At 45.0% G+C, this 461,373-nt stretch carries 382 protein-coding genes, 11 tRNA genes and 1 other RNA gene (2 of these 394 running past the window's edge); 269 read left to right on the forward strand and 125 right to left on the reverse strand.

The window, feature by feature from the left end; genetic code table 11:
- Positions 1–333: the 5' portion of a TetR/AcrR family transcriptional regulator gene (locus F3J22_RS25735; RefSeq protein ID WP_167020877.1), read on the reverse strand. Its footprint begins 240 nt before the window's first position; the window shows 333 of its 573 coding nt (coding positions 1–333); its start codon is at positions 331–333; the stop codon falls past the left edge of the window.
- Between the two features lie 824 nt (positions 334–1,157).
- Here F3J22_RS25735 and F3J22_RS25740 point away from each other — a divergent pair.
- The 10 genes from F3J22_RS25740 to F3J22_RS25785 all read left to right on the forward strand — a co-directional run bounded on the left by F3J22_RS25740 (position 1,158) and on the right by F3J22_RS25785 (position 18,348).
- The gene (locus F3J22_RS25740; RefSeq protein ID WP_167020878.1) at positions 1,158–2,939 is read left to right on the forward strand and encodes an alpha-L-fucosidase; all 1,782 of its coding nucleotides are present in this window, start codon (positions 1,158–1,160) and stop codon (positions 2,937–2,939) included.
- 18 nt (positions 2,940–2,957) lie between these two features.
- A complete protein-coding gene (locus F3J22_RS25745; protein ID WP_205195685.1) occupies positions 2,958–5,114 on the forward strand; it encodes an alpha-galactosidase in 2,157 nt (718 codons plus the stop codon).
- Between the two features lie 29 nt (positions 5,115–5,143).
- Positions 5,144–6,490: an alpha-L-fucosidase gene (locus F3J22_RS25750; protein ID WP_167020879.1), complete on the forward strand. Its 1,347-nt coding sequence runs from the start codon at positions 5,144–5,146 to the stop codon at positions 6,488–6,490.
- A gap of 915 nt (positions 6,491–7,405) precedes the next feature.
- A complete protein-coding gene (locus tag F3J22_RS25755) occupies positions 7,406–7,888 on the forward strand; it encodes a response regulator transcription factor (RefSeq protein WP_167020880.1) in 483 nt (160 codons plus the stop codon).
- A gap of 204 nt (positions 7,889–8,092) precedes the next feature.
- Entirely contained in the window at positions 8,093–10,546 is a 2,454-nt protein-coding gene (locus F3J22_RS25760) for a glycoside hydrolase family 2 TIM barrel-domain containing protein (protein ID WP_240155212.1), read from the forward strand.
- A gap of 19 nt (positions 10,547–10,565) precedes the next feature.
- The gene (locus F3J22_RS25765) at positions 10,566–13,100 is read left to right on the forward strand and encodes a glycoside hydrolase N-terminal domain-containing protein (RefSeq protein ID WP_167020881.1); all 2,535 of its coding nucleotides are present in this window, start codon (positions 10,566–10,568) and stop codon (positions 13,098–13,100) included.
- 9 nt (positions 13,101–13,109) lie between these two features.
- Complete coding sequence (locus tag F3J22_RS25770) at positions 13,110–14,978, forward strand: alpha-L-fucosidase (RefSeq protein ID WP_167020882.1); 1,869 nt, start codon at positions 13,110–13,112, stop codon at positions 14,976–14,978.
- 26 nt (positions 14,979–15,004) lie between these two features.
- A complete protein-coding gene (locus tag F3J22_RS25775) occupies positions 15,005–16,795 on the forward strand; it encodes a glycoside hydrolase family 36 protein (RefSeq protein ID WP_167020883.1) in 1,791 nt (596 codons plus the stop codon).
- 6 nt (positions 16,796–16,801) lie between these two features.
- On the forward strand, positions 16,802–17,965 hold the full coding sequence (locus F3J22_RS25780; protein WP_167020884.1) for an alginate lyase family protein: 1,164 nt from the start codon (positions 16,802–16,804) through the stop codon (positions 17,963–17,965).
- A 149-nt stretch (positions 17,966–18,114) separates the two neighbouring features.
- The gene (locus F3J22_RS25785) at positions 18,115–18,348 is read left to right on the forward strand and encodes a hypothetical protein (RefSeq protein WP_167020885.1); all 234 of its coding nucleotides are present in this window, start codon (positions 18,115–18,117) and stop codon (positions 18,346–18,348) included.
- Here the strand turns inward: F3J22_RS25785 and F3J22_RS25790 are convergent.
- Entirely contained in the window at positions 18,341–19,645 is a 1,305-nt protein-coding gene (locus F3J22_RS25790; protein ID WP_167020886.1) for a hypothetical protein, read from the reverse strand. The genes F3J22_RS25785 and F3J22_RS25790 overlap by 8 nt on opposite strands.
- Before the next feature lie 192 nt (positions 19,646–19,837).
- Here F3J22_RS25790 and F3J22_RS25795 point away from each other — a divergent pair, with 192 nt between their 5' ends.
- Positions 19,838–20,758, forward strand: a complete 921-nt coding sequence (locus F3J22_RS25795) for a FecR family protein (protein ID WP_167020887.1) — start codon at positions 19,838–19,840, stop codon at positions 20,756–20,758.
- On the opposite strand, the gene F3J22_RS25800 is transcribed toward F3J22_RS25795, so the two are convergent.
- Positions 20,759–20,908: a hypothetical protein gene (locus F3J22_RS25800; protein ID WP_167020888.1), complete on the reverse strand. Its 150-nt coding sequence runs from the start codon at positions 20,906–20,908 to the stop codon at positions 20,759–20,761.
- A gap of 47 nt (positions 20,909–20,955) precedes the next feature.
- On the opposite strand from F3J22_RS25800, the gene F3J22_RS25805 reads away from it, so the two are divergent.
- Positions 20,956–23,004 carry a glycoside hydrolase family 2 protein gene (locus F3J22_RS25805; RefSeq protein WP_167020889.1) on the forward strand — a complete coding sequence of 683 codons (2,049 nt, stop codon included), beginning with the start codon at positions 20,956–20,958 and terminating at the stop codon, positions 23,002–23,004.
- A gap of 380 nt (positions 23,005–23,384) precedes the next feature.
- Here F3J22_RS25805 and uxuA read toward each other — a convergent pair whose 3' ends face one another.
- From uxuA to F3J22_RS25820, 3 genes are all read right to left on the reverse strand, one after another.
- The gene (uxuA, locus tag F3J22_RS25810) at positions 23,385–24,560 is read right to left on the reverse strand and encodes a mannonate dehydratase (RefSeq protein WP_167020890.1); all 1,176 of its coding nucleotides are present in this window, start codon (positions 24,558–24,560) and stop codon (positions 23,385–23,387) included.
- 150 nt (positions 24,561–24,710) lie between these two features.
- Complete coding sequence (locus F3J22_RS25815; protein ID WP_167020891.1) at positions 24,711–26,057, reverse strand: glycerate kinase; 1,347 nt, start codon at positions 26,055–26,057, stop codon at positions 24,711–24,713.
- A gap of 76 nt (positions 26,058–26,133) precedes the next feature.
- The gene (locus tag F3J22_RS25820; RefSeq protein ID WP_167020892.1) at positions 26,134–26,568 is read right to left on the reverse strand and encodes a hypothetical protein; all 435 of its coding nucleotides are present in this window, start codon (positions 26,566–26,568) and stop codon (positions 26,134–26,136) included.
- A 204-nt stretch (positions 26,569–26,772) separates the two neighbouring features.
- Here F3J22_RS25820 and F3J22_RS25825 point away from each other — a divergent pair, with 204 nt between their 5' ends.
- Together F3J22_RS25825 and F3J22_RS25830 are read left to right on the forward strand one after the other, a co-directional pair.
- A complete protein-coding gene (locus F3J22_RS25825; RefSeq protein ID WP_240155213.1) occupies positions 26,773–29,829 on the forward strand; it encodes an amidohydrolase family protein in 3,057 nt (1,018 codons plus the stop codon).
- Positions 29,830–29,839: 10 nt separating this feature from the next.
- Positions 29,840–31,132 (forward strand): amidohydrolase family protein, encoded by a 1,293-nt coding sequence (locus F3J22_RS25830; protein WP_167020893.1) that lies wholly within the window; start codon positions 29,840–29,842, stop codon positions 31,130–31,132.
- A gap of 128 nt (positions 31,133–31,260) precedes the next feature.
- On the opposite strand, the gene tyrS is transcribed toward F3J22_RS25830, so the two are convergent.
- On the reverse strand, positions 31,261–32,544 hold the full coding sequence (tyrS, locus tag F3J22_RS25835) for a tyrosine--tRNA ligase (protein ID WP_167020894.1): 1,284 nt from the start codon (positions 32,542–32,544) through the stop codon (positions 31,261–31,263).
- 218 nt (positions 32,545–32,762) lie between these two features.
- On the opposite strand from tyrS, the gene F3J22_RS25840 reads away from it, so the two are divergent.
- Positions 32,763–33,854: a hypothetical protein gene (locus F3J22_RS25840; RefSeq protein ID WP_167020895.1), complete on the forward strand. Its 1,092-nt coding sequence runs from the start codon at positions 32,763–32,765 to the stop codon at positions 33,852–33,854.
- A 226-nt stretch (positions 33,855–34,080) separates the two neighbouring features.
- Entirely contained in the window at positions 34,081–35,163 is a 1,083-nt protein-coding gene (locus tag F3J22_RS25845) for a hypothetical protein (protein WP_167020896.1), read from the forward strand.
- 67 nt (positions 35,164–35,230) lie between these two features.
- Here the strand turns inward: F3J22_RS25845 and rfbD are convergent, their stop codons facing one another.
- Genes rfbD through F3J22_RS25875 form a run of 6 tightly spaced genes read right to left on the reverse strand, consistent with a single transcriptional unit; the run spans position 35,231 to position 41,162 of the window.
- The gene (gene rfbD / locus F3J22_RS25850) at positions 35,231–36,097 is read right to left on the reverse strand and encodes a dTDP-4-dehydrorhamnose reductase (protein ID WP_167020897.1); all 867 of its coding nucleotides are present in this window, start codon (positions 36,095–36,097) and stop codon (positions 35,231–35,233) included.
- A gap of 8 nt (positions 36,098–36,105) precedes the next feature.
- Positions 36,106–36,666, reverse strand: coding sequence for a dTDP-4-dehydrorhamnose 3,5-epimerase (gene rfbC / locus F3J22_RS25855; protein WP_167020898.1), 561 nt, complete (start codon positions 36,664–36,666; stop codon positions 36,106–36,108).
- Between the two features lie 8 nt (positions 36,667–36,674).
- Complete coding sequence (gene rfbB / locus F3J22_RS25860) at positions 36,675–37,730, reverse strand: dTDP-glucose 4,6-dehydratase (protein ID WP_167020899.1); 1,056 nt, start codon at positions 37,728–37,730, stop codon at positions 36,675–36,677.
- Between the two features lie 22 nt (positions 37,731–37,752).
- Positions 37,753–38,697, reverse strand: a complete 945-nt coding sequence (locus F3J22_RS25865) for a UDP-glucuronic acid decarboxylase family protein (protein ID WP_167020900.1) — start codon at positions 38,695–38,697, stop codon at positions 37,753–37,755.
- A gap of 15 nt (positions 38,698–38,712) precedes the next feature.
- Entirely contained in the window at positions 38,713–40,026 is a 1,314-nt protein-coding gene (locus tag F3J22_RS25870; protein ID WP_167020901.1) for a UDP-glucose/GDP-mannose dehydrogenase family protein, read from the reverse strand.
- Positions 40,023–41,162 (reverse strand): DegT/DnrJ/EryC1/StrS aminotransferase family protein, encoded by a 1,140-nt coding sequence (locus tag F3J22_RS25875; protein WP_167020902.1) that lies wholly within the window; start codon positions 41,160–41,162, stop codon positions 40,023–40,025. The genes F3J22_RS25870 and F3J22_RS25875 overlap by 4 nt, the downstream gene beginning before the upstream one ends.
- A gap of 181 nt (positions 41,163–41,343) precedes the next feature.
- On the opposite strand from F3J22_RS25875, the gene F3J22_RS25880 reads away from it, so the two are divergent.
- A complete protein-coding gene (locus tag F3J22_RS25880) occupies positions 41,344–42,531 on the forward strand; it encodes a 3-deoxy-D-manno-octulosonic acid transferase (RefSeq protein ID WP_205195687.1) in 1,188 nt (395 codons plus the stop codon).
- Here F3J22_RS25880 and F3J22_RS25885 read toward each other — a convergent pair.
- On the reverse strand, positions 42,501–43,529 hold the full coding sequence (locus F3J22_RS25885; protein WP_167020904.1) for a hypothetical protein: 1,029 nt from the start codon (positions 43,527–43,529) through the stop codon (positions 42,501–42,503). The two genes, F3J22_RS25880 and F3J22_RS25885, sit on opposite strands and share 31 nt — an antisense overlap.
- 85 nt (positions 43,530–43,614) lie before the next feature.
- On the opposite strand from F3J22_RS25885, the gene F3J22_RS25890 reads away from it, so the two are divergent.
- Positions 43,615–44,184 (forward strand): thymidine kinase, encoded by a 570-nt coding sequence (locus F3J22_RS25890; RefSeq protein WP_167020905.1) that lies wholly within the window; start codon positions 43,615–43,617, stop codon positions 44,182–44,184.
- A gap of 37 nt (positions 44,185–44,221) precedes the next feature.
- On the opposite strand, the gene F3J22_RS25895 is transcribed toward F3J22_RS25890, so the two are convergent.
- Entirely contained in the window at positions 44,222–44,749 is a 528-nt protein-coding gene (locus tag F3J22_RS25895) for a GtrA family protein (RefSeq protein WP_205195690.1), read from the reverse strand.
- 390 nt (positions 44,750–45,139) lie between these two features.
- Here F3J22_RS25895 and F3J22_RS25900 point away from each other — a divergent pair, with 390 nt between their 5' ends.
- From F3J22_RS25900 to F3J22_RS25915, 4 genes are all read left to right on the forward strand, one after another.
- A complete protein-coding gene (locus tag F3J22_RS25900; protein ID WP_167020906.1) occupies positions 45,140–45,808 on the forward strand; it encodes a heme exporter protein CcmB in 669 nt (222 codons plus the stop codon).
- 118 nt (positions 45,809–45,926) lie between these two features.
- Positions 45,927–46,616, forward strand: a complete 690-nt coding sequence (gene ccsA, locus F3J22_RS25905) for a cytochrome c biogenesis protein CcsA (protein ID WP_240155214.1) — start codon at positions 45,927–45,929, stop codon at positions 46,614–46,616.
- Positions 46,613–46,849 (forward strand): CcmD family protein, encoded by a 237-nt coding sequence (locus F3J22_RS25910; protein ID WP_167020907.1) that lies wholly within the window; start codon positions 46,613–46,615, stop codon positions 46,847–46,849. Before ccsA ends, F3J22_RS25910 begins: the two co-directional genes overlap by 4 nt.
- Before the next feature lie 140 nt (positions 46,850–46,989).
- Positions 46,990–48,408 (forward strand): Glu/Leu/Phe/Val dehydrogenase, encoded by a 1,419-nt coding sequence (locus tag F3J22_RS25915; protein WP_167020908.1) that lies wholly within the window; start codon positions 46,990–46,992, stop codon positions 48,406–48,408.
- 159 nt (positions 48,409–48,567) lie between these two features.
- Here the strand turns inward: F3J22_RS25915 and F3J22_RS25920 are convergent, their stop codons facing one another.
- Complete coding sequence (locus F3J22_RS25920; protein WP_167020909.1) at positions 48,568–49,014, reverse strand: type I restriction enzyme HsdR N-terminal domain-containing protein; 447 nt, start codon at positions 49,012–49,014, stop codon at positions 48,568–48,570.
- 190 nt (positions 49,015–49,204) lie between these two features.
- Between F3J22_RS25920 and F3J22_RS25925 the strand changes: the two genes are divergently transcribed.
- The 4 genes from F3J22_RS25925 (at position 49,205) to F3J22_RS25940 (ending at position 53,638) form a co-directional block, all read left to right on the forward strand.
- Positions 49,205–49,975 carry an AMP nucleosidase gene (locus F3J22_RS25925; RefSeq protein ID WP_167020910.1) on the forward strand — a complete coding sequence of 257 codons (771 nt, stop codon included), beginning with the start codon at positions 49,205–49,207 and terminating at the stop codon, positions 49,973–49,975.
- 21 nt (positions 49,976–49,996) lie between these two features.
- Positions 49,997–51,727 carry an ABC transporter ATP-binding protein gene (locus tag F3J22_RS25930; protein ID WP_167020911.1) on the forward strand — a complete coding sequence of 577 codons (1,731 nt, stop codon included), beginning with the start codon at positions 49,997–49,999 and terminating at the stop codon, positions 51,725–51,727.
- 100 nt (positions 51,728–51,827) lie between these two features.
- The gene (gene queA / locus F3J22_RS25935; protein ID WP_167020912.1) at positions 51,828–52,877 is read left to right on the forward strand and encodes a tRNA preQ1(34) S-adenosylmethionine ribosyltransferase-isomerase QueA; all 1,050 of its coding nucleotides are present in this window, start codon (positions 51,828–51,830) and stop codon (positions 52,875–52,877) included.
- Positions 52,878–52,963: 86 nt separating this feature from the next.
- Positions 52,964–53,638, forward strand: coding sequence for a 2-C-methyl-D-erythritol 4-phosphate cytidylyltransferase (locus F3J22_RS25940; protein ID WP_167020913.1), 675 nt, complete (start codon positions 52,964–52,966; stop codon positions 53,636–53,638).
- 154 nt (positions 53,639–53,792) lie between these two features.
- Here the strand turns inward: F3J22_RS25940 and F3J22_RS25945 are convergent, their stop codons facing one another.
- Positions 53,793–54,779 carry a Gfo/Idh/MocA family protein gene (locus F3J22_RS25945; protein ID WP_167020914.1) on the reverse strand — a complete coding sequence of 329 codons (987 nt, stop codon included), beginning with the start codon at positions 54,777–54,779 and terminating at the stop codon, positions 53,793–53,795.
- Positions 54,780–54,834: 55 nt separating this feature from the next.
- Positions 54,835–55,542, reverse strand: a complete 708-nt coding sequence (gene radC, locus F3J22_RS25950) for a DNA repair protein RadC (protein WP_167020915.1) — start codon at positions 55,540–55,542, stop codon at positions 54,835–54,837.
- Between the two features lie 259 nt (positions 55,543–55,801).
- Between radC and F3J22_RS25955 the strand changes: the two genes are divergently transcribed.
- The 4 genes from F3J22_RS25955 (at position 55,802) to F3J22_RS25970 (ending at position 58,739) form a co-directional block, all read left to right on the forward strand.
- The gene (locus F3J22_RS25955; RefSeq protein WP_167020916.1) at positions 55,802–56,761 is read left to right on the forward strand and encodes a ribose-phosphate pyrophosphokinase; all 960 of its coding nucleotides are present in this window, start codon (positions 55,802–55,804) and stop codon (positions 56,759–56,761) included.
- A 40-nt stretch (positions 56,762–56,801) separates the two neighbouring features.
- Positions 56,802–57,392, forward strand: coding sequence for a 50S ribosomal protein L25 (locus F3J22_RS25960; RefSeq protein WP_167020917.1), 591 nt, complete (start codon positions 56,802–56,804; stop codon positions 57,390–57,392).
- A gap of 86 nt (positions 57,393–57,478) precedes the next feature.
- Positions 57,479–58,060 carry an aminoacyl-tRNA hydrolase gene (pth, locus tag F3J22_RS25965; RefSeq protein ID WP_167020918.1) on the forward strand — a complete coding sequence of 194 codons (582 nt, stop codon included), beginning with the start codon at positions 57,479–57,481 and terminating at the stop codon, positions 58,058–58,060.
- Between the two features lie 67 nt (positions 58,061–58,127).
- Positions 58,128–58,739, forward strand: coding sequence for a fumarylacetoacetate hydrolase family protein (locus F3J22_RS25970; RefSeq protein WP_167020919.1), 612 nt, complete (start codon positions 58,128–58,130; stop codon positions 58,737–58,739).
- Between the two features lie 156 nt (positions 58,740–58,895).
- On the opposite strand, the gene F3J22_RS25975 is transcribed toward F3J22_RS25970, so the two are convergent.
- The gene (locus F3J22_RS25975; RefSeq protein ID WP_167020920.1) at positions 58,896–59,330 is read right to left on the reverse strand and encodes a MarR family winged helix-turn-helix transcriptional regulator; all 435 of its coding nucleotides are present in this window, start codon (positions 59,328–59,330) and stop codon (positions 58,896–58,898) included.
- Positions 59,331–59,411: 81 nt separating this feature from the next.
- On the opposite strand from F3J22_RS25975, the gene F3J22_RS25980 reads away from it, so the two are divergent.
- The 4 genes from F3J22_RS25980 (at position 59,412) to F3J22_RS25995 (ending at position 68,375) form a co-directional block, all read left to right on the forward strand.
- Positions 59,412–61,538 carry a thiamine pyrophosphate-dependent enzyme gene (locus F3J22_RS25980; RefSeq protein WP_370459468.1) on the forward strand — a complete coding sequence of 709 codons (2,127 nt, stop codon included), beginning with the start codon at positions 59,412–59,414 and terminating at the stop codon, positions 61,536–61,538.
- Between the two features lie 103 nt (positions 61,539–61,641).
- Complete coding sequence (locus F3J22_RS25985) at positions 61,642–62,928, forward strand: hypothetical protein (RefSeq protein WP_167020921.1); 1,287 nt, start codon at positions 61,642–61,644, stop codon at positions 62,926–62,928.
- Positions 62,929–63,613: 685 nt separating this feature from the next.
- Complete coding sequence (locus F3J22_RS25990) at positions 63,614–66,769, forward strand: TonB-dependent receptor (RefSeq protein WP_167020922.1); 3,156 nt, start codon at positions 63,614–63,616, stop codon at positions 66,767–66,769.
- 28 nt (positions 66,770–66,797) lie between these two features.
- Positions 66,798–68,375 carry a RagB/SusD family nutrient uptake outer membrane protein gene (locus F3J22_RS25995; protein WP_167020923.1) on the forward strand — a complete coding sequence of 526 codons (1,578 nt, stop codon included), beginning with the start codon at positions 66,798–66,800 and terminating at the stop codon, positions 68,373–68,375.
- Between the two features lie 61 nt (positions 68,376–68,436).
- Here F3J22_RS25995 and F3J22_RS26000 read toward each other — a convergent pair whose 3' ends face one another.
- Positions 68,437–68,973: an RNA polymerase sigma factor gene (locus F3J22_RS26000; protein ID WP_167020924.1), complete on the reverse strand. Its 537-nt coding sequence runs from the start codon at positions 68,971–68,973 to the stop codon at positions 68,437–68,439.
- A 251-nt stretch (positions 68,974–69,224) separates the two neighbouring features.
- Here F3J22_RS26000 and F3J22_RS26005 point away from each other — a divergent pair, with 251 nt between their 5' ends.
- From F3J22_RS26005 to F3J22_RS26020, 4 genes are all read left to right on the forward strand, one after another.
- Positions 69,225–70,292 (forward strand): FecR family protein, encoded by a 1,068-nt coding sequence (locus F3J22_RS26005; protein WP_167020925.1) that lies wholly within the window; start codon positions 69,225–69,227, stop codon positions 70,290–70,292.
- A gap of 286 nt (positions 70,293–70,578) precedes the next feature.
- Positions 70,579–73,947, forward strand: a complete 3,369-nt coding sequence (locus tag F3J22_RS26010) for a SusC/RagA family TonB-linked outer membrane protein (protein WP_205195699.1) — start codon at positions 70,579–70,581, stop codon at positions 73,945–73,947.
- A 10-nt stretch (positions 73,948–73,957) separates the two neighbouring features.
- Positions 73,958–75,763, forward strand: a complete 1,806-nt coding sequence (locus F3J22_RS26015) for a RagB/SusD family nutrient uptake outer membrane protein (protein ID WP_167020926.1) — start codon at positions 73,958–73,960, stop codon at positions 75,761–75,763.
- A 111-nt stretch (positions 75,764–75,874) separates the two neighbouring features.
- Positions 75,875–78,307, forward strand: coding sequence for a PQQ-binding-like beta-propeller repeat protein (locus F3J22_RS26020; RefSeq protein ID WP_167020927.1), 2,433 nt, complete (start codon positions 75,875–75,877; stop codon positions 78,305–78,307).
- 84 nt (positions 78,308–78,391) lie between these two features.
- Here the strand turns inward: F3J22_RS26020 and yiaA are convergent, their stop codons facing one another.
- The 4 genes from yiaA to F3J22_RS26040 form a co-directional block, all read right to left on the reverse strand.
- On the reverse strand, positions 78,392–78,808 hold the full coding sequence (yiaA, locus tag F3J22_RS26025) for an inner membrane protein YiaA (protein ID WP_167020928.1): 417 nt from the start codon (positions 78,806–78,808) through the stop codon (positions 78,392–78,394).
- Positions 78,809–78,960: 152 nt separating this feature from the next.
- A tRNA-Met gene (locus F3J22_RS26030) sits at positions 78,961–79,032 on the reverse strand.
- Positions 79,033–79,196: 164 nt separating this feature from the next.
- Positions 79,197–79,268, reverse strand: a tRNA-Met gene (locus tag F3J22_RS26035).
- A 150-nt stretch (positions 79,269–79,418) separates the two neighbouring features.
- Positions 79,419–80,186, reverse strand: coding sequence for an NIPSNAP family protein (locus F3J22_RS26040; RefSeq protein WP_167020929.1), 768 nt, complete (start codon positions 80,184–80,186; stop codon positions 79,419–79,421).
- Between the two features lie 103 nt (positions 80,187–80,289).
- Here F3J22_RS26040 and F3J22_RS26045 point away from each other — a divergent pair, with 103 nt between their 5' ends.
- Positions 80,290–81,399 carry a suppressor of fused domain protein gene (locus F3J22_RS26045; RefSeq protein ID WP_167020930.1) on the forward strand — a complete coding sequence of 370 codons (1,110 nt, stop codon included), beginning with the start codon at positions 80,290–80,292 and terminating at the stop codon, positions 81,397–81,399.
- Positions 81,400–81,498: 99 nt separating this feature from the next.
- Positions 81,499–83,670: an outer membrane beta-barrel family protein gene (locus tag F3J22_RS26050; RefSeq protein ID WP_167020931.1), complete on the forward strand. Its 2,172-nt coding sequence runs from the start codon at positions 81,499–81,501 to the stop codon at positions 83,668–83,670.
- 86 nt (positions 83,671–83,756) lie between these two features.
- Here the strand turns inward: F3J22_RS26050 and F3J22_RS26055 are convergent, their stop codons facing one another.
- The 7 genes from F3J22_RS26055 to F3J22_RS26085 form a co-directional block, all read right to left on the reverse strand.
- The gene (locus F3J22_RS26055) at positions 83,757–86,939 is read right to left on the reverse strand and encodes a lantibiotic dehydratase (RefSeq protein ID WP_167020932.1); all 3,183 of its coding nucleotides are present in this window, start codon (positions 86,937–86,939) and stop codon (positions 83,757–83,759) included.
- A gap of 107 nt (positions 86,940–87,046) precedes the next feature.
- Complete coding sequence (locus F3J22_RS26060; RefSeq protein ID WP_167020933.1) at positions 87,047–87,418, reverse strand: response regulator; 372 nt, start codon at positions 87,416–87,418, stop codon at positions 87,047–87,049.
- A gap of 8 nt (positions 87,419–87,426) precedes the next feature.
- Positions 87,427–87,618 carry a hypothetical protein gene (locus F3J22_RS26065; protein WP_167020934.1) on the reverse strand — a complete coding sequence of 64 codons (192 nt, stop codon included), beginning with the start codon at positions 87,616–87,618 and terminating at the stop codon, positions 87,427–87,429.
- Between the two features lie 132 nt (positions 87,619–87,750).
- Positions 87,751–88,491: a LytTR family DNA-binding domain-containing protein gene (locus F3J22_RS26070; protein WP_167020935.1), complete on the reverse strand. Its 741-nt coding sequence runs from the start codon at positions 88,489–88,491 to the stop codon at positions 87,751–87,753.
- An 8-nt stretch (positions 88,492–88,499) separates the two neighbouring features.
- Positions 88,500–89,633, reverse strand: coding sequence for a sensor histidine kinase (locus F3J22_RS26075; RefSeq protein WP_167020936.1), 1,134 nt, complete (start codon positions 89,631–89,633; stop codon positions 88,500–88,502).
- A 345-nt stretch (positions 89,634–89,978) separates the two neighbouring features.
- Positions 89,979–91,178 (reverse strand): hypothetical protein, encoded by a 1,200-nt coding sequence (locus F3J22_RS26080; RefSeq protein ID WP_167020937.1) that lies wholly within the window; start codon positions 91,176–91,178, stop codon positions 89,979–89,981.
- Between the two features lie 89 nt (positions 91,179–91,267).
- Positions 91,268–91,621 carry a helix-turn-helix domain-containing protein gene (locus tag F3J22_RS26085; protein WP_167020938.1) on the reverse strand — a complete coding sequence of 118 codons (354 nt, stop codon included), beginning with the start codon at positions 91,619–91,621 and terminating at the stop codon, positions 91,268–91,270.
- A 90-nt stretch (positions 91,622–91,711) separates the two neighbouring features.
- Between F3J22_RS26085 and F3J22_RS26090 the strand changes: the two genes are divergently transcribed.
- The gene (locus F3J22_RS26090) at positions 91,712–92,569 is read left to right on the forward strand and encodes an MBL fold metallo-hydrolase (protein WP_167020939.1); all 858 of its coding nucleotides are present in this window, start codon (positions 91,712–91,714) and stop codon (positions 92,567–92,569) included.
- Positions 92,570–92,614: 45 nt separating this feature from the next.
- Positions 92,615–93,088: a PaaI family thioesterase gene (locus F3J22_RS26095; protein ID WP_167020940.1), complete on the forward strand. Its 474-nt coding sequence runs from the start codon at positions 92,615–92,617 to the stop codon at positions 93,086–93,088.
- A gap of 37 nt (positions 93,089–93,125) precedes the next feature.
- Here the strand turns inward: F3J22_RS26095 and F3J22_RS26100 are convergent, their stop codons facing one another.
- The 5 genes from F3J22_RS26100 to F3J22_RS26120 form a co-directional block, all read right to left on the reverse strand.
- Positions 93,126–94,367, reverse strand: coding sequence for a thioredoxin family protein (locus F3J22_RS26100; protein WP_167020941.1), 1,242 nt, complete (start codon positions 94,365–94,367; stop codon positions 93,126–93,128).
- 52 nt (positions 94,368–94,419) lie between these two features.
- Positions 94,420–95,784: a RagB/SusD family nutrient uptake outer membrane protein gene (locus tag F3J22_RS26105; RefSeq protein ID WP_167020942.1), complete on the reverse strand. Its 1,365-nt coding sequence runs from the start codon at positions 95,782–95,784 to the stop codon at positions 94,420–94,422.
- A gap of 18 nt (positions 95,785–95,802) precedes the next feature.
- Positions 95,803–99,294 carry a SusC/RagA family TonB-linked outer membrane protein gene (locus tag F3J22_RS26110; RefSeq protein WP_167020943.1) on the reverse strand — a complete coding sequence of 1,164 codons (3,492 nt, stop codon included), beginning with the start codon at positions 99,292–99,294 and terminating at the stop codon, positions 95,803–95,805.
- 35 nt (positions 99,295–99,329) lie between these two features.
- A complete protein-coding gene (locus F3J22_RS26115) occupies positions 99,330–100,322 on the reverse strand; it encodes a FecR family protein (protein WP_167020944.1) in 993 nt (330 codons plus the stop codon).
- Positions 100,323–100,405: 83 nt separating this feature from the next.
- Positions 100,406–100,987, reverse strand: coding sequence for an RNA polymerase sigma factor (locus tag F3J22_RS26120; RefSeq protein WP_167020945.1), 582 nt, complete (start codon positions 100,985–100,987; stop codon positions 100,406–100,408).
- A 159-nt stretch (positions 100,988–101,146) separates the two neighbouring features.
- Here F3J22_RS26120 and F3J22_RS26125 point away from each other — a divergent pair, with 159 nt between their 5' ends.
- On the forward strand, positions 101,147–101,914 hold the full coding sequence (locus F3J22_RS26125; protein ID WP_167020946.1) for a hypothetical protein: 768 nt from the start codon (positions 101,147–101,149) through the stop codon (positions 101,912–101,914).
- A gap of 4 nt (positions 101,915–101,918) precedes the next feature.
- On the opposite strand, the gene F3J22_RS26130 is transcribed toward F3J22_RS26125, so the two are convergent.
- The 6 genes from F3J22_RS26130 to F3J22_RS26155 all read right to left on the reverse strand — a co-directional run bounded on the left by F3J22_RS26130 (position 101,919) and on the right by F3J22_RS26155 (position 108,783).
- Positions 101,919–102,542: a hypothetical protein gene (locus F3J22_RS26130; RefSeq protein WP_167020947.1), complete on the reverse strand. Its 624-nt coding sequence runs from the start codon at positions 102,540–102,542 to the stop codon at positions 101,919–101,921.
- 88 nt (positions 102,543–102,630) lie between these two features.
- Positions 102,631–103,269: a DUF1444 family protein gene (locus F3J22_RS26135; protein ID WP_167020948.1), complete on the reverse strand. Its 639-nt coding sequence runs from the start codon at positions 103,267–103,269 to the stop codon at positions 102,631–102,633.
- 180 nt (positions 103,270–103,449) lie between these two features.
- Positions 103,450–105,066: a hypothetical protein gene (locus tag F3J22_RS26140; protein WP_167020949.1), complete on the reverse strand. Its 1,617-nt coding sequence runs from the start codon at positions 105,064–105,066 to the stop codon at positions 103,450–103,452.
- 3 nt (positions 105,067–105,069) lie between these two features.
- Positions 105,070–105,771 (reverse strand): hypothetical protein, encoded by a 702-nt coding sequence (locus tag F3J22_RS26145; protein ID WP_167020950.1) that lies wholly within the window; start codon positions 105,769–105,771, stop codon positions 105,070–105,072.
- Between the two features lie 327 nt (positions 105,772–106,098).
- Positions 106,099–106,172: transfer RNA gene (locus tag F3J22_RS26150), tRNA-Met, on the reverse strand.
- Positions 106,173–106,293: 121 nt separating this feature from the next.
- Positions 106,294–108,783, reverse strand: a complete 2,490-nt coding sequence (locus F3J22_RS26155) for a mechanosensitive ion channel family protein (RefSeq protein ID WP_167020951.1) — start codon at positions 108,781–108,783, stop codon at positions 106,294–106,296.
- Positions 108,784–108,987: 204 nt separating this feature from the next.
- On the opposite strand from F3J22_RS26155, the gene F3J22_RS26160 reads away from it, so the two are divergent.
- The gene (locus tag F3J22_RS26160) at positions 108,988–110,565 is read left to right on the forward strand and encodes a glycerol-3-phosphate dehydrogenase/oxidase (RefSeq protein WP_167020952.1); all 1,578 of its coding nucleotides are present in this window, start codon (positions 108,988–108,990) and stop codon (positions 110,563–110,565) included.
- Positions 110,566–110,594: 29 nt separating this feature from the next.
- Here F3J22_RS26160 and F3J22_RS26165 read toward each other — a convergent pair whose 3' ends face one another.
- Genes F3J22_RS26165 through F3J22_RS26180 form a run of 4 tightly spaced genes read right to left on the reverse strand, consistent with a single transcriptional unit; the run spans position 110,595 to position 112,763 of the window.
- Positions 110,595–111,188, reverse strand: a complete 594-nt coding sequence (locus F3J22_RS26165; RefSeq protein ID WP_205195706.1) for a nitroreductase — start codon at positions 111,186–111,188, stop codon at positions 110,595–110,597.
- 11 nt (positions 111,189–111,199) lie between these two features.
- Entirely contained in the window at positions 111,200–111,634 is a 435-nt protein-coding gene (locus F3J22_RS26170) for a thioesterase family protein (protein ID WP_167020953.1), read from the reverse strand.
- Positions 111,635–111,655: 21 nt separating this feature from the next.
- Complete coding sequence (rdgB, locus tag F3J22_RS26175; RefSeq protein ID WP_167020954.1) at positions 111,656–112,237, reverse strand: RdgB/HAM1 family non-canonical purine NTP pyrophosphatase; 582 nt, start codon at positions 112,235–112,237, stop codon at positions 111,656–111,658.
- 25 nt (positions 112,238–112,262) lie between these two features.
- Positions 112,263–112,763 (reverse strand): hypothetical protein, encoded by a 501-nt coding sequence (locus F3J22_RS26180; protein ID WP_167020955.1) that lies wholly within the window; start codon positions 112,761–112,763, stop codon positions 112,263–112,265.
- A 130-nt stretch (positions 112,764–112,893) separates the two neighbouring features.
- On the opposite strand from F3J22_RS26180, the gene F3J22_RS26185 reads away from it, so the two are divergent.
- The 3 genes from F3J22_RS26185 (at position 112,894) to rpsG (ending at position 115,182) form a co-directional block, all read left to right on the forward strand.
- Positions 112,894–113,991, forward strand: a complete 1,098-nt coding sequence (locus F3J22_RS26185; RefSeq protein ID WP_240155216.1) for a branched-chain amino acid aminotransferase — start codon at positions 112,894–112,896, stop codon at positions 113,989–113,991.
- 311 nt (positions 113,992–114,302) lie between these two features.
- Positions 114,303–114,683: a 30S ribosomal protein S12 gene (gene rpsL / locus F3J22_RS26190; protein ID WP_111599772.1), complete on the forward strand. Its 381-nt coding sequence runs from the start codon at positions 114,303–114,305 to the stop codon at positions 114,681–114,683.
- A 31-nt stretch (positions 114,684–114,714) separates the two neighbouring features.
- Positions 114,715–115,182: a 30S ribosomal protein S7 gene (rpsG, locus tag F3J22_RS26195; RefSeq protein WP_167020956.1), complete on the forward strand. Its 468-nt coding sequence runs from the start codon at positions 114,715–114,717 to the stop codon at positions 115,180–115,182.
- 335 nt (positions 115,183–115,517) lie between these two features.
- Here the strand turns inward: rpsG and F3J22_RS30760 are convergent, their stop codons facing one another.
- Genes F3J22_RS30760 through F3J22_RS26220 form a run of 5 tightly spaced genes read right to left on the reverse strand, consistent with a single transcriptional unit; the run spans position 115,518 to position 121,030 of the window.
- On the reverse strand, positions 115,518–118,664 hold the full coding sequence (locus tag F3J22_RS30760; RefSeq protein ID WP_167020957.1) for a collagen-like protein: 3,147 nt from the start codon (positions 118,662–118,664) through the stop codon (positions 115,518–115,520).
- A gap of 11 nt (positions 118,665–118,675) precedes the next feature.
- Entirely contained in the window at positions 118,676–119,041 is a 366-nt protein-coding gene (locus F3J22_RS26205; protein ID WP_167020958.1) for a hypothetical protein, read from the reverse strand.
- A 59-nt stretch (positions 119,042–119,100) separates the two neighbouring features.
- A complete protein-coding gene (gene porV / locus F3J22_RS26210) occupies positions 119,101–120,267 on the reverse strand; it encodes a type IX secretion system outer membrane channel protein PorV (protein ID WP_167020959.1) in 1,167 nt (388 codons plus the stop codon).
- 18 nt (positions 120,268–120,285) lie between these two features.
- The gene (locus tag F3J22_RS26215) at positions 120,286–120,792 is read right to left on the reverse strand and encodes a T9SS type A sorting domain-containing protein (protein WP_167020960.1); all 507 of its coding nucleotides are present in this window, start codon (positions 120,790–120,792) and stop codon (positions 120,286–120,288) included.
- 13 nt (positions 120,793–120,805) lie between these two features.
- Positions 120,806–121,030 carry a hypothetical protein gene (locus F3J22_RS26220; protein WP_167020961.1) on the reverse strand — a complete coding sequence of 75 codons (225 nt, stop codon included), beginning with the start codon at positions 121,028–121,030 and terminating at the stop codon, positions 120,806–120,808.
- Between the two features lie 685 nt (positions 121,031–121,715).
- Between F3J22_RS26220 and fusA the strand changes: the two genes are divergently transcribed.
- From fusA to carA, 36 genes are all read left to right on the forward strand, one after another.
- Positions 121,716–123,860: an elongation factor G gene (gene fusA, locus F3J22_RS26225; RefSeq protein ID WP_205195708.1), complete on the forward strand. Its 2,145-nt coding sequence runs from the start codon at positions 121,716–121,718 to the stop codon at positions 123,858–123,860.
- 306 nt (positions 123,861–124,166) lie between these two features.
- Positions 124,167–124,952, forward strand: a complete 786-nt coding sequence (locus tag F3J22_RS26230) for a glycosyltransferase (protein ID WP_167020962.1) — start codon at positions 124,167–124,169, stop codon at positions 124,950–124,952.
- A 16-nt stretch (positions 124,953–124,968) separates the two neighbouring features.
- Positions 124,969–125,754, forward strand: coding sequence for a polysaccharide deacetylase family protein (locus F3J22_RS26235; RefSeq protein WP_167020963.1), 786 nt, complete (start codon positions 124,969–124,971; stop codon positions 125,752–125,754).
- A 210-nt stretch (positions 125,755–125,964) separates the two neighbouring features.
- Positions 125,965–126,564, forward strand: coding sequence for a porin family protein (locus F3J22_RS26240; RefSeq protein WP_167020964.1), 600 nt, complete (start codon positions 125,965–125,967; stop codon positions 126,562–126,564).
- A 1,485-nt stretch (positions 126,565–128,049) separates the two neighbouring features.
- The gene (rpsJ, locus tag F3J22_RS26245) at positions 128,050–128,355 is read left to right on the forward strand and encodes a 30S ribosomal protein S10 (RefSeq protein WP_012789286.1); all 306 of its coding nucleotides are present in this window, start codon (positions 128,050–128,052) and stop codon (positions 128,353–128,355) included.
- Between the two features lie 192 nt (positions 128,356–128,547).
- Entirely contained in the window at positions 128,548–129,165 is a 618-nt protein-coding gene (gene rplC, locus F3J22_RS26250; protein WP_167020965.1) for a 50S ribosomal protein L3, read from the forward strand.
- Position 129,166: 1 nt separating this feature from the next.
- Positions 129,167–129,808: a 50S ribosomal protein L4 gene (rplD, locus tag F3J22_RS26255; RefSeq protein WP_167020966.1), complete on the forward strand. Its 642-nt coding sequence runs from the start codon at positions 129,167–129,169 to the stop codon at positions 129,806–129,808.
- A 52-nt stretch (positions 129,809–129,860) separates the two neighbouring features.
- Positions 129,861–130,160: a 50S ribosomal protein L23 gene (gene rplW, locus F3J22_RS26260; RefSeq protein WP_167020967.1), complete on the forward strand. Its 300-nt coding sequence runs from the start codon at positions 129,861–129,863 to the stop codon at positions 130,158–130,160.
- 87 nt (positions 130,161–130,247) lie between these two features.
- Complete coding sequence (gene rplB, locus F3J22_RS26265) at positions 130,248–131,081, forward strand: 50S ribosomal protein L2 (protein ID WP_167020968.1); 834 nt, start codon at positions 130,248–130,250, stop codon at positions 131,079–131,081.
- 67 nt (positions 131,082–131,148) lie between these two features.
- The gene (gene rpsS, locus F3J22_RS26270) at positions 131,149–131,415 is read left to right on the forward strand and encodes a 30S ribosomal protein S19 (protein WP_111590145.1); all 267 of its coding nucleotides are present in this window, start codon (positions 131,149–131,151) and stop codon (positions 131,413–131,415) included.
- A 45-nt stretch (positions 131,416–131,460) separates the two neighbouring features.
- Positions 131,461–131,808: a 50S ribosomal protein L22 gene (gene rplV / locus F3J22_RS26275; protein WP_111590146.1), complete on the forward strand. Its 348-nt coding sequence runs from the start codon at positions 131,461–131,463 to the stop codon at positions 131,806–131,808.
- Positions 131,809–131,868: 60 nt separating this feature from the next.
- Complete coding sequence (gene rpsC, locus F3J22_RS26280; RefSeq protein WP_167020969.1) at positions 131,869–132,648, forward strand: 30S ribosomal protein S3; 780 nt, start codon at positions 131,869–131,871, stop codon at positions 132,646–132,648.
- A gap of 54 nt (positions 132,649–132,702) precedes the next feature.
- Positions 132,703–133,122: a 50S ribosomal protein L16 gene (gene rplP / locus F3J22_RS26285; protein WP_167020970.1), complete on the forward strand. Its 420-nt coding sequence runs from the start codon at positions 132,703–132,705 to the stop codon at positions 133,120–133,122.
- Positions 133,123–133,190: 68 nt separating this feature from the next.
- A complete protein-coding gene (gene rpmC / locus F3J22_RS26290) occupies positions 133,191–133,391 on the forward strand; it encodes a 50S ribosomal protein L29 (RefSeq protein WP_167020971.1) in 201 nt (66 codons plus the stop codon).
- 58 nt (positions 133,392–133,449) lie between these two features.
- Entirely contained in the window at positions 133,450–133,710 is a 261-nt protein-coding gene (gene rpsQ, locus F3J22_RS26295) for a 30S ribosomal protein S17 (RefSeq protein ID WP_167020972.1), read from the forward strand.
- Between the two features lie 72 nt (positions 133,711–133,782).
- Positions 133,783–134,151, forward strand: coding sequence for a 50S ribosomal protein L14 (gene rplN, locus F3J22_RS26300; protein ID WP_073083202.1), 369 nt, complete (start codon positions 133,783–133,785; stop codon positions 134,149–134,151).
- A 168-nt stretch (positions 134,152–134,319) separates the two neighbouring features.
- Complete coding sequence (gene rplX / locus F3J22_RS26305; protein WP_167020973.1) at positions 134,320–134,658, forward strand: 50S ribosomal protein L24; 339 nt, start codon at positions 134,320–134,322, stop codon at positions 134,656–134,658.
- Complete coding sequence (gene rplE / locus F3J22_RS26310; protein ID WP_167020974.1) at positions 134,658–135,233, forward strand: 50S ribosomal protein L5; 576 nt, start codon at positions 134,658–134,660, stop codon at positions 135,231–135,233. The genes rplX and rplE overlap by 1 nt, the downstream gene beginning before the upstream one ends.
- Before the next feature lie 20 nt (positions 135,234–135,253).
- Positions 135,254–135,523, forward strand: coding sequence for a 30S ribosomal protein S14 (gene rpsN, locus F3J22_RS26315; protein WP_167020975.1), 270 nt, complete (start codon positions 135,254–135,256; stop codon positions 135,521–135,523).
- 120 nt (positions 135,524–135,643) lie between these two features.
- Positions 135,644–136,042, forward strand: a complete 399-nt coding sequence (gene rpsH, locus F3J22_RS26320; protein ID WP_167020976.1) for a 30S ribosomal protein S8 — start codon at positions 135,644–135,646, stop codon at positions 136,040–136,042.
- Between the two features lie 130 nt (positions 136,043–136,172).
- Positions 136,173–136,727 carry a 50S ribosomal protein L6 gene (gene rplF / locus F3J22_RS26325; protein WP_167020977.1) on the forward strand — a complete coding sequence of 185 codons (555 nt, stop codon included), beginning with the start codon at positions 136,173–136,175 and terminating at the stop codon, positions 136,725–136,727.
- Between the two features lie 89 nt (positions 136,728–136,816).
- Positions 136,817–137,170, forward strand: coding sequence for a 50S ribosomal protein L18 (rplR, locus tag F3J22_RS26330; RefSeq protein ID WP_167020978.1), 354 nt, complete (start codon positions 136,817–136,819; stop codon positions 137,168–137,170).
- 52 nt (positions 137,171–137,222) lie between these two features.
- Positions 137,223–137,741 (forward strand): 30S ribosomal protein S5, encoded by a 519-nt coding sequence (gene rpsE, locus F3J22_RS26335; RefSeq protein WP_167020979.1) that lies wholly within the window; start codon positions 137,223–137,225, stop codon positions 137,739–137,741.
- A gap of 90 nt (positions 137,742–137,831) precedes the next feature.
- Entirely contained in the window at positions 137,832–138,017 is a 186-nt protein-coding gene (gene rpmD / locus F3J22_RS26340; RefSeq protein ID WP_167020980.1) for a 50S ribosomal protein L30, read from the forward strand.
- A 119-nt stretch (positions 138,018–138,136) separates the two neighbouring features.
- Positions 138,137–138,583, forward strand: a complete 447-nt coding sequence (gene rplO, locus F3J22_RS26345) for a 50S ribosomal protein L15 (RefSeq protein WP_167020981.1) — start codon at positions 138,137–138,139, stop codon at positions 138,581–138,583.
- Positions 138,584–138,661: 78 nt separating this feature from the next.
- The gene (gene secY / locus F3J22_RS26350) at positions 138,662–140,005 is read left to right on the forward strand and encodes a preprotein translocase subunit SecY (RefSeq protein WP_167020982.1); all 1,344 of its coding nucleotides are present in this window, start codon (positions 138,662–138,664) and stop codon (positions 140,003–140,005) included.
- 112 nt (positions 140,006–140,117) lie between these two features.
- Complete coding sequence (gene map, locus F3J22_RS26355; protein WP_205195717.1) at positions 140,118–140,918, forward strand: type I methionyl aminopeptidase; 801 nt, start codon at positions 140,118–140,120, stop codon at positions 140,916–140,918.
- Positions 140,919–141,066: 148 nt separating this feature from the next.
- Complete coding sequence (gene infA, locus F3J22_RS26360) at positions 141,067–141,285, forward strand: translation initiation factor IF-1 (RefSeq protein WP_012789309.1); 219 nt, start codon at positions 141,067–141,069, stop codon at positions 141,283–141,285.
- Positions 141,286–141,319: 34 nt separating this feature from the next.
- The gene (rpmJ, locus tag F3J22_RS26365) at positions 141,320–141,436 is read left to right on the forward strand and encodes a 50S ribosomal protein L36 (protein ID WP_073083232.1); all 117 of its coding nucleotides are present in this window, start codon (positions 141,320–141,322) and stop codon (positions 141,434–141,436) included.
- Positions 141,437–141,496: 60 nt separating this feature from the next.
- Complete coding sequence (gene rpsM, locus F3J22_RS26370; protein WP_078666996.1) at positions 141,497–141,877, forward strand: 30S ribosomal protein S13; 381 nt, start codon at positions 141,497–141,499, stop codon at positions 141,875–141,877.
- A 108-nt stretch (positions 141,878–141,985) separates the two neighbouring features.
- Positions 141,986–142,387: a 30S ribosomal protein S11 gene (gene rpsK, locus F3J22_RS26375; RefSeq protein WP_073083840.1), complete on the forward strand. Its 402-nt coding sequence runs from the start codon at positions 141,986–141,988 to the stop codon at positions 142,385–142,387.
- Positions 142,388–142,547: 160 nt separating this feature from the next.
- Entirely contained in the window at positions 142,548–143,153 is a 606-nt protein-coding gene (rpsD, locus tag F3J22_RS26380) for a 30S ribosomal protein S4 (protein ID WP_111590162.1), read from the forward strand.
- Between the two features lie 67 nt (positions 143,154–143,220).
- Complete coding sequence (locus F3J22_RS26385) at positions 143,221–144,216, forward strand: DNA-directed RNA polymerase subunit alpha (RefSeq protein ID WP_167020983.1); 996 nt, start codon at positions 143,221–143,223, stop codon at positions 144,214–144,216.
- A 102-nt stretch (positions 144,217–144,318) separates the two neighbouring features.
- Positions 144,319–144,801, forward strand: a complete 483-nt coding sequence (rplQ, locus tag F3J22_RS26390; RefSeq protein WP_167020984.1) for a 50S ribosomal protein L17 — start codon at positions 144,319–144,321, stop codon at positions 144,799–144,801.
- Between the two features lie 153 nt (positions 144,802–144,954).
- Positions 144,955–145,782 (forward strand): zinc ribbon domain-containing protein, encoded by an 828-nt coding sequence (locus tag F3J22_RS26395; RefSeq protein ID WP_167020985.1) that lies wholly within the window; start codon positions 144,955–144,957, stop codon positions 145,780–145,782.
- Positions 145,783–145,919: 137 nt separating this feature from the next.
- The gene (gene carA / locus F3J22_RS26400; protein ID WP_167020986.1) at positions 145,920–147,032 is read left to right on the forward strand and encodes a glutamine-hydrolyzing carbamoyl-phosphate synthase small subunit; all 1,113 of its coding nucleotides are present in this window, start codon (positions 145,920–145,922) and stop codon (positions 147,030–147,032) included.
- Positions 147,033–147,794: 762 nt separating this feature from the next.
- Here carA and F3J22_RS26405 read toward each other — a convergent pair.
- Together F3J22_RS26405 and F3J22_RS26410 are read right to left on the reverse strand one after the other, a co-directional pair.
- A complete protein-coding gene (locus F3J22_RS26405; RefSeq protein ID WP_167020987.1) occupies positions 147,795–148,997 on the reverse strand; it encodes a pyridoxal phosphate-dependent aminotransferase in 1,203 nt (400 codons plus the stop codon).
- 128 nt (positions 148,998–149,125) lie between these two features.
- Positions 149,126–149,530, reverse strand: a complete 405-nt coding sequence (locus F3J22_RS26410) for a DUF1573 domain-containing protein (protein ID WP_167020988.1) — start codon at positions 149,528–149,530, stop codon at positions 149,126–149,128.
- Between the two features lie 201 nt (positions 149,531–149,731).
- Here F3J22_RS26410 and F3J22_RS26415 point away from each other — a divergent pair, with 201 nt between their 5' ends.
- The 4 genes from F3J22_RS26415 (at position 149,732) to F3J22_RS26430 (ending at position 156,119) form a co-directional block, all read left to right on the forward strand.
- The gene (locus tag F3J22_RS26415) at positions 149,732–152,134 is read left to right on the forward strand and encodes a thiamine pyrophosphate-dependent enzyme (RefSeq protein ID WP_167020989.1); all 2,403 of its coding nucleotides are present in this window, start codon (positions 149,732–149,734) and stop codon (positions 152,132–152,134) included.
- 349 nt (positions 152,135–152,483) lie between these two features.
- On the forward strand, positions 152,484–153,812 hold the full coding sequence (locus tag F3J22_RS26420; RefSeq protein ID WP_167020990.1) for a DUF3472 domain-containing protein: 1,329 nt from the start codon (positions 152,484–152,486) through the stop codon (positions 153,810–153,812).
- 308 nt (positions 153,813–154,120) lie between these two features.
- Positions 154,121–155,077 (forward strand): D-2-hydroxyacid dehydrogenase, encoded by a 957-nt coding sequence (locus tag F3J22_RS26425; protein ID WP_167020991.1) that lies wholly within the window; start codon positions 154,121–154,123, stop codon positions 155,075–155,077.
- Between the two features lie 280 nt (positions 155,078–155,357).
- Positions 155,358–156,119 carry a response regulator transcription factor gene (locus F3J22_RS26430; protein ID WP_167020992.1) on the forward strand — a complete coding sequence of 254 codons (762 nt, stop codon included), beginning with the start codon at positions 155,358–155,360 and terminating at the stop codon, positions 156,117–156,119.
- A gap of 89 nt (positions 156,120–156,208) precedes the next feature.
- Here F3J22_RS26430 and F3J22_RS26435 read toward each other — a convergent pair whose 3' ends face one another.
- Both F3J22_RS26435 and F3J22_RS26440 read right to left on the reverse strand, forming a co-directional pair.
- A complete protein-coding gene (locus F3J22_RS26435) occupies positions 156,209–156,919 on the reverse strand; it encodes a YebC/PmpR family DNA-binding transcriptional regulator (RefSeq protein WP_167020993.1) in 711 nt (236 codons plus the stop codon).
- Between the two features lie 82 nt (positions 156,920–157,001).
- Complete coding sequence (locus F3J22_RS26440; protein WP_167020994.1) at positions 157,002–158,501, reverse strand: amino acid permease; 1,500 nt, start codon at positions 158,499–158,501, stop codon at positions 157,002–157,004.
- Positions 158,502–158,694: 193 nt separating this feature from the next.
- On the opposite strand from F3J22_RS26440, the gene F3J22_RS26445 reads away from it, so the two are divergent.
- From F3J22_RS26445 to F3J22_RS26455, 3 genes are all read left to right on the forward strand, one after another.
- Positions 158,695–159,969, forward strand: coding sequence for a dicarboxylate/amino acid:cation symporter (locus tag F3J22_RS26445; protein WP_167020995.1), 1,275 nt, complete (start codon positions 158,695–158,697; stop codon positions 159,967–159,969).
- Positions 159,970–160,038: 69 nt separating this feature from the next.
- The gene (locus tag F3J22_RS26450; RefSeq protein WP_167020996.1) at positions 160,039–160,722 is read left to right on the forward strand and encodes a DedA family protein; all 684 of its coding nucleotides are present in this window, start codon (positions 160,039–160,041) and stop codon (positions 160,720–160,722) included.
- Positions 160,723–160,828: 106 nt separating this feature from the next.
- Positions 160,829–162,064, forward strand: a complete 1,236-nt coding sequence (locus tag F3J22_RS26455; RefSeq protein ID WP_167020997.1) for an MFS transporter — start codon at positions 160,829–160,831, stop codon at positions 162,062–162,064.
- Positions 162,065–162,116: 52 nt separating this feature from the next.
- Here the strand turns inward: F3J22_RS26455 and F3J22_RS26460 are convergent, their stop codons facing one another.
- From F3J22_RS26460 to F3J22_RS26470, 3 genes are all read right to left on the reverse strand, one after another.
- Positions 162,117–162,578, reverse strand: a complete 462-nt coding sequence (locus F3J22_RS26460; protein ID WP_167020998.1) for a MarR family winged helix-turn-helix transcriptional regulator — start codon at positions 162,576–162,578, stop codon at positions 162,117–162,119.
- Positions 162,579–162,911: 333 nt separating this feature from the next.
- Positions 162,912–163,850, reverse strand: a complete 939-nt coding sequence (mdh, locus tag F3J22_RS26465) for a malate dehydrogenase (RefSeq protein WP_167020999.1) — start codon at positions 163,848–163,850, stop codon at positions 162,912–162,914.
- A 175-nt stretch (positions 163,851–164,025) separates the two neighbouring features.
- Complete coding sequence (locus F3J22_RS26470; RefSeq protein ID WP_167021000.1) at positions 164,026–164,526, reverse strand: peroxiredoxin; 501 nt, start codon at positions 164,524–164,526, stop codon at positions 164,026–164,028.
- Positions 164,527–164,715: 189 nt separating this feature from the next.
- On the opposite strand from F3J22_RS26470, the gene efp reads away from it, so the two are divergent.
- The 3 genes from efp (at position 164,716) to accC (ending at position 167,265) form a co-directional block, all read left to right on the forward strand.
- On the forward strand, positions 164,716–165,279 hold the full coding sequence (efp, locus tag F3J22_RS26475; protein WP_167021001.1) for an elongation factor P: 564 nt from the start codon (positions 164,716–164,718) through the stop codon (positions 165,277–165,279).
- A 61-nt stretch (positions 165,280–165,340) separates the two neighbouring features.
- A complete protein-coding gene (gene accB / locus F3J22_RS26480; protein ID WP_167021002.1) occupies positions 165,341–165,823 on the forward strand; it encodes an acetyl-CoA carboxylase biotin carboxyl carrier protein in 483 nt (160 codons plus the stop codon).
- A 104-nt stretch (positions 165,824–165,927) separates the two neighbouring features.
- Complete coding sequence (accC, locus tag F3J22_RS26485; protein ID WP_167021003.1) at positions 165,928–167,265, forward strand: acetyl-CoA carboxylase biotin carboxylase subunit; 1,338 nt, start codon at positions 165,928–165,930, stop codon at positions 167,263–167,265.
- A gap of 85 nt (positions 167,266–167,350) precedes the next feature.
- On the opposite strand, the gene F3J22_RS26490 is transcribed toward accC, so the two are convergent.
- Together F3J22_RS26490 and F3J22_RS26495 are read right to left on the reverse strand one after the other, a co-directional pair.
- A complete protein-coding gene (locus F3J22_RS26490; protein ID WP_167021004.1) occupies positions 167,351–167,986 on the reverse strand; it encodes a hypothetical protein in 636 nt (211 codons plus the stop codon).
- 134 nt (positions 167,987–168,120) lie between these two features.
- The gene (locus tag F3J22_RS26495; RefSeq protein WP_167021005.1) at positions 168,121–170,310 is read right to left on the reverse strand and encodes a glutamine synthetase III; all 2,190 of its coding nucleotides are present in this window, start codon (positions 170,308–170,310) and stop codon (positions 168,121–168,123) included.
- A 452-nt stretch (positions 170,311–170,762) separates the two neighbouring features.
- On the opposite strand from F3J22_RS26495, the gene purL reads away from it, so the two are divergent.
- Together purL and F3J22_RS26505 are read left to right on the forward strand one after the other, a co-directional pair.
- Positions 170,763–172,985, forward strand: coding sequence for a phosphoribosylformylglycinamidine synthase subunit PurL (gene purL, locus F3J22_RS26500; RefSeq protein ID WP_167021006.1), 2,223 nt, complete (start codon positions 170,763–170,765; stop codon positions 172,983–172,985).
- Positions 172,986–173,172: 187 nt separating this feature from the next.
- Positions 173,173–173,625 carry a carboxymuconolactone decarboxylase family protein gene (locus tag F3J22_RS26505; RefSeq protein ID WP_167021007.1) on the forward strand — a complete coding sequence of 151 codons (453 nt, stop codon included), beginning with the start codon at positions 173,173–173,175 and terminating at the stop codon, positions 173,623–173,625.
- Positions 173,626–173,694: 69 nt separating this feature from the next.
- On the opposite strand, the gene F3J22_RS26510 is transcribed toward F3J22_RS26505, so the two are convergent.
- The 3 genes from F3J22_RS26510 to F3J22_RS26520 all read right to left on the reverse strand — a co-directional run bounded on the left by F3J22_RS26510 (position 173,695) and on the right by F3J22_RS26520 (position 178,991).
- The gene (locus F3J22_RS26510; RefSeq protein WP_167021008.1) at positions 173,695–176,022 is read right to left on the reverse strand and encodes a TonB-dependent receptor; all 2,328 of its coding nucleotides are present in this window, start codon (positions 176,020–176,022) and stop codon (positions 173,695–173,697) included.
- An 18-nt stretch (positions 176,023–176,040) separates the two neighbouring features.
- Positions 176,041–177,111 carry a PepSY domain-containing protein gene (locus tag F3J22_RS26515; protein ID WP_167021009.1) on the reverse strand — a complete coding sequence of 357 codons (1,071 nt, stop codon included), beginning with the start codon at positions 177,109–177,111 and terminating at the stop codon, positions 176,041–176,043.
- Positions 177,112–177,749: 638 nt separating this feature from the next.
- The gene (locus tag F3J22_RS26520) at positions 177,750–178,991 is read right to left on the reverse strand and encodes a pyridoxal phosphate-dependent aminotransferase family protein (protein WP_167021010.1); all 1,242 of its coding nucleotides are present in this window, start codon (positions 178,989–178,991) and stop codon (positions 177,750–177,752) included.
- A gap of 173 nt (positions 178,992–179,164) precedes the next feature.
- Here F3J22_RS26520 and pafA point away from each other — a divergent pair, with 173 nt between their 5' ends.
- The 3 genes from pafA to F3J22_RS26535 all read left to right on the forward strand — a co-directional run bounded on the left by pafA (position 179,165) and on the right by F3J22_RS26535 (position 182,448).
- Positions 179,165–180,829 carry an alkaline phosphatase PafA gene (pafA, locus tag F3J22_RS26525; RefSeq protein WP_167021011.1) on the forward strand — a complete coding sequence of 555 codons (1,665 nt, stop codon included), beginning with the start codon at positions 179,165–179,167 and terminating at the stop codon, positions 180,827–180,829.
- Positions 180,830–180,985: 156 nt separating this feature from the next.
- Complete coding sequence (locus F3J22_RS26530) at positions 180,986–181,765, forward strand: enoyl-CoA hydratase/isomerase family protein (protein WP_167021012.1); 780 nt, start codon at positions 180,986–180,988, stop codon at positions 181,763–181,765.
- A gap of 35 nt (positions 181,766–181,800) precedes the next feature.
- Positions 181,801–182,448, forward strand: a complete 648-nt coding sequence (locus tag F3J22_RS26535; RefSeq protein WP_167021013.1) for a hypothetical protein — start codon at positions 181,801–181,803, stop codon at positions 182,446–182,448.
- 133 nt (positions 182,449–182,581) lie between these two features.
- Here the strand turns inward: F3J22_RS26535 and F3J22_RS26540 are convergent, their stop codons facing one another.
- The gene (locus F3J22_RS26540; protein ID WP_167021014.1) at positions 182,582–182,986 is read right to left on the reverse strand and encodes a hypothetical protein; all 405 of its coding nucleotides are present in this window, start codon (positions 182,984–182,986) and stop codon (positions 182,582–182,584) included.
- Positions 182,987–183,135: 149 nt separating this feature from the next.
- Here F3J22_RS26540 and F3J22_RS26545 point away from each other — a divergent pair, with 149 nt between their 5' ends.
- The 3 genes from F3J22_RS26545 (at position 183,136) to F3J22_RS26555 (ending at position 186,333) form a co-directional block, all read left to right on the forward strand.
- Positions 183,136–184,557 carry a tetratricopeptide repeat protein gene (locus tag F3J22_RS26545; protein ID WP_167021015.1) on the forward strand — a complete coding sequence of 474 codons (1,422 nt, stop codon included), beginning with the start codon at positions 183,136–183,138 and terminating at the stop codon, positions 184,555–184,557.
- Between the two features lie 179 nt (positions 184,558–184,736).
- Positions 184,737–185,501 carry a phosphosulfolactate synthase gene (locus F3J22_RS26550; RefSeq protein WP_167021016.1) on the forward strand — a complete coding sequence of 255 codons (765 nt, stop codon included), beginning with the start codon at positions 184,737–184,739 and terminating at the stop codon, positions 185,499–185,501.
- A gap of 100 nt (positions 185,502–185,601) precedes the next feature.
- Positions 185,602–186,333, forward strand: a complete 732-nt coding sequence (locus tag F3J22_RS26555) for a shikimate dehydrogenase (RefSeq protein WP_167021017.1) — start codon at positions 185,602–185,604, stop codon at positions 186,331–186,333.
- A gap of 37 nt (positions 186,334–186,370) precedes the next feature.
- On the opposite strand, the gene F3J22_RS26560 is transcribed toward F3J22_RS26555, so the two are convergent.
- Positions 186,371–187,168 (reverse strand): bifunctional 2-polyprenyl-6-hydroxyphenol methylase/3-demethylubiquinol 3-O-methyltransferase UbiG, encoded by a 798-nt coding sequence (locus tag F3J22_RS26560; protein ID WP_167021018.1) that lies wholly within the window; start codon positions 187,166–187,168, stop codon positions 186,371–186,373.
- Between the two features lie 74 nt (positions 187,169–187,242).
- Here F3J22_RS26560 and truB point away from each other — a divergent pair, with 74 nt between their 5' ends.
- A complete protein-coding gene (gene truB, locus F3J22_RS26565; RefSeq protein ID WP_167021019.1) occupies positions 187,243–187,932 on the forward strand; it encodes a tRNA pseudouridine(55) synthase TruB in 690 nt (229 codons plus the stop codon).
- Positions 187,933–188,021: 89 nt separating this feature from the next.
- Here truB and F3J22_RS26570 read toward each other — a convergent pair whose 3' ends face one another.
- On the reverse strand, positions 188,022–190,460 hold the full coding sequence (locus tag F3J22_RS26570; RefSeq protein ID WP_167021020.1) for a BamA/TamA family outer membrane protein: 2,439 nt from the start codon (positions 190,458–190,460) through the stop codon (positions 188,022–188,024).
- A 198-nt stretch (positions 190,461–190,658) separates the two neighbouring features.
- Here F3J22_RS26570 and F3J22_RS26575 point away from each other — a divergent pair, with 198 nt between their 5' ends.
- The 3 genes from F3J22_RS26575 to F3J22_RS26585 are packed head-to-tail and all read left to right on the forward strand — an operon-like array spanning position 190,659 to position 194,690.
- Positions 190,659–191,300 (forward strand): RNA methyltransferase, encoded by a 642-nt coding sequence (locus F3J22_RS26575; protein ID WP_167021021.1) that lies wholly within the window; start codon positions 190,659–190,661, stop codon positions 191,298–191,300.
- Between the two features lie 35 nt (positions 191,301–191,335).
- Positions 191,336–192,376: a hypothetical protein gene (locus F3J22_RS26580; protein ID WP_167021022.1), complete on the forward strand. Its 1,041-nt coding sequence runs from the start codon at positions 191,336–191,338 to the stop codon at positions 192,374–192,376.
- Positions 192,342–194,690 carry a hypothetical protein gene (locus tag F3J22_RS26585; protein WP_167021023.1) on the forward strand — a complete coding sequence of 783 codons (2,349 nt, stop codon included), beginning with the start codon at positions 192,342–192,344 and terminating at the stop codon, positions 194,688–194,690. Before F3J22_RS26580 ends, F3J22_RS26585 begins: the two co-directional genes overlap by 35 nt.
- Before the next feature lie 4 nt (positions 194,691–194,694).
- Here F3J22_RS26585 and F3J22_RS26590 read toward each other — a convergent pair whose 3' ends face one another.
- Positions 194,695–195,930: an ABC transporter permease gene (locus F3J22_RS26590; protein ID WP_167021024.1), complete on the reverse strand. Its 1,236-nt coding sequence runs from the start codon at positions 195,928–195,930 to the stop codon at positions 194,695–194,697.
- Between the two features lie 170 nt (positions 195,931–196,100).
- Between F3J22_RS26590 and F3J22_RS26595 the strand changes: the two genes are divergently transcribed.
- Positions 196,101–197,390, forward strand: a complete 1,290-nt coding sequence (locus F3J22_RS26595) for a DUF5103 domain-containing protein (protein ID WP_167021025.1) — start codon at positions 196,101–196,103, stop codon at positions 197,388–197,390.
- Between the two features lie 107 nt (positions 197,391–197,497).
- Here F3J22_RS26595 and F3J22_RS26600 read toward each other — a convergent pair whose 3' ends face one another.
- The 6 genes from F3J22_RS26600 to F3J22_RS26625 form a co-directional block, all read right to left on the reverse strand.
- Complete coding sequence (locus F3J22_RS26600) at positions 197,498–198,808, reverse strand: NAD(P)/FAD-dependent oxidoreductase (protein ID WP_167021026.1); 1,311 nt, start codon at positions 198,806–198,808, stop codon at positions 197,498–197,500.
- A gap of 153 nt (positions 198,809–198,961) precedes the next feature.
- On the reverse strand, positions 198,962–199,669 hold the full coding sequence (locus F3J22_RS26605) for an MIP/aquaporin family protein (RefSeq protein WP_167021027.1): 708 nt from the start codon (positions 199,667–199,669) through the stop codon (positions 198,962–198,964).
- Positions 199,670–199,703: 34 nt separating this feature from the next.
- Positions 199,704–201,194, reverse strand: a complete 1,491-nt coding sequence (gene glpK, locus F3J22_RS26610) for a glycerol kinase GlpK (protein WP_167021028.1) — start codon at positions 201,192–201,194, stop codon at positions 199,704–199,706.
- 262 nt (positions 201,195–201,456) lie between these two features.
- Positions 201,457–202,110 carry a fructose-6-phosphate aldolase gene (gene fsa, locus F3J22_RS26615; RefSeq protein WP_167021029.1) on the reverse strand — a complete coding sequence of 218 codons (654 nt, stop codon included), beginning with the start codon at positions 202,108–202,110 and terminating at the stop codon, positions 201,457–201,459.
- Between the two features lie 122 nt (positions 202,111–202,232).
- Positions 202,233–202,332, reverse strand: an RNA gene (gene ffs / locus F3J22_RS26620) — signal recognition particle sRNA small type.
- Between the two features lie 147 nt (positions 202,333–202,479).
- The gene (locus tag F3J22_RS26625; protein WP_167021030.1) at positions 202,480–203,205 is read right to left on the reverse strand and encodes an RDD family protein; all 726 of its coding nucleotides are present in this window, start codon (positions 203,203–203,205) and stop codon (positions 202,480–202,482) included.
- Between the two features lie 124 nt (positions 203,206–203,329).
- Between F3J22_RS26625 and F3J22_RS26630 the strand changes: the two genes are divergently transcribed.
- Genes F3J22_RS26630 through F3J22_RS26650 form a run of 5 tightly spaced genes read left to right on the forward strand, consistent with a single transcriptional unit; the run spans position 203,330 to position 208,824 of the window.
- Complete coding sequence (locus F3J22_RS26630) at positions 203,330–204,334, forward strand: stage II sporulation protein M (RefSeq protein ID WP_167021031.1); 1,005 nt, start codon at positions 203,330–203,332, stop codon at positions 204,332–204,334.
- Positions 204,331–205,257: a DUF4129 domain-containing protein gene (locus F3J22_RS26635; protein ID WP_167021032.1), complete on the forward strand. Its 927-nt coding sequence runs from the start codon at positions 204,331–204,333 to the stop codon at positions 205,255–205,257. The genes F3J22_RS26630 and F3J22_RS26635 overlap by 4 nt, the downstream gene beginning before the upstream one ends.
- A complete protein-coding gene (locus F3J22_RS26640) occupies positions 205,250–206,473 on the forward strand; it encodes a DUF4350 domain-containing protein (RefSeq protein ID WP_167021033.1) in 1,224 nt (407 codons plus the stop codon). The genes F3J22_RS26635 and F3J22_RS26640 overlap by 8 nt, the downstream gene beginning before the upstream one ends.
- 1 nt (position 206,474) lies before the next feature.
- Entirely contained in the window at positions 206,475–207,455 is a 981-nt protein-coding gene (locus F3J22_RS26645; protein WP_167021034.1) for a MoxR family ATPase, read from the forward strand.
- Between the two features lie 16 nt (positions 207,456–207,471).
- Positions 207,472–208,824, forward strand: a complete 1,353-nt coding sequence (locus F3J22_RS26650; RefSeq protein ID WP_167021035.1) for a DUF58 domain-containing protein — start codon at positions 207,472–207,474, stop codon at positions 208,822–208,824.
- Here F3J22_RS26650 and F3J22_RS26655 read toward each other — a convergent pair whose 3' ends face one another.
- The 5 genes from F3J22_RS26655 to gatC all read right to left on the reverse strand — a co-directional run bounded on the left by F3J22_RS26655 (position 208,825) and on the right by gatC (position 211,716).
- The gene (locus F3J22_RS26655; RefSeq protein ID WP_167021036.1) at positions 208,825–209,451 is read right to left on the reverse strand and encodes a hypothetical protein; all 627 of its coding nucleotides are present in this window, start codon (positions 209,449–209,451) and stop codon (positions 208,825–208,827) included.
- An 11-nt stretch (positions 209,452–209,462) separates the two neighbouring features.
- On the reverse strand, positions 209,463–210,053 hold the full coding sequence (locus tag F3J22_RS26660; protein WP_167021037.1) for a riboflavin synthase: 591 nt from the start codon (positions 210,051–210,053) through the stop codon (positions 209,463–209,465).
- Between the two features lie 20 nt (positions 210,054–210,073).
- Positions 210,074–210,631, reverse strand: a complete 558-nt coding sequence (locus tag F3J22_RS26665) for a cob(I)yrinic acid a,c-diamide adenosyltransferase (RefSeq protein ID WP_167021038.1) — start codon at positions 210,629–210,631, stop codon at positions 210,074–210,076.
- 83 nt (positions 210,632–210,714) lie between these two features.
- Positions 210,715–211,419, reverse strand: a complete 705-nt coding sequence (locus tag F3J22_RS26670) for an ABC transporter ATP-binding protein (RefSeq protein WP_167021039.1) — start codon at positions 211,417–211,419, stop codon at positions 210,715–210,717.
- Between the two features lie 6 nt (positions 211,420–211,425).
- Positions 211,426–211,716, reverse strand: a complete 291-nt coding sequence (gene gatC, locus F3J22_RS26675) for an Asp-tRNA(Asn)/Glu-tRNA(Gln) amidotransferase subunit GatC (protein ID WP_167021040.1) — start codon at positions 211,714–211,716, stop codon at positions 211,426–211,428.
- 99 nt (positions 211,717–211,815) lie between these two features.
- Between gatC and trpS the strand changes: the two genes are divergently transcribed.
- The 7 genes from trpS (at position 211,816) to F3J22_RS26710 (ending at position 219,984) form a co-directional block, all read left to right on the forward strand.
- Positions 211,816–212,820, forward strand: coding sequence for a tryptophan--tRNA ligase (gene trpS / locus F3J22_RS26680; protein WP_167021041.1), 1,005 nt, complete (start codon positions 211,816–211,818; stop codon positions 212,818–212,820).
- Positions 212,821–212,875: 55 nt separating this feature from the next.
- On the forward strand, positions 212,876–213,511 hold the full coding sequence (locus tag F3J22_RS26685; RefSeq protein WP_167021042.1) for a deoxynucleoside kinase: 636 nt from the start codon (positions 212,876–212,878) through the stop codon (positions 213,509–213,511).
- Between the two features lie 245 nt (positions 213,512–213,756).
- The gene (locus F3J22_RS26690) at positions 213,757–214,551 is read left to right on the forward strand and encodes a hypothetical protein (protein WP_167021043.1); all 795 of its coding nucleotides are present in this window, start codon (positions 213,757–213,759) and stop codon (positions 214,549–214,551) included.
- Positions 214,539–216,590, forward strand: a complete 2,052-nt coding sequence (locus F3J22_RS26695) for a helix-hairpin-helix domain-containing protein (protein ID WP_167021044.1) — start codon at positions 214,539–214,541, stop codon at positions 216,588–216,590. Before F3J22_RS26690 ends, F3J22_RS26695 begins: the two co-directional genes overlap by 13 nt.
- 566 nt (positions 216,591–217,156) lie before the next feature.
- The gene (locus F3J22_RS26700) at positions 217,157–217,471 is read left to right on the forward strand and encodes a DUF3467 domain-containing protein (protein WP_167021045.1); all 315 of its coding nucleotides are present in this window, start codon (positions 217,157–217,159) and stop codon (positions 217,469–217,471) included.
- A gap of 36 nt (positions 217,472–217,507) precedes the next feature.
- Complete coding sequence (locus F3J22_RS26705; protein ID WP_167021046.1) at positions 217,508–218,581, forward strand: Ldh family oxidoreductase; 1,074 nt, start codon at positions 217,508–217,510, stop codon at positions 218,579–218,581.
- Positions 218,582–218,661: 80 nt separating this feature from the next.
- On the forward strand, positions 218,662–219,984 hold the full coding sequence (locus F3J22_RS26710) for an aspartate kinase (protein WP_167021047.1): 1,323 nt from the start codon (positions 218,662–218,664) through the stop codon (positions 219,982–219,984).
- 127 nt (positions 219,985–220,111) lie between these two features.
- Here F3J22_RS26710 and F3J22_RS26715 read toward each other — a convergent pair whose 3' ends face one another.
- The 4 genes from F3J22_RS26715 to dinB all read right to left on the reverse strand — a co-directional run bounded on the left by F3J22_RS26715 (position 220,112) and on the right by dinB (position 225,337).
- Positions 220,112–220,573: an RES family NAD+ phosphorylase gene (locus F3J22_RS26715; protein WP_167021048.1), complete on the reverse strand. Its 462-nt coding sequence runs from the start codon at positions 220,571–220,573 to the stop codon at positions 220,112–220,114.
- Between the two features lie 23 nt (positions 220,574–220,596).
- Positions 220,597–221,055: an antitoxin Xre/MbcA/ParS toxin-binding domain-containing protein gene (locus tag F3J22_RS26720; RefSeq protein WP_167021049.1), complete on the reverse strand. Its 459-nt coding sequence runs from the start codon at positions 221,053–221,055 to the stop codon at positions 220,597–220,599.
- Positions 221,056–221,085: 30 nt separating this feature from the next.
- Positions 221,086–224,043: a DNA polymerase III subunit alpha gene (locus F3J22_RS26725; protein WP_167021050.1), complete on the reverse strand. Its 2,958-nt coding sequence runs from the start codon at positions 224,041–224,043 to the stop codon at positions 221,086–221,088.
- A gap of 82 nt (positions 224,044–224,125) precedes the next feature.
- Entirely contained in the window at positions 224,126–225,337 is a 1,212-nt protein-coding gene (gene dinB, locus F3J22_RS26730; protein WP_167021051.1) for a DNA polymerase IV, read from the reverse strand.
- Between the two features lie 256 nt (positions 225,338–225,593).
- On the opposite strand from dinB, the gene F3J22_RS26735 reads away from it, so the two are divergent.
- Positions 225,594–226,253: an SdpI family protein gene (locus F3J22_RS26735; protein WP_167021052.1), complete on the forward strand. Its 660-nt coding sequence runs from the start codon at positions 225,594–225,596 to the stop codon at positions 226,251–226,253.
- Positions 226,254–226,334: 81 nt separating this feature from the next.
- Here the strand turns inward: F3J22_RS26735 and F3J22_RS26740 are convergent, their stop codons facing one another.
- Positions 226,335–226,781: a cytochrome B gene (locus F3J22_RS26740; RefSeq protein WP_167021053.1), complete on the reverse strand. Its 447-nt coding sequence runs from the start codon at positions 226,779–226,781 to the stop codon at positions 226,335–226,337.
- A gap of 114 nt (positions 226,782–226,895) precedes the next feature.
- On the opposite strand from F3J22_RS26740, the gene F3J22_RS26745 reads away from it, so the two are divergent.
- The 4 genes from F3J22_RS26745 (at position 226,896) to F3J22_RS26760 (ending at position 229,819) form a co-directional block, all read left to right on the forward strand.
- Positions 226,896–227,648, forward strand: a complete 753-nt coding sequence (locus F3J22_RS26745; protein ID WP_167021054.1) for a LexA family transcriptional regulator — start codon at positions 226,896–226,898, stop codon at positions 227,646–227,648.
- A gap of 487 nt (positions 227,649–228,135) precedes the next feature.
- Entirely contained in the window at positions 228,136–228,462 is a 327-nt protein-coding gene (locus tag F3J22_RS26750; protein ID WP_167021055.1) for a cupin domain-containing protein, read from the forward strand.
- A 135-nt stretch (positions 228,463–228,597) separates the two neighbouring features.
- Positions 228,598–228,795 (forward strand): 30S ribosomal protein S21, encoded by a 198-nt coding sequence (rpsU, locus tag F3J22_RS26755; protein ID WP_167021056.1) that lies wholly within the window; start codon positions 228,598–228,600, stop codon positions 228,793–228,795.
- Between the two features lie 85 nt (positions 228,796–228,880).
- Positions 228,881–229,819 carry a tyrosine-type recombinase/integrase gene (locus tag F3J22_RS26760; RefSeq protein ID WP_167021057.1) on the forward strand — a complete coding sequence of 313 codons (939 nt, stop codon included), beginning with the start codon at positions 228,881–228,883 and terminating at the stop codon, positions 229,817–229,819.
- A gap of 48 nt (positions 229,820–229,867) precedes the next feature.
- Here the strand turns inward: F3J22_RS26760 and F3J22_RS26765 are convergent, their stop codons facing one another.
- A complete protein-coding gene (locus tag F3J22_RS26765; RefSeq protein ID WP_167021058.1) occupies positions 229,868–230,374 on the reverse strand; it encodes a hypothetical protein in 507 nt (168 codons plus the stop codon).
- A gap of 377 nt (positions 230,375–230,751) precedes the next feature.
- Here F3J22_RS26765 and hpf point away from each other — a divergent pair, with 377 nt between their 5' ends.
- The 22 genes from hpf to F3J22_RS26875 all read left to right on the forward strand — a co-directional run bounded on the left by hpf (position 230,752) and on the right by F3J22_RS26875 (position 252,212).
- A complete protein-coding gene (hpf, locus tag F3J22_RS26770) occupies positions 230,752–231,051 on the forward strand; it encodes a ribosome hibernation-promoting factor, HPF/YfiA family (RefSeq protein ID WP_167021059.1) in 300 nt (99 codons plus the stop codon).
- A gap of 264 nt (positions 231,052–231,315) precedes the next feature.
- Positions 231,316–231,389: transfer RNA gene (locus F3J22_RS26775), tRNA-Thr, on the forward strand.
- Positions 231,390–231,464: 75 nt separating this feature from the next.
- Positions 231,465–231,549: transfer RNA gene (locus F3J22_RS26780), tRNA-Tyr, on the forward strand.
- A 165-nt stretch (positions 231,550–231,714) separates the two neighbouring features.
- Positions 231,715–231,787 (forward strand) — tRNA-Gly (locus tag F3J22_RS26785).
- A gap of 26 nt (positions 231,788–231,813) precedes the next feature.
- Positions 231,814–231,888: transfer RNA gene (locus F3J22_RS26790), tRNA-Thr, on the forward strand.
- A gap of 110 nt (positions 231,889–231,998) precedes the next feature.
- Positions 231,999–232,074, forward strand: a tRNA-Val gene (locus F3J22_RS26795).
- 69 nt (positions 232,075–232,143) lie between these two features.
- Positions 232,144–233,331, forward strand: a complete 1,188-nt coding sequence (tuf, locus tag F3J22_RS26800; RefSeq protein WP_167021060.1) for an elongation factor Tu — start codon at positions 232,144–232,146, stop codon at positions 233,329–233,331.
- 79 nt (positions 233,332–233,410) lie between these two features.
- A tRNA-Trp gene (locus tag F3J22_RS26805) sits at positions 233,411–233,481 on the forward strand.
- A 105-nt stretch (positions 233,482–233,586) separates the two neighbouring features.
- Positions 233,587–233,784: a preprotein translocase subunit SecE gene (gene secE / locus F3J22_RS26810; RefSeq protein ID WP_167021061.1), complete on the forward strand. Its 198-nt coding sequence runs from the start codon at positions 233,587–233,589 to the stop codon at positions 233,782–233,784.
- A gap of 5 nt (positions 233,785–233,789) precedes the next feature.
- Positions 233,790–234,356: a transcription termination/antitermination protein NusG gene (gene nusG / locus F3J22_RS26815; RefSeq protein ID WP_167021062.1), complete on the forward strand. Its 567-nt coding sequence runs from the start codon at positions 233,790–233,792 to the stop codon at positions 234,354–234,356.
- Between the two features lie 95 nt (positions 234,357–234,451).
- On the forward strand, positions 234,452–235,348 hold the full coding sequence (locus F3J22_RS26820) for a transglutaminase domain-containing protein (protein WP_167021063.1): 897 nt from the start codon (positions 234,452–234,454) through the stop codon (positions 235,346–235,348).
- A 98-nt stretch (positions 235,349–235,446) separates the two neighbouring features.
- The gene (locus F3J22_RS26825; protein WP_167021064.1) at positions 235,447–236,616 is read left to right on the forward strand and encodes a transglutaminase domain-containing protein; all 1,170 of its coding nucleotides are present in this window, start codon (positions 235,447–235,449) and stop codon (positions 236,614–236,616) included.
- A 179-nt stretch (positions 236,617–236,795) separates the two neighbouring features.
- Complete coding sequence (locus F3J22_RS26830) at positions 236,796–237,938, forward strand: transglutaminase domain-containing protein (RefSeq protein WP_167021065.1); 1,143 nt, start codon at positions 236,796–236,798, stop codon at positions 237,936–237,938.
- Positions 237,939–238,019: 81 nt separating this feature from the next.
- The gene (locus F3J22_RS26835) at positions 238,020–239,219 is read left to right on the forward strand and encodes a transglutaminase domain-containing protein (protein ID WP_167021066.1); all 1,200 of its coding nucleotides are present in this window, start codon (positions 238,020–238,022) and stop codon (positions 239,217–239,219) included.
- A 68-nt stretch (positions 239,220–239,287) separates the two neighbouring features.
- Complete coding sequence (locus F3J22_RS26840; protein WP_167021067.1) at positions 239,288–240,469, forward strand: transglutaminase domain-containing protein; 1,182 nt, start codon at positions 239,288–239,290, stop codon at positions 240,467–240,469.
- Between the two features lie 222 nt (positions 240,470–240,691).
- Positions 240,692–241,135, forward strand: a complete 444-nt coding sequence (gene rplK, locus F3J22_RS26845; protein WP_167021068.1) for a 50S ribosomal protein L11 — start codon at positions 240,692–240,694, stop codon at positions 241,133–241,135.
- Between the two features lie 41 nt (positions 241,136–241,176).
- Positions 241,177–241,866 carry a 50S ribosomal protein L1 gene (gene rplA / locus F3J22_RS26850; RefSeq protein ID WP_205195726.1) on the forward strand — a complete coding sequence of 230 codons (690 nt, stop codon included), beginning with the start codon at positions 241,177–241,179 and terminating at the stop codon, positions 241,864–241,866.
- Positions 241,867–241,926: 60 nt separating this feature from the next.
- Complete coding sequence (rplJ, locus tag F3J22_RS26855; protein ID WP_167021070.1) at positions 241,927–242,463, forward strand: 50S ribosomal protein L10; 537 nt, start codon at positions 241,927–241,929, stop codon at positions 242,461–242,463.
- A gap of 93 nt (positions 242,464–242,556) precedes the next feature.
- The gene (gene rplL / locus F3J22_RS26860; protein ID WP_167021071.1) at positions 242,557–242,925 is read left to right on the forward strand and encodes a 50S ribosomal protein L7/L12; all 369 of its coding nucleotides are present in this window, start codon (positions 242,557–242,559) and stop codon (positions 242,923–242,925) included.
- 221 nt (positions 242,926–243,146) lie between these two features.
- On the forward strand, positions 243,147–246,956 hold the full coding sequence (gene rpoB, locus F3J22_RS26865) for a DNA-directed RNA polymerase subunit beta (RefSeq protein ID WP_167021072.1): 3,810 nt from the start codon (positions 243,147–243,149) through the stop codon (positions 246,954–246,956).
- Between the two features lie 124 nt (positions 246,957–247,080).
- Positions 247,081–251,376, forward strand: coding sequence for a DNA-directed RNA polymerase subunit beta' (gene rpoC, locus F3J22_RS26870; RefSeq protein ID WP_167021073.1), 4,296 nt, complete (start codon positions 247,081–247,083; stop codon positions 251,374–251,376).
- Positions 251,377–251,570: 194 nt separating this feature from the next.
- Positions 251,571–252,212, forward strand: coding sequence for a hemolysin III family protein (locus F3J22_RS26875; RefSeq protein ID WP_167021074.1), 642 nt, complete (start codon positions 251,571–251,573; stop codon positions 252,210–252,212).
- An 87-nt stretch (positions 252,213–252,299) separates the two neighbouring features.
- On the opposite strand, the gene F3J22_RS26880 is transcribed toward F3J22_RS26875, so the two are convergent.
- Entirely contained in the window at positions 252,300–252,728 is a 429-nt protein-coding gene (locus tag F3J22_RS26880) for a hypothetical protein (protein ID WP_167021075.1), read from the reverse strand.
- A gap of 118 nt (positions 252,729–252,846) precedes the next feature.
- Between F3J22_RS26880 and F3J22_RS26885 the strand changes: the two genes are divergently transcribed.
- From F3J22_RS26885 to F3J22_RS26915, 7 genes are all read left to right on the forward strand, one after another.
- A complete protein-coding gene (locus tag F3J22_RS26885; RefSeq protein WP_167021076.1) occupies positions 252,847–253,524 on the forward strand; it encodes a DUF4397 domain-containing protein in 678 nt (225 codons plus the stop codon).
- Positions 253,525–253,693: 169 nt separating this feature from the next.
- Positions 253,694–254,311: an OmpH family outer membrane protein gene (locus tag F3J22_RS26890; RefSeq protein WP_167021077.1), complete on the forward strand. Its 618-nt coding sequence runs from the start codon at positions 253,694–253,696 to the stop codon at positions 254,309–254,311.
- Between the two features lie 90 nt (positions 254,312–254,401).
- Positions 254,402–255,859: an APC family permease gene (locus tag F3J22_RS26895; protein ID WP_167021078.1), complete on the forward strand. Its 1,458-nt coding sequence runs from the start codon at positions 254,402–254,404 to the stop codon at positions 255,857–255,859.
- Between the two features lie 1,139 nt (positions 255,860–256,998).
- A complete protein-coding gene (locus F3J22_RS26900; RefSeq protein WP_167021079.1) occupies positions 256,999–257,604 on the forward strand; it encodes a DUF4254 domain-containing protein in 606 nt (201 codons plus the stop codon).
- Between the two features lie 28 nt (positions 257,605–257,632).
- Positions 257,633–258,667: a glycosyltransferase family 9 protein gene (locus tag F3J22_RS26905; protein WP_205195728.1), complete on the forward strand. Its 1,035-nt coding sequence runs from the start codon at positions 257,633–257,635 to the stop codon at positions 258,665–258,667.
- 87 nt (positions 258,668–258,754) lie between these two features.
- Positions 258,755–258,825: transfer RNA gene (locus F3J22_RS26910), tRNA-Gln, on the forward strand.
- A 203-nt stretch (positions 258,826–259,028) separates the two neighbouring features.
- Positions 259,029–259,304 carry a hypothetical protein gene (locus F3J22_RS26915; protein WP_167021080.1) on the forward strand — a complete coding sequence of 92 codons (276 nt, stop codon included), beginning with the start codon at positions 259,029–259,031 and terminating at the stop codon, positions 259,302–259,304.
- Between the two features lie 78 nt (positions 259,305–259,382).
- On the opposite strand, the gene F3J22_RS26920 is transcribed toward F3J22_RS26915, so the two are convergent.
- Together F3J22_RS26920 and F3J22_RS26925 are read right to left on the reverse strand one after the other, a co-directional pair.
- Positions 259,383–260,480: a hypothetical protein gene (locus tag F3J22_RS26920; RefSeq protein WP_167021696.1), complete on the reverse strand. Its 1,098-nt coding sequence runs from the start codon at positions 260,478–260,480 to the stop codon at positions 259,383–259,385.
- 35 nt (positions 260,481–260,515) lie between these two features.
- Entirely contained in the window at positions 260,516–261,196 is a 681-nt protein-coding gene (locus F3J22_RS26925; protein ID WP_167021081.1) for a hypothetical protein, read from the reverse strand.
- A 224-nt stretch (positions 261,197–261,420) separates the two neighbouring features.
- Between F3J22_RS26925 and F3J22_RS26930 the strand changes: the two genes are divergently transcribed.
- Positions 261,421–263,796 carry an ABC transporter permease gene (locus F3J22_RS26930; protein ID WP_167021082.1) on the forward strand — a complete coding sequence of 792 codons (2,376 nt, stop codon included), beginning with the start codon at positions 261,421–261,423 and terminating at the stop codon, positions 263,794–263,796.
- Between the two features lie 156 nt (positions 263,797–263,952).
- Here the strand turns inward: F3J22_RS26930 and F3J22_RS26935 are convergent, their stop codons facing one another.
- A complete protein-coding gene (locus tag F3J22_RS26935; RefSeq protein WP_167021083.1) occupies positions 263,953–265,410 on the reverse strand; it encodes an aminoacyl-histidine dipeptidase in 1,458 nt (485 codons plus the stop codon).
- A gap of 455 nt (positions 265,411–265,865) precedes the next feature.
- Here F3J22_RS26935 and F3J22_RS26940 point away from each other — a divergent pair, with 455 nt between their 5' ends.
- From F3J22_RS26940 to F3J22_RS26980, 10 genes are all read left to right on the forward strand, one after another.
- Positions 265,866–269,087, forward strand: a complete 3,222-nt coding sequence (locus F3J22_RS26940) for a SusC/RagA family TonB-linked outer membrane protein (protein ID WP_167021084.1) — start codon at positions 265,866–265,868, stop codon at positions 269,085–269,087.
- A gap of 19 nt (positions 269,088–269,106) precedes the next feature.
- On the forward strand, positions 269,107–270,609 hold the full coding sequence (locus tag F3J22_RS26945) for a SusD/RagB family nutrient-binding outer membrane lipoprotein (protein WP_167021085.1): 1,503 nt from the start codon (positions 269,107–269,109) through the stop codon (positions 270,607–270,609).
- A gap of 27 nt (positions 270,610–270,636) precedes the next feature.
- Entirely contained in the window at positions 270,637–270,759 is a 123-nt protein-coding gene (locus F3J22_RS30720; protein ID WP_255492093.1) for a hypothetical protein, read from the forward strand.
- A 9-nt stretch (positions 270,760–270,768) separates the two neighbouring features.
- Complete coding sequence (locus tag F3J22_RS26950) at positions 270,769–271,866, forward strand: sterol desaturase family protein (protein ID WP_167021086.1); 1,098 nt, start codon at positions 270,769–270,771, stop codon at positions 271,864–271,866.
- Between the two features lie 162 nt (positions 271,867–272,028).
- Positions 272,029–272,598, forward strand: coding sequence for an RNA polymerase sigma-70 factor (locus F3J22_RS26955; protein ID WP_167021087.1), 570 nt, complete (start codon positions 272,029–272,031; stop codon positions 272,596–272,598).
- An 84-nt stretch (positions 272,599–272,682) separates the two neighbouring features.
- The gene (locus tag F3J22_RS26960) at positions 272,683–273,954 is read left to right on the forward strand and encodes a FecR domain-containing protein (protein WP_167021088.1); all 1,272 of its coding nucleotides are present in this window, start codon (positions 272,683–272,685) and stop codon (positions 273,952–273,954) included.
- Between the two features lie 71 nt (positions 273,955–274,025).
- Positions 274,026–277,394, forward strand: a complete 3,369-nt coding sequence (locus tag F3J22_RS26965; RefSeq protein WP_167021089.1) for a SusC/RagA family TonB-linked outer membrane protein — start codon at positions 274,026–274,028, stop codon at positions 277,392–277,394.
- Between the two features lie 17 nt (positions 277,395–277,411).
- Positions 277,412–278,836, forward strand: a complete 1,425-nt coding sequence (locus tag F3J22_RS26970) for a RagB/SusD family nutrient uptake outer membrane protein (protein ID WP_167021090.1) — start codon at positions 277,412–277,414, stop codon at positions 278,834–278,836.
- Between the two features lie 8 nt (positions 278,837–278,844).
- Positions 278,845–279,960, forward strand: a complete 1,116-nt coding sequence (locus tag F3J22_RS26975; RefSeq protein ID WP_167021091.1) for a TlpA disulfide reductase family protein — start codon at positions 278,845–278,847, stop codon at positions 279,958–279,960.
- Between the two features lie 198 nt (positions 279,961–280,158).
- Positions 280,159–280,229, forward strand: a tRNA-Gln gene (locus tag F3J22_RS26980).
- A gap of 61 nt (positions 280,230–280,290) precedes the next feature.
- Here F3J22_RS26980 and F3J22_RS26985 read toward each other — a convergent pair.
- A complete protein-coding gene (locus tag F3J22_RS26985) occupies positions 280,291–280,884 on the reverse strand; it encodes a hypothetical protein (protein ID WP_167021092.1) in 594 nt (197 codons plus the stop codon).
- Positions 280,885–281,046: 162 nt separating this feature from the next.
- Here F3J22_RS26985 and F3J22_RS26990 point away from each other — a divergent pair, with 162 nt between their 5' ends.
- From F3J22_RS26990 to F3J22_RS27035, 10 genes are all read left to right on the forward strand, one after another.
- Entirely contained in the window at positions 281,047–281,631 is a 585-nt protein-coding gene (locus tag F3J22_RS26990; RefSeq protein ID WP_167021093.1) for an RNA polymerase sigma factor, read from the forward strand.
- Between the two features lie 87 nt (positions 281,632–281,718).
- On the forward strand, positions 281,719–282,684 hold the full coding sequence (locus F3J22_RS26995) for a FecR family protein (protein WP_167021094.1): 966 nt from the start codon (positions 281,719–281,721) through the stop codon (positions 282,682–282,684).
- Between the two features lie 222 nt (positions 282,685–282,906).
- Entirely contained in the window at positions 282,907–286,347 is a 3,441-nt protein-coding gene (locus F3J22_RS27000) for a TonB-dependent receptor domain-containing protein (protein ID WP_205195737.1), read from the forward strand.
- 19 nt (positions 286,348–286,366) lie between these two features.
- Positions 286,367–288,097 (forward strand): DUF4397 domain-containing protein, encoded by a 1,731-nt coding sequence (locus F3J22_RS27005; protein ID WP_167021095.1) that lies wholly within the window; start codon positions 286,367–286,369, stop codon positions 288,095–288,097.
- 9 nt (positions 288,098–288,106) lie between these two features.
- Positions 288,107–289,267 (forward strand): hypothetical protein, encoded by a 1,161-nt coding sequence (locus tag F3J22_RS27010; RefSeq protein WP_167021096.1) that lies wholly within the window; start codon positions 288,107–288,109, stop codon positions 289,265–289,267.
- A gap of 8 nt (positions 289,268–289,275) precedes the next feature.
- The gene (locus F3J22_RS27015; protein ID WP_167021097.1) at positions 289,276–290,301 is read left to right on the forward strand and encodes a fasciclin domain-containing protein; all 1,026 of its coding nucleotides are present in this window, start codon (positions 289,276–289,278) and stop codon (positions 290,299–290,301) included.
- A 9-nt stretch (positions 290,302–290,310) separates the two neighbouring features.
- The gene (locus F3J22_RS27020) at positions 290,311–291,477 is read left to right on the forward strand and encodes a fasciclin domain-containing protein (protein WP_167021098.1); all 1,167 of its coding nucleotides are present in this window, start codon (positions 290,311–290,313) and stop codon (positions 291,475–291,477) included.
- Between the two features lie 24 nt (positions 291,478–291,501).
- Positions 291,502–292,479, forward strand: a complete 978-nt coding sequence (locus F3J22_RS27025; RefSeq protein ID WP_167021099.1) for a fasciclin domain-containing protein — start codon at positions 291,502–291,504, stop codon at positions 292,477–292,479.
- A 12-nt stretch (positions 292,480–292,491) separates the two neighbouring features.
- Positions 292,492–295,752 (forward strand): carboxypeptidase regulatory-like domain-containing protein, encoded by a 3,261-nt coding sequence (locus F3J22_RS27030; protein ID WP_240155217.1) that lies wholly within the window; start codon positions 292,492–292,494, stop codon positions 295,750–295,752.
- Positions 295,753–295,767: 15 nt separating this feature from the next.
- Positions 295,768–297,936 carry an IPT/TIG domain-containing protein gene (locus F3J22_RS27035; RefSeq protein WP_167021101.1) on the forward strand — a complete coding sequence of 723 codons (2,169 nt, stop codon included), beginning with the start codon at positions 295,768–295,770 and terminating at the stop codon, positions 297,934–297,936.
- A 148-nt stretch (positions 297,937–298,084) separates the two neighbouring features.
- On the opposite strand, the gene F3J22_RS27040 is transcribed toward F3J22_RS27035, so the two are convergent.
- A complete protein-coding gene (locus tag F3J22_RS27040) occupies positions 298,085–299,539 on the reverse strand; it encodes an RICIN domain-containing protein (RefSeq protein ID WP_167021102.1) in 1,455 nt (484 codons plus the stop codon).
- Positions 299,540–299,822: 283 nt separating this feature from the next.
- Between F3J22_RS27040 and F3J22_RS27045 the strand changes: the two genes are divergently transcribed.
- Both F3J22_RS27045 and F3J22_RS27050 read left to right on the forward strand, forming a co-directional pair.
- Positions 299,823–300,710 (forward strand): carbohydrate kinase family protein, encoded by an 888-nt coding sequence (locus F3J22_RS27045; protein ID WP_167021103.1) that lies wholly within the window; start codon positions 299,823–299,825, stop codon positions 300,708–300,710.
- 48 nt (positions 300,711–300,758) lie between these two features.
- On the forward strand, positions 300,759–301,154 hold the full coding sequence (locus F3J22_RS27050; protein ID WP_167021104.1) for an acyl-CoA thioesterase: 396 nt from the start codon (positions 300,759–300,761) through the stop codon (positions 301,152–301,154).
- Between the two features lie 90 nt (positions 301,155–301,244).
- Here F3J22_RS27050 and F3J22_RS27055 read toward each other — a convergent pair whose 3' ends face one another.
- From F3J22_RS27055 to F3J22_RS27065, 3 genes are all read right to left on the reverse strand, one after another.
- The gene (locus tag F3J22_RS27055) at positions 301,245–302,771 is read right to left on the reverse strand and encodes a hypothetical protein (RefSeq protein ID WP_167021105.1); all 1,527 of its coding nucleotides are present in this window, start codon (positions 302,769–302,771) and stop codon (positions 301,245–301,247) included.
- Between the two features lie 56 nt (positions 302,772–302,827).
- Entirely contained in the window at positions 302,828–304,426 is a 1,599-nt protein-coding gene (locus F3J22_RS27060) for an NAD(P)/FAD-dependent oxidoreductase (protein ID WP_167021106.1), read from the reverse strand.
- 173 nt (positions 304,427–304,599) lie between these two features.
- Entirely contained in the window at positions 304,600–305,454 is an 855-nt protein-coding gene (locus tag F3J22_RS27065; protein WP_167021107.1) for a hypothetical protein, read from the reverse strand.
- 474 nt (positions 305,455–305,928) lie between these two features.
- On the opposite strand from F3J22_RS27065, the gene F3J22_RS27070 reads away from it, so the two are divergent.
- Positions 305,929–306,423: a DUF3859 domain-containing protein gene (locus F3J22_RS27070; RefSeq protein WP_167021108.1), complete on the forward strand. Its 495-nt coding sequence runs from the start codon at positions 305,929–305,931 to the stop codon at positions 306,421–306,423.
- A 70-nt stretch (positions 306,424–306,493) separates the two neighbouring features.
- On the opposite strand, the gene F3J22_RS27075 is transcribed toward F3J22_RS27070, so the two are convergent.
- The 6 genes from F3J22_RS27075 to F3J22_RS27100 all read right to left on the reverse strand — a co-directional run bounded on the left by F3J22_RS27075 (position 306,494) and on the right by F3J22_RS27100 (position 312,371).
- Positions 306,494–308,257 carry an amidohydrolase gene (locus tag F3J22_RS27075; RefSeq protein ID WP_167021109.1) on the reverse strand — a complete coding sequence of 588 codons (1,764 nt, stop codon included), beginning with the start codon at positions 308,255–308,257 and terminating at the stop codon, positions 306,494–306,496.
- 595 nt (positions 308,258–308,852) lie between these two features.
- A complete protein-coding gene (locus tag F3J22_RS27080; protein WP_167021110.1) occupies positions 308,853–310,055 on the reverse strand; it encodes a hypothetical protein in 1,203 nt (400 codons plus the stop codon).
- Between the two features lie 14 nt (positions 310,056–310,069).
- On the reverse strand, positions 310,070–310,489 hold the full coding sequence (locus F3J22_RS27085) for a hypothetical protein (RefSeq protein ID WP_167021111.1): 420 nt from the start codon (positions 310,487–310,489) through the stop codon (positions 310,070–310,072).
- Between the two features lie 213 nt (positions 310,490–310,702).
- On the reverse strand, positions 310,703–311,455 hold the full coding sequence (locus F3J22_RS27090; protein WP_167021112.1) for an SOS response-associated peptidase: 753 nt from the start codon (positions 311,453–311,455) through the stop codon (positions 310,703–310,705).
- 4 nt (positions 311,456–311,459) lie between these two features.
- Complete coding sequence (locus F3J22_RS27095) at positions 311,460–311,948, reverse strand: hypothetical protein (protein WP_167021113.1); 489 nt, start codon at positions 311,946–311,948, stop codon at positions 311,460–311,462.
- 6 nt (positions 311,949–311,954) lie between these two features.
- On the reverse strand, positions 311,955–312,371 hold the full coding sequence (locus tag F3J22_RS27100; protein ID WP_240155218.1) for a translesion error-prone DNA polymerase V autoproteolytic subunit: 417 nt from the start codon (positions 312,369–312,371) through the stop codon (positions 311,955–311,957).
- Positions 312,372–312,760: 389 nt separating this feature from the next.
- On the opposite strand from F3J22_RS27100, the gene F3J22_RS27105 reads away from it, so the two are divergent.
- The gene (locus F3J22_RS27105) at positions 312,761–313,414 is read left to right on the forward strand and encodes a DUF3800 domain-containing protein (RefSeq protein ID WP_167021114.1); all 654 of its coding nucleotides are present in this window, start codon (positions 312,761–312,763) and stop codon (positions 313,412–313,414) included.
- Positions 313,415–313,488: 74 nt separating this feature from the next.
- Here the strand turns inward: F3J22_RS27105 and F3J22_RS27110 are convergent, their stop codons facing one another.
- The 4 genes from F3J22_RS27110 to F3J22_RS27125 all read right to left on the reverse strand — a co-directional run bounded on the left by F3J22_RS27110 (position 313,489) and on the right by F3J22_RS27125 (position 316,573).
- On the reverse strand, positions 313,489–314,112 hold the full coding sequence (locus tag F3J22_RS27110) for a hypothetical protein (protein WP_167021115.1): 624 nt from the start codon (positions 314,110–314,112) through the stop codon (positions 313,489–313,491).
- A complete protein-coding gene (locus F3J22_RS27115) occupies positions 314,102–314,599 on the reverse strand; it encodes an RNA polymerase sigma factor (protein WP_167021116.1) in 498 nt (165 codons plus the stop codon). The genes F3J22_RS27110 and F3J22_RS27115 overlap by 11 nt, the downstream gene beginning before the upstream one ends.
- Before the next feature lie 29 nt (positions 314,600–314,628).
- A complete protein-coding gene (locus F3J22_RS27120; RefSeq protein ID WP_167021117.1) occupies positions 314,629–315,513 on the reverse strand; it encodes a TraB/GumN family protein in 885 nt (294 codons plus the stop codon).
- Positions 315,514–315,691: 178 nt separating this feature from the next.
- Positions 315,692–316,573, reverse strand: coding sequence for a TraB/GumN family protein (locus F3J22_RS27125; RefSeq protein ID WP_167021118.1), 882 nt, complete (start codon positions 316,571–316,573; stop codon positions 315,692–315,694).
- A gap of 135 nt (positions 316,574–316,708) precedes the next feature.
- Between F3J22_RS27125 and F3J22_RS27130 the strand changes: the two genes are divergently transcribed.
- The 20 genes from F3J22_RS27130 (at position 316,709) to F3J22_RS27225 (ending at position 337,343) form a co-directional block, all read left to right on the forward strand.
- Positions 316,709–317,422 (forward strand): DNA alkylation repair protein, encoded by a 714-nt coding sequence (locus tag F3J22_RS27130; protein ID WP_167021119.1) that lies wholly within the window; start codon positions 316,709–316,711, stop codon positions 317,420–317,422.
- Between the two features lie 324 nt (positions 317,423–317,746).
- On the forward strand, positions 317,747–318,601 hold the full coding sequence (gene hisG, locus F3J22_RS27135; protein WP_167021120.1) for an ATP phosphoribosyltransferase: 855 nt from the start codon (positions 317,747–317,749) through the stop codon (positions 318,599–318,601).
- A gap of 13 nt (positions 318,602–318,614) precedes the next feature.
- A complete protein-coding gene (hisD, locus tag F3J22_RS27140; RefSeq protein ID WP_167021121.1) occupies positions 318,615–319,904 on the forward strand; it encodes a histidinol dehydrogenase in 1,290 nt (429 codons plus the stop codon).
- Between the two features lie 12 nt (positions 319,905–319,916).
- Positions 319,917–320,993 carry a histidinol-phosphate transaminase gene (gene hisC / locus F3J22_RS27145; RefSeq protein WP_205195739.1) on the forward strand — a complete coding sequence of 359 codons (1,077 nt, stop codon included), beginning with the start codon at positions 319,917–319,919 and terminating at the stop codon, positions 320,991–320,993.
- Entirely contained in the window at positions 320,990–322,126 is a 1,137-nt protein-coding gene (gene hisB, locus F3J22_RS27150; RefSeq protein WP_167021122.1) for a bifunctional histidinol-phosphatase/imidazoleglycerol-phosphate dehydratase HisB, read from the forward strand. Before hisC ends, hisB begins: the two co-directional genes overlap by 4 nt.
- Positions 322,127–322,382: 256 nt before the next feature.
- Positions 322,383–323,792, forward strand: a complete 1,410-nt coding sequence (locus tag F3J22_RS27155; RefSeq protein WP_167021123.1) for an anthranilate synthase component I family protein — start codon at positions 322,383–322,385, stop codon at positions 323,790–323,792.
- Position 323,793: 1 nt separating this feature from the next.
- Positions 323,794–324,363: an aminodeoxychorismate/anthranilate synthase component II gene (locus F3J22_RS27160; protein ID WP_167021124.1), complete on the forward strand. Its 570-nt coding sequence runs from the start codon at positions 323,794–323,796 to the stop codon at positions 324,361–324,363.
- Between the two features lie 53 nt (positions 324,364–324,416).
- The gene (gene trpD / locus F3J22_RS27165) at positions 324,417–325,409 is read left to right on the forward strand and encodes an anthranilate phosphoribosyltransferase (RefSeq protein WP_167021125.1); all 993 of its coding nucleotides are present in this window, start codon (positions 324,417–324,419) and stop codon (positions 325,407–325,409) included.
- Positions 325,409–326,212: an indole-3-glycerol phosphate synthase TrpC gene (gene trpC, locus F3J22_RS27170; RefSeq protein WP_167021126.1), complete on the forward strand. Its 804-nt coding sequence runs from the start codon at positions 325,409–325,411 to the stop codon at positions 326,210–326,212. The genes trpD and trpC overlap by 1 nt, the downstream gene beginning before the upstream one ends.
- A gap of 15 nt (positions 326,213–326,227) precedes the next feature.
- Complete coding sequence (locus tag F3J22_RS27175; RefSeq protein ID WP_167021127.1) at positions 326,228–326,878, forward strand: phosphoribosylanthranilate isomerase; 651 nt, start codon at positions 326,228–326,230, stop codon at positions 326,876–326,878.
- Positions 326,879–326,902: 24 nt separating this feature from the next.
- The gene (trpB, locus tag F3J22_RS27180) at positions 326,903–328,111 is read left to right on the forward strand and encodes a tryptophan synthase subunit beta (protein ID WP_167021128.1); all 1,209 of its coding nucleotides are present in this window, start codon (positions 326,903–326,905) and stop codon (positions 328,109–328,111) included.
- A gap of 7 nt (positions 328,112–328,118) precedes the next feature.
- Complete coding sequence (gene trpA, locus F3J22_RS27185) at positions 328,119–328,913, forward strand: tryptophan synthase subunit alpha (protein WP_167021129.1); 795 nt, start codon at positions 328,119–328,121, stop codon at positions 328,911–328,913.
- 2 nt (positions 328,914–328,915) lie between these two features.
- Positions 328,916–329,509 (forward strand): imidazole glycerol phosphate synthase subunit HisH, encoded by a 594-nt coding sequence (hisH, locus tag F3J22_RS27190; RefSeq protein ID WP_167021130.1) that lies wholly within the window; start codon positions 328,916–328,918, stop codon positions 329,507–329,509.
- Positions 329,510–329,511: 2 nt separating this feature from the next.
- Complete coding sequence (gene hisA / locus F3J22_RS27195; RefSeq protein ID WP_167021131.1) at positions 329,512–330,651, forward strand: 1-(5-phosphoribosyl)-5-[(5-phosphoribosylamino)methylideneamino]imidazole-4-carboxamide isomerase; 1,140 nt, start codon at positions 329,512–329,514, stop codon at positions 330,649–330,651.
- Positions 330,652–330,661: 10 nt separating this feature from the next.
- Positions 330,662–331,417: an imidazole glycerol phosphate synthase subunit HisF gene (gene hisF, locus F3J22_RS27200; protein WP_167021132.1), complete on the forward strand. Its 756-nt coding sequence runs from the start codon at positions 330,662–330,664 to the stop codon at positions 331,415–331,417.
- Positions 331,418–331,438: 21 nt separating this feature from the next.
- Positions 331,439–332,032, forward strand: a complete 594-nt coding sequence (hisIE, locus tag F3J22_RS27205) for a bifunctional phosphoribosyl-AMP cyclohydrolase/phosphoribosyl-ATP diphosphatase HisIE (RefSeq protein ID WP_167021133.1) — start codon at positions 331,439–331,441, stop codon at positions 332,030–332,032.
- Positions 332,033–332,056: 24 nt separating this feature from the next.
- A complete protein-coding gene (locus tag F3J22_RS27210; protein ID WP_167021134.1) occupies positions 332,057–333,142 on the forward strand; it encodes an AhpC/TSA family protein in 1,086 nt (361 codons plus the stop codon).
- Positions 333,143–333,213: 71 nt separating this feature from the next.
- Positions 333,214–334,353: a TlpA disulfide reductase family protein gene (locus F3J22_RS27215; protein WP_167021135.1), complete on the forward strand. Its 1,140-nt coding sequence runs from the start codon at positions 333,214–333,216 to the stop codon at positions 334,351–334,353.
- 958 nt (positions 334,354–335,311) lie between these two features.
- Positions 335,312–335,674: a BlaI/MecI/CopY family transcriptional regulator gene (locus F3J22_RS27220; RefSeq protein ID WP_167021136.1), complete on the forward strand. Its 363-nt coding sequence runs from the start codon at positions 335,312–335,314 to the stop codon at positions 335,672–335,674.
- A gap of 13 nt (positions 335,675–335,687) precedes the next feature.
- Positions 335,688–337,343: a M56 family metallopeptidase gene (locus F3J22_RS27225; protein ID WP_167021137.1), complete on the forward strand. Its 1,656-nt coding sequence runs from the start codon at positions 335,688–335,690 to the stop codon at positions 337,341–337,343.
- A 394-nt stretch (positions 337,344–337,737) separates the two neighbouring features.
- Here the strand turns inward: F3J22_RS27225 and F3J22_RS27230 are convergent, their stop codons facing one another.
- Positions 337,738–338,775 (reverse strand): formylglycine-generating enzyme family protein, encoded by a 1,038-nt coding sequence (locus F3J22_RS27230; RefSeq protein ID WP_240155219.1) that lies wholly within the window; start codon positions 338,773–338,775, stop codon positions 337,738–337,740.
- A gap of 191 nt (positions 338,776–338,966) precedes the next feature.
- Between F3J22_RS27230 and F3J22_RS27235 the strand changes: the two genes are divergently transcribed.
- Positions 338,967–340,328, forward strand: coding sequence for a GH1 family beta-glucosidase (locus tag F3J22_RS27235; RefSeq protein ID WP_167021139.1), 1,362 nt, complete (start codon positions 338,967–338,969; stop codon positions 340,326–340,328).
- 91 nt (positions 340,329–340,419) lie between these two features.
- Here the strand turns inward: F3J22_RS27235 and F3J22_RS27240 are convergent, their stop codons facing one another.
- Positions 340,420–341,598: a hypothetical protein gene (locus F3J22_RS27240; protein ID WP_167021140.1), complete on the reverse strand. Its 1,179-nt coding sequence runs from the start codon at positions 341,596–341,598 to the stop codon at positions 340,420–340,422.
- A 94-nt stretch (positions 341,599–341,692) separates the two neighbouring features.
- Entirely contained in the window at positions 341,693–343,027 is a 1,335-nt protein-coding gene (locus F3J22_RS27245) for a DUF4270 family protein (RefSeq protein WP_167021141.1), read from the reverse strand.
- A 248-nt stretch (positions 343,028–343,275) separates the two neighbouring features.
- Between F3J22_RS27245 and F3J22_RS27250 the strand changes: the two genes are divergently transcribed.
- The 6 genes from F3J22_RS27250 to F3J22_RS30430 all read left to right on the forward strand — a co-directional run bounded on the left by F3J22_RS27250 (position 343,276) and on the right by F3J22_RS30430 (position 348,576).
- The gene (locus tag F3J22_RS27250; RefSeq protein WP_167021142.1) at positions 343,276–344,274 is read left to right on the forward strand and encodes a kelch repeat-containing protein; all 999 of its coding nucleotides are present in this window, start codon (positions 343,276–343,278) and stop codon (positions 344,272–344,274) included.
- Positions 344,267–344,611: a DUF4907 domain-containing protein gene (locus F3J22_RS27255; RefSeq protein WP_167021143.1), complete on the forward strand. Its 345-nt coding sequence runs from the start codon at positions 344,267–344,269 to the stop codon at positions 344,609–344,611. Before F3J22_RS27250 ends, F3J22_RS27255 begins: the two co-directional genes overlap by 8 nt.
- Before the next feature lie 227 nt (positions 344,612–344,838).
- Positions 344,839–346,110, forward strand: a complete 1,272-nt coding sequence (locus F3J22_RS27260) for a sensor histidine kinase (RefSeq protein WP_167021144.1) — start codon at positions 344,839–344,841, stop codon at positions 346,108–346,110.
- Positions 346,107–346,820 carry a LytTR family DNA-binding domain-containing protein gene (locus F3J22_RS27265; protein WP_167021145.1) on the forward strand — a complete coding sequence of 238 codons (714 nt, stop codon included), beginning with the start codon at positions 346,107–346,109 and terminating at the stop codon, positions 346,818–346,820. The genes F3J22_RS27260 and F3J22_RS27265 overlap by 4 nt, the downstream gene beginning before the upstream one ends.
- 73 nt (positions 346,821–346,893) lie before the next feature.
- Positions 346,894–348,018: a cysteine desulfurase family protein gene (locus F3J22_RS27270; protein ID WP_167021146.1), complete on the forward strand. Its 1,125-nt coding sequence runs from the start codon at positions 346,894–346,896 to the stop codon at positions 348,016–348,018.
- 279 nt (positions 348,019–348,297) lie between these two features.
- A complete protein-coding gene (locus F3J22_RS30430; RefSeq protein ID WP_205195741.1) occupies positions 348,298–348,576 on the forward strand; it encodes an ORF6N domain-containing protein in 279 nt (92 codons plus the stop codon).
- A 423-nt stretch (positions 348,577–348,999) separates the two neighbouring features.
- Here F3J22_RS30430 and glmM read toward each other — a convergent pair whose 3' ends face one another.
- Positions 349,000–350,382 (reverse strand): phosphoglucosamine mutase, encoded by a 1,383-nt coding sequence (gene glmM, locus F3J22_RS27280; RefSeq protein ID WP_167021147.1) that lies wholly within the window; start codon positions 350,380–350,382, stop codon positions 349,000–349,002.
- 245 nt (positions 350,383–350,627) lie between these two features.
- Between glmM and F3J22_RS27285 the strand changes: the two genes are divergently transcribed.
- The 31 genes from F3J22_RS27285 to F3J22_RS27435 all read left to right on the forward strand — a co-directional run bounded on the left by F3J22_RS27285 (position 350,628) and on the right by F3J22_RS27435 (position 382,786).
- Positions 350,628–352,574, forward strand: coding sequence for an LTA synthase family protein (locus F3J22_RS27285; protein WP_167021148.1), 1,947 nt, complete (start codon positions 350,628–350,630; stop codon positions 352,572–352,574).
- Positions 352,575–352,576: 2 nt separating this feature from the next.
- Positions 352,577–353,329, forward strand: coding sequence for a bifunctional 2-polyprenyl-6-hydroxyphenol methylase/3-demethylubiquinol 3-O-methyltransferase UbiG (locus F3J22_RS27290; RefSeq protein ID WP_205195743.1), 753 nt, complete (start codon positions 352,577–352,579; stop codon positions 353,327–353,329).
- Positions 353,323–353,907, forward strand: coding sequence for a phosphatase PAP2 family protein (locus tag F3J22_RS27295; RefSeq protein ID WP_167021149.1), 585 nt, complete (start codon positions 353,323–353,325; stop codon positions 353,905–353,907). Before F3J22_RS27290 ends, F3J22_RS27295 begins: the two co-directional genes overlap by 7 nt.
- Positions 353,904–354,638, forward strand: a complete 735-nt coding sequence (locus tag F3J22_RS27300; protein ID WP_167021150.1) for a ZIP family metal transporter — start codon at positions 353,904–353,906, stop codon at positions 354,636–354,638. The genes F3J22_RS27295 and F3J22_RS27300 overlap by 4 nt, the downstream gene beginning before the upstream one ends.
- 24 nt (positions 354,639–354,662) lie before the next feature.
- Positions 354,663–355,955, forward strand: a complete 1,293-nt coding sequence (locus F3J22_RS27305) for a hemolysin family protein (protein ID WP_167021151.1) — start codon at positions 354,663–354,665, stop codon at positions 355,953–355,955.
- A 146-nt stretch (positions 355,956–356,101) separates the two neighbouring features.
- The gene (gene hutH / locus F3J22_RS27310; RefSeq protein ID WP_167021152.1) at positions 356,102–357,637 is read left to right on the forward strand and encodes a histidine ammonia-lyase; all 1,536 of its coding nucleotides are present in this window, start codon (positions 356,102–356,104) and stop codon (positions 357,635–357,637) included.
- Between the two features lie 90 nt (positions 357,638–357,727).
- Entirely contained in the window at positions 357,728–358,456 is a 729-nt protein-coding gene (fabG, locus tag F3J22_RS27315) for a 3-oxoacyl-ACP reductase FabG (RefSeq protein ID WP_167021153.1), read from the forward strand.
- Positions 358,457–358,490: 34 nt separating this feature from the next.
- The gene (locus tag F3J22_RS27320; protein WP_205195745.1) at positions 358,491–359,714 is read left to right on the forward strand and encodes a beta-ketoacyl synthase; all 1,224 of its coding nucleotides are present in this window, start codon (positions 358,491–358,493) and stop codon (positions 359,712–359,714) included.
- A 218-nt stretch (positions 359,715–359,932) separates the two neighbouring features.
- Positions 359,933–360,190, forward strand: a complete 258-nt coding sequence (locus F3J22_RS27325; RefSeq protein ID WP_167021154.1) for a phosphopantetheine-binding protein — start codon at positions 359,933–359,935, stop codon at positions 360,188–360,190.
- On the forward strand, positions 360,190–361,062 hold the full coding sequence (locus F3J22_RS27330; protein ID WP_167021155.1) for a lipid A biosynthesis acyltransferase: 873 nt from the start codon (positions 360,190–360,192) through the stop codon (positions 361,060–361,062). The genes F3J22_RS27325 and F3J22_RS27330 overlap by 1 nt, the downstream gene beginning before the upstream one ends.
- A gap of 171 nt (positions 361,063–361,233) precedes the next feature.
- On the forward strand, positions 361,234–361,653 hold the full coding sequence (locus F3J22_RS27335) for a 3-hydroxyacyl-ACP dehydratase (protein ID WP_167021156.1): 420 nt from the start codon (positions 361,234–361,236) through the stop codon (positions 361,651–361,653).
- Between the two features lie 12 nt (positions 361,654–361,665).
- Positions 361,666–362,421, forward strand: coding sequence for a hypothetical protein (locus F3J22_RS27340; protein ID WP_167021157.1), 756 nt, complete (start codon positions 361,666–361,668; stop codon positions 362,419–362,421).
- A gap of 3 nt (positions 362,422–362,424) precedes the next feature.
- On the forward strand, positions 362,425–362,844 hold the full coding sequence (locus F3J22_RS27345) for a thioesterase family protein (protein WP_167021158.1): 420 nt from the start codon (positions 362,425–362,427) through the stop codon (positions 362,842–362,844).
- A gap of 9 nt (positions 362,845–362,853) precedes the next feature.
- A complete protein-coding gene (locus tag F3J22_RS27350; protein ID WP_167021159.1) occupies positions 362,854–364,041 on the forward strand; it encodes a beta-ketoacyl synthase N-terminal-like domain-containing protein in 1,188 nt (395 codons plus the stop codon).
- A 48-nt stretch (positions 364,042–364,089) separates the two neighbouring features.
- Entirely contained in the window at positions 364,090–365,151 is a 1,062-nt protein-coding gene (locus F3J22_RS27355) for a methyltransferase (RefSeq protein WP_370459474.1), read from the forward strand.
- 57 nt (positions 365,152–365,208) lie between these two features.
- A complete protein-coding gene (locus F3J22_RS27360) occupies positions 365,209–366,468 on the forward strand; it encodes an NAD(P)/FAD-dependent oxidoreductase (protein ID WP_167021160.1) in 1,260 nt (419 codons plus the stop codon).
- Positions 366,458–367,060, forward strand: coding sequence for a beta-ketoacyl synthase N-terminal-like domain-containing protein (locus tag F3J22_RS27365; protein WP_167021161.1), 603 nt, complete (start codon positions 366,458–366,460; stop codon positions 367,058–367,060). The genes F3J22_RS27360 and F3J22_RS27365 overlap by 11 nt, the downstream gene beginning before the upstream one ends.
- A gap of 128 nt (positions 367,061–367,188) precedes the next feature.
- A complete protein-coding gene (locus tag F3J22_RS27370) occupies positions 367,189–367,452 on the forward strand; it encodes a phosphopantetheine-binding protein (RefSeq protein WP_167021162.1) in 264 nt (87 codons plus the stop codon).
- On the forward strand, positions 367,449–368,642 hold the full coding sequence (locus F3J22_RS27375; protein WP_167021163.1) for a beta-ketoacyl synthase: 1,194 nt from the start codon (positions 367,449–367,451) through the stop codon (positions 368,640–368,642). The genes F3J22_RS27370 and F3J22_RS27375 overlap by 4 nt, the downstream gene beginning before the upstream one ends.
- A gap of 9 nt (positions 368,643–368,651) precedes the next feature.
- Complete coding sequence (locus tag F3J22_RS27380) at positions 368,652–369,716, forward strand: beta-ketoacyl synthase chain length factor (RefSeq protein ID WP_167021164.1); 1,065 nt, start codon at positions 368,652–368,654, stop codon at positions 369,714–369,716.
- Complete coding sequence (locus F3J22_RS27385) at positions 369,710–370,489, forward strand: polysaccharide deacetylase family protein (RefSeq protein WP_167021165.1); 780 nt, start codon at positions 369,710–369,712, stop codon at positions 370,487–370,489. The genes F3J22_RS27380 and F3J22_RS27385 overlap by 7 nt, the downstream gene beginning before the upstream one ends.
- Positions 370,482–371,114: an outer membrane lipoprotein carrier protein LolA gene (locus F3J22_RS27390; RefSeq protein ID WP_167021166.1), complete on the forward strand. Its 633-nt coding sequence runs from the start codon at positions 370,482–370,484 to the stop codon at positions 371,112–371,114. The genes F3J22_RS27385 and F3J22_RS27390 overlap by 8 nt, the downstream gene beginning before the upstream one ends.
- Complete coding sequence (locus F3J22_RS27395) at positions 371,077–371,721, forward strand: hypothetical protein (protein ID WP_167021167.1); 645 nt, start codon at positions 371,077–371,079, stop codon at positions 371,719–371,721. Before F3J22_RS27390 ends, F3J22_RS27395 begins: the two co-directional genes overlap by 38 nt.
- Before the next feature lie 6 nt (positions 371,722–371,727).
- Complete coding sequence (locus F3J22_RS27400) at positions 371,728–372,087, forward strand: 3-hydroxyacyl-ACP dehydratase (RefSeq protein WP_167021168.1); 360 nt, start codon at positions 371,728–371,730, stop codon at positions 372,085–372,087.
- Positions 372,088–372,091: 4 nt separating this feature from the next.
- A complete protein-coding gene (locus F3J22_RS27405; RefSeq protein WP_167021169.1) occupies positions 372,092–373,309 on the forward strand; it encodes a DUF2062 domain-containing protein in 1,218 nt (405 codons plus the stop codon).
- Positions 373,310–373,312: 3 nt separating this feature from the next.
- On the forward strand, positions 373,313–377,188 hold the full coding sequence (locus F3J22_RS27410) for a trifunctional MMPL family transporter/lysophospholipid acyltransferase/class I SAM-dependent methyltransferase (protein ID WP_167021170.1): 3,876 nt from the start codon (positions 373,313–373,315) through the stop codon (positions 377,186–377,188).
- Entirely contained in the window at positions 377,175–378,698 is a 1,524-nt protein-coding gene (locus tag F3J22_RS27415; protein ID WP_167021171.1) for an NAD(P)/FAD-dependent oxidoreductase, read from the forward strand. Before F3J22_RS27410 ends, F3J22_RS27415 begins: the two co-directional genes overlap by 14 nt.
- Entirely contained in the window at positions 378,676–380,394 is a 1,719-nt protein-coding gene (locus F3J22_RS27420; protein WP_167021172.1) for a C45 family peptidase, read from the forward strand. Before F3J22_RS27415 ends, F3J22_RS27420 begins: the two co-directional genes overlap by 23 nt.
- 5 nt (positions 380,395–380,399) lie before the next feature.
- Positions 380,400–380,777 carry a holo-ACP synthase gene (gene acpS, locus F3J22_RS27425; RefSeq protein ID WP_167021173.1) on the forward strand — a complete coding sequence of 126 codons (378 nt, stop codon included), beginning with the start codon at positions 380,400–380,402 and terminating at the stop codon, positions 380,775–380,777.
- A gap of 28 nt (positions 380,778–380,805) precedes the next feature.
- A complete protein-coding gene (locus F3J22_RS27430; RefSeq protein WP_167021174.1) occupies positions 380,806–382,098 on the forward strand; it encodes a phenylacetate--CoA ligase family protein in 1,293 nt (430 codons plus the stop codon).
- Positions 382,099–382,258: 160 nt separating this feature from the next.
- On the forward strand, positions 382,259–382,786 hold the full coding sequence (locus F3J22_RS27435; RefSeq protein ID WP_167021175.1) for a hypothetical protein: 528 nt from the start codon (positions 382,259–382,261) through the stop codon (positions 382,784–382,786).
- A gap of 548 nt (positions 382,787–383,334) precedes the next feature.
- On the opposite strand, the gene F3J22_RS27440 is transcribed toward F3J22_RS27435, so the two are convergent.
- Entirely contained in the window at positions 383,335–383,823 is a 489-nt protein-coding gene (locus F3J22_RS27440; RefSeq protein WP_370459475.1) for a DUF6702 family protein, read from the reverse strand.
- Between the two features lie 69 nt (positions 383,824–383,892).
- Here F3J22_RS27440 and F3J22_RS27445 point away from each other — a divergent pair, with 69 nt between their 5' ends.
- The 6 genes from F3J22_RS27445 (at position 383,893) to F3J22_RS27470 (ending at position 391,440) form a co-directional block, all read left to right on the forward strand.
- Complete coding sequence (locus F3J22_RS27445; RefSeq protein WP_167021176.1) at positions 383,893–384,471, forward strand: HupE/UreJ family protein; 579 nt, start codon at positions 383,893–383,895, stop codon at positions 384,469–384,471.
- Positions 384,472–384,490: 19 nt separating this feature from the next.
- A complete protein-coding gene (locus F3J22_RS27450) occupies positions 384,491–386,812 on the forward strand; it encodes a M1 family metallopeptidase (RefSeq protein WP_167021177.1) in 2,322 nt (773 codons plus the stop codon).
- A 638-nt stretch (positions 386,813–387,450) separates the two neighbouring features.
- On the forward strand, positions 387,451–387,894 hold the full coding sequence (locus F3J22_RS27455) for a hypothetical protein (RefSeq protein ID WP_167021178.1): 444 nt from the start codon (positions 387,451–387,453) through the stop codon (positions 387,892–387,894).
- Between the two features lie 34 nt (positions 387,895–387,928).
- On the forward strand, positions 387,929–388,741 hold the full coding sequence (locus F3J22_RS27460; protein WP_205195747.1) for an alpha/beta hydrolase family protein: 813 nt from the start codon (positions 387,929–387,931) through the stop codon (positions 388,739–388,741).
- 275 nt (positions 388,742–389,016) lie between these two features.
- Positions 389,017–390,180: an alginate lyase family protein gene (locus F3J22_RS27465; RefSeq protein WP_167021180.1), complete on the forward strand. Its 1,164-nt coding sequence runs from the start codon at positions 389,017–389,019 to the stop codon at positions 390,178–390,180.
- 147 nt (positions 390,181–390,327) lie between these two features.
- Complete coding sequence (locus F3J22_RS27470) at positions 390,328–391,440, forward strand: alginate lyase family protein (RefSeq protein WP_167021181.1); 1,113 nt, start codon at positions 390,328–390,330, stop codon at positions 391,438–391,440.
- 3 nt (positions 391,441–391,443) lie between these two features.
- Here the strand turns inward: F3J22_RS27470 and F3J22_RS27475 are convergent, their stop codons facing one another.
- The 10 genes from F3J22_RS27475 to F3J22_RS27520 all read right to left on the reverse strand — a co-directional run bounded on the left by F3J22_RS27475 (position 391,444) and on the right by F3J22_RS27520 (position 410,404).
- Positions 391,444–392,076, reverse strand: coding sequence for a hypothetical protein (locus tag F3J22_RS27475; RefSeq protein ID WP_167021182.1), 633 nt, complete (start codon positions 392,074–392,076; stop codon positions 391,444–391,446).
- A gap of 295 nt (positions 392,077–392,371) precedes the next feature.
- Positions 392,372–393,934 carry a SusD/RagB family nutrient-binding outer membrane lipoprotein gene (locus F3J22_RS27480; protein WP_167021183.1) on the reverse strand — a complete coding sequence of 521 codons (1,563 nt, stop codon included), beginning with the start codon at positions 393,932–393,934 and terminating at the stop codon, positions 392,372–392,374.
- Between the two features lie 34 nt (positions 393,935–393,968).
- Positions 393,969–397,094 carry a SusC/RagA family TonB-linked outer membrane protein gene (locus F3J22_RS27485; protein WP_167021184.1) on the reverse strand — a complete coding sequence of 1,042 codons (3,126 nt, stop codon included), beginning with the start codon at positions 397,092–397,094 and terminating at the stop codon, positions 393,969–393,971.
- 404 nt (positions 397,095–397,498) lie between these two features.
- Positions 397,499–399,103, reverse strand: a complete 1,605-nt coding sequence (locus tag F3J22_RS27490) for a SusD/RagB family nutrient-binding outer membrane lipoprotein (RefSeq protein WP_167021185.1) — start codon at positions 399,101–399,103, stop codon at positions 397,499–397,501.
- Between the two features lie 30 nt (positions 399,104–399,133).
- A complete protein-coding gene (locus F3J22_RS27495) occupies positions 399,134–402,277 on the reverse strand; it encodes a SusC/RagA family TonB-linked outer membrane protein (RefSeq protein WP_167021186.1) in 3,144 nt (1,047 codons plus the stop codon).
- 332 nt (positions 402,278–402,609) lie between these two features.
- Positions 402,610–404,187 (reverse strand): SusD/RagB family nutrient-binding outer membrane lipoprotein, encoded by a 1,578-nt coding sequence (locus F3J22_RS27500; protein WP_167021187.1) that lies wholly within the window; start codon positions 404,185–404,187, stop codon positions 402,610–402,612.
- 11 nt (positions 404,188–404,198) lie between these two features.
- A complete protein-coding gene (locus tag F3J22_RS27505; RefSeq protein WP_167021188.1) occupies positions 404,199–407,666 on the reverse strand; it encodes a SusC/RagA family TonB-linked outer membrane protein in 3,468 nt (1,155 codons plus the stop codon).
- 27 nt (positions 407,667–407,693) lie between these two features.
- Positions 407,694–408,722, reverse strand: a complete 1,029-nt coding sequence (locus F3J22_RS30640) for a FecR family protein (protein ID WP_167021189.1) — start codon at positions 408,720–408,722, stop codon at positions 407,694–407,696.
- Between the two features lie 70 nt (positions 408,723–408,792).
- Positions 408,793–409,383, reverse strand: coding sequence for an RNA polymerase sigma factor (locus tag F3J22_RS27515; RefSeq protein ID WP_167021190.1), 591 nt, complete (start codon positions 409,381–409,383; stop codon positions 408,793–408,795).
- A gap of 145 nt (positions 409,384–409,528) precedes the next feature.
- Complete coding sequence (locus F3J22_RS27520; protein WP_167021191.1) at positions 409,529–410,404, reverse strand: AraC family transcriptional regulator; 876 nt, start codon at positions 410,402–410,404, stop codon at positions 409,529–409,531.
- Between the two features lie 263 nt (positions 410,405–410,667).
- On the opposite strand from F3J22_RS27520, the gene F3J22_RS27525 reads away from it, so the two are divergent.
- The 12 genes from F3J22_RS27525 to F3J22_RS27580 all read left to right on the forward strand — a co-directional run bounded on the left by F3J22_RS27525 (position 410,668) and on the right by F3J22_RS27580 (position 436,497).
- Positions 410,668–411,684 (forward strand): LacI family DNA-binding transcriptional regulator, encoded by a 1,017-nt coding sequence (locus F3J22_RS27525; protein ID WP_167021192.1) that lies wholly within the window; start codon positions 410,668–410,670, stop codon positions 411,682–411,684.
- A gap of 273 nt (positions 411,685–411,957) precedes the next feature.
- Positions 411,958–415,059 (forward strand): SusC/RagA family TonB-linked outer membrane protein, encoded by a 3,102-nt coding sequence (locus F3J22_RS27530; RefSeq protein ID WP_167021193.1) that lies wholly within the window; start codon positions 411,958–411,960, stop codon positions 415,057–415,059.
- A 26-nt stretch (positions 415,060–415,085) separates the two neighbouring features.
- Complete coding sequence (locus F3J22_RS27535) at positions 415,086–416,660, forward strand: SusD/RagB family nutrient-binding outer membrane lipoprotein (protein WP_167021194.1); 1,575 nt, start codon at positions 415,086–415,088, stop codon at positions 416,658–416,660.
- A 712-nt stretch (positions 416,661–417,372) separates the two neighbouring features.
- Positions 417,373–420,666 carry a SusC/RagA family TonB-linked outer membrane protein gene (locus tag F3J22_RS27540; protein ID WP_167021195.1) on the forward strand — a complete coding sequence of 1,098 codons (3,294 nt, stop codon included), beginning with the start codon at positions 417,373–417,375 and terminating at the stop codon, positions 420,664–420,666.
- Positions 420,667–420,685: 19 nt separating this feature from the next.
- Entirely contained in the window at positions 420,686–422,401 is a 1,716-nt protein-coding gene (locus F3J22_RS27545; protein WP_167021196.1) for a SusD/RagB family nutrient-binding outer membrane lipoprotein, read from the forward strand.
- 797 nt (positions 422,402–423,198) lie between these two features.
- Complete coding sequence (locus F3J22_RS27550; RefSeq protein ID WP_167021197.1) at positions 423,199–426,456, forward strand: SusC/RagA family TonB-linked outer membrane protein; 3,258 nt, start codon at positions 423,199–423,201, stop codon at positions 426,454–426,456.
- A 31-nt stretch (positions 426,457–426,487) separates the two neighbouring features.
- A complete protein-coding gene (locus tag F3J22_RS27555; protein ID WP_167021198.1) occupies positions 426,488–428,200 on the forward strand; it encodes a SusD/RagB family nutrient-binding outer membrane lipoprotein in 1,713 nt (570 codons plus the stop codon).
- Positions 428,201–428,349: 149 nt separating this feature from the next.
- On the forward strand, positions 428,350–428,907 hold the full coding sequence (locus tag F3J22_RS27560; RefSeq protein ID WP_167021199.1) for an RNA polymerase sigma factor: 558 nt from the start codon (positions 428,350–428,352) through the stop codon (positions 428,905–428,907).
- A 70-nt stretch (positions 428,908–428,977) separates the two neighbouring features.
- Entirely contained in the window at positions 428,978–430,033 is a 1,056-nt protein-coding gene (locus F3J22_RS27565) for a FecR family protein (protein WP_167021200.1), read from the forward strand.
- Positions 430,034–430,140: 107 nt separating this feature from the next.
- Entirely contained in the window at positions 430,141–433,503 is a 3,363-nt protein-coding gene (locus F3J22_RS27570; RefSeq protein ID WP_167021201.1) for a TonB-dependent receptor, read from the forward strand.
- A 10-nt stretch (positions 433,504–433,513) separates the two neighbouring features.
- Positions 433,514–435,190, forward strand: a complete 1,677-nt coding sequence (locus F3J22_RS27575; protein WP_167021202.1) for a RagB/SusD family nutrient uptake outer membrane protein — start codon at positions 433,514–433,516, stop codon at positions 435,188–435,190.
- 92 nt (positions 435,191–435,282) lie between these two features.
- On the forward strand, positions 435,283–436,497 hold the full coding sequence (locus F3J22_RS27580; protein WP_167021203.1) for a thioredoxin family protein: 1,215 nt from the start codon (positions 435,283–435,285) through the stop codon (positions 436,495–436,497).
- A 73-nt stretch (positions 436,498–436,570) separates the two neighbouring features.
- Here F3J22_RS27580 and mutS read toward each other — a convergent pair whose 3' ends face one another.
- On the reverse strand, positions 436,571–439,147 hold the full coding sequence (gene mutS, locus F3J22_RS27585; protein WP_240155220.1) for a DNA mismatch repair protein MutS: 2,577 nt from the start codon (positions 439,145–439,147) through the stop codon (positions 436,571–436,573).
- Between the two features lie 79 nt (positions 439,148–439,226).
- On the opposite strand from mutS, the gene F3J22_RS27590 reads away from it, so the two are divergent.
- From F3J22_RS27590 to F3J22_RS27625, 8 genes are all read left to right on the forward strand, one after another.
- Positions 439,227–439,766: an RNA methyltransferase gene (locus F3J22_RS27590; protein ID WP_167021205.1), complete on the forward strand. Its 540-nt coding sequence runs from the start codon at positions 439,227–439,229 to the stop codon at positions 439,764–439,766.
- A 41-nt stretch (positions 439,767–439,807) separates the two neighbouring features.
- Entirely contained in the window at positions 439,808–440,674 is an 867-nt protein-coding gene (locus F3J22_RS27595; protein WP_167021206.1) for a UbiA-like polyprenyltransferase, read from the forward strand.
- Between the two features lie 33 nt (positions 440,675–440,707).
- Entirely contained in the window at positions 440,708–441,121 is a 414-nt protein-coding gene (gene ruvX / locus F3J22_RS27600) for a Holliday junction resolvase RuvX (protein ID WP_167021207.1), read from the forward strand.
- A gap of 80 nt (positions 441,122–441,201) precedes the next feature.
- Positions 441,202–441,780: a peptide deformylase gene (gene def, locus F3J22_RS27605; RefSeq protein ID WP_167021208.1), complete on the forward strand. Its 579-nt coding sequence runs from the start codon at positions 441,202–441,204 to the stop codon at positions 441,778–441,780.
- An 83-nt stretch (positions 441,781–441,863) separates the two neighbouring features.
- Positions 441,864–442,415: an RNA polymerase sigma factor gene (locus tag F3J22_RS27610; protein ID WP_167021209.1), complete on the forward strand. Its 552-nt coding sequence runs from the start codon at positions 441,864–441,866 to the stop codon at positions 442,413–442,415.
- Between the two features lie 5 nt (positions 442,416–442,420).
- The gene (locus tag F3J22_RS27615; RefSeq protein WP_167021210.1) at positions 442,421–443,323 is read left to right on the forward strand and encodes an anti-sigma factor; all 903 of its coding nucleotides are present in this window, start codon (positions 442,421–442,423) and stop codon (positions 443,321–443,323) included.
- Between the two features lie 249 nt (positions 443,324–443,572).
- Positions 443,573–444,187 (forward strand): anti-sigma factor domain-containing protein, encoded by a 615-nt coding sequence (locus F3J22_RS27620; RefSeq protein ID WP_167021211.1) that lies wholly within the window; start codon positions 443,573–443,575, stop codon positions 444,185–444,187.
- Positions 444,188–444,374: 187 nt separating this feature from the next.
- Positions 444,375–445,316 (forward strand): outer membrane lipoprotein-sorting protein, encoded by a 942-nt coding sequence (locus tag F3J22_RS27625; RefSeq protein WP_167021212.1) that lies wholly within the window; start codon positions 444,375–444,377, stop codon positions 445,314–445,316.
- A gap of 167 nt (positions 445,317–445,483) precedes the next feature.
- Here F3J22_RS27625 and F3J22_RS27630 read toward each other — a convergent pair whose 3' ends face one another.
- Both F3J22_RS27630 and F3J22_RS27635 read right to left on the reverse strand, forming a co-directional pair.
- Positions 445,484–447,124, reverse strand: a complete 1,641-nt coding sequence (locus F3J22_RS27630; RefSeq protein ID WP_167021213.1) for a gliding motility-associated C-terminal domain-containing protein — start codon at positions 447,122–447,124, stop codon at positions 445,484–445,486.
- Between the two features lie 275 nt (positions 447,125–447,399).
- Positions 447,400–448,494, reverse strand: a complete 1,095-nt coding sequence (locus tag F3J22_RS27635) for an RluA family pseudouridine synthase (RefSeq protein WP_167021214.1) — start codon at positions 448,492–448,494, stop codon at positions 447,400–447,402.
- A gap of 66 nt (positions 448,495–448,560) precedes the next feature.
- On the opposite strand from F3J22_RS27635, the gene lipB reads away from it, so the two are divergent.
- The 4 genes from lipB (at position 448,561) to F3J22_RS27655 (ending at position 451,206) form a co-directional block, all read left to right on the forward strand.
- A complete protein-coding gene (gene lipB, locus F3J22_RS27640) occupies positions 448,561–449,259 on the forward strand; it encodes a lipoyl(octanoyl) transferase LipB (RefSeq protein ID WP_167021215.1) in 699 nt (232 codons plus the stop codon).
- Positions 449,260–449,492: 233 nt separating this feature from the next.
- Entirely contained in the window at positions 449,493–449,870 is a 378-nt protein-coding gene (locus F3J22_RS27645; protein WP_167021216.1) for a hypothetical protein, read from the forward strand.
- 10 nt (positions 449,871–449,880) lie between these two features.
- Positions 449,881–450,180, forward strand: coding sequence for a hypothetical protein (locus F3J22_RS27650; protein WP_167021217.1), 300 nt, complete (start codon positions 449,881–449,883; stop codon positions 450,178–450,180).
- Between the two features lie 450 nt (positions 450,181–450,630).
- Positions 450,631–451,206, forward strand: coding sequence for a DUF6169 family protein (locus tag F3J22_RS27655; protein WP_167021218.1), 576 nt, complete (start codon positions 450,631–450,633; stop codon positions 451,204–451,206).
- 70 nt (positions 451,207–451,276) lie between these two features.
- On the opposite strand, the gene F3J22_RS27660 is transcribed toward F3J22_RS27655, so the two are convergent.
- From F3J22_RS27660 to F3J22_RS27670, 3 genes are all read right to left on the reverse strand, one after another.
- The gene (locus tag F3J22_RS27660) at positions 451,277–452,011 is read right to left on the reverse strand and encodes a hypothetical protein (protein ID WP_167021219.1); all 735 of its coding nucleotides are present in this window, start codon (positions 452,009–452,011) and stop codon (positions 451,277–451,279) included.
- A gap of 67 nt (positions 452,012–452,078) precedes the next feature.
- Entirely contained in the window at positions 452,079–452,978 is a 900-nt protein-coding gene (locus tag F3J22_RS27665; RefSeq protein ID WP_167021220.1) for a 1-aminocyclopropane-1-carboxylate deaminase/D-cysteine desulfhydrase, read from the reverse strand.
- Between the two features lie 96 nt (positions 452,979–453,074).
- Complete coding sequence (locus F3J22_RS27670; protein WP_167021221.1) at positions 453,075–454,415, reverse strand: alpha-L-fucosidase; 1,341 nt, start codon at positions 454,413–454,415, stop codon at positions 453,075–453,077.
- A gap of 131 nt (positions 454,416–454,546) precedes the next feature.
- On the opposite strand from F3J22_RS27670, the gene F3J22_RS27675 reads away from it, so the two are divergent.
- Positions 454,547–455,449, forward strand: a complete 903-nt coding sequence (locus F3J22_RS27675) for a sugar phosphate nucleotidyltransferase (protein ID WP_167021222.1) — start codon at positions 454,547–454,549, stop codon at positions 455,447–455,449.
- Positions 455,449–456,531, forward strand: a complete 1,083-nt coding sequence (locus F3J22_RS27680) for a phosphotransferase enzyme family protein (protein WP_240155222.1) — start codon at positions 455,449–455,451, stop codon at positions 456,529–456,531. The genes F3J22_RS27675 and F3J22_RS27680 overlap by 1 nt, the downstream gene beginning before the upstream one ends.
- Positions 456,532–456,600: 69 nt before the next feature.
- Here F3J22_RS27680 and F3J22_RS27685 read toward each other — a convergent pair whose 3' ends face one another.
- On the reverse strand, positions 456,601–458,091 hold the full coding sequence (locus tag F3J22_RS27685) for a Fic family protein (RefSeq protein ID WP_167021223.1): 1,491 nt from the start codon (positions 458,089–458,091) through the stop codon (positions 456,601–456,603).
- Positions 458,092–458,749: 658 nt separating this feature from the next.
- Here F3J22_RS27685 and F3J22_RS27690 point away from each other — a divergent pair.
- Both F3J22_RS27690 and ilvD read left to right on the forward strand, forming a co-directional pair.
- Complete coding sequence (locus F3J22_RS27690) at positions 458,750–459,652, forward strand: branched-chain amino acid transaminase (protein WP_167021224.1); 903 nt, start codon at positions 458,750–458,752, stop codon at positions 459,650–459,652.
- A gap of 311 nt (positions 459,653–459,963) precedes the next feature.
- Positions 459,964–461,373, forward strand: the 5' portion of a protein-coding gene (gene ilvD, locus F3J22_RS27695; RefSeq protein WP_167021225.1) for a dihydroxy-acid dehydratase. The gene runs 270 nt beyond the window's last position; 1,410 of the gene's 1,680 nt are visible here — the first part of the coding sequence; its start codon is at positions 459,964–459,966; its stop codon lies off the right edge, out of view.

Below are 461,373 nucleotides of genomic sequence, written 5' to 3' on the forward strand. Positions count from 1 at the left end.
GGAATGATAGCATTGTTCGAGAAATACGACTTCTTCGAAATGTTGCAGCTTGTAGCGGAGTAGGTTCATCCATATGCCCCTGAATTCGGGCTTATAGGGAGCGGCCGGGTCGTATCCCCTGAAGGCCACTTGTACAGAGTTTGCTCTGTTGGCGGCGAAGAGCGCGTTTATCAGCTCGTCTTTGCCGGTAAAATACACATAAAGTGTGCCTGTAGCGATGCCGGCTTCCCGGGAGATATCTCCCATGGTAATACCTGCAAGACCTTTACTGGCTACCAGTTTGAGGGTAGCCTGAAATATCAGCTCCACTTTCCGGTCATCCTTCACTTTCATACTGCAAAGATAAGCGAATAAGTATTCATTTTAATGTCAAAAAAAAGGTTAAATTATTCTTAAAACATGGGATTTAAAGGGGCTGATGGGCCGCCGGAGGCGGCCCATCAGCCCCTTTTTTCTGGGGATGCCGAAGGCATCCCCAGAAAAAAGGGAATTATAAGCTAAAGGGGTAAAACAAAAAACGCCCCCCAGGAATGGGAGGCGCAATATCCTTGTGTTTTCTTTGTTTTGTTTATCAAAATGCCAACAAGGGGATATGCTTTGCAATTCGACATTCAAAAGGTTTGCTTTGTTTGTAGTGTTGTTTATGTTGCGTAAAAGATTTTAAAGGATAATTTTTCAACAAGCTGTACGATCTCGCTCATTCATTTTTTACTATCTACCCGACAAAAATAACCTACCTCAAAAGACCAATTGTTAATTAGAAATATGTTAACGCGGATTAACAAAAAAAATCGGGGCAAAAAAAATCCCCTCGGGATTGACGGGCCGAGGGGACGAACTAAACATCTTTTAATCTCGAAGATGTTGAAAATGCAAGTGCTCCTTTCTTTGATAGTAAATCAGCAGGCATACCCTCACCCCGAGGATCATGCCCAATAGCCTACTTTCCAAATACAGTAGCTTTTCTTTAATTATAACCACAACTAATTTAACCCGAACAACCGGATTATTTAGTTAAGCAGTAGTTAAGCTGCCAATTGCTTTATTCCATAGGATTTTCCCTTTCCCTGATACCATTTTTGTAGGTACTTGCTCTTACCAGTTTATATAGCTATTTTTTCATCTACTCAATTCAATATCTACCTATGTTCCACAAGATGAAAAAATGGTTGTTGTTGCTAACGTTTATGTATGTACGTGTATCCGCACAGGATATGCCGGACATGTGGACGAAAGATGCTGCGAAAAATAATGAAAACCCCAACCTGGCCTGGTTTAAAGACGCCAAATTCGGCCTCTTTATTCACTGGGGCCTCTATTCTAAACTTGGTGGAAAATGGAAGGACTCCAGCTATTATGGCAGCGGCGAATGGATACAGAACCGTGCAAAAGCACCGGCAGCCGAATACGCCAAAGTAGCCCAGACATTCAACCCTACCGGATTCAATGCCGACCAGTGGGCCTCCATCGCCCGGGAGTCAGGTATCAGGTACCTCGTCATCACGGCCAAACACCATGAAGGCTTTAGCATGTTCGATTCTAAAGTCACCGACTTCGATATCGTAGACGCCACCCCCTATAAAAAAGACCCGATGCGCGCCCTATATGCTGCCTGTAAAAAGCAACAGATACGGTTCGGATTCTACTACTCCCAGTTCCTCGACTGGCACGAACCTAACGGCGGCGGCAACAAATGGGACTTTAAAGAAAGTGATAAAGACTACCAGCAATATTATCGCGCTAAATCAATACCACAGCTGAAAGAACTGCTCACCAATTACGGCCCCCTCGATATCGTTTGGTTTGATATGCCCGGCGGACTCACCCCCGAGCAAACCAAACAACTGGTTGATAGTTTGCACAGACTCCAGCCCAACTGCCTCTTCAGCAGCAGGGTAGGACATAACCTCGGCGATTACCGCGACTTCGGGGATTCTGAAGTGCCGCCTACACCGATCTCCGGTGCATGGGAATCTATCTATACCCATAACGACTCCTGGGGATATATTCAGCACGACCTTAACTTTAAATCACCCAAAGAAATTATTCACCTGCTCTCCAACGTCGCCTCCAAAGGCGGAAATCTCATGCTCAATGTAGGCCCCGACGGTAACGGCAACTGGCCTGAATACAGCATCCGCTACCTCCAGGAAACAGGAAAATGGCTGAAGCAATACGGGGAAAGTATCTACGGATCTACCTATGGTCTCATCCCGGCACAGCCATGGGGCGTTACCACCAGCAAACCCGGTAAACTCTTCCTGCACATCTGGGAAACGCCTGCCAATCATCTGCTTACCATTCCAGGTATAAATGCACAGATAAAAAGTATTAAGGTCTTAGGCACCAATACCACGCTGGCATGGACACAGCGAAACAATGAGACCATCGTAACACTGCCGGCAACATTGCCAGATAGCAGGAATACCGTACTGGTACTGGAATATAGCGGAAAACAACAGGACCTGTCACAACTGCATACCCAAACCGTGAGCCGCCAATACCCTGCCATTACCATTTCTCCCGTATGGGCAGTGTTTAACGGCGACGCCGCTACGAAACTCTTTACCTATTCCCATTATTACGGCGACTGGAAACATGATAACTGCGCCATCAATATGAAACAACCACAGGATGCACTGGTATTCCCGCTACATGTTCAGGAGCCCGGCGACTACAAGGTTTTACTCGATTACCAATGTGAAACCGGCGCTGCCACCCAGCCCGGACTGGTTACCATCGGTGGCCAGCAGCTGCCATTCCTGACACTGCCCACCGGTACCTACGATAGTCACCAGCCGATGATGTTTATACAACATGCCGTTGGTGTAATCCATATTGATGCTGCCGGTGAGTATAACCTCACCGTGAAACCAGCTACAGCGAACAAAAAAGAACTTTTCCGACTGCGTAATGTAATACTGCAGCCGCTCAATTAATAAGCAGAACAGTTAACAATGAAAAAGATTATTACACTTACCACCGCCACGCTGCTACTCCTGCAAGGAATGAATGTTTCCGCGCAAAAGCCAGCAGCAACGGTTTCCAAAGACTGGTTGATAGACAACAGCGCTTATAAGGCGGATATCCGTGTCAATGGCAATGAAATTACCCTGAGCAATGGCCTGTTAAGTCGTAGCTTCCGTACTACGCCAAACCTCATCTGCACCGATTACAGGAACCTTGTCAGCGGTGAACAGCTGCTGCGCGCAATCAAACCGGAAGCGGCGCTGATCATCGACGGTAAAACCTATAACATAGGCGGCGCTTATGGTCAGCCGCAACAGGCATACCTGCTGCCGGAATGGCTGGGAGAGCTGAAAGCAGGTAACAACGACTTTACTTATCAACGTTATGAAATTACACCGTTGCAACCTACGTTACCTGCAAACGGGCATACGAAATATAAAAGTGGTAAATCGGTTATCTTCTCCTATGCTGCCCCGAAATCGGCTGGCATAGAAGGTTTGATCGTAAAAGTGCATTACGATTTATTCGATGGTATTCCTGTTATCTGCAAATGGCTGGAGGTAACTAACGGTACCGGACATACGATAAAGCTAGACCAGGTAATCAATGAAATGCTTGCTACACCGGAAGAAGAATCCGCCGTAGTAGGGAAAACCAGGGATATGGCCGTTCCGCACGGGATTTATATAGAAAGTAATTTTGCCTTCAACAACGCCATGAAAGCGAATCTCAGCGACCAGACCACCCACTGGAAAGCTGATTCCACCTATACTTCACAGGTGAATTATGATTACCTCACCCCCTGCGTACTCGAAGTGTATCCGAATGTACCGGTAGGTATCAAAATGGCTACAGGTGAACATTTCGAATCCGTAAAAACATATGAGCTGCTGAGGGACAGCTATGACCGCGAACGCAACGGTCTCGCGCAAAGAGCCATGTACAGGGCTATTGCACCGTGGACAACCAGGAACCCGATTTTCATGCACCTGGTAAGTTCAGATCCGGAGAAAGTAAAAGCGATTATCGACCAATGTGCTGCTACAGGTTATGAGGGCGTGATCCTGAGCTTTGGCAGTGGCCTGAACATGGAAGATACCAGTGCCGCCAATATCTCCAAATATAAATCCCTGGCGGATTACGCGAAAAGCAAAAAAGTGATGCTGGGTGGTTATTCTTTATTCAGCAGCAGAAAAATCAGTGATGAAGATGATGTGATCGATTCTGCTACAGGTAAGCCCGGACATGCATTCTTCGTGAATGCACCTTGTCTGGGTAGCAACTGGGGCCTGGCTTATCTCGCAAAAATCAAGAGGTTCTTTGACGCCACAGGATTTGAAATCTTCGAAAATGACGGCCCTTATCCCGGCGATCGCTGCGCCAGCACAAAGCACCCGGGACATACAGGACTGGAAGATTCGCAGTGGAAGCAGATGCTATTGCAGAAAGATTTGTACCACTGGATGTTTGCCAGAAATATTTATGTAAATGCGCCGGACTGGTACTTTCTCGATGGTACCAACAAGATAGCATTAGGCTACCGCGAAGTGAATTTTTCGCTGCCAAGGGCGGAACAGAAAATCCTCAACAGACAGAATATTTTTGATGGCACCTGGGAGAAAACCGGTCCGATGAGCTGGGGCTTTGTACCGTTGACACAATACCAGGGCGGCGGTGCCGCTGCCACGCTGGAGCCGCTGAACGACCACCGCGACAGCTATGAGCAGCTTATGATGCAGTACTATGGCGCCGGGGTACAGGCCTGTTACCGTGGCCCGCGTTTATACGACACCGATAGTACGAAACAACTGGTGCAAAAGGTAATCAGCTGGTATAAAAAATACAGGGAGATCTTAAATGCGGATATGATTCACCTGCGCCGTGCCGATGGCCGCGACTGGGATGGTATCATGCATGTGGCCCCTGCATTGAAGCAGAAGGCACTGGTGATGCTGTACAATCCTACCAACGTTGCCATGACCCGGGAAATAGCGCTGCCATTGTATTATACAGGACTGACCAGCACCGCTGCCATCAGGGAAAAAGAAGGGCCGGCAAAAACGTATAGCCTTGACCGTTCTTACAATGCACACATAAAAGTTACCATTCCTCCGGCAGGTTATACCTGGCTGGTGGTAGAATAATCTGACAATCAAACCAATTAAAATTCCGCATGAAAAAGATTACGTTTACTATGCTGACCTTGCTGGTATTGTTGCTACAGCTACAGGTGCATGCACAAAAAAAACTCTCCAATGAAACGGATGAACAGAAAGAACAGCGCATGGCCTGGTGGCTGAATGACCGCTTCGGTATGTTTATCCACTGGGGCCTGTATTCTATGCCTGCCCGTCACGAATGGGTGAAAAGCAGGGAAAGGCTGACTGATAGCGCCTACCAGCAATATTTTGATAACTTCAATCCGGACCTTTACAACCCGCGTGAGTGGGCGCGAATGGCCAAGGCCGCCGGTATGAAATATGCCGTGCTGACCACCAAGCACCACGAAGGATTCTGTCTGTTCGATTCTAAGTTTACCGATTATAAAGCCACCAATACCCCTATCAGAAAGGATTTGGTAAAAGAATGGGTTGATGCTTTCAGGGCCGAAGGACTGAAAGTAGGGTTTTATTATTCTTTGATCGACTGGCATCATCCTGACTATACCATCGATAATAATCATCCGCAGCGCCCGAACAATCCGGCAGATTATGATAAGCTGAACAAAGGCAGAGATATGGCCAAATACAGGACCTATCTCCATAACCAGGTGAAAGAACTGCTGACCAATTATGGAAAGATCGATATCCTGTGGCTGGACTTCAGTTTCCCTGGTCAGCATGGAAAAGATCACAATGACTGGGGTTCAGAAGAATTACTGAAGATGATTCGTACCCTGCAACCAGGTATAATTGTAGATGACCGGCTGGATTTAAATAACTATGATGATGGCTTTGATTTCGTTTCACCGGAGCAGTACAAGGTAGCCGAGTGGCCGATGAGAAATGGTAAACGGGTGCATTGGGAAACCTGTCAGACCTTCAGTGGTTCATGGGGATATTACAGGGATGAGACTTCCTGGAAAGATAACAAACAGTTGCTGGTGTTGCTGATCGAGTCAGTGAGTAAGGGAGGTAACCTGTTATTGAATGTAGGACCTACTTCCAGGGGGCTATTCGATGCCAGGGCACAGAAAGCCTTAGGTGGAATGGGTACGTGGATGAATGTTAACAGCCGTTCCATTTATGGTTGTACCGCTGCTCCGGCAGAATTTAAAAAGCCGGATAATGCACTGCTGACCTATAATCCTACTACAAAAAGGCTGTATGTGCATTTGCTGGATTATCCGTTGCAGCGTTTCGACCTGCCGGGTATGAAGGGTAAGATCAAATATGCACAGTTCCTGCATGATGGGTCAGAGATTAAAATGAGAAATACAGATAATGGAGATGTGGCACTTGACCTGCCGGTATTGAAGCCTGATGTGGAAATTCCGGTAATTGAACTGATTTTGCAATAAGCGGTTAACAGAAAGATAATTCACTCCCCAGATCCGGGGTTGGAAATAAGAAGAGCGCGGGTAGCGGCTTTTACTTTTTTCCGGCCCCGGATCTTTTTTTGGCTTTTATATTTCGTAAAAAGATTTATATTTTTACAATAGTCATCTTTTTAAAAAATTGCAGATCCTTGTTTTTAAAAATTACGTATATTATATAAGTTTTATTTGACTAGGATGTTAATTTGGGAGATGATGCAGAAATGTGAAGACTAGTATGTTGGAAAGACCGGACCGGATTAGATTATTTTTATCTAGTGAGGGTGGAAAGCAAATTATTTTGGGTTATCTCCGTTAGTTAAAAGTTGGTTGTTTGGGGACTAAACCGCAAGAAAAACATATATAGATAAAAATTTAATTTGAAAGATAGCTGTTGAATTGCCGACTTGTAAGGTGTTGATTATTAGTGTTTTGCATTTTTGTTGATCCGTTATGATTTAAATGTCAGCCAATTTATGATTATATCTTTATTGTAATATAAAACATATTGTATATTAATTTTTATTGAAAAACCATATACCTATCCGATTGACTGCTGCGAGTATTTGTATCAAATTTGTTTCAGTATGGTTATGATATGCATCAATATTTTGATATGCTTTCAATATTGAGGTTTTAGACATTCAATATTGTGAGTTGCCAGATATTGATTAGATCTATCCAGTTTATTTATTGACCATGCAGCTTCCAAAACTAGCAGTTTACCTGGAGGATACTTTCATATGAAAATCAAAACCCAAAAGGAATTTTATGAAAAAAGTGGGGCCTAACAGTGCTGGACATTTGGGCGATACCGAGATTTTTGAAATAAACGGAAGGCATAATGAATCAACGGAAACGTTACAACAATTAGCAAAAGATATCTGTAACCTGGTTTTTATGGATATAGAGATACCCGGATTATCATCAATAGAAGCGGCAAGTATAGTTAAAGCTGCATACCCTGACATCAATGTAATTCTGCTTACTTTAAGAGAGGATTCGACTTCGGCTACGCAGTTGCCAACCATGGAGGCTGCCTTGTCTACAGACAGAATTTCACCTGTTACGTTATCTGAATTCATTTCGCAGGTTTATGAAACGGCTATGCAAAACAATATGATGGCCGTTAATAAAGTACTGGCATTCTTTAATAAAAGAAATGAACAGCTGCAGCAACAGCATGATACCTATGGCTTGTCGCCGCGTGAAAAGGAAATACTACGCTGCCTCGTCAGCGGTGATACCTACAAACAAATATCAGAACACTGCCACATCAGTGTGGGTACTGTACGCTCTCATATTATGAATATTTATCGTAAGCTAGATGTTAATTCCCGCTCTAATGCTATCGTTAAAGCCATGAAAGAACACCTCATTTAGCCCCTTCTTCCACCTAGGATTACAGGCGTTTAGCAATTGAAAATGCTATGCATAAAAGAGAAAATATTACCGTATTTTGTGCAATCGATTGCGTAACTTGGAGGCCGTAAACAGTATATTTGATAGGCTATTCCATTTTATCTTAAATTGAAGTGATGCATACGTTTGCACCACCCTTTGCCTGAACTCAACCTGTTTCCCGTTATGATGAGAAAAACGTTTTACTTGTGCCTTAGTGCATTCCTGTGCTGTCAGTCATTATCAGCCCAACAATCATTGCGTATTAACAACCAGTGGGACTTCCTGAAAAGTGACCTCGGCGGCGTATGGGAAGCCGTCAGGCCGGCAGCAGAAGGCAGCCCGGAATCCGTACCATTATGGTCTAAAGTGACAATACCGCATTGCTTCAACGAACGCGATGCCGTAGACCCTGACCAAAACTATTACCAGGGCCCCGGTTGGTACCGAACCAATATCGATGTTAAGAATCCTTATGATAATGGCCGTACCTTCCTGCACTTCCTCGGCGCCGGACAGAAAACAACCGTTTATATATATACTAAACAGGTAGGCGCCCATACCGGCGGCTACGACGAATGGTCCGTAGATATCACCGAGGCTGTACAGCAATTCCTCCAGTCGCCCGAAGCAAAAAAATTCAAAGGCAAAATTCCTTTGTCTATACGCTGCGATAATACCCGCGACCTGGAAATGATTCCTTCTTCCATGTCCGACTTTAACGTATATGGTGGCATTTACCGCCCGCTGGAAATCGTATATACACCGGCGTTAGCATTTGATGCCTTCCATGTACAGGCAACTACTGATGCAAACGGTAACGAAGGAAACCTGATTATCTCCTCTTCTTTCATCAACCAACAAAAAATACAGAACGCCTCGCTGGAAATCAATATCCGCGATCCTCGCGGGCAATTGGTGAAAAATATCTCCTCCCAGGTAAACATCTCCGGGGGAAATCAGCAACTGGCCAGCATCTCCATAAAAAAACCTATACGCTGGTCTACCGACCAGCCATTGTTATACACGGTAGAAGCGAAAGTTACTTCCACCGCAGGAACTGCTACCTATACCAGCACTACCGGCTTCAGAAACTTCCGCTTCGAAGAACATGGTCCGTTCTTCCTGAATGGTAAAAGATTATTGCTGCGCGGTACCCACCGCCACGAAGACCATGCCGGCGTTGCCGCTGCCATGTCTGACAATGATATCAGGAAAGAAATGATACTCATGAAAGATATGGGTACCAACTTTATCCGCCTGGGTCACTACCAGCAAAACCGCCTGGTACTGCAGCTTTGCGATAGCCTGGGTATCCTGGTGTGGGAAGAAATTCCATGGTGCCGTGGTGGCCTCGGTGGCCCGATCTATAAAGAACAGGCCAAACGAATGCTCACCAATATGATCAGCCAGCATGGCAATCACCCGGCTGTAATCCTCTGGGGACTTGGTAATGAAAACGACTGGCCTGGCGACTTCCCAGAATTTGATAAGGCGAAGATTCATGCTTTTATGTCTGAACTCAATACCATGGCGCATCAGCTGGATAGTACCCGACTAACAACTATCCGTCGTTGTGATTTCTGTAAAGATATTGTAGACGTTTATTCACCGTCTATCTGGGCCGGCTGGTACCGTGGACGTTATACCGAATACAAACAGGAAAGCCTGAACGAAATTGCAAAAGTGCCACACTTCTTCCATGCGGAATGGGGGGCAGACAGCCACCAGGGCAGATATGCAGAAAATCCTGAGAAGTTTATACAACAAATAGCCACCGGTGGTGGTGCCGATGAACGTACCGGCGACTTCGCCCTTACCGGCGGCAATGCACGCGCTTCAAAAGATGGCGACTGGTCTGAATCATATGCCGTAAACCTGGTAGACTGGCACCTGAAAGAACAGGAGACTATGCCTACGCTTACTGGTAGCGCTTATTGGGTGTTTAAGGATTTTTCCACACCGCTGCGCCCTGAAAACCCGGTGCCTTATGTAAACCAGAAAGGTATTGTAGCAAGAGACCTCACGCCGAAAGAAATATATTATGTATTCCAGTCTTACTGGACAACCGCGCCTATGGCCCGTATCTACGGTCATAACTGGCCTGTTCGCTGGGGTAAGGAAGGAGAGGAGAAAGAAATTCGCGTATACTCCAACTGTCAGGAAGCCGAATTATTTGTAAATGGAAAAAGTGCCGGTGTTAAAAAACGTGACAGCCAGAACTTCCCTGCTGCCGGCCTTCGCTGGAAAGTAGCCCTGCAAAGTGGTAAGAACGATGTACGTGTTGTTGCGCGCACCGGAAAAACAACCATCACCGATGAACTGACCTGGACATACCAGACGGCCACCTGGGGAAAACCTGTGAAACTTATACTGGAGAAGGAATCTCAGGGAGATTATACTTTGATAAAAGTTAAAGCGGTAGATGCCAACGGTGTACTTTGCCTGGATGCTGCGAACCAGGTTTCCTGGTCTGTTGCCGGCAATGCGGTATTACAGGACGATCTGGGAACTGCTGGCGGATCACGCAAAGTGCAGCTGGCAAACGGACAGAATTCCATCAGGGTTGCTAATAACAGCGGCAAAAGTATAGTAGCCGTTGCTGCTGACGGAATGAGCACAGGTTTTATTGAATTATAAATATTTAATCTGTATACAGATGACCAAATATATTATTAGTCTGGGCCTTTGCATTGCCGCGCTGGGTGCGCAGGCGAGTCCTCCCGATTCTTTATTGAAACTTTGGTATAAACAGCCTGCCAGTCAATGGGTGGAGGCACTTCCTTTGGGTAATGGCCGCCTTGGTGCTATGGTTTTCGGTGGGGTGCAACAGGAAGAACTGCAACTGAATGAAGGTACTTTGTGGTCTGGTACGCCGCGTGATGGCAACAATCCGAACGCAAAAACCTTGCTGCCACAACTTCGCCAGCTGTTGAATGAGGAGAAATATATGGAGGCAGATAAGCTGTCCAGGGAGATGATGGGCAAGTACAGTGCCCGCTATCTCACGCTGGGAAGCCTTTTCCTGAGTAGCGATATTCCGGATGCCAAAGTGTATAAGCGTGAGCTGGACTTAAATACCGGTATCAGCACCGTTAAATTTGAATCTAACGGTGTAATATATACGAGAACTACCTTCATCAGCTATCCTGCGCAGCTGCTGGTAATGCGTATTACCGCCAGCAAGCCGGGAGCCATTACTTTTGATACCCGTTTCGGTAACCCTATGCCGCATACAAATAGTGTGGTGGATGCCGCTAAACATTACATTGCCATGTCTGGCACCTGCCCGTCCTATGTGGCGGCCAGGCCTATGGAAAAGCAGCAGATCGTTTATGGCAAGGGCGAAAACGGAGCTGATCCGATCAGCTATTCCGTACACCTGCAGGCACGATCCAAAGATGGTAAGATATCTGAAGACACCGCAGGTATACACGTAAAAGGCGCCACTGATGTGACGTTGTTATTGTCTATCGGCACCAGCTACAATAAAGAAGGCCAGCCTTTTAACCCGGAACAGCGTGCAAAAGCTGCACTGGATAACGCCGGTAAGCTCAGCTATGCGCAGTTGCTGGATGGTCACGAAAAGGACTATACGAAATTGTTTGATCGGGTAGCATTGAATTTAGGTGATGATGGCTATGCGAAAAATCCTACCGATCAGCGTTTAAAAGAATATACCGCTGCCGGCGGCAACCGTGATCCGCAGCTGACTACCTTGTTATATCAGTATGGACGTTACCTGATGATCTCCGGATCCCGTAAGGGCGGTACCGCCATGAACCTGCAGGGCTTGTGGAATAAAGACATGCAGCCACCATGGGGCTCTAACTATACTATTAACATCAACACCGAGATGAACTACTGGCCTTCGGAGCCGGCAAACCTTTCTGAGTGCGGCGAGCCTTTATTTGATTTTATCAGTATGCTCGCTAAAAATGGTCGTGTAACCGCAGACGTTAACTACGGCGCTAAAGGCTGGGTGGCGCATCATAACTCCGATTTATGGGGTATGACCTATCCGGCGGGTGGTATCGACTTCAAGGACCCTAACGGAAATCCCAAATGGGCAATTTGGCCAATGGGAGGCGCGTGGCTGAGTCGTCACCTCTGGGAGCATTACCAGTTCACCGGTGATAAAAAGTTCCTGGAATCGGTCTATCCTGAGCTTACAGGGGCATGTGAGTTTATGCTCGACTGGCTGGTAAAAGATAAAAACGGCTACTGGGTGACCAACCCGGCCACTACACCGGAAAATAATTTCCGTGTAGACGGCAAAGCCCAGGGATCCGTGAGCATCGCCACCACCATGGACCTTAGCATTATCCGCGACCTCTTTAATAATACCATTCTGGCATCCAAAGCCCTGGGCAAAAATCAGGAGCTGGTAGCAAAGCTGACAAAGACGCTGAACGAAATATATCCTTTCCATGCCGGCCAGTATGGCCAGTTACAGGAATGGTACAAAGACTGGGACGATCCTAAAGATGAGCACCGCCACGCATCACATGTATATGGCCTGTTTCCGGGAGCGTTCATTTCTCCGCGTCGCGACAGTATACTATCCTCTGCGGCTAAACGTAGTTTGCTGCTACGTGGCGATGGCGGTACCGGATGGTCTAAATCCTGGAAAATTAACTTCTGGGCACGCCTCGAAGAAGGCGATCATGCCTATACCATGCTGAATAAACAACTTTTCCTGGCCAGCGAGCAAAGTGTGAGTATGGCCGGTAACATTGGTGGTTCCTATCCAAACCTCTTTGACGCACATCCGCCGTTTCAGATAGATGGCAATTTTGGTGTGACATCAGGTGTTACAGAAATGTTGTTGCAAAGCCACGATGGTGTGATCTACCTGCTTCCTGCCTTACCGAAAGCCTGGCCTACAGGAGCAGTGAAGGGTTTGAAAGCCAGAGGAGGTTTTGAAGTGGATATGCAATGGAAAGATGGTAAACTCGTTAGCGCGGCTATCCGCTCCGCACAGGGTGGCAACTGTCGTATCAGGGTACACCAGCCAATGAAGATTGCTGGCGCGAAACCTGCTGCAGGTGCTAATGCCAATCCATATTACCAGGTGGCGCTGATAGCAAAAACTGAAGTAAAGGATGCCTCCAAACTGGCAGCACTGGACCTGAAGCAGGTGTATGAATACGACCTGCCAACCGTTGCCGGCAAAGCTTACCTTATCAAATAATATTCCCGTATGAAATACCTGCATAGCATAATTTTAAGTATAGGCGTTGGCGTTATATCATCATCTGCCATGGCACAAGTAAAAGGCGATGATGATGGCGTATTGAGTCAGAAAGCCGTGGCAAGAGACCAGGTAGCTGTAGACGAAGCTGTAAATGGCTGGTGGACAGCCTCCATGAAATCGCACGACAGCCGCATCGCCTGGTGGAGGGACGCCCGGTTTGGCTGCTTTATCCACTGGGGTGTGTATTCCGTTCCCGGCGGTGAATGGAAAGGGAAAAAAGTAAGCGGCTATGCAGAACACCTCATGCGTAAGGAAAAAATTTCCCGCGGTGAATACGATTCCCTGCTGATACGCACCTTCAACCCGGTAAACTTCAACGCAGATGCCTGGGTACGCATGGTGAAAGCTGCTGGTATGAAATACCTCGTGATCACCGCCAAACACCATGACGGCGTTGCGATGTACCCTACAGCACTCAGCGAATACAGCATAAAGAATTCACCTTTCAAACGTGACCCGATGGCGGAGCTTTCCGCCGCCTGTAAGAAATACGGTATCAAGTTCGGATTTTATTATTCACATGCTTTCGACTGGGAGCACCCGGATGCACCAGGCAACGACTGGGATTATGATAATCCAGGAGGAGATAAAGACCTCTACGGTGGCCGTAACTGGTACGACGTTCACCCGGAGCTGCTGCCTAAAGCAGTGAAATATGTAGATGAGAAATCTATCCCGCAGATCAAAGAATTATTAACAAAATATCATCCGGATATTATCTGGTTTGATACACCACATAAATTACCACTCAGTGAAAACATCCGTATCCTGAAAGCTATCAGGGAAACAGATCAGCACGTAGTGGTAAACGGACGCCTCGCCAACAGCGGCAGTATTGCCTTTGGGGATTACCGTAATACCTCTGACAGGCCGGCTGAATTTTATCCGACCGTAGGTGACTGGGAAGCCATTCCTACTACCAATGAATCGTATGGCTATTCTAAGTACGACGACAGCCATAAGCCGGTATCTTTCTTTATCCGCCTGCTGGCCAAGGCTTCAGACAGAGGAGGTAACCTCCTGATGAACATCGGGCCGGAAGGCAATGGTATTATTGATCCGAGGGATACCGTGATATTGCATGGTATTGGCACCTGGATGCAACGTTACGGCAGCAGTATCTATGGAACTACCGCTTCCCCGCTGCCAGTGCAGGCCTGGGGTGAGGTGACGCAGAAAGACAATAAACTTTACCTGCATGTATTCCATTGGCCAGCCGGAAAGCCGCTGGTAGTGGGTGGTCTGGAAGGTACCGTTAAAAAGGCTTACCTGATGAACACCAGTACAGCACTTAAATTTAAACGAACAAATGGCCAGGATATCTCCATACAATTACCTGCTAAAGCACCAGACAGCATCAATAGTGTGGTGGTGTTGGAGATGAGTAACTTAAAAAATACGGCAGCTACCGGATCAAGATTATTGGATGTAAACGGCGTGCAAAACAGGCTGCTGGCCTATGATGCGGGTCAGTCCGGCAAAGCACTGGTACGTGGTGATGGCAAAATCAACAGCTACTATGTATCTGGCTGGAAATCTGCCGATCAGGTGCTGTCATGGAAAGTTCGTGTAACCGATCCTGTTACCTTTAATGTAGCGGTGAAATATACCGGCGATGGTGCTGGCAGTACTTTTACCGTTGCGGTGGATAAACAGGAATTATCCGCTACCGTGCAGCAGCAGAAAGGTAATATTACACAGCAGATAGGCGTGATCAGTCTTACACCCGGAGAATATGTACTGACGATGAAACCTACGTCGGTAGAGGGTGCAGAGCTGATGAAGCTTTTTGAAGTACAATTACAATCGAAATAAACAGAATCGCCCAAATAAATTTCACGATGAAGAAAAACATTTTCTGCCTGTTAGCGGCTGTAGGCGCCAGTATGGGTGTTGCCCGTGCAGGTAGTGCCGATCAGTTTATTAAATCATTGAAAAACAGTGCCGGTATTGCCTATCAGGCCAACGGCAGTGTTGCGCCGGCTACCGTAAAGGTAATGCGCACCTGGAACGGTAACGTATGTACGATTCGTGTAGTCAATACTGGTAGTAGTTCCATTCGCCTGAAAGAAGTGGTGATTGGTAGTGTAGGCAAGGTGTTGGCGCCATCTACTTCTTTCTATGCAGAAGGTTTTCAGATGCTGACCCAGACTGCCGGTACACTCGAAAAGCCGGAAACAGTAGGTAATTACAGCGATGCCGGTCATTACAAAATCCCTCAGCCGGATGGTTATCTTGCGGTATATAATTTAGTAAGATTATATCCGAAGAATGATGCGGAACTTTTGCTGGGCTATACTTCCAGTAATAAGTTTGTAGGTAAGTTTTATGTTTCTGCAGATACGATCAAAGTTGTTGAAGACCTGGAGAACCAGGAGTTGCAGCCTGGTAAAGCGTTCCTGCTGGAGGAGTTTATGGCGGAAAGTGGAAAAGACGGCAACCAGTTGCTCGACAAATTTGCCGGACGTATTCAGCAGCATCATCCGCGCCTGGAGTTCAAAGCGCCGCCAGATGGCTGGTGTAGCTGGTATTGCTTCGGTCCTAAGGTTACCGCGCAGAATGTTTACGATAACCTCGACTATATCAAAAACAACGCACCGATATTAAAATACATTCAGCTGGATGATGGCTATCAGCCGCATATGGGCGATTGGTTATCTGTTGGTAATTCTTTCGGTGGTAATGTGCAGCAGGTGCTCAAATCTATCCGTGATAAAGGCTTTGAGCCGGCAATCTGGGTGGCGCCGTTTATCTGCGACAGCAATTCTGCAGTATTTAAAGAACATCCGGACTGGTTGGTAAAAGATTCCAGCGGCAAACCTTTGAGCAGCGATAAAGTTACTTTCGGTGGCTGGCGTTTAAAACCATGGTTTGTGCTCGATGGAACGAATCCGGCAGTACAGGCGCATTTAACAGAAGTATTCAGTGTAATGCGTCAGCTGTGGGGCGTTACCTACTTCAAGCTGGATGCTAACTTCTGGGGCGCTATTCATGGTGGTGTGTATTATGATAAAACCGCTACCAGGGTAGAAGCCTATCGCCGTGGTATGGCTGCGGTGATCAAAGGAGCCGGGGATGCGTTCCTGCTGGGCTGTAACCATCCGCTGTGGCCTTCGCTGGGCCTGGTGCATGGCTCCCGCAGCTCTATGGATATCAAACGTACCTGGACGGTATTTGAAAAGTCGGGCCGCGAAAATCTTTACAGGTCATGGCAGAACGGCCGCCTGTGGTGGAACGATCCGGATTGCCTCGTGCTCACAGGAGACATGCCTGACAATGAATATAACTTCCATGCAGCGCTGTTATATGCCACAGGAGGTATGTTGCTCAGTGGTGATGATCTTACCAAGATATCTCCCGAACGCCTGAATATGTTGAAGAAAGCAGCGCCGCCAACCGGTAAGGCAGCAGCGTTTGAAAATACAAACTTCGAAATAGGAAGGGTGCAGGCAGGAAAAGATCAGCGTTTGATTCTACTCAACTGGCAGACATCTCCCAAAAAATATACAGTGAAACTTAATAAACCAACCGAAGTATTTGATTACTGGACAGGGAAATCTCTGGGTAAATTTACCGGTAATTATACCGTGGAGCTGACTGGCCACAATGGTATGGTGCTTACTTTAAAATAACAGTTCATGATGCGAAGAATAATTATTGCAGGAGCGTTGGTTTTGTGTGGTGTAGTGGCACAGGCGCAGCAGCAATGGCGTCAGCGGGTTATTACAGATATGAGTCCTGCCATATTGGAAAGGGCTGCCTGGGCAAAACAGGAAGCGCCTGAAACCATTACTGCTGCACAATGTAGCAGGAGTGCGGGCGGCAAACATGATTTTTATTCTGAGGGCGACTACTGGTGGCCTGACCCTAATAATCCCGACGGGCCTTATATTCAGCGCGACGGGCAAAGTAATCCGGAAAATTTTGTGGCGCATCGCCTGGCGATGATACGGTTTAGCCGTATAATGGGTGCCCTGGCTGCAGGCTATATGGCTAGTCAGGATAAAACCTATCTGCAGCAGGCACTCATTCACGCAAAAGCCTGGTTTACTGATGAGGCAACCCGTATGAATCCTAACCTGTTATATGCGCAGGCGATCAAAGGAAAAGCTACTGGCAGGGGAATCGGTATCATCGATACCATTCAGCTGCTGGAAGTGGTACAGGCATTGAAGATCATGGAAAAAGCCGGTGCAATACCGCCAGCAGACCTGGCTGCCATTAAACACTGGTTTGAAGAATACCTGCAGTGGCTGACCACACATCCGTACGGAAAGGATGAAATGAATGCTGCCAACAACCACGGTACCTGCTGGGTAATGCAGGTAGCGGAGTTCAGCAGTTTTGTAAAAAATGATACACTGACAGCGTTTTGTATCAAACGTTATAAAGAAGTGTTGTTGCCTGCCCAGATGGCTGCTGATGGCAGTTTCCCGCTGGAGCTGAAACGCACAAAACCTTATGGTTATTCCCTTTTCAACCTGGATGCCATGAGTACTTTATGCCAGATATTAAGCACACCAAAGGATAATCTCTGGAAATTTACAGCAGATAAAGTGAAGACTATTTCCAAAGGTATTGCGTGGATGTATCCGTATGTAAAGGACAAGAACAGCTGGCCTTTTGCGCATGATGTGATGTATTGGGAAAACTGGCCGGTGGCGCAACCGTTTCTGATCTTCGGTGCGGCGGCTTATAACAACACTGATTATTATCGCACCTGGCTAAGATTAGACCATGACCCGCAGGTAGAAGAGGTGCTGAGAAATCTACCGGTAAGGAATCCGCTGATATGGTTATAAATTGATGAAAATATCGCCGGTTTTTTCAGATTTCTGCAAAAACCGGCCATCTCTGCCAGTCTGGATTGCCAAATCGTTAAATCTTAATGTATTTGTTTTTTTAATCATGTTTATGGGTAACTTTAAAGTCTATGCAAAAACTTTAGAGTATGAGTTGGATGGACGACCTCTATGTAATCTATCAGAAGCTGGATGCTACCGGCTGTACAGAGGTAAAAAAAGAAATTTTGAAAGCCCAGTTGAATGGGTGTAGTGGTGGTACGATTTATTATCTGGTGCTGCAACAGTTAGTACATATTAAACAGGAGAAGGCTTCTGTTTATGAATTGATAAAGGGTGAAGCAGAGAGCATTATACATTGCAGTAATCGCTTCGTTAGTTAGTTTTCAGTTCCTCAATCAGCTTCTGCACTTTCAGATAATTAGGTGCACTTTCAGGTATTTTCAGCAGCCACTCCAGGCATTCCTGTTTATTACCTTCTTTCAGGTAGCTTAACGCTATATAAAATGCAGCTTCATATCTGATGGGATTCTGACCGTTATAGACGGTTAGCAGGTCTGTGCGTGCCGGATCTACCTGGTTCAGGTTGATGAGGCATACACCGCGGTAATACCGTGCGTAGATGTTATTGGGGTTTTTTACCAGTACATCGTTGAGCATGTTGAGTGCATCACTGAAGTGGCCTTTGTTGAAATCTTCCATTACCTGCGGTGGCAGCCTTAAGGTGTCATTTTCTATTGCCTGCATTTCTGTGGAAGAAAACTGGCTGTAGATATTTTTCCGCCATGGGCTGATATATAGCATGGTAGCGAGTCCTATCGCTATTATTGCGGTGCCGATTACATATTTTCGTATAGGCATGCCTTCGCTTTCTTTGGTAGAAAACCAGGCGTTGCGGTGACCAAAAAGCAGGTGTTGGAATTCGTCTCTTTCTGTATCGGAGCATACACGTTGTGCCAGTAGTTTCCGGATAGCATCAAAGCGTTTAACGCGGCCGGCGAGTCCGGGATTGCTTTTTAATTTTTCGATGTAGGCGGTTTTGCCGGCTTCGTTCATCAGGCCGCTAAGATAGGCATCTGCATCCTGGACATCTTTTTCGGCCAATGGATCAGGGGGGCGGGCTATGCCATCGATGCGGCTGAGCAGGTCTCTGAAGCAGATGGCGCGGCGTGCAGGCAGCTCTTCCGAAGGAATGCGTGTCTGCGCGGCAATATCTTCCTGAAGATTATCTGTCAGGCATAAACGAATAATTTCTTTACAATCATCTCCCAGCTGAAGGTACTGGTGATAGGCGAGTCGTCTTTTTTCACCTTCTTTCAGGATGTCTTCCACATCCTGTATGTCGTCGCGGCTGAGTGCCGCAGTTTCGTCGGGTTCCAGACCGGGGATACGTTGTCCTCTTCTTTCCACTTCCTTCTCCCACACACGTTTGCAGAGTAGCATCAGGAATGCTTCAAAGGTGCTTATACGCAGTGGATGAGATTTGGCGAAGAAGTAAATATCCAGCAATACTTCTTCAAAAATATGGGCTGCATCTCTGACAGTGCCTCCTTTCTGTTGAATAAACCGCGTTGCTCTGGTCGCAAAACGCTGGTAAATATCGTCAATAACGGCAGGGTCGTGGTTTATTAATCCGTTTATATATTCCTGGTCATTGCTCGTTAAGGATTCAGGTGACATACGCTTGGATTTAGCCAGTTCGTTTCTCTTATTAAAAATATTAAACCTTGAGCAGCTGGCCTAATTATTTTCAGCGAACACATGCAGATTTTTCCTATATTAGCCCCCGCATTGCAATATATGCTAGCGCAATGCTGTTATAGGACAGGACACCGGAATATTCTCCCGGGGGCTTATAGGAAGGAACCGATTATGTACCAGCCGACTACAGACACCACTGATCTGATTGTTCGATTTATAAATGCACCACATGATCCCAAGTTGCAGGATCAGATTGCAATGCTGAAATCCACCGGCCCTGAACAGGCGGCGTATGTGGAAAGAATGTTGCATGACTGGTTAAAACAGGATGCTGCGCCCAACGCAGCTACTATGTCTATGCGCCGATATATCCCCATCTGCAAATGGGTGCTGCCTGCGCTGGTCATCCTTGTTACCGGGTTCGTGCTGTACCATCTCTTCTGCAGAGAAAAATTAATCATCAACAACAACCATACAGGTTATATAGATTCCTTCCTGCTGGCCGATGGCAGCAAGGCTATTCTCAATAACAACGCTGAAATTGCCTATCCGTCTATCTTCAATGGAGAAAACAGACGCGTATATATGCATAAGGGAGAAGCATTTTTCAATGTAAAAGAATCGGCATTGCCGTTTCAGCTGCAAATCGGGAAAATTATACTCACAACAAATGGTGGCTCTTTCAACGTGCGCATCGATGAAAATAAAACCGCAGTTTTTGTTACGGATGGCAAAGTGAAGATGAAAGGCGGGGAAAGTGAAGAACTACTGCTGACGCCAGGTTTGCAGGGCTCACGTGAAGGCAGCAACGAACTGCAACAGGATATACGCCTCAGCGATGGCGCGCTGGCCTGGAAAACAGGAAGACTACGTTTTGTAAATGTTCCCCTTAGTGAAGTGCTGGATGCAGTCAGAAATTATTATGATATCCAGATAGATGTACCTCCATCTGCCCAGAGTGCACTCAAAAAATCACTTACCGCCAACTTCGATGCAGAAGGCCCCGAGAAGGTGCTGGATGTGATTTCAAAAAAAATAGGTGTATTTATTACTAAAGATAAAGAAGGAAGATATTATCTTACACTGAAGTAATTACTGCAAATCGGCAGTATTATCATTTTTGTGAACAATGAAAATAGGTTTTATCCACTGGCCAGTCGCTCCGCCGACTGCCTGTGCTGCTGTATTATACCATGGTGCAGCCGCCATTTCCGGTTTATCACGGATACCTGCTTTCATCATCTTTACTGCTTTTTTTATTTTCCGTACCAAGCGCGAACTATAGCTACATGAAAAAAACAATTCTGGCAAGTTGCCTGCTACTTGCAACAGGTATTCAACAATCGATTGCACAAAGCAGAACCACCGTGCCTTTCAACCAGAACTGGCAGTTTACCAAAGGGGACTACAACCCGAAAGACAGTGCTGCACCGCATACCTGGGAAACCATCAACATCCCGCATACCTGGAATAACAAGGATATGCAGGCCGGTAAAGACTTTTACGCCGGAAACGCCATCTATAAGAAGAATCTCTTCATCGATGCCGCCATCAAAGGGAAACAGGTTTTCCTCCGGTTTGAAGGCGTAGGCCAGGTGGCTGACGTATATGTGAACAATAAGTTCATAGGCCAGCATAAAGGCGGCTACAGCGCCTTTGCCATGGAAATCACCTATGCACTCAACTACGGCAGCGATAACAATATCATCGTTAAAGTGAATAACGAACCCCGTAAAGACGTTATTCCTATCAATAATAACCTCTTTGGCATCTATGGTGGTATCTATCGCCCGGTAAGCCTCGTCATCACAGATAAACTGCATATCACCACCACCGATTATGCTTCACCTGGTGTGTACATCCGCCAGCAGAACGTGAGCGCTGCCAGCGCAGATATAACGGTAACGACTAAACTGGATAACCGCTACGAACAAACGCAGCAGGCCGCCCTGCGTACCCGCATCTACACGCAGGCAGGTGAACTGGTCAAAGAAGTGACGGACGAAATTAAAGTACAGCCACAAGGCAGGCAGCAGTATGCCCAACAGCTGCAGATCACCAAACCACACCGCTGGAACGGCCTGCAGGACCCACACCTGTATAAGGTAGTCGTGTCCCTGATAGATCAGCATGGACAGGTAATCGACGAGAGCATTCAGCCACTGGGTATCCGTAAGTTTGAAATAAAATCCGGCAAAGGCTTCTACCTGAATGATGAACCTTACCGCTTGTATGGTGTTTGTCGCCACCAGGACTGGTGGGGCTATGGCAGCGCCCTGGAAAACTGGCAACATGCGCAGGACCTGGATATGATCCGTGAAATGGGCGCCAATTCCATCCGTTTTGCTCACTATCAGCAGGCAGATTATATCTATGCAAAATGCGATAGTATCGGTTTTGTGATCTGGGCAGAAGTACCTTTTGTAAACGCTGTATCCGGCCAGGAAGGCGACAATGCAAAGCAACAGATCACCGAACTGGTGAAACAGCAATTCAATCACCCTTCTATCTATACCTGGGGTATGCATAATGAGGTGTACGAAAAAACACCTGCCGATCATGTCAGCACCCTCACCGCCGACATGGTGGATATTGCCAAAACCCTCGATCCAGACAGGTATACTGTCAGTACAAATGGTTATGGCACCATGGAGCGCCCTGAGAACAGGAATGCAGATATCCAGGGTATGAACCGTTACTATGGCTGGTATGAAGGCCAGGTGCCAGACCTGGAAAAGTGGGTGAGTGGGTTAGAAGAAAAGTATCCGGAGCATAAAGTGGTTTTGTCAGAATATGGGGGAGATGGTAATGTGAACCAACATGCAGAAATATTACCACCTGTAGATTATAATGGCCCTGTGATGCCGGAAGAAAGAGAGACACGCATACACGAAGTACAGTGGGGTATTATAGAAAAGCATCCGTATCTGGTGTCCTCCTATCTCTGGAATATGTTCGATTTCTGTGCGCCGCTATGGAGCCGGGGAGGCGTTCCGGCACGTAATATGAAAGGGCTGGTTACTTTCGACCGACAGATAAAGAAAGATGTGTTTTACTGGTATAAAGCCAACTGGAGCAAAGAACCGGTAGTATACATTTCTGACCGCAGGCTGGTAAACAGAAAGCAGCCGGTAACAACGATCACCGTGTATGATAATATTGATCAGCCGGTGGTTACGCTCAACGGTAAAAAATTACCTGCACCCAAACAGGGAACTACTCATGTGCATTATCTATTCGAAAATGTAAAGCTCAGGAAAGGTAAGAATGTGGTGGTATGTACCGGTTTGAAAGATGGTAAGAAATATGAGGATAAAGTAGAGTGGGTATTGGAGTAGATAGTTTTTTAGTCTCTGTTGGAAGTCCCTGGCTTCCCTTCCGGAGATTATCGCCTCCGGCTTTTGATCCGGGGATAATAGCCCCTCGCCGCAGGCGAGGGGCTATTATCCCCGCTTCTTTTTGATGCCGGAGGCATCGAAAAGAAGCGGGGGCAGGAAAAAAAATGTGGGCACAAAAAAAGAGAAGATCATTACAATCTTCTCTCTATAAAAAAATCTTTTCTTTCGTTTTAGTAAAACAGTGGTGCTGGTATTGTAGTTAGCAGCTACAATTATTCTCCAGTTACCGGTTCTGCTTTGGCGTAGTATCTCAGTCCGGCGGTAGTATTGCTTATCCCTACCTTATAACCTTGCACGGTCCTGATACTGCTGGATTTAAGTCAATCAGCGCTTAAAGCCCCTGCGATACCCATTTCGAGGCCACGAAGCTCTGCGAGCCCGCGTAAGCGGCCGATTGCGCTATAGCCAGGATTGGTTTTTTTATGCAGATCATCCAACATCTGGTGACCATGATCAGGGCGCATAGGAATAGATACGTTGCGACGTTTCATGGTAAGCAGAATATTTTTGATTACGTTGAACATATCAACATCACCTTCGAGGTGATTGGCTTCGTGGAAGTTGCCTAATACATCACGCTGGGTGCTGCGCAGGTGAATGAAGTGGATATGATCGCCGAGACGTTCTACCATTCCTGGCAGGTCGTTGTCGGCACGTACACCATAGGAACCGGTGCAGAAGCATAATCCGTTTGATTTGTACGGTGCTGCTACCAGCAGTTCTTTGGCATCCTGTTCTGTACTCACGATACGTGGCAGGCCAAAGATCGGGAATGGAGGATCATCAGGATGGATGGCCAGTTTAACGCCTGCTTCTTCTGCAACTGGTGCAATCTGTTGCAGGAAATAAAACAGGTGAAGTTTCAGCTGTGTTGCATCGATGCCTTTGTATTTGTCCAGTGCAGCCTGGAATAATTCCAGTGTAAAACTTTCTTCAGAGCCAGGTAAGCCGGCAATAATATTTTTCTGAAGGAGGGTTTTTGCTTCCGGCGTCATGCTGTCGAAATGTTCTTTCGCACGCGCGATTTCTTCGGCAGTATAATCTTTTTCTGCGTTTGGTCTTGCCAGAATAAAGAGATCGAAAGCCATGAAGGCTGCTTTCTCGAAGCGAAGCGCTTTGGAGCCGTCTTCTACTTCGTATGCGAGATCGGTACGTGTCCAGTCGAGCACCGGCATAAAGTTATAGGTAACTATTTTGATGCCACATGCTGAAAGGTTACGTATCGACTGCTGATAGTTGGTGATATAATCCCGGAATCGGCCGCTCTGCGTTTTGATATCTTCATGGACAGGAATGCTCTCCACTACTGACCAGGTAAGGCCGGCAGCTTCGATCAGCGCCTTGCGCTGCATAATTTCTTCCTTAGTCCATACCGCTCCGTTGGGGACATGGTGTAAAGCCGTAACGATTCCAGTTGCACCTGCCTGTTTGATATCAGACAAGCTTACCGGATCATTCGGACCATACCAACGCCATGTTTGTTCCATTCTCAGCATAATGCTAGTGTGTTTATAATTCCAAAAGTAAGTAATCCAAACCCCAAAAATAAAATCTCTTCACACATATACAAACTTTATGTTTAAGAAAAAGGAAAGAATTATTAACATCTCTCTGAAACATAATGTACATCAGTGTTTCAGCGCTTGTTAATAAGATGGTAATGACGATGATACTGGCATGATCAATACGATCTGAATATCCATGACATTGGTCTGTGTGGGGCCTGTGATCAGCAGGTCGTCTGTCTGCCGGAAAAAATTCCAGGCGTCGTTGTTCTCAAGATAGGCCACCGGAGATAGTTTCAGGGTTCTGGCGGCAGCTATCGTATACGCGTCAACGATGGCGCCGGCAGCATTGGTCGGGCCATCGGTACCATCTGTTCCGGCACTCAGCAACGTAATACCTGCTGCCTCCCGTGGGTGAGCAGATAGCGCTATAAGCCCTGCCAGCGCCAGTTCCTGGTTGCGGCCACCTTTACCGTTGCCGGTAACACTGACGGTTGTTTCACCACCTTGCAGTATACAAACCGGCGATGTTGCGGTGACAGCCAATGCCTGATCTACGAGTGCCCGGGCGGCTGTTCTGGCATCTCCACCAACAAAATCTTCCTGTAACAGCACCTGGTAACCAAGCTGCTCTGCCTTTGCTGCAGCGGCTTTCAACGCTGCATGATTAGTGCCGGCAAGATAGTTATGCACATTTTTAAATGCAGGATCTCCGGGTTTAGGGGTTTCCGGAATAGCGCCTGTATTTCCTTTTTCCAGATGTAGTAGTATGGATGCGGGTATTTTTTTAGTTAGATGATATCGGGAGATGATCGCCAGACTTTCCTGGAATGTGCCAGGGTCGGGCACTCCGGGCCCGGAGCCTATTACCTCGGGTTTGTCGCCGGGTACATCACTGATCATAATGGTGCATAACGTGGCCGGGTATATTTTTTTCGCCAGCTGCCCGCCTTTTACACCGGAAAGATGTTTGCGGATGGTATTCATTTCCTGGATATCCGCGCCGGAATGGAGTAACAGGGTGAACAACTGCTGCACTTCTGCAAGGGTACATCCCTCCGGAACATCTGCCAGCAGCGCAGAAGCGCCACCTGATAACAGTAATATCACCAGGTCGTTGTCCTGCAAGCCACTGGTGGCGGTGAGTACCTTAGCAGTGGCCAGCACGCTGTTGTCGTCAGGCACCGGATGCCCTGCTTCCATAATTTCGAGCTGCTGTAACGGTAATGCATGCTCGTATTTGGTGACGACCACACCTGTCAGCGGCAGGAACGGCAACAATATTTTCTCCAGTTCTGTAGCCATGGCCGCCGCTGCTTTGCCGGCGCCCACCACCACTACACGGCCATTATCACGGATAGGATAATGGTCATTGTCGATGATGATTTCATTCGGGCCGGCACTCACCCTGCTGCTGATAAGCTGCTGCGGATGTACGGCAGCAACCCCTTCCAGGAAAATGGCGGCTATGTCCTGACGTGGATTCATATTGGTTCGGGGTTTAAAAAAAGGAGGCTGTCAGATCTCTGAACAGCCTCACTAAATGTATTTATTTTACAACGAACTATTGTTGCTGTGCTTCTTTTTTCTGTCGCTTCTTTTCCATCTTCGCTTCCAGGTGCTCTTTTTTCTTCAGGTCCCAGTCGGTCCATTTTTTATATTGCGTTGCGGTCAGCACTGTTTTAAAACGTTGGTTACGTTCGTTATTCAGGCTGTTATATTGCAGCATGCGCTCTTTTTGTGTGATGGTTTTGCTGGACTTAACGGTATCGATCCTGCGAACGATGTCGAGGTTGATAGCATAAATTTCCTTGCTCTGGGATTTGCTGAGTCCCAGCTCCCTGCTGATTTTATCGGTCATTTTATCCGCCCGTCCTTCGGCGTCCCAGCGTCCCTGGTAGGTGGAAACGCTGTCTCTGGATTGTGCTGAGAGATAGGGATGTAGTGCCAGTACAAGGCTACAGCAGAGGATAATCCTATAAATAGTAAGTAGTTTCATAGTCAGCGGTATTGTATTTAAACAAACATAACGGCGATTGTCCTTTCAAATTATCCCTTTTTCGTGTTAATCCAAAAAGTTTATCAATCGATTAGATAGCACAAGTATACCATTCATAAAAAAAATCGGTTTTTCACTACCTGTCGCCTCAATCATTTGCTAAATTAGCTCAATCGAATCTAAATCGACTTAAACGAACATTACATGAAAAAAGCTTTTGAGAAACCGGGAATGGTCTTCCTTTCCCGGAGATTAACCTATGCCCTGAGCAGGCATCGCGGTAAAATGCTGCTGATGGCCTTACTACTGGCTGCAAGCCAGGCAAATGCCCAGGCCACCTTCCCTGTAAACGGGGTTTCTGAACCAAAATCCGGCTGCTTCGCTTTCACTCACGCCACCATTATCAAAGATCCGCAAACAACCCTGTCCGATGCTACCCTCGTAATCAGAGACGGTAAGATCGTAGATGCAGGCGCAGGTGCTGTAATCCCAAAAGACGCTGTAGTAGTGGATTGTAAAGGGAAATACATTTACCCTTCCTTTGTAGATATCTACAGCAGCTACGGCCTCGGCGAGCCTAAACGTGGCGGCGGGTCATGGAATGCCGCACCACAGTTCCTGTCCAACACCAAAGGTGCCTATGGCTGGAACCAGGCTATCCGCAGCGAAATAAACGCAGTGTCGCTCTTTAACACGGATAACACGAAAGCTGCATCACTGCGGGGCGCCGGCTTCGGTACGGTGCTTACCCAGCAACAGGATGGTATCGCCAGAGGTACTGCCGCACTGGTGACCCTCGCCGACGAACGCGAAAATACGGTGATTGTCCGCGAAAAGGCTGCTGCCGCATACTCTTTCGATAAAGGGACATCTACCCAAAACTACCCTAACTCATTAATGGGTACCATCGCATTACTGCGTCAGACTTTCCTCGATGCACAATGGTATAAAAACAGACCGGCGAAAGAAGGGGTGAACCTTAGTCTGCAAGCCTGGAACGACAACCAGCTACTGCCGCAGATCTTCGCTGTCAACGATAAATGGGACGCCATCCGCGCCGATAAAGTAGGCGACGAATTCGGCGTACAATATATCATCAAAGGCGGTGGCAACGAATACCAGCGTATCGCTGATATCGCCGCCACCAAAGCCGCGTTTATCATTCCGGTGAACTTCCCGGGCGCTATCGATGTAGAAGACCCTGCTGATGCCCGCTTTGTGTCACTCGCGGATATGAAACACTGGGAACTCGCTCCTACAGAACCCGGCGCATTCGAAAAAGCGAATATTCCTTTCGCACTGACGGCCGCCGACCTGAAAGATGTGAAACAATTCCTGGCCAATGTTCGTAAAGCCATCGAATACGGCCTCTCTGAACAGAAAGCCCTGGAAGCTTTAACCAAAACGCCTGCAAGCCTTATTAAATCCTACGATAAAGTGGGTAGCCTGGAAGCCGGTAAACTGGCCAACTTCCTCATCACTTCCGGACCTATCTTCAAAGAAAATACTGTCCTCTACCAGAACTGGGTACAGGGAAATAAGTATGTAGTAAAAGCAGATGGATGGAGTGATATCCGTGGCTCCTACGCAATTACACTCTCTCCGGGCACTACGGTGAATGTGGAAATTAAAGGAACACCTGATAAGCCACAGATCAGCGTTTTACAGAAAGATACCCTCAGCGGGAAAATTGATGTCACCGATAACCTGGTAAACATTTCCTTACCTGTTGCAAAAGGAAGCAGTGCCTCCTACCGCCTGAACGGACTCATTGCGGAAACATGGGCAGGTACCGGTGTGGATACTGCCAATAACAGCATCCGCTGGACAGCAGCGCTCACGAAGCCATTCCAGGAAAAATCGGATTCTGCTAAAAAGAAAACACCACCACAACTCAGTAGCGTTACTTTTCCGTTTAATGGTTATGGTTGGGAAAAACTGCCACAGCAACAGGATATCCTGATCAAAAATGCAACTGTCTGGACAAATGAAAAAGATGGTAAACTCGAAAATACGGATGTACTTGTCCGCAATGGTAAAATTGCCCAGATAGGTAAAAACCTGGCAGCAGGAAACGCCCGTGTAATCGATGGTACAGGCAAACACTTATCTGCCGGTATTATTGACGAACACTCACATATCGCTATTTCTAAAGGTGTAAACGAATCTTCTCAGTCTGTAACTGCTGAAGTTCGTATAGCCGATGTCGTGAATCCGGAAGATGTGAATATCTACCGTCAGCTGAGTGGCGGGGTTACTGCTTCACATCTCCTGCATGGTAGCGCCAATGCAATTGGTGGCCAGTCTCAGCTGGTGAAACTTCGCTGGGGCCAGAATGCCGAAGACATGAAAGTTACCGGCAACGACCCATTCATCAAATTCGCTTTGGGCGAAAACGTGAAACAGTCCAACTGGGGCGATCGTAACACGGTTCGCTTCCCGCAAACCCGTATGGGCGTTGAACAAATTTACATGGATGCGTTTACCCGTGCCCGTGATTATGAAAAGCAGGGACCTGGCAAACGCCGCGACCTCGAGCTGGATGCACTCGTGGAAATCCTCAACAGCAAAAGGTTTATCACCTGTCACTCTTACGTACAAAGTGAAATCAATATGCTGATGCATGTTGCTGATACTTTCCATTTCCATGTAAATACCTTTACACATATCCTGGAAGGGTATAAAGTGGCCGACAAAATGAAGGCCCATGGCGCCGGTGCCGGTACCTTTGCCGACTGGTGGGCATATAAAATGGAAGTGCAGGACGCCATCCCTTATAATGCTGGTATCATGCAACAGGTAGGAGTGGTTACTGCCATCAACTCCGATGATGCGGAAATGGCGCGCCGCCTGAACCAGGAAGCCGCCAAGAGCATCAAATATACCGGTATGACGGAAGAAGAAGCCCTGAAGCTGGTGACCCTAAATCCTGCCAGACTCCTGCATGTGGATAGCCGCATGGGAAGTATTAAAGTAGGTAAAGATGCAGACCTGGTATTATGGAGCGATGATCCGCTGAGCATCTACGCTAAAGCAGATAAAACAATTGTAGATGGTATCGTTGAGTTCGACCGTCAATACGACCTGCAACTGCGTCAGCGCATTGCCGCAGAGCGTAACCGTCTGATCCAGAAAATGCTGGGCGAAAAGAAAAAAGGCGGTGCCACCGAAAAAGCAGCATACCATCCTGATGAAATGTACCACTGTGAAGACTTACAAGGTGGTCATCAACATGATGTAATTCAATCATCAGCTCTCTAAAAAAACAAAAATGAAGAAACATTATATATTATTTGCTGCGGCACTGTTAGGCAGTTTAGGCCAGCTCAGGGCGCAGGAAACCGTTTCTCCGGCGCCGGCACAGGAGAAAGCAGTATACCTCACCAATGCCGTTATCCACGTAGGGAACGGACAGGTGATCAGTAACGGTACCATTGCATTTGTTAAAGGAAAGATCACCGCAGTAGGCGCCAATATTACCCCTTCGGGAGATGCTACTGTACTCGATTTGAAAGGACAGCATGTATATCCGGGTGTGATCGCGCCGGCAACCAACCTGGGCCTGGTGGAATTCGAGAGTGTACGCGCTACCCGTGATGAACGCGAAGTAGGGGAGATCAACCCAAGTGTACGCTCCCTGATTGCATACAACACTGACTCAAAAGTAATCAACACCCTCCGTTCCAACGGTATACTGCTGGCTTGTGTAACACCTGAAGGTGGTATCATCAGCGGTACTTCTTCTGTTGTGCAGCTGGACGCCTGGAACTGGGAAGATGCTGCTTACAAAGCAGATAATGCATTGCATTTCTATGTGCCACGCTTGCTGTCTATCGGTGATGCCTCCAATGATCCACTGAAAAATGCATTCGCTAAAATTGAAAGCGTGCGTAGCTTTTTCCGTGAAGCCAAAGCCTACCTGGCAGAAAGCAAACATGAAGCAACAAACCTGAAATATGAAGCGATGCGCAGATTGTTCAACAAAGAGCAGAAACTCTTTGTACATGCAGATCTGGAAAAGGAAATGCTGGTAGCAGTTAATTTCGCGAAAGAATTCAATATCGATGTGGTAATTGTTGGCGGATCAGATGCATGGCGTATGACCGACATCCTGAAAAGCAACAACATCGCTGTTATCCTGAATCAGCCACACAGTCTGCCTATCATGCAGGATGATGATGTGGACCAGCCTTACAAAACAGCAGCGGTGCTGCAAAAGGCAGGCGTGCTGTATTGCCTGAGCAACGAAGGATTCTGGCAGCAACGTAACCTGGGCTTCGAAGCCGGTACAGCCGCTACTTACGGCCTTTCTAAAGAAGAAGCACTGGCAGCGGTAACGATTAATGCGGCTAAAATTCTGGGTATCGATCAGCAGACAGGTACACTGGAAAATGGTAAGGATGCAAACATCGCAGTAAGCAACGGCGATATGCTCGACATGCGTTCCAGTGTGATCACGCATGCATTTATCCAGGGCAGGGAAATCAACCTGGATAATAAGCAGAAGCAGTTGTACAGGAAGTATGAAAAGAAATATGGTTTAAAAGAGTATACTGGTAAATAATATTTCCTTACTGCGCGCAGCGCGGAACCATCATACTGATCAGTTGCAAAAAATTAAACGCTGATAAACAAAAAACAGGCTGTCTCTACCCGGTAGAAACAGCCTGTTTTCATTCAAGCATAAAGCAATTAAATCGCTTTCAGCAGATAATAATTTCTTTTTCCTTTCTGGAAGAGAATATATTTATCACGCAGCAGTGCAGTAGTGTTTATCACTGTTTCAATGCCGTCGATTTTATTTTTGTTCATGCTAACGCCGCCACCCTGCACCATTTTGCGGGCTTCGCCTTTACTAGGGAAGATCCCTGTTTCTGCCAGCAGTGAAACAATATCTTTACCGGCTTCCAGATCAGATTTTGGAACTTCAACCTGTGGAACACCAGCAAGTACATCGAGGAGCTGCTCTTCATTCATTTCCACCAGTAATTCGGCAGTATCATTTCTAAAAAGCAGCTCAGATGCCTTTACCGCAAATTCATACTCTTTTTCACCGTGAATGAAGGTCGTTACTTCCTGTGCCAGGCGCTTCTGAAGGCTGCGTTGTCCTGGGTTTTCGCGGTGCTGTGCAATCAGTTCTTCTACTTCAGCCTGTGGCAGGAAGGTGAATATTCTGATATAGCTTTCTGCATCCACATCGGTCGTATTCAGCCAGAACTGGTAGAACTGGTAAGGGGAGGTGCGTTTAGCATCCAGCCATACAGTTCCTGATTCTGTTTTACCGAATTTGGTACCATCTGCTTTTTTGATCAGCGGACAGGTAAATGCAAAGGCTTCTCCGCCGGCTTTACGGCGCACCAGTTCAGTGCCGGTAACGATGTTACCCCACTGGTCTGAGCCACCCATCTGCAGTTTGCAGTTTTTGGCAGTATATAGATGATAGAAATCGTATCCCTGAATCAGCTGATAGGTAAATTCTGTGAAGGACATACCATTGTCTCCTTCAATTCTCTTTTTTACAGAGTCTTTCGCCATCATATAATTGACGGTGATGTGTTTACCAGTGTCGCGGATGAAGTCGAGGAAGGTGATATTTTGAAACCAGTCAAAGTTATTCACCATTTCCGCCGCATTAGGTTTGGCAGGATCGAAGTCGAGGAAGCGTTCGAGCTGGGCTTTGATACCGGCAACATTTTTTGCCAGTGTTTCGAGGTCCAGCATCTTCCTTTCTTCTGCTTTAAAAGATGGATCTCCTACCATGCCTGTAGCTCCGCCTACTAAAGCCAGTGGCTTGTGTCCTGCCTTTTGCAGGTGTACGAGCAAAAGAATAGGTACCAGGCTGCCGATGTGCAACGATTCCGCAGTAGGATCAAAACCAATATAGGCAGTGGTCATTTCCTTTTGCAGTTGCTCTTCAGTGCCAGGCATCATATCCTGAAGCATACCCCGCCAGCGTAGTTCTTCTATCAGATTCATGATTTTCTTGATATATTTTTCAATGTTGCAAACCTACAGAATTATAGCGAGCCTTGTGATACTATTTCGTTTTACGTAGTTACACTTAGTTTTTTATGTTTTAAAATCATATGTAAACTTTTCTAGAATATTAAATTATTTATTATGTTAATATTTACTATGTAAATTTGCCTCGCGAAATCATTGTTAACTACATTTTTGAATTATTAATTCAACCTATGAAAAAGTACATGTTAATCGGAGCCGCTTTGTCTGTGGTATTTTTTGCGTGCTCGAAAAAAGATAGTGACAAACCCACAGGTCCTATTGATCCTACAGTTCCTACTGACACGCTCCCCGCCACTAAAACCTACGATGCATCAGCTTTAACTGCCGCTTCTGTAGCCAGCCGTGGTACAATTGTAAAAGGAGCCCTGCCAGCGGCTTCTGCTGCTACCGGCACCCCGGTATTGTCTTCAACAATTGCTGAGGATACCTACAGTGCTATTGCAGGACGTTACCTGATAATTCCGCTGACACTCACCAGCGGCCAGATAACAGGTGCTTATGTACAATTCCAGGGTGCAGACGCTTACTTCAAAGTTGATTTCAGCAGCAAAACAAACGGCCGTGTGGCTAACCCAAGACCAGTATTTGGCCGCGATATCTATGGCGACGGCAGGGATTCTGCAGTTGTGATCAAAATGCCAGCTGATCTACCTACCAGTACATTGAAAGTGCTGATTTCCGTTTATGATAAAGCAGGTAATGCCAGCAAAAGCATCACGGTAAATGCAAACGTCTTCAATACAGCCAGCAGCGCAGATAGCAAAGCACTCAGTGGTAAGTGGTCTCTGGTAAGAACTCAATATATAGATAAATATACCAATTTACCTTTCGATTGGGAATATCCGTATGTTAATCATTATCGCTACGGCTTCTACACCTGCATTAATGGCAAACTTTCTGAGACCGATGATTCAACAGTTACCGGTGCTGTCAAAATAATGAGAAGCAACTGGAAAACGAATGAGGAATATACCCAACTCAACGCCGACGGTAGTGGAAAACATGTTTACAGCGATTCATTATACGTGCTGAAAGCTGATAATACCTGCAGTTCCCGCAATTATGAAGCTAGTAACGACACTGGTAATGAGGCACTGGGCTGGTATTATAATGCGACCACTAAAAAATTATATATTATCAGTGATGTGATCATATATGACACTAAAGACTTCTCCGTAGAAGTATACGATGCGAAAGTGGAAAATGGTAAACTGATTATTACCGGTGAAGGAGGTGATATTACCGAACTCGAAAAGAAATAATATAAAAACATACGCATAAAAAATCCCGTGTCTATTGAGTAGACACGGGATTTTTCTTATATATTATATCTTGAAACATACACCTATCTGCGTAGTGCTACATTTTTTCGTTTTACGTATGTAAACTTTTCTAGAATATTTAATTATCTATTATGATAAAATTTACTATGTAAATTTGCCCCGCAAATTTATTATTAACTATATTCTCGAATTATTAATTCATCCTATGAAAAAGTTCATGTTAATCGGAGCCGCTTTGTCTGTAATGTTCGTGGCCTGCTCTAAAAAAGATGATGATAAAACAACTGTTCCTGTAGCCCCTACTGACTCTACAGCCCCCGGTACTAAAATCTACAATGCATCAGCATTAACAACTGCTTCTGTAGCCAGCCATGGTACAATTGTAAAAGGAGCACTGCCTGCTGCTTCTGCTGCTACCGGCACCCCGGTATTGTCTTCAACAATTGCTGAGGATACATACAGTGCTATTGCAGGACGTTACCTGATCATTCCACTGACACTCACCAGCGGCGAAATAACTGGTGCTTATGTACAGTTCCAGGGTGCAGACTCCTACTTCAAAGTTGATTTCAGCAGAACTACGAACGGCCGTACCGCTAACCAAAAAACATTATTGGGCCGTAGTATTTATGGTAACGGTAACGATTCTATAGTCGCAATCAAAGTGCCTGCTGATGTAGCTACTGGTGTCGTGAAAGTCCTGATATCCGTTTATGATAAAGCTGGTAATGCCAGTAAAAGCATTACGGTAAGTGCAAACCTTTTCAATACTGCTGCCAGCGCTGAAAACAAAGCCCTCAGTGGAAAGTGGTCTGTATCAAGACATAGAGATGTAAACCATTACACCAATACAATGGGCGATTGGGTGAATCCATTTGTTTATGTTTATAGCAATAGCTTCTACATCTGCAAGAATAATAAACTTACCTATACTTCTGATTCAACAGTTGCCGGTGCTACCAAAATAGCAACCACCCGCTGGATAATGAATGAGCAATATATACAACTCAACGCTGATGGTAGCGGAAAGTCTGTTGCCAGCGCTTCATTAGATATTCTGAGTGATAATAATACCTGCAGTTCCCGTAATTACGAGAGTCATGTCAGTGCAGGTAGTGATGTACTAGGCTGGTATTATAACCCAACCACTAAAAAATTCTATATGATTGGAGACTTGATGGCCGTAGATGCTAACGCCTTTTATGTAGGAGAATACGACGCGAAACTCGAAAATGGTATACTGACTATCAGCGATGAGGATGGTACTACCGAATATGTAAAGAAATAATCTAACGGCATAAAAGAAAAATCCCGTGTCTATTCAGTAGACACGGGATTTTTCTTTTATAATCATCTTACAGGAAGCTTAAACATTCCTTCAGGCTGTCGCGCCAGTAAGGAATAGTAATGCCAAAGGTTGCCCTGATTTTTTCTTTGTTAAATACACTGTAGGCTGGCCTTTGAGCCGGCGTAGGGTATTTGTCGGAAGTGATCGGGTTTACTACTGTAGTAGCACCGGTCAGCTCTTTAATAGCCACTGCGAAATCGTACCAGCTGGTTACGCCTTCGTTGCTGTAGTGGTATACACCGCCAAACTGTTGTTCAGGAGCTTCAGCCACGCGTTGAACCATCTGCAGTAATACTTTCGCCAGGTCGCACGCATAGGTAGGAGTGCCAGCCTGATCGAATACCACATTGAGTTCCGGTCTTTCTGCCATCAGCTCTTTCATGCGTTTGGCAAAGTTCACCGCAAATTCGGAATACAGCCACGCAGTACGAACGATGATGTGTTTCGGATCTGTACCTGTTACAGCTGCTTCTCCGCGCATTTTGGAACTGCCATATACGCTCTGTGGATCTACTTCATCACTTTCGCGATAAGGTACATTTTGTTTTCCGCTGAAAACATAGTCAGTGGAAATCTGCACCAGTACCGCATTGTGTGCAGTACAAACTTCTGCCAGTGCCAGCGGGCCCTGGAAGTTGAGCATATAAGCTTTGTCCTCGTCGCTTTCTGCTTTATCTACTGCCGTATAGGCGGCACAGTTAATACAGTAGTCAACCTGGTTATCGGTAAAATATTGTTGTAAGGCAGTACCACTGGTGATATCCAACTCTTCGTAATCTGTATAGAGCAGGTTGAGTTCAGGAAACTCACCGGCAATTTTCTTCAGCGACTGACCTAATTGTCCATGTGCACCGGTAACAAGAATATTTTTCATATCAATTATTAGCGATTATAAACAAAGTTGTGGGAGATGTCTGCCAGTTTAGGCAATACCAGGTCTTTTTCAGAAACCACGGCATCTTTAAGATCGATGCCCCAGTCAATTTTCAACGCCGGATCATTAAAGATAATTCCTCCTTCGCTGGCTTTATGATAGAAGTTATCGCACTTATACATTACTTCGGCTGTCTCGCTGATAACGGCGTAACCATGTGCAAATCCTTTAGGAACGAGCAATTGCAGTTTGTTTTCTGCACTGAGTTCAATAGCAAATGATTGTCCGTAGGTAGGAGAGCCGGTGCGGATATCTACTGCCACATCAATGATACGGCCTTCGAGTACTCTCACCAGTTTGGTTTGCGCATATGGCTCCAGCTGGTAATGCAATCCGCGTAATACACCATAGGTGCTTCTGGCCTGGTTATCCTGTACAAATGAATAGTTTACACCTGCTGCACTAAATGTATTGGCATTATAACTTTCGAAAAAGTATCCGCGATGATCGCCATGTACAACGGGTTCAAATACTAACAGGTCTGGAATATGAGTTTCTTTAAAGGGCATATAGTTGATTATCTTTTCTGGTATTGCTCGTTATAGTATTGTTGATAGTTGCCGCTGGTTACATTATCCAGCCATTCTTCATTGGAAAGGTACCACTCTACTGTTTTTTCCAGTCCCTCTTCAAATTGCAGGGATGGTTCCCATCCAAGCTCTTTGTTCAGTTTGGTGGCATCGATGGCATAACGTAAATCATGGCCGGCACGGTCTTTTACGAAGGTGATCAGCTGCGCTGATGTTCCCTGAGGACGGCCTAATTTTTTATCCATGATATCGCAGAGTAAGTGGATCAGATCAATATTCTTCCACTCGTTGAAGCCGCCAATATTGTAGGTTTCACCGGTTTTACCGTTATGGAAAATAGTGTCGATGGCACGGGCATGGTCATTTACGTATAACCAGTCACGTACATTTTCACCTTTTCCGTACACAGGAACCGGTTTGTTGTTTTTGATATTGTGAATGGCCAGTGGTATCAGCTTTTCAGGGAAATGATGAGAACCATAGTTATTAGAGCAATTGGATATAATCGCAGGAAGATGGTAAGTATGGTAGTAGGCCATCACAAAATGGTCTGAGCTGGCTTTTGATGCAGAATACGGGGATCTTGGATCGTAAGGTGTTGTCTCATGGAACAGGCCTTCTTCTCCCAGTGAACCATATACTTCATCGGTAGATACATGGTAAAACAGTTTACCGGCTTCATTTCCCTTCCAGTATTTACGGGCAATGTTCAGTAATACTGCGGTACCCAGTACATTGGTTTTAATAAATGCAAGCGGGTCCATAATAGATCTGTCTACATGACTTTCTGCTGCCAGATGAATTACACCATCAAACTGGTATTGCTGGAATAATTGATCAATAAAAGCTTCGTCTGTAATATCTCCTTTTTCAAAGATATAATTAGGTTGATCTTTAATGTCGGACAGGTTTTCCAGATTGCCGGCATAGGTTAGTGCATCCAGGTTAACAATCTGATAATCTGGATATTTGTTCACAAATAACCGAACAACATGAGATCCAATGAATCCTGCACCGCCGGTAATTAAGAGTTTCCGCTTCATGTTTATTAAAATCTATGTTTTTTTATTGTGATAATGCTTGTTTAAAATAGTCAAAAGTGATCTTTAACCCTTTCTCCCTGCCTACTTTTGGAGCCCATCCAAGGAGTGTTCTGGCCTTGGTAATATCCGGCTGACGCTGTTTAGGGTCATCTTTCGGCAGTGGAAGGTAAACGATTTTTTGTTTTGCACCTGTTAAAGTAAGCACTTCTGTTGCAAACTGGTTGAGGGTAATTTCTTCCGGGTTACCAATATTTACCGGTAAATGATAATCAGAAAGCAATAAACGGTAAATACCATCTATCAGGTCATCTACATAACAGAAAGACCTTGTCTGACTGCCATCACCGAATACGGTCAGGTCTTCCCCGTTCAGGGCCTGACTCATAAATGCGGGCAGGGCACGACCATCGTTAAGGCGCATCCTGGGCCCGTAAGTGTTGAAAATGCGTACGATACGGGTGTCTACTCCATGGAAATTGTGATAGGCCATGGTAATAGATTCCAGGAACCGCTTTGCTTCATCGTATACTCCCCGCGGACCTACCGGATTCACGTTGCCCCAATACTCTTCGGGCTGGGGATGTACCGTTGGATCACCATATACCTCAGAAGTAGAGGCTACCAGTATCCGCGCATTTTTTTCTTTTGCCAGTCCAAGTAAATTGTGTGTACCCAGCGACCCTACTTTCAAGGTCTGAATAGGCATCTTCAGATAGTCAATGGGGCTGGCTGGGGATGCAAAGTGCAGAATGTAATCCAGTTTTCCCGGAACGTGTACAAACTTCGTAACATCATGATGATAGTACTCGAAGTTTGGTAAGGGGAACAAATGCTCAATGTTTCTGATATTTCCTGTCAGCAGGTTATCCATGGCAATAACATGATAACCTTCCTGTATAAAGCGATCACATAAATGTGAGCCCAGGAAGCCGGCGCCGCCGGCTATCAGGATTCTTTTTTTCTCCATATTATGTATAAAGCGTTAAGATAAGACAGGAGTACGGCCCACACTCTCATAATGATATCCCAATTCACTCATACGGCTTACTTCAAAAAGGTTTCTGCCATCAAAAATGGCTTTGTTTTTCAGTGCGGCTGATATCTTGTTGAAATCAGGTGTCCTGAAAACACTCCACTCTGTCGCAATAAGCAATGCATCTGCATTCTCCAGACAGGTATACTGATGCTCTGCATAGGAAATTTTATCTCCCAGCAGCTGCTTCACATTATTCATCGCCTCCGGATCAAAAACGGTTACTGTAGCTCCCGCCTCCAGTAAGGCTTCTATCATGTATAATGCCGGCGCTTCCCTGATATCATCTGTATTTGGCTTAAATGCCAGTCCCCACAAAGCAAAATGCTTTCCTTTCAGATCACCATTGAAGTAGGCTTTGATCTTAGGGATCAGGAATAATTTCTGATCTGTATTCACCTCCATAACGGCATTCAGTATCCTGAAGTTGTAATCCGCATCTTCGGAAGATTTTACCAATGCCTGTACATCTTTAGGGAAACAACTGCCTCCATAACCGATGCCCGGGAAAAGGAAACGCTTACCGATACGGTCATCGCTGCCGATACCACGACGCACCATATCCACGTCTGCACCTAATTTCTCACAAAGAATGGCAATTTCATTCATGAAAGAAATCTTAGTAGCCAGGAAGGAATTGGCGGCATACTTAGTCAGCTCTGCGGAGTTCTCATCCATATACAAAACAGGATTTCCCTGTCTTACAAATGGTGCATACAACTCGCCCATGATCTTACGGGCCCTGTCTGAATTAGTACCAATTACCACACGGTCAGGCTTCATGAAGTCATCTACCGCTACACCTTCTCTCAAAAACTCTGGATTGGAAACAACATCAAACGGAACGCTTGCATTGCGTGCAATCGCAGCCGTTACCCTGGCAGCTGTACCAACAGGAACAGTACTCTTGTCTACAATTACCTTGTAGTCCTGCAGCAGCTTACCCAGCTGATCTGCAACACCCAGTACAAACGACAGGTCGGCAGCACCATCAGCACCTGGAGGCGTAGGCAGCGCCAGGAAAATTACCTGTGCATCTTTAATGCCTTCTTCCAGACTGGTAGTAAAATGCAGACGATCTTCCTTTAAATTCCTTTCAAAAAGCTTCTCCAGTCCCGGCTCATAAATGGTAATCTGGCCGGAGGATAATTTCTTTACTTTGTTGGCATCGATGTCTACGCAGGTTACCTCGTTTCCTGTTTCTGCAAAACAGGTACCGGTTACGAGTCCAACGTAACCGGTACCTACTACTGTAATCTTCATGCGGGGTTTTGATTTAGAAATGATTTTACTGATTGAATGATGTAATCCAGTTGATCAGGATCCATTTCAGTGTGTATCGGTAAGGAAATCACCTTGTGGGTGAGACTATCGGTTACTGGTAAATCAAATGCAGTGCCGCCAAAAGATTCAAACATTTTCTGACGATGCGCCGGTACAGGGTAGTAAATCATAGCAGGTACCTGCTTCTCTGCCAGGAATTTCTGCAGCTCATTTCTGTCGGCACCCTCCAGTTGTAAAGTATACTGGTGGAACACATGGTAGCTGTTAGCTGCGCGGAATGGCGTAACAATCTGTGGACAATCAGCAAAAGCAGCATCATAGGCATCTGCTACTGCACGTCTTGCCTGAACATACTCATCCAGTAAAGGCAGTTTAATGCGCAATACTGCCGCCTGAACAGTGTCTAAACGGGAGTTTACACCCACTACATCATGGTAGTAACGGGCAGACTGGCCGTGGTTTGCCACCATTTTAATCTTATCCGCAATAGCATCATCATTGGTGAAGATAGCACCGCCATCACCATAGCAACCCAGGTTTTTAGAAGGGAAGAAAGAAGTACAGCCAATATGACCAATAGTACCCGCTTTCTTTTTAGTGCCATCGCTGTAGGTATAATCAGCACCAATGGCTTGCGCATTATCTTCAATTACATACAGGTTATGCTTTTCCGCGATTTTCATCATCGGCTCCATATCAGCTACATGGCCATACAGGTGAACCGGAACGATCGCTTTTGTTTTTGGCGTAATCGCCTTCTCAATCTGGTTAACGTCCAGGCAATAAGTCTTAGGATCAATGTCCACAAAAACCGGCTTCAGACGAAGCAATGCAATTACTTCCGCTGTCGCAATAAAGGTGAAAGAAGGAGTGATCACTTCATCTCCTGGTTCCAGCCCAAGGGCCATCATAGCAATCTGTAACGCATCGGTACCATTTGCACATGGAATCACATGCTTTATCTGTAAGTACTCCTGCAGTTCGGCGCTAAATTTCTGTACCGCGCCGCCATTGATAAAAGCAGAACTTTCCAACACTTCCTGGATGGCTGCATCAACCTGTGGTTTAATCTTGTTGTACTGGCGTTTCAAATCTACCATCTGAATAGGAACCATATGCTATGTATATTTTTATTTTATTTAAAGTGTGCAAATTTACAAAAATTGAGCATGGGGAGGACGTACATTTGTACCTCCGGATGAAGGAGTAAAATTACACAGACAAATTATGATTGCCAGTTTTATATATAACTTTTCTATCAGACTTTACCAGGCAGGTGTCAATCTGGCCGCCCTTATGGGAAAAATAAAAGCGAAACGCTGGCTGAATGGCCGTAAACACTGGGCAGAGCAGCTGGCGGCACAACAGCTCCAACAATCCCCCCTGGTTTGGGTACACGCAGCTTCCCTGGGCGAATTTGAACAAGGAAGGCCCGTCCTGGAGGCAATCCGTCACCAATACCCCGACCATAAAATTTTGTTAACTTTTTTCTCCCCATCCGGATATGAGGTCAGGAAAAATTACCCGGGAGCCGATTATATCTGTTACCTACCCCTGGATACCCGCCAGAATGCGGCTAAATTCCTCGACCTTACCAACCCACAACTGGTCATCTTTATTAAATACGAATTCTGGCTCCATTTCCTCTCGGAAATCCACCAGAGAAATATCCCGAATTTGCTGATTTCGGGGATTTTTAGAGAAAAACAGGTATTTTTTAAAGGTTATGGTGGCCAATTCAGAAAAGCATTGCAACAGTTTACCCACCTCTTTGTGCAGAATAAAAGCTCCCTGGACCTGCTCCACCAAATCGGCATTCAACAGGCTTCCGTTAGTGGCGATACCCGCTTCGACAGGGTTTCCGCACTCCTGCAGGAGAATAATCAGCTGCCGTTAGTAGAAAAGTTTATCGCCGGAAAGCAGGTAATGATGGCCGGAAGTACCTGGCCGGAAGATGAAAAAATGCTGGCTGCCTGGTGGAAACAACAGGGACAGCCCCTTAAACTGATCATCGCCCCGCACGAAATTCATGAGCAGCATATTCAATCTGTAATGACGCTGTTTCCGGATGCTGTCAGGTATTCCTCCCTCAAAGGGCAATGGCAGGAAGCGGATGTACTGATTGTGGATAATATAGGTATGCTGACAACCCTCTACAGATATGCTACGCTCGCCTATGTGGGTGGGGGACTGGCAAAAGGTGGCATCCATAATATACTGGAGCCGGCGGTTTACAGTAAGCCGGTAGCCATTGGGCCGGTATATGAGAAATACTTTGAAGCAGTGGAGATGGTGGAAGCCGGAGGCGCCACAGTGATCAGCAATGAGCAGGAACTGCTGCAATTCACGGAGCACCTGCTTACCAATCAGGAGGCATACGAAAAACAAGCCACCATCGCGGGTGGGTATGTTGCTGCCAATACAGGTGCTACCGGGAAAATACTAGCTTATATTCAGGAGAAACGTTTTTTAAGAACAGTGTAAAACTGCTGTACCAGCGGATGCTCGTCCTGCCATCCATGAATAATTTTAATTTCTCGTTGTATCCATAAATCGGCTTCCTGTAAGGAGTGGAAGTCGTTCAGCGTTTTCAGGGAACGCTCATACATTATATTATCGCCGTGAAACAGTTCCTGTATGAACTGGTACTTATCGTTGATACCTATTGCGTTGCGAATATCCGAGATCCTTTGCTGTCCCAGTTTCTGTCCTAGTTCCATTTGCTGGGCGGCGAGCCGTTCGTTCAGGGAAGTGCCAGCCTGGCTGGTAACCTGGCTTTTCACCTCCGGTTGTATTGGAGCTGTATTGGGCTCCACTGCGTCGAAGAGGGTGGCCGGTTGCGGTTTTTCCTGTACAGGCTTAGGTGCGGCAGCTGCCGGCTGATGGAATAAGGGCTCCTGAATAGGTGCAGGTGCAGGCATCGGTGCTGCCGGCGCCGGAACAGGGGCTGGCTCCTGGAATTTTGGAGCTGCCGGTGCTGCCACCGGTGTAAACGGTTGTACAGGCGGCTCCTGGTAGAGCGGCTGACTGACCGGTTCTTCTTTCGGCGCTTCCGGTATCAGCGGTTGCGGTACATATTGCTGCGGAGCACTGATCACAGGCTCGGGCTGATGTATGTTATTAACTGTAGATTGAGGCACAGCAAGTGGTTCCGTCACTTTTGGCTCCTCCAAAGAAACTACCGGCATCTCCTTAAACGGCATATTCGTTTCCGTTAGTTCCGGTTTATTTGGTAAAGATGTCGTAGTTTGCACCGCTGGTTCCGGGACAGTCACCAACGGTTCATGTCTCGCCGGCATGATCACTGCAATCTGCCCCAATGCAGACTGGACCTGTTGCTGGGCCTGTTGCTGATGCTGCCTGTTACGTGCATGCAATACCTCTGCCTGCAACATTTGTACGTAGTACGAAATCGTTTGCAGGTCAGCGCCGGAATATCTTAGTTCCTGTAGTTTCTCAATTAATGCATATATTTTTTCCATGCCTTAATTGTTAACGGTGAGTAATAGATAATTATTTCACTAAAATTATAGTATTTTAATTAATTAATAATCAAAATAGTACATTATGTTTATTGAACCTTCTCTTGCAGGAGGACGGAGGGGCTGGATCGAAGTAATTTGCGGCTCTATGTTTTCTGGTAAAACGGAAGAGCTGATCCGCCGACTGAAACGTGCACGGATAGCCAACCTGAAAGTGGAGATATTCAAACCAGCCGTGGATACGCGTTACGATGAAAATAACATCATCTCCCACGACGAAAATATGATCGTTTCTACACCCATTGAAAATTCCCAACAGATATTATTACTGGCGCAGGAAGTGGATGTCGTAGGCATCGATGAAGCACAGTTTTTTGATGAAGAATTGCCGAATGTCTGCGACCAGCTGGCATTAAGAGGAATCAGGGTTATTGTGGCCGGACTGGATATGGATTTCAGCGCCCGTCCATTCGGGCCAATACCAGCACTGCTGGCCAAAGCAGAATATTCTACCAAGTTGCACGCCATCTGCGTGAAATGTGGCCATATCGCCAATTTCTCTTACCGTAAAGCCGCCAGCACCGAAACATTACTGCTCGGTGAAAAAGACTCCTACGAGCCAAGATGCCGCCATTGTTATTACGAAAGAAAATAATCAGACAGGCTGACTGGAAAATCCTCAACAGTATTTTTTAGTCAGCCTCTACTGGTATAGTAGTGGTAATGGAAGAAGCTTCCACCGCCGTTTGTTTAACCTTGAATGTAAACTTCTTCTGGGTAAGATAGCTGAAAGTAACTACTAATGCCGTTGTGCAGATCTTGCCCACTGTCGGAAACAGGTGCAGGACATCTACAAAAAACTTCATAAACACATAATTCAATACCAGGCAAACCCCTACCAGCATAAAATACCTGATCAGCTGCGTACGTCCCTGAAGGTTAGATTCTGAGAAAACAACATATTTACTCAGCAGAAAACCAGTAGGGAAAGTAATAGCCATGGCCATGAATATCGCCGCTATATGGGCCGCCATCGGAATGAATAATACGTGAACGGGTTCCTTATGCAGGATATAATTGTAGGATATGAAATACAGGACAATATCCATCAAGGTATTTCCACCGCCACACGCCAGATAACGGAACGTTTGCTTGGGGATAATACCGCTGAATGGCTTATGAAAGAAATCAATAATGTTGAGTATGAGTCTGCGTATCATATAAAAAAGTGTCGCAAAGGTAAAAGATTCCCGGTTTTACGGAAGAACTTTAACTTACCTTAACATATTTATTAATATTATCTTAATGTCTTCGGTTTTTCCGGGCTTTTCTGGTGGAAAACAGGAAACTGCTTGTTGTTGTAAAGCTAATTGTTCCTGCTGCCGTGCGTGCGCAGCCAGGGCCGTACTCATCTATCTTACGCTTTTCGTTCTCATGGATCAGTGATGCTGGCCATATATAGACGGCCTCATCCGAAAAATATTTTAAGTTTTGGTTTTCGCTGGCAGATAAACGTTGCAGCAAGATAATAAATCAGGAGCAACCAGCCATTGTATTTCCCTTTTCTGCCCTTTAAAACCAGCCCCGATTAGCTATCTTTGCGCCTGATCATGAAGAAAAATAATCCGATTCAACAGACGCTGACGCTTGTCAGAAAAGACCTGTTGCTGGAACTCCGCCAGCAATATGCCTTTTATGGGGTCCTGCTTTATATCGTATCCACTGTTTTTGTTATTAACCTGATGATGGGCAAGCCGGACGAAAAGCTCTGGAATGCTCTTTTCTGGGTGATACAGCTATTCGTGGCGGTAAATGCGGTGGCCAAAAGCTTCATGCAGGAGAGTAAAGGGCGCTTGCTGTATTTCTATAGCCTGGTACATCCCAGATATTTTATTGTAGCCAAGCTTATATATAATATTATCCTCATGACTGTGATGAGCCTGATAGCGCTGGGCTGCAGCATTATGCTGCTGGGCAACCCTATCACCAACGCATGGTACTTTGTAGGAGTGGTATTACTGGGAGGCATCAGCCTGTCGCTGTTGTTTACTATGCTGGCGGCCATTGCGGCCCAGGCAAACCACAGCGCCGCCCTGATGGCAGTGATGGGATTTCCCCTCATTCTGCCGGTACTCATGCTCCTGGCAAATATTTCCCTGTCGGCCTTCCTGACCGTATACCAGCCGGACCTCCCCAAGACGTTCCTGCTGCTCGGTGGTATGGACCTGCTGGTAATTGCCCTGTCCATGATACTCTTCCCGTATTTGTGGAAAGACTAACAACGATTTATCAAAAAAGAAGGGGACTTATATAAACAAAAATTAATGAGATTTCAGGGATGTTTGATAAACTTAAAATCCCGCAAAATCTTTGTGATTAGGTTTAAAACGTGTAGGTTTGCCCCGGAATATAGCTGCGAAAAAAATGGCCAGACATTGGTGGAAAGCATTGGCGATACTGCTTCTTTTATATGTAATTATCGCCGGGTTCACTATCGAAATACCAATCATAGGAACTAACGGACAATCATCCAGGGGACTGTTTTTTCATGTACCGATGTGGATGTGCATGTATACCATGTTTACAATCTCCGTTGTCAATTCTCTGAGATATCTCTCCGGATTTGATCTGAAAAAAGATGTACTGGCCTCTACTGCTGCCAATGTAGGTATCCTCTTTGGCATCCTCGGTTTCGCGACCGGTACACTCTGGGCTACCTATACCTGGGGCGGCACCCTTACCAACGACCCGAAACAAATGTGCACCGCCATCGCCCTGCTCATTTACATGGCCTACCTGGTATTACGCCTGTCCATACACGACCTGGACAAACGTGCCCGTATTTCAGCCGTTTTTAACATCTTCGCTTTTGCATTACTCATCCCGCTGACATACATCATCCCTAAAATGGTGGATTCACTGCACCCGGGAAGCGCCAGCACGCCAGGTTTTTCAAGCAAAGACACGGATAACCACATGCGTATGGTATTCTATCCTGCCATCATCGGCTGGATACTTTTAAGTGTATGGATTTATACACTCGTAGTTAGATATAAGAAATTAGAGCTCAAAAATATTTTTAAATGATCCACAGAATTTTTTCCCGCTGCCTGACCGTAATGTTGTTGCTTTTTTCCTTACTGGCAAATGCACAGCAACAGAATACAGAATCAGGACCGGTAAATGAATTATTCCGCAGCAATGGTAAAATTTATGTGATCGTTGGTGTTTTAGTAATCATCTTCATCGGTATTGTGTTATTTCTGATTAACCTCGACAGGAAAATCAGCAGGCTGGAAGACAGAGATCAGCATCATTAGGCTATTTCATGTCATAATGATCATCTCATAGGTATTGTGTTATTACCGGTTTTACCCTTACAGGAAAACCGGTAGCTGGGAAGAGGGATAGAAATCTTTACGTGGTAAGAAATCTAATCGTTATACCAAAACAATATAATATGCCGCAAGATCAGCATTATAGCTTTTTCCACAGCGTGGAAAGAAGCTTTGACAAAGCAGCTGCATTCACCAAATGGGACAAGGGTATCCTGGAGCAGATTAAAGCCTGCAATGCCGTTTACCAGATCAAGTTCCCGGTAAGGATCGGCGATTCCGTTCAGGTAATTGAAGCCTATCGTGTACAGCACTCTCACCACAAACTGCCATGTAAAGGTGGTATCCGTTTCAGTGAAGAGGTAAACCAGGATGAAGTAATGGCACTCGCTTCCCTGATGACATACAAATGTGCCATTGTTAACGTTCCTTTTGGTGGCGCCAAAGGCGGTATCAAAATCAACCCCCGCAATTATACCCCATTCCAGCTGGAATCCATCACCCGCCGCTATACTGCGGAACTCGTAAAGAAAAATTTTATTGGCCCGGGCACAGATGTTCCCGCTCCTGACTATGGTACCGGCGAACGCGAAATGAGCTGGATCCTCGATACCTACATGAGTTTACGCCCAGGTGAAATTGATGGCTACGGTTGTGTAACCGGTAAACCCGTTTCCCAGGGTGGTGTACGCGGTCGAACAGAAGCTACCGGCTTAGGGGTATTCTACGGCCTCCGCGAACTCTGTAATATCAAGGAAGACATGGACCGACTCGGCCTCCCAACCGGCATAGAAGGTAAAAGAGTCATTGTGCAGGGTATGGGTAACGTAGGTTACCACGCTGCCAAATACTTCCATGAAGCAGGTGCTAAAGTAATCTGCCTCATCGAATGGGATGGCGCCATCTTCAACGAAAATGGCCTCAACCCGGATGATGTACTGGCACACAAAAAAGCAACCGGTTCTATCAATAACTTCCCTGGTTCTACCAATCTCAACAAAAATACCGACGGCCTCGAACTGGACTGCGAAATCCTGATCCCTGCTGCATTGGAACACGTTATCGACAAACATAACGCTCCCAACGTAAAGGCAAAGATCATCGGTGAAGCTGCCAACGGCCCGCTGACACCGGAAGCAGACGAAATCCTCAATAAAAAAGGGGTGATCGTGGTGCCGGATATGTTCCTCAACGCCGGCGGGGTAACCGTTTCCTATTTCGAATGGCTGAAAAATCTTAGCCATGTTCGTTATGGACGTCTGGGCAAACGCTTCGATGAAAATATGAACATCCACATTCTCCAGACCATCGAAGACCTGACCGGCAAAAAAGTTTCCGATAAAGAAAGGAAATTCATTGCCCATGGCGCTGATGAGGTGGACCTGGTATACTCTGGCCTGGAAGAAACCATGCACACCGCTTTACACGAAGTACGTGACGTTATGGTCAACAACCCGCAGATCCATGATATGCGTACCGCTGCTTATGTGTGCGCGATCAATAAAGTGGGCGCCGCCTACGAGCAACTGGGTATCTTCCCTTGATATTATTACAGTAGATTATATTATGCAGAAGCGCTCCGTTTTTCCGGGGCGCTTTTTTTTCACGCAGAGCAGCATAAGGGGCAAAGCAGCATAAGACCTGCGTTTTGTTGTTTATACAAGTTGCGTTTTGTTGTTTGTTTTAGGTAGATGCCGCCTTATTTAGATATGATAGGAGGGAAGTTCAGGGAGAAACTGCCATTGCGCCTGATCCTTGTTATACGTGCAGCAATAAGTATTGTTGCCATTAGTGATAGTAAGGTATTGTACCGGCAGTACCATATTATACCTGACAGCCTGCTCCAGTGTGGCCTGGGTTAGGGGAACTTCCATTTCCTTACATTCGATCAGCATCCAGGGGGTCATTTCCCGGTTATAGACCACGATATCAAAGCGCTTTTTTAATTCTCCCAGGTAGATTTCTTTTTCGATAGCAATAAGGGCAGTAGGGTATTTCATTACCTTATCCAGGTATTGCAGGAAATTCTGTCTGACCCATTCTTCCGGTGTCAGCACTACATACCGCTTCCTGAAACGGTCAAATATCAACGTTTTACCATCTTCTTTAATTACCTTAAAATCCGGCTCAGGAAATACTATGTTTATCACTATCTACAGGAATTATTATCTCAAAGTTAAATAATCTGCAAAACTCATCTGCCTAAAACCCTCAAAAACAACAAAACGCAGGTCTTATGCTGCTTTGCTCCTTATGCTGCTTTGCGTGAAAAGAAAAAGTGCCGGAGGCACCTCCGCTGAAATCTCCCGGAAATGCCTTATATTTGCTTGTCAAAAAGCTATGAAGACAAAAGAAGAAATTGTAGCTAATTGGCTGCCCCGCTACACAGGAGAAAAGTTAGAGAACTTCGGAACCCACATCCTCCTTACGAATTTCAGCAATTACCTTACTATGTTCGCCGAATGGAATGGCGTCGAAATCGTTGGTATTGGAAAACCAATGCAATGCGCTACCGCAGGCGATATCACCATCATCAACTTCGGGATGGGTAGTCCGGGTGCTGCAACCGTAATGGACCTGCTTACGGCCATAGAACCTAAAGCTGTGTTATTCCTCGGAAAATGTGGCGGACTGAAAAAGAAGAACCAGATCGGTGACCTGATCCTGCCTATCGCAGCTATCCGCGGCGAAGGTACCTCTAACGACTACTTCCCGGCAGAAGTGCCTGCACTCCCTGCATTCGCCCTCCAGAAGGCTATTTCCACTACCATTCGTGATAGCGGACATGACTACTGGACCGGTACCTGCTACACTACTAACCGTCGTGTATGGGAACATGATGCAGAATTCAAGGCCTACCTCGAAAAAATCCGTGCGATGGCCGTTGATATGGAAACTGCCACTATCTTCTCCGTTGGTTTCTACAACAAAATTCCTACCGGTGCACTGCTGCTCGTTTCTGACCAGCCAATGATCCCGGAAGGTGTGAAAACAGAAGAAAGCGATAAGAAAGTAACCGGCAAATTCGTAGAACGTCACCTGAAAATCGGTATCGAATCCCTGCAGAAGCTGATCGAAAGTCACCAGACAGTGAAACACCTTCGCTTCTAGGATTTGTTGTATCTTCCCGCTATGCAATCAACGCGGGCAGAGATTAAGGACCTGGAAGTCGTATTCAGGTCAGCAACCAATATTACTACAGCTGTCAACAAGATCTCCTTTACCATTGGAAAAGGAGAGATTGTAGGCGTTGTCGGAGAATCAGGATCTGGTAAATCAGTGACTGCACTCTCCTTAATGCAACTGGTACAGGAGCCCGGCAGGATTGAAAACGGTCAAATCAATTATTATGCGGCAGATGCCGCGCCCGTCAATCTTCTCCGGCTCTCTCCTGATGCCGTGCGTTCCTATCGTGGCAATGAAATTGCCATGATCTTCCAGGAACCTATGACCTCCCTCAATCCGCTGCTCACCTGCGGATACCAGGTAACGGAAGCCATCCGTCTACATAAAAATATCTCTCCTGAAAAAGCAGCTGAAAAGGCCAGGGAATTATTTGCCCGGGTAAAACTCCCTGACCCCGCCAGGATCATGGATAGTTATCCACATGAGCTTTCCGGCGGCCAGAAGCAACGTGTCATGATTGCCATGGCTATTTCCTGCGAACCTAAGCTGCTCATCGCCGACGAGCCTACTACCGCGTTGGATGTTACCGTGCAGAAAGCCATCCTGCATCTCCTCAAAGAGCTGCAGGTACAGATGGACATGAGCGTGCTTTTTATCACCCATGATCTGGGGGTGGTGGCCGAAATAGCCTCGCGGGTAATGGTGATGTATAAAGGCAATATTGTGGAACACGGGCCTGTGGCCGATGTTTTCCATCATCCCTCACATCCCTATACCAAAGGGCTGCTGGCCTGCAGGCCGCCACTGAACAGGCGCCTGAGCAGGCTGCCGGTGGTGAAGGACTTTATGGGCAGCGACGTTACACACGATAATATCAATGGATTACTGAATAAGCTGACCTTAACGCCAGAGGCAATAGTTGCCAGAAAAGCGGAGCTGGAACAGCGTTCGCCTATTCTGGAAGTTCATCACCTGCAAACCTGGTTTCCGGCGAAAAAGAGTATTACCGGCAAGGTACTGGAATGGAAGAAAGCGGTGGACGATGTCAGCTTTTCCATGAAAACAGGCGAAACCCTGGGACTGGTAGGCGAATCCGGCTGTGGTAAAACCACGCTTGGCCGGAGCATATTACGATTGATAGAACCAACCGGGGGATCTGTTGTTTATAAAGGACAGGATCTCAGAAGTTTATCGGCAGCCGCCATGCGGAATATGCGCAAGGATATCCAGCTGATCTTTCAGGACCCTTACTCATCGCTCAACCCCAGAATGACCATAGGCGGGGCTTTGATGGAGCCCATGCAGGTACATGGCCTTTATGGTAATGAAAAGCAACAGCGTCAGAAGGCAATGGAGTTATTGGAGAAGGTTAATTTATCAGCGGAACATTTTAATCGTTACCCCCATGAATTTTCCGGCGGACAACGCCAGCGGGTGGTGATAGCGCGGGCATTGGCCGTAGATCCGGCCTTTATTATCTGCGATGAGTCGGTGGCAGCGCTGGACGTCAGTATTCAGGCACAGGTATTGAACCTGCTGATCAACCTGAGAGCCGAATTCGGGTTCAGTTGTATTTTTATTTCCCATGATTTGTCGGTGGTAAGGTTTATCAGCGATAATATGCTGGTAATGCGGCAAGGTAAGATGGTAGAGATGGGGGATGCAGACAGTATTTACCGGCAACCGCAGCACCCGTATACGCAGGAGCTGATTAATGCCATTCCCAAGGGGATATAATATGTAAATTATTGACTATAAATAATTATATTCAATTTTTGATAGAGTAGAGAAAAATCCGTACTTTTGCGCACTTAAAAAAATTTATTCATACCGTAATATGAAACTATCACAGTTCAAATTCGACCTTCCTTTAAACCTCATTGCACAGCATCCTTCTAAAACAAGAGATGAATCACGTTTGATGGTTGTACACCGTGCTACCGGTAAAATTGAGCACAAAGTATTCAAAGACATCCTGGGTTACTTCAACGACAAGGATGTAATGATTGTGAACAATACAAAGGTATTTCCTGCCCGCCTTTATGGTCGTAAAGAGAAAACAGGCGCAAAGATTGAAGTTTTCCTGCTGCGTGAGCTGAACAAGCAAAATCGTTTATGGGATGTAATCGTTGACCCGGCACGTAAAATCCGTGTGGGTAACAAACTGTATTTCGGTGACGACGAATCACTGGTTGCAGAAGTAATTGATAACACTACCTCCAGAGGTCGTACCATCCGTTTCTTATTTGAAGGTAATGATGATGAGTTCAAAGCAGTACTGGACACCCTCGGTGAAACGCCGCTGCCTAAATACATCAAACGTAAGCCTGAAGAAGAAGATAAGGAGCGTTATCAGACTGTTTATGCTAAATACGAAGGCGCTGTTGCTGCACCAACTGCTGGTTTGCACTTCAGTCGCGAGCTGATCAAACGCCTGGAAATCAAAGGTGTTAAATTTGCTGAAGTAACGCTGCATACCGGTTTAGGTACTTTCCGCCCGATTGAAGTAGAAGACCTGAGCAAACACAAAATGGATGCTGAGTACTTCCACATCGACGAGCATGCGGTTAAAATCGTCAACAAAGCGAAAGAAGAAAACCGCAAAATCTGCGCTATCGGTACTACTTCCGTACGTGCCGTAGAATCTTCCGTAACTGCGCAAAATCATCTGAAAGCTGCTGAAGGCTGGACAAACACCTTCATCCATCCTCCTTATGATTTCGCTATTCCTAATGCCCTGGTAACCAACTTCCACCTGCCTAAGACAAGTCTGCTGATTATGACCTGTGCCTTTGCCGGTTATGATCTGGTGATGGAAGCTTACCAACAGGCGATCAAAGAGAAATATCGTTTCTTCAGCTATGGTGATGCCATGCTGATACTCTGATAAAAACTCAGTTTTAAAAATTCCCATCTGCTTTATGCCGGTGGGATTTTTTTTTGTTTTTATATTGCAATAGCATCAATATTCCCATGGAACAGCGTAATAAAGTAGCCATCATAGTTGCCGGAGGCTCCGGTTCACGTATGCAGAGCGCTATCCCCAAACAATTCCTGGACCTGGCCGGAAAGCCTGTTCTGTACCATACTATTGCCGCTTTTGCCGCCTCCTTTAAAGATATGCGCATAGTGCTGGTATTACCGGAAGCCCATTTCCATATGGCAGAAGAAGTGCTGGCCCATTTTGAAGAGAAACCGGACGTTACATTGGTAAAGGGCGGAGAAACAAGGTTTCATTCCGTAAAGAACGGGTTAAGACAAGTGGGCGATCATGCCGTGGTGTTTGTACATGACGGGGTGAGGCCGCTGGTATCCACTACGCTGATCCGTACCTGTTATGAGGCTGCGCTTAGCCATGGATCGGCGATTCCGGTAATAGATATGAAAGATAGTTTAAGAGAGATAGATGGGGAGAAGAACAAAGCGGTAGACAGGGAGCGGTATAAGATCATTCAGACACCGCAGACTTTCCTGTCAGAAATTTTGCTGCCAGCCTTTGATTTGCCCTATGATGCCTTGTTTACGGATGAGGCTACGGTGGCAGAGCGTTTGGGACATGCCGTGCATCTGGTGCCGGGCGAGGAGGCAAATATTAAGATTACGAAGCCGCTGGACTTAGTGATAGCAAAAGCTTTGCTGGAAGAATAAATAACTTCGGGGGAGCCCACCGCGCGCAGCGCGGAACCATCCCAATGATACCGAAGGTATCATTGGCAAATAAAAGCAATGAGAGTTCATATACCAAAAGAGGGAATGTCTACCAGATAGACATTCCCTCTTTTGATTTTATAGTAAGATGAAATTATTTCGCTGTTTGCGCTTCCGCCAGTGTTTTATTGATCTTATGGAGGATCTGGTGGGCTACATCAACTGCCTGCAGGCCGTCTACCACGTTGACAGGTACTGGTTTATTTTGCAGGATGCTGTCGCGGAAGAGTTCCAGTTCCATGCGGATGGCATTGGTTTGTTTTACTTCCGGGTTATCGATGGCGATGGTTTTTTTGCCGCTGTTGGTTTCGATATCGAGGGTAAATTTACCTTCATCAGCAGGCGTTTTCAGCTTGATGATCTCTGATTTTTTGTCGAGGAAGTCGATACCGATGTAGGCATCTTTCTGGAAGAGGCGCATTTTGCGCATTTTCTTCAGGGAGATGCGGCTGGAGGTGAGGTTGGCAACGCATCCGTTATGGAATTCGATGCGTACGTTGGCGATGTCCGGGGTGTCGCTCATAACGGCAACACCGCTGGCGGAGATGCGGCTAACGGTAGATTTAACGATACTGAGCACGATGTCGATATCATGGATCATGAGGTCCAGGATAACGGAAACGTCGGTACCGCGTGGGTTGAATTCGGCCAGGCGATGAACCTCAATGAACATTGGGTTGAGGTCATAACCTTTGAGGGCGAGGTATGCAGGGTTGAAGCGTTCAACGTGGCCTACCTGGAATTTGATATTGGCTTCTTCCACGAGTTTCACCAGTGTTTTGGCTTCGTCGATGGTGTTGGTCATTGGTTTTTCCACGAAGATGTGCTTACCGTTACGGATAGCCATTTCGCAAAGGTTGAAGTGCAGGGTGGTAGGGGCTACGATATCGATAGCGTCTACGGCCTGGATCAGTTCTTCAGCAGAAGTATATCGTGGAATATTATATTGTTCAGCCACGCTGGCAGCGTTGGCGTCACTAGGATCATAGAAGCCTGTAACTTCTACATCTTTCATGGTGGTTAGCTGGGAAAGATGGATTTTCCCCAGGTGTCCTACCCCGAACAGTGCTATTTTGAGCATATTGGATCTGAATAAATTGACGCGAAATTAATCACATTTAGGCATTTGTAGCGAATTAAATCACCCCTTCTTCCACGAGGCTGATGAAGCCTGTTTCGGAAACGATGATATGGTCTATCACTTCAATGTCGAACAGGTTGGCGGCATTTTTTATTTTCCTGGTCATGGAAACATCGGACTGGCTTGGGCGCAGGCTTCCTGAGGGGTGATTATGGCAGAGGATCATTTTGGTAGCATGGACTTCGAGTGCTTCGCGGAAGATTATTTTCGGGTCTACGGTGGTGCCGCACATGCCGCCGGTGCTGATACAGCGGGTGTGCAGTACTTTATAGGCGTTGCTGAGGAACATGACATAGAAGGATTCTGTGTACTGGTCTGCCAGCAGGGGTTTAAAGAACAGGGCGGCTTGTTCGCCGTTGGAGACGATACTTTTTTTGTGGATATATCCTGCCTGCCGGCGCCTGGAGAGTTCAAGGGCGGCTACGATGGTGACGGCCTTGGCGTTGCCGACGCCTTTAAGTTTACGTAGATCCCTGACGTTCATGCGTCCCAGCTCGGAGAGGTTATTTTTTGCGAGACGCAGTATTTCTCTTGCCAGATCTATGGCTGATTTTTGATGATGGCCTGTATGGAGGAGAATTGCCAGCAGTTCAGCATCGCTGAGTATGGCGGCGCCTTTGTCCATGAGTTTTTCTCTGGGTTTATCGGCTTCTGGCCAATGTTTAATGGCCACGTGGGGAGCGGGGTTAATGGTTACAAACATCTGGATGACCTGTTTAGCTGAAGTTACAATTTTTCGCCCGAACTAAGTTCCGCTTTCCAGTTTTTACTGCCATATTTTTTCTATTCAGGGGGTAGGGGAGAAATATAGGCAGCTATTAAATGCGTTGGCCTATCATATATTTATATTATTAATTGTGAGATGATTATGTGTGTGTTTATTTGTCTATATTAATTTTATATGAAAAATTGCTGCTGTTACCCTCAAAAAATCATAGTTTTGCATCCTCTTTCCCACTAGTATGCAACCTTCAGTAAAAATCTTCACTGGCAACAGTAATTCAGCATTGGCCGAGAAAATTGCCAAACGATATGGCAATGGTGTTAACAGCCTTGGCAAAGTAAAAATCCAGAAATTCAGCGACGGCGAGATCCAGCCGGTATTCCTGGAAAGTATTCGTGGTGATTATGTTTTCCTGGTACAGGGAACCAGCGCTCCGTCCGACAATCTGATGGAATTGCTGTTGATGATAGACGCGGCTAAGCGTGCATCTGCAGGATACATCACAGCGGTAATACCTTATTTCGGGTATGCCCGCCAGGACAGGAAAGATAAGCCCCGTGTGGCTATCGGTTCCAAGCTGGTAGCGAATCTGCTGGTAGCAGCAGGTGCTAACAGGGTGATTACCATGGATTTACATGCTCCGCAGATACAAGGCTTCTTCGATATCCCGGTAGACCACCTGGATAGTTCTGCGATTTTTATTCCTTATATAGAGCAATTAAAGCTGGAAAATCTTACCTTTGCGTCCCCTGATGTAGGTAGTACCAATCGTGTGCGTGAGGTCGCTTCCTATTTCAACGCGGAAATGGTGATTTGCGATAAGCACCGTAAGAGAGCGAATGAAATCGCTTCCATGGTGGTAATCGGAGACGTGAAAGACAGGGATATTGTGCTCATTGACGACATTTGCGATACTGCGGGTACGCTTTCCAAAGCAGCTAACCTCCTGAAGGAAAAAGGCGCCAGAAGTGTACGTGCATTTTGTACCCACCCTGTATTCAGCGGTAAGGCGTATGAAAATATCGAGAATTCAGTATTGGAAGAGATGGTAGTATGTGATACGATTCCATTGAAGCAATCCAGTCCGAAGATCAAAGTAATTTCAGTTGCTGACCTCTTCGCGGTTGCCATCCGCAATATGCATGAGAATAAATCTATCACCAGCCTGTTTATTCATAGCCAGCGCAGGGGAGACTGATAACAACGTATTTTTATAATCAATATAAATTGTTTAAACAATGAACACAATAACCATCGAAGGAGAACTCAGGAGCGAATTCGGCAAAAAAGCCACCCGTCAGATTCGTTCTGAGGAAAAAGTGCCTTGCGTTATTTACGGGGGTGCAGAAGTTGTAAATTTTTCAGCGCCTGCAAAAGCATTCAAAAACCTGGTTTACACTGCCGCTTTCCAAGTTGCAGCAATTAAACTGGGCGCAAAAACTTACCGTGCAGTAGTTAAAGATCTGCAGTTCGACGTTGTTACAGACGAACTGGCTCACATCGATTTCATGGAACTGGTAGAAGATAAACCAGTTAGCGTGACCGTTCCTATCAAACTGGTAGGTCAGTCAGTAGGTGTTAAAGCCGGTGGTAAACTGGTTTCTAAACTGAAAGCGCTGAAAGTTAAAGCACTGCCTAAATTCCTGGTTGAAAATATCGAAGTAAACATCGATAACCTGGAGCTGAACGGTAACATCCGCGTAGAAGACGTGAAACTGGAAGGTGTTGAGATCGTTAACTCTCCACGTATTCCTATCGCTTCTGTAGTGATGACCCGTCAGCTGCGTCAGGAAGAATCAGCTGCTGAAAAAGAAGGTAAAAAGAAATAATCTTTTTAGAAATATTTTTCAAAAAAGGCCTGTCTCTACTCAGAGATGGGCCCTTTTTAATTATATACCTGTTGATAATAAATACAATGAAATATTTAATAGCAGGATTAGGAAATATAGGTACGGAGTACCAGCATACCCGTCATAACATAGGATTTGACGTGGTAGATGCCTTCGTCGCCCATCATAAAGGTACTTTCCATAACGACCGCCTGGCAGATGTGGCAGAGGTGAAATGGAAAGGCAAAACCTTTATCGTTATTAAGCCTACCACCTACATGAACCTCAGTGGAAAGGCGGTTAAATACTGGATGGATAAAGAAAAGGTGCCGCTGGAAAACATCCTGGTTATCCTGGATGAACTGGCGTTGCCGCTGGATGTGATGCGTTTGCGCCCGGGAGGCAGCGATGCCGGCCATAACGGTCTTAAAAGCATCCAGGATTCACTTACTACCAATCAATACCCGCGCCTTCGTTTCGGGATAGGAAATAATTACCCTAAGGGACGTCAGGCAGAGTTCGTATTAAGTAAGTGGAAACACGATGAAATAGCCATCGTGCAGGAGAAAATCGATAAATGTACCGAGATCATCGAAAGTTTCGCGTTTGCCGGACTGCCCCGTACCATGAATGCATTTAATAACTTAACTTACCCGTCAGTTAAATAAATCTGTAAAGAAAATTTGTAAATATGGCAGTTAACTGCTTTATTTAACCTTTAAAAACAAGCGCATTATGAAAATTATTTGCGTAGGTAGAAACTATGCCGACCATGCCAAAGAATTGAATAATGAAGTACCCACTGAACCGGTTATCTTCATGAAACCGAAAAATGCCTTGCTTCAGAATACTCACCCATTTTACTATCCGGAGTTTACCAGCAATCTGCATTACGAATGTGAACTGGTACTGAGGGTCTGCAAGAACGGTAAGCATGTTCAGGAAAAATTCGCCGACAAGTACTACGATGCCATTACAGTAGGGATAGACCTTACCGCACGTGACCTCCAGGACAAACAAAAGGCCAAGGGCCTGCCCTGGGAAATTGCCAAAGCTTTCGATAATTCAGCGATCGTAGGCAAGTTCATCCCGATTACACCGGAAATGGACAAAAAAGATATCAATTTCTGCCTCTATAAAAATAAAGAGCTGGCACAACAGGGAAATACGAAGGACTTACTGTTTTCTTTCGACTCCCTGGTGGCATATATCTCCCGGTTTTTCACACTGAATATCGGTGACCTTATCTTCACCGGCACCCCTGCCGGCGTTGGGCCTACCGTTATCGGTGATAGCTTCGAAGCTTTTATCGAAGATGATAGCCTGCTGGAGTTTGCTGTTAAATAACTTTTTTGCTGATTATCCCGGGGAAATAACCAGCACCGCAGGTGCGGGTTATTTCCCCGGAAACAATAAAGGATGCCTTTGGCATCCTTTATTGTTTCCGGGGGATTCGCACTAATCATCTACCTGAAAAAAGAAAAGCGCCAGCGGCGCTTTCCATTAAGGTACGTTGGCATAAATAGTATCCAGTATCCGCGTCAATTCCTGGTAATCCCGCTCCGTCAGCGTATGCCACCCCACTTTACGCATTTCATGTACCATAGGTTTTACATCCTTGTACTTTTCCACACCGGCAGGGGTGAGCTGCAGGTAAACCTTTCGCCTGTCGGTACTATCCGCTTCCCTTTGTACTAATCCCTTCTTTACCAGCAACTCTATAATACGTGAAATGGTCGTAATGTCCTTGGAGGTATTACGGGCCAGCTCGTTGTGCGTAGTTTTCTTGTGTTTATAAAGATTTTCTACCAGCAACCATTGATCTACTGTAATATCTTTTTGCCTGGCATCGAACTCCTTCTGCCAATAATTGCGCAGTTTTTTGAGCGTAGCATCCAGCTTAAAAAAAGATGGATTACTGACGAAAGTATCAATCATATTTCTTTATATTTGCTTTAGCAATAGTTGTTATAGCAACTAATTTGCTTCTTCCATATTCTACACCAAAACAGTCTTATTGTGTTTAAAGATAGTACAAGCACATCAACTTTAAAAGAACCAGCCACCGGGAAGAAGAATATGAGTGGTCAGGATGAGCTGTTACGGGCCTACAGGCTGATGTCGGAAGCCGCTGCAATGGCAGCCATTTACGAGGCTAACCGACCCATTACCAAATACGTGCACTCTACCTCCAGAGGGCATGAAGCCATCCAGATTGCGACGGGACTGCAGTTACATCCATGGGACTATGTAAGCCCTTACTATCGCGACGACAGCATGATGCTGGCCATGGGGTTCACCCCCTATGAACTGATGTTGCAGCTGCTCGCCAAAGCCGATGACCCCTTCTCCGCCGGGCGTTCGTATTATTGTCACCCCAGCAGCAACCGCCCCGACAGGCCACAGATCCCACATCAGAGCAGTGCAACAGGTATGCAGGTAATTCCGGCTACCGGGATGGCACAAGGACTTCAATACCTGGCTCAGGTACAGTCGGACCTCCTGAAAACAGGCCCTGATGGCGAAATGCCGGTAGTGGTATGTTCACTGGGCGATGGCAGTGTTACAGAAGGAGAGGTGAGTGAGGCATTGCAGTTTGCCGTGCTGAAACAATTGCCGATCATCTACCTGGTACAGGATAATGAATGGGGAATTTCTGCTACTGCCGCCGAAACCCGCGCCATGGACGCCTATGAATACGCCGCCGGTTTTAAGGGCCTGGAACGTATGCGCGTTGACGGTAGTGACTACGAGGCAGCCCATGCAGGCATGGCCGCAGCCATCAACTATGTACGTCATGAGCGCAGACCTATACTGGTACTGGCTACTGTACCATTGTTAGGACACCATACAAGTGGTGTACGTAAAGAATGGTACCGTGGTGAAGATGACCTGGAAATGCATACTAAAAATGATCCTGTTCCCAAGCTGAAACAGCTGCTGCTGAAACGTGGCATTCGGGAAGAGGAACTGAAACAAATAGAAGAAGAGGCGGTGGCCTTTATCAGCGCATCTTTTGATAATGCTGTTGCTGCTGCTGCACCTGATGTTAACACGGTTACAGACCATGTGTTTGCACCTGCTGCCGTGACATCAGAAAGTGGTGATCGTACGCCGGCAAATGGCGCCAAAGTAGTAATGGTAGACGCGGCACTCCATGCCGTTGAAGAAATTATGCAGCGCTATCCGGAAGCGATCCTGTTTGGTCAGGACGTAGGACGCAGACTGGGAGGCGTTTTCCGCGAAGCAGCCACCCTGGGCGATAAATTCGGAGAACATCGTGTATACAACACCGCAATACAGGAGGCTTATATTATCGGTTCTACTGCTGGTTTGTCGGCCGTAGGCGTGAAGCCAATTGTAGAAGTGCAGTTCGCGGATTACATCTTCCCCGGATTTAACCAGCTGGTAACGGAGATAGCAAAATCCTGTTATCTCTCCAATGGAAAATACCCTGTACAAACACTGATACGTGTGCCTATCGGGGCTTACGGTGGTGGTGGGCCTTATCACTCCGGCAGTGTGGAATCTACGTTGTTAACTGTCAAAGGTATTAAGATCGTATATCCTTCCAATGCCGCGGATATGAAGGGGCTGATGAAAGCTGCCTTTCTGGACCCTAATCCGGTTGTAATGCTGGAGCACAAAGGGTTGTACTGGAGTAAGGTACCTGGCACCTTAGAAGCGATGACGATCGAGCCTGCTGCTGATTATGTGCTGCCATTGGGCAAAGGGGCTGTGGTACAGGCGGCGCACCCTAAAGATGTGGCCAGTGGAAGATCGATGTGTATTATTACTTACGGTATGGGCGTTTACTGGGCGAAAGCCGCTGCCAAAGCCTTTGCTGGTAATGTGGAAATTATTGATCTGCGTACCTTATTTCCGCTGGATGAAGCACTGGTATTTGATACCGTTCGTAAACATGGTAAATGCCTGGTCTTAACGGAAGAGCAGCTTAACAACTCTTTTGCACAGGCGCTGGCCGGCCGTATACAACATGCATGCTTTAAAGAGCTGGATGCGCCGGTATATACGCTGGGGGCACTTGACCTGCCTTGCGTACCGCTGAATACAGACCTGGAAGCCACCATGCTGCCTAATCCTGATAAGGTGGCTGCCTTGATCGCAGAACTGCTGGCATATTAAAATCTATCCTCTATTTATCCAGATATAAAAAGGCAAAGTTGGTAACGACTTTGCCTTTTTTCGGCATAGTTACTGCTGTCCATGTTGCGCTAAACGATCCCTGATGCACAACATTAAAGACCTCGAATTACGAAAATACCTGTTGCCACTGTACGATAAAACCCGCAATCCGGATGCGCGGGAGATGTTACTGGATATCGTGACCAGCTTGCCCGGCTCTACAGGGGAAATACTGGAGAAACAGGCCATCCCGAAGGCTTTTATTCAACATAAATACCATCGTTTACAATTTGATTATAACCCTTACGATTATACGGAGGTAGTGACTTTTCTCCGGCAGCTGCAGGAGCTGGATTTATCTGTTTCCAACGGGTGGCTATGGCAACTGATGAACAGAAAAGAATCCAGGAATGAATTTTTGCGTTTAGCCGGTGGCGTTAGTCAGGTTGTCATCTTTCTGGATCATCTCCGTAAATATTTTACGGTGATCAAACCGGAGCGTTTGCCAGCTCCCTTAAGTGGAAAGCTGGTACATATGCGGGGCCTGCTGGAAAAGATAGCACCGGAAAAATATGTGATGATTTGCAGGGCGGGTGAAATAAAACCCCGGATGGTGCAGCAATTGGTATTGTTGTTTACGAAAGAGATCACCGGGGGCGACTGGTTGATCTTCTGGCAGGCATTTAATGAACTGGAAGCCTGGATATCTATCTCAGCGGCGATTATGGCCAATAATATGGCTTTCCCGGTATTTGATGCCACGCAGTTTACATTGCTGGATTTTTATCATCCGGGGATTAAGCAGCCGGTAAAGAATTCGGTGCAGGGGAGCGGGAGGGTTTTATTGCTGACAGGGCCTAATATGTCCGGGAAGTCGACGCAGCTGAAATCAATTGGTATTTGTGTGTTCCTGGCGCATGCAGGGCTTGCGGTGCCGGCAGCCAGTTGTGTGATTCCCTACTTCGATGATATAGACGTGCTCATTCAGCTGAGTGATGACTTAATGAATGGTTACAGTCATTTTATGATGGAGGTAAAGCAGTTGAAATCTGTGGTAGAGCGGGCTACTGCCGGCGCCTGCTGTTTTGCGGTCTTTGATGAGTTGTTCAGGGGCACTAATGTGGACGATGCGACAGATATTTCATTGCAGACGATCAGTGGGTTGCTGTCGGCGCCTGGTGGCTTTTTTATTATCTCTACACATCTGCACCAGCTGGAATCTTTGCTGGAAATTAATTCGCGTCTGCTGACCTATTATATGGATTGTAACCTGGAGGGAGAGTGGCCACGATTTACCTATCAATTAAAGGAGGGATGGTCGTCTTTGAAGATAGGCAGGATTATTTTTAACCAGGAAGGATTGCCTGCGTTACTACGCCAGTGGAAATAATTATGTTAGTAATATATTGAGCAGGAAAGAAAAATATTTTCTTTATAAAAAAAGTTGCAAAAACGTTTTAGTTATTGGGAAATAGTTATATTTTTATCTAGAATATAGCCGAATGTGAAACCCGGATTCTGTATTAGTTTTGCTTGGACCATCATCGGATTTTATTAAAAACCTACTGCATCAGGGAACTGAAAGAGTTTGAGTAGCAACGAATACGTCGTAATTCCACGAAAATGCTGTAAGACTGATAATCATTTAAATTTTATCTTTTTATGTAAAAAATTCCGTCAATCTGTTTTAGCGTCACTGTAGTGCTAAATCGATTTTTCAGAGATATCTGGAAGTATGGTCACTAGTTGATCATAAGGGGATTTTTTTGCCAATTTTTAAGTTAATGCCAATATTATTGCGGAAGGCCAGGTTATTAATTTCCACGTATGGCACTTGGTCTTTCTGCAATAGTGATTCAATTCCATTATTTATCAACTAAAAAATGAACACTAAAAAACACTATTCAATCCTGATCTAACTTAAACGACTAAACGAAAATGTAGTCCGTGCTTTATACCGTTAAGGTATGAATCAACATCCTCATTCCCTATCTCATCACCGCTATGCCGGGATGACCGGACCCTTTTTGCTAAATCGATTTTGCAGGTGTGTCAAAACCTAAAAACCAAAATGTATGAAGAAGAAATCGACATTCGCGCTGCGATCAATACTTATGAGCAGCTGTCTGCTACTCATAACATTGCTGGCGGCCGCCCAATCCAAAAAAATCACCGGGCGCGTCCTCGACGCAAGGGATAACTCCCCGCTACCCGGCGTAACCGTTCAGATTAAAGGAAGCAGCACAGGTACCCAGACAGGGCCTGATGGCAGCTACTCCATTGATGCCGCTCCCGGAAGTACACTCGTATTCTCATTCATTGGTTATACCCAGCAACAGAAACTGGTAGGAAATACCCCTACCGTAAACATGACCCTCAGCACAGATACCAAATCCCTCCAGGACGTGGTGGTAATCGGTTACGGTACCCAGAAACGCTCTGACCTCACCGGTTCTGTTGCCTCTGTACGTGCGGCGCAGCTCCAGGAACGCCCTGCACCTTCCCTGAACCAGGCCCTCAGCGGCCGTATTCCGGGCGTACAGGTTAATACCAACTCCGGCCGCCCCGGTGGCCAGACCAAAGTACGTATCCGCGGCTTTTCATCCATCAATACTTCCAATAACCCACTCTATGTAGTAGACGGAGTGGCCCTGCCCGTTGGTAGCCAGACCCAGCAAAGTAATGCGATCGATTTTATCAACCCTAGTGATATCGAATCAGTGGAAGTGCTGAAAGATGCCTCGGCTACTGCCATCTATGGTGCACGTGGCGCCAACGGTGTTATCCTGATCACCACCAAGAAAGGCTCCGGTATCGGTGGCCGTGTTACCTACGATGCCTATGTAGGCAAAAACACACCAGGCCCTAACCGCGTGGAAATGCTCAATGCAAAGGAATACATGGCGGTAGAAGACCTCGCCTGGAAAAATGCGCAGACCTATGATCCCGCTGGTTGGGCTCGTGGCGACTATATCGCTAAAAACCCGGCACTGAAAAGAACAGACCCAAGACTCTTCGATAAGAGTGGTAACCCATTATATGATACAGACTGGTTCAAGGAATCTTTACAGCATAACCTGTCGCAGAACCACCAGCTGGGCTTTGCCGGCGGCAATGCCGACTCTCAGTACGGGCTCTATCTCGGCTACCTCGACGATGAAGGCCTGCTGCTCAATTCCTACCTCAAACGTTACTCTGCCCGCTTCACGGTAGATACCAAAGTAAAAGAATGGTTACGTGTGGGTGGATCACTCAGTTATAATAATCAGGAGGAAAACCTGGTAGACATCGGTACCGGTGGTCTGAACTCTGTTCGTATGATTACCGAAGCTTTGCCGTTTTTACCGGTTAAATTCGCCGATGGCACCTGGGCGAACAACAAAGTATACCCAGGCGCAGAAGGAGGCTCTAACCCCGTTCAAATCCTCACAGACAGGCAATATATCCTCAACACCCAGAACCTGCTCGGAAACGTATATGCCGACCTTCAGCTGGCGAAAGGGCTGACCTTCCGTTCTGTAATAGGTACCAACATCGTTACCCGTGGCCGTAATGAGTGGAACGGACGTTCCCTGATAGATATCTCTGCCACCCAGAAAGGTATCGCTGTAGTAGCCAACGACCGTGAAACATACTGGTCTTTTGAAAACTACCTGACGTATAACAAACGCTTTAACGAAAAGCACAACTTCACCGGTATGGCGGGGTTATCATGGCAGGAAACCAATATGTTCGGATTTAATGCCCGTGGCGAGAACTTCTCCACCGACTTCTTCGGAGATAACAACCTCGGTGCAGGTTCCAACATCCCGGCCAGTGGCGTAGGTTCTTCCCGCGGCCGCTTTGCCTTCAACTCTTATTTCGCCAGGTTGAACTATTCGTATAAAGAAAGATATCTCATCACCTTTACTGGTCGTGCGGATGGATCTTCCAAATTCGGAAAAAATAATAAATGGGGACTCTTCCCATCCACAGCACTTGCCTGGAGAGCTTCTGAAGAACCATGGCTGAAAAATAACAAGGTACTTTCCAACCTGAAATTCCGTACCAGCTACGGCCTCACCGGTAACTCGGAAATTCCGTCCTATAACTCGCTGGCTTCTTTGTCTGCCAGTGGTACATATGCTGCTGTGATCGGAGGTGCAAAAGTGCAGGGTATGGGTACAGGCCGCCTCGCAAATGCTGACCTGCGCTGGGAAAAAACAGCACAGTACGATGCAGGCGTGGAAATGGGTTTCCTCCACGACAGGATCAACCTGGAAGCTGATGTCTACTACCGTAAAACAACAGACATGCTCCTGGATGCGCCGGTGCCAAGTACCAGCGGTTATACCACCATCCGTAAGAACGTCGGTTCTATGGAAAACAAAGGGCTGGAGCTGAACCTGAACGCATTGGTAGTGAATGGTCACGACTTTACCTGGAACTCCGCTTTCAACATTTCCTTTAACAGAAATAAAGTGCTGTCGCTTGCTACACCTGCTGATATCTTCGGCGTGGGCGGACCTAACTTCACCAACCAGACCAACATCATTCGTGTAGGCGAGCCCGTTGGTTCTTTCTGGGGTCTGAAACGCCTGGGTACCTGGAGTACTGCAGAAGCAGCAGAAGCAGCCAAATTCTCCGACTATCGCGGTGGTAAACCTATCCTGCCGGGTGATATCAAATACCTCGATGTTAACGGCGACCATGCCATCAACGATGCAGATCGTATGATTATCGGTAATGGTAACCCTAAAGGCTGGGGTGGTTTTATCAACAACTTCAAGTATAAAAACTGGGAGCTGACACTGGAAATCCAGTATATGTATGGTAATGATGTATTGAATATGTCGCACCACTCCGGCGAAGACCGCACCGGTCTTGCCAACAGCTTCAAATCTGTACTCAACTACTGGACACCGGAACACCAGAATACCATGATTGCTGCACCGCGTGATCCTTCTGCGGGTTATGTTACAAATGTGGATACCCGCTGGGTAGAAGATGGTTCCTTTATCCGTGGTAAAAACCTGTTACTGGGTTATAACTTCCCGGCAGAAACCATTCAGCGCATGCATCTGTCAAGACTCCGTATATACGGCTCTGTTCAGAACTTCTTCCTTAAAACAAAGTATAGTGGCAACGATCCGGAAGTAACTACCTACGGTGATTCTTTCGCGCAGGGACAAACATTCTTTGATTATCCCAAGCCAACTACCTACACAGTAGGTCTCAACGTAGCATTCTAAACAGTTCTGTTAAAAAAAAGAAATTATCATGAAGCGTTCAATTTTCAATAAATACCTCCTGCTGGGCCTGATGGGTGCGATGCTTGCCGGCGCTGGTACCGGCTGTAAAAAGTTCCTGGATGAAACCGATCCGTCTAACCTGTCGCCGGACAGTTATTTTACCCTTCCTGAACACGCAGATGCTGCCGTATTTGCAGCGTATTCGCGTACCCGTATGATAGGAGAGGGCGCCGGTATCTTCTCCAATAACTTCCAGATGCTGGATGCCGTTACCGGTACTGCTATTACGGGAACAGCCCAGAACTCTGACCTGAACAACCTGCTGGGCCTCGTTTACAACGGGGATAACCTGCACGTAGGCCAGTGGTGGAAAGGTTTATATAAAGAAATCGCACAGTGTAACCTGACGCTGGACAAAGTACCTGGCATCAATCCAATGGATTCTGCACAGAAGAAAGCCGTGCTGGGCGAAGCTTCCTTCCTGCGTGCCTGGGGGTATTTCTATGCAGTAAGAATCTGGGGTGATATCCCGCTGATTTTAAAATCGCAGACAGCTTCTTCTCCTGACTTCTCTCCATCCCGTGCTAAAACAGAAGATGTTTATGCACAGATTGTAAAAGACCTGCAGAATGCAGAAGCAGCCGGACTTCCATGGACCAATACCAATGGCCGTGTAGGACTGGCAGCCGTGAAAACACAGCTGGCAAAAGTATATCTCACCATGGCAGGCTATCCGCTCAATAAAGGAGGAGAGTATTATAAACTGGCGGCAAACAAAGCAAAGGAAGTCATCGATTATGCCACAGCAAACCCTGCACAGGTAGGACTGTTCTCCAGCTACAACGACTTACACAGCGTAGCGATGAACAACAAGCTGGAGCAGCTTTTCGAAGTACAATACCTCAGCGGTGTGGAAGAAAATCCATTACAGTCGCTGATGCTGCCTAATAACTCCCTGCCTAAAAATATATCAGCAAAAGGTAGTGGGGTAGGTAGTTCCATGCCTTCTGTTTCTTTCTATAATTCTTTCAAAAAATTTGAACCTACGGATAAACGTACAGACGAACAGCAGTTCTTCTTTACATCTTATTATGTAGATGGTAATGGTGCCGACTTTGCTTTAGGTTCACCGTATATTTTCAAACACTTCGATGTGGTGTGTAATGGTACCAAAGGCCAACCGGGAACGGGGATCAGTAACCTGAACGTTCCGCAGATCAGGTATGCAGAAACATTGCTGATTTATGCAGAAGCACAGAACAAAGCGGACGGTGCACCTAACGCTGCTGCCTATACGGCATTGAATGCAGTGCGTACACGTGCGAATATTCCTGCTTTATCCGGACTGGATGCTACTTCCTTTGAAAAAGCCGTGTGGCGCGAGCGCTGGCATGAGTTCTGTTACGAAGGAATTATCTGGTTTGATATGGTGAGATTGAGAAAAGTGTATAATGAAGATACTAACGACTTCGACAACTTTGAAGGACATGTGAACAAAAATTCAGGTCAGGCCCTGCAGAAAAAGCACCTGCTTTTTCCATTGCCTACGTTTGAGATGAAGAACAATCCGAATCTCAAACCTCAGAACGACGGTTACGGTAACTAGTGATGAAGTTACTGGTTTAAGGCAGTGTCTTTCCGTGGCATAGCGCGGAAAGCACTGCTTTTTATTTATGGATATCCTCTTTTTCGAGTGTGAAGTTGATAGCGGTAGTGAGTCGCTTTAATGCAATAGACAGCTGGTTTTCCACTGTTTTTACGGAGAGGTTAAGAATGGCAGCTACTTCTTTATATTTCATACCATGTTGTTTTATCAACAGGTAGATCGTTTTACATTTTGGGGGAAGTTGCTGGATGGTGTTTTCCATTTTGCGGATCATTTCCGCTGAGATCAGCTGCTGTTCAGGGTTACTGTCGATAGCTATCTGGATAGTGTCTTCTTCCGGCAGTACAATTTCCCTGATAACGGATTGTTTCCTTCTATAATCGATGGCCTTGTTACGGGCAACTACAAAAAGATATACTTCCGGATTTTTTATCTGACGCAATGATGTACGCTTTTGCCAGCAGTGCATAAAAACATCATTGGTGATTTCTTCTGCAACTTCTCTTGACCTGGTGAGGGAATACGAATAGCGAAGCAGGCGGACAAAATAATGATTGTAGAAGCTTTTGAAAGCATCTTCATCATTGTCCACAGTCATAGCTATGAAAAGCTCATTAGTTGTACACTGTTCCATCCCTTAGCCCTAGATATTGGTTGCAATTTATATAACGCAGATTAAGCTAAAGTTAACAAAATATTACATCTGCAAAAGGTTTTTGTATTTAATACTAAATTAATATTCCACTGATATTGGATTGACATTTTGGGGGCATCAAAAAAAAGTTAAAATCTTTTTGGGGGTTTTTGAGATAATTTTCGTCCTTCCTGTAATAACGATTTGCAGCATTGATGACAGACAGTAACCGCATACAGGTGTTGATGGCCCGAAAGGTAGCAGGGGAAGCCACTTCCGAAGAACTGGAAGAGCTGGAGCTGTTACTGTTAAAGCATCCATCGTTGCAGTATGCGTTCAATATAATAGCTGATATACAATTATCTGATTCCGATGGATTTACAGAGGAAGAAGAAGAGACATTGAAGCAAAGCGGGATGGGACGCCTGACGCAATGGCTGGATGAACAGCCGGTAATCGTTCCTTACCGTTTCCCATGGAAAACATTTTCAGCACTGGCCGCAGGAGTTGCCTTGCTGATAGGTACCTATATATTATGGCCTAAACAAACAGAACGGACATACGCCAACGAGGTCATCACGCGCAATGGCTCCAAAACCACACTGGTTTTACCGGATGGCAGCAGCGTAGTACTGAATGCATGCAGCCGCCTGCAATATGATGCCAACAGCTTCCTGAAAGGAGACAGAACAGTATCCTTAATAGGGGAGGCCTTCTTTGATATCAAGCATGACCCGGCGCATCCTTTCATAGTGCATTCCGGCGATGTAAATATTAAAGTACTTGGGACCTCCTTTAACGTGAAAGCCTATACAGAAGACGCTTCCGTGGAAACAAGCCTGATCTCGGGAAAAGTAGCAGTAGAATTCAGTACAGAAAAGAGTCAACACCATAAAGAAGTGATTCTGCTGCCGTCACAGAAACTTACCATTAATAAACTTGATATCATTAAAAACAGCGATAAACAAAAGTTATCTGCTAATTTCTCCGTTGCACCCATAAAAACGCCAGCCCCTGTTGAATCAGAGACTACACCGGGGCCGCCAACAGCCTGGATGGACGACCGCTTCGAGTTTGATAATCTGAATCTTGAAGATTTGTCGCACGACCTGGAACGCTGGTATAATGTGAAGATTTCTTTTAAAGACGATAAATACAAGAAAGAAGTATTTACCGGCGCATTCAAAAAACAAACTATAGAAGATGTGCTGAATGCCCTGCAATTAACGCTGGGCTTCCATTACCAACTGGATAAAGATCAGCATACTGTCACCATCTGGTAAGCAGATGTCCTGTAATTAATATTTAAATCCTGATTATCTGATTATATCACGATAAAACATCCATGGTCTATGGACAAATAAGCAAGAAATTATCATAACAGACTTAGAATCATGAAAAAAGGAGAATGCGGCAACATTCCCCTTTGGACAAAGGCTAAACAACTGAACCGATCGGCAAGATCCGGTAATGGCCTATTATTTAACCTAATGAAACAAATTTATGAAAAAAAGCTATTGGTGGCCTGCCAATATTCCCGAGGGGAATATGAGGAAACTCCTTATGCGTATGAAACTAACATCCGTATTGCTATGCGCCGGATTTCTGCAATTGAGTGCACATGGTTACTCTCAGGAGAAAATCAGTGTCGATTACAGTAATATACATATCAGCAAATTGCTGAATGTTATCGGTAAGAAAAGCGATTTTACGATTCTTTATAAAAATGATGCGATCCCTGACACAAAGATCAGCATCAAAATGAATGACGCTCCTGTTACAGAGATTCTTGACAAGGCGCTGAAAGGTACTTCCCTGGGCTATAGAGTAATGCCTAACCACCTCCTGGTTATCGTTAAAGACGGTGACCAGATCACTACCGTAAAGGTAAAAGGTACGGTGAAAGATGCCGACGGTACGCCACTGATCGGTGTTACGGTGAAAGTGATGGGTATGACCAAAGGTGCCACCACTAACGTGAACGGTGTATACGAAATGGAAGTGCCGGAGAATGCAGTGCTGGAATTCTCTTACCTGGGCTATGAAACGCATACCCTTAACGTGAAGGGCGCCCAGAACTACAACATGACGCTGGCAGCAAATTCCAGCGGTCTCAATGAAGTGGTGGTAGTAGGTTATGGTACGCAGAAGAAAGCTAACCTCAGCGGCGCCGTGGATAATATCTCCGGTAAAGCTTTGGAAAGTCGCCCGATTACCAACGTGGGTACGGGTTTACAAGGACTGATTCCTAACCTGAACATAGGTATTTCCAGTGGTCGTTCTGCAGATGCTCCTTCCTTTAACCTCCGTGGATATACTTCCCTTTCCGGCGGTGATCCGTTTATCCTGGTAGATAATATCCCTTTTACTGCCAGCGAAGTTTCCCGTTTGAACCCTGCCGATATTGAGAATGTAACCGTGCTGAAAGATGCGGCTTCTGCTGCCATCTATGGTGCCCGTGCTGCATTCGGTGTGGTGCTGATCACCACCAAAACCGCCAAAGCAGGTAAACTCAAAGTTACAGCCAATGCCAACTACGCGGTTCGTTCGCTGGGTAAAGTACCGGATGTTATCACTGATCCGCTGATCACCATGCAGATGAAGCATGACGCGGCTACTCCGCTGTACGACCTGTATACAGATGCACAACGCGCCTATGCGGCACAGCGTTCGAAAGATCCTTCGTTGCCAGCTGTAATTGTGGACCCAAGCAATCCTAATGCCTGGGCATATTACGGTATGACCGACTGGTTACATACCGTTTATAACAAAAGTGCTCCTGCCTATACCGGTAATTTTAGTTTGTCTAAGGGAGATGATAAACTCACCTACTATCTGTCCGGTGAATACTACCGTCAGGATGGTATGCTGCGTTCTAACCCGGATATCTATACCCGTTATAACCTCCGCGCCAAAGCTACCTATCAGCTGAACAGCAGACTGAAACTGGGTACCAATACTACGTATACAGATATGGGTTATAATACGCCTACAGTAGCTAATACCTATCTGTATTTCCATAATGCCAACAGAACGCCATCATTATCAGTGCCTAAAAACCCTGATGGAACCTGGACTTCCGACGGTGCTGCCCTCTTAGGCAAACTCCAGGATGGTGGCCGTACCAATACCGGTTACCGCGAATTCCTCGCCAGCCTGAATGGTGACCTGGCCCTAATCAAGAATGTGTGGAACCTGAAATCTGATTACTCTATTCGCAGAACAGATGGTGGTGGCAGTGAACTGAACCTGCCGGTTTCTTACCGCACAGGTCCTGGTCAGCCTTTGGGTTATACCGATGGGAATACTTCCAGCGTAAAAAATAACTCGACAAATACCCAATACGATGTATTCAACGTGTATTCCGACTTTCATAAGAAAATCAAGAAGCATGATTTGACTGCATTGGTGGGCTTCAACCAGGAAAAATATTCCTGGGAATATTATTGGGTAAAGGCAAATGGTCTTATCAGTCCTCAATATCCAAACCTCCAGTTAACTACAGGTGATGTATCTAAGTCAGATACTATCAGAGAGTGGTCCGTACGTGGGGTGTTCTACAGACTGGCATATTCCTACAATGATAAATACCTGGTAGAATTCAACGGCCGCCGCGATGGTAGCTCCCGTTTCCCTGCATCTAACCGCTGGGGTACTTTCCCATCTGCTTCTGCAGCATGGGTAGTTACCAATGAGGAATTCTTCAAACCTATTGCACAGTCTATTAAACTGGACTTCCTGAAAGTACGTGGTTCCTATGGTGTACTGGGTGATCAGTCTGCCAATCCATATGGTTATCAGCCAGCTATGCCTTCCGGCCAGATCAATGTTATCCTGGATGGCTCTAAACCTACAGGAGTATATATTGCGCCACCTGTAAGCGCCGACTATACCTGGCAGAAAGTGCGTAGCATTGATGGAGGTATTGACCTTTCCCTGCTCAAACAACGTTTATCTGTTAGCTACGACCGCTATACCCGCTATACAGAAGGTATGTTTATCAAAGGGAAAACTCTTCCTGGCGCCTTTGGCGACGATCCTCCAAATGTAAACGGTGGTAACCTGAAAACACGTGGCTCCGAACTCAGCATCTCCTGGCGCGATGAGTTTAATATCGGAAAGAATCCATTCAGCTATAGTGTAAAAGTGGCAGTAGCTGACAGCCGCTCCTTCATTACTAAATTCGACAACCCTAGCGGTACCCTCGATGATCACTATGTTGGACAAGAAATCGGCGAAATCTGGGGCCTCACCACAGAAGGTTTCTTCCAGAACGAAGCAGAGCTGAAAAACCATGCAGACCAGACTAAAGTAGGTTCTGATGACCAGGGTTATAAATGGTATGTAGGTGACCTGAAATTCAAAGATATCAATGGCGACGGTGAAATCAGTTACGGTAAAAATACACTGGCGGATCACGGTGATAAGAGAATCATTGGTAACGACGCCATCAGATTCCCTTACAGCATTGATATGAGCGGTATGTACAAAGGCTTCGACCTCCGCCTGTTCTTCCAGGGGGTTGGTAAACGTGACTGGTATCCAGGTAACAGCAACCACTATTTCTGGGGTATCTATGCACAGCCATGGGCAAACGTTCAGGTACAGAATATGGACCACTGGACACCGGAAAATCCTAATGCTTACTTCCCTCGCGTAAAATCTTATATCGCAGAAGATAAAACAGAATTAGGTGCACCGCAAACCCGCTACCTGCAAAATGCGGCCTATCTGCGCCTGAAGAACATTACCGTTGGTTATACATTGCCTAAATCACTCACAGATAAGATGAGAATCGCTCACCTGCGCTTCTATTTCAGCGCAGAGAACGTCTTCACCGTATCTCACCTGAAAGCTGATATAGATCCTGAAGGACTCGATGGTACCATCTATCCTTTCCAGAAAACATATTCGTGCGGTCTGAACCTGAACTTTTAAAATGTGAATCATGAAAAAAACATCGCTCTATATAGCTTTAAGTGCTGCTGCAGTTTTTGCAGCTTCATGTAAAAAAGATTTTCTGCAGAAATATCCTAAAACAGAGATTTCTCCGGATGCTTATTTCAACACAGCCAAAGACCTGGAAACATTCGCCAATACCTTTTACGATAAGGACTATTCTTACGATGATACGAATAGTGACAATGTTTCGTACTACAGCAGCAGTGGCGAATTAGATGCCTTACTGGAAGGCAATATAGACCCTACCACCGTAGGTAAAACCGGCTGGGACGACTGGAAGAAATTACGTACCTATAATTTCCTGCTGGATTACGCGCACCGTGCTTCCGGCGATACCGTAGGTATTAACCATAATATCGGTGTGGCCAGGTTTTTCCGTGCTAAATTCTATATCGCCAAACTGGCCCGTTATTCCGATGTGACCTGGTATTCACATGTGATGACAAACGTAGATTCTGCGTTGTACCTGCCACGTGATCCTCGTGCGAAAGTGGCGGATTCCATTATGGCAGATCTGAACTACGCAATCAGTAACCTGAAACCGGAGGATAACGGGAACAGAACCCGCGTGAACAAATGGACGGCGCTGGCACTGATGGCCCGTTTCGGCCTCTTTGAAGGTACCTTCCGTAAATACCACAGCGAGCTTGGTCTGACAGACAAAGCGGCACCATTCCTGAACGCCGCTGTGGATGCAGCGCAGCAGCTCATCGCTGGTGGTAAATTCAAAATCTATAGTACTGGTAAAGGTGCCGCTGATTACCGCGCACTGTTTAGCAGTCCTACGCTGAATGGAAACCCTGAAATTATTCAGTGGTTCGATTGCCAGCAGAGCCTGAGCGTAGGTAACAACTCACATACCGTATTGGGTTGGAGCTGGTCTGTCAGCAATAGCCTCGTAGAAAGTTACCTGATGACAGACGGTACGCCGTTTACTTCTCAGCCAGGTTACAAAACAAAAGGTTTTGTGGATGTATTCGCCAACCGCGATCCGCGTTTAGCCGAAACCGTTGCCTATCCGGGTTATTCTATTACCAACGATAACAGATTATATTATGCGAAGCCTAACCTGGGTGGTTATGATCAGCTGAAGTTTTATCCACGTGATCCTGCATTGCGCCAGGGCTGGGATGCGAACTATACTGGTATGCCTATGTTCCGCTATGCGGAAGTATTGCTGAACCTTGCTGAGGCTAAAGCAGAACTGGGTAGTCTCACACAACAGGATGTTGACAATACGATCAATCAGTTGAGAGACCGTGTGGGTATGCCTAAACTGATAATGGGTACAGCCAACGGAGCTCCTGATCAGGTAATGGCAAACGCTTATCCTGAAGTTTCCGGCGCCAATAAAGGTGTGATCCTGGAAATCAGAAGAGAGCGCCGTGTGGAGCTGGCTTGTGAAGGCCTTCGCCTCAACGACCTGAATCGCTGGGCAGCAGCCGGTCGCATCCAGGATGCGCAACAAGGTATGTATGTTCCTGCACTGGGTGGTATTGATATGTCGGGAGATGGTATCCCTGATATCGCTATCCTGGCGAGTCCTACTGACACAGCTGAAATGAACACGGTACCACTGTCTGTAAGATATACCATCAGCCGCTTCTATCTGAAAGATGCCAGCGGTAAGGAAACAAACTACTATCTGGACAATGGCCGCAGCGGCAGAATTTCGTTTACACGTTATCGTGATAATCCACGTAAATTCGTTGCACCGAAATATTTCTATCGCCCGATCTCATTACAGGAAACTGTACTGAATCCTAATCTGAAACAGATTTTCGGCTGGTAGTTAGCAAATAATTAACGGAGAGCAATACCATACTGGCTGTAAGCAATAACCGTTGCCCGGGGCTAGTATGGATTTGCTCTCTTTTCTTTTATTTTTTTTATACAGATGAACATGAAGAAAACCATGCTGTCAGCCGCTCTGGTGCTGACATCCATCAGCCTCTTTGCCCAACTCAACGGTAGCGTATATACGGAAAACCACAAAGGCTTGAAAGATGTTTGTGTTTCCGATGGATTGAATGTAGTCAAAACTGATGCTGATGGCCGGTTTACACTGCCAGGGCACAAAAACCAGAAATTCGTTTTTATCACTACTCCTGCCGGATATAGATTTGTTAACAACTACTTTATTAAAACTGACAGTACGGTAAAAAGCTATGACTTTCCTATGAAAGCCATACCAGTACTGCATAGGAAAGATATTTCCCGTTTTGTCAGACTGACTGATACAGAAACTTACCATTTCGGTGAGTGGATAACAGAATCATCTACCTACGCCAAAAATGAACATGCGGATTTTATCGTACATACCGGCGATATCTGCTATGAGAGAGGAATGCAGTTCCATGCACAACATGTAAATACCCAAACCATGGGGCTGCCGGTTTATTACTGCGTAGGTAACCACGATCTCGTGAAAGGCCCGTACGGTGAGGCTTTGTTTGAATCGTTGTTTGGCCCTGTATTTTATTCTTTTGAGGCAGGCAATACACATTTCATCGTAACGCCTATGCGCTACGGGGATTATAAACCATCTTACACCTATGACGACCTGTACTACTGGCTGAAGAACGACCTGGCACATACAGACCCAACTAAATCTGTTGTGATTTTTAATCACGATCTCCTGACATACGATAGTAATTTCATCATAAAGAATTCAAAAGGAGATAGCCTTGTTCTGAACGATCATAACCTGAAAGCATGGATCTACGGGCATTGGCATATCAATTTTGCACGTAAACACGGTAATACCGGCATCAGATCGCTGTGTTCTGCACCTGCTGCTGATGGTGGTATTGATAATTCCATGTCTAATTTCGATGTGATAGAAGTGGCGCGTGAAGGTATTGTATCTGTTAACAGAAGATATACTTATGTAGATAACCAGGTGGTACTGGTATCACCATCGAAGCAAGGAGCTGCTGTAAGTGGCCAGCAGCTTACTGTCAGCGCTAACGTATATCATACGGAAGACCCGGTAAAAGCAGTTGTTTTCAGGATGTATGACAACAATGGTAAACTGTTGCAGCAGACACAACTGAATGCTGCCAGCGACTGGACATGGAAAGGAACGGTGAATATTAAAAATCTCCCGCCGCAAAGCCGCTACAACAGTACGTTAGAGGCGACCTTAAATACCGGCAGAATATTATTCAGACGTGATACTTTTAGTCTGGCTGCTGCTACTGCTCCTAAAGCTACAGCTGATTGGAACCAGGTACTACAAAACGCGCAACGCCTGCCACAAATAAAAGATAATGGAAAGGTGCATCCACGCCTCGTCTGGACGGCCAACGCAGGAGGAAATATCTGGAAATCATCTCCCATTATAATAAATGGAAAATTATACCTGGCTACACTGGATGATGAAAATATTACCAATTGTGCCATCCTGGCCCTGGATGCCGTTACAGGCAAACAGTTGTGGAAGTTCTCTACCGGAAATTCTATCAAACAAAGTTTATCCTTTGCAGACGGAAAAATCTTTGGTACGGATGCTGAAGGCATGACTTATGCCCTGGATGCTAATACCGGTAAGCTTTTATGGAAACATGATGGCGGTATGAAAGATCTTGCCACCTATAATAGTGCAGGTGTTATTTACAATAAAACTTATATCACCGGTGCAGGTCATTACATGCAGGCACTGGATATTAACACCGGAAACCCGCTGTGGACAAACAGTTCATGGTCTGGCGGTGAAGGTACACCTGTTGCCATGACCATCTTCGGCAACGAGTTAATTACTTCTTCCAACTGGAATGCCTTGTTTGCACACGACCTGAATACCGGAAAACTGCTGTGGAAAAGGAGCGACGGAGGTATCCGGTTCAGAAGTGGTACTGCTGCTGTGGCAGACAATAAATTATATGTGCATGGCATCAACATGCTGCATGTACTGAATGCTACAGGAGAAACTACAGATAGTATTCCACTGCAATACAACCTCAAAACCATGACTGCGCCTGTAATTACGGATGATAGAATCCTGGTGGCAACAGCAGAACATGGCCTGATTGTATATGATAGAAAAAGCAAGGAAGAACTAGGTGTGTTCAAGCCAAAACAATCCCTGACTTTCTCTGCACCTTATACATTACCGCCGGCTGCTGCTGTAGAGAGCACACCGCTGGTACTTGGTAAATATGCATTCGTGGCCGCTGCAGACGGACATCTGTACCTGCTGAATATTGCAGGTAAGCCGGAATTGGTGACTGATATTGATTTGGGAGCGCCGGTGCTGGCAGATATGGCGTTGGTTAACGGAATGCTTTATGTAGCTGATTTTTCGGGGAACATTAATGCTTTTGTGTTAGAATAGTTGTTTGTATTTGTGTTAAAAGTAAGGCTGGCCAAAAAGCTTTCAGTTATCATGATTGAGTTGCTTTTTGGTCAGCCTCTTTTATTAGTAGTCTGCTTTGCCTGTCTCTGGGGCTTTCGCAGCCTGACTATCGCGTGTGTTCTTCTGTACGGTGATAGCTCCGAAAATACTCAGTAAAAATGCGAATGCATAAAAACCTTTTTCGCTTGGGAGCAATGTTGCATTGAATAATCCTACAGTGAGCAGTACAATGGTCAGCAACATAGATACCCAGCTAATGCCGTAATAGATCTCGGTTACAGGTATGCCTTCGATTTTATCGCGCACACATTTTTGTACTGATACCGCTGCAAACAGGCCATACATAAGGATGGTGAAGTAATAACCTTTTTCATTCAGCTGCATATTGGAGTTCCACAGACCGATAATGAAGCCGGTCATACCTGCTGTCAGCGCGATCCAGGAAGCGATGATAAATGCATTTGATGGTTTTTGTTTCATACAGTATATGGGTTTTGCTTAAGTAATAATACTACTTTATTTCAATTTTGTATGTCCTGCGTGTATGCTTTAGTGTTAGAGAAATGCTAAAGCTGGATGATATGGTCTATAAAAAAAGCCGTTTCTACTGAGTAGAAACGGCTTTTTGTTTGTAGCGAGGAGCGGATTCGAACCACTGACCTTCGGGTTATGAGCCCGACGAGCTACCTCTGCTCTACCTCGCAATGAGGGTGCAAATGTAGGCAATAATTTGGAACTACAAAATTTAGTGTTGGATTTTTTTAAAATAAGCAGAAAAACGTAGGTGCGTTACCGTTAGGTACGGCATGAATTTGCAGAAATTAAAAAAGCCTTGTGTCTATTCAATAGACACAAGGCTTTTTGTTTGTAGCGAGGAGCGGATTCGAACCACTGACCTTCGGGTTATGAGCCCGACGAGCTACCTCTGCTCTACCTCGCAATGTGGTTGCAAATGTAGGCAATAATTTATAACTGCAAAATTTAGTGTTAAGTTTTTTTTATCAATACGTTATGAAGATTAATTAAATCTCTCCTTAAACCCTTTACTGTAGCTGTTTATAGAGAGAAGAATTTTTTTTATTTATTTTTATCAGATGTCTGAATATTCAGTAGGACGTACAAATATTATATCCTGATGCGATACATTGTGCTGATATTCCGGCAATGCAACCAGCTTTTTCCATTCAGGATCTGCCCCGAAAGATTTCCAGTGTGCGTCTCTGTCGGCCTTATTGTTGAAAGTGGTCAGGTACATCAGATTGGGCATATGCGCGCCTGCAATGACGGAACCATAGAACACCGCATTAAAATTCAGCCGCTTGAAAATTCCTACTTCTCCACCGGCATTAAACATTTTTACTTTGCTGGCATGCGAGCGTTCTGTAGCACTTTCGTAGCTACGTAATTCATATACGCGCTCGTTTTTAGGTGAGCTGAGTGCCGGTAACGCATAGGCAGGCATCTCCCCGAAAGCCTGTAGCAGTATGGTTTCTATGCGCACATAAGGGGCTGTTTCATTATATCCGTCCAGGAATGGACCCGCAGCAGCCTGGTAGTTATTGTCCTGTTGCAGCTGGTTATTCACACTGGCAAACTGGTCCAGCGATTTACAGGCCGTAAACACATATACCTTGTTGTCGCTGCTATCCTGGCTGATAGGCTTGAATACGCCAACATCCCGGATGCCTGCCCGGTGTAATGCCGGCAGATAGGCCTGTTGAAGGAAATTGTCCAAACCGGCTTCCTGGGCTGGTTTGATATGATATACGCGAATCTGGTAATATAAGCGGCCTTTATCTTTGGCAAAAGCGCCGGCAAAGCCGAATACAAGTAAAAGCGATAATAGACGAGACTTCATTTGTGGAATTTTAATGCAACAAAATAGGGCTTTCATTCCTATTTTTATAGTTCCGGTTATCTTGCGATACCGGCCTATCTTTGTTAAACTGAAACCAGGTATTATGTATAGCGATCCAGAATTATTAATAGAAGAAACGAACGACAGAGGTACGATGTACGCTATTGTAGAGCAGGACAATCGCACTGCCTACTTTTATTTATATCCTTCGGAGATCATGGGCAACCGCTTTAAGCCGCGTCCGTGCTGGCTCCGTAATCTGCTTCCGGCACCAGAAAAGAAAGATATCGCTGCCATGAAAGATGGGGTGGCACCAATGTTGGAAGTGCGCTACTGTAACCATCCGGAAGGAAAGGAAAAGCTCGAAAAAGAAAGAATTTCCTTTATCTGGAATGCAGAAGGCGACGGCGCAGCCATGCTTTATGACGGTGAAATACTGGGCATCATTCCTGGCTGGGGGCTTTATTCAGATGAGCCTGCTGCTTATGCTGCTGATTGTACTGATGGGGGAGAAGATAGCATTACCTTCCCGCTGGGCACACCTGAAACCAACGGCCAATACCGTAAGTTCCTGGATGCTGCCGGATTCTGGGATAGCTGGGATGACGCTGAAAACCCACAGTGGCCTGCCATCCAGGAGAAATTCCTGCAAACATATGAGGCGCATTTTGGCACTGAAACAGCCTACTATGCCATCGATGGTGATAAATGGCCTCCAATGGCCATCGGCAAATATGAAAAAGATAATATCGTCTACCTCGCAACAATGGGTATGAGCATCAGGCCTATGCCATGGGTGGAATTCCTGTATAACGACAATGCCGCCGCTTACCGTCGCGCAGAACTGGCCATCGCATTGGATAAGCAATATTTCAATGAAGAACAGATCATGCAGATTGGCCAGCAGCTTGCCGGACTCGCAGATCGCCCATGGAAAATAGTCACCTGGCTCGGAGAAGGCCATACCGTCTCCTCCAGCGTACTGCCGGCACCGTATGAGAGCCTGATCTTATCATCTGCCCTCTACAACGGCCCGCAGCTGGATATGCCGGAAATGTACGGTGATAAAGTAAATCTCTATTGGGCGGTGCCTGTGACCTTTGAAGAAAGAGAATATGCCCAGAGTATACCCAATGGCGGTTATCAACTCCTGGAAGAAATGATCAATGCAGGACTGAACCATATTGTCACGCTTCGTGACGCACTGAAATAACGATTTAGCAGGGCTGCGGTTTCCGCTGGTGTAAAAAATAACAGTACACATAACTGCTTTTGTATATTGGTTACCCTCGGTTCAACCTATATACAAAAGATGAAGAAAGTTATACTACCTGTACTGCTAGTAATTACCACAGGAGTCGCAGCCCAAACTGATACGACTATACGAAAATTAAAAGAGTTTTCTGTTACCTCCCGCAAGAAAACGATTGAAGTAAAAGATGATAAGATCATCTATAATGTAAGCACCAGCGTAAACGCCATAGGCAGCAACGGCCTCGATCTCCTCAGACGCTCCCCGGGCGTAATAGTAGATCCCGCTAATAATATTTCTCTCAATGGTAAGGCAGGTGTCACGGTCTATATCGACGGAAAGCCCACCTATATGCAGGGCGACGCACTGGTGGCCTTGTTGAAATCGCTGCAGTCGGCCAATATCCAAAGCATTGAAATCATGCCCAACCCTTCCGGGAAATATGATGCTGCCGGTAGTGGCGGCATTATCAATATCCGCCTGAAAAAGCTTACTGCTGCCGGTTATAACGGTGATGTGGCCGCTGGCCTGCACTTTGGTGAAACACCTAAAACAGAAGCCGCACTGAACATGAATTACCGTACCGGTAAATTCAATCTATATGGAAATTATAACCACCACATTGGATATAATAATATGCAGTACGACTTCTACCGCATACAGGAAGGACAAATCTATGATAACCGTACAAAGGACACGGATAAACGAAATCCGGTCAACTTTAAGGCCGGTGTGGATTACACCATTAACAAACACAGCACCATTGGCCTGATGATGAATGCGAACCTGTACATCGGACCAGGTGTTACCTATACTACTACCTATATCTCCGATAGTGCTACCGGCAAGCTGCAATCCATGCTGAATGCCTATAACGACTACTATTCCCAGCAACAGAACTGGAAAAACTATAACCTGAACTATCAATATAAAGATAGTATTGGCCGCACTTTCACCACTGATATTGACTATGGCGCCTACCGTGCCCGGATCAAAAATATCCTCTATAACCAGTTTCTGGCGGCGGATAGTACAACAGAAACAGACAGCTATACCCTTCGTACGCTCAATAACAGCGATATCAACATGTATGGGCTAAAGGCCGACTATGAACAACCATGGGCCAGCGGAAAGCTCTATGGTGGGGTAAAAGCCAATGCGGTCCATTCTGATAACCAGGTGAGCATATATAACGTAGACGGGCATACGGAAACACTCAATATCCAGCGCAGTAATAGCTTCCTGTACGAGGAAGCTGTATATGCTGCCTATCTCATGGCTGATCAGGAACTGGGCAAGTGGAAACTCAGCGCCAGCCTGAGAGGGGAACAAACCAGTACAGATGGTCGCCTGGTGGCTAAAAGTAAAGTCAGCGGACAAGATAGTACCACCAATATCAGCAACCACTACTTCGACCTGTTTCCCGCTGTGCAGTTGAGTTACAGGTATACAGATGCCCACCGTTTTTCCCTCTTTTATAATAGAAAGATAGACAGGCCCAATTATGCAGACCTTAACCCGTTTGAATACCAGATGGACGAACTATCTTACTGGAAAGGAAATAGCTTCCTCCGGCCGCAATATGTCAATAGTGTAAGCCTGGGCTACAATGCAGCTGGCATTATCTCGGCTACGCTCGCATATACGCATACCAAAGACGTCTCCGTGCAGATTTCTGACAGCATCGGTAATAAATTGGTGATAACACCTGAGAATATTGGTTCTCAGAATCTCATATCATTAAATATCTCTTCTTCCTTTGCACCGTGGAAATGGTGGAATATCACTGCCAATGCCAATATTTTTTATAAAGAAAACAGTATCAACTTCGATCCGGAAAGAATAACGAAGCTCAGCCTCAATACGGTGAACTTTAATCTGCAGCAGGTTTTCGACCTGGATGCGAAATCGCAGCTGGAGCTAAGTGGGTTTTATAACTCTCCGGGACTTAGTGGCGGCTTCCGTCGTACAGGCAATGTATGGCAGATGAATATCGGGCTCCAGAGAAAAGTACTGCACGACAAGGGAACGGTCAGAATTGGTATCAGTGATGTGTTTCAGACTTTCCGGTGGTATAGTATCCGCGTATTTGACGGTATGTATTACCGTAGTAACGGGTACCAGGATTCCAGGCAGCTTAAACTGGGTTTCAGTTACAGATTTGGTAACCTGAAGATTGGGGCCAGAGAACGTAACTCAGGGTTGGAGAATGAATCCAGAAGAGTGAAATAGGGCAGGGATCTGCCTGAAAAAAAATTTAAAAAAGGAGGGGTGTATCAGGAATGATGCGCCCCTTTTTAATTACCAACTATTCTATTTTATCCTAAATCAGTATGTTCAATAATTAGTTTGGATTGCTCCCGGGCTATAACGGATGAATAATGTTTTGCCAGCGAATGATATACCACGAGTTCATGCAGGCGCTGATTGGCCACAAAAAACCTGTTTAGCTGCATATGTACCAGGTCACCGATAATCCGCTGTAGTTTCTGTTCTTTTAATGACTGTGGATCGCTGCAGATAATCCTGATCTCTGTACAGAGCGGGTCCAAAGCCTGTCGTTGTTCCTTGAAATTGTTATAGATCACATCTGCCAGTGGGAAGTCGCTGGCGCTTTCGTCCAGTATTCCTGCTATGGCTGCTCTGTGTTTACGGTATTTTTCGTTTAGCTGTACCTGGAAAGTATGGTCTCCATTGAATTCCCGGAAGAATGATTCCTGGAGAGTTGTTAGCAGGTGCTGTTTTTGCAGGTTCGTTAACCCGAAGGCCTCCAGCAGTACTGCCACTGATTTCACTGCAAAAATCCATCTGTAGAATTCCTGGTTGCCACTTTGCACGTGTGGTAATAATTCCAGTACCAGTTCACTGTTTACATGAAAAATGCTTTCGCATAGTTCCATTGTCTGGCTGCCATAGCGCTCAATTTCCCTGATGTAGGTATCAAACTGGACCCTGGAAACGATATCGTTGTTGATATCATCGTTAAAGAGCTGGCTGATTTCCTGCATAACGGCCATGGCGTATTCTTTGTCGGTCATGTGCACCCTGATACGGAGGTGGTGTTCGGGGTCCTGGTACCGGAGAAAGAACCAGCTATCAATGATACCTTCATCTTTAAGATGTGCTACCAGTGGATAAATTTCCCTGGTAAGGAGCTTATCCAAAGATTTGGTACCGCAATAAATTTTAGCATACAGCCATTCGCTGCCGGGGGCAAAACTACGCTTCAGTGCAGCTTTCCCGGCCTGGCCAGGAATGGCTGGTTTGCTGTCTGTATATGTACTATTATAGAGAGGGACGACGATTTCATTGCAGTATGGCCCGCTATCGGAGGTGATGATCAGATGCTCATCTTCCACGAAAGTTTCATAGAGTACAATGTTCTCTTTCCTGAGTGCCTGCAGGAGCAGTTCCTGGGCAAGTGTGCAGGAAAGGTCGAGGAGGAGCTCATTGTCCCCTTCAGCGAGCAATACTTTTCCCGGGATGTTATGCTGTGTTATTAGCTGTTGTAAACGATCCTGATCGGTGCCGGTGCATGCGTGGAAGGCTGCTGTTGTCAGCCGCCACTGTGCCCTGCTCAGCACGATCTGTTGATAGCTTACCCTGGGAAGAAAAGCTGATTCCTGTAATATGTTCCAGTCCCAGCTGATGGCCAGTGCGTTTTGCTGGTGCTGGAGGTCGCAAAGGAATTTATATACAGGTAGTCCTATGCTGAAATTATGAGCACTGGTGAGTCGTGGTATTACTTCCTTGTTTTTGGACAGGGAAAACAGTACAATTCTTTCACCTTCCAGTTTTACGTAAAGGTCGCTGACAGGTATCTGGTGGTCGGTATCTACGGCGGAAGTACCCAGGAAGGGTATTTCATAGTCGTAGAGTTGGGGCCTGCGTAATACGTTACCGGTGCGTCCTTCGGGGAGGTGAATAATTTCTGCCAGAATTTTTTCGGGGTGTTGTGCTTTATCGAAGCTGGCTACCTTTTGCATGTTGGTGGCCAGTGTTTCGTTTACGGCGCCGAATCTGCCGAGTAGAGGCAGGCCGGAGACGCCGGAGCATGATTTCATGATGAACCTGAAATTGCCTTTATCCAGTTCTTCACCGGATGCAGCTACCAGGGTACCCATGAGGGCGGTGGTGGCAGGCATATTGGGGCGATGGTCAGGAAATGCCTGTTGAATCTCTTCATCAGTAAGCACTATTTCCTGGCAATGTTGCCTGGTGGCTTCAAGGAACTTTTTAAGTACAAACTGCCGATGCTGGTTCCAGACCATTTGGCGATGCGCTGCAGCGGCCGGAAGGATAAGATCATCGATCAGCGGGGTGTAGGAAGATTTATCACCGGCTACAATACCATAGCCGATACCGCTTTCACTGTCGAGCACCTGCATTAACGGCATGGCTCTGTTTTCATAACGTGCTGCAAATAGCTTCCGGAACGTTTTCAGGTCCTCAGGTTCTGCAGCAATATTGATAGGGGTTAACCGCTGAATGGCAGCAGTAATGGTTTCAATCGTTTGTTGATTTATACGATGATTTGGGGTTTGATGAAAGAGATCAACCTGGATCAGGTCTTTCCCTTTCATGCCGGGGCTAACTTTCTGAAGTAGTTCTCCGATAACATGGTACTGAGTTACATCTTTCTCATAAGCGAATAAATACTGCTGTGCTTCATTCAACAGATGCTGTAAATCGGCGTTGATACCCTTGCTTTTCAGTCTTTGTGATAGCGTGCTCAAATAATCGGGACCTGTTAACGTAGGATGAAAGGCCGATACGAGTATTTGGTTGTCCATCAACATGCTGATGAAGGTTTTGGCTTCATCAGCAGTGATGGATAGATCCGCGAGCGCAGCTATTAGCTGTTCAAGGGTAGCGCCATTACTGGCAGTTGTTAGGATTTTCTCGAGATAGATGTTATGGGAGAAACTACTCAGAAAATAATTTCTTTTATTGTCTTTTAACTGGTATTCGTAATATCTGTAGGAGTTACCGCTTCTATAAATGCTGCTGTTTGGAAGAAATACCATGATCGCGGCGATTTCTTCGTCCAGTAGTAATCCGTCTGCAATGGCTAAAATACAATGCATATCAGGATTGACCACTTTATAGAAAGCGTTCTCTGCTATTTTAAAACTAGTAGGGGCATTTTCAATACTTCCTACCGAGCAGCCTGCAAAAAGTCCATATGGCGTGCAACGGGCACACATTCTAAGAAGATACTTATATAGGGTGAGTATCAGTTTATATTCTTTTTGTGGTCGCAGGACTAAATTTCCTGCTAACCAGGGCATCAGCGATGAGTATAATTCCTGACTTGCCAGGTAAATAGCTTCCTGCAACAATGGCTGAGTGTAGATTTCTCTTATGTCTGCTGCCAGTTTTTCTACTTCATTTTTGTTTGTGGAATGAAGCGATTTTAAAGTGTTGTAGGATAAAAGCGGTAACCTGAGTAAATAAAAATCGAAAGACTTAACCTGCTGCATCAATACGCTTTCGTGCATGTCTTTTATTTGTACTACAAGGTGCTAACAACTTTAGCCATGTGAATATTTTTTCGACAAAAGTCATCGTTTACACGACGAAATACATCAGATTTTCAATATCCATTTCAGGCAATTTTGAGCATTTTGGTAACCTGATCCTTAAATCTGGAAAAACTGACTGGCTTAGGTAAATAGCCATGACGGCCTCCTAACGGGATATCCCCTAAACTGGCCAAAGGATAAGCGGTAACTACAATAAACCGGCAATCGGTATTTTTTAATAGCTGATTTAGTCCTGAGGTTTGTCGTCCGTAGATGTTAACGTCCAGCAAAATCAAATCAATTGCTCTTTCGTTTACCAATTCCATGACCGTATGTAACTGATCCGTAGCAATGACAAGCTCCATGTGTTCCATCTTGCTGAGGTAATTACTCAGCAATTCGCGCGCAAGGGGCTCGTCATCAACTATAGCACAACGATATGGCATTGTATACATCTGCGCTATCAGATAGTAGTTTTAGAAGGAATATCTGTCCAGGTATACCCTGTAGTTCCGGTAATATTAGTAGTTCGTCCGCTTTCAGATGATCTCTTTCCACTAAGATTGCTGATGGCACTTGCATCAGCTTTCGCTATAATTTCTTTCTGAAGTTGGAGGCCAGATACATTGCCATTGAGGGAAATTTGCTGTTTCATGGGAATTTAGGATGTTTAGTTCTAAACAAAAATGTCGATGTTACATCACAGCGCAATTTTTTTTAGACAAAATGTATCCTCTGCACGACAAATGTATCGTAACATCAAATATTCGGAAGGAGCTAGATAGGGTTATTCTTCTTCGCTGGCATCAGTGGCAATGCCCAGGCGTTTGTTCAGCTCGGATTTGTACTGTTTGGAGATAATGATAGAGTGGCTATTTACTAACTCGGCCGTATTGCCGATAATATTCTTAATGGCATTCAGCCGTACAATATAGGATTTATGGACCCGGATGAATTGTTTTGATGGCAACATATCTTCCATATGCTTCATCCGCTGGTATATAATGTGGGTTTCCTGGTTGGTGACTATCTTTATATAATCTTTCATCCCCTCTACATAATAAATATCGTCAAATACCACCTTACTCAGTTTCTGGCCATCTTTGACAAACATAAATGTAGTGGCAGGTTTGTCTTTCACCTGTACCTGGTTCTGCCTGCGCTGTTGCAGCGTAGCTTTAGCTTTATTGATCGCCCTGAGTAACCGCTCAAATCCAAATGGCTTCATCAGGTAATCCACCACATCCAGCTCATATCCCTGAACCGCATAATCAGGACTGGCGGTAGTAAATATTACCAGGGGCATTTGCGACAATGACCGGATCATCTCTATCCCGTTGATATTAGGCATGCGTATATCGGAAAACAACAGATCAACTGGTTGTTGTTGCATTATGTCTATGGCCTCCCAGGCATTCTCACATATACCCACCAGCTCAAGCTGCGGAACTTTAGCAATATAGGTACTCATTAATTCCCTGGCAAATGGTTCATCGTCTACTACCAGACATTTAATCTGTTGCTCCATTCAATATTTTAGTTAAGGTTCAGAGAAAGGGTCACCGCATATTTATCAGGACCATCCTCAATATCCAGTGTATATTTTCCCGGGTATAATAGTTCCAGGCGTTTCCTGGAGTTGGCCTGACCTATACCACCTATTTCCCTGGGTTCACTGGGCATACTGCTCTTACTGTTCCACACACTCATCTCCAGTTCAGGCCCGCTGGCAAGTATTTTTATAACAACGTGACATTTGCCGTCTACCCCTATATGACTATATTTAAATGCATTTTCCAGGAAAGGAAACATGAGCAGTGGACTTACCCGCTGGTCCTTAATGTCTTCATCATTGCATTCAAAAACAATGTTCGCCTTGCTGCCATGTCGTACCCGCTCCAATTCTGTATAGTTACGCATAAAATCAACTTCATATTGCAAATCCACAAAGGGTGCATCTGAATCATACAAGGTGTAACGCATCATTTCGGATAAATGTAAAATCAAATCAGAAGCCTGTTCCGCTCCTTTCAATGACAACATGTATATATTGTTTAATGTATTGAAAAGAAAATGCGGATTTAACTGCGCTTTGAGAAAACTAAGCTCAAGGTCCAGCCTGTCTTTCTCCAGCCTCAACCTTCGGGTAATATTCCGGATGGTGTCGAGCACCAGCTTCACTACTATACATGGGCCCACAGCCGTCGTAACTCCCCAAATCCCCCTTACCAGCCTGTGAAATGCTTCCTTTGTGAAAAGGCCATCATTGATAGTTTGTTTACATGCAGCCAGCAGCCCAGGTGTTTTAACGGCCATCTCATTGATAACGAATGCGCTGGCCAGATAATTAAACACATTAAAGACAAAAAGTGGGACCAGTAATGCAATAATGCCCATCACGATGTGCTTTCTCAAAATAAGCCCCGGGATCACCAGGTACATGATGAAATAAAAGGCAAATGCGATCGTAGCTACATTCCTGATAGCAAAAGCAACACATAACAGAAACGATTCATCGTAGGTTATGCTGACGAGGGTGGTGTGAACGATCAGTAAGAAGACCCAAACACTGATATGCGCTACTAGTCGGACTTTAGGTGTATAAAATTTATCAAAGGCACCGGAAACGATCCAATTTAGCAACCTGTTGTTCTGTACAGCTCCGGGCATAGTTACGTTATGTCTAACAGATACGGACATTGGTCGAATAAAATTTCACGGGTTCTAAAAACTTTCGTGCTTTGTATCCAAAATAAGAAAAAGTCAGAATTCACAAATTTTTTTATTTGTCGAGAGCATCGGATACTTTTTCAGTAAATGTTGAACCCAGCATCCATTGGCAACCATAATTCCTGGGAAGGTATTATTTAATTCAATCAGAATTACATCCACTGTTGTATAATCCCTCAGAATACCCTGCCGGAGTCCCTTCCACTGCCGCAAATTTCAACAGGAATTTGCGGCAAAAGCAGGTATTGTTCATAATATAATAAATCATAAACTTATCTAGTATTGTCATCCCAAAAGACCCGCATCCTCCCATTTATTGACAACCGTTTCGCTGACACCACATTCCAATAGGATTTCCTTTAAATTCTCATTATCATGGCCTTCAATGGACCAGTCAACCGCATAGGCACAGAAATCTTCCGTAACCGGTATCATTTCTTCCAGTTTGTTCGCCGTTAAATGTCGGGCAGCAAGCCGTATCATGGTTCTACCCAACTCATAATCGTCCATTTCCTCCATCAGCGTTTCCAGTTTTGAATATAACTGCTCAAAAGGCAGCTCATCCACCTGCAGAAACGCGTCATATTCAGGAGGGAATGTGCTTTCGCCATTTTTCAGACTGCGTTCAAAATCAGCAGCAGGTATACATGTCAATAATGGAATATAACTGTCCACATAGCGGTAACCTAGTTCCAGTAAGGCCAGCGGCTCCGTTATTGTGGCGCTTTTCAATGCCCGCAGAATGGCGCCGGCCAGTACTTCAGCCATCCGCGCTACGATGGTTTCAGGTGTTTCCTCTGCTGAAAGCTTTGAATAGGTGAGCCTGCTGCCATTCTCAAAGAACTGACGGATGTTGTCTAACTGATGGTGCTGATCATAATTATAAACTGAATGGGCAGTAAACTGGCCACCACCGGGGGAAATATAGAAGTGGCTGGCCTGGGATATTTTACCTTCCTGGTCATAATCGTATCGGGTGATATTTACGATCAGGGTGTGCGCATCATTCCTGAGTTCTTCTACCATCTCATCCGGCGTATAGCCGGTAAGGTTTTCCATGGATCCACGGCCATTCAGAGAAAGCCATTCAGCTGATATTTTTTTATCACCTTCAAAGGTTAACCGCTGTACTTTTGAAGGCAGCCCGGTATTTATACAATATTCAATATATGCTACCTGGTTTTCACTGTATTGATAATATCCTTCCCACACAAGCTGATTATAAGCATGTACTGCCCTGGTATAGCAGGGCAGCCCGTCTGCATTTAAGCCCCAGGCATCCAGCGGATGGCCTTCCATCGTCTCACTTTCTGCTAACATAGGCCCGCCGGCAGGGAATCCGGTTTTCGTATAGTCGTCTAATTTATATCGGCTGCCATCGGAATAAAGTGTGGTTTGTACCTGGCTGCTGGCAAGGGAAATACTGTCTGCTGGAGACAATAGCGATTTCCAGTACTGGAGTAAATTTTCAAACTGCGCTTCCATAGTAGTATAAGGGGTATAGGTAACAAATAATTTTCTGGACAGGAAATTACATATTTTTTCGGGTAGATGTTTGTCGGGGAGATAACAATTTATATCCCCTGACTTCCATCCATTTGTTCCCGTCCCCAGGCTCTCATGGCGTCTATGATGGGGAGTAGTGAATTGCCGAAAGCTGTGATCCTGTATTCTACCCTGGGAGGAACTTCTGCAAAAACAATTCTTTCAATAACCCCGTCTGCTTCCAGTTCGCGTAACTGGTTAGTGAGGGTTTGTTTGCTGGCTTCCGGAATCCCTTTTTGCATCAGACTATACCGGTTTTTACCATTGCGGATCAGGTGTATAATGATAGGTTTCCACTTGCCACCAATGATATTTAGACAATAAGTTACAGCACAATTGGTTGGGTTAAAATCTTTTGTTTTTCTAATACCTGTATTTGCCATTAGTCTGAAATTTTAGCCTATACCCATAAATATAGTCTGAGCTATAGTTTGATGGGAATGAGATTACTTGCCGTAAAATTACGAAACACTATGCTAACAGCTAATGGCATTCATCATTTCAGGTTAAACGGAGAAAATCTGTTAATAATTACTGATGGGGAAGTACCGTATGATAATAATTGTTTTGCGCCGGATATTCCGCGGGAAGAGGTGAATGCTATCAGGGGAGACAATGCAGAGGATATTATCTTAACACATAATATATTGATAATAAAGAAATATGAGCGGGTGATATTAATAGATGCTGGTAATGGCCCTGCCACGGCGCCAGCCGGCGCGCATCTGCTCACAAACTTGCTGTCTGCCGGCATCACCGCCAGAGAAATTACTGATATTCTGCTTACACATGCACATCCTGATCATATTGGTGGTCTGGTGAATGAGGAAAATCAGCCCGTGTTTCCGGCGGCGGCCATTCATCTTTCTAAAGCAGAATACGATTTCTGGCAAAATCCGGCGGCTGATTTTTCCCATAGTAAGCATTCGCCGGAAGCACTAAAAGCGGTTCAGCAGCAAATTCAGCAAATATTGTCTGTAGTGAAACCTCAACTTCATTTGTTTCAGGGGAATTGGTCGCTGATGAACATTATAAGGCCCATACCCGCACCCGGGCACACTCCTGGCCACATGCTGTTTTCCATTACTTTGGGTAGTGAGCAGTTCATTCATATGGGGGATATCTGTCATGAAGAGCTGCTGCTATTCAGCCAGCCTGGCTGGGGAACTATTTTCGATGTAGATTTTGAACTGGCGGCTGAAACCCGTTTCAGGGTATTAAACGCGCTGGCCACGTTGGGAAAACTAACATTCGGTTACCATATGCCATGGCCCGGCTTCGGGAAGGTAGTACGAAAAGGAACCGCATTTGCCTGGCAGCCTGTTGTTTAAAAAGAAAGGATAATTACCTTTAGAAACGAATCAAAAGCATGGAAAATGACTAAACTGACGACACTTGAATACCTCCGGCGCCTCATCGATGGAACGCTCACACCAGCAGAAACTACACATTTCATTTACCCTACAGCCACATCACAACTGGTAGGCTATAAGGTAAGTGAAGTATCTGAAGGCTACGCCTGCCTTACATTACAGGCCGATCCAGGACTCCACGGCAATCAGCAGGGAACTATTCACGGCGGAATGTTGTGTGAACTCGCTGACGCCGCCATGGGCACAGCTTTATCTACCTTATTACAGGAAGGTGAAAGCTTTGCGAGCATAGACCTTTCCATAAAATTTCTACGGCCGGCATGGGCTACCACCCTTAAATCCTATGCACGCCCGGTACAAATAGGTAAATCAGTAGTGCATTATACCTGTGAAATAAAAAATGCGGAAGATAAAGTGGTTGCCATTGCCAGTGGTACATTCATGATCCTGCGTGGCAACGCCGCTAAAGGAAGATAAATTATCCAAATAAAAAAGAGGGCTTTACGCCCTCTTCTTACCTGATTTTTTCTCCTTTCTTCATTTGGTCAAGTATCTTTTCATGGTACTCCCTGAAGTATTTGTTATCAGGTTGATCAAACTTATTAATGGCGGTTTGTTGCAATGTTATGGCATCATCCGTCTTACCTAACTTATAAAGCAGATTGGCTTTCGTGGTCATGTAATTCGGAGAGGTATCTTTTTGTAATGCGATATCTATCCATTTAAGCCCCAGCTGTAAGGTGGCAGTATCGTTTCCATGTATTGCCAGCACAAAGGCGTAACCACTCAGTTCAGCAGCATTGATCTTTGATTGGTTGTTTTTAACGAAAGTTTTTACAGCCGGAATATATTTATCGTATTCTTTGTTGCGCTGATAATTTTGTAACTCAAATTTTCCGTAAACGATGCTGGCATAGTCCGGGTACTTTTGTTTGAGTGTACGCTTGATAGCTGCAAGATCCGGCGTCTTTCCATCTTTCATGCCGGAATAGATTTCTTCTGACATAATGATCTGTTCCACTTTGGTTTCTGCGTACAGTTCGCCCATCAGGCTATTGATTTTTGCCTTATTATTTTTGAAGATGACAAACCCGGTATCACCGCTTTTACGGGTAAATTCATCCATCAGCTGAATCGTTTCTTTATTAAAAACTGTTGGTAATACCTGTAAATAGCGGGTGAAGAAGATATCTGCATATTGTCCGTCATAATTGCGATGGGCTTCTGTAGCGAGGCCGCGCAGCAGCGCCGTGTCCTTGCCTGCATTTTTTAATGCAGCTGCCATGCGGGTGTAGTACTGGGTTTCCGGCTGTAAAGCTTTCGCAGAGGCGGCAATGAAGGCTGCTGCAGAATCAGTACCCACTTTAATATGTACCAGTTCCCCTGCCGGAGTGAAATATAAAAAGGTAGGGTAGGCCATTATTTTATAATCCGTGGCAATAGCGTCTGCATCTGCATACCATTGTTTTACCGACTCATCATCTTTATCGGTTTTATCCATCTGGGCTTTTACGCTGATGAATTTCTCATTGAAATAATTTCCTACAACTTCTTGTGGGAAAATCTCTCTGCTCATCCATTTACAAGGGCCACACCAGGTAGTATAGCAATCTACAAAAATGAATTTGTTCTCCTGTTTTGCTTTTGCTTTGATCTCTTTCCAGCTCAGTCCATGCTGGAAATGAATACCTTTTTCCTGTGCATTTACTTTAAATACAACTAATAGCAACAGCAGACTTAAAATACGTGTATACATAAGCGTTATATTATCGGGGTCTGCCTGGCAGACCCCGGTTTATAGTGGTTGGTTAAAGATGTTCATTGGGTTCTATCTCCGGATTGAGCTGGCGTAGTTTAGGTGCGATCGGAAACAGGTACATAGGTGAATTTGGTGCTATTTCATATTGTTGCCCATTGTAGCTATGGTGCAGTGTTTTGGCGAATTTTGGATCTTTATTCAATCTTTTCAGATCAAATAATCGCATCCCATGGAAACATAATTCTCTTCTTCTTTCTTCCAGTACTTTTACCAGGGCATCATCTGCAGAAGTAGCCGTGGTGGGCTGATAGCTATTGCTGAGAATGCGGGCTTTCCTTACTGCGTTCATATCATTCAACGCCGCAGTAGCATCTCCGGCCCTGGCTTCGCATTCTGCTTTTACGAGGTACATCTCTGCTACCGTAGGGCCCAGGTTCCTGGTGTCGTATTGCAGGAATTCACCATTGTAATAGAGATAACCACGCATTGGGTCCTGTGTGGAAGTAAACAGGATCTGGTAACGCAGGTCGTTTAATGAATCTTTGAATGCTACCTGCAGGTCTTTGCTGACAGAAAACCAGCTGTAGGCATTATTTGCGAGTTTCATCAGCAAAGTTTCCTGGTTTTCGCTGTTGATCGGGAAGGAATATGGATCGTTCTTAAACTGGTTGTAGTCGGTCAGTTTATTTTTGATAGCCAGGGAGTTAGTGGCGGCAGTTAGTGCTTCCTGATATTTGCCGGTGGCAAGCGCTGCTCGTGCCAGTACAGCGTAACCTGTGGCTAGCGAAGGTTCAAAGAAAGTGGTGCTGGTTTTTCCCAACAATGTAACTGCCAGGTTCAGATCTGCAAATACCTGATCGTACACGGCCTGTACGGATGCCCTGTTTAATTGCTGATCTGTGGTGGGTGCTAATACCAGTGGCACAGCGAGGTCTTTGGATGCGGTAGCTGCATCGTATTGCATGCCGTAAAGGTTTACCAGGGAGAAATAAGCGAAAGCTCTGTGTACGAGTGCTTCGCCTGTTACCTGGTTACGTTCTGTCAATATGCCGTCTGTCACGGTTTTCATGCCGTCAATTACCACATTGGCTATGTAGATCTGCTTGTACAGGCTATTCCACATATTATCTCCGTCACCGCTTACATACACATTATTCTGCCAGGTATGCAATTTAAAGGTGCTGTTACCGAGGTAACTCAACCCTTTGGATTCGTAGAATTCCACATCGTCTGTCAGCCATTCATCGGAGCCGTAGGAGGTTGGTAAGGTATAGGCATTGTTGAGCAAAAGGCGATAATCTTTGTAAACAGAAGGTATCACCTTACCCTTGGGTTTTATATCGAGATAATCACGCCCGCAGCTGCTCAACACTAAGGCAGCTAAAGCGATCCAACATATGTTTAAATATTTCATGAAACGTTCTTTAGTAGTTTAAAATGTTGTACGTAAACCGATGGCAAATGATCTTGCAGGTGGCAGCATGGTATAATAGGCGGAAGGAATATAATCCGGGTCGATGCCTGCCTTGTTCTGCGTCCATAATGCCAGGTTTCTGCCGTAGGCGAGCAGGGATAATTTCTGTAGATGTATACTACGCAGGAGTTGCGCCGGAAGATCATACGACAGGGAAACCTCTCTCAACCTGATATGTGATCCGCTTTCTATCAGCTGGTCCGATAGCAGATACCATGATTCTGAGTAATTCACTCCTGTTGATGGCATCACTGGCACGATTGTTTTATTTTCATCACCCGGTTGTTTCCAACGGAGCGCCACATCTTTGTTGATAGATTTTTGTGTGGAATAGCTGAAATAGGATACGCTTGGTCTGCGGAAAACATAATCGAATTTGAAAGTCACCAGGGCAGAGAGTTCCAGCTGTTTGTAACGGAAGGTATTTGTCCAGCCGCCGAAATACTTAGGCACGGTACTTCCGCTATAGGTAAGCGTAGTAAGATCTGAGGCGATATCAGCTTCTGTCAGCATTCTTTTACCTGCACCATTCAGTAAAGTTGGTCTGCCTGCGCTGTCGAGGCCGCCAAAGCGATAGCTATACACTGCTTCAATAGGCTTGCCTTTAACAGGATTACTTCCTGAGCCACTGTTTACATAGTAGGTTACCAGTTCACGTTGCAGGTTGGAAGATGCTACTTTATTCATGTTGTAGCTAAAGTTCATGATAGATTTCCAGGAGAAGGCCTTCTCACGGAAAAAGTCTGCGGTAATATTGAGGTCTGCGCCATGGTTGTCTACTTTGGCTGTATTTACGGTCAGACTGGTAAATCCATAGGTTGGATTAAATTCGGCAGGACCCAGCAGGTCGTAACATCTTTTGTAATATACATCCAGACTCATTTCCAGTTTGCTTTTCCAGAAAGATGCATCTACACCGACGTTGAAAGTTTTTGTTTTTTCCCAGCGCAGGAGCGGGTTTGCAGGGTTACTGATATCAGCATATGGCAGGCCGTTATAATAGCCGATAGAAGAAGGAACCGTCGCAATCAGGTAAGGGCTTGTAGTTTTGTCCACATTGCCATTCACGCCATAGGTAGCGCGAAGATTAAGCCTGTTCATAACAGCGGTATTCATGAAGTTTTCTTCGCCCAGCTTCCACATGGCTCCCATCGACCATAGCGGCGTTGCGCGATATTTCTTACTCGCACCGAAAAGGTTGGAATCATCTAATCTCACACTTCCTGATAGCACATATTTCTCATGGTAGGTATAGTTGGCATTGGTATACCATGACAGGTACCTGTCACGTGCGTCTGACAAGGTATTAGGGTTAGATGGTTTATTCTGATAGTTGGTAACAGCTGTTTTGTAATAGAGGTCGTAATTAACCAGGCTGGAAGAAAGGGTCTGATCATCATAGCCATACAAACGGCTGGTAGCGCCATTGGTCCATACTTGTCTGATCTCTCCGCCACCTACTGCATCAATTCTGTGGTTGGCACCGAGGGATTTGCTATAATTCAACTGACCACGCACATCATAATGCTCCATTTCTACATTGGAAAGGTCAAGTATGCCTCCTCTTGGCAGTCCGTATACTAACTTGCCCGCCTGTACGGAGGTGGCGTTATTTACAGTATTTCTGCTGGTATAGGTGCTAGGGCTGTAGTAATTACGGGTACGGGCAAACGAACGCTCGTATAGTCCGCTGAGGCTTGCGCTCAGACCGGGAATAATCTTATAATGGAAGCCGCCGTTCAAGCGGTAAAGGTTGCTGCGGCTGGTATTGTCAGCGTTGGCCAGTTCATCGATATAATTGTATTTCCATGGGAGATATCCCATTTTTTCCAGAGAATCCAGTGTACGTTTATTGAAAGCCCTGGAATATTGCATAGGAGCGCCATTTTCATCAACGATGCGGTCGTAAGGCAGGAGGGTGCCGGTTCCTGGCTCCAGAGGTTTGAGACCCACACCGTTATTTTTAGTGTTGGCCATCACAATCATAAAGCCCACATTGGCTTCCAGATTTTTGGTCAACTGAAAGATATTGGTAGAATTCAGCGTAACGCGCTGATTGCGGTTGCCTTTTGCTACCGGCAGCTCATCGCTGTAGGAGCCGGAGATAAAGTATTTGGCAGCATCATTTCCACCGGCAACAGAAAGATTGTATTGTTTAATTTGTTGTTGCTGGAGGAGATATTTACTGTAGGAAGATTTATAGTCGTAGGAAGCCAGTTGAGCCACCAGTGCATCTCTTTGGGCGGCAGTGATTTCTCCGCGTTTATATCGGAAGAAGATATCAGCACCGGCAGAGGTGGAGGGTAGCGTTTTGCCGGAAGGATCTGGCAGCAGGGATTTATTAACAGCTTCCTGTTCAAAGTCAAGATAGTCGGCACTATTGGCAACCGGGCGATAGCTGAGATCAGGTTTGCCGCCAATGGTATAGTTGGTAGAGAAATTGATCAGGCGTTTTTGATTTTTTCCTTTTTTCATTTCGATGACTACCACGCCATTTGCTGCTCTGACACCCCAGATAGAGGCTGCAGCAGCGTCTTTGAGGAAAGTCACCCGGGAAATATCTTCCGGATTGAGCATGGAGAGGTCGCCTTCATAGGGGAAGCCGTCGATAACGATCAGCGGGTCTTGCTGGGCACGCAGGGTATTTCGGCCACGGATGGTGAGGGTGGTTTTGGTCGTAGGACGTCCGCTGGCATCTGCAGGGTTGGTGGTTACCAGCAATCCGCTGACAAGGCCTTCCATCTTATCGGCCACGTTCATGGTCACTTTCTTCTCCAGGTCCAGGTCTTTGATCTGGGAGAAGGAACCCGTGGCCCTCTCTTTGGCAATGGTTTGGTAACCGGTAGAAACCTCCACGGTAGACAGCTGAATATTATCAGTAGACATGCTGATGTTGAGCTGTGCCGCTTTGGTAACTATCTGCTGCTGTGTTTTGTAACCGACAAAGGTGAATACCAGCATATCGCCGGCATTGGCGGTTTTCAGTGTGTAGTAACCGTTGGCATCTGTCAGAGTACCTTCTTTGTTACGCAGGTTTTTTACGGTTACACCTGGCAGCGGACGATTATTTTCATCGGTAACAATTCCTGAAAGCGCTTTCTGGTCAATAGTTCCAGTGGTGTTTCCGGGAACCGGATTCTTCTTTCTTACATCACGGATAATGGTGTAGGTGTTGTCATTGACAAAAAGGAATATCAGCCCTTTGGGATAGAGCATTTCCTTTAGCACTGCTTCAACAGATTTCCCTGAAATACTTGCAGGATCAAAGCTGACATTGATGTCTTCCAGTAAGCTGTTTTCATAAACGAAGCTGGTACCGAAAGATTTTGTAACCTGCTTTAAGGCGGTAGTAACGGGCATGTTCCTGACCTGGGCAGAGGAATGCTGTGAGGCCGCCACTAATAGGCATGCCATGGCCACAGTCTGAATGAACTTCAGCACACTGTTCATAAACCTGATTGATTTTTGTGGTTGGTAAATGAGGCCTACTCTTTGTTGGTAATGAAAAGAGTATCCTGGTGTTGGTTGATATTTACGTCAAGTATTCTGGATAAAACGAATAGCAAATCTTTTTCTCCCTGCATAGGAATTCTTCCTTCAATTTTCCTTTCCAGGATGGAAGAATCTTTTGTGATTATAGTATAACCATAGCGCTCTTCTAATATGTGAATAATCTCTTTTATTTTGGTACTGTTTAATAATAGCTCATGTCTTGTCCAGGCGGTAGCAGCAAGGGTATCCACCTTTACGACTACATTTTTGCTGATGGTGTTGGTCCAACCTTCTCCGGGTTGGAGGAACACCGGTTGTGCAGGTGCAAGGAAGTTATCGATGCGTACACTGCCTCTTTGAAGCATTACAGATAGCTCATTGTTGCGGGCATGCACGTTGAAAGCCGTTCCCAGTACGGTAACGATACCGTTGCAGGTGGTTACCCGGAAGGTATCGCCCAGGTGTTTTACATCAAAGAATGCCTCTCCCTGCATCTGAACATCTCTTTTGCCTGTGAAATACCAGGAGCGCGGATAAGTCACGGTAGTATTGGCATTCAGCATTACAATGGAATGGTCTGGCAGTGTGATTTTTCTGGTTTCTCCATATCCGGTGTGGATATTAACGGAGGAAATCATAAACCAGCCGCTGGTAGCAACTACCAGGAGTAATAAAGTTGCGGCCACTGCCCACCATTTCCGGGGTTGATATAAGACACGTGCTGTTGGCGGTTTGGCTATCTCCGCGAGTAATTTCTCCCAGCTGGCTTGCATATTGGCCTCGTTCGTTGATACGGTTGGCATAGATAAAGCATACACAACCTCCCTGGCTTCCTCCATTTTAGGCAGGGTACCAGGGATGTCAGCCATCACTTTTTTCCAGTAGGCATTGGTATCGGCCGCAGGGTATTTCACCCATTGGATGAAATATTCATCCAGCAGGAAGTCTTCCGGCAGATAATGCTCATAGTCTTTAGCTCTATTCATATGCGGTTATCCGCAGGTTTACAAGTACAGACGCAGGGATAATCCACGATTACCCCATTTTTCAAAAATATTTTTTAAATTTTTTATCGGCGCGGAAGCAGGAGCAGCAATACAAGTAGAGAAAACCCGCCTAATTGTTCACGGAGGCGCTCTAATGCCCTGTAAACCAGCTTATAGGTGGCGGTGGTGTTAATGTCAAGGATATCCCCGATTTCTTCGTACGAGAGGTCTTCATAGAATTTCAGAAAGATGGCTTCTCGTTGTCTGTTCGTAAGGGTATCTAATAACTTGTCCACTTTTTGTTTAAGCTCGCTGGCTCTTTCGGCCCGAATGAGCGGGTGTTCGTAGGTTAGCTCCAAATTGAAAGGAACATATTCTGCTGATATGGCATCTTCCTGCCGGCCAGGATCGGACGACAGTTTCCGTATTAGCATACGGCGGAAAGACAATAGCAGGTAATGTTTGGCAACGCGTGGTGTATCGATGGTTTCCCTGTTTCGCCATAATTTCAGAAATAGGTCATTGATGCTTTCTTCAATGAAAGACTTGTCCAGCGTGAATTTTAACCCATAATTTGATAAAATGGGAAAATATTCCTTGTATAGTCCTTCAAGTCCGGTGATTTCCCCGGATTTCAGCAATGTCCATAATTCAGCATCAGGCATATCAGGTAGGAATGCGTTTCGGCACAATAATACAAGAAATTTTTTTTAAATGGGAGAGGGGCCTTATCACCATTGAACAGGAGGTTAGACCAGATAAGATAGATCGAGTGGGTATTTATATGGAAATTTATCTTCCATTGCATCATTTTATAAATATCTATGAAAATAATATTTACTCTGTTCATAATACCTGTATTGTTATTTGCTTGTAGTACTAATTCTTCCGAGCGTGATGGAGACCTGCATACGTTTTCTTCAAAGGATACAACCTGTCCTAAAGCCAGGCTCCAGGCAGAGCAGGATTTCCGGAATGGAAAAATGATGTATTCCTTTTACGAGACCTTCACAATTGATATTATGAGGAATGAAGAGGAGATGAAAGAGCAGTTGAAATTCTTTGATATTAGTGATACTACAGAAATTATATCGGATGTTATGACCTTTCAAAAGCAAGGCTGCTATGGCAAACGGATGAAAGAACTAATTGGAGAGCGCTATGGGAAAAATTTTATAGACTCATTGCTGAATGTTTCGGATAGCATTTTTCTTACCAGGCATATCAACGATACAATGTATTCCTGGGGATGTGATACCCCTGCTATTTATCCTGGAGATACGATTAAGAACACATTTCTAAGTATACTCCAACAACAATTCGCTGGTAAAGTCAAATATCCGGCTGGTTATAAACGGGGGAATAGCACTTATTCTTCAGGAGAAGTAGAAATTCAATTTATCGTAAACAAAACAGGACAGGCTATTATCACAGGGTATTCTTTTAAGTTTGATGTGAAGGAGAACCACCAATATGAGACTTATTTTAAAAAAAAGATAACAGCAATAATAAAAACCAAAGGCTGGACACCAGCCAGAATCAGGGGAAAGAACGTTATTAGCCGATGTGATAAAAGTATTGTTTTCAAATAATAATTCATGGATGTTTTTCAGCTTGCTCCTGCCAGAGTTTTCTCATTAATGGAGTGATATAAAAACAATCTTCAATATGCTCGTTATCAAAGATACACCAGTAAAAGACAGTGTACTCGTGCAAGGAAAAATTTTCAATTAGAAGCTGTTTGGCCCTAAGCCAGTCTTTGTTGGTCTCATCATTAGTGCCAAGGACTTCTATGATCATCATCATCAGCGTAAACCTGATATCATCATCATTTACACGCGAATAGACGGCGAAATATTTATCTAAGTCCTCGGCACTGGCGACTTCATACTCCCAATCCTGCATGTGGGGTTCATTACGATAATTGAATTCAGCTGCAAGGAAATCAATAGCAGCCCTGGTGGGGTATCTGTAGTTGGGTATTTTCGAGATGATTGTTATTGTATTACAAGTGGAACACCACCAGTAAATTTTTTTATCATCTGCCAGCCTGGATTCAGATTTGATATTACAGGTGGCACATAGTCTTTCAAAAGATTCATCTTCACAAGCGGTATAACCACAGTTACTACAATGCCAGCTTGTAGGTGGGATATTTTCTTCATCAAAGCTCCATGTGAAATCCTGTTGTTGGCAATTGGGGCATATCTGTAATGCCATAGAAGAAGTTTTTATATAACTCAAAACGGCTTTCAGGTGATATTTGAAAGCCGATTAAATAATAATCTTTACTTGATCCGGTAAATTATCAGATTGTTTCTATCACGCTCCATTGATTATTCTCGCGTGTATAGATGTGTCGAACGAGCAATTGATTTTTATCGATTGTATCATAAGCTCTGTTAATCAGATCACGTAGGTGTTCCCGGCCAGCGGCATTATTTTTACCGGTAATAAATAGGAGATCCCTGGCAGGTAAAGCTATACATGGCTGGTCGTTCAGCGTGCGTTCGAGATCATCCCACAGGCTGTTAATTAAAATCATAGCTGCTTCATAATTTCCGCCATTGGCGAGCATCATCACTTCTGAGGCATTTCCATGAATTTCGGTTTTTTCCGAAGTTTCTTCGACCAGGTTATTGATTGCTGCTTCCCTCAATTTTTCAAGTGTAATTGTTTCAGATAAATGTCTGTTCTGTAGAAGCATAAAAGAATCGCCCATGTCTAATGCATAAAAAAGACCAAGATCTTTTGCAATAGGTTCATAGATGGGAAGATCAGCATTGCCTAATTCGATTTTCGGTTCGTCATTACTGTGGTTGGGAGATGCTTCGTTATACAACCTTTTAATTCTTGGGTATACTTTCGTCAGGTCAGTATCGGAGTCATTTGTTGCTGTGGTAGAAGGTTGCGTCTTTTTACCAAAAAGTTTGTTGAACAGGCCCATAGGTTAGAATAGTTTTGGAGGTTAATATACAAAAAAGGCTTTCAAGTATCACTTGAAAGCCTTTTTCTTGTAACGAGATTGGGGAAAATTATCTAACCTATCGTTGGGCTAGCTTGGGTCAAATAATTTGACAAACGATCTTCTCCGTGCACTATTATTAAACAAATCTAGCCCCAAATTTTAACCCGATATAAACTCTAAAACTTCCGCATAAGCTGCATTTTTCATTTGCCGTGAACGGACAGTTCCCACCTGATAAAGCTTATTCATCAATTCTTCTTCACTAATATCAATTACCTCCTTAATTGTTGATATTCCTGCTTCCTTAATGAGCTTATTTTTTTGCCAGTTAGTTAAGTCAAGAACATCAGGCGACTGTTGTAAGATCGAATTTATCGATTCCACAAGGGATGCCTCGTTTTCTATTACTATGCTCTCATTGCTTAGTTCATTGTAAGCCGAATGATTATGACCGTATTCAGAAAAATTATTCAACTGAAGTCTTGAAATTATATCGCGCGAGTTTTTCACGGGGTTTGTAACTTGTGAAAGGAATACCCCGTAGTTCACTTCATAACGTGTCCCGATCAAAGATCTGCTACCTTTAACACCATCATCAACTTTTCTGATTATCCCGGTATATGTTAATAAGCGAAGTGCTTCACGTACCTGAATAGGAGAATCTTTATGAACCCAAAAAAACAAACTTGTTTCAGGCTTAACAGAGCCATTTTCTTCTAAATTTTTCTTAACAAGATTTGGTATAACGGTATCCTCTACAAATTTTCTGCCCCAGTCAACAAGCAATTTGTGGCCTTTAAATTTGTCTCCTAATAGCGTATGTTCAATCCAGATCTCATTTCTAAAAAAGGTACGAATCAGTGTTTCTATTTCACTTGGACCTATTTTGGGTAATCGTTCTGTAGTTTTCAGAAGTATTCTGGGATTTCCGTTTGCGCAAAAAACTAGTGCATTATAAACGTCCTTATGTTGGTTAATACTATTTAATTGGGTGGGGTCTACTTGCTTTTGTACCATGGAGTTCATAAATCCCAGATATCCGAGGTCCTGAATATTTCTATCAATCTTTTTGAACGTTGCATCATGTACGGATTCAAAAGTTTCTCCGAAATGAGTAACGCCTGGATACACAGCTGCCTTCGAAGAAACATAGGGAGATCGCAAGTCTCTAAAAAAAGTAAAAAATTGCCGTTGCTGTTCAGGCCTAAAAATATGAGCTGCCTCGTCAAAGTAAAAGTAAATCCCTTTTAGCTGATTTTTTTCACAAAGTTCATTTAATGCGTCAATTATGTCATTCAGTTCAGGTAGTGATGATGAATTGATAATAGAACCTGGATTCTTGTATGAGGCTTCGTAAGCCCTGATTATTTCATCAAGCTTGCTGGTACTATCTTGAACATTGCCGTCAACGTTCAATAGTGTTGAAGCATACTTTGAAAAAAGCAGGCCTTTTTTAAGGCAACTTTTCATCAATTCTCTTAGGCTCCTGGCAATCATCCAATTTCGGAACTGAAACGGATCGCTTGAATGAATTAATGTACTGGCCATGAACGTTATATAAACCGGCAAAATTTTCTCTTCTTGAAAATTTGTTTCTAATTCATATGCAGCAAACTTCATAAGAAACGATTTGCCAGTTCCTCGGCTCCCTTCAAGAATCAAATTGGAATTAGATTTTAAAGATTCAATAATATCTTTTTCCAATTGAGAGATAACAATAAGATTCGGCAGTTCCTCAGGCCGAATATTCTCTGTCCTAAAATATAAATCTGCCATTGATTATATGGTTAAATAAGAATGAATTGAAACAATATGATTGAGATTTTCCATGATTATGGGCTCTATTTTCTCCAAATTTTCCTTATTAAGTCCTTTTATATATCGTAAGCACAACGAAAAAATAGCAATTTCTTTATATGATGACAGACATCTTTTGAATAGATCAACTTCCCGCTTTTCTACCTTCAATGCTTTTGAGTCCGTAATCCAGGTATGGTGGTTACCATGAACATATTCAGAAAGGTCTCTATACAAATCCTTAGCCCGGGTATAGTAGGATTCACAATCAGATTTAATTTCAGGAAAAAATGCTTTATAAAATCGATGAGACAATATCCCATTATTATAATCATTAATTGTTGACCAGTTCAGATCTTTTGAAGACTTCGTCCATTCAATGAAATCAATGAGGTTCGTGCTAAAATATATACCACCAAACAACATCTCCATTGATAGTCTTAAAGCACTAAAGGAATTGCGATATAGGCAATAACCTTGAGAAAGTAATGAAAGCTCCAACGCTTGAATACTATTACTCAGTAATATTTTATATGGCTCATCTGGGATTACTCCAAGCCAGGTTTGGAGAGACATTGACGTGTTAATTCCTAAATTTATTGTCTCTTCATTTTCTTTTAATGATAAATCAAATAAGTCTTGAACTTGCTTATTTACTTTTCTTAAATATTCTTCAGCTGTCATTGGGGGGAGTTAATAATCAGTTTTTCATACCAACTATGTACGTATATAAATGATTTTGGGACTTTTTAATTTATGAAATTTTGAAAAATTCATTTGCTTTTCTTCAAATAGTCATTTTTATAAATAGCTGTCGCATTACAGTATGACTGAGAACAAATTATTCAGCATATTAATAGGGGACTTCAGTGCAATGTTGTAAAAATTAGTAGACAAGGGAGGATAAAATTCTTCTACTAAATTGAAAACTTTAGGAGGTATTCTTTAAGTACCAAATACCCTTTCAAAAGAAAAAGCCTTTTAAGCTATGCTTAAAAGGCTTTTTATCTGTAGCGAGATCGGGAGTTGAACCCGAGACCTTTGGGTTATGAATCCAACGCTCTAACCACCTGAGCTACCTCGCCATTTTCGTTTTTGAGTGCCTTGCTTTTCAGCGTCAGCCCCTAAACGGGAGTGCAAAGATAATAGCGAAAAAATGAAATATCAAAATGTTGAGGCATTTTTTTTCAAACTTTTTTTAAAAAATTATTTCGCAGGCTCCTCCGGCGTTCTTTTATCCCAGCGATTCAGAATGTTTTCATCTACACTCCGGATGTGTAAATCCCGCTGTGGATAAGGGATTTCGGTGCCTGCGGCATTCAGTGCATCGTAAATATATGTCATCACCTCGCTTTGAACGCTACCTGCATTTCCTACATCGGCAACCCAGAAATAAATTTTAAAATTGATGCTGTTGTCCCCAAATTGATCGAATAATATGACAGGGGCAGGTATGGATAGCACACCATCACGGTTAGGAAACGCCGCGGAAATAATAGCTTTCACCTTGCCGACATCACTGCCGTAACCCACGCCAATAACAAAATCCACCCGCTTGGTACGATTACTCAATGTCCAGTTGACCAGCTGATGTGATATCAGATCGCCATTAGGTACGATCACTTCCGACCCGTCAAATGCTGAAATCTTACTCGACCTGATACCAATCTCCTTTACAACGCCCGACTTCGTTCCGAGGTCTATCGTATCCCCAACTTCAATAGGCTTCTCAAAAGCCAGGATAATCCCCGATACCAGGTTGTTGACAATATTCTGCAACCCGAAACCAATACCAACGCCTAAGGCCCCAATAACAATGGTAACCTTATCCATCGGTATCCCTGACGCCGAAAATGCAAGGAGTATGCCCCCGCCTAAGATCGCCAGCCGTACCAGCAACATCGCGGAGCCCAACTTATTCTTCTTGGCATTCTGCTGGGTTGTAGACCCAAACAGATAGCTGATCAGCTGCGATAAAATAAAGGAAACCCATATCACCAGCACAAATACAATGATACTGCTGTAGGAAAATTCAAGGTTACCCAGCGTTCGCGAAGAGGAAAGGAAATCTATGATGAAATCATAAATCATATCATAGACATACAGGTTTCTGAACAGCATCAGCAGCCATCCGGCAAATGCAAGTACCATAAAAAGTGAACGTAGCTTATGCTGTACGTCCTGGTAATCCACGAAGGAAATGAAGGAACTGCTGGTTTTGTTGGCCTCTACCTGCAGGTATACTGCTTCTATCATGATGCTGGTCAGCACATACAGATTCACTGCCATTACTGTATTCACCACTGCGCTGGAACCCAGGATCTTGGCTAAACTCACCCGTGCCATCAATACCAGGATAAACGAAAATGCCGCCGTACAGATGAAAAGCATCAGTAACGGCGCTGAATATTTTGGCTGTACAAACGTGGAGGTAGTTGTTTCCCTAAGGAAGCGTATGCCCAGAATAAAGCTCAGGGCAGCGCCTATCAATAAACCCCATTGCTCCACATAGGTGACTTCTATTAACAGGTTATTCAAGGCATAAACAACCAGTAAACCCATTAGCAGCAGCCAGTTCCTGAAAAGCACTTTCGGAAAAATATCTTTAAACATGTAGGTCAGCGCTCCCATCGTCAGCAACAGAATGATCTCCGTAAACAATATCGGGTACCGGATAGATAAAATATTTGCAAGGGTCGTCACCACAATTACTGTACTCGCAAGCGGATATTTATACAGGTACCTGGCATGCTGTAATATAGACTCCGACTCCACCTCGCCATGCCGCAACCGTATCCGCCGGATGTTGTACAGCGTCACCCAGCCAAATAAAACGGCTATTAGTATCCACACAAAAAATACCGGCCACTGTATCGAAAAAAATATCCCCAGCACCTTGGTACTCTTATGCAACGATTGATGGACGACGGGTATAAATTCCAGCGGATTAATGCTATCCCGGTGCGGATTCCATATATACCTGTAATCCCGCTGGAACATATGTGTAGTAAATAATTGCAGCTGAAAGTTCATATCGTCCAGCAGATTGCTGACTTCTATATACCTGTTGGCTACTTTATTTTGCAGCAACCCAATCTTAACCAGGTTCACCTTATTGGCGCTATCTACTGTCCGGAATTTTAATATCAGGTTACTCAGCATACCAACATACAATCCATACAGCTCATCTTCTGAAGGTATATTGCGCATGGCTGTATCCCGCCGCAACGTATGGATCGTATCGTTAATGATCACCAGCCGGTCGTAATAGGAAAATAATATTGTCTGCCACGAGTTCAGCTTACGCTCCAGCTGCTCCAGCATGATTTTGTTGGTATGGATGTCGTTGATATTCGGAGTGCGCTGAAGGCCCGCCATATTGCCTTTAATCAACGCCAGTGATGTATCTACCAATGGCAGACTGGCACTGATCTTGGCCGTATCAAATCCCCGTTTCAGGGCGGTCATCTCAGAGTTGAGCAACAGGGTGTAATTCTCTATTCTGTTGATTAACAGCGATACGGTCGTATCAGATTTGCGGATACCACTGCCATTACTGGTGTCCGATGCCAGCCGCTGAAGATTCCTGCTGATGGTAGCACTATCTGCCGGCCGCATGGTGTCGTGCGGTAATTCGCTCAGTGATACGGGTTTACTCCTGCGCTTCTGTGCCTGTGCACCTAAACTGGTTATCAATACATAACAAACCAAAATGACACAAAAAACCAGATATCTGTTTATAACCTTGATGGACATATGAATTTTGCAATGCTGATACTATTCTGGAACGCTTTTAAACGCTAAAAGTTTGCTTATTCACAACATTTGCTACCCCGGATCGGTTTAAGTCAGTATGCCCCGATTCGCGAAATATCGGGCCCGGAAAAACGAACTAGCCTTATGAAAAGAGAAGAAATAGTAGATAGTCTCAGAACTGATCTTGAACCATGGGATATTATCGTGGTAGGCGGCGGCGCCACCGGACTGGGAGCTGCACTGGAAGCCGTCACCAGAGGTTACCGAACCCTGGTGCTGGAACAGGTGGACTTTGCTAAATCAACCTCCAGTAAAAGTACAAAACTGGTGCATGGTGGTGTCAGGTACCTCGCCCAGGGCGATGTCAGCCTGGTCAGGGAAGCCAGCCACGAACGTGGTCTGCTCACCCACAACGCGCCGCATCTTGTCCGTAATCTCTCTTTTGTGATCCCGACGTTCAGCTTCTGGGAAAATATTAAATACACCATCGGCCTGAAATTATATGACTGGCTCGCCGGCAGACTCAGTCTCGGCAAGTCTAAACATATCTCCAAATCTGAAGCACTGCAACGATTGCCCACACTCAAGCCGGATAAACTGGCGGGCGGTGTCCTCTACCATGATGGCCAGTTCGATGATTCCCGTCTGGCGGTCAACCTGGCACAAACGATTGTGGATAAAGGTGGTACTGCGCTGAATTATATGCGGGTAACCGGCCTGCACAAAGATCAGTTCGGCACTATCAGTGGTGTAACGGTAAGGGATACACTGAACGGCGGACACGATATCTACCTGAATACCAAGGCTGTTATCAACGCCACCGGCGTCTTTGCGGATGATATCCTGGAAATGGATAATCCCAGCGCGCCTAAGTCTATCGCTGCCAGCCAGGGGGTACACGTGGTGCTGGACAGGGAATTCCTTCCCGGCCATGATGCCCTGATGATCCCGGCCACCAGCGACGGCCGCGTGCTGTTCGCCGTTCCATGGCACAATAAAGTGGTGGTAGGTACCACTGATACGCCGGTAAATACGATCAGCCTGGAACCACACGCACTGGAATCTGAAATTAATTTTATCCTCACCACGGCCGATCAATACCTGGCTCATCCGCCAAAACGCTCGGATGTTCGCAGTGTATGGGCCGGACTCCGCCCACTGGCCGCCCCCAAGGCAGAGGGACATAAAACCAAGGAAATCTCACGCAGCCATAAAATCATTGCTGCCAGCTCCGGACTCATGACTATCATCGGTGGTAAATGGACGACCTACCGCCGCATGGGACAAGACGTAATCCATCAGCTGGAACACACCATGCGCTGGAAAGAAACGGAAACAGCTACAGAGGAACTGCCAATCCACGGCGCCATGGCTAACGTGAACTGGGAGGATCCCTGGTATTTTTATGGTAGCGATGAAGCAGCCATCCGCCAGCTGGCAAACGATAATCCGGTGCTCAACGAAACAATCAGCGAAGCATTTAGTATTAAAAAAGCCCAGGTGGCCTGGGCGGTAAGAGAAGAAATGGCCCGGAATATTGAAGATTTCCTGGCCCGAAGGGTAAGATTGCTGTTCCTGGATGCAAGAGAAGCACTTCGTATAGCCCCTGCCGTAGCAGAAGTAATGGCGGCAGAACTGAAAAAAGATGATCGCTGGATAGCAGGTCAGCTGGAGGCGTTCAAAAAAGAAGCGAATATTTACTTAATAGACCCGGTAAGCTGAAAGCTATACCGGGTCTGAATGTTATCGGATTACATCCATTTTACTTTCTCACTGACTGGCTTAACACGTTTGCCGGCAACTGCAGGCTCATCTGTGTAACCCAGGTAGAATAAGCCCAACACCTGGTCTTCCTCTCCCAGGCCCAGGTAATCTTTCATGGCAGGGTGAAGCGTCATACCGCCGGTTCCCCAGTAAGCTGCAATATGGCGGGCATGTGCACTCAGCCACATATTCTGCACGCCGCAGGCTACAGCTGCCACTTCTTCCACTACCGGAATATTCGGCTTATTACCGCGCTTCATACAGATCGCGATAACGTGAGAAGCCAGGTCGCCCTGCGATTTCAGCTTATCATAGTTGCCGGAAATGAATTTTTCCGCAGGCGTATATTGTTTGTAGAGATCAGCATGCGCTGTACAGAATTCCTGTACTTTGTCGCCGCCATACACTACAAAATACCATGGCTCGGTATAGCCGTGAGTAGGCGCCCAGTCAGCGCTCTGTAACAGTTCATTGATTGTCTCATCCGCGATTTTCTTACCGTTCATACTGGTCGGCTTGATGTTGCGGCGACTGCTGATTAGATTGTCCACCAGGGTGGCTGCTGTTGTTGTATCGATCATTTCTTTAATTTTTATTTTTCCAGGCTGGCTTTCATTTCTGCTGAAAGCTTCGCTACTTTACGTGTGTTGTAATCAAAACATACCATACCTGTTTTTCCTTCAGCTACAGTGATCTGCTTTTCATCCCTGGTAGTGGTAATGCGGTAAAAAAGTTCAAATCCGAAAGTACTAAACTCTCCGGCTGCAACCTCCACTTTAAAGATATCCCCATGGAATGCTTCGCCTTTATAGGCGATAGCCACATCTGCCATGATCAAACCGGTGTTGGTACTGTGGTCCAGCTCTTTATAGCCCAGCTGTTGCAGGTATTGTATTCTGGCTTCATGCATGATAGACAGAATAGCATCATTGCCCACATGGCCGCCATAATTTACATCCTGGATCCTAACGGGAATGGTTATACTAAAACTGAATTGCGCAGGTAGATCTATTTTAATTCTTGCCATTATATTGGTTTAGGGAGATGATTATGCGTTTACAGATTTCAGGAATTCGGCAAACAGATGATGCGCCTTCGCACGGTGACTATATTGGTTTTTCTCTGCCAGGTCCATTTCTGCAAAAGATTTGCTGGCACCTTCCGGAACAAAGATAGGATCATAGCCAAACCCTTTTTCACCCTGCACAGCAGTAGTAATATGGCCTTTGCAGATCCCTTCAAACTGATATTCCTTACCATCCAGTATCAATGACAATACGGTACGGAACTGTGCTTCCCTGTTGGTAACTCCTTCCATTTCCTGCAATACCTTAGTGATATTGTCTGCCGCCAGCTTCTGCTCACCGGCATATCTTGCAGATAATACACCTGGTGCACCGTTCAGGGCGGTAATTTCCAGGCCGGTATCTTCTCCGAAGCAATTGGTGCCGGTCATTCTGTAAATGGTTTCGGATTTCTCAAGGGCATTGGCTTCCAGGGTATCATGTGGTTCCGGTATGTCGATGTCAATACCGGCATCCTGTAATGTAATGATATCGAAGTTGTTGCCAACCAATGACTTAAACTCTTTTACCTTGTTCTCGTTGTTCGTCGCAAAAATTAATTTCATAAAACTTTCCTTATAGCTGCCGGCATTAGCCGATGGTGAGTAATTGTTTGAGTCCTGCCCATAACCTTGCCTTCATCGTTTTATCACTGCCTATTACCGACAAATGATCTGAAAACAGCACAGTACTGCCGCCTATAGTAAATAACTGATAGGAGGGAAGGTCGTCTATTTTTAATTGAGCCGGTGCGATGCCGAATACAACGGCCTGTTTTATATTGAGTGCCTGTTGCCACTCCCTGAAACTCAAATCCGGGTAAGATTGGATGTTTACAAGGGCCACATCCTGCATCCCCAGTTTGCAGGCATTTAATATATTAGTAAGGAGATTGAATAAATCGTCGTTCAAATATGGTTCATTTTCGTTTTGTATGAAGAGGACCACGTTTTTTTGATTTTCTCCTAAATATTTGACATTCGGCAAAGGTTTTTGCGGTTCGGCCACGGACTTGCTTTCGCCGGGAATGATCGGCTGGGCAAAGATTTTGGCCAGAAAGTAAGGGTCTAATTGCAAATCCTCAAGTGCCATAATTATTATAATTAAAATTAATATGAAGGCCCCGCGTGGGGAAAAATCAGTTTATTTGCAAAGCCGTGCCTGTTGAGGCGGGGCAAGTCGCAACGAAAGTGTAAAAATATTGAGATAAAATTGATTAACCATGATGGTAACTAAATCAGCAGTAAGGGAAGAAGCTGAAAAGAAGATCAAAGTCACCAAAACCGAGCACAGCAGAATAGGTGAGATAGATTTTAATAATCTGGTATTTGGTAAGAAATATGCCGACCATATGTTGGTGGCAGATTTCGATGGTAAAGAGTGGATTAACGCAGAAATTGTCCCTTTCCAGAATCTTTCAGTAAGTCCTTCCAATGCTGCATGGCATTACGGCCAGGCTATATTTGAGGGTATTAAGGCCTACAAGGACCCACAGGAAAATCCAATGATTTTCCGCCCTTATGATAACTATAAGCGCTTCAACCTGTCCGCCGAAAGAATGGGTATGCCTTCCGTTCCGGAATGGCTGTTCATCGGTGGTATGGATATGTTGATCGATATGGACCGCAACTGGGTACCAACCGGCGAAGGTTGCTCCCTCTACCTGCGTCCGTTCATGATCGCCGCAGACGAGTTCATCGGGGTACGTCCTTCCGAAACTTACAAATTTGCTATTATCAATTCTCCATCCGGCCCATACTTTAATAAGCCTATTAAATTACTGGTGCAGGATAAATATGTACGTGCCTTCCCTGGTGGCGTAGGTTTTGCAAAAGCTGCCGGTAACTACGGCGGTGCCATGTATCCTACCATGCAGGCTAAACAGAAAGGTTTCGACCAGATCCTCTGGGTAGATGGTTTTGAACACAAATACCTGCAGGAATGCGGTACCATGAACGTTTTCGCTATCATCGGCAACACTGCCGTTACGCCAGACCTGACCCAGGGAACCATCCTGGAAGGTGTTACCCGTAACAGCGTAATGGACGTATTGAAAGATATGGGCCTCATCGTTGAAGAACGCCCGGTTTCCATCGATGAACTGGTAACCGCATATAATAATGGTACACTCCGCGAAGTATTTGGTACCGGTACCGCTGCCAGCGTAGCCTATGTAGAACAACTGGACTACCTGGACAACCAGCTGAAACTGGACACCACTAAATATGAAGTAGGTGCCGAAGTTATCCGCCGCCTCGATGGTATCCGTACCGGAAAAGCAGCCGATACCCGTAACTGGAATTACATAGTAGGCGAATAATCAATTGCTTATATAATAATATAGATAAAGACTTATGTCGCCTGGTTGGCCATAAGTCTTTATTTTTTCCCGGACGTTATTTTTTTTCGGTAGATATTGAGAGAAACCTTACCTTTGCGTTCCGGTTACAGGTAAGCGTATCAATTACCGAGGAACCAAACCGCTTCCGGGGTAGTTGCACCACTGGTGTGACAAAAAAAATTCGAAACAATTTTGTTATTCACACATATAGTTTTACCTTTGCCGTCCCAAAATCCCATATGGGAATTTGGATGTCATCTGTTAAACCGACATAAAAAACTAGGTAAAGAATGCCTACTATACAACAATTAGTAAGAAAAGGAAGAGAAATTATCCGGGCTAAGTCCAAGTCCAGGGCATTAGATAGCTGCCCTCAGCGCCGTGGCGTTTGTACGCGTGTTTACACTACTACGCCTAAAAAACCGAACTCCGCATTGCGTAAAGTTGCGAAGGTGCGTTTAACCAATAAAGTTGAGGTGATTGCCTATATCCCAGGTGAAGGTCATAACCTCCAGGAGCACTCTATCGTACTGATCCGTGGTGGAAGGGTTAAAGACTTACCAGGTGTTCGTTACCACATCGTTCGCGGTTCTCTGGATACTGCAGGTGTGAAAGACAGAAAGAAGAGCCGTTCCAAATATGGTACTAAGAAGGAAAAGGCTAAAAAATAATAATAATAACTAGTAGTAATTTTCAATATAAATGAGAAAGCAAGCTGCAAAGAAATTGCCTCTGGCTCCGGATCCTAGGTTCAATGACAAACTGGTTACCCGCTTTGTTAATAACGTTATGGAGCAAGGAAAAAAGAGCATTGCCTATAAAATTTTCTACGATGCTGTGGATAAAGTAAGCCAAATGACCGGTGAAAACGGTTACGAGGTTTGGAGAAAAGCATTGACCAACGTTACTCCTGCTGTAGAAGTTAGAAGCCGTCGTATCGGTGGTGCTACCTTCCAGATCCCTGCTGAAGTACGCCCTGATAGAAAAATTTCCCTGAGCATCAAATGGTTAGTTCGCTACGCTGGCGACAGAAACGGTAAGAGCATGGCTGATAAGCTGGCGAATGAAATCGTAGCTGCAAGCAAAGGTGAAGGTGCCGCTTTCAAAAAGAAAGAAGATACTCACCGTATGGCTGAAGCTAACAAAGCTTTCTCTCACTTCAGAGTATAGTTATAGCCCTAACCGGCAAACTCAATATATTTGGCGGACAGTTCTGTTATCGGAACTGTTCGCCTTTTTATGCTTACTGCACAACCCCCTCCCCAGATCATTCCCACAAACAACCGCCTATTTCTGCTATTCGAACCCTTGCCTTTTTATTTCCTGCATAATCATCTTTCCATAGCAAGACCATTCCCACAAAACAACCGCCTATTTCCGCCACCCGAACCTTGCCTTTATACTTCCTGCATATTCATCTCCTCCAACATCCCCAAAACACAAATAAAAAAGCCGGACACCAAAGTGCCCGGCCCTACTTTATCTGAACTAAATCGCATCGCTGCCTACTTTACATTCACCAGCACCCTGATCTTTCCCTCACTACCGCCCATCTCCTCCAATGCCTTCCCGATAGCCTGACCCGGCTTCAGCTTATCCAAATCCGCCTTCATCGCATATCCCACCCTGCTGCTGGTTACCAATATATCCCCCCGATGAATCGCTCCCCCCTCATTACATACCTTCGTAGGAATAACTCCCACAACACCCATCGGTACCTTATCTGAAATATCTGTATCTATCTTCTCCTCCGTCATCAGCATACCTGGCTTAGTAGCATATACACCCGCTACCAATGAAGAATACGCCTCATTTGACTTCTCCACAGATCTATCTTTATTAACATCTATTATCAACACATCCCCAGGCTCGTAATTTTTAATGCTGCCACTAACATCAAAGGCCTCGGCCATATCTGCACCGCCTGTCTGTGTACCACCATCAAAGAAACCTTTACCAGTTTTGTCAATACGTGTCACATTAAAACCGCCTGACTGGAAGATCGCAATATCGCCGCTTGTCCCTTCATGATCCACCACCATGGCAGTTCCCAGGTCATTGGTGATTACCTGTAACGTGATGCCAAAACCAGTAGTTTCTGTATGCTCGAAATAACCAGCATAACCGCCTGTACCGGAAGCGACCCCATAAATACCGGCTGTGCCCGCATTACCAAAAATACTGTTCACCTCTCCTCTGACAGCCGCAGCAACCGCCGTATTATTGCTGTTTACAAAATTGGCAACATTGCCCAAAGCATGATTCGCAATCACACCAGGCCCTGCGCTTAGCACCTGTAAAACATTATCAGTATTAGTATTATTAAAACCCTGAATTAATACCGCATTCCCACTAGGGCCATTGTGGTCCAGCTCCGTAGCAGTACCCTGGCCAACGCTGGTTACATACAGTGCCCGACCGAAACCTGTAGTATTGCTATGCTCAAAATAACCGCCATAACCACCCGTTCCGGAAGCAATACCATACACGCCAGCGGTTCCATTGTTGCCAAAAATACTGTTCACTTCACCACGAACCCCGGCACCAACTCCACTGGTATTATTCATAAAGAAATTACCGGCATTACCCTGACTATGATCTGCAATCACACCAGGGCCAACATTCACCACCTCCACGGTATTATTGGTATTGGCATTGTTGGTATTTTCAAAAAATCCGCCCCGGCCAGTAGAGCCTGATATACCTACACGGCCTGCAACGGCGGCACCTGTACCAGCTGTATTGGTAGCAATAAATCCATATACACCATATCCGGCGCCATCGTTCCGGCCTACCACCGTACCAATGCCCGCAGTGCTGTTGCCACGTCCCGTTACGGCTTCACCGCCAGCTGTGTTATCTCCAACTACACCTCCTCCGGAAATATTAGTAGCAGTACCATGTAAGGCAAACCCACTGACGCCTGTAGCATCCACACCATTACCATTACTGCCAGTAGTAACCACTACCGTACTGATATTATTACTGGTGTTCAGGTTCTCAAACTTACCAGCCATACCACTACTACCGTTTACCCCCACACGCCCCAGTACGCCCACACCATTACCGGAGGCATCTGTGGCTATAAAACCTTGCACACCATAGCCCGGGCCATCATTACGTCCTACAACTGCACCCGTTGGTGTACCACTGTTACTCGTTGTAAGCCCTGTAATAGCTTCCCCGCCAACCGTATGATGGCCAAGTACGCCGGCTCCCGACAGAATATTGGAGGTGGCATTTACACCACTGCCTTGCACACTCACTGCATTGATACCATTTCCACCGGCACTCGCACTAACCTGAATGCCAGCCCCGCTGCCTGATGTAGTAACAGTAAGTGCATTGCTGGTATTGGCATTATTGGAGATAGCGATGTTAGCAGGCATGCCTGTGGTACTGGTCGCATATAAACCGGTTCCTGAGCTGGAATTGGCATAAACGCCAAAGCCGGACCCGGTCGCATTCCCGTAAACTCCGATTCCGGTAGGGGCAGTCCCATAAACTCCCCATCCTGCACCATTCTGCGAGCCCCATACACCTATACCTAAGCCGCCGGTGCCATTATTGGTTCCTTTTACGGCCGTAGCAAAACCACCGGGAGAAGTAGAAGACACAGTTCCAAGGATAGGCGTAATATTAGGGGAGGTAGAATTGGAAACGCCTGCCAACGATGTACCATCGCCATTGTTAGTCAGTGAGAACAAAGTACCGGGAAGATTAAAGGTGCCGGCATAAGGAATAACTAATCCTCCGCTATTGGCAGCTGGCCCCCAGTTGGTGCCATCAAATGTTAATAACTGACCTGCTGTTGGTGCAGTAGTAACTACAGGGAATCCCTGGATTTTAGCCACGGTAGGATTAGGGTACGTACCGCTAAGATCTCCACCCGCTGCAGCTCCGGCAATACTTCCTGCCGGACCTGCTGGTCCCTGTGGCCCCACAGGCCCCACTGGTCCTGTGGCACCTGCAACACCTGCCGGTCCTGCCGGTCCTGTCGCTCCTGCTGCTCCTGTTGCTCCCGCTGGTCCGATAGGTCCTGCCGGACCTTGTGCGCCCATAGCGCCGGTAGCTCCTGTTGCACCAGTTGCCCCGGGAAGTCCCATCGGTCCGATTGCCCCAATAGGGCCGGCTATTCCCTGCGGTCCTGTCGCTCCTGCCGGTCCCGTCACGCCAGGATCTCCTTTAGCTCCCTGAGGACCTGCGGGCCCCGCTGGTCCCGGATCTCCCTTAGGCCCCGGTGTACTATTGGCTGCAAATAAGGCAAATGGCACGCTCATCAACTGAGAAGTACCCAATTCTGAAAAATTACTTCCGCCAACAGATACTTCCACCCGCAAATACTGATTCGCCTGTGCCCAGGGAATCGATGCAAAGGAACCACTCACCGGCGAGCCTTTACCAATCTGTAAAGTGAAAAGCCCCAGCTGATTGGTGGTAACGTCCTGCGTTTCCTGGTACTGCACATTGCCGCCCGGCGAACCACTCAGCACTGTAAATCTTACCTGCAGGGCCTGATTGGGAAGTGTGGTACCGTTCGCATTTCGTGCTACAGCCTGATAGTTAATACCAGTCAGGGCATTCTGTGCCTTTGCCTGCTGGAGGAATAGGGCTGACAGGAACAAAATATATAGTAAAAGTTTCCTTTTCATAAGAGGCATTTTTATGGTTTTGCAGGTTTTTGTTGATTGGAATTTTCCTGTTCTAATACAGGTGGCTGAATAGCGGTAAAAGGTTTGAATAACTGATCTATCGGAAGGGTAGAAGTAGTTGCCGGTGTTTTGGCTGGAGCATCTGTATTGGGCTTGATCTGGGGAATGGTTTGTATGGATACCGGTGTGCCGGCAGGTTGTCCCGGATTGGCAGGAGGTGTCACCGCCGTACCATCTGCCGGTTTAACTGGTACCGGTACCGGTCTGGTAATTATTGCGCCATCAGATGTTTTGAGTGGCACTCTTGTCTGTGCGCCCGCCAGGCCAGGCAAGTGTACAGCAGCAATAAACAGTAAGAAAATAATCAGTGGTTTCATATGGGGGAAGTTGTTTTATTGTTTAAAGAGATGGTTATTAACCCGGTAAAAGACAGCAGTTAATGTGCTCCGCTGATATTGTAAAGCAGCGAAAATGTCAGCGTTTTCTTCTGATATAAACTGCCATCTGTAGGTATCAGGTAGGCCATGTTCAATTGAATATTCTGGAAACTTAATCCAATACCACTGCTGAAATGCTGACGGTAGCCTTTGTTAGGGTGCTCATAGAAATATCCGGCTCTCAGAAATAGTATCTGCTTGTAGGAATACTCTATTCCCGAACCTATGGTAAATTCTCTCAGCTCTTCCGTAAATCCGCCAGGGGCATCTCCAAAGGAGGAAAAAATGGAACCTACCACGCTCCGGTCAGGGTCTTGACCCTTCACAATGGTATTGGTAACCATACCGTTGGAGTCAAGCGCGTAAATCGGTGGGGTAGGTACCAGCAGCTTGTTGATTTCTGCAGTAATGGTAAAGGTGCTGGTGGTAGTATTAACAAAGGCATATCCGCCACCAATCCGCAGGTTCATCGGCAGGAAACTTTTCCGGTCCTTATCATCGGTATAGGAAAGCTTAGAGCCGATATTGGTAATGCTTACTCCAAAGCAGTACCTGTTGCCGAAATCCAGTTTGTCTGCACTATTCTGGTAATAAAATCCAATATCTCCTGCTACCGCAGATGCCGGCTTTTGCTGAAGACCATTGAAATTACCCTGTCCCAGCTGACTGCGTATATACCGCAGTGATATGGCCAGCGAAAAACGCTGCCCCAGCTTTCTGGCATAACTTCCGTCTACTGAAAATTCTTTGGGCGTATAGTCCTGTATGATCGTGCCATTATCATCCCGGAAGGTGATGTCGCCATAATTGAAATATTTCATGGACAAGCCTACTGCCTGGTCCTCTTCTTTGCCAATGCTTTTAAAGGCGGCGACATAGGCCATGTTGGACTGGCTGTTATTTATTCCCCACATCCAGGGCGAATAATTGGCGCTAACGCCCCAGTCGCCGGCAAATACAATCTTGGCGGCATTTGACCACAGGGCATTGACATCCGGACTCAGACCAGTGGGGGCATCACCGGTACCGGCACTGCGTGCATCCGGATTGACCAGCAGGAAACTTGCGCCAATATCAGGTGGCCGTTGCTGACTTTTCTGTGCCAGTAGTACCGATGGCACACAGCATATGCCTGCCAGCAAAATCAAGAGTTTATGTTTTTGCATATTCAAGCGCAATGAAGATTACTGAATAATTACTTTTTCGTAGAAAATCTGCTGCCCTACATGGATCCGCAGACTGTAAATCGCCGCAGCAAACCGGCTGACATTTATCTCAAACGTGTTCTGTCCAGGCCCTAAGGTCTGTTGGGTCGTATACATGGTCTGACCTGCAGTATTGATAAGTTCCAGCTGTACGTTTGCTGTTGCCAGCAGGTCCATTCGTACCTTCAGCACAGAGGCTGCCGGATTGGGAAATACGATGTAACCTTTGACAAGTGGTGCCGCCGGACTGATCGTCGGTAACTCGTCCGGCTGCTGAAAACCCTGCGTAAGCAGAAGGTGACCATCAGTAATCAGGGTAATGACAGGTTCTCCAACTGTATACTGAATACGGACCGTACCCGCTGTGCCACTTCCTCCGGTGGTAGCTGTTACCTGCCGGTTCAATACCAGCTGTGCCCTGACACAGGGCATACCTATGCTAAGGGTTACCAATAAGCAAAAGACTGTACGTGTTAAAATATTCATATAGTACTTGCTGTTAATGTGTGTGATCACTTTCTGGAAAAATTTCCTCTTCGGGCATCGGGGTAGCCAAAAGGGTAAACAATCGCTCTGTGCCTGCCAGCACAGATTTCAGCTTTTCGTTCTCTGCTTTTAATGCGTCAATGGGGAGGGCTTGCCATTGTCGGTGCTGACTCGACGCCTGTAGTAAATTGTGCAGCATGCTCAGGTCTTCCAGCATGCAACGGTTGATCATCTCCATAAGGAAGAAATTTGTGGTGGAAACAATGCTGTATGGTGTGCTCCCAGTAAAATGCAGGCATGAAAATTACAGCTCATGCTTATGATGCATAAGTAAGCCGGGTATCCGGTAAAATGTTGTAGGTCAGGTATAAAACACCCGATATCTCTTGTGGGGAGATTTTTTTGGGAGATTTATTTTGTAACGCTGAACCTGCCCCGCCACCAATGGATCGGGCGAAAAACTGTAATGATGCTTATCCTACAGAAATATAAGGCCGGTTGAAATGCAAAGCCAGGTCTGTAACTAATTAGGGAACAATAAATAAGAAGGATAAGTATTATTTTATCATGGTTTTTTCAGGTTTTGGATAAAGAAATAGTTTCGACGTGCTGTACCAGTTAACTAGTTAAAGGTGAGTAGGTTGCCCTTCTATTGTAACGCTTCTGACTGCAATTGAACACCAAATGCTATTAAAATGTTCTCTAAATTTATCGAATCATTTAAAAACTCTTGATAAGTTTATGAAATCTGGCAGATAATTTTTCGAATCCGGTCACTTTTGTCGGGCATATGGCAAGGCCCGCAAAGCCTCATTATTCGTTAAAGAATAAATAACAATTTCACAATCCGGGGAGGTTTTATTTATTGACGAAAATAGATTACCTTTGCCCCCCAAATTGCATTATTTAGTCATTTTAATATTATGGCAGACTTAAGATTTCAAAGGAACTTTGGTATTGCGGCGCACATTGATGCGGGTAAAACCACTACCACAGAGCGTATCCTGTATTATACAGGTAAATCCCACAAGATTGGTGAGGTACACGAAGGTGCCGCTACCATGGACTGGATGGCACAGGAGCAGGAGAGAGGTATTACCATTACATCTGCTGCTACCACTTGTTTTTGGAATTTTCCAACTTTACAAGGTAAAGCACAGCCAGATACCAAACAATATAAATTCAACATCATCGATACTCCAGGCCACGTGGACTTCACCGTTGAGGTAGAACGTTCCCTGCGCGTACTGGATGGTCTGGTGGCACTGTTCTGCGCTGTATCCGGCGTTGAGCCTCAGTCTGAAACCGTTTGGCGCCAGGCTAACCGCTACCGTGTACCACGTATCGGTTTTGTTAACAAAATGGACCGCTCCGGTGCTGACTTCTTAAACGTTGTTAAGCAGGTGAAAGAAATGCTGGGTGCTAACCCTGTTCCTTTGACCCTGCCTATCGGTGCAGAAGATACTTTCAAAGGTGTGGTTGATCTGATCACCATGAAAGGTATCATCTGGGACGAAGAAGGTAAAGGTGCTACCTACCAGGAAATTGATATTCCTGCTGACATGGTAGACGAAGCTAACGAATGGAGAGCTAAACTGGTAGAAGCAGTTGCTGACTACGATGATAAACTCATGGAGAAATTCTTCGATGATCCTAATACCATCACTGAAGCTGAAATCCACGAAGCTATCCGTAAAGCTACCATCGATATCGCTATCATCCCTATGATGTGCGGTTCTTCCTTCAAAAACAAAGGTGTTCAGAAAATGCTGGATGCGGTTTGCCGTTACCTGCCTTCTCCAATGGACATCGAAGCAGTAAAAGGTACTAACCCTGATACTGGTGAAGATATCGAACGTAAACCAGATGCTAAAGAACCATTCGCTGCACTGGCGTTCAAAATCATGACCGATCCTTTCGTAGGTCGTCTGGCATTCTTCCGGGCTTACTCTGGTCACCTGGATGCAGGTTCTTACGTTCTCAATACCCGTACAGGTAAAAACGAGCGTATCTCCCGTATCATGCAGATGCACGCTAACAAACAGAACCCTATCGATTTCATCGAAGCTGGTGATATCGGTGCGGCTGTTGGTTTTAAAGATATCAAAACCGGTGATACCCTCTGCGATGAGAACAATCCTATCGTACTGGAATCAATGACCTTCCCTGAGCCGGTAATCTCCATCGCTATCGAGCCTAAAACTCAGGCAGATGTGGACAAAATGGGTATGGCCCTCGCTAAACTGGTAGAAGAAGATCCTACCCTGAAAGCTAAAACCGACGAAGAAACCGGTCAAACCGTTCTTTCCGGTATGGGTGAGCTTCACCTCGAAATCATCGTTGACCGTATGCGTCGCGAATTCAAGGTAGAAGTTAACCAGGGTGCACCTCAGGTTGCTTACAAAGAAGCACTGACTGTGAAAGTAGCTCACCGCGAAACATTCAAGAAACAATCCGGTGGTAAAGGTAAGTTCGCCGATATCCAGATCGAGATCGGACCTGCTGACGCAGAATGGCTGAAAGAAAACGACGGTAAATCATTCCAGTTCATCAACGATATCTTCGGTGGTGCTATTCCAAAAGAATTCATCCCTGCTGTTCAGAAAGGCTTCGAAGCTTCTATGAACCAAGGTGTTCTGGCTAACTTCCCGCTCGTAAGCATGAAAGTTCGTCTGTTCGACGGTGGTTTCCACGCAGTGGATTCCGACGCGATGTCCTTCGAACTTTGCGCTAAACAAGCCTTCCGTGAAGCTGGCCGCAAAGCTAAACCAGTTCTGCTCGAGCCAATCATGAAAGTAGAAGTTCAAACCCCAGACCAATACATGGGTGACGTAACAGGTGACCTGAACCGTCGTCGTGGTATGCTGGAAGGTATGGACTCCAAAAACGGTGTTCAGGTAATTAAAGCTAAAGTTCCACTGAGCGAAATGTTCGGTTACGTAACCCAGCTGCGTTCCCTGTCTTCCGGTCGCGCTACTTCCATCATGGAATTCTCTCACTACGCTCCAGCTCCAAACAACGTTGCTGAAGAAGTGATCGCGAAAGTTAAAGGAAAAGTAAACGCTTAATTTTTAAGTGTTTCCAAATACTGAAAAAGGGTCTCTACATCGTAGAGGCCCTTTTTTGTTTTATCCCCCTAAAATGCTATTGCAATTGACCTTTCTTTACCTACTTTAGATATTAATAACCTGCAACTGTCACAAAATACTTTTTGCCTGCCAGGGTTCCCGGTTCACCGGGGGCCCTTTTTTATTCCTCCGCCACTTCCCACAGAATTATTTTAGCACCCGCAATAGAGGGTGTCGCAAAATCAGGGCGTTATCAGTTTACGAGTACCTGTATTTTTTTAGTTTACTGATAGCCGCTTTGTAGTTATGTCATTGCCAATCACCACCGCTGCATTTCCTGCAACTGTTATAATAAGACCGGCAGAACCGGTAGTTCTTACTCCTGGCCTGGATCTGATTCTGCCATGTTGGAATCCCTCCGGCCAGTGGGTGGAAACTTTAATCCAACATTACCATGATGTCGTAACCATCATGGGAAAAGTACCGGTACAGTTAATCCTTGTCAACGACGGCTCCCTGAAAAACTTTTCCCAGAAACATATTTCCTGGCTGGAAGCCGCTATACCAGGCATTATTGTAGTAGACAACAAAATTAACAGAGGAAAGGGATACGCCATACGAGAAGGCGTAAAACGCTCCCAGCACGCTTACCAGGTATATACAGATCTTGATTTCCCATTTGGCGTTGCCGCCGTTAAACAGGTATACGATGCCCTGCAGAATGGCATGGACGTCGTAGCCGGTGAAAGGGGAGAAGCTTATCTTCGCGAACTGCCACGAAAAAGACGTATCATTACCAGGATCAATCGCACGATGAATAAATTTATCCTGCGTTTGAAAGTAAATGATGCCCAGGCCGGCCTCAAAGGCTTTAACATGATCGGCAGGGATATTCTTCTGGATACCACTATCGATGGGTTCCTGTATGATAGCGAATTCATGTACAGAGCCGGTAAACGCCCACGCATCAGAATGGCTGGCGTACCCGTTTACTGCCGCCCCGGTATTACTTTTTCAGCATTTAAGATGAAATTGCTGTTCAAAGAATTAAGAAACTATTTAAAAATTGTAGCCGGACCTAAAACAGTTTAGTATTTCAAATAGTAGCATGAGTAAGCAGCAAAAAAGGATATTGATCAGTGTGGATGTAGAAGAATTCGATATCCCGGAAGAATTTGGCCAGCAGGTATCGCTCCAGGATAAACTGGAAATATCCCGGAAAGGTCTGCAGCTTACCCTCGACCTCTTCGAAAAATACAACGTCAGAGCTACCTTTTTCATTACCGCCTACTGGGCACAGCATTATCCCGAATTAATCCGCCGCATCGCCGCCAGCCACGAAGTGGCTTCCCATGCCTACTACCATAGCACCTTTTCCGAGGCAGACCTGGAAGGCTCCCGGCTCGCCCTGCAGGAAATCAGCGGGCAACAGGTAAAAGGCTTCCGCATGCCCCGCCTGCGTAAGGTAAACATGGCCGCCCTGCAAAGTGCAGGCTATCTGTACGATTCCTCTGTCAACCCCACCTGGCTGCCTGGCAGATATAACAACTGGCACCTGCCACGTACCCTTTTTAAAGACCAGGATGTCTGGATTATCCCCTCTTCCGTTTCTCCGCTTTTAAGATACCCTATTTTCTGGCTTAGCGTCAAAAATGCACCGTTATGGGTTACAAAGCATTTCAGCCGCCAGATCCTCCGAAAAGACCCCTACCTGTCATTCTATTTTCACCCATGGGAATTGGTGGATTTAAAAAGCTGGCAACTGCCTGGTTATATCAAAAATGTTTCCGGTCAGAAAATGTATGCCCGACTCGACGGTTTCCTCTCTTTCCTCCAGCAGCGCGGGGAATTCTGCGCACATATTGATCTCTTAGCATCTGAAAAAAATAATTAATTTTTTTATACTGAGATACAACAACATCAGTTTTTATCTGTTATCCTTATTTATTAGTTAGTTATACATGAACTGATGATTCAGTTCAACGTATGTATGTAGCGCGAACGAACCCGTGTAGTATCGACCAATTGTGCATGCCCCCTCCTTTTTACCCCCTACCTCACGTGAATATTCCACACTGTTATTTATTAAACTAAAAACTAAATCATGAAAAAAATTCGTCTCTTAACCCTTGTGTTATTGACAATGATGTATGGTAGTGTAAAAGCTCAAATCCAGAAAGGAAATATAATGGTGGGAGCAGACGTTACCAATCTTGGTTTCATTTTTCAGAAGTCCAGTACCACCTTTGATTTTAACCTGACGCCCAAAGTAGGTTGGTTTATTAAAGACGGGCTTGCTTTAGGTGGTTATGTTAACTTTGGCTTACATAGCGTAAAAGATAACGGAAGTGATGTGACATATGGTGTTGGTGCCTTTGCCCGCTATTATGTCGAAGATAAAAATGTCCGGAAACTGGAATTCTCCAAAAGAGTTCGCTTCTTCATGGAAGCCAATGCAGGTTTAGCTGGTGCCAATCCGGCAAATGGTACGTCTACCAATGGTTTGAATGTTGGTATCGGCCCTGGTATTTCCTACTTCATCACACCAAATATCGGCCTGGAAGGATTGCTGAAATATGACCTGACCGTAGGTGGTGGTAATTCAACCACAGCCAATCATCTGAGCCTGAATGTGGGCTTCCAGATTTTCCTGCCTTCTGCGAAAGCTAAACAGATTTATAAATCTGAAAAGAGCGGTCAGTAAGCTTTTGAAGCATACAGATCCGTTTAAATACACCTTATTTTCAATGGTCCCGGATGAACTCCGGGGCCATTTTTTATATAGGAATCCTTACTCCTGGCGAAATGAACAGAATGAATAAACAGGCTGATAAATGAATATACTGAACAGGAGTTATTTGATGTGAAGCCTTTATTTTTGGTAGCATGAGCAGTGCTTTTGCTCGTTTGGGATTGCCGAAAACCAAGAAAAGAGTAGGTGCAACAATGATAATTTCTATACTATGCTGGACACAATTATCGCAGCGCTGGTAAAGTTCTTGAACACTGTTACTGGAGCCCTGTAATGTAACATTACGGTTCATTGACAGCTGGGTATGCCGAAAACCAGAAGAGAGAGTAGGCAAAACACTAAATCTGTATGTATGATTTTAGATGCATTGAATACCTTTTTGAGAGGTTTATTGGCAGTTCTGATGTCAGCATTGGGTGGCCTGTAATCCGGGTTTTAGCCTAAATGATTGTCCGTATTTTCCGTTGTTGTACGGAGCCAGGATTCTGGGAAATGCCGAAAACCAGTAACAGAGTAGGCTCTCATTTATTGTACTAATTATATGAGCACACTGAATCAATTGTTGCAATCACTGATTGCGCTCCTCAAAGCATTACTGGGTGGCCTGTAAGATAGGTTGTCTACGCTGATCAGGGATATTACCAAGGTGCATATCGCTGACAGACAAATTTTCACCGCTGCGGTTATCGCAGCGGTTTTTTTTATGCAGATGATTGGTTAGGATAACGAATTATTGTAATAGTATTTAATTATGTCAGATGATTAAATTTTTATGTGTAATAGTTGTGTTCGTTATGTTATAGAATGCTTGCTGGTGGCTGAATGAATAAAATGAATATACAGTTGGGAATGAATGAAAATGAACGATTGCAAAATGAATGATTGCTTTTATTTTCGATGTACCCTAAGGGTATGGTTAACCTGCTGGCATTGCCGAAAACCAGCTTAAACATAGAGTAGGCATTTACCTATTAAAACCTAAAAAAATGGATTTACTGAATCAACTGCTGGCTCTGGTATTGCAATTAGTAAAATCATTACTGGGCGGTATCGGTGGCGGTTTACCTCTGTAAGAGGAACCAAGGCCGAGTTTTTGCTCTGGTTATTCCTAAGGGCTGCTCCGGGAGAGCAGCCCTTACTTTTTTGGGAAAATGCGAGGAAAAGCAGATTTTTTTTGGTTTTCTGAAATAGGTTTAACTATATTTGTCAAAATCAGCATGTTAACTAACTATAAGGCCTAAGCTTCACAAAATGAATACTTTCCATCGCCTTTGCTGATAATATCCTGCACCGTTTACCCCCCGCCAACTGCCAAAGCATGTCTTTTGACAGTAATCTTATATTTTTTTCCGGAGAATTATTTGCCAAATAAAAAGAAAGGGTTACCTTTGCCCTCCCAAATTGTAAGGGGAAAAAACAAAGAGAAGTTCATTGCATATGTCTCAGAGAATAAGAATCAAGCTGAAGTCCTACGATCATAACCTGGTAGATAAGTCTGCTGAGAAGATCGTCAAAACCGTGCGTAACACGGGCGCCGTGGTAACAGGTCCAATTCCTTTACCTACAGAGAAGAAAATTTTTACAGTGCTGCGTAGCCCGCACGTAAACAAGAAAGCGCGCGAGCAATTCCAGTTGTGCACTCACAAACGCTTACTGGATATCTACACCTCTTCTTCCAGAACTGTAGATGCGCTCAGCAAACTGGATTTACCTTCCGGTGTAGAAGTTGAAATTAAAGCATAGGACAACAGCAAGGCTGGGCAAAAGGCCCGCCTTTAATTGATTTATGGTTATTCTACTGATTTTCAGAGGAATAACAATTTTAACAAATTAACATAGGTCGCGCCTTCTGGGCGGCCGCCCAATAAAGTATTTAAACCGCCCATCCTGGGGATAGCTAGAAATCCCCCAGGCGCTGGGTAAAATCATATATAAATGAAAGGTATTATTGGTAAAAAGATTGGTATGACCAGCATCTTCGAAGCTAATGGTAAGCAAACTGCTTGCACCATTATCGAAGCTGGTCCCAACGTTGTAACCCAGGTAAAAAACCTGCAGGATGATGGTTACAATGCAATTCAGGTTTCTTTCGGTGATAAGAAAGAAAAGCACACCACTAAAGCAGAATTGAATCACTTCGCGAAAGCAAGCACCTCTCCCAAACGTTTTGTAAAAGAATTCCGCAACCCGGACGTACAGAAAGCCCTCGGCGAATCTATCACCTGTGATATCTTCACAGAAGGTGAATTAGTTGACGTTGTTGGTACTTCTAAAGGTAAAGGTTTCCAGGGTGTTGTTAAACGCCACGGATTCAGCGGTGTGGGTGAAGCTACCCACGGTCAGCACGACAGATCCAGAGCTCCTGGTTCCGTTGGTGGATCTTCTTATCCTTCCCGCGTTTTCAAGGGTATGAGAATGGCAGGTCAGACAGGTAACGAAAGAGTGAAAGTGAAAGGCCTGAAAGTTCTGAAAATTTTCCCTGAGAAAAATTATATCCTGGTAAGTGGTTCCGTTCCCGGCCACAATGGTTCAATCGTTTTAATCCAGAAGTAACATGAAGATCGATATCTTAAATATACAAGGTAAGCAGACTGGAAGATCTATTGACCTGCCCGAAGAGATTTTTGGTGTTGAACCAAACAACCACGTAATCTATCTGGCGGTTAAACAATACCTGGCTGCACAGCGTCAGGGTACTCACAAAGTGAAAACCCGTGCTGAAGTAAAAGGTGCTTCCCGTAAACTGCACAAACAAAAAGGTACTGGTGGTGCCCGTAAAGGTAACATCCGTAACCCTCTCTATAAAGGTGGTGGTACCATTTTCGGACCAAAACCTCACTCCTGGAGCATTAAACTGAACAGAAAAGTGAAAGATCTCGCTAAGATCTCTGCACTGTCTGTTAAAGCTAAGGCTAACAGCATCATCGTTGTTGAAGACCTGGCTATCCAGACTCCAAAAACAAAAGAATTCGTTGGTATCTTAAAGAACCTGAACATCAACGTTGACGGTAAGAAAACTATGTTTATCACACCGGAATACAATGAAAGTGTTTACCTGTCTTTAAGAAACATCCCTACTGTGGACGGTGCTATGCTGAGCGATATCAATACTTATGATATCATGAACAGCAACTACCTGGTATTCACAGAAAGCGCTGCAAAAATCTTCACTGAAGAGCCTGTTGTAGAAGCTTAATAGGTTGTAAACCAATTAAATAACACAGCTATAAAGCTATAAGCTATATAAGATGAGACCATCAGATGTTTTAATCAAACCGGTAGTAACCGAAAAGGTGAACAAACAGACCGAAAAATTCAACCGCTACTACTTCATCGTTGACAAAAAAGCCAACAAACTGGAGATCAAAAAAGCAGTGGAAGAATTCTACGGTGTGGCAGTTTCAGAAGTGAATACTGCAGTTATGCCAGGTAAAGCTAAATTCCGCTTTACTAAAGCCGGTTTCATTGCGGGTAAAAAACCGTCTTACAAAAAGGCGATCATTACCCTCGCTCAAGGCGAAACTATCGATCTGTATGCTAACATGTAGTGCCGTTCCGGCCTTATAAGCCGGGATGTGGATGTATATGCAGATCACTAATCATAAATTAATAACATTTAACTTTTTCAGAAAGTAATGGCACTGAAGAAATTTAAACCAATGACAGCTGGTACCCGTTGGAAAATCGGTAACGCTTACGCGGAACTGACCTCGGATACTCCAGAAAAATCCCTCCTCGAGCCTGCTAAGAGAAGCGGCGGTAGAAACGCTCAGGGTAGGATGTCTATGCGCTATATCGGTGGCGGTCATAAAAAACAATACCGTGTTATAGACTTCAAACGCGACAAACAGAATATTCCTGCTACAGTTAAAACCATCGAGTACGATCCAAACCGTAGTGCTTTCATCGCACTGGTTGCTTACGCAGATGGTGAAAAACGTTACATCATCGCTCCTCAGGGTCTGCAGGTTGGTGGCACTGTTATCAGTGGCGCTGAAGTTGCTCCTGAAGTAGGTAACGCACTGTTGCTGAAAAATATGCCGCTGGGTACTGTAGTTCACAACATCGAACTGCAACCTGGTAAAGGTGGTGCAATCGCCAGAAGTGCTGGTGCTTACGCACAACTGAGCAACAAGGAAGAAAAATACGCCGTACTGAAAATGCCTTCTGGTGAGCTCCGTAAAGTGCTCAACACTTGTATGGCTACTGTAGGTACCGTTTCTAACTCCGACCACGCCCTGCAATCTATCGGTAAAGCAGGTGCTAACCGTTGGAGAGGTATCCGTCCTCGTAACCGAGGCGTTGCGATGAACCCAGTGGATCACCCAATGGGTGGTGGTGAAGGTAAATCTTCAGGTGGTCACCCTAGATCCAGAACAGGTAAATATGCGAAAGGTCTGAAAACCAGAAAATCGCATAAGAGCTCTGATAAACTGATCATCAGCAGAAAGAACGGTAAAAAATTATAATATTTCGGAATTCGGGTTCCGGCCTTAAAACCGGAATCCGAAATTGGAAAATCATAAAAGAAACAACATGGCTCGTTCCATAAGAAAAGGTCCTTACGTTGACCAGAAATTAGAGAATAAAGTAGAAAAAATGAACGCAGGCACTAAGCGCACAGTTATCAAAACCTGGAGCCGCCGTTCTACTATTACTCCTGATTTCGTAGGCCACACCTTCGCAGTTCACAATGGCAACAAATTCATTCCTGTTTACGTAACAGAATTTATGGTTGGCCATAAACTGGGCGAATTTGCACCTACCCGTAACTTCAGAGGACACGCAAACAAGAAAATGTAATTATAGTCTGAGCAATCAGACACTAAATAATAAAAGAAATTTAAAATGGAAGCAGTAGCTAAGCTGAACAATAATCCGACATCTACCCGCAAAATGCGTTTGCTGGCAGACCTGATCCGTGGTCTGGATGTCGAAAAGGCTTTGAATATTTTGAAATTCCATCCTAAGCACCCAAGCGTACCTTTAGAAAAACTGCTGGTATCTGCTATCGCTAACTGGAAAGTGAAGAACGAAGGTGCAAGGGTAGAAGATGCTAACCTGATTGTTAAAACTATCATGGTTGACGGTGGCCGCACCCTGAAAAGAATGCGCCCTGCTCCACAAGGTAGAGGTTACAGAATCCGCAAGAGAAGTAACCACGTTACAATCGTAGTGGACGGTAAAAACGCTTAAGTGTTTAATACCACAGAGAGAAATTAAAACTATTTAAACTAATAGACAAATAACCAGAACATGGGTCAGAAAACAAATCCTATTGGTAACAGGTTAGGTATCATCAGAGGATGGGACTCTAATTGGTATGGCAGCAAGAAAGATTTTGCTACCAAACTGATTGAAGATAACAAGATCAGAACTTATCTGAATGCCCGTATCAACAAAGGTGGCATTTCTAGAGTTGTGATCGAAAGAACTTTAGGTAAGTTGATTATCACTGTTCATACTTCTAAACCTGGTATCATCATAGGTAAAGGTGGTAACGAAGTTGACCGCATCAAAGAAGAACTGAAGAAACTGACAGGTAAAGAAGATGTTCAGATTAACATTCTGGAAATCCGTCGCCCTGAAATGGATGCCAACATCGTTGCTGAAACAATTGCTAAACAAATCGAAAGCCGTATCAACTACAAACGCGCTATCAAAATGGCAATTGCTACTGCACTGAGAATGGGTGCTGAAGGTATCAAAATCAAAGTAAGCGGACGTCTGGGTGGTGCTGAAATCGCTCGCTCCGAAGAAATGAAACAAGGCCGTACTCCTTTACATACTTTCCGTATGGACATCGACTACGCTTCCCTGTTTGCATTAACCGTTTACGGTAAAATCGGTATCAAAGTATGGATCTGTAAAGGTGAAGTACTGGGTAAACGCGATCTGAACCCTAACGTTCTGACCGGTAAAGAAGGTGACAACCGTGGTGGCCGTGAACATGGTCACGACAATCACCGTGGTGGCGAAAGAAGAGATCGTGGTGACAGAAGAGGCGGTGATAACCGTGGCGGTGGCCGTAGATAATATCTGACGGTACCAGATTTAAACAATTTACTATTAACATTAACAATATAGACGATGTTACAGCCAAAAAGAGTGAAACATAGGAAGATGCACAAAGGTCGCATCAAAGGGAACGCTAAAAGAGGCGCAACCCTGTCCTTTGGTACTTTCGGCCTCAAAGCATTAGAACCTAAATGGATCACCGACCGCCAGATTGAAGCTGCTCGTGTTGCTTTAACCAGGCACATGAAACGTGAAGGTAACGTTTGGATCCGCATTTTCCCTGATAAACCTATCACCGCTAAACCTCTCGAGGTAAGGATGGGTAAAGGTAAAGGTGCTCTTGACCATTGGGCAGCAGTAGTTAAACCAGGTAGAATTTTATTTGAAGCAGATGGCGTTCCTTTACAGGTTGCCAAAGAAGCGATGGAACTCGCTGCACAAAAACTGCCTATCAAAGTAAAATTTGTTACCAGCCGCGACTACGTAGCTTAATCCCTGCAGGTTACATTTAAACTATAAATCCAGAACCCGTGAAAACGGGTCTGTTTAAATCAAATACAATGGCAAAAGAAAAGCTGGATCTGAAAGGCCTGAGCGAACAAGATCTGAAAGAGAAAATCTCTGCAGAACAACTCCGCTTGAAGAAAATGACATTCGGTCATGCAATTACGCCTATCGAAAATCCAATGAGCATCCGCTCAGTAAGACGCGATATCGCACGCATGAATACCGAACTGCGCAGAAGACAACTGGGCTTCTAATCCTAAGCATTAGTATAACATTTAAGGCCTCCCCCAGGGAGAGTTAAATATTTCAACAATGACGACCGAAAGAAAATTAAGAAAATCCAGGATTGGTGTAGTTTCCTCCAACAAAATGGATAAAACCATTACTGTAAAAGTGGAGCGTAAAGTAAAGCACCCTATCTATGGTAAGTTCGTTAAAAAAACTACCAAGTTCATGGCTCATGACGAAAATAATGAGTGCAGCATTGGCGATACCGTGAAAATCATGGAAATCCGCCCAATGTCCAAGAACAAATGCTGGAGACTGGTAGAAGTAATCGAAAAAGTAAAATAATTATTTCTTTGTTTCAAGCTGTTGCCGGCAATCCCGGTTTCAGCCGCTGACTAAACAATAAATCTCATTACGATGATACAACAAGAATCAAGGCTGAACGTAGCTGATAACTCTGGTGCTAAAGAAGTTCTTTGCATCCGCGTATTAGGTAACTCAGGTCAGGACTACGCTAAAGTAGGTGATAAAATTGTGGTGACTGTTAAGGATGCAATTCCTGGCGGTGGCGCGAAAAAAGGTATGGTTACTAAAGCCGTAATCGTAAGAACTAAAAACAAATTACGTCGTAAAGACGGTTCTTATATCCGTTTCGATGATAACGCGGTTGTACTGCTGAACAACTCAGACGAACCTCGCGGTACCCGTATTTTCGGTCCGGTTGCCCGTGAGCTCAGAGATAAGGGTTATATGAAAATTATCTCCCTGGCTCCTGAGGTGTTGTAATATTATCGAAGTTGGAATTTTGGCGCTTTTCAGTATCATTTACCGGAAAAACCCAAAATTCCAATATTTGTAAATATTTCTTATCTTTGCAGCCCGTTTGCAAGAACGAAAAAACATTTATCAAGCGAAACCATGGTTTCGCTTGGCGTTTATTAATAAATCAAAGTAATGAAAACTAGATTTAAGCCTAAATTCAACATTAAGAAGGGCGACCTGGTTGCGGTTATTGCCGGTGATGACAAGGACAGAACCAAAGCTCGTAAAGTGCTGGAAGTTCAACCAGAAAAAGCCCGCATTATTGTAGAGGGCGTTAATATTATTACCAAACACACCAAACCTACTGCTCAGAACACCAAAGGTGGTATCGTTAAGCAGGAGGCCCCTATCGCTATCTCTAATGTGATGCTGTGGGATGCCAAAACCGGCGCTCCTACCCGTATCAACAAATCAAGAGAAAACGGTAAATTAGTTCGTATCGCTAAAAAATCAGGGGAGGTAATTAAATAATGTCAAATACTAAATATACTCCGAGACTGCAGAATAAATACAAAGACGAAGTTGTATCTGCACTGATGAAGAAATTCAACTACAAATCAGTAATGCAGGTTCCTCGTCTGGTTAAAATCTGCCTGAACCAAGGTATCAATGGTGCAGTAGGTGATAAAAAACTGGTGGATATCGCAGTTGACGAAATGACGCGTGTATCTGGTCAGAAAGCTATCGCTACTCTGTCTAAGAAAGATATCTCCAACTTCAAACTCCGTAAAAACATGCCTATCGGTGCCCGCGTTACGCTGCGTTCAACTAATATGTATGAGTTCCTGGATCGTTTGATCTCTGTTTCCCTGCCACGTGTACGTGACTTCAAAGGTGTAAACGAGAAAGCTTTTGATGGCCGTGGTAACTATACCATGGGTATCACTGAACAAATCATCTTCCCGGAAATCGATATCGATAAAGTGACTAAAATGTCAGGTATGGATATCACTTTCGTGACAACTGCTACCACTAACGAAGAAGCTTACGAGCTCCTGAAAGAAATGGGTATGCCGTTTAAGAATATGAAAAAAGATAATCAGTAAATCGAAACGATAATTAAACTATGGCAAAAGAATCCGTAAAAGCCAGACAAAGGAAAAGAGAAGCTATGGTAGCCAAATTTGCAGAAAAACGCGCTGCGCTGAAAGCTGCTGGTGACTATACTGCTCTGGACCAACTGCCTAAGAACGCTTCGCCTGTTCGTCTGAAAAACAGATGCCAGCTGACCGGTCGTCCTAAAGGATACATGCGTCACTTCGGCCTCTGCAGGAACATGTTCCGTGACCTGGCGCTCGCTGGTAAAATCCCTGGTGTTAGAAAAGCCAGCTGGTAATTTTTTCTGGAATCAGTGTAAATGCACGCATTTATCCTGCTTCCTTTCTATTAGTTATTTGATTCCCATCTTATACTGATTGGATATCGCATTGTAAAACATCATCAAACTATTTCAACAATGGTTACTGATCCAATAGCAGACTTCCTGACTAGAATTAGGAACGCTCAAATGGCCACCCACAGGATCGTGGAAATTCCGGCTTCCAAGCTGAAAAAACGTATTACAGAAATTCTGTACGATAAAGGTTATATCCTGAAGTACAAATTCGAAGAAGATAACAAACAAGGCGTTATCAAAATCGCTTTGAAATACGATCTTCAAACTAAAGAACCTGCCATCAAAGAACTGACCCGCATTAGCCGTCCAGGTCTGCGTCAGTACGCTAAACCTGAAGAGTTTAAACGCGTTAAAAACGGTTTAGGTATCGCTATCATCTCTACTTCTAAAGGTGTAATGACCGATAAAGAAGCGAAAGCACAGAACGTAGGTGGTGAAGTAGTTTGCTCCGTATACTAATAAAATTATTTGTTTAGCGGTTGGAAGCCAACCGCTAAACTTCGTAGGTTATCTGCCATCTAAGCTCACTATACGGCGCTGAAAACAGGTAATCGGTACTATATCTCATAACAATATTCAATTTTAAGTTATGTCTCGTATAGGTAGAGCTCCTATCAAACTGGCTGCAGGTGTTACAGTATCTGTTTCCCCAGCCAACGAAATAACAGTAAAAGGTCCTAAAGGTGAACTGAAAGGTTCCATCGATAGAGACATTAAAGTAGAAGTAGCTGACGGCGTGCTGAACGTGATCCGTCCTACTGATCAGATCCGCCACAAAGCACTGCACGGTCTGTACCGCGCCCTGCTCCAGAACATGGTAACCGGTGTAACTGAAGGCTACAAAAAACAACTTGAACTGGTGGGTGTGGGTTATAAAGCTGCTCATGCTGGTCAATTACTCGACCTGTCCCTGGGTTACTCTCACAACATCGTGTTCGAAATCCCGGCTGAACTGAAAGTTTCTACCCTGACTGAAAAAGGACAGAACCCTAAGATCATGCTGGAAGGTATCGATAAACAATTACTTGGCCAGGTTGCCGCTAAAATCCGTAGCCTCCGTAAACCAGAACCATACAAAGGTAAAGGTGTACGCTACAGCGATGAAGTGGTTCGTAAGAAAGCTGGTAAATCAGCAGGTAAATAACATATTTAAATTAGCTAATCAGCTCCTGAGCTGGTTAGCTGGTTTTAACAACATCCCGGCAGCATCGGGATTATAAAAAAACACTCAAAATGAGCACAAAAGTTAACAGGAGACAGAAGATCCGTTACCGCATCCGTAAGAAAATCTCTGGTACTGCCAAAGCACCAAGATTATCTGTATTCCGCAGTAACAGCGACATCTATGTGCAACTGATCGATGATACCAACGGTACAACACTGGCGTCTGCTTCTTCCCGTGATAAGGATATCCAGGCACAGAAAGGTACCAAATCTGAAAAATCCAAACTGGTTGGTGCTGCACTGGCTACTAAAGCTGTTGCATTAGGTGTTACCACCTGCATCTTCGACAGAAGTGGTTACTTATATCATGGTCGTGTTAAAGCAGTAGCTGAAGGCGCAAGAGAAGGCGGTCTCCAGTTTTAATAAACAGGGTCCGAATTTTTAAATTCTGAACAAGTAATTCTTATAAAATAAAATGGCAAAGAATTCATTCAATAAAGTTAAAGCCGGTGACCTGGAACTGAAAGAGAAAGTTGTGGCGATCAACCGTGTTACTAAAACCACCAAAGGCGGTCGTACTTTCAGTTTCTCCGCTCTGGTTGTTGTAGGTAACGAAAACGGCGTGGTAGGTCATGGTCTGGGTAAAGCTAAAGAAGTACAGCAGGCTATCACTAAAGGTATAGACGATGCTAAAAAGAACCTGATTAAAGTTCCTGTTATGCATGGTACTATTCCTCACGATCAGTTCGCTAAAGAAGGCGCCGCTAAAGTGCTCATCAAACCAGCTGCTCATGGTACTGGTGTGATCGCTGGTGGTTCTATGCGTGCTGTGCTGGAAAGCGCTGGCGTTACCGACGTACTGGCTAAATCTTTAGGTTCTGCTAACCCACACAACGTGGTAAAAGCTACCTTTAAAGCTCTGGGTCTGCTCCGCGAACCTATCAGCATAGCTAAAACCAGAACTGTATCTCTGAAGAAAGTATTCAACGGTTAATCTGTTCTCCGCAAGGAGAACCGGTTTACCCGGAATCTTGAACATATTTATTAACAATTAAATTACTCCGCCTCCAGCGGATAGGGATTTATGGCAAAGATTAAAATCACTCAGGTGAAAAGTGGTATCGACCGTCCTGAAAGGCAGAAACTGACCCTGAAGGCACTGGGACTGACTAAAATGAACGCTTCTGTTGAAGTGGAAGCTACTCCTCAGATCCTGGGTATGGTGACTAAAGTAAACCATCTGGTTAAAGTTGAGCAGGTAAACGCATAAGCGTAACACTGCTGTGGGATTGTCTGTTGATAATCTTAGCTTTACATTTGTAACTTTAGAATTGATACTTTACATTTAAGCGAGCGGTTAATTTCCGCGTAAGTAAAAAAAATTGAATTATGAATCTGCATTCATTACAGCCTGCTGCAGGCTCCGTACATAAAGAAAAACGTCTTGGCCGTGGTGAGGCTTCCGGTAAAGGTGGTACCTCCACAAAAGGTAACAAAGGTATTCAATCCCGCGCTGGTTACTCCAGCAAAAGAGGCTTCGAAGGAGGCCAGATGCCTATCCAACGCCGTATGCCTAAACGTGGCTTTAAAAATAACAACCGCGAAGAATTCCAAATCTTCAACCTGGGCCAACTCGATCATTTAGTTGAGAAATACGGTCTGCAGGAGTTCAACCTGGAAAATCTGTTCATGAATGGCCTGATCAACAGAACTGCAAAAGTTAAGATCCTGGCTAACGGTGAACTGAAAAGCAAAGTGACTGTTAAAGTAAACGCTATCAGCGAAAAAGCTAAAACAGCCATCGAAGCAGCAGGTGGATCAGTAGAACTGGTATAAGACTTTACGACTGAGGAGACGCCTACGGAGTAGTGCGTCTTTTCATATTTAATAGCGCTATTAAACCTTTATCTTCCTGTGAAGAAATTTATCGAAACGATTAAGAATATCTGGAGTATTGAGGATCTGCGTAACCGCATCTTAACCACCCTGCTCCTGGTCCTCATTTACCGTGTAGGATCTTATATCACATTACCTGGTATTGATGCCAACGCCCTCTCCAACTTTTCCAAGAGTTCTAACCAGGGGATTCTAGGTCTGTTCAACATGTTTGCAGGTGGATCGTTTTCAAGAGCTTCCATCTTCGCGTTAGGTATTATGCCTTTCATTTCCGCGTCTATTGCTATTCAATTGTTAACTATAGCAGTACCTTATTTCCAGAAATTGCAGAAAGAAGGGGAGAGCGGTCGCAAAAAGATCAACCAGTACACCCGTTTGCTCACAGTTGTGGTAACCGGTTTGCAGGCCAGCGCTTATGTGGCTTACCTGCGTAACCAGTCCAGTGGCGCTATTATTCCTGAGTATGGCTTCTTCTTCTTCACCGTTTCTACTACCGTAGTCCTCACCGCAGGTACTATGTTCGTAATGTGGCTCGGTGAAAAAATCACTGATAAAGGAATCGGTAACGGTACCTCCATCATCATCATGATGGGTATCCTGGCCCGTCTCCCACAGGCTATTCTGACAGAATTCTCTACCAGAGTAGAAGGTGAAGGCGGTGGCCCTATCCTGTTCCTCATCGAAATCGCCATCTTCATCCTGATCACTATCGGTTTGATTCTGCTGGTACAAGGTACCCGCAAAATCCCGGTTAACTACGCTAAACGTATTGTAGGTAATAAACAATATGGTGGTGTTCGCCAGTTCATTCCACTGAAAGTGAACGCTGCCGGTGTTATGCCTATCATTTTTGCTCAGGCTATTATGTTCATCCCGGCTACCCTGATCGGTTTCGCAACCAGTTCAGAAGGTGCTGGCAGCTTCATGCGTATTTTCTCTGATCATACAAATGGCTGGTACAACGTAATCTATGCGGTACTCGTTATCGTATTCACATATTTCTATACTGCGCTCATCTTCAACCCGACCCAAATGGCGGATGAAATGAAACGTAATAACGGTTTCATCCCAGGTGTTAAACCTGGTACTGCTACTGCCGATTATATCGGTGCAGTAATGGACCGTATCACCTTGCCAGGTGCATTCTTCCTGGCGCTGGTGGGTGTTATGCCAGGTGTAGCTGCTGCTTTCCATGTAAACAGCAACTTTGCCACCTTCTTCGGTGGTACTTCCCTGCTGATCATGGTGGGTGTTATCCTCGATACACTCCAGCAGATCGAAAGCCAGCTGCTCATGCGTCATTACGATGGCTTAATGAGCACCGGCCGTATCAAAGGCAGAACAGCTCCGGCAAACGCATAAGTGATGTTGTAGCCCCCATAAGGGCATAGAAATAGACATAGCCACAGAAGCATATTTTAAACTATGCTTTGGTGGCTATGTTATTTAACTGTCAGGTAAGAAAAAGATTGTTATGATTCATTATAAGACTAAGGAAGAAATTGAACTCATCCGTAAAAGTGCTTTGCTCCTCAGCGCTGCACTGGCTGAAGTAGCTAAAAGTATCAAGCCAGGAATGAGTACAATTGAAGTGGATGCAGTAGCTGATAAATTTATCGTTGAAAACGGTGGCGTGCCTTCTTTCAAAAACTATAAAGGCTTTCCTGCTGCCTGCTGCATCTCTGTGAATGAGGAAGTAGTACACGGAATCCCTAACAAATATGTACTGAAAGACGGTGATATCGTAACGGTGGATTGCGGCGTATTTATGAACGGTTTCCACGCCGACAGTGCTTATACCTTTGCCATCGGTAATGTGGCTGAAAATGTACTCCGCCTCATGGGTGCTACCAAAGCTTCTTTATACAAGGGTATTGAGAAAGCTATCGTTGGTAACCGTATCGGCGACATCAGCTACGCTATCCAGGAATACACAGAGAAGGAGAGAGGGTATGGTGTGGTAAGAGACCTCGTAGGCCACGGCCTGGGTCGTAACCTGCACGAAGACCCACAGGTGCCTAACTACGGTAAACGTGGCAGCGGTCCTGTGATGAAAGAAGGCCTGGTTATCGCCATCGAACCGATGATCAACCTGCGCAAAAAAGATGTGGAATACCTGGAAGACGGATGGACAATCGTCACCGCCGACAACAGCCCTTCTGTTCATTTTGAGCATACAGTAGCTGTAGGAAAGGGGAAAGCGGATATTTTATCTTCCTTTACGGATATCGAGCGTGAAGAGAAAAATAACCCAGAGTTAAATACAAACTATTAATTATAAAGAGTATATCTATTTATAATTTTATTTATTTAAAAGAATAGTAGATAGGATTTAATAAACAGACTGGCAATAATAATAATAATCCGGGGAAATTTTTCTATTTCAAAAGATAAATGCTATCTTTGCAGTCCTAAAAATTTTTATGGCAAAACAGGCACTCATTAAGCAGGATGGAATAATATTAGAAGCCTTGTCGAACGCTATGTTCCGTGTAAAGCTGGAGAATGGGCATGAGATTTTGGCCACCATTTCTGGAAAGATGAGAATGCACTACATCCGCATTCTGCCAGGAGATAAGGTGGGGGTTGAAATGAGCCCGTATGATTTATCTAGGGGCCGTATAATTTTCAGATACAAGTAAGTTAAAAAACATAACCTTTTATAAATAAATAATCATGAAGGTAAGAGCTGCAATCAAAAAAAGAAGTGCGGATTGTAAAATAGTTCGTAGAAAAGGTGTTCTGTTGGTAATCAACAAAAAGAACCCTCGCTTCAAACAACGTCAGGGATAATTCAGTACTTGACGGAATTTGATTTTTTAATCAGAATCATATAAAATTTAAAATAGAAATATGGCACGTATAGCCGGTATAGATCTTCCTAAAAATAAAAGAGGAGAAATTGGCCTCACCTATATTTTCGGTATAGGCCGTTCTACCGCCCAATATATCCTTAACAAGGCGGAAATTGATGTAAACAAAAAAGTGAAGGATTGGAATGACGATGATCAAGCTGCCATCCGTAACATTATCAACGGCGAGTTTAAGGTAGAGGGTCAGCTGCGTTCAGAAGTACAGATGAATATCAAGCGTCTGCTGGATATCGCTTGCTACCGCGGTCTGCGTCACAGGAAAGGCTTACCGGTTAGAGGTCAGCGTACACGTACTAACAGCCGTACTCGTAAGGGTAAGCGTAAGACAGTGGCTGGTAAGAAAAAAGCAACTAAGAAATAATAAATAAAATCCCAGGTTGAAACCCGGATTCCCAGACGGAGGGGTTTCAATGACGAGCAGTCGTGTTAATTTGGGATCTGGATTTCATATTTGGAATTTAATAAAATTATGGCAAAAGCAACTAATACAAAAACTGCTGCTAATAAGAAAAGAGTAGTAAAAGTAGATAACTACGGAGACGTTCATATCTCTGCTAGTTTTAACAATATCATTGTAAGCATCACCAACAAGCACGGTCAGGTTATCTCCTGGTCTTCTGCCGGTAAAATGGGCTTCAGAGGTTCTAAAAAGAACACTCCATATGCAGCTCAGCTGGCTGCACAAGATGCTGCTAAAGTTGCTATGGACGCTGGTCTGAAAAGAGCAGACGTATTTGTAAAAGGTCCAGGTGCTGGTCGTGAAAGCGCTATCCGTGCTATCGCTAACTCCGGTATCGAAGTGAGCATGATTAAAGACGTGACTCCTTTACCTCACAACGGTTGCCGTCCTCCTAAGAAAAGAAGAGTATAGGAATATATAATTACAGATTCCAGATACTGGTCAGATGATATAAACTGGCTGGTGTCTGGGCTTTGTAGTTTAATATTTATATTATTGGGTGTATGATCGGGTTTTTAGATTTTTTGAAGAGCATACATCATTAACTAAAAAATCTTTATTATTTTCAATTATGGCAAGGTATACAGGACCAAAGACCAAGATTTCCAGAATTTTTGGTGAGCCCATTCTCGGTAATGGCAAATATTTAGGTAAAAACAGTAACCCTCCGGGTCAGCACGGTGCAAACCGCAAACGTAAACAGTTAGGTGAATACGCGCTGCAGCTGAGAGAAAAACAGAAAGCTAAATACACTTACGGTGTTCTGGAGCGTCAGTTCCGTAACCTGTTTGATGAGGCTAACCGTCGTAAAGGTGTAACTGGTGAGGTTTTGATCAAATTACTGGAAGCACGTCTGGACAACACCGTATTCCGTCTGGGTATCGCACCTTCCCGCCCTGCTGCTCGTCAGCTGGTATCTCACAAACATATCACTGTTAATGGTATCATTGTAAATACTCCTTCTTTCCAACTGAAACCAGGTGATATCGTATCTGTGAAAAACAAAACCGCAAACAATACCGCTCTGACCAGCGTTATTCGTGGTAAAAATCCAAAATTCAGCTGGCTGGATTGGAACGAGAAAGAAATGAAAGGTACATTCATTGCTTATCCTGAGAGAGAGAGCGTTCCTGAGAATATCAAGGAACAACTGATTGTGGAATTGTATTCTAAGTAATAAATTTTAGTCCATGGCCATCGCCATGGACTAACTTCATATTTAAACTCATAAATCTATCATATCAATGGCAATTTTAAATTTCCAGAAACCTGATAAGATCGTATTGCAGAAGTCTACCGACTTTGAAGCTCAATTCGAATTCCGACCATTAGAACCAGGTTATGCTGTGACTATCGGTAATGCGTTGCGTCGCGTGCTGTTGTCTTCTTTGGAGGGCTATGCCATTGTGGGTATCAAGATTGAAGGGGCAGATCACGAGTTCGCTACACTGAAAGGTGTAACTGAAGACGTTACTGAGATCATCCTGAACCTCAAACAGGTTCGTTTTAAACGTATCTCTGAAAACGATATCACGAACGAAAAGATCACACTGTCTATCAAAGGCAAAACAGAATTCCGTGCCGATATGATCGAAAAAGCTACCAGCTCTTTCCAGATCATGAACCCGGAACTGCTCATCTGCACACTCGATCCATCTTCAAAAATGGATATCGAACTGACGATCGGTAAAGGCCGTGGTTACGTTCCTGCAGAAGAAAACAAACCGAAAGATGCAGTGTTTGGTTACATCGCCATTGACTCTATCTTTACGCCAATCAAAAACGTAAAGTACAGTATAGAAAATACCCGTGTGGAACAAAAAACCGACTATGAGAAATTAATCATGGAGGTTGTTACCGACGGTACTATTCACCCTGAAGAAGCAGTGAAGCAAGCTTCCCGCATCCTCATCCAGCACCTGATGATCATCACAGATGAAAACATCAGCTTTGATACCAAAGACGCTGAAAAAGAAGATGTTGTGGACGAACAAACACTGCAGCTGCGTAAGATCCTGAAAACACCACTGGAAGATCTCGATCTGTCAGTTCGTGCATTCAACTGTCTGAAAGCCGCTAAAATCAACTCCCTGTCTGAACTGGTACAGTACGAACAGGAAGAACTGATGAAATTCAGAAACTTCGGTCAGAAATCTCTGAGCGAAATCGAACAGGTACTGGGCGAAAGAGGTCTGCACTTCGGTATGGACCTGTCCAAACTGAAACTCGAAGAAGAATAATCTTTTTATCCCCTTTTCACTCACAAGTGTGAAGGGGATTCTTATTTTTTATAAAAGTACCTTGCAATTCCTGACACGGTGCAAGGGTAAAACAAAAATGTCATGCGTCACGGAGTTAAATTAAACAAGTTAAGCAGAACAGCTGCACACCGCAAAAGCCTGATGTCCAATCAAGCTTGCGAACTGATCAGTCACAAACGTATCACCACCACTTTAGCTAAAGCTAAAGCACTGCGTGTTTATGTTGAACCAATCCTGACCAGAGGTAAAGTTGATTCTACCCACAACCGTAGAATCGTGTTCTCTTATCTGCAAGACAAAGAGGCTATCAAAGAACTGTTCGGTGTTATCAGCGAAAAAATCGCTAACCGTCCAGGTGGTTACACCCGTATCATTAAACTGGGTAAACGTGTTGGTGATAACGCGGAAATCGCGATGATCGAACTCGTTGACTTCAACGAAATCTACGGTAAAACCGCTGCAGCAGACAAAGCTCCTGCTAAGAAAACTCGCCGCGCTGGTGGTGCTAAGAAAAAAGCTGAAGGTGAAGCTAACGCTGAAACCCCAGCTGAATCAGCTGAGTAATTTATTCTTTAGATTACAATATTTAAAAGCCTCTCTACCTCGTAGAGAGGCTTTTATTTTATATGTCTTTAACCATATTGAGAAAAATATATTTGTAAATATTTGTATATTTAGGTGAGCAATCTCGACCAGGCCTATAACCATATTCATCCTATGAAATACTTATTATGCTCGCACTGTGAGCACCCTAATGCACTTAAATCGGAGTACCAGACCTTTTGTGAATCCTGTGGCAAAAAACTTCCGCATAACTTCGCCGAATGGCGCCAGGCTCATCCCATGGCCTCTTTCGAAGAATTCAGGCAAACAATAGGCATCTACATAAAACCTAAAAAAACAAATGTGGTGGCAGCATGGGCACAACGACAGCTGCAACCGCAAAACCGCGGAAAGGTCATCATCTTCTTTACCCTTTTATTTGTGTGTATAGCCACCGCAGGGACGCTGTTCGGTAAAAAAGCAGTATATACATTGCTCTATCCTAAAGTGGCCAAATCAAGCTTATATGGCAACTGGACGACGGCCACCATCGGCAGGCAGGCACTGGAAATATCCACCCCCTTGAAATTATGGGTACACGATCAGCCACTCGGACCCGCTGAGGCCGGTCTGACCGAGTACGCCAAAAGCTACCGTAATGAAGATGGAGGTGGTGTGCAGATCGAAGTAAATCTCCGGACCTACAAAAATGCGGAGCAGAACACCCTGGACATAGCAGTTAAACAAACCAATGCCTGTCTGCTGGAAAACGGGCAGGTAACTGATATGAATTATAATCCGGTAGCAGTACTGATTTCAGGTATGCCTGGCACATTGGAGGAGGGGACTTATACCTACAAGAAAGCGATCAAACTGGCATTTTCCAACCTGGTTGTAGTGAAGGGAAACAGCCGCTGGCAGATCCATATCAACTACCGGGACGATGATCCAAATGGCCAGGAAGTGGCGCGGAGAGTGCTTAAATCTGTTAAAATTAAATAGTTCTGTAAAAGAGGTATAAAAAAAGCTGTATTTAACTGTGCATTTCATACCTTTGCACGGTTTTTTATCCGAACCTTCCTGGGCACCCTATGTCCTCGAAGGTTTTTTTTAAAAATAAAAAAAGACAGATACCAGAAATGCCTCAGACGAGAACCATCCAACCTGCCATACTGCTGTTAGACGACGGTACGGTTTTTCAGGGAAAAGCTTTTGGAAAAATTGGCACAGCTGCCGGTGAATTAGCTTTCAATACCGGTATGACGGGTTACCAGGAAGTGTTTACAGATCCTTCCTACAAAGGACAGGTCCTTATTATGAACAACTGCTACATTGGCAACTACGGCACCAAAGCCGATGATGTTGAAAGTAGCACTGTTAAGATCAGCGGTCTGATCGCTAAAAACATCGCTTACAACTATTCCAGAAAAATGGCGGATGAGTCGGTGGAAAAATTCCTGACAGACAATAACCTGGTAGCGATCTATGACGTAGATACCCGTGCACTGGTATCTCATGTTCGTAGTAAAGGAGCGATGAACTGCATCATCTCTTCTGAAATCCTGGATATTGACAAACTGAAGGAAGAACTGGCGAAAGTGCCTTCTATGGAAGGTCTGGCATTATGTAAGGAAGTGACCACCAGGGAAGCTTACACTGTTGGTGATCCTGAAGCACCCATCCGTATTGCGGTGATGGACAATGGTGTTAAGCGTAATATGCTGAAATGCCTGTCAGAAAAAGGTGCTTACCTGAAAGTATTCCCAACGGATACACAATTTGAAGTAACGGAAGAATTCAAACCAAACGCCTACTTTATTTCCAATGGTCCTGGCGATCCGGCTCCGTTGAAATATGCAGTAGATACCGTTAAGGCCATCCTGGCAGCAGAACGTCCGCTGTTTGGTATCTGCCTTGGCCATCAGCTGCTGGCGCTGGCACATGACATCCCAACTTACAAGATGCACCATGGTCACCGCGGTCTGAACCATCCGGTAAAAAACCTGAAAACTGGTTTGTGCGAAATCACCACCCAGAACCACGGTTTTGCGGTAGATGCCAAAGCAGTAGAAGCACACCCGAACGTAGAAGTTACGCATATCAACCTGAACGATAATACTGTTGAAGGTATCCGTATCAAAAACAAACCGGCATTTTCTGTGCAGTATCACCCGGAATCAACTCCTGGTCCTCACGATAGCCGTTATCTGTTTGATGACTTCTTCACACTGATTAAAGCTAATATGAAATAAGATTTCTATTGGTAGATATATTTGAAGATCCCGTCTTTACATCCGTAGAGACGGGATTTTTTATTTTATGCCGAATTCCGGGAGGGAAGCACCCGAGGAATTTAAATAAGAAATGGTCCTGAGGAGTCAGGACCATTGCATTTTAAAATTCCACGTTATGAAAACAAACGAAAATATCACCACAACGAGTGTGGGAATGTTCCGCCGTTTTATTACATAACAATATTATAAAAAAAAGAGGTGCAAAGTTAAGATGTGTATCTCTTTTTTGAGATTTGGGAGGAAAAAGCGACAAAAAACAATTTTTCAGGGACGAAACGGGAGATAAGGGCAAAAAAATACGGCTCTGTGATCAGAGCCGTTTGCCTTTATAAATTCCACGTTATGAAAAACTGATACAAAAATACGATATTTTGCTAAAACGTTTTAGTTAAACTTTGTTTTTTACAGATTACTGATAAATGTTTCTGTAATTAGTGATTCAAAGGTCGCACCAAAATCACGTATCGAAAAATTCTGCAGGTTAAAAAATTCTTAAACAAGTTTAGATTTTGCAAAACCAATCGTATATGTAAATATTTTTATGTTTAGATTTTTTTCGTTGTTTTCTTGTTTCTGTATCAAATATACAAAACAAAAAACGAAAAATGCAAGTAGGTGACCTAAAAAAAGCGGTGTTTTATACAAAAAACAATATATAAAATTATTTATAATACGTTTTCTCCTCTTTTCTTAATGTCACCACACTTCCAGCGAAATAAATTATTTTATAGATGTACGGCCCGGATATACTTCCAATGCCTTACCTAAGCATATCATCGCAGAACGGATATCCTCCAGATTCAACACATAAGCCAGGCGAACTTCGTTCTTACCTAAACCGGCAGTAGCATAAAATCCGGTAGCCGGCGCCATCATAACTGTCTGGCCTTCATGACTAAATGATTCCAGCATCCACTGACAGAACTTATCTGAATCATCAATCGGAAGCTGTGCCATCGCATAGAATGCACCACCCGGGTTAGGGCAGAAAACACCAGGGATTTCATTCAGCATCTTCACCAGCAAATCACGACGATGCTGATACTCAGCCTTGATACCGTCGAAATAATCTGCCGGCAGATCAACAGCAGCTTCACCAGCAATCTGTGCGAAAGACGGGGGACTCAGTCTGGCCTGTGCAAATTTCATCGCCACATCCAGTAATTCCTGGTTTTTGGTAACAAATGCACCGATACGGCCACCACAAGCGCTATAGCGTTTGGAAATGGTATCCATAATGATCACATTATTATCCAATCCTTCCAGGTTCATGGCGGAGAAATGCTTGCCGGTATAACAGAATTCACGGTAAGCCTCGTCAGAGAAGAGGTAAAGGTTATATTTCAGGCAGAGCTGTTTCAGCACTTCCATTTCTTCTTTACTGTACAGGTAACCGGTTGGGTTATTGGGATTACAGATAAGAATAGCCTTCGTTTTAGGCGTAATAGCCTTTTCGAAGTCGGACATGGCTGGTAAAGCAAAACCAGTGCTGATATCAGCGGTAATGGTTTTGATATTTACTTCAGCTTCCACCGCAAAGCCATTGTAGTTAGCGTAGAAAGGTTCAGGAACAATGATTTCATCTCCCGGGTCCAGGCAGGCCATGAAAGCAAACAGGATAGCTTCAGAACCGCCGGTGGTAACGATAATCTGGTTATGCGTTACATCGATATCGAAGCGTTTGTAATATTCCGTCAGTTTACGACGGTAGCTTTCGTTTCCTGCGCTGTGGCTGTATTCAAGGATTTTGAAATCTGAATGACGAACCGCATCAAGAATTGGTTTTGGTGTTTCTATGTCCGGCTGACCGATATTAAGGTGATACACCTTAGTACCTCTTTTTTTTGCTGCTTCAGCAAAAGGGACAAGCTTTCTGATGGGAGAGGCTGGCATACGCTCACCTCTCTGGCTAATGGTAGGCATAATTGATTTAGATTCTTTTGCGTCTGCAAAGATAGGTGAATTAGGGTTGTTACCATTCAACTGTACTGCAAACAAAAAAGCCTTACAGACTATCTGTAAGGCTTTTTCTATAAGGAAAGATGTTAATCTTATTTGCTGGAAGGATTTCCTACTGTACCGGTCAGGTGCAATTCTTTATCCTGATCAACTCCTCTGAATTTAACCCAGATAGTTTTGCTTTGCTGGCCAAGGCTGCTCGCGTTATAGTTTGCAGTTACTTTACCTTTTTTGCCAGGCAGGATTGGCTCAGTCGTCCATTTTGGAGTCGTGCAGCCGCAACTGGCTCTTGCCGCTTCAATTAAAACCGGTTCTTTAGAAATATTGGTGAATTCGAAATCAACAGATACTGGCTTGTTCAGCTCGGTTTTGCCGAAATCAATAGATTCTTTAGCGAATTTTACTTTAGTGTCAACTTGTGCCGGCTGTTGATTTTGTGCCCACAGCGCAGTAGATACCAGTAATGTTGCAAATAGGGATAGAATAAACTTTTTCATTTTTTATATTGGTTTTAAAAGCGACTGGTTAAAAAAAATTAATTTGTTGCTTGTTCCGTGACAAATTTACTGCCAAAAAGCATTTAATAGATTCGAATTTATTAAATTCTTATTAAAAAAATCAGATTATTTTAAATGTAGATTTTAAGGGCATTTTGCAACTGTATAATTAACCTTACTTTTGTACTTTAACCAAGAGGCATGATAGAAAATAACGAACTCGCTATGAATATAGAAAGCCGGTTGTCATTCGAAGAATTCCGTAAGGAGGTGTTACATGACTACAGGTTGGCCTGCGAAAGCAGAGAGGTTAGTCTGCTGGCCCGTAAGGAAGTACTTACAGGGAAAGCTAAGTTTGGCATTTTTGGAGATGGAAAGGAAATTGCGCAGATAGCGATGTCCAAATATTTTCAACCGGGGGACTTCCGCTCAGGTTACTACCGCGACCAAACCGTTGCATTTGCCACTGGTATAGCTACTCCTGAACAATTCTTTTCACAGCTTTATGCTGACCCTGATATTAACCATGATCCCTTTTCCGGTGGTCGTCAGATGAACTCGCATTTTGCTACCCCAAACCTGGATAAAGACGGTAACTGGCTCAATCTCGCAGCAATGAAAAATTCTGCTGCTGATATGGCACCTACCGCCGGACAAATGCCCCGTTCCCTGGGATTGGCACTGGCTTCCAAGCTGTTCCGTAAAGTAGAGGAATTACATGATTTTAAAAACCTCTCCGACAATGGTAACGAAATCTGTTTCGCCACCATCGGGGATGCTTCTACTTCTGAAGGACATTTCTGGGAAACCATGAACGCCGCAGGGGTACTGCAGGTGCCGCTGGCCGTATTCGTCTGGGATGATGGCTATGGTATCTCTGTACCACGTAAATATCAGACTACTAAAAATTCTATATCCGCAGCCCTGGAAGGTTTCCGCAAAACGGAAGGTACCAATGGCTTCGATATATACAATATCAAAGGCTGGGATTATGCCGGCATGTGTGAAGTACTGGAACCTGCTATCCGCAAGATCCGCGAAACACATACCCCTGCACTCTTCCACGTCGAAGAAATTACCCAACCCCAGGGGCACTCTACCAGCGGTTCCCACGAACGCTACAAAAGCAAGGAACGCCTGGCATGGGAAAAAGAGTTTGACTGTAACGCGAAAATGCGTTCCTGGATACTGGAAAATGCACTTGCCGACGAGGCTACCCTGGTAGAAATCGAAGCGGCTGCCAAAACCACCGCTCAGGACGCCCGCAAGGCAGCCTGGGAAAAATACATTGCCCCTATTAAAAATGAAGTACAGCAATTTGTTAGCTATGCCGCTCCTGTAGCCGATGTAGCTGGTGCAAATGCTGATTTCGTTCAGCAGGCGGTGCGTGATGTACAAATCAACCGTGAGCCTCAGCGCAAGGATATCCTGAAAGCTGCTGCCAGCATCCTGGTAAGACATAAAAAATTACAGCAGGAGCCAGCAGTACAACAGCTGAAAGCATATTACGAGAGCTATCTCGCCAAAGAAAAAGAAAATTACAACACTGATCTGCATGCTTCCGGTGTGAATTCTGCCCTGAATGTACCGGTAGTACCTGCAACATACGAAGAAGAGGCTGTCACGCTGAATGGTTACGAAGTTCTGAATAAATACTTTGACCAGCTGTTTACCAATAACCCTAAAGTATTTGCTTTCGGGGAAGATGTTGGTAAAATCGGTGACGTAAACCAGGGCTTTGCCGGTTTACAGCAGAAACATGGCGGTTTCCGTATTGCCGACACCGGCATCCGTGAGCTCACCATCATGGGACAGGGGATTGGTATGGCATTGCGTGGCTTACGCCCGATCGCTGAAATCCAGTACCTGGATTACCTGCTGTATGGCCTGCAACCACTCAGTGATGATGTGGCTTCCCTGCAATACAGAACCAAAGGAAACATGCATTGCCCGATCATTGTGCGTACCCGTGGCCACCGCCTGGAAGGTATCTGGCACAGTGGTTCTCCAATGGGTATGATTATCAATTCCCTGCGTGGACTGCACGTATGTGTTCCGCGTAATATGGTACAGGCTGCAGGTATGTACAATACGCTCCTGCAAGCTAATGAGCCTGCCCTGGTAATTGAATCACTGAATGGTTACCGCCTTAAAGAAAAATTACCTGCCAACCTGGAAACCTTTACTGTTCCTTTGGGAGAGCCGGAGATACTGAAATCCGGAGACGATGTAACCATTGTTACCTACGGTTCCATGACCCGTATCGTGGAAGAAGCGGTGAATACCCTGGAAGAAATCGGTATTTCCTGCGAGGTGATTGATGTACAGACTTTACTGCCTTTCGATGTGAACCATTCTATTGTGAAGTCACTGCAGAAAACCAACCGCATTCTCTTTACAGATGAGGATGTGCCTGGTGGTGGAACGGCTTATATGTTCCAGCAGGTGATGGAAAATCAGGGTGGTTACCGCTGGCTGGATGTGGCACCGCGCACCCTCAGTGCACAGGCGCATCGCCCGGCCTATGGTTCTGACGGAGATTACTTCTCCAAGCCTAATCCGGAAGATATCGTTCGCGTGGTAACTGAAATGATGGAAGAATAGCAGTCCTGCTGCTTTATGATACCAAGGCTGTCCCTACTCAGGGGCAGCCTTTTTTGTTGTCATGTAATTGCCATGCAGGTATAGCTGCCCGTAACGTATATTCCATACGGTTAGGGCTATACGCTCCGGTATATTTGACGTCTCTCTAAAACAACCTATGTCATTTCATCTTCATAAAATCCGTATAGTTTAAATTTTATAAATGTAAAAAGTACTTTTATTACTGTTGAAACCCGTGAGTAATGGCATTGCCAGTTAAAACCAGTGAGCAAGTAACCCGAGACATTGATTTTCCTCAAAATCTGCATGGAGCACTTTTTCAATATGCTAACCAAAATCCTCCACTCACATGAAGCATTACCCTATTATTTTGCTCTGTATGGCCGCATTTATGAGCGCCTGCGCAAAATACAACAGCAGTGAACTACTTAAAAATCAACAGATTAGTGCTGCATCAGACGCAAGCACCTTTGTAGCCACCACGGATACAGTAACCCTGTACAGCAATGGCTATGTATTTCCAAAGGACCAGAGCAACGGCTATGGGTCCATTTCTTCGACAGGATTAGGCGCCTGGACCGATTCTTCCGGGTTTTCAAGGGTTTATTTCTATCCGCAGGCGACAGGTTCCATTTCTGTCTCAATCGTCGTAAAAGCCCCGTCCAATACGAATACATTGCGTATCAGACTGGATAGTTCAGGTACCACTTATAATGTAGTGGTCAACCAGACATCCAGCTATGTAACGCTCAATGTGGGCACCTTTAACATCAGCACAGCACAGTATCATTGCCTGGAAATCAAGGCTGTTACCAAAAACGGCACTTATTTACCGGATGTGCAGGCCGTGATCATCAACAGTTCGCTGGGGTTGAAATACAATAAGAGCGTGTACAGGGGCGCACCTGCCACGCATCTGAATTACCAGTACCCGGGAGATAGCGCTATCAGCTGGTTTTATACCGAAATAAATGTGCCTTCAGGCGCAGACCCGCTATACGCCTATTATATGACAAACGGATTCTGGGATGGGTACTTCGGGATACAGGTAAACAGTGCTACTGAAAGGCGTATCCTGTTTAGCATCTGGAGTAACTACAACACCAATGACCCGAATGAAATTCCGGCAGATTACGCCGTAACACTGGTCAGGAAAGGAACCGGCGTAACAGATAATGCCTTCGGTAATGAAGGATCCGGTGGACAAACCTACCTGGTGTTTCCGTGGGTGACAGGTAATACCTACAAAATGCTGGTACATGCGGAAGCATCAGGTACACATACCCTCTTTACCGCGTGGTATTTTGCACCGGAAAATAATGCCTGGAAGTTGCTCGCAGAATGGGACAAATCCAAAACCAATGGCCAGTTGCTGGGCGGACTTTATTCCTTTGTGGAAAACTTTGGCAGCAATGGAAGTGATTATTTCAAGGCGAGATATGGCAACCAGTGGGTGTGTACAAAGAATGGCAATTGGATAGAAGTCACCAAAGCCAGTTTCAGTACAACAGCCAGCGACGCCGTTCATCAACGATATGACGAAGGTGGCGGTATTGAAAATAATATGATGTACATGTATAGCGGTGGGTTCAGACAGGTAGGAAACAGTGTGGGTGTCACCTATACACGACCATCTTCCGGCACTGCGCCTGCTGTTAATTTCAGCACATTACCATAAAGTATTTAATGTTTTAGCGTGCTCCATGTGGCAGATAATAGCTGCCAGAATAGACGAAGCCACTACATAGCATATTAAAGTGCATATGTGGTGGCTTCTTTATGATTAAACAGTTCCGGGCTAAGGCCCAATTAGTTTATGGCGTAGCAAATGTCAGGGAATAAACCATTACAGAAAACTATAGGAACGTTAATTAACGTTTTGTTCATCTGGAGCAGGTTTCAGGGGAATAACTCCCATAGAGATAAAAGCTTTTGTAAAGAATCCGCGATATTTGAAGAAATAGTAGCAGATAAAAATTTACAGAGATGAAGAATATAGTTGTTTTGGACGGTTACACGCTGAATCCCGGAGATTTAAGCTGGGCAGGACTTCAGGCATTGGGAAACGTAACTATTTACGATCGTACGCCGGAAGAACTGGTAGTGGAGCGTGCAAAGGATGCAGCGATAGTATTAACGAATAAATCATTGCTGAGCGCTGCCAGTATTGCACAATTACCCCATCTGGAGTACATCGGTGTTATTGCGACAGGTTATAATGTAGTGGATGTAGCAGCAGCTAAGGCCAGGAATATAGTGGTGACCAATGTGCCGGCATATAGCACCACCGCCGTGGCGCAACTAACTTTTGCTTTGATATTGGAGCTTTGTCACCATGTGGGAGCACACGCTGCTGCGGTAAGCGAAGGGCGTTGGGCGAATAGCGTGGATTTTTCTTTCTGGGATTATCCTTTGGTAGAACTGGAAGGAAAGACATTGGGCATTGTTGGGCTTGGGCAGATCGGGCAGGCGGTAGCGCGACTGGGGCTGGCTTTTGGCATGAAGGTAATTGCACATCATAAGCATCCGGAGCGGGATAAGATGGATGGTGTTACGTTTACTGATATGGCCACCTGTTTCAGGGAAGCCGATGTGGTGTCGTTGCATACGCCTATGAGTGCGGCGAATAAGGAATTTGTGAATGCTGCTTTATTGTCAACGATGAAGCGGACCGCATTTCTGATTAATACAAGCAGGGGAGGACTGATTCAGGAGCAGGACCTTGCGGATGCTTTGCGCAATGGGGTGCTTGCAGGTGCGGGGCTGGATGTCTTGTCGGTGGAGCCGCCGCGTGAGGGTAATCCTTTAATTGGGAGTCCGAACGTTTTTATTACGCCTCATATTGCCTGGGCGACTTCAGACGCAAGGAAGAGGTTGTTAAACAAAGTAATAGAAAACCTTGACGCATTTTTGTCTGGAAGGGCGCAAAATGTCGTATCCTAAACATATTTCTTGTATTTAATAAAATGCATAGATGATGAAGTCTGTTTATTATACTTCATATCTATGCGTTTTTTATTGTTTTATAAGTAGATATAGATATACTGCTATATAATTTCATAATTGAACAAAATGAACAGCAGCGGTGTAAAATGAATGAAAAGATTGATTGCAGAACCATTTCTAAATCGGTACTTTGAATAAACGTAAAAAATACCCCTTGCTAATTGGGTAGCCCAAAGTCAATCGCGGAATAACATTGTTACTTTAAAATCTATCTAAAATGAAACCGACCGTTTTATTGGTAGAAGATGACCAGTTCTTTGCCAAAGTAGTGAAACGACATATCGAGAAAGCCGGCTACGAGGTTCTTTATTGTTCAGATGGCCAGGCAGGTTGGGAAACCTTTCTTGCCAGAGATATCGACCTTTGCGTATTAGATGTTGTAATGCCCAAAAAAGACGGATTTGAACTTACTTGTGACATCCGTAAAGTAAATCAGAATGTACCTATTCTGATCACTTCTTCCAGGTATATGGAGCAGGATCGTATGCAGGGATTTGAATCCGGTGCGGATGATTATATTGTGAAGCCTTTCAACATCCAGGAATTCCTGATGCGGATGGAGGTTTTTATCAAAAGGGCCAGGCTGTTACGCAGTGAGAAGAAAGTAACCTACCAGGTAGGTAATTTAAGGTTTGATTATCCGCAATGTAATGTGGCGGTGGTCGTAGATGATCCTGATTCTACCCCGGATAATCCTAAGAAGATTGAGGCGATGAACATGCAGCTTCCGCCGAAAGAATCTGATCTGTTGAAATATCTCTGTGAGAATCCTAATAAAAAGCTTAAAAGAGACCAGATAATGTCCTGTGTATGGGATGGTGATGAAACCTATACAAAGCGTACGATGGATGTCTATCTGACCCGTTTACGCCGGTATATAGCCCCGGATCCAACCCTCAGTGTGGAAACCTATCATGGCAAAGGAATTATGTTCATTGCCAATGAAACCACCAGGACAGAAGAAATTGTCAAGGCCTGATACACCTACACTATTGGCTGCTTACTATCCGTTGAAACTAAAAAGGTCCTGCCATTACAGCAGGACCTTTTCTTTATGGTATTTTGTACTTACTTCAGATTGTGGAAAACCTGCTGAACGTCATCGTCCTGCTCCAGGCGATCAACGAGCTCAAGCACTTCTTTTGCCTGTTCTTCAGACAGTTCAACAGTGTTTGCAGGGATACGTTTCAGTTCTGAGCTGATAACTTCCAGGCCTTTATCTTCCAGCGCTTTAGACATATTACCGAATTCAGTAAATGCAGCACGAACGATAATATTGCCTTCAGCATCTTCTCCAATTTCTTCCAGACCGAAGTCGATCAGTTCCAGTTCCAGTTCTTCCAGGTCCTGACCAGCATTTTTCACTTTGAATTCACCTACACGGTTGAACATGAATGCTACGGATCCACTGTTACCAAGCGTACCGCCGCATTTGTTGAAGTGCATACGCACGTTGGCAACAGTACGGGTGGTGTTATCAGTAGCAGTATCTACCATGATGGCGATACCGTGTGGAGCATATCCTTCATATACAACTTCCTCATAATCTGTCTTGTCTTTACCCATTGCACGCTTGATAGCAGCATCAACACGGTCTTTCGGCATGTTAACTGCCTTTGCGTTCACGATGCAGCGACGAAGTGCAGGGTTATTGTCAGGGTCAGGTCCAGCGGCCTTTACGGCGATTGCTATGTCCTTACCAACTCTGGTAAACTGTTTTGCCATCCTGTCCCAGCGGGCAAACATGGTGGATTTACGAACTTCAAATATTCTTCCCATTGGAGCGGTATCTTATGTTGGATCTTTAAAATAATCCACAAATTTAAGCTAATCCTGCAAAGTAATGAAATCATCAAAAGGATTATTCCATCAGCTTACGGGCCTTACTATGTTTCACACTATAGTTGAAGTAGATGATAAATCCGATACCCAGCCATACGAACAGGCGGGTCCAGTTTTCCAGGCCAAGACTAACGATCATGGTCAGGCAGAACAGTGCGCCGAGGATAGGAACAATCGGTACCCAAGGTGTTTTGAAGGCACGTGGTACTTCCGGATTGGTTTTTCTCATCACAATAACCCCAATGCACACCAATACGAAGGCGAACAGTGTACCGATACTGGTCATATCACCTACTACGCTGTCTGGCACGAAGGCAGCAAACAGGGTAGTGAATACGAAGAACATCCACTGTGAGCGGTAAGGAGTACGGTATTTAGGGTGCAGTTTTGCGAATACAGGAGGAACCAGTCCGTCGTTACTCATAGAGTAGAATACGCGGGTCTGGCCCAGCAGCATTACCAGGATCACAGAGCTGAAACCAGCAAGGATCGCAACGGTGATGAAGGTAGATAACCAGCCATAGCTTGCAGGCATGTAAGTATCGATCGCATAGGCAACTGACGCTTCGCCACCGGCCCTGGTGAAATCTTTATATGGTGCAATACCAGTTAAAACGTAAGAGAAGAGGATGTACAGTGCTGTACAGATAACCAGGGAAACGAGGATACCAATAGGCATGTTTCTCTTTGGATTCTTGGTTTCCTGCGCGGCAGTAGATACCGCATCGAAGCCGATAAACGCAAAGAATACAACACCTGCACCTCTGAGCACCCCGGCCCAGCCGTGGTTCCAGAAGTTGGAATAATCCACTACCTGGCCATTGTGCATGGTAACAGTACCAGCATCAGCTGCGATAGTGAAAGGTGTGTGGTTAGCCGGATTGATAAACTGCCATCCGCAGAAGATAAATAACATTACGATCGCAACTTTCGTAATTACGATAATGTTATTAACAATGGCTGAACCGGAGATCCCGCGTACCAGCAGCATTGTCATCAGTAACAGAATGAAGACAGACGGTAAGTTCATAATACCATGAACACCGGCATCGCTTACTTCAAATGGGCTGTGCGACCATTCATAAGGAATGGATATCCCAACGCTCTTCACAAGTAATTTGTTGAGGTACTGCGACCATCCGATGGCTACCGTGGCGGCTCCCAGTGCATATTCCAGCACGAGGTCCCATCCGATGATCCAGGCAATAAATTCTCCGAGAGTGGCATAAGAATAGGTATAGGCACTACCTGCGATCGGAATCATAGAGGCAAATTCGGCATAGCATAATCCGGCAAGGGCGCAGCCAATGGCAGCGATGATGAAGGATATTGTTACAGCCGGGCCAGCATGCTGACCAGCAGCGGCCGCAGTTCTAACGAATAAACCAGCACCAATGATAGCACCGATTCCCAGCGCGATTAATGATCCTGCTCCAAGCGTTCTTTTGAGACCCTTCTCTGAATCAGAAGCTTCCGAAAGTAATACAGACAGTTGTTTCTTGGCAAATAGTTTGCTCATAAGCCAATTAGTGGTTGATTGTTTTAAGGTAGATTTGTTTGTTGTTGATTGTTAGTCGCCAAATATAATAACTGGAAATCAAAAACCAGCCTTTTATTTTACCTCTGGTAGCTCATATTAACGGTAGTAACCTTATTTTTGGGAAATTTTAGGTTACAACTCAAACGATTATCGCAATTAATTCTACCGTCGCATGAAGAAATCCAACAAGCTTACTATTTACATCTTTGCTGCCATGATAATTGGCATTGCGACAGGTTATATAGTAAACTACTCACTTGGAAACGGCCAGCCAACACCCGAACAACAAGCTAGTATCAAGAAATTTTCAGACAACATATCTATTCTTACAGATATTTTCCTCCGTCTTATAAAAATGATCATTGCCCCACTCGTATTCTCCACACTGGTGGTAGGTGTGGCTAAAATGGGTGACATTAAAGCAGTTGGACGCGTAGGTGGTAAAACAATGCTGTGGTTTATCAGTGCAACCTTTGTATCATTGTTCCTTGGGCTGGTGCTCGTGAATATCATGAAACCAGGCCTTTCGCTGTCATTACCCCTGCCGGATGTTCATGCGGCTTCCGGTGTTGCCAAGGCTGATATGACGCTGAAAAACTTCTTTCACCATGTGGTACCGGATAGCGTAATCAAGGCCATGGCCGATAATGAGATCCTCCAGATCGTGGTGTTTTCCATATTCTTTGGTGTAGCTGCCGCTGCTATCGGAGAAGCCGCACTGCCAGTAGTGAAACTGATGGACAGCGTTGCTCATATCATGTTGAAAGTGACCGGCTTCGTTATGAATTTTGCACCATTTGCCGTATTCGCGGCTATGGCTGCTATTATTGCAGACAAGGGACTAAGTGTTTTATGGATATACGGTAAATTCATCACGCAATTTTACGCCGGCCTGTTCAGTTTATGGATAGTACTGGCACTGGTGGGATGGATGATCCTCGGCAAGCCGGTATTCCGCCTGCTTGGCCTGATCAAGGACCCGGTGATCCTGGCGTTCAGCACCGCCAGCAGTGAAGCTGCCTATCCTCGTACCATGGCGGAACTGGAGCGTTTCGGCTGTGATAAACGAATTGTAAGTTTTGTATTGCCACTAGGTTATTCCTTCAACCTGGATGGTTCTATGATGTATATGACCTTTGCCAGCCTGTTCATTGCCCAGGCATACGGTATGCACCTGCCGCTGCAACAGCAGATTACCATGTTGCTGGTATTGATGATCACCAGTAAAGGTATTGCCGGTGTGCCACGTGCATCACTGGTAGTAATTGCAGGGACATTGTCTATGTTTGATATTCCGGAAGCAGGGTTATTACTGCTGCTGGGCGTAGACCACCTGCTGGATATGGGTCGCTCTGCCACCAACGTAATTGGTAATGCCATGGCAACTGCAGTAGTATCTAAATGGGAAGATAAACTGGACCTGGAAAGTGCCAACGCCAGCTCCTGATGCCAAAGATTAACATTCTCATAAAAGAATAATTTATAATTTACCGATCCCGAAAGTATTTTTTATCGCATGGACCAGATAATAGAGTTATTTAGACACCTCATTAATCCTGCCTGGATTATTGATAATGGCGGGCTATACCTGTTAATAGCTATCATTTTTGCCGAAACCGGACTTTTTGTAGGCTTCTTTTTGCCAGGAGATTCACTGCTCTTTCTTGCAGGATTTTATGGTAATGAACTGAGTGCCAGCTTTCATGATGCTCCTTTCGTAGTGCTGATGCTGTTAATTGCCGTTGCCGGCGTACTGGGTAATATGGTAGGTTTCTGGTTTGGACGAAAATCCGGACCGATGTTATATAATAGAAAAGATACCTTCTTCTTTAAGAAGAAGCACCTGCATCAGGCGCATGATTTCTATGAGAAATATGGTGGTGGTGCCATCTTTTTTGCCCGTTTTCTGCCTATTATCCGCACTTTTGCACCAATTGTAGCAGGAATTGTGGGAATGGACCGTAAGAAATTCATGTTCTTCAACCTCATAGGTTCATTTGCATGGGTATTTTCCATGATGCTGGCTGGTTACTTCCTGGGTAAGAAATTCCCTGGATTGAAAGACCACCTGGAATTGATTGTTATTGGCCTCGTAGTAGTAACTACTTTCCCGGTACTTTTCAAATTGCTTTTTGGCAAAGCCAAAGGCCCTATCAAAACAGAAGCTGCCAAGGCTACAGAGGAATCTGAATCCAAATAAAAATAATTTATAAAAAAATTTAAAAAGAATGCCGTGAAATATTATCTTTCACGGCATTTTGTTTTTCTATCTTAAATTATTTACTAAGTTTTATCAACCACGCTACATGAAAACCGATAATCGTTCTGCGTCTATATTTAATATCGCAGTAATTGTTGCCTCCTTAGGGTATTTTGTAGATATCTATGATCTGTTACTTTTTACGATTGTAAGAGTACCCAGTTTAAAATCCTTAGGCCTTCCCCAGAGTGAAATAGATGCCGGCGCCGGTCTTTTATTGATCAACATCCAGATGGTAGGCCTGCTCATTGGCGGTATTTTCTGGGGTATTCTGGGAGATAAGAAAGGAAGATTAAGTGTTTTGTTTGGGTCCATTCTTATTTATTCTATTGCCAATATTGCCAATGGCTTTGTACACGGTATCAATGGTTATGTGCTCTGGCGATTTGTAGCGGGCTTCGGGCTGGCAGGAGAGCTGGGAGCAGGTATCACGCTGGTATCAGAAATATTGCCGAAAGAAAAACGCGGCTATGGTACAATGATAGTGGCCACAGTGGGTGTTTCGGGAGCCGTTGCTGCCAACCTGATTGCTAAGGCGGTGGGCGACTGGCGCATTTGCTACTTTATCGGAGGTGGCCTGGGCCTGGGTTTACTGTTGCTGCGCGTAAGTGTAATGGAATCTCATCTCTTTAACCAGGTAAAGGCAAGCGCCAATACCAGAGGAAGTTTCATCGCATTATTTACCGATAAAAAACGTTTCCTGCAATACCTGAAATGTATTCTGCTGGGTACTCCCACCTGGTTTGTAGTGGGTATTCTGATAGCTTTCTCGAACAAGTTTGCTGCGGAAATGGGTGTTAAAGGCGCTATCAATCCGGGGGATGCCGTTGCTTTCACCTATGCCGGACTGGTAATTGGAGATTTTAGCAGTGGCTTAATCAGTCAGGTATTGAAAAGCAGGAAGAAAGTGATGTTATTGTTCCTGGCACTGACAGCGATAATGGTGGGCATCTACCTGAATCTCCATGGTGCAACGACAGTTGTTTTCTATACTGTATGTACGTTTATGGGCTTCAGTGTTGGTTTCTGGGCAATATTTGTAACCATTGCCGCGGAAAGCTTTGGTACCAACCTTAGAGCTACTGTAGCCACTACGGTGCCTAACTTTGCAAGAGGTATGCTGCCATTGATTTCAATCCTGTTTGTGACTTTACAGGGGCATTTTAATCTGTTACATAGTGCTGCTTTGGTGGCAGTAGTATGTATAGGACTGGCGGTAATAGCTGCCTGGACAACGGAAGAGACTTTCGGTAAAGATTTGAATTACCTGGAGACTATCTAAAAAAAAAAAATAAAAAAAGAAGGCCGGTTCGCAGCGATGTGAACCGGTTTTTTTATGCGTAGTGATCAAGCACCTTGTCCAGTAAATGGTTTAGTTGGGCAGCTTCTGTTTCGCTTAAGCCATTCAGGATATTTTCCAGCTGGTCCAGGTCTTCATCTATTTTGGCAAGTAGTTCCAGGCCTTTATCCGTAATGCGGACATCTACCGCACGCCTGTCTATTTCACTGCTTTTGCGTTCTACCAGTTCTGTTTTGCGGAGGCGCTCAACGAGTCGTGACACATCGCTCATTTTATCCAGCATACGGTCTTTCAGCACATTGATACTGGCAGCCTGCGGATGCTGGCCACGCAATATGCGCAGTATATTGAACTGCTGCATGGTGATATCATATTTTTTGAAAAACTGCTGATGACGGGCTGTTAGCCAGTTGCCCACAAATATTAGACTGACAAGTCCTTTGTGATACTCGTTAAGGAAGGATTTTTGAGTAATTAACTTTTCCAGATTAGACATACGCACAAAAGATAGATCAAAGTAATTACGAAATTACGATTCTTTTTAACACTATTTAACACTTTGAGCTAATTATAGCTTTTAAGATGTTGAAAATAAAGGAACAATCTAAGCTTGTATTGGTTGAGCAAATCAGCGGGGTTTTTATTTTAATTTTTCAATGGAAAAATTGGCTGATGAGTGTACGTATTAATCCGTGAATGAGGAAAGTATGTTATGCTGATGTTTCGTTAATTATTTATGTAAATGCCCCCGTAGTATAGCACTGACGGGGGCATTTATTGTATAGGATTTAACGCGGAGCGTATTTTTTAATGTCCTGTGAGAAGGGTTTTAAACCTTTTCCTTCATATTGTCCAGGACATCCATTACTTCTTTCACATGTTTGGCAGAGGTGTTGAGTAAAGTTTTTTCTTCTGCGTTAAGCTGGAGTTCTATAATTTTTTCGATACCTTTTTTACCGAGGATAACGGGTACGCCGAGGTAGATATCTTTGAGTCCATATTCGCCTGTAAGCCATGCGCATACAGGGAATACGCGTTTTTCGTCTTTGAGAATGGCTTCCACCATTTGTGCAGCTGCAGCACCTGGGGCATACCATGCAGAAGTACCCAGGAGGTTAACGATTTCGCCGCCACCTACTTTGGTACGTTGGATGATGGCTTCGAGTTTATCTGCGGCAACGAGTTCCGTAACGGGGATACCACCAACGGTGGTGTACCGTGGGAGAGGTACCATGGTGTCGCCATGGCCGCCCATGAGAATTGCCTGGATGTCTTTAGGGGAACATCCGATTTCATCTGCGAGGAAAGCGCGATAGCGGGCGGTATCGAGGATACCGGCCATGCCGAATACTTTGCTGCTGTCTTTTTTGGCAGCCAGGTAGGCGCAATAGGTCATGACGTCGAGCGGGTTGCTGACAACGATGATAATGGCGTCCGGGGACTGTTTGGTAATATTTTCAGTTACTGACCTTACGATGTTTGCGTTGGTAGAGATCAGGTCATCGCGGCTCATGCCGGGTTTGCGGGGCAGGCCGGAGGTGATCACCACGACGTCGCTGTTGGCAGTTTTGGTGTAGTCGTTGGTTACACCGGTTACTTTGGTACTGTAATAGTCTATCGGGGCTTGCTGCCATGTATCCAGGGCTTTCCCTTCTGCTGTTCCTTCCTTGATATCAAGCAAAACCACCTCTGTTAAAAAATCTCTGTGGGCCAGTACATTGGCGCAGGTAGCGCCTACATTGCCGGCTCCTACTACTGTGACTTTCATCTTATCTATGGCTTTAAAGTGAACAAAAAAAACTAATGTCTAATCAATTTACGCAATAGATATCAACAAATGGCTTTTGTTGGAAGAAATCTCTGAAATAAAAAAGGAAGGGGATGAAATACAATACTGGCTTGTATTTCATCCCCTAAATATTTTAAAAAGCGCTGTGGGCTGACTATTTCAGGTAATAAAGCAGAGAATCTACTTTTGCTGATCCTTCGAATCCTTTTACAAACTTATCTTTGGCGGTATAAATGTAGAGGCCCGGGAAGAAATGCAGGTCGTAGAAATACATGATCTGGCGGGTAGGTTCGCTTACCATGGTGATGTTAGGATATTTGGCGATGTTGTAGTGTTCGTAATATTCTTTCATCTGAGCGACCTGGAACGGTGTTACCATCAGGATCTGGTATTTCTTAAATTTGTCCATATTCTGGATCACTTCTTCTGTGAGGTGCTTACAATGGTCACAATCTACGCTGAACACAAAAACCAGTGTATTTTCCCTTTTGAGGTCTCTTTTGGTAATGGTATTACCATCAGGGAGGGTAAATTTAAAGGTTGGAATAACCGGGTACTGCAGGTATGGCGGTTTTGCATTGGCAGCGGCCTGGTTAAATTGGGCCTTTAACAGCATTGGCATGCAGATGGAGAGCAGTAAAAAGAGATAGCGCATACGTCGTAATGTTTCTTGAATTTGCCGTCAATTTACCCCTTTAATGTCATTTTCTGCATTAAAATACAGAAAATTGCGTCAAAAAGGGACTATTCTGCCTATTTTTGGGAATTAGTTGCTCGTTCATATGCCAAATTTTTTACTTTTGCATTCCTTATAAATTTTTAACTTAAAAAATAGTAAGCTTTTATGGCTACCACCGCAGATATCAGAACAGGATTAATCATCAAGCTGGATAACAGCTTGTATTCTGTTGTAGAGTTTGGTCAGAACAAAACCGCCCGTGCAGCAGCAAAGGTTTGGGCTAAATTGAAGGGCGTTGACAATACACGTTCTATCGAGCATACCTGGAACTCCGGCGATACCATTTTCCCGGTTCGTATCGAAAAGAAGCCTTTCCAATTCTTATATAAAGATGACACTGGTTATAACTTCATGGATAATGAGACTTTCGAGCAGATCATCATGGAAGAGCAGACAATCGATGCACCACAATTCCTGAAAGATGGTCAGGAAGTAATGGTTCAGATCAACACTGAAACTGACCAGTTTATGGCGGTTGAATTACCTGATAAAATTGTTGCACTGGTAACTTATTCAGAGCCAGGCGTTAAAGGTGATACCGCTACCCGTACACTGAAACCAGCAACCGTTGAAACCGGTGCTACTGTAATGGTTCCTTTGTTCGTTGAAGAAGGTGAGATGATCCGCATCAACACCAAAACCGGTGAATATATCGAGAGAGTAAAATAATTGAGATAGTATTTTTTTCGAGAACTAACTATATCACATTTCTAAACCAAAAGCTGTCTACATGGACTTTAAACAGATTCAGGAACTGGTAAAAATGATTAACAAATCAAATATCAGTGAACTGAGCATTGAGCAGGACACGTTTAAGATTACAATAAAACAAAAAGACAACGAAGTACAGCAGGTAATTGCTGTACCTGCAGCTGTAGCGCCTGTACAGGCTGTTGCTCCTGCGGCTCCTGCAGCAGCTCCGGTTGCGGCACCAGCAGCACCAGCTGCGGCTCCGGCAGCACCTAAAGCTGACAACCTGATCACTATCAAATCGCCAATGATCGGTACTTTCTACCGTTCTGCGGGTCCTGATAAACCTGCATTTGTTAATGTAGGAGACGAAGTTGCTCCTGGCAAAGTTGTTTGCATCATCGAAGCAATGAAACTGTTCAATGAAATTGAAAGTGAAGTATCTGGTAAAATCGTGAAAGTGCTCGTTGACGACGCTTCTCCGGTAGAGTATGACCAACCTTTATTTTTAGTAGAACCATAATAGCATTTAGCCTTTGGTAGTTAGCCTTTAGTTTTCGCATTATTTGCAATACTAAAGGCTAATTTCTGGAGGCTATTCTCTTTTCTTAACTTATCAGGAAAACAATGTTCAAAAAAATATTGATTGCTAACCGTGGAGAAATTGCCCTGCGTATTATCCGTACCTGTAAGGAAATGGGTATCAAAACGGTGGCAGTTTATTCTACAGCAGATAAAGACAGCCTGCATGTGAAGTTTGCAGACGAGGCGGTATGTATTGGTAAACCGCAGAGCAGTGAGTCTTATCTGAATATCCCTCACCTGATGGCTGCAGCGGAGATTACCAACGCTGACGCTATCCACCCTGGTTATGGCTTCCTGGCTGAAAATGCCCGTTTTGCTGAAATCTGTGGTGAGCATGGTATTAAGTTTATCGGCCCTACAGCGGAGATGATCCGTAAAATGGGTGATAAAATGACTGCCAAAGAAACCATGATTGCTGCAGGCGTTCCTGTTATTCCAGGATCAGAAGGTTTGCTGAAAGATGTAGCTGAAGCCAGAATGCTGGCAAACAAAATGGGCTACCCTGTTATCATGAAAGCTACTGCCGGTGGTGGTGGTAAAGGTATGCGTGTGGTTTGGGAAGAAGCTGAACTGGAGAATGCTTATACCATGGCTAAAAGTGAGTCACGTGCAGCATTCAACAACGATGGTATCTACATGGAGAAATTCGTGGAAGAGCCTCGCCATATTGAAATCCAGGTTGCCGGCGACCAATACGGTAAAGTATGTCACCTTTCTGAGAGAGACTGCTCTATCCAGCGTCGTCATCAGAAACTGGTAGAAGAATCACCTTCTCCTTTCATGACGCCTGAACTCCGTGAGAAAATGGGTGCTGCTGCTATCGCTGCTGCATCTGCTATCAACTACGAAAGTGTTGGTACCGTTGAGTTCCTGGTAGATAAACACCGTAACTTCTACTTCATGGAGATGAACACCCGTATCCAGGTAGAACACTGTGTTACAGAAGAAGTTATCAACTTTGATCTGATTAAGGAACAAATCAAGATCGCTGCTGGTATTCCTATCTCCGGTAAAAACTATACACCGCAGATGCACGCTATTGAGTGCCGTATCAATGCGGAAGATCCATACAACGATTTCCGTCCATCTCCGGGCAGGATTACTACCCTGCACATCCCTGGTGGTCATGGTGTTCGTGTGGATTCACATATCTATGCCGGTTATGTTATTCCTCCTTTCTACGATTCTATGGTGGCAAAAATCATCGCTGTGGCTCAAACCCGCGAAGAGGCCATCAATACCATGGAACGTGCACTGAGCGAGTTCGTAATTGAAGGTGTGAAGACTACCATTCCTTTCCATCAGCAGCTGATGCGTGATGAGAACTTCAGAAAAGGTAATTTCACTACCAAGTTCATCGAAACTTTCAAACTGCAATAAAAAAAACGCTCCGGTCCGGAGCGTTTTTTATTTAAATTATTTCAGAAAGGCTGTCTCTACCAAGTAGAGACCGCTTTTTTTGTTATTAACTTTTACCTGGTGCATTTTTTCCAGGCAGGTCGCGGTTCTGGGTTCTTTTCAGCTCCCTCATGCGCTCCTGCATTTCGATTTTCAGTTCCTGGTATTTGCTGTACTGGTCATCTGAAAGCAGGCCTTTTATCTGGGTGTCTTCTGCTGTTTTCAGGGAATCCTGTTTTTGTGTCTTTTCTTGTCTGGACAAGGTATTATCCTGTCTGACAGCTTTCAACTGTGTTTTATATTCTTTATTGATGACTTTGAAGCGTTTGGCCTGGTCATCCGTGAGGTTGAGCTGGTCTTTGATATGTGCCGTTACTTTCTGGGTGTCTTTTTTATGCATATCTGCCATCTGGTGCATGGCCAGGTGTTGTTGCTGCCATTTACTGACCTGGTCCGGGGTGAGAACAGTTTTGATTTTATCCTCACGGGCATAGCTCAGGGATTGCAGTTTGGTTTTTTTATCTGCATCAGAAAGGGTTTTATCCTGACGGATGAGTTGGGCATCCTTGATAAATGTTTTATTAATCTCTTTTAGCCGGGAAGTTTGGGCGGGAGATAGGTTGAGATTTTTTACGTCGCTGGAATCCTGTGCCGTTGCGGCAATTGAAACAGTCAAACAAATAAGTAGTAACAGGTGACGCATGTTACATGAATTTATCTTTTTGACTGTTTATTAATGGCTTCGTTTAAAGTTGGGGCAGATAAAGTCGGGACAGAAAAAACAAAGCCCCGGATGAAAATCCGGGGCTAATCATACACCAAAACAATCTTACGGTTTTATCGCAAGAAAAGCAGCTCTCTGTATTTAGGCAATGCCCATTTTTTGTCATCTACCAGGAACTCCAGTTTATCGGAGTGGTAACGGATCACATCAAAGTAAGGCTTGATTTTCTCACAGTAGTCAATAGCTTTTTCACGGCTGTCGGTCAGTTTGTTGGCAACTTTACGTGCCTCAATCATAGCCTGTACGTTTTCGCTGATGACATTAATATGTTCAGAAATTTTTGCGGCAATTTGTTTTTGCGCTTTAACAGCTTCTTCGCCAAGACCAATTTCTTTCAGGCCTTTGATGTTGGCAATCAGGTCGTTGAGGTAGCTGATTGCGCAAGGCAGGATGTTGTTGGTAGCGAGGTCACCGATTACGCGGGCTTCGATCTGCACTTTTTTCACGTAGTCTTCCAGGAGGATTTCGTGACGTGCATGCAGTTCTTTCTCGTTGTATACGCCAACTTCGGTAAACAGTTTGGCAGCTTTAGGCGTAACGAAAGCGTCGAGAGCTTTAGGAGTGGTTTTGATATTTTCGAGACCTCTTTTTTCAGCTTCTTTTTCCCATTCTTCGCTGTAGCCGTCGCCTTCGAACAGAACTTTTTCCGAATCTACAATATATTTTCTGAGAGTTTGCATAATTGCAATCTCTTTTTTCTCACCTTTTTCGATCAGGCTATCCACTTCAACTTTAAAGTCGGTCAGGGTTTTAGCTACGATAGAGTTGAGAACAGTCATTGCAGAAGCACAGTTTGCGGAAGAACCTACGGCGCGGAACTCGAACTTGTTGCCGGTGAAGGCGAACGGAGAAGTACGGTTACGGTCGGTGTTGTCCAGCATCAGTTCCGGAATATGACGGTGCAGGTCCAGTTTCAGGATAGCTTCGTCTTGTTCGTCGAATTTGTTGCTTACGCGGGATTTAACTTCCTGCAGTACTTCGTAGAGGTATTTACCGGAGAATACGGAGATGATAGCAGGAGGTGCTTCGTTTGCGCCCAGACGGAAATCGTTGCTAGGGGAGGCGATAGAAGCTCTCATGAGGTCAGCGTAATCGTGAACAGCTTTGATAGTGTTAACGAAGAAGGTGAGGAACATGAGGTTGGTCTTAGGGGTTTTACCCGGAGCCAGCAGGTTAACGCCGGTATCGGTAGCCATAGACCAGTTATTATGTTTACCTGAACCGTTGATACCAGCGAATGGTTTCTCGTGCAGGAGAACTTTCAGTTTGTGACGTTTAGCTACTTTGTTCATTACGTCCATCAGCAGGGAGTTGTGGTCAACTGCGATGTTTACTTCTTCGAAGATAGGAGCGCATTCGAACTGAGAAGGAGCTACTTCATTGTGGCGTGTTCTTAAAGGAATACCCAGTTTATAGGATTCTTCTTCGAAATCGCGCATGTAAGCATAAGCTCTTTCAGGGATAGCACCGAAGTAGTGGTCTTCCAGCTGCTGACCTTTGGAAGGAGCGTGACCAACAACGGTACGGCCGGTCATGATCAGGTCAGGGCGAGCGTTAGCGAGGTTTTCGTCTACCAGGAAGTATTCCTGTTCCCAACCGAGGGTAGGGGTTACTTTGGTAACGTTTTTATCGAAATAGTTACATACGTCTACAGCAGCTTTATCGATTGCAGCGAGTGCTTTCAGGAGAGGAGCTTTGTAGTCCAGTGATTCACCGGTGTATGCTACGAAGATAGTAGGAATGCAGAGGGTTTTACCATATCCTTGTTCCAGGATGAAGGCTGGGGAAGAAGGGTCCCATGCGGTATAACCACGAGCTTCGAAAGTTGCTCTCAGACCACCGTTAGGGAAGCTGGAAGCATCTGGCTCCTGTTGTACCAGCGCATCACCGTCAAAAGTTTCGAGGGCAGAGCCATCAGCTTTCAGGGTGAAGAAAGAGTCATGCTTTTCAGCAGTAGTACCAGTCAGTGGTTGGAACCAGTGGGAATAGTGAGTAACACCTTTTTTCATTGCCCAGGCTTTCATACCGGAAGCAATTTGCTCAGCCATTTTACGCTCGAGCTTGGTGCCATTCTTGATGGAGTTCATGAGGCTTTTATAAGCTTCGTCGCTCAGGTATTCACGCACGATTCTGCCGGCAAATACATTGGAACCGAATACTTCGGTGATTTTGCCATTATGCTCAGTGAGTTTGGAGTCTACGCCAGCTAATCCTTCCAGCGCGGTAAAACGTAACGATTGCATGCTGTAATAATTTTACACAAAAGAACACATTATGCTTGGTAAATGCAATAAAATTGTTCTGTTTAACCAAAAAATTACATTTTGGGTCTCAAAAAGTCTTTTATTTTTTCATTTAGTCAAAAAAATGAGGTCGATCTCCTCTGAAAATGATAAATTAAAAATAATGTAATATGATAAGCGCTTGCACATCTATTTTGTATCTCATATTAATATGTATATATCTGCCTAAATCCCTCTTCCTTTTCTATTATCTGTCATAATGAATGATTTATGAAAATAATCTATTTAAATAGTGTGAATCTTTATCCATGAAAAAGCTCCCGGCAGGGTTATATTTCTACTTTAACAGAAACGGAAGGCACCTCCTAAATGGGTTTGCACTTGGGATTTGCAGGAAAATCATGTAGGTTTGCATCTTCTTTTTAATTACTCGGTTTTTTATACTTAAATACATGCAAACCACCGTAGAAATTGCTGAACAGCTAGGACTTACCGCTGACGAGTTTGAACGAATTAAATCCCACTTAGGCCGCACTCCAAATTTTACCGAATTGAGTATGTACTCTGTAATGTGGAGTGAGCATTGCAGCTACAAAAACTCAATCGTGTGGCTGAAATCACTGCCACGTGAAGGAGATCGCCTGCTGGTAAAAGCTGGTGAAGAAAACGCCGGTCTTGTTGACATTGGCGATGGCTATGCGGTGGTATTTAAAATCGAATCTCACAACCACCCGTCAGCTATTGAACCATTCCAGGGTGCTGCTACCGGTGTGGGTGGTATCCACCGTGATATCTTCACCATGGGTGCACGTCCTATCGCAGCCTTAAACTCACTGCGTTTCGGTAATATCAACGATAAGAAAACACAACACCTCGTAAAAGGTATTGTACATGGTATCGGCCACTACGGTAACTGCTTCGGCGTTCCTACTGTAGGTGGTGAAGTTTATTTTGAAGACTGCTACGGTACTAACCCACTGGTAAACGCGATGAGCGTAGGTATCGTAAAAGTTGGACAGACTGTTTCCGCTACCTCATATGGTGAAGGAAATCCTGTATTCATCGTTGGTTCTGCTACCGGTAAAGATGGTATCGGTGGTGCTTCTTTCGCTTCTGCCAACATTACAGAAGACAGTGCGGAAGATTTACCGGCAGTTCAGGTAGGCGATCCATTCCAGGAAAAGAAATTGCTGGAAGCATGCCTCGAAATCATCAAAACCAAAGCTATCATTGGTATGCAGGATATGGGCGCAGCCGGTATTACCTGCTCTACTGCCGAAATGAGTGCAAAAGGTGAACATGGTATGAACATCTGGCTGGATAAAGTACCTACCCGTCAGGAAAACATGAAAGCATGGGAAATGCTGCTGAGCGAAAGCCAGGAGCGTATGCTGATCGTGGTGAAAAAAGGCCAGGAACAACCAGTACTCGACATCTTCGAGAAATGGGACCTCCACTGTGTACAGATCGGTGAAGTGACCAAAGATAAAAACCTGCGTTTCTACATGAACGGCGAACTCGAAGCCGAAGTTCCTGCAGAATCACTGGTACTGGGTGGTGGCGCTCCTCAATATCACAGAGCCTACACCGAACCTGCTTACTTCTCTAAAATCAAAGCTTTCGACATCCAGAACATCCCGGATGTTGCCAACGCTAAACAAATAGCTGAAAGAATCGTCGCTTTGCCTAACATCGCTTCCAAACGCTGGGTTTACAACCAGTACGACAGCATGGTAGGTACTGCAAACGCCAGCACCAATGCACCTAGCGATGCTGCTATCGTGTTGGTAAAAGGAACTGAAAAAGCACTGGCAGTTACTACTGACTGTAACAGCCGCTATGTATTTGCTGATCCTCATGTTGGTGGCCAGATTGCTGTTGCTGAAGCAGCGCGTAATATCGTTTGCTCCGGCGGTGAACCAGTAGCCATCACCAACTGTCTCAACTTCGGTAACCCTTACGATCCGGAAGTTTACTACCAGTTCGTATACGCTATCAAAGGTATGGGCGAGGCCTGCCGCAAATTCAATACCCCGGTTACCGGCGGTAACGTGAGCTTCTACAACCAGTCTCCGGACGGTCCTGTATATCCTACTCCAACCATTGGTATGCTGGGTGTACTCGATAATAAAAACACCCGTCTCACCCTTGATTTCAAAAATGAAGGTGACCTGGTTTATATTATCGGCCGCAGCCGTAATGATATCAACAGCTCTGAATACCTGAGCAAAATCGTTGGTGTTGAATTCAGCCCTGCTCCTCACTTTAACCTGGACGAAGAACTTCATGTTCAACAGGCGATCACTAAACTGAACAAAGCCGGTTTATTGCAGTCTGCACATGATGTCAGCGAAGGTGGTCTGTTCGTGACCCTGTTCGAAAAAGCGATGCCTAACAACCTCGGCTTCGAACTGAAACTGAACGATCATTTCCGTAAAGATGCCTTCCTGTTCGGTGAAAGCCAGAGCCGTGTTGTGGTAACCATCAAACCTGAAAACAAAGAGAAATTTGATGCTATCATTCATGGTCTGATCGATGCAACAGAAACTTCTATCCGTGCTGAAAAAGTAGGTGTGGTTAAAGGTGAAAGCATCGTTGTAAACGGTGAAACATGGGCTAAAGTAAGCGACTGGAAAAAAGCTTACGACGTGTCTATCGAAGAACATCTGAAATAATAGCCTTACGGCTAAAAAATATAAGGGCTAACCGATATCGGTTAGCCCTTTTTTATTTTTAAAACCAGCCACTATGGCCAATTTGTAAAATTTCCTTGTGTTTTTTCCGGAAAGCTGTCACGTTTTGATTTTGATATTGGTCTTATATACGAATCCAATTATTAAAACACTTACAAAATCAAATATTATGAAAGCAAGAATCACCTTCCAGGACACTAACAAAGGTTTTTTAGACGGTCTTTTCAAAACCGGCGGCTACATTAAAAATTCCGGTATCAGCCCGGTAATTCAGGAGCTGATCAACTTCCGTGTTTCCCTGATGAATGGCTGTGCATATTGCCTGGATATGCACTTTAAAGATGCGGTTCATAATGGTGAAAACCCACAACGACTCTATTCAATAGGCGCATGGAGAGAATGCCCTTACTACACTGCAGAAGAACAGGCTGTACTGGCTTATACGGAAGAAGTAACACTCATGCATGTTAAAGAGGAAACCTTCGAGAAACTGCTGCAGTTCTACGATAAACAACAAATTGCCGATATCACGCTGGCCATCGGCATGATCAATGTCTGGAACAGAATGAATATTGCTTTTCAGACAGTTCCTGGTGGCTATCAGGTTGGACAGTATGCATAACCTGCTAATAAGCAAAAAGGCCGTCTCTACTCAGTAGAGGCGGCCTTTTTAATATCTGCAAAATAGCTATTAGAACCTATAATTTAATCCCAGATTAAAGCGGGCACCAGAACCTTTGATATAGGAATCGGTAGTTACGCGTGACTGCGCCATTACCGGGTAGTAGTCTGCGTTGAACAGGTTATCCACACCGAGGCGAATAGTAGTTGCCTTATTGAAATGGTAGGCAGTATAAAGGTTTACCAGGCTGAAGCTGCTAACAGGTCCTGCACCCAGGTCCCAGTCATTGGTTTTAGGGTTCAGCGCAAAACGTTTGCGGGAGCCGCTGTAAACATAATACACACCTACATCGAGTTTTTCTTTCAGCGGAGAGTAGTTTACATTCAATGTTCCTTTATCGGGAGAAATGCGGCTGCCAGGGAGATAAACCTTGCCGGAAGTACCATCTTTCTTCCCCTCTACGTGTGCATAGGACGCACTTACAGAGAGGTTTGGCAGGAATTGATAACCAGCGGTGAACTCATAGCCCTGTATGCGCTCAGGTGCACGTTCAGGTGTAGCTACACCGTTGAGGTCTACCAGACTGGTACCCAGATTGGAAGTGCTCACATAGTAAGCACCGGTAGCATTGAACTTGCCGATATTGCTGCTGAAGCCAACTTCATAGTTATTAGTGATGATGGCGTCTGTCTGGATAGAACCTTTCACGCTGGCGCCTCCGGCAACATCCTTCGCCAGGCGGAGGGTACGGCCGAGGTCATACAGAGAGAAGCTCTGGCTGAAGCTTACGAAAGGATTGAAATACTGGAATTTGGTATAACGCAAGCCAGCATTGAACGTCAGTGCATCATAAGGCAGGTTGCCGCCCTGTACATGTACACCACCGGCATAGTTACCAAATTTGATGGTCGTAAAGTCAGGGATATCCAGGGAAACATTTTCGTATCGTGCGCCTGCTTTCAGGAGGAAATCCTTGAAGATATAGGCTTTCAGCTGTGCATACGGTGCATAGTTTTTCATGTCCATTTTAGGTACAAACTTGCGGCCATCTACCAGCGGCTGCTCGGTTACATCATTCAGTACATCTACTCCGTAGGTAAGGTCACCATTGAGGTTTGGACTGATATTGAAAGTTGTATTCAGGTTTACACGCAACCCTTTTTTGTGGGAAGTGATGGCTGAGTTACCACCGCCTTCATAATAGTCGGAATATTCAAAAATAGTGTAGAAGTCCTGGTAGTAAAGGTTTACATCCAGGGAAGTATTTCTGAAGATACGTTTGTTGCTGTAGTTCAGGTAAGCATTGTGGTTGTACGGCGTACCCTGTTTTGCACCAGGACTGGTTCCCAGCACACCGATGATCGGGCTTTCGCCAAATTTACCACCGGAGTTAACATAGGTTGCGTTTTGCATGGTGCGGTAGTAGTTGTACATCAGTTCAATACGTTGATTTTCATTGATGTTGTAGCCTACTTTACCAAAAGCATTTATATTTTCGTTTTGAGCCAGCGACTGGAAAGGCGCAATTACCTGGCCTTTAGCATCTTTATAAACACCTGTTTGTTCGTAGGTGCCGCTTACCACATAATCGAATTTATTGATGGTACCGCTGAAGTTCTGCGATACACGGCCACCCATGCTGTTGGCTGCATTGGTCAGGGAGCCTGAAGTGCTAACGTCTGTAGCGCCGCTGAATTGCTTGTCTTTGTTAGCTTTTTTAGTGATGAAGTTGATGATACCACCATCAGCGCCGTTACCATAGATTGCGGTAGCGCCTTTGATCACCTCCACTCTTTCAATGACTGATATATCGATGCTGCGCATGTCTTTATCGCCATTACGGAGTGGTGTAGACTGCGGGATACCATCGATCATGATCAGCATACTGCGACCTCTGAGTGTTTCCCCTTTTTTAGTGGCAGTATTGGTACCGAGTGTAAGGCCAGGTACGTTCAGTCCGAGGAGCTGATTGATATCAGTAGTGATGGCGCTTTGTTCCTGTAATTGTTTACCGGAGATGATCGTAATGGAAGAAGGCACGGTGCCGATTGTTTCGCGGTTACGGCCAGCAGTTACCACTACTTCACCCAGTCCTACGTTAGAGGTAGACATATTCAGGTCTAAGCGGATATCGTTGTTTTCGATACTTACCTCTTTTTCAACAGTATTGTAACCGACGCCGGTAGCTATCAGTTTGTAGCTGCCAGGTTTCACGTTGCGGAGGGTAAAGTTACCGTTAGCGTCTGTGATGGCGTGTTTCTGGGTGCCGGAAAGATATATGCGTAATCCTGGGATTGCAGCATTGGTACTGTCCTGGATTTTACCGTTAATGTTTTGTGCTGCCAGTTGTAAGGCAGCAAACATGATCAATACGCTTAATAATAAAACTCGCTTCATTTCTAATCGTCTATTGTATTATATGCCAGCTGGCACAGGTTGTTTTGATTTCACTAAAAATCTGCGGCGGTACCATATCAGGAAACCAGACATGGACAGGAGGCCGGGGGTAAGGCCAAACAAGGACCAGATTATTTTTACGAAGATGCCACCGAAGTTTCCGAAGTGGAGTGGTGCAATAGCGGCATTGAATTTATCTGCGAAGGATGCTTTGCTGAAGTCGGTAACTTTTTGAAGTTTACCATCTATGCTAAAAGAGACATTGGATGCGTATTCGCCCCAGAAGGAGGACTCATGCGCATGGCCCAGTACTTTGATAGGTGCGCCTGCTTTTTTAGGCGGGCGTACGCCAACGATTTCAAGACCCGGAATAGCTTGTTCTGCCTGAACCAGCAGTTGATCATAGTCAACATTGGCGGGGATTTCAGCCACTTTAGTATTGCCTTTCCTGGAAGCAATAACTTTTTGTTCCATGATGATACCTGTGGTAGTAATAATGGTCAGAAATACTACGGACCATACGCCAGTGATGCGGTGGAGGTTTCTCCAGCGGCGTTTCGGGTTGCTCCATTCCATGGAGAGGCGGAAGCTGAGCACTTTCGCGAAGGATTTGCGGTAGATCCAGATGCCGGAGAGCAGGGAGCAGGCTAAGAGAATACCTGTTACCAGGATGATCTGGGCGCCTGTTTTGCCCGATAACAGCTCAAAATGGAAGTAGAGTACCTTGCCCATGAAATAGTCGGTATTTCCTCTCATATCGACTATTTGTGCGGTATATGGATTTACGAAGCAATAAATTTTCCTTTGTGCATCATATTCGGCCCTGAATACAGTGGTTTCGTTACTGGCCTGTGGCATTTTTACTACCATGATGTAGGGATTGCCGGAATTGGCATTGCGTACAGCCTGAAACTGCCTGGAAAGCGGAAGTGGTTGATTACCAGGTTGGATATAATGAGATTGGGAATAGAGCTGTTCATCAATTTCGTCGCTGAATACCAATAATGCCCCGGTGCAACTTATAAGAAGTAGCATGATGCCGGCAATCAGGCCCGTTAATCGGTGAATGATGAATAATTTCCTGTCCAAGATTTGAGTTCTTTACGCTTCCTTATTGGGAGAGAAGTACAAACGTGCTATTAATTTTTCTTATCATATTAAGAAGAAAAAATATCTGACTTCGCTTCCCGGCAATTTGAATTGCCGCCGCAAAGTTATGATAGGTTGATAGTTAAGGTTTACGCAAAAGGGAAAAACAATGCTCGAAAGCGGAAATTTTGGTGGGCCACTGAATTATTATTGCGTTAAGCCTTATTAACAAGACATTAACAAAATACCACGTTAGTGTTATAGAAACTTGGGAATAGAAGTCTATTTTTGAAAAGAATCAAATGACAATGATTCTCTAATTAAAAAAACCGATCCTATTTAAAATACTATGAATCAATAGATTCAACCTTTCTATGAAGACCATTTGTTCTCTACCATGTCCTAATGAAAACAAGAGTGAACTTTACACCTAGTGAAAGAACGATTTGTTGTAAGGGCTGTCTCTACAAAATAGAGACGGCCCTTTTTGTTTTCAGGCGCTAAAAGGCGCCTTTTTCTTTTCCCGCAAAGCGGCCAGGGTATTAAAAAAACAGCCCACGCCGAAGGCGCGGGCTGAAAATATTTATTAACAAACGACAGGTCTTTATCTCTCAGACAAGAACCCGCCGCAGGCGAAATTATACCATAGGAATCTCTGCAACAGCATAAGCTTTTGCGTCGAGTTTTGCTTTGGTTTCGCTGAATGCTTTGAGTGTCAGTTCGATATCCTCGTCAGAGTGGGAAGCAGTCGGGATAATACGGTAGATGATCTGACCTTTAGGGATAACCGGATAAACTATGATAGAGCAGAAGATATTATAGTTTTCGCGGAGGTCCAGGCACATCGCAGTAGCTTCAGGAATATCACCTTGCAGGTAGATAGGCGTAACAGGGGAGTTGGTATGACCAATATCGAAACCGCTGTCTCTCAGGCCTTGCTGCAGTTTGCGTACATTGGACCAGAGTTTTTCTTTGAACTCAGGGTGTTTGCGCATCAGCTGTACACGTTTCAGATGACCGATAACGATCGGCATTGGCAGTGATTTAGCAAAGATCTGGGAGCGCATGTTATAGCGCAGGTAGTTGATGATTTGTCTTTCGCCGCTGATGAAGCCACCGATAGAAGCACCGGATTTAGCGAAAGTATTGAAGAGCAGGTCGATTTTATCCTGAACACCTTGTTCTTCACCGGTACCGGCACCGGTTTTACCCATAGTACCGAAGCCGTGTGCATCGTCTACTACGAGGCGGAATTCATATTTATCTTTCAGGGCAGCGATTTCTTTCAGTTTACCCTGATCACCGGCCATACCGAATACGCCTTCAGTGATAACGAGGATACCACCACCAGAAGTTTGAGCTAATTTGGTAGCGCGGGTCAGTTGTTTTTCCAGGTCCTGGATATCATTGTGTTTGAACACATAACTATGACCCTGGTGCAAACGCAGACCATCGATCAGGCAGGCGTGTGCTTCTGCATCGTAAACGATTACATCGCGGCGGTTACAAATAGCATCGACAGCACTCATAAAACCTTGGTAACCATAGTTTACCAAAGTGGTATCTTCTTTACCCATGTAGTCGGAAAGCTCACGTTCCAGCTGCTCGTGGTAATTAGTGTTACCCGTCATCATACGTGCTCCCATCGGAGACGCCATACCGTACTCTGCAGCAGCCTGTGCATCCGTAGCACGAACTTCCGGGTGGTTAGCCAGGCCCAGATAGTTGTTCAGGCTCCATACAATCTTCTCTTTTCCCCTGAAATTCATACGGGGACCTATTTCTCCTTCCAGTTTAGGAAATGAAAAATAGCCATGGGCTCTGTCTGAATGTTCCCCAATAGGGCCCATATGTTTCAGCAGTTTCTCGAAAATATCCATATGCTATATTATGAAATGGTTAATTACGTTTAATAAAAACGGACACAAAGGTATTAAAATATTACTTTTTGTAAACTTGAGCCCGATTTGATTGTTGCAGCCAGCTTATGAAAATTTCAGGCCAAACCTTCATACGTCAGGATTTTAGTTATATAAAACAATATTTAAATTTGATGAAACGATTTTACAAACTGTCGTGCCTGCTATTGCTGGCATCTTCCACAGTGTGGGCCCAGAAGGCTACTTCTCCAAAACCATTTAATCATCTCCCTGTAAAAAATATTAAAACAGCCGGAAAACCCAAATTGGTGGTGGGCGTGGTGGTAGATCAGATGCGCTGGGATTATCTGTACAGATATGGTAGCAGATACAGCGCCGGCGGTTTTAAAAGACTGCTTAATGAGGGTTTCTCCTGCGAAAATACGCTAATTAATTATACCCCGACCATCACCGCCTGCGGACATACCTGTATTTACACCGGTTCAGTGCCTGCTATCCATGGTATTATCGGCAACAGCTGGTTTAGTCCTGAATTAGGCCGCAGTGTTTACTGCGCAGAAGATACTACCGTTACTACCGTGGGCAGCAGCTCCAGCGCCGGAAAAATGAGTCCGCGCAACATGCTGGTGACTACCATCGGTGATGAACTGCGTTTGTCCAACAATTTCCAGAGCAAGGTAATAGGTATTGCGATCAAAGACCGTGGCGCCATTTTACCGGCAGGACACAGTGCCAATGCCGCTTACTGGTACGACGGCAGCAGTGGTAACTGGATTACCAGCACCTATTATATGAACCAGCTGCCTGGCTGGGTGCAGGAATTCAACAATGAAAAATTGCCGCAGCAATACCTGGCGAAGCCATGGAACACGCTGTACCCGATATCTTCCTATGTGCTGAGTACTGCTGATGAAAAGTCTTATGAAGGAAAATATAAAAATGCTTCCAATACGTCTTTCCCGCACGACCTGAGCGCTATCGCCAATGGTTCTGTTGCTGCTACTCCTTACGGCAACACCATGACCCTGGAATTCGCCAAAAAAGCCATTGAAGCGAACGAAATGGGTAAAGGTGCCGTGACAGATTTTCTGGCTATCAGCCTGTCTTCCACAGATTATGTAGGGCACCAGTTCGGACCTAATTCCGTTGAAATTGAAGATACCTACCTGCGCCTTGACCAGGACTTATCTACCTTCTTCACTTACCTGGATGCGAAAGTGGGTAAAGGCAATTATCTGTTCTTTATAACAGCAGACCATGGTGTGGCGCATGTTCCGGGCTTTATGGAAGAAAACAAGCTCCCTGGAGGTACCTGGAATGATAAAGCAGCCATGGATGCCCTCAACGAGCAGGTGAATGCGAAATTTGCCGTAAAAGGTGCTATCCGTGCGGTGGATAACTATCAGTTCTGGCTCGACCATGATGGTATTGCCAATACCGGTAAAAACAAAAAGGAGATCTCCGAATTTATCATCTCCCAGTTATTAAAATCTCCGGCGATAGCCAATGCCTTCCCGCTGAAAAAGCTGAATGATGTGGTATTGCCTGTAGTGATGAAAAATATGTTCACCAACGGCCTGAATGCCAAGCGTAGCGGCGATATTCAGGTCATCCTGACACCAGGTTATATCGATGGCGGTAAAACCGGCACTACTCACGGTTTATGGTATCCTTACGACGCGCATATCCCGCTGGTATGGATGGGCTGGGGTATTCATGCCGGTAAGTCGAACCGCACTGTAGGTATGACCGATATTACGCCAACACTGGCGGCGCTGTTGCATATCCAGATGCCTAGTGGTAACGTGGGCCAGGTGATCGAGGAGATTACCAGATAATGATCGTATAGTAGTTGCAGTGGGTGTAGGGATATTCATATTTTTCTTACATTGCTATATCTCTCACTGAAAATTATATAAAAGAAAGGTGTAATGAGAGTGAAAGCTCCTTACACCTTTTTTTATTTCAGGAGGTTAATCTTTAAATACTGACGCATGGCTTATTCGTTTCTTATTTATGAAGTGGCTGAGCGGGTTGCCACCATTACCCTGAACCGTCCGGAGAAGCGTAATGCGCTCAATGGCTGGCTGGTGGCGGAATTGCATGCGGCCTTCCGGGAGGCCGCTGCTGACGCGCAGGTAAAGGTGATTGTACTGAAAGGGAAGGGGGAGGCTTTTTGTGCCGGTGCGGACCTGGATTATCTGCAGCAGCTGCAGAAAAATACCTATGACGAAAATCTGGAAGATTCCAGGCAACTGATGTCATTATTTAGGGAAATTTACGAACTTGATAAGATTGTGATTGCGCAGGTAGAGGGGCATGCTATAGCAGGAGGTTGCGGACTGGTAACTGTTTGTGATCTGAGTTATGTGGTGCCGGAAGCGCAGCTGGGTTATACGGAAGTAAAGATTGGTTTTATACCTGCGCTGGTAGCCGTTTTCCTGGTAAGGAAGATAGGAGAAGGCCGGGCAAGGGAAATTTTATTAACCGGCAGATTGATATCTGCGGCAAAAGCTGAATCTTTGGGATTGATTACAGCGGTTGTTCCTGCCGGGGAAATCAGTGAGCATGTAGCAAAAGTAGCATCAGGATTGTGCCGGGAAGCATCGGCGAATTCGCTTAAAGTAACCAAGAAATTGATTGGCACAGTGTTGGACTTACCACTACATGAAAGTCTGGAAAACGCGGCTATACAAAATGCTGTTACGCGTGGCCATGAAGACTGTAAAAGAGGGATTTCAGCCTTCCTTAATAAAGAGAAGCTAACCTGGTAGCCGATAGGGTTGCCGTAGCATAAACTGACTAAACTATGTCACACCGGTTTATTTTAACATTTTTATGCCTGTGGATCAATACTGTGGCGATTGCCCAGCGTTCTATATCCGATGCCAAAATCACCTATAAGATGGAGTTGCCGCCGGAGATGGCGCAAACAGACGCCATGTTGCAGGATAGTAAATTAACGCAGTATATGCGGGGGCATATGAGCAGAATTGACATTAACTTCAATATTGTCAACTACACCTATATTCTGAATGCCCGTGATGAAACGCTTACTACGCTTATCAATCAGCATGGCAATAAGTACCTGATCCGTAATAACAAGGAGCAGTTTGAAAAGGATATCAAGCAGTATGCCGGCACTACGTTCGTGGACCAGGGGGAAACGAAGGAGATTGCGGGTTATGCATGTAAGAAGGCGATTGCCACACAGCCTGACGGTACTTCCTATGTCGTTTATTATACACCGGACCTGGTGCCTGAAAACAAGTACTATAACCAGCGTTTCAGTAATCTGAAGGGGTTGGCCCTGGAATTTGAGATCGGGCAGAAATCAGGGGGTAAAATCAACGTTATAGCGACTAAGCTGGAGCTGGTTCCTATCCCGGCTTCGTACTTTGATATTCCTAAGTCGGGGTATAAGGAGGTTAGTCAGCAGGAGTTGAAGAATATGTGATTTTGTTAGAAGAGAAATATCCGGAATAGATTGTTAAGGGAGATATTTTCCCGGAGAAGACAGGTTCGGATCAAGACATAAAAAAAGGCCATCTCCGCAGAGGTGGCCTTTATATTGTACTGAAGAAACGTTATTAACCTTTTTTAAGTGGCAGAATAATCTGCAGGCGCTGGAAGTTAAGGTTACCAGGCTGTTGTTGCTGCACCTGAATATTATTAGGTACTACGTAGGTAACATTACCTTTTGTGAAGGTCATTACTGACTGAATATTAACAGTTTGAATGTTATTATTAGTATTGGTAAACTTAAAATCAGAGCTGAATGCACCGGTATAACGATAGCTCGCATCCAGGCCTAAATTTGTTTTAGGCATGGTTGTGTTCAGGACAAAGCGGTTGTCTGTCTTTTTCACCTTGTCTTTGTTATCGTTGGCAAATAAACTGTTATTAGCCTGTGCTTCTGAAGCGAACAGCGCAATAGCGCTTGCCAACAAGCAAGACAATGAAAAGACGCGTAATATGTTAGTTTTCGTTTTCATTGTACTACAAAGATACGATTTTCTCCTTTATTATATAACAAATCTTTAACGCAAGATAAGACAAAATCTTAATAAAATGTTAAAAAAATTTAAAAACGTTTAACATCGCTGCATATTGGTGGATACGTAAAATGACTATATTTACAGTAATGAGTAAAGACTTTTCATTTTTAAACGAGGATTTTGATGATCTGAGAGATTTATTGCAGCAGTTTGAAAACCTCAGAGCTGGTAAGTCTCATTCCTTCCTAGATGAGGATTCATTTGAACAGATCATAGACTATTATGACGAGCATGATGAGATGCCAACTGCACTTCAGGCCGCCGAAATAGCAATAGAACGTTTCCCTTATTCTGCCACTTTATTGTTGAAAAAGGCCAACTTACTGATAGAAACCAAAAAGTACAACGAAGCGCTTGATTTCCTGGAAAAAGCCGCTGTTCTCGACTCCAACGATATCAATCTCTACATACTTCAGACAGACGTTTACCTGGCATTGAGTCAGCATAAAAAGGCTGCGGATTTACTGGAAGAGAAGATCAAACAATTTGACGGAGAGGACCGTACTGAGTTGCTGTTGGAGCTGGCGGATGTATACGATGACTGGGAAGAGTTTGAGAAAGTGTTTGATTGTCTGAAAATGGCGCTGGAATATGATCTTACCAATGAGGAAGCTCTTCATAAGATCTGTTTCTGGACAGAGTTTACCGGCCGCAACGAAGAAAGTATCCGTTTGCATACGCACATAATAGAGGAGCACCCTTTCACGCATCTGGCGTGGTTTAACCTTGGAACTGCCTATCAGGGGCTGAAGCTGTATGAAAAGGCGATAGATGCCTATCAGTATGCGCTGGCCATTGATGAGAAGTTCGATTATGCGTACAGAAATCTGGGGGATGCCTATATCCGGTTAAGAAAATATGCAGATGCCATTGATATTTTACAGCGTCACCTGGAGATTGCGAAGCCGGAAGATGTGATTTATGAGGCGATCGGACATTGTTACGAGCGCCAGCGTAAATATACCCAGGCCCGCTACTATTACCGGAAAGCGTCTCATCTGAGTCCGAATGATGATAAATTGTATTATAAGATAGCCGTAGCCTACATGATGGAGGCTAACTGGAATAATGCCGTTAAATCATTGCAGAACGCATTGAAAATCAATAAAACCAATGCGGAATACAATATGAGCATGGGAGATTGCTTGTTGGAACTGGGTAAGAACAAGGAAGCATTGATCTTTTTTATGAATGCTGTCCGTACCCGTCCGAAGAGTGTTTCTACCTGGTCGGAGCTTATCAGGGGCCTTTATATAGGAGGATTCCTGGAGGAAGCGCTGGCTCAGCTCGTTACTGCAGAAGAAAAAGCCGGTCGAAAACCGGTGTTTCAATACTACCGTGCCGCTATCCTGATAGCCAGTGGTAAAACCAAAGAAGGCCTGTTACACCTTGAAACAGCCTTACAGCAGGCCCCCAAGGCCCTGAAAAAACTTGTTGAACTGGATCCGGCTATTTTACAGCATGTGAGTGTTGTTGACCTCATCGCCCAATACCGCCGGAAAGGTTAACTAATGTTATTTGCTTTTAAAATAAAGTATACTTCTTATTTTTGCGCCGGCTTTTAATTGTCATGGTTAAAAGCCGGGAAAAATTTCCGGTTACTAAAATTGCCCGCTAACCTACCAATAGTGCCTGGCTGAATTAGTTGAGTGTTTTAATGACCATATAGAAGATAAAAATATTGCAAATGAATTTTAATCTGACACAAATCCCGGAAAGGACTCAGCAACCTCGTACACACGGACTCACCATGGTCATGGATAAGGGGTTAAGTTTGGAAGAAGCTCGTAATTTTTTGTCTGCCTCGTCGCCGTACGTGGATATAGTAAAGCTGGGATTTGGGACCTCTTTCGTTACGCCTAACCTCCGTCAGAAAATCGAATTGTATCAGGCAGCCAATATCCCTGTATATTTTGGTGGTACCTTATTTGAGGCTTTCCTGATCCGCAACCAGTTTGATGATTATATCAAGGTTTGTGAGGACTATGGCATCAAGCACGTAGAAGTTTCCGATGGCTCTATTATCATTCCTCATGCCGAGAAATGCGGTTACATTGAAAAAATGGCTAAAATAGCCACTGTATTCAGCGAAGTAGGTTCTAAAGATGCAGAGCACATTATTCCTCCCTACAAATGGATCGAATTAATGAGTGCAGAACTTTCTGCCGGTGCTACCTATGTTATTGCGGAAGCACGCGAAAGCGGAAACGTGGGTATCTACCGTGGTTCGGGAGAAGTTCGTGAAGGTCTGGTACAGGAAATCCTGACACAGATCCCTGCGGAAAAAATCATTTGGGAAGCTCCTCAGAAAGCACAGCAGCTGTACTTCCTGGAGCTGGTAGGCTGTAACGCCAACCTGGGTAACCTCGCACCTTATGAAGTAATTTCTCTGGAAGCTATGCGCGTAGGACTGCGCGGTGATACTTTCCAGCTGTTCCTGGACAAGGAATAATCATTGAATGTAATTAATTTTCATAGTAGGGATTTTGTTGCACAACAAAATCCCTATCTGTTTATGCACGTTTTTCCGTCATCCGTTAAGTCTTTACAGTATGAAAATCTACGGCCTTATTGGCTATCCACTTAGTCACTCCTTCTCCAAAGGATATTTCGCGGAAAAATTCTCTAAAGAAAATATCAGTAATTGCTTCTACGATAATTTTTCTATTCCGGATATCAACATCTTCCCAACTTTACTGACACAACACCCGGATTTTGCCGGCCTGAATGTTACCATTCCCTACAAGGAAGTAGTAATGCCTTACCTGGACGAGCTTAGCGACGCTGTGAAGGAAATAGGGGCAGTAAACTGTATCCGTTTTGAAAATGGTAAAAAGATAGGCTACAATACCGATGTCATAGGGTTTACCAATTCGTTGAAACCTTTACTGCAGCCACATCATACACATGCGCTGGTACTTGGCACCGGTGGTGCTGCCAAGGCGGTAATGTATGCGCTGAAGCAACTGAATATCACTTATACACTGGTAAGCCGCCAGGCGGGTGAAAACGCGGTGCCATATTCCGCTATCGGGGAGGCAGCAATGGCGCTCAATACGGTTATTATCAACACCACCCCGCTGGGTATGTACCCGAATGTGGATGCTTGTCCGCCGATACCTTACGAATATATTACCGATAGGCATTTACTGTATGACCTGGTGTATAACCCGCCAGTGACGCTGTTTTTGCAGAAGGGAGCAGATAAAGGTGCTGTTATCAAGAATGGGCATGAGATGCTGATTATGCAGGCAGAAGCGGCCTGGGAAATCTGGAACAGCTAAAAAAATTAAAGGCCTCTACCAAGTAGAGGCCTTTTTATTAATTAGGTTTTATCATGTAGTAAACGCAGGTGGTAAGGAAATCCCTGAAGTATGGAATGACCGCGATTGGCTTCCATTGTTGTTTTGCGCTTACGCCGAATTTATATTTATATATCGGGTTGATGAGATAGAATCGGCGTTGTGTGATCTTATAGCCGGTATTTTTAACAATTCTTTCGAATCTTTCTATAGAGATACCGGTGTCTTTAACTTCCATAAGGTCAATGATCGTGCTTTCATCTTCTTTGAAAGCTTTGAGAATACCTTTGTAGATCGGCCTTGGGAGCAGATGTACATAAGGGACCATGCTCAGGAATTTATTTTCACAGATCTGCTGATGACCGCCATGAGGCATGTACCAGGGTGGGAAACCGAAGTATATCTGGCCACGGGGACTGAGCAGCTGCTTCATATGACCAATAATCTTCTCCTGATCCGGTATGTGTTCAATGGCATCTTTGAGGATGATTACATCGAATGAGTTCTGAAACTCTCCAAGAAAATCAACATCATAAATGTTTTTAGCGATCAGCTTTAACTGACCGGTAGCGGTGTAGTCGCCCAGATAGCTTTCTGCCAGTGCAATTCTGCCTGGCATCAGATCTACGCCTACACACTGGCAGCCCTTTTCCAGAAAAGGAGTTAATACCCCGCCTTCGCCGCAACCTACTTCCATTACGCGGAGGCCTTCCATAGTTGGAAACTCCTGCTGGATGAAGGGCAGCACATAGTCGCGGGAATTATCTACCTGTTGCTGGTAACGTAATTTTGCGTCTTTATGATGTTGTAACGACATAGTTTGAAAATTCCGTGAAAATAGGTAAAAAAAGACAAAGCTGAAAGCTGAATGCTTAAAGCTATCTTTGCAAAATGCAAACAGAAGAAAAGAACAAATTCCAGGAAGGGGCGGTGGTACTGATAAATAAGCCACTGACCTGGACTTCCTTCGATGTTGTACGCAAGATCAGAAATACCACCAAAGCTAAAACCGGGCATGCGGGCACGCTTGACCCTCTGGCAACCGGGCTGCTGATTTGCTGTACAGGTAAAATGACTAAAAAAATTAACGAATACCAGGCTCAGGAAAAGGAATATACGGGCACTTTTACCCTCGGTTCTACTACGCCTACCTATGATCTGGAGTCTGAACCTGAAAATTTCAAAGATACCAGCCATCTGACAGAAGAAGCCATCAAAGCTGCTACTGCTCAGTTTACAGGTGAGATTATGCAATTACCGCCGATACATTCTGCTATCAAACAAAATGGTGTACCTATTTACACGCTCGCACGTCAGGGGGTAGAAGTGGTGGTAGAGCCAAGAAAGGTGACGATCAAAGAATTTGAAATCACTAAAATTGAAATGCCGGTAGTGCATTTCAGGGTTGTGTGCAGTACCGGAACCTATATCCGCTCACTGTCGAACGATTTTGGCGCTGCATTGGGTGTTGGTGGCTATATGAGCAGCTTATGCCGTACCCGTATCGGGGAGTTTAAGCTGGAAGATGCAGTGGATATCAATGAATTTATTGCACAGCATAGTGTGAAGAAAGAAGGATAGTTTTATAAAGTCTATATATTTTTTGAACCCAATAGCTTCGCTATTGGGTTTTTTGTTCCGCCCTTTGTGCGGTTGTCGAAAAATATAGATTAGAAAGGATAGCCTATAGCTATGTTCCAGATGATGTTACTTCTTCGCCAGCTGCCGCTGCCGAGGTCCCACTGGCTGAGGTACCAGCCGTTTTTATTACCGGTGAAGTAAGGTACTTTCAGGGGAATTCCCCAGTCGAGGCGTATCAGGAAGAAAGAGAAATCCAGTCGCAGACCGGCACCGGTGCCCATGGCGATATCGTGATAGAGTTGATCGAAGCGGAATTCAGAGCCGGGGCGGGTTGGGTCGGGCTTGATCATCCAGATGTTACCCATATCCAGGAAGGTGGCACCTTTCAGGTTGATGGTACCACCGAACATACGCAGCAGATCGAAACGATATTCCACATTACCTTCCAGTTTCATATCACCGGTTTGGTCCGGGAAGATCTGTGCGGTGGCGGAGCTGTCTTTATAGGAGCCAGGGCCCAGGGTACGGAGTCGCCATGCGCGGATGCTGTTGGGGCCGCCGGCGGTAAACTGGCGGATGTAGGGCAATACCTGCGAATAGCTGTAAGGGATACCGATACCGGCATAGGCTCTTGTAGCGAGGCTGCTGTGCTGGCCCAGTTTCCAGTAATGCCTGTAATCTGCCTCTACTTTGACAAAGTTGGAAATGCTCACTTTGGTGATGGATTCCAGGTCGGATTTATGATTGGTAGCGGCGCTGATCAGGCTATTGATACCATTCAGCCACAAACCGGATTCTTCGAAGTTGATACGGAAATAGGTATAGTGGCGCTGGTGCAACAGATCGTTATTGCTGTAGATATAAGAGAAGTTTTCTCCTCCGATGAGCGCGGGTTCGAAGCTGCGCTTCAGGTAAGGGTTAGGGTCTACGATGGAGTCTTTAAACCCCGGATTGAGATTTACCCCCACATAGTTTAACGTAAACGGACGTACGATCCAGCGTCTGTAGGCGCTGGAGTTCCAGTCGTAACCATAGGAGAGGTTAATACTGGTGATGTCGAATTTATTGATACGGGAGAGGTAGTTGGCGCCCAGTGTCAGCCTGGTTTTAACATTGGAACGTGGGTTCTGATGAATGTTAAAAGGCAGCGCAAAGCGTGGCCAGGTGAAGCCTATTTCGCCACCGAATTCCTTAGACTGCAGGGCCCATTTATTGTTTTGATCTTTGATCAGCTCAATACCTGTATTCAGACTGAATCCGAACTGGGTAGCAGACCTGCCCAGGTTGATATGCCTGTAGTTCAGGCTCACGCCACTACCCAGGAGGTAGTCGGAGCTGTTACTTACCTCGAAGTTGAGGCCGAATTCCTGTTTTTTGCGTGGGCTGAGGAACAGGTAGGCATCGAGGCTGTTGGTGGTGTCTTTGGATTCCTTGTATTGCAGTGTTACGAACAGCCACAGGCCGAGGTCGTATAGTTTATTGATCGTATTGTTATACTGCTGGAGGGAGTATACTTCTCCCGGCCTTAGCAGGATAGATTTAGAAAGGATTTTAGGCTTCAGCATTTCCTGGTGCTGACGGATGGTGATATACTTCCGGTTATCTTCTTTGAAGGAGGTGTCGTTCGGGTTGCCGTTTATCGGGTAGTCGGGGTAGGCATAGATATGGCGGATAAAATATTTCTGCCATTCGGTGCCATCCAGGCTGTCTTCCGGGTTTTTGACAATGACTTCCACGTTCATGGTAGGCTTTTCGCGGCCTTTATTTTCATTGAAGATGTTGACGATACCATCAAATGGGTTTAACGGGTTTTTGAAGAGTGCTTTATTCAGGGTATCTACACTGAATTCTATGGCGTCCCTGTTAAACTTGTAGTAGCCGGCATCTTTGATGATACGGGTGAGTCTTTCCCTTTCACTGCTGAAGGTAGATGCCTTAAAAGTGCTTCCTTTCTGGATGAGGGAAAGGTTTTCATGTGCCTTTACCACTTTCATAATGTTGGAATCCGGTACGTTGTAGGTGATATGGTCTATCACGAAGTTGCGGCCGGTATTGACATTATATATGGTGCTGGTTTTATGGCTTTTGGTAATCGTATCAACAGTGACAGAAGCGTAGAAATAGCCCTGGTTGCGGAGGTAGCTGGTCATTCGGCTCAGTGCCTCTTTTGTTTTGGTGGTATCGTAGATGGAAGGTTCTTCCAGGTTACGTTTGGACAGTACTATATTCCAAAGCCAGTTAGACTTTTTTTCGTTGTATTTCTGATTATAGAGCCAGACTTTGATGCGGGTACCCAGTAATTTGGAGTTGGGTTGTTCTACCATCAGGGATTTGGAGGATATTGCGCTTTTGATATCCTGTTTCTCTGAGGTGAGCATATCTCCCTTGACATTAACTTTATTGCTTACGTACAGCGACTGGTTACTTTGCAGGTATTTAGTATTGGAACAGGCGCCCAACGTCAATATTACAGCCAGTAGCAACAAGCATTTCAGCAGGGATGTCCTTAAATTTTGCGGCGGCTGCATCACGGGCGAAAACAGTATTAATAATTTTTTAAAGAAATGCTGACATGAGTACTACACGGCCTGTTCTTGGCTAGTTAAAAGAAATCGTGTAGGTTTGGGCCCATGTTGTCAAAAGCGCAAATTAAATATATTCAATCATTACAGCACAAAAAAAACCGTCAAAAATCCAGCCAGTATATCGCAGAGGGTGACAAGATTGTGCAAGAACTGTTACAGGCGGGGATGTCGGTGAAGGCCGTTTATGCAACTGCCGATTGGCTGGCACAGCATGCGTCGTTGCTTGATAAGGTGGCGGTGCAGGTTGTTGAAGTGGATGATCATATGCTGAAACAGTTATCTGCGCTGACAACACCACATAAAGCCATGGCTTTGCTGGACATGCCTCCTGCCAATGAGTCCTTACCAGGCAAGGGACAGGTAGCGCTGGCACTGGAAAACCTCCAGGACCCGGGCAATATGGGGACCATTATTCGTATAGCCGACTGGTTCGGGATCAGGGATATCGTTTGTTCCCCTGACTGTGTGGATGTCTACAATCCGAAGACTATACAAGCTACTATGGGCAGTATTGCCCGTGTTCGTATATCCGAAACGGATATACCTGCTTACCTGGCACAGACCGAATTACCATCTTACGCGGCAACCCTCCATGGTAAAGATATTACCAGCTTCTCCAAACTCACAGAAGGCATTATTCTGATAGGCAATGAAGGCAGGGGACTGACGGAAGCCACTATTGCAGCGGCTACCCATCAGATCACGATTCCACGCCTGGGCGGCGCCGAATCGCTGAATGCAGCCATCGCCACCGGAATCATCTGTGGCCGGTTGCTGATTTAATTTCCGGTGGATCATCTCCCCATTACCATTGTTATATGCGACATATCCTGCTTTTTGTTAGTCTGTTACTGTGTGCAGCCGCCTGCAAACAACCGGGGCCACGTGTGGTTACGCCAGCATTTTATTTCTGGAAGCAGGCCTGGACCAATGACAGCAGTGAACTGCATTATTTGCGGGAGCTGCCCGCACAGCGGTTATATATAAAAATGTTTGATGTATCGCCGGATGAGGTAAGCGGCGCCCCGGTACCTGTGGCCATCTTTCAGCAGCAGGCACCACTACCGGAAAAGACGGAAGTAGTACCGGTCATCTTCCTGATGAACACCATATGGGACAAAACGCAGGACTCCTCCGCTATAAATCTTCTTGCTACAAAAACAGCTTCATTGCTGGAAAATCTCTGTAAGCATCTACCTGAAAAAATACCCGAAATACAAATCGATTGCGACTGGACCAAAACCAGCAAGGACAAATATTTTCAGTATTTACGTTATCTGCAGCTTCAGCCGTTTTTCCATGGTAAAAAAGTTTCCGCTACCATCCGTATGCACCAGGTGAAATTTGTAACAGGCAGCGGTATACCTCCTGTAGATAAAGGTTTGCTGATGTGCTACAATATGGGCGACCTCCGGAAACCCGGTGACCATAATTCTATTTTAGACCTGGCCACCTTACAATCTTATATCGGAAAAGACCGTATTTCAGAATATCCTTTAACTTTGGACATCGCATTGCCACTGTTTGAATGGACTGTATATTTTCAGCAGAATGCCTACAAGGGGATCCTGCGGAATATCGGAACGGCTGAACTCCAGGACAAAAGTTTGTTTTTACCTCAGGGCAAGCAATTATTTATTGTTAAAAAAGATACGCTGTACAACGGATACCTGCTCCGCAAAGGGGATGAATTAAGAAGAGAAACCACTTCCCCTGAACTGCTGGAATCCGCTGCAGCATTGATATCCAGACAACGACAAGATTATGATCCGGTAGTTGTTTTTTATCATCTTGATGCGGTTACCCTGCAAAAATTTCCTTTGAATGAACTACAAAAAATTTATCGTCTTTTCAATTAGCTTTTTAGCTGTACTGTTCGGAAATATTATCTACACCCTTTCCTGCGGCCCCGAACCAGACCCTTACGACTATTACCTTTCTTATTATAATCCTTATCTGAAAGGGCAGGGGTACGAACCGTTTTATTTTACATCGCTGGCTAATTTCTATGATGATGCCACTCCCCAGGAGGACGTAACCAATACGGCAGAATGGCTGAAATATGCGAATGACAAGTCGGTAACGGAGAAAGACGTTTACAGGTATATCTATAATTTCAGTGCTGATCAGATAGCGCAAATTGCCGACTGCAGCGAGAAAGGTGGCAATTGTACGTTGGCTGACAGCGCCCGCAGCAATACTTTTGCGATGTACCTGACAAAGAATAAAGAGGCTGCCCGCTACCTTGATTTTGCAAAAAACTGTGAGCCATTTGTTTTCAACAGCGACCCATGGGCTGATCCGGTGGATAACAGCAAACCAATGTCTGAGCTGTATTCTAAAGGAACTAAACTCATTGCCGGCGTAAAAGATAAAAGTATCCGGGAGCGTTATCAGTTTCAGCTGCTTCGCCTGACACATTACCGCAAAATGTACCATGAAACCATTGAAGGATTTGATAAGAATTTTGCGAAGAACGATGACGGTTCATTGATATACAATAAATCACTGGCGCTGAAAGCCGGTGCCCTGCTGCGTTTGAAAGATACGACTACCAGTGCCTATCTCTTTTCAAAAGTATTTGATCATGCACCTGGATTAAGACAGATGTGTTATACCAATATCATGTGGACGAATACCGGCGCCAAAGATGTATATCCATTATGTAAAGATGATCACGAAAAAGCCAATGTAGCGGCCATTTTCGGAATGTCTGACCCCTTCTCTGATATTAGTGGACTCAGAACAGTTTATAAGCTGGACCCTGCCTCTCCATCCATGAATATTTTGCTGAGCAGAGAAATTAATAAGCTGGAAGCGAGTTACATGACACCGCGTATCAACAAGGAAGTAGACAGTGTTGGTATTGCCATGGGCTGGGGCGGATTTGGCGGAGACTGGTGGTTTTCAGATGTAAACGATAAATTCAATTATAACAGGTACATCGGCACTTTACAACGTTTTGCTGATAGCGTGGCTGCTGAAGGTAAAGTTAAAGACCCTGACCTGTGGCGGGTAAGCGCCGCCTATGTTGCCTATATGCAGCGTGATTTTAATGGAGCAAGAGCCAGGCTTGATAAATATAAAATCAAGGATGCCGCTATAAAAGACCAATGGGAGCTGGTAAATCTCCTCGTAAATATCAGCCAGCAGCAAAGGATTGACCCTGTATACGAAGCTAAGCTACTGGGATCATTTAAATGGCTGGATGCTAAACTGAAAAATCAGAAAGACTACGGTTTCGGCTATACGGCAAAAGATGCATTCTATGCCAGGGCCTATCGTAACCTGCTGGCATCTGTAGTGGCGCCAATGTACCACAAACAGGGTGAGTTAATGAAAGAAGCGTTGATCCGTGGCCGTTGTGACTCTTTGCACAGTGGTAATACTCCGTATGATGCCAGCGAAATGATTGGTAATCATATGAATGCGGCACAGCTGATACAGCTGAACGACTTCCTGAAACAACCGGCAAAAACAGATTATGATAAGTACCTGGCGGGCTTCTTCCCGGATAACCTGAATATGGACTTGCTGATAGGTACTGCATACATGCGGGTGCATAACTTCACAGATGCTTTACCATGGCTGAAGAAAGTGCCGGCGAAAAAACAACCGGTGAGTTACCAGGTATTTTATGCACAGCTGCAGGATTTTGGAGAAGATACAGCGGTTGCCGGCCGTAAGACGCCTATTACGATTTCGCAGTTTTGTGAAAGGGTAGTGAAGCTGCTGGGGCAGACAAAAACGCAGCCTGTAGATGCTAAAGTATACTATGAGCTGGGTAATGCGATGTTCAGCACCTCTTACTATGGCCAGACCTGGTATTTCATGAAGGATTTCCGTCCTTCAACAGAGTGGTACAGTGCAGCTTGCGAGAAGGATCCTTTTGACCGCCAGTATTTTGGTTGTTATGATGCAGAAATATTTTATGCGAAGGCAGCGCAGGCCGCTACAGATAAAGAATTTAGAGCCAAATGCCTGTATCTGGCAGCACGTAGCTCACAGAAACATATTGCACCGATGACTGATAGCAAACTGTTTTATGCTGCGTTGATACGTAACCGTTATTTCCAGCCGTTGGCGGCCAATTATAAAGAAACACGGTTCTACCAGGATGTTTACAATGAGTGCAGTTACCTGAAAGACTATGTACGTAGTACTAAAAAATAAATAATTATTTGAACTGGATTGCTTTAACCGGCGTGATTTTGCGGATGATCAATGAAGGTAGCAAAAGTATGCAGATGCATATGAGTAAGGTACCTGCATTGATCGCCACCACTTCATACCAGTAGAGCGATACGGCAGCAACAGGCATGTAGTAGGTGTCTTCGGGGAGTTTGAAGAGGCCATATGTCTGTTGCAGCCAGGCCAGTGAAAGCCCGACGAAATCCCCGATGGCGATGCCAATGGTGATGATATAGGCTGCGTGCCAGGTAAAGATTTTCTGTATAGACCAGTTGCGCATGCCCAGTGCCTTGAGGATGCCTACCATGTTGGTCCTTTCCAGGATGAGTATCAGCAGTGCGGTGACGAGGTTGATCGCCGCCACGATGGTCATGATAATGAGGATGATATATTTATTCTTGTTCTGGAGTTTCAGCCAGTCGAAGATATTAGGGTAGATGTCTGCGATGGTGCGGGTGAAGAGGTCGCCGCTGAGCATATTTTCATCGATGTACTTAGCGGTGGAGTCCATTTGGTGGTAGTCTTTAACCGCGATTTCGTAGCCGCCGATCTGTTGCGGGTCCCAGTCGTTGAGGCGGCGGATAAGGTTGATATCACCCAGGATATAGGTTTTATCATAATCCTCGATCGCTGTTTTGTATATACCCGTTACCGTTAGTTTTCTGGCTCTTGGCGATTGTCCGCCGCCCTGAATAAAGTAGATGATCACTTTATCATTGACTTTCAGGTTAAGGTCGTTGGCGATGCTGCTGCTGAGGATTACGCCGGGGGCGAAGGTGCTGTCGTTGTATTGCAGAATATTACCGGCCACAATGAACCTTTTCAGGGATTCCCAGTTATAGTCTTTACCAACGCCTTTGAATATTACTCCGTCAATTTCTTTATCGGCTTTAACGATAGCAGATTTTGTAGCATAGCTGTTGATGGACTTCACTTCGGGAAGCTGGCGGATATTTCTGACGAGTGTACTGTCGTAGTCGAAGGGTTTTTCCTGGGTTAGCGGGCCTGCATTGGGCTGATACTGGTTGATCAGTATATTTCCCCAGAAATCGAAGATTTTCCCCTGAATAACTTCCTGGAAGCCGTTTACCAATCCGATTGCCAGGATCATGACAGCCACACTAACAGCAGTAGCTGCTATGGCTATTTTGATAATGAATCCAGAGAAGGAAGAACTCTTGTTAAAAGCTATCCTGCGGGCAATAAAACTTGGTAAGCGCATTAATATTTCAGGTGTTTATTTAGAAATAAAGGTACTGTTTAAAGTAATTATATTAATTGAAATGTCATTAAAATAATTGCTGGTGGCGGGCGTTTAATCCATTACGTTAGAAATAAGCGGGGATTAAAATCTTAAAATAGTCGTAACTTCCATCCGATCAAATTCCGAGTATGCGTAAAGCACTATTGATGTTGGCGCTCCTGTATGCTGCACTGTTGCCCTCAGTTTTAAAGGCCCAGGAATTAGCCATTACACCTGACCACGTTTATCAAAGTAATATTAAGTCTGTAAAGCTGAACCAGGCGGGCGACCCGCTAAGTCTGCCCATGATTACCCTGGGCTCTTCGGAGCAGCTGGAGCTGGCTTTTGATGATATGGACAATGATGTAAAGAGTTACTATTATACTTTTGTACTCTGTAATGCAGACTGGTCGCCGGCTCAGGTGAACCAGCTGGAATATCTCCGTGGATTCTCTGAGATCAGGATACAGAACTATAAGATGTCCAGCATTGCTTTTCAGCGTTATACACACTATAGTGCGCAATTGCCGGGCGGTAATAGCTTCCCGATCAAATCCGGGAATTATCTCCTGAAGGTTTACCTGGACAGCGATACCACGCAGCTGGCGTTTACCCGCAGGATGATGGTGGTAGACAATAAAGCCGGTATTGCCGGTTATATTCAGCAGCCGGTGAGCCCTAAATTATTCCGCACGCACCAGAAAGTGAACTTTGAGGTAAATATGGGCGCACTCAATATCCCTAATCCTTTTGACCAGATTAAAGTGGTGATCCTCCAGAATGGCCGCTGGGATAATGCAGTGGTGAATCCGCGTCCGCAGTTTATCAACAATAATGTTATTAAATATAATACAGAAGTAGATTGTGTAATTCCCGGCGGTAAAGAGTTTCGCTGGATAGATCTGCGAAGTTTCCGCCTCCAGACAGAGCGCGTGAAACATACGGAATACCATACCAACAGTACCGACGTATATGCGCAACCGGATGTAGAGAGGGCCGATAAAATATACCAGTTTATTAAAGATATAAACGGTAAATACTACCTGGCTACGCTGGACGATTACGACCCTAATTTTGAAGGAGATTATGCGTCTGTGCATTTTAATTTTTCATCGCCGGAACCTTATGCCGGCTATGATATGTACATTTTCGGAGAGTTTACCAACTATGAAACGAATGACCTGAACAGGATGAAATACAATCCACAGACACGGGCATACGAATGTACTTTATTGCTGAAACAGGGGTATTACAATTATATCTATGGATTGATTGATCAGCGTGATCCTGCCGGTAAATTCAGTACTGCGCTGACAGAAGGTGATTACTGGGAAACAGAGAATAATTATACGATATTACTGTATTACAGATCACTTGGTACGAGGATAGATCAGCTGGTATCGACGATTACTTTGAATACAATTCTGAATAGAAAATAATCATCTGCATAAAAATAGCAGGTGATGAAAGCCTCCACTGCCCGAAGGGCGGAACAAAAAAAGCTGTAGCGAAGCTACAGCTTTCAAATAATTCAAGTTGCTGGTATTTAAGAAGCTACTGTTTGCCGTAGTTTCACGATGTTGGCAGCACCACGTTTGATGATAATACGGGTACCACGTTCGAAGGTAAAGTAACGATAGAACCAGTTGATAAATACCACCAGTTTGTTACGGAACCCGAGCAGACTCATTAAGTGAACGATCATCCAAACCACCCAGGCAGGGAAGCCGCTCATTTTGATGCCTGCAAACTCAGCAACAGCGCGGTTTCTACCAATGGTGGCCATACTGCCGAGGTCTTTATAATGGAAAGGCTTTTCTACTTTTCCATTCATTTCCAGTAAAATATTTTTAGCCAGATTTACACCCTGCTGGATCGCAACCTGCGCTACCATCGGATACCCTTTAGGGAAGCGTGGATCATTGGTCATCTGGGCGATATCACCGATAGCATAAACATTTTTGAAGCCTTTCAGCTTGTTGAAGTCATCGACGAGGATACGGCCGTTTGGCAGAATAATATCCTGTGGCAAACCGTGCACCGGTACGCCTTTCACACCAGCTGACCATAACAGGGAGTGTGACTGGATCTGTTCTCCGGTACTTAAAGTGACGGTTTTACCATCATACTCTTTTACACCGGTAGAAAGCATTACACGCACACCCAGTTCTTCCAGACTTTTCAAAGTTTTTTGAGATGTCTGTTCGCTGAAAGAGGCCAGGAGTCGAGGCCCTGCTTCGATCAGGTAAACATTCATCAGATTTTGAGGAATGGAAGCATAATCTTTAGGGAGGATATATTTGCGTAATTCAGCGAAAGCACCGGCTAATTCTACGCCGGTAGGGCCTCCGCCTACCATTACGAAGTTGAGTTTAGCTTTGATTTGTTCAGGATCAGTGAGGAGCAGACTTTCTTCAAATTGTTTCACCACATAATTCCTGATCTGCACCGCTTCGATAAGAGATTTCATGCCGATAGCATTGGCTTCTATCGTTTTATTACCGAAGAAGTTGGTGTTGCTGCCGGTTGCGAAAATGAGATAATCGTAGTGCAATTCTCCGATACCTGTTTCCAGGATATTTTCTTCTGCACGGATACCGGTTACTTCCGCCATGCGGAATACCAGGTTTTTCTGTTTGCGGAATATGCCACGTAAAGGGAAAGCGATACTGTCCGGTTCCAGGCCTGCAGTAGATACCTGGTACAACAAAGGCTGAAACAGGTGATAATTGTTCCTGTCCAGCAATACAACCTGAACGGGAGCGTGTTTCAGGTGTTTAGCAAGATTAATACCTCCAAAGCCACCACCTACTATTACTACCCTTGGGTTCTTCGTTTCCGGAATGTTGAGACTCATAAGTTAGATTTTAAAGAGAGATATCTGATTCATTGTATCCTACATTATAACATCCAGCAAATCCAATGCTATCGTTATTGTTTTCAAAGTTACTAAAGTTTCAGAAAAAAATGAAACTTTAAATGTGTATTTGGTACACAAAGTTCAGGGATTTTATTTTAGTAAAGAAAAAATTATTGTGGCGAAGGCGGCTCCGGCGAGTGGACCAAGGAGAGGAACCCAGGCGTAGGCCCAGTCGCTGCTGCCTTTGGAGGGGATAGGCAGTATTGCATGCATAATACGTGGCCCCAGGTCGCGGGCGGGGTTGATGGCATAACCGGTAGGTCCACCGAGGGAGAGGCCAATGGCAAGCACCAGAAATGCGACAGGGAGGGCATCCAGGGAGCCGATGCCAACGGCTGGCTTACTGATATAGAGGATAGCCAGGATAAAGGCGGTAGTAGCCAGGAATTCGGTCAGGAAGTTATACCAGACACTACGTATGGCCGGCGCGGTGCAGAAAGTGCCTAAAATTGCGCCTTTATCGGTCGTAATGTCAAATTGTTTTTTGTAGCAGAGCCATACTCCGGTTGCGCCGGTCATGGCGCCGAGCATTTGTGCGAGCAGGTATCCGGGGACAGATGTCCACGGAAAGTCACCTTTTATCGCCAGTGCAAAAGTGACAGCGGGATTGAGGTGGGCGCCGCTGTAACGGCCGGTGCAATACACGCCAACAAATACGGCCATAGCCCAGCCCATGGTGATAACGATCCATCCGCCCTGGTTGCCTTTGGAGTTTTTGAGGACCACATTGGCAACCACGCCATCTCCGAGAAGAATAACGAAGGCTGTTCCAACAATTTCTGCCAGGAATGGTGACATAGTGCGAATTTAATGAGTCAGTAATTGGTTCGTGTTATTCTGTCCAGGCTTGCGCTGCATGTATGGCTCGCTGCCAGTTTTTGTAGAGTTCTTTTCTGGTATGGTCTTCCATGGCTGGTTCGAACGTGGCATTTATCTGCCATTGTTTGGCGATGGTTTCAATGCTGTCCCAGAAGCCAACAGCCAGTCCGGCGAGGTAGGCTGCGCCAAGGGCTGTTGTTTCGGTGATATTGGGCCTTACTACCCTGATATTGAGGATATCTGCCTGGAACTGCATCAGCAGGTTATTGCTGGTAGCGCCGCCATCCACCCTTAATTCTTCGATTTTCATACCGGTATCGGCTTCCATGGCTTTTAGCACGTCCATGGTCTGGTAGGCGATGGCATCCAGTGCCGCCCTGGCAATATGTGCGGCCGTGGAGCCACGGGTGAGTCCAACCATAGTGCCACGTGCATATTGGTTCCAGTAAGGGGCGCCTAATCCGGCAAAAGCGGGAACAAGGTAAACACCGTCGCTGTGCGGCACCGTGGCAGCGAGTTTTTCCACATCGGCGGAGTGCCTGATAATGCCCAGGCCATCGCGGAGCCACTGTACTACGGCTCCACCGATGAAGATACTGCCTTCAAGGGCGTAACTGACTTTCCCATCAATTTTCCAGGCGATGGTAGTGAGCAGATTATTTTTAGATTTTTTAGGTGTTTCACCGGTATTGAGTACCATAAAGCATCCGGTGCCGTAGGTATTTTTGATCATACCTGGTTCGGTGCAGAGCTGTCCGAAGAGGGCAGCCTGCTGATCGCCGGCAATGCCAGCCAGCTTTATTTTAAAGGGAGTGAGTGTGGCTTCTGTTTCACCGTATACCTCGCTGGATTGCCGTACATCCGGCATCATGCTGGCAGGGATATTAAAGAGCTGCAGTAGTTCTTCATCCCATTTGAGATCGTGAATATTGAAGAGTAGTGTACGTGAGGCATTACTGACATCCGTGATGTGTAGTTTGCCACGGGTATAATTCCAAACGATCCAGGAATCGACGGTACCAAAGGCGAGTTCACCGTTTTCGGCTTTTTCTCTGGCGCCGGGAACGTTGTCGAGGATCCATTTTATTTTAGTACCAGAGAAGTAGGCGTCTATGAGTAATCCCGTTTTATCACGGATCATTTCTTCCTTGCCTTCTTTTTTAAGTTGATTGCAGTAATCGGCGGTACGTCTGTCTTGCCACACGATGGCGTTATGGACGGGTTTACCTGTTTTTCTTTCCCATACGATGGTCGTTTCTCTTTGGTTGGTGATGCCGATGGCGGCGATATCTTCACCGGTACAATTGGCGCGGAGTATGGCTTCACCGGCAACGCCGGCCTGGGTGGTCCATATTTCCATGGGGTCATGTTCAACCCATCCTGCCTGTGGGAAAATCTGTTTAAATTCTTTTTGTGCAACAGCGGTAATGGCTCCGTTTTTATCAAAAATTATTGCGCGGGAGGAGGTAGTGCCCTGGTCCAGCGCCAGAATGTATTTTCCCATGGTGTATGTTTTTCTCGCAAAGAACGCAAAGGAACAAAGTGCGCAAAGTTGCGCCTCCGGCGCCTTTTTCTTGTTTGCGTTCTTTTTTAGTACAACATGGAAAAAAGATATTTGTTTGTTTTTGCTATAATAACAAAACATTCTGCTTACAAACAACAAGACGTAATCCTTTGCGTACTTTGCCTCTTATGCTGCTTTGCGCGCAAAAAAAATCCCCGGTACATCTCTGCACCGGGGATACACCATCTAAAAAATATTGCGATTACATTTTCCTGGCATCTTCCAGGAATTTAGCCAGGCCGATATCCGTTAAAGGATGTTTCAGCAGGCCGAGAATAGAGTCTAACGGACAGGTACATACGTCGGCACCTACTTCAGCACATTTCACGATGTGGAGTGCGCTACGGATGGATGCTGCGAGGATTTCAGTTTTGAAACCCTGTACGCTATATATCTGAGCGATCTGAGCGATCAGTTCAACGCCATCCCAGTTGGTATCATCGATACGACCGATGAATGGGGAAACGTAAGCTGCACCTGCTTTAGCAGCCAGGATAGCCTGACCTGCAGAGAATACCAGGGTACAGTTGGTTCTGATACCGTTGTCGGTGAACCATTTGATTGCTTTCACGCCGTCTTTAATCATAGGAACTTTCACCACGATGTTCGGGTGAATAGCCGCCAGTTTCTGTCCTTCTTCGATAATGGATTTAAAATCCGTAGAAAGTACTTCTGCACTCACGTCACCATTTTCGGTGATTTCGCAGATGTCTTTGTAATGCTTCAGAATAGCAGCTTCACCTTTAATACCTTCTTTTGCCATCAGAGATGGATTGGTTGTTACACCATCCAGGATACCGAGATCGTGAGCCTCCTGTATTTGCGCCAGATTAGCTGTATCAATAAAGAATTTCATACTATGTTAAATTAAAGTTCTGAGAGCTTGTGTGCGTGCGGAGCAACTGTCATTAGGAAAGGAGGTGAGAATAAACCAGCTGACTATTGACAGCGACTAATGACCTTTTAAAAAGAGAAAAAAAAAGGCAAGTTACTTATATCGCACCGCTTCAACCACCTACCCTTGCTACATTCCTGTCCTGGGGGAGTTCAGCAGGAGCTGGTCGTATAAGACTTGCCGATGCAAAGGTAATACAATGTGTTGTAAATCCAAATTTTATAGAACTTTTCTTGAAATTTTTTTTCCGACACATCCTCCAAGGCCCGCCAGACGTGCGGTTTTGGTTAGAATATTTATTTTTATAATGTATTGAAAGGCTTGCTGGAACTACTTTTCAAAGGTCGTATAATAGTTGTAATCATTCAGCACCGTTTCCAAAAACATAGTGTCCGGTAAATTACTGCTGATCTTCAACACATCTTTTACCCTGTTGGCCACACGACTTGCAAGCATGTCATCACCGCTTAAAGCGCGGTCTAGCAACTCCTTGATTTTATTCATGTCCCTGTCAGACAACCGCATGATCTCTGGAAAACTTGGTGTATATCCTTCGTAATTGATATTACGGAAGATGGTATCTTCAATTTTACCTTTCTGTTTGGTACTGATAACGATCGTGCCTGCTGCAATATCTCCCACACGCTGCTTCAACGGTGACCTGACGATACTAATCACAGGAATAACAGCAAAGAAGAAAAATGGCTGTTCTATGATGCGGAAAAACCAACGGGTCAGGAGCTGACTCGTTGAAGGCGTGTTCCCTATCAGCCCTACCACTTTGATCTGCATTACCTTTTTTCCCGGTGTCTGCCCATTCATAAATAACTCAAATAACAGCGGATAAAGCAATGCCGGCAGTGTTACAAACAGCAGCGTAACAGCAGAAAAGGCGCCGTCTGTCATATCAAAGGTTCCGAACATGGTATAAAAGATCCATACAAATATTGCTCTCACGACTAAATCTATCAGCCATGCAATAAAACGCAGGCCAATATCCGCTGCCTCAAACTCGAGATCAATATTAAAGGAAGTAGGAATTTTTATTGTGTTCATTCTCAAATCTACACAATTGTTTATATATTGTTCCATATTCCAGCCTACGTGCCTGTACCTGTATCGCGGAAATCCGCTACTGTACACCGCTTATGGAGGAGAGCATAAAACAGCAGGATCCGGTATGAGAGAATCTCTTTTTATCAAGAAAAATTTAGCCCGTTGGAAGAAGTACCAGGAAGAACCAACTGATAACCCGGATGAAATGTCCGAGCGCTTCGTTTCCATCCTGGACGACCTCGCATACGCTAAAACTTTTTATAGCTTCAGTAAAGTAACACGCTATATCAACGGCATTGCTGCCGGCATCTTTCAACGTATCTATCAGCATAAAAAAGAAGATACGGGAAGATTTCTTCTATTCTTCAAATTTGAGCTGCCGCTACTTTTCAGGAAATACCATAAAACTTTACTTTATGCATTCTGCTTCTTTGCTGTTTTTTGTCTGATAGGCACCTTTTCGGCAGCACATGATGAAACCTTTGTTCGTGGCGTACTCGGAGACGAATACCTCAACATGACGGAGAAGAATATCGCCAATGGCGACCCTTTCGGTGTTTATAACAGCAGGGGAGAATTATATATGTTCCTGTCTATCGCTTACAATAATATCTATGTTTCCATCGCCTGCTTCGTATTGGGTATATTTTTAGGCCTGGGAACATTATGGATGTTATTCAGAAATGGTATAATGATTGGCGCCTTTCATTACCTGTTTGTGTCGCATGGCCTCGGATGGAAAGCAGTGCTGGTAGTGATGATACACGGTACCATCGAGCTTTCAAGTCTGGTTATATCCGGTTGTGCCGGACTAATACTCGGCAACAGTATTTTGTTTCCGGGTACCTATAAACGTTCTGATTCCCTGAAAAGGGCCGCCAAAGACGGTGTGAAAATCATGGTGGCACTAGTCCCTTTCTTCCTGGTAGCGGCGTTCCTGGAATCCTTTGTAACACGACACAATCACATGCCGTTGCTGGTGAGTCTGTTGATATTAGCAGGTTCGCTGGCCGCTATTGTATATTATTTCATTTTATATCCTATCATCTTACATAAAAAAGGATATTCTTTGGGAGATAAAGGAGAAGTTTTGATCACCCATAAAATAGCAGCTGCACCGCACGAATGAAATTGAAAAACATCTTTATCCTGCTGAGCTGCTGCATCTGTATGCTGACCGTACCGGCCAAAGTCCGTGCGCAGGATAGCCTCAAGGCACATTACAAAGACCTGAGAAAGGAGTTTAATAAAGCTGCCACTAATGACGGATCTGGCTTAAGTCCACTCAGCGAAATACCGGAAGACAGTACCGCCGCAGATAGTTTGGCAGAGGACGAGGAGATAGTAGCCCGCCCGATTGCAACTGACACCGACAGTGCAGGGATGGTCATCGATAGCCAGTATTCTTCCATGGATGAACCGGTAGGGCTCCCGAATTACAACGAGCGTCCCGTTTCCGCAGAGAAATTAGCTTCCCTGAAAAAAGATAAAGACCTTAAATATGCTGATAGCAGTGAAAAAGATACAGACACCAGCTGGAGCTCATTGATCCTAAGTGCAATATACCTGTATGTACTGGCGCATATCTATATTTTCAGATGGGTGCTGCTAGGGCTGTTGCTGGCTGTTATTGGTTATCTGCTTTTCAGATATATGAGCAAAAATGGTTTGTCTTTCTTCCGGAAACCACTGGTAGTAGGTGCTTTAAAGGAAGAGGCGCCTGAAGAGGAATTACACAGTACCAATGAGTACGAACGGAAAATTCAGGAAGCCGTTTCGAAAAATGATATACGCCAGGCGATTCGCTGGTCATACCTGCACCTGCTGTTCCTGCTCGCCGATGCCCATATGATTAAACTGGCAAAAGACAGGACCAACAAGGAATATGTACGTTCCCTGAAAAATACACCGTATTATGCCGACTTCTCTATCCTGACGATGGATTATGAATATGTCTGGTACGGTGGGTTTGATATCAGTCAACACGAATTTGAAAAAATGCTGGAACAATTCAAGGTCTTTAACCATCAAATAAGCAAAGCTGGTGAGTAAAAAGTTTTATTACATAGCGGGAGCTGTTGTTGGTTTATTGGTCATCCTGCTGGTACTTACTTCTTCCAATAACAGAGACGAAGCGAAGCACAGCACGGATATGAGCCATCCCAGCTTTTCCAGCAAGGACAAGGAAGCCGGTGGCGCTTACAGTGCCTTTCAGTTATTACCATCTCTTTTCAGTAATAACCCGGTACAGATTGTAACCAAGCCTTTTTCGGTTTCCTATAAAAAAGATGAACAGCTGAAAAGAACAGGAAACGCGTATATCATCGTTGCCAATCAATTGTTTCTCTCTAAGCAGGATGTGACCGATCTGCTGGAATATGTACAGGCTGGAAATGAATTGTTTATTGCTGCCAACAGGATAGATCAGCAGCTGAATGACAAACTGGGAATAGTGACCAGTCTGATGGAGGATGGTGGTGTAGTGATGCCGGGCTCTCAGCAATATATCGATACATTGAATGATATCAACAAAACGTATCGCTATAAAGGACCAGTCCTGGAGCGTTATTTTACGAAGGCAGATACCAGTCTGACAAGGGTATTAGGCTACTCCCCACATGATCATCCTAATTTTGTGAGAATGAGATATGGTAATGGGAGGATATTTATTTTACTGAACCCTTATACCTTCACAAATTATTTTCTACTTCATAATAACAATGCTGAAGCGCTTTCCATCCAGATGAGTTATATGGACGAAGTAGCGGAAAACCTATACTGGGACGACTTCTACAACACACAGCTCGGGCCGCGTAACGATGACTTTTCAGAATGGCAGGTGTTGCTACGTTATCCTGCAATAAGATGGGCATTATGGCTGACGCTTGCGTTGATGTTGCTGTATGTAGGTTTTGAAAGCAAGCGCCGTCAGCGAATTATCCCGATCAAACCGGCAGTTACCAATGCCTCATTGGAGTTCGTTGACACGATCGGGCAGCTGTATTACCAGCAGCATGATCACGTAAATATCTCCCATAAGATGGTGGTGCATGTATTGGAGTATATTCGTTCCCGTTATTACCTCAATACGAATACACTGGATGGAGATTTTGCCATACTGCTCAGCAAGAAAACGGCTGTTTCAGAAGAGGAGGCGAAGCGGCTGGTAAGGCTGATCAACAACGTACAACAGCATGGTTATATCGATGCAGAATTTGTAAGAGAATTATACCGAAGCATTCAACTTTTTTATCTAAATACAAAATAAAATGGATATCAATACCTTCCAGCCACGAACAGACCTGTCCACTTTACAATCAGGGGTGGAAGCCATCAGGGACCAGATTGGTAAAGTGATTGTGGGCCAGCCACAGATGGTAGACCTACTGATCACGGCGCTGCTGTCGCAGGGACATGTCCTGATCGAAGGCGTGCCTGGCGTGGCAAAAACCCTTACTGCCAAACTGCTGGCACAATGCATTGATGTTGATTTCTCACGTATACAGTTCACACCTGATCTCATGCCTGCCGATGTATTGGGGACATCCGTTTTTAATCCGCAGTCAAGAGAATTCGAATATAAAAAAGGGCCGATATTCAGCAACCTGGTACTGATAGATGAAATCAACCGTGCCCCGGCTAAAACACAGTCGGCATTGTTTGAAGTGATGGAAGAGCGCCAGATTACCAATGATGGTCACACCTATGTGCTGGATAAACCTTTCATGGTAGTGGCTACGCAAAACCCTATCGAACAGGAAGGAACCTACCGTTTGCCGGAGGCTCAGCTGGACCGATTTCTCTTTAAAATAGAAGTGAAATATCCTGACCTGCAGGACGAAATAGCGATACTTACCGGCATGAACAACCTGGAAGATGCGACAAATATTACCGCTGCCGTAGATAAAGTGCTGACAGCCGCACAGCTGCTGCATTTCCAGCAACAGGTACGTCAGGTACGCGTAGATGAAAAGCTGCTGCGTTTTATCGCTTCTATCGTTCACGCAACCCGTGAGCATCACTCTTTATACCTGGGTGCATCGCCACGCGCTTCCATTTCAATTATGAATTGTGCCAAAGCACAGGCAGCGATGAGCAACAGGGATTTTGTCATTCCGGAAGATGTGGTGTCTATGGTGAAACCCGTGCTGCGCCACCGTATTATCCTTACTCCTGAAAGAGAAATGGAAGGTATTACCACCGATGATGTGATTGATCAGATCGTAAAAACGATTGAAGTTCCGAGATAATTAAACACTGTACCAGATGCCAGGCGCTGTAAAACAAAACTTATATCAGGCTTTATTTTTTAACAACAGGTTATACCTGCTTGGGGGAATAAATGTGCTCCTTTTCCTGGTAGCATTTTTTATCCATGGTGTGTTCACGGTTGCTGTATTGTACCTGGCATTGGCAGCGGTAATGTTGCTGATAGATTTCAGCCTGTTGTTTTTCAGATCTGCCACTACGGTTAGTGCTACAAGAGAGCTCGCAAACAGGCTGAGTAACGGAGATGAAAACCCGGTAAAACTACATGTGAGTAATGGCTACAGCTTCCCGGTATCGCTGGTGTTGCTGGAAGAATTACCTGTGCAGTTCCAGGAAAGGAATTTCCAGTTGTCAGCAAAAGTAGCCGCCGGGGGAACGCATGATTTTTCATATGCACTGCGGCCGGTAGAACGTGGCGTCTATGCATTCGGACATACGAATATTTTTGTCAGTACTGCACTGGGTTTGATTACCAGGAGATTTATTACAGATAATAAAGCAGATGTAGGCGTTTATCCCAGCTTTCTGCAGCTCCGCAACTATACATTGCATGCCTTTCTGAATCAACGTGATCATACGGGCGTGCATAAACGTAGAGTGATTGGCCATAGTATGGAGTTTGATCATATTAAAACCTATACTAAGGGAGATGATGTGCGTATGCTCAACTGGAAAGCTACGGCCCGTACGAACACATTGATGGTAAATAATTTTGTAGAAGAAAAAAGCCAGCAGGTGTATTGTGTAATCGATAAAGGCAGAAATATGCGCATGCCTTTCAATGGCTTGTCGCTGCTGGATTACGCTATTAATGCCTCGTTGGTGTTCAGCAATATTACCTTGAGCAAAGGTGATAAATGTGGACTGATCACTTTTACGGAAAAGAAAATGGAAATGGTGCCGGCTTCCGGCAAAATGGTGCAGCTGAATAATATCCTGGAGGCCTTGTATGCACAGGAAACGCAATGGCAGGAGAGTGATTATGAAACACTGAATATACAGCTGCGTAGCCGTTTGTCGCAACGTTCACTGCTGGTACTGTTCACCAATTTTGAGTCTATGTCTGGCCTGCAAAGACAATTACCTTATCTGAGAAAACTGGCCAGGTACCACCTGTTACTGGTTGTGTTTTTCGAAAATACAGAGCTGAAGAAAGTGACGGAAGAACTGGCACACGATATGGAACAGATTTATAAACAAACCATTGCCCAGCAGTTTGCCTATGATAAAAAATTAATTGCTAAGGAATTATCTAAGTATGGTATCCTAACTATATTAACTCCTCCTGAAAATCTCACCGTAAATGTGGTGAATAAATACCTGGAGCTTAAATCCAGGATGCTGATTTAATTAATCGTTGATTTGCTTTACCGGGATATTTGTGATAAGATAAAGACTGGGATTGAGTTTGTACCAGGCTTCTACCTGTATTATTTTTGTTGTGTCTTGTATGTCCAACAGGAGATCTTGTCCGATTATTTTTCCTGCGGATGTTTTAAATCTTACTGCCGAAGTATCTAATGGCAGAATTTTTCCTGTACTGAATTTTCCTTCTACATTCAGATAGAAATGGATATTTCTTTTGAGACTATCTGCATAGTGATTGAAACGCATGCCTGTGAGGCGTGGGAGCTGTAGGGTAGTAGTGACGGGCTTTTCGCCGGAAGGACTCACTTCCAGCGTTATCGTATAATTATCCTTTACCAGTTGTGCACGGTCAAAAGTTAACAGGCCGTTGTTTATCTGTCCGTTGCTGGTATGGACATTCAGTTTATTCCACCTTCCTGATTTTCTGTTGCTGTTGACGTTTTCTGAAGTGCTGTCGCTGTATATCAGCTTTAGTTCCAGTGGTACGCTGTTATATAGTTCCGGGACGGCATTGGGGTCGCAGGAAGCCTGTACGGTTACCAGGGCCCGCTGCTGACCCAACGCCAGCAGCGGTACGAGGAAAAATATACCTGAGATTAATTTTTTCAACACAAGAAAATTTATATGCGTACGGACATCTGACGTGCCACGTATTTGCCGAGGATATCAAATTCAAGATTGATAATACTTCCTGGCTGTATGTATTGAATATTAGTGAATTCGTAAGTATAAGGGATGATGGCTACGGAGAACTCATCATGGGTTACATCAAAAACGGTGAGACTGATTCCGTTCATGCAGATGGAGCCTTTTTCCACGATCAGTCCTGCAAATTCAGCGGGGAATTTAAAGCGGTATAACCAGCTGCCATCCTGCGATGTGCGGGAAATACACTGACCGGTAGCATCAACGTGGCCTTGTACCAGGTGTCCGTCGATACGGCCATTGAATACCATGGCGCGTTCCAGGTTTACCTTCTGGCCGGGAGTGAGGGTACCCAGGTTGGTTACTTCCAGCGTTTCCGCCACGGCAACTACGGTATAATTATCTGCATCTATATGAGTTACGGTGAGGCAAACACCGTTATGAGATACGCTTTGATCTATTTTCAGTTCAGCTGCGAGGGCTGATTGTATAGTAATGACCAGGTTTCCGCCTTCCTGTCTGGTAGTCATTACTTCTCCTAGTGTTTCTATGATTCCTGTAAACATGCAACGAAATTATGAAAATGTTAGCTAACTCGTGGTTTCCATGGTATTTCCTCGGCGCCCAGTTTGTGCCCTGTCCAGCGTGCCAGCACGAAGAGGTAGTCGCTGAGGCGGTTGAGGTATTTGAGCACCAGTGGCGATACTTCCATTTCGAGCTCCTGCATACCTACGCAGATACGCTCTGTGCGGCGGCAAACGCAGCGGGCGATATGACAGGTAGATACGGCCACGTGGCCACCAGGCAGCACAAAGAACTTCATCGGTGGCAGTTCCTCATTCATACTGTCAATGGCTTTTTCAAGCAGGGTGATATCTTCTTCGTGAAGGTCCGGGATTTTCAGTTTGGTTTCTTTCTCCGGATCGCAGGCCAGGGCGGCGCCAACGGTAAAGAGGCGGTCCTGTATTTCGCGCAGCAGGTTTTTGGTGTCCGGATCGGCTGTATAATCATTTACCAGGCCGATATAGGAGTTCAGCTCGTCCACGGTACCGTAGGCATCGATGCGGATATTGCTTTTGGGCACTTTGGTACCTCCGATAAGGGAAGTTCTGCCCTTATCTCCGGTTTTGGTATATATCTTCATAAACTAAAATTAAGTAAAAAATAAAAGGAAGGACTGCCTGAGCCGGCGGTCCTTCCTTTTAAATATTGTAGAAAGATGATAGCTTATACTACCACCTGTTTTACATTGACTTTATCTGATTCGATGACACCGTCGCGCAGGCGGATAATCCGGCGTGCATGGTCTGCGATGTCTTCTTCGTGGGTAACCAGCACGACGGTATTACCGGAGGAGTGGATACTACCGAAGATCTCCATAATTTCTATGGATGTTTTGGTATCCAGGTTACCGGTAGGCTCATCGGCCAGTATCAGGGAAGGGTCGTTTACGAGGGCACGTGCAATGGCAACGCGCTGGCACTGACCGCCGGACAGCTCATTGGGCTTGTGGTGAGAACGATCTGAAAGTTTTACCTTCTCCAGCATGGCATAGGCCTTTTCCAGGCGTTCTTTTTTATTTACACCCTGGTAGATCAGCGGAATCGCTACGTTTTCCAGCGCTGTCAGCCTCGGCATGAGGTTGAACTGCTGGAATACAAACCCGATTTCCTGACCACGTACCCTTGCCAGGGAATTATCGTCCATTTTGCTGACATCCTGGCCGCTAAGGATATAGGTGCCCGCACTAGGGCTATCCAGACAGCCAAGAATATTCATGAGCGTAGATTTGCCGGAGCCGGAAGGCCCCATCAGCGCTACGTATTCATTCTGGTAAATGTCTAATGACACTCCTTTCAGAATGGGGAGTTCATTTTTACCAAGAAAGTAGCTCTTTCTTATATCTTCCAGATGAATGACGGACTTTTGCATGTAGGGTTATTTCTTTATGATTTTAGGCACTTTGAAATATTCTTCAGTGGCGTCTGGCGCATTTTTCAGCCCCTCTTCTCTTGATATTGAACCTGTTACAACATCTTCTCTGAAAACATTATAATCTTCTGTCAGGTGGAGCAGCGGTTGTACGTTCGTTGTATCCAGCTCATTGAGTTTATCCACAAAAGAGATCATCCGCTGAAGGTCACCGGTAAATTCTTTTTTTTCTTCCGCACTAAATTCCAGTCTTGAAAGATCCGCCAATTGCTGTACCAGTGTGTCGTTGACTTCCATAATCAAATTAAACGAAAAGATAATGAATTATAAATGGTAAATATGATAGCATTTCAAAATTAGGGATAAACGGCCAGATATTATAAATTGCGCTCTGTTATGGCAACAGAAAAAGAAATTGTGGTAAGCGGCATTCGCCCCACCGGTTATTTACACCTAGGAAATTATTTTGGCGCCATCCGTAATTATATTCGGATGCAGGAAGAGTTTAACTGCTACTTTTTTGTGGCAGACTGGCATTCCCTGACTACGCACCCGGATCCTAAAGACTTACCAGGCAACGTAATGCGCGTACTGGCTGAGAATATTGCCTCCGGCCTCGACCCGGAAAAAGTAGCACTCTATGTACAGAGTGATGTTCCCGAAATCGCGGAACTTTACCTGTTAATGAATACGCTGGCTTATATCGGTGAGCTGGAGAAAGTACCTACATTCAAGGATAAAGTAAGATTGCAGCCACAGAACGTGAATGCAGGATTACTGACTTATCCTGTATTAATGGCGGTGGATATTCTTATCCAGCGTGCGTCTAAAGTACCTGTTGGTAAAGATCAGGGACAGCACCTGGAAATGGCCCGCAACTTTGCACAGCGCTTTAATAACCGTTATGGTAACCTGTTCCCTGAACCGGAAGCCTTCAACTACGGTGATAGCCTGGTTCGTATCGCCAGTCTGGACGGAGAAGGAAAGATGAGTAAGTCCGAAAATGAAATGGCTACTATCTATCTATCGGATGAAGATGATAAAATCATCAAAAAGATTAAAAAAGCTAAAACTGACAGTGCTACAGGTATTGTCGGCAGCCCTATGCCGGAATCTGTACAGAACCTGATCGAGCTGATGAAACTTGTTTCAACAGCTGATGTAGTGGACTTCTATACGAAAGCCTGGGATGACCAAACCATCCGCTTTGGTGATATGAAAGGCCAGCTGGCAGAAGATATGGTGAAATTTGTTGCGCCTATCCGTGAAAAAGCGAAAGACCTGCAGGAAAATAAAGACTACCTGCAGAAAATTATGAAAGCCGGTGCAGAAAAGGCGAGAGCCAGGGCATCCGAGACTTTAAGTGAGGCAAAGAAATTAATCGGTATAAAATACTATTGAAAAATTGAGCTCAACTAGCTATTTTCAATATTAATTATACCATATCACCACAAGCATGGCAAAACAGAAAAAAGTAAAACATATAGCAATTGCAGGGAATATAGGCGCTGGTAAAACCACCCTTACTGAAATGCTCTGCAAGCATTATAAATGGCATCCACAGTTCGAAGATGTAGAGCATAATCCTTACCTGAACGACTTCTACGAGGATATGCCGCGTTGGGCATTTAACCTGCAGGTTTATTTCCTCAACGGCCGACTGAAACAACTGCTGGAAATCCAGAATGGCAGCGAAACTGTTATCCAGGACCGCACCATCTATGAAGATGCACACATCTTTGCGCCCAACCTGTACGAAATGGGCCTGATGACCAAACGCGATTTCGATAACTATTTTAATTTCTTTGAGACGCTGAAGTCGATGGTAAAACCACCAGACTTATTGATCTATCTGCAAGCTTCCGTGCCTACGCTGGTAGCACAGATCCAGAAACGTGGCCGCGAATATGAAGAGAATATCCGCCTCGATTATCTGAAACGTCTCAACGAATATTATAACAACTGGATCGAGAAATATACCGAAGGTCCGTTGCTCGTTATCGATATCGATAAAAATAAATTTCCTGAAAGCGAAGAAGATCTGGGAGAAATCATTTCTAAAATTGATTCCCAGTTATACGGATTGTTCTAAGCCATCGGTAAACATACTGAAATCCGGCAGCCACACAGGTTGCCGGATTTTTTTATGAATAAAATCACAAAAAAAATAATTGAGTGGTAGCCACCGCGTAACCAGCTACCCGATGCTGAAGGTATCGGGGCTAAAATCGAATACTTTAAAATAAATATCCCGCATTAACATCCGCTAAAGGTTTACCATTTCCCATTATTTTATTTTTATGCAGATGATCAAATTGTTTGTTTAACCCGAGAGATATGTATTTGTTGTTAATCCGTTACCAGCGTGTGTTGTACACGCTTTACCTGCTTTTTTATTCCTTTTGTTGCGCGATGCCGGTGATGGCACAGTTGAAGCCATTGGCAACTGACTGGCAGGCAACTTCTTATGGTACGTTGATGAATTCCGCACTGGTAAGTACCAGCAATCCTTCCAGGCTGGCAGATAACAAGGCTTTCAGTGCTGCCGCCTATACGGAACGGCGTTACGGACTCGCTTCATTGCCCTGGTATGCAGCAGCGGTAACATTCCCTGCAGGGCTTACGGTGGCTGGTTTTCAGCTGTTACATTTTGGAAATAATTATTGGAATGAGCGGCTGTATACTGGTGCCTTAGGGTTAAGTATGGGGCGTAAGGTCGCCATAGGTGCCAGCTTCGGGATGCATTCCCAAAACGTATGGCAGTATGGTTCCCGCAGTAATGTTACGGCCAGCCTGGCATTTCAGTACAGGCTGAAAAGTAACTGGATGGCCGGTATACAGTTTTTCCAGGACGGGCAACGCAGCTGTAGTGCAGGTAGCGGCTGGCAGGTATCAGAAGGGTTCCTGCTGGCAGCAGTGGCTACCTATGCTGAGAATAGTATAACCGGTATTGTAACTACTATCTGGCAGCTGGTGCCGGCAGTGGCATTGCAGCTGAGTGTTCACACAACACCTGCCTTTCCACAGATAGGCGTAATGCTGCGTAAAGCCTGGCTGCGCATAGATGCCGGCGCCGCTTACCATCCGCAGCTGGGTATTACCCCTTCAATCGGTTTCGTATGGGGAAAATAATGTTGCTGTTCCTGGCGCTACTGCTGCTGAAAATAGCGGCTTTCGCACAGGAAGAAGAGCTGCCGGCAGTATTGCAGCAGTCGGTGGAAAATGAAGCTGCTGCCACCAATAGTACCACAGAAGATGATGAACAATGGCAGCAGCTCAATGATATACGACGGCACCCCATATCGGTAAACCATGCGGACCAGGCTACCTGGGCGGCTTTAGGGCTGCTCACACCTGTTCAGATCGATGCCCTGCTGAAATACCGGCAATTGTTAGGCGACCTGCTTAGTATCTATGAATTGCAGGCCGTTCCCGGCTTTGACCAGGCCACCATCAGAAAAATACTGCCCTTTATTCAGCTGGACGACGGACTGAAAACACAATACCGGTTTACTGAGCTGTTTACCAGGGGGCAGCATACCCTGCTGACACGCTATAGCCGTGTACTGGAGCTTTCCAAAGGATACCGCCATACCGACAGCACCTTACCTGCCTACAGCGGGAGTCCGTATAAACTGTTTATCCGCTATCGTTACAATTTCTCCAGGCATGCCAGCTATGGAGTGCTCATGAAGAAAGATGCCGGAGAATCACTGTTTAAAGGCTATCAGCGCCAGGGGTTCGACTTTTACAGTGCGCATCTTTTTCTTACAGACATACATCCGGCAGTGCAGTTTTTAGCACTGGGAGATTTTGTGGTAAACATGGGGCAGGGGCTGATACAGTGGCATAGCCATGCCGCCGGAAAAGGAGCAGGTGCCATGATGGTAAAAAAAGAAGGCGATATCCTGCGTCCATACAGCAGCTCAGGAGAATACTATTTTTTTCGCGGCGCCGGTATTACCCTTAAAAGAAAGCAATACCAGCTGACCGTTTTCGGCTCCCTGCGAAAGCTGGATGGTTCCGTATCAGCGGCAGATACGGCAGCAGATGAATTGCAGGCCACGGCTATCATCAGCAGTGGCTACCACCGCACCGCTACAGAGGCGGCCAAACGTGGGAGTTTACAGCAACTGAGCACAGGGGCGGCACTGCGGTATATGGGCCGCTGGCAGTTCGGTATCAATGGCATCATGCATCAGCTGCAACCGGGCCTATATAAGCCGGTAGCATTGTATAATCAGTTTGATTTCCGGGGTGATAAATTACTAAACGTAAGCCTGGACTATGCAGGCACACTCCGTAATACACATCTGTTCGGAGAAGTAGCCAGAGATCTTAATGGCAGAATGGCCCTGCTGCAAGGTTTGATAATAAGTGTTGCGCCTTCGGCAGATATGACCGTTGTTTACCGAAACTATGACCGGGCATATCAAAGCCTTTACAGTAAAGGATTTGGAGAGAGTTATAAAACCATGAACGAACAGGGTTGCTATATCGGTATCAGTACAAGAATTGCCAACCGCTGGACAGCAGAGAGTTACATCGATTTCTTTCGGTTCCCATGGCTGAAATATGGCATTAATAACCCCTCTGATGGGAAAGACTGGCTACTGCAAATTAATTATGCTCCTTCAAAAAAATCAGTCTATTCTTTAAGGGCGGGTTTTAAAACAAACGGCGTGAATATACTGGTTCCTGAAAACCCTATCAAAGTGCCTGCTACGGCGGAGTTGCTGCATGTTCGCTTGCAGGCGCTGATACAGTATAGTAAGCAGTTGCAGTTTACCGGACGAATGGAATATAGCAGATTTAGCCAGGAAAACAGCCATCAGAACGGACTGCTGTTTTATACAGATGCGCAGTTAAAACCACGGAAGTTTCCGTTAAAAGGTAATCTGAGGCTGGTTTATTTTACTACCGGCGGTTACCAGGCAAGGATTTACGCCTATGAGAAAAGTGTGCTGTATGAAAACAGTATCGGACAATATTATGGCCAGGGCTGGCAGTATTACCTGAATGTCAACTGGAGGATACGCCGTCATCTGAATTGCTGGTGGCGTTGGAGTCAGGTTATTTATCCAGGCTCAACAAGCATAGGAAGCGGTTGGGACCAGATCAACGGAAATAAAAAAAGCCAGGTACAAATGCAATTTATTTACGACTTCTAAAATTTAATCTCGACTATCTTATTGATTTATAATTAATTACAATCATCTTTCTTATAAGTTAAAATAATGTTAAGGGGATGCTAGTAATAATTTGAATTTTTTTCTACCTTGTGGATGTCAGCCAAAATCTAAATTTTGAAATAACATCCGGACAAACAGCCGGAAGGTTATTTGCCAGTTTTTTTGGAGTATAGCACGTGTATGTAGCACCTTGTTGAAAAGGATTTGTAACCTGACCATTCGATAATAGAAATCAAAATTTTAAGTTGAAAAATAGTTCTTGTTAATGTGAATGTTTAAAGACGCCTTGTTTGCTATATCGATTTTTCTAAGGGAAATAGATATAACCCACTGTTGCAGCAGGCATCAGAAAACTAATTATTCAGGCTCTTACAGGAGTCATGGTTTTTGCTTATAAGAAAGGAATATATACCAATAAACCCCGTCCTTTTCAACCAACAATTTGAACCAACCGCAGTATAACATAATGTAATATTCCACGCTAATAAAAAAAGAGGGCCATTTGAGCCCTCTTTTTATATTTTTGTACTGCTAAATCGATAATCATGGAAAATCAGCAGGAAGAACAACAGCAGCTTAACATCGAGTTAAGTGAGGAAATGGCAGAAGGACAATACGCTAACCTCGCTATCATCACACATTCCAACGCAGAGTTTGTTGTGGATTTTGTGAATGTAATGCCTGGTCTGCCTAAAGCAAAAGTAAAATCCCGCATCATACTTACTCCGCAACATGCCAAACGTTTTATGAAGGCAATGTTGGAAAATATCAAGAAATACGAATCTGTTCATGGCCCTATCCAGGACCAGGAACCTGTTTCTGTTCCAATGAATTTTGGAGGCCCGACTGCTCAGGCCTAAGCTGGTAAACATATTTCAGTATTTCAGATCATTCTCATGGAAAAAATATTTTCGTATCACCATTTACTGGAATTCACGCATGAAGTGTTTGTCCATATGGGTTGCTCCCTGGAGCATGCCAGGCTTGCCAGTGAAGTACTGGTAGCTGCCGATCTTCGTGGTATCGACTCTCACGGTGTGGCTCGCCTTTCCGGCTATGTACGCCTCTGGGAAGCAGGTCGTATCAATGCAAAACCTAATATCCGCATTGTACACGAAACGCCCAGCACCGCAGTGGTAGACGGTGATGCCGGTCTCGGACTGGTAGTAGCACCATTTGCCATGCAGGTAGCTATCGAAAAGGCTAAAGCAGTAGGTACCGGTTGGGTGAGTGTTAAAAACTCCAACCACTTCGGAATTGCCGGCTACCATGCTATGCAGGCACTGGAACATGATATGATCGGTATGGCCATGACTAACGCTAGTCCGCTGGTTGCGCCTACCTTCTCCAAAGAACGTATGCTCGGTACCAATCCTATCGCAGTGGCTATCCCGGCAAAAGAACAGCCGGCCTTTGTGGCTGATTTTGCCACTACAACTGCCGCTAACGGTAAGCTGGAAATACTGCAGCGTAAGAACCTGGAAGCTCCTATTGGATGGATCCAGGATAAAGACGGTAACCCAAGTACCAACGCCCATGAACTGAAAAATGGTGGCGCTTTACTGCCGCTGGGCGGGGATCGCGACCATGGAAGTCATAAAGGGTATTGTTTGGGAGCAATTGTTGATATATTTTCGGCCGTGCTTTCAGGCGCCAACTATGGTCCGTGGGCTCCTCCTTTTGTGAGTTTCCTTCCATTGGCACCGGATCCTGTAGGTGAAGGACTGGGACATTTCTTCGGTGCGATGCGTGTAGACGCCTTCCGCCCCGCAGATGAATTTAAATCACATATGGATACCTGGATCAACAGGTTCCGCAATGCTGTTCCGGTAGAAGGTAAAAAAGTACTCATCCCCGGCGACCCGGAAAGAGAAATGAATCAGCATCGACTGGAAAATGGTATTCCTGTGCTGGAACCTGTGGTAAAAGATTTACAGGAGGTGGCTGATAAATTTAAACTGAATTTCTAATTCAATCAATCATTATATAAACCACCGGAAATAAGGCTGGTGCCGGATTTCAGGTACAATGCAAAACAATTATATTCAAGATGAAAGTGTTAAAATTTGGTGGAACCTCCGTGGGAAAACCAGAGCGCATGCATTCGGTAGCACAGCTGATCACCGCTGACAACGATCAGAAAATTGTCGTGCTATCTGCACTGTCAGGTACGACTAACTCCCTCGTGGAAATTAGCCAGTCACTGTCAGAAGGTAATAAGGAACAGGCTAAACAGCAAATCGATAAGCTGGAGAAGCATTACCGTACTTTCTGCAATGAACTGGTCAAGACCGACGCCGGCCGTGCTGATGCAAAGGCTATCGTTGATGAACACTTCGAATTCCTGAATATCATCCTGAAGATTTCCTTCAATGAAGCATTGAACAAAGATATCCTGGCACAGGGTGAACTCCTGTCCACCAAACTTTTCTGCGCTTATCTGCAGGAAACCGGTGTCTCTGCTGTTCTGCTACCGGCGCTGGATTTCATGAGTATCGATGAATTCGAAGAACCTGAAATTCCGAAAATTAAATCCAAACTCTCTGCCCTTATTGCAAAAAATAAAAATGTAACCCTGTTCATTACACAAGGTTATATCAGCCGCAATGCAAGAGGAGAAGTGGACAACCTGAAGCGTGGTGGTTCTGATTACTCTGCATCCCTCATCGGTGCTGCTATCCAGGCAGAAGAAGTGCAGATCTGGACAGATATCGACGGTATGCATAACAACGATCCACGCATCGTGAAAAAGACGTTCCCTATCGAACAGCTCTCTTTCGACGAAGCGGCGGAACTGGCGTACTTCGGTGCCAAGATCCTTCACCCGGCTTCTATCTGGCCAGCACAGCATTTCAACATCCCGGTGAAATTGCTCAATACCATGCAGCCGGAAGCTAAAGGAACGATCATCACCGAACTGCCGAACGGTAACGGCGTAAAAGCTGTGGCTGCAAAAGATGGTATCATCGCTATCAAGATCAAATCCAGCCGCATGCTGCTGGCTTACGGCTTCCTCCGTAAAATCTTCGAAGTATTCGAAAAATACCGCACACCAATCGATATGATCACTACTTCTGAAGTAGCTGTTTCCATCACAATCGATAACCCGGCTCACCTGGAACAAATCCTGAAAGAACTGCAGCCATTCGGTACAGTGGAACTGGATTACCACCAATCTATCGTTTCCATCGTTGGTAACGAAGTGGCGGCAACTCCTTCTATTATCACCAAACTGTTCGATGCACTGGAAGAAGTTCCACTGCGTATGATCTCTTATGGTGGCAGCCGTCATAATATCTCCATCCTGGTAAACGGCCAGCTGAAAGATAGAACACTGCAACTCCTCAATAAAGGACTGTTCGGACTCGAATAGTGCTTACCATATTTTAAAAAGAAATGGCTGTGTCTACCAGTAGACACAGCCATTTCTTTTTAAAATAAGTTCAAACAAAACATAGGTCTTTGCTGCTTTGCGAGCAAAAGAAGAGCGCCGAAGGCGCCTAACCCTTGCCCAGCCGCTGATCAAATGCAAAAGGCTGCGTCCTGTTTACTACAATTCCCTGCGCCTCCGGATGCTCCGGATTGATCAGGTAATTATATTCATCTGCAATAATTACTGATGGTATTTTTAATACGGCATATTTAGCTGTATCTATCCACTCGTCACCTATGCATTGCAGCTCCGGTAAGGGTGTCAGTGATTGCCAGTTGCCCGGTAAATCTTCTTGGGTGAGGGTTTTAACAGCGATATTATCAGGGATATGTATCGTGGCAATGCAGAAATCCTGCACTATATTTTTTAGAGGGATGTGCACCAACACTTCCAATGCTGCTAAAGCCCTGGAACCGGCAGTATATACGATCGAATGTCCTTTGCTGTTCCAGCGGCCCCCATAAAGGCGCGCACCGGTTCCTGTCAGATCATTGATGTAAGCACATTTACTGATCCTGTAAACGTCCATTGTGTAAAATAGGGTGGTTGATGCTATGCAAACAGGCCATGTTCAATGCGGCCCAATTCATCCTGGATAAGCTGAAAGCCAAAGCTGGTGTCTAACAGCGTAATAGGTGCCTGATAGTCGAAGGCTGGTAACGGAGTTCTCATCCATTCCTTGAAGTTCTCCAGGTCACCGAAAACTTCGGTGCCTCTCTGGTAAAGCGCTGACAGCATAATCGCCCGCTCACTCGTATCCGGTGAAAGCTTCGCGTCATCTGCATAACGCTGTAAGGTGCGCTCTGATATATGAAGTACCTGCGCCAGCTCAGCTATCGAAAAGGATATCTGACGACTCAGGTTTAATAATGCTTGTTTGATAATGCCACTTCTCGTCAGCTGGATGAAATCAAAATATCCGGCCCCAAGGGTATGCGCGACGGGATGCTCTACAATCAGCAAGGCATTTTCCTGTACTTGAAAACGGCTGTAATTCATAAAATCCGACATTTGTCGCAAATTTAATACAATTTGTCGTAATTAGGAAATAGGTTGGTCTTCAAAATATCCGATTTTTCTCATCTTACTGATTTCCAGTGTTATAACTTGATAATCATCTACTACTTTTCCCTGTAAAATGTAAAATCCCCCTTTCTGGAATGGATATCTTCTCAGGCTATCAGGAAAATGAACGGTATCCACAAACGCATCGTCCGCATCCAGGAAAGTGCCAAAACACATTGGCTCTCCCTTGGATGTTCTCAACATCTTCATCGTCACATAATAACCTAACACCAGCACCTCCTTACCCACAAATTTATGGAAGTCACGGGCATGGATATAGGAGTCCTGGTTATGCTGCAGTACCTTAAACGGCGATTGCAGCGGAAAGCCCAGCAGGTCTATCTCATCAAAGGCATCTTCATGTGCATGGTACGCCAGCGAAGGCAGGGTACAATCTACCGGCGCGGGTTTGAATAAAGGCATGTGATGGATATTTTTGACCTCCTTCGATTTTACAAGCAAACTTCCTTTCCAGAATAATTCCTTTTTGGTAGATCCTGTAAAATTAAAACAGCCTATCCTGATCAGTAATTCCAGTTGCTCAGGGCCAGGCCCGATGCGGCTTACAAAATCGTCCAGGTCTGCAAACAGGCCATACTGCGCTCTTTCATTCAAGATACGCTCTGCAAGTCCCTGTTCAAGCCCTTCTATATGTATCAACCCTACGTGTACATCCATGTTTTTTATGTTAGTGAGATAATCACTGTGGTTGATACAGGGAGCGTGCAAAGTGATGCCTGTCAGCTTCAGCTGAGTGAAATACAATTCCCTGCTGTAAAAGCCGCCGAAATTGTTAATAACGGCTACCATAAATTCGGCAGGGTAGTAGGTTTTAAGATATAAGCTCTGATAGCTTTCCACGGCAAAACTGGCAGAATGGGCTTTGGAAAAGGAGTAATTGGCAAAACTGGCTATCTGTCTCCATATCTCTTCGCTCACATCTCTTGGCCGGCCTAAGCGTTCGCAATTATTAAAAAATCGCTCCTGTATCTTTTCCAGGTCTCTCAGTCCCCTGTATTTCCCTGCCATGGCCCTCCGCAGCATGTCTGCATCTGCCAGCTCCATATCGGCAAACTTATGTGCTACCTTAATCACATCTTCCTGGTATACCATGATACCAAAGGTTTCGTGCAACAGCTCTTCAATAATAGGGTGCAGGTATACCACATTTTTAGGGTTATTATACCGATCAATATATTGTTTCATCATGCCGGATTGCGCTACACCAGGGCGTATGATAGAACTGGCCGCTACGAGCGACAAATAATTATCACAACGCAGTTTTGTCAGCAGCTGCCGCATGGCCGGCGATTCTATATAAAAACATCCAATGGTATTCACTGCACGCAGGTTGGCTTTCACCTTCTCATCTACCATAAAAGCCTTTACATTATGGATGTCCACATCTTCACCATGATTGGCTTTGATCAGGTCAATGGCATCACGGATATGCCCAAGGCCCCGCTGACTAAGGATATCAAATTTATACAAACCGATATCTTCTGCCTGGAACATATCCAGCTGTGCGGTGCTGAAGCCCTTAGGCGGAAAATAGGTTGTGCAGAAATGATGGATCGGTTCATCACTGATCAGCACGCCGCCGGCATGTATACTGAGGTGATTGGGAAATGCTTTTCCCTGGTTTTCCATGAGCTGGCAGAAGTGAAGGATCTTGCGCTGTATGCGGTCTTCGTCCAGCTGAATGCTGAAGCCACCACGCAGTATTCTGTCAATTTCTTTCTTCGGCAAGCCATAGGCTTTGCCCAGCTCGCGTATCATGGCATGGGTCTGAAATGTAGTAACGGTGCCTAATAGCGCGGTATGCTCCTTACCATATTTATCAAAAATATATTGGGTGATCTGGTCTCTGTCTTTCCAGGAAAAATCGATATCGAAATCGGGAGGGGAGCTGCGGTGCTGATTGAGAAAACGTTCGAAATAGAGGTCCAGCTCAATGGGATCTACATCCGTGATTTTAAGACAATAAGCGACAATGGAATTGGCACCACTGCCGCGTCCTACATAGAAAAATCCCTGTCGCTGTGCATAGCTGACAATATCCCAGGTGATCAGAAAATAAGATTCAAAGTTCAGCTGCGCAATTACTTTCAACTCTTTTTCTATACGGGCAGCGGCTTCATCGTTGGTGCTGCCGTAGCGATAGCACATGCCTTTATACGCCAGGTCCCGCAGTAGTTGCTGGTCTTGTTGTACATCTCCCGTAAAAGTTTTTTTATTTCTGGGTATACCCATGGCCATTTCTACGTTGCAGGACTCCATTATTTTCAGCGTGTTTTCCACGATATGCGGATATTGCTCAAAATGGGAGATCAGTTGTGCAGGATGTATGAATTTTTCATCCGGGGATGCGGTAGTATGAGATTGTAACTGGGAGATAAGTATGTTTTGATCTACTGCTCTCAGTATCTGGTGCAGCTCATAATGCAGGTCGTCCTGGAAGGTAACGGGCTGCATGATCACCAGTTTATTTTTGATGGCGAGTGTATCTACACGAAATAATCTGTTGATATTTTTTACGCTCACACCCATCAGCTCATTTGCTGCTAATATAAGCGGGTCGCGGGTTCCCCATGGATATATCACATATACGTCTGGCAGGGCAGGAGCCGTTTCCGGGAATGGATCATCGGTATGTAGTTTTTCAGAGAGAAAGGCATTGATATGGTACCAGCCGTTTTGATTTTTTGCGAGCAGCAGGTAGGATAGTACGTGCTCGTTTCTGCATTCCAGTCCCAGTATGGGTTTGATGTCATGTTCCCTGCATGCGTTTACGAAAGTCCATGCGTCGGAGGTGATATTGATATTGGTAAGGGCAAGTGTGGTGATACCCATGGCAGAAGCTTGCCGGATAAGGGTATCCACGTGCATGGTGCCGTAGCGCAGACTAAAAAACGATTTGCAGTTAAGGTACATGATTGGTTATATAAAGGATTAGTCCCGCCCCTGACATTTTCTGTGTTGTACGGCACAGGATATGGCAGGGGCGGAACGCGAATTATCTTTTTTGGTAGGGCATAATATCTTTCTGTTGTGCCAGATGTTTTTTATCTGGTGGCAGTACGTTGGTGCCCTTCATCAGAAACTCCCATCCGAAGCGGTTTTTGATTTGATCTATAGCCTGATATAAGGCAATCATTTCCTGGCTGTCGTCGAACAGGCTGATCTGGTAATTGCCCTGCACCAGGTGGCTGAAACGCACGCCTATCAGGCGTACCAGTAGCCGGCGGTCATAGAGTTTTATAAAGAGGTCTTTTACTTTTTCCAGCAGCATATTATCAGTGCAGCAATAGGGGATGGTTTGCTGTTTGCTGACGGTTTCGAAGTCGGAATACCTGATTTTAACGGTGATGCAGCCGGTAAGTTTATTTTGCTGTCTTAGTTCGAAAGCAATTTTTTCCGTCATGCGTACGAGTTCTGCATGCAGGAATTGCATATCGATGGTATCGGCAGAGAATGTATTTTCTGTGGAGATAGATTTTTGTTCGTAATACGGAACCACAGGAGATTCGTCGATACCGTTGGCTTTTCTCCAGAGGGAGATACCATTTTTTCCCATCCATGCTTCGAGTAGCGGGATGGGTACTTCGCTGAGTGTTTTAACGGTTTCTACGCCACGGCGTTTGAGTTGGGCGGCGGTTTCCTTGCCTACCATCGGAATTTTTTCCACTTTCAGCGGGGCGAGAAAATTCTTCTCTTCACCGAATAGGATTTCGAGTTGACCGTTGGGTTTGGCTTCGTCTGTGGCTACTTTAGAAACGAGTTTATTGGAGGCGAGTCCGAAGGAGATGGGCAGCCCTGATTCCTTCATGATTTTTCTTCTCAGTTCAGTGGTCCATTTGAGGGAGCCGAAGTATTTGTCCATCCCGCTGATATCGATATAAAATTCGTCGATAGATGATTTTTCATACAGAGGGGCTTTGTCAGCGATGATGTCTGTTACTTCTCTGGATTTATTGCTGTAGGATTCCATGTCGCCACTACGGACTATGGCGTGTGGACATAGGCGTAGTGCCGTTTTCATGGGCATGGCGGAATGGATTCCGTATCGTCTGGCTTCGTAGCTGCATGCGGAAACGACGGCGCGGTCGCTGCTGCCGCCGATCAGCAGTGGTTTGCCTGTGAGGCTGCTGTCGCGCTGGCATTCAACGGAAACGAAGAAGCAGTCGAGGTCCAGATGGGCAATGGCACGTTGTTGCAACGATATCATAACAAATGATTTTAGATTAAATCGTTGTTTCAGTTAGCAGAGGGGGGTAGTAAGTGAAAGAGTTAACAGACAGATGGTGTGATATTGCAAAGGTACTAAAAATATTAGTAATGCTAAAATTATTAGTAAATTATAATTTATCCTGATGGATTTTCGTAATTTTACAACAAGAAAGGCATACGATCTGTAATAGTATAAGCATGTGAGAATGAGGTAAAAGGGAATTGTGAATATTCATCTTCTAAAGCATGTTTCTATGACAAAAACGGATTATCGAAAAGAGCTCCTTCTCCTGGCACTTTTCTTTGTGCCACTGGCTTATCTGGGTATTATCTGGCATACTTTACCGGCAACATTTAATACTGGTCCGAATAACGAACAACAGATACAGACACCGGCAGACTTTTTACTGCTGATGATATTCATATTTTTTACCAATGCATTGATATACGCGTTGTTCCGTTACGTTCCACGAACTGATGGGGTAGCTGTATCCAATGTAAATACAATGGAACATGAATATTACAGGGTGCGGTTTATTATCCAGATATTTCTGAGTGCATTTACCTGCCTGATTATATTTATGGTACAACATGGTTATACGCAGGCGATGGAGCGCTGGGCATTTATAGGAATAGGGCTGGTAATAGGAGGTATAGGATTATACCTGAAAAATCTGAAACCTAACAACTGGGTAGGTATTCGTACACCGTATACACTGGAAAGTCCGGCGATCTGGAAAGAAACCCACCGTATGGCAAGTATTTTATGGACCTGTACAGGAATCGTTTTTATAGCAGGTGCTTTCTTTATGTCTTTAATAACGGGCATATTCGTTATATTTGTTGCAACGTTCATACTGGCAGCGTTACCATATATATACTCGTTCCGGTTATACAACGAAGACAAAGGATAATTTAGTGGTCAATACAATAAAAGAAAATGGCGGCTCCTGACAAGAGCCGCCATTATTATTTTCAATTAGTTGGTAAGCAGATTATGCCCAGCCACCCTGACCTTTGGTCATCACCATCGCCACCAGGACGAGGATCACCAACATTGCCAAAGTGTAGAAAGTAAGCGCCAGTTTGTGCTTTTTAGCAGCATCTGTAGCTTTCTTTACTTTCGATTTACCGATATGCACCAGTGCAATGGCAATAACCGCCATAGTTTCATGCTCTACAGCAAACAGACGAAGTACAGGATCTTTCATGGCAGCACCCATATTAGACATAGCCACCTGGGTTTTTGCACTCACGAAATATAAAATAATACCAATCAGTAACTGGATATCACAGGATATCATGAAAAACAGCCCTGCTTTATTATCAGCGGCAGTGAAAGGAGTTTTTCCGGATACGCCTTTATAAGCACGAATAACGGCCCAGATTCCCGTGAAAATCACTGCCCATCTCACGATGGAATGTAAGTGAACAAGTAACATAATTTTGTCGAGTTGATTAATCCGGGCAAAAATAAGCCTTGACTCGCAGATATATTTGGTAAATGATAAAAATATTTGCTAATTTTGTTAGCAAGGTACTAAATTATTTAGGTTATGTCCGTAGTATGCCAGAATTTAAAATATCTGCGTAAGCAAAAAGGCTGGACGCAGCAAGAATTTGCCGATAAACTTGGTATCAAACGTTCCCTCCTGGGTGCTTATGAAGAAGAACGTGCAGAACCAAGGACCGAAGTCCTCGAACAGGTCAGCGATATGTTTCGGGTATCCATTGATGATCTGCTCCGCAGAGATCTGGCTACACAGAAAGAGAGCTACCTGGAAAAGCGCAGACAGCAAAAGCTGGGCAGTGCCAGACAATCTATCCAGTTTGTTCCGGTAAAAGCCGCCGCTGGTTACCTGGCAGGTTATAACGATGAAGAGTTTATCGAAGAACTCAACACCTTTACCCTCCCCATGATCGGTGCCGGTGATTACAGAGCCTTCGAAATCGCCGGGGATTCCATGCTGCCGGTAGCCTCAGGTTCCGTCATCGTTTGCCATAAAGTAGATGGATGGGAAGATATTAAAAGCAATGAAACCTATGTAGTCGTTACTGCAAGAGGAGGCATCGTTTTTAAAAGAGTGGAAAAAAACAGCCGCGCCAAATCAAAAATTACACTGATATCTGATAACCCCCAGTTCGAACCTTATTCCGTTGAAATGGAAGATATCCTCGAACTCTGGCAGTCCGACGCCGTTATCAGCAAATCCAGCCAACAAAGCCGCATGAGCGTTAACCACCTGGCAGATATGGTCACCCGCCTGCAAGATCAGGTAAGTCTGCTCAAAAAGAAAATAAAAGACTAATTACAATCATACGGCAGCCAATCCTGCCGTATCATATTCTTGGAACAGCCCGATCTCAGTCGGGCATGTTCCGGCTTTCCCTATATCCTCGTTTTCCGGATTTCCTACGTTTCCGAAAACAGCCCCGCACAGCTGGTTGCCAGATGCTCCCGGTAAGTCAGCAGTTATTGCCGCGACCGTTTAGGCAACCCAGGCTGACGGGCACAGGAAAACAGGCCACCACGACAAAAGGTCGTAACACCCAACTTACTAATTCAAAAAAATTAGTATTAAGCCTGTTCAGGACCACTCCGGTTATCCCCATTTCCGGAGCCTTGCCGATCAGGTCCTGACAATGGTACACAAAGGCACGAAGCCTTGTCCCCAACGGCAGTTTTGAGCCTTTGTGTACCCCGGCATATTAAAGGCCCCGTTTCTTTGGACATTCCCCCGAAAAAGCCTAATTTGTTTCACTCATGCATCGTAGAAACTTATAAACTGCTGCCAGATGGGGTTTCATATTTCAATTGCCGAAGCACTGCAACAACTGCATAAAAGCGAAAATGATTTCGCAACCATCTTCGAACATGGCTCCATGAGAGGAATCCTCTTCGGACCAGCTGAAATCGATGACCAGCAACCTCACCTCCAGGACGAAATTTATATCGTACTCAAAGGCAGCGGCGAATTTACCCTGGAAGAGAAAAAAATTAAATTTGGCCCCGGCGACTTTATCTTTGTACCCGCCGGTACCGAACACAGATTCTCGGCATTTACCCCGGATCTGCTACTGTGGGTCGTTTTCTACGGCCAGCAAGGCGGAGAAGGACAATAAATCCACCTCAACCAGCCCGCAAGTCCCTGCCAGGACACCCTGCGGATATAAAAATTGGTTTTGGACCAGATTTATTCTTTTGGATTTTTGAAATAATATCTTATCTTTGCGTTCCTAAAAATAAGAGGCAAAATTATGTTGATAATTGATTCTAAAGATTGCGAAAACATAGACAAGGCGCTTAAAAAGTATAAAAAGAAATTTGAGAAAGCACGTATTCTGTTGCAACTCAGATCACGCCAGTCTTTTACCAAACCATCTGTTAAACGTCGTAACGAAGTGCTGAAAGCGGTTTATAAACAACAGTTGGCTTCTGGTAAATTAGAAGATTAATTTCTAATATCTAGCTGAAAAGCAACTCAAAATATTTGATGATTGTAAGGTTTTTAATAACTTTACAATCATCAATCTTTTTGCGTTGAACGAAGAACTACATGCACTATCCGAGCGTTTCCTTTCCTATCTGGAGCTCGAAAAGCGATACTCAGGACATACCTGCACAGCCTATCGCAACGACCTGACCCAATTTTTCGACTACATCACTGCTAATTATGGCCGCACAAGCATTGCGGATATATCGCACGTCATGATACGCGCCTGGCTGGCCACACTCATGGAAAACGCCATGACAGCCAAAAGCGTAAACCGGAAAATATCTTCCCTTAAATCCTTCTACAAATATAACTTACGCCTGGGCCTGGTAAAACAGTCGCCCATGATCAAAGTAACCGCACCTAAAATCAATAAACGCCTCCCGGGCTTTATCGACGAAAAAGGTATGCGCGCCCTCGAAGAAAATGTCAGCCCCGTATCTACTACCAGCATGAACATCTTCTCCGATGACCTCGAAGGAAAAACACACCGGCTCATTTTTGAAGTATTCTATCAGACAGGTATCCGTCTGTCTGAATTAATAGGCCTCCAGGAATTTAAGGTAGACAGAGGCAATATGACCATTAAAGTGTTGGGGAAAGGCAATAAAGAGCGGCTGATACCAATCAGTGCTGCACTGATGGCACAGATAGAGGAGTATAAAGCCTTGAAACGCAGCTCCCTGGAAGATTTTGAGCCCGGGGTGCTCTTCGTGCATCCATATAACGGCCGCCGTTTATATCCTAAATATGTATATCTCACGGTAAGAAAATATCTGACAGAACACCAGATCACTACACTCAAGAAAAAAAGTCCACATATACTGCGGCATACCTTTGCCACACATCTTACCAATAACGGTGCAGACCTTAATGCGGTGAAAGAGTTGCTGGGACACTCGTCCCTGGCTGCAACACAGGTGTATACGCACAATACAATAGAAAAACTGAAGAAAGTATTTCAACAGGCCCACCCCAAGGCCTGATGGCAAAAGAATAAAGGCAGGTCCAGGCCTGCCTTTTATATTTGCTGGTCAATACTTTACGCTATCCATCATCTCCTTCGCCAAAGCCATGGCTTCCGCCTGTGCGCTCTCCTGATATTGCAACCTGACAAAAAGCGACCGGTTTCCCGTATTAAAATCGCTGAAGAACTGAATATATACAGCATCGTGCTGCTGGTAGGTTATAACTGAAAAGCCAATCCCGCCGACATTAGTAATGATTTTCGCATCGAGGATATGATAGCTGGAGTTTTTGTTGAATGATTTACTCATATATCCCTGCTGCTGTTGGTGCCGATCTTCCAGTTTGTGCTCAAAACTGCCAGGGAATGTGGTTGTCAGATGGTAAGACAGGCTTATCTGGTTGCAGCGGAGGGTTTTTATAATCTCCCCGGTCCTGGTAACTGCTTCATTTTCGGTTAGAGACTTGCATGCCGCAGGTATTTTAAAGTGAATGCCGGCTGTATCAACAGTGGTCTGCGCTTTAAGAGCAGTGAAAGCGGCCATTAGTAACAGGAAAAGTAATACTTGTTTCATGAGATGTTGATGATGAATAGATGCCGGAACATAATCTATTAGTTGGTCGTTGTTGCATTAAGCGATAGTTAAATGATTGTAAATACCCGTCAGTAGGGATTTTTGGATGGTATTGGGGCGTATGATGTGTTGCTTTTGCTTATCATGAATTGATATGAGTAATTGCATAAACCGCAAAAAACGAGGCCAGTAACGGCATTTAGAAGATGTAAGGAGATTGATTTTTTCATTTTAACAAAATCTTACGCGGTATATGTGCAGTGAATGTATAAAGTAAGTATATTAGAGTAGAAAGAATTATTAACCTAAAGAGAGTGCCTATAGCCAAGCATTACCCCTTAGTATATAGATTGTTAAATATTTAAAAAATTAGTGCTATGAACGTTCAAATTCAAACTGTGCATTTCGATGCTGACTCTAAACTGATTGACCATGTGAACAAAAAAATTCAGAAGTTGAACACGTTTCATGATCGAATAGTAAGTGTTGATGTATTTCTTAAGTTGGACAATTTAGCGCACCAGATTAGGGATAAAATTGCAGAGATAAGGGTGCGAGTCCCGCGCCAGGACTTGTTTGTAAAGCACGAGTCCAAATCCTTCGAGGAATCATTTGACCTGGCTTTTGACTCACTTATTAACCAGGTTAAAAAGCAGAAGGAGAAAAAAATTCAATAATTTTTTGAAATAATTTTGGAAATATGAATTCCTTTGCTACCTTTGCCATCCCGATTACGAAAGGGGTCGGTAAAAGGTAGCAAAGTTCTTTATAGCAGGGCGTTTTAGGGCAAACAAATAAATTTTTCATTATTTGTAAAATTCTAAAAAAAAGATTTGGAGAATTGATAAAAACTCTTAATTTTGCGCTCTCTTTCAATGAGTTACTCACTCACAGATAAGTGAACAAGTTACTTTGACTGAAGGAATGTTTTTTGAAAAGATGCCAGCATAGCTCAGTTGGCCAGAGCTACTGATTTGTAATCAGTGGGTCGGGGGTTCGAATCCCTCTGCTGGCTCATCGATTTGGTTTCGTTGTCCGGAACGTACTAACGTTAACCGGACAACGAAAATCAAGAATCAAAATTTAGTTAGGGCAGGTTCCAGAGCGGCCAAATGGGGCGGACTGTAAATCCGCTGTCTACGACTTCATAGGTTCGAATCCTATCCTGCCCACCAAACAGCGTGTTCCGCTTTTGCCCTTCGCAGAGGCGGAACATGGTTGTGAATAGAAGGTGTGGAAGTCAGGTCATTATAAAGCCCTCAGGTACAACAGCCTTTAATGTTCTTTAATTTATTTTTTAATTCTGCGGTCAGGAAAATTTTCAGACTAAAGAGTTATATGCGGGAGTAGCTCAGTTGGTAGAGCGACAGCCTTCCAAGCTGTAGGTCGCGGGTTCGAGCCTCGTCTCCCGCTCGCATATTTTTTACATGCAATTTCAAGCTGTTGTAGCTCAGGGGTAGAGCACTTCCTTGGTAAGGAAGAGGTCGAGAGTTCAATTCTCTTCAACAGCTCCATGAATTTTTGAAGAATAGTTGTAGTGAGTCGTTAATATCGCCATCAACAAGCTCCATAAAATTCGAATTTCGGAATTCGAATTTCCCATTCCCACTCCGAAATTAAACTTAGCGTTGTAGCTCGATGGAAGAGCAACCATGGATTACAATCATGGAAGGCAATGAGTTCAATTCTCATCAGCGGTACAAGTTTGTAAATCGTGTTTTAAACAACTATCAATACAATCTTTACAAACCATCTAAAAAGAAAATACAATGGCAAAAGAAACCTTTAAGCGGGATAAACCCCACGTAAACATTGGTACCATCGGCCACGTGGACCACGGTAAAACTACCTTGACTGCTGCCATTACCACAATTTTGGCAAACAAGGGTCTGGCAGAGAAGAGAGGTTATGATGAGATCGATGCGGCTCCTGAAGAAAAAGAAAGAGGTATCACTATCAATACAGCACACGTTGAGTATCAGACTGCAAATCGTCACTATGCTCACGTAGATTGCCCAGGCCACGCTGACTATGTGAAAAACATGATCACTGGTGCTGCGCAGATGGACGGTGCTATCCTGGTGGTTGCTGCGACCGACGGTCCTATGCCACAAACAAGAGAGCACATCCTCCTGGCTCGTCAGGTAGGTGTTCCTCGCGTAGTTGTATTCATGAACAAAGTTGACCTGGTTGACGATGCTGAACTGCTGGAACTGGTTGAAATCGAGATCCGCGACCTGCTGAGCTCTAACGGTTTCGACGGTGATAACGCTCCTGTTATCAAAGGTTCTGCTACCGGCGCGCTGGCTGGCGATGATAAATGGGTTGGTGCTATCGACGAACTGATGGAAGCAGTAGATTCTTACATTCCTCTGCCTCCACGTCCAGTTGATCAACCATTCCTGATGTCTGTAGAGGACGTATTCTCTATCACAGGTCGTGGTACAGTAGCAACTGGTCGTATCGAACGCGGTCGCATCAAAGTTGGTGAGAACGTTGAGATCGTAGGTCTCCTGGAAGAGTCTCTGAAATCTACTTGTACTGGTGTTGAGATGTTCAAAAAATTACTGGACGAAGGTGAAGCTGGTGACAACGCTGGTCTGCTCCTCCGCGGTATTGAGAAAACTCAGATCCGTCGTGGTATGGTTATCTGCGCTCCAGGTTCCATCACTCCACACACCGAATTCAAATGCGAAGTTTACGTACTGAGCAAAGAAGAAGGTGGCCGTCACACTCCATTCTTCAACAAATACCGTCCTCAGTTCTACTTCCGTACCACTGACGTAACCGGTGAAGTTGAACTGCCTGCAGGTGTTGAAATGGTTATGCCTGGTGATAACGTTACTCTGACTGTTAAACTGATCGCTCCTATCGCGATGGATAAAGGTCTGAAGTTCGCTATCCGTGAAGGTGGCCGTACCGTAGGTGCTGGTCAGGTGACTGAAATCATCAAATAAGCTTAACGCTTAATAATACTTAAAACCATTAGCTTTGGCCTAAAGCCACGGCTCCAAACTAAAGCTAATGGTTTCATACACGGGCATGGTGCAACGGTAGCATACGGGTCTCCAAAACCTTTGATCTGGGTTCGAATCCTAGTGCCCGTGCAAAGAAAATATATAAAATGGTTGAATTGTTGTTATTTTTAATAAAATAATCGAACAATTCAACCTTTTTAGGCTTTATCCAATTGACTATAAAAAGTATTATAAATGAATAAGATCAGAAATTACTTCCGCGAGTCTTATCATGAACTGGTATACAAAGTGACCTGGCCTACCTGGCAGGAACTCCAATCCTCTACCATGATAGTTCTGATTGCTACCATCTTTGTAACAGCACTGGTATGGGGTATGGATGCAGCTTCAAACTTTGTGTTAACTCACTATTATCAAATATTCAAACACTAATATAGATGGACGCAACCAATACTCCTGCGCAGGAAACAAAGTGGTACGTGCTCCGCGTTGTTAGTGGGAAGGAAAAAAAAGTGAAGGAATACCTGGATATCGAAGTGCGTCGCTCTGATTGGGGTAACGTTATTTCTCAAGTGTTCCTGCCAGTAGAAAAAGTTTATAAAGTGCAAGCTGGTAAAAAAGTAATGCGCGAAAAAAACTTCTATCCTGGTTATGTGATGATCGAAGCGATAGACGGTAAAATGACCGACGAAGTAATCCAGGCCATCAGAAACGTGTCTGGTGTTATCCACTTCCTCGGAAAAGAAAAACCTATCGCCCTCCGTAAAGCAGAAGTAAACAAAATGTTAGGTAAAGTGGATGAACTCTCTGACCAGGGCCTCACCATGAGCGAACCTTTCATCGTTGGCGAAACCATCAAAATTATCGATGGTCCTTTCAATGACTTTAATGGTGTCATCGAAGAAGTGATCGAAGACAAGAAAAAACTGAAAGTAACCGTGAAAATCTTTGGTCGCGCTACTCCAGTAGAACTCAACTTCATGCAGGTAGAAAAACTCTCCTAGTTTTTCCCTACTTATCATATTAAAAAACGTTCCGTAGACTTACGGAACGTTTTTTATTTTTGTGCCATACCGAGCACACCTATATCTCCAACCGCATGAAAGTTGCCAACATCCTTATACTGCTGCTCCTATGCAGCCTCCTCCCATCAAATGCCAATTGCCAGAACCGCGATATCAGCGACCCCAACTACTGGAGCCATTATAAAGACACCGCCAAACCATTGCCATTCCTCCAGATCCCCGCAAAAGTCATCACCACACCAAAGGAAATAGGCAAATGGCTGCAAACAAATTGCAGCAATGAAATAGACCGACTGAAAGCCATATACGCCTGGATGGGCTCGCATATCTTCTATGATTATCCTGGTATGAAAAATCTTGCCCCCTACAGGAGTATCTATGAACTAAGCAACAAAACGCTCAGAACCAGAAAAGGTGTCTGCGATAATTATGCCTCACTGTTCTGGGATATTGCCAACGCGGCCGGCATCAGTACCTATAAAGTATCCGGCTATACCCGTGTAGGGGAGGTGGTAGATACTGCCGCAGGACATGGACATGCCTGGAATGCCGTGAATGTCAATAACAAATGGTATATCATTGATGCCACCTGGGGAGCGGCAACCGACAAAACAACCGGCAAAAATAATTTCAACTGGTTCTTTTTTATGTTGCCACCAGAGAAAGCCATCAGGATTTTTATCCCTACTGACCCACTGTTTCAATTTCTTACACATCCGTTTACACACACGGAAATCGCACTGAATGACTGGCAACACGCTGCCTCCCGCCCGATTTTCGCCTTCGAAGATACATTGAGGCGCTGGCCACAACTGGACTCAACTACCTGGGTGAGAAACCAGATTACCAGAATTGAAAAGTATAAGGCCTCCAATAACATCGTTGTGGGAGAATTGCAGTACCTGAAAAACCTGCTGGACATTTATATCAGGAATGAAGAAGTCGACCGCTATAACAAATCAATTAAATAGTCCTTCCGCTGATATTAAAGAATTTTAATGCTGCAACATTTCCGATTGCAGCCGCTATTTGGTAATTTGTTATATCATGTTTGCCCAATCTCTTACCAATGAAAACAACAACTTCAATAGTATTGGCGCTGATTATCTCCATTGCCTCTTTAGGACAGTCTGCCCAGAAGAATACCGCCCTGACCGATAGCTCCGTTATCAAAATCCCGGATATCGCACTGGAAACACCTGAAGTATTAGGGCATTGGCTCAAAAAAAATACCCCCAACCACTACGAAGCAGTGAAAGCACTGTACTATTGGATGGGAGATCATATTTTCTATGATGTACGCCTGTTGAGGATGGTGATGTCAACAGAACCTGGTAAACATCATCCCTATAAAGATACCGTTGATGCGGCTATTAAGACGCTCAGCTCCCGTGGCGCCAATTGCCAGGGATATACTTCCCTGTTTTTCGAAGTATGCCGGTATGCCGATATTCCGGTAGATTTTATCTCCGGCTATACCTATAAACACGGACAGGTAGACCTCGATGCGAGTCACGCCTGGATAGGTATTAAGTTAAATGGCCATTGGGGAATTATTGATCCTACCTGGGGGGCAGGAACTGTGGATGATAAAAGCCGGTTTGCATTCAATTTTAACTGGAGAAATTTCATGATCCCGCCGGAAACGGCCATTTTTACACATGTGCCGTTTGACCCGATCTACCAGTACCTCGATCATCCCATCAAACCCGCTGAAATCAGGGACCAGACAACCACAGAAGCATTAAAAAGACCTGCCGTTAACTTTGAAGACACGCTGGCCGCCGTTAAAAAGGAAGCCATGCTCACGCAAATCCAGGGCAGACTCCGCCGTATGCAGGAACTTGGTGTTATCAACCCACTCCAGGAAGCAGAAGTGAAAGTCCTCACCAGCAACATTCCTGCGGCTAATTATGCCACAGACAAAGCCTCTGGCGCAGAAAGCAGATATCGCGCACTGATAGACCGCTATAACAAACTGGTACACGACTCCAACGACTTTTCCTCCTTCATGAGCAAAGGCATGAAACCTGCTAAAACCAATAAAGAAATTATAGATTGGATGGACAGACTTTGTAAAGAAGGGCCGGATATCATTACCGCACTGAATGGATTGACTTTTCAGTCGCCGGAAATAACCCAGAATTGCCAGCACCTTATCAGTTCTGTTCAGTCTCTTTCTGCACGCCTGCAAGATACCCGTAAACAGGTTACAGACTATTTAAATAAGAAGGCTTAGCTACTTGGAATTGAGTAAAACTGGGTGTTTTTGACTAGTTTTATTAATTTTTCAGGTAGATGCCCACCAAACTTATCTACTTTGAAATAGTTGCCATTTTCCTGCTCAGGCTGATAAAAATCAGTTCAGTCTTTTATTTCCCGGCGTACTTTTATGGTAGTACTAGCCTGATCCCAACTATGAAAGCAATACTGCTGTTCTGTTTACTGTTAGTCTTTAATGCTGCTGCCCAGGAAAAAAGGTACAGGGTGCCTGATACCGTTCCAGCCAATGCAGATTCCCTTGCCACCTGGATTAATAAAAACTGCACAGACGAACGGGAGAAGCTGGCGACGCTATATAGCTGGATGTCTTCTCATATCCGGTATGACCTGAAAGGGATGTATTCGATGAAGAACCAGGTAAGAGGGCTTGATACCATGGGATTGGTAAACCATGTATTGACTTCCGGAAAGGCTGTTTGTTCAGGGTTTGCCTGCACATTTATTGCGGTGGCAAAAAGAATGGATATCCCTGCGCTTTATGTTATTGGCTACTGCTTTGATCCCAGGAAGAAAATGATAGATTCCTCACATGCCTGGGTTGCGGTAAAAACCAGCACGGGCTGGTCGTTGGTAGATCCTACCTGGGGTGCCGGCGGAACAATAGTGAACCACCGAAAATTCCTATGGTGGTGGTATAAAAAGGTGTATTATTTGGAGGGACTCGATTGGCGGTACTTTATGCAGCCCAATGAAGTTTTTATCAACGACCATGTGCCCTATGATCCCCTGTACCAGTTTACCGCGTATCCTGTCAGCAATGACTCCATCAGAAAAAAGAACAGGCGGGCCGATTCTACACTACCGGCATTTGCTTTCAACGATACACTGCGTTATTATAACAACCTCAGAAATGCAGATGCCAGTCAGAACAGCATTGCGAGAATACGACGGTATGGAACAGCCAACCACCTGGTATCCCGCCATATCAATTATCTGCGGAGCAATTTACCTTTCTGGCAAATGGAGGATGATAAAAACTCCGGACATTATACAAAATACATCGATACCCGATTGCAGCTAAACAAGTTACAGGCCGACTATGCCAATATTCAACAGGCAACCAACGCCGGGGAAGTGATATGGCCAGATGTTGCCGGCAGGCTGCTGGCGTTGCAGACAGCAACAGATTCGCTGGAGCAAGCCATGGCTGGCATCGTGATTACCTACACTGAAGTGAAATACAAGCTGATGGCCAATTTGAGAGAGGTCAGATTTTTACAGAAGCAGATATTACGGCAACAGCTATACGCCAGAAAGAAAATCGAAACGATTAGATGAGCGGCTTTGCATATCTCTTTTAAACTCAGATATTTGCAGTTGTAAATTGCCAACAGACAGTAACAGACTTTTCAAATACTTATGAGACTATTCGCCGCCATCATGGCAGCAGGGATGTTCGTTGGAACATTGCCTGTCTTTGCACAAACGGCCAAACCTAAAGCTGTAGCTAAACCGGTGATAACCTATGTCACCATTCCTGATACTGAAGTGCTTACCACGACCGCTATGGCCGGCTGGTTAAAGACCAACAGTAAGAGCACCACCGAATCTTTAAAATCCATTTATGCGTGGGTAGGTAAAAATATTGCCTACGACACCCATGATACCTATAATCCTCAATATTATAAGGATACAGCCGACGCCGTGGCTAAAACCCTGCGTTCCAGGCAGGCCATCTGCTATGGTTATGCCTCGCTTTTTGTTGATATCGCTCAAAAGGCCGGTATTCCTTCCATAGTGGTGACTGGGTACACGATCCAGGACGGAGAATTGAGTGCCGGCGGAAGTCATGCCTGGGTAGCTGCTATGGATAACGGACAATGGGTATTGATAGATCCAACCTGGGCGGCTGGTGGTGTGAATAGCTCCAATATGTTTGTGCCGTCTTTCAATTGGAAATATTTCATGGTACAGCCAGCTGTTTTTTTAAAGACACATGTGCCATACGATCCGATGTACCAGTTTCTTGACCATCCATTCAGACATGATGAAATCAGGGACCGTAACTGGTCGGCGGCCGCTTCCAGACCAGTTTTTGCCTATGCAGACAGTATAAAGGCATGGCAGCAGCTGGATTATAAGGGCCGTACCGTCAGTTCCCTGGACCGTATTCGCCGTTATGGAGTGAGCAATGCCTATGTATCCAATGAGCTGAGTTACCTGATGCAGGTGCTGGATGTGACCAAACACAATGAAGAAGTAGATATTACGAATAAAGAAGTTGGTAAATATAATTGGGCTAACAGTAAGTATAACAGGCTGGTGGTAGATTTTAATGATTATATCAATTTCAAGAACAACCAGTTTACACCTGCAAAAACGGATGAGGAAATCCGTAACTGGATGGATAGTATGGTAAAAGACCTGGCAGCAATACAAAAGCTGGTAGGAGAGATTCAGTTTACCGACGACCATAACAAGCAGCAGGTAGAGGATACAAAACGAATGGTGACGCAGATGAAAACCAGGATAGATGAGGAGCAGGCATTTGTGACGAAGTACCTCAAAACAGGTAAGCTTTTCAGGAAATCTTTATTTTATAAGATGAGGTGGATATAGAGATCCCCGTATTATAAAATCAGCGAATATTTTTTTATTTTAATAGAGATTATTTATCCCCCCTGTATATGAAATTATATTTAGCCTTGGCAGCGGCGTTGGTGACAGCCGGTTCTGCATTTGGGCAAGCACCTAAGCCAACTGCAGCAGCGGCTGCAACGATTGTTTCTATTCCTGAGGAGGCTACTGGCTCCCCGGCAGCCATGGCTAAGTGGTTGAAGGCGCATACCAGTAGCAGTATGCAGTTACAGCGCTCTTTGTACAACTGGATAGCTAAGAATATCCGTTATGATGTGCCGGGAATGTACCAGCAGCGTGATTATCGGGATACCACAGCAGCCTTGCAGCGGGTGTTAAGGTCGCGTGAGGGTGTTTGTACCGATTATGCCAGTTTGTACGCAAAAGTTTGTCAGGAAGCTGGTATTCCCGCATTTACAGTAAATGGGTATTGTCTGGAGAATGGTACTTTATCACCGACGGGCGCACATGACTGGGTAGCGGTGAAAAATGGTGGTCAGTGGACGATTACCGATCCTACCTGGGGTGCCGGGACAGTAAATGGGGCTACTTTCACGCCGCAGCTGAACTGGGATTGGTTCCAGTTATCGCCACAGGCGGCCATAAAACGACATATTCCGTTTGATCCGATGTGGCAGTTGCTGGCTAATCCGGTAAGGCATGATGAGGTGGGGGTGAGCAGGCAGTCTGGCCCTACCTTTAATTACAATGATACCATTGCTTTGTATTTCAGATCTGCCAGGTATGAGCGTATGGCGGGCATGTTGGGTAGGATAGAGCGTTATGGCGGGGCTTCCAATCCATTTGTGCAGGCGGAGCTGGATTGGTTAAGGCAGACGGTGAAGGTGCTCGCGGGCAACCGGGAGATAGAGGAGCGTAACAGGCTGATCGATAAGTTTACAGCAGTAAATAAGGAGTATAGTGAGGTAGTTCGATTATATAACGATTATGTAACATACAAAAACAAGCAGTTTCAGCCGGAGCAGTCAGATGTGGCGATCAGGAAGATGATGGAGGGGATGACGGGCCGGTTGAAGGCGGTGGAGCAGGAGTTGTCGGGTATGAAGAGTACGGATGCTGCTATGGCAGGGCATTTGAATGAGTTGAATGCAGCGGTGAGTGATTTACGGGGTAAGGTGAATGTGGAGGAGGGGTTTGTGAATAAGTATATAAAGACGGAGAAGGATAAGCGTCGCTCATTATTTTATGCAGATGTGGTGCAGAAGTCTTAATTTTGCGGGCCTTGTATTATAAGGAAAAAAAATCTGGAATGCAATAGATTTGTAAAAAAAAGGTTTCTGGTATCAAAAAGGATGCCCAAAATCAAATACTTTTTGACAAGTTCGTAATTATATATACCTTTGCATCCCGTTTAAAAGGTTTTTCAAGTTCCTTTTAGTTTTGGGAGTTCTCTGTTTAGCAGGGGGCGTTAAACCAAATTAAATCATAAAGTAATGGCAAAAGAGATCGCAACGTACGTGAAATTGCAGGTAAAAGGCGGCCAGGCCAATCCTGCACCTCCAATTGGACCTGCACTGGGTTCCAAAGGTGTGAACATCATGGAGTTCTGCAAACAGTTCAATGCTCGTACCCAGGATAAAATTGGGAAAGTATTACCTGTTTTGCTGACAGTTTACACAGACAAATCCTTTGACTTCGTAATTAAGACTCCTCCGGCTCCAGTTCAGCTGTTGGAAGCTGCCAAAATTCAAAGTGGTTCTAAAGAGCCTAACCGTAACAAAGTTGGTAAAGTAACCTGGGCTCAGGTTGAAGCTATTGCTCAGGACAAAATGCCTGATCTGAACTGCTTCACTCTGAACAGTGCTATGAGCATGGTTGCGGGTACTGCACGCAGCATGGGTATTACTGTAGAGGGTAAAGCTCCTTGGGAAAACTAATTGTTTAACCTGTTTAGGCAGGATTTAAAAGCATTTTGAAAATGGCAACTAAAAAGAGAAAAGTAGCTGAAGCGAAAGTAGACAAAAACAAAGTTTACTCTCTGAAAGAGGCTTCTACCTTAGTTAAGGATATTAACTGCACTAAATTCGACTCTTCTGTCGATTTGCATATCCGCTTAGGCGTTGATCCTAAGAAAGCAGACCAGGCTATCCGTGGTTCCGTAACGCTTCCTCACGGTACTGGTAAAACTAAAAAAGTGTTAGTACTTTGCACCCCTGACAAAGAGGCGGCTGCTAAAGAAGCTGGCGCAGATTTCGTAGGTCTGGACGAGTTCATCACTAAGATTGAAAGCGGTTGGACTGACGTTGATGTAATCGTAGCTACACCTGCTGTGATGCCTAAAATCGGTAAACTGGGTAAAATCTTAGGTCCTCGTAACCTGATGCCTAACCCTAAAACCGGTACTGTTACTAACGATGTTGCAGCGGCAGTTAACGATGTAAAAGGTGGTAAAATCACTTTCAAGGTTGATAAAGCTGGTATCATCCACGCTTCTATCGGTCGTGTATCTTTCGGTGTTGAGAAACTTGAGCAGAACTCCCTGGAGCTGATCAATGCTATCATCAAGCTGAAACCAGCTACCGCTAAAGGTACTTACCTGAAAGGCCTGGCTATGGCTTCTACCATGAGCCCTGGTATCGCTATCGACACTAAATCTGTTCAAAACTAATTGATCACGAGTGTGTAGCCCGTGTTCGAGAGGATGAGGGCTAGCTGCAAACGTAATAATATGAATAAAGATCAAAAAAACGAAGTGATCGAACTGCTGAAAGGCAAGTTCTCTCAATACAACAACTTCTACATCACTAACACCGAATCACTGTCTGTAGCGCAGGTTAATACCCTGAGGAAAGAGTGTTTCAACAAGAATGTAGAAATGAAAGTTGCTAAAAACACCCTGATTAAGAAGGCGTTAGAGTCTCTGGATGCTGAAAAGTATGCAGGTGTATTCGATGCACTGAATGGTGTTACTGCACTGATGTTCTCTGATTCTCCAAAAGAACCGGCACTGATCATCTCTTCTTTCCGTAAAGCGAACAACAAACTGGAAAAACCAGTTCTGAAAGCTGCTTTCGTTGCTGACGAAATTTTCGTAGGCGACAACCAGCTGAAAGCGCTGACCGAAATCAAGACCAAAAACGAGCTCATCGGCGAAGTTATCGGTCTGTTGCAATCTCCTGCAAAACGCGTTATCGCTGCATTGCTGGAAAAAGGCAAGAACGAAGGTGGCGAAGTTGTTGCAGCAGAAGCTCCAGCAGCAGAGTAATCTTTGGGAGAGCATTCTCCCCACAAACATTTGGCTTCCAAGTCATAATATATAACAAACATCAATTACAAAAAATAATTAAATTTTTATAAAATGGCAGACGTAAAAGCATTAGCCGAACAATTAGTTGGTTTAACTGTTAAGGAAGTTCAGGAACTCGCAGATGTACTGAAAAATGAGTATGGTATCGAACCAGCTGCTGCTGCGGTAGTAGTTTCTGGCGGTGGCGATGCTCCAGCTGTAGAAGAAAAAACTGCATTCAACGTAGTTCTGAAATCTGCAGGTGCTAGCAAACTGAACGTAGTTAAGGTTGTTAAAGACCTGACTGGCCTCGGTCTGAAAGAAGCAAAAGAACTGGTTGACGGCGCTCCAAAATCAGTGAAAGAAGGCGTTAGCAAAGCAGAAGCAGAAGATCTGAAAGCTAAGCTGACTGAAGCTGGTGCTGATGTTGAAATTCAGTAATTCTTTGCTTAGTATATACATCTTTTAAAGGTCAAAAGTGCGAACAGCACTTTTGGCCTTATTCCCTTTGGGAAAGTGTCTTTTTCAGAGAGTCAAAATGGGGAATCACTTAAGTGAATTTGACAATGTGCAGAAAGGCAATATTTTATGAGGATGGGATATTGGCAAAGAAATCTTAATTTCCCTAATTCTTACAAGTCATATAACTGCTAACTTCGAATATGTCTCTAAAAAAAGCCCAAACAAACGAAAGAGTAAATTTTGGAAAGATCAAACAAGTTACTGAGACACCGGATCTGTTGGCTATCCAAATCCAATCTTTCAAGGATTTCTTCCAATTAGAAACCACACCAGACAAGCGAAATAACGAAGGCCTTTTTAAAGTATTTAAAGAGAACTTCCCGATTACAGATACCAGAAATATCTTTAATCTGGAATTCCTGGACTACTTCGTTGATCCTCCGCGTTATACCATTGAGGAATGTATTGAGCGTGGGCTTACCTATTCCGTACCGTTGAAAGCGAAACTTCGCCTCAGCTGTAATGATGAGGAGCATGTGGATTTCCAGACTATTGTGCAGGATGTGTTCCTGGGTAACATCCCATACATGACCCCAAGAGGTACTTTCGTTATTAATGGTGCTGAGCGTGTAGTTGTATCCCAACTGCATCGTTCTCCTGGTGTTTTCTTTGGTCAATCCATACATCCGAACGGAACCAAGATCTACTCTGCAAGGGTAATCCCGTTCAAGGGCGCGTGGATGGAGTTTGCAACGGACATCAACAACGTGATGTACGCTTACATTGACCGTAAGAAGAAATTCCCGGTTACCACCCTCTTACGTGCAATCGGCTATGAAACAGATAAGGATATCCTCCAACTGTTTGGAATGGCTGATGAAGTGAAGGCAGACAAGAAAAGCCTCGAGAAATATGCCGGTAAAAAACTGGCCGCTCGTGTGCTGAGAAGCTGGGTGGAAGACTTTGTGGATGAAGATACCGGTGAAGTTGTGAGTATCGAGCGTAACGAGATTATGCTCGAACGTGATAGCATCCTGGACGAAGCGAATATCGAGACCATCGTAGACATGGGCCTGAAGAGCGTATTCGTTCAGAAAGAAGAGGTAAGCGGCGACTTCTCCATCATCTACAATACATTAAATAAGGATACATCTAACTCCGAGCTGGAAGCAGTTCAGCACATCTACCGCCAGTTACGCGGTGCAGATGCGCCGGATGATGAAACAGCAAGGGGCATCATTGATAAATTATTCTTCTCCGACAAACGTTATGACCTCGGAGATGTAGGCCGTTATAAAATCAACAGAAAGCTGGGTCTTCCTACGCCACTGGACATGAAAGTCCTGACGAAAGAAGATATCATCGCCATCATCAAATACCTGGTACAGCTGACCAACGGTAAAGCAGAGATCGACGATATCGATCACCTGTCTAACCGTCGTGTACGTACCGTAGGTGAGCAGTTATATGCTCAGTTTGGTGTGGGTCTGGCACGTATGGCTCGTACCATCCGTGAAAGAATGAACGTTCGTGATAACGAGGTGTTCACTCCGGTTGATCTGATTAACGCCAGAACATTATCTTCTGTAATCAACTCTTTCTTTGGTACTTCCCAGCTGTCACAGTTCCTGGATCAAACCAACCCACTGTCTGAGATCACGCACAAACGTCGTATCTCCGCGCTGGGACCTGGTGGTCTGAGTCGTGAAAGAGCAGGCTTCGAGGTGCGTGACGTTCACTATAGCCACTATGGCCGTCTGTGTACGATCGAAACACCGGAAGGACCAAACATCGGTCTGATCTCTACCCTTTGCGTACACGCTAAGGTGAATGAGATGGGCTTCATCGAAACGCCTTACCGTAAAGTAAACAACGGTAAAGTGGACATGGTGAAAGTTGAGTTCCTGAGTGCTGAAGAAGAAGATTCCGTTAAAATTGCGCAGGCGAATGCTCCGCTCGATGATAAAGGAAACTTCGTTAACGATAAAATTAAATCCCGCGAAACCGGTGACTTCCCTATCCTGGATAAGGACGAAGTGGAATTCATGGACGTTGCGCCTAACCAGATCGTAGGTTTGTCTGCATCACTGATTCCGTTCCTGGAGCATGATGATGCCAACCGTGCGTTGATGGGATCAAACATGCAACGTCAGGCGGTACCATTGATCAACCCTGAAGTACCTATCGTGGGTACTGGTCTGGAAGCTAAAGCTGCGCGCGATTCCCGCCTGCAGGTTACTGCTGAAGGTAAAGGTGTGATCGAGTTCGTGGATGCAAAAGAAATTCATGTTCGTTACGAGCGTGATGAGATGCAGAAACTGGTGAGCTTCGAAGATGATCTGATTGTTTATAATCTGACCAAATTCGTTAAAACCAACCAGTCTACCTGTATCAACCTGAAACCTTGTGTGAAGAAAGGACAGCGTGTGGAAGTGGGTGACTTCTTAACAGAAGGTTACGCTACCCGCGGTGGTGAGCTGGCACTGGGACGCAACATGAAAGTGGCGTTCATGCCTTGGAAAGGTTACAACTTTGAGGATGCGATCGTAATCTCTGAGCGTGTTGCACGTGAGGACCTGTTTACATCTATCCACATCGACGAATATGAACTGGAAGTTCGTGATACTAAACTGGGTGAAGAAGAACTGACGCCGGATATTCCTAACGTAAGTGAAGAGGCTACCAAAGACCTCGACCAGAACGGTATTATCCGTGTTGGTGCACACATTAAAGAAGGTGATATCCTGATCGGTAAAATCACTCCTCGTGGTGAATCAGATCCTTCTCCTGAAGAAAAACTGCTCCGTGCGATCTTCGGTGATAAGGCTTCTGATGCGAAAGATGCTTCTCTGAAAGCACCTCCATCCACTGAGGGTGTGGTAATCGACAAGAAACTGTTTAGTCGCGCCAAGAAAGATAAGAACTCCAAAACCCGTGAAAAAGCGGCGCTGGAGAAACTGGAAAAAATCCACCAGAAGAACGAAGAGGATCTGTCGGAAGTATTGATGAGCAAACTGCAGGTACTGTTGAAAGACAAGACCTCTCAGGGTATTACCAATACTTACGGTGAAGTACTGATCTCCAAAGGATCTAAATTCTCTCCTAAGAACCTGGTAAATATTGATTTCCAGAATGTAAACCCGCTGGGCTGGACTACAGACGAGGTTACAAACGATCAGATCAATACCTTACTGCACAACTATAACATTAAGTACAACGAAGAACTGGGTCGTTACAAACGTGAGAAATTCAACATTTCTATCGGTGACGAGTTACCAGCAGGTGTACTGAAACTGGCTAAGGTTTACCTGGCTAGCAAACGTAAGTTGAAAGTGGGTGATAAGATGGCGGGTCGTCACGGTAACAAGGGTATCGTTGCTAAGATTGTGCGTGATGAAGACATGCCGTTCCTGCACGATGGTACACCACTGGATATCGTACTGAACCCACTCGGGGTACCTTCCCGTATGAACCTTGGACAGATCTACGAGACCGTATTAGGTTGGGCAGGTCTGAAACTGGGTGTACGCTTTGCGACTCCGATCTTTGATGGTGCTACCACTGAAGAAATTGCCGGTTACATTAACGAGGCTGGTTTACCTAGCTTCGGTCATACATACCTGTTTGATGGTGAAACGGGCGATCGTTTCCACCAGAAAGCAACCGTGGGTGTTATCTACATGCTCAAACTGAGCCACATGGTGGATGACAAGATGCACGCGCGTTCTATCGGACCGTACTCCCTGATTACTCAGCAACCGCTGGGTGGTAAGGCACAGTTTGGTGGTCAGCGTTTTGGTGAGATGGAGGTATGGGCACTGGAAGCATACGGTGCATCCAATATCCTGCAGGAACTGCTTACTATCAAATCCGATGATATCGTAGGTCGTGCGAAGGCTTATGAATCAATCGTTAAAGGAGACAACATCCCTAAAGCGGGTGTTCCTGAATCCTTCAATGTATTGATCCATGAACTGCGCGGTCTGGGTCTGGATCTGAAATTTGACTAAGAGCTTTTAGCTACCAGCCGTCTGCAGCAAGTGCAGATGGCTGATAGCTTTGATATTTCGCAGGAATAAAATTTTTGTCGTGGTTCTCAACAAACTACGGCTAACAGCTAAAAGCTAATTACAGATGGCTATCAAGAAAGAAAATCGTCCTAAATCAAATTTTAACAGCATCACCATTAGTCTGGCTTCTCCTGATGTAATTCTGGAGCGTTCATACGGTGAGGTGCTGAAACCTGAAACCATTAACTACCGTACTTACAAGCCGGAACGTGATGGTTTATTCTGCGAAAGAATATTCGGGCCTGTAAAGGATTACGAGTGCTATTGCGGAAAATATAAACGTATCCGTTATAAGGGTATCGTTTGCGACCGTTGTGGTGTTGAAGTTACCGAGAAGAAAGTACGTCGCGAAAGAATGGGACATATTCGTTTAGTGGTTCCCGTTGTACACATCTGGTACTTCAAATCTCTCCCAAATAAAATCGGTTACCTGCTGGGTATGTCTTCCAAGAAACTGGAGACGATCATTTACTACGAGCGTTATGTAGTAATTCAGGCAGGTGCTAAACAGGAAAAAGGTCTGAACTACGGTGATCTGCTCACTGAAGAAGAATACCTGGATATCCTGGATACACTCCCTAAAGACAATCAGCTGTTACCGGATGAAGATCCTAACAAGTTTATTGCTAAGATGGGTGCTGAAGCGGTGGAAATGATGCTGTCACGTATAGACCTCGATGGTTTATCTTACCAGCTGCGTAACCAGGCTGCTACTGAAACTTCTCAGCAACGTAAAGCGGAAGCGCTGAAACGTCTGAGCGTAGTGGAAGCTTTCCGTGAAGCTAATGGCCGTGTAGAAAACCGTCCTGAATGGATGGTAATGCAATATATCCCTGTTGTTCCACCAGAACTGCGTCCGCTGGTTCCATTGGATGGTGGTCGTTTCGCGTCTTCTGACCTGAACGATCTGTACCGCAGGGTGATCATTCGTAACAACCGTCTGAAGCGTCTGATCGAAATTAAAGCACCAGAGGTGATCCTGCGTAACGAAAAACGTATGCTGCAGGAAGCGGTGGATTCACTGTTCGATAACAGCCGTAAATCAAATGCGGTGAAAGCGGAAGGTGGTCGTGCGCTGAAATCTCTCTCTGATGTACTGAAAGGTAAACAAGGTCGTTTCCGTCAGAACTTGCTCGGTAAACGTGTGGATTACTCCGGTCGTTCTGTAATCGTGGTAGGTCCTGAACTGAAACTGCATGAGTGCGGTCTGCCAAAAGATATGGCGGCAGAGCTGTTCAAACCGTTTATCATTCGTAAACTGATTGAAAGAGGTATTGTTAAAACCGTGAAATCAGCTAAGAAGCTGGTAGATCGTAAAGAAGCAGTTGTTTGGGATATCCTGGAAAACGTACTGAAAGGTCACCCGGTTATGTTAAACCGTGCTCCAACCCTTCACCGTTTGTCTATCCAGGCGTTCCAGCCTAAACTGGTAGAAGGTAAGGCAATCCAGCTTCACCCACTCGTATGTTCTGCGTTCAACGCGGATTTCGATGGTGACCAGATGGCGGTACACGTTCCATTGAGCAACGCCGCAATCCTGGAAGCCCAGCTGTTGATGCTGTCTTCACACAACATTCTTAACCCGCAGAACGGTACGCCAATTACCCTGCCTTCACAGGACATGGTACTCGGTCTGTACTACATCACTAAGGGTAAGAAAACGATGGGTGATGTCATCGTAAAAGGTGAGGGTAAAGCTTTCTATTCTGCAGAAGAAGTTATTATCGCACATAACGAAGGTCAGGTAGACCTGCATGCTCACATCCGTGTTAAAGCTGATGTAAGAAATGCAAACGGTGAGCTGGAAAGAAAGCTGATCGAAACTACCGTGGGTCGCGTATTGTTTAACCAGCACGTTCCTAAAGCTGCCGGTTATGTAAACGCCCTGCTGACCAAAAAATCCCTGCGTGAAATCATTGGTGATATCATCAAATACACGAACATCCCTACTACAGCGAAGTTCCTGGATGATATCAAGCAATTAGGTTTCCGTACTGCGTTCCGTGGTGGTTTGTCCTTCAACATCAATGACCTGATCATTCCTGATGTTAAACAGGATATGATTGATGGTGCTGGTGGTGAGGTAGATGAAGTTTGGGATAACTACAACATGGGTCTGATTACCAATAACGAACGTTATAACCAGATCATTGATATTTGGTCCCGTGTGGATACCAAGATCACTGAAACGCTGATCCGCGAGCTGGCAACAGATAAACAGGGCTTCAACTCTGTGTACATGATGCTTGATTCCGGTGCGCGTGGTTCCAAACAGCAGATTAAACAGCTGGCTGGTATCAGGGGTCTGATGGCTAAACCTCGTAAGTCTGGTTCTACTGGTTCTGAGATTATCGAGAACCCGGTATTGTCCAACTTTAAGGATGGTCTGAACGTATTGGAGTACTTCATTTCTACGCACGGTGCGCGTAAAGGTCTTGCGGATACGGCGTTGAAAACAGCGGATGCGGGTTACCTGACCCGTCGTCTGGTAGACGTTGCACAGGATGTGGTTATCAACGAAGAAGATTGCGGAACCCTGCGTGGTATCGCTACTTCAGCGCTGAAGGATAACGAAGAGGTGGTAGAACCACTGTACGATCGTATCCTGGGCCGTACTTCCCTGCACGACGTTTACGATCCACATACAGATGAGCTGATTGTTGCCGGTGGTGAACAAATCACTGAAGAAATCGCTCATCGCATCGAAGACAGCGCTATCGAAACAGTAGAGATCCGTTCTGTACTGACTTGCGAAAGCCGTCGTGGTGTGTGTGTGAGATGTTATGGTAAAAACCTGGCAACCGGTTACACTGCACAGAGAGGTGATGCTGTAGGTATCATCGCTGCACAGTCCATCGGTGAGCCTGGTACACAGTTGACACTCCGTACCTTCCACGTAGGTGGTGTGGCTGGTTCTACTTCAGTTGAATCCGGCCTCGTTGCTAAGTTTGACGGTACTGTACAATTCGATGGTCTGCGTACTACTACCTACGAAAATAACGAAGGTGATAAAGTACAGGTGGTTATCGGTCGTACCGGTGAGCTGCGTATCATGGATGTTAAGAACGATCGTTTGCTGATCACTAACAACATTCCTTACGGTTCTACCTTATTGGTGAAAGATGGTCAGAAAATCGCTAAAGGCGAGCAGATTTGTACCTGGGATCCATTCAACGCGGTTATCGTGTCTGAGATCAACGGTAGCATTCGTTTCGACAGCATCATTGAAGGTATCACCTTCCGTGAAGAGGCGGACGAACAAACTGGTCACCGTGAGAAAGTGGTTATCGAAACCAAGGATAAAAATAAGATTCCTTCCATCGTTGTTGAAGGCAACAAGGAGGTTAAATCATACAACTTACCAGTAGGATCTCACATCGTAATCACTGAAGGTGAAGGCGTGAAATCCGGTCAGGTAATCGTTAAGATTCCTCGTGTACTCGGTAAGCTCCGGGATATCACGGGTGGTCTGCCACGTGTAACTGAACTGTTTGAAGCACGTAACCCAAGCAACCCTGCTATCGTTTCTGAAATTGATGGTGTGGTAGCATTCGGTAACATCAAACGTGGTAACCGTGAGATCATCATCGAAAGCCGTGAAGGTCAGATCAAGAAATACCTGGTTCCATTGACCCGTCACATCCTGGTACAGGACGGTGACTTCGTGAAAGCTGGTACTTCTCTGTCCGATGGTTCTACCACTCCTGCAGACATCCTGGCTATTAAAGGTCCGTTTGCAGTACAGGAATACCTGGTGAATGAGATTCAGGAGGTATACCGCTTACAGGGTGTGAAGATCAACGATAAACACATTGAGGTTATCGTTCGTCAGATGATGCGTAAAGTAAACATTGAAGATCCGGGTGATACCCGCTTCCTGGAAGGCGATACCGAAGACAGGTTCGACTTCTTCGAAGAGAATGACAATATCTTCGATAAGAAGGTAGTAACCGAAGCAGGTGAATCTACCGTACTGAAAGCTGGTCAGATCGTGACCCTGCGTCAGGTACGTGAAGAGAACTCGCTGTTACGTCGTTCTGATAAACGTCTGGTTGAGTTCCGCGATGCACAGCCGGCAACTTCCAGTCCGTTACTGCAAGGTATTACCAAGGCGTCTCTGGGTACTCGCAGCTGGATTTCAGCAGCGTCCTTCCAGGAAACGACCAAGGTACTGTCTCAGGCAGCTATCAATGGTAAGATCGATGATATGATGGGCTTGAAAGAGAACGTTATCACCGGTCACCTGATCCCTGCAGGTACAGGTTTACGTGAATTCGAAAACATGATCGTAGGTTCTAAGGAAGAATACGATATCCTGGCATCTTCTAAAGAAGTATTCCAGTTTGATGAAGAAGAATAGTGCGTAAGCATTGTAATATTATAGAAGCCCTCTCTACACAGGTAGAGAGGGCTTTTTGTTTGAATTGATATTCCTGTTTCGCTCCCGGCCGGAGGCCGGGGACAGAATCGCGTTTATAACATGAATAAGCGTATCTATTTAATCGATAAGAGTGGAAGGAAATATGCGCTAGCTTTGATAATAAATCAAGGCATATGGGAATCATTGTTCAACAAACCTATTCCAGGCAACAGGAGATTGTGAATGGGTTAATTCACGCGGCAGGAGTTATTTTTGGGGTAAGCGCATTGCCGGTACTGACGGCCATTGCAGCCACGCATGGCAATACGCCGGGCATCGTGGGCGCCGGTATTTACAGCTTCTGTTTTATTCTGCTGTTTACAAATTCAACGGTATATCATCTTAGCCTGGAGCCATACGTAAAAAAGATTTTCCTGGTGTTTGATCACATCAGTATCTATTTCCTGATAGCGGGTACCTATACCCCTTTTATCCTGGTATATCTGCTGAATTCATTCGGGATAACATTGTTGTGCATCCTGTGGGGACTGACGCTGGTAGGCGTATTTTTTAAGGTATGGTTTACGGGAAAATTTGAAATATTATCTACCATCATTTACCTGGTCATGGGATGGATAATGGTAGTGGGAGGCAAGCGCTTCTTTGAGCATATGTCTGTACCGGTTATTTCGATGTTATTTGCGGGTGGGATATTGTATTCTGCCGGGGTATTTTTCTATGTATGGGATAAGTACAAGTATACACATGCCGTATGGCATTTCCTGGTGCTGGCAGCGGCGGTCTGTCATTATGTGGCGGTGTTGCTGGCGGTATAATCAAGGTGATCATCTACCTAAAAAAACATAACAAAACGGCTGTTGCTACCTGGTAGCAACAGCCGTTTTGTTATTATAGAGGCAGTATTATCCTTTTTTCTCGTCTTTCTTTTCTTCTTTGTGTTCGTGGTGCTCTTTAGGATCATGTTTACCATCTTTAGGCTCTTTATGATCTTTAGGATCGCGAGGGCCTTTAGCGTCGTGGCGTTCTTTGTTTTCCGCTACTTTTTTATCGTGTTCCGCTTTTTTCTCTTCACGATTTTTGTCTTGTTTTTCTTTGTTTTCCGCTACTTTTTTATCGTGTTCTGCTTTTTTCTCTTCGCGGATTTTGTCTTGTTTTTCCTTGTCTAATTTGTGGTCTTCTTTTTTGTCATCTTTTTTCCCGTCTTTCTTCTCCTGGTGCCATTCTTTTTTGTCTTTCCTGTCTTTGTTGTCCTGTTGGGTTTTGTCTTGTGCAAAGGCAGTAACAGAAACGCCTAAAATGAAGGCAGGGATAAGGATAGTTTTTTTGTTCATTTTTACGTGTTTAAAAAAATTATAAAGTGTTTTACGGTGACTTAGACTATCTATTTGAATAATTGTTTAAACGCAATTAAAAGTTATTTTTGAGTTTATAATTTATGAACCGGGATTAATGAAACAGCTTCTATTAATAGTTACTTTAGGTGTGGTCCTATTTGCGGCATGTAAGAAGGACAGCGATAGTGCGATACCTTCCACACAGTCGAACTTTAAATTTTTCAATGGTGTACCAGGAGCGGTATTCGGGGTAAAGCTGGATACGGTGACGGTATCATCAGGTGTGAATTATGGAGAGGCAACAGCATATAAGTCAATGCGGGCGCAGTCTTACAATCTGACAATCATCAATGGTAATCAGCAATTGGCGCTTGGGCAGTTCTTTTTAAGGAATGGGAAGAATTTCACGTTGTTCCTTGGAGCGGATACCAGTGGCAAGCTGCTGACATACGTATGGGCGGAGGATGATTTATCGGCGGTGCCGGGAGATAGTGCCAGGTGGAGAGTGGTAGACCTGAGTGATTCGTATAAGACGAATAACAGATCTGCGTTGCCACTGGATTTCAGGATGGATACCACGCGTGTATTCAGGGCCGTTGTATTTGGGGGCATTACGAAGTACGCCAATATTTTCGCGCCATCTAACTATACATTGAATGTGAATTACGTTGATTCCAGCAAGGTGATGGGGTCTTTTCCGACTGGATTCCTGAAGGGGAAATCGTATACTTATGTAGCTACGGGGAATGCGAATACTACAAATTTTCAGGTATTTCAGGTACAAAATAACTAAAATGCCTATATTGGGTGCCAATAGGATGTAATCGGCTGTAGCAAGGCGTGAGCACCTTATAAGTTAAAACATAGATAAATATTTTAAATCAAATTTGAAAATCCGGCAAAATCTTTATTTTAGCCGTTCTATTTTCAAAAATTAAATTGTAGAAAATCTACCCATAAACATGCGCACTCGTAATCAATTCGTGTCTAAAGGATTAATGGCGACGCTGGCTGCCGGCTTATTCGTAGCTTGCCAGAACAACAAACAAGCTGGTACGGCACCTGCTGCCAACACCAACACTGCAGCGCCTACTGCTGCCAGTTTCAAAATTGCATATGTAGACCTGGATACACTCGAAGCGCACTTTGAATATTTCAAATTGAAAAGGGCTGAGCTGGAGAAAAAGCAACAGTCTATGGACAATACCCTGCAAGCTAAAATGCGTAGCCTGCAGAATGAATTTGAAGATTTACAGCGTAAAGCAGCTACACTGACGCAGGAGCAGGGAGAGAACATTCAGCGTGGTATCCTGGCTAAAAAGCAGCAGCTGGAGCAGGAAGCACAGCAGATGCGTGGTCAGTATGCGGAGCAGGAAGCAAAATTCAACGAAGAGTTACAGGGCCGCCTGGATACCTTCCTTGAAAATTTCAATAAAGACAAACGTTTTGCATATATTTTCTCTTATCGTAAGGGAGCAAGCAATATCCTGTACAAAGATTCTTCTTTTGATATCACCACAGATGTGATCAAAGGTATGAATGAGCTGGGTGCAGCAGCAGGAGCAACTCCGGCAAAATAATTTGCTAAAAAGAGAATCTTGAAGAAAATTTTCTACCTTATAGTCCCGGTTCATTGAGCCGGGACTTTTTTATTACTACTACCTGAACATATGGAAATCAACCAAACTAAATCTGCAACGCCAACTGCGGCAAATTCATTCAAGCCAACATTAGGCTTACTCGATGCCACCATGGTCGTCGCCGGCTCCATGATAGGCTCCGGAATCTTTCTTGTAACAGCTGAAATAGCCCGTAATGTGGGTGGGGCTGGCTGGATCACCGCCATGTGGGTATTGGCCGGCGTGGTAACGCTGATAGCCGCCCTGAGCTATGGTGAGCTGTCGGGCATGTACCCCAAAGCCGGTGGTCAGTATGTATACCTGCGTGAAGCATACAATCCCTTTATTGCCTTTTTGTTTGGATGGACACAGTTCGGTGTTATCCAGACGGGGACCATTGCAGCTGTGGCAGTAGCTTTCGCGAAATTTACCGCTTATCTTATCCCATCTTTCAGCGAAAAAAATATCCTGTTACACACGCCATTGGTAGATATTTCTGCCGCACAGATTGTGGCAATTATTTCTATCATCTTACTAACATTTATCAACACACGTGGGGTAAAACATGGGAAAGTCATCCAGACAGTATTTACGCTGGCGAAGTTATTATCCCTGTTTGGGCTGATCATTTTCGGGTTTCTGCTGGGAGCAAAGGCGGAGATCTGGCATGCCAACTGGGAACATGCCTGGGAGGCGAATTCACTGAGTTTGCTGGATGGTAATATTGTTACCTCCGGACTTACCGGCATTGCGTTTCTGGGTGCGATAGCCATTTCTATGAAGGGGTCGCTGTTTTCCAGCGATGCCTGGAATAATGTGACATTTATTGCCGGAGAGATCAAGAATCCAAAGAAGAATATAGGCAGGTCATTGTTTTTAGGTACGCTGATCGTGACAATCATTTATGTGAGCACTAATCTGATGTATCTGGCAGTAATACCTATCAAGGAAATTGCCTTTGCAGCCAACGACAGGGTAGGTGTGGTTGCTGCGGAGCATATTTTTGGCGGCGTTGGTTCTATGGTGATTGCCGTGATGATCATGATATCCACTTTTGGCTGCAATAACGGGCTTATTTTGAGTGGGGCGAGGATTTATTATACTATGGCAGAAGATAAGCTGTTTTTCAAAGGAGCAGGCGAGCTGAATAAGTATAGTGTTCCTGCCAAGGGGCTGTGGATACAGTGTTTGTGGACGAGTCTATTATGCCTGACAGGGAGATATAATGATTTGCTGGCGTTGGTAATATTCGGAGTATTATTGTTTTATGTGCTGACGATCTTTGGCATTTTCATATTACGGCGTAAGCGTCCGGAAATAGAGCGTCCGTACAAGGCATTCGGGTATCCTGTTTTACCGGTTATTTACATGATCGTGGCATTATCATTGGCTGTATTGCTTTTGATGTTTGAAACCAAGTTTGCTTTGATGGGATTAGGCATTATATTACTAGGAGTTCCGTTGTATTATATCGCTATGAGCCGTCAGAAGAAGGCGATTCAGCGCTAAAATGGATAAAAAAAATTGAATTTTCACACGAAAGTTGTAGAAAAAAATCGGGCCACTGCACATAATATTGCAGTGGCCCCTTTTAATTTGCATCAAGAGGCAGAGAGATGAAGAGGTGACGCCCCGATAAAGCAGATAGTATTTGAAAACCCTGAATAATTAAAATTGGCCAACAAGGACTTTAACCGAGGAATGAAGTTTGGAAGTCCGGTATCACAGCTCTCAAAAATACTTTAATGATTGTTGCCCGCTGCAGAGCGGTATTGAAAAATGTGACTGGTTAATGTGATGTGCAGTATTTGACGACCCTCAAAATTATTTGCCAAGAGTAATATATACTTCTATTTGAAAAAAAATTACACAAAAAGAAATTTATACCAGCGTTGATAGTAGCGAGATCCCTTGTGGGAGTATTGATTTGCTATTGACCCGAGGTTCAAGTTATGAGGTAATGACCTTGCGGAATCACTATCCACAAGATAACCATTAATGCCTATACGATTTGCATTCTCGAACATTCACATGACAATCTTTTACAATAAGCGTATGGTTTCAACCATGCGCTTTTTTATTTAGTTTGATTTCCATTGAGTGTATATTTTATGTTTATATAGATGTCTTTATGATTCCCGTTTAGCGGGCGCCTTCGGCACCCGCTAAACGGGAATATCTGCGGCCGCCTGCGGCGGCCGCAGATATTCCCGTGGAAATTGAAAAGGGCAGGGCCGCAGGCACCTCCCGAAAAAGAAAAGCCCGGCTGCCGCCGGGCTTTTCTCCAAGGAATTGAAAAGGGGAGAGCAGGCGGCATCTTCTAAACAGGAATGCCCATGACCGGCTGCAGCTATTCCCGTGGAAATTGAAAAGGGAAGGGCTGCAGGGACCTCCCAAAAAGAAAAGCCCGGCTGCCTCCAGCGGCCGGGTTTTTCTGCAAGGAATAGAAAGGGAAGAGCAAGCGGCATCTTCTAAACAGGAATGCCCATGACCGGCTGCAGCTATTCCCGTGGAAATTGAAAAGGAAAGGATCGCAGGCATCTCCCGAAAAAAATACGGGGATCGCCGGCCAACTGCCGGCTTCCCCTTTTACCCGAGCGTATCCAGAAAAAAAATACTCCTATGTAAGAAAAGTATAATTTTGCCGCATGTTTACTCAACTGTGCAATAAAATATTTAACCAGAGCATACTGGACTATCACCAGTATAATGATGTGCACCGCGCCATCAGCAATCCTTATGAAAAGAGCAGCATTGAGCATTTGCTGTATTTAAAAAACTGGATCGATACGGTGCAGTGGCACCTGGAAGATATCATCCGTAATCCGAATATTGACCCGGTAGAAGCATTGGGTATCAAAAGATGGATTGATAAATCGAACCAGGAGCGCACTGATGTCGTAGAATATATTGACAGTTATTTCCTCGATAAATTTAAGGCTGTAGCAACTGCTGCTGATGCGGCTATTAATACGGAGAGTCCGGCCTGGGCTATAGACCGTTTGTCTATCCTGGCGCTGAAGATTTTCCATATGCAGGAAGAGGCTACCCGTGAGGATGCTACTCCTGAGCACAGGGCAGCGTGTCAGCGTAAGCTGGATATTCTCCTGGAGCAGCGGAGCGACCTGAGTACAGCGATTGAAGAGCTGGTGGCAGATATTGCAGCCGGTAAGAAATACATGAAGGTCTACAAGCAGATGAAGATGTACAATGATCCTTCTCTGAATCCTGTTCTGTATAAAAACGGTCAGTAATCCGGGTTTTCATCCAAAAAATCAAATTTTGACAACTGCTACTAAAAGGCAAACCATCCTGGTTTTCCGCTTTTCGGCATTGGGAGATATGGCGATGACCATTCCTGTGATGAAACAGGTACTGGATAGCAATCCTGATGTGGATATTGTTTTTGTGTCCAACAAAAACTGGGGAGCGCTGTGCGAGGGAATTCCACGTCTGACCTTCTATCCGGCAGATTTCAAGGGAGTACATAAAGGATTTCCGGGACTGTACAAGCTGTTTAAAGAGTTGCGTAAACAATTCAATATCAGTGCGGTAGCAGACCTGCATAATGTACTTCGGTCGCAGGTGGTACGGACGCTTTTTAAGCTGACAGGTAAGCGGGTGAGGGCCATTGATAAGGGTCGTGCAGAGAAAAAGGCACTTACCAGCAAGGAAGGGAAGGTATTACAGCAACTGACCAGCACTATCGAGCGTTACGCGATCGTATTCAGGCAGTTGGGACTAACCTGTGAAATGGGCAAAAAACCTGTTTTTCAGCCCCGTGAGCTGCCTGATAACGTACAGGCGGTATTGGGTGCTAAAAAAGAGCAGAAATGGATTGGAATCGCCCCATTTGCCACATATCAGGAAAAAATGTATCCGTTGGCTAAAATGGAGGAAGTTATTGCTGACCTGAGTAAACATCCGGCTAACAGGCTGCTGCTTTTTGGTGGTGGCAAGGAAGAAGGGCGTCAACTGGCGGCACTGGCGGAGAAATATCCTTCCGCCATTTCCGTAGCGGGAAAGTTTTCGCTGAAAGAGGAACTGAGTATTATCAGCCAGCTGGATGCGATGATCAGCATGGATTCTGCCAATATGCACCTGGCTTCGCTATTCGGTGTACGTGTTATATCTGTTTGGGGCGCTACGCATCCCTATGCCGGTTTTATGGGCTACGGGCAGTCGGAGCAGGACGCCGTGCAGATTACCGATCTTGATTGCAGGCCATGTTCTGTTTTTGGCAATAAGCCATGCTTCAGAGGGGACCATGCCTGTATGGAGTGGATCAAACCCGCTGCAATCGCGGAAAAAATATGATTTGAAATTTTTTTTTGCAGATTCAAAAAAAATACTACTTTTGCCATCCCAAACAACGAGGGTAGTACCCAAAATTGTAACGGAGATTGCCCAATAGTATAAAGGTAGTACGACAGATTTTGGTTCTGTTTGTCTTGGTTCGAATCCAGGTTGGGCAACAAAAAGGAGACAGTTACTGTCTCCTTTTTCGTTTATATACGGTTGAGTTTTCTGCTCAACAATTATACCCTTCCTTTCTACACTTTTTTACATCTGACAATAAAATGTACTATGCTTAAATCCGCTACAGTAGCGGGAAATGCCTCGATTTTACCGCTGGCACAATGATTGGTATTTGTTGATAAGTCAAAACCTTTGAATTATGAAAAAGATACTTTTCGCAGCTACCCTCGTAGGCGCCGCAGGTGCAGGCATCTACATGTATATGAGAAAACGTAATCCGGGTGTAGATCCAGGTGATAAATTGATGCATGATGCACAGGACCTGATGGATAAAACTTCCAGGATGTTTAAGAAAAACTGGCGGAAGCTGAATCATAAAATGCATAACATCAACGATCATGTACAGGATCGTATGGAAGAACGTATGAAAGAAGGCCGTGATGGAAATAATATTTATAGTCATTCTATGGGTTAACCTTTTTGCAGATTGATTATGTCAAAAAAATCGCCGCTACCAGGTAGCGGCGATTTTTTTATGTGGGGATGATATTGATTAATTAAGAGAGAATACATCGATTGTATTGGAGGCACCATTTGCTGAAGTGCCGCCAATGACATAGAGTTTGTTATTTGCCACTACAGCGCAGCTAAAACCTCTGGCTACTGAAAGCTTAGTGCTGCCCCAGGAATTGGTGACTACGTTGTAATAATCTACTTCATCTGTGTATTGTGCTCCGGTAGCCGTGCCACCTGCAAATACCACCAGGTTACCTATAGTGGCGGCACATACTCCCGTACGAGCGACAGGTAGATGTATTACCGACCAGTAGGCCGTTTGGGTGTCATACACATCTATCACATCACTCATTTTATTTAAGGCAGGATCTACACCTCCTGCCAGATAAATTTTGTTAGCGGCAGCGGCAATGGTGAAACCGGCGCGTTTCACGCTTAAAGCAGCTGTACTCCAGGAATTGGATGGTGCATCCAGGATGTCTATTGCATACGTTTGAGCACCGTTGAAATCCGTTCCTCCAGCTATCATGACTTTTTTATTAATGCCGATGACTTGTGGAAAAATCCTGGCTGTGGAAAGGAAATGCGGCGAAGCCCAGGTTTGGCTGGTTTGATCGTAGGCGTCCACTTCGCCTGATGCATGAGCATAATCAGGTGCGGAGGAGCCGCCGGCAAAATAGCTGATATTGTCGAGGGTGGCAGCACCCATGGCCGTACGACGTACCGCAGCCGCAGCAACGGTACTTGTATTGTTATTATTGTCGATCAATAAAATATGGCCATCTGCGGTGTTTGTATTAGTGATGAAACTGCCGGCGATTATTCCCAGAGAGGCGTTGCCAGTGGCACTTGCAAACGCGTAACTATTGGTGATGCTGGGGATCTTACTCCACGTGGCGCTAGGTATATCGAAAATATCTATGTTGGGAGCAGCATTGGTTTGGAAACCGTCCCCGACAATGTAAATTTTTTTGCCGATGAAAACAGCAGCAGGTTTGTATCTGGGCAGGGGCAGTTGCAATGTACCCACTGCCTGCAGACTTTGTACCGAAGAAGGAGGTGCTGTATTACTGCTCTTGCTACAGGAGCAGATAACACAGCACAGCAGGATGATCCCGATAAAATTTTTTTTCATAAAGCGTTGGTATGTGAGGTTATGGATGATTTTTTTTATTTACCTAGTGTTTTAATGGTATATCCTGCAGAATTGAAAGTCAGGCTTGATTTTCCAATAGCGGTTGTTTCAACAATTTTACCTTTTATTGTACTTATTTCTGCGAGGAAATTATTATGATCTTTCTGAAGAAAGTTTGCCATAGATGATTCATTGGAAGGATTGGGAATTTTCTTTGCAAGAGGGTAAATATTGCTGGCGTCAAATGGTAACTTAATGCACCAGAAATTTATGCTGGCACCAGATTGTGGTTCTATTCCCGTATATGCTTCGGCGTTATATCCGCATATATTTTTGGTTTGATTGCTGTGTGTGATTTTAATATTGGACCTTGTAGCCATCATTATACCCGGATTTCCACCCATATGCATTAAACCAGGGATGTTATAGATGGTAATCTGCTTTTTTTTACCTTCTACTGCCATGGTGTTTCCATTTTTATCATAGATGACGAGATCGAGGTCATCGTCGGTATTTATTTTGGCAGCAGCATAATCCCCGCTTTTGGTGAAATAATAGATGATCTCCGTGTTACCATTAGACGGTGTATGGGTTACCTGGGTGATCTGGTAATCGAAAGTAATATGGTCTGGTACGGTAATAGCCGCCGGAGCGGATGAATTGCTGTGAAAGGCTGTACCCGAGAGCATGGCAGCCATTATTATTAACTGTTTCATGACGAAAAGAATTATTAAATTATGATGGGGTTCTTACTCACAACCACGCCACACAAAGGTCAGTATCGTTACTACGGTTAAATAGTAAAAAATCGCATATCCGGTTGTTCGTTTTTATCGTGTAAGTGTCCGGATTTGAACGGGAAAAGAAATGTTTTGTATTGATAATCAATGTATTTTGCTGCTGGCATCTAATTGGTCATCTTACCAGAAAAAAATTAAATATGCTACTGAGTTATATAAAGCCTGCCTGGCGTAATTGTCGCGCAAATCCCGGATATACGGCCCTGAATATCATCGGGCTGGCGATCGGGATGGCTGTATCGCTGGTAATTGGGCTGTGGGTGTGGTATCAATATTCTTATGATAGATTTTTGCCGGGATATGAAAATGTGTACCAGCTGAAAACTAATTTCAGTACGCGTGAAGGCGGAGGTATCGAGGGAACTATGCCATGGGTATCAGTTCCGCTGACAGAAACCATGAAAAAGGATGTTCCTGGTGTGGAAAAGGTAGCATTGACCCTGCCATTTATGGATATGGGCGTTGCCGCCGGCGATAAAAAAATGGTGATGACTGGCGGCGCCGTGGATCCGGCTTTCCTGGACATCTTCCAATATAAAGTGCTTAGTGGAACTAAAGGTATGCTGGAAGATCCCAACAGCATTGTATTAACCGCTTCTGCTGCGAAGGCGCTATTCGGCGCTGCGGACCCTATGGATAAGGTCGTGCGTCTGGAAAACCAGATGGATCTCCGTGTTACCGGTGTGATTGCAGACATGCCCGCAAATGCTACCTATCAGTTTAAATACCTGCTTCCATGGAGAGTGGTGGAACAGCAGTACGAATGGATTAAAAGGGTAAAAACTTCCTGGGGAAATAATTCTTTTTACTGCTTCCTGCAACTGACGCCAGGTGCGGATCAGCAGCGTATCATTGCGGTGGCAGATGCGGCCATAAAAAAGGCAATGGGCGATGGTCATCTGTCGGCGGTGTTACATCCTTTAAAGCAATGGCATCTCTATGATAAATTCACTAATGGTAAAGTAGAAGGTGGGTTTATTACCTATGTGCATATGTTCCTGGTAATAGGCCTGCTGATATTGCTGATTGCCTGTATCAACTTTGTAAATCTTTCTACTGCGCAGGCGGATAAAAGAGCGAAGGAAGTGGGTGTGCGTAAAGCCATTGGCTCTACGAGAGGGGAACTGATTATGCAGTTTCTGATGCAGTCGCTTTTACTTACAGCGATGGCTACTGCCTTTAGTTTAGTGCTGGTGGTGGCTGTGATGCCGTTTTTCAATGCGCTGGCAGGTACTACAATTGCTATTCCGTATGCCAGTATTGCTGCATGGAGTGTGTTGCTGTTGTTTATGATTACCGTATCCTTGCTGGCGGGTATCAGGCCGGCATTTCTGATTTCCGGATTCAGGCCGGTGGTAGTATTGAAGGGATTGAAGCAGCCGGGAAAATCCGGTGGTATCATGAAAACGATGGTGGTTATTCAGTTTGCGGCCTCTGTGGCATTGATCATAGCCACGGTGGTCATCTACCAGCAAATACAATATGGTAAATCAAGACCTACCGGTTATAAAATTTCAGGATTGGTGAGCACGGTGATGTCGCCGGACCTCAGAAGAAATTATCATGCCCTGAAAAACGATCTGCTGGCTTCTGGCACCGTGACCGATGTAACTGAGTCCAGCAGCCCTATTACGGAGATCTGGTCGCATAGTGTGATTAATAACTGGCCGGGCAAAACTGGTCCTTCAAATTCCTTTATCAGTATAGCGAGGGTAGGTGCCGATGAGGATTACTATAAGACTATTGGGATGGAGCTTTCTAGTGGCAGATTATTCAATAATACGGTAGCTGCTGATTCCGGAACTGTTGTGCTGAATGAAGCGGCAGTGAAGGAAATGGGTCTGAAAGACCCTGTAGGGCAGACAATTACCTGGGATGGAGACAAAAGGGTAACCATTGTTGGTGTAGTGAAGAATACGCTGATGGTATCTCCCTTTATTCCGGCAGAAGCGACCCTTTTCCATCATACCGATGATGTATCCGCGATTACCTACCGTTTAAGTCCGAAATACCCGACTCAGGAGGGTTTGGAGAAGATAGGCGTGATATTCAGCCGTTATAATCCTGCTTATCCTTTTACCTATGCTTTTGCAGATGTTGATTATGAGCAGAAGTTTAAGATGGAAGTGCTGACAGGCAGACTGGCAGGGATTTTCGCAGGACTTGCGATTTTTGTTAGTTGTCTTGGTTTGCTTGGGCTGGCTGCATATACGGCGGCCAGGCGTACCAAAGAAATTGCGGTGCGTAAGGTAATGGGCGCATCTACGGCGCATCTGTGGATGTTGCTGAGCAGGCAGTTTATTTTGCTGGTGCTGGTGGGTAGTGCTGTAGCAATGCCGGTGGCCTGGTTTGTATTAGAGCAGTGGCTGGCGAAATATAGTTACAGGATTGTTATTAGCCCTTTTGTTTTCGTGGGGGCGTTAGTGTTAGCGGTGCTGGTGACGATGTTTACGGTCAGTTACCAGGCGATAAAGGCGGCGTTGATGAATCCGATATTGAGCTTGAAATCTGAATAGTTTTTTTCTCGCAAAGCAGCATAAGAAGCAGAACAGCAAAGGATTGTGTTATGTTGTTTTGTATAAAATATTTTGTATAAAAAAGGATGTCTCTACTCAGTAGAGACATCCTTTTTTATTTGAGTTTTGTTCCGTCTCTACTGAGTAGAGACGTGGTTATGCTTTTGCAGGAATTTCTTTCAGTGTATTTGTCAGCAGCTGATAGAAGCGGCCTACAGCTGATATCTGTACTCTTTCGTTAGGAGAGTGCGCATCGAGGATGGTAGGGCCAAAGGAGATCATATCCATACCAGGATGATGAGCGCCGATGATGCCGCATTCCAGTCCGGCGTGTACGGCACCGATTTCAGGTTCTTTGCCGTATTGTTCTTTGAACAGTTTGGTCATCACCTGGAGGATGGCTGAATTGATATTAGGTTTCCAGCCAGGGTAGCCGGAGGTTTGGTTGATGGTACAACCGATAATTTCGAAGCCTGCTTTCACTGCATAGCCAACATCTTCCTTGGTGCTGTCTACGCTGCTGCGTTGCAGTGACTGCGTGGTGAAGGAGCCGTTTTTAGCAATAACGCGAGCCAGGTTGGTAGAGGCTTCTACGAGGTCTGCTATTTCAGGGCTCATGCGGTATACGCCGTTAGGAATAGCATAGATTGCCCTTGTCAGCTGCCGGAAGTAGGCAGGGTCCATCATGATGCCGGGGTTATCGGCTTTTGTGATGGAGACAGCCAGGCCGGCTTCGATGTGCTGGTATTCATCTTTGATGGTGGCTTCGTAGTCGCTGATGAAGGCGAGGAATTCGGCTTCTTCAGATTTGGATACGAGCACCTGTGCGGTAGATTCGCGTGGGATGGCGTTTCTGAGGCTGCCCCCGTCGATACTAACGAGCTGTATATCAAACTGAGACTGTGCTTTATAGAGCAGGCGGTTCATCAGTTTGTTGGCATTGCCACGTCCTTTGTGGATATCCATGCCGGAGTGGCCGCCGAGTAAACCTGTGATTTTGATGAGGTAGGAGAGGAAACCATCGCCGGCAGGAATTTCCTGGTAAGTGGCGCTGGTATTGGTGTCGCGGCCACCTGCGCAACCGATGGTGAAGGAATGTTCTTCCTCTGTATCCAGGTTGAGCATGATGGTGCCGGAGAGCATGCTGCCGTCTAGCTGGGTGGCGCCTGTCATGCCGGTTTCTTCGTCGATGGTGAACAGGGCTTCCAGGGCAGGGTGTGCCAGGGTTTTGTCAGCAAGAATAGCCATGATAGCCGCTACGCCGATGCCATTGTCTGCGCCGAGGGTAGTTCCTTTGGCTCTTACCCAGTCGCCATCTATATACATATTGATTCCCTGTGTATCGAAATCAAAATCAGTATCATTATTTTTCTGGTGAACCATATCCAGATGTGACTGCAGTATAACGGTCTGTCTGTTTTCCAGACCTGCGGTAGCAGGCTTTTTGATAACTACGTTGCCTACGGTATCGCGGGTTGTTTCGAGGCCCAGTTCCTGACCGAATTTAACTACGAAGTCTATAGCGGCTGCTTCTTTCTTGGAAGCGCGGGGGATAGCGTTCAGTTGTGCAAAGTACGACCACAATGATTGCGGCTGGAGGTCTTTCCATTCCATTGTTGTAACGTTTTGTGTTGAAATATATTTCAATTTACACTGTTCGTACGGTTAAGCCTATATTTTTTTTATGAAAGATTTGGGTTTTCGAAAACGCTTCGTATATTTGTCTACCATTTAAGTAGACTAATAAAAATTTACCACCACCAATAGCCGGGATCTCCGGTAAAAAGTCTTTGTCCCACCACACAAAGCGCCCAAAAATATCTTTATTGACGGTTGCTGAAAAGCGACCCGGCGGACTATTATTAAATTTTCAACCATGAACCAGGTAATTAACAACAACCTTTATGTAAGTATGAATAACGGCAAAGCGCTATCCGTTTGCTGTTGCTGTTGTTGTTAGGCATTACGCCATCATCCGGAAACTTTCATTTTTCTGAGTGGTGATGCAGGTCCCAAACCTGCTACAGGGCTTCTTTTGCCCAATTCTAACCAAATCTAATTTATCCTTTATGTACAAATATTTACATTATACCATCGTGTATGCTATCCTGTTATTATTTAGCGGGCAGGTATTGGCACAGGCTCCCGTGATATTGAAGGGGAAAATCGTTGATAATAAAACCAGAGAAGCTTTGCCAGGTGCGTCTGTCAGGCTGAAAGATACCAATTTCGGAACGCTGGCGGATGCCACAGGGAACTACCAGCTGAACCTGAAGCAATTGCCACAAACCATCGTAGTGACCTTTATCGGATATCAATCCAGGGAGTTATTAGTGACGAAAGATGAGTTGAACAAGACCATTGGATTAGACCAGCAGCAGGCATTATCAGAAGTAGTGGTAACGGCAGTGGGGATTAAAGCGGCTACACGTTCGCTGGGATATAGTGTGGGAGAGTTGAAAGGCGCCGCGTTGAAAGACAGTCGCGAACCTAACATAGTAGCGGCACTCAGCGGAAAGGTAGCCGGTGTGCAGATCAATAATTCCGGCGGGTCTCCCGGTGGATCATCTACCATAAAAATACGTGGTAATACCTCTTTACTAGGAAATAATGCGCCCCTGTTTATCTTAGATGGTGTGCCGGTAGATAATTCCATACAGGATATTCTGCCAGTATCCAACAGTGTTTCGCTGGCAACACCTTCTAACAGGGCCATTGACATCAATAGCGCCGACATTGCGAGTGTTACAGTGCTGAAAGGGCCGGCAGCAGCAGCTTTGTATGGTATACGTGCTTCCAACGGCGCAGTGGTCATCACCACAAAACGCGGCAGTACCGTCACTGATAAGTCTTTCGGGGTAACCTACAGCGGATCATTTACTGTAGATAAAATCAACAGGAGAATGCAACCGCGTCAGACCATCTTCTCCAATGGCATTGGCGGACAATACATCAAACCTGGTACCACCGGATCCGATGAAAACTGGGGCGCAAGGCTGGATACACTGACCTATAGCAGTACACCCAGTCTGTTCGATAAAAACGGCACCATCGTCGGAAAGAGCGATCCTACCTCCAATGGCAAGCCTGTGAACCGTTACGACAATATCGATGCTTTTTTCGTCAACGGCTATACGAATGACCATAACATCAGCTTTTACGGCAACACGGGCAATGCCGGCTATTACTTCTCCTATGGGAACCTGAAGCAGACGGGTATTATACCTACTACAGATTTCTATCGCCAGACATTTCGTTTTAACGGCGACTATAATGTTAACAATCGTTTGAAACTATCCGGAGGCCTTAACTATATCAAAGATGGTGCAGACAACCGCGCACTGATGGGAGGCTTTAATACCAATGTGATACGTGCATTGGTTAATACGCCTCCCAACTTTGATATCACCAATGGCTATTCGCAGCCATGGGCACATCCTGAATCATATAAACTGCCCGCTACCAGCGCCAAACCCTGGGGCGACAGCCGTTCCTATGCCAATGGTATTGGCTGGGACAACCCATACTGGTCGCTGAATATGAACCCGCAGACAGATGAAGTAAATAGATTTATTTCATTTGCAGAAGCCAATCTGGAAATTACCAGCTGGCTGAAAGCCACTGCCAGGTATGGGCTGGACTTCTACACCGATGTGCGTAAAGGCGCCTTCAGCAGGGGTACTTCCGGCGTACCCACCGGTACTGTTAACGACGTGAATTATTCCAGAAGAGATAACAACCTGGACGTATTACTGATAGGAGAGCAGCAATTGAGTAAGCACCTGCATCTGACAGCATTGGTGGGCTACAACTACTATAATTCCTGGAAAAATCAGGTCAATACAAGAGGCGACGGATTAACCATTCCAGGAAACTTTAATATTTCCAATGCCGCGGCCACACAGACTTTCAACCAGACCATCCTGAAGAAATTAGTAGCAGGTTATGCAGATGTCAGACTGGATTACCGTAAATGGCTGTACCTGGAACTTACCGGCAGAAATGAGTGGACATCAACATTAGCAAAGGGAAAGAATGCGTTCTTTTATCCCAGTGCCAGCACCAGCTTCATTTTCACCGATGCGTTGCATTTAAATAGCAGCATTCTGAATTATGGAAAGGTACGCGCCACGTATGCGCAGGTAGGTAATGATGCTGATCCTTATTCGTTAGAAACCTACTATGTCCCTACCACCAGCAACGGCTGGATACAGAGTAGTATCAGCTTTCCTTTCAATGGCAAGCAGGGATTGAGTTACAGCGCTACCATCGGTAATCCCAACCTGAAACCGGAGCGTATCAGCACCTGGGAGGTTGGAACGGATTTGCATTTCTTTAATGATAAAACCCAGCTGGAAGCGGTGTATTACTACAACAGCAGCAAGGACCAGATTATCCCGGTTACGCTGCCGTATTCTACCGGTGCCGCCTATACGCTTACAAATGCGGGAAATATTATCAATCGTGGGATAGAGGCCAGTTTGCAGCAAAAGGTTATCAGTAAAGGGAAATTCAATTGGAGTGCCACTGTATTGTTTAATAAGAATATCAGTCTGGTTAAATACATCACCGATAATATTTCCAGTGTGAGTCTGGGTGGTATATGGATGGAAGCGCGTGGCCAGGCGGGGCAGCCCTATGGCGTATTCTATGGAACAGATGTAAAGCGTAATGCAGCGGGGAAACCGATTATCGATGATAACCCGGCCAGTGCCAGTTATGGCTATCCTATTGTCAATACCAGTTTTACGAAGATCGGTGATCCTAATCCGGACTTTAATCTGGGTTTGCGAAATGAGTTTCGTTATGGCGCTTTTACCTTTTCCTTTTTGCTTGATGGAAGGTTTGGCTTCGACATCTTCAATGCGCCGCGTTTACAGATGGTATTTAACGGCGTAGATGCCTCAACTGCCAACAGAGGCACCACAACAGTGTTTGACGGCGTTACGGCCTCTAAAGGGGAGCAGAACACCATTCCGGCGGTATTGTCGCAGGCCTGGTACAGAAATACCTTCAGTATACAGGGATTATATGTAGAGCATGATTTGTATTGGGTGAAGCTCAAAGATGTTAACCTTACTTACAGTCTGCCGCAGCAGTGGCTGAAACCTGCACACATAGCGGCGGCCAGCGTTACGCTTACCGCCAGGAACTTTTTATTATCGACGAATTATAGTGGCAGCGATCCTGATCTGGGGAGTAGGAACGGCTTATCGAATGCCGCCGGTATTGACTTCTGGACAACGCCTAACACCAGGAGCTATGGCGTTGCATTAAATGTTTCTTTCTAACCCAAAAAATCAGCAGGAAATGAAATCGACCATTCATCTTTATATACTTCGCATAGTAGTTGCTTTTATAGTGTTTGTATTACCGGTTTCCTGCAATCTGCAGGGAACGAATGTTAACCCCAACGCCTCTACGCAGGTATCCGTGAGCGCAGTGCTGACAGGCGCGGAAGTGGCGTTGGGGTTTAATCTTGGTGTAAACGCAGGGTTAATTGCCAACATCTACATACAACAGGCCTCCGGTGCAAACGGTGATGCCGCTTCCTTTGATAACTATACTTCTTCTACCCAGTATTTTAACCAGACATGGAGAGGATTTTATGGAGATGTGCTGGATGAGCTGAAGATTGTGAAGACAGCCGCTACAAAGCAGCAACTGCCTTACTACAGCGGTATTGCAAGAGTGCTCAGCGTTTATGGCTACGGAACCTTGACAGACCTGTTTGGCGATATACCCTATAAGGAATCGTTGTATGGGAATAATGTCACCAATCCGGCATATGACAAGCAACAGGATATATACAGCGACTTGCAGTTGCAGCTGGATTCGGCCATACTGGAGCTTTCGCTGCCTTCAGATAAAAATTTTGGTGCTTTACCGGCAGCTGATGATGTGATCTATGGCGGGAATGTTTCCAGGTGGGTTGCCCTGGCGTATACGCTGAAAGCCAGGTATGCCCTGCATCTGAGCCGGCTGGGAAGCAGTGCGGCAGCACAGCAGGCCCTGAATGCATTGTACGATGGCAGTAGGTATAGAGGTATCGCGGATAACACTGGTGATGCACAGGTAGTATTCGGGTCGGCCACTACCAATGCGAACCCGTTTTATCAGCAGAATGCCAACAGGCCGGGATGGATAGGACTGGGCGCTTCTTTCGTGAATTTGCTGAATGGTAATGCCGTTACAGATGACCCGACGAAGCCGGAAGGCGCTTTTCCAGACCCGCGCCGGGCTTACTTTGCGACGCCTTACCCGGTGGGTAGCAATACCTACAGAGGCAGTGCACCGGGTGTGCCAGGTGCTTTCTCAGTAATCGGCAGCTATTACGGAACGGCTACTTCACCAGTAATTATCAGCAGTTTTTCAGAAGCGAAGTTTATAGAAGCAGAAGCGAGATATAGGGTGAATGCGGCAGATCCACAGGCACAGACAGCACTGGAACTGGCCGTGAAGGCGTCTTTTGCAAGAGTGATCAGTAATAGTACAGATCCATATGCGACTGCTGATAAACAGGTTGCATATATAACGGCAAAGGCTATACTGAAACAGGATGCAACCGCAGATATAAACACGATCATCACCCAAAAATACATTGCCTTGTTTTTACAGCCGGAAGTATGGACAGATTACAGAAGAACAGGATTTCCAGCGATACCACTGGCTAAGAATGCCACCAGTGCTGATAATCCGAACGGACAGATACCAAGAAGAATTCCTTATCCGCAGAATGAGCAATCGCTTAACAGGAATACGCCAACAGGTTCTGGCTATCAAACACCGGCTTTGTGGTGGGACAAACAATAATCATCTCTCAACATTAAATCTTCCTATATGACGATCTCTGATATCATCTTAATAACAAAAAAAATTGCTATTGGCATTATCATATTTCTGGTGCCACTGGTGGCAGTTGCCGGGAGTCTCTGGCTGATCTATTCACTCACCACTAAATGATGCATAAGTATGAAAGCAACAACACAAACAAATGCTAATGTGATCCTGCGGGATTCATTACTTAGCCTGGTGCTGTTTATAGCACCGGTGGCACTGATGTTCGGGTATTTTTATATTAGTGGCAGCAAACCTTGGCTGGAGGCGGTTTTGCCGCACCTTTCCTTTAAGGCGCCGGCATTTATAGAAGCCGTTTTTAACAACCTGAAAACATGGGGATTGCCTGCGATTATGCTGGCAGTAGGATTGGTTGAATTTGGTGCAGGACTATACGAAAATAAATGGACGAAGAATGAGCGTATACTTGATATAGTATGTTTTATTCTGCCTAAGATTGTGCTACGACCGCTGATCGCGTATTTCGGGCTGAAGCTGTTGCCTTACGTGTTGCCTGCTGCTAAGGATAGCTTTGCCTGGGTGCCTTTCTGGTGGGGCTTTGCGATCATGGCCGTTGCTGATGACCTGACACAGTACTGGTACCACCGGCTGCACCATCAGCTGCCGTTGCTGTGGCGTTTTCACAGAACCCATCACAGTGCGCCTTATATGGGCATGGCGATGACAAGCCGGCAAAACATTATCTATACTGCTTTCTTCTCGCAGATCTATCTTACTACCACACTTACCTATCTGGGACTTGGCTACCCTGCGTTGTTTGTGGGCGGAATCAAATCGTTGATTACTACAGCAGCGCATAGTAGTATTAAGTGGGATAAACCATTTTATACTATCAAATGGCTGAAGCCTGTTGGCTGGGTGATGGAGCGGCTGATCAGTACGCCGGCCACGCACCATGCGCATCATGCCGATACTACAGATGATGGCGTTGGTCACTATAAAGGAAATTTTGGTAATATGTTTTTCATCTGGGACCTGATTTTCGGCACTGGTATAATTACGCGTCAATACCCGAAAAGTTATGGACTGAAGCATTATAAAGAAGAAGAATGGTATGCGCAGTTGTTGTGGCCTATATTTAAATCAAAGAAGGAGGGCAGTGAATTATCCGCTGAAGGGCCTGTGGTAGGAGGGGAAGAAGGTTTTGTGCAACAGGAAGTGGCGCCGCAGGTGGTAGTGGCGATTGTGCCTGCGGAAGCGGTGTCGGTTTAGGATCATTTATGCGTGATTGTTTTATAAGGTGCGGCGATACAGGAGTACTGTGTCGTCGCAATTTTTTTAGGTAGATGAAGACCTTTGTCGGCTATGGTTTTTATTATAGAATTTCCGCAGTAAATTATATATTTGAATCAATCCATTCTTACATACTACAATTTGAGTCAGTATAACCAACCATCGGAATGCTCGTGGGTGCAGCTGCAACACGATGCCGGGGCTTTTGAGGCGTTTTTCAGAAGTCGGGCGCCGGGGTTATGTGCCTATGTTTACAAGATTGTTAAGGACAAGCCTGCGGCGGAGGATATAGTACAGGATTTTTTTTCCCGGTTATGGCAGAAGCGTGCGGAGATAATAATAACGGGTACTCCGGATAGTTATGCCTATAGGGCGGTGCATAATGCCGCATTAAATTTTCTGAGAGATAATAAAGTAGTTACAGGGGAGATTCCTGAGGTGGTGGAGATGGAAGATTCAGTACTGGAGCAGGAGTTGATACATCAGCGGCGGGTGGCGCAGTTACAGGCGGTGATTGCGCGTTTGCCGGAGCAGTGCAGGATAATAGTGGAGAAGGTTTGTCTGGAGCGGCGGAAGTACAAGGATGTGGCGGAGGAGTTGGGGATTTCGGTATTTACGGTACGAAACCAGGTTGGCAAGGCTTACGAGATCTTGCGGAATAATATTTTTTTGGAGCTGATATGCTTACTACTGGCGGGTTTGTTGAAATAGTTGCCCGATTTTTTTATATTTTTTTTTCATATGGCATAGTACATTTTTAGCATCACTGTGTCATCATACTAGCCACCCTTACACATGGAACAAAAGGATATTGAAATACTGTCAGCATTGCTGAGCGGGGAGTTGCAGCCGGATGATATTACGGTGCAGCAATGGGTGAATAATGCTCCGGAGCGGCAGGTATTATTATCAGAACCTGGTTGTATCAGGGAGTTGCTGGAGGCGCTACGGTTGCAGCAGTCGTTCGATACGGATGGGATGTGGGGGCGGATAGTTGGTGGCGAGCAGGTGGAGGCTAAGGGGGCCGATGGCTTGCGTGATAGCGGCGTTGCGGCAGGGGGAAGGAGTGTGGCTGATAGTGGGCATAAATATACGGATAGCAAGGAATCGGTTAGCCGGAGGGAGCTTAGGCCAGTGGCTTATGAGCCGCCAAGCAGGTATAATATAACTGCTATGTTGTATGGTGTTGCGGCAGGATTATTCCTGGGGCTGACGATATGGTGGTTGCAGCGTTCGGATTTGAAGGTGCGGCAGGAGCCGCCTGTGAAAGAGATAGTGAAAGCTGCACAGCTGCCGAATACTAACAGGGCTATGTTACAGGCAGGTGGAGAAACGGTAGTGTTAAGTGGTGGAGATAGTAGTTTTAATCTGGGTGGAAATGATGTGCGGCTGGATCATGGTAATATTTCTGTGGTAGCGGCGAAAGTGGTGAATTATACCTTAACAACACCGCGGGGTGCGAACTACCAGGTAAGGTTGCCGGATGGTTCCGTTGTATGGCTGAATGCGTCATCCAGTATAACCTATCCTTCTGTATTTGAAGGAAATACAAGAGAAGTGGCGGTGAGCGGGGAAGCATATTTTGATATTGCGGCCGATGCCTCCAGTGCATTTATAGTAAAGACAGGAACACAGGAAATAAAAGTGCTGGGAACAGCCTTCAATATAAATAACTATCCGGAAAATGCCGGTATCTATACAACTTTGATAAGTGGAAAGGTACAGGTAAGTGCAGCAGGGAAATCTGCCTTGCTGCTGCCAGGAGAACAGGCTGTATACGCCTCCGGAAATATACAGACAAGCGATGTGGACGCTGCAGCGTTCAGTTCCTGGAAAGATGGATGGATCAGGTTCAAAAACCAACCATTAGCTGATATTCTCGCTACCGTCAGCCGCTGGTATGATGTAGATATTCATGCTGACAAGCAGCAGATAAGCACGCAGTATTTTACTTGCTATATAGACAAGCAACAAAGTTTGGCAGAAGTGATCAATTCGCTAAACAGCAGCACCAACCAATTTTCATTTTTATTAAAGGAAGGAATCATTACAGTAACGAAAAAATAGTTTGAGCGATAGTATAGTTCGGGAATAGAGAATACATATCCAACTTATTTTATTAACCAAAATTGATAGTGATGAAACTAATGGGGATACCTATGCCTTATCGTGCAGGAAGGTCGGATTTACTACGCGTGGCAGTATTAAGCGCTGCCTTAATGTTGTATAAGGGAAATATGGCTGTACAGGCCCAGTCTCCTACCGTACCCATAACCATTGTGGCAAAGGATAAGAATGTAAAGTCGGTATTGCAGGAAATTCAGCAAAAAACCTCCTACGAATTTTTTTATAGTGATTCAGAAGTAGATGTTAGCCGGCATATTACCGTAAACCTGCAGCAGCGCTCATTGCGCGACGTGCTGAATGCCGTATTGGGAAAAGGATACAGCTGGCATATACAGGGGAAAAATATTTATATCACCGTAGCAGTGCCAGGGAATGAGAAGTCAGTCACCAATGACCAGCAAGAGAATATTTCAACAGGTATTGTAACCACCCCGGCAGGTGAGCCGCTCGCAGGTGTAACCATTCGCGAGAAAGGTTCATCCGCAGGGACGGTAACAGGCCCGGACGGTAGTTTTCATATCAGTAGTGCCAATCATCTGCCACTGGAGTTTTCTTTCATTGGCTATGATAAAAAAGAGATAAAGCCTGATGCTGCCGGAAAAAACATGCATATCGTATTGCAGGAAACACCACGGTCGTTGAACCAGGTGGTAGTAACAGGATATAGCAACAAACGCATGGGAGAGCTGACCGGCGCCGTATCCATGGTGACAGCAGAAGACCTGCAAACCAGTACCACACAGTCGGTATTTGATAACCTGCAAGGCAAAATTGCAGGTATGAACGTCACTGTTGGCGGTGGTAACACCGGGTCAAATACGGAATCTTCTATTGTTATCAGGGGTAAAGGTTCAATGGGCTCGGGCGCTACGCAGCCGCTGGTGGTGATAGATGGTATTATCCAGGATTATGCCAGTACGAGTGATCCGTTGAACAGCATAGCACCTACTGACGTGGCTTCTGTAACAGTGCTCAAAGATGCCGCTTCCGCTGCGATATATGGCTCCAGGGCAGCCAATGGTGTGTTGGTGATTACCACAAAGCGTGGTAGTGCCGGTAAAACAAAAATGGGGGTAAATGCTACCTATGGCGCCAACAAATCTTCACTGGGAAAGTTCCGGATGATGAACGGTCAGGAACGATATGATTTACAGCAGCAGATATACCGCAATCAATACAATGATGCCAATCCCAGTGCCACCGATGCTGAAGTAAATGCCTATGTTAAGCAAATGGTGCCGGACAGTGTACTGAAATACAATACCAACTGGAATGACCTGTTATTACGTACCGGTCAGACACAGGATTACAACGTATGGATTTCCGGCGGTGAACAACGCATTAAATATTATGCATCCGGTGATTATTTTAATGAGCAGGCACCGATGGTAACGGAAAATTATAAGAAGTATAATTTCCGCTTCAATGTGGACTTTCAGGCCACCAACAGGTTGTCGCTTTCTACCAATGCCAGCATGACCTATGTAGATCAGGCATCAGGAGGTTTTTATACTCCTTTCAGCAATGCATTCCTGGTGATGCCATGGGATACCCCTTACAACTCTGACGGGTCTGTGAAACTAGGTGGAATGGACGAACCGGGCTGGTATTCCGGTGTCAATTATAATCCGTTATACGGTAAAAAATATGACAATGGTGGCGTTAAATCAACGATAGGATCAATCGATGTAAACATCCGGTATAAACTGACAGACTGGTTAACGGCGAGTACCCGTAACCGTTACAGCTTCAGTAACGGAGAACGTAACTATTATGTGGATCCCCGTGATGAGAGCAGCTTCTATTATTATAAAGGCGGCCTGATGATGCAAACACCTTTGAGCGGTACCAATATTATTACCACAGAGATGTTGCAGTTGGATAAAGCATTTGGTAAACACCATATCAGTGGACTGGTAGCCTATGAATATAGTAAGCTGGCGAATAAAATGACCAATGTGAGTGTATCCGGATTGAAACCCGGACTGAGAAGTATTACTGCGGGTAATCAATCGACGCTCTCTTATCAGAATTCAATTACTGAAGTTTCATATCTGTCTGCCTTTTCTGAATTAAACTATAGTTACGATAGCAAATATTACGCTACAGCGAGTTTCAGAAGAGACGGGTCGTCTAAGTTTGGGGTAAATAATAAGTATGGTAATTTCTATGCGTTTAGTGGTGCATGGCAGCTGAGCAAAGAGAATTTCCTGCGTAATGCCAGGAACCTGGACCTGCTGAAGCTCCGTTTCAGTTACGGTGTATCTGGTAACGATTTGCCATTAGGTGCTTATCAGTACCTGTCGTTGTACAGTTATCAGCCGACGCAGAATCTCTATGATAAACAAACCAGCACCATACAGTCTACACAAGGAAATCCCAACCTGCACTGGGAAATGCAGTATACCACCAATATTGGTATAGATGCGGGTTTCTGGGATCGTGTAAATGTTTCCCTGGAACTGTACAATAAGCTGAATAACGGTTTGCTGCTGAGGATTACACCACCGGCTACCAGTGGCGGTAATACCTATTACGACAATATTGGCCGTATCAGGAATAAGGGTGTGGAGGTTACCGTTAACACCCGTCAGTTGAAAAATACAGCCGTGAAATGGTCTACAGACCTCACGTTTGCCTTCAACAGCAACCAGGTATTATCGTTGCAACCAGGCGCTGATCTGATCTATAGCGGTCAGTATTCGGGAACGGCGAAAATAATTGGTAAGCCTATGGATAGTTATTACATGCCGGTATATGCAGGCGTGGACCCGGCTACCGGAGCGTCTAAATTTGAAGTAAAAGAAAAAGATGCCAATGGCAACTACACAGGCAAAGTAACCTATACCGACAATCCAGGCAATGCTACCCTTCAATTGCTGGGTAACAGTAACCCCAAATATATCGCCGGCCTTTCCAATAACCTGAGTTACAAACAGTTTAGTCTGAATGTACTGCTGAACTATTTCGGAGGCTTCAAGATGCTGGACCGTACCCGTTCTGACCTTGATTTAGATGGCTCCGATGTTACCTCCAACAACGCTGCCCCGGCAGACGGGCAGGTAAGATGGCAGCATCCCGGACAGCAGGCAGACCTGCCAAAGGCAGGAGAAAAAGTAGATGCCTATTTCCCTACTTCGAGGTATGTAGAAAATGCAGCTTTCCTGCGCCTGAAAAATGTACGCCTGGGTTATACGCTGAATGACAAGGTAACGAAGCGATTAAACCTTGCCAGGCTGTCGGTATTTGTATCCGGAGATAACCTCCTTACCGTGACGAAATACACCGGCATAGACCCGGAAAATAGCTTTGGCGAAGAAAATGAAGGCAAGGTGCCTTTTACTAAAAGATTCCTGGCAGGCTTGCAGGTGACATTCTAACAACTAAAACGAATCAAATGGCAGTTAAAATATTCAAATGGGGTATCATCGGGTTGGCAGTCACTATAGGAATGGCTTCCTGCAAAAGTGCGCTGGACCTGAAACCTAAAACAGACCTTGATGCCAATACCGCACTTAATGGGTATGACAACCTGCAAAGTGCTGTGAATGGCGTGTATTCGCTGGCGAATGATTTTAAATTAATGACACCTTACCTCAACCTGGTAGAACTCAGCACCGACAACGTAGAAGTGTTGAAGTCCGGCAATAACGCCACCACCGCCAGTATTGAGTCATATTCCTTTCAGCATACCTCTTCCATGATGGACATCGGCTGTTGGGGAAGTATATACAAAACCATCTACCATGCGAACATGGTGATCAACGCGGTTCCTGATAATGCAGCAGCCAACCTGTTGCAGCTGAAAGGGGAGAGCCTGTTCTTGCGTGCATGGCTGCATATGTTGCTGGTACAGGCATTCGGAAAGCCTTATGCAGATGGAAATGGCGCTAATCCGGGTGTGCCGTATGTTGTTTCCACAGATGCTTCACTGAAGCCTGCAAGAAATACCGTGAAAGAGGTATACACGTTGGCTGCTGTCGATTTTGAAAAGGCGGCTACGCTGATGACACAAACTAAATCCAATGCCTATGCCAGCAAAGAAGCCTGCTGGGCAGCACTGGCAGACCTCTACCTGAATGCCGGCGATAAAGTAAAAGCAGCCAGCTATGCCACACAGGTGATTGGCAGTGGAAAATTTTCACTTGCTACCGGTACCGGATATACGACCTATTTCAGTACCGATCATGCGGCAGATAAGGAAACTATTTTCACTATTAAAAATAACGATGGTCAGGGGAAAAGCTACTATGGACTTGGTTATAGCTATACGCAAACGAAGTATGCAGCCGTATCTGCACCATTACTGGGCCTGCTGACAGAGACAGCGGGAGATACACGTATTGGCTTCTATACAAAATTAGCTACCGCCACATCCGGCGACAGGTATTTTACCAATAAGTTTATACAGAATGGTGATCCAACCGTGAGTTCACCGGCCATATACAGACTGGCAGATATGTACCTTATTCGTGCAGAAGCCAATGCAGTCGCTAATCCACAGGCGGCACTGGACGATGTGAACCTGATCAGAAAACGTGCAGGAATAGCAGATGCGGGCTTATACCAGCTGGGTAACCTTCGTGGCCGTTCTACCGTATTGCAGGCGGTGCTGGATGAAGAAAGAATAGAGTTCGCGTTTGAAAATGGACGTAGAAAGGCGGCGTTGCTGCGTAATGGCTTGCCCATCCTTCGTGATTATACCGGCAGTGTTGTGCCAGGAAGTCATATTAATATACCGGCAACAGACAAGGCTGTCATCTATCCGCTGCCAGCCACTGAAATTACAGTCAATCCAAATTTAACCCAGAATCCATTTTAATCATCGATATGAAAAAGATTATTTTAACCTTCATAACACTAGCTACCATGGCTGGTTACGGGTATGCACAGCAGAAATTTGTGTTAACAGGGAAATTAAAAAATTACCAATCCGGCAAACTTACAGTGGTAGTGGACGATGGTAATGATAGCCGGAAAATAGATTCCTTTTCCTTAAAGAATGGTGCATTTACCTATACCGGCGAATTGAAGAACGTTGGTATACTGTATCTGCGTAACGGTGCTAAAGACGAAAACAATGCTATGCTGGCGGTGATACCCGGCACACAGACATTGACCGGTGACTGGAATAATCTGAGCATGGCCACTGTTGCAGGGAATAATGCCAATGATGGCTATTTACAGTTGCGTGAAGAAAAAGCAGCCATTGGCAGAAAGTATAAGCTCCAACTGGACTCATTGCGTACTGAAAAGGATCATGATAAGGCCGGCGAGATCAGGTTAAGACTGGCGCCTTACTTTGAAGAAAATGAAAAAGCAGATTACAAATTCTTCAAAACTCATCCACAGTCCATACTGACAGCGTATATGCTCCGTTTCCATACTGCGAGTCTCTCACTGGATGAATTACAACAATATTATGATCAGCTGGGAAAAGCAATGCAGCAAACAGGTTTTGGAAAGGAATTGGCGGATGAAATTTTTCAGCTGCGTCATGGCTCTCCGGGCGCAGTAGCGGCAGATTTTACCACTGCTGATATCGATGGGAAACAGCTTTCATTACACGATTACAAAGGGAAGTATGTGCTGCTCGATTTCTGGGCAAGCTGGTGTGTGCCTTGCCGCAAAGGGAACCCACACCTGAAAGAACTGTATTCCAAATATCAATCAAAGGGCTGGGAAATAATTGGTGTAGCAGACGATGATAGAAATAATGCGGCCTGGAAAGCAGCAGTGGCAAAGGATGATCTGCCTTGGAAACATGTTTTGCGCGGCGCCTCCATGAACTATCAAAAGAAAGATCCTAAAGATATCTCTACAAAATATGGTATTCATTCACTACCTACAAAAATTCTAATTAGCCCGGAAGGTGTTATAATAGGGCGTTACAGCAGTGAAGGTGATGAACTGGATCAAAAATTGAAAGAGATCTACGGTGGATAACCGATCGTTTACTATCTGTTTTTAATAATTTTCCGGCGGCGGCATAAGTGGATTTATGTCGCCGCTATTCTTTTGTGGTAAAGAGTTTAAAGAGAATGGATGCGTGTATGGTTCACCGTAGTTTTAATTTTTATTTTTAAAAAAATGAGAAAAATTTGTTGGATTCAGAAAAATTCCTACTTTTGCGACCCTATTAATTGCCCAATAGTATAAAGGTAGTACGACAGATTTTGGTTCTGTTTGTCTTGGTTCGAATCCAGGTTGGGCAACATACTACTCCTGGTAAACTTTAAACCGCTGCAATCGACTTGTGGCGGTTTTTTTATGTGGTTACCTGATCGGATAAAATACACCTGTCAGCGATAACATGATCAGTAAGGTGATGATACTACCACCAATGCTAATGAACAGCAACTCCCGCTTAATGATACTACCCCCTGTTAATTGTTCCTTTCTTTTGATGTAATGTATACACGCAATATGTGCAAAGGCGCAGACAAGCGAAAGTGTATAATAAGGTATGAAGAAAAGTTTTTCGGGGTAGCGATTGGCAACGCCTGCGGCAAAAAAGAAATTGGTGTCGGTATGCCACAGATAGCGCCCCATCAGTACTGCCCGTACATGGTAAATCATGAAGAAAGAGAGGTAAAGCCCGGTTGCCACCTGAATGAATACATAGTATGGTTTCCTGTAAAATTTATTGGTAATTACAAGAGAAAGTCCGCTCAAAACCTGCATCAGCACACATAGCATCAATAAAATCTCAACAGGAGGGAAGCGGTAAACAGGCCGGAGGAGCTTCATTACCCGGATATGCAGGTCGGGGCCACCAAGAGCAAAAAGGTGGTTGGATAAATGTAATACGAGAAAGGTAGCAATAACAATACCCGATATACGATGAAATCTTTTTAACAGCGGATGCATAACAGTGGAATTGAGATATAGGCGGATAACACTTCTAAAATAATATTTCCAAACGGGTAATGCAATTAATAGCAGGCTTTTTCCTGCCGCTTATCACGCCATAACAATTATTTCATATTCAATCCTATTCCTGCTGTTTACTTTTGAATGGAAATTGACCGTATGGGAATCGATATAGGATGCCTTCCTGACGAAAAGATGCTGATAACACAGCTGAAAACAGGAGAGGAAGCAGCATTTCGGGAAATTTATGAAAGATACTGGGAGAAGCAGTATGATATGGCCTATTACAAGTTAGGAACACGATCTGCCGCGGAAGAGATTACCCAGGAAGTATTTGTTACACTATGGTTACAGCGTGCTGATTTAGACCCGGAAAGACCGGTAGCTGCGTGGCTGTATGGTGTGGCCAGGAACCTTATTCTCAAAACTTACCGCAAACAGCATATCCATCAACGTTATCTGCAGCAAACCACCTTTACGGATATTACCAATAATACCACAGAACAGCTGGCCCTCAATGAATTGAATGCTATGGTAAACCAGCAGATCGGGCAGTTGCCTGATAAGTGCAGGGAAGTGTTTACCCTCAGCCGCGTTAATGGCCTCAATACGCAACAAATAGCAGACACCCTGAACATCTCCCCTAAAACGGTTAACAATCACCTGGTAAAAGCCATGAAGATCATGAGAGGTAACCTGAAAGATTATATCATGATTATGGTCATTATTTCCATCCGGCCGTAACATTAATTTAATATAGCATCGCGTAGGTGTTTCTTTCCTGCAAAGGTAAATAGTAAGTGAGCTGCGGCATTAGCGCGGTTTTACCTTATGCAGGAAGATAATATCATTAATCGCATAGAAAACTATTTAGCCGGAAAATCATCACCGGAAGAAAAAGACCAGCTCGAAAAATGGTTTGAAGAATTGCATACCCCTCCTGCAACTGAAATGCAGGAAGACAAACCAGTTACAGGACAACGTATATACGCTGCTGTGACAGAACGTGCCGGTATCACAACTGTTGTGAGAAAGCTCTATCCATCAGGGAATACCTGGTGGAAGCTGGCGGCGGCTGTTATGTCGGCTGCCATTGTAACCGCAGGCGGGTTGCTGTATAAGAGCAGGCTTCCCGTTAAACCACAGATTGTTAAGTTATTAGATGTTCGTACCCGAAAAGGACAGCTCACCAAAATTATATTGACAGATAGTTCTGTTGTATGGCTGAACGCGAATAGTCATTTCCGTTATCCGGAGCAGTTCGGTGCCACGCGTACCGTGTACCTGGAAGGGGAGGCTTATTTCGATATTCATCAGGACCCCGGCCATCCGTTTACGATTGAAAGCAATGGGTATCGTACCCAGGTATTGGGTACCACCTTTAATATCAGGGCTTTTCCTGCACCACATATTTACAGCGTTACAGTAGCCAGTGGAAAAGTGATGGTTTGCAGGGCCAGAGACAGTGCCAGTCTTGCTGTGCTTACTGCCAACCAGGAGTTCAGGTTTAACGGCAACGATAGTACGGAGCAGGTGCGTAATGTGCATGCTGCAGCGGTGATGTCCTGGAAAAATGGTGGACTCACCTTCGAAAAAAACCAACTGAGTGAGGTATTGGTATCCCTGGAAAACCGCTATGAAAAGAAGCTGGTATTAGCATCCCCGAAAAAAGCCACTATAGAGATCTCCGGCACCTTTGACCGCACGCAGTCGCTGGAGGATGTACTTCGTATTCTTTCCAAAGTTTATGGCCTTCGTATCAAGCCGCAGGGGGATGGCTCCATTCGCATTATCTGACCAAAAAATAAATCAAATCAATGACAGCAAGATTTACTTAACACAACAAAAAAACCGGATGACGCATGCGTATCCGGTCCTCCTGCGATACTGATGACACCAGGCCTGAGAAACCGCATCATCAGATCGCTGCCAATTATTCACCCATAAGGATTAACTAATTAACAAGGTAAAAGTATGAATTTTTTCCTGGGGAAACCCTGTGCTTATTTAAAATGGGTTATGCGTATTTCCTTTTACGTAATGGTGCTGTCGCTGACAGTTACCAACCTAATGGCCAGCGTAGCTTCCAAAGGGCAATCGGCCGAACGGATACGGTTGTCGCTTGATATTCATGGACAGCCCCTTAGAACTGCGCTGGAGCAACTTTCCACCAAATCAGGTGTAAGGATCTACTTTAATGACGAAAAAGTGGATCGGATCAGACATGTCAGTGTACATGCCGAAGATGAGCTGCTGATGGACATCCTTCAGGAGCTGTTATCTGCTACCGGCATGGCCGCACAGCTATATGGCGATAACAGGATCACTATCATTCCTGCTGCCGACCTGCCACCACCTGTAAAGGGTACAGTGACTGACAAAGCCAATGGTACACCGCTGCCAGGCGTAGGTATCCGCATCAAAGGCAAGGCCGGCGGTGTTATCACGGATGCCAACGGACGCTATAGTATCAATATCCCCGAGGGTGGCGCTACGATCGTTATTTCCTATATCGGTTACGAACAGCAGGAAATCCGTGTAGGTGCAGGTACTGCCACATTGAATATTTCGCTGAAGGCTTCCCGTACACAGCTCAACGAAGTACAGGTACAGGCACGTCGTAAAGCGAATACGGAAATGGCTGTACTGGCCGAACGCCGCGCCGCCGCTATTGTGCAGGATGGGATCTCTGCTGCGAACATTGAAAAAACAGCGAGTATTACCACTACACAGGCACTGCAACGTGTTTCGGGTGTAACGATCACCGATGATAAATATGTAGCTATCCGCGGCCTCGGCGACCGCTCTGTTATCGGACAGCTCAACGGTGTACGCCTCGCTTCTTCAGACCCCGACAGAAGCGCCATTCCGCTGGACCTCGTACCGGCCGGATTACTGGATAATATCACGGTGTATAAAACGTATACGCCTGATAAACCAGCTGACGCTGCGGCTGGTATCATCGAGCTCAAAACCCGCTCTGTTCCGGATTCTGCTGCGTTTAATATCACTATACAGTCTGGCTACAATTCCAATATCGGCCTGGGTGGGAAAGTAAACAGCTTCTATAACAGCGATCCCGGATTTTTCGGACAGAAAGTAAAAAATGCCGGCTTGTCAAATGATTTCGTTCAACTGGGAAAGCAATACCCTGGCGGATTTAAGGATGTTCAAAGCATGATTGCCAACAGTGGCTATGATCCTGCCATTAAGCAGGAAGTCAACCGGATAAACGGTATCATGCATAGCTTCGATCCTATTCTCACCACACATTATAATACCGCGAAATTAAACCAGATCTATTCTGCCACCTATGGCAATAGTTTCACCATCTTCAAAAAACATAAATTGGGGGTAATTGCCGGTGTAAACTATTATCAGCGTGCTACAGATATCCATGGCGGCGACCTCACACAGTGGAGCATCTACCAGGGTGTACTTACCGGTAATAACCAGGTAAGCAGTACCCGTATCATTCCTAACTATATCACGCCCAATAATATCAATCTTGGGAAATATATCTCTTATAAAGAAAATACGGGAACATCTACCTTGAACTACGGTTTCCTGGGCGGGCTTACCTATCGGGTGAATGCGCGCAATGAAGTGAGTATGCAGTATATGGGTAGCCGTGGTGCGGAAGTACAGGCCAGTAACCTGTATGGTGCCTATGAATACACCGGGCTGCCGGGAACAGTGAGTAATGTCGTGTATTCCCTGCGTCGTAGCTATCGTACGTTAAATACTTTCAACCTGCAGGGCGAACACCGCCTCACTGCAGCTGAATATTCACCTAAGCTGAGTTATAACCTGGCCACTTCTACATCCGGGCAGGATGACCCTGATTACCGCTTCGTCAATCTGGCTGCCTACAGGCCTAAGAATGGCGGCTTTTATGTTGGGAATGGTAGTCTGCCCAATACCGGCGGCTCTCCAGAAGGTACGCCGGTATATTATTCACTTGTGTCAGGTTATGTAAATGGCTATGGCCCGTATGGTATCATACAGGCAGACCCTAATGGCCGACGTTACCGTAATCTGCACGAAACCAACTACAACTACAAGGCTGATCTGTCGGTGCCTTTCCGCCTGCTGGGTGAGAAACAGGAGTTTAAAACCGGTGTAAACTATCTGCACCGCGACAGAACTTTCAATGAGAATGTGCTGTCACTTCCTGGAAGTAATTTCTCTTCTACCGGCAACCTGGCACTGTATGCTGTACATGGCAACCTGGACCGCCTGGTAGGTTCCGATCAGATTGGCGTGAGAGTGCCTTCCGGTGCCACTGGCGAGGGACAGCCTGCTGTTGGTGGTTTCCTCTATAATGCACAGAAATCGCCGAATAACTACAAAGGATTTTATGAAACACGCGCTTTCTATGGTATGCTGGACCTGCATCTGCTAAAGAACCTCCGTGTAACCGGCGGTACGCGTTTAGAGATGACGGATATACAGGCGGCTGTAGATACGGCGGGCGTATTCCTCGATCCTAGTCTGACCGCTCCCAATAAAGACGGACAGACAGTGAAGCTGGTATTGACACAACCTAACTCCGTTTATAAAACAGATTACAAGCCCTACTATTCACTCAACATCACCTACAATCCTCAGCGGGATATGAACCTGCGCCTGGGTTACAGCACTACGCTTGCCAGACCTGAGCTCAGAGAACTTACCAACGTTTTCGAATTCGACCCCTTCCAGTTTGCCCTGGTGGTCGGAAATCCTAAACTGGTAAATCAGACGACGACCAACTACGATTTCCGTTGGGAGTGGTTTCCTGCTGCAGGAGAGGTGATCGCAGCTTCTGCTTTTTATAAAGAGATAGATAACCAGCTGACCAAAGTATACAGCGCCAATTCAACCGGACTGGATGCGCGTTTCCCTGAATTCCCTTCCATCCGTTTTGAGAACGATCCCAACAAAGGACGTGTATATGGTATCGAGCTGGAAGTAGTGAAAGACCTGGGTAAACTATGGCAGCCACTGAACCACTTCTTCCTGGGAAGCAACCTGTTGCTGGCACAGAGTGAAATTAAAAAGTCACCTGAACGCCTGAGCGATTCCAGGATTGTGGACAGACGCTCACCTTCCAATAGTCCGCTGTTTGAACAGGCACCTTATTCTGTGAATGCATGGCTGAACTATAGCAATCCTAAAAGCAGGACTGATCTGACAGTTACGTTCAATGAAGTAGGAGAAAGATTAATACAGATCAATCTCACCGGAGAACCTGATTTATACAGCAGACCTGCGCCGGTACTGGATTTTGTGTTCAGTCAATATCTCACTAAAAGATTACAGCTGAAAGGATATGCCAAAAATATACTGAACCCTGCTTACCGCGAGGTATACGCCAATCCTGGTACCGGAGGTAAGTATTATGGTAATACGTATATCCGTCGCAGTTATAACCGCGGTACGGAATTCATGATAGGCCTTAACTACAATATTTTCTAAAGTGACAGACCGAAATAATATGATGAAGAAAACTGCAAAATATCTTTCGGCCATACTGCTGTTTGCCGGCTTGTGGGCCTGTAAGAAGGATAAAAGTGATTTTGTCTATGTAGAGCAGCCACTGACGCCGATGACAGCATCTACCGTGCGGCTGATGAACTATGGCAGGGCTGCCACAGAATTGACCATCAACGATACCGTGCTTACCAGTCAGACCCCACCCAGCATCGAAGGTTTGTACCTGGATGCCAGGCCTACTATCTATTTCAGCACCGGCAGATTAGGGAAAACCTATACCATCCCGCAACGTTTTATCCGCGCGGATAATACAGCTGATGTAGTTATAGGTTTGATGGCTTATGGAGATAAAAAACCACAGTTTACCAAAGAATTTGTGGTGAAAGAAAATGTAAGCTCGCCCACCGATTATTATAATGTCTGGTATGGAGATCATAAAGCCAATGATATCCTCGGTACGGACAGTCTCTTTGCGATACCACGTTCTATCTCTCCGCCGGCAGATCCGAAGCACTTTAGTATACGTCTGCTGAATTTGAGTTCAGCGCCTGATAAAGCTGGTCTGGAAGGCAATATGACACTGGTTTTCGCGGATGGTACACCCGTAAGTGATATTACCAGTAACGTAGGTAGTGGCAATTATTCTGCTTACACAGAATTGCCTTATGGCACCTATCAGTTTAAAGTAATTACTGCTGATGGAAAAGTACTGCCAGGGGTGCCAGTGAATCCGGATGAGCAACTGAAAACGGTGAATGGTCTTACCGGTACGATGGCCTATGGTCTGAACCCGCCAACAGATAACTGGCTTACCTATGCGCCTTCACAGGCTTATCAGCCGGGTGGTGTTTATACAATCATGGTAAGTGCCAATACTTCCTTTGAATATTATGCACCGGGAAGTAATACCAGCAGTCCGGCTACGCTGAATTCCTTCAGGGTAATCCCTGACGTGAAGGAGCAGCAGAACATTACCTGGGGCCGTATTCAGGGCGTGAATGCCTTTCCTGGCAGCAGTATTAAGGTGAGTGTGGATAACGTGCCTTTGCAGGAAGGTACAGTGGATTTCGGTAATTCATCTGCCTACAAAATATTTATTGCAGGTACCCACAACATACAGGTAAGCGATGCTTCCGGTAAATCACTGGGCACTGCTACTGTCAATATCAGTGGCAGCGATAACTACAGCATATGGTATTATGCGGATGCCAATGGGCAGCCTGTCGTAAAAGCGATTGCCAATAACCTCAGCGGCAGTTTCTATCTCAACGCCAATAAAACCGGTGATGATGGTTCCGCTGATCAGTTTAAGGTTACCATGCCTTTCTGGGTGCGCTTCCTGAATCTTTCTACAGATATACCGGAAGCTACCTTTACTGATGGTGACGGCCAGCTGCTGAACAGTTACCTGACGTTTACCGGCGAGCCTTCCCAGCACCTCAAACAAGGCCAGGTGCTCACTAACCAGCCATATATTCTCTTCCCGCCAACCATGGGTATCAACAAGCTGAAGGTCTATGCCTCCGGTGCCGACATGCTTCCGGGCGACTGGATCAGCAATATCGCGGCATTGAAAGGACAGGACTTCATCGCACGTAAGGCCTTCTATAATGGCTTTAACCTGCCATCCTTTGAAGCAGGCGTGTATACGGTAGCGTTAGTAGGTACTTTGAATCCGAAGAAGCCGGGAGAGATACCAGCAAAAATGATCATCATTAAGCATAATCAATAATTCATTGCAATGAAATTAACATATCAGTTCCTGTGGAGATGTATGGCTGGTGCAGTTTTGGTGCTGGCAGGATGCAGGAAAACAGATTTCCCGGAAGTCAGTTCACCGGCTTATCTGCGGGTATTCAATTGCCTGACTTACAACATCACGATAGATAATAAAGATGCACCGCAGCCTTTCCTGACGATGCTGGTAGATCCAGAGCTGGATGCATCAGGAATACCTGTAGGTGCAGGTATTGTATTTGATTACCTGGATACACGCGGCCCATTGGCGCGTCCATATCCGGATGCGGGTAACTCAGCGCTCTTCCAGAAAGATTATCCGGGTACTGCAAAGATTCCTGTAGGTCCTATCGTAAACGGTTACGACCTGTCGGGCTACGGCATGATTACCAGCGGCAGCCACCGTTTCATGTTTGTGACAAGGCCGCGCAGTACAGATCCGTTCTTTAGTCTTACCGCAGCTGCCAGAAAGAATATCCTGGTGGATTCAACTATTCAGCTGGACCAGGGAGAAGTATATACGATGAATGTGCTGGAGAGATCTATTTATACCAGGAAAACAGGTATTTATCTGCGTAAGGAAATTTTTACAAAGATTCCTTTATCGGATTCGCTGGTATATACGAACTTCTACAACCTCAGTTCAGAAGGCTATGCGGCTACTTATTCTTTCGGTGAGCTCAACGCGCAAACGAACGTATGTATCCGTGACACCATGAACGTGTTTTACACATTGTATACCGCTAATCATACGCCGGTGAATGGTTTCAGTAACCTCTTCACGGCCAGTATGATTCGTTCACAGGATCCTGTCGTGCATCCCTATACGAATTTTCCGCTGTTTCCTGTAGCTGGTGGTGATGGCATTTTTGCAGGCACCAGCGGCCAGAAGTTTAACTTCCTGCTGCCGGGTATTCCGCCTGATTATGCCTATGGCAACCTCCAGGAGAGCATGGGTATGTTTACTTCGCTGGCTGTTGGGCCGGAGGCGCCTATCGGTATATTCAATACCATGGCAGATATCCAGACGGGTATGGTCATTTCCATTCGCTCCGGCATATATAATCCACGCTCTTTTGCTACTGTGAATACAGTGGAATACGTTAACGGGAATATGTATATCACTACGCTGCAACGCAGGTATGATCCTCCCATCTACAAATAATCTGGTTTATGAAAAGAAGTATCATACTATTCATAGTACTGGTTTTCCTGGGTATGGTCAGTTGCAAGAAAACTGACCTCACGGTAGACCAGGAACGAAACAGTGACATCCGCTCCGCCGGAGATTTTATCAATAATAACTACGATCTGAGCCTGTTTGCAGCCGCTTTGACTAAAATAGGTTATCTCGATTCCCTGAATGCAACAGACAAGCAATACACCGTATGGGCGCCGGATAACAACGCATTTAATAACCTCGGTTTTAAGAATGCTTCCGACTTCAATACCATGAATGTTGATAGTCTGCGCTTTGCCGTTAAAAATCTTATACTGACGAACCGTTATTATACGGCAGATTTCCCTTCCCAGCTGGATAATATCTATACAACTGCTGCCGGCGGCCCGCTGTGGATTTCAGTGGTAGCCAACAATCCTAACGCAGATGCATACACGGTATCTGTTAGCGGTTGCGAGGTATATGCGAGTCCGAAACGTAACATCGCTTTGCGAAATGGCGTATTGCATATCCTGAAATCGGTACCTAAGTATTTTGATCAGACCCTGCAGGACAGAATTGCTGCTGATACCAGCCTGGTGCTGTTTGCTGCCCTGATGAAGAAAACTTCCCAGTGGGATGCGCTGAAAACACAAAGTCCGCTGACGGTATATGCACCTGTAAATAATGTTTTCAAGGGCTATAAACTTACCGCAGATAGTATAAGCAGGATAGACGTAAAAAGATATAAGCCCGTAGCCTTTACCATTTATACGTTGGGATTAAAGGCGCACCACCTGTTTTCGAATGACTTAAACCTGGTAGGTGGCGGTAATGCCCGCTTATACGTGGATGGTTATGGCGTTGCGCCTGCACAGATGATCAACATCTGGACGCCGGAAGGTAAATATGCCTACCATAGCCCGTCTTACATCCGTATGGCCGATGGTGATAAGGGAAAAGATTTCCTGGTAAATAATGGTGTACTGCATCGTATTGATAATGTGATGCTGTATCCGGATTCTCTGTTGATTAAATAACCGGTAATCATGAAACTTTCAAAAATAATATATACGCTGGCGTTAGTGTCTGTTTGCTGGACAGCCTGTACACAAAAGGATGCGCAGGTATCGCCGGTCGGAAAAACGATTGACTATACAGGGCCGGGAAAGACGGTCCGCCAGATACTGGATTCCGCGAAGTTCACTATTTACAAGGCGATGTGGCAGAAAGCCAATATGGATTCTGTTATCACCGCAGGTAACTACCAGGGATACACGCTGCTGGTGCCTACCGATGCCGCTTTTACAGCAGCCGGTATTACAGCAGATAAAGTGAAAACCATGGCGGTTAACGACCTGGATACCATCCTGTTTTACCATACACTTAATAGCTGGATGCCATCCGCTAATATCCAGCAGCTTAAGGGAAATGCTTCCCTACGTACCCTGCTGACAAGATCAGATATACCGACCTATTCCAGCTGGACGCCCTATGTGTATTACCTCTTCTTAGGTCTGCACGATAAACAGCTGATGGTAAATGGTAAAGCACATCCGTTTACAGCTATGGAAGGCACCAACGGCACCATCTATGTACTGGATGAAGTGCTGAAGCAGCCCAATACGGATATGATAGACTACCTGAAATCCAATCCGAATTTCACTTTCCTGTTAGAGGCCTGCCGTATTAACGACAGTATCTATCAAACCGTATGGGGACAACAGGGATTCTCGCAGTTGTTGCAAGCTTCCACGAGGTCAGCATATATAACCCTGTTTGCACCTACCAACAATGCGTTTAAAAAAGCGGGCTTCAATACGATCGATGACCTCAGACAACGTGCACTGCGCTATGAAGTAGGCTGGCCGAATTATGATGAACACCTGTACTACAGGTATACCTTTACATCGCTGGATACCTTGCTGCTGGCGCATCATATTGATCTTACCGGTGTACAGCCTGCCAACTACAATATGGTCATCTTTACCAACGATATGCTGGATAATGGTGCTATCAGCAATTTCACGATAGACCCGGGAAGAGCGTATAACAACCCGCCACAATATGTGCGACTTAATTTTTCTGCCAATGGTAATACCATTATGGTGAAAGAGACAGGTAGCAGCGTAGGTGCATTGCCGTTAAAGTCTACTGACATGATGTTCAGGAATGGCGTGCTGCATATTGTAGACGATGGATTATTCAAGCAATAATTTCTTCTTAAATCTTCAGATAAGATGAAAAAAAATATATTGTCTGCCCTACTGGTGCTGTTACTTTTTTCCTGTAAGAAAGATAAGGAAGACGTTGCACCTGCCGGCAGTAATAATAACCTGCTGTATGTACTGGAAGATAACAGGTTTAACTTCTCCTATTACAATACAGCCTTAACACAGACCAATTTCGGTACTACCTTAAAAACAGGTGGCCCTTATACGCTGCTGGTGCCAGATAATTCGGCCTTTCAGAAAGCAGGCTATAATTCAGAAGATATGGTAGCGAGAGAGAGTGGCAGCGTATTACAGAAGATGGTAAAATACCATACACTGAATGGGTTGTGGCAGCTGGATAAACTGCCTTACCGCTTCAATCAGCAAATCACGACCGTACAGGGAACCCAGCTGTTTGTTACACACTGGGTGAAAGGTACCGACACCATTATCACTATCAACGGCACAAAAGTGACTGCGCGGAATATGCCAGCCAGCAATGGTATGATCCAGGTGATCAATGCGGTAATGCAGCCATTGGTGCAGGACAAAATCAGTGATGCTGTTGCAGCAGATCCTTCACTGAGTTTCTTCAATACTGCATTACAACGTGCAGGCCTGAAAGACTTCCTGCGCGGCGATGGACCATTCACCATATTTGCTCCCAACAACGCAGCATTCAAAAATGCGGGGTTCCTTACCACAGATAGTATCATGCAAACAGATCCTGCGGTGCTCCGCAACATGATCCAGTTTCATATGCTCAACAACCGCCGCTTTGTATACGACTATGTGTTGTCTACGGGTAGCAGCAATGTTACGCAGCAGACCATGCTGAATAACAGTACTACCACTGTCAACCTGATATCTAACGGTGTCGACTACTCCGGAATTACGATCCAGGGTAGCGGTAATACCACGCCTTGTCAATTGCTGAAATCCAATGTACTGGCTAATAACGGCGTGCTGCATGTTATTGACAGATTATTGATGGAAAATTTCTAAATGCTAAAAGGAATGAAAAATCTGTATATACTATGTTTCCTGTTGTGTACTATGTTCAGCATAAGACTGCGTGCACAGGAAACCAGTGGCCGAATAGACGGTAAGGTGACGGATGCCAAAGGGCAGCCTGTTCCCGGTGCAACTGTGATGGCCGTTCATACGCCAACGGGTACACGTTACGGAACCGTAGCGGAGCCGGATGGCCGTTATCACCTGACCGGACTACGTATAGGCGGTCCATTTACAATTACCGCCTCCATGATGGGCATGGGCAATGAAAAGCAGGAAGGTATCAACGTTCGCCTGGGAGAGCCTTTAATACTCAACCTGGTGCTGGCCGATGATAAGAAGCAGCTGTCAGAAGTAGTAGTGAAGGGAAAGAAAACCCCACAGGCCGGTACTTATGGCGCTGGTCAGAATATCAGCGCTTCCCAGTTACGCAACATGCCTTCCATTAACCGCAGCATCCAGGATATGACGAAGATGGTGCCGCAGGGCTCTAAAGACAACAGCTTTGCCGGTACTAACTTCCGCTATAACAACGTTACGCTGGATGGTGCTATCAATAATGATGCGATAGGCTTTAGTCCCTCTACGGGCGGTATTACCGGTTCTTCCGGTATGCCTGGCGCCAGTACGCATACCAATCCCGTATCCATGGATGCGATAGAGGATATGCAGGTTTATCTGGCACCTTTCGATGTGAAGATCGGTAACTTCACCGGTGGTAGCATCAATGCCGTAACCCGCAGTGGCAGCAATACTTTCACCGGTTCCGTATATGCAATGGGCCGCAATGCTGCCATCACCGGGAAGGATAAAGTAGGTACACTGGGAAAGATGAATGCTGATTTCTATGATTATCAAACCGGTGTCAGACTTGGCTTTCCTATTATTAAGGATAAACTGTTTTTCTTCACCAACGAAGAGGTAACCGGCCGACAGGACCCTACGCAATTGATGGTAGGCCAACGGGAAACGTCGCAGATATTAAGCGTTAAAGATGAGCAGGATATCCGTAACGCAACCTTACAGCGCTATGGTACTGCGTTTGATCCGGGTACGGGAGGCGGGTACAATGCCAGTAGTCACTCTACGAAGTTTTTTAATCGCCTCGACTGGAATATCAACGCAAAAAATCAATTATCTCTCCGTAATAATACCATTTTGTCAGACGCTATTCTGATGGACAGAGACCAGCAGGATTTCCGTTTCACCAGCATGGCCTATAAACAGACCAACAATCAGACATCTACAGTGGCAGAGCTTAAAACACGCTTTTCTCCTAAGCTTGCCAACAGCCTGATCGTAGGTTATACGGTGGTGAATGATAAAAGAGACCCACAGTCCGACCCGGCATTGCCACAGGTACAGATCATGGGGCGTACGCCAGGAACCACCATTTACCTCGGTACTGACAGGGAGGCCGCTATTTTCAATATGCAGCAGCGGACCTGGGAAATCACGGACAACTTCACGATGTATAAAGGAAAACATACTTTCCTTTTTGGTACACACAACGAACTGTATCACGTAAACTACGGCTTTGTAAACAGCTGGAATGGCCGTGTAGATTATCTGAGTATAGATGATTACCTGAATAATAGTCCATGGAGAGTAAGAGGTAGTTATAATTATACAGATAATACCAGGGATTATATCCTGTCCCACCCGCAGTCTTTTAATGTAGATATGTTGAGTCTTTATGCCCAGGACGAAATTCAGCTGACGGATAAACTGAAGCTGACGCCGGGTATACGTGCCGACTATACGTTATTGCCACAGAAGCCTGTATTGAGCGATAAAACCACATCTGCCATACAGGATGGATATCTTGGTAATACCTATTTCTACACACCATTAAACCGTATTACAAACGATTATTTTGGTAAAGTACAAATCTCTCCGCGACTGGGTTTCCGCTACGATTGGAAAGGTGACCAAAGCGTAATATTACGTGGTGGTGTAGGTATGTTTACCGGCCGTATTCCTTTGGCATGGCTGGCTTACGCCTATTACAATAATGGCGACAGCTATGGTTCTTTCGACCAGAAAGCAGATCAGCAGGTATTCGTAAAAGGTTCAGACCCATTGAAGCCTGGTAAGAACGGTATTGCAGATTTCATTCAGCAGAATGGTGCGGTAGTTAACAATAAAAATGGTGGTAAAACCCAGGTAGACGTACTGGATAATGGTTTTGTAATGCCTAAGGTTGTACGTGCGAGCCTGGCAGTGGATTACACCACAGACAACGGCTACAAACTCACCGCAGAAGGTATCTACACCAAAAACCTGAAGGATGTGAAATTCCAGCAGGTGAATATTAAAGATAACCCTACCTATTACGGTTACGACGTCAATATGCAGCAGCCAATATTTGCAGGTTCCGTAGATCCTCGTTTTGCGAATGCCTATGAGCTGAGTAACACTAACAAAGGTTACAGATATAGCTTAACAGGTAGTATTTCCCGCAACTATAAAATGGGACTGAACGTAAACCTGGCCTATACTTTCGGTGAGTCTAAAGATATCTCCAACGGTATCCGTAACTCTATGGAAAGTAACTGGCAGCTGAACCAGGCGTTAAATCCAAACAATCCTGACCTGGCTTATTCCAATTTTGATATCCGTCACCGTATCGTTATCAGAATGGACTACCGCAAGGCCTGGAATAGCCGCTGGGTGAGCAACCTGGGTCTGTTTGTAAGTGCGCAGTCTGGCTCTCCGTTTACCTATGGTGTGGTGAATAACAGTATCCAGGGATTACCGCAGCAGGTGAGTCTGATCTACATTCCACAGGCGAAAGATGCCATTCAGTATTTCCAGGATTATACCGATGCTTCCGGAAAGGCCGTGACCGCACAGTCGCAGGCAGATGCGTTTAACAGCTACGTGGATGGTAATGCTTACCTGCGTTCACGCAGAGGTAATTTCACCGAAAGGAATATGGGTCGTACACCATGGAATACACAGGCGGATTTTCATTTCGCACAGGAGTATCATTTGTCTGCGAAGCCTGGCAGCAGTTTCCTGACTTTCACCTTAGATATTATGAACGTGACCAATCTGTTGAATAAAAACTGGGGGATCGCCTATTTCTCTCCCAATACCTTCAACTCTACGGCCAGCGTTGGTTTGACACCGGTTTATCCAGGTCGTACATCTAAAGAGAATACACCGGTATATCAGTTTACAGATCCTGGAAAGCCTTATGCCGTTGATTTCTTTGGTTCCCGTTATCAGGTGCAGATGGGGCTGCGTTATTCCTTCTAATTAAAATCAAAACAGATGAAAAAACTGATCTATCTCGGTTTGATGATATTGGCAGTGATGGCGGGATGTAAGAAAGATCATCCTGCGGTAAGCGTGCCTTTGTCGATAAAAGATTTTTACCCGGTGAGTGGTAACCCGGGGACTGTAGTTACCATTCGGGGCACTGGTTTTGGAAATGATTTGAATGCTTTTGCTGTCGCATTCAATGGTACCGCGGCCAGGGTCCTGAATGTTAACGATAGTATGCTGGTAGTGCAGGCGCCTGAAAAAGGCAGCACCGGAAAAATTACGGTGCAGGCACATGACCAGACTTATAACAGCAACGTATACACGTACCAGGCATTGAGTGTGCACAGCATTGCTCCGGCCAATGGTCCTGTGGGTACCAACGTGTATATTTCCGGTGCCGGGATGGCTGGCACCGATGGACCAGCAACTGTCACCATTAATGGTAAACCTGCAATTGTGTCCAATTCCAATGATACGCTGCTGGTGGTAATCATTCCTGATGGCGCGGGCAGTGGGCCTTTATCTATCAGTGTAAACGGACAAAAAACAGTTAGCACTGATTTTACCTTCCAGGCTATCAGTGCAATTAAACCCTTGAAAGGAGGCGCCGGAACACAGGTAACTGTTACCGGTTCCGGATTTAGCGCCAACCTCGCAGATAACCAGGTAGCGTTGAACGGTATTGCCGCTACGGTGGTTAGTGCCACTGCAACATCTTTAGTGGTGAAAGCTCCTGCCGGTGTGCAAACAGGTCCGGTGTCTGTCACCATCAACGGGCAGAAAACAGCAGGCCCTGTGTTTACAGTGGTGCCGGCTCCATCTGTTAAGGCGATGGCACCGCTGAGTGGCCCTGCAGGAACGCTGGTAACCATTACCGGCCGCGATTTCAGCGATACCAAAGAAGAGAATAGTGTGAGCATGAATGGGGTACCACTGACTATCATGAGTGCATCCGCTACGGAGCTTACTGTAACAATCCCTGCGGGCGCAACTTCCGGTGCAGTGAAAATAGATGTGAACAGCCAGACAGTGAGTGGGCCTGTGTTTACATTGCAGGCATTGGGTGTGTCGAAACTCTTGCCAGATAATGGTCTGGCAGGATCGGTGGTAGTGATGAAAGGTGTTGGCTTCAGCACTGTTGCTACAGATAACCAGGTAACGATCAATGGCCTGGCAGTTACCGTTACAGCAGCAACTGATACCACACTTACTGTGACGATGCCTGCGGGTGTTACCACTGGTAACCTGAATGTAAAAGTAGGTGCGCTTTCCGCAACAGGTCCGGTATTCCGTCGTGCTGGCGTGGTAACTTTCTACACCGGATCATGGGGAACTGCATCAACAGGACACCTGGTGGTGGATTCTAAGGGTAATGTGTTTGTAGGTACCGGTAATAAAATTGGTAAAATCGCCCCTGATGGCACTGCTACACTTTTCGTAGGTGACGACAGCGGCGGAAATGTGGATGGTGCTGGTGCAACGGCAAGGTTTAGCAATATCGCCGGACTTGCCATAGATGCACAGGATAATATCTACGTGGCAGATATGTTTAACAACAGCGTACGGAAAATTACGCCGGCGGGTGTGGTGAGTACATTCAACCGCGGATTATCCAACTCTCCGAAATTTATCCAGGTAGATGATGCGAATAACGTGTATGTAGGATCCGATTACAGTGGTGTTTTCCAGATTACACAGGCGGGAAAAGTGACACAGGTAAGCCGATTGGGATTAAACTTCCAGTTTGCCTATTATAATGGCGCCATTTATCAGGCTAACGGTGATGCGAATGCCATCCAGAAGACCATTACTTCTACATTGATGGCGAGCACATTTACAGGTATCTGGTTCCAGGATGGATATGTGGATGGCCCTGTTGGTACCGCCAAGCTCTATGGCCCTGGCCCTGTTACCTATGATCGTGTATCCGGACTGTTCTACTTCATCGATGGTAACAATGCTTCGCTGAGAGCATTTGCACTGGATGGAACAGTGAGTACCATCACCGGTTCCGGTGGCACGCGTCAGCCATTTAAGTTTGGTTTCACCAACGGGACCTTGCAACAGGCTTTACTGGGCGCCAATCAGTATTCAACGATTGCAACTGACAGAGAAGGTAATGTGTACATATACGAAACCCGTAATAGTGCCATCCGTAAAGTCATTTTACAATAATTTTTGTGTGTAGATTTCAATTAATCATTCTTCATTAGAAACCTGCATGAGCGGATTTTGCAATGCATATCAGCTCACTTGATATCACTTACATCTGTCAAAGGCCCGGGAATTCTTTCCCGGGCTATTTTTTATCCAAAATGTTTTTTTATTGCAGCACCAGTTTGAATTTCTGTGCATTGGCCGTATTGCTGGTCCATATCTCTACTTTTGTACCGTTGGCTGTATTGCCACTGTACACGTCTAATGAGCTGGCGGAGGCGCAGGAAGGGGTGAGTTTGAAGGTGCCGCCACCCTGGCTGGTAATCGTCCACAGTTGCCCGGTAGCGCCAGTGTAATTATCGATTTGTACCTGCGTGCCATCGGCAGTGGCATTTCCGGCAACGGTTAAGGCTTTGCCAATTGCATGCTGTGGTTCCAGTTTGTAGTATCCACTGCCTACGGCTGTTATTTTCCATTGCTGATTAAGAGAGGATGGTACATTATTACTCCAGAGTTCCACGAATGTACCTGCAGCACTGGCACCTCCGGTGACATCCAGTACGCTGGTATTGTTGGTGGCGGATACCAGTTTATATATTCCGCCGGAAGTGATGGTCGTATCTACAGGGGTACCATCAAAATAAAAATCAATTTCACCATTAGAAGTACTGTTATTTACGATAACTGTATTGTAGCCGGAAGGGGTAGTAATGGCGCCACCGGTAACGGACCAGTTAAAGGTAGCTGGTGGTGTGGTGGTGCGGGTCGTCAGGTGAATATTTGTCATGGCCGAATAGAGATTGGAAGGCCATTGCGTAACAATATTCGTATAGGCTTCCCAGCACTCAATGACGCCGGTAGCTTCTGTTGGACGGGTTACTGTTACATCGCCAATAGGATATCCGGTGAAGGATTCTGTATATGTCCAGCTGGTGGAGGTATGTGATACATGTGTAATTACTCCTTCCAGTTGTGTGCCGGGAGTTACGGTTACATATGTTCCATGGTAATAGTTTCCACCCACATAATACCAGTTGGCAATAGCGTAAAAAGCGCCACCGGCGGTAGCACCCCACATCAGCACCGGTTGCAGGGCGCCGCGGTCAATGCCGTTCCAGAGGAAAGTAGTGGCGGTGCTGGCAGACTCCTGCGGCACTGGCGGCACTACCCATTTGGTAGAAAATGATTGGATGTCAGACGCGGCAGCCTGCGCCGTGTATCCGGGATAGTTAGTCCCGACCAACGCATTTGCAGTTGAGCTGGCATACCTGCCGTCGGATTCTCCTCTCAATCTTGCTGCATATAAATAAGGATCTGTGGCGCTGCGTGCTTCTTCGCTGATAGTGCCCAGATCTTCTGTTAAACGTCCATCTGTAAAAGTTTTTAGCAGATGTCCATTTTCCAGTTTAATAATTGTTTTGTTATCAACAGCAAAAACATGCGTTGAAGGAACTAAACCATAAGGTGTAATTACCATACCAGGAACATTGGACTGTGGGGTAAAATCCTTTAATGGTTCAGGTGAAGAAACTGATTTTACTGCTTCATTTTTCTGGCAGGAAAACAGTAGAGAACTAGCCATAACAATGGCGGCAAATGTGAGGAGGTTTAACTTTTTCATGATTGGTATTTAAAATACGGATAAGAGAAAACAAGGGTTAATGATGACACGGGGTTGCCGGCTGACAGATCAGTTATTAAAATAGACTGTATGGACAGATAGGATATACAGTCTGATTTTTCATGTTCACTTAAGTAAGTTGTAAAATTATTTTGAAAAATACAAGCCGGAAAAGCTAAAATCTTATTTAAATAATAGTAGCAACCGGATAATCACGTCCTTTTAAACGCGCTCCTGCAATAGGATTGCGGTGATTATCTGAAAAATCGTTAATTTCCTGTTTATGAAAACTGAAATCATCTGTTTTGGGGAAGTCCTCTGGGATATCCTGCCGGATAAGGAGTTGCCTGGTGGCGCCCCTATGAATGTGGCTTATCATCTGCAGAAGCTACGTCATGCTACGGCAATGATAACACGTATCGGGACGGATAGCTATGGCGATCAGCTGCTGGCGCTGATGCAGCGCTACGGTTTAAATACAGCCTATATACAGAAAGACAGCACGCATGGAACAGGTAAAGTGTTTGCCAGTATTACACCTTCGATGGAAATGGAATATGACATCGTATATCCGTCTGCGTGGGATTTTATTACACCGGATATTACCTGGGAAGCACTGGAAGATGCGCACCCCGCGTATATCGTGTTTGGCAGTCTTGCTTCCAGGAATAATGTGAGTAAGCAGGCGCTGGAGAAGTTATTGCATATTCCCGGCAAACGTGTACTGGACGTAAATTTGCGTCCGCCTCACTTTACAATGGAGCATATTCACTGGTTGCTGGAGCATGCGGATATCATCAAACTAAATATTGGTGAATTACAGGAGATCAGCAACTGGTATAGTTTTCAGGGAGATATGAAGTCGCTGGTAGCACAGCTGGCGGAGAAATTTCTGCCGGAAGTCATACTGGTAACACTTGGTGCGGAAGGCTGCCTCTTATACGAGGATGGGGATTTCTACGAAGTGTCGGGGCATAAGGTAACTGTTGCAGATACAATTGGTAGCGGCGATGCACTGCTGGCCGGGTACCTGCACAGCAGGCTGCTGGGAAGTAAATCGCAGGCTGCCCTGAAATATGCCAATGCGCTGGGTGCCCTGGTAGCTACTAAAAATGGCGGCTGTCCACAATATGATGAAGCAGAGATTGTAGAGATGATGAAACAACATTGACATAAGCCGTGAAATAGCTAATTTTGTGTCGAGTTAAAACGAGATGCAATGAATTTCTACACACGTAAATGGGTGAAACCGGAAGACCTGAATGCCCATGGTACCTTGTTTGGAGGTAGTTTGTTAAGATGGATAGACGAAGAAGCTGCAATTTATTCCATTATCCAGCTTGGTACGAACCGCTGCGTTACCAAATATATGTCTGAAATTAATTTTATCAACTCCGCCAGGCAGGGAGATATTGTGGAGCTGGGCATCAAGGCAACCCAATTCGGACGTACTTCCCTCACACTTGCCTGTGAAGTAAGAAATAAAATAACACAGAAAAGTATCCTGACTATCGACAGAATGGTATTTGTAAGTGTAGATGAAAATGGTAAACCTGTGCCACATGGAAAAACTGCCATCACCTACACAGATGAACGGTTAAGAGAGGATTTCTGATAAAATAATGCATTTGAAATTCCACGTTATGAATGCACCGATGGCAGGCAGCTGTTTGCTATCGCCGGTGCAGATATTGTCTGCATCTGCCTAAATCCCCAACATCATTTCCTCTTCAGGGATTTTATCCAATCGCTGGTATAATGTCTCCTCATTCCTTTCTAAAAGCAGTACAGACGCAAAGAACAGCAGCACCATCACCATTAGCTGATATCTCAATACAACTGGTGCCGCCAGTGTGAAAAACATAAAGTTGCAAAACAGAAAACTGGAAACTATGATGATAGTAAGGTTGAATAGACGGGTGGTATTTTTATATCTCTTCCGGAAAATAAATCTGAATAATTCTTCCAGAAATAATATATGTAAAATAAAGATGAGTATTTGGTAAACATACATGATGTTGGACTGTACGCTATCTGATATCCGTGGCTGCGCATCTGTTGTATTAAACCAGGCTTTCATATTAAGCGGCGTGCCATAGAGCATTCGCTGGTTTTTGCCAATGAATTCCTGTCCGGGCAACAGGTATTCCAGCATGTTGGGCATCCAGAAGTAACGTGCATACACAAAAGGATGTGATTTGATGAGATAGGCGCCATAATCTCCAACCAGTTTGGAAGCAATGGCATAGTTGCTGTAAACATCATCCAGACTGTATTTGGCGCGATAGAAGCTCAATACCTGCCGTAGCGGGCTGTGATCATCCCATAAAAAATAGGCGCCTGCTGCCGGTGTTGCATTTTCGGCATGAAAGTAAGGCCCGGTACAAAACTGATGGGCGAGGGTATGGATTCCTTTAAACTGCTGCGGTATATGTGTAGTATCGAAAGTTACGTGGGGGACAATAAACAGGGCATTGCTGGCCAGCTGCCAGCTGCTGAATACGGAAAATTTCCTTACGCCTGTATACCTGTAAGTAACATTGGCGGTATTATAAATGAATAAAATGATGAGTACGGCGGGCAGTACGATACCGATTGCTTTCTTCCACGCACTGGTATGTGCCATTAAAATGGGAATAATAGCAACTACCGGGAAAAACATGGCATTATACCGGATGGCAAAAGCCATTGCCAGCACAATGCCATGGAGAATTAAAACCAATAGTCCGGGCTTATAGCAGATCCACAGCAACAGCGCAAACCAGGTAAGCCCGAGGGCAAGGAATAACGCCTCTGTAATTACATAGTTGCTGAGATAAAGAAATAAAGGGTTTATAAGTAGAAAGAGTAAAACACTGTACCTGAATAGTTTTCCAGGATTTAATAAACGCGAAATACTGAAATATAGGAAGAAAGCAGCCAGCTGAAGAAGCATATATTGTATACATACCAATACCGTTTCGGAAGATGATATCGTATGCACCAGCATCAGGAATTTCGAATACCCCACCGGCCAGAAAGCCGCATCCAGATGGCGGCTGGCGGTATCGATATACGCAGTGGTATCTGGTGTTACATCTGCAAACGGATACCATTGTTTAAACACTATCAGGCTGATAACAGCACTGATGATGGCAATTCCTACTATCAGCCTGTTATAGCTATAGGCAAAGAAGGAACCGCGGAATCTGGTGTCCGTGCCGGGGTTGTAGTACCTGTGAGATAACATCATCTTTAATTTACCTGTAAAAAATTACAGTCAGCGAAATTGTACTGGTGATACTCAGATTACTTTTTTTCTTCGTGGTATTCCTGTTCTGTATTGATAGACCAGATATTTGATTTGGTGGTGATGCCGTTGGCGATATTGTCCACAGCTACCATGGCAGTGAGCATAGAGTGGTCGGAGTTATTATATTTATGCATGCCATTTCGTCCTACGAGGAAGATATTTTCGAACTGGTCAATATAATTCCTGAATTCATCAAATCTTTCGTATACGCCGAAATAAGCCGGATAGGTTTTTTCCATACGCAATACAGTGGCATCCAGCACATCGTCTTCTTTGGCGAGGCCTATCTTGCAAAGCTCACTGATGGCGATGGTGCGGATTTCGTTATCGGAAAGCTCCCAGAAACCATCACCGATGTTGCAGAAATATTCCATTCCCACCCAGGTAGTAGCGGGGTCTTTCACCATATAAGGGCTCCAGTTGTTGAACAGCTGCAGGCGTCCTACACGGACATCTTTCTCTTGTATATAGATCCAGGTATCTTTGAGGGTGATAGGTTTGGAGTCGCCGGATTTATCGGTAAAGCTGAGGTTTTTAAGTAAGATGCCTATGGTGATGAAATCGCGGTACTGCAGGCCTTCCGCTACTTCTTTCACGTTGGCAGGCACATCTCCCTGGAAGTCGGCAATCAATTCCTTGATAGGCATGGTAGAGAAGAAATAGTCACCTTCAAGAACGGAGGCTTCGCCGGTAGTTCTGTCTACTGTTTCAATGGCAGTAATACGATTACCTTCCTTGAAGATTTTGGTAACATCATGTTGCATGAGGATGGTACCGCCTTTTTCTGTTACTTGTCTGGCGCATTCTTCCCAAAGCTGGCCGGGGCCGTGTTTAGGGTAGAGGAACTGTTCGATGAGACTGGTCTCTACGTTTTTCTGATTGATATCTTTTGGTTTACCGGCGTCCCAGGCTTGTTTCAGTGCATGAGAGATGGCTTTACCTATGCTGATACCTTTGATACGTTGGGCACCCCATTCAGCAGAGATTTTATTACAAGGTATTCCCCATACTTTTTCTGTATAATCTTTAAAGAAGAGATGATACAGTGTAAGCCCGAAGCGGTTGACCATAAAGTCTTCCAGCGATTTTTCCTGTTTGCGCGGAAACAGCTGGGCATACATGTAGGAGAACATAATTTTAAGGGTGGTGATCAGGCCGAGTTTCTTCAGTGTATCTACAGATAGCTGGATAGGGTAGTTAAAGAATTTCTTCAGGAAGTAGATACGGGAGAGTCGTTGTCTGACCAGCATGATGAGGTCAGGATCTTTGGCTACGAGGGTATCGCCGCCGGAGTTGCGTGTGTTTTTAACTTCTCTGCTTTTGTTTTGGTAGGTGATCTGAAACTGTTCCTGTGCAGCTTTTTCTAACGGCATCATATTCATCCACCATTCCATCACGCGATCTGATTTAGAAAAAAATCTGTGACCACCGATGTCAATTCTGTTTCCTTTGTAGTTAACCGTTTTCGATATTCCACCAATGTCGGTACTTTTTTCCAGGACTATGGGAATAATGTCGGTGCGTTGGAGAAGTTCATAGGCAGCAGTGAGCCCTGCAGGCCCTGCGCCAATGATGATTGCTTTTTTTGCTGGCATACTATTATGGTTTTATACAACAGCTAACATCCCGGAAAGGAGGAATGCAACTGTTTTGAGGGTATTGACTTCAGGGTAGAAACAGACCAGCTGATCATTACTGCAAAGATGATCAGCCAGTATACAAGTATACCAGTAGCTACTGAAATGGGATGACAGCGTTTAGAATTCGTTTAAAATTTCCACTTATAAAAGTAGACAGGTGTATTTTTTCCTTCACTGATGGTGACGTATCCGTCGTTATCTGCGGTGATGGTAATACCTTCTCCCTGTTTTTCTACTTCATAGGGGAGTTGTCTGGCGGGGCGTGCCATGGCTTGTTCTACAGATTCGCCGTCGGCGCGGTGCCAGTAGAAAACGTTGGTGAGGGTTTTAATCACAATGTGGTGGCCATCTTTGGAGATATCACCGGCAGTCACCCAGGTATAGGGTAATTTGATGAGTTCTTCCAATACAGCGTGGTCGCCGTTTTTGAAGTCCAGTTTTGTTTTATATAGATGAATATGTTTTTCTCTTTTGCTGAGTATATAGATATTTCTGGAGATGGGATCGATCATGAGTGACTCGGCATCTTTGGGGTCGTCGGCGTATTTCAGTTTGAGTACGTCGGGGGTAATTTCTGTTTTTTTACCGGGAATTGTCGTCGGTTCCGGGAAGCGGTATATTTTGATGCTGTTGCGGATGCCGCCATTATCGCCGATGTCGCCTACATAAACATAGTATTTACCTTTAATGGGACCTATGCCTTCCGCGATATCTTCCCAGTCGCGATTGCTGACATCCTTCAATTTAATGGTGCTGATCAGCTCTGCTTTGCTGTTAATGAGAAATACCTCAGGTTTGTTACCGCTGTCGTTATGCGTCCAGAAACAGCCTTTAAGCGGCACGCTGGAGGCTATGCCGGATGCTTCGGTAAGTTTATCCGATTCCACTTTGCCGAGTTCCAGTGGTTTTTCCACGGGAACCTGGGCTGGAGCAATGAGGGTTCCGAGCATAAGCGCAAAGCCGATAAGGATGATTTTCCGCATAAAAACGAGGGTATTAGCCGACTTTAATTTAGGATTTATTTGCGGAAAAAGCCCAATATTATTGATACTGAGCGGGTTCGTCTCAAAAAAAGTTGAAAAAAAGGCAAAAAAAATTTGGTAGAAAATAAATATCTCCTAATTTTGCATTCCCGAATTGCCTGATAGTATAACGGTAGTACTCGCGACTCTGACTCGCTCAGTCTTGGTTCGAATCCAGGTCAGGCAACAAAAAAAAGTCCGTCTCCTCTAACAAGAGACGGACTTTTTCATTTTACATACCCTATTACACTGATTTTAATATCAGGATAAGATCACCTCCATGATCTGAAAAAGAAAAACCATTATTTATACGCCTGCCCAAATATCGCATCATAACAGCTACTGTATGATTGAATGAATACCTGAGCGCAGTAGGATTATGCGTAAGCAAATGGATTTGTAGTCTTATGTTTTTACTTTGGAAAAAAGAAAGTAATGAAATCCTTAGCCTTTATTGTAGCATTTTTTGCCACCACCACCTTATATGCCCAAATCCCCCAGTCCCAAAAAGGAACACTGGATTTCCGGATTCTAAACTTTGGAATTGCAGCAGTCGTAGAAGGTACAAGCGACCGCTTAGACGGAACACCTACCCGAACACATGGCTGGTTACAAGACCTGCAAATAGTGAAGGTAACAGATTCTATTCCCCTTAAGCAAAAGCAAAACTTTGGAATTGTCTACCAGGTAGATGCAAAGGATACTATTATGATTGCTGTAGACATAGAATGGATTTTTCCTGTTGCTATCACCAATGAGAAAGGGGCGTCCTATAAATCGGTAAGGTACACCACGAAAAGGCCGACAAATATACCGTCTGGATCTACCTACAGCCTGGATGAACCATATGAAATGGTTAAAGGCGAATGGGTGGAAAATATCTACATCGGAAACCAGAAAGTAGGTAGCAAAACCTTTTTCGTTTATTAAAAAATAAGCGGATATTAAAACGCCGGTATTCCTCTTCGGAATACCGGCGTTTTTGTAATATCAAAAAAACTTATTTCGGTCTGCTATACACGAGGTTACCATCTTTATACGTATAGGCTACATGTACTGCATCCCTGATTTTCGTAGGATCGATGGTCATAGGATCGGCTGTCAGTACTACTACATCAGCTTTGTATCCTGGCTTCAGTTTTCCTTTGCTTTTGTCTTCTCCCCATTGGTAGGCAGCTTCGGAAGTAATGGCCCTTAATCCGTGATATACCGCCACGCGCTGATCCGGACCTAATGTCTGGTTGCTTTGTGTCAAACGATTGGCAGCTGCATATACCGCTGTAATCAGGTCTGGTGGTGTGATAGGCGCATCTGTGTGAATGGTGTACCGCAATCCGTAATTTTCTGCATGTTTCATCGGACTGATATTATCCGCACGTGGAGAGCCTAACACATTGGACTTATACCAATCTCCCCAGATATAGGCATGTGTAGGGAAAAAACTAGGCATCACATCCGGATCCAGTTTTTTCATGAGTACCAGTTGATCTTCACGGGCCGTCTGGCAATGGATCATTACATTAGGTGTAGGCTGACTGATAGATATACCGCTGTCCTTTAAATTTTTGAAGATAGCCAAAGCCATGCCTATGGCGGAATCTCCGTTGACATGAATATGTACAGGCATACCAATGGATTCAACGTCTTTTACATGATGGTATGCCTCATCATAGGTGTAAATAGGCCTGCCAGCGTAGGAAGCATCTTCACCAATCATTGGTGTATAATAGGGCTTTGATAAGTACGCATCTTTTCCTTGTGGTGAGCCATCAAATGTCAGTTTGATAGCACCAATTTTAAAATGCTTTGTATAATGATTGTACTGTGTTTTTAGTTGCTTCAGGTTATTGTGAAAATCATCATAATCCGGACAAACAATATAATCTCCTTTTAACTTACCTGATTCGCATGCTGCAAGTACCATTGCATAGGTTGCCTGGTCTGCTCTTCCTTCGCAAATGGTGGTCAGGCCATAGGCAAAACAGGTGTCTTCTGCTTTGCGCATCATTTCCAGTGGCTTAGGCAAAGTATGTGTCTGTGACATAGCCTTGTTGATAGCAGCTATATTGGCATTCTCCAATAACAGACCAGTAACATGAGGTTTACCGTTTTTAACATCCTTTACAACGGTTCCTCCTGCAATGGTGTCGGCACGTGTGCCGTCATTAATTCCCATCATGTTGAGAAACTTAGTATTGCCCACGCCCATATGTGCACTTACATGTATGATGTAAACCGGATGATCTCCGTATATGTTATCCAGCTGTTCGCGGGTAGGCTGCTGCTGATTGGGTTTTAACTGTGAATCATCATAGTTATTGCCAACAAGTATGGCCGTTTTGTCCAGGTGGTTTTTGTCTGCATAATGATCCATGATATCTATAATGTCACTAACGGAAGTACACTGGCCATAGGGAGGACCACTCAGGTTGGCCAATGGGGCTACCATGGCTTCCAGTCCCACATGTGCATGGGCATCAATAAAGCCTGGCATGATAAGCGAATCTTTATAATCCTTAATAATAACATTGCCCTGAAACTGGGCTTTGGCCTTCTCAAAGTTGCCAACATAGGCAATGGTATCTCCCTGTATGACCACACATTCTTTTGTGATGGCAGAATCGCCATCATCCATGGTTCTGACCTTGCCCTTCAGGATCACAGTGGTACCTGCAAGAATGTGCTGGCCTTTCGATTGGTTACAGGATAAAAAATGAAAAGCTACTCCAAGGGACAGGAGTACAGTCAACAGTTTGTTTTTCATAGTGGTTGCGTAATTTGTAATAGGCTATTTTGTCAGACCTTCAACAACCACAGATAGGAATTGTTTGTTTTTTGTATTGAAATTAAATATATTTTATATAGATATATAAGTATAAGTATATGTATTCTGCCTGAATAATATACAAAACGCCGGTGTTCCTTCCTGGGGATATACCGGCGTTTTATTTATTGCAAGCGTTTCTGGATTCAGCTAATGCTTTAATGCCTAATAGTGATAATATCCATGGTGATAATAATGTGGATGGTGATAACGGTAATAACCAGGTCGTTGTTCTACCACGCAAGACGTAAAACCCGCTGCTAAAATGATGGCAAGGACTATATATTTTAATGCTTTCATGACTGCTGATTTTAAAAATTAAAAATGGTCGGTTTTTGAAAGCTGGCGTCTGCAGTCCGTCGTTGCTTCTGTACTGTATAATGGCAAAAGTGTGCCAGAATGAAAAATGGAATGTTATCTACTGTTAAATGTTTCAGGAAGCGATTATAAGGCCCTTTTAAACGACGATAGCGATGCAGGTGGGCATCGCTATCGTCGTTTGTGATTGAGGCGCTATACTGCGCCCGTAATGCAGTTAGAATGAAATCTTTTCACTGCCAAAGCCCCAGTTTATACCGAGTGAGCTGAAAAGCCTGGATTTATTGAATCCGAAATCATTACCGAATGTCCCGGAGAAATAGAGGTTGCTACTGAGCCTGTAATTGATGAAACCCACAAAGCGCTGGGATTTCAGCGAGGTACTGCTGTAATAACTCCTATGCACATACTCTGTTCCGAAACTGATAGGATCAAAGTCCAGCATGATTTTTCCACCAACATCTATAGCATTTCCCGGTGCAATGGACTTGTCGTTCTTGCTGTAGATATCATACATGTAACGCGAATACAATGAAATAGACAGGTAGTTTGTCTGCACGCTGTCCCGTTTGCGACCATTCAACTGCACGTTGTAAATGGCTGAAGACCATATGGCAGAACGGCCTGTATTCCAGGTGCTGTCACCAACGCCATAGGCAGCATATGCAGCAGAAGCATCCCATTGGAAAATTGGTTTTTCTTCAAGCAACTTCTTAACGGCTTTTGTTGCTCCAGTCATTTTTTGCCCATACTTTTCCATGATAAGCGGCATTAGTTTTACCAATTTTGTAGAATCACCAATTGCTAGTCTATATTGGCTTCCTAAGTCAGAGGTATCTCTAAGAAGCGATATTACAAAATCGTTTACCGTCAGACACCATTTTTGGGCCGAGTCATTTACGTTCCTGGCGTAGTTCTCTCTATAGAAACGTACTATTGTAGCATTGGCTCCTATAGAGAAAATTTTCTGCTTTCCAATCGTCGTATCCGGACTCATATTCTTATTTGCAAAAGCGATTGAAAGGCTTGCCAGTTTCAATGCTGCAAATGGATTCATGCTCGGATTATCTTTTTCATATCCTTTTAATCCGATAAAGCTGGCGAAGTTCTTTGTGCGTAAATCCCGAATGTTTGTTGCGTTAACATTTTTCATTTTTTTTCTGTCGTTGTTTAGCCACCAGTAAGGGGTTAATTCGGCAGAATAATTCTGAGGCCACCCGCTGTTATCACTGAAATTCTGTATTACACCAAGGGCAAAAGCTTTTGGTGTAACAGTGCTTCCTGTTAAAGTAGGGGATACGTCAATTAATTTGAATGCGGCAGACTGCGGAACTGACAGATTTGTAGTACTAAGGGATTCCTGTGCCCGTGCAATAACGGTGACACAAAGGATTCCCAGTAGCAGCAAGTATTTTTTCATATTTAAACGCTATTCTAAGCTCCCTGAATAAGATTGATGTCTTTTGAGATGTATAAAAGTGTGTAATCTGGCGACATTGGCACTATTACATCATAGGCTTCGTATTTTTCTGTGCCGTTGGGTCCTCCTTCAAGCAGATATATTACTGTTACTTTACTGGCCTGTAACTTACGGGTGTCGAGGTCTGCCCCAGTGAGCGCCACAATACTGGTGATGTCAAGAATTTTTCCAACACAGTTACTGGCCACTCCGATTGTCTGTTGAAGTATACTGCCGGAGTGATTTGTCGAAGTTGCAACCGGGTCTGGTTCGGCCAGGTTATGGTTCTGCAATAATAACGTGGCGACAGTTTGAACCATTCCATAGCTGGAGATAATTACTGAAACCTTGATCTGATCAGTGGTGGAGTTTCCAACAGTGTACGTTTGAATCATTTAAATTAAAAATTAGAGGTTAGGGATTAGATGTGAAACACAATTAGGGCTAAAATTTACTCAGTTGACTATGGGGGACAAATGTATAGGAAGTTATCTAAATAGTATAGCCGTTAACGTTATTTAACATACAGATAAACCCGATATACAACTTATGTTTTATAAGAATTGTATATCGGGTTTAGTAAGATGATCTTATGAAAAAAATAAGGCTTATACAGTCAGTTCCGGTAATCCTTCGTAGGTAACATGTTCCAGTACGGATTCATCGTCTGGCTTGGCTTTTCTGACAGAGTTAACGGTCCAGTAACCGAGGGTGTCGGAAGGTGCCTCATATTGCAGCACATCTTTAATATCGGTATCAGTGAGATCGTCTTTTATCCATTCAGCGGCTAGCTCGTTGGTGAGCATCATGGGCATACGGCCGGCATTATCGCCACCATTATGAATTTGCCGCATAATATTATTGGCGCTTCTGGTAAGCAGGGAAAAAGTAGGGATACGTTCTGGTTTATCTACGTCCCAGGAATTGGACAATGCCCATAGTCCGGCAATAAAAAAGACATCCTGCTCTACCGACTTAATATAATATGGTACTTTGTTTTTCCAGCCCGGAATCTGGCGGTATTCAAAGAAGCCGGTCACAGGTATCAGGCATCGCTGCTGTTTGATCGCATTCCAGAGCGTACCGGGTTCCAAAACCTTTTCACTGCGGGCATTCAGGAACATTTGCCGCTGCTTCTTCACTTTTTCAGGCGTGTTCAGCATTTTAGGAACAGGCCCCCAGGTAAACAGCGATAGTTGCGGCCCTTCGTGGTTTACCACGACAGGCCATTGCGGGTACGACATACCAATTTTATGATAAGTACTTTCGAAGTTAAGGTTGGCGCCAGGCGCTGTTCTCAGCAATGGCATCACCTTAAAGATGCTTTCAATTTTTGTGGTAAATGCGATGTCGTAGCACATAAAACTAACCTGCTATTAGTTGATGATAAGGTATTTTTAATTCTTCCTGTCCATATCTCATAAAGATATACAGTACGCCGAACTCGAATTCCAGTGAGGCTTCCACGGTATGATTGGGCCTCCAGTTGGTATGTATCTGCATATATTTTCTAAGCCTTACTGCCAGTTGATCATCCGGCTCCCAGGATTCGCCTTTCAGCCAGGCAGAATACACCTTGAAGCCTGGCGGCTGCCCGGCAGCAATATACAGTTTCTCCACTTCTTCAGGCCGGTGAGCCTGGTAAATATACTTGCGTTTGTCGAAACGAATAGCCTGGAAATGCTGATTGGCCAGCCCTATATTGGTATAGGGCGTAATCAGAAAGGCCTCTTTCGTTTCTTCTTCTCCCGGCTCTACGCCGGGTAGGTAGCTTTGTCTTACAAAAAGCGTATACCCGCTGTCTAACAGTGTCTTGAGTAAAGGCACGGTAAACAATACTAAAGGATTTTGCATGGCTGGTTATTTACGCATGTCTACGATGACGGAAGTCACTACGCCCCATACCTGAAAATCTGTATCTTCTGTAATAACAATGGGTTTATAAAATGTGTTTTCGGAATGTAAAACCCAGTTTCTGCCGGCTTTTACGAGTCGTTTTACGGTGTATTCACCGTTGAGTACTGCCAGTACAATATCGCCGGCAGAGGGTCGTATAGACCTGTCTATCACGGCCATGCAGCCATCTGGCATGTTGGCTTCTGACATGCCGTCGCCCTTGATTTTCACTACAAAGGTAGCGGTGGGGTGCGTCAGGATCAGTTTAGATAAATCTATTTGTGCTTCCTGGTCGTCCAGGGTGGAAGAGGGATACCCGGCAGGGCTGGTACTAAAGTATGGCAGGGTAACAATCTCTCCACTCAGCTTCATTGCTTCCATAACTATCAATTTGAGACTACTAATATTATTAGCAAATTAAAGCTAATTTTTTTAGTTAACGAAATCTGATTAACAAGTTATTTACATCTATTTTCATGATGGAAAGAATAAGGCTGTAATGCTTGCTGGTAAAGAGGTTACGTCAGGTGATAAAATAGTATAATTTGTGCCGCTGCAGATAGATTTCAGCAGGTGATTTTTTCTTAGAAAAAAAGATGATTTTTTTGGTGAAACAAAAGCGATGTGCTAAATTTGTTAGCAGTATAAATATTGTATTTATACGCAGCCAGGTAAATCCTAGACAAGCGTGACGACTATCTGAGTTATCATAAGCATATTGTAAATATGTCGCCTCTGGGGTCTGGCTTTTTTTATTTGTTAACCATATTATGAGAAGCCATGTTTTTCTGGATGAAAGTGGCGACCTGGGATTTAAATTCAATCAACCATATCGTAGTGGAGGTTCGAGCCGCTATCTTACACTTGGATATTTAATTTGCCCAATTACTGACTTTCATATCCCCAAAAGAATTGTTCGGGATGTTTATCACAAATTTCGTTTTGATGCCAAAAAAGAAATTAAAGCATCCGATTTGCAAAAACACCATAAGGATTTTATCTGCGCTTCCACAATAAAAATGATGGAAAAGCATCCACATTTTATCCTTGGTGGTATTACAGTAAAAAAAGAAAAGGTCTTGCCCCATATCCGGGCAGATGGGAATATTTTGTATAACTATATGATGAGAGTGGCGTTGATTGAAAAAGTACAGGATCATCAAAGCTGCAAAATAACACGAGACTATAGATATACCAAAATTGCCAGCAGCAATAGCTGTATCGATTACCTTCAAACTTTTATCTGGCTGGAAAATAATAAACCGGCTGTGCTAACAGATAACCCCTGCCATAGCCACACAGATGATGGCCTGATTTTTATCGACTGGATAACAAACATTATCTGGAGTAAATATGAAGATGGCTATGAAGGCTGGCATAATCAACTTCACCACTGCTTAAGTCAGATAGAATTATTTTTCTGACATATTCATATTACCCCCCCTAACGCCTTAAACCGGCCCTCATCGGTACCGGTTGTAAAGCTTTATTTGCAGCATTATTCGCTGAATTGGTCGAGGATCACCTTCACCTCTTTCAGATACCTGCCGTAAGCATGTCTTACCCAATATTCCGTCATCACAATAGCAGGTACCACTATGGCCAATACTACTCCAATAAATACCAGCCCCTGTTTTAATGTAATCATTCCCGCCTGACGCACCATCAGGTCCATCACCTTTTGTTCATTGCCAAATATCAGTAACCCGGCCATCGTAACCCCAACAGGCATGATACTATAGGTAAAAGCTTTGTAAAGTTCTATATTCAGTCGGATATCATAATACAAAGCATACAGATTGTCCTTGGAACTCATCGTATTGTTGGTCAGGCTCCTGTAAAACAGAATAAACTTGGTGAAGAAGTAAGCACAGATCATTATTAATAATCCATACATGATGAAGTAAGGAAACAACAGTACCGTATTCATTTTCATTATCGCCGGAATGAACCCGAGAAATGCTAAGCTGAACAGCTGCGGATAAAATTCCTTTTTCATCTTCTGCCGTAGCTTGTCTACCGGCAATTTCACAGATTTCAACTGCTCCAGGTCCTGTGGTATTTTCATTTCGTTACCTGAGTTTTCACTATTCCAGGCTGATTGTATATCGTCAAAATTCATAACCTTGTAATTTAATAAGTTCTTTTAATTTGATTTTTGCTCTGCTGAGCTTTGTTCGGGCATTACCTTCTGTAATACCAAGGTTGTCGGCGATTTCTTTGTGAGAATACTGTTCCAGATGATAAAAGATTAACGCTTTTTCCAACCTGTCCAGCTTTTGTACGGCCCTGTAAAAATGAGATAGCTGCGATTCTTTTGTGCTCCCCGTTTCTTCAGCGGCAATTTCCGGGACCTGGTCAGTAGTTTTAGGCAAACGCTGATCTTTCTTGAAAAATACCAACGCTGTATTTAAAGCTACTCTGTACATCCAGGTCGAAAAACTACTCTCACTCCGAAAATTATCAAACGACTTCCACAGCTGATAGATGATTTCCTGTGCCAGATCTTCCTGGTCAGTGCTATTATCCATATACATCCGTGATATCTTATGGATAATGCCTTTGTGCTGTTCTATCAGTTTCAGAAATATTGCTTCTTTAGTTTTCAATTGGGTGAAACTTAGATTTAGAATAGGGATTAGTTTAATACTGGCTCTACTTTATAACCCTGCGCCTGCAGTAACCTGATCAATCCATCGTTGCCTGCCAGGTGTGCTGCACCAACCGCGAAGAAGTTACTGCCTTTTTTCATCATCGCCGGCATTTTTTTCACCCAATTGGCATTTCTTACCTGTAATAACCAATACTGCGTTTCTTTAGTCATGTATTTTGGATCGGTATTCACACTATGCAATGCCAGTAATTCCTCATTGTTGTACTGCTTTACGGAACTTTGTAATATCCCTTTGTACTGATCAAAATTTCTGATCTGATCTAATGTTACCTCGTCGCTAAATGCTTTCTTGTAAAATACCATCTGCCCTTCAATTGATTCCAGTGTATCCATCGGGATCTGCTTTGCAGTAGCCAGTTTGAACAACTCTTCTTCATATCTTTTCTTTTCCTGACAGGTGTATATTGCCTGCATCATTATACTGCTGATGGTGCTTAAGGTGAGGTTGTCAACCTTGTCGAATCCAACCCCAATTACCTTTTTAAGAATGGAATCTACTTCGGTATAAGTCTTTGCCGGTAAACGTTTGCTCTGTGCAGTATCACTGAACATCATAGGTTGTAGTTTTTTCAGTTCTTCTTCATGAATAACGTCTGCTTCAATAACATATGTGTTGCTGCCTTCCAGTGCCTGTCTTACTTTATCTTTTATAATGAAATCATTTGCACAAACCATATGATAGGTGCCATATAGGTAAGATGGCTGCTGAAGGCCGTTTCCGGAAATTTTCCAAAGCATGGAGTTAGCAAGAACGGCCGCAGAATTTTTAGTTTGGGCTGCTGATTTTTTAATGGAAATAACCAGGATGATAGTTGCAATTGCGAGGATAGTTAAACATACTTTTTTCATAATGCTACAATTTTTATTGTTTATATCGTTAGTAGCTGCTTATTTCATTTCGTTACAGATTTTTTAAAATATTTTTTTCTTTCTGAATAAATACTGATGTAATCCGCTATGGTAAAGACTTTTTGAAATAAAAAAAACGCCATCGAAGATGGCGTTTTTTAAAATCGTATATTAAGTATTAGTTAAACACAGGTTCTACCTTATAACCCTGTGCCTGTAATAGTTTGATCACTCCGTCATCTCCCGGAAGGTGCCCGGCGCCAACAGCAAAAAAGTTGCTGCCTTTTTTCATCATGGCCGGCATTTTCTTTGCCCAGTTGCTGTTACGAACATGTAGTATCCAGTATAGCTCGTTTGCAGCCATTTGATTACTTTGCGTCATCGTATTGTACAATGCCTGCAATTCTTCATTTTTATACTGGTTGATAGATGTCCTGACGATGGGTTTATATTGCGCAAATGTTCTGATGCCATTCAGCGCTGCTTCATCAGGCATGGCATTATTGAGGAAGCTTATCTGTGCATCAATTGATTCGAGTGTATCCATCGGGATATGCCTGGCATCCGCCAGTTTAAATAATTCCTGTTCAAAAAATTTTAAACTTTTGCAATCATAAGCGGCAATAAGCATGGACATGCTGATCGCATTTAATTTGAACCGGTCGAAGCGGTCTAGTCCCACGCCCAGCTGCTGCTTCAGAATGGTATCTACCTCGTTCCAGGTTTCTTTGGATAGCCGTTTGGTCTGTGGTGTATCGCTTAAAAAGCTGAGCTGCACCTGTTGCAATGCTGCAGGGTGAATTACATCTGTTTCGAGGACAAATGCATCCGCACTTTCCAGCGCTTTTTTTACTTTATCGCGTATGATAAAATCATTTTCACAGAGCATATGATAGGTGCCAAAAAGATAAGATGGTTTCTGGAGGCCATTTCCAGATATTTTCCAGAGTAAGGTATTGGCAGGCGCTTTCTCCCTGGAGGCCTGGGCTGGTGTTTCATTAGTGACGAAAGCAAGCACAATAATGGTTAATGCAAGCAATGACTTTAAGGTATTTTTCATAATGGAGTTATTTATTGTTTATACAGGTTAGTATAGCAGGTGCCTATTTCGTTACAGGGTTTTTAAAAATATTTTTGCCTTCGGCAGATGTTGATTATATTTTAGTTGATTTTAAATTGATTATATAGATTGATCATGAAAAGTAGCGCCAAAAACATTATCAATGATGTACGGGAAGCCCTGCAAAACAGCGTCGATGAAACTGCTGATGCACAGCGTTATTCCAAAGATAAACTCAAAGTATACGGCATGCGCAATGCTGCGATTGCCAGTATTGCCAAAATCTCCTTTAAAGAAATAAAAGATAGGCCTAAGGAGGAAATATTTAGTCTTTGTGAGATACTCTGGAAATCTGAATACCTGGAAGAAGGGTATATCGCGTGTAACTGGAGCTATGCCATCCGCAGGCAATATGAAGCGGATGATATTAAAACGTTTGAAAACTGGGTGCAGCACTATGTTACCAACTGGATCACCTGTGATACGCTATGTAACCACACCGTAGGAACACTGATAGAAATGTACCCTAAGCAAATCAGCTACCTTAAAAAGTGGGCCTTGTCCGATAACCGCTGGATGCGTCGTGCCGCTGCTGTTACGCTGATTGTCCCTGCAAAGAAAGGCCTGTTCCTGCCGGATATTTTTAAAATTGCTGACACCTTGTTAATGGATAAAGATGATATGGTGCAGAAAGGTTATGGCTGGATGTTAAAGGAGGCCAGTAAAGAAAACCTGGAGAAGGTATATCAGTATATCATGAAACATAGAGCCAGCATGCCCCGCACTGCTTTAAGATATGCAATCGAAAAATTTCCACCCCAGATGAAAGCCGAAGCCATGAAGAAATGAGGATAAAATGTATCAGTACTTACATATCAATATAACAGTACTTATACATTAAATATAACAGCACTTATATAATTTACTCATCCGTTAAAAACCGCCACTGTTAAGGATTTGTTACGAAAGTACTTCCCTGAAAAAAAATGTTTGTTTTGTTAAATTTGTTACTACTTTTGTACCCGAATTATGAAAGCAAACAAGGTACATATGCATCATCACCATCATTACTTACCAAACAGGTAGGCTGGGGATGATATTTTGTATCCAACAACATATTAGATCATCACGAAGGGCTTACCAACACGGTAAGCCCTTTTTATTTATCCAAAGATGAAACTGAAAATCGCCATCCAGAAATCAGGCCGCCTGCACGATGATTCCATCAAACTGTTGAAGGAATGCGGCATCGACATCAACAATGGTGTCAATAAGCTGAAGACAGAAGCAAGTAACTTCCCGCTGGAAGTATTTTTTCTTCGTGATGATGATATTCCTCAATACATCGAAGACGGCGTTGCCGATATCGGTATTGTAGGCGAAAACGTAGTGCTGGAAAAGAAAAAACAAGTAAACATTGTCCAGAAATTAGGTTTCGGAAAATGTCGTTTATCCATGGCCGTGCCTAAATCTATGGACTACAAAGGCGTGCAGGACTTCCAGAATACCCGCATCGCTACCAGCTACCCGGTAATTGTGGAAGAATGGCTGCAAGGCCAGAACATCAAAGCGGAGATCCACGAGATCAGCGGCTCCGTAGAAATTGCACCTGGCATTGGCCTGGCACATGCTATCTGCGACCTTGTCAGCAGCGGTTCTACGCTGTTTATGAACGGGCTCCAGGAAGTGGAAACGGTACTGAAATCGGAAGCTGTACTGGTGGCATACCACCACCTGCAACCGGAACAGGCCAAACTGCTGGAAAAACTGCTGTTCCGTATACAGGCGGTTAAAAAAGCGAAGAACAATAAATATATCCTGCTCAACGCACCTAACGAAAAACTCAACGAAATCATCGGGCTGCTGCCGGGAATGAAGAGTCCTACGGTACTGCCACTGGCAGAAGCAGGATGGAGTTCTGTTCACTCTGTGCTGAATGAAAACGATTTCTGGGATATCATCGAAAGCCTCAAAGCTGCCGGTGCACAAGGTATCCTCGTGGTGCCTATCGAAAAAATGGTGATCTAAAAAGGAGCTAAAGATGCAAGTAATTAAATATCCTGCCGTTGATACATGGGCCAGCATCCTGCAACGCCCGGTGATGGATACTTCCACACTGGAAGCAAAGGTGGATACCATCCTTCAGGACGTAAAAGCCAATGGCGACGCGGCAGTCAGGAAATACGCAGCGCAGTTTGATAAAGTAACGCTGGAAAATTTTGAAGTACAGCCGGAAGCATACGAACGTGCAGAAGCAGCACTGGAACCAGCCTTGAAGGCGGCGATCCAGCAGGCGGCAAAGAATATTACCACCTTCCACGCGGCGCAGCAATCTACACCTGAAGTAATTGCTACCATGCCCGGGGTGGAATGCTGGCGTAAATCCGTAGGAATAGAAAAGGTAGGCCTTTATATTCCCGGTGGCTCTGCTCCGCTGTTCTCTACCATCCTCATGCTGGGAATCCCTGCCCGCATTGCTGGCTGTAAGGAGGTAATCCTTTGCACGCCTTCCAATGCCAAAGGGGAAGTACACCCGGCGATTCTTTATTCGGCTAAGCTGGTAGGTATTTCCAGGGTATTTACCATCGGTGGCGTACAGGCTATCGGCGCTATGGCCTACGGCACAGCAACGGTACCTCAGGTGTATAAGATATTTGGTCCTGGTAATCAATTTGTTACGTGCGCCAAACAACTCGTGAGCAAAGCCGGACTGGCCATAGACATGCCGGCAGGCCCTTCAGAGGTAGCCGTACTGGCGGATGATGCCTGTATCCCGGACTTTGTGGCGGCAGATCTGCTGTCACAGGCGGAACACGGCCCCGACAGTCAGGTGGTACTGGTTACTACCAGCGAAAAGGTAATCACGGATGTGCAGGCTGCCCTCAACGAACAGCTGGAACTCCTGCCACGAAAGGATATCGCTACCGGCGCCCTGTCAAATAGCCGTATCATCCTCGTGGATAATATGGATACCGCCATGAGCATGCTGAACGCATATGCCCCGGAACACCTCATTTTAGCCTGTTCCGGCGCTTATGAGCTGGCAGGTAGGGTAACGAATGCAGGATCGGTGTTTATCGGCAATTATACCCCTGAAAGTGCGGGAGACTATGCTTCAGGTACCAACCACACCCTGCCTACAAACGGTTATGCCCGCGCTTATAGCGGCGTATCGCTGGATAGCTTTGTAAAAAAGATTACCTTCCAGCAAATATCACCGGCAGGGTTGCAGCAAATTGGTGCTACCATTGAGGCCATGGCTGCAGCGGAAGGTCTGGATGCACACAAACAGGCGGTGTCGGTGCGTCTCAAAAAAATTAATAACCAGTAATACCTGATCGATATGTTTAATTTAGACTCCCTCCTGAGGAACAATATAAAAAGACTGGTACCTTACTCATCAGCAAGAGATGAATTTAAAGGCGAAGCAACGGTGTACATCGATGCTAACGAAAACGGCTTCGGTTCCCCGCTTCCGGTGAACTATAACAGGTATCCCGATCCTTTACAATGGAAACTGAAATATAAACTGGCCGATATCAAAGGCGTACCCCCACAGAATATCTTCCTGGGCAACGGTAGCGATGAAGCCATAGATTTACTCTTCCGCGCCTTCTGTAATCCGGGTGGTGTGGATAACGTGGTAATCTGTCCGCCTACCTACGGCATGTACGAGGTGAGCGCCAATATCAACGATGTTACCCTGCGCAGTGTTAGCCTTACTGAAAATTTCCAGCTGGACATCGAAGGACTGCAACAGGCCATCGATGAAAATACCAAACTGATATTTGTCTGCTCTCCTAACAACCCTACCGGTAACTCCATCAACCGCTCCGATATTGAATTACTGCTGAATAACTTCGATGGTATCGTGGTGATAGATGAGGCATATATCAACTTCTCCCGTCAGAAATCCTTTATCCAGGAGCTGACAGAATATCCAAACCTGGTGGTAATGCAAACGCTCTCCAAAGCATGGGGACTCGCTGCCTTACGCGTAGGTATGGCTTTCGCAAGTGAAGATATTATAAACATCTTCAATAAGGTAAAAGCACCATATAACATGAACCAGGCTACCCAGGAACTGGCCTTACAGGCCCTGGACAACGTAAGCCAGGTAAATGAATGGATCCGTGAAATCGTGATCGAACGCGATCTGATGTCGGCCGCACTGGAGCAACTGCCACAGGTATTGCAGGTATATCCGAGCGATGCCAACTTCGTACTGGTGAAAACCACCGATGCCAACAGCATCTACAAATACCTGACAGATCGTGGTATCATCGTGCGTAATCGTAATAAAGTAGAGCTTTGCCAGGGATGCCTGCGTATTACCATAGGTACGCCGGAAGAGAATCTCCAGCTGGTAGATGCACTGAAATCCTATCAACCGGAAACAGAAAAAACAGTCCCTGCATGAAACGCGTCCTCTTTATAGATCGTGATGGTACCCTCATTAAAGAAGTACCGCCAACTTACCAGATCGATAGTCTTGATAAGATAGAATTTTACCCGAAGGTATTTGTGAATATGGCCAGAATAGCCACTGAACTGGGTTACGAGCTGGCAATGGTTACCAACCAGGACGGCCTGGGCACTGCCTCCTTCCCGGAAGATACTTTCTGGCCTTCCCAGAACTTCATCATGAAAGCTTTCGAAAACGAAGGCGTTGTATTTGATGAAGTGTTCATTGATCGTAGCTTTCCGGCGGATAATGCGCCTACGCGCAAGCCACGCACCGGTATGCTCACCAAATACTTAACCGGTGAGTATGACCTGGAAAACTCATTTGTAATCGGTGACCGTATTACAGATGTGGAACTGGCTAAAAACCTGGGTGCAAAGGCTATATGGATGAATGAAGGAACCGGCCTGGGTGCTGCGGAGATAAATGATTCCGCTGCTGCATTACGTGAAGTGATTGCCCTGGAAACGACCGACTGGAACAGGATTTACGAGTTCCTGAAAGTAGGGCTTCGCACGGTAACGCATGTACGAAAAACAAATGAAACCGATATCTCGATAAATATCAACCTGGATGGTACCGGCAAAGCCAATATCCACACAGGTCTCGGCTTCTTCGATCATATGCTCGACCAGATTGCCCGTCATGGTGCCATCGACCTGGATATCACTGCCAAAGGGGATCTTCATATAGACGAACATCATACGATAGAAGATACCGGTATCGCTTTGGGAGAAGCAATGGCCAAAGCCCTCGGTGATAAGCGTGGTATCGAGCGTTATGGCTTCACCCTGCCAATGGATGATTGTCTGGCTCAGGTTGGTATCGACTTTGGCGGCAGAAACTGGCTGGTATGGGATGCTACATTTAAGAGAGAGAAGATAGGAGAGATGCCTACAGAGATGTTCTACCACTTCTTTAAGTCGTTCTCAGACGGTGCCAGAGCCAATCTGAATATAAAAGCAGAAGGGGAAAATGAGCACCATAAGATAGAAGCTATCTTTAAAGCCTTCGCCAAAGCAGTGAAAGTGGCCGTAAAGCGCAACCCGACAAAAATGCAACTGCCTAGTACCAAAGGAGTGCTGTAATTTCTTTTCAGAAAAAGAAAAAAATTATTTGCATTTAATATAAAAATGTTTCACTTTTGTGAATACTATGCAGAATATCATGACAAATAAACATTGGTGGTGGCACGGAATCAATTCCTGATCTGTGTTACAGTGCCATGTTTCGTCTTGAAATATATTTGGAAGGCTCGCTGTTACACAGCGGGCCTTTCCTCTTTTTATCCGGTTCCTTATTTATCAAATAATCACTTTCACTCAATAGGATATCATATCAGTCATGCGTACCATTCAAGTAAAAACGAGATCCAAACAGATGCTGGCGGACGTGTTCACGCCAGTTGGAATCTATCTGCGGCTTCGGGATAAGTTTCCTGGCTCTATTCTCCTCGAAAGTACCGATTACCGGGCCAGTGAAAACAGCTACTCCTTTATCGGTATTAAGCCCATCGCCGGGATCGAAGTTACCTCCACCTCAAATTTTGAATTCAAGTATCCCAATCTCCCTGTAGAAAAGAAACAACTCAACAACAAAGAACAGGTAACAGGTGAAATAGACAAGTTCCTCAAACAATTCACCTTCTCCGGAAACAACCCTGTACCACTGGCCCAGAGCCTTTTCGGATATACTACCTTTGATGCAGTTCAGTTCTTCGAAACAATAGAATTCAACAAGGAAAAACAATCAGCCAACACGATCCCCCTGATGCGCTATCGTTTTTACCAGTACGTCATCGCCATCAACCACTTTAAAGATGAACTTTACCTGTGCGAAAACCAGATAGAAGGCATCGACAGCGAGTTTGAACTGATTGAATCCATCATCCGCCACAAAGACTCTCCGGGATATCCTTTTACCACTACAGGCGCCGAAACATCCAACATGACAGACGCCGAATACATGCAGATGGTAGAACAGGGAAAACAACACTGCTTCCGGGGCGACGTTTTCCAGGTAGTACTCTCCAGAGCCTTCCAGCAGTCTTTCTCCGGCGATGAATTCAATGTTTACCGCGCCCTCCGCTCCATCAACCCCTCACCTTATCTTTTCTTCTTCGATTACGGCGATTATAAATTAATGGGTTCCTCACCGGAATCACAAATAGTTATCCGTGATGGAAAAGCAATCATCCACCCGATAGCAGGCACTTTCCGCCGCACCGGCGATGATACACTCGATAAACAACTGGCGGATAAACTCCTGCAAGACCCTAAAGAAAATGCAGAACACGTCATGCTGGTAGATCTTGCCCGTAATGACCTCAGCAGAAATGCACAGGAAGTAACGGTAGATTCTTATAAAGAAGTACAGTATTACTCTCACGTGATACACCTGGTAAGTGAAGTAAGCGGTAAAGTAGATCCGGAAATGAATCCGTTCGACTTACTGGCAGCCACTTTCCCGGCAGGTACACTCTCCGGTGCACCAAAATACAGGGCCATGGAAATTATCGATCAGTACGAACCTACCCCTCGCGGCTTCTATGGCGGCTGTATAGGCGCAGTAGGCTTCAACGGTAACTTCAACCATGCGATCATGATCCGTTCAATTCTCAGTAAAATGAATACCCTGTACTATCAGGCAGGAGCGGGTGTAGTAGCTAAATCTGTTGCCTCCTCCGAACTGGAAGAAGTAAATAATAAACTCAATGCTTTAAAACAGGCCATTTTGCTGGCGCAAAAACTCTGACATGAACATCCTTGTATTTGATAACTACGACTCATTCACATATAATCTCGTACACCTGGTCGAAAAAATTATCGACGGCAAAGTAACAGTAGTACGTAATGATGAAATTCCATTGGAAAAAGTAAATGATTACGATAAAATCATTCTTTCTCCAGGCCCCGGTATCCCGGAAGAAGCCGGCCTCCTGCTGCCGCTGATCAAAGAATACGCCCCTTCCAAATCCATCTTCGGGGTATGTCTCGGTCAACAGGCCATCGGACAGGCTTTCGGCGCCTCCCTGATCAACCTCAAGGAAGTATATCACGGCGTGGCTACCAACGTAAAGGTCGTCAACAATAGTGGCCGCATTTTTAAGAATTTACCGGAAGAACTGGAAGTAGGCCGCTACCACTCATGGGTAGTAGATGAAAACACACTCCCTTCTGAATTGATCGTGACTGCTAAAGATGAAGAAGGTTTCATCATGGCTTTACAACACGAAAAATATGATGTGAGTGGCGTACAGTTCCACCCTGAAAGTGTACTGACACCTATGGGAGAACAGATATTGAGAAACTGGCTGGAACGCTAATACCACAACAGTTTCCAGGTTATCTATTTCTTCAGTCTATTCTTAAAAATATCATGAAAAAGATTTTAAACTATCTCTTCGAACATAAAACTTTTAGTCGCGAAGCCGCTAAGGAAATACTGATCAGCATTTCCAAAGGCATGTATAACGACAGCGAAATGGCTGCATTCATGACGGTTTACCTCATGCGCAGCATCACCATCGATGAACTGTTAGGTTTCCGCGATGCCTTACTGGAACTGTGTGTACCAGTTAATTTAAACGGTTACGATGTTTTAGATATCGTAGGTACTGGAGGAGATGCAAAAAATACATTTAATATTTCTACCTTGTCCTGCTTTTTAGTATCCGGAGCCGGTGCTAAAGTGGCAAAACATGGTAACTATGGTGTATCCTCCGTTAGTGGTGCCTCCAATCTCATGGAGCTGGTAGGATACAAGTTTAAAAATGATGACGCAAAACTCAGGGCTGAACTGGAAGAAGCGGGCATCTGCTTTCTGCACGCGCCACTGTTTCACCCGGCATTGAAAAATGTAGCAGCCATCCGCCGCCAGCTGGGTGTACGCACTTTCTTTAACATGCTCGGACCACTGGTAAACCCAGCCTTTGCGCAACATCAGCTGATAGGTGTTTACAGCCTGGAAATGGCCAGAGTATACAACTATCTCTTCCAGCAGACAGATAAGAAATTCGTAATTGTTCATAGTCTGGATGGTTACGACGAAATTTCCCTGACTGCAGATACCAAAGTGATCACCAATGCAGGTGAACAGGACTGGACTCCGGAAAGACTCGGCAAACGCCGCGTACAGCCACAGGATATCTTCGGCGGTAATACACCGGAAGAAGCCGCAAAAATCTTTATGAAGATATTGAAGGGAGAAGGTACCTGGGCCCAGAACTCTGTTGTATTTGCCAACGCTGCCATGGGATTATACAGCCTCGGCACCTACAGCAGCTACGACGACTGCTTTGCAGCTGCAGTAGCGTCACTGGAATCCGGTAATGCATACAATTCATTCAAGAAACTGATAGCAATACAGTAATGAAAAATATCCTGGCTGAAATAGTTGCCCATAAACATACAGAAGTTGCTGCCCGCAAAGCAGTACGTAGCGCTGCTGAACTGGAACAGGCGCCCATGTTTGGCCGCGAAACACTGTCGCTGCGCCATTTCCTGCGCCAGCCTGATAAAACAGGTATCATCGCGGAATTCAAACGCCGCTCTCCGTCTAAAGGACTGATCAACGGAAATGTAACCGTGCAGCAGGTAACGACTGCGTATACACGCTATGGCGCCTCCGGACTCTCTGTACTCACAGACGGGAAGTATTTCGGCGGTACCTCCGATGACCTGCAACAGGCCAGAAGCTTCAATCAGATTCCTATCCTCCGTAAGGACTTTGTGGTAGATGAATACCAGATTCTCGAAGCCAAAGCTATTGGCGCTGATGTGATCCTGCTGATAGCCGAATGCCTGGAAGCCGCTGAGGTAAAGACTTTGTCGGCCTTTGCTGCCAGCCTCAACCTGGAAGTATTGCTGGAAGTACATAGCGAATCACAGCTGGATAAAGTCAGCGAACATGTGCACCTCGTAGGTGTCAACAACCGCGACCTGATGACCTTCCAGGTAGATTTTAACCGCTCCTGTGAACTGGCGCCTAAAATTCCTGCGGAGAAAGTAAAGGTGGCAGAAAGTGGTATCAATGATCCTAAGAACATTGTAACGCTGCAACAGGCCGGCTTTGAAGGCTTCCTGATCGGTGAGCATTTCATGCGCCAGGAAGATCCTGCCATGGCCTTCGAGCACTTCGTGCAGGAAATAAAAAAATTACAGGTATCTCTATAAAAATATTTAAAGCAGATGCAGATAAAAGTTTGTGGAATAACCAGGTTAACTGACCTGGAGATGCTTATAGCGAATGAAGTAGATTATGCCGGCTTCATTTTCTATGAACGCTCTCCCAGGTTTGCCGGAAACCGTATGGATGCGCGCTCTGTAAGGGAAACGGAAGGTATCAGAAAAGTGGGTGTGTTCGTAAATGCCTCCATGGAGCAGGTACTGCGTACCGTGGTGGACTACGGGCTCAATCTGGTACAGTTACATGGTGATGAAACCCCTGAATTCTGTGCTGCTGTCAGAACAAAAGTAGCAGTAATCAAAGCATTTCGTATAGGCAGCAACGTGAACTGGGAAAAAGAGGTAGCGCCCTATAGTGCCGTAACAGATTACTTCCTCTTCGATACCGCCTCTGAAAAAGGCTATGGTGGCACCGGAGATCGGTTCAACTGGGAATTGCTGCAGCAATATCCTTATAGCCATCCCTTCCTTTTAAGTGGTGGCATCGCCCCCGGACAGGAAGCAGAGATCAGTGCCCTGCAGCTGCCTGCGTTATTTGCCGTAGATATCAACAGCAAATTTGAAGATAGTCCTGGCCTGAAAAATGAGGAAAAAGTAACCGGTTTTGTAGCAGCATTGCGATCCGCAATACTGCCGGCAAAAGCAAAAATTTAATTCATCAGTAAAAAATATTATATCATGGACATTGCAATCGATACTAGCAAATCCAGGTATCATGTAGATAAGAATGGCTACTACGGCAGATTTGGTGGTGCTTACGTGCCGGAAATGCTGTTTCCTAACGTGGAAGAGTTACAGACGAAGTACATGGAAGTACTGCGTGACCCGGATTTTCAGAAAGAGTTCGAGGACCTGCTCAGAAACTATGTAGGACGCCCTTCTCCACTGTATCACGCGAAACGTTTATCTGCTAAATACGGTGCAAAGATCTACCTGAAAAGAGAAGACCTGAACCACACCGGTGCACACAAAATCAATAATACCGTTGGCCAGATCCTCTTCGCTAAAAGATTAGGTAAAACCCGTATCATCGCTGAAACCGGCGCCGGTCAGCACGGCGTGGCCACTGCCACCGTATGTGCATTGATGGGTATGGAATGCGTAGTGTATATGGGGGAGATAGATATCGAAAGACAGGCGCCGAACGTGGCCCGCATGAAAATGCTGGGAGCTACCGTAGTACCTGCCACCAGCGGTAGTAAAACCCTGAAAGATGCTACCAATGAAGCTATCCGCGACTGGATCAACAACCCGCTGGATACGCATTATATCCTGGGTACCGCTGCCGGCCCGCATCCATATCCTGATATGGTGGCGCGTTTTCAGTCTGTGATCAGCGAAGAAATTAAAAAACAGCTGAAAGAACAGGAAGGCCGCGAAAATCCTGATATCCTCATCGCCTGCATCGGCGGTGGAAGTAATGCTGCCGGAACCTATTTCCACTACCTCGATGTTCCTGAAGTGAAGATCGTAGCAGTAGAAGCCGGTGGTAAAGGGGTGCACAGTGGATTTTCAGCAGCAACCACACAGCTCGGACAAATCGGTATCATCCACGCCGCCAAAACCCTGCTGATGCAAACAGACGACGGGCAGATCATCGAGCCACACAGTATTTCTGCCGGCCTGGACTACCCTGGCATCGGCCCAATGCACGCACACCTCTATGAAACAGGCCGTGCTACCTTCCTCGATGCTACCGATGAGGAAGCCCTGGCAGCCGCTTATGAACTGAGTCTGCTCGAAGGTATCATCCCTGCCATGGAATCAGCACATGCCCTGGCAAAGCTGAAAGACCTGGAGCTGAAACCTTCAGATGTAGTGGTACTCTGCCTTTCCGGCCGTGGCGATAAAGATCTGAATACTTATATCAAACACATGAAAAAATAAAGTTCGTATGCAGAATCGTATAGATCAGCTGTTTGCAACAAAAAAGCAAAACATTCTCAATATATATTGCACTGCGGGCTTTCCGGAACTCAACGATACCCTGACAGTGATGAAAGCTCTGGAAGATAATGGTGTAGACATTATTGAACTGGGAATGCCTTTCTCCGACCCGCTGGCTGATGGCCCTGTTATCCAGGACAGCAGCTCCCGCGCACTGAAAAACGGTATGACCATCCACAAGCTGTTCGAACAGCTGGAAGGCTTCCGCGATACCATCAAAGTACCGGTGATACTCATGGGTTACCTCAATCCGGTATTGCGTTACGGCGTAGAAGCATTCGTGGAGAAATGCGCTGCTGTAGGCATCGACGGACTTATCCTGCCGGATTTACCAATGGCAGAATATGAAAGCGATTATAAAGCCATCTTCGAAAAAAATAATATCGACCTCATTTTCCTGGTAACCCCGGAAACCAAAGAGGAAAGGATCCGGAAAATTGATAGTCTGAGCAAAGGCTTTATCTACGCCGTTTCCAGTAGCTCTACCACCGGTAAAGACAAGAACATGGGCAACCAGGAGGAATACTTTGAGAAACTCAACAGCCTTCAGTTGAAAAATCCGGTGATGATCGGCTTCGGTATTAAAGATAAAGCTACCTTCGATGCAGCGGCATCTCATGCAAGTGGTGCTATCATTGGGACGGCATTTATTAAAGCCCTTGAAAACAGCAGCGCCGGCATTCCTTCCACAGTAAAGGCTTTTGTGGAAAATATCCGGGAAGGTAAAACTATTATGATCTGATCATGAAAACAGTTATTATAAAATACAACGCTGGTAATATACGCTCCGTGCAATTTGCACTGGAGCGTATAGGCGTTACCGGTACCGTTACCGATGATATTGAAGAAATCCGTTCTGCTGATAAGGTAATATTTCCGGGTGTAGGCGAGGCCAGCACTGCGATGAATTACCTGAAAGCCCGTAACCTGGACCAGGTTATCAAAGAGCTGAAGCAGCCGGTACTGGGCATTTGCCTGGGTATGCAGCTGATGTGTAATTATTCTGAAGAGAATGATACGCCATGTATGGGCATCTTTGATGTAGATGTAAAGAAGTTTACGTCTCCCATTCCGAACCTGCTGAAGATCCCGCAGATAGGATGGAATAACATCACCAACCTGCATAGCACGCTCTTCGAACATGTGCCGGAAAATTCCTACATGTACTTTGTACATAGTTATTATGCGGCACTGGGCGCGGATACTGTAGCCATGACCAACTACATCATCAACTACAGTTGTGCCCTGCAACGTGATAATTTCTATGCCGTGCAGTTCCACCCGGAAAAATCTGCTGAAGCCGGCGCACGTATCATACAGAACTTTTTGAATTTATAAAGATGAACATACAACGAATAAGTGCAGACGATACCTTGCAATTGAGAAGGGATGTTTTGTATCCTAACGAATCGCTTGATTCGGTAAAGGTGGAAAACGATGAAGAGGGGCTGCATTTTGGCGTATATGAAGGGACACAACTGGTAACAGTTGTTTCGTTGTTTATAGAAGGACCGGTTGCGCAGTTCAGGAAACTGGCCACGCATCCTTCCGGCAGAGGCAAGGGCTATGGCAAGGCAATACTGGCCTATATAGCGGATTTCAGCCGTAAAAATGGTGCTAAGTTACTGTGGTGCAATGCCCGCGATACTGCTACCAGCTTTTACGATATGCTGGGATATGAAAAAATTGGCAATTACTTCACAAAAAAAGGAATCACCTTTGTCAGAATGGAGATCTCTTTGCAACCCGAAAACATGCAGGCATTCGAAATAATACCAGCCATTGATATTATCGATGGTAAATGCGTTCGTCTTACCCAAGGTGATTATAATCAACAGAAAATATATAACGAACATCCGCTGGAAGTAGCAAAGGAGTTTGAAGATCTGGGCGTACGCCGCCTTCACCTGGTAGACCTGGACGGTGCTAAGAAAGGCGCCGTAGTGAACTGGAAAGTATTGGAGAATATTGCAGGTAAAACCAACCTGGTAACAGATTTTGGAGGAGGTATCAAAACAGAAAAAGACCTGGAAATCGTATTTGAAAATGGCGCAGCACTGGCTACCATAGGCAGTGTAGCCGCAAAATCACCTGAACTGTTTTTCAGCTGGGTGAAAAAATACGGCGCAGACAAAATCTTCCTCGGTGCGGATGTAAAAGATGAAAACATCGCTGTTGGCGGATGGCTGGAAACTACCGGTTTATCTATCTATGATTTTCTGCAAAATAATATCGCCGCAGGCGTATATAATATTTTCTGTACAGATATCGCCAAAGACGGGCTGTTACAGGGGCCAAGTATCGATTTATATAAAAAGATACTGGAGCGCTTTACAGACATTAATTTTGTGGCCAGTGGGGGAGTAAGCAATATTGCAGATGTGGAAGCATTGAAAGAAGCCGGCTGCAGTGGCGTTATCATCGGTAAAGCCATCTATGAGGGTAAAATCTCTATGGCTGAATTAAAATCATTCCTCTAAAAAAGAAATTATGCTCACCAAACGTATTATACCCTGCCTGGATATCAAGGATGGACGCACCGTTAAAGGTGTGAACTTTGAAAATATCCGTGACGCAGGCGATCCGATAGAATTAGGTGCATTGTATGCAGCCCAGGGTGCCGATGAGCTGGTGTTCCTGGATATTACTGCTACCAATGAAAGACGTAAGACCTTGTCGGCGCTGGTAACAGAAATAGCCCGGCATGTCAATATTCCGTTCACGGTGGGTGGCGGTATCTCCTCTGTTGAAGATGTGAACGTACTCCTGCAATCTGGCGCAGATAAAATCTCCGTAAATACATCTGCCTTTAAAAATCCGGAACTACTGGATGCCTTATCCCGTGAGTTTGGCAGCCAGTGTGTGGTAATAGCCATAGATACCAGGTTTGAGGGAGACGACTGGTATGTATACCTGAACGGAGGCCGCGTAAAAACAGATATTAAAGCATTTGACTGGGCGAAGGAAGCCGTAAACAGAGGCGCAGGAGAGATTTTGCTGACCTCCATGAATAACGACGGTACCAAACAGGGCTTTGCGCTGGATATCACCGCTCAGCTTTCTCAGAACCTGAATGTTCCGGTAATTGCCTCCGGCGGCGCAGGTACCATGCAGCATTTTGTGGATGTGTTTGAGCAGGGCCACGCAGATGCTGCGCTGGCAGCCAGCATTTTCCACTATAAAGAAATAGAGATAGAAGAATTGAAGAACTTCCTCTATTCCAAAAATGTAAACGTCAGATTTTAACAACAACAGAAATAATTATTTATGCAGATAGATTTTCAGAAATCGGCAGACGGACTGGTACCAGCTGTAATACAGGACGCAGCTACGCAGAAGGTGCTGATGCTGGGATATATGAACCAGGAAGCCCTGGACAAAACACTGTCTGAAAAAAAGGTAACTTTTTTCAGTCGCTCTAAAAACCGCCTCTGGACAAAAGGAGAAGAAAGCGGTAACTTCCTGATGGTGCAGGACGTAAAGGTAGATTGTGACCGCGATACACTGCTGATCAAGGCTAATCCGGTAGGTCCGGTATGCCATACCGGCGCTGATACCTGCTGGGAAGAAAAAAATGTTAGCAATGATTTCCTGCAGCAGCTGGAAAATATCATCACCGATCGTATCAATAACCCTACAGATGCATCCTACACCGCTAAGTTATTCGCCAGAGGTATCAATAAGGTAGCGCAGAAGGTAGGAGAAGAGGCCGTGGAAGTAGTGATTGAAGCGAAAGATAACAATGATGAGTTATTTTTGAATGAATCTGCTGATCTGTTGTTTCACTATCTCATTCTGTTACAGGCCAAAGGCTTTGTTTTGAATGATGTGATCAATGTGCTGAAGCAACGTCATAAATAGTTATATTTATAAAAAAAATAATATATGAAACGATTTTTGTTGATAATGGGAACGGTATTATTTGCTGGCAGTACTTATGCGCAGGAAGTGGTATCGGGAGTGATAAAGGGAGGAACCGGGAAATACCTGTATCTGTTTGATGATGTGGATAATAACCCGGATGATTCTGTGCTGATCAAAAACGACCAGTTCAGCTTTAACGTAAAGGCTGGCAGCCAGCCTGCGGTACATGCGTTAATCCTGCGGGATGTGGATTATCCCTTGTTGTTTGTAACGGGTGAAGGTCCGGTACGTATTGTAACAACAGCAACAACGTTTCCTATTGCGACAGAATTGAAGGGTGGTCCCAATACCAGGGATTTGCAGGCTTATCAGCTGGCTTTTGAGCCACTGATCAAAGAAGCACAGACCCTCAATGCCGAGGCGAAAGATATCAAGCCGGAAGATCAGGCAGCACAGGCCGAATTCCGCAAAAAAGCTGGTGGCTTTAACGGTTCTGTTATAAAAACGGGTACAGACTTCGTAAAATCTCATCCTAAGAGTATTGCGAGTGCCTGGCTGATGATGAACGAGTTAGGTAACAGGCTGCAGCCGGAGGAGTTTAAAACATTGTACAATGGCCTGGACCAGAGTGTACAGTCTACCAAATATGGCCAGCGTATTGCCGACTATATAAAAACCGTGTATCGTAACTCCGTAGGTGTGCTGGCGGAAGATTTCAGTCAGAAGGACAGCAATGGCAATACAGTGAAGCTTTCTAGCTTTAAGGGTAAATACGTACTGGTTGATTTCTGGGCTAGCTGGTGTGGCCCTTGCCGTCAGGAGAATCCTAATGTAGTAAAAGTTTATAATAAGTATAAAGATAAGAATTTCACTGTTTTGGGTGTTTCTTTAGATGAAGACAAATCCAGATGGCTGGGAGCAATTCAGCGGGATGGGTTATCCTGGACACAGGTATCCGACTTACAGGGATGGCAGAACGAGGTAGCCGTTCAATATGGTATCCGCTCTATCCCATCAAATTTCCTGGTAGACCCGAATGGCAAGATCATAGCGCGTGACCTGAGAGGGGAGGCACTGGAGGAGCAGCTGGCTAAAATCCTGCAATAGCCGTTTATCAATTTGCGGTTGATATTACCGTGCCAATTGAGCAAATTTGTTATTCGTAAAAATAAAAACCAATGAAGAAAATAATCGTAGGTGCTGTCATGTTAATGCCGGCCTTATTGTTTGCCCAGGAAAAGAAAGCTGTCACAGGAAAACCATATACTATCCAGGGTACTGTAAGTAACCTGAATACCCCGGCCAAAGTATTCCTCAGAATGCGTAAAGCTGGTGAGTATCAAATGGATAGCACCGTTACTAAAGATGGTAAATTCACTTTCACAGGAAGCCTGGAAGAGCCAACCCTGGTAAGCCTGATGTTACTGAACCCTAAAGATGCCGGTAAATCTGTATCCATGCGTAAAGATATGCTGGCAGTATACCTGGATAAAGGAACTACTGTTATCACTACTGCAGATTCTATCAGCAAGGCAACTGTAACAGGTTCTCCTGCCAATGATGATTACCTGAAGCTGAACGAACAGCTGAAAAGCATAAATGAGCAGGGTCAGTCCCTGCAGCTGCAATATCGTGCACTGGCGCAGGCAAAGGATAAAGAAGGCATTAAAGCCCTCGAAACTAAGTTTGACAGCCTGGAAGCAGAGCAGAAAAAAATTGAAAAAGGATTCTTTACCGCTAACTCCGGCTCTCCGATTGCACTGTATGTGCTTAATCAGGTAGGCGGATATGATCTGGACGCCAATGAAGTGGAGCCAATGTTTAAAAAGCTCAGCAAAGAGGCAAGAAACAGTCCTTCCGGTAAGGAGTTTTCAAAAAGACTGAACGCTGCTAAAAATACAGCAGTAGGTCGCCCGGCGATGGACTTCAAACAGGCCGACAGCACTGGTGCTATCGTGTCCTTGTCTAGTTTCCGTGGTAAATATGTACTGGTAGATTTCTGGGCCAGCTGGTGTGGTCCATGCCGTGCAGAAAACCCTAATGTGGTAAAAGCTTACGAGAAATTCAAACCTAAAGGATTCGAGATCCTGGGTGTTTCTCTGGACGATAAAAAGGAAAAATGGCTGGCAGCTGTAGCAGCTGACCACCTGACCTGGACACATGTTTCTGAGCTGACCGGCTGGAAAAATACCGCTGCCGATCTGTATGGCGTACGTGCCATCCCTCAGAATTTCCTGATTGATCCAAAAGGTAAGATAGTAGGCAGAAACCTCCGTGGTGAGGATCTGGAAAAGAAGTTAGAAGAAGTACTGCCTTAATACCGTAGTATAGCCATGAATGAGCAGCGTCCGCCGGAGTTAGATCCGTTGCGGACGCTGTTTTTTTGCACTATTTCCCGGGAGTAACTACCCGGCATTAATTTCCGGGGTTTGTGGGCCGCTGCGATATTCTCTCCCGCTAATAAACCGAACTTCCGTAGTTAGGAAAAAGTCGCTGAAATCTCCTGGGGCTAGTAGGGCCGCTGCGGTAATCTCTCCTGCTAGTAAACCGAACTTCTGTAGTTAGGGAAAAAGCCGCTGAAATCTCCTGAGGCTTGTAGGGCCGCTGTGATAATCTTTCATGCTAATAAACAGAACCTCCGTAGTTTAAGTCACTGAAATAATTTCTTCGGGCTTGTGGGGCCGCTGCGGTAATCGCTTCCGCAAATAAACCGAACTTCCGTAGTTAGGAAAAAGTCACTGAAATAATCTCCTGGGGCTTGTGGGGCCGCTGCGGTAAACGCTTACGCTAATAAACCGAATTTCCGTAGTTAGGAAAAAGTCGCTGAAATCTCCCGGGGCTTGTGGGGCCGCTGCGGTAAACGCTCACGCTAATAAACCGAACTTCCGTAATTAGGAAAAAGTCGCTGAAATCTCCTGGGGCTTGTGAGGCCACTGCGGTAAACGCTCACCTAATAAACCGAACTTCCGCTGTCAGGAAAAAGTCGCTGAAAATAATCTGCTGGGACTTGTAGGGCCGCTACGGTAGTCTCTCACGCTAATAAACCGAATTTTCTTAGTTAGGAATAATTCACTGAAATAATCTTCTGGGGCTTGTGGGGGCCGCCGCAGGCGGCCCCCACATCTCTTTTAAACCGCGCCGCAGGCGCGGTTTAAAAGAGAAAAATCCGCTCTAAGCAAAAAAAATAAAAAATAAATTTTGCCAATTACGAAAACTTCGTAGATTTACGAAACAATCGTAATTGTAAAATAAGTACCCTCTAAATAGAATATACAAATGGAAAAACTGACCCAGCAGGAAGAAGCTGCTATGATGGCTATCTGGAAAGCAGGTAAAGGTTTTGTAAAGGATTTCCTTGAAATCCACGCCGCTCCGGCGCCACCATATACAACGCTGGCATCCACCATTAAAAACCTGGAAAAGAAAGGTTATGTGGCAAGTCATAAAATAGGTAACGTATACGAGTATACGCCGCTGATTGAAGAAGAAAGTTATAAGCAGAAGTTTATGAGTGGCTTTGTAAAGGATTACTTCGCCAACTCGTATAAAGAACTGGTTTCGTTCTTTGCCAAAGAAAAGAAAATCAGTCCCGATGAACTAAAGGAAATTATCCGGATGATCGAAAAAGGTGATAACTAATTAAAGTTATTTTATGATACCAGCAGTACTGATATATCTTCTTAAAGCCAACATCGCACTGGCATTGGTTTTCCTGGCCTACAGGCTGGGCCTTCGCCGGCTGACATTCTACACATTGAACAGGATTTTCCTGTTGATGGGAATCGTTATCTCCAGCGCATTTCCGTTGGTGGATATCAATCCCTTTGTAGCTCGTCATGAAGAAATAGGGCAGGTGCTTACCTATGTACCCGATTTCAGTCAGTTGCATCAGCAACAGTTCAACTACTGGAATATCCTGGTTTATATTTTCTGGGCAGGTGTGATGGTGATGCTGGTACGTATGCTGATACAGAGTTTTTCAATGTGGCGCATCCATAAATCCGCGGTAAACGGAGAAATTGATGGTACCCAGGTGAAGTTGCTGAATAAAGCGGTCAATCCGTTCTCCTTCTTCCGGAATATTTATATCAACCCCACACTGCATCAGCCGCAGGAACTGCAGGAGATTTTAAATCATGAGCAGGTCCATGTACGCCAGTGGCATAGTATAGATGTGGTTTTGGGAGAGATCAACCATATTTTCTACTGGTTCAATCCTGGTGCATGGCTGATGAGATCTGCCATCCGGGAAAACCTGGAATTCATTACAGACAGATACCTGATCCGTCAGGGCATCGATAAAAAAAGCTATCAGTACAACCTGTTAAAAATAAGTGGGATCCCTTATGCGACGGCCATCGCAAACAATTTCAATTTCTCACACTTAAAAAACAGAATCATGATGATGAACAAAAAAAGATCATCAACATTCAACATGCTTCGTTATGTAATCCTGGGAGCAATGGTTGGAGGTATCGTATTATCCCTGAATTACAGTAAAGCAGCTGCCATAGTAGCTCCCCTGCATATCCTGCCGGTTGAAGATACCACTGCACCTAAAAAAGTGGCAGTAGATCCTGCGCCTGTAAAGGAAGTCACAACAGCAAAAGCGACGCCTTCGAATGCAAAAGCAATTCCTGCAAATGCTAAAGCTGTTCCTGTATCGGAAGAACCGGTAAAAGTAACCGGTGAAGCTGAAGAGGTAGTGCTCAAACTCGATTCAGACGATAAAACCAAACACCTGAAAAATGTTACCATTGAGCTCCCGGCTAACTTTAATAAATCAGATGATAAAGCAATTGCAGTTATCTCACCATCTGAAAAAATGGTAATGAAAGGTAATGCTGTCTTTATCGCTCATAAACCAAATGAGCAGGTAACGGAAGTAAAAGCAACAGCAACAGCAACAGATCCTACAGCTGTAACCCTTACAGGCAAGGTTGCCGGTATCCGTGTTGAACCGGGCACCCAGGCAGGAACAACAAAAACAGTAGTAGTTACCGGGTATATGAATGGTGTAAACACTAACAGTGACGCCACTTCCATCACCGCAGTTACCACTACGGATAATGCAAAAGAACCCAAAACTTCCATAAAGCTTCGTGGTACAGCCAATGGAGCACAACCATTGATTGTATACGATGGCCAGATAGTTTCTTATGCTTCCCTGGAATATATTGATCCCGAAGGTATAGCCAGCATGAGTGTACTCAAAGGGAAATCCGCTACCGACGCATACGGCAATGCAGGAAAAAATGGAGTGATCATAATTACTTCAAAAACAGAAAGCACCCGCAGTAAACAATAAGTAGTAACACCTTTAATTACACGCTATTCATCGCTGAATACCATTCATTAACATTAATAAAGGGTATCATGCAACATGATACCCTCCACATAATAACGTCATTCTAAAGCAAAACAGTAAGGCCGCTTTATAAGATTTAGGCGGCCTTCAGTCTCTGAAGATGTTGTAGGGCAGTATCTACTGCACCTTTATTTTAAATACGCTACTTACAGGTTAACAACAAAGCATAAGCCTTATGCTCCTTTGCTCCTTATGCCACATCTATGCTTGCAAAAACAAACCACTGGTCTTTGCCGCTGCCTGACTGCGGAACCCCAAGGTCTTTCTTTGCGCGCTTTGCTCCTTATGCCGTCTCTACTCAGTAGAGACGAGCAAAGAAAAGCGCTGAAGACGCCTATTTTACTGACCTCGCACAACGAAATCCTAAATTAGCCAGACCCGATTCCGGCGTTGTTTTCATCCGGGCACTTACACGGTATCCCCGGCAATATTCATCGCTGCACATATAAGAGCCGCCACGGATGGTATGCTTCACCATTCCTGGCTCCTCCGGATCAAAAGCCTCGGCAGGCCCTTTGGGATTCACCGCCAGCTGCCCTTCCTTGCCATAATAGTTTGCATTATACAGGTCGCCCACCCATTCCCATACGTTACCGGACATATCGTACAGGCCATAACCATTAGGACTATACGATTTTATAGGTGCCGTACCTGTAAAGCCATCGGTATTGGTATTTTTATAAGGGAAGTTACCATTCCAGGTATTGGCTTTAGGCTTACCGCTGGTCAGGGCTTCATTCCCCCAGGGGTATAACTGCCCCGTTAATCCTCCTCTGGCAGCAAACTCCCATTCAGCTTCCGTAGGCAACCGCTTGCCGGCCCATTTTGCAAAAGCCTCGGCATCGTCCCAGGATACCTGGGTGACAGGATGGTTTTCACGCCCTTTGATATCACTGCCCGGGCCTTCCGGGTGTTGCCAGTCGGCGCCGGCAACAAAGCTCCACCATTGAGAAACATCATTCAGTGGTACTGCATGGTCTGGCGGGGTAAATACCAGCGCTCCGGGAGCCAGCATACTGCTGTCGGGTTCCGGTGCACCGGGAGGCAGGCTCTTCATCAGTTCTTCTTTAGAGATAGGCTTTTCCGCTGTGGTTACATAGCCGGTTTGGGCAACAAATACAGCAAATTCAGCATTGGTTACCTCATGTTCATCTATATAAAAACTGTCTAGTTTTACGTTATGTTTCGGATATTCATCCGGCGAGCCGGTATTGTCATCCGCGCCCATGGCGAATGTGCCGCCAGGAATCAGCACCATTTTATTCAATGTATCCGGCGATACGAACGTTGCCGGTTGCCCGGCCGGTTGCTTTCCTGCTTCGCCACAGCTGCTGGCAGCTGCAGTTCCCGCCATGAGCAGTATAGTTAGCATTCGTGGTGATATACCCATAATAAACTGTTAGTGATGATTTTATCTCCCTTCAAAAATAATAATAATGAAAAGGGCTTTTTACTTTTTTATGGTGGGTGGTTAACAATTTCATAATTATTAATTTAGCTAAAGAGTTGTAAACTGCATTTGATTTCCCGGCAGCCTATACCAGCTGCCATATTTGTTGGCATATGCAACAATCCGCCATACCCTTTACGCAGCAAGACTTCGGCGACGATTTCTTATGGGGGGTAACTATATCCGCTTTTCAAAATGAAGGTGCCTTTCTACAGGATGGCAAGGGGCTTTCTATCTGGGATACTTTTTCTGCCCGCAAAGGAAAGATTAAAGACCGTAGCCATGCACAGGTAGCCACCGACTTCTACAACCGTTTCCTGCAAGATATCCTGCTAGCCAAAATTCTCGGCTTCTCCGTATTCCGTTTCTCTATCGCCTGGGCTAGAATACTGCCTAAAGGCACCGGGGAAATCAATCCGGCCGGCGTAGCCTTCTACCATAAAGTAATTGATGCCTGCCTGGAACTCGGACTGGAACCTTATATCACGCTATACCACTGGGACCTGCCACAGGCACTGGAACATAAAGGCGGCTGGTGCCACAGGGGAGTGGTGTTTGCCTTTGAAGAATTCACCCGTATCTGTATACGGGAATATGGTGGTAAGGTAAGAAACTGGATCGTGCTGAATGAGCCTTTCGGTTATACCGCGCTCGGCTATATGCTCGGCGTCCATGCACCAGGGAAATTCGGGCTTTCGTATTTCCTTCCTGCTGTACACCATACGGTGCTGGCCCAGTCGGGAGCGGCACGTGTCATCAGGGAAGAGCTTCCGGAGGCCAATATTGGCACAACTTTCTCCTGCTCACAGATTATCCCCTATACGCAAAGTAAGGCGGATATATGGGCTGCAAAACGTGCGGATGCACTTTTTAACCGAATGTTTATAGAACCGGCGCTGGGTATGGGATATCCGGTGGATGACTTTCCATTGTTGAAGAAGATCGTTCGCCGCTATTCACTGTGGCGCGACTGGGATAATATGGCTTTCGATTTCGATTTTATCGGCATACAGAATTATTTCCCGCTGGTTGTAAAATATAACGCCTTTATGCCTTTGCTGAAGATGGCGGAGGTGAAACCCAAATCCCGGAATGTGCCCGTAACCGGCCTGGGATGGGAAATCAGCGGCCATGGCCTCTATGAGGTCCTGAAACAGTTTTCCGCCTATAAGGGCGTCAAAAAAATTATTGTAACAGAAGGAGGGGCCTCCTTCCCAGATACCCTCCACGAAGACGGTGGCGTTCATGACACCGAACGCGTGAACTACTTCCGGGAATATTTAGGCGCCGTGCTGGCCGCCAGAAGAGAAGGTATTCCCGTTGATGGATACTTCGCCTGGACCCTCACCGACAACTTCGAATGGGCAGAAGGCTACCGCGCCAGGTTCGGACTGGTATATGTCAACTTTGAAACACAGCAACGTATTATCAAAGACTCCGGCTACTGGTTCAAATCCTTGCTCAACGCAGATTAATGCACGGTTATCATCTCCCTAAACCTACATACTACAACAAAAAAAAACGTCTCTACTTAGTAGAGACGTTTTTATAATATCTTTCTTATTACTATAATTCTTTGCGTTTCAGGAACCAGATATCACGTAAGCTGAAGTTAAATACAGCATTCACGTAATTCTCTTTAATCAGGCCGTTGGCATTCGTACCACGCTGACCCACTTCTACACCAATATAGTAACGCAGCTGACCGTTTTTGCTTGGCAGGGAAACACCCGCTGTACCGGATTTGTCGCTGACAGCAGTATTGTTGATCACCAGCGGCGATTTCGTATAGGAAAAACCAGCCTGGAAGGTCATGCCTTCATAGGTACGGTTGTAATATTTTTTCTGCAGTGCATATTCGATACCGGTAGAATAGCGCTCACCATCCTGGTAGTAATAGCCGGTACCTTTGTCATTCAGCCCATTCCATTTCTGGTGGCGGTAATCGGCCAGCCAGGTGATTTTCCCATTGGAGAGGGACAAACCACCACCAAATTCCGTTGGCAGGGTGAAGTAGGTAGATGTCTCATCCTGCGTGAATAAAATCGTAGCATCCTGGTTGACAATGTTCACCTTGTTTTGCAGCTTCATCTTACTTTCGAAACGATAGGTAGCACCGAGGCCCAGTGTCCAGACTTTGGAAAGCTTGGCACTGTATTGTGCACCTGCGGTGAAGTTAGGTTTGAAAGTATAGGAATTGTTCTGCGTTACAATGGAGTCGGAGCCCATGGTCTGGGAAATTTCCTTTGGTCCGAACAGGAAAGCGGTAGAAACCCCTACAGAGAAGTTTTTGTTGATGGAGAAACCATTGGAGATATACGCTCTGTTAAGACCTCCGGTTCCTGTCATCACGCCCTGTACGGCCTGGCCGGTACCGGTGATATATTGTTTACTCAGGATTTTATAATCGATGGTGCTGAATGGCGTAACACCTGCACTGACACCCCACCATTTGGCAGCTTTGAACCCGACAGCCAGGCGTTTGAAGTTCAGATCGCCGGCATTCTGGGAGATATTATTGCCCTGGTAGGTGATATATTGCCCACGGATAGAAACATCCATCATGAAGTTCATCTGAGGAAGGCCGCTGTAAGAGGCGGGGTTTTGCTCATTGAGATAACCCAGCGGGCGATAACCGATACCACTGCTTCCCATACCAAAATTACGACTGTAGTCCCTTGTTTCCAGGTCGCCGATGCCAAAAGCAGAATAGATGGAATTGAGTCCATGCTGAGCTTTTGTCACATTTGCGAAAAGCAGGAACAGCCAAAAAATGTTTAGTTTCTTTAATTGCATGATGAATTTGCTATAAAAAATATCTACTGATAATCTCAACGACCTATTTATAAATTAAATAGTAAACTGATAGCTTAACCTTATTGGTTGGGTTCTTCTGGTCCCCGATTACCAGCCTGTCAAGGGATGATTTAGCATCTCCTGAACTAGGTGTAAGGGCAAGTCCACGGGTGGTATAAGAAGTAGCGGTCAGTTCCTTCTGGCAATAGGAAGTGATATCGTAATTATAGTAGGTATGTTCGTTAAACATATTATCTAATACCAGGTTACCATACGCGAGGGTGTCGGTAACGGTATTGGTCTGGTCCATTTCGCAAAGGGCGAGTCTTGGCGGCAGGCGATATACACTGTAACTACCTTTAATTGGTTCCACCGTCAGTATAACCTTTTGCAGCGAGAAGTAGGTCCCCAGCTGGAGGAGGTTTTTCAGGTAAGGAATATCCAGTCTGGCAGATACACCTGTACTTGGCTGCATATAGGCGGTATTGTTAGTAGCGGAAGTAGGCAGTTCACGCTGGGTCGGACTTAACCCGGCGATGGCAGTACCGCTTCTGTTATAGGCGATATTATTAAACTGAACGGAGCTGCCGGTCATTTTAAAGTCTACATATTTTACCGTGGTAATCAGCTCATTGGTATGGTAGTACAGGCGCATGTAGAGGGAACTGTCTACTGCTCTGTAACCGGCTACCGACTGGCTCATAGGGCCACCGGAGATATTGAGGCCTTTGAAGAATTCCAGCCAGGTATTTGACTGGGAAATGTCGGCACTTTTGGTACGCATCATTTCGAACAGTTGTCCGCCGAGGGCGTCAGACATAGAAACACGTATCTGGTTATCGACATTTGGACGAATTGTGCCCGTAAATGAACCGAGAGGGGTGGTTTCCGTCTGGAAGGTATTGTTATTATATATGTAGGAGATATTGACCGCTGGCTGAATTGTTTGGAGCACGCGGTAAATACGGAAATCCTGTTTGATGGTAGTATCACCTGCCACGTAGCCGTTAGGCGTCATAATGAGGCGGAGTGAATCGTATGCAGCTCCATATTCAGGGATATCGAAGCTGACAGGTTGAGCGATCTGAAAGTAAGAACCTGTGGTGATGGTTCCGAACAGCGGGTCGGTATTTTTACCGATGAGCAGGTTTCCTGCGCCTGAAGTAGGTACAGAATCGTACTGGATGTTCTTCATCGATACAGTCAGCGTATCGGTTAAGATATAGTCAGTATTTTGATTTGTGTCGATGATATTATCGTAGGTGAACCCTGTTTTCTGACAAGAGGAAAAGGCCGCCATCAGTAACAGAGCAGGTACAAATCTCAGCAATCCGGAGCGCAACCGCTTTGCAATTAAATGATACAAAGTAATGTTCATAGTGCGCAATTTTAGACAGGATCAATACTTACGCGCGATTTAATATGCCAACAGGCTAAATCTGTCGACGAATAGTACGATCCGTTCCATGTGCCGCCAATAGCGCCACTGCGGGAGGAATAGCGCCAAAGATTACTACTGGCAGATAAAAACCGGGTGTTTGTCCTGTAAAAAGCCCTAAGTATCTATTTCCTGTTTGACGGAATGTTACTGCGGATAATTTTGGCCCAGTTAAAAAGAACATGCAAATGCGTAATTTCAAAAGTTATAGTTTATTATTGATCGCCTCGATGGTGGCTTCCTGCTCCAAGGATAGTACCTCTACTTCTAAGTTGGGTAACTGGATCAAGCGTTCTGAATTTGAAGGGGTGGCAAGAAGTGCTGCTGCATCATTTGTGATTGATAATAAGGCATATGTTGGTACCGGTTATGATGGTACTAACAGGCTTCAGGACTTTTGGGTATATGATGTAGATCAAAACCAATGGACTCAGAAAGCTGTATTTCCTGGCGTAGGACGTAACAATGCAAGTGGCTTCGCGGCTGCCGGTATGGGTTATGTTGGCGTTGGTTATGACGGTCTCAATAAATTACAGGATTTTTATCAGTACAATCCAACTGCTAACACCTGGGCCCGTAAGGCTGACTTTGGTGGAACTGCACGCTATGGCGCTGTAGGTTTCGCACTGAAAGATCAGGGTTACATCGCTACAGGTTATGACGGTAGCTGGTTGAAAGACAACTGGATGTACGACCCTACAACTGATACCTGGGCTCAACAGCAGTCTATCAACTCCGGAAAAAGAACAGATGCCTCTGTATTCGTAATCGGTAACAAGGCATATGTTTGTATGGGTGTTGCCAACGGACAGAACGTAGTTGATTTCTACGCTTACGACGCTGATGCCAAATCCTGGACACAGCTCCGTGATATCGCCAATACTTCTGATCAGCCTTACGATGACGCTTATAACTTCGCTGGTTATGCTGCTGCATCTTTCGCAATGAAAGGTAAAGGTTATATCGCTTGTGGTACTAAAACAGGTCTGTCTACCGCTTGCTGGGAATATGACCCAACCACTGATCTGTGGATACAGAAAACAGATTTCGAAGGTGCTGCCCGTAACTATGCTACCGGCTTCACGGTGAAAGATCGCGGCTTCGTTGTACTGGGTACCAGTGCCAGCCAGCCATTTGATGATATGAGAGAATTCGATCCAACTGCTGAATACAATGCAAATGACTGATAAACGTAATTACCTCTTCATTGCCAGCTTTATTGTGCTGATTGCCGCTGTGGCATGGCGTTTCAAAAGCCACCACCAGCCTGAAACAAAGCCCGGTGATATGCTGGCCGTGGAAGTAGTTCCTTTCCAGGCACATGGAGGATGGGGCTACAAGGTGAATGTGGACGGGAAAACTTATATCAATCAGGATATAATCCCTGGAATCCCCGGAAACCAGGCTTTCCAATCCAAAGATGACGCTGTAAAAGTGGGTAATGTGGTGATGAATAAATTAACCAGTCACAAAATCCCTTCTATCAGCGAAGCAGAACTAAAAGAATTGCACGTTCAATTTTAATATTTCTCTTTAAAAATAAAGGTATATGCCTCTGTACATCACGTACAGGGGCTATATGCTTTATAGCAGGGTCTGCAGATATACCCCATTGTTTAGGCTGATTTTAAGGTTTCTTTAAGAAAATTTTAATTGGAAATTCTATTTTAACTTTTTCCTTGTACTCGGTTAACACATTTTAACACAAGAATAATCCTATCTGTACTAAGTTCGTTGGATCAAAATCAAGAATGCCAAATTTCAAACAGCTCATTAGGTATCGTCCGTTTATTATCAGCCTGCACGTTTTAGGGTGGGCCTGCTTCCTGTTTCTGCCATTTTTTATCTACAGAATACAGATCCTGCACACCGGTTTTTTTCTGAAAGAACTCATTGATAACCTGATCCTTATCGGATTATTCTACCTGAATATCTACGTGCTGATACCCAGGTTCTTCAACCAGAAAAAAATCGCGGTATACCTGAGCTATATCATCTTACTGATTGTATTTATCACGGTACAGCAGGTAGCCTTAGACTACTACATGCTGGGAAGCCGGTTCAGCCGTCCGGGCATTGCACTGCGGATGGATAAAAAAATTCATAAGCCAGGCGTAACTATTGCTCAACCTGGTTCGTTTAAGTTCAGGGATAACCTTCCCCCCGGGCCAGGGCCGCAGCCTATGCAACCACTGACCGCCATGCCCGATGAAGGAGTGCCTCAATTGAATGCTGCCGCTCCTGATAGTATGAATTTCCCGGTTCCAAGGCGGTTCCGGATGATGGAAATGGGGATTCGCCCCTCTTTCTGGGAATTTTTGCTTTTCCCGGAAGTTTTAAGAAGATCAGGATTTTTTGCCCTGCTCATGTTGTTTATGAGCGGTTTTATAAAGATTGCACAGGAATGGTTCAAAAGCGAAAAGCAGCGGGAGGAGCTGAAAGTAGAGAAATTAAACGCTGAATTAAAATTTTTAAAGTCGCAGATTAATCCTCACTTCCTTTTTAACTGTCTAAACACCATCTATTCGCTGGCACATAAGCGGTCTGATCAGACAGAACACGCCATCCTGAAGCTTTCGACCATCATGCGGTACATGATCTATGAATCAAATGAAGCGAAGGTCTTATTGGAACATGAACTGAAATATCTGGCAGATTACATTGATATTCAGCGTTTAAGACTACCAAAAGATATAAATATAGTATATGATATTACCGGAGACCCGGAAAAACTCCTGATAGAACCTATGCTATTGGTGCCTTTTGTGGAGAATGCATTTAAACACGGTATTAGCTATGCCGAAGACTCTTTTATAAATATAGATATTGCTATTGCTGAAAATATGATCCGACTTATTGTTACAAACAGCCATTTCAAGGAAAGAGTGGCGGAAAGGGGAGGAATTGGTTTGCAGAATGTAGAGAAAAGACTGGAGTTATTATATCCGGATGACCATACCCTGGATATCCAGGATAATGGAAATTTATTTATTGTTGATCTTAAATTGTTGCTGAAAAAATGATTAAGTGTATTGCAGTCGACGACGAGCCATTAGCGCTGGAGATCATTGAGGATTATATCCGTCGTGTACCGTTTTTGTCACTGGAAGGTAAATTTGAAAATGCAGCAACCGCCCTGCGTTATTTGCAGGATGAACCTGTGGACCTGGTTTTTCTGGATATCAAGATGCCGGATATTACAGGTATTCAGTTTCTCAAATCCCTCAAACACCCGCCAATGGTGGTGTTTACCACAGCCTACGGTGAGTATGCCCTGGATGGCTTCGAACTGGACGTGGTCGACTATCTCCTGAAACCCGTTCCATTTGAGCGTTTCCTGAAAGCTGCTGCCAAAGCCCGTGAACTGATGGCTGCCAATCAGCAGAAATCTACGCCAGTGGCCGAAGCAGCATGGCTCAATGACTATATATTCATCAAAACTGAATATAAAATCATTAAAATCAATCTGGAGGATATCCTCTTCATCGAAGCACTGAAAGACTATACGAAGATCTATACTCAAGTGCAGCCTGTGCTTACCCTGCGCAGTCTGAAATCCTTTGAAACCAGGCTCCCGGCGGATAAATTCATCCGTGTTCACCGCTCATACCTGGTTTCGCTCAATAAAATAAATTCTGTTGAGAAAAATACGGTGATGATCGCCAACCAGTCCATACCTATCTCTGATGGCTACCGCGACCGGTTTTATGATGTCATTAACAAAAATTCTTAATTCATATTTTTTTCGGAACTTTGCCGTGTTTTTTGAACCACCATTATTATTCTTTTAGTCAAAAACCATCGCATTGGAAAGAATATATTTTGACAACGCGGCTACCACGTCGCTTGATCCGGCAGTGCTGGAAGCTATGCTGCCTTACATGACCGAAAAATTCGGAAACCCGTCTTCCATCTATTCCTATGGTAGAGAATCCAGATTGGGTATTGAGAATGCACGTAAATCCGTAGCAAAAACGCTGAATGCTCATCCGGGCGAAATCTTCTTTACCTCCGGTGGTACTGAAGCCAGCAACACTGCTATCAATGCAGCGATTAAAGATCTGGGATGTAAACACATCATTTCCTCTCCGATCGAACACCACGCTACATTGCATACGGTAGAGCACCTGCACCACGACGGTGTTGCACTCTCTTTCGTAAAATTGCTGCCAGACGGTCATATCGACCTGGAAAATCTGCGCGAACTGCTGGCCGGTTCCAAGGAAAGATCACTGGTTACTTTAATGCATGCCAACAACGAAATTGGTAACCTGCTTGATATCCAGGCTGTAGGCGCACTGTGCAAAGAGTTTGATGCTATCTTCCATTCCGACACCGTTCAAACCGTAGGTCACTATCCGTTTGATCTGCGTAACACACCGGTTCACTTTATCACCGGTGCAGGTCACAAATTCCACGGTCCTAAAGGTGTTGGTATCCTTTACATCAACGAAAACGTGAAAATTAAGCCTTTCATCCAGGGTGGCAGCCAGGAACGTAACATGCGCGCAGGTACCGAAAACCTGTACGGCATCATCGGTTTCGCAAAAGCACTGGAACTGGCTACTGCTCACTACGAAGAGCATAGCAAACATATCAACGACGTACGTATGTACATGGCAGAACAGCTGCAGCAGCAGATTCCGGGCGTTACCTTCAATGGTGACCTCTACGGACGCAGCCTGTACACCGTACTGAATGCTTCTTTCCCTAAAACGGAGAAAAGCGAAATGATCCTCTTCAACCTGGACATCAACGGTATCTGCGCCTCCGGCGGTAGTGCCTGTACTTCCGGTGCTGACGCAGGTTCCCACGTAATCCGCTCTATCAGCAGCAATCCTAACCAGATCGCCGTACGTTTCTCCTTCTCTAAAAATAATACCAAAGCAGAAGTTGATACCGTTATCGCCAAACTGAAAGAATTAATCTGATTATAAAGAAATGCTCCCGTACCCCGGGAGTATTTTTTCCAACTAAACTATGGTAAGTCTGTAAGGTTTACGGATTATATTTCCGATGCGATGGAAGATATAATTTTACTGAAAGGCCCGACTGCATTGCAGTCGGGCCTTTTGAGTAAAAAATTAATTTTTTTTAGTACTATTTTAATAGGGATTTCCTTTCTCTAAATAAATACAGGGCTATGCGAAAACACTGTTTATGGCCCCCATTGAGGAAAATCTATTGTCTGTTTTAACTATAACTTATTTATGCAACAGAAGAATGAAGAATTATTATTTTCAGATGAGGTATTAATTAGTAAGATATTCTACATCAGGGGGCATAAGGTAATGCTGGACCGTGATTTGGCCGGCCTTTTTGATGTAAAACCCATAAGATTAAGAGAACAGGTAAAGCGTAATTTGGAACGTTTTCCAGAAAACTTTATGCTGCAATTAACAGTAGAAGAAGTAGATACTATGGTATCGCAATTTGCGATACCATCTAAAAGCCATATGGGGGGGCATAATCCATATGTTTTTTACTGAGCATGGAGTCCTGATGCTGGCTAATGTATTAAGAAGTAATCGAGCTATTCAGGTTAGTATCCGATTGATCGAAATTTTCGTAAAAATGCGTGAAATGCTTTCGACTCATAAAGATGTTCTGTTAAAACTTGAACAATTGGAGAGAAAATCAGTAAATCATGACACAGAAATAAATCTGATTTTTGAATACCTTAAGAAGTTAATCAATCCGTCAAGTGATAATGCACGAGAACCAATTGGGTTTACGCGTTATGAATCAGATAATGATTAATAAATAGCAAGTGGTATCGCAATTTGCGATACCACTTGCTATTTATTGAATATCAATTGTTTTTGCCTTTAAATGTTAGTTCGATATCACCCCTACCCAATAAAAAAGGAGCTGCATCGCAGCTCCTTTTTCAATAACATAACACCAAACGATTAATGCATGAATTCTTTAATATCCTGCATAATCCTTTTCGCAATATTATCAGCAGTAGTTTCATTCTGAGACTCTGCATAAATACGGATAATAGGCTCAGTATTGGAAGTACGGAGATGTACCCAGTCTGTTTCGAACTCGATTTTCAGACCATCTTCTGTATTAATAGGCTGATTTTTGTATTTGCCTTTAATTTTTTCGAAGATAGTTTGAACGTCTACACCTTTGTCCAGTTCAATTTTATTTTTAGAGATAAAATAGTCCGGGTAGCTGTTGCGAAGCGCTTTGATGCTCTTGCCGCTGTTTGCCAGGTGGGTGAGGAACAGACCAATACCGATCAGTGCATCACGGCCATAATGTGTATCAGGAACGATGATGCCACCGTTACCTTCACCACCGATTACCGCATTCACTTCTTTCATTTTCTTTACTACGTTTACTTCTCCAACAGCAGAAGGAGCGTAGGTGCCGCCATGTTTCAGGGTGACATCCTTCAGTGCACGGGTAGAAGAAAGGTTGGAAACGGTATTGCCTTTACGTTTACTGAGTATGTAATCAGCTACTGCTACCAGCGTGTATTCTTCACCAAACATGCTACCATCTTCGCAAACAAAGCACAGACGATCTACATCAGGATCTACGGCAATACCAAGATCCGCTTTGGTTTTATTTACTTCGTTGGAAAGTGCAGTCAGGTTTTCCGGTAATGGTTCAGGGTTATGACTGAATTTACCGGTTACTTCCCCGAAAAGAACATCTACCTGTTCTACGCCTAAAGCTTTCAGCAGCGCAGGAACAAAGATAGCGCCAGTGGAATTCACCGCATCTACCACCACTTTGAAATTGCGGTTTCTGATAGCTTCCACATCTACCAGTGGATAGTTTACCACCTGGTCGATATGTTTCTGAAGGTAGCTGTCGTCCTGGGTATAGGTGCCTAATTTGGTAACATCAACGAAGTTGAAGTCTTCACTGGCAGCTATTTCCAGGAGCTGTGCTCCGTCTTCGCCGGAGATGAATTCACCCTGGCTGTTGAGGAGTTTGAGTGCGTTCCACTCTTTAGGGTTATGGCTGGCGGTGAGGATAATACCACCAGCAGCTTTTTCCATTGTTACTGCTACTTCTACAGTTGGCGTAGTGGATAAACCAAGGTCTACCACGTCAATACCTAATGCATTCAGGGTAGAAACTACCAGGTTTTTCACCATTTCACCGGAGATTCGGCCATCACGGCCGATTACCACCTTACGGTTGTCAGTATGCCTGCTTAGCCAGGTGCCGTAAGCCGCTGTGAATTTTACTACATCAACTGGAGAAAGTCCCTCTCCGGGCCTGCCGCCTATGGTTCCGCGTATACCGGATATCGATTTGATCAGTGCCACAAGATTCTGTTTTTAAAGGAAGGCAAATATAAAAAAATCCATGCCAGATTTCCTAATTAGTAAATTGTGACTAATGGCAGGTTTACATCGTCTATCCGCTCTCTATCTAACAAACTAATACCTATATTTGCAGCTACGCTTTTTAAAAAACGGCTATACGTTACATGCAAAACTTCTGGAAGAATATACCCCGGTATATTCGATATGTGTTTGTTCAAACGCTTTACCTGTTCCTTTTGATGGTCATGTTCAGGTTAGTTTTCTACCTGTTTTTTTTCAAGACCACCGTCACTGATAAGGCAGCCATTCAGAAAGCATGGTACCTTGGCTCTAAATTCGATCTGCGTCTTACCCTTATACTGATCGTCCCAATTCTTTTCGGGACCCTGATCTGGAGAAATAAGTATTTCACGTCCAGGGCTATACGACGTGTAAATATGACCTACCTGTTTATCATCTACCTGGGATTAACATTATTATATATACTTGACCTTGGCCATTACGATTACCTGGGCATGCGCCTGGACCCTTCCGTACTACGATTCCTCGCAAAAGGTGAACGTGCAGACAATGCCCGCATGGTATGGCAAAGCTACCCTGTTGTACGCGGTGTGCTGGGCCTGGTTGTATTCATGTACCTTATCACACGGCTACAAAAGGCTACCTGGAAAAAATTTGCGGCCCAACCTGAAAAACTCCTTTCCAAAGGTTCCTTTATCGGATGGACCAGCGCCCTCATCCTCCTTACCGCCGGCGGTATCTATGGCAACTTTGCCTACTTCCCGCTGCGCTGGAGCCAGGCCATGTTTACCCGCGATAACGGCGTCACCAGTCTTGGCCTCAACCCAATCCTGTATTTCGTTTCCAACCTCAATGTAGATGGCGATACCTTCGATATCCAGGCTACTAAAAAATATTATGAGACGACTGCCAGCTACCTCCGTGTAGATCATCCCGATGTTAATACACTGAACTTTAAGCGTAGTATCCCGGGCGACAGCTCCAAACCAAGACTGAATATCGTGCTGGTAATGCTGGAATCCACCGGGGCAGCGCCTACCAGCATGTATGGCAACCCGATGCAGGCTACGCCTAATATGAAACGTATATCCGAAGGCGGTATCCTCTTCAAAAACTTCTATGTACCTGCTGTCAGTACTGCTAAGACTGTATTCGGCGTTACCACCGGATTGCCGGACGTTACTGCCGTACGTACCGCCAGCCGCCACCCTAAAATGCTGGACCAGCGTATCATTATGGACCAGTTCAAAGGTTACAATAAATACTACCTGCTGGGTGGAAATACCAATTGGGCCAATATCCGCGCGGTATTTACCAACAATGTTGAAGGAGTAAAAATCTTTGAAGAAGGCTATTATAAATCACCCAAAGCTGACGTATGGGGTGTATCAGACTACGACCTGATCACAGAAGCCAGCTCGATTTTCAAAGAAACCAATGATAAAAAAGAACCTTTCGTAGCCTTCCTGCAGCTGGCTGATAATCACCCGCCGTATACCACTACCCATGGCGCCGGCGATTTCAAAAAGCTGGAAGAAAAGGATATCGATATGCAGAAATTCAAAACCGCCGGTTTTGTGTCTATAGACCAGTTCAATGCCCTCCGCTATGAGGATTATAACGTTGGTCATCTCATCGATATGGCTAAAAAAGATGGTTATCTGGATAATACTATCTTCTTCTTTTTCGGCGATCATAATTGTATCCTCAATCCGTACAGCTTTATGCCGCTACCGGAGTATGAAATGGGTTCAGGAGGAGAGCATGTCACCTCGTTTATGTACAGCCCTAAGCATATTCCCGGCGGACAGGTCATCACCACGCCAGGCAGCCTCCTGGATGTATATCCTACCGTGGCTAGTATGGTGGGGATGCCATATAACAATTACACACTGGGAATGAACCTGTTCGACAGCACCAGGGTAAACGATAAATATGTATATATCCAATATATGCGTAATCAGCAGCCGTATTATTCCATGGTGGGCGATCAGTATATGTATGAGGTAAACCTTAAAACAGGCACTACCTCCCTGTACGATCTGAAGGCAAATCCTACCAAAAATGTGGAAGCGGAGCATCGTGATACCGCGAAATATTTAAATAATTTAACACGTGGCTATTACGAAAGCACACGATATTTACTGTTCAATAATAAAAAACAACAATAGTCTTGGAAGCAGAAAAGTCATGGTTTAAAGATTGGTTTAATTCTCCCTATTATCATTTGCTGTACAGCAATCGTGATGAAAAGGAGGCTGCTTCATTCATTGACAAACTCATTGCCTACCTGCAGCCTGGTCCGGATGCAGAAATGCTGGATGTGGCCTGTGGCCGTGGCCGCCATGCGAAATACCTGGCAGACAAGGGCTACTGTGTTACCGGTATCGACCTGTCCACAGAGAGCATCAACGCCGCTAAGAAGTTGGAAAACAGTCATCTGAGCTTCTTTCAGCATGATATGCGCCTGCCTTTCCGGGTAAATTACTTTGATGTAGTCTTTAATTTCTTTACCAGCTTCGGGTATTTCGATACCCAGCGCGACAATGACAACGCGTTGCGTACGCTGAAAAATGCCCTGAAGCCGGGTGGTAAGCTGGTGCTGGACTACCTGAACAGCAACTATGTGGCGGCACATCTTGTTAAAGCTGAAGTGGTGGAGAAGGACAATGTGGTGTTTGATATCCACCGGGAGCTGAAGGACAGGAAGTTTCTGAAAGAAATTAATATACTTGATAAGGAGAAGCTGAGGAGATTGCAATATACAGAGAGTGTGAATGCTTTTACCAGAACAGATTTTGAAGAGATGTTTGCCCATCAGGGTTTAATAATAACCGAAATTTTCGGGGACTATCATTTTAACAGCTATGATGCGCAGCGTTCACCGAGGCTGATCATCATCGCTACAAAATCGCAGCCATGCTAGAATCACTACTTCGCGGCGATCTCAGGTTATTTTTACATATCAACGGGCAGTGGCATAACGGCGTGTTGGATGTGATCATGCCCATGTTGCGGGAGCCTTTTATGTGGGCGCCGCTCTATTTATTCCTGGCTTTGTTTGTTACTATTAACTATGGCTGGAAAGGGCTTTTCTGGATCGCTTTTTTCCTGATAACATTCGGGGTGTCAGACCAGGCAAGTCTGTTCCTGAAGGAATATATCGGGCGTTTACGGCCCTGCCGGGACCCGATTGTATCGCACTATACCCGTGTTTTGGTGGTGTATTGTCCGAGGAGCGGGAGCTTTACTTCCAATCACGCAGCCAACCATTTTGCGCTGGCTATGTTTTGTTTCTTAACTTTAAAATCATCTTTCGGCCGATATACCTGGTTATTTTTCCTTTGGGCAGCAGCGATCAGCTATGCCCAGGTATATGTAGGTGTTCACTATCCCCTGGATGTTACCGGTGGGGGCGTGATGGGCGCTTTCTTCGGGTTTCTGAGCGGTAGCTTCTTCAAGCGCCGTATAAAGCTGGAACTGAAACCTGAACTGACAACATGAACTGGAACTATCTGATACTGGTACTGGCTGCAACGATCGCCGGCGGAATTATCCCGATGACGGTGCGGCGGGTTAGTGCCAACTTTTCTATCTATCTGCTGGCATTTACCGGCGCCTTCCTGTTTGGAGTAACGATCATGCATCTGCTCCCGGAAGTATATCATGAGCTGGGCCATATGGCCGGCGCCTATATTGTACTGGGTTTCTTCCTGCAGGTATTCCTGCAGCAGCTGTCGCACGGAATGGAACATGGCCACAGCCATATTCCGACAGAAACGCATCATCACCATATAGCGGTAACGCCGTTGTTGCTGGGGTTGTCTATCCATGCCTTTATGGAAGGTATCCCGCTGGGCTTCACCTATGAAGACCAGTCTGCCCTGCCGTCGCTGATGGTTGGGGTTGCTGCGCATAAGATCCCGGAAGCGATGACGCTGATCACCGTGATGATGCATGCGCATAAAAGCCGTAAACAATTGTGGCAGATATTGATCATCTTTGCATTGGTGACACCTGTGGCTGCCATCCTGGCCGGATGGCTGGGAAGTAAATCAGCGATGGTGTCGCATTATCTGATCTATCTTGTGGCCCTGGTTATCGGTGCATTTCTGCATATTTCAACAACAATTTTTTACGAATCAGGTACCAAACACCACGAGCTGAGCAAGCGTAAAGTACTGGCAATAGCACTTGGACTGGGACTGGCATTTCTTACCCTTATATTTGAATAATTAATTATTTTTAGACTTTAAATCATGGAAGTCGTCATAATCTTCATCCTCATTTTGCTCAATGGCATTTTCTCGATGTCGGAAATCGCAATGGTCTCGGCCCGAAAAGTTAGGTTAGAGAACCAGGCAAATAAAGGGGATGAAAAAGCAAAAGCCGCATTGAAGCTGGCTGGTAATCCGGACAAGTTTTTATCAACTGTCCAGATCGGCATCACACTTATTGGTATTCTTACCGGTATTTATTCAGGAGAAAACATCAAAACAGATGTGGTGGCCTGGCTGAATACATTCCCCAGGTTACAACCCTATAGCAGCGGGCTTGCTACTACGCTGATCGTGGTGGTGATCACCTATTTTTCCCTTGTATTTGGAGAACTGGTTCCCAAAAGAATGGGGCTCGCAAAGCCGGAATCTATCGCCAAAAGCCTGGCAAAGCCTATGCAGTTTCTTTCCTGGCTTACCTTTCCGTTTATCTGGTTATTAAGTGCCTCTACCAATGTAATCGTGAAGCTGTTCAGCATACAGCCCAGGGATACGCATGTAACGGAGGAAGAGATAAAAGCTATTATCAATGAGGGTACCAACTCCGGCGCCGTAGAGGAAACGGAGCAGGAAATCATTGAAAGGGTTTTTCATCTGGGAGATAGAAATATTACCTCGCTGATGACCCACAGAACAGATATTACCTGGCTCGACATCAACGAAGTGGCCGGTACCTATCAGCAAAAAATCCAGGACAGTATGCATTCCGTTTACCCGGTTTGCGATGGGGCCGTGGATTTGCTGAAGGGGGTGGTCTCGATAAAGGATCTGTACCTTGTTGGCGGCAAATCGTTGCCACTGGCGCAGATCATGAAGAAACCACTGTTTGTTCCTGAAAACAATACCGCTTACCAGGTGCTGGAGAAGTTTAAGGAGACCCATATTCACGCTGCCTTTATCGTAGATGAGTATGGCACCTTCCTGGGAATGATCACGCTGAATGACATTCTCGAAGCTATAGTAGGGGATATGCCGGAAACAGAAGAGTACGATGACTATAATATGGTACTCCGTGAAGATGGCAGCTACCTGGTGGATGCACAGATTCCTTTCTATGATTTTCTGGCAGAATTTGATAAAGAGGACTGGATGAACGAATTTGAGCAGGATTTTGATACCCTGGCAGGTTTTATACTCCATCATCAGGAACATATTCCTAAGACGGGCGAGAAATTCACCTGGAGAGGTTTTACATTTGAGATTGTGGATATGGATGCACACCGTATTGATAAAGTCCTGGTGATACCACCTATGCAAACTGTAGAAGAAGGATGAGCTTCCCCCATTAAAATGCGTAAAAACCGCCAACGTAGTTATCCGTATTTATAGAACGGAGTGGTCTAAATATTTGAAGAAACGAAGCTTTATACTATTTTTGAGCACTTTTTTACATAAACAATTAATATAATTTAATAGTAACCATGGTTGCAATAGGAAGTAAGGCGCTGTCCCTGGAAGAAGTTTACAGGGTACTTTATGGCGGTGAAGAGCTGGTATTGGATGCAGCGGCTTTACAACAAGTGGAAGCCAGTTTTACCTTTCTCCGTCAATTTTCTGCGAAGAAGCTGATATATGGAATTAACACCGGTTTTGGGCCTATGGCACAGTACCGGATATCTGATGAAGATACTTTCCAGTTGCAATATAACCTGATCCGAAGCCACAGTAGCGGTTCCGGTAAGCTGATGTCGCCATTGCACACCAAAGGGCTGATGATAGCGCGTTTGAGCAGCTTTATGCAGGCACATTCCGGTATTCACCCTGAAGTAGTGGAACTGCTCAGGGACCTGATTAATAAAAACGTATACCCTTGCGTGTTTGAACACGGTGGCGTAGGTGCCTCCGGCGACCTCGTACAGCTGGCCCACCTGGCACTGGTGCTGATCGGCGAAGGGGAAGTATGGTATGAAGATAAATTACAGCCTACGGCAGATGTTTACGCACGACTGGGGCTGAAACCTATAGGCATTCACGTTAGAGAAGGTCTGGCAATTATCAATGGTACATCTGCCATGACGGGTATCGGTCTGGTAAACCTGATCGAAGCAAAACGCCTGCTGTCATGGGCTACTACCATTTCTGCCATGATCAACGAAATCGTGGAAGCATATGATGATCATCTCTCTTCAGAATTAAATATTGTGAAGAAACACGAAGGACAGAACAAAATTGCCGCCACCATGCGTGAAGTACTGGTGGGCAGCAAAATGGTCCGCCATCGCCCTGATCATCTTTATAAAGAACACGAACAGGAAATCTTTAAAGATAAAGTACAGGAATACTACTCCCTCCGCTGTGTACCACAGATCCTGGGGCCGGTGTACGACACCCTGAAACAGGCCGAAGCCACTGTTGTTGGTGAGTTGAACTCTGTGAGTGACAACCCGGTGGTAGACCACAAAGCAGAAAACGTATTCCATGGTGGTAATTTCCACGGCGATTACATCTCCCTGGAAATGGATAAAATTAAAATCGCCATCACCAAACTGTCGATGTTATCTGAGCGTCAGCTCAATTACCTCATGAACGAAAAGCTGAACCATAAGTTCCCGCCGTTCATGAACCTGGGTAAACTGGGACTGAATTTCGGTATGCAGGGTGTGCAGTTTACAGCAACCTCTACCGTAGCAGAAAACCAGACATTATCCTTCCCGATGTATGTTCATAGTATTCCTAATAATAATGATAATCAGGATATTGTGAGCATGGGTTGCAATGCCGCGGTGATGACCAACAAGGTAATCAGCAATACATTTGAAGTGCTGAGTATCCAGGTGATGACCATGTTGCAGGCAGTGGATTACCTGAATTGTCAGGATAGACTGGCGGCGTTCTCACACAAAATATACACGGATGTGAGAGCTATTTTCCCTAAATTTATTGAAGACAGTCCAAGGTATAAGGACCTTCAGCAGATTAAGGAGTACCTGCTGACAAACCAGCCGGTTACGATTTAATCAGACTGGCCTGATAATTGAAAACAGTCTGAGCAGCATTACATAGTAAATAAATGGCCGTAGTAAAGTATGGCATAAACGAATCAATCGATGAAATGTGCGTTAATTACAGGTGGTTCCAGGGGTATAGGCAGAGCGGTATGTGTGAAGATGGCGGAACTGGGCTACCATGTGCTTATCAATTATAAGGGCAATGAAGCAGCGGCACAGGAAACGCTGGAAGCTGTGAAAAATGCCGGGAGTACGGGAGAATTATTGCAATTCAATGTAGGCGAGGCAGAAGAAGTGAAAAGTGTATTGGGAGGCTGGATAGAATCGCATAAAGAAGACCAGATCGAAGTATTGGTGAACAATGCAGGTATCCGTGAGGATGGCCTGATGTTCATGATGAGCGAAGCACAATGGTCCAACGTATTGAATATCAGCTTAAATGGCTTTTACCATGTTACCAAGCAGGTATTAAGCAGTATGTTGATGAAGCGTTACGGAAGGATTATCAATATGGTGTCGTTGTCCGGTATTAAGGGACTGGCGGGCCAGACCAACTATTCAGCCGCCAAGGCGGGCGTAATAGGCGCCACCAAAGCATTGGCGCAGGAAATTGCTAAACGTGGAGTAACTGTCAACGCCGTAGCACCAGGTTTTATAAAAACAGATATGACTGCCGAGCTGAATGAAAAGGAGCTCGCAGCACAAGTGCCAATGAACCGTTTCGGTACCGCCGAAGAAGTAGCAGAAGCAGTGGCTTTCTTTGCTTCAAAGGGCGCCTCTTACATTACCGGGGAGGTATTGAGTATCAACGGAGGTTTATATACCTGATAAATAATCCAACAATAAGTTAACCGTAGCCATTATGAACCGAGTTGTGATCACTGGACTGGGAATCTACTCCTGCATTGGTAAAGACCTGCAGGCAGTGAGAGATTCATTGTATCAGGGGAAGTCAGGGATTATCCTGGACCCTGAAAGGAAAGCTTTTGGTTATCGTTCCGGGCTGACGGGCTATGTAGCTCGTCCTGAGCTGAAAGGCCTGCTGGACCGACGTGCCCGCCTGATGATGCCTGAACAGGCCGAGTATGCCTTTATGGCCACCCGTGAAGCATTGGCGCAGGCAGGTATGGGCGAGGATTATTTTGAGAAAACACCGGTGGGGCTGTTATATGGAAATGACAGTTCGGCCAAACCCGTGATAGAAGCTACTGATATCATGCGGGAAAAGAAAGATACCATGCTGGTGGGCTCTGGTTCTGTATTTCAGACCATGAACTCCACTGTAAATATGAACCTGGCTACGATTTTCAAGCTGAGAGGCGTGAATTTCACGGTGAGTGCGGCTTGTGCCAGTGGCTCCCATGCTATCGGGCTGGGATATATGTTTATCAAGAACGGTATGCAGGATGCGGTTATCTGTGGCGGTGCCCAGGAGATCAACCTGTATGCCATGGGTAATTTTGATGCGATTGCGGCATTTTCCACCAGGGAGAGTGACCCGACCCGTGCTTCGAGGCCTTTTGACCGCGACAGGGACGGGCTCGTGCCTAGTGGCGGTGCGGCTACCGTTATCCTGGAAAGCCTGGAATCTGCGCAGCGCAGAGGGGCTACTATTCTGGGTGAGGTGCTGGGTTATGGATTTTCTTCCAATGGCGCGCATATCTCCAATCCAACGGTGGACGGGCCGGTCAGGTCTTTGCAGATAGCACTGCAGGATGCTGGCATGAAATCTACCGATATTGATTATATCAATGCACATGCGACCAGTACGCCGGCAGGGGATTCCAGTGAAGCGAAGGCGATTTATGAGGTTTTTGGCGGAAATATTCCGGTGAGCTCCACCAAATCGATGACGGGGCATGAATGCTGGATGGCCGGGGCCAGTGAAATCGTATATTCCATGCTGATGATGCAGAACGATTTCATTGCACCTAATATCAACCTGGAAAATCCGGATGACGACGCGGCAAAATTGAATATCGTCAGCAGAACACTTAATAAAAAATTTAATATATTTTTGTCTAACTCTTTTGGCTTCGGGGGAACAAATTCTTCTCTGATAGTGAAAGGCTGGGAGGGAAAATAGTATTAAAACGCCAATTTTCTGAGTATAAAAATCACTAGTTTGGAGAGGTGGAAAACTCATCAGCCTCGTTGTATGTGTAACTTCCAATATATTCTTAACTTTGGCCCCTGGAACAATCGTAGAACACAAGAATTATCAGGATTGGTTGAAATTTACCCGGAAGGGACCCATATAGGTAACTGTAATTTTTAAATCAACCTATATCTGTTATACATTTTATGGAACTGAAAGAAGTAATAACTGTCACCAACAAGTTTTTAGTAGAGGAGTTTGAAGCTGACCTCGACGCAATTAAGCCTGAAGCTAATTTGAAAGCTACACTGGACTTAGATAGTCTGGACTATATCGACATGGTAGTAGTGATTGAAGATAATTTTGGTTTTAAAGTAAAGCCTGAAGACTTTCAGAGCATTGTCACCTTCCAGGATTTTTACGATTACGTCACTGCTCGTATTCAGCAAAAAGAACTAGTATAATGCCGTCCTGGCAGGGAAAGTCGAAGGGGAATAAGCTGGGATACCGTATTTTTATTGGGATCCTGCGTTATGGGGGTGTATATCCTGCTTATTTCCTGTTAAGGTTTGTGGCCGCGTATTATTTTTTGTTCTCCTGGAGTTCTTCCAAACCCATTTACCGATACTTTCATGAAAAGATAGGCTATAGCAGGCTGAAGTCCTTATTCAGTTTATATAGCAACTATTATATTTTTGGCCAGACCATCATCGATAAGGTGGTGGTGATGGCTGATATGGGCAATAAATTCACCTTTGATTTTGACGGGGAGGAGCATTTGCGCCAGCTGGTTGCCGGTGGCAAGGGCGGAATTATGCTCAGTGCGCATTTAGGTAACTGGGAAGTAGCGGGGCACCTGTTTAAGCGGCTGAATGCCCGAATTAATATTGTCATGTTTGACGGGGAGCATCAGCGTATCAAAGAGTACCTGGCATCCGTTACCGGCGGCAGAAATGTGAATATTATCGTTCTAAAGGACGATTTATCGCATATTTATGCCATTAATGAAGCCTTGAGTAACCAGGAGCTGGTGTGCATGCATGCCGACAGGTTTCTGCCCGGCAATAAGACCATGACCGCTGATTTGCTGGGATCTCCGGCACATTTTCCGCTGGGGCCCTTTCTGCTGGCAGCCACCTTCAGGGTGCCTGTTTGCGGCGTTTATGCCTTTAAGGAATCCGCCACCCATTATCATTTTTATTCAACCGAGCCGAAAGTTTACAACGGACGTCGTGAACAGGAGCTGGCACTGAATGATTTTGTAGCAGGTATGGAAGAGAAAATCAGGAAATATCCTACCCAATGGTTTAATTATTACGACTTCTGGGTAGAATAAAGGGTATAATACCAGATATTTATCTTATTGAAAAAATTATAAACCGAATAACCAGCCAGTTTAAAGGGTTATTACGCTATCCTGTATCTTTAAATCTGCGTGTTATTACTGTTAATAATTTCGTATAATTCTATTTACTTCGTATTTCTTTTTTTACAATAATTTGTGAAGATGTTTATTCATACCGACGATATTACCGCATATATTCCGCAACGCGCGCCAATTGTAATGATCAGTGGAATCCTGGCAGTAGAAGGGCCTGTTACCCGTACTGCGTTGAATATTGCCCCCGATAATATTTTTGTGGAGAATGGATACTTTATTGCGCCGGGGCTGATGGAAAATATGGCCCAGACGGCTGCTGCGCGTGTCGGTTATATCGCGCGACAGGAAAATACACCGGTGCCACTGGGTTTTATTGGCGCCGTAAAGGATTTTGAAATATTTGAATTGCCACCAGCAGGAGCCACCATCGAAACCACCACCGAAATTACCGGACAGGTATTCAATGCTACCATGGTCAATGCCAAAGTAGTGTATCAGGATAAGGTGATGGCGCAGTGCGAACTGAAAATATTCATCAACCCCTAAAATATAATCAATATGAAATCCAGCTTATGTTTTCTGGTAGTAACCTTTTTTCTGAGTAGCTTTTTTACTGAAGCAAAAGCACAAAAATTAAAAAACTTCCTGGACAATAAGGATTCCTCCTTTACCTGGCTGGGAGTGGATTTTACACAGGCCCGCCTGATCGGTGATGCCGGTGCAAAGACAGGTGATATTGTAGACCGCCAGTTTGCAGGTATTAACCAGGTCGTTGTAAATGAATCTAAAAAGTATGACGTTCCTGGCAATTTCCGCCATGAGAACGTAACGTATGACATTGGCCCGGTTAACAAGCGGAATGCAGCTGTAAATCCAGGTACATTATTGTCCGACAACAGTGCCGACCTGCGTCGTCTGAAAGAAGAAGATGTTACCAAACTGGTAAAAGACTTCGATTTCGCCGGTAAGAAAGGCATTGGCGTGTTGCTGGTAATGGACGGCATGAGTAAAATGGATAAGAAAGCCTCTATGTTTGTTACCATTGTGGACATGGAAAAACATCGTGTATTGCTGACAGAGAGAATGGAAGGAAAAACACCTACCATGTCTTTTGGTTTCCGTAACTTCTGGGCTTCACCGTTAAAGAGTGTGCTCGACGATGTACACAGTGATATTAATAAGTGGAAAGAAAAATATGCCAATGCTACAGACCCTGTAGAAGCGCCGGCAGCGGATTCTACGCCGAAAAAACCGGGCAAAACAGCTGTAGCTGGTAACAAATCAGCACCAGCAAAACCGAAAAAGAAAGGATAACTAATGGCATTAACCGAAAGCACCACTGTACAGGTCAGATTTAACGACTGTGACCCGTTGGGGATCGTATGGCATGGGAATTATGTGCAGTATTTTGAAGACGGAAGGGAGGCTTTCGGGGAAAAATACGGCTTACGCTACCTGGACATTGCAGCCAGGGGATATACCGTACCACTGGTAAATATACAGTGTGACTATAAGCGTCCGCTGAAATATGGCGACAAGGTAGTTGTACATACTACCTATGTGGATGACCTTGCCGCAAAACTGAAATTCGAATATAAACTAACCAACGCAGCCACGGGTGAGGTGGTGGCTACCGGCTCCAGTGTCCAGGTATTCCTGGACAAGGAATCCGGCCTGCTGCAGCTCACCCTGCCGCCTTTTTTCAGTGAATGGAAAAAAGAACAGGGATTGGTATAAAAGGGTACTATGCAAAAGGTTTTTGTTGCTGCTGATAATATCGTGAGTCCGCTGGGATGCACCACCCTACAGAACTTTGAGGCGGTATTGCAGGGTAATAGCGGCATCCGTTTACACGAAGATGCTGCTTATGCCAATGCGCCGTTTTATGCTGCTATGATGGCGCCTGGTCAGTTGGAGTCCTATGCCGGAAAATATAACCTGCAGGGTTATACGAAGTTTGAGACACTGCTGATTACTTCTATCGCCAACGCACTGGAACAGACAGCCATCCCGGTACAGGATAAGCGCACCGGCCTGATCGTGTCTACCACCAAAGGTAATATCGAGTTGCTGGAGCAGACAGTCAACCAGGAAATGGTCAATGGACAGGAAGACCTGCACGCCAGGTTCCCTGATATGCCGGTAGATTTCATGGAGCTGGGCAGCAGCGCTGAAAAGGTGGCCGCGTATTTTGGCGTGGTCAACAAGCCGGTGGTTGTGAGCAGTGCCTGTATATCAGGACTGGTAGCCATTATTACAGCTAAAAGACTGATGAGTGCGGGTGTATATGATCAGGTAATAGTAACGGGGGCAGATGTGTTCACCCGGTTTGTATTATCTGGTTTTCAGTCGTTTCAGGCGGTGAGTGCCCTTCCCTGCAAGCCTTTTGATGCCAACAGGACAGGGGTGACGCTGGGTGAAGGTGCTGCCACCGTGATACTGACCAAAGATCCGGCATTAGCCCGGGATATTGTGTTGGGCAATGGTGCAGTAAGTAATGATGCCAACCATATTTCGGGGCCTTCCCGCACCGGCGAAGAGCTGGCGGCAGCCATGAAACTGGCATTGGCAGGCAGTGGCCTGGAGGCGGGTGAAATCGCATTTGTATCTGCCCACGGTACTGCTACACCGTATAATGATGAGATGGAAGCGAAAGCCCTGCATCATGCGGGCCTGGCAGAGCGGCCGGTAAACAGTCTGAAAGGCTATTATGGCCATACGCTGGGAGCAGCAGGACTGATAGAGGCCGTGATCAGTATGGAAGCGTTGAAGAAAGGGGTAGTACTGCCGACAAAGAATTTTGAAACTTCCGGTGTAACGATGCCGGTTCATATTAGTAATGCCATTGCGCACACCGATGCCAGACATCTCCTGAAAACCGTATCAGGTTTTGGCGGTTGCAATGCAGCGATGGTTTTTAGTTTAATCAGCTGAGTGGCCGACATCTAAAGGGCGTCTGCCAGCTACATTTTATCATTTGTCGTGTTTAATAAAGAAACAAAAACAGCATTACAGGCCAAAGAAGCCGCGTTATGGCTCGCCTTCGCACCTATTGCTTTCCAGGCTACCAGAGCGCTGCGTGATATGGGTATTTTAGATGCTGTGAGCAAAAGCGGCTCACAGGGTATCACTATCGAAGAAATTATGGCGCAGACCAATATGAACCGCTATGCCGTAAGAGTATTGCTGGAAGCAGGTTTGGGTATGGAGCTGGTGATCGTAAATGATAAAAAATATACACTGACAAAAACGGGTTATTTCATCTTACATGATAATCTGACCCGCATCAATATGGACTTCACACAGGATATCTGCTATAAAGGCATGTACCACCTGGAGGAGTCGCTGAGAGAAGGTAAACCTGCCGGCCTGAAAGAGCTCGGCCCATGGGATACCATCTATCCCGGCTTATCACTGCTGCCACCGGCTGTAGGTAAAAGCTGGTTCGATTTCGACCACTACTATTCAGATCTGGCCACACCAGGCGCTTTGGATATTGTATTTGAAAACAAGCCTAAACGTTTACTGGATATCGGTGGAAACACCGGTAAATGGGCGCTGGCATGTACTGCCAAAGACCCTGAAGTAGAAGTGACCATCTTCGATTTACCTGGTCAGGCTGGCCTGGCGCAAAAGAAAATGCAGGAAGCAGGCGTTGAAAACCGCGTGCATTTCCACATCGCCAATATCCTGGATGAGAGCCTGCCTTTCCCTAAAGGGTTTGATGCCATCTGGATGAGCCAGTTCCTCGATTGTTTTTCTGAAGCGGAAATTGTTTCTATCCTGAAGCGTTGCCGTGAAGCCCTGAACGACGGCGGAACCATCTACATCCTGGAGCCGTTCTGGAACCGTCAGCAGTTTAAATCAGCAGCTTTCTGTTTACAGCAGACATCACTGTATTTCACTGCCATGGCCAATGGTAACAGCCAGATGTACCATACAGATGATTTCTTCCAATGTGTTAATGACGCTGGTTTAGTGATTGCAGAAGAAAACAATCAGATGGGACTGAACTATACATTGCTGAAATGTAGAAAAGCATAACGATACATAGTTGCCTTGCATTATAACAAAATTCATTACATCCCAAAATAACATCGTATGAGAACTGAACAAGTCGATGTGCTGGTTATTGGCGCTGGTCCTGCGGGATCAGTAGCTGCGTCTATTATTCACCAGGCTGGCTATAAGGTGAAGGTGGTGGAGAAGCTGAAATTTCCCCGTTTTGTGATCGGGGAGAGCTTGCTGCCACGTTGCATGGAAGCATTGGAGGAAGCGAAATTTATTGATGCTATTTCTGCCAAAGGTTTTCAGCAGAAATTTGGCGCCAAATTCGTGAAGAATGACCTTGTATGTGATTTCACTTTTAAAGAACAACATACGCCGGGATGGCAATGGACATGGCAGGTAACCCGTGCCGACTTCGACAAAACCCTTGCTGATACAGTGGAAAGCATGGGTGTTCCGGTTTCTTACGAAACAACGGTAACGGATATACGATTTAATGGTTCCGATTCTGTAACTACTGTTGAAGATAAAGACGGTAATATTTCACAGATTGAGGCCAGGTTTATTGTGGATGGAAGTGGCTATGGACGTGTGATTCCTAAGCTGTTTAACCTGGAGAAGAATTCCAATTTACAGCCTCGTAAGGCATTATTCGCGCATACGGTGGATAAGCGCCGTTCCATGGCAGACGAGCCTAACCGTATCACAGCGGTGGTGCATAAAAAAGGTACGTGGATCTGGATTATTCCATTTTCTACTGGTGTTACCAGTCTGGGTTTTGTTAGTGATCCTTCATTCTTTGAAGAGTTTCCGGGTACCGACGAAGAGAAATACCGCGCAATGCTGGAGTCGGAACCTTATACCAGGGAGCGTTTCCGTGATGTAGAGCTGGTATTTGAGCCAAGGATTCTGCAATCATGGTCCGCTACCACCGATAAGTTTTACGGTGATGGGTATGTGCTGACAGGTAACGTAACAGAATTCCTGGACCCGATTTTCTCATCTGGCGTAACTTTGGCTTGCGTGTCGAGCCAGACGGCGGCAAAGCTGGTGATTAAAAAGCTGAAGGGCGAAGCCGTAGACTGGGAGAAGGAATATATGGAGCCAACCATGCAGGGCGTGAATACCTTCCGTTCCTATGTGATGGCCTGGTACGAGGGAACACTCGATACCATTTTCTTCTCCAAAGATCCTGATCCTGAGATTAAAGGAAAGATTTGTTCAGTACTGGCGGGTTATGTGTGGGATACTTCTAATCCTTTCGTAACCAACCATGACACTGCTTTGAAGCGACTGGCACGCACCATTGAATTAACGGAGAAATTAAAAAGCAGTTCTACGATTGAAGAATAAAGCATATATAACAGGTTCTTGTATAATCAGAAATAACAGCATTACCCTGAACGGGCAGCTGTTATTTTCGTCTCCGGGGGTGGAGTTGCAGGAGTTCCTGCGGGGTGCCTATGATCAGTTTTCGGGTCAGTATCCGAAATTCCATAAAATGGACCCGCTCAGCAAGCTGGGGTGGCTGGCTGCAGAGGCTTTGTTGAAAGATAGTAATGTATATACACTTCCAAAAGAAGCTGTTGGGATGTTATTATCTAACCGTAGCGCCAGTTTGGATACAGACCTGCGATATTATGCCACCGTAATGGAATTTGCCAGTCCGGCCCTGTTTGTATATACCTTACCCAATATTGTAATGGGGGAGATTAGTATCCGGCATGGTTTTAAGGGAGAGAATACCTTTTTTGTGTCTTCATCCTTTGATGCCGGTTTACTGTCGGATTATGCCACTGCACTCTTTGCTGAAACGCCTTTACAGGCTTGTCTGGTAGCGTGGGTAGAGGTAATGGAAAAAGATTATGAAGTAGTGATGGCACTGGTGGAGAAAGAGGGAAATATCCCGTTGTCTGCGGAGAATTTGATGGCATTATATGCCTGATTTATCTGACCGCCTGCTGGTATTTTGCAACTGATACCGAAGGTATCAGTTGGTGTGTTCCGCGCTGCGCGCGGGTGGGCTCACGCCCGATTGATTAAAAAATATATAAATTTTAAAATTAGCATAACGTGGAACAGTTGATGTCGGATCTGAAATCGCAGATCATTGAGCAATTAAACTTGCAGGAAGTTAAACCGGAAGATATCGGTAATGACGATCCTTTATTCAAAACCGGTTTGGGTCTCGATTCTATCGATGCTTTGGAATTGATTGTTCTGCTGCAGCAGCACTATAACATCCGCATTGCTAACCCTGAACAGGGACCTGAAATATTTCATTCCATCCGTTCGATGGCTGAATTTATTACTGCCCATCAAAAGCAACAGGCATGAGTGAAAAGGTATGGATCGCAGGTGGTGGTGTTATCAGCGGCATTGGCCTTGATTTGCGGGCTAATATAGCCGCATTCAGGGATATGCAGCCGGGCATGACTGCCATGCAATACCTGCATTCTGCACATCGTAATACTTTCCCGGTAGCGGAAGTGAAAGCAGATAACGACACCCTGGCCGATATGGCCAGGATGCCGGAAAATACCAGCAGAACAGCATTGCTGAGTATCATTGCTGCAAGAGAAGCCTGGAAATCTTCCGGGCTGGCGGATATTTCCCAATACCGTGTAGGATTTGTATCTGCCAATACCGTTGGTGGTATGGACAAAACGGAAGATTTCTTCCAGACATTCCTTACAAACCCCAGCGGTGGCCGGTTGCAGCAGGTGGTACTCCACGAATGCGGCGCCGTTACGGAGCTGGTAGCAGATGCCATGGGTATCCGCGATCATATTTCCACCATCAGCACCGCCTGCTCTTCGGCGGCCAATGCGCTGATGTATGGCTCCCGCCTGATCCGCAACAATATTGTGGATGTGGTAATCGCCGGTGGTACCGATGCGCTCACCAGATTTACCCTGAATGGTTTTAATACCCTGATGATATTAGACCAGCAGCCCTGCCGTCCGTTTGATGATACCCGTACCGGGTTGAATCTGGGCGAAGGCGCCGGTTATGTTGTACTTGTTTCCGACAGACTGATTGCGCAAATACAGCCATGGGCAAGACTCAGCGGCTTTGCCAATGCCAACGATGCCTATCACCAGACGGCATCATCGCCGGATGGAACAGGTAATTACCTTGCCATGAAAGGCGCCTTGCATATGGCTGGTTTACAGCCTGCGGAGATTGACTATATCAACCTGCATGGCACCGGCACCGCCAACAACGACGTTTCAGAAGGTATTGCCATCGAGCGACTTTTTGCGCCACATTTTCCGGCGATGAGCTCCACGAAGTCCTTTACGGGACACACGCTAGGCGCCAGCGGCGGCATTGAAGCAGTATATGCGGCACTGTCACTGAAAGAAGGTATCATTTATCCCAACGCAAGGTTCGAACACCAGATGAAAGAACTGCCTTTTGCGCCGGTAACGACCTTCAGCACTGGCAACGACCTGCATCATGTGATGTCTAACTCTTTCGGGTTTGGTGGAAATTGTTCCAGCCTGGTGTTTTCAAAAGAATAATCTAAACACATGAACATCTATATAAACGGCACCGGTTGTATATCGCCGCAGGAAACTGCCCAGATAGGTCCCTTATTCGCTACGCTGAGGGAATACGAACAGGTGCGTCTGTCGACCGTTGATCCTGACTACAAACAATGGATCGACCTGAAACAGATCCGCAGAATGAGCCGGGTAGTGAAAATGGGCGTAGGTGCGGCTAACCTGAGTATGGAAGAAGCAGGTATTGCCATGCCGGATGCAATCATCACCGGTACAGCGTATGGCTGCCTCGATGATACAGGTGTATTTCTTAATAAAATGGTATCGCAGCACGAGGAAATGTTGACTCCTACTGCGTTTATACAATCTACACACAATACCGTAGGTGGACAGATAGCCCTGATCATGGGTTGTAATGCCTACAACAATACCTTCGTTCACCGTGGATTTTCATTTGAGAATTCCCTACTGGATGCCATGATGATACTGCGGGAAGGCGAAGCTAAAAACGTGCTCACAGGAGGTTTAGACGAAATTACCAATTACAGCCACCAGATACTTTCCCGTTTTGGCATCTATAAAAAAGAGCCGGTGAAAACGATGGAGCTGCTGAATAGTCCTGTACGTGGCACTATTGCTGGCGAAGGTGCGGCTTTCTTTACACTGAGTACAGAAAAAGGGGCCCATGCGGCAGCAGAACTGGTGGGCATCTCCACACTATATAAGCCAATGTGGGAGGGAGAAGTAATCGGTCATATCGTAAAATTTCTGGAAGAACATGATACTTCTCTGGGAGATATCGACCTGCTGGTAACCGGCAGAAACGGCGATATCGATCAGGATGAGATGTATGAAGAAGTTGCAGCAGCCTTATTTCCGGAGCATCCGGAGGCCTGCTTCAAACATCTTTGCGGAGAATATCCTACTGCGATGGCCTTCGGAATGTGGATGGCCAACAGGATGATCGCGGAGCAGGATGCACCAGATGCAGCCATGTTCTACGGACAGGCGCCAGCTAAACTGAAAAATATTTTAATCTATAATCATCACCAGGGAACACACCATTCCCTGATATTGCTGCGTGCATGCTGAGTTACAGGTTCTCGCTCATATTAACCTTAGTGGCGCTGCTGATAATAACCGTTGCCAAATATATGATGGGATACCATCAGATATCAGGCTGGTGGTACCTGTTAGCGGGGATACATATTGGGTTGTGTGTATGGGGAGCTATTAACGTGCGTTCCGGTTTTTTTATCAAAACCTTATCATCTGCCCAAACAACAAAAAAAACAGTAGCACTTACCTTCGACGATGGGCCACTGCCGGAATATACACCACGTATACTGGATATACTCAAAGCACACCAGGTGAAGGCCGTATTTTTTTGTATTGGCAGGCATATTCCTGATAACGAGGACTTACTGCAACGTATACACGAAGAAGGGCATGTTATCGGAAATCATTCCTACTGCCATGATTTCTGGTTTGATATGTACAACTGGCGCCGCATGGAGCTGGACCTGCTGAATATGAACGACATGGCAGAGAATGTATTGGATGTACAGCCGCGCCTGTTCAGACCTCCGTATGGAGTTACCAATCCAAACCTGGCCACAGCAGTGCGTAAAACCAATATGACTGCCATCGGGTGGAATATACGTTCGCTGGATACCGTTGCTAAAGATGAACAAAAGCTATTGGAACATATTCTTTCCAAACTCAAGCCTGGCGCAGTAATTCTGTTGCACGATACCTGCAGGATTACGGCTGATATTTTACCGGCACTGATTGAAGGCATTCGCCAACGTGGTTATGAATTGGAGAGAGTAGATAAATTATTAAAAATACCCGCTTATGCGTAAATGGATATTATGGGTAATGTGTGTGTGCTTCTCGCTACAAATACAAGCCCAGACAGGATTTAAACCAGTGACGGATATGACTCCGCTGAAGCAGCAGTTTGCAAAGGCAGCACAAAACACACAAACGATTCAGTGTGATTTTGTGCAGGAGAAAAATCTCAGTATGCTGTCTGATAAAATCACCAGCAAAGGGAAATTCTGGTTTAAGAAAGATAATAAGGTAAGAATGGAATATCAGCAGCCATCTTATTATCTGATGGTGATGAATGGTAGCCAGATCAGGATCAAGGATGCCCAGAAAGAAAATAAAGTGAATGGGAAGTCCAATAAGATCTTTGAGCAGGTTAATAAAATTACGGTGGACTGTGTAAGAGGGACGGTGCTGGATAATACCGACTTTAGTACCAAAGCATCTGAAAATGCACAATACTACAAGTTGGAAATGGTGCCTGCCAATAAGGCCATGAAAGATTATTTCAATAAAATCACGTTGCTGGTAGATAAGCAGGATTATTCTGTGTCGAAGATCACGATGGAAGAACCATCTGGCGATGATACGACCATCAGCTTTTTACATAAACAACTGAATGCAAATATTCCGGATGCGTTATTTTCTGCTAAGTAGTGTCGTTTTGTTGGTGCTGGCGGGTACTGGTTGCCGTTCTGTATATAAAGGGCTGCAACGTAAAGATTCCGCCGATGTGAATTGTATAGCGCAGTTCAGGCCGACGTTTACAAATACACTCTACAGTACGCAGGTGAATATTTTAAAGCATCATCTCAGCGGACTGGTATTTCTGAAGCAAATGCCCGACAGCTCACTCAGGATTGTGTTTGCAAACGAGATGGGCTTTAAGTTCTTCGATTTTGAATATGATAAAGATGGCAGATTTACCAAGCACTTTATCATTCCCAAGATGGATAAACCGGCCGTGGTGAAGGCTTTGAATCAGGATCTGGCGCTGGTGTTACTACGCCCGGATTTAAGCCAGGCCCATGTAGCTGTTGAAAATAATGAAAGATTTGTAGTTGTTCCTACAGAAAAAGGAAATAATTACTATATAACGGATAACGACTGCACGAAACTGTTACGTATTGAAAAATCCTCTGTACGTAAGCCGGTGGTACGCGTAACGATGGCGCATTATCAGAACGGTGTTCCTGACAGTATCTACATCCGTCATCTAAATTTTAAATTTAATATCTCCCTGCAAAGGGTCGAAAAAAAATAACCGAATATGTTAGCAGGTAACTTTTATACTGTAATAGCACAACAGCAGGAACCAGGACAGGTAAATGCAACCATTGAATTTAACGGCTCACACCCGATTTTTGGTGGCCACTTTCCTGAGCAGCCAGTGGTACCTGGTGTTTGTATGATACAGACGATCACTGAGTTTCTGGGTGCTGCCATTTCACGCAAAGCCGTGCTGAAAAAGGCGACCAATATGAAATTCATGAATATGATCGATCCACGTAAAACGCCGGTAGTAGATATTCAGGTACAGTATAAAGAAGAAGAGGCAGGTCTGAAAGTGACAGCAGTGCTGAAGCGCGACGATATGACCTTTATGAAGTTCCAGGGACTGTTTAATTAATTGCATGTCCGCTACACCTACACATAACGAATTATTTGAGCAGCACCGCGTGGCGGTGCTGATTCCTACTTATAACAATGCCACCACACTGGGGGCAGTGATAAAGGACGCGCTGACCTATACCCATCATGTAATTGTGGTAAACGATGGCGCTACCGATCATACTGCTGAGGTGCTGGTATCACACCCTTCTGTACAGCTAGTTTCGTATAGTCCTAACCGTGGTAAGGGAATAGCGTTGCGCAAGGGCTTTAGCTATGCCAAAGAGCAGGGCTACGACTATGTCATCACCATGGATGCAGACGGGCAGCACTTTGCGAGCGACCTTCCGGTGTTACTGAATAAGATCAGTGAAGATCCGGATGCGCTGGTGATAGGCGCCCGAAACCTGCAACAGGAGAACATGCCGGGAAAAAATACTTTTGCCAATAAATTCTCCAACTTCTGGTTTTATGTGGAAACAGGGCTGAAAATGCCTGATACGCAGTCTGGCTACCGCTTGTATCCTTTGCATAGAATGGGAAACAGCCAATACTGGTGCACCAAATATGAATTTGAGATAGAAGTACTGGTACGTAGCGCCTGGAAAGGAATTAAGATAGACTGGGCGCCGGTTAAGGTCTATTATCCGCCGGCAGAAGAGCGCGTTTCGCATTTCAGGCCTTTCCGCGATTTCTCCCGTATCTCTGTGCTGAACACCGTATTGGTATTCATTACACTGATATATATCAAACCGAGGGACGTTATCCGTTATCTCTCCAAATGGGATAACTGGAAGCGTATGTGGAAAGAGGAAGTGCTGAACCCGACAGAAAGTAATAGTAAGAAGGCAGCAGCGATAGGCTTTGGTGTATTTATGGGAATAGTGCCTATCTGGGGCTTTCAGCTGCTGGTAGCGATATTATTATCAATAAAATTTAAATTAAATAAAGCATTGGTGGTACTGGCTGCACATATCAGTACACCGCCATTGACGGTGCTGGTATTATATGCCAGCTTTATCACCGGAAAGATGTATCTGGGGCAGTCTTCCAAGGATTTGATTTTCCTGGGGCAGAGCCTTGCGCAGATGAAAAAAACTGCCATGGAGAATCTCCTGCAGTACGTGCTGGGCGCATGCACATTGGCAGTTGCTGCCGGAATTTTATCGTGGCTGGTGAGTCTGGCCGTTTTATCCATATTCAGAAAAAAGAAACCTCTTCAGGATTTTCAGGAACAATAAAAAATGAGTACTCTCTTCGTAGCGATATATAATTTTTTTGAACGCCATAAAACATGGCTATGGATCGCCACTGTCCTGAGTTTCCTGCTGGCAGGCTTTTTCGCCAGTAAGGTAAAGCTGGAAGAAGACATTACCAAAATATTACCGCAGGATAAGAAGCTGGATAAACTACAACAGGTTTTCCAGGATTCTAAATTTGCAGACAAGCTGATACTGACTATCTCACAAAAAGATAGTGCCGGGCCGGCGCAACCTGATAGCCTGGTTGCCTATGCGGCGGCCTTCACCAGTAAAGCAAATACTAATTTATCTCCCTATATAAAAAATATTCAGGCACAGGTGCAGGACTCCACGGTTATGGGCCTGATGCAGCTGATACAAACGAACCTTCCGATTTTTCTGGAAGAAAAAGACTATGCAAGAATTGACCAGCTGCTACAGCCGGATACCTTGCAAAAGTCATTACAATACGATTATAATACGCTGATATCTCCGGCCGGACTGGTGTTGAAGAAGATGATACAGGTAGACCCTGTAGGGATTTCCTGGATTGGTGTAAAGAAATTACAGCAATTGCAGGCAGATGATCAGTTTGAGTTATATGATAATTATGTGATGACGAAAGACCATCGTCATCTGATGGTGTTTATTACACCGTCTAATCCGCCAACGGCGACAAAAGTAAATACACAGTTCCTGGCGGGTGTGGATAAGATCCAGGACACCTTAAAGCAGGAATATCCTGGTGTATATGCATCCTATTTTGGTGGAACCGCTGTTTCGGCAGGGAATGCCAGCCAGTTACGGCAGGATACCATGCTCACGCAGGGGATTACTGTATTGCTGCTGGTAGCATTGATAGCACTGTTTTTCAGGAAGAAGCGCGCACCGGTAGTAATTATGTTGCCGGTAGTTTTCGGTGCATTGTTTTCACTGGCATGGGTATATATCATTAAGGGGCATATCTCTGTGGTGGCGCTGGGCGCAGGTTCTGTGGTACTGGGTATTGCGGTGAATTACTCGTTGCACGTCTTTAATCACTTCCGTCATACCAGTAATGTGCGGGAGGTGATCCGTGACCTGGCAATGCCAATGACGCTGGGTAGTTTCACTACAGTGGGTGGCTTTTTATGCCTTCAATTTGTAAAGTCACCGATGCTGCATGACATAGGATTGTTTGCAGCGTTGAGTTTGATAGGTGCAGCGTTGTTCTCCCTGATATTCCTTCCGCACTGGGTTGTAATTGGACATAAGCAGGATGTTGTTCATCATCATAAAGAAAACTGGATCGATAAAATTGCCGATTACAAGCCGGAGAAAAATAAGTGGCTGGTAGGCGGGATTGTTGTGCTGACGGTATTTTTCTTCTTTACGGCCGGTAACGTGAGCTTTGAAAGTGACATGATGCGTATGAATTTCATGTCGCCGGAGCTGAAGAAATCAGAAGCACACCTGAATGCGGTCAATGCCTATGTAGCGCAATCCGTATACGTTGTGTCTGATGGCGACAACATGGAATCAGCGCTGGAACATACAGAGCAGCTGATGCCGGTGATTCATGAGCTACAGGAAAAAGGAGTTATTAAGAAGGTAGCAGGCGTACAGTCGTTGCTGTTATCTGCCAAAGAGCAGCAGGAGCGTATAGCCCGCTGGAATGCTTACTGGACGCCACAAAAGAAGCAGGAGGTGTTGTCTTACCTTCGCACCCACGGAAAAGAAATAGGCTTTAGCGCTACCGCTTTCGATAAATTTGATCAGCTGTTATCTGAAGATTATAAAATACTTTCCCCGGAATCTATTGATATTATTAAGAGTGGATCATTGGGAGATTATATCATGCAGCGCAATGGCAATACTTCCCTGGTGACACTCTTAAAGGTAGACCCGGCACATAAGCAGGAAGTATATGATGCGCTGGACAAGCATCCGCATACCACTGTTCTCGACAAACAATACGCTGCAAACAGGCTGGTGGAGGTGATCAGGAATGAGTTTAAAAGTATTGCCTGGATGACATCCTTACTGGTATTTACTGCTTTGCTGATTTCCTACGGCCGCATTGAGCTGGCATTGATCACCTTTGTGCCGATGGCCATCAGCTGGGTGTGGATACTGGGAATAATGGGGTTGTTTGGTATCAAATTCAATATTGTAAATATCATTCTTTCAGAATTTATTTTCGGTTTGGGAGATGATTACAGCATATTCATGATGGATGGGTTGTTGCAGGAATACAAGACCGGCAAGAAAACCATTTCTTCTTTCAAGTCAAGCATCTTCCTTTCCGCACTTACCACTATTCTTGGATTGGGTGTACTCATATTTGCACAGCATCCTTCGCTGAAGTCTATTGCCCTGATTTCCATTATTGGTATTACTACGGTGGTACTGATTTCACAGGTAATGATACCGGTGCTTTTCAACTGGCTGATTACCAAACGTACCAGTAAAGGCTTTGCACCGTGGACGTTGAAAGGTTTATTTGTAACGATATTTTCATTTACTTACTTCACACTGGGCTGCTTTCTCATGACAGGCATAGGCTGGATACTGATCCGCCTGAACCCATTCAATAAAGAGAAGGGCAAGCTGCTGTACCATAAACTACTTTCTGCGTATACCCGTTCTGTAATATATATCATGGGTAATGTGCGTAAGAAGATCATTAACCCATTGAATGAAAACCTGGATACACCTGCGGTGGTTATCTCCAACCACCAGTCTTTCCTGGATATCCTGGTATCAACGATGCTGCATCCGAAGGTAATTTTGCTCACCAATCAATGGGTGTGGAGATCGCCGGTGTTCGGGTCGGTAGTGCGGCTGGCAGACTATTACCCCGTGGCCGATGGTGCAGAGGGGGCTATTGAAAAGTTGCGTGACCGCGTGAAAGAAGGGTATTCCATCATGGTATATCCGGAAGGAACGCGTAGTGCTGATCCTGGTATCAAGCGTTTCCATAAGGGCGCGTTTTTCATTGCACAGGAATTAGGGTTGGATATATTACCGATCGTAATACACGGTACCGCCTATACGATGCAGAAGGGCGACTTTCTGCTGAAAGACGGGCAAATCACTGTGAAGTACCTGCCAAGAATTACAAAGGAAGACATCAGCTGGGGAGAAAACTACAGCGCACGTACGAAAACTATCAGCCGCTACTTTAAAGCAGAGTATGAGCAACTGCGGAAAGAAAAGGAAACACCGAAGTACTTCCGGGAGCAACTGACCTATAACTACATCTACAAAGGGCCTGTGCTGGAATGGTACATGCGTATCAAAACGCGCATGGAAGGCAACTATAAACAGTTCCATGAGCTGCTGCCGAAACGCGGTAAGATCATGGATATTGGCTGTGGATATGGATTTATGTCGTATATGCTGGCCTGGTTGTCGCCGGAGCGTGAGATAACCGGTATCGACCACGATGAAGATAAAATCGTTACTGCACAACATAACTATTCAAAAACAGGTAATGTGCATTTTATCTGTGCTGATATTGCAGATATTACCCTGGAAAAACAGGATGCATTTATATTGAGTGATGTCATGCATTACCTGAATGAAGAAGAGCAGGAACAGGTGCTGGCGCAGTGTATCAATGCCCTGACGGATAATGGCGTCATCGTTTTGCGTGACGGCGATGCCGACAGGAAGCAACGCCACGAAGGCACTAAGTTTACAGAAGTATTAAGTACAAAAGTTTTTGGTTTCAATAAAACAGGAAGAACAGGTTTAACCTTTCTTTCGGCATCGGGTATACGAAATATCATCCGGAAATATGGAGCTGTAGCAGAAGAAATAGACAATACCCGTTATACATCTAACGTCATATTTGTTATCCGTAAATCCCCCCAAAAAATGTATGCACAACAATGAGGTCATACTAATCGGTAGTGGTCTTGGTGGCCTTGTAACCGGTGCTATACTGAGCATGAACGGTTATAAGGTACGCATATACGAAAAAAACCGTCAGATCGGTGGTTGTTTGCAGACCTATTCCCGGGACAAAGTCATCTTTGATTCCGGTGTCCACTATATCGGTGGACTGGCGCCGGGAGAGAACCTGTACAAGGTTTTCAATTACCTGGGTATTCTGGACAAGCTGAAGCTGAAACGCATGGATATGGATGGTTTCGACCACATTTCCTTTGGCGGCGATGCTAAAGTATATAAGCTGGCACAGGGAAAAGAGAATTTTATCTCCACACTGGTAAAGGATTTTCCGGAAGAGAAAGCCGCTATCCATGCCTATTATGAAAAGATAAAAGAAGTATGTAGCAAGTTCCCTTTGTACAATCTTCGCCTTGGCGACTATGAAGAAAAAAGGAGTGTGCTGCATTTCAATGCTGCCGAGTATTTACAGGAACTTACCGGCAATACGCGGTTACGGAATGTGCTGGCAGGAAACAACCTGCTCTATGCGGGTGTGGCTGCTAAAACGCCGTTGTATGTACATGCATTGGTGGTCAACAGCTATATGAACAGTTCCTGGAAATGTGTGGATGGAGGTTCTCAGATTGCCAAGTGGCTGGGCCGCCGTATCATGGAGAATGGTGGTGAAATCATCCGTAACAATGGTGTAACCGCCATAGTAGGTGAGGGTGATAAAGTAGATCATATCCTGCTACAGGATGGAAAAAAGGTGAAGGGAGATCATTTTATTTCTAACCTGCATCCCGCGCAGACAACGGCTATGACGCAAAGTGATATGCTTCGTGGCGCTTATCGCAACAGGATGCAGTCGCTCGAAAATTCTACCGGCGCCTTTGTACTGAATGTGGCCTTGAAGCCGGGTACTTTCCCTTATCTCAACCATAACTACTATTACCATGCCTCCGACGATGCATGGGCAGGTATTCATTATCAGACTGGAACCTGGCCTGAAACATACGCGATGTATGTATCTGCCAGCTCGAAGAATGACGTATGGGCCGATAGTCTGAGCATAATGACGTATATGCATTATGATGAATTACAGCCATGGCAGCATACTTTCAATACCGTATTACAACCCGACAGCAGGGGAGCTGCGTATGAGGACTTCAAAAAAGCGAAGGCAGACCAGCTGATAACCTGTGTGGAAAAGCGTTTTCCGCGCTTCAGGGATTGTATACAGTCTTATTATGTAGCCACCCCATTGTCCTACCGCGATTATATCGGTACAGGGGATGGCAGTATGTATGGCGTACTGAAGGACAGTAAAGAACCACTGCGTACGATGGTGTCATCCCGTACAAAGCTGGCTAATTTGTATCTTACAGGTCAAAACCTGAACTTACATGGAATTTTGGGAGTGACGATGAGCAGTGTGATTACGGCATCGGAATTCCTGGGTATGGAACATCTTGTAACAGCAATTAACAATGTATCAGCAAACGACGTATAGTACAGCAAACAGGAAGAAGAAACGCAGCGGCTGGAGGAAACTCGGCAGGGCGCTGCTATGGATATTCGGAACGATATTGGTGCTGTTTATTGCACTGGCAATATATCTGGTAGTGGTAAGTAAAATAGACCCGCCGAAGATCGCCAATACCGATGCGTTGAAGCTGGAACGTAAAGAAATAGCGCCAGGCGCCTATACACTGGGCAATAACTGGTTCAGGCACAGCAACAGCGGACTCTATGAAATGTACGTGGAAGGCGCGCCCTTTGAACGCGGCGTTGCAAATGGAAAGCTCTCCAAAGAGCTGATCATTCGTCAGGAGGATAATTTTATCGCACAGATCAGTAAAATGATCCCATCTAACTTCTATCGTCATTTTTTAAAATATTTTATCGGATTCTTTAACAGGCATCTGGCAGAGAATGTAGCAGCAGAATTCCAGGAAGAAATCTATGGAGAATCTTTTTCTGCCTCTCCCAACTACGACTATATCGGCAGTAACTATGAGCGTTTGATGAACTATCATGCTGCACATGATATCGGGCATGCCTTGCAGGGAATGGCGCTGGTAGGATGTACTTCCTTTGCCACCTGGGATGAGCAGTCGGCAGACAGCAACCTGATCATAGGCCGCAACTTTGACTTCTATATGGGAGATAAGTTTGCCGAAGATAAGATGGTGGTGTTTTATCATCCGGAGAAGGGTTACAACTTTATGTTTGTTACCTGGGGCGGGTTTACAGGCGTTGTTTCCGGTATGAACGATCAGGGACTTACCGTGACCATCAATGCCGCCAGAACAGACGTGCCTTTCGGGGCCGCTACGCCGGTGTCACTCGTGGCAAGAGAGATTCTGCAATATGCCAGAACGATAGACGAAGCCTGGGCCATTGCCTCCAAACGTAAAATGTTTGTTTCTGAATCGTTCCTGATAGGTAGTGCCATCGATAACAAAGCCGTGGTGATTGAAAAAACACCTACCGGCATGGATAGATATAGTACCAATGAACATTTCATTACCTGTACCAATCACTTCCAGGGCGACTCCCTGCGCGTGCTGGCATCAAATAAATTGCAGGTTGCTGAAAGCGCCTCTGCGTACCGCTATCAGCGCCTTACAGAACTGATGAAGCGCAACGGGCCTAACACCGTTCAGAAAACGGTTGACATCCTTCGTGACAGAAGGGGTCTGCATGATGCAAACATTGGTATGGGCAATGAGAAAGCAATTAACCAGTTTATTGCACACCACGCCATCGTTTTTGAACCGAAGAAAAAGCTGGTGTGGGTGTCTACAGCGCCTTTCCAGATGGGCGAATTCGTGGGTTATGACCTGAATAAAATATTCAGTATGCATGGCCTGGATTCGAACCATGAAGTATATGATTCGGCATTGACCATTCCTGCAGATAGTTTCCTGGTAACAAAAGATTATGCTGACTGGAAAGCATTCCATCAGCTACGTGAGGATATGTCTGACGGTAAGGCAGTAGACCTGAAAGCTATGGTGGCATTGAATCCTGAGTGGTACCATACTTATGTGCTGGCAGGGGATTATTCCTATAAGCATAAAGATTTTGCAGCAGCAAAAGGATATTACAAAACTGCGCTTACCAAAGTAATCGCTACGAAGGGAGAGGAGAACCATATCCGCAAGCAGCTGGAGTTGTCAGAGAAAGCATTACAGAAAAAATAGTTATTATGATCATAGGTATAGGTACAGATATCGTGGAAATAGACAGGATAGCAGGTAAGCTTGCTAAGGGTACTGGTTTCCGGAATCTTGTATTTACCCCTTTTGAGATTGAATATTGCGAGCAACAGGCGAAACCGGCCGCTTCTTATGCCGCGCGTTTTGCCGCCAAGGAAGCGCTTTTAAAAGCCTTGGGAACAGGTTGGGGCAATGGCAATATAAATTTTGATCAGATAGAAATCCGTAATGATACGTACGGAAAACCTGCATTGTTTTTAATCAATGGGGCAGAAGAAGCATACCAGCGCTTGCAGATTAAGCAGGTATGGGTGTCGTTGTCGCACGAAAAAAACAATGCCATTGCGATGGTTGTCCTGGAGGGATAGCCGTACATTTAACCATAACAGTATTACTATGTTCATACCCGATATAGAGTTACAGTCGCCAGCAGCCATCAGGGCCTTCCAGGAAAAGGAAGTGCTGCATATGATCGGTTATCTGCAACAGTTCTCGCCATTTTATAAAGACTGGTTTAAGCAACATAACATTCAGGCAGATGCCATTACATCGCTGGATGACCTGCATAAAATTCCGCCGGTTACCAAGGAGGCGTTGCAGGAGCATAACTGGGATTTTTTATGTGTAGATAAAAGTAAGATCGCGGAGTATACCACCACCTCCGGAACGCTGGGAAGGCCGGTGATCATCGCTTTAACAGAGAAAGACCTGCAACGGCTTACCTATAATGAGTACATTTCTTTCAGCTGTGCCGATGGCCGCGACAGTGATATATTTCAGCTGATGCTGACGCTGGACCGTCAGTTTATGGCTGGTATGGCGTATTATAACGGTATCCGTAAACTCGGTGCAGGTGTGCTTCGTGTAGGCCCGGGCGTGCCAGGCATGCAGTGGGAGAACATAGAAAGAATCAAGCCTACCACCATTGTGGGCGTGCCTTCTTTCCTTGTGAAGCTGATCGCTTACGCCAAAGAACATAACATAGATATCAACAGTACCTCTGTTAAAAAAGCAGTTTGTATTGGAGAGAATATACGTAATACAGATTTTTCGTTGAATGTGTTAGGGAAGAAGATTACAGAGCAGTGGAACATACAGCTTTATTCGACCTATGCGTCAACAGAAATGCAGACAGCGTTTACAGAGTGTAAAGCAGGGCAGGGTGGGCATCATCATCCTGAGTTGCTGTACATAGAGTTGCTGGACGATAACAATCAACCGGTGGGCCCTGGCCAGGATGGTGAGGTAACCATTACTACTCTTGGTGTAGAAGGTATGCCCCTGCTGCGTTACAAGACAGGAGATATCTGCCGTTATTATCCGGAGCCTTGCAGCTGTGGCAGGCAGACGTTGCGATTGTCGCCGGTGATAGGCCGTAAGAAGCAGATGCTGAAGTTTAAAGGAACTACTTTATATCCGCCGGCATTGTTTGATTTGCTGAATGATATGGGTGAGGTGCGTGAGTTTGTGGTAGAGGTGCAATCCAATGAGCTGGGCACTGATGAGATACTGCTGCATTTGTGGCCGCTGGAAGAATCGGAGGAGATGGACAGGAAGATACGTTCCTATTTACAGGCAAAGCTGCGTGTGATTCCGCAGATAAAATATTGTAGTCAGGGAGAGATTATGAAGTTGTTGTTTCCGGAGAATAGCAGGAAGCCGGTGAAGTTTGTAGATAACAGGAAATAAATTTTTTAGCGATAATGAAATGGTCCCTTTGCTTGCTGGCAAAGGGATTTTTCGTTTAATGATGTTATCATAATGATTCGTTCATTGCGTTCAGCAATGAAGGGGTTGTTCATTTTCATTCGGGGATTTTTGGGTGCTGGTGCCGGGTAATTTTGTGGGCATGTTTATTAATCCCCCACACGAAATAGATATAGAAATTGATGGTCTTACGGATAGCATTGTTTGTTGTAAGACGGATACTCGTTATGAGACAAAAATTTTGAAATTAGAGGAGCAGGATTTAAAGCGACTGCAAATGCGGAAGGGTTGGAAGTTTGACTGGTCAATAGAATATGGTTATGCGGACAGACAGGTATATAAGCTAGTGATAGCTGGCAAAGAAAAGATAATACAAGGAGTAGTTAGTTGTAGACCTAACTATGATCATTTTATAATGCATACAATTGAAAGTGCTCCTGCTAACATAGGAAAGAAAAAGAAATATCGGGGTGTAGCTGGTAATCTTGTTGCTTATGTTTGCAAGCTGTCATTAGATCATGGATATAATGGTGTTATATTATTTACACCGAAAACTAATTTAGTTGAACATTATATTGAAACTTTAAATGCAGTGATTTTTAGGGACCAAAAAATGGTTATATTTGAAGAGGCAGCACAAACGCTAATTAATAAATATTTTCCCACTTAAATTGTACTTTATGGGCCGAACAATAGATCCGGATTTATTTGAGGGTACGGTTGCTCCAACAACGGAAAAAGATCTTGAATTTTTTAGAAATTATTTTCGCATATGCAAATCAATTGGTAGGTATGTTATAGGTGCACCGCGCAAACGCAAACGCCGACTTAGCCGTTGGTCAAGGAAATTCAATAATCAATAAAAATAGAAAAGGTTAATCATCCGATTAACCTTTTTTTATTCCCAGAATCAAAATGATCTGTTCTTTTCATTCACTTTTTAGATCGCTTATTCTGTTTCATTCAGCGATTTATAATGGTATGAACATCTGTAAATTGCGGCTATGGAATTCAAAAATATAAAAGGTGTAGCGCCACGAAATTATGATGATTACGAACCTGGTTACGCTGGCTCACAGAGGTATAAATATACCAGGAAGGATAAGATGATTATAAGCATGATTTTTAGAGTCCATAAGGCCACAGGTAAGATCATGAAATGGCCGCCTAACAGACGTAAACGACCATTTAGCTTTTGGTCAAGGAAATTCTGATGCGCTAGAATTTAAACTGCGCCACCATCTCCGGATTATCCAGCTTTGTGCTCTGCCTTTTACCTCCTACAATCACATGAATCATATTTATCTGTGAACTATGCTGTTCGTATAGCACATCGTTTCTTACTTCCACATTTTTAGGTGCCGGCACGCCTTCTGCTTCGAGGAAACTCCATACGGCATCTTCCTCTATCTTATATCCGATAAAATGTAATGGGATCACTTTCCCATCCGCTTTTATGATCAGGTGCTGGGAGAGATAGGTCGCGATAAATCCTTCCACCTGTTTACGGTTAGCTGGCTTCGCAATGTCAAAACTAGTTTTAAACTGCTTTTTAAGCGTATTTTCCAGGTCATCGGCAAAAATCCGGGTACTTACCTGTAATTCCTTTTTCCCCGCATCATGGGTGATTTCTGTGACACTGGCATAGAAAGGATGCATGGTTGTCATCCATAAAGCCAGCCACCATTTACATAACAATAATCCCACTGGACAAAAAATTTGTAAAAGTTTAACTTTTTCAGACTATAATTACCAAATTTAGTCAAAAGTAGTGCAATGGATGGTTTGTATTTTAAGTTGGGTTGGCAGCACATTATCAACTGGGACGCCTATGACCACATATTATTCATAATCGCACTGTGTGCCATGTACCTGTTGAAAGACTGGAAGAAAGTACTGATACTCGTTACCGCCTTCACCATCGGACATTCTATCACACTGGCACTCAGCGTATTGAATATTATTCGTATCCCAAGTGATATCATAGAATTTCTGATACCTGTAACGATATGTATAACTGCGTTAAGTAATATTATACGCAAAGACAGTGAACCGAAAAGAGTACAGTTAAATTATATTTATGCCTTGTTTTTCGGATTAATCCATGGTCTTGGGTTCTCCAACTACCTGAAAAGCATGCTGGGCTCACAGACAAACATCGTGGGGCCGCTGCTGGGATTCAACCTCGGACTCGAATGCGGGCAGATCGTAATTGTAATGGCTATATTACTGATAACAGGTCTTTTTGTCAACCTTTCCGGTGTGAAACGTCGCGACTGGAATATGTGTATTTCATCCGGCGCTTTCGGGATCGCCCTCGTAATGGTGATCGACGGAGCAAAATCTATGTTTTAAAGAGTATTTAATACCGTTTATGAGAAAAAGTTTATTCCTGCTCGGAATGCTGTGCACCGCCAACTTTGCCTTGCACGCACAGAACAATCCGGGCTCCAACCATGGTAATCGCTTCGAACAACTCGGCACCATGTTGCAGTCACCCAACATGTACCGCTCTGCTTCCGGTGCACCAGGACCTAAATACTGGCAGCAACGCGCGGATTACGAAATCGCCGCTGAAATAGACGACGATAAACAGCGCCTCACCGGTGCTGAAACCATCACCTACTTCAACAACTCCCCGGATCCGCTGACCTACATCTGGCTGCAACTGGATGAAAACCAGCACGACGCCAAGAGCGAATTACAAGGTATCAATACCAGCCGTATGTCTGATAAGATGACAATGGCCGGCGTTAACAGCATCCTGAAAGAAGATAAAGACCTCGGCGTTAAAATCGTTAAAGTAACCGATGCCGACGGTAAAGCAGCTACCTATACCATCAACAATACCATGATGCGTATCGACCTGCCTAAACCACTCATGCCTGGTGAAAAATACCGCTTCAAAGTAGACTGGTGGTATAATATCCCGGATCGTATGACCATCGGCGGCCGCGGTGGTTTTGAATATTTCCCGGAAGATAAAAACTACCTCTATACCATTACCCAATGGTACCCACGTCTGGCAGTATATTCTGATTTCCAGGGATGGCAGAACAAACAGTTCTTCGGTTCCGGAGAATTTGCCCTGACCTTCGGTAATTTCCGTGTACGCATGACCGTACCTGCCGACCATGTGGTTGGTGGTACCGGTGAATGCCAGAACTATAAAGAAGTACTGACGCCTGCACAATACCAGCGCTGGCAGCAGGCACAAACCAGCAAGGAACCGGTAGAAGTAGTTACCCTCGATGAGGCTAACAAAGCAATCACCGGTCATGCCAATGCGAAGAAAACATGGGTATACGAAGCATCTAATGTGCGTGACTTCGCCTGGGTATCTTCCCGCCGCCTCGTGTGGGACGCTATGGCTACCAATGTAGAAGGCAACAAGGTAATGGCGATGTCTTATTACGGTAAGGAAGCGTATCCTTTATATCGCCGCTACTCTACCAAAGTAGTTGCGCATACACTGAAATCTTACTCTAAACATACCATTCCATATCCTTACCCATCTGCTATTTCAGTAGAAGCGGCTAATGGTATGGAATATCCGATGATCTGTTTCAACTATGGCCGTGCCGATAAAGACGGTACCTATTCTGAAACAACTAAAAACGGTATGATCGGTGTTATCATCCACGAAGTAGGTCACAACTTCTTCCCGATGATCGTTAACTCCGACGAGCGTCAGTGGACATGGATGGACGAAGGCCTCAATACCTTCTGTCAGTTTATGGCCGAGCAGGAATGGGATAGCAATTTCCCTTCCGGCAGAGGCCCTGCCCACAAGATCGTGGATTATATGAAGATGCCTAAAGATCAGCTGGAGCCTATCATGACCAACTCTGAGAATATCATCAACTTTGGTCCTAATGCATATGCTAAACCGGCTACTGGTCTGAATATACTCCGTGAAACTGTAATGGGTCGTGATCTCTTTGATTTTGCCTTCCGTGAATATGCACGCCGCTGGGCATTCAAACATCCTACACCTGCTGATTTCTTCCGTACCATGGAAGATGCTTCAGCAGTAGACCTGGATTGGTTCTGGCGCGGATGGTTCTTCGGTACGGAGCCTTGCGATATCTCGCTTGATTCCGTGAAATGGTTCCGTATGGATTCTAAAAATCCTGCTGAAAACAACGCTACCGCGAAAACAGCCTACGACAAAAACATGGACCACGTAGCACGCCGCCGCAATAAAGAAGCAGGTGTGAAATATACCGTGGACCAGGATACAAGTCTGCAGGACTTCTACAGCAAATACGATCGTTTTGCCGTATCCAATGAAGATAAAGCAGCCTACCAGCAATATGTGAATAACCTGACACCGGAAGAGAAAAAACTCTACGACAGCAAAAAGAACTTCTACGAAGTAACGCTGAGCAACAAAGGTGGGCTGGTAATGCCGGTTATCCTCGAGTGGACTTTTGCCGATGGTACGAAGGAAACCGACAGAATTCCGGTGTATATCTGGAGAAAAAATGAATTTGAGATCACCAAAGTATTTGCGAAAGACAAACAGGTAGTATCGGTAAAACTCGATCCACAGCGTGAAACCGCTGATATCGACGAAAGCAATAACACCTGGCCACGTCAGATGGCACCTTCTCAGTTCGAACTGTTTAAAGCCGCTAACACAGTACGCGGTGCAAGCACAGGAGATAACCCGATGAAGAAAGCAAAGAACTAATATCGTTTGATATACTAGATAAGCCCGTTTCTACATAGAGACGGGCTTTTTTATTGTAATCCCTGATTTGTTAAATGGCTGGCGGCAGCCACCGCGCGCAGCGCGGAACTCTCCGGATCGATAGCGAAGCTAGCGATCCGCATTATATCAAAATCATCTGCAATTGAATAAATCAATAAATTATAGCAGAATTGTAACAGCATGCTTACGTTATTTTTACTATCACTTATTTGCAAACCGGATACCAGCATAACATCTAACGTTACCCATTACGTGTATGAAGAGAATCTTTGCAGCTTTACCTACAGCATTATAATCCAGGATGATTTGCAACTATATGACAATGGAACTTACATGCTGCAACATTTTAACCATAAAACTGCTATTGGAAGTATGCCACCGGTTACCCGGGAGTATGGAATATATAAATCACATAACGATACATTGGAATTAAAATCAGCCATTGAAGGAGGAAATAGGATATTGACATATTGCTGGGAAAAAAGCAATACATGTCTGAAACCGATTGGTAGTACTGTCGGTTATACTTTGGTGAAAATGGATTATTGGACAAATCAATACCTCCCCGAAAAGAAAATTAAAATAGATACATATTATCAGGGTCACCTTTAATGCCTATGTATACATTACTATTCCTGGCGCTTTTTTGTAATGCTGATACAGCTACCTCTGCCACAATGAGCCATTATGTACATGAATCAATTGATCAGGACGAAGGCTATATCATTAGAAACCTTTATGATCTGCAATTAAATGAGAATGGCACATTTAGCTACGAACATACATTGCTTAATGCTTATTACCTGGAGCCCTTCAGGAAAGCCCTTGTCACAAAGGAGTATGGAATATATTTTTCCCGCGGAGATACATTAGAATTAGTATCCATTACTGATGGCGGCAGGAGGTTACCGCGATATCTCTGGATAAATAACAGCAGAAGCCTGAAACCATTGGGTAATACTTTGGGATTTGTCTTGACCAGAATGCCTTATTGGACAAAGTATTTGCCGATAATGGCCAGTAATATAAAAATAGATGCATATTATCAGGGTCACCTTTAATATATTTATCCTCCGGAAACATACATAGATGACCATGAGATCCTTTCTGACACTAATACTCACCTTTGTACTGCTGCAGGCCTGCCGTGCAGCGGAGGTAGATACGATCCGTATCCCTAGTGCCGCCATGCACCGCAGTTACAAGGCAGTGGTGATAACACCTAAAAATTACAAGACAGCCAACGAACGTTATCCGGTAGTGTACCTGCTGCACGGATGGAGTGGCAATTACGGCAACTGGATCAACAGTGTTCCGGCACTCCGGGAGATTGCGGATGACTATAACCTGATGATCGTATGCCCGGACGGGGCTTACAGCAGCTGGTATATTGATAGTCCGATCGATAGTACCATGAAGTTTGAAACCTATGTAGGGAAAGAGATCCCGGCGTATATAGATGCTCATTACCAGACGGTACCTACGCCGCAGGGCCGTGCTATTACCGGTCTGAGCATGGGCGGACACGGCGCATTGTACCTCGCTATCCGTCACCGCGATGTTTTCGGCGCTGCCGGCAGTATGAGTGGTGGGGTAGATTTCAGGCCTTTCCCCAAGAACTGGAATATTGCGGAAAGATTAGGCCCTCCGGGCGAAAACGGTGCTAACTGGACCGACTATACGGTAATTAAACAGGCGGAGAAACTTACTGATGGGAGTCTGCCGATTATTTTTGACTGTGGTACCGGTGATTTCTTTATCGATGTAAACAGGAATCTGCATCAATATCTCTTATCTAAAAATATCCCGCATGATTATACGGAGCGTCCGGGTAAGCATGACTGGAATTACTGGAGCAATGCGATACATTATCAAATGCTCTTCTTTCACCGTTATTTTCAACGATAAACGAATTTATAAACTCCCGCCGCAACCGGCGGGAGTTTTGCTTTAAACAGGCTTGTTTTCCCCTTTTAGCGTCTTTTCTACACTTGTTGAATATTTTCTATATTTTTCTAGTACACTTGTTTGTTGTGCCCCTTTCATTAATTTAGTGCAAACGATTGCAGCAATCGTTTGCGGGGATTGGAAAAAGAGACAAAGCACTAAATAAAAATAATTCCACGAAAAAAAAATAATTCCACGAACTCCAACCCACGTCAACATAAATTCAAAATTCCATTATGAAAAAAACTGCTGTTTTTTATGGCCTCGCCATGTGCGCAATCGCCATTACTGCTTTCCTGTTTTCCTGCGGAAAAGAGGACCAGGCGAAAGAAAGTCTGGCCGGTAAAACCAAAGCTGCCGATGTCGCCGCAGCTACCATTACTTCCTTCGTTCATCCGGGTGTGCTGAATACACAGGCCAGCCTTGACTATGTAGGCGGCCAGGTAAATGGTGGGGATGCAAACCGCACCGCTTATTATCAGACGGTTATTGATTATGTAGATAGTCATCCTGTGCCTACTTCCTTCTATGCTACCGTAACAGTAGGTTCCAACGGTGCTACTTCTCCTTCAAAATCACAGATCCGTAAAGATGCCGAACTCGCCTATGCGCTGGCATTGAGATGGGCTAAAACCGGTACACAGTCCTGGGCGGATAAATGTATCCAGGTACTGAATGGCTGGTCATATACCTTCCAGAACTATGCGCTGCTGGATGCATCTACCAACCCATATCAGCCAGGACTCGAAGCTTCCTGGACGACCCCTTCCTTTGTGGCTGCCGCTGAAATCATGCGCTATTACAAAGTAAATGGTACCACTGGTTCAGGATGGTCTACTGCTGATATCAACCAGTTCCAGAACTATCTGAACAATGTGAAAAATAATTACATCAACAACATGCCGGTGTACAACAATAACTGGAATGCTTCCCAGGGTTATGCGAAAATGGCCATGGGTATCTTCCTGAACAGCACCACTGTTTACCAGAACGGTTATGACCTGATTACTACCTATCTGCCTATTATCATTCAATCTAACGGTACTATCCCTGAGTACTGCGATCGCCAGGATTGTGTACACTACCAGTACTCCCTGACAGCTTTTGCATACGCCGCGCAACTGGCGTCTATCCAGGGTGATGGCAGCCTGTGGACTTTAAACAGCAGCCGCCTCAGCGCTGGTTATGACTATATGCGTGCTGCTTATGGCCAGACAACCAGTTGTACTTACTGCTCTACTTCCAGCCCTGTTTTCCCGGGAACAGAAGTAGCCTATAATCACTACAAAACCAGTAATCTTGGCTACCTCAGAGGCTTACAGGCCCCGTTGAGCGTTCCTAATGATAATACCTTCCTGGGCTTCACTACTTATACCCACTATAACGTAAGCAGCCTGTAATAATCAGAGCAAATAATCAATAAAGGGAAGGAGCACTACAAAGCGTCTTCAGAAGTATTACTTCTGAAGACGCTTTTTTTAATTACTACCCGTTGTTCGTCTCTTTATATTATATTTATGGAATCGATTGCATTAATTTATAACAAGATGAAGAAAATTGTTTTTTCAGTAATTACAATGGCCGCCATGGCGGTTTCTCAGATGGCCGCCTGTAAAGATGCGGGTACATTTCCGGAGAAACCTAAAAAATTCGTACATCCGGCTGTGTTGAATACGACCGCCAGCCTGGACTTAATCAGCAAACAGGTAGATAATGGCGATACTGCCAGGGCCAATGCCTATAAAAGGGTAGAAGAATTTATCAATAAAGTGGAATACCCCACTTCGTTCTTTGAAACAGTGGTAGTGGGTTCTAACGGGGCTACCTCTCCATCTAAATCACAGATTAGAAAAGACGGAGAACTCGTATATGCCTTAGCGTTAGCATGGGCCAAAACCGGCAACGATGATTATGCGAAGAAAACGATTGGTATTCTTAACGGGTGGGCATATACGTTCAGAAATTACGACCTGCTCAACGCCGCCACCAATAAGCGTCAGCCAGGACTCGAAGCCTGCTGGACCTCTCCCGGCTTTGTAGCAGCCGCAGAAATTATGCGCTACTACAAAGTGAAAGGAAAATCCGCCGGCTGGAAGCAGGCGGATATAGATCAGTTCTGCAATTATCTGCGTAATATCCTGGAAAATTATATCAATGTAATGCCAGTATACAATAACAACTGGAACGCTTCCCAGGGATATGCTAAAATGGCCATGGGCGTGTTTATGGACAGCACCGCATTATACCAGGAAGGCTATAATACCATCAAACAGTTCATGCCGGTTGTTATTGAGCCCAATGGCGATATACCGGAATACTGTAATCGTAAAGACTGTGTGCATTACCAGTATTCACTGACGGCATTCGCCTATTCGGCAGAACTGGCGCGGCTGCAGGGCGATAACAGCCTGTGGACATTCAACGATAATCTCCTCAGCAAAGGATATGACTATATGCGTAAGGCTTATGAAGACCAGGCCAGCTGTTCTTTCTGTACTGCCAATTCAAAGGTTTATCCAGGTGTGCCGGTGGCTACCAATTATTACAAATCGGCTAACCTGTATTTCCTGAACAGTTTACAGGCGCCTATAGGATGGCCTACGGATTATACTTTCCTGGGATTTACTTCCTATACGCATTTTAATATGGCGCAGCTATAATCATTACTTAATGCGGAGCAACTTGATAACAACGTAGTTGTTACTGCTCATGGTAGCGTTATAGCCTTGTATATTGACTATTCTGTTGGCAATATTCATATTGCCATCTATAATCAGTGTGTCGCCGGAGAATTTCCAGTGTTGTGCATAAACATCAGATAATCCGCTGGTATTAGCCGGAAGGTTGCCGGTACTGGTTGTGGTGATTGGTGCTGAATAAATGGAATCTCCTTTGATTTGATAAGGAGCAACTACGCTCATTGGAGGCAGGGTTTGATGGAAGTCCATTGTAAAGGGTTCACCATCAGAAATGCCGTTTGTGAAGCTCTCGGCGGTAATTGGGCCAGTAACGGTATATCCTACATTGCTATAGGCAATACTCTTGTCATCAATTACATAGGTACCGGTAAAATTGCTGCCTGTGAAAACGAAGTCGTTTATAGCTCCGTCTGTTTCTGTACCTATTTTTACAGTGGTTTGGGAGTGGCCTTTCTGGTACGTATATACGATTTTATAGTTACCGATTATAGGAGAACTGCCTTTTGTATCTGGTTCTACAGACGATTCTTTGCCACAGGAAAACAGGAAGGTAGCGGCGAGTGCCACAGAAAGCACGCGTAAGTGATAGGTAAACATAGGTATATTTTTTGCAAAAATATATTATGTGTATGAGATTATTTCTATTAGCGAAAGGAATCTTGCTTTAACTTATCTACTGTATAATCATCTGCCCGAAGGGCGATATAATTATAAAACAGAACGGTCTCCAGTAAATGGAGACCGTTGTTGTAATTGCTAAATATGTCCTAGTTATAATGAAAGTTTTGTTGCAAAGGCTTAGAAAAAGAAGCCGTAGGTAAGAATACGAACGGCCTTTAACATCTTGTATGTGACCTATGTAAATAATCGTTAAGCGATTGCCAAAGAAATATTATTGTTTATCCCACCAAACGCGGGTATTGAACTCATTTACGCCTTGTGCACTTATTGCTGCCTGATAGTTGGTAGCGTTTGCACTGGCTTCTGTTGTCGGGTACAGCATCCTTCTTGGGATTATTCCACCGTTGTTATCACCAGGATAAATTACTGGTGTTAATTTTGGATAATCCGATCTCCTCCAGTTGCTGAATACCTCATACCAATCCAGGAACCCTGCTACCCAGTATTGGGTGTTGATTTGTTCATACGCTGTGGCAGCAGTATACGGGTGGTTAGTGAGGTAGGTAGCGATGTCTCCGGCATTGATGGTGGCAGCGGCATCATATTGTGCCAGTTGCTGCATGGATGCGGTAACACCGTTGTTATAGTGGGTAGCAGCATCACCGTTTACGCTCCAGCCACGTTGCGCAGCTTCAGCAAGCAGTAATTCTGTCTGACCATAAGTAACCAGCGTAGTGATACCATCCAGTTTGGCGAAGATATCTTTACGTAAGGTGGAGTAGTTAGCGATGGTATCTTTAAAGCCTGGGGCATGATGCACGTCATTAGGTGTAGTAGCACCGTTTTCATCATAACCGTTTGGTAAACCTACCTGTTTGGAAGGTGTTTTATCACCGGTCAGATTGATCTGTGCATAGTATTGCAGACGTGGATCGCCATTGTTTTTCAGGTAGTCAACGAATGTTTTGCTCAGGTAAACGTTACCTTTTGCAACTGCATCCCACTCACCACCGAGGATGTTACTGTTTCTGTTTACAGTAGCACGGCCGCCGGAACCTGCATGTGAAATGAGGGCATTATCTGCGTTGCTGGCGAAAGTACCGCCAAGAGCTGCTTTTTCTACCCATGTTTTTGCAGTGGCAGGGTCAACTTTTGTCAGACGCATTCCCAGACGCACCATCAGGCTATACGCCATTTTCTTCCATTTATCGGTATCTCCCTGGAAGATCAGGTCGCCGGCACCAACTTTATCTTTGGTTTTATCCAACGCTTTGGCAGCAGCATCCAGTTCCTGTAACATGGCAACATAAATATCCTGCTGTGCATCGTATTTAGGCGTGATAATACCGTTGGTATAACCTTGTCCGGCCTGACTGAACGGCACCATGCCATACAGGTCTGTTAAGCGGTGGTAGATCAGTACACGGGTAATACGGCCAATCTGGTACAGGTTATTATAGTTATCTTTTCCTTTAGTCTGGTGCAATAAATCTTCAATATACTTCACCTGAGAAGGATAACCCATGTCGAAATATGCCTGAGAGAATCCCTGGTTTTTTCCATAATGGTCTCCGGAATACCAACCTACAGTAGAAGACAGCTGTTGCATCATCAAACTCAGGTAGATGATATTGGTACGCCATGTTTCGTAGCTGAAATCGTCGTTACCAGTATATTCCAGTTGTGCTCTTGTCAGGGAGTATACCGGAATGGTAGTGGTTTCAGTAGCGCTGTTTTTATCGGTATTTATATCCTCGAACTTTTTTGTACAGGATGACAGGAACGTCAGCGCTGGTATGGCGAGGAGTAAGCTATATTTTTTGATTGCTTTCATATGACTGTTTTTTGAGCTTCGCGCAGTGACTTAATTAAAATTTCACGTTCAGGTTCAAGCCGTAAGATGAAGTGGTTGGTACACCTGCATATTCCAGACCTTGGCCACTGGCATTGTTATAAGAAGACTCAGGGTCGATGTTTGGTGTATGTTTAGAAATATAGAAGAGATTTCTACCCACCAGCGACAGACTCAGGCCAGAGATTTTATTGTTGAATGCACTTGCCGGGAAGTTGTAAGTGAGACTAACACTACGGAATTTGATGAAGTCTGATTTGTATACCTGTAAAGCAGAGATACCAGACAGTGCACCATAGTAGTTTTGCGCAGTAACGGTATTGGTAACTTTGTTGCCGTTAGGATCAATACCAGTAACTTTTACACCACCTTCACGACCAGGCAGCGTTTCTTTGCTCAACCCCATTGCGTATGCATTAGCATTGGTACCTGAGTACATATAACCACCGCTTTTGAAGTCGATCAGGAAAGCCAGACCAAATCTTTTGTAGTTGAATTCGTTGTTCCATCCACCGATGTTTGGTGCAATAGCAGATCCCATATATTTAACCGGACCTGGCGTTGGAACACCACTTGCATTGAGCAGGAGATTACCCTGGTTGTCGCGTGCATAATCGAATGCAGCGATCTGGAATGCGGACATACCTACAACATGTTTACTGAAAGCATTACCCGTTCTGGATGCGTCCATCTGCATATCAGTCAGACCATCTGTCAGCTGCATTACAGTATTCTGGTTATGGGTGTAGTTGAAAGAGGTAGTCCAGCTGAAGGTGCTCAATTTAACCGGTGTAACGGATACGAGTAACTCGATACCTTTGTTCTGGATTTCACCAAAGTTCACGATTTTGGTAGCAAAGCCGGAAGTAGAAGATACTGTACTTGCTACGATATCGTTTTTAGTAGTTCTTTTATACCATGCGAAGTCTACACTCAGTCTGTTTTTGAAGAAAGCTAACTGTGTACCTGCTTCAATTTCAGTTCCCTGTAATGGTTTCAGTTCCTTGTTAGCGATTTCTGTAGGCATGTTACCAATAGTCTGGCCATTGATAGCAGCACCAGCAAGTGTAGAATAATACAGCTGTGTTTTGAATGCTTCCGCATCGCCACCCACCTGAGAAACACCTGCACGGATTTTAGCAAGCGTTAACCAGTCTGTTCTGAGGTTTTCAGACAGCAGGTAAGAGATACTTGCAGAAGGGTAGTTATAAGAGTTATTTCCTTTAGGCAGTGTGCTGGACCAGTCGTTACGATCGGTCAGGTTCAGGAACAACATGTTTTTATAGCCAACTTCCGCAGAACCGAATACAGAGTGTATTTCTTTTGTAGGCTCAGAGAGGTTAGGAGATACAGCAGAACCGGTACCTGGGTTATAAACGTTTTTATAAGCCAGACCGTCAGCGTTCATCGTGAGGTCGGATCTGTCCTGACGCATGAAGTTACCACCAGCGGTTACATTCAGGGAGATATTACCTAATTTTTTATTGGCAGTGATGCTACCTTCAGCGTTCAATTCATTGAAGGTGCTGGTTTGCTGGCCAACGAGTTTACCACTGTGTTTGAAAGCGATACCATAAGGCCAGATGCTTTGCGCAGTAAACGTATAGTAGTCATTGCTCAGACGGCCTTGTACTGATAACCAGTCCAGTGCCTGGTATTTCAGGCTGGCAGTACCCGTAACCCTGTTCCTGGTGGTCAGGTTGGTCGCTTTTGCAGCTGCGAAATAAGGGTTGGTATTGTATTGGTTACTGTTGAATTCAGTTTCAAAACCTGATGCAGGGTCCCATCCTGGCGCGAGTGCTTTTGCAGGCACGTTGTTAGGGAGGAACATGATAGCGAAGTTACCGTTTGCAGGTGCATCGGATACGTTGGAACGGTTAGCGCGTTCTTTTGTATACATGATGCTGGCGCTACCAGACCATTTGTCGCTCAGTTTGAATCCGAGGTCCAGGGAGGCGTTATTACGTTTGTAATAAGAACCAGGATAAACACCCAGGTTTCTCAGGTCACCTAAAGACAGGCGGAAAGTGGTATTCTCGTTACCACCGGACATTGCAACCGTATTGGTAACAGTAGAACCAGTACGGTAGAAATCTTTCAGGTGATTTTTGCTGTTGTTGCTGTAAGGAACAGAAGTACCGTTGAAGATAGGTGTTGCTGAACCATCCAGTTTGGCACCCCATGAGAGCAGACCTGTTGCCATGGCACCACCGGCATCAGTAGGTTTGACACCTAAAGTACCCTGACCATAGTCGGTCTGGAAATCGCGGAAGTCATGGATTTTATCAACAGTATAGTTGCTGTTTACTTCAATGCCGAGGCCTTTTCTTAATTTACCTGATTTGGTGGTAATAAGAATTACACCACCTAATGCACGGGAGCCGTACAAAGCAGCAGCGGCGCCACCTTTCAGTACAGTCATATCCTCGATATCATCCGGGTTGATGTTGGAGATACCATCACCCATATCCGCACCACCATAAGTACCAGGGTTACCCATGTTGAGGTTGGCATATGGTACACCGTTTACAACATATAATGGCTGGATGTTTCCCTGTAAGGAGGCCACACCACGAATGTTTACGCGGCTGGAACCACCAGGGCCGGTAGCAGGAGCAGTACTGTTCACACCAGCCACTTTACCAACGAGTGCATTTGCCACGTTGATTTCACGCGCCTGAGTGAAGTCAGATCCTTTTACTTTTGTCATCGCATAACCGATGGCTTTTTCATCTCTTTTAATACCCAATGCGGTTACTACCAGTTCATTGAGGCCGGTAGCACCTTCCAGGAGGCTAACAGATACATCGTCGCTGCTACCTACAGTAATTTCCTGTGCGGCAAAACCAACAAAGCGGAATACTAAAACATCTCCTGCTTTTGCAGCCAGTTTATAGTGACCGGAAGCATCGGTCTGGGTGCCTTTTGCACTGCCTTTAATCATAACGGTAACACCTGGGAGGGGCGTGCCTTTGGCGTCTTTAACGGTACCATGAACATCCTTCTGCTGGAAGTTGGCGTGCAGTGCTGTGGAGTTGGCCACCTTTTCAGCCGCTGCAGCAAAAGTATTCTCCGTAACCATGGTGCTGATTGCAAGCCCGGCTACAGCGCATACTTTCATGAGGCGTAAGTTTTTTTTCATACTTGCCTAATTTTGATTTGGTTTGATAAATGTTTATTTAAACCCGGAGTTCAAGTGAACCGATTATTACGAGTAGTAGTGAATATTTACAGGTCAAGGGACACCAGGTAGTATTATTTATAATTTTCGTATAGTCGTTACAGTTAATTTTATTTGGATCGCTCTTAAGTAGTCGGGGCATTATGCAATAAGTACCATCCGGATATTAAAAAATTGCAAATTTTTTTTGCAAAATTTTTGAAGTGTAAGATGTACGCATTTGTTTTTGATTACATGAATTGTTTTTTCTGCTTTGGAAGGGATGCCTACGACATCCCTTCCAAACCCCTTGAAAATAAAAAAGCCGATCCTTGACAGGACCGGCATCAATTTTTATGCACGCGATTCAAAATAAGACGTTATGATTATTGTACAGGATCCCACCAGAGGTGAGTACCCCCTACATCTTTTTGTACACTTAAAGTGGAAATAGCACGTTGTACGGCCGCTTCATTGGTCTGGTACTCATTGCTAGGGAAAGTGGCCCTTCTCACAAAATCTTCGGTACTGATCTTTCCACCACTATTATTAATAACTACAGGGAATAATTTAGGGTAACCTGTTCTTCTGAACTCAGACCAGGCTTCTTCCCCTTCCGGATACATAGCGATCCATTTCTGTGTGATGATACGTTCCAGGCTACGCTCAAAGGAAGCAGCAGCATCCCATTTGATGGTAACGGTGCTCAGGTGCGGATCACCAGCTTTAACATCATTGGCGCCGGCGGTAATAGCCTTGGGATCGGTATATGGTGCAGGCGTATTGGTGCTGTTATTAATATAGCTGGTGGCATCTCCCAGACCATACTGGTTGAAGGAGGTCTGTATACCTGTCTGGTAGTTGGTTTGTGCGCTACCAGCGCCGGCCCAGCCGCGTAATGCTGCTTCCGCTTTCAGGAACCATGCCTCTGCGGCTGTCATGAGCTGGATCTGGCTGGGGAAAGTGGCAAGCTTGGAATACCCCACATATCTTTCTTTTGCATCTATGTCAATACCATTACGGATACCAATATACTGACCTGCTACTTTAGCATCTGTAGCGGGCAGATAGTATGCCGCCAGTCTTGGGTCTTTATAACCACCCAGTATGGAGGATGCCGGGGCGCCCATACGGATATCATCCCATGAGTTGTTGATGGTATTTAAAGGATGTGTAGTGCTACCTATGTTTACGTTGAAGTTATCGCTTACATCGGATAAGAGACCTGCAGGATCAGCGAGTGCGGCTTCTCCTTCTGTTTTTGCTTTTGCAGGATCAATTTTAACGATGCGGAGTGCGAGTCTCAGACGTAAGGTGTTGGCGAATTTCAGCCATTTGGTATAGCTTCCGCCGTATACCAGGTCTGCTTTGGCGAACAGGGTGCTGCCGGGCTTACCTGCGTAGGGTGTCAGCAGGGCGATGGCATCTTTCAGGTCTGCAAAAAATGCGTAATAGGCATCTTTCTGTGCGTCAAAATCAACACCGCCTTCTGTGTTGGCAACATTATATTTTGTGTAGATGATAGGTCCGAAGATATCACTCACCCGGTGCATGGCTTCTACACGCAATATCTCTGACATCGCCAGGGCATCTGGCAGATTTTTCTGTTTGGAGAAAGCACCGGCATTATACAATGGGTTCATCACATTGGCATAGGCAATAGTAAAGGAAGAACTGGTCCATCCATCGAGGAGGTTATAGTTCAGGTTATTGCTGTTGCCTGCGAATGGTGTGGCCGACATCATATAGCCGCTGAATACATCTCCCAGCAGGTTTTGCTGTAGCTGGAAGGATGGTACCGGCTGATAGAGATATATACTGCGTTGTGCCTGTTGCAGCTGTGCTGCTACGATGGCAAAATCTGCCTGCAGGTCCTGATCGGTAGAACCATAAGGGTTTTTATTGATAGATTCGAAGTTCTTGGTACAGCTGCCGAAGCTCAGTACGGCCGCAACTGCCAGACCTGCTATTTTGAATGTTTTATAATTCATGGCTTGTGTTTTTGTGGTTCAGTGATCGGATTAAAGCACTACTTTCAGATTAAGACCAAAACTGCGTGTAGCTGGTAATCCAAATACGTCCACGCCTTGTAAACCGTTGTCGGTACTCATGCTCAGCTCCGGGTCGTAAGGTGCTTTCTTCGTGAAGAAGAACAGGTTACGGCCTACAAAGCCTACTTTCAGGTCTTTCACCGCTTTGCTGTGCAGCGGAATGCTGTACACGAGCGAAAGCTCTCTGAGTCGTACGTTGGTAGCATCATACATATAATATTCTGTGATACCTGCACGACCCGCTACTGCTCCATAGAAGGTGGCTGCATCGATAGGACCACTGAATTTGCCGCCACTGGCTTTAGTGGCTGCTATGTTTACGCCGCCAGCATTACGGGCGTTTGCGGTGGCTTTTGATACGCCATATTCATCCAGCATCGCCTGTGTAATACTCATTACTTTACCACCAAAACGACCATCGATCAGGAAGTTGAGGGTGAATTGCTTATAGTTAAAGCTGTTGTTCCATCCGAGCAGGAATTTAGGGGTAGGGTTACCGAGATAGGTCAGCGCACCGTCTTTGGCAAGTGGCTTGCCATTGTCATCTACCAGGATACTACCATCTGCTGCACGCTGGAACTGTTTGCCATAGATATCTCCGAAGGAACTGCCTTCATGTAGTACCAGGGCATAGTTATTAACGTTATCGCCTTTAGGGGTAATGGTATAGTCGCCATGTAACTGAGGCGCCAGTTCAATCAGGGTATTTTTATTCCTGGTGAAGTTGAAGGTGGTGGTCCATCCCAGGTTTTTCTGTTTGATCACCTGGTAACCTAAAGTGGCCTCAATACCCGTATTGCGAACATTACCAGCATTGATAAAGGCATTAGGGTAAAGGAAGCCACTCGATATGCGGAAATCGAAGTATTGATCTTTTGTATGTGAATTGTACCAGGTGAAATCAAAATTCAGCCTGTTATCCAGGAAGCGCCATTCTGTACCTAATTCCACGGAAGTGGTCATTTCAGGTTTCAGTGGCTGGCCCAGGAAAGAACCGGAGGTATTTGATGTCAGGATACCCGAAGAAATAGTGTTGGTGGGTAAGGTGGAAAAAGGTGCTACGTCGTTACCTACTTTAGCATAGGATAAACGTACTTTTCCATAATCAGCCCAAGATGGGAACTTCACCAGGTCGGTAATGATGGTGTTCAGACCTGCACTGTAATACAGGTAGCCTTTTTTCATATTCGGCGTATATGCCAGGGTCGATGACCAGTCATTACGTCCGGTTAAATCTAAAAACACTTTCTCACGGAAATTCAGTCCTGCTGTGGCAAACACGGATTGCAGCTGCCTTCTCAGACCGCCAGGAACTACTTTGGTGGCGGAATTGAGGTTCAGGTTACCGATATGGAATACGTTGGCAAATGCCAGGTCTCCATCTTTGGAATCGAGGAAGGTACGGTCCTGTTTGAGATCAGTGATGCTGCTACCTAAGGTGAAGTTCAGGCCAAAGTTATTGGAGATCTTAGGGGTACCGGTTAAGAGTACATCACCGTAATATTGGGTACTGGTGATATAATCGTAGGTATAGCGGCCGTTGTTGTCTGCGATGGTTGTTTGTGTACCGGCATTGGCTTTCAGCTCATACTTATCCCATGATTTATTGGCGTTTCCTCTGGCCTGAATAGTCAGCCACTTGTTGAGTGTATACTTCAACGTAATGGCTGCTATCAGGTTGTCTTTCCTGTTCTCTGTTACGTTCCTGTTGAGGATCCAATAAGGGTTCTGTTGTGAGTCCTGTCCGCTTTTCCCTTCATCGTAGTTAAGGTTCCACCAGTTTTGGAGATACATATTCCGGGTAGGAGAGAAGTACTCAAACTGGTTTTTATATGATTGAAAATCCAATCCGCGTGGGAAGAGGTACAAACCGGTCAAAGCATTGTAGTATAAACCTGAGCTTGGACGGTTATGTGCGTTCTGGGTGGTGGCCAGTACGTTCGCATCGATGTTCAGCCTGTCGTTCAGGAAGCTGGCATTTTCCCTGAAGTTAACGGTATGCTGATCAAATTTTGAGGTAGGCAGAATTCCTTTATTCGTAGTATTTGAATAGGAGAAATAAGTCTGCGCTTTATCTGTACCACCGGCTACGTTGATACTGTTGATCCAGGTGGTACCATTCTGGAAGAATGATTTCACGTGATCGGGGCTGCTGCCTTTAGGGCCCCAGCTATAGAGGTTGTCTTTGTTTGTCTGCAGGTATTCATACTGCAGGTCTGGCTTATAGGCAGGGTTATCCAGTGTGAAGTTGGAAGAGTAGTTTACTCTTGCCTGTCCTGCTTTTCCTTTTTTGGTGGTGATCATGATAACACCGTTGGCAGCCTGGCTACCATACAATGCGGAGGCAGAGGCGCCTTTGAGTACGTTCACGCTTTCGATGTCGTCGGGGTTGATGGTACTGAGAATGTCTCCACCATCCCTGCCCCCTGAGGATGCTCCTGATGATTGTCCCCAGAGGTCAGTGGGTTGTGCACTGGTGAAGTTCGCAATAGGAACGCCGTCTACCACATAAAGGGGTTGGTTTTCACGAATGGATTTCTGGCCGCGCAATACTACTCTTGCAGAACCGGCAACGCCGCTGGCGCTGCGGTTTACCTGCAATCCGGAAATTTTCCCGGACAAACTATTGACCACATTGGTCTCTTTAACAGTTGTCAGCTCTTCATTTTTGACAGACTGTGTGGAATATGTTAACTCTTTTGCCTTACGTTGAATACCCAATGCGGTAACAACTAATTCGTTCAGGCCTCTGACATTATCGTCCAGTACTACTTTCAGACTACTGCCATTACCTACTGGCACTTCTTTTACGCCGAATCCAACTGAACTGAATATTAATATATCGCCTGATTTGGCTTCCAGCGTAAACGCACCATCAGCGTTTGTTTGAGTACCTCTGGATGTACCCTTCACCTGAACTGTTACTCCCGGCAGCGCATTTCCTTTATTATCACGGACAGTTCCAGTCACCTCTTTGTTCTGGAAAATGCTGGTGTAGGATAGCCCGGGCTCATTAAGACCGGCCGCCCTCACCTGTGCATTGTCTGCAATTATGCTAGTGAGGGCAACTCCTGCTGCCAGACACACTTTCATAAGGCGTAGATTGTTTTTCATACATGCCTTTTTTTGGTTAATAAATGGAATTATAGATGATAGATTTTCTCAAACGGAACTACATCTTATTTTGGTCGTCGCATGCCATCTCCAATAAGCCCTTCGGCTTTTGGTTAACGGGTGGTCCTTTTTACGGCCACGCGAAAGATTGGGAGAGAATTGTCAGGTGTTTTCTTTTACATCATTGGCTGAACGCTTGGCTTAGATTATTATATTTTGATGGTATAATGCATAGGTAGTCGCACGGAAATTACCTTGGTACTATCCGGATTAAAAAAAAATGCAAAAAAAAATTGCAATAGGGGTTAACCATATATTTTTTTAGGGAGATATTAGCGCAGGTCCCACCAGAGTGGTGTACCACCTTCATCAGGTCCTTTCAGCGTGGCCACGGCTCTGGCAACAGCTTTGGGGTTAGTCGTCAATTCTGTTGAAGGCATCGGCAGCCTTCTGATAAATTTGTTTGTATTAATAGTGCCGCCACTATTATTGACTACTACAGGAAATAATTTGGGATAACCTGTACGCCTGAACTCCGACCATGCTTCCTGCCCTTCGGGAAACATCGCAATCCATTTCTGGGTAATGATTCTTTCCAGTTTTTCCTCATACAGCGCATGGTCATTCCATTTAATGGTGATTGTGCTGAGATGAGGGTCGCCTTCCAATACATTGTTGGCGGCGTTTTGGGGATCTTTATACGGAGCAGGCCTGCTGCTGTCATTATTCAGATAGTCGTCTACGTTAGGTATACTATACTGACGGAAAGAAGTACTGATGCCCCTGGCATAATTACTGCCGGCATCTCCTGCATTGCTCCAGCCGTTCAGTGCGGCCTCTGCTTTCAGGAACCAGGCTTCCGCAGCTGTCATAAACTGGATTTTGTTGTCGAATTTTACCAGCATGGAGAACCCGGTATATTCTTCTTTCGCTGAGATATTAATGCCGTTGCGGATGCCATGATAGGCATTTGCGCCGGCATCAGTAGGTACAAAGTAGTGTGGCAGCCTGGGGTCTTTATACCCGGTAAGAATAGATTCCATCGGCGCCCCCATCCTGATGTCGGCCCAGTTATAACAGATGATGTTGAGCGGATGTGTAACGGGAGCTATGTTAACGGCAAAGTTGTCTTCAGGTGTGGTTAGTAGTCCTAATGGATTACTCAAAGCGGCCTCTCCTTCCAGTTTCCCCTTAACATGGTCCACGCCGTAGATGCGTACGGCCAGCCGTAACCGCAGGGTGTTGGCAAACTTGACCCACTTCAGGTAATCTCCCTTATATACCAGGTCAAAATTGGTAAACCTGGAAACGGCATGTGCATTCACAGAATCAGTCAGCACTTTAATAGCGGCATCCAGGTCCTGGAAGAAATGGTAATAGGCATCCTGTTGTGAGTCATAGTCAATGCTTTTATCTGCATTGATCTGGCCATAATGTGAGTAGATGATGGGCCCGTATATGTCGCTCAGGCGGTGCATGGCCTCTACTTTAAGAATCTGTGCCCAGGCATAGAATTCAGGGTATTTACCTACAGCCTTCTCCTGTGCAAAGTCGCACGACTTCATCACATTACCATAGGTAACCAGCCATGGCTTTATATTCCAGTAGTAACGCAATCCATAGGTCGTATTGTTGTTGTTATCTTCAAAAGGATTGGGCGACATCATATATCCTGAAAATACATCTGCATTCAGGTTCTGCTGCAATTGTGCAGTAGGTGGATCGTTATAGATGAGCAGGTTGAGCTGGGCCTGCGATAATGGTTCACCCATCAGCTGAAAATCAGCGTTCAGCTCCTCTTCTGTAAAATCGTAAGGGTTTTTATTGATCTCTCCAAAACGTTTGGTACAGGCACTTAACAGCATGGCTGTCAGTAGCACGGGTACTATTTTGTTTATCCAACTGCGCATAAACGGATATTTTAAAATCCAATTTTTAAATTCATTCCGTAGCTACGGGTAGGAGGCAGGCCAAATACATCTACGCCCTGTAAGCCGTTACCGGCGCCCATAGATACTTCCGGATCAAACGGTGCACTGAGCTTAAAGAACAGCAGGTTTCTGCCAATCAGCCCTACACGTGCATTCCGTAACCATTTCCACTTCAACGGGATGCGATAGCTTAAACTCAGTTCGCGCAAACGTATGTTGGTGGCATCGTACATGTACATTTCCCCGATACCTGCCCTGCCGCCAATGGAGGTATAATATTTCTGTGCATCCATTTTCCCGGTAAATGGTGTGCCGTCAGGATATACGGCATTGATCGCCACGCCGCCATTGTCCCTGGCTTTGGCGGTAACTTCACTTACGCCGTAGGAGTCAAGCACTGCCTGGGTTACACTCATGACCTTACCACCAAATCTGCCATCGATCAGGAAGCTCAATGCAAAGTTTCCGTAGTAAATGCTATTGTTCCAGCCCAGGGTGAAATCAGGATTGGGGTTACCTACCCGCTTGAATACCGGTTCTCTTTTCAGCTGCCCGGAGTCGTCCAGCAGGTACTGCCCTTTGGCATTTTTGATCAGTTCCTTGTTGGAATAGATATCTCCCCAGCTACCACCTTCCTGTATAAATGAGCCAAACATATTCACGCCAAAGTCGGTAAGGGTAAAGCTGTTGGTGTTGTCCGCACCGGGAATATTGGCATTACTGAGTTTGATGACTTTATTTTTGTTGGCGGCGTAGTTGATGGTGCTGGTCCAGTTAATTTTTTTACTGCGTACAGGCGTTACGGTGAGTGTTACTTCCCATCCTTTGTTCTGTATATTACCCATGTTGAGGTAATAGGTCATGTATTTAGAACCCGGAGGGGCGGGCACTTCCATGTATTGCTTGTAGTTATTGTTTTTGTACCAGGTGACGTCAGCGCTGATGCGGCCGTTGAGGAAACGTGCTTCTATACCGGATTCCACGGAATGGTTGTCTTCCGGTTCCAGCGATACACCAGGATAAGGGGTGCGTTGGTTCAGCACCACCCTGGTAACGCCGGCAATGGTTTGCATGGTGAAAGGCGCAGGGTTACTGGAATAGCTGGCGATATCATTCCCTACTTTGGCGAAGGAAAACCTTGCCCGGAGAAATTCTATTGCCTTGGGCAATTTCAGTACATCGCTCAGGATAACGGAAGTTCCGGCGGAATAGTAAAAATAGCCTTTATGCAGGGTGGGTGTATAGGCGAACGTGCTGGACCAGTCGTTCCTGCCGGTGAGGTCGAGGAAGAGGAAGTTTTTTACCCCTAGCTGTACGTTTCCAAACAGGGCCTGCAACTGTTTCTGCTCAATGGTATGCACGGCATCCATGGAATTGGTCATGATATTGGTAACGGAGAATTTATTCGGGTACATCATACCAGGATCTGCATTGGGATTGGCGCCGTTATACGTCCTTTCATGTGCCTTGATATCCGTGATACTGCTGCCGAGGTTGCCGGCAAGATGCAGCCATTTGTTGACTTTCCCGGAGCCGTTGAGCATAAAGTCGCCATACAGCTGGGTATTGAATTCCCGTTCATTGGTATACCGGCCATTGCTGGCGGCGAGTACTACCTGTGTGCCGGCATAGGCTTCCAGTTCGTATTGGTCCAGGGATTTATCGAAGCTGCCACGGCTTTGCAGCGACAGCCAGTTATTCAGCTGGTAGGTAAGTGCGATGGTGGCCATACCTCTGTACCTGGAGTCGAGGCGGATGTTTCGCCTGAGTGCCCACATGGGGTTCTGTTGGTCATCTTGCCCTATCCATCTTTTATCGTTCCGGATATTCCACCAGTTTTGCAGGTAGAGGTTCCGCTCTTTGTCCAGGTACTCGAAATTATTTTCATAATAGCTGAAGTCCTGGCCCCTGGGGAATACATACAATCCTGAGATAGGGCTGTAGTATAACCCGGAAGATAGCCTGTTGGTGGCGGTTTGTGCGGTAAACGACACGTTGGCATCCATTACGAGGCGGTTGTTGAGCAGCTTGAGCGTTTCTCTGAAATTGATAGCATGTCTGTCGAAAACGTTCGTCGGCAGAATTCCTTTGTTGGATGTATTGGTATATGATAAATAACTCTGTGCTGTTTCGGTACCTCCGCTGAAGGAGATGCCGTTGGTCCAGGTGTTTCCTGTATTGTAAAAATCTTTTACATGGTCTGGTGCATGAATGGGGCGGCCCCAGCTGCCGAGGGAGCCTGGCTGCGGGGTTTTGACGCTATCAGTTCCCGGAGGGTCGGTTTGTGCGTAGCGGTATTGCAGGGAAGGGAGCAGGGAAGGGGTTTCCACGGTGAAGTCGGAGGTGAAGTCTAGCTTACTTCTTCCTGGTTTACCTTTTTTGGTGGTGATGAGTATGACGCCGTTGGCGGCCTGGCTGCCATATAATGCGGCGGCGGAGGCGCCTTTGAGAATGCTGATACTTTCAATATCGTCCGGGTTCAGGTTGGAGATACCGTCGCCACCATCTCTGCCACCGGCGCCGATGATGTTGTTGGATTGCCCCCAGACATCGGTGGGCTGTGAAGGGGTGAAGTTGGCATATGGTACGCCGTCAACGATGTATAGTGGCTGGTTTTCGCGGGTAGATTTATTACCGCGGAGCACCACCCTGACACTGCCGCCTACGCCGGAGGCGCTGCGGGAGATGGTCATGCCGGCAGTTTTACCGCAGAGGGTATTCATGACGTTGGCGTCTTTAACGAGCGAAACATCCTCTCCATCCAGCTGCTGGGTGGCATACGGGAGTTCTTTGGATTTCTTCTGGATACCCATGGCCGTTACAATCAACTCGCCGAGGGCGCGCACGTTTTCCTGCAGCACAACGTTTACTTCGCTGTTGCTGCTGATCATGACTTCTTTGTTAAAGAATCCGACAGAGCTGAAAATAAGCACATCGCCGGGCGAAGCTTTGATGGTAAAAGCTGCGTCGGCGTTGGATTGAGTGCCTTTTAACGTGTTTTTTATCTGGATGGTAACTCCTGGAAGTGGCGTGCCTTTATTATCGCGTATTGTCCCTGTGATATCTCTTTCTAATGAAGCGTGCTTTTCCAGCTCTACGGTTGGTGACTGTCCTGTATCACTTTCCGCACTAACGATTATCTTATTATTTTTTCGGGTAAACTTAAATCCTGTCTGTGCAGATAATGCTGAAAGTACCTCTTCTATTGGCTGTTTATTGCAATTGAGCGAAACTGTTTTTTTTAGATTCAGGTCTGTTTTGTCATAATGGAAGTTGAGTCCTGTTTTGGTTGATATTTCTGACATTACGTCCTCCAGGTTTTTGTCCTTGGCCTGGATACTGACGACGATTTCCGGAGGCGGTGATTCCGCGATTTGCCGGACGCTGCTGGCGATGGAATTCAGACTGCCTGCCAGCAGTAGCGTGAGTATCAATCCTAAGGATAAAAACCATTTCATTGGGCATGGTTTTACCCTCATATCGCGTTAGTTTTTGTTTTTCAGATAGATTGTGTCGTTTTGAATGGTATAAGAAAGTTCTCTGGCCAGGGTAATATCGTCCATTAACTCTTTAATGCCTTCTTCTCTGAAGGTGCCTTTATAGCTCCATTCCTTTTTACTGCTTTGATTGATGAGTGTTACGCCGAAACGGCCTTTCAGGGTACGGGCTATTTCGTCAAAATTGGCATCTTTAAAATTCAGGGTTCCTTTTTTCCATCCTGTAATATAGTCAGGGTTGGAGAAGGAAGATCTTATCATGTTGAGTGATATTCTGTTGAAGCTGATTTTTTCGCTGGGGAGGAGGATGGTGGGTACATCTTCATTACCCTTGCGTTCTACTTTCACTTTTCCGGAAATCAGGGACACGGTGATATCGTCTTCGTGGGCATAGGAACGTACGTTGAAGGAGGTTCCGAGCGCGCTGGTGGCGATGGAGCCGCTATATACGGTGAATGACCTGGCGGGGTCGCGGGCAGCGTCAAACAGGGCTTCGCCTTCTTCCAGCCAGATATTACGGGCTTTTTTGTCGAAATGTTGCGGGTAACGTAGTTTACTGCTACCATTCATGGTAATGGTGCTACCATCTTCCAGGGTAACTGTTTCTGCGATACCGGAAGGGGTGGTGATCTCTATAAAACCATTGACGAGCGCGCGGGTACTTGTTTTGAAGTCGGCGGCCATTGGTTGTGATATGTCGGTTTTATTCCTGGTAAAAGTGAATGTTACGATGATGGCGGCAAAAACAGCAGCAGCGGCGGCGGCGAAATACCATGGGCGGAGGCTTCTGATATTTTCTGCCGGGGCAGGGGGAGTAACTTCCCTTTGCGGTGCTATTTGCTCATTTATAAGGCTTTTAACTTCGTCTAAATCTAATTGGAGTACATCATCATTCTTTACAACAGACTGATGACGATTGATATTCTCGAACCATTGTTCAATGATATGCGCTTCCTCCGGTGAGCAGTTGCCCTGGTTATATTTTTCCAGTAATATTTTTATCTGATCTGTGTTCACCTGTAGCGATTTTGATATTGTGATGTCGTAATAACGTGGAATTGGTACTATATAAATGCAAAAAATATAATTACACCAGGTAACCCAGTAAAATGGAAACCACCAGCAGGATGATGTCCGGCTGGGCATAATTGGCGCGTAATATTTTTAACGCCTTGGTAATCTGGTTTTTAACAGTCTGCTGGGAGAGGTTGAGGTGGGTGGCGATCTGTTCGACACTCAGGTTCTCGAACCTGCTCAGCATGAAAATTTCCTTCATTTTTTCCGGCAGGTGGTTGATGGCCTCGAACATTTCCTGTGTTCTGGCTTTGGTATCCACATGGTCGGTGATGGAATGCGGCTGCTCATCGAAGTGTTCGATGAGCTGCTGCAGATATTTTCTGTAAGTAGTGTTTTTACGGTAGATGTCTATTATTTTATGCCGGGCCGCCTGGTAGAGGTAGGATTTGAGGGATTCCTTCAATACCAGGGTTTGTCTTTTTTCCCACAGGGAAATAAAGAGGTCCTGCAAAACATCTTTGCTGATATCGCTGGCATCCAGTTTACTATAGATAAACAAATACAGCATTTTGCTGTACCGGTCATAGATGGCATTGAAGGCAGCAATGTTATCGCTTTTTATCAGCGATACTAATTCATGATCTTGATAACTGCTGTACATCGAATTACAGGAGAGGAAAAAGCTTTGGTTGACAAATGTTATCGTTATGAAAGTAGTAAATATTTCCGGACATTTCTCTATTTAATTTCGGGAAAATAGTATCATATACGTGGTGTGTCCGGACAAATTATTGTCTCTAAAATAATTACGCTTCTTTCAGGCGAAGTTCATTTTTATATTCTTTTGGTGTTTTTCCGACGATCTCTTTAAAGAATCTGTTGAAATTGGACAGATTTTTAAACCCGCAGGAGTAGGCAATTTCCGCAATAGACCAGTCTTCCTCTGTCAGGCGCTTGCAGGCATGGCCGATACGTACCTCATTGAGGAACTGCACAAAAGACTTCTTGGTTCGGTTTTTAAAGAAGCGGCAGAACGACTGCGGCGACAGGTTAGTAATGCTGGCAACATCCTGCAGGGAGATCTCCTTGGAGAAGTTGTTCATCACATATTTAAAAACTTCATCAATCTTGTGGTTGTCTTTCAGGTTGTAGGCATGCGAATAACCAGTGCTGGCCAGGTAATAGCAATCCCTGGTTTCAGACAGCGTTTTTAAGATGTGGAGCAGGGAGATAATCCTTTCAAGTCCCTCTTTGCGGGGTAAAGACAGGATTTCCGGCTTCAGCAGGTCGTAGGTAGGGCCAGTGATCTTCATACCACGCTGCGCTTTATGGAATAACTCACTCAGCGCCTTGGTTTCCGGAAGGCCGTAAAATTTCTCCCCGAAGATGTCTTTCGGGAAATAAATCACCACAGAACGAGCTTTCAGGCTCTCATCCCCTTTGTAATAGGCCTCGTCGTTGTACCATACATGCGGTATATGTGGCCCGAGAAATACCATGTCGCCCTCCTCAAAGCTTTCTATGCTGTCGCCCACGATGCGCTTTCCATGGCTCTCCGTCACAAATACCAGCTCACATTCGGCATGAAAGTGAAATGGTGTGTTGAAATAAGGATCACATCTTTCGATAATAGTGATCTGGTTATCGGCAAAGGCCCCAACTTTAATAAGAATGGGTTTCATTCACGTATTAATTTTAAGAATTCCTATTATGGCAATTTTTGTTTCATGAGTATTACCATTGTCCTATGAATGTTGCCAAATTATTAAAATTTGGTTAAAAAAATATCATCTTTCCGAAAATGACCTTTTTATGTGATACAAATTAAACAATCACAGGCTTACCGTTTTCCGCTCTTCTTTTGGAATAATTCGTACAACTATGTAAATTTCAGCTTCATTTTGTAATTTACGCTGAGCTAAATCGATATAGCATACTACTTATTATGAAAGGTATCTCTATTAAAGATATTGCTAAACAGGCAGGCGTTTCTCCCACCACTGTTTCATTCGTATTGAATGGTAAGGCAAAAGAGAAAAGAATCAGCGATCAGGTTAGCAAAAAAATTCAGAAAATCGCCGGTAAGCTGAAATATAAACCAAATCAGCTGGCAAGAGGATTGCGTACCGGGAAAACCAAAACAATCGGGCTCATCGTAGAAGATATCGCCAACAGCTTCTTCGCCACACTCGCAAAAGTAGTGGAAGATGAAGCCGATAAATCGGGGTACAAGGTACTGTATGGCTCCACGGAAGACAATACCGAAAAAGCCCGCGGCCTCCTGGACGTACTCAAATACCGCCAGGTAGATGGTTATATTATTACGCCCACGAAAAACCTGGACAAAGACATTGAACTGCTCCAGACAGCCGGCAAGCCCATCGTACTGATGGACCGCTACTTCCCGCATGTGGATTCCAGCTATGTAGTAGTGGATAACTTCAAAGGCGCCAAAGATGCCACTGCCCATCTGATCAAACAGGGATATAAAAAGATTGCCATCATCACCACCACTTCTGATCAGGTGCAGATGAAAGACCGTCTGGACGGCTATCTCAGTGCACTGAAAGATGCCGGCATCGCGGTGAATAAATCTCTCGTCAAAAAATTAGCCTTCGACCAGGAAAGGGAAGGATTTGACGAGGAAATCAAAAAGTTTATCACCAACACGAAAGGACTGGATGCCATCTTCTTTGCAACCAACTACCTGGGCATCTATGGCATTGAAAGTATCCGTAGCCTGGGCCTCGCCATCGGCAAGGAAATTGGCGTAGTGAGCTTCGATGACCATGATATCTTCCGCCTGCATAGTCCGGCCATTACCTGCGTAGCACAGCCTGTTAAGGAAATCGGCCAGCAGATCGTGCAGATCCTCATGCAGGAACTCAACCACCCGGGTACCGAACCGCAACAGGTGGTATTACCACTCGACCTGATCATCAGGCCTTCTTCCCGTAAATGATTAGCCGTCCTACTATAACGTTTTAGCGAACCTTTCGTATAGGCGGCACCGAATATATTTCCAGCATCCCAGGATGCTGGATTTTTTTTGCTGTTTTCCCAAATATCTCCCCCGGAATCTCAACACTTTTTATTGTTTTTTGTTAGCATAAATAGATCGTATGTGCGGTATCGTTACGAAAAGAGATTCAATAATCATTATTCCTGTTGTCCCATTACCCCGTAGAAACAACCAAAATGCACGTTAATTATTGCTTCACTTCATACCTGTATCATGTTCAAGAATTCTATTCATGCTATCTTTCTATTCCTGCTGCTGATCCTGGCAGCTCCTGCGGCCATAGCCCAGCAGTCCATTGACGGAACGGTGGTAGATGCTGCTACCGGTCAGCCACTGGTTGGTGTGGTAGTACTGGTAAAAGGCACCGCCAAAGGCACCACAACGAACGACGCCGGCGCATTCCATCTGAGCGCAGCCCCCGGCACTGTACTTACTTTCAGGTATATCGGCTACGTAGAACAGGATGTTACCGTTTCCGGCAGTACCATGGCCATCAAGCTGGCTGCCGATAATAAAAACCTCAGTGAAGTGGTGGTAACTGCACTGGGTATCAAAAAGGAAAAAAAGGCCCTGGGGTACTCCGTCTCGGAAATAAAGGGCGATGAACTGACGCAGGCACGCGGTACCAACGTAGTAGCCTCTCTCAGCGGTAAAGTGGCCGGCCTCAACGTGTCCATGGCCTCTACAGGCCCTGCTGCTTCCAGCCGCATTGTCATGAGGGGTAACACCTCTATCGATAAAAACAGGGATAACCAGCCGCTCATAGTTGTGGATGGAATCCCCATCAATAATAGTAATCTCGGCAGTGCCAACGAATACGGCGGTATGGACGCCGGCGATGGTATGACCAGTATCAACCCTGATGATATCGCTACGATGACGGTACTGAAAGGCGGTACAGCTGCCGCTCTCTATGGCTCCCGTGCATCAAATGGCGTTATCCTCATCACTACAAAAAGTGGTTCCAACCGGAAAGGGGTAGGTATTGAATTCAGCAGCAACATCGTGCTGGATAAACCTATCGTAAATACCCTGGACTGGCAATACGACTATGGGATGGGACTCAATGGCGTGAAACCCCAGTCACAAGCAGAAGCTATCTCCGCAGGTCTTTTCAGCTGGGGAGCAAAACTGGATGGTTCTCCCGTTATTCAGTTCGATGGAAATACCCATCCGTACAGCGCAGTAAAATCGAACTTCAAAGATTTCTATAAAAGCGGTTACACTTTCACCAACTCCATCGCTTTTAGCGGGGGGAACGAAAAAATTAATTACCGTTTCGGCGCTACTGACATGAAGAATGAAGCTATGCTGCCTAACTCAGGTATGCGCCGTGATAACCTGAGTCTGAACGTAAACGCTCTGCTGGGAAGGAAAATCACTTTGGTGGTCAACGCCAAGTACAGCCGTGAAAGAGTAGACAACCGTCCAAGGGTGTCCGATTCTCCCGGTAATGCGAACTTCTCCCTGTATATGCTGCCTACCAGCTTGTCTGTACTCACCCTCCGTGATCATAAACTGGATGCAAACGGCTTCGAAAGAAGATGGGAGGCAAACGAATATATTACCAACCCTTACTTTTCTGTATATGATTTCAACCAGGACGATAAACGTGATCGCTTTATCAACTCTGCCGAAATCCGCTGGGATATCCTCCCATGGCTTTATGCAAAAGGCCGTATAGGTGCAGATATGTGGTACCGCAACAACTTCGCCATCACACCTACCGGTACCGCGTACAATACCGGCGGACAAATCAACGAACAGTCCCGCCAGAACTTCTATGAAGTAAACGCCGATTTCATGCTGGGAGTAGATAAACAATTGAGCAAAGATTTCCATCTCACCGCTTTCGTTGGAGGAAACCAGATGCATAATAAAATGGATAAATTCTTCCTCACAGGAAACACATTTATCATTCCTTACTTCTATGACCAGACAAACCTGCTGACCAAAACGGTCACGAACGATATCGCCGAAAAGAAGATTAATTCTCTCTACGGGTCTGCGGAATTATCCTTCAGAAGCTGGCTGTACCTGACTGCCACCGGTCGTAACGACTGGTTTTCCACGCTGGCGCCTTCAGAAAGGAGTATCTTCTATCCGTCTGTAGGATTGAGCTTTGTACTCTCAGATGCAGTGAAGATGCCATCCTGGATCAATTATGCCAAACTGCGTACTTCCTGGGCAGAAGTGGGAGGGGATACCGATCCTTACCGGTTGTATCTGGCCTATCAGCTCCAGAATCCTTTCCTGGGAATACCTGTGGCTGACGTGAAAAAGGCGCCTGACGGCAGTTATGCAGTACCGAATTACAGCCTCAAACCTTACGTAAATGCCAGTTATGAAGCGGGATTTGAAGCACGGTTCTTCGATAACAGACTTAGTGCAGATTTCGCGTACTATACCCGCACTACCCGTAATGATATCATACAGAATACTATCTCCAATGCTTCCGGGTTTAATACTGCTTTTATCAACGTGGCAAAAGTTAAAAACTCAGGAGTGGAGTTGTTATTAACAGCAACGGCTATACGTAAAAAGAATTTTAACTGGGATATCAGTCCTAACTTCTCCTATAACAAGAGTGATGTAGCAGAGCTGGGCGCCGGAACTTCGAGTCTGTTGGTATCCAATGTCCGCACCTTTAACGTAACGATACAACAGATAGCAGGCAAGCCATATGGTCAGATAGTAGGTTATAAGTTTAAGAGAGATGACCAGGGTAATATCCTGTTTAACAGTGCCGGCAAACCTTTACAGGGTGATTATACCGCTTTTGGTACCGGCGTGGCGCCGTATGCACTGGGCCTGACCAATACCTTCACTTATAAAGCCTTCTCCCTCAGCTTCCTGATAGACAGCAAATGGGGCAATAAGATCTATTCCGGTACCAATGATTATTCCTACTATTTCGGGCTGAACAAGGCTACCCTGCAGGGCCGTGAAGGTGGCATCAACATCAAGGCACAGGATCCTAACGATCCTACCAAATATGTTACCAAAAACGTAGATGCGCAGAGCTACTACCAGAACATTGCATTCAACATCGCAGAGCCATTCATTTACAAAGGTGATTTCATCAAGTTGCGTCAGGTCATATTTACGTATGCGCTGCCAGGTTCCGTGATTGCCAAAACACCGCTCACTGCAGCTTCTATCTCCTTCGTAGCACGCAACCTCTGGATTATCTACAAAGACCTTCCAGGGATTGATCCGGAATCGAACTACACCAGTGGTGCAGGACAAGGTGCTGAAGTAATGGGATATCCGCAGGCACGTAGCTATGGACTTAACCTGAATGTAAGATTCTAAGTTTTTTATTATTAAATCAGCCGATTATGAATCGTTCCATATATATAAAATTATCCGCGTTGCTGCTGGCTGGTATACTCTGTATAACGGCTTGTACAAAGAACTTTGATAAGGTAAATACAGATCCTACCGCCGCTAAGAATGTACCTCCGGGCATATTACTCACCAAGGGACTGCTGTTTGTTTCCGGCGGTGAATATGAAGCATGGAGGGCCAATCTGATTTACTGTGGCCCGATGATTCAGCATTTTGCATCATTGAATCTTACATATGTTGGAGATAAATACCTGTATAATGATGATTATAGTGGCGCAGCATTTAACTCCTTTTATCCGAATGCAATTAAAATACTTACAGATATAATTAGTCAGACCGACACGGTACCTGCGTTGTCAAACTTTGCGGGAATAGCACGTATTTGCAGGGTGGTAGTACTGCAGCGCATTACAGATCTGTATGGTGACGTACCTTACACACAGATGGGACTAGGTTATCTGAACCAGAACTTCTATCCTGGCTATGATCAGCAGTCTGTGATCTATACCGGCCTGGCGGCTGAACTGGCGAAAGCTGCCGGTCAGCTGGATGATGCTAAAGCAAATCCCGGTACTGCGGATATCAGCAGTTATGGTGGCACCCCTTCACAGTGGAAAAAGCTGGCCTATTCCCTGATGCTGCGTGTAGGCATGAGGCTTACGAAAAAGACAGACCAGACACAGGCCAAAGCCATTGTACAGCAGGCTATTTCCGGCGGTGTGATGACAGCCAGAGAAGATGTGTTTTATATCCATCATGCAGAAGGAGATTATGATAACCCCAACAGCCATGTGATCGGTACCTATCAAAACTCCCGTGGGCAAACAGGGAAAGATAATATGTCCATCAAATATTCGAAGTCATTTATAACAATGTTGCAGACAAAGAGCGATCCACGCCTGCAGATCATCAGTGAACTGCCTAAGCCGGATTCCACTCCTGGCGGCAGCGATGTGCCTGCAGCACAGAAGGGACTTCCTAACGGTTACGATAATACGTCGGACCCTGTTTACGGCATTGCGTCTGTGGATGATCCTAACTTAGCGCACTATTCCCAGCCTAAGCAAGTACTGGCACAGGCTACTTCTCCCAATATCTTTATGACCTATTCAGAAGTAGAACTGATGTTGGCGGAAGCCGCTGCCCGTGGCTGGACGACAGGTACGCCGGCTACTTATTTTACAGAAGGCGTGAAGGCAGGCATCTGGCAATATACACTGTATTCTTCCAGCATCGTGTACGATGATGGGGCAGCTACCACGTACGCCACAGCCCAGGCAGCAGCCCTGACAGGCTCCCTGGATGCCCAGATAAAAGCCATTGCAGAGCAATATTATATCACTACACTGCTGAATGAATACGAGGCATACGCCAACTGGCGCCGCACCGGCTACCCCGTACTCGTTCCGGTGAATTATAAGAATAATGAAACCAACGGTCAGATCCCACGCCGGCTACGCTATCCGAGAGGAGAGTACAACGTGAACGGAGCGCATGTGGCAGCCGCCATTGCAGACCAGGGAGCAGATATTTTTATGACGAATATCTGGTGGGATAAACCTTAAGGTTTTTCTATTATTACCCTGGATGGCTGCACGCGCCGCAGGTATACGCCGCCATCCAGAACGCAGAAAGGACACCATAGGTGTCCTTTCTGCGTTTTATTAAGTACCAGTCGGGTAAATAAAATAAGTGGGACTAAGTGTAATCTCTACACAATTATCTGCCTAAAAAATTTTAACAAAATGTTTGTACAACAATAAAACTTTCCCTAAGTTTGAGTTAGAAAGCAGTATTAATGAAATGATTTGAGTGGCTTTCTTTTTTTTAAGGACTGTAGCTAAAACGTTTTACTACGCACCTTTAGTGACTATACCTAACAACTGACAGAACCAAAATCTAATAAAAGAAGGACATCGTATTGAGCAAAAATCAAAATCTCTGTACTATTTTTTATTTCGAATAAGCAATCATGAGTTAAGACATTACCAGTATTTTATTTGCAATGAGTAGTAGTGACATCCGGCTGCGGCAGAAGTAATACCATGCTTCTTCTTGCTGTAAACCTATGTTTTGTTGTTTCAGAACAATGAGCAACACGTTATAACGTACATGCATATACGTTTAACGTGTCAGACTATGCTTTGCATTATTGCATGCCACATTCAAAATTTTATCAACCGATTTTTCAAGCACGAAAAATAGCGGAAAGCCACTGCTATGCCCAGTGAATTCTGCACATCTATTCATCTCATCTTTTACTTAAATCAGTACTCCATGAAAAGATCGCTACGCTTACTTGCGCTTCTTTTGATGTTCACCTGCCAACTTGCTTTGGCGCAGGACAAACGGAACATCTCCGGTGTTGTCCATGATGCTAAAGGAATTCCACTCCCAGGTGTTACCATTATCGAAAAAGGAACTAAAGTAGGGACCACCACAGATGTGGAAGGTAAATTCACCCTCTCCGTTTCTACCAACGCTATCCTCCAGGTTTCTATGGTAGGATATGGCAAAACAGAAGTATCCACCGTCAGCAAACATACGCTGGATATCTCTCTTTCAGAAGACTCCAAAGGTCTCGGTGAAGTGGTGGTAACTGCCCTCGGTATCAAACAAAGCCGTAAATCACTCGGCTACGCGGTATCTACCATCAAAGCGGATGACATCACTGTTGCAGGTACTACCATTAACCCGGTGGCGGCACTTTATGGTAAAGCTTCCGGCGTAGGTATCGTTGCTGCTTCCGGTGGCCCTATGGCTGGTATCAATATCAAAATCCGCGGCGCCTCCAGCTTAACCAGCGGCGATGGCGTAAATAACAGGCCACTCATCGTAGTAGATGGTGTGGTAATCCGCGATGCACCTACCAGTATGGCTGTAAGAGGTTATGATCCTTTACACTCTGTCGATTATGGTTCAGGTATCAACGATATCAACCCGGATGATATCGCTTCTATTGATGTACTGAAAGGCGCTAAAGCAACTGCGCTCTATGGTGAAAAAGGTGCCAACGGTGTACTCATGATTACCACCAAATCCGGCGCCAACGCCAGAGGTTTCGGTGTAACGCTGTCGCACCAACGTACCACGGAAAAACCAGTCAACTATATCGATTTTCAGAATGAATATGGTTCCGGCCTTTCTCCATACGATACCTCATATAAAGTAGTGAATGGCGTAAGACAAAGACAGATCATCAGCAGCCGCTTCAGCTTTGGTCCTAAATTCAATAATGAGCCTATCCGATATTTTGACGGTACTGTACGTCCATATTCCGCTGTTCCGGATAACTTCATGAGCCTCTTCCAGAACGGTAGCTCCAACAGGACCAACGTGGCTATCGCAGGTTCCAGCGACAAAGGAAGCATGCGTTTATCCTATACCAACTATGGCTATGATGATATCCTCGAAAACTCCTGGCAGAAACAAAATACTTTCTCCTTCAATGGACAGATGAAAGCATCCAAATTTGCCACTTTCGAAGTTACTTCCAACCTCTACAGCATTACCTCCAACAACCGCCGCCCTTCTATCGACGGACTGGTAGCATGGGGTATGAACCGCGATTATCCGCTGTCGCAACTCCGCCAGTTTTATAAAGATGAAACCGGCCACAGACCAGACCTCGACGCTGTTGGGCTGCCAAACATGGTGACTAAACTGTTCGACTTCTGGTGGAATCAGTACGATAACTTCAGCACTGATAAAAAATTGCACATGATCTCGTCTGCAAAAGCTACCCTGAACTTTACAGATGATATCGCCATGGTTAACTTCGCCGGTATCGACTATACGAACACAGACTACGTGCGTAAAGACAAAGAAACAAGGATAGTACCGGAAATACAGGGTGGGTTGTATTCACAGAAACGTGATAACTATACCATCCAGACCTACCAGTCGCACTTTACCTATAATCACGATTTCGTGAATAAAAACCTCCACGTTTATGCGTTGGCAGGTGGTTCCGTACAACAGGATAATGACAACAGCGTATTCGCCAGTTCTACCGGCGGATTCCGTATTCCGGGATGGTTCTCTGTTAATAACAGTAAAACATTCCCTTCCCTGGAAGACGCAGGAAAAGCAAGAACTTCCAGCCGCGGCAGCAGAATCGTGTATTCTGTTTTCGGATCATTACAGCTGGGCTGGAAAGATAAATACTTCGTGGAAGTAACCGATCGTCAGGATTGGAACTCTACCCTGTATCCAAGTAACAACTCCTTTAACTATCCAAGTTTATCATTCACCTGGGACTTTACCAAAGATCTCAAAATTCCTGAGCTGCAATATGGTAAGTTCCGCATTGGATGGGCTGACGTAGGTAAAGGAACCAATACCAACTACTACGCTTATAAAGCCTATGAGGTAGGAAGTATCGTTGGTTACAACAATGCTGCAACTATTATCACACAACAGGATATGTTTGCCAACCAGCTGTTTTCTGAACGTAAACGCGAATACGAAGTTGGTTTTGAAGCAGGATTTTTTGAAAGAAACCGTTTGAGTGCCGATTTCTCCTTCTATACCAATAATGTATATAAGCAGATTATGGGTGTAGATCTTTCTCCGGCTACCGGCTATAATTCAATTAAAATCAATTCCGGTAATGTTAAAAACTGGGGTTATGAAATCAGTCTGAAAGGTATCCCGGTAATGACCAAAGACCTGACATGGACAGTAGGTATTAATGCTGCCAGCCAGCGTTCAAAAGTACTTAAACTTTACCCTGGTATCACCACCAACAATATTGCTGGCAACGCAGGGTTCAAAGTGATAGCTGCTGAAGGCCGTCCGGTAAATGATATCCAGATGTACGACTATAAGAAAGACCCTAATGGCAACAATATTGTAAATGCGAATGGCCTGTACACCCTCAGCGATCAACTGAGTACAGTGGGTAATACACAAACCAAGGTGCTGGGTGGCGTATTCTCTGATCTGACTTACAAAGGCGTTTCTTTACATATCGGTCTTGATTATAAATTCGGTGGTAAAATCTTCTCTTATACCAACTATTATCTCACCGGTTTAGGTGTTACCAAAAACACACTGGCATACAGAGATGAAGATCATGGTGGTCTGACTTACTACATCGATAAAACTACCAAGCAGAACGTAAAATGGACAAATGGTCAGCCAGCTCCTGCCAATGCACAGGATGGCCGCGTTTACCATGATGGTATGGTGCTGCCAGGTGTGAAAGCTGTGGATGATGGTTCCGGTAAAATCACTTATGTGAATAACGATATCATTACTTCTTCTACCGCATATTATCAGACTTACATCAGTGACCTGAGCACAGGTTGGGGTCCGGACAGACTGTTCAAAAACGACTATATCAAAGTTCGTGAACTGTCACTTTCCTATGCCATCCCTACCAGGTTCCTGAAGCCTGTTCATCTGCAGGGAGCTAAAATTACCGCAGCTGCACGTAACCTGTTCTATATCTATAAAACATTACCAAACGTTGATCCTGAGTCTACACTCGGTTCCGACATTTACATAGAAAACTCTTTCTATCCATCTATACGCACTTATAGCATTGGCGTGAATGTTAGTTTCTAATCAGCAAAAATTACTGAACATGAAGATCAATTTTTCTAAAATAATATTGATGGGATGTCTGGCATGGTCCATGTCCTCCTGTCAGAAAGAACTGGAGAAACAGTTTGAAAATCCGGAAATGACCAATCCTCCACAGGGTCAGAAATTTGCGGGCATGTTTACCGCCACCATGTATGGATGGAAATTATATGTGGGCGATTACGGAGAATGGTACTACCAGCTTAATAGCGGAGAAGGTATCCCTGGATATGCACAGATCAGTCAGCGTTATATTACACCACGCTACGCCTGGTTTTCTACCTACGACGACCTGGCCAATGGTGATGGTTTCGATGACAGTGCCATCCGGAATTATTTCAGTGACTTCTACCTGAAGACCCGTAACTATGGTTCCATGCTGGATGATTATGGAAATACACCAGCAGACCAGCGTAATGAAGCCATGCTTTATATTAAGCTGACGCAGATCGTTAGAGATTACGGCGCCCTGAAACTGGTAGACCTGGTAAACAGTATTCCTTTTACCCAGGCCTGGAAAGGTACATCAGGAACTTTCTTTGCAGCATATGACGATCCTGCAAAAACATATGAAACCGTTATCGGTGAATTAAAGAGTATCGCAGATACCTTACCCGTGATGTATAACAAATTGACTGACCTGGAAAAAGGAACCTTTGTGAAGCAGGACTTCGCAGGCAAGGGCCAGATCAATGCCTGGGTGCAATACTGCAGTCTGCTGCGTATTAAATATGCAGTGCGTATTGCCGGTGTAAATCCAACATTGGCTAAACAGGTATTATCCGAAGAACTGGCTAAACCATTACCAACTACCGATGCGGTGTGGACAATGCCATATACCGCTGATCCGCTGAGTGGTGGTACCTGGGAGCGTGGCTGGTATGAAAATACATTTGCGACCTTCGTTCCAAATACTATCCTGAAACGCATGAACTTCGGTACGGATGCCTATGAGCCAGGTACCGATGATCCTCGTCTGCCGGTTATTGCGATGCCTACCAAATACGGTGACTACCGCGGTGTAAGCATGAATGCTGATGCACAGGAAGCAGCATACCTTGCAGGAGAGCGGTATTATGCCTATGCAGATAACCTGACTTCTTCGCTGGCTCAGAACGCCAAATCCATGTACAACCATGCTACCTACCAGCGTAATACCTTCCCTGGAACCTGGATGACATTGGGCGAACTGGATCTGTTGCTGGCAGAAATTGAGCTGAAAGGCCTGGGTAACACCGGTAAAACTGCCGGTGAGCATATCGCTGATGAAATCGTACACTCTACCAAATATTGGTATTGGGTAAATAGTATCAGCACCTATGCAGCAAATACAACCCTGCGTCCGGCCGTTCCTGCCGCTGCTGATGTACAGACGTATGCTACTACTGTACGTACTAAATTTGATGCAGCTGCAAATGTGGAAGATAAAATGGAGATACTGATGCAACAGAAATATATTCATATGAACCTGCCAAATGCATATGAATTATTTACGGAGCTGCGTCGTACGCGTCACCCTAAACTGGAGCCATTTACCTTTGGCGGTAAAGTGATGAAGCCTGTTGCAGAGCGAATCAGGTACCCGAACAAAGAGTTCCAGACTAACACAGAAAACTATCTGAAAGTAAAAGCGGAAGACAACTTTACTTCTCCGGTATTCTGGGTTCCTGCGGATAAACGTGGTGTGACATATTACAGAAATGATTATAGTTATTAATAGAGAAGGCTGTTGCCACTGAGTAGCGGCGACTTCCAAAATAAAACGGCTTGTGTTCAATTTTGAGCGCAAGCCGTTTTTTATTTGTGAGAATTTTATAATGGTCAGAAATACAATTAATACTTAAAATCAGGGAAGGAGTTAAAAAAAAATGAATATTACGCGCGGGCGTGCGAGATTCGGATGATGGAAGAGAGAGAAATCAAAAAAATGCACAATACATCTCTCAGGTAATAAAAAATCAGCTTTAAATCAATTTCAATCGGTTGTTATTTGTGAAATATTTGTAGGAAGAAATGATATAGTTCGGTATCCGGCTTATGTTTCAGGTGATTTTAAGGGAGATAAAAAACGACGTAAAACGCCTGTGGTAGTATTTTATTTGGGAAGAATATTATTTTCTCACCTTTAAAAAAGTGTGAAAGGAAAATAAAAAAAATGTTAATTCTTTTTTGACAATCTCGTAATTATGACTATGTTTGGTTTGTTATTTCATGCAAATCGCACAAAACTTGTAAGTGAAATTGATCCGGAAGAGCACAGGAACTTTACAGGTTTTTTTTATTGAAATGTTGCTAAAACGTTTTACTAAAACGTTTTACCTGTAGATAAGCGCGATTTCATAGAAGTATCACTATGCTACGGAGTAATTCCATGCACGCGAACCATCAAATACGGACGGAAACCAAAATGCTAATGTGAGCTTACCAACTTAGGAGGCCAACTATTTTCCTATTGTCGTATTCTGTGCTTATGTGACTGACTCACTTGTTATAAATTAAACCTAAAAGGAAGCTATGCGAAGATCATTTCTTCTCACCACGTTGCTTTTCTTATGCTGCTGTATTACTGCACTGGCGCAATCTAAGAAAGCTATTACGGGTACCGTAAAAGATGAAAAAGGAACACTGTTGCCTGGTGTAACAGTGAAAGAAAAAGGTACTGCCAACGGCGCTATGTCGGCCGCTGACGGCTCCTTTAAAATCCAGGTGACTCCCAACGCCACACTGGTATTATCTTACATCGGTTATGCCAACCAGGAATTTCCTGTAGGTGATCAATCTACGATCACTATTACCTTGAAAGAAGACAACAAAAATCTGAATGAAGTAGTAGTAACTGCACTGGGCATGAAACGTGAATCACGTAAACTCGGTTATGCTATTACTGAATTAAAAGGCGGCGACCTCGCAAAATCAAACCAGGTAAACCCTGTTTCTGCTTTGCAAGGTAAAGTAGCCGGTGTGGATATCTCCAGCGCTGCTGGTGGTCCGCAGGCGGCTCCACGTATTATCCTTCGTGGTGCTAAAACCCTTGACGGTAAAGATCAGCCTATCTTCGTGGTAGATGGAGTAATCTTCGAAAACGATGTTACTGCAAACGACGTAAACTTCGGTAACGTGCTGAAAAATCTCAACCCGGATGACTATGAGTCTGTATCTGTACTGAAAGGCGCTGCTGCTACTGCGTTGTACGGTTCCCGTGCTATCAACGGTGCCATCCTCATTACTACCAAAAAAGGTGTTATGAGAAAAGGTATCGGTGTAAATGTTAGCCAGACCGCACAGATGGAAAAAGTTTACCGTGGCCCAATCGACATGCAGAATGAATTCGGTCAGGGTTTATACGGTACCTATGATAACTCCGTAGGTGGTTATAGCTTCGGTTCTAAAATGGATGGTTCTGAAGTAACCCTCGCTGATGGCTCCAAAGCTAAATATATCGCACGTCCTGATAACGTTACTGACCTGTATCAGACGGGAAAATATTTTAATACCAACGTTTCTATGGAAGGTGGTAACGATAAAGGAACTTTCCGCTTATCGTACTCTCACCTCGATAATAACTCCGTTTCTCCTAACAATAGCTTCGGTAGAAACAGCCTTTCCTTCAAAGGCTCTCAGACGATCTCCAAATACCTGAGCGCTGACGTAGGTGTAACTTATGCCAACTCTAAAACTTTAAACCCGGATCGTCAGGGTGGTGACTATACCAGCTACAACATCGGTCGTAAATGGGTATATGTATTCCCTCGTAACTACGATCCTAGCTACTGGGGCCGTGCTGAAAATTATACCGGTGCCAATGGTGGCCGTGCTGACCTGGGTTCTCATCCTGGTGCTGACTACTTCTTCCAGAATGCTTACAACAGCTGGAGCCGCAGAGAAAACCTTTTCATGGGTAACCTCGCCATCAACGCTACTGTAACCGACTGGTTGAAACTGATCGGTAAAGCTAACTTCAGCAACGAACAATCTGCCGACCAACGTAAAGAAGCAGGTACTTCTGCTGGCTTCCTGGGTGCTGACGGCTTCTACTCTGAAGCGGGTGTAAACAAAACACAATATACCTTCACCGGTCTCGCTCAAATCACACCTAAACTGCCTAAGAAATTCGAAGGGTCTATGCTGACTTTAGGTGCAGAAGCATGGAACAGCGGTATCGGTAAACAATATAACAACTACTCTGTAGGTGGTCTGCGTATTCCATTTATGTATGACCTCACCAACAGCGTGAACGCCGTACAGTTTGATAACGGCCCTTTACTGCGTAAACGTATCAACTCCCTGTTCTTCGCTGCCAGCTTCAGCTACAACAATGAACTGTTCCTGGATGTAACCGGCCGTAACGACTGGTCTTCTTCCCTGACTTATCCTAAAAACAGTTATGGTAAAACTACCAACGGCTACTTCTATCCTTCTGTAAGTGCTGCATGGGAGTTCACCCAAACACTGAAAAGCAGCCTGCCTTCCTGGATCTCTTATGGTAAACTCCGTGGCTCCTACGCTATGGTAGGTGGCGATACAGAGCCATTCAAGATCAACTCCGGTTACTACAATTCAGGCGCGTGGAATGGTACAGGGTCTTCATTACCCCTGATTACTTTCTACCCTAATGGTCAGCTGCCTAACATGGAACTGAAACCTTCTATCGCAAAAAGCTGGGAATTTGGTGCCAACATCCGTTTCCTGGACAACAGACTCGGTATTGATGCTGCCTGGTATCGCACTATTGTAACCAACCAGATCATTCCTTTAGGTACTACCCAGGAAAGTGGTGTAACAAGCCGCTGGATCAATGCTGGTGCTATGCGCAACAGAGGTATCGAAATCGCAATCAACGGTACACCTATCCAGGGCAAGAACTTTACATGGGATGTTACCCTGAACGGTAGCCGTAACAGAAATAAAATCCTGGACCTGGCTCCTGGCGTGAAATCATATACCCTCGGTGAAGATCAGGGTGTTAGAGCTGTTGCACAGGTAGGTGGTGCTTACGGTGATCTCGAAACAGATTATGGTTATACCCGTAACAGCAAAGGTCAGAAAATCATTGACCTCAATCCTTCAGGTAATGACTTCGGTGCACAATACAGACGTGGTTATGCGGTAGTTGGTAATATCCAGCCAGACTGGAACCTGGGCTTCTCTAACCAGTTCTCCTACAAAAACTGGAGCCTCGGTGTACTGATCCAGGCACGTATCGGTGGCGACTTCTTCTCCGCTTCTCACCAATATGGTACCGGCCGTGGTAACACTGCCAATACCATCGGTGGTCGTGATGCTGCTCATGGCGGTATCACCTGGAAAGATGCTTCCGGCGTAACACATAATAACGGTATGATCCCTGATGGTGTGATCGCTGACGGTACTTTCAGCAATAAAGCCGGTATGAGTAATGTAAACGTAGGTGGTATGACTTACCAGGAAGCTTATGATAAAGGTTATGTTGATCCGCTGGACCCATTACAATACTATGGTATGATCGGTGACTGGGGTATCGGTATCCGTGAAGCTTCTGTATTCGACGCTTCTTACGTAGCACTGCGTGAAGTTTCCCTGGGTTACTCGCTGCCTGCTGCACTGGTAAATCGTTGGAAAATGACCAGCCTTCGTGTATCACTCGTAGGTCGAAACCTGGGTTACCTCTTCAACAACCTGCCAGATCATATCAATCCTGAAGCAGTTCGTAATAATGCAACAGCTGCATTCTCTGAATACGGTGGTGTACCATTTATCCGTAATCTCGGCGCTACCATTCAGATCGGATTCTAATCTTGTTGTATAACTACTAAGAAAAAATATTATGAAATCATTATATAAAATTGGAGTTGGTGCGGCAATGCTGGGATTGTCCCTTGCTTCTTGTACTAAAGGTTTTGAAGACCTTAACCAGAACCCGCAGGTAAGCCCAGGTGTTGCACCGGAAATGCAGCTGATTTTGCCAGGTAAAGCAATTGTTGACCGCGATTTCGACTGGTTCTACGATTGCTACCAATACACCATGCAGTGGATGCAGTTTGGCGTTCCTGCACCGGGAGCCTCACTGGGTCGCCTGTTTTCTCCCAGCAATACCAACGACTTCTATGCAACTTTCTATAAAAACATCGGGCCAAACCTGGTAGATATTGATTCTACTGTAGCAAAAATGGCTGATGCAAATAAAGCTAAGTATACAAATATCCGCGCCATCGCTGATATTATGAAAGCATATGCTGCATGGAGAGTGTCTGAATCAAATGGTAGCATTCCTTACACAAAGGCTTTTGCTTCCCGTTATGGTGGAACCGTTACGCCTACCTACGATACACAGGATGTCCTGCTGGATCGCCTGGACGCTGAACTGAAAAGTGCAGTAGCAGGTATTGTCTCCAAACTACCTAATCAACAAGGTGCAGGAAGCTACGATATCTTTTACAATGGTAATGCAAATAACTGGGCTAAAGCAGGTAACGTAATGCGTCTCCGACTGGCTATGCGTGTACTGAAAAGAGATCAGGCTAAAGCTACTGCTATCGTTAATGATGTATTGGCTAGTCCGGCAGGCCTGTTTACCAGCATCGCGGAAGAATGGAAATTTGTCTCCGGTCCGGATGCCTTCGCGAAAGCCGGTAACTGGAACATGGCTTCCAGCGTACCTTTAGTAGGTTCTAAAAATATGATCGATTACATGGTGGCCAACAAAGATCCACGTCTGCCACTGTTCTTCGAGAAAAATGGTTATACCCAGGAAGCTTTCGACAGTCTGAAAGCTGGTGGCGTATTCTCTGCTTCTGCTACGTATAATGGTGCGAGATATGTAGGGGTACCTGCATCGCCGGACAAACGTAAAGATGCAGCTTATGCTGGCTATTTCGCTGTTCGCAGCTATGATATGAAGTTCGGCGCAACTACCGTTAACAGAAAAATCGATACGGTGTCTTACTTACAGATGCGTTTATTCAACTCAGAAGCTGAATATACTCCTGCAGGTATCTACACACAACCAATCATCACCTATGCCGAACAGTGCTTCATCCTCGCGGAACTGGCTGTTCGGGGTATCATCACTGGTTATGATGCACAAACTCAGTATAACAACGGTATCACTGCATCCGTAAATACATATGATGAAATCGGTAGAAAAGCTGGTATCCAGGATTATACAGCACTGGAAGCTAACGCTATCGCTACTTACCTCAGCAGCCCTAATGTAGCCCTGACAGGCGACCAGGCCGGTGATCTTGAGAAAATCGGTATCCAGATGTTCCTGAATGGCTTCAAAGCACCATGGGAAGCATGGGGTTCATGGAAACTCAATGGTGTTCCGAAAGTAGGTGGTATCCTGAACTACGAACCAATGGTACAGAATGCAGGTAACGAGCCAACTACCATCCCACGCCGTTGGGCACTGCCTCAGCCAACCATCGCTGAACAGGTTCAAAACTGGCGCGACGCTGTTACCGAAATGGGTAAAACAGGCCAATACGGTAAAGATGTAAATGACTACACTGGCCGTGTTTGGTGGGATATGCAATAAATTTGTAATCATTTGTGATGATTAGATAGTACAGTAAAGAGTGAAACAAAAAAGGCCTTCGCAACTGCGAAGGCTTTTTTGTTTTCATGTCAAATTAATTATCTTGCCACACCACAACACCAGCCGTTTTATCTAAATCGCGATTGTAAATGGTCGACAAAAGTTCCACATATCTGTTAAACAGGATCGCGTATCTGCGCGATGAAAAGGCCTATCAGTCTATATTCCTTCAATTCCATCCACGCCTGTTCAGGTTTTGCTACAGCTTAGTGAAAAATACAGAAGCATCAGAAGAAATCGTATCAGATATCTTACTGAAAGTCTGGACAATGGGCCACCGGCTCAATTATATTGAAGACTTAGAGCTCTATCTCTTCAAAGCAGTGAAAAATGCCTGCCTGACCTGGATTACACAGGAGAAAAGAAAAGCTACCAGCGCCCTGGAAGAATTCGGCGCCACCGATAATTCCAGCTCCGCAGAATCGATCTACATTAAAAATGAAACTAAACAGGAAATCGAAAAAGCAGTATCTACGCTCCCACAGCAATGCCAGCTCGTATTCCGCCTGGCCAAGGAAGAAGGCTTTTCCTATAAACGTATAGGCGCCGTCCTGGATATCTCCCAGAATACCATAGAATCCCATATGCGCACCGCCCTGAAACGCATCCGGTTACACCTTCAGCAATACCTCGCCGGCGAAAAATAACCGCAGTAAAAAAATATTTTTAAAACGACTCACGGTAAACCTCATTTCGATAGTCTTATTATCTATACAAATGGATGAAATCACAGAAAGGCGGATGTATGACCTGTTAGGAAAGAAGATGACAGGTGATGCTTCCGCAGAAGAATTGCGGAACCTGGAAGTACTGCTGTCAAAATATCCCGAATTCCGGTTTATGCACGATGAGCTGATCAAACAGGATGATGACAGGGAAGCTGCAGCAGAGCAGGCTTTACAGGCTTATGCTGTCCACTACTATGGTAAAATGTGCCAGGATATCAATTCCGATGGCAACGAAGACCATACGCCTGATCTGATGATTGCCGGAGAGGAAAAACGCCATAAATGGGGATGGCTGAAAATTGCCGCCGTGATCACTGTGCCATTATTACTGGGGATAATATCCTACAATTACCTGCATAAAGCAGATATGGATGATTCCCGACCAGGAATAAACGTCAGCGAAATGATCACCCAGAAAGGGTCTAAATCTAAAATTAAACTGCCGGACGGAACAACTGTACTGTTAAATGCAGATAGTAAGATCTCCTACAGCAAAAATTTTGATGTGAACTCAAGAGTGGTAACACTCACGGGAGAAGCTTATTTCGACGTGGTACACAATGCAGAATCTCCTTTTATCATCCACACCGAAAAGGCCGATATCAAAGTACTGGGTACAGAACTGAACGTTCGTGCCTATCCGGGTGAAGCAAAATTTGAGACTTCCCTGATCCGTGGGAAAGTGGAAGTCGACATGAAAAATAGCAATAAAGCTATTATCTTAAAACCCTCAGAGAAGATCGTCCTGTCTAAAAATAATAGTACTGGCTACAATCTTACACAGGTTACAAAACTAGACGCCGCCGTGGCCGAAACCGCATGGACCAACGGCCAGCTTAGCTTTATAGATGAATCCTTTGCTACAATAGCAACCGAACTGGAAAGACAATATAACGTAACAATTGAGTTTAAAAATACTACCGCATTATCATACAGATACACCGGTATTTTTGATAAAACGAGACTGGAAGATGTATTAAATATATTGAAGCTTGTAAAACCATTTAACTATACTATTGCCGACAACACAGTGACTATTTTTTAGAAATATTAAATCAGTAACGAGTGAACAAATAAACAGTGAATAAAACTGATAGGGCTTACCATGCCTATCCACCAGCATCATGCATATTCAAATCCAAAATCTCATTTATGAAAGGAAAAGTTCGTTGTATCTCTGAGAGGCGATCGCTGTCTCTCTGGAAATCTGTCTTTACACTAAAATTGATACTGTTTTTATTCCTGACATTACAGGTGTCTGCCGTAAATAATGCCCAGGGACTGATCAATTTGAAATCAAAAAACATTGCTTTTGATGAGGCTTTCAAACAGATCGAAAGCCGGACGGAATACCGTTTCTATTATAGCAAAGCTGACTTCAGCAGCTATAAGCCATTAGATATTTCCCTCGAAAACGCCAGCATTGACCAGGCGTTAAACACCATGCTCAGCTCAACCGACATGACCTGGAAGATAATGAAAGGTACAAAGGTAGTACTGTTCAAGGCTGATGCTGCAACAGTAAGCCCTGCCGCAGTTATCCACGGTACGGTGACTGACAACAACGGAGAGCCTGTCCCTGGTGCTTCTGTAGTGGTTAAAGGCACCACAAAAGGTACCACCACCGGCAATAATGGTTCATTCACCCTCGACGCCCCTGATGGAGCGATACTCGTGATTTCTGCCATCGGCTTTACCAGCCAGGAAATTCCTGTAAAAGGTGGTGATTTCCATATTAAATTAAAAACATCTGAAACCAGTATCAATGAAGTAGTGGTAGTGGCTTATGGTGTACAGAAACGCGTGAACCTCTCCGGCTCCGTAAATACTTTAAACAAGGAACAAATCGTAAACAGACCGGTAACCTCCCTGACCAACTCCTTACAGGGGCTGATCCCTGGCATGGTGGTACTGGCGCGTCCTGGTGATGTAGGCAGTGATATTGGAACCATAAACGTTAGAGGTCGTGGTAACCTGGGAACTTCCAGTCCGCTCTTCATCGTTGACGGAGTACCGGTTACAGCAGGCGACTTCGCGAGAATCAACCCATCTGATGTAGAAAGTATGTCCGTGCTGAAAGATGCTGCGGCTTCTTCTCTTTACGGTTCCAGAGCGTCTTTCGGCGTTATCCTGGTTACTACCAAGAAAGGTAAATCAGGTAAACCAACGGTAGACTATAACGGCTACTATGGCTTACAAAAAGCCGTTGTACTGCCGCATATGCTGGGTTCCTATGACTATGCAGTACTGAGTAATGAGGCATCTGTTAACGCTGGCGGAACGCCGGTATTCACTGCTGACCAGCTCAATAAAATTAAAACCGGCTCCAGCCCGGATAGCTTCCCTAATACAGACTGGTACTCCCTCGCGTTGAAAAATTCAGCGCCTATCACTGAACACCAGGTGAGCGTTTCCGGCGGCGGACAAACACGCTATTATTTCAGCGGCGCCTATTTTAACCAGGGATCATTAATCCCGGATAAAGCATTAAACCGCTATTCTTTCAGAACCAATGTAGAGTCACAGGTATCTGAAAAATTCAAAATCGGAACTAACATCTCCTATGTCAGAGAAGAAGTGAACAGCAAAAGTGGTGACCTGAGTTTTGTTAGCTTAAACCGCGTTACACCTTTATTGGTAAATAAACAGTCCAATGGCCAGTGGGGAAGTATTAACGGCGGCGTAATTGACGCAACGCTGGCAAAAGATAACCCTATCAGAATGTTACAGGAGGGAGGCAGAGCTAATACCGGTGGTAACCGCTTTATCGGTAACCTGAATGGTACCTATACTCCCATTAAAGATTTAAACATCAGTGGGCTGTTTTCCTATAATAGTTTCAATTCAGATAGTGCTGCATTTATTAATAGAATGGACCCGATTAATAACTTTAATACCGGTCTGCCTATTGCTTCCACTGCGGTGAATGTAAACCAGTTAACAGAAGTATGGCATAATACTACCAACTTGCTCGGTCAGTTAACAGCAAGCTATAATAAACATATTGGCAACCATTTTGGCCAGTTACTGGGTGGTACTTCCTTCGAAAATAACAAAACAAAATATATCGGTGTAATCAGGAAAAACTTTGTAACCAACAGCCTGAATGCTATTGATGCTGGTTCTACTGATCCGCTGAATACAACTGCCGGTGGTGGAACACAACAGTATGCACTGTTCTCCTTATTCGGAAGATTTAATTACTCTTATGGTGAGAAATACTTCCTCGAAGCTAACCTGAGAGGAGATGAGTCGTCCAAATTTGCACCTGGCCACAGATGGGGTTATTATCCTTCCTTCTCCGGTGGATGGCGCATCGGTCAGGAGGCGTTCCTGAAAAATAATCCGATTGTTACTGACCTGAAACTGAGAGGTTCCTGGGGTAAATTAGGTAATATCAATAACGTTGGTAACTACGATTTCTATGATGGGTTAAACTCATCTACCGTTGCTATCCTCGATGAAAAGCAGCAGGATGGCGTTTCTCCGGGCAGACTTGCGAATAACACGCTTTCCTGGGAAAAAACAACCATGTCTAACATCGGTATCGATGCAAGCTTTATTAAAAATAAACTCTCGCTGCAGTTAGATGTTTTCAATAAGGTGACAAACGATATCCTGCTACAGGATGCTTCTGTACCTTACGAAGCCGGACTTTCCCAAGCACAGTTGCCTTCCAGAAATATGGGTAGCGTTCAAAACAGGGGTTTGGAACTGACCCTGGGTTACAGCGATCATGTAGGTGAGTTCAAATATGCAGTAGGCGGTAATTTCTCTACCATAAAAAATAAGATCCTCACACTGAATAATGGTACCGATATTATCAATGGTAACTATATCCAGCGTGTAGGCGGTTCCGTTGGTGATTTTTATATGTACCAGGCAGATGGCCTGTTTACAACAGATGCTGAAGTGGCAAAACATGCCAAACAGTTTTCTGGTACCAAAGCCGGAGATATTAAATATGTTGACCAGAATAATGATGGCGTGATCAATGCTGATGACAGAGTCGTTACCGGTAATGATGTACCATATCTTACCTATGGTCTGAATGCTTCGGCAAGCTATAAAAATTTTGATTTCTCTATCATTGGACAAGGTGTACAAGGTGTGAAAGTTTACCTGGATGCAGAGGCTTCACAGGCATTCTTCAACGGCGCTGGTGTAAAAGAATATGTGCTTGGCCGCTGGACTAAAGACAACCCGAATCCAAACGCAGCATATCCACGCGTTTTAAGATCTGCTGCCAACTCTCAGAACTTACAGGTATCCAGCTTCTGGCTGTTCAATGCAGACTACTTCAGGGTAAAATCAATGTCTTTAGGATATACACTGCCTGAAAAGGTTGCACAACGTGCACACCTGCAGAAACTCAGAGTTTATGTTGCTGCCGCAAATCCATTTACTGTAAGAGGGGACCATCGAATGAAAGACTTCGATCCGGAATCAGCTTCCACCAGAGCTAGTTTTCCTCAGTTGAAATCCTATTCATTTGGTATTAACCTGACCCTCTAAAAAGTATTTTATGAAAAGAATTATTATAGCAATATCTATATTATCCGTAAGCCTTTTTGTTAGCTGTAACAAGAAGATGGACCTTACACCAAATGATACGATTTCCACGGCCTCCTTCTGGAAATCCTCTAATGACGCATTGCTGGCTTTAAATGCCTGCTACGGCTACCTGCAAACAGGTTATATGTACGCGTACGACGATGGTAAATCCGATAACACCTTCGCGCAATATCCTTGGGAAAGTACTGCTACCAACATCAGTGGTGGTAATATCGATCCTTCCATGGATGCAGGATATGGCAGCCGTTACCAGGCATTAAGAAGTCTGAACTATTTCCTGGCCAATATCGACAAAGCACCTGTTACTGACCAGGTCAAAAAAAGATATACCGCAGAAGCACGCGCCATCAGAGCATTCGTTTACTATGAACTGGCAGCCACCTTCGGACCTGTTCCTTTAATTAAAGATCAGTATACAGATCCTTCCGAAACAGCTGTCGCCCCTGCTCCTCAGGCGGATGTTATTGCTTTTTCTATCGCTGAGTTACAGGCAGCCGTAACCGACTTACCAGCTTCCTATGCCGGTGGTACCGGTAATGAAACGGGCCGCATTACTTCAGGTGCAGCCTGGGCTATGCTGACACGTATCCAGTTACATTTTGGCAAATATGCAGATGCAGTAGCCAGCGCCCAGAAAGTGATGGGACTGGGATATCAGCTCTTCCGCGTGGCAAGCGTTGGTACTGCTGATATGAGCGATGACTTCTCCGGTTATGTTGATTTCGCCAGCGATGCAGATAAAACTAAGTTCTACAAAGGTTTATCCAGCTACGAACAACAATTCTGGGCAGCTAATGAAACAACGAATAAAGAAGTGATCCTGGCCTCCCAGGCAATTACTAATTCTTCCTACGTTTGGGGTAATGGTCTGAATACACTGATGCCGCCATCAGCATTGGGTGGATGGAGTTCTATCACACCTACGCAAAGCCTGGTAAATGCTTATTGGAACCGTAATGGCAGCGCTTTTGTGCCGCAAACACCTGCTGCAAGAGCGACTAACTTCAACGATGGTAACTCCAATGCTGCTTTCTATGCTGAGTTCAAAAACAGGGATACCAGGTTCTATGCCAGCATCCTCTTTCCTTCTGCAACCTGGAACAGGTATTCCCCTGGTTATACTTTCACCTGGAAATCCGGTGTAAATAACAACAACAGTAAAACCGGCTATAACTTCCGTAAACTGGTAGATCCTGCTTACAACACCACAGAGTGGGATGGCGCACAGGATTTCCCTATCATCCGCTATGCGGAGATTTTATTAGCTTATGCAGAAGCTAAGAACGAAGTAGGCGGACCTGATGCCACTATCTACGCTGCATTGGATGATATCAGAGACAGGGCCGGTATGCCTGCTGTAGACCAGTCTGTATACAATTCTAAAGAAAGCCTGAGAGACCTGATCAGAAATGAAAGAAGGATAGAACTCGCAGGAGAAGGCCAGCGTTACTACGATATCCGCAGATGGAATATCGCCGGCAATGTAATGAATAACATTACTGACCTGAATAATTCATTGGTACAGGAAAGGGTATGGGACAACAAGTTTGTTGTAATGCCTTATCCTCAGTCTGCCATCGACAGAAATCCGCAGTTAAAATCTGCACAGTCACAAAAAGGATACTAGAATTTTAACAAGATAAGGTGAAAAGGCTGGCCGTTATGGTCAGCCTTTTTCAATGCAGATAAGAATTTTGTAACAAGAAAATTTTAATTTCCATGAGAACGCCTATCGTTAACTCAAATTTTTTTCGATCCCCGGGCCTGATCCTGCAAATGTTGATGATCTTGCAGGTAATAATCTGTAAACCCGCTTTGGCACAGAACGCACTGTTTAAAGAAAAAGACCTCTCGTCTGCGCTGGAAAAAGCAAAAAAGGAACATAAAGGTCTCTTGTTGTATTGCCATACGAGTTGGTGTGTTCCTTGTCGTGAAATAGAACAGGTAACCCTGAAAGATTCCAGTATTAGTGCGTTAATCCAGGCGAATTATGTACCGCTGTCCTATGATCTTGAAGAGGGATTTGGGATAGATATCGCTAAGAAGTATCGTCTTGTATCGGTACCAACCATCATCATCTTAGATAGTGACCTGAAAGTGCATTTCAGATCTGATAAAATTCCCTATCAGATCGGGGACTTTAAAAAGTTTATCAATAAAGCCATTGCTGCGACGAATGATTCACTAAGTATTGCAAAAGGTATCACAGCTGACTTTAAATTGTCTTATCCTCAATTCTATGAAGATTATTTTAATAAACCGAATGGAACGATGGATAGCAGTGTGGTGGCAAAATATCTTGCAACGCAGACAAACCTTTTCTCAGAAGTTAATTGGGGTGTTATCAGTCTCTTTCCTGTTGATTTTAAGTATTATCAGTTTGTAATTGATAATGCAATTAAATTCAAAAGCCTTTTTGGTGATGAAGTGAGGGATAAAATTTGGGTGAATTTATACAAGAATGGTGGGGATTATGCCAAAAGAAAAGATGTTGCAGGATATACAAAGATATTACATGCATATCTGGCGGTTAGATCATCAAATGACTCCCTGAATTACAAGGATTCGACCATGTACATGATCAAATATTATGCGAAGGCAGGAGACAATTGGGAGGTGTATCAAAACTTAGTTGATGCATATACTACCAGGTATAATATGTCTTACACATATTTTTGGGAGTTGATTATGCAGCAATGTACGCCTCCGGCAATTAACCAATTCTTTTTAAAAGGGATCTCAGCTAAAATGGAACAGATAAATAACCCGGACCGTTATCTGTCATATGGTTTATTACTTCAACGGAACTGTCAGCAGGAGGAAGGTAAAAAATATCTGGAGAAATCACTTAATAATGCTTCAGCAGCGGTAAAAGAGCAATACCAGTCATTGATAAAGAAATGTACTTTACCGGATTGTAATTATTGTAAGTAGAAGGAAGAAATTAATACAAACCCCATCAAAGTCCGGTATTGTTGGTCTTTGATGGGGTTTGTTTATTTAAGTGTTACTCACCAATCATTCCTTTAATCTCGCTCAGTTTCAGCAAAGCCTCTACTGGCGTCAGCCTGTTGATATCAACATGCGTGAGCTTCTCTCTGATATCTTTAAAGGTATCGCTATGTGCATCGAAGATATTCAGTTGAAGTTTCTGTGTTGGCAAAGCAATGTTCTTCACCTGTTGCTGCAAAGCACTGTCGATATGCTTCTCTTCCAGCTGTGCGAGTACTTCATTGGCACGGTTGATCAGCTCTGGCGGCATGCCGGCCATTTTAGCTACATGGATACCAAAGCTATGTCTGCTGCCACCACGTGCCAGTTTACGCAGGAAGATGATCTTATTGCCGGATTCCATATTGGTAATATGGTAATTCTTTACGCGTTTATGCTTGTTCTCCAGCTCATTCAGCTCATGATAGTGGGTGGCAAACAGCGTTTTAGGCTGATGGCCGCTCATGTCATGCAGGTACTCCACAATACTCCAGGCGATAGAGATACCATCGTAAGTGCTGGTACCACGTCCAATTTCATCCAGTATAACCAGGCTCCTTGGCGTGATACTGTTGATGATGCTGGCCGTTTCGTTCATTTCCACCATGAAGGTAGACTCGCCACCACTAAGGTTATCAGAAGCGCCCACCCGGGTGAATATCTTGTCTGTCAGGCCTATTTCCGCACTGCTGGCCGGCACAAAGCTACCCATGTGCGACATCAGCGTGATGAGGGCCGTCTGGCGCAGCAGCGCCGATTTACCACTCATGTTGGGGCCGGTCAGGATGATGATCTGCTGGTCATCTTTATCCAGACTAATGTCATTGCTTACATAGGCTTCGCCCGGCGGTAACCCGCGCTCAATCACCGGATGGCGGCCTTCTTTGATCTGCAGCTCATAGCCATCAGTGATCACGGGGCGGCGGTATTTATACTGCACGGCATTGTGCGCAAAGCAGAGCAGACAATCGAGTCGCGCCAGTATCTGCGCATCTTGCTGTACCGGAGAAATAAACGGTTGCAGTGATGCCAGCAGCTCATCGAAGAGGCGTGTTTCAAGTGCCAGGATCTTATCTTCCGCACCAACAATTTTCTCTTCATATTCCTTCAGCTCCGGCGTAATATAACGTTCCGCATTTGCGAGCGTTTGTTTACGTATCCAGGTGTCAGGAACTTTATTTTTATGGGTATTGGTGACCTCAAGATAGTAGCCGAATACATTGTTGAAGGCAATCTTCAGTGAAGGGATGCCAGTGGCTTCCGACTCTTTCTGTTGTATCTGCAGGAGGTAGTCTTTGCCTTTGGTGGCGATGCCACGCAGTTCATCCAGCTCCGCGTTGATACCATCTTTGATGACGCCGCCTTTGTTGACCAGTACGGGAGGTGTTTCCTGTAACTCGTTCAGGATACGGTCCATGATCTGTACACAGGGGTCCAGTTTTTCGTACAGGCTGCGCAGGTAGTCGGAGAGGGTATTGCCCAGCAGGTCTTTTACGGCCTGCACCTGTTGGAGGGCGCGTGCCAGCTGCATCACCTCGCGTGGATTGATCTTCTTCAGTGGTATTTTGGATACCAGCCTTTCCAGGTCGCCGGTTTGTTTCAGGTGTTGCTCCAGTGCCCTGGCCAGCTCCGTTTCTTTGATCAGGTATTCTACCGTATCAAGACGTTCGTTGATACGGTCTTTATGACGCAGCGGGAATACCAGCCAGCGTTTCAGCAGTCGGGCGCCCATAGGAGTGGAGGTGTTGTCCAGCACTTTCAGGAGGGTATGGCCATTTTCTACGCTGCTGTTGAGCAGTTCCAGGTTACGTACAGTAAAGCGGTCCATCCAGAGGAAATCGTCCTGGTTGATGCGCTGCATACGGGTAATATGCTGGAGGTGCGGGTGTTCTGTGTCTCTGAGATAGTGGAGGGTAGCGCCGGCGGCCACAATGGCGGCAGGCATGCCTTCCACGCCAAAGCCTTTCAGACTATGGGTCTGGAACTGTTTCAAAAGGATTTCTTCCGCATAGGTGGAAGTAAAGATCCATTCTTCCAGGGTATAGGTAAAGAATCGGGAACCAAAGGTGGCTTTAAAGTTTTTCTGCTGCTGACGGGCAAACAGTACTTCTGCCGGACGGAAACTCTGGAGGAGTTTATCCACATATTCAATGCTGCCTTCGGCAACAAAGAATTCGCCGGTAGAGATATCGAGGAAAGATACCCCCGTTACATCACCACCGAAATGGACAGCCGCCAGGAAGTTATTGCTGGCGTTTTCCAGGAGTTTGTCGTTGACGGCCACGCCGGGAGTTACCAGCTCGGTAACGCCGCGTTTTACAATGCCTTTGGCCATTTTGGGGTCTTCCAGCTGGTCGCACACGGCTACACGATAGCCGGCCTTTACCAGTTTATGGAGATAGGTATCCAGCGCATGGTGTGGAAAACCTGCGAGGTCGCCGTTGGATGAACCATTTGCTCTTTTGGTGAGAACAATGCCCAGTACCTGTGCGGCTATAACCGCGTCTTCATTGAATGTTTCGTAAAAATCGCCTACGCGGAACAATAACACAGCATCCGGGTACCTGTCTTTGATAGCCTTGTGCTGTTGCATAAGCGGGGTTTCTGCCGATTTGCTTTTTGCCATGGCGCAAATATATAAAACTCAGTTCATCCTGCTATCTTTGCAGGTAATGAGAAAATTAAGCATGGATGAACTGGGCCGGAAAACAGTAGAAGAGTTTAAGGCCGCAGATAAAACACCAATCGTACTGGTGCTGGATAATATTAGAAGTATGCATAATGTGGGTTCGGTGTTCCGTACGGCAGATGCTTTCCTGATACAGGGTATTATCCTTTGCGGCTATACGCCCGTACCTCCGCACCGCGACATTCATAAAACGGCACTGGGCGCCACTGAAACGGTAGAATGGCAATATGCCACCACTACCATGGAGGCGGTAAAAGACCTCCAGGAAGCGGGTTATCGTGTTCTGGCCATAGAACAGGCTGCCGGCAGTTTTGCGCTGGATACCTTTGAACCTGGCACAGATAAGCCCCTGGCACTGGTTTTCGGCAACGAGGTGAGCGGAGTAGACGCCGAAGTCATGAAAGTGGTAGACGGCTGTATCGAAATCCCGCAACTGGGCATGAAACACTCCCTGAATATTTCCGTGAGCACTGGTATCGTGGTTTGGGATATCTTTGTAAAACTGAAATCGCTCAAAAAATAGGTTAACTGATTAATTTATAAGCTAAAAGCATCTGGAGGGCTATGTATACAACAATTAATAAATATCTGTCGCTGGTAAAGTTCTCACACACCATCTTTGCCATGCCATTTGCATTGATAGGCTTTTTTATGGCGATCACCCAGGGCGGCGGCTCGTTTAGCTGGGCTACCTTTGGCCTGGTAATCGCCTGTATGGTATTTGCCAGAAGTGCTGCCATGGCCTTCAACCGCTGGCTGGATGTGGATATCGACAAACTGAACCCACGTACTGCCAAAAGAGAAATCCCTGCCGGCATCATCACTCCGAAAAACGCCTTGATTTTTATAATTGTAAACGTATTGTTATTCATCGGTACAACATCGTTTATAAACCCTATCTGTCTTTATTTATCGCCTGTAGCATTATTGGTCGTTTTAGGCTATAGCTACACAAAACGATTCACAGCTCTTTGTCATATGGTACTTGGTGTCGGTCTTTCCCTCGCACCGATAGGCGCATACCTGGCTGTTACCGGCCAGTTTGCGGTGTTGCCTGTACTGGTTTCCTGCCTGGTACTCTGTTGGGTATCCGGGTTTGATATCATCTATTCCCTGCAAGACGAAGATTTTGATAAATCACAACACCTGAACTCAATTCCGGCATGGTTGGGGCTTCCCGGCGCATTACGCTTCTCTGAAGTACTGCATATCATTGCAGCTGCCCTGGTCATTACCATCGGTTTACACGGCCATTTCCACTGGATTTACTGGATCGGAGCCGCTGTCTTCATCAGCATGCTGATTTCTCAGCATATGCTGGTAAAACCACATGACCTGAGCCGTATTAATATTATGTTTATGACCACAAATGGTATTGCCAGCGTTGTATTTGCCATTTTTGCCATCGCAGATATGTTAATATTCAGATAGATTAAATATTTTTAGTTAGATAACAGAGAGATTATGCCGCGAATAATGGCCATTGATTATGGTAAGAAAAGAACAGGACTGGCAGTAACAGATCCCCTGCAGCTGATTGCAAGCGGGCTCACTACCGTAGCCACACACGACCTGATTCCTTATCTGAAAAAATATCTGGCCGCCGAACAGGTGGAGAAAATAGTGATAGGAGAACCTAAAAATCTGGATGGTGGCGCAACTGATGCCACCGCCCTCGTCACAGAATGTGTCCGTATCCTGAAAAAGAATTTTCCCGACGTCCCCATCGTAAAGGTCGATGAAAGGTTTACTTCTAAAATCGCCTTCCAGAGCATGATTGCCAGCGGCCTCAAGAAAAAGGACCGCCAGAACAAAGCCCTGGTAGACGAAATCAGCGCTACGATCATTCTACAGGAATTCCTGCAGTCGCAACACTAGGCCTGTCCCAGCCCCCATCGCTGGTTTTCAGGGGAAATTGACTAAATTTGTTATTTAACGCAACTCAAGACACAAGTATCATGATATTACCAATAGTTGCCTATGGGCACCCGGTTTTAAGAAAAGTAGCCGAAGATATTACACCGGATTACCCAGGGTTAAAAGAGCTGATCGCTAACATGTGGCAAACCATGTACGCCTCCAATGGCGTCGGAATCGCCGCCCCACAAATAAATAAAGCAATCCGTCTGTTCGTTGTTGATAGCAAACAGATCATCGATAACCTCGAAGATGATGAAAAAAATGACTATCCTGGTGATAATGGCATCAAAGAGGTATTTATAAACGCACATATTGTTGAAACAGGTGGTGAAGACTGGCCCTACAACGAAGGCTGCCTAAGTATTCCTAAAGTTCGTGAAGATGTTGAACGCGCTGAAACCGTTACCCTTAGCTATGTTGACGAAAACTTTCAGCCACAGCAAAAAACTTTCAAAGGCGTTACTGCCCGCGTAATTCTACATGAATATGACCACATCGATGGTATTTTATTTATCGATCATCTCAAGCCATTGAAACGCAGAATGTTGAAAAGTAAACTGGACGATATAACCAAAGGAAAAGTAAGAGTAGATTATAAAATGTCTTTCCCTAAATAGGAAATTATTTTGTAATGTAAATAAAACCGTTTATTTTGGTTCTATAGAGTTCTACATCCATAAAAGTTTAACATCCATATCCTTTGGGCGCTACGTTAACATACACTGAAGCTGAGCTGGTTCATGGACTCAAAGCCAGAGACGAGCGGATATTCAGCTATTTGTACGATCACTATTCCCCCGCACTATATGGTGTGGCCCTTAAGGTCATTACAGATGAAACCGCCGCAGTAGATATACTTCAGGAAGCATTTGTAAAGATCTGGAGAAGCATCGATAAATACGATGCTTCCAAGGGCCGACTTTTTACCTGGATGCTCAACATCGCCAGGAACACAGCTATAGACAGCCTCCGGTCCAAAGCCTACAAACTGGACCAGAAAATCACCGATATCGACAGCGGTAATCTATTGTCAGATCCTTCACTGGCTGTACACCTCCAGGTAGATCACCTCGGACTGTCAAAAGTCCTCGAACTCCTCCAGCGAGAACAAAGAATCATCATTGACCTGGCTTATTTCAAAGGTTGCACCCAGGAAGAAATCGCAAAAATACTCGACATCCCGCTGGGTACTGTAAAAACCCGCATGCGCAACGCAATTATACAGCTGAGAAGTCTCTTAACACAATTGTAATCCCAGTGGATATAAATCGCTACATAGCATCTGGCATATTAGAAAGTTACGTATATGGCCTGCTTCCCGAAAATGAAAGTACGGAAGTAGAAGTCGTCGCCACGCAATATCCGGAAGTACGTACACTGGTCAATTCCCTGCAACTGGAGAAAGAACGCTACACCCGCGTCTTCTCCGTAGCTCCGCCACCAGAGCTGAAGAACCGCCTGCTCGATATTCTCCAGCACGAAAAAACAACCGAAGGTGAACTAAAATTACCAGAAGAACTTCGGTTAGATAATCCCACCATAGCAACAACACCAGCTCCGGTAACCCCCATAAAAAAATTACCCGCCGACAAAAAAAAAGCACAGAATAAAGCCTGGAAACTCGTAGCAGCAGCCACCATACTGGTGCTCCTGGGTAGTATAGGCATGAACGTGTTCTTTTTCAACAACGGCTCAGACTATAAAGGCCGCTATGAAAAACTCATCGCCGCCAACGATAAATTACAAAAAGCCCGGAACGATCCCGCTAACCAAACCGCCAGCTACAAAGAAAATGGAGAAGATACCGACGTTTCCATGCTGGATAACCCAGCCCTCATTCAGGTGAAGCTGAAAGGTAATGCCAGCCATCCCGGTACTGCCGCCACCGTAGCCTGGAACCCCGTGTCAAAAGAAGTATTCCTGCTCGTCCAGCACCTGCCAGATGCTCCTTCCGGTAAACAATTTCAATTATGGGCCATCAAAGAACACCAAATGCAGGATGCCGGCATCATCAAAACCGATAACGACGGCACCCATAAAATTCAACATATGAAAACTATCCCTGCCGCCGACGCTTTCGCCGTAACACTGGAACCCTCCGGTGGCAGCACTCAGCCTACCATGACCTCCATGTTCATGGCAGCAACTGTTAAAAAATAAATACACCGTTTTACAGATATATGTGAAGTTTGAGTAACACCAATTCCCGTAGTAACCACACAAGACACTCCTTAACCAACAACAATGTTGATAATGATGCTATTCCCCGATAGCTGTCATAGCTGATCATGTGCAATGACCGATAACGCATCCCATTATTAACAACCGAAATCCCGGCTGCTATGCCGACAAATCCTGTATGTCACAGACATATCAGCCCTTGAATATGCTTATTAAAACCAAATCATAATGAAGCATAATGAACCCAATGCCGGTGAGCAACTAACTGCTCCCGCCCAAGAATCCTCTCCTATGGAGGAATCCAAAGGTACGTCCTGGAAACTCGTCGCCACAGGAGCTTTCCTCCTGCTGGTAGTAAGCCTTATTCTTAACTATGTCTTCTTTAATCGATGGAAAGAATTCCGCGACTATAAAGACAAATACCAGGCATTACTGCTCTCTCACAACTCCATCATGTCCGACACCAAATCACGTATGGAGAAACTCGAACAATCACTTGATATCATCCAGGACCCTGCTGTGATGAAAGTGAAAATGCCAGGTACTAAAGCATTCCCGCAAGCAGTGGCTACCGTATTCTGGAACACCCAAAGCAAACAGGTTTACCTGAAAGTTAACAACCTGCCGGAACCAGCATCCGACAAACAATACCAGCTCTGGGCTATCATAGATGGTAAACCAGTAGATATGGGCGTATTCGAAATGGGTGATACCGCCAAACTCCTCCAGAAAATGAAGGAAACAGGTACCGTTCAGATGTTCGCCGTTACCCTCGAGAAAAAAGGTGGTGCACTGCAACCAACCCTCGAACAAATGTATGTAGCCGGAAAAATCCCAGGCTGATAAATAAGTTGTTTTTCTCTCTGAATATAAAAGCTGGTAAAAATGCTTCGTCATTTTTACCAGCTTTTTCTTTTTTAATGAACAGTTTTTTGCATTTTTCTTGCCTAAACCCCGCATTTTACACAAATTTTAACGCAACCCCACCCACAGCCATTATGTTACTTATTGCAATTCATTAAATTGCGGTATGTTCAATTTCCTGAAAAGTATAACTGTCACTGTTACTATTTGCTGCTGCCTACAACCCGTTCTCGCCCAGGATACTGCCCACTATCGCGGCATGACCGTCAATCTGGATGAAGTAACCGTAGCCGCTAAAAGAATCGGATTTGATGTAAACAGCTTTATAAGAAGAGTTGAAGAAGATACGACCTTTTACCGCGCATTTAAAAACCTCCATATCGTAGGCTTCACCGGCGATAATGATATCCGCATCTTCGATAAAAAAGGAAATGTACAGGCTTCGCTAAAAAGTACCACCACCCAGACCATGAACGGCCGTTGCCGTACCATGAACATCAACGACGAAAAAGTAACCGGCGACTTCTACGACCGAAAAGGAAACTATAACTACTATACTGCCGAACTCTATGGCAACCTGTTCTTCACGAAAGGAACCGTTTGCGTGGATGAAAATGGTGAATCGCCCGACCACTCCAGCGGTAGCCTGGCACGGCATAAAGCACAGTTAAAACAGCTGATATTCAATCCCGGTAAACCCGTGCGCGGTGTGCCTATCGTGGGGAACAAGGTGGCGATATTCAGCTACGACATGCAGCGTTACTACAACTTCTCCATCAAATCAGAAGATTATGTAACCGGTGTCCCATGCTATGTATTTACGGCCAAAGCCAAGCCTGGTCTGAACCGCCTCGATAAAGGTGAAATCGTTATTGATGAACTGATTACCTGGTTTAATAAAGATAATTTTGAAATAGTAGGTAGAAAATATGCACTGTCCTACAAAACAATGCTCTTCGATTTTAATGTGCAGATGAATGTCCAGATGACCAAAGTAAATGATCTGCTCATTCCTGCGCTCGTTACCTACGCAGGCTCCTGGGATGTTCCCTTCAAAAAGAGAGAAACTGCCGCTTTTATCGCGAAATTCTATAATTTCTCAAAGTAAAATTCACTGCTGTTACCTTCCCCGCCCGAAAGACGAACAGATAAAGTTAATATCGGCTGAAAGCCCCCGCGCGCAGCGCGGAACCCAACAAACCGATACCGAAGGTATCGGTTTCAATACTCGCTATAAGCATACAATACCTACTCATCTCCCTAAAACAAATATTATTAATACACCACACTCACCGTACCTGTGATATGCACCGGGAGGAAAGTATTTCCATCTATATAATCCACGATATAAACATAGGTCGTCATTTGTACCGGCTTGCCGCCAAACGTACCACGCCAGCCCACCTGCGGATCGGTGGAATAGAATATCAGGTTGCCCCAGCGGTTGTAAATGCTCATGGTGAACTTCGATACAGCGCCCTTATAAATTGGCCGGAATACATCGTTCCGCCCATCGCCATTGGGACTGAAAGCATTCGGGAAGTGCATGTCGCCACTACAGTCTTTAAATCTTACGACCACAGAATCTGTCGTTCTCCCACATTCATTATGGCCCGTAATGCTGAACAGCCCGGTTTTTGTAATGCTTAGGAAGGAAACCTGTGAGCTGTCCTGCCATTTATAATCCCCGCCGGCGCCGCTTGGGTACAGATGATAGGTTTCTCCGATGCACAACGTTGTATCTGGTCCCAGGTTAGCCCTCAGCGTATCAGCATAACTGACGCGTATGGTGTCTGAAGATTCACATCTTCCTATCTGCGCATGCACATAATAATTGCCGGTTTTGGTAACGTAATAGGTGGCCTGATCGGATTTGTCCTGCCAGGTATAGCTGCCATTACCGAAATCGGCGGTCAGCACCAGGAAATTACCCACGCAGAGGGTGGTGTCATTACCCAGGTTGATCTTCTTTAAGCGGTTATAATTCACGAAAATCGTATCCACGACACTGCAGGTATGATTGATTTCTACCAGCGCCCATACGTTACCTTCACTGCTGACAGTAACGGCTGGCGTAGTAGCACCGGTGCTCCACAACCAGGCGGTAGCTTCCGGTACATCGGGTGCAATCCTCACCGATTCACCCGGACATAACAACGTATCAGGTCCTAATGAAAAAGGATATTCCGGCCCTGTAAAAGTGATCGTTTTCTGATGAAATTGCTGCGGACAACCTTTAGGCGTCACCGTTACAGAATAGGTGCCGGAAGTATTTACTTCCTGTGTAGGCTCTGTGTTGCCCGTATTCCAGAGATAGGTACAGTTCTGACTGGTGGCATCCAGCTGTATATGCTCATTGGTACAGAGCACCAGGTCAGGGCCCAGGTCGATGGTAGGTATAGGCGTATAAAATATATTGACGGAGTCGCGAATAAGGCAGCCATTGACTTTTAGCTTATAGGTAGTCATGGTATCCGCCAGGATGGAGGATTGCGTGGAGCTGTCCTGCCACAAATAGCTGGCGCCCGGGATTACAGGGCCCTGTATCAATAGGGTACTGCCTTCACAAAGGGTGACATCGTCCGGGCCAAAGTCAAATACGACCGGTGTCACAATGGTGATTGTTTGTGTGGTTGTATCAGGAACTCCTTTTCGCCATACTACCAGCGTAATGGTAAATGTTGTGGTATTGTTATAGATATGGAAAGGCCTGATTTTACTGGATGTATCTTTTGTGGTGCTTGCGGGATCACCGAAGTCCCATCGTACGGAGTCGATACCAGTGGTGTCTTTGATTACGCAAAAGACGCTGTCGTTGATACAAGTGCTGGATGTCGTGAAAGGATGTTGTCCCTGCGCGGAGGCAAATAGTGGTAACAGTACTACAGTAGCCGTTATCAGGAAAATGTATTTCAAAAGACTACAAGGTATTTTGGATAGGTCTCTCATGTAAAGTGACATGGTATTATGTCACTAAATTATTAAAAAAAATAATGTGATTCAATAGGTCGGGGAAAGAATAAACATTAAATAATATCGTTCCTGCCCCGAAGGGGCGGAAAAAACAAGGTCGGCAGCGAAGCTGCCGACCTTGTTTTTTCCTTGCTGGTAAAGGATTCGGTGGGTAAAAATAAAGCGGGAGTTCCGATTATTCGGAACTCCCGCTAATATTATAAATAATTAAGTTAGGATTACTCTTCCCATTTAGCCCCCGGCTCGCCTTTATCTTCCAGTGGCCTTGCGGTGGTATATCGCTTCCATTTTTCGAGGACAGTGGTAAAGTCTGATGGCATCGGACTTTCGAAATACATCTGCTTGCGGGTACGCGGATGGATAAATCCGAGCTGCTGTGCGTGCAGTGCATGTCTTGGCATGATCTCGAAGCAGTTTTCCACAAATTGCTTATACTTGGCAAATACGGTACCTTTTACGATACGGTCGCCACCGTAGGTGTCATCATTAAAGAGGGAGTGGCCAATATGTTGCATATGTACCCTGATCTGGTGGGTGCGGCCGGTTTCGAGTCGGCATTCCACCATGGTTACATAATTGAATCTTTCCAGGACGCGGTAATGTGTGATTGCTTCTTTACCATATTCACCGTCAGGGTAGGCGTCCATGATTTTGCGGAGGCGCTGGTGACGGCCTACGTGTGCTACCACGGTACCTTCATCTTCCTTAAAATCACCCCATACAAGGGCGATATAGCGACGGTGTACGGTATGATCGAAGAATTGCTTCGCCAGGTCGCTCATGGCCTTGTCTGACTTGGCAATCACGAGCAGACCGCTGGTATTTTTATCGATACGGTGTACCAGTCCGAAACGTGGCAGCTCAGGCTCTACAGGCTGGGTTTTGTCGCCCAGGTACCATGCGAGACCATTTACCAGCGTACCGTTGCGGTTGCCGCAACCAGGATGTACCACCAGGCCCGCAGGCTTATCGATGACCATAACATCCTCATCTTCATACACAATATTTAAAGGAAGCTCTTCCGGTATAAGTTCGGTGCTTTCCGGGTTTTTATTGGAAAAAACGACAATACGGTCCAGTGGTCGGATTTTATAATTCGACTTTACCGGTTTATCGTTTACCAGTACCATTTCGCCATCAAGGGCCTGTTGTATTTTATTGCGGGTGGCGCCTTCGATACGGGCGGTAAGGAATTTATCAATACGGACAGGGTCCTGGCCCTTGTCTACAGTCATATTGATCTTTTCATATAATTCCTCACTGCCATCCCCGTTTTCCAGCTCATCTTCCAGTTCCAGCAATTCTTCAGCCATTAGTTCAAATTTTTGCAAAGGTACGTATCTTTGCGGGCTAAAAGCCAGGGACTAAAGGCAAAAGCTATGAGTAAGCAACAGATTGTAGTCAGAGACCTTGGGAAGATGGATTATCAGCAGGCCTGGGACTTCCAGGAGCAGCTGCTGAAGGAAAACGTAGCAAAGAAAGCCACTGCCGTAGATATCTTCCCTAAGCCAACCACCAATTATCTCCTTTTTGTAGAACACCCACCTGTATATACGATCGGGAAAAGCGGACATATGGAAAACCTCCTGCTGTCTAAAGACCAGCTGGAAGAGGAGGGTATTGGGTTCTTCAATACCAACCGTGGCGGCGATATTACCTTTCATGGGCCAGGTCAGATTGTAGGTTATCCGATTATTGATCTGGAGAATTTTTTTACAGATATTGGCAAATATCTCCGGTTTTTGGAAGAAACCATCATCCGAACCATTGGTGATTATGGCGTAACAGGGGATCGCTCACCCGGCGAAACCGGCGTTTGGCTGGACCCGCAGGATAAGGCCAAAGCGCGTAAGATCTGTGCGATGGGTGTACGTTGCTCACGTTGGGTAACCATGCACGGCTTTGCCTTGAATGTTAATACCCCTTTATCCTATTTTGGAAATATCGTTCCTTGCGGTATTGCGGATAAGCAGGTGGCCGCTTTGAACCAGGAAGTAGGCCATGATGTGGATATTGCCGAAGTAAAAGCGAAGCTGATCAAGCACTTTAGCGACGTTTTTGATGCAGAGATGATATAGATTTTTTGTTGTAATATTTTTCCGGAAGGTCAGTTTCTACGGTGTAGAGACTGACCTTTTTTGTTGCAGTCTGATAGCTGGAGTATCAAACTGATATTGTTATAATCAATTTAAAATCAATGTTATAAATATTATGTATTAACGCTGTATTAACAGTGGTGTAAACTGGTTTTTTGTTACTTCGGGATAATTAACCAGTTACACTATTTAGCATTTAAATTTTTAATATAACAATGACTACCGAGGCTAACATTACAATAACAAAGCGCGAAGGGAAAATTACCTTCATATCTGTCAGTATGCCAATTTGGACTAAATGGAATGATTTCGGGAATTTATCTGTAAACATCCCATTACTAGGCATTGAAACCATAGCAAAAGATGGAAATGATGCAGAAAAAGCAATTGAGGAAGCAATAATTTCTTTTTGTGTAATTGCTGAAAAATTTGGTCAGGGCATTGAAAAAGAATTACAGGTGCTTGGATGGCAGCTTGCTGGGGATGATAATTTAGAATACGGCATTAATGATGCTGATGCGGTTTTAGAAAGCATTTTCAGAACCGGTGAAAACTACGTAAACCCTCATTTGAAATTAGAACTGGCAGCATAATTTAAACAAAATGGCAGATATTTATTATCCTACTGTATCAACAGCCTTTATTTTAGCATGTGTTAAAGCTAGTGGTAAGCTAGAGAAGGATGGTATTATTAAGATTGGTAAAACCACAAATATTATTTTAGCAGGGCCGCAAGCAATATTTAAAAGAACCTGTACTTTCAGAGAACTTGAAGCTGGAGAATTAACCTATGAAAATGCTACAGGTTTGGCTATCCGTTTAGGATTTATGGGCAAATTATTAGATTGGTTATATGAGCATAAGAATTGGAAAGATGGGGCCTATTTAGAGAAAGCAGTATAAATTATTTAGCTTATTCCCGGAACAACAAAGCGAGTATAATATTTTTCCGGAAGGTCAGTTTCTACGCGGTAGAGACTGGCCTTTTTTGTTGCAGTCTGATAGTTGGAGTGTCAAACTGATATTGTTATAATCAATTTAAAATCAATGTTATAAATATTATGTATTAACAAGTTATTAACTGGTAGATGATAACAATTTTTGTTATTTCGGGGAGAATAGAAAAGGATAATTATTGTTTTTAAACCTTAAATAAATCTCCCATTATGGACAATTTAAAAGTTAAACCTCACCCCGAACCAATGCCTCTCCCGCGCCCACGCTCAGAAATGAACGTATTTGAGCAAATGTTGTGGGATCAGCGCAGAATACATCACGCTGTCGAAAATCGAATACCGTTATCAGCGTTAACAGATATCAAATTTGAAAAATTAAACTTTAAAATTTCACCATATGAAACCATGGATGTTATACGCCGTAGAATGTACAAGTGACGATGAATGTAGTTTCAGTACTACTGCAGGGGTGATTTACAAAGTGGCATTCAGCGATTATTACCTTTATGACTGTGTGGATAATGAAGTGAAATGTAAAACAATCGTTCTTTCACGAGAACCTCCAAATGTCCGAGGTATGGGATGCAACTACAAAGATGAGCGGGTGTTTCCAACCATTGGTTCAATTATCATGAGGTATTTGGAAAACAACCCGGATGAAGCTGTAGTGTTTCTTTGCGATAATAGGGATAAACTCGCCAAGGCAAGATTTCGCTTATTTGACAGGTGGTTTAATTCACAAAGGAAAATACTTACAAAATCCGATACAAATGAAAAACATCATTTAGACGATTTTTGTGCTTCTATTTTTATGAGAAGGGATAACCTTGCAGGGCCATATTATAAGGATGCTTTCCGCTGGACCCTGGAGAGGTGCTTCCCGGAGGAAATCTGGTATCCCGTCAATGATGAGGAGTGGTTCATGCACCAGGATGCAAATGACAATGGTGAGTTTCCCTTTCACGTAAATTAACACAACGATACCCCACAAAAAAAGCGGTCTCTACTCAGTAGCGACCGCTTTTTTATCTATATAAAAAAAATTACATCTTATAGTTCAGTGGAATAAAGAAGTTCCATTTTTCTTTCAGTTTCCCTTCTTCAAATAATTCGAAGTTAAACCAGCCGGCATGGAGGAAGATGGCTTTTTCCAGGATCAGAGAGGCGAGTTTTACATGCTCGATTTCAAAGAGGAAGGTGCCACCTGCTTCGTAGAACTTAATACTGTAGTGCTTTTTAGGGGCATCCGGCAGTTTGATGTTCACGTTACCATCGGCGGTGGTATATACGAAATTGGAAGGGTGCCATACGATACGTTCCGGCTCCTTGTTTTCCTGCTCTTTGCCACGAAGGCCGCGGGCTGCGTCCTTAATATCTGCATACTGGAGCTTCTGGTCGGCACGGATGGTGCTGTCGCTCAGTGCCAGTATGGTTTTACTGTACAGGAAACGGCCATTATTGAAGAGAATGAACAGGCGATAGTAGTTGGTACCTGGCAATGGTTTATTATCCTGGTAATTGTTTCGCTGCTGATTCGGATCTTTTACATATCCGATGGTATTAAAATTCAATACGCTGTCCAGCGAGCGCTGAACCCCTATTTCTTTAACGTCGCGGAAGCCGGAAATAAATTCCAGCGATATTTTGCCGGTTTTGATTACCGCAGAAAACTCTGGTAGTACAGGCAATCTGATGCCTGATTCGTCCTGCGCGCTTACATTCAAAGCTGTTAAAATAAATATCCCGATTGCAACAGAAAATCGCACGATCTGCTTCATACTTGTTATACCCTATCTCTTATAAGTTGGCAAAAATACACTAGTCGTCAAATATAACGAACTGTTTTTAAAATGATAAACGTCCGGGAGGTTGGGAGCGGTTGCCCTGGAGTCCGCCGGTATGTATCATTAAAATACGGCTGTTGTCCGGAAAGTATTGCTGGTTGAGTAATTCAGCACAAGCCATCAAGGTCTTTCCGGTATAAATGACGTCTGTAGGAATGCCAGTTTCTAAGAAAAATTTATTCATGAACGTGATTAAGTCCTCATTTATTTTACCGTAGCCTCCACCGTGATGGGTGGTGTCCAGTTCCCAGGTGGCGGCAGGTGCCTGCCTTAGCAGCGACCGGATCTCTGTTTCCAGGTAGGATGCACCTTTCAGCACGGATACGGCGATGACATGCTGTCCGGCCGTAGCTGCATTGATAATACCGGCTACGGTGGTGCCGGTACCACAGGCACAGATAATGTGGGTATAGCTGCTGGCCGGACATAGCTGCAGAATTTCTTCACAACCCTTTGCGCCGGCGGCATTATGCCCCCCTTCGGGTATAACATAGCCTTCCTGCAGCAGTTGCTGGTGCAGGGGATGGCCGGGCTGTTGCATGTCCCTGTAGGTGCTTCGGCTGATAAATCGCAGTTCCATGCCGTTGGCGGCTGCCATGGCCATGGTGGCGTTGGTGTCTGCACTAATTTCTTCTCCACGGATAATACCAACGGCGGTAAGCCCCGCATCGCGGCAGGCGGCGGCGGTAGCGGCAATATGATTGGAGAATGCCCCGCCAAAGGTGATGATCGTCTGTTGGCCAGCCTCTTTTGCCGCCAGCAGATTGTATTTCAGCTTAAACCATTTATTGCCGGAGATCTCCATATGCAGCTTGTCCAGCCGGAGTATGTCCAGGTGAACAGAGGAGGGAAGCCAGGAAGGCTGTACCGGCTCAATGGTTATTTTGCTGTAATCAGGCATGGCTGCGAAAATAAGGCATTAAAAAGAGACGGGCGCAATGGTCATAAAAAGATGCCATTGCGCCCGTATTATAAAGTTAGCTTGATAAGCTGTTGATTATTCTCCGGTCAGGAACCCGCCTTTGCCGCGGTAAAGTTTTACTGGTTTGTCCAGTTTTACTTTCAGTACGGTGACATATTTGTCTTGTACTGCTTCAGGTACGTCGATGTAAACGAGTCCTGGTACAGGGCTCCAGGAGATTTTGCCTACTACTTTGTGGCTAAGTTTGGTACCGTTGCCGACAACAGAGACATCCTGGATTTTATTGTCGAGGCCTTTTATCATTACCTGGCCGCTGGTTTTCGCCGGGAGGAACAGGTAAAGGGTGGAGGAGTCTTTAGACAGGGTGGTAGGGCCATAGAAGTGGCCTTGCGGGATACCGCCGATGGTGTTGAATACAGCTTCGCCGTTTTTCTTGTTCCAGGCGCCGAGTTCTTTGAGCACGTTCACTTCTTCTGCCGGGATGGTACCATCCGCTTTAGGGCCGATGTCGAGGAGGAGGTTACCGCCATTGCTGACAGCATCTACGAAGATGGTAATGATTTCGTAGGGTGTTTTCCAGTTGGTATCCTGTGGCTGCCATCCCCAGTTGTTGTTGATGGTCATGCAGAGTTCCCACCAGTTGTAGTGCGGGCGGGTAACCGGGAAGTTCTGTTCCGGGGTATCGTAGTCGCCATAGCCTTGCAGGCGTCCGTTGATGATGGTGTTGGGGTTATGTGTCAACAGCATGTTGCGCATTTTCTGCGCTTCCCACTCATCAGCACTGTGTTCCCAGTCGCCATCGAACCACCAGAGGTCGGGGTTGAAGTTATTCATCACTTCCGCCATCTGACCTTCGTAGAACTGGAGGAATTTCTGCCATCTGGCGGGATCCTTTTTAATATCGTAGCGGCTGGAATCTTTCAGGAAACCAGGATAATTGACGTTAGACCAGTCTATTAAAGAAAAATAGGCACCACATTTGATGCTGTCGCGGCGCAAAGCGGCATAGAACGGGGTGAGGACATCTCTTTTTGCCGGTGTACTGTTTGCGACATCGAGTTTACTTAATTTGCTATCCCACAGGGCTACACCGTCGTGGTGTTTGGTAGTCATCACAGCGTATCTGGCGCCGGATTCCTTGATGAGGTCTGCCCATTCCTGGGGATTATATTTATCAGCAGTAAATCCTTTTAGCTGAGCCATATAATCAGGATAAGCTATTTTTTTGTTGTGGAAAGACCATGATTCGTCGATTCCGTTGACAGAATAGATACCCCAGTGGATAAAGATGCCGAGTTTGGCGTCTGCGAACCACTGCATTTTGTTGTGGATATCGGCTGGATTTGTTTTCTGTTGTGCGTTTGCTGCAGTAAAAAGCTGTAAGGCACAGGCACTTAGCAAGAAGAGTCTTCTCATTGTTCCGTTTAAATTAGTCCTAAAATATCTCTTAAACTTAAAAAGAAACTGTGAAAATAGTTTTTTAGGATTAAATTTAGCGCCGATTATTTAGGATAAATAATTGAAAATTATAAAACTAATATTCACAAATGCAACCGACTTTATTGATTTTGGCGGCCGGTATGGCCAGTCGTTATGGCAGTTTGAAGCAAATCCAGCAATTTGGCCCCAGCGGTGAAACTATCATCGATTACTCTATTTACGACGCTATCCGCGCCGGTTTTGGAAAGATTGTATTTATCATCCGCGAGAATTTCGCAGCGGAGTTTAAAGAAATCTTTGAACCTAAGCTGAAAGGTCGGGTAGCTACGGATTATGTTTACCAGGAAATGGATGCCTTTGTTGGCGACCACCAGGTACCTGCCGACAGAACTAAGCCATGGGGTACTGCACATGCGATTTTATGCGCCAAAAATGCGATCAATGAGCCGTTTGCAGTTATCAATGCAGACGACTTTTATGGCGCTGATTCATTTGTAAAAATGGCGGCATTCCTGAATGGCGAATGCAAATCAGATATCTACAGCGTTGTAGGTTATGAGCTGGGTAAAACAATTTCTGAGCATGGCTCTGTATCCCGCGGCGTATGTGCGGTGGATGGTGCAGGTTTCCTGTCAGCAATTAACGAGCGTACAAAAATTTATACTGATAATGGCCAGATCGTTTACGAAGAAGCAGATGGAAGCAAACATCCGCTGTCTCCGGAAACACCGGTTTCTATGAACTTCTGGGGCTTTGATCCTAGTGTGTTCGAGCTGAGCCAGGATTTATTCAATGAATTCCTGGATAAAAACCTCGGCAATCCAAAGGCAGAATTCTTTATTCCTATTGTTGCCGACGAGTTTATCCGTCGTAATAAAGGGAAAGTGAAAGTGCTGCCTACCAGTTCTCAGTGGTTTGGTGTAACCTACAAAGAGGATGCACCAGGCGTACAGGCGAGCCTGTCTGAGCTGGTTGCGAAAGGAGCATATCCCAACAATTTATGGAAATAATGCCCAACAAAATGATCCTTCAGGCTTTTGGACTTGAGCCTGAAGGATTAAATGTCCGAAGATTCGGATCTGGACACATCAACAACACTTTTCTGCTGGAAAAGAAGGACGATGGAAGCAAATACGTTCTGCAAAAAATCAATGTGAATGTATTCAGGGAACCAGGTATTATTGCCGCTAACCAAAGAATGGCAGCAGATTATCTGGCCGCAAATCATCCGGGGTATCTGTTTATCACGCCCATTCCCACAACAACAGGTGATGAGCTTTATGTGATCGACAACGAATACTGGCGTATGATCCCCTTCATTGCCGACTCAGTAACGGTAGATCAGGCTGATAACCCAAAGCAGGCTTACGAAGCCGCCAGGCAGTTCGGGCGGATGGCCAGTTACCTTTCGGGAATCGATCTGAAGCCGTTTAAAGCCTCTATTCCGAATTTCCACAATCTGACCTTGCGTTATGCCGCCTTTCAGGAAGCTATCCGCAACGCCGACGAAGAAAGGAAATCAGCAGCAGAAGAGATGATTGAAGAATTCCTCCGCTATTCAGACATTGCAGTGACGTATGAACAGCTGAAAACAAACCCGGAATTCAGGGACCACCTGATGCACCACGATACCAAAATCAATAACGTATTGCTGAATAAGGATACTTTCGAAGGTATATGTGTTTGCGACCTGGATACACTGATGCCCGGTAAAATTATCTCCGACCTTGGCGACATGATCAGAACTTATGTTTGCCCGGTATCAGAAGAAGAAAAAGATTTCAGCCTTATCGTTATCCGCGATGACTATTTCGAAGCCCTCATGCAGGGATACCTCGAAGAAATGGGCGGAACTTTAACCAAAGTAGAAAAGGAGCAGCTGCTCTTCTCTGGAAAGTTCATGATCTACATGCAAGGTATACGCTTCCTGACCGATTACTTAAATGGAGATGTGTATTACCCGATCAAGTATCCAACTCATAATTTTGATCGCGCTAAAAATCAGCTGACACTACTACAGCGATTGATCGAAAAACAAGATGTATTGCAGGCTATCATCGACAAATGCCTGCACGTCAGTGAACAGGTTTAGAAAGTGAACAAAAGAAATGAAATCATTGAAAGCCGTCTCTACAAAATAGAGGCGGCTTTTCTGTTGAAGTTAGTTTTTGAAAACGTTTTGATATGCCTGCTGCATTTTCTCCACTTCTTCGTCCGTAAGTTTAGAAAAATGACTTCTTTTATTTTTTGATAAGATGCCATTGTTTTGATGCAGAAATAATATCATATCATTGATCATTCTGTCAGGCATATCTACTATTGATTGAATTGCTTTCTTCACATAGTCATATTGCTGGAGGAACATTAATTCGTTATACATATCTTCAGAAACTGTATCCAATAATGCCTGGCAGAGATAGACGCATTGGTCAGTAAGATCGGGATAACGAAAGTAACCTTCCACTTCCTGTGCATTTGTAATTGTAATTTTCCCTTGTTCTTCAATGTCGTATTTAATTCGTTGCATAAGTGGAGCAGAGTATTTTTCCAGAATACGATCGTATTGCCGTTTATGTGCCAGCATATGTGCAGATATTGGTATAATCTGTCCATGGGCAATGATCTCATCATGTACTAAAATATCGTGTATTAAAAAACGATGAATACGGCCATTGCCATCTTCGAAAGGATGAATAAATACAAATCCAAACGCTAGAATAGCTGCTCGTACATTAGCTGATATTCCAGCAGTTCTGTACTCAATCTGATTAAGTCCATTCATTAGGGTCGGAATCATGTCGGGCGGTGGGCAGATATAATGCACATAAGGAATTCCTCCGGGAAGATTTTCTCCGATATAGTTCTGAAAGTCTCTAAACCCAATGGCCGCAAAGCGATTATCAACTATTGCATTTTGAAGGTTAGTTAGTAAACGTTCCTTCAATAGCTCTCCGGTTTTCTCCTCGCCTGCGCGGGATAGTAAAGCAACAAATTGCTCTATCCTGTCAGTAGTTGGCTTCTCATGCTCAATTTCATAGGATGACCGGGTTTCTTTCCTGTATAAAAAGTTGTTTGCTCTGGAAAGAATATCATGAGAAAAATTTGTATTAAGTGCTGCTATCTTTTCCGTTATACTAATGTGCATAAGAGAAGATAGTGCTTTAGTTTTTCGTACTATAGGGCAATAATCAGGTACCCCCAGTAAATTGTTATTTATGCTCCAGCGTATGTTTTTGATGGGAATACCACAAACATATCTGGATGAGTCCAATAGATCCACATAATTCACTCTTTGCGGAGTTATTGATAATATCTTTTGGGTCAGAAATTCATATAAAAAACCAATTTTTCTGGAATATTTTCCAGTTGGCGAATTCTTAATAAATTCAATTACATCTATATCCGGGATTTTTTGAAAAACTGCGTTGAGAAAATCGAGATTAATATCATCATGCTTTAATCCAAATTCCACGTGTTTCAAGACTGAGTTTTCGGATAGTCCATATTTTATTCCATATGTCTGCTCAATATTTCCATTGATAGTGACTTCCAGGTGTTCATGACTACCTATAAATGAAGCATGAGTTAATTGATATCTATCTAAGCAAAAATGCTCTTTGATCCATTGAAAACCTATTGGTTGTACTATCATTTGATCTCTCTTTGCTGTAAATTAATTATTTATGCTGTAAAATGATTGTTTTTGTATAGGTAATGCTGTAAAATGATTGCTTAATTTTTAAAATGCAAACCATATTATTATAATGTATGGGAGACGATCATTTATATAAATACCTCCAAATACCGAAAATCAATGAGCGTTTTTTGCATTTATTCTTTGATATAATATTCCTGTTTTCCCCGTAAAACATCTCCCATTACCCCCAATTCCCGTCATTTCTACACAAAAAATATCCTGCTATATGTCTATCTATTTTGTGATTTGTTTAGAAATCGCCTAACTGGAGACCTTCTTTTTTGAATATTTTCAAAATCCCTTATAGCAATTAATTTTTGACGAAATATTTGAAGCCTTGTTGTTTTTTATTTTTTTCGCAAATACTTTTGTATCGATAGAAAAAAATATCAGTAATCCTCCATGTGGATATATAAAGACAATATTAAACTTAATCACATCGTAGCACAGCTCAACTGGGCTATCACGAAGGTCGTGATTATTGTCGTTGTCATTATTAGCCACCAGTATGGAGGATAGGTACACGTGCACATAACACACTGAGATAACGCCTTCCTCCGCAAAGAGGAAGGCTTTTTTTTTGTCCGCTTTTGAAGATAATAATTTCAATTTTATGTATAGCTATTACAACGACAACACCATTCTTTACATCGACGGTCAATACCGTAAAGCAGCCGAATCTACTATCGACCTGTATGGTCAGTCACTTCACTACGGATATGCCGTATTCGAAGGTATCCGCGCCTACAAAACAGCTTCAGGTGAAGTGAAGATCTTCAAAGCAAAAGAACACTTCGATCGTCTTCGCCGCTCCTGCGAATTAATCCACATCCCTTTCAAATGGACCAATGAAGAGCTGATCGAAGCCAGCTACAAGGTGCTGGAAGCGAACAACATGGAAGAAGCCTACATCAGACCACTGGTTTTCTGTCCGCCAAACATGACACTCAAAGCCGCATCTGAAGCACATATCCTGATATGCGCCTGGGAATGGGGAGCTTACCTGGGTGAAAAACTGCTCAAAGTAATGACTTCCTCTTTCGAGCGTCCAAATCCAAAAGCATTCAAAATCGAATCAAAATCAGCAGGTTTGTATGTAAACTCGATACTCGCCTCTCAGGAAGCAAAAGAAAAAGGATACGATGAAGGATTACTGCTGGATCAGGCAGGTTATGTTGCAGAAGGACCTGGTGCCAACGTATTCTTTGAAAAAGACGGTAAAGTTTTCACTCCTCCTTTAGGCAGCATCCTCCCAGGTATCACCCGCGCCACCGTTATCGAACTTTGCCAGGAACTCAATATCCCGCTCGAAGAAAAACTCTTTACAATAGAAGAACTGAAAACAGCTGACGCCGCATGGTTCTGCGGTACCGCTGCAGAGGTTATCGGGCTCGATTCCCTGGATGGCCAGTCTTTCGGTAAACCTTGGGCTGAATCTCTCGGAAAAGTACTGCAACAGGCTTACAAAGCTAAAGTGCTGGAAAAAGAATTCGAACGCGCTGCTCAATTAGCATAATTTTCAACAGAAGGCATTGAGTATGAAGTATCAGGAGTATCATTCGTCTCCATTACCGGAAAGGGTACTTCAGTCAATGTAATTAGCTTTATACTACATACTTTTTGCCTTCTGTTTCTTTTGAATACCGTAAAACGGAAAAGTAAAATCCCCTTACCATAGGGCGTTTCAAGGCAAGAAGGCCAAATTTGAAGACCGGTAATCCACAAATTCTTAGTTTGAATTTACAACGCATACCGTCTAATTTTAAACCAACTTTTAAAATAGGATTACTATCCTCTCAGGGTAATCAACACTAACAAAACACAGCAATGGAATTGAACAAGTACAGCAAAACGATCACCCAGGATCCTACGCAACCAGCCGCACAGGCACAGTTGCATGCGATCGGACTGACAGACGAAGATCTGAAAAAAGCTCAGGTAGGCGTGGTAAGCATGGGCTATGATGGCAATCCCTGCAATATGCACCTGAATGACCTCGCTAAAGTGGTGAAAAGTGCCGTCTGGGCTAATGGCCTCGTCGGTCTCAACTTCTCTACTATCGGTGTCAGTGACGGTATTAGCAACGGTACCCCTGGTATGCGCTATTCCCTCGTCAGCCGCGATCTGATTGCAGATTCCATTGAAACTGTTGTTGGTGCTCAATATTATGATGCTGTCATCACCGTTCCGGGCTGTGATAAGAACATGCCTGGTTCCCTCATGGCCATGGGTCGCCTCAACCGCCCGGGTATCATGGTTTATGGTGGTACCACCGCTCCTGGTAAATGGAAAGGCCAGGACCTCAACATCATTTCCGCTTTCGAAGCGCTGGGCCAGAAAATGGCAGGAACCATCGCTGAGGAAGATTTTAAAGGCATCGTACATAATGCCTGTCCTGGCGCTGGCGCCTGTGGTGGTATGTACACCGCTAATACCATGTCTTCCGCTGCGGAAGCACTCGGTATGAGCCTGCCTTACAGCTCATCCAATCCTGCGTTGAGCGCTGCAAAAAGAAAAGAATGTGAAGATGCCGGCCAATACATCCGCCTGCTCCTCGAAAAAGATATTAAACCACGCGATATCATGACCAAAGAAGCATTCGAAAATGCTATCACGGTAGTTATCGCACTGGGTGGAAGTACCAACGCAGTTATCCACCTCATCGCTGTGGCTAAATCAGTAGGCGTAAGCGTTACCCTCGAAGATTTCCAACGCCTCAGCGACGCTACTCCACTGATCGGAGACCTGAAACCAAGTGGTAAATACCTCATGGAAGATCTTCATAATATCGGTGGTGTGCCATTGGTAATGAAATACTTACTGAAACAAGGCCGCCTGCATGGCAACTGCCTTACCGTTACCGGCAAAACCATCGCAGAAAACCTGGAGGCTGTAGCTGATATCGACTTCGGTGCACAGGATATCATCGTTCCGCTGGAACAGCCACTGAAAGCATCCGGTCATATCCAGATACTGTACGGAAACCTCGCTGAAAAAGGTTCCGTAGCTAAGATTACCGGTAAGGAAGGTGAAACATTCAAAGGCCCTGCACGTGTATTTGATGGTGAATTTGAACTGATTGCAGGTATTACCTCTGGTCGTGTAAAATCAGGTGATGTGGTAGTGATCCGCCAGGTAGGTCCTAAAGGGGCGCCTGGTATGCCTGAAATGCTGAAACCTACTTCCGCCATCATGGGTGTTGGACTAGGTAAAAGCGTGGCACTCATCACCGACGGC

Origin of the sequence: Chitinophaga sp. Cy-1792 (assembly GCF_011752935.1) — a bacterium.
Classification (GTDB): Bacteria; Bacteroidota; Bacteroidia; order Chitinophagales; family Chitinophagaceae; genus Chitinophaga.

Excerpts from the sequence above, each read along its gene's own strand:
- F3J22_RS26160 (WP_167020952.1), top strand. The coding sequence starts at position 108,988 with ATGAAAAGAGAAGAAATAGTAGATAGTCTCAGAACTGATCTTGAACCA.
- F3J22_RS27285 (WP_167021148.1), top strand. The coding sequence starts at position 350,628 with ATGTTCAGGTTAGTTTTCTACCTGTTTTTTTTCAAGACCACCGTCACT.
- F3J22_RS25925 (WP_167020910.1), top strand. The coding sequence starts at position 49,205 with ATGAAGACAAAAGAAGAAATTGTAGCTAATTGGCTGCCCCGCTACACA.
- F3J22_RS25990 (WP_167020922.1), top strand. The coding sequence starts at position 63,614 with ATGAAGAAGAAATCGACATTCGCGCTGCGATCAATACTTATGAGCAGC.
- F3J22_RS27120 (WP_167021117.1), bottom strand. The coding sequence starts at position 315,513 with ATGAAAAAAGTATGTTTAACTATCCTCGCAATTGCAACTATCATCCTG.
- F3J22_RS26060 (WP_167020933.1), bottom strand. The coding sequence starts at position 87,418 with ATGTATACAATGCCATATCGTTGTGCTATAGTTGATGACGAGCCCCTT.
- accB (WP_167021002.1), top strand. The coding sequence starts at position 165,341 with ATGGACTTTAAACAGATTCAGGAACTGGTAAAAATGATTAACAAATCA.
- F3J22_RS27550 (WP_167021197.1), top strand. The coding sequence starts at position 423,199 with ATGCGAAGATCATTTCTTCTCACCACGTTGCTTTTCTTATGCTGCTGT.
- F3J22_RS27255 (WP_167021143.1), top strand. The coding sequence starts at position 344,267 with ATGACTGATAAACGTAATTACCTCTTCATTGCCAGCTTTATTGTGCTG.
- F3J22_RS27650 (WP_167021217.1), top strand. The coding sequence starts at position 449,881 with ATGGCAGATATTTATTATCCTACTGTATCAACAGCCTTTATTTTAGCA.
- F3J22_RS26415 (WP_167020989.1), top strand. The coding sequence starts at position 149,732 with ATGATAGAAAATAACGAACTCGCTATGAATATAGAAAGCCGGTTGTCA.
- rpsM (WP_078666996.1), top strand. The coding sequence starts at position 141,497 with ATGGCACGTATAGCCGGTATAGATCTTCCTAAAAATAAAAGAGGAGAA.
- F3J22_RS26055 (WP_167020932.1), bottom strand. The coding sequence starts at position 86,939 with ATGCACGAAAGCGTATTGATGCAGCAGGTTAAGTCTTTCGATTTTTAT.
- F3J22_RS26100 (WP_167020941.1), bottom strand. The coding sequence starts at position 94,367 with ATGTATACACGTATTTTAAGTCTGCTGTTGCTATTAGTTGTATTTAAA.
- tuf (WP_167021060.1), top strand. The coding sequence starts at position 232,144 with ATGGCAAAAGAAACCTTTAAGCGGGATAAACCCCACGTAAACATTGGT.
- F3J22_RS26555 (WP_167021017.1), top strand. The coding sequence starts at position 185,602 with ATGAAAATCTACGGCCTTATTGGCTATCCACTTAGTCACTCCTTCTCC.
- gatC (WP_167021040.1), bottom strand. The coding sequence starts at position 211,716 with ATGGAAGTCAACGACACACTGGTACAGCAATTGGCGGATCTTTCAAGA.
- F3J22_RS27320 (WP_205195745.1), top strand. The coding sequence starts at position 358,491 with ATGAACCGAGTTGTGATCACTGGACTGGGAATCTACTCCTGCATTGGT.
- F3J22_RS25820 (WP_167020892.1), bottom strand. The coding sequence starts at position 26,568 with ATGAAACTACTTACTATTTATAGGATTATCCTCTGCTGTAGCCTTGTA.
- F3J22_RS27675 (WP_167021222.1), top strand. The coding sequence starts at position 454,547 with ATGCAACCGACTTTATTGATTTTGGCGGCCGGTATGGCCAGTCGTTAT.
- F3J22_RS26510 (WP_167021008.1), bottom strand. The coding sequence starts at position 176,022 with ATGAAGCGAGTTTTATTATTAAGCGTATTGATCATGTTTGCTGCCTTA.
- F3J22_RS27105 (WP_167021114.1), top strand. The coding sequence starts at position 312,761 with ATGAGAAGCCATGTTTTTCTGGATGAAAGTGGCGACCTGGGATTTAAA.
- F3J22_RS27040 (WP_167021102.1), bottom strand. The coding sequence starts at position 299,539 with ATGAAAAAGTTAAACCTCCTCACATTTGCCGCCATTGTTATGGCTAGT.
- rpsJ (WP_012789286.1), top strand. The coding sequence starts at position 128,050 with ATGTCTCAGAGAATAAGAATCAAGCTGAAGTCCTACGATCATAACCTG.
- rdgB (WP_167020954.1), bottom strand. The coding sequence starts at position 112,237 with ATGAAATTAATTTTTGCGACGAACAACGAGAACAAGGTAAAAGAGTTT.
- F3J22_RS27395 (WP_167021167.1), top strand. The coding sequence starts at position 371,077 with ATGCAAATATTCCGGATGCGTTATTTTCTGCTAAGTAGTGTCGTTTTG.
- F3J22_RS26085 (WP_167020938.1), bottom strand. The coding sequence starts at position 91,621 with ATGGCAAATACAGGTATTAGAAAAACAAAAGATTTTAACCCAACCAAT.
- rplO (WP_167020981.1), top strand. The coding sequence starts at position 138,137 with ATGAATCTGCATTCATTACAGCCTGCTGCAGGCTCCGTACATAAAGAA.
- F3J22_RS26215 (WP_167020960.1), bottom strand. The coding sequence starts at position 120,792 with ATGAATATTTTAACACGTACAGTCTTTTGCTTATTGGTAACCCTTAGC.
- F3J22_RS26880 (WP_167021075.1), bottom strand. The coding sequence starts at position 252,728 with ATGAACAAAAAAACTATCCTTATCCCTGCCTTCATTTTAGGCGTTTCT.
- F3J22_RS26695 (WP_167021044.1), top strand. The coding sequence starts at position 214,539 with ATGGGGAAAATAATGTTGCTGTTCCTGGCGCTACTGCTGCTGAAAATA.
- hisD (WP_167021121.1), top strand. The coding sequence starts at position 318,615 with ATGCAAGTAATTAAATATCCTGCCGTTGATACATGGGCCAGCATCCTG.
- lipB (WP_167021215.1), top strand. The coding sequence starts at position 448,561 with ATGAGTAAGCAACAGATTGTAGTCAGAGACCTTGGGAAGATGGATTAT.
- F3J22_RS25955 (WP_167020916.1), top strand. The coding sequence starts at position 55,802 with ATGCAACCTTCAGTAAAAATCTTCACTGGCAACAGTAATTCAGCATTG.
- F3J22_RS27300 (WP_167021150.1), top strand. The coding sequence starts at position 353,904 with ATGAACTGGAACTATCTGATACTGGTACTGGCTGCAACGATCGCCGGC.
- F3J22_RS26635 (WP_167021032.1), top strand. The coding sequence starts at position 204,331 with ATGAAATTGAAAAACATCTTTATCCTGCTGAGCTGCTGCATCTGTATG.
- F3J22_RS26435 (WP_167020993.1), bottom strand. The coding sequence starts at position 156,919 with ATGGGAAGAATATTTGAAGTTCGTAAATCCACCATGTTTGCCCGCTGG.
- F3J22_RS30720 (WP_255492093.1), top strand. The coding sequence starts at position 270,637 with ATGACGATCTCTGATATCATCTTAATAACAAAAAAAATTGCTATTGGC.
- F3J22_RS26140 (WP_167020949.1), bottom strand. The coding sequence starts at position 105,066 with ATGGCAGATTTATATTTTAGGACAGAGAATATTCGGCCTGAGGAACTG.
- F3J22_RS25970 (WP_167020919.1), top strand. The coding sequence starts at position 58,128 with ATGAAAATTATTTGCGTAGGTAGAAACTATGCCGACCATGCCAAAGAA.
- F3J22_RS26535 (WP_167021013.1), top strand. The coding sequence starts at position 181,801 with ATGTCACACCGGTTTATTTTAACATTTTTATGCCTGTGGATCAATACT.
- truB (WP_167021019.1), top strand. The coding sequence starts at position 187,243 with ATGCAAACAGAAGAAAAGAACAAATTCCAGGAAGGGGCGGTGGTACTG.
- F3J22_RS27470 (WP_167021181.1), top strand. The coding sequence starts at position 390,328 with ATGAAGAAAATTGTTTTTTCAGTAATTACAATGGCCGCCATGGCGGTT.
- F3J22_RS27475 (WP_167021182.1), bottom strand. The coding sequence starts at position 392,076 with ATGTTTACCTATCACTTACGCGTGCTTTCTGTGGCACTCGCCGCTACC.
- F3J22_RS27065 (WP_167021107.1), bottom strand. The coding sequence starts at position 305,454 with ATGCGGAAAATCATCCTTATCGGCTTTGCGCTTATGCTCGGAACCCTC.
- trpB (WP_167021128.1), top strand. The coding sequence starts at position 326,903 with ATGGACATTGCAATCGATACTAGCAAATCCAGGTATCATGTAGATAAG.
- efp (WP_167021001.1), top strand. The coding sequence starts at position 164,716 with ATGGCTACCACCGCAGATATCAGAACAGGATTAATCATCAAGCTGGAT.
- F3J22_RS27625 (WP_167021212.1), top strand. The coding sequence starts at position 444,375 with ATGTTCAATTTCCTGAAAAGTATAACTGTCACTGTTACTATTTGCTGC.
- F3J22_RS25790 (WP_167020886.1), bottom strand. The coding sequence starts at position 19,645 with ATGTCACCTGAATCCTTAACGAGCAATGACCAGGAATATATAAACGGA.
- F3J22_RS27125 (WP_167021118.1), bottom strand. The coding sequence starts at position 316,573 with ATGAAAAATACCTTAAAGTCATTGCTTGCATTAACCATTATTGTGCTT.
- rpmD (WP_167020980.1), top strand. The coding sequence starts at position 137,832 with ATGGCAAAGATTAAAATCACTCAGGTGAAAAGTGGTATCGACCGTCCT.
- yiaA (WP_167020928.1), bottom strand. The coding sequence starts at position 78,808 with ATGAAACAAAAACCATCAAATGCATTTATCATCGCTTCCTGGATCGCG.
- pafA (WP_167021011.1), top strand. The coding sequence starts at position 179,165 with ATGAAACGATTTTACAAACTGTCGTGCCTGCTATTGCTGGCATCTTCC.
- rplN (WP_073083202.1), top strand. The coding sequence starts at position 133,783 with ATGATACAACAAGAATCAAGGCTGAACGTAGCTGATAACTCTGGTGCT.
- hisIE (WP_167021133.1), top strand. The coding sequence starts at position 331,439 with ATGCAGATAGATTTTCAGAAATCGGCAGACGGACTGGTACCAGCTGTA.
- F3J22_RS27340 (WP_167021157.1), top strand. The coding sequence starts at position 361,666 with ATGAAATCCAGCTTATGTTTTCTGGTAGTAACCTTTTTTCTGAGTAGC.
- rpsC (WP_167020969.1), top strand. The coding sequence starts at position 131,869 with ATGGGTCAGAAAACAAATCCTATTGGTAACAGGTTAGGTATCATCAGA.
- F3J22_RS27360 (WP_167021160.1), top strand. The coding sequence starts at position 365,209 with ATGAGAACTGAACAAGTCGATGTGCTGGTTATTGGCGCTGGTCCTGCG.
- F3J22_RS27375 (WP_167021163.1), top strand. The coding sequence starts at position 367,449 with ATGAGTGAAAAGGTATGGATCGCAGGTGGTGGTGTTATCAGCGGCATT.
- F3J22_RS26715 (WP_167021048.1), bottom strand. The coding sequence starts at position 220,573 with ATGGACGTTTACAGGATCAGTAAATGTGCTTACATCAATGATCTGACA.
- F3J22_RS26015 (WP_167020926.1), top strand. The coding sequence starts at position 73,958 with ATGAAAAAAACATCGCTCTATATAGCTTTAAGTGCTGCTGCAGTTTTT.
- F3J22_RS25785 (WP_167020885.1), top strand. The coding sequence starts at position 18,115 with ATGAGTTGGATGGACGACCTCTATGTAATCTATCAGAAGCTGGATGCT.
- F3J22_RS26900 (WP_167021079.1), top strand. The coding sequence starts at position 256,999 with ATGTTTACTCAACTGTGCAATAAAATATTTAACCAGAGCATACTGGAC.
- F3J22_RS27220 (WP_167021136.1), top strand. The coding sequence starts at position 335,312 with ATGGAAAAACTGACCCAGCAGGAAGAAGCTGCTATGATGGCTATCTGG.
- F3J22_RS27385 (WP_167021165.1), top strand. The coding sequence starts at position 369,710 with ATGCTGAGTTACAGGTTCTCGCTCATATTAACCTTAGTGGCGCTGCTG.
- F3J22_RS27025 (WP_167021099.1), top strand. The coding sequence starts at position 291,502 with ATGAAAAAAAATATATTGTCTGCCCTACTGGTGCTGTTACTTTTTTCC.
- rplE (WP_167020974.1), top strand. The coding sequence starts at position 134,658 with ATGTCAAATACTAAATATACTCCGAGACTGCAGAATAAATACAAAGAC.
- F3J22_RS27500 (WP_167021187.1), bottom strand. The coding sequence starts at position 404,187 with ATGCGCAGTTGGATAAACAAAATAGTACCCGTGCTACTGACAGCCATG.
- F3J22_RS26975 (WP_167021091.1), top strand. The coding sequence starts at position 278,845 with ATGAAAAAGATTATTTTAACCTTCATAACACTAGCTACCATGGCTGGT.
- F3J22_RS26690 (WP_167021043.1), top strand. The coding sequence starts at position 213,757 with ATGTATTTGTTGTTAATCCGTTACCAGCGTGTGTTGTACACGCTTTAC.
- F3J22_RS26750 (WP_167021055.1), top strand. The coding sequence starts at position 228,136 with ATGGGGTTTCATATTTCAATTGCCGAAGCACTGCAACAACTGCATAAA.
- F3J22_RS27620 (WP_167021211.1), top strand. The coding sequence starts at position 443,573 with ATGAAGCATAATGAACCCAATGCCGGTGAGCAACTAACTGCTCCCGCC.
- F3J22_RS27325 (WP_167021154.1), top strand. The coding sequence starts at position 359,933 with ATGGAACTGAAAGAAGTAATAACTGTCACCAACAAGTTTTTAGTAGAG.
- hisB (WP_167021122.1), top strand. The coding sequence starts at position 320,990 with ATGAAACGCGTCCTCTTTATAGATCGTGATGGTACCCTCATTAAAGAA.
- rplA (WP_205195726.1), top strand. The coding sequence starts at position 241,177 with ATGGCAACTAAAAAGAGAAAAGTAGCTGAAGCGAAAGTAGACAAAAAC.
- F3J22_RS27075 (WP_167021109.1), bottom strand. The coding sequence starts at position 308,257 with ATGAAAAACAAACTGTTGACTGTACTCCTGTCCCTTGGAGTAGCTTTT.
- F3J22_RS26950 (WP_167021086.1), top strand. The coding sequence starts at position 270,769 with ATGAAAGCAACAACACAAACAAATGCTAATGTGATCCTGCGGGATTCA.
- F3J22_RS26445 (WP_167020995.1), top strand. The coding sequence starts at position 158,695 with ATGAAGAAATCCAACAAGCTTACTATTTACATCTTTGCTGCCATGATA.
- F3J22_RS27430 (WP_167021174.1), top strand. The coding sequence starts at position 380,806 with ATGTTCATACCCGATATAGAGTTACAGTCGCCAGCAGCCATCAGGGCC.
- carA (WP_167020986.1), top strand. The coding sequence starts at position 145,920 with ATGCCTCAGACGAGAACCATCCAACCTGCCATACTGCTGTTAGACGAC.
- F3J22_RS27540 (WP_167021195.1), top strand. The coding sequence starts at position 417,373 with ATGAAAAGATCGCTACGCTTACTTGCGCTTCTTTTGATGTTCACCTGC.
- F3J22_RS25840 (WP_167020895.1), top strand. The coding sequence starts at position 32,763 with ATGAAAAAGTACATGTTAATCGGAGCCGCTTTGTCTGTGGTATTTTTT.
- F3J22_RS27450 (WP_167021177.1), top strand. The coding sequence starts at position 384,491 with ATGAGAAAAAGTTTATTCCTGCTCGGAATGCTGTGCACCGCCAACTTT.
- F3J22_RS26495 (WP_167021005.1), bottom strand. The coding sequence starts at position 170,310 with ATGCAATCGTTACGTTTTACCGCGCTGGAAGGATTAGCTGGCGTAGAC.
- F3J22_RS27405 (WP_167021169.1), top strand. The coding sequence starts at position 372,092 with ATGTCCGCTACACCTACACATAACGAATTATTTGAGCAGCACCGCGTG.
- F3J22_RS26020 (WP_167020927.1), top strand. The coding sequence starts at position 75,875 with ATGAAGAAAACCATGCTGTCAGCCGCTCTGGTGCTGACATCCATCAGC.
- rplD (WP_167020966.1), top strand. The coding sequence starts at position 129,167 with ATGAAGATCGATATCTTAAATATACAAGGTAAGCAGACTGGAAGATCT.
- F3J22_RS27160 (WP_167021124.1), top strand. The coding sequence starts at position 323,794 with ATGAACATCCTTGTATTTGATAACTACGACTCATTCACATATAATCTC.
- F3J22_RS27665 (WP_167021220.1), bottom strand. The coding sequence starts at position 452,978 with ATGCCTGATTACAGCAAAATAACCATTGAGCCGGTACAGCCTTCCTGG.
- F3J22_RS26440 (WP_167020994.1), bottom strand. The coding sequence starts at position 158,501 with ATGAGCAAACTATTTGCCAAGAAACAACTGTCTGTATTACTTTCGGAA.
- F3J22_RS26705 (WP_167021046.1), top strand. The coding sequence starts at position 217,508 with ATGGAAAAAATATTTTCGTATCACCATTTACTGGAATTCACGCATGAA.
- F3J22_RS27265 (WP_167021145.1), top strand. The coding sequence starts at position 346,107 with ATGATTAAGTGTATTGCAGTCGACGACGAGCCATTAGCGCTGGAGATC.
- F3J22_RS27175 (WP_167021127.1), top strand. The coding sequence starts at position 326,228 with ATGCAGATAAAAGTTTGTGGAATAACCAGGTTAACTGACCTGGAGATG.
- F3J22_RS26920 (WP_167021696.1), bottom strand. The coding sequence starts at position 260,480 with ATGAAAAAAAATTTTATCGGGATCATCCTGCTGTGCTGTGTTATCTGC.
- F3J22_RS27535 (WP_167021194.1), top strand. The coding sequence starts at position 415,086 with ATGAATCGTTCCATATATATAAAATTATCCGCGTTGCTGCTGGCTGGT.
- F3J22_RS27045 (WP_167021103.1), top strand. The coding sequence starts at position 299,823 with ATGAAAACTGAAATCATCTGTTTTGGGGAAGTCCTCTGGGATATCCTG.
- F3J22_RS27480 (WP_167021183.1), bottom strand. The coding sequence starts at position 393,934 with ATGAAAGCAATCAAAAAATATAGCTTACTCCTCGCCATACCAGCGCTG.
- F3J22_RS27410 (WP_167021170.1), top strand. The coding sequence starts at position 373,313 with ATGAGTACTCTCTTCGTAGCGATATATAATTTTTTTGAACGCCATAAA.
- F3J22_RS27130 (WP_167021119.1), top strand. The coding sequence starts at position 316,709 with ATGAAAAGTAGCGCCAAAAACATTATCAATGATGTACGGGAAGCCCTG.
- hisH (WP_167021130.1), top strand. The coding sequence starts at position 328,916 with ATGAAAACAGTTATTATAAAATACAACGCTGGTAATATACGCTCCGTG.
- F3J22_RS26735 (WP_167021052.1), top strand. The coding sequence starts at position 225,594 with ATGACAAAAACGGATTATCGAAAAGAGCTCCTTCTCCTGGCACTTTTC.
- rplR (WP_167020978.1), top strand. The coding sequence starts at position 136,817 with ATGAGCACAAAAGTTAACAGGAGACAGAAGATCCGTTACCGCATCCGT.
- F3J22_RS26985 (WP_167021092.1), bottom strand. The coding sequence starts at position 280,884 with ATGCATCCGCTGTTAAAAAGATTTCATCGTATATCGGGTATTGTTATT.
- hisF (WP_167021132.1), top strand. The coding sequence starts at position 330,662 with ATGCTCACCAAACGTATTATACCCTGCCTGGATATCAAGGATGGACGC.
- rpoB (WP_167021072.1), top strand. The coding sequence starts at position 243,147 with ATGTCTCTAAAAAAAGCCCAAACAAACGAAAGAGTAAATTTTGGAAAG.
- F3J22_RS26650 (WP_167021035.1), top strand. The coding sequence starts at position 207,472 with ATGCCAGGCGCTGTAAAACAAAACTTATATCAGGCTTTATTTTTTAAC.
- F3J22_RS26080 (WP_167020937.1), bottom strand. The coding sequence starts at position 91,178 with ATGGAAGCGCAGTTTGAAAATTTACTCCAGTACTGGAAATCGCTATTG.
- F3J22_RS26540 (WP_167021014.1), bottom strand. The coding sequence starts at position 182,986 with ATGAAAACGAAAACTAACATATTACGCGTCTTTTCATTGTCTTGCTTG.
- F3J22_RS26740 (WP_167021053.1), bottom strand. The coding sequence starts at position 226,781 with ATGTTACTTGTTCACTTACATTCCATCGTGAGATGGGCAGTGATTTTC.
- mutS (WP_240155220.1), bottom strand. The coding sequence starts at position 439,147 with ATGCAACAGCACAAGGCTATCAAAGACAGGTACCCGGATGCTGTGTTA.
- hpf (WP_167021059.1), top strand. The coding sequence starts at position 230,752 with ATGAACGTTCAAATTCAAACTGTGCATTTCGATGCTGACTCTAAACTG.
- F3J22_RS27100 (WP_240155218.1), bottom strand. The coding sequence starts at position 312,371 with ATGGAAGCAATGAAGCTGAGTGGAGAGATTGTTACCCTGCCATACTTT.
- F3J22_RS26165 (WP_205195706.1), bottom strand. The coding sequence starts at position 111,188 with ATGATCGATACAACAACAGCAGCCACCCTGGTGGACAATCTAATCAGC.
- F3J22_RS26875 (WP_167021074.1), top strand. The coding sequence starts at position 251,571 with ATGGGAATCATTGTTCAACAAACCTATTCCAGGCAACAGGAGATTGTG.
- F3J22_RS26170 (WP_167020953.1), bottom strand. The coding sequence starts at position 111,634 with ATGGCAAGAATTAAAATAGATCTACCTGCGCAATTCAGTTTTAGTATA.
- F3J22_RS25775 (WP_167020883.1), top strand. The coding sequence starts at position 15,005 with ATGAAGAAAAACATTTTCTGCCTGTTAGCGGCTGTAGGCGCCAGTATG.
- F3J22_RS27210 (WP_167021134.1), top strand. The coding sequence starts at position 332,057 with ATGAAACGATTTTTGTTGATAATGGGAACGGTATTATTTGCTGGCAGT.
- F3J22_RS26230 (WP_167020962.1), top strand. The coding sequence starts at position 124,167 with ATGTCATTGCCAATCACCACCGCTGCATTTCCTGCAACTGTTATAATA.
- F3J22_RS25830 (WP_167020893.1), top strand. The coding sequence starts at position 29,840 with ATGAAGAAACATTATATATTATTTGCTGCGGCACTGTTAGGCAGTTTA.
- F3J22_RS26050 (WP_167020931.1), top strand. The coding sequence starts at position 81,499 with ATGAAGAAAGTTATACTACCTGTACTGCTAGTAATTACCACAGGAGTC.
- F3J22_RS27350 (WP_167021159.1), top strand. The coding sequence starts at position 362,854 with ATGCAAAAGGTTTTTGTTGCTGCTGATAATATCGTGAGTCCGCTGGGA.
- F3J22_RS27565 (WP_167021200.1), top strand. The coding sequence starts at position 428,978 with ATGGATGAAATCACAGAAAGGCGGATGTATGACCTGTTAGGAAAGAAG.
- F3J22_RS26665 (WP_167021038.1), bottom strand. The coding sequence starts at position 210,631 with ATGAAGATATATACCAAAACCGGAGATAAGGGCAGAACTTCCCTTATC.
- F3J22_RS26385 (WP_167020983.1), top strand. The coding sequence starts at position 143,221 with ATGGCAATTTTAAATTTCCAGAAACCTGATAAGATCGTATTGCAGAAG.
- F3J22_RS25890 (WP_167020905.1), top strand. The coding sequence starts at position 43,615 with ATGTTTATTGAACCTTCTCTTGCAGGAGGACGGAGGGGCTGGATCGAA.
- F3J22_RS27445 (WP_167021176.1), top strand. The coding sequence starts at position 383,893 with ATGGATGGTTTGTATTTTAAGTTGGGTTGGCAGCACATTATCAACTGG.
- F3J22_RS26075 (WP_167020936.1), bottom strand. The coding sequence starts at position 89,633 with ATGCCCGGAGCTGTACAGAACAACAGGTTGCTAAATTGGATCGTTTCC.
- F3J22_RS27685 (WP_167021223.1), bottom strand. The coding sequence starts at position 458,091 with ATGATAGTACAACCAATAGGTTTTCAATGGATCAAAGAGCATTTTTGC.
- F3J22_RS27055 (WP_167021105.1), bottom strand. The coding sequence starts at position 302,771 with ATGATGTTATCTCACAGGTACTACAACCCCGGCACGGACACCAGATTC.
- F3J22_RS27460 (WP_205195747.1), top strand. The coding sequence starts at position 387,929 with ATGAGATCCTTTCTGACACTAATACTCACCTTTGTACTGCTGCAGGCC.
- F3J22_RS25915 (WP_167020908.1), top strand. The coding sequence starts at position 46,990 with ATGCCGCAAGATCAGCATTATAGCTTTTTCCACAGCGTGGAAAGAAGC.
- F3J22_RS25755 (WP_167020880.1), top strand. The coding sequence starts at position 7,406 with ATGGATATAGAGATACCCGGATTATCATCAATAGAAGCGGCAAGTATA.
- F3J22_RS26915 (WP_167021080.1), top strand. The coding sequence starts at position 259,029 with ATGAAAAAGATACTTTTCGCAGCTACCCTCGTAGGCGCCGCAGGTGCA.
- F3J22_RS26835 (WP_167021066.1), top strand. The coding sequence starts at position 238,020 with ATGAGACTATTCGCCGCCATCATGGCAGCAGGGATGTTCGTTGGAACA.
- rplC (WP_167020965.1), top strand. The coding sequence starts at position 128,548 with ATGAAAGGTATTATTGGTAAAAAGATTGGTATGACCAGCATCTTCGAA.
- F3J22_RS27485 (WP_167021184.1), bottom strand. The coding sequence starts at position 397,094 with ATGAAAAAAAACTTACGCCTCATGAAAGTATGCGCTGTAGCCGGGCTT.
- F3J22_RS26545 (WP_167021015.1), top strand. The coding sequence starts at position 183,136 with ATGAGTAAAGACTTTTCATTTTTAAACGAGGATTTTGATGATCTGAGA.
- F3J22_RS26120 (WP_167020945.1), bottom strand. The coding sequence starts at position 100,987 with ATGCCTGATGCTGAATTATGGACATTGCTGAAATCCGGGGAAATCACC.
- F3J22_RS25885 (WP_167020904.1), bottom strand. The coding sequence starts at position 43,529 with ATGGAAAAAATATATGCATTAATTGAGAAACTACAGGAACTAAGATAT.
- F3J22_RS26660 (WP_167021037.1), bottom strand. The coding sequence starts at position 210,053 with ATGTTTACAGGAATCATAGAAACACTAGGAGAAGTAATGACTACCAGA.
- F3J22_RS27580 (WP_167021203.1), top strand. The coding sequence starts at position 435,283 with ATGAGAACGCCTATCGTTAACTCAAATTTTTTTCGATCCCCGGGCCTG.
- F3J22_RS26720 (WP_167021049.1), bottom strand. The coding sequence starts at position 221,055 with ATGTCGGATTTTATGAATTACAGCCGTTTTCAAGTACAGGAAAATGCC.
- F3J22_RS30430 (WP_205195741.1), top strand. The coding sequence starts at position 348,298 with ATGCAACAGAAGAATGAAGAATTATTATTTTCAGATGAGGTATTAATT.
- F3J22_RS26820 (WP_167021063.1), top strand. The coding sequence starts at position 234,452 with ATGAAAGTTGCCAACATCCTTATACTGCTGCTCCTATGCAGCCTCCTC.
- F3J22_RS27505 (WP_167021188.1), bottom strand. The coding sequence starts at position 407,666 with ATGAAATGGTTTTTATCCTTAGGATTGATACTCACGCTACTGCTGGCA.
- F3J22_RS27010 (WP_167021096.1), top strand. The coding sequence starts at position 288,107 with ATGAAATTAACATATCAGTTCCTGTGGAGATGTATGGCTGGTGCAGTT.
- F3J22_RS27050 (WP_167021104.1), top strand. The coding sequence starts at position 300,759 with ATGAATTTCTACACACGTAAATGGGTGAAACCGGAAGACCTGAATGCC.
- F3J22_RS27530 (WP_167021193.1), top strand. The coding sequence starts at position 411,958 with ATGTTCAAGAATTCTATTCATGCTATCTTTCTATTCCTGCTGCTGATC.
- F3J22_RS26110 (WP_167020943.1), bottom strand. The coding sequence starts at position 99,294 with ATGAACAGTGTGCTGAAGTTCATTCAGACTGTGGCCATGGCATGCCTA.
- F3J22_RS25870 (WP_167020901.1), bottom strand. The coding sequence starts at position 40,026 with ATGAAGATTACAGTAGTAGGTACCGGTTACGTTGGACTCGTAACCGGT.
- rpmC (WP_167020971.1), top strand. The coding sequence starts at position 133,191 with ATGGCAAAAGAAAAGCTGGATCTGAAAGGCCTGAGCGAACAAGATCTG.
- F3J22_RS27455 (WP_167021178.1), top strand. The coding sequence starts at position 387,451 with ATGTATACATTACTATTCCTGGCGCTTTTTTGTAATGCTGATACAGCT.
- porV (WP_167020959.1), bottom strand. The coding sequence starts at position 120,267 with ATGCAAAAACATAAACTCTTGATTTTGCTGGCAGGCATATGCTGTGTG.
- F3J22_RS26105 (WP_167020942.1), bottom strand. The coding sequence starts at position 95,784 with ATGAAATATTTAAACATATGTTGGATCGCTTTAGCTGCCTTAGTGTTG.
- F3J22_RS27070 (WP_167021108.1), top strand. The coding sequence starts at position 305,929 with ATGAAATCCTTAGCCTTTATTGTAGCATTTTTTGCCACCACCACCTTA.
- F3J22_RS26425 (WP_167020991.1), top strand. The coding sequence starts at position 154,121 with ATGAAGAATATAGTTGTTTTGGACGGTTACACGCTGAATCCCGGAGAT.
- F3J22_RS27680 (WP_240155222.1), top strand. The coding sequence starts at position 455,449 with ATGCCCAACAAAATGATCCTTCAGGCTTTTGGACTTGAGCCTGAAGGA.
- F3J22_RS26895 (WP_167021078.1), top strand. The coding sequence starts at position 254,402 with ATGGAAATCAACCAAACTAAATCTGCAACGCCAACTGCGGCAAATTCA.
- hutH (WP_167021152.1), top strand. The coding sequence starts at position 356,102 with ATGGTTGCAATAGGAAGTAAGGCGCTGTCCCTGGAAGAAGTTTACAGG.
- F3J22_RS25960 (WP_167020917.1), top strand. The coding sequence starts at position 56,802 with ATGAACACAATAACCATCGAAGGAGAACTCAGGAGCGAATTCGGCAAA.
- F3J22_RS26135 (WP_167020948.1), bottom strand. The coding sequence starts at position 103,269 with ATGGGCCTGTTCAACAAACTTTTTGGTAAAAAGACGCAACCTTCTACC.
- F3J22_RS27000 (WP_205195737.1), top strand. The coding sequence starts at position 282,907 with ATGCGTATTTCCTTTTACGTAATGGTGCTGTCGCTGACAGTTACCAAC.
- F3J22_RS26490 (WP_167021004.1), bottom strand. The coding sequence starts at position 167,986 with ATGCGTCACCTGTTACTACTTATTTGTTTGACTGTTTCAATTGCCGCA.
- rpsL (WP_111599772.1), top strand. The coding sequence starts at position 114,303 with ATGCCTACTATACAACAATTAGTAAGAAAAGGAAGAGAAATTATCCGG.
- F3J22_RS27595 (WP_167021206.1), top strand. The coding sequence starts at position 439,808 with ATGTATACAACAATTAATAAATATCTGTCGCTGGTAAAGTTCTCACAC.
- F3J22_RS27645 (WP_167021216.1), top strand. The coding sequence starts at position 449,493 with ATGACTACCGAGGCTAACATTACAATAACAAAGCGCGAAGGGAAAATT.
- F3J22_RS25825 (WP_240155213.1), top strand. The coding sequence starts at position 26,773 with ATGAAAAAAGCTTTTGAGAAACCGGGAATGGTCTTCCTTTCCCGGAGA.
- accC (WP_167021003.1), top strand. The coding sequence starts at position 165,928 with ATGTTCAAAAAAATATTGATTGCTAACCGTGGAGAAATTGCCCTGCGT.
- uxuA (WP_167020890.1), bottom strand. The coding sequence starts at position 24,560 with ATGCTGAGAATGGAACAAACATGGCGTTGGTATGGTCCGAATGATCCG.
- rplB (WP_167020968.1), top strand. The coding sequence starts at position 130,248 with ATGGCACTGAAGAAATTTAAACCAATGACAGCTGGTACCCGTTGGAAA.
- F3J22_RS26585 (WP_167021023.1), top strand. The coding sequence starts at position 192,342 with ATGAACTACAAAAAATTTATCGTCTTTTCAATTAGCTTTTTAGCTGTA.
- F3J22_RS26625 (WP_167021030.1), bottom strand. The coding sequence starts at position 203,205 with ATGAACACAATAAAAATTCCTACTTCCTTTAATATTGATCTCGAGTTT.
- F3J22_RS26505 (WP_167021007.1), top strand. The coding sequence starts at position 173,173 with ATGAAAGCAAGAATCACCTTCCAGGACACTAACAAAGGTTTTTTAGAC.
- F3J22_RS27465 (WP_167021180.1), top strand. The coding sequence starts at position 389,017 with ATGAAAAAAACTGCTGTTTTTTATGGCCTCGCCATGTGCGCAATCGCC.
- F3J22_RS25800 (WP_167020888.1), bottom strand. The coding sequence starts at position 20,908 with ATGATGAAAGCAGGTATCCGTGATAAACCGGAAATGGCGGCTGCACCA.
- F3J22_RS26420 (WP_167020990.1), top strand. The coding sequence starts at position 152,484 with ATGAAGCATTACCCTATTATTTTGCTCTGTATGGCCGCATTTATGAGC.
- F3J22_RS27110 (WP_167021115.1), bottom strand. The coding sequence starts at position 314,112 with ATGAATTTTGACGATATACAATCAGCCTGGAATAGTGAAAACTCAGGT.
- tyrS (WP_167020894.1), bottom strand. The coding sequence starts at position 32,544 with ATGAATCTGATAGAAGAACTACGCTGGCGGGGTATGCTTCAGGATATG.
- F3J22_RS25940 (WP_167020913.1), top strand. The coding sequence starts at position 52,964 with ATGGAACAGCGTAATAAAGTAGCCATCATAGTTGCCGGAGGCTCCGGT.
- F3J22_RS26240 (WP_167020964.1), top strand. The coding sequence starts at position 125,965 with ATGAAAAAAATTCGTCTCTTAACCCTTGTGTTATTGACAATGATGTAT.
- F3J22_RS27435 (WP_167021175.1), top strand. The coding sequence starts at position 382,259 with ATGTTTATTAATCCCCCACACGAAATAGATATAGAAATTGATGGTCTT.
- hisC (WP_205195739.1), top strand. The coding sequence starts at position 319,917 with ATGTTTAATTTAGACTCCCTCCTGAGGAACAATATAAAAAGACTGGTA.
- F3J22_RS26605 (WP_167021027.1), bottom strand. The coding sequence starts at position 199,669 with ATGTCACCATTCCTGGCAGAAATTGTTGGAACAGCCTTCGTTATTCTT.
- F3J22_RS25895 (WP_205195690.1), bottom strand. The coding sequence starts at position 44,749 with ATGATACGCAGACTCATACTCAACATTATTGATTTCTTTCATAAGCCA.
- F3J22_RS26960 (WP_167021088.1), top strand. The coding sequence starts at position 272,683 with ATGGAACAAAAGGATATTGAAATACTGTCAGCATTGCTGAGCGGGGAG.
- trpS (WP_167021041.1), top strand. The coding sequence starts at position 211,816 with ATGGCAACAGAAAAAGAAATTGTGGTAAGCGGCATTCGCCCCACCGGT.
- F3J22_RS27570 (WP_167021201.1), top strand. The coding sequence starts at position 430,141 with ATGAAAGGAAAAGTTCGTTGTATCTCTGAGAGGCGATCGCTGTCTCTC.
- rplQ (WP_167020984.1), top strand. The coding sequence starts at position 144,319 with ATGCGTCACGGAGTTAAATTAAACAAGTTAAGCAGAACAGCTGCACAC.
- nusG (WP_167021062.1), top strand. The coding sequence starts at position 233,790 with ATGGACGCAACCAATACTCCTGCGCAGGAAACAAAGTGGTACGTGCTC.
- F3J22_RS25740 (WP_167020878.1), top strand. The coding sequence starts at position 1,158 with ATGAAAAAATGGTTGTTGTTGCTAACGTTTATGTATGTACGTGTATCC.
- F3J22_RS26520 (WP_167021010.1), bottom strand. The coding sequence starts at position 178,991 with ATGGATATTTTCGAGAAACTGCTGAAACATATGGGCCCTATTGGGGAA.
- F3J22_RS27230 (WP_240155219.1), bottom strand. The coding sequence starts at position 338,775 with ATGCTAACTATACTGCTCATGGCGGGAACTGCAGCTGCCAGCAGCTGT.
- F3J22_RS26220 (WP_167020961.1), bottom strand. The coding sequence starts at position 121,030 with ATGGAGATGATCAACCGTTGCATGCTGGAAGACCTGAGCATGCTGCAC.
- F3J22_RS26940 (WP_167021084.1), top strand. The coding sequence starts at position 265,866 with ATGTACAAATATTTACATTATACCATCGTGTATGCTATCCTGTTATTA.
- rplL (WP_167021071.1), top strand. The coding sequence starts at position 242,557 with ATGGCAGACGTAAAAGCATTAGCCGAACAATTAGTTGGTTTAACTGTT.
- F3J22_RS26455 (WP_167020997.1), top strand. The coding sequence starts at position 160,829 with ATGAAAACCGATAATCGTTCTGCGTCTATATTTAATATCGCAGTAATT.
- F3J22_RS27020 (WP_167021098.1), top strand. The coding sequence starts at position 290,311 with ATGAAACTTTCAAAAATAATATATACGCTGGCGTTAGTGTCTGTTTGC.
- F3J22_RS27390 (WP_167021166.1), top strand. The coding sequence starts at position 370,482 with ATGCGTAAATGGATATTATGGGTAATGTGTGTGTGCTTCTCGCTACAA.
- hisG (WP_167021120.1), top strand. The coding sequence starts at position 317,747 with ATGAAACTGAAAATCGCCATCCAGAAATCAGGCCGCCTGCACGATGAT.
- F3J22_RS27005 (WP_167021095.1), top strand. The coding sequence starts at position 286,367 with ATGATGAAGAAAACTGCAAAATATCTTTCGGCCATACTGCTGTTTGCC.
- F3J22_RS27060 (WP_167021106.1), bottom strand. The coding sequence starts at position 304,426 with ATGCCAGCAAAAAAAGCAATCATCATTGGCGCAGGGCCTGCAGGGCTC.
- F3J22_RS26065 (WP_167020934.1), bottom strand. The coding sequence starts at position 87,618 with ATGAAACAGCAAATTTCCCTCAATGGCAATGTATCTGGCCTCCAACTT.
- F3J22_RS26470 (WP_167021000.1), bottom strand. The coding sequence starts at position 164,526 with ATGCGCTATCTCTTTTTACTGCTCTCCATCTGCATGCCAATGCTGTTA.
- F3J22_RS27215 (WP_167021135.1), top strand. The coding sequence starts at position 333,214 with ATGAAGAAAATAATCGTAGGTGCTGTCATGTTAATGCCGGCCTTATTG.
- rplK (WP_167021068.1), top strand. The coding sequence starts at position 240,692 with ATGGCAAAAGAGATCGCAACGTACGTGAAATTGCAGGTAAAAGGCGGC.
- F3J22_RS27495 (WP_167021186.1), bottom strand. The coding sequence starts at position 402,277 with ATGAAAAACAATCTACGCCTTATGAAAGTGTGTCTGGCAGCAGGAGTT.
- F3J22_RS27525 (WP_167021192.1), top strand. The coding sequence starts at position 410,668 with ATGAAAGGTATCTCTATTAAAGATATTGCTAAACAGGCAGGCGTTTCT.
- fsa (WP_167021029.1), bottom strand. The coding sequence starts at position 202,110 with ATGAAATTCTTTATTGATACAGCTAATCTGGCGCAAATACAGGAGGCT.
- F3J22_RS26745 (WP_167021054.1), top strand. The coding sequence starts at position 226,896 with ATGTCCGTAGTATGCCAGAATTTAAAATATCTGCGTAAGCAAAAAGGC.
- dinB (WP_167021051.1), bottom strand. The coding sequence starts at position 225,337 with ATGATATCGTTGCAACAACGTGCCATTGCCCATCTGGACCTCGACTGC.
- F3J22_RS27245 (WP_167021141.1), bottom strand. The coding sequence starts at position 343,027 with ATGAACATTACTTTGTATCATTTAATTGCAAAGCGGTTGCGCTCCGGA.
- fusA (WP_205195708.1), top strand. The coding sequence starts at position 121,716 with ATGGCAGACTTAAGATTTCAAAGGAACTTTGGTATTGCGGCGCACATT.
- F3J22_RS27575 (WP_167021202.1), top strand. The coding sequence starts at position 433,514 with ATGAAAAGAATTATTATAGCAATATCTATATTATCCGTAAGCCTTTTT.
- F3J22_RS25865 (WP_167020900.1), bottom strand. The coding sequence starts at position 38,697 with ATGGAGAAAAAAAGAATCCTGATAGCCGGCGGCGCCGGCTTCCTGGGC.
- F3J22_RS27035 (WP_167021101.1), top strand. The coding sequence starts at position 295,768 with ATGAAAAAACTGATCTATCTCGGTTTGATGATATTGGCAGTGATGGCG.
- F3J22_RS27030 (WP_240155217.1), top strand. The coding sequence starts at position 292,492 with ATGAAAAATCTGTATATACTATGTTTCCTGTTGTGTACTATGTTCAGC.
- F3J22_RS26990 (WP_167021093.1), top strand. The coding sequence starts at position 281,047 with ATGGGAATCGATATAGGATGCCTTCCTGACGAAAAGATGCTGATAACA.
- rpmJ (WP_073083232.1), top strand. The coding sequence starts at position 141,320 with ATGAAGGTAAGAGCTGCAATCAAAAAAAGAAGTGCGGATTGTAAAATA.
- F3J22_RS26070 (WP_167020935.1), bottom strand. The coding sequence starts at position 88,491 with ATGGAGCAACAGATTAAATGTCTGGTAGTAGACGATGAACCATTTGCC.
- rpsH (WP_167020976.1), top strand. The coding sequence starts at position 135,644 with ATGGTTACTGATCCAATAGCAGACTTCCTGACTAGAATTAGGAACGCT.
- F3J22_RS25815 (WP_167020891.1), bottom strand. The coding sequence starts at position 26,057 with ATGAATCCACGTCAGGACATAGCCGCCATTTTCCTGGAAGGGGTTGCT.
- rplX (WP_167020973.1), top strand. The coding sequence starts at position 134,320 with ATGAAAACTAGATTTAAGCCTAAATTCAACATTAAGAAGGGCGACCTG.
- F3J22_RS25745 (WP_205195685.1), top strand. The coding sequence starts at position 2,958 with ATGAAAAAGATTATTACACTTACCACCGCCACGCTGCTACTCCTGCAA.
- F3J22_RS25845 (WP_167020896.1), top strand. The coding sequence starts at position 34,081 with ATGAAAAAGTTCATGTTAATCGGAGCCGCTTTGTCTGTAATGTTCGTG.
- F3J22_RS27660 (WP_167021219.1), bottom strand. The coding sequence starts at position 452,011 with ATGAAGCAGATCGTGCGATTTTCTGTTGCAATCGGGATATTTATTTTA.
- def (WP_167021208.1), top strand. The coding sequence starts at position 441,202 with ATGATATTACCAATAGTTGCCTATGGGCACCCGGTTTTAAGAAAAGTA.
- infA (WP_012789309.1), top strand. The coding sequence starts at position 141,067 with ATGGCAAAACAGGCACTCATTAAGCAGGATGGAATAATATTAGAAGCC.
- F3J22_RS26550 (WP_167021016.1), top strand. The coding sequence starts at position 184,737 with ATGAATTTTAATCTGACACAAATCCCGGAAAGGACTCAGCAACCTCGT.
- F3J22_RS25910 (WP_167020907.1), top strand. The coding sequence starts at position 46,613 with ATGATCCACAGAATTTTTTCCCGCTGCCTGACCGTAATGTTGTTGCTT.
- trpD (WP_167021125.1), top strand. The coding sequence starts at position 324,417 with ATGAAAAAGATTTTAAACTATCTCTTCGAACATAAAACTTTTAGTCGC.
- rfbC (WP_167020898.1), bottom strand. The coding sequence starts at position 36,666 with ATGCCCTTTAAAGAAACTCATATTCCAGACCTGTTAGTATTTGAACCC.
- F3J22_RS27015 (WP_167021097.1), top strand. The coding sequence starts at position 289,276 with ATGAAAAGAAGTATCATACTATTCATAGTACTGGTTTTCCTGGGTATG.
- F3J22_RS30760 (WP_167020957.1), bottom strand. The coding sequence starts at position 118,664 with ATGAAAAGGAAACTTTTACTATATATTTTGTTCCTGTCAGCCCTATTC.
- F3J22_RS26725 (WP_167021050.1), bottom strand. The coding sequence starts at position 224,043 with ATGTACCTTAACTGCAAATCGTTTTTTAGTCTGCGCTACGGCACCATG.
- F3J22_RS26395 (WP_167020985.1), top strand. The coding sequence starts at position 144,955 with ATGAAATACTTATTATGCTCGCACTGTGAGCACCCTAATGCACTTAAA.
- F3J22_RS26685 (WP_167021042.1), top strand. The coding sequence starts at position 212,876 with ATGGCAAAACAGAAAAAAGTAAAACATATAGCAATTGCAGGGAATATA.
- F3J22_RS26010 (WP_205195699.1), top strand. The coding sequence starts at position 70,579 with ATGAAACTAACATCCGTATTGCTATGCGCCGGATTTCTGCAATTGAGT.
- rplW (WP_167020967.1), top strand. The coding sequence starts at position 129,861 with ATGAGACCATCAGATGTTTTAATCAAACCGGTAGTAACCGAAAAGGTG.
- rpsE (WP_167020979.1), top strand. The coding sequence starts at position 137,223 with ATGGCAAAGAATTCATTCAATAAAGTTAAAGCCGGTGACCTGGAACTG.
- F3J22_RS26205 (WP_167020958.1), bottom strand. The coding sequence starts at position 119,041 with ATGAAACCACTGATTATTTTCTTACTGTTTATTGCTGCTGTACACTTG.
- F3J22_RS25805 (WP_167020889.1), top strand. The coding sequence starts at position 20,956 with ATGAAAAAAACAATTCTGGCAAGTTGCCTGCTACTTGCAACAGGTATT.
- F3J22_RS26580 (WP_167021022.1), top strand. The coding sequence starts at position 191,336 with ATGCGACATATCCTGCTTTTTGTTAGTCTGTTACTGTGTGCAGCCGCC.
- F3J22_RS27250 (WP_167021142.1), top strand. The coding sequence starts at position 343,276 with ATGCGTAATTTCAAAAGTTATAGTTTATTATTGATCGCCTCGATGGTG.
- F3J22_RS26670 (WP_167021039.1), bottom strand. The coding sequence starts at position 211,419 with ATGCAAAAGTCCGTCATTCATCTGGAAGATATAAGAAAGAGCTACTTT.
- rplP (WP_167020970.1), top strand. The coding sequence starts at position 132,703 with ATGTTACAGCCAAAAAGAGTGAAACATAGGAAGATGCACAAAGGTCGC.
- F3J22_RS26945 (WP_167021085.1), top strand. The coding sequence starts at position 269,107 with ATGAAATCGACCATTCATCTTTATATACTTCGCATAGTAGTTGCTTTT.
- map (WP_205195717.1), top strand. The coding sequence starts at position 140,118 with ATGATTCATTATAAGACTAAGGAAGAAATTGAACTCATCCGTAAAAGT.
- F3J22_RS26935 (WP_167021083.1), bottom strand. The coding sequence starts at position 265,410 with ATGGAATGGAAAGACCTCCAGCCGCAATCATTGTGGTCGTACTTTGCA.
- F3J22_RS26570 (WP_167021020.1), bottom strand. The coding sequence starts at position 190,460 with ATGCAGCCGCCGCAAAATTTAAGGACATCCCTGCTGAAATGCTTGTTG.
- rpsK (WP_073083840.1), top strand. The coding sequence starts at position 141,986 with ATGGCAAAAGCAACTAATACAAAAACTGCTGCTAATAAGAAAAGAGTA.
- rpoC (WP_167021073.1), top strand. The coding sequence starts at position 247,081 with ATGGCTATCAAGAAAGAAAATCGTCCTAAATCAAATTTTAACAGCATC.
- rplV (WP_111590146.1), top strand. The coding sequence starts at position 131,461 with ATGGAAGCAGTAGCTAAGCTGAACAATAATCCGACATCTACCCGCAAA.
- purL (WP_167021006.1), top strand. The coding sequence starts at position 170,763 with ATGCAAACCACCGTAGAAATTGCTGAACAGCTAGGACTTACCGCTGAC.
- F3J22_RS26930 (WP_167021082.1), top strand. The coding sequence starts at position 261,421 with ATGCTACTGAGTTATATAAAGCCTGCCTGGCGTAATTGTCGCGCAAAT.
- F3J22_RS26630 (WP_167021031.1), top strand. The coding sequence starts at position 203,330 with ATGAGAGAATCTCTTTTTATCAAGAAAAATTTAGCCCGTTGGAAGAAG.
- F3J22_RS27295 (WP_167021149.1), top strand. The coding sequence starts at position 353,323 with ATGCTAGAATCACTACTTCGCGGCGATCTCAGGTTATTTTTACATATC.
- F3J22_RS27560 (WP_167021199.1), top strand. The coding sequence starts at position 428,350 with ATGGTCGACAAAAGTTCCACATATCTGTTAAACAGGATCGCGTATCTG.
- F3J22_RS26590 (WP_167021024.1), bottom strand. The coding sequence starts at position 195,930 with ATGCGCTTACCAAGTTTTATTGCCCGCAGGATAGCTTTTAACAAGAGT.
- F3J22_RS25795 (WP_167020887.1), top strand. The coding sequence starts at position 19,838 with ATGTACCAGCCGACTACAGACACCACTGATCTGATTGTTCGATTTATA.
- fabG (WP_167021153.1), top strand. The coding sequence starts at position 357,728 with ATGAAATGTGCGTTAATTACAGGTGGTTCCAGGGGTATAGGCAGAGCG.
- F3J22_RS27690 (WP_167021224.1), top strand. The coding sequence starts at position 458,750 with ATGTATAGCTATTACAACGACAACACCATTCTTTACATCGACGGTCAA.
- F3J22_RS26700 (WP_167021045.1), top strand. The coding sequence starts at position 217,157 with ATGGAAAATCAGCAGGAAGAACAACAGCAGCTTAACATCGAGTTAAGT.
- F3J22_RS26995 (WP_167021094.1), top strand. The coding sequence starts at position 281,719 with ATGCAGGAAGATAATATCATTAATCGCATAGAAAACTATTTAGCCGGA.
- F3J22_RS27670 (WP_167021221.1), bottom strand. The coding sequence starts at position 454,415 with ATGAGAAGACTCTTCTTGCTAAGTGCCTGTGCCTTACAGCTTTTTACT.
- rpsN (WP_167020975.1), top strand. The coding sequence starts at position 135,254 with ATGGCAAAAGAATCCGTAAAAGCCAGACAAAGGAAAAGAGAAGCTATG.
- F3J22_RS26885 (WP_167021076.1), top strand. The coding sequence starts at position 252,847 with ATGAAACAGCTTCTATTAATAGTTACTTTAGGTGTGGTCCTATTTGCG.
- F3J22_RS26595 (WP_167021025.1), top strand. The coding sequence starts at position 196,101 with ATGCGTAAAGCACTATTGATGTTGGCGCTCCTGTATGCTGCACTGTTG.
- rpsS (WP_111590145.1), top strand. The coding sequence starts at position 131,149 with ATGGCTCGTTCCATAAGAAAAGGTCCTTACGTTGACCAGAAATTAGAG.
- F3J22_RS27155 (WP_167021123.1), top strand. The coding sequence starts at position 322,383 with ATGCGTACCATTCAAGTAAAAACGAGATCCAAACAGATGCTGGCGGAC.
- F3J22_RS27080 (WP_167021110.1), bottom strand. The coding sequence starts at position 310,055 with ATGAAAAAATACTTGCTGCTACTGGGAATCCTTTGTGTCACCGTTATT.
- F3J22_RS25765 (WP_167020881.1), top strand. The coding sequence starts at position 10,566 with ATGACCAAATATATTATTAGTCTGGGCCTTTGCATTGCCGCGCTGGGT.
- radC (WP_167020915.1), bottom strand. The coding sequence starts at position 55,542 with ATGTTTGTAACCATTAACCCCGCTCCCCACGTGGCCATTAAACATTGG.
- F3J22_RS27335 (WP_167021156.1), top strand. The coding sequence starts at position 361,234 with ATGTTTATTCATACCGACGATATTACCGCATATATTCCGCAACGCGCG.
- F3J22_RS26145 (WP_167020950.1), bottom strand. The coding sequence starts at position 105,771 with ATGACAGCTGAAGAATATTTAAGAAAAGTAAATAAGCAAGTTCAAGAC.
- F3J22_RS25985 (WP_167020921.1), top strand. The coding sequence starts at position 61,642 with ATGCACAACATTAAAGACCTCGAATTACGAAAATACCTGTTGCCACTG.
- F3J22_RS26830 (WP_167021065.1), top strand. The coding sequence starts at position 236,796 with ATGAAAGCAATACTGCTGTTCTGTTTACTGTTAGTCTTTAATGCTGCT.
- F3J22_RS27420 (WP_167021172.1), top strand. The coding sequence starts at position 378,676 with ATGTATCAGCAAACGACGTATAGTACAGCAAACAGGAAGAAGAAACGC.
- pth (WP_167020918.1), top strand. The coding sequence starts at position 57,479 with ATGAAATATTTAATAGCAGGATTAGGAAATATAGGTACGGAGTACCAG.
- F3J22_RS26040 (WP_167020929.1), bottom strand. The coding sequence starts at position 80,186 with ATGAAGTCTCGTCTATTATCGCTTTTACTTGTATTCGGCTTTGCCGGC.
- F3J22_RS27305 (WP_167021151.1), top strand. The coding sequence starts at position 354,663 with ATGGAAGTCGTCATAATCTTCATCCTCATTTTGCTCAATGGCATTTTC.
- F3J22_RS26405 (WP_167020987.1), bottom strand. The coding sequence starts at position 148,997 with ATGCCTACCATTAGCCAGAGAGGTGAGCGTATGCCAGCCTCTCCCATC.
- F3J22_RS25975 (WP_167020920.1), bottom strand. The coding sequence starts at position 59,330 with ATGATTGATACTTTCGTCAGTAATCCATCTTTTTTTAAGCTGGATGCT.
- F3J22_RS27345 (WP_167021158.1), top strand. The coding sequence starts at position 362,425 with ATGGCATTAACCGAAAGCACCACTGTACAGGTCAGATTTAACGACTGT.
- F3J22_RS26925 (WP_167021081.1), bottom strand. The coding sequence starts at position 261,196 with ATGAAACAGTTAATAATAATGGCTGCCATGCTCTCGGGTACAGCCTTT.
- F3J22_RS27085 (WP_167021111.1), bottom strand. The coding sequence starts at position 310,489 with ATGATTCAAACGTACACTGTTGGAAACTCCACCACTGATCAGATCAAG.
- F3J22_RS26460 (WP_167020998.1), bottom strand. The coding sequence starts at position 162,578 with ATGTCTAATCTGGAAAAGTTAATTACTCAAAAATCCTTCCTTAACGAG.
- F3J22_RS27225 (WP_167021137.1), top strand. The coding sequence starts at position 335,688 with ATGATACCAGCAGTACTGATATATCTTCTTAAAGCCAACATCGCACTG.
- F3J22_RS27380 (WP_167021164.1), top strand. The coding sequence starts at position 368,652 with ATGAACATCTATATAAACGGCACCGGTTGTATATCGCCGCAGGAAACT.
- F3J22_RS26115 (WP_167020944.1), bottom strand. The coding sequence starts at position 100,322 with ATGAATAGAGCTAAAGACTATGAGCATTATCTGCCGGAAGACTTCCTG.
- F3J22_RS26560 (WP_167021018.1), bottom strand. The coding sequence starts at position 187,168 with ATGTCGTTACAACATCATAAAGACGCAAAATTACGTTACCAGCAACAG.
- F3J22_RS27490 (WP_167021185.1), bottom strand. The coding sequence starts at position 399,103 with ATGAATTATAAAACATTCAAAATAGCAGGTCTGGCAGTTGCGGCCGTA.
- F3J22_RS26965 (WP_167021089.1), top strand. The coding sequence starts at position 274,026 with ATGAAACTAATGGGGATACCTATGCCTTATCGTGCAGGAAGGTCGGAT.
- F3J22_RS26765 (WP_167021058.1), bottom strand. The coding sequence starts at position 230,374 with ATGAAACAAGTATTACTTTTCCTGTTACTAATGGCCGCTTTCACTGCT.
- F3J22_RS27555 (WP_167021198.1), top strand. The coding sequence starts at position 426,488 with ATGAAATCATTATATAAAATTGGAGTTGGTGCGGCAATGCTGGGATTG.
- F3J22_RS25945 (WP_167020914.1), bottom strand. The coding sequence starts at position 54,779 with ATGCTCAAAATAGCACTGTTCGGGGTAGGACACCTGGGGAAAATCCAT.
- rpsD (WP_111590162.1), top strand. The coding sequence starts at position 142,548 with ATGGCAAGGTATACAGGACCAAAGACCAAGATTTCCAGAATTTTTGGT.
- F3J22_RS26430 (WP_167020992.1), top strand. The coding sequence starts at position 155,358 with ATGAAACCGACCGTTTTATTGGTAGAAGATGACCAGTTCTTTGCCAAA.
- ruvX (WP_167021207.1), top strand. The coding sequence starts at position 440,708 with ATGCCGCGAATAATGGCCATTGATTATGGTAAGAAAAGAACAGGACTG.
- F3J22_RS26045 (WP_167020930.1), top strand. The coding sequence starts at position 80,290 with ATGTATAGCGATCCAGAATTATTAATAGAAGAAACGAACGACAGAGGT.
- F3J22_RS27520 (WP_167021191.1), bottom strand. The coding sequence starts at position 410,404 with ATGAAACCCATTCTTATTAAAGTTGGGGCCTTTGCCGATAACCAGATC.
- F3J22_RS25995 (WP_167020923.1), top strand. The coding sequence starts at position 66,798 with ATGAAGCGTTCAATTTTCAATAAATACCTCCTGCTGGGCCTGATGGGT.
- glpK (WP_167021028.1), bottom strand. The coding sequence starts at position 201,194 with ATGGGAAAATACATTCTGGCGCTGGACCAGGGCACTACCTCCTCCCGC.
- trpA (WP_167021129.1), top strand. The coding sequence starts at position 328,119 with ATGCAGAATCGTATAGATCAGCTGTTTGCAACAAAAAAGCAAAACATT.
- rpsG (WP_167020956.1), top strand. The coding sequence starts at position 114,715 with ATGAGAAAGCAAGCTGCAAAGAAATTGCCTCTGGCTCCGGATCCTAGG.
- mdh (WP_167020999.1), bottom strand. The coding sequence starts at position 163,850 with ATGAAAGTCACAGTAGTAGGAGCCGGCAATGTAGGCGCTACCTGCGCC.
- F3J22_RS26090 (WP_167020939.1), top strand. The coding sequence starts at position 91,712 with ATGCTAACAGCTAATGGCATTCATCATTTCAGGTTAAACGGAGAAAAT.
- F3J22_RS26825 (WP_167021064.1), top strand. The coding sequence starts at position 235,447 with ATGAAAACAACAACTTCAATAGTATTGGCGCTGATTATCTCCATTGCC.
- F3J22_RS27095 (WP_167021113.1), bottom strand. The coding sequence starts at position 311,948 with ATGCAAAATCCTTTAGTATTGTTTACCGTGCCTTTACTCAAGACACTG.
- F3J22_RS26185 (WP_240155216.1), top strand. The coding sequence starts at position 112,894 with ATGATGGTAACTAAATCAGCAGTAAGGGAAGAAGCTGAAAAGAAGATC.
- F3J22_RS26095 (WP_167020940.1), top strand. The coding sequence starts at position 92,615 with ATGACTAAACTGACGACACTTGAATACCTCCGGCGCCTCATCGATGGA.
- F3J22_RS27090 (WP_167021112.1), bottom strand. The coding sequence starts at position 311,455 with ATGTGCTACGACATCGCATTTACCACAAAAATTGAAAGCATCTTTAAG.
- F3J22_RS25930 (WP_167020911.1), top strand. The coding sequence starts at position 49,997 with ATGCAATCAACGCGGGCAGAGATTAAGGACCTGGAAGTCGTATTCAGG.
- F3J22_RS27400 (WP_167021168.1), top strand. The coding sequence starts at position 371,728 with ATGTTAGCAGGTAACTTTTATACTGTAATAGCACAACAGCAGGAACCA.
- F3J22_RS27590 (WP_167021205.1), top strand. The coding sequence starts at position 439,227 with ATGAGAAAATTAAGCATGGATGAACTGGGCCGGAAAACAGTAGAAGAG.
- F3J22_RS26890 (WP_167021077.1), top strand. The coding sequence starts at position 253,694 with ATGCGCACTCGTAATCAATTCGTGTCTAAAGGATTAATGGCGACGCTG.
- F3J22_RS25880 (WP_205195687.1), top strand. The coding sequence starts at position 41,344 with ATGGGAAAAATAAAAGCGAAACGCTGGCTGAATGGCCGTAAACACTGG.
- F3J22_RS25750 (WP_167020879.1), top strand. The coding sequence starts at position 5,144 with ATGAAAAAGATTACGTTTACTATGCTGACCTTGCTGGTATTGTTGCTA.
- F3J22_RS26710 (WP_167021047.1), top strand. The coding sequence starts at position 218,662 with ATGAAAGTGTTAAAATTTGGTGGAACCTCCGTGGGAAAACCAGAGCGC.
- F3J22_RS26840 (WP_167021067.1), top strand. The coding sequence starts at position 239,288 with ATGAAATTATATTTAGCCTTGGCAGCGGCGTTGGTGACAGCCGGTTCT.
- secE (WP_167021061.1), top strand. The coding sequence starts at position 233,587 with ATGAATAAGATCAGAAATTACTTCCGCGAGTCTTATCATGAACTGGTA.
- F3J22_RS27260 (WP_167021144.1), top strand. The coding sequence starts at position 344,839 with ATGCCAAATTTCAAACAGCTCATTAGGTATCGTCCGTTTATTATCAGC.
- F3J22_RS26410 (WP_167020988.1), bottom strand. The coding sequence starts at position 149,530 with ATGAAAAAGTTTATTCTATCCCTATTTGCAACATTACTGGTATCTACT.
- F3J22_RS26005 (WP_167020925.1), top strand. The coding sequence starts at position 69,225 with ATGACAGACAGTAACCGCATACAGGTGTTGATGGCCCGAAAGGTAGCA.
- acpS (WP_167021173.1), top strand. The coding sequence starts at position 380,400 with ATGATCATAGGTATAGGTACAGATATCGTGGAAATAGACAGGATAGCA.
- rplF (WP_167020977.1), top strand. The coding sequence starts at position 136,173 with ATGTCTCGTATAGGTAGAGCTCCTATCAAACTGGCTGCAGGTGTTACA.
- F3J22_RS26000 (WP_167020924.1), bottom strand. The coding sequence starts at position 68,973 with ATGACTGTGGACAATGATGAAGATGCTTTCAAAAGCTTCTACAATCAT.
- trpC (WP_167021126.1), top strand. The coding sequence starts at position 325,409 with ATGAAAAATATCCTGGCTGAAATAGTTGCCCATAAACATACAGAAGTT.
- queA (WP_167020912.1), top strand. The coding sequence starts at position 51,828 with ATGAAACTATCACAGTTCAAATTCGACCTTCCTTTAAACCTCATTGCA.
- F3J22_RS26450 (WP_167020996.1), top strand. The coding sequence starts at position 160,039 with ATGGACCAGATAATAGAGTTATTTAGACACCTCATTAATCCTGCCTGG.
- F3J22_RS26125 (WP_167020946.1), top strand. The coding sequence starts at position 101,147 with ATGAAAATAATATTTACTCTGTTCATAATACCTGTATTGTTATTTGCT.
- rpsU (WP_167021056.1), top strand. The coding sequence starts at position 228,598 with ATGTTGATAATTGATTCTAAAGATTGCGAAAACATAGACAAGGCGCTT.
- F3J22_RS25900 (WP_167020906.1), top strand. The coding sequence starts at position 45,140 with ATGAAGAAAAATAATCCGATTCAACAGACGCTGACGCTTGTCAGAAAA.
- rpsQ (WP_167020972.1), top strand. The coding sequence starts at position 133,450 with ATGACGACCGAAAGAAAATTAAGAAAATCCAGGATTGGTGTAGTTTCC.
- rfbB (WP_167020899.1), bottom strand. The coding sequence starts at position 37,730 with ATGAAGCGGAAACTCTTAATTACCGGCGGTGCAGGATTCATTGGATCT.
- F3J22_RS26130 (WP_167020947.1), bottom strand. The coding sequence starts at position 102,542 with ATGGCATTACAGATATGCCCCAATTGCCAACAACAGGATTTCACATGG.
- rplJ (WP_167021070.1), top strand. The coding sequence starts at position 241,927 with ATGAATAAAGATCAAAAAAACGAAGTGATCGAACTGCTGAAAGGCAAG.
- F3J22_RS25760 (WP_240155212.1), top strand. The coding sequence starts at position 8,093 with ATGATGAGAAAAACGTTTTACTTGTGCCTTAGTGCATTCCTGTGCTGT.
- F3J22_RS26970 (WP_167021090.1), top strand. The coding sequence starts at position 277,412 with ATGGCAGTTAAAATATTCAAATGGGGTATCATCGGGTTGGCAGTCACT.
- F3J22_RS25875 (WP_167020902.1), bottom strand. The coding sequence starts at position 41,162 with ATGGTTCCTATTCAGATGGTAGATTTGAAACGCCAGTACAACAAGATT.
- F3J22_RS27655 (WP_167021218.1), top strand. The coding sequence starts at position 450,631 with ATGAAACCATGGATGTTATACGCCGTAGAATGTACAAGTGACGATGAA.
- F3J22_RS27515 (WP_167021190.1), bottom strand. The coding sequence starts at position 409,383 with ATGTACAGCAGTTATCAAGATCATGAATTAGTATCGCTGATAAAAAGC.
- F3J22_RS27415 (WP_167021171.1), top strand. The coding sequence starts at position 377,175 with ATGCACAACAATGAGGTCATACTAATCGGTAGTGGTCTTGGTGGCCTT.
- F3J22_RS27330 (WP_167021155.1), top strand. The coding sequence starts at position 360,190 with ATGCCGTCCTGGCAGGGAAAGTCGAAGGGGAATAAGCTGGGATACCGT.
- F3J22_RS25770 (WP_167020882.1), top strand. The coding sequence starts at position 13,110 with ATGAAATACCTGCATAGCATAATTTTAAGTATAGGCGTTGGCGTTATA.
- F3J22_RS27545 (WP_167021196.1), top strand. The coding sequence starts at position 420,686 with ATGAAGATCAATTTTTCTAAAATAATATTGATGGGATGTCTGGCATGG.
- hisA (WP_167021131.1), top strand. The coding sequence starts at position 329,512 with ATGAACATACAACGAATAAGTGCAGACGATACCTTGCAATTGAGAAGG.
- F3J22_RS26530 (WP_167021012.1), top strand. The coding sequence starts at position 180,986 with ATGGCTTATTCGTTTCTTATTTATGAAGTGGCTGAGCGGGTTGCCACC.
- F3J22_RS26180 (WP_167020955.1), bottom strand. The coding sequence starts at position 112,763 with ATGGCACTTGAGGATTTGCAATTAGACCCTTACTTTCTGGCCAAAATC.
- F3J22_RS27635 (WP_167021214.1), bottom strand. The coding sequence starts at position 448,494 with ATGGCTGAAGAATTGCTGGAACTGGAAGATGAGCTGGAAAACGGGGAT.
- F3J22_RS27235 (WP_167021139.1), top strand. The coding sequence starts at position 338,967 with ATGCAACAATCCGCCATACCCTTTACGCAGCAAGACTTCGGCGACGAT.
- F3J22_RS26600 (WP_167021026.1), bottom strand. The coding sequence starts at position 198,808 with ATGAGTCTCAACATTCCGGAAACGAAGAACCCAAGGGTAGTAATAGTA.
- rfbD (WP_167020897.1), bottom strand. The coding sequence starts at position 36,097 with ATGAAAAATATTCTTGTTACCGGTGCACATGGACAATTAGGTCAGTCG.
- F3J22_RS26235 (WP_167020963.1), top strand. The coding sequence starts at position 124,969 with ATGAGTAAGCAGCAAAAAAGGATATTGATCAGTGTGGATGTAGAAGAA.
- F3J22_RS26645 (WP_167021034.1), top strand. The coding sequence starts at position 206,475 with ATGGATATCAATACCTTCCAGCCACGAACAGACCTGTCCACTTTACAA.
- F3J22_RS25780 (WP_167020884.1), top strand. The coding sequence starts at position 16,802 with ATGATGCGAAGAATAATTATTGCAGGAGCGTTGGTTTTGTGTGGTGTA.